Genomic DNA, 461,373 nt, shown 5'->3' on the forward strand with positions numbered 1-461,373 from the left:
GCCAGCGCATTTGTCGATCAGGTGGTCGGTCCAGTCGAGTTCAAAGCCGCAATTGGCGGGTTTGAACGGGTTGCACTTGATCCCGGCGTTAAGCAGGATTTCCATCCATTTTCCGTCTGATCCCAGTCGTTTCCAACTGCCGCCGCCAAGGGCCAGAATGGTGATGTCGGCGGTGGCGGTAACTTCGCCCTCGGGCGTTTTGAAAACCGCCTGATCAGCGTCGTTCCAGCCGGTCCAGTAATGGCGATACTGGATGGTGCAGCCCAGATCATCAAGCCGCCTAAGCCAAGCGCGCAAAAGCGGGCTTGCCTTCATCGCGGTCGGAAACACCCGGCCTGAGGAGCCGACAAAGGTTTCAACACCCAGCCCCGCACACCATGCGCGGATTTGATTGGGCCCAAATTTGCGCAAATGCGGTTCAAGCCGTGCGCGCGATGTGCCATAGCGGGTCAGAAAGGTTTCAAGATCTTCGCTATGCGTGATGTTGAGCCCCGACTTCCCGGCCATGAGCAACTTGCGCCCGGCACTTGGCATGCCCTCAAAAATCGTGACCGTGTAGCCATCACCGGCCAGCCGTTCGGCCGCCATCAGGCCGGCCGGTCCGGCACCGATCACCATGGCGGTTTTGCCATTCGGGGCAGGGCGGGCGTGCGGCGCATTCGGTGTTGGGCTTGACATGTGCGGCCTTTGGTGCGGGTTGATATCGGCTGGTTTTAGCGGCTTTGGGGCCTATTGGCAATTTGTCCAGCTTCAGGTGGTCAGATACAGGAGGGTTCGTGATGCTTGACCGCACCGGGCGGGCTGTTTACCACTGCCATCTTGTAACGCCACCACCAGCCCATCAGGACCACAACCATGATTACCGGAACATGGCACACGCCAACGGATGAAGAACTTCTGCGCATTCGCGACATGATGGAAGATGCGCAGTTTTATGACGCGATTGCGCGTGTGCCAGATGACGCCCTGAGCGCGGCACTGGCGGGATCAAAGGACACGGCACTTTGGGTGTTTCGCGTTGATCAGAAGGCGGTTGCCTATGTCTATATGACCGAGATGGCGACACACCTGCCCAAGGTCGATGAGTTTGGCGTGTTTGAACGCGGTCAGGGCTTTGGCAAGGCAGCGTTATCATGCTTAGCTTCCAAAATTGCCGAAACGCCCGACTATGAAAAGCTGTGGCTGAATGTTGTGGATGGCAATGACAACGCATTAAACCTGTATCGCAAGGTCGGGTTTGGCGAGGAAAAGTTTATTGCCAAGGGCTGGAAAACCCGGTCTGGCCGGGTGGTGGATCAGGTGCGCATGTGGCTGACCCTTGATACGTTGCGAGGCCAGGCTTCCTGACGCTGAGAGCTTATCGATTATCAGTGCGAAACCGGGCCGGGGATACCCCGGCCTTTTTGGTAAAGAAGCGCGAAAAATATCCGGCATCGCGAAAGCCCAGACTATCTCCGATCTGTTGAATGGCGATGTCGGTATAGATCAGGGTCCGCTTGGCTTCCAGCATCAGGCGGTTTTGCACCACCTCACTTGCGGTCATGCCGTAGATGTCCTTGGCGATGCGATTAAGCTGGGTGGTGGTGACGCCGATTTCGCGGGCATAGAAATCAAGCGACTTGTGCTGCTTGTAAAAGGTTTCAACCAGCGCCTGAAACTTGCGGAATTTTTCGGCCTTTTGTTCCTGTCGCGACAGGCGCGCGGAATGGTCCTGCGGCACGGTGCGTCCGATGCCAAGCAACAGCAATCCGAGAATATGACGAAGCGCAAACAGCCGCCCGGTATTGTGGCTGTAATACTCTGTGACCAGTTGCGATATCAGGAAATCGGTCGGGCTGTTGGCATCGCCAGAGGATGACCGCGTATCAACGCAAATCGCCTGATCGAGCCGGGCGAGGAGTTTTGGCGCGGGGCTTAGAATTTCCTGCAGGTGATAGTCGGTCAGTGAAATCACCCAGCCATCAATATCATCGCTGAATTTAAAGCCATGCACGGTGCCGGGCGGGACTGTGATCAGTTGTCCTGCCTGCATGGTCAGATGTTGGTCATCAAAGCTGATTTCGGCCTGCCCACGGGTGATGTACAGCAGCTGAAACAGGTTGGTATGGCGGTGCGGTTTGATGTGCAGATCATGCAGGCGCGATCGTTCCGGGATGCTTTCCAGATGGAAGAATTCCGGCTCTGTAATCGGTTGCGGATCGGATGCAGGGATATTTTCCAGATCATAGCCATCACGTGCGCGGGGGCGGGTTACCGCATCGCGTTCGCCATAAAGCTTATAAATCGGGATGGTGTTGCGCATGAATGCCTTGATCTCGGGGCGCCGGATAGGGGATTGGTTTGCGTCAGTTTAGCGTGTTTTGGGACCAACCAAAAGAAAAGCCCGCCAAGATGACGGGCGGGCTTTTCCGAGTTCTGTTAGCGTCGCTAATTGCCAAGCAGTGTTGGCACAAACAAGGTTAATATCGGCGCAAAGATCAGAAGCAGAATACGGATGATCTCCGCGCCAAAGAACGGCATCACACCGCGGAAGGTCTGGCTCATCGGGACACCCTTGGCGAGTGCGTTGATGATAAATACATTCAGCCCCACAGGTGGCGTAATCAGCCCCAATTCCACGACAATGAGTGCGAGGATCCCGAACCAGATCTTCAGATCCTCGGTCCCCATGCCATAGGCCGCGGTTGCCGCCGTCGCCCAGTCGCCGCCATTGATGTCAACAAGGGCCGGCCAGAAGAACGGGATGACCACGACAATCATCGACAGGCTTTCCATGAAGCAGCCCAGCAGGATCAGGGCAAGCAACATCAAGACCATGACAAGCCACGGATCAAAGCCGCTGGTGGCGGCGGCTTCGGCCATATAGGCCGGAAGGTTGGCACGGCTAAAGAAGCCCTTGAGGATTTCCGCACCGAGCAGGATGAAGAAAATCATCGAGGATGTGATGGCGGTGTCTTTAAGCGACTGGCGCAGACCTTTCCAGGTCAGGCCACCTTTGCCGCGAATGCGCATATAGACGCCGTAAACCAGAATGGCGAACACGCCCACACCGGCCGCCGGTGTCGGGGTAAACAGACCGGCACCGAGCCCCAGAATGATCGAGCCAAAGATCACCATCACCGGGATCAGGCGCAGCAGGGCTTCCTTGCGTTCAGCGGCGGGCATCGGTTCGGGTTTCGGGGCCAGTGACGGGTTCAGGCGCACCTGAATGGCAATCACCGCCATAAAGAACAGAACCGCAATCAGACCGGGAATGATGGCCGCCTGAAACATCTGAATGATCGATGCCTCAACCGTCACGGCATAAATCACCAGCGCCACCGATGGCGGGATCAGAATGCCAAGCGTCCCACCCGCAGCCAGCGTACCGGTTGCCAGACGCGGGGAGTATTTCAGGCGATCAAGTTCGGGCAGGGCGACCTTGCCCATGGTTGATGCGGTCGCAAGCGACGACCCGCATACCGCGCCAAAACCGGCACACGCCCCGATGGCAGCCATGGCAACGCCGCCACGGAAGCGACCCAGCATCGCATTGACACCCTGAAACAGATCGCGCGACAGGTTGGCCTGACTTGCCAGATACCCCATCAGAACAAACAGTGGCACGACCGAAAGTTCGTAGTTCGACACAATCCCGTAAAACAGGGATTTGAACTGCTGCAGATAGGGATCAAAACGCAGGAACGGGAAAAACAGGCTGAGCACATAGTTGCCGCCAATGCCGACACCCACCATGGCAAGGCCGACGGGCACACGCAGTGCCAGGATCACAAAGAGAAGGGCAAGGCCACCAAGGCCGATCAATTCACGTTCAGACATCGGCCTCTCTCTCGAAAATCTGGTTTCCGGCAATTGCCGCCCACAGGAACATTGCAATGATGCCCGGGACATAGAACGGCCAGATCGGCCAGCCCAAAATTGCCGAAAGGGTATTGTCGCTGCGCACTTCAATCAGGCCATTGACCATCATATACCCCAGGAACAGGGCGAGTGCGGTCATCAGAACGGACGACAGGGTATCGACCATCCGCGCAAACCAGTCGGGAAACATCTTGATGAAAACGTCCACCGCGACATGGCCGCGATGTGCCTGACAATAGGGGAAAAACATCAACGCCGCCGAACTGACGATCATGCTGACAAAGTCCTCATAGCCGATAATGGCCGGGACATTGGCATCAAACAGCCGGGCGATCTTGTCGAGACCAAAGGCGGTGACGTTGACAATCGTCACAATCGAGATCAGCAGGGCAAGCATGCCACCGGCAACAGCAAGCCACGAAGCGGCCTTGTAGAGCACGTTTTTCATATCTCTAACATTCTTGCGGGAACAGAGGGTCACGTATCAGGTGTCTCCATGATACGTGACCCCACAAGATTTACCAGCAACGTCGGGATGTTACTTGGTGTGGCTCTGAACAGCGGCCTTGGCATCTTCGACAAGTTTCGCGCCATCGATGCCGTTGGATTTGGCTTCTTCGATCCAGCGATCAACGACCGATGCAGACGCATCGTCAAAGGTTGCCTTTTCGGCAGCGGTGATCTGAACGACCTGGCCTTTGCCTTCGTTGACCATACGCTTGCCGACTTCTTCAACGCCGTTAAACACGTCACCGATTTCAGCAGCAAAATCACGGCCAGAGTTACGGTCGATGATTTCTTTCAGGTCATCGGGCAGGCTCTCATACCGGTCCTTGTTCATTGCAAACAGGAAGGTCGAGGTACCAAAGCGTGAATTTACGCCTTCGCCTTCAACAGAATAGGAAATCAGTTCAGCCAGTTTCAGCGGCGGCACAACTTCGAACGGCACCAGGCCGCCATCAACCACGCCAAGCGACATGGCCTGCGGCAGGGCCGGAACCGGCATGCCAACGGGCTCTGCACCCCAGGATTCAATCACCCAGGAACCGGTACGGGTCGGGGTACGCAGCTTCAGACCCTTGACGTCATCAACCGTGCGGACTTCCTTGCTGGTCAGGTGGATGGCCTGACCGGCATGCACGTGAACGGCAAGCGGGTGAATGTCGGTAAGGTCTTCGGCATATTCATCACGAAGATCCCACATCGCAAGGTTGGTTGCGCGTGCATCGCCAAGGTGAACACCCGGAAGTTCAAACACTTCAAGGCGCGGGAATACGCCCGGGGTATAACCCGGAAGGGTCCAGACGATGTCGGCAACGCCGTCACGGACCTGACGATACAGTTCGGGCGGGTTACCACCCAGCGACATGGACGGGAAGATTTCAAACTTGATACGGCCGTTTGATTCTTCTTCGATTTTCTTGGCCCACGGTTCGATCATTTTCGACTGGGCCGGTGCTTTCGGACCCAGGAAATGGTGGACGGTCAGGGTAACTTCCTGTGCCTGTGCGCCGAACGACACCATGGTCGCGACAGCAGCACCGGCAAGCATTTTGGTGATCTGTTTCATTCTCTTCCTCCTTTGAACGTCTTGTCGCGTTCATTGCGCTGACAAACGTTCAGCCACGATGCGCATCTAGCGTGCGAAGTTTTCCAAGAGTTCTTTTTGTTATTGTTTTTGTTCTTCTTTTTATCACATGACTTGCGTTTGGCGCATTTCAGCCATGTCGAATTAAAGGCAATCTAATCGGTACGTGATGGTTATGTATAATGATATGTAAGCACATATCCATAACCAAATGATTATCCTTTCGCCCCTGCCTGTGCGCTGTGATGACGTTGTGCTTCTTCGCGCACAGCATTGATCAACATTTCAACCGGCGGCGAAATTGGCGAATCAATTCTGGTCGTCAGGCCAACGGGACCAAAGGTATCGCTGGTATCGATCGGCAGTTCGACCAGATGCCCTTCGGCAATGTCGGATGCCACAGCCCCGTTCGAAATGATCCAGATCGCATCGGTTTCGCGCGTAAAAGCACGCCCGAAAGATGTCGAAACGGTTTCGATACGGTCGGGGATGGCACCAATGCCATGCGCAATCAGCATCTTGTCGACCGTGGGGTGAATAATCGCATGTTTGGGCGGCACCAGAACGGTGAATTCGCGAATGCGGGTAATGTCCGGGTTCTTGTCGGCCAGCAACGGATGGCCCGGCCGCGCCACCAGCGAAATGTGCTCGGAATATAAATGTATGAACGACAATCCCGACATCTGATCGGGTTCGGCCAGTCGCCCGACCACCAGATCAAGTTCACCCACGCGTAATTGCCCCATCAACATCACGTTCGGACCGGCCACGACCTTGACCGTGGTATCGGGGCTGAGTGTTTTGAAATGCCGGATGGCATTGGGCATCACGCTGGCGGCAACTGTTGGCAGAACCCCAAGATTGATCGACAGCCCGCCCTGCATGCGCACCTGACTGATGCTGTCGACACCTTGGCGAAGCGCCGTAACACTTGCCCCGGCATAGCGCAGGAAAACCTTGCCGAAATCGGTCAGGGTGACGCCGCGCTTTGATCGGTCAAACAGCCGCGCATCAAGATGTTCTTCCAACTCGCGAATGGTTTTGGAAACAGCGGGTTGGGTGATCGAAAGCGTATCGGCGGCCTTGACGACACTGCGTTGGCGCGCGACCTCAAGAAAGCAGGTCAGATGGCGGAATTTAATGCGTTGATCAAGCATGGGTGCCCTATACATCAACAGTTTAGAATGTTCTTATGGCTGGTTCATGCATAATTATATAGTTATGCAAATTACGCAATTCCTCATTTTACATAACCAAAACCATCTGCGAATGTGAGGACAAACAAGCAGGGTGGAAACGATAATGAGTCTGCAAGTCGCCCCGGTCAACGGGACACACATTCATTACAGCCAGTCAGGCCCGAAAAACGGCCCGGCACTGGTCTTTGCAAATTCTCTGGGGACGGATCATCGCATCTGGGATGATGTCGTTGATGCGCTTTCCTCAACGTTCAACATCGTGACCTATGACAAACGCGGGCATGGCCTGTCGGGTATTGGTGATGCGCCTTATGACGTCGCGCTGCATGCCAATGATCTGATCGGGTTGCTTGATTACCTTGGCCTTGATCAGGTGATCATTTGCGGTCTGTCTGTTGGCGGTCTGATCGCCCAGAAAGTCACCGAACTGGTACCAAACCGTGTGCGGGGTCTGATCCTGTGCGATACCGCCGCCAAGCTTGGCGATTATGACAGCTGGAACACCCGGATCGAGGCGATCAAGGCGGGCGGGATTGCGTCCATGGGCGATGCGATCATGGAACGCTGGCTGTCGTCGACCTTCCGCAAGGAACGGGTTCTCGAAACCGCGATGTATCGCGACATGCTGGTGCGCACCACGGTTGAGGGTTACGTCGGGACCTGTATTGCGCTGCGCGATGGTGATCTGCGCGATGCGGCGGGAAAAATTGCTGTGCCGACATTATGTATCTGTGGATCGGAAGATCTGGCAACGCCGCCCGATGTGGTGCGCGCCATGGCATCAATGATCCTCAATGCCGAATTCGAATTGATTGACGGGGTCGGGCATCTGCCATGCATCGAAACCCCGGAATTGCTGACCCGGTTGATCGACCGATTTACCAAGGAGAAGAACCTTGTCTGAGAGCCGGTATGACGTTGGCATGAAAACCCGCCGTTCCGTTCTGGGCGATGCACATGTGGATCGCGCCACCCAAAAAATTACGGAAATCGACGAAGGTTTTCAGCGCTATATCACCGAGAATGTCTGGAATGGTGTCTGGACAAGCGATGCCTTCACCAAGCGTGAACGCTCCATCGTGACCATCGCGCTGCTTGCGGGGCTTGGCCACGAAGAAGAACTTGCGATGCATATTCGCGCAACGCTGAATACCGGGGCAACGCGCGACGATATCCGTGAAACCCTGATGCATGTTGCGGTTTATGCCGGCGTTCCTGCCGCCAATACGGCCTTCCGCATTGCCAAACAAACCTATGCCGAGATCGACGCGGCATCAAAGGGAGAGTAAGCCTCATGTCCACCTTCAAGCCGCGTGACTGGGGCTCCCACGCCCCCTATATCGCACCCGGTTACAAATCGACCCTGTTGCGTGGTCCGACCCAGGCACCGCTTGCGATCAAATCGGGTGTGAGCGAGGGCACCGGCCCGCGCTTTGCCCCGGCAAGCGTGCGTGAGCTTGATTTCGATCTGACCAAAAACGGTGTCGTCAATGGCGAGCCGCTTGGCGAACGTATTGTCGTGCATGGTCGGGTGATGGATACCGATGGTCGTCCGCAGCCCAATATCCTGGTCGAGGTCTGGCAGGCGAACGCAGCAGGCCGTTACGTGCACAAGGTCGATCAGCATGACGCGCCGCTGGACCCGAACTTCCGCGGGTCGGGGCGTTGCTTTACCGATGATCAGGGCAACTACAAATTCTATACCATCAAGCCGGGCGCTTATCCGTGGGGCAACCATTTCAATGCGTGGCGTCCGAACCATATCCACCTGTCGTTGTTTGGTCCGGGCTTTGCCACCCGTCTTGTGACCCAGATGTACTTCCCGGGTGATCCGCTGCTTGATCTTGATCCGATTTTCCTTGGCACCGAGGACGCAGCCGCCCGTGAACGCCTGATTGCCAAATTTTCGATCGACAAGACCGAGGAGGGCTTCGCCCTTGGTTATCAGTTCGACATTGTCCTGCGTGGACGCAACGGCACCCCGATGGAGAATTAAGTCATGGCTTATGGTGAAACCCCCTCACAGACGGTTGGTCCGTATTTCGCCTATGGCTTGACCGCAGGCCAGTACGCATACGACTTTACCGACATCGCCGATCCGACCGTTGCCGGCCCGGATGCCAAGGGCGAACATATCCGCATCATCGGTACCGTCTTTGATGGCGATGGCAACCCGGTCAATGATGCGATGATCGAAATCTGGCAGGCCGATGCCGACGGTCATTACAACGAAAAGCCGATTGATGTGTCCGAGACCGGTTTCCGCGGGCTTGGCCGTTGCGGCACCGGCACGGATGCCAAGCTGCGCTTTTGGTTTGACACGGTAAAGCCGGGTGTCGTTGCCGACGCCGGGGCGCCGTTTGTCAACGTCATCGTCTTTATGCGCGGCATGCTGGTTCACGCCTTTACCCGTTTTTATTTCGACGATGAGGCGGAACGGAATGCCAAGGACCCTGTTTTGCAGTCGGTGCCAGCGGATCGTCGCGACACCCTGATTGCCAAGCGTGTCGAAACCCCGACGGGGATTGAATACCGGATCGATATTCACATGCAGGGGAATGCTGAAACCGTGTTCTTCGACGTGTAAGTCGATCTGGCCCGATGGCTGCGTCCGCTGCTTTGGGGAAAGCCGGCGGTCGCAGCCATCGACCTGAATTTCCTGCACTACCGGGGCAACTGCCCCGCGTTTCTAATGTTTTGGATTGATGCCACAGGAGTTTTGCCGTGGTTGCACGTTTCATGTCGCTTAAAGAAGCAGTCGCATCCTGCGTTAAGGATGGCGACACCATCTCGATGGAAGGCTTTACCCATCTGATCCCGCATGCCGCAGGGCACGAGATTATCCGTCAGGGCATCAAGAACCTGACCTTGGTCCGCATGACGCCCGATGTGATCTATGATCAGTTGATCGGGGCCGGTTGTGCCAAGAAACTGATCTTTTCCTGGGGCGGTAACCCTGGTGTTGGCTCGCTGCATCGTCTGCGCGATGCCTATGAAAAAAGCTGGCCGACCAAGCTTGAGATCGAAGAACACAGCCACGCAGCGATGGCCAATGCCTATGACGCCGGTGCTGCTGGCCTGCCTTGTGCGGTGTTCAAGGGCTATCGCGGGGCGGAGCTGCCGCGTGTGAACCCGAACATCAAGTTCATCGAATGCCCATTCACCGGTGAAAGCCTGGCGGCTGTTCCGGCGATCCGCCCGGACGTCACTGTGGTGCATGCCCAGAAAGCCAACAAAAAGGGCGACGTCCTGTTTGAAGGCATTGTCGGTGTGCAGAAAGAAGCCGTTCTGGCCGCGAAAAAATCCATCATCACCGTCGAAGAGATCGTCGATGATTTCGGTGATATTTCACCCAACGCCGTCATGCTGCCGAACTGGGCGGTGACTGCGATTGTTGAAGTGCCGGGTGGGGCGCATCCGTCCTACGCCCAAGGATATTATAAGCGCGACAACGCGTTCTATAAGGCATGGGACCCGATTGCACGTGATCGTGAAACGTTCCAGGCCTGGCTCGAAGAGCATGTCATTAATGGCGGTCCCGAAGATTTCGCGGCCAAGCGTGAAGCAAACAAAGGCTAAGCGGAGGAAAAATCATGGTTGAATATACCCCGACTGAAATGATGACGGTATCCGCCGCACGCGCGCTTAAAAACGACGATGTGTGCTTTGTTGGCATCGGGATGCCGTCGGCCGCGTGCAACTTGGCACGCCTGACCCATGCACCCGACATTACGCTTATTTATGAAAGCGGCACGATTGGCACCAAGCCGGATGTCCTGCCGCTGTCGATTGGTGATGGTGAGTTGTGCGAAACCGCGGTGAACACCGTCGCCGTGCCGGAAATGTTCCGTTACTGGCTTCAGGGTGGCAAGATTTCGGTTGGCTTCCTTGGTGCGGCCCAGCTTGATAAGTATGGCAACATCAACACCACCGTGATCGGTGATTACGACAACCCCAAAGTCCGCCTGCCGGGCGGTGGTGGTGCGCCGGAAATCGCGACCAGCTGTGGCGAAGTCTTTTTGGTGATGAAGCAAAGCAAGCGTGGCTTCGTTGAAAAGATCGATTTCGTGACATCGCTTGGTCACGGCAAGGGGGGCAATGATCGTGCATCTTACGGCGTTGATACCAAGGGTCCGTCGCGTCTGATCACGGATCTTTGCATCATGGAACCGCATCCGGTGGGCAAGCAATTCGTTGTGACCTCGATCCATCCGGGCGTAACCCGCGAAGAAATCATCGAAAATACCGGTTGGGATGTTGAGTTTGCCGACGAAGTCGCGGAAACTGCGATCCCGTCCGAGAAAGAATTGCAGGTTCTGCGTGAACTGCATGCTCGTACCGCCAGGGCCCATGGGGACCAGCAGTAAGAGCAATAATAAGGATCTTAGAAATGGCTGACGCATATATTTGCGATTATATCCGCACCCCGATTGGCCGCTTTGGCGGCAGCCTGTCGCAGGTGCGCGCCGATGATCTTGGCGCTGTTCCGCTTAAGGCGCTGATCGACCGCAATCCGGATCTGGATTTTGCCGCTGTTGACGATGTCATCTTTGGCTGTGCCAACCAGGCTGGTGAAGACAACCGCAACGTTGCGCGTATGTCTTCGCTTTTGGCAGGGCTGCCGGAAACAGTGACCGGAACCACGGTCAACCGTCTGTGCGGTTCGGGCATGGATGCGATCATTATGGCCGCCCGTGCCATCAAATCGGGCGAAGCCGATCTGATGATTGCCGGTGGCGTTGAAAGCATGTCACGTGCGCCGTTTGTCATGCCAAAGGCGACGTCGGCATTTTCGCGGAATGCAGAGATCTATGACACCACCATCGGCTGGCGGTTCGTAAACCCGGTGATGAAGAAACAGTACGGCGTGGATTCCATGCCCGAAACCGGCGAAAACGTTGCCGAGGATTTCAATATTTCGCGTGAAGATCAGGACACCTTTGCCGCCCGTTCGCAGGACAAGGCGGTCGCCGCACAGGAAAATGGTAATCTGGGCGAGGAAATCACCCCGGTGACCATCCCACAGCGTAAAGGCGATGCCATTGTTGTGGACAAGGATGAACATCCGCGTCCGGGCACCACGGCTGAAAAACTTGCCAAATTGCCGACCCCGTTCCGCGAAGGCGGTTCGGTCACGGCCGGTAACGCATCGGGTGTCAATGACGGGGCCGCGGCCCTGATCATCGCATCGGAGGCAGCGGTCAAGAAATACGGCCTGACCCCGATTGCACGGGTTGTTGGTGGTGCGACTGCGGGTGTTGCACCACGCATCATGGGCTTTGGCCCGGCACCGGCATCGAAAAAACTTCTCGCACGTCTTGGCTGGTCGACAGAGCAGCTTGACGTGATCGAACTGAACGAAGCCTTTGCTTCACAAGGGCTTGCAACGCTTCGCGATCTTGGTATTGCCGATGACGACGCACGTGTGAACCCGAATGGTGGTGCGATTGCCCTTGGTCATCCGTTGGGTATGTCGGGTGCACGTATCACCGGCACGGCTGCGCTTCAGATGAAGCGTTCTGGTGGCAAGCGGGCGCTGGCAACCATGTGCATTGGTGTCGGTCAGGGTATCGCGATTGCGCTTGAAGCTGTTTAAGGCTGATGGCTGATTGATCTTTGAAAAAGGTGCCCCTGTGCCGGTTGTCGGGCAGGGGCTTCTTTTTGCGTTATTGACCAATATGGTTGCTGGCGCGACACTATCGACTTGATTTCACACCTGTTTGAACGGTGGATGAACCCTGATGAGCGTTTCGCCCTTTGACTCTGCCCTGCTTGGAAATCTGTTTTCCGATCCGGAGATCGCGGCCCTGTTTGATGACCGGGCACAGATTGCATCCATGCTGCTTTTTGAATCGGCCCTTGCCGCGGCCGAAGCGCGCGCAGGTGTGATCCCCGAACAAAGTGCCACCCGCATTGCCGAAGTCTGCCGCGATTTTACGCCCGATCCGGCAAGCCTTGCGGCTGCAACGGCCAGTGCCGGGGTGCCTGTGCCAGCCCTTGTTAAGGCGCTCAAGGCGGAAATTGGCGGTGACGACGCACGCTATGTCCATTTTGGCGCGACCAGCCAGGATGTGGTTGATAGCGCACTTGTCCTGCAGCTGCGCGATGCGGTTGCAATCATTCGTCGCCGCATTCGCAAACTGGCCAAGGCGCTGTCTGTCCATGCCGACACGCATCGCACCACGGTAATGATCGGGCGGACGCGATCCCAGCAGGCTGTACCCACCACCTTTGGTCTCAAGGCTGCCGGATGGCTCGCACCGCTTGTACGGATTGATCACCGGATTGACAGCCTGTCATCGGATTTGCTGCGGATTTCGTTTGGCGGCGCTGCGGGTACATTGGCCTCGATCGGGGTGACGGCCGCAGACGTCGAAAGCAATCTTTCCGAAGAACTTGATCTTCCGCTTGCTGATATGCCCTGGCATGCGCAGCGTGACGTCCTTGTTGATTTCGCAAGCCAGTTAACAGCGTTAACCGGTGCGCTTGGCAAGATGGGGCAGGACTTGGTTCTGCTGGCACAGTCCGAAATTGCCGAGGTTCAGCCGGGCAAGGGCGGCGGGTCATCGACCATGCCGCACAAATCCAATCCGGTGCAGGCGGAAATGCTGGTGACACTGGCACGCTTTAATGCCGGGCTGCTTGGTACCTTTGCCCAGGCGCAACTGCACGATCATGAACGAAGCGGGGCAAGCTGGCTTTTGGAATGGTTGACCTTGCCACAGATCATTACCGCAACCGGTGCGGCACTTGCGCAAGCGGTTGATATGGTGCCGGATCTTAAAATCAATGCGGGCCGCATGGCCGAAAACCTTGAGCTGTCACGCGGGGCGATGTTGGCAGAGGCCGCGACATTTGCGCTGGCCGATCACCTTGGCCGCGATGCCGCGGATAAACTGGTCAAAGATGCCATCGCCAAGTCGGCAGAAAACGCATCGAACCTGTTTGATGAATTGCCAAAACTGACCGACGCCCCGGTGGATTGGGCGCATATCCGTAACCCGGTCAATTACATCGGGCAGTCGGATGTGTTTATTGATCGTGTTTTGGGGGCCGCCAAGCGTGGCTTGCGCGACTAGCGAAAAAGGCTGCCGGATGGCAGCCTTTTTTGTGTGTGATGCAGTGATTTGGTCAGCGCGGTGCGCGCAGGCGCTTTTCAACCGCGTAATTGTGGATAGGGACGCCAGCGACTTCGAAATCGCGACGCTCCACAACGCCAAAGCCCTGTTTAAGCAGGAAGGATTTGGCAAATTCACTGGCCTCGGAGTAAAGCTTGCCGATATCCTGTTTGCGCGCGTGCGCTTCAAGCGCGTCATACAGTTTCGTCACAATACCTTTGCCCGCAAAATCGGGCAGGGCATACAGAAACCCGATATGGCCATCGGCCTCGACATCGCCAAATGCGACAACCTGATCATTGTCATCAACCGCGACAAGACTGAACCGACCATCTGTCATGATTTCGATAAACCGTTCCGGCGTCGGCAGAAGCTTTGCCCACACAGCAACCTGTTCGGGGTTATAGGCGTTGGGGCCAATTTCCGTAACGGAGTGGCGGTAAATCTCGACCAAGGCCTTGGCATCACTGTTCGCAAACGGACGAATTGTGATCATTCTTGTGGTCCCCATGCCGTATCAAAGAACTGACATTCAAGATCGGTTGCGCGTTTGAAATAGGACAGGCATTCGGCGCGGTCTTCCTCTGACAGTGACGGTCCCACTTGATCCAGTTGGGTATTCAGATAGGCAACCACACTTTCAAAATACACCCCGACATGCAGATCAATCCATTCGGCGTACCAGAAATCATCGGGGCGTTTGGCGATGGCCTTGTTAACCCGATCCGCCCAGCCAAGATAGGTGCCCTCGGCAACGGCCAGAACGGCCAGCATATTGGCGTAACTGTTGCTGTCCGTGGCGTCTTTCATAAGCTGCTTGAACGCTGCTGTTGCTGGCCAGTCCGGCATGTTTTCACGTGCCTCGTCAGACACGCCAAGGGCGGCAAAGGATCGTTCGAAATATGTGTTTTCTTCGCCCGTGACCAGGGCAAGGAACTGACACCCCGGAATGCGATCCTTCAGGCTTGGTGCACGCGATACGGCCGCGGCCAACAGGGCAACAAACCGATCAATAAACCGGTGATCCTGAATAAGATAATTTTCAAGATTGGCCTTGGGAAGCGCGGCGTCACCCCAGGCATCGGTAAAGACATGGTGGGTTACCGCACGCCATTGATCCTCACAGGACGCCTTCAGCCAATCTGAAAACAAACCATTCGGATTGGTTTGACGCCATGACGGAAAATCCGGAACGGCCTTTGCGGTGTTGCTCATATCTGCGCGTTTCCTGAGGAGCTTGATATCATTTGGGTTTTGAACTTTTGGCATGGTCGCAACCATTGGGCAAGCCACGAAATAGGGCATCCGCCAAAGTACCGATCCGCATGGAGGCGATTGATAAGTATCAAAGTAATCGATTGGATTATAATGTTATAAATCACTCCATCAGAGCTTTTCCCAAGGAGGAAGTTATGGCGAATGTTGGAACCCTCGACCGTGTTGTCCGTGCGATTGCCGGTGTTGTTTTGCTGGCTATTCCGTTTGTTTCGGCCGCGCCCGAAGGTGGCGGCATGGCCTATGGCGTTTATGGCTGGGTGATGATTGCTGCCGGTGTTGTCATGTTGGCGACTGCGGCACTGCGTTTCTGCCCGCTTTACATGCTGTTTGGCCTGCGGACCTGTCCGCTTTCCAAATAAGGTAATAAACGGCGTTTGAAACCGGAATATTCCGTTCGATCTGTTGTTGTTTGAACGTTATGCTGGCATCCTGAGCCTGCAGACGTGCTGTCGATGCCCGATCCCTTGGGCGTGACAACCGGCAACGACGAACGGAATATAAAAATGAAACGCCTGAGTGATGAACTGACTGTATCCCCGCAAATGCCGCTTGCTGCGATTGACGAAATCGCTGCGGCCGGTTTCAAAACCATTATTTGCAACCGCCCGGATGGCGAAGATCCCGGGCAACCGTCGTTTTCCGAAGTTGCCGCCAAGGCCGAGGCTGCCGGTATGAAGGCGATCTTCCAGCCCGTCGCAAGTGGCAATGTGTCGGACGCGGATGCGGATGCCTTTGCTGCAAACCTGGCCGCCGCCGAAAAGCCCATCTTTGCTTATTGCCGCAGTGGTACACGCTGCACCATCCTTTGGTCGCTGGCCAATGCCGGGCAGATGCAGGTTGGCGATATCGTCAAGGCCGCGGCGGAGGCCGGATATGATATGGCGCCGTTGGCGCCGCGGATTGCAGCACGCGGCTAAGCTGTTTGAATTTGCAGGTTATGCGGTGCGTTGCTGTGCAAAAAACGCAGTGAGCATCGCATAAATTGCACTATTCCTTTTGTGCGTTTCATGACGATATGTCCGCGCATGCTGTATCTGGCATGGTTTTATCAAGTGGCACCGGTATGACGTCAAACGCAGACCAACTTTCCAACATCAGATTTCGACTGGCAAAGAGCGATGATCTCGACGCCCTGTGCGAGATCGAAAACCGGTCCTTTGAAGTCGACCGACTGACCCGGCGTGCCTTCAAACGTTTCGTCGGCAGTGAGACCGCGCGTCTGACTGTGGCGGAAGCCACCAGGGACGGGGGCGTTGTTGTTGGCTACGCGCTGGTGATTTTTCGTAGCAACGTCGCGCTTGCGCGCCTTTATTCGATGGCGGTGTCACCTGATCAGCGCGGGCAGGGGGTTGGTCGTGCTCTGATTGAACGTGCCGAAGAACTCAGCCTTGATTTTGGCACACCGATCCTGCGCCTTGAAGTCAGCCAGAAAAACAAGGATGCGATCCGGCTTTTCAAGGCAGTCGGATATCGCGAATTTGCACTTTATCCGGATTATTATCCCGATCATTCCAATGCGCTTCGTATGGAAAAGGTATTGGTTCCCAATGCCATGCATTTGCCATCGCCCATCCATTTCTATCACCAGACCCTGCCATTTACCTGTGGTCCGGCGGCCCTGATGATGGCGATGAATGCGCTGGATCACGATATCGAACTTGATCGTAATCTTGAGATTGCATTGTGGCGCGAAGCCACCACGATCTTCATGACATCCGGCCATGGCGGCTGTGGCCCGCTGGGTTTGGCGTTGGCGGCGCACAAGCGCGGCTTTGATGTCGAAGTGCTGAGCAGCCGCGACGGGCCGTTATTCGTTGATACCGTGCGAAAGCCGAAAAACCGCGAAGTGGTCGAGCTGGTGCATTACGACTTTGCCCGTCAGGCACTCGATGCCGGTATTTCGGTCACGACCGGCCCGTTTGGCATTGCCGAGATCGAAGAACGCACCAAACAGGGTAAAATGGCCCTGGTCCTGATCAGCCAATACCGCATTTATGGCGATAAAATCCCGCATTGGGTGGTGGTTTCGGGCTTTGATGACCGGTTTGTCTATGTCAGTGATCCCGATATCGGCGAAGACCATGAACCCTATACCGGCAGCGACTGTCTGTCTGTGCCGATCCTGCGTCACGAGTTTGATCTGATGGCGCGTTATGGCCGCGATAAACTGCAAGCCGCCGTCTTCATTGACAAGAAGGCCGGGTAAAAACCCGGCCTTTTGCGTTTATGGAATGCTGCAGAGGCCCTTATGGGCGTGCGATCTTGCCAAGAAGATGCGCAATGATCCGGCGATACAAATCCATGCCCAGAACCACATCCTCGACCCCGGCATCGATATTCGGGTTGTCATTCACCTCGATCACCATCGGGCCATGCGGCGTTTCCTTGACATCCACGCCATAAAGGCCGTCGCCCATCAAACGTGCCGAGGCAAGGGCAGTGGCAACGATGTCGGCCGGCGCGTCTTCGACCGCAAGGGTTTCAAACCCGCCTTCCTCATAGCTTTTGCCATCATCTTCGTGTTTGACGATCTGCCAGTGGCCCGGTGCCATGAAATAGCGGCTGGCAAAGATGGCTTCACCACCCAAAACACCAATACGCCAGTCAAAGGTGGTTTCGACATATTCCTGAATGACCAGAAGTTCGGAGTTTTTGAACATCTCGGTCGCGACTTCGTTCAGGTGTTCTGGTGACTTCACCTTGCGCACCCCGCGCGAGAAACAGCCATCCGGCACCTTCAAAACCGACGGGAAGGTGAATTGCTTTGCGATGTCGGGAATGCGGCGCTTATCGAAAATCGCACTTTTGGGTGCCGGGATACGGTGTGTGCGCAGCAATTCGGCCAAATAGACCTTGTTGGTACAACGCAGCATCGAGTCCGGATCATCAATCACTGGAATGCCTTCCTTTACCGCGCGTTTGGCAAAGCGATAGGTATGGTGATCAAGGGCCGTGGTTTCGCGGATCAAAAGGGCATCAAATTCCGAAAGATGATGGAAATCCTTTGCGGTAATCAGTTCGGCCTTGGCCCCAAGATCGGATGCGGCCTGCACGAAATTGGCCAGCGCCTCCTTGTCTGACGGGGGCAGGACTTCATCCGGATCATGCAGGATCGCGACAAGGGCAGTCGGCGGGGTGACGTTGCCCTGTTTGCGCACACGCCCACGTAGGTAGGCACGGAGTGCTGCCTCGAACTCGACAAGTTTGTCATCATCAAGCTGACTGATCGACGGGGCTTCGATTTCGCGCAAAATTCTGCGGTCCTGCTTGTTCAGATGCAGGCGCAGGATCGGGCAGCGGAACTGATCAAAGGCGCGTTCGCCGATCTGACGGAACTTCTTGTTGGCGGTCCGCCCGAAATAGACATCGATATGATCCGGGGCCTGATCAGGCGTCTGGCCGGATTTTTCCAATGCCTCGATGATTTGCGGGCTGAGTTCCGCACGTGCAGTTTTCTGAAGCCGTTTCCAGTTCAGATCCAAAAGAACATCGGCCTCGGGAATGACGCGCTCTGCGCGGGCGGCCGCAAGAAGGCTGCAATAGTAACCCCGCGACAGATATTCATAGGACTGGCACAGGTTGATCACGCGCCGGTTCCGCACACCGTGATCAAGTGCGAGATAATCGCGCACCCGCATGACACGTGCGCCAGACACGGCAAAGCGTTGATCTGACAGACGGTCGACCAAAATCAGCGGCGCACCGGTGGCAACAGCCGGGCTGACAGCACTTTCACCGTCATAAAGCGCGTGTTCAAGGCGGATGCCATCACTGCCATCTTCATAATAACCCGGAAGGTCGGCAATCCGGACATAGCCATGACGTTCATATAGATTGCGCGCGGTTTCGTTGGTCACGCGCACTTCAAGGCGCATGCGCGTACATCCCGCGTCCATCGCCAGATTTTCAAGGCCAGCCAAAAGCTGTGTGCCCAAACCCTTGCCGCGCCAGTCTTTTGCAATCGCCAGCGAGTAAATCCGTGCTGTAACGGTATTGGTGCGCAGCAACAGCAAACCATACCCGACAATTTCAGGATGATCGGCATCACCAGCGTCTGCGACAAGAAGGCGCGCACTGGCCTGACGCAGGAACCGCGAGAAGGAGGCACGCGAAATCAGATCGCTTTCGAAATTGCCGCTTTCAAGCGCGCAAAGACCATCAAGGTCGTCGCGCACGGCTGCACGGATGATGACAGTATTGGTCTGGGGCAAAGTCACTGTGCAGCTCTCCTACGATGAGGGTAAATATGTTGCGCTCAACTTCCGGTACGCCCAAAGATCGTTCGTCGCAAGCGCATTTATTGTTCATAGCCATGCCTTTTTTTCATGGATCATGGCACAGGTCACACTCGACCAGCAGGTCTAGGCTCAGGACCTATTAATTTGATTTGAATGGCAGAGGTTATATTTGTGAAATCCAAGAAAAAACCCGCAGGTCGGGTTGGTGTCCCGGCCAAGGGATTTGACGCAGGAGTTTGCAAATATAACCTCTGTCCTTCGGATTAACCGAATTTGCACGGGCTACTTTGTCGTAAAACCTTGAAAGATGTTTATCTTCCTGCGGTTTTGCTTCGCGTATCCGCACAAATTCGGTTAACCATTCGAACCAAATTAATAGGTCCTGAGCCTAACGAAAATAAGGTGTTTTCATTGGGCCTGCTGTGAAACATTTAATCATCCTGATCGTTTGCACTTATATAAACAAGAGATCAGAAACAAACAGGTTGGCGTACGTTGCACTGCGTCCGCAAAGCTTTCAAGGGCAAGATGGTTTGAATAAACGCATCCTAGACACATCTCCGATCCCCAGGCGCAGGTTTGCAATCGTTCCGCTTTTACTGGCAGGGTCGATGCTTTCGGCGTGCACCTCGGACGAGGGCTTAAGTGGTGTGCTTGGCTTTGGCGACGGTGCTGACAGCGAGATTGCGCAAAATGATCTGCAAACAACCATCCCCTATGAAGTCGAAATCGCCGGCATTGATCCCCAGGAAGAAAATCTGATTGCGGCGTTGGATGGGGTTAGCACGGCGCGCCGTTTGCAGTCGCGCCCGACCGCTTCGCGCGCGGGCCTGCAACGCCGTGCAGAAGATGACGTCGAACGGTTTCAGGCTGTTCTGCGATCCAAGGGGTTTTATGACGGGCAGATCACCTTTGAAATTAATGAAAAGGCCGCCGCAGATATATCGAGCGCGCCAGCCCAAGACGCACCTGAAGCTGGTTCTGAACAAGACCTGGCGGATGGCCAGTCCGGGGATGATGCATTGGCATCAACATCCGAACAGCCAACCCCACTGGTTCTGACCTATAATATCGATGTCGGAACGCCTTATCTGATTTCGGCGGTGAACCTTGTGATCACATACCCCGATCGTGTGGTGGAACGCCATGCGACGGACAAGGAACTTGAAAAGACCCGCCTTGAAATCGGCCAGCGCGCAACCGCGGAGCCGATCATTCTGGGCGAACAATACGGTGTCGATATCCTGCGCGAACAGGGTTACCCGCTTGTCGAGGCTGGCAAGCGAACCGTTTTGGCGGACACCGCGCAAAAAACCATTACGATCAATTATGCCTTTGAAACCGGGCCGCAGGCCGATTTTGGCAAGATTACCGTCAATGGGGCAGAGGATGTCGATGCGGACTTCATCGCAGGATACCGCAGCTGGCGGTCGGGTGAGCAATATCATCCTGATCAGGTGCGCACCACGCGCCGCGATCTGGCGCAAACCAACCTGTTTGATAGTGTGATTGTCAAGGTTGCCGGTCCGGTAAACGACAATGGCGAAATCCCGGTTGAGATCGAAGTGGTTGAACGCAAAATGCGTTCGATCGGTGGCGGGGTGAATTTCTCGACCGCTGATGGTCCGGGTGCCAACGCGTTCTGGGAACATCGCAATCTGTTTGGTGCTGGTGAACGTCTGCGGCTGGGGATTGATGTTTCAAGCCTTGAACAAGGTCTGTCGGCAGAATTCAAAAAGCCGCAGTTTCTTGAGCGGCGTCAGTCCTTTGTGGCTGAGGCCAACGCCAAAAACAACGATACCGACGCCTATAAGGGCTCAACCTTGGACAGCTTTGCCGGTATCGAACGGCCGCTTTGGGAAAACTGGACAACCACATTTGGTGTCACTGCGGAATATTCCGACCTGACCGGATCAGACTCCCCGAACGAGGAATTCTACCTTGCTGGTTTGCGGGGCATCTTGCGCCATGACAACACCGACAACCCCCTTGATCCGAGCCGGGGGAACCGTTTTGAAATTAACGTATCGCCCTATATAGGCCTGACAGACAAGGATACCGGTTTCACCACCGTATCGGTCGTCGGGTCGCAATACCTGTCGATTGACGAGGAGGGCGACTATGTTTTGGCGGCCCGTGCACGCACCGGTACCATTATCGGCGAGGATCGCGGCAACCTGCCATCGAACAAACGTTATTATTCCGGCGGTGGTGGCTCCATCCGGGGCTACGAATACCAGAAAGTCGGCCCACTAGATGGTGATAATGATCCGCTGGGCGGGCGTTCCGTACTGGAAGTCGGTGCCGAATTCCGCGCCCGTGTGACCGAAAGCTTTGGCATCGTGCCATTCATCGAAGGTGGTAACGTGTATGCCAGATCCGAACCCGAAGACATCAGTCTTCTATGGGCCGCCGGTCTTGGCTTCCGTTATTACACCGCGGTCGGGCCGCTACGTTTTGATGTCGCCGTACCACTTGATAAACGCGACAACGTTGATGACGATTTTCAATTCTATATCAGTCTGGGGCAGGCATTTTGACCGGGTCTGACACGTCACCACCGAATAATCCCAAACGTTCCGCATCGCGCCGTTCTTCGACAAAGTGGCTGCGCTATGGTGCCTATGGTCTGGGCGGGGCTGTGCTTGGACTTGCGGGCCTGATTGCCGTTGCCGGGACCGGTCCGGTATTGCGGATGGCAACCCCGATGATCAACGAGGCCTTATCGGCCGCAACCGACAGCGAATTTGCACTTGGCCGGGTCGAAGGCAGTTTGTGGACTGGATTGACCCTTGATCAGGTGACGATGGATCGCGCCACAGATGGGTTGCATCTTGATATCAATGATATCGAATTTGACTGGTCGCCGATGGCACTTTTGGCTGGTCGGTTGCAAATCAATCAGATCAGTCTGGCAACGGCCAATGTCATTTTGCCCGACGGCACCGCACCGGAAACGGTCGAGGAAGAGGACGAAGACAGCGGTGGCTTTGCCATGCCGCTGGCGGTTTCGCTTGACGCGCTTGAGCTTGGCGAAATTGCCATTGTTGATCAGGTTACCGGTAACAGTTTCCTCTATAGCCTGAATGGGCGGGCAAAGGTTGGCACAAATCTGTCTGCGACCGCCTTTCTGGATTTGCAGCCGCGTGATGGCGGTACCGACCGGATAAAACTTGATCTGGATTTTGACGGCCCCGGGCAAAAGCTTGCAGCCGAGATTGATGGTTTGTTGGGGCGCGAAGGACTTGTCATGACCCTGGCTGGCGTTGATCCGACCAGCGCAACCGATATCAAGATTGCGCTTAATGGTGATGGTCCGGCCAATGACTGGAAAGGCACGATTGATTTGTCGGCGGCGGGCTATGCATCGCTTGCAAGCGACATTGGCGTTCAACTGTCTTCGGATGTTGTGGCATTTACCCTCGACGGTGCGCTTTCACCGCAGGAACGCATAAGCGAACAATTGCCAGCAAGCATGGATAAAGAAGTCGCACTGGGCGTTGGCGGGGCATTTGATCAATCAGAACAGATCCTTTCGTTTGATCGCATTTCGATTGCGATGGCAGATGTGCTGGCGCTATCGGGCACAACGGAACTTGACCTTGAAGACAGCCTGATGACGGCCGGTTTAACGGCCGATATTGATCCTGCAATGTCGGCACTGCTTGACGATGCAGTTTCATGGGCGGAACTTGGGCTTTCCGTTCAGGCCAATGGCAATCTTTCGATGCCCGGTGTGGCGCTGCGGGTGAATGGCCGTGATGTGAAAACGCCAGTGTCGCGTATTGGCGACATCGCCTTGCAGGCGGATATGGCAGCCCCCGATGACGCGGATGAGCCACTTGACGCAACCGTCGCATTTTCCGCAACCAGCACGGATTGGGATGACCTGGATCTGGGGGCGTTTTTGGGGGCGGCGCAGGACCTGTCGTTTGATGCGCAGATGTCGCCGGACTTTGCCGATATTGCGATCCGCAATCTGGCATTGAATACGCCTGATATGACGCTCCGCGGGCAGGCGGACGTTAACGAGGATCTGGTCGTCACGACATCGAACCTTGTGGCTGATATCCGTGATCTTGCGATTTTTGCGCCGATTTCGGGGCTTGATCTGCGCGGGCAGGGGCAGGTTGCCTTGCCCGGCCTGACCTGGTCAGAGGCCCATGGTCTGGAAACCGGGATTGAGGTTTCAGCCAGTCAGGCCGGTTTCGGGATTGCCGATCTTGATCGTATCGTCGGCTCCGAGCCGCGTATCACGGGCGAACTGACACTTGCACCCGACCTTGATCTCAGCGTTGATGTCAGCGCACTTGATACCGCAATGATCGACGGTCCGCTGATGCTTCGCATTACAGAGGCATTCGGGAAAATGTCGCTTGAAAGCACGCTTGATATTGCATCTGGTGCGGTGCCGCCGGATCTGGGCATTGAAATGGCCCCGGCAAAGCTGACAGCCGATCTTGAAGGTGACCTGACTGCACCCCCGGGGACGTTTGAGTTGAGTGTTCCAAGCCTTGCTGTTTCGGGTCAGGAATTCTCCGATATCGTGCTGACAAGCCGCATGACTTGGTCTGAACAGGCTGTTTTGTCGCTTGCCAATAAGGGCAACTTTACCTTTGCCAACCGTCCTTACGAAGTGGCTGCAAATCTTGTCCTGCCCGAAGATGCGCTGCGCGTTGAGCAGATATCGCTTAAAGGCGAACATGTCGCGTTGAGCGGTGATATCGCCTTGCCCGACTACAGCATTCCGATGCGCGGTGATGTTACGCTGTCAAATCTGGATGCCGAATTTCTCGATCAGTTTGGCGTGAGCTTGGTGAACGGTACCGTGACGGCCGATATCGCCCTTCGTCCGGATGGTCAACGCCAAAGCGTTACGGCAAATGCATCGGCCAAGGGCCTGCGGATGGCAAGCACAGATGGCACCAATCCGACAATGATCGAAGATGTCGAACTGACCGCAACGATCGGTAATGCGTTTGACGTGCCGGAAATTTCAGCGGAGCTCGATGGCCGTGACATAATTGCCGGATCAATTGCCGTTGACGAGCTTGCCCTTGATCTTGACGGTGGCATGGATGCGCTTGCCATCACGCTGACCAGTTCAGGTCTTTATCAGGGCAATGTACCGATTTCGACCGACTTGGCTGCTGATCTGGCGCTTGGCAATGATATCGCTGTGACGGCCAATCGGCTTGAAGCGATCATTGGCGATCAGACGATTGAGCTTCGCAAACCACTGGAACTTGTTTTGCGTGAAAACGGGCGGCAACAACTCGACGCCGACCTGACGGTTGGTACCGGCCATCTTGTCGCAAGCCTTGATCAGGAAGCCGGGCAAAAATCCATCTCGGGTGAGCTCCACCTTAATGATTTTGATCTTGGTCCGTGGGGGCGTATTTCCGGCTTTGACGGGCTGAGCGGCACCGCAAATCTTGATGCGTCCTTGCGTGAAACACGCGGGAACTTGCCAAGTGCACAGGTCAATGGTCGCATTTCCGGCATCACGGCAAAGGCAGTCGCGGGGCTAAAACCCTTTGAAATGCGGCTTGATATCACGCTTGAGGACGGAAAACTTGCGGGGCAGGCATCGCTTGGCAATGGCGATGTCGAAGCACTGACAGCCGAAGGAAATGTTCCGCTTGCCATTTCTGTGCTTGAACAGGAATTCAGCCCGGATCTTGCTGCGCCTGTTTCTGCCCGCGTGCGTGTGAATGGTCAAATTGCCGAATTCTGGCCTTATGTTCCGGCACCCGATCATCAGATGTCGGGCAAGATCAAACTTGCGCTTGATGTGGCTGGGACGCTTGATGACATCCGTTGGAACGGGGATGTTGCGCTGGCCAATGGACGATATGAAAACCTCGAATATGGCACGCTCCTTGATCAGATAACGCTTGAGGGCACCTTTGATCAGGCCGGTCTTTCCATTCCGTCCATTACGGCCACGGATGGTGGCAAAGGCACTGTTGATGCGTCGGTTGATCTTGATCTGCTTGACGGTGGCGAGATGCGCTATGACGTTTCGGCTGATCTGCGCAATGTTGCCGTATCACGTAAGGATGAACTGCAATTCTGGGCGGATGTAAAAGCCAGCGTGACCGGATCCCAGTCAGAGGCTGATATCCAAAGTACGGTGTCGGTCCTGCGCGGGGAGGTCGATCTGACCCTGGCCTTGCCGGAATCAGTTCCGACCATCGAGATTGAAAATTTGCCGGACGCCGCGCAGGTCGAAAAGGCCGAGGATACAAAGGAAGCGGACGACGCCTTTACCGGTAATCTTGACGTGACCGTTGATATCCCCGGGCGTCTTTTTGTGCGTGGCAAGGGACTTGATTCCGAGTGGGGCGGCCGCCTTGAAATTTCCGGTACCACCGATGATCCACGCATCACCGGGCAGCTATCTGCCCTGCGCGGGCAGCTTGATGTCATCGGCAAAACATTCGTGATCCGGGATTCTCAGATTACCTTTGCCGGTGCGTCGCCCCCCGATCCGATGCTTGATATCGAAGGGGTTTATACCACCGAAGATCTTGTTGTGACCGCAGGGTTCCAGGGGCCGTCAAGCGACCCGGAACTGGTGCTGTCGTCCAATCCGTCGCTGCCAGAAGACGAAATCCTGTCTCAGGTCCTGTTTGGCAAATCCCAAGGCAGCCTTTCGGCAGTCGAGGCCGTGCAACTGGCAAGTGCCCTGAACGAACTTTCTGGCGGTGGTAGTGGTCTTGATGTGGTTGGCAGCATCCGGCGCTTCATCGGTGCAGATGTCCTGCGCGTCGGTGGTGGCGAAGACGGGCCGGAGGTCAAGGTGGGTAAATACCTGACAGAGGGGGTCTATGTCGGCACCAAGGCCGGGTCAACGCCGGGATCAAGTGGGGTCGAAGTCGAGATTGAAGTCACACCAAATATCAGTGTCACCAGCGAAAGCACCGAAATCGATAGCAAGGCTGGCGTTCAGTTCAGGCTTGATTATTAAGGCAGCACAAACCTGAGCTTAGTCACCGATTGGTTGGTGCCCGGTTGGGGGATTAACCGTCAGCAGCGACGAACGAATGCGTCGCAGCTTTTCCTTGGCCTGATCGGGCATCCGTCGTGCCACAGCCGTCGCGATTACGTCGATTGTCGCCAGAAACGCATGGCGCGTGGCGGTTGGTTTATAGATATCGGGGTTTTCCGGCATATTGATTGATATGACCAGATCACTTTCGGCGGCAAGCGGGCTGTCTGGGTTGGTCAATGAGATGACCTTGGCGCCATATTGGCGGGCAATGGCAGCGGAATGGATGATTTCCGTCGGGCGACCACTGGTGGAAATCGCGAATATCACGTCCTCGGCGCCAAAGGTAGAGGCCAGCATACGCTGCAAATAGCCGTCACTTTGCGATTGCGCCGGAATTCCCAACCGGAAAAAGCGGTTTGCGGCATCAAACGCCACAGTGGTTGATCCACCTCCAACTCCGAAAAACGCCACCTGACGTGCCTTGACCAGAATGTCGGCCGCCTGGTCAATTTGATCGGAGGATAACTGATCGCGCAGAAGACGCAGGTTATCAATGATCACGCCCAGCACATGGTTTGACAGCACATCTGCGGCGGTTGTGTCGTCTGAAATGTCTTCGGATGTCAGATACTGAATGCTGACGGCAAGGTTTTGCGCCAAGCGGATTTTAAAATCACGGAACCCATCGCACCCCAATGTGCGGCAAAAACGAATGACGGTGGGTTCGCTGACCCCGACATTTTTCGCCAGATCGGACAGGGCAATGGTTGTGACATCTTCCAGATGTGCGCTGACATAGTCCGCGACCAGTTGTTCGCGGTTCGGAAATTTGCCGGACTGGCTACGCAGCAGGCTGATGATGTCGGCGGTTTGTTGCATGGAATCGACCTGATCCGTCTATCTGGTTTGGTGTGTCAAAACCGACACCTTATTGGGAACTAACATTATTTCCGTTTGCAGGCGATAGCCACAATTTCAATTTAAGCGTCATGTCAGTACCCCGCACGCGTGTTTTCTCACATCAAATATCAACGTTTTGCCCGACATTAACCCGGTCGAAATCGACCATGTAGTTATTCAATGCACGAGACGGCGAAGTTGCTGTTTCGGGCTTTGGGTCCATGGGATCCTGGGCGTCTTAATCCTAGATCCAATTGGTGAATTTCCTGCCTGCGAGTCTGATCAAAACTGGGTCACTGCGAAACATCATAATGTAGTTAAGCTACTTATAGCAGTATAAAAGTCAGTTTAAGAGCAAAAATGTGAAACTTCGGAGATAAATAATGTAGACAAACTACAAAATGGACCTCAGTATGTAGAAAAATTACATAACATTTGATCAGTGGAGAGTTTGGCGGAGATGGCTTTACGCCGTATTGAAACCACAGCTGCAACCGCAAGCCGGTGCCTGAATTGGGTAGTTGAACGCATCATAGCGGTTCTGATGCTTGTTCTTGTTCTGGACGTCTGGCTGGGTGTCGTTGACCGATATTTATTCCATTGGCAACTGCCGTGGCCAGAAGAACTGGCGCGCTATCTGATGATCTGGGCAGCACTTCTGGCGATCTCGGCCGGGATTGCGCGGCGCGAACATATCGGGATTGGCATGTTTGTTCTAAGCCTGCCGATGCCGATCCAGCGCACAATCCTGTTTCTGGTGGATCTGATTGCGCTCGCAGCCTTCCTTTACCTTGCGATTTATGGATTTGATTTTGCCCAAGGCGGCATGCGCCGTCAGGCGATGATTTTCGGCATGTCACTGGCACTGCCGTATGCGGCCGTGCCGGTTTCGGCATTGCTTGCAGCCATTCAGCTCCTCCTCGTTGCCTTGCGTGATCAGGGCCGTTTTGTCCCGGTTGATCTTGCGGAGGGCGCAGAATGATCGTCGCCATTATCTTTGTCGTTCTGATGGTTCTGGGCATGCCGATTGGCTTTGCCCTGGGTGTGGCAGGCGTCGTTGGCCTGTTTGACATGGGCGGGGGGATGTTCTTGTCCCAGGGCCCAAGCAAGGTCTTTAACGGGCTGAATGTTTTCCCGTTCCTTGCCATGCCGTTCTTTATTCTGGCTGGCGAAATCATGAACCATATCGGCATTACCAGCCGGTTGGTGAAATTCGCCCAAGCACTCGTCGGACATATGCGGGGCGGGTTGGCGCATACCAACATGCTGGCATCTGTTTTCTTTGCCGGTTTGACCGGGGCGGCAACCGCCGATGCCGCGGCCTTTGGCAAGACGCTGGTACCGGCCATGGTCGAACGCGGATATCGCCGTGACTATGCCTGCGCGGTGACTGCCGCCGGATCGATCATCGGGCCGACCATTCCGCCATCGGGTTTGATGGTTGTCTATGGATCACTGATGGGCGTTTCGATCGGCGGTTTGTTTGCCGCCGGTATCCTGCCCGGACTTATGATCTGTCTGATCTGCATGACGGTGATTGCCGTTACCGCACGGTCCAAGAACCTGCCAAAGAACGAACGTCGCGCGTCGCTTTTGGAAGTCTGGAAGATTTTCAAATCATCGATCACCGCACTCATCATGCCATTGATCATTCTGGGCGGTATCCTTGGCGGGATCGTCACCCCGACCGAGGCCGCATCGGTTGCCGTGGCCTATGCCCTGTTCATTGGTGTGTTTGTTTACCGCGCGCTTAGTTTTGCTGATTTCTTCAAGATGCTGGTGCGCACGGCACGTGTGACCGGGGTGATCTTTGTCATCATTGCCTTTGCGTCGATCCTTGGCTGGTGGTTGAGCTTCAACCGCATCCCGCAAGAAGTCGCCAGCATGGTTCTGGGCATTTCAGAAAATCCCTACATCGTGATTTTCATGATTGTCGGTCTGCTTTTGATGATCGGCATGGTGATGGATATCAACGCCATCCTGATCATTCTGGCCCCGGTTCTGGTGCCGCTGACCGTTCAGATCGGCATGGATCCGATCCATGCCGGGATCATCTTTATCCTGGCACTTAACATCTCGCTGATGACGCCGCCTGTCGGGGCCTGTCTGTTTGTCCTGTCATCGGTCACAGGTGAAAAGCTTGAAAAGATTGCCGCACAACTTTGGCCATTCCTTTTGGCCGAGCTGGGCGTGCTGTTCCTGTTTGCCTTCTGGTCGGACCTTGCCCTCGTGATACCGCGATTGCTGGGCTTCCGGTAGGTCATCGGGATGAATATAGCCCCGGTCAGGTCCGGGCCGGGGCGCACACCACAATAACGCCGGACACATAAAGTCGTTAAATCAAGGAGAGGTAGAAATGAAAACCGTAAAGCGTTTGGGCGCAGCCGCCCTTGCAACCGCGATGCTGATGGGCAGCACCTCGATGGCATTCGCCGAGCCGAAGGTTCTTAAATTCGCGCACGACAACAAGACCGACCCGTTTGAAAACCCGGCACATGCCTGCACGGCTGTTTTCGCCAACATCGTCGAAGCCGACACCAACGGCGAAATCGAAGTCGAAGTTTATCCGTCCAACCAGCTTGGTTCGGCTGCCGAACATGTTCAGATGGTCCGTGATGGTCTGATCCAGGGCACGCTGACCTCTACCGGTGCACTGGCGTCTTACTATCCGCGCATCGACGTTCTGAACCTTGCCTTTGCGTTTGATAGCAACGCATCGACCTATGATGTGTTTGATGGTCCGTTTGGCGAGACGCTTGCAAGCGACATCGAAGGCGAACTGGGTGATGTGAAGGTTCTTGGCTTCCCGGATACCGGCGGGTTCTTTGCTGTGACCAACTCGCAGCATTCGATTGCAACGCTTGAAGATTTCAAGGGTATCCGCATTCGTACTATGTCGCTGCCATCCCATCAGAAAATCATGCAGGCCCTTGGTGCCGAAGCATATCCGATGGCCTGGGGCGAAGTTTATGCCGGTCTTCAGACCGGTGTGATCGATGGTCAGATGAACCCGGTTCCGACCGTGACCTTTGCCAAGTTCAACGAAGTTCAGGGGTATTTGACCCTGACCAACCACCTGTTCTCGCCTTACACCATGATGCTTTCGAAGGCATTCTGGGATGACCTGACCGCCGATCAGCAGAAAATCATTCGTTACGCTGCACAGTCTTGCGTTGTTGCAAGCCGTGGCGTGTCGCGTGTGATCGAGGCATCTGATCGTGGTCTTGCCGGTCTTAAGGACAAAATGGAAATCACCGCGCTGTCGGCTGAAGACCGTGAAAAGTTCAAAGAGGCAACCCAGCCGGTCGTGGTCAAACACGTTCAGGAAAGCCTTGGCGATGAAGGTGTCAAACTTCTGAACCTGTTCAAGGAAGAAGTCGAGAAGGCCAACGCCAACCGCTACATGGAATAAGCCATTCCAATTGCCGAAGGGGCGGGGTTCTCGCCCCTTCGGAATTCTTTAGCTGATATCAAAAGACCAATAACAAAGGCACGGGCCATGCGGATTTTTTGCGCCTCGATTGCAACCGAGACCAATACATTTTCACCTTTGCGCACTGATTTTTCCGATTTTCAGGAAAGCTTTTATGCCCCGCCGGGCCAGCATCCGGTCACCCCGACACTGTGCAGTGCCGTCTTCACCGAAGGCCGCCTGCGTGCCGCCAAGGAAGGCTGGGATCTGATCGAAGGCACCGCCACCTGGGCCGAACCGGGTGGATTGGTCAACCGTGCAACTTATGAACAGTTGCGCGACGAGGTGCTTGGACAATTGCGTGCGGCCATGCCGGTCGATGGTGTGATCCTTGGTCTGCATGGGGCGATGGTGGCCCAGGATTATCTTGATTGCGAAGGTGACCTGATTGCACGCATTCGCGCACTGGTCGGCCCTGATGTCGTGATCGGCACAAGCTTTGATCCGCACAGTCATTTGACTGCGAAACGCATTGATAACGCTGACATTATTGTCGCGTTCAAGGAATTCCCGCATACCGATTTTGTCGAAACCGGGCGGGCTGTGGTTGATCTTGTATTGCGCACATTGCGCGGCGAAATCAAACCGACCAAGGAAGTTTTTGACTGCCATATGATCGAGGTGCTGCCGACCTCGCGCGAACCGATGCGGTCATTCATTGACCGGGCAAAGGCGATGGAAGGAACAGGCAATATTCTGTCAGTATCCTTCATTCACGGATTTATGGCCGGTGACGTGCCCGATCTTGGGGCCAAGGTCATTGTCACTACCAACGATAACCCTGCGGAAGCCAGGCAGATAGCACGAAACCTGGGGGTTGAGTTGTTTGGTTTCCGTGGGGCCACCCGGCCTGATTTTGCCAAACCCGATGATGCCCTTGATCAGGCGCTGGCATCCGATGCCAAACCGATTGTCCTGACCGATGTCTGGGACAATCCGGGCGGCGGTGTTCCGGGCGATAGCACCATTTTGCTGCGTGCCGCAATTGAACGCGGACTTAACGATTATGCCTTTGGCACCCTGTGGGATCCGATGGCAGTACGGACCTGTTTTTCCGCGGGCGAGGGGGCGGTTTTGCCCCTGCGTTTTGGCGGAAAAACCGGTGCGCATGCCGGTGCACCGATTGATGCCGAGGTCCGGGTCAAAACCTTGAAACGCGATGCCTGGCAGTATTTCGGTGAAAGCATCGTTCCGCTTGGTGATTGCGCCGTGATCATCCTGCCCGACGGGGGAGAGGTGATCCTCAATACCAACCGGTCGCAAAGCTTTGATCCCAGCCTGTTTTCCAACATGGGTATCGATCCGGTATCGAAGAAATACCTGTTTATCAAATCGACGAACCATTTTTATGACTCGTTTGCCAAGATCGCGGGCGAGATCATTTATGTCGATGTGCACGGACCATACCCGTCCGACCCGAAAACGAACGGATATCGCCATTTGACCCGCGCCCTGTGGCCGATTGTCGAAGATCCGTTCGAAAAGAAAGCCGGTTAGAAAGTTTACCTTGTGCCAGTCGCAAGCGGTTCAAAAGCCACACATTCGAGCCGTTAAAAAGTCTCCCTGCAAGGGACTGGTCAAGGATTGGGGCCATGATTGGGGTTAACGCCCGGTCATGGCCCTTTTTTTGCGGGAGCGATCGGGACGCGTTGGTGAGTTCGGTTAAAAGCACCATCTATTTTGCGAAGTGTTTGCAAACAATCCGAAATTAAAGAAAGATTGAACCGGGCGAGATCGTTTTCACCGATAATAATGAGGTTCCGATGGCTTGGGGCGGTTTCACAGCAGCAGAGCTTGAATGGCAATATAATCCGCGCGAAACCGTGCCGGACTTCATGACCCATTTTGAACGGTTCGTGAAACTGTCCGACGAAGTCCTTCAGAATCTTGTCTGCCGTTCGGTTTTTGCTTTTGGTGATGCCACCAAAGCCGTTGATATCGCTTCGGGCGATACGGTTTTGTAACCAAGCACAATTCAGATCGGAAAATTCCGGAAATTTCGCCGGGTCGTGATTGGGTACATGGTCGGCAAAGTCGAGAATCATCGATTTTTCATCCGCCTACTCTTTCCCGAAATAATGGTTTTCCCATCTCTATGCTTACAGACCTAAAGTGTAGCCAGTTAGACGACATTATCGGTGTCGGCGACATCTAGTTTAGGGGCGATAAGTTGTTTGCATTGGCTGCAGGTCTTAGGAGTTGATGCGTTAAGGGGACAAAATCACCGATTACAAGTTCGCGAATTTATGATCTGTTTTTTTTGTTGCAGTGTTGGTGTTTGTCTACTTATGGTTGTTCTTGGCGGATAAAGCTATGGCACCAGTGCGTTTTGCTTACAAGCTTTTGTGAGCTCTTGATCAGTGGTTTTTGGGGTGGCATGCTTGATTTTCTCGTTTCTCGCAGAGAGTTTCGATAACTCTCAATGGGTGATGTTGTCTAAGTTATTTTAGGGCGGAAATGGTCAAAAGTAATATAATTATATGTGGAGCTTCTGCCGCCGGAAAAAGTAGTCTCGCGGAAATTTTGGCAAATATAGGTAATGCGGATATTTACGAAATTGGGAGTATAGTAAAAGAAAAGTCAGGTACGAGTGGATTGAGTGCTTTTAAGTATGTTGATGTTATATTTTCGAAGTATGGATATGAATATTTTGTAGAGATATTTAAAAAAAAACATGGAGTTTTTCATGGGGGAATAATAGTTGGCCCTCGAACTGCTAGCGAAGTGAATTTTTTAAAAGAAAATTTTTATCCAGCTATTAGTATCGGTTTGCTAACAAATTTTGATTTAAGAGCCGCTCGGCACAAAAATAGGATACGACACAAGGAGAGCGAAGAATGCTTCGAAGATTGGCTGATGCGAGATATGGCGGAGCATAGGTGGGGGGTCGAGGAAGCTGTTAAGTCGTGCGATGTGGTTTTTGATGGAGGGGAAAGTCTTTCGGAAATTGCAAGAAAAATCTTACGTATCTGGGGGGGATGATGAGGTATTTTAACAGTTTTATTGTCACTGTCTTGGCGGCGATAATTCTAATGCTTGTTGCGCTTTTGGTTAATTACCCTGGGTTTATGGAAGTGTATGTTCCAAGCTGGGTTGCTGAGAAAGGGTACTTCCTGAGTCTTTCTAGTTCTATCGCTGCATCTGCACTGGTGGCGCTTATTTTTCTTGTGGTGAAGGCAACCGAATCTTGGGAGATGCGAAGCGTTTCAGATAGCTATCATAAACAACTCCTCAGCGTCGGCGATTGTATGGCTAACTTATCCAGCGTAATCGAATCTGGGAAATTGGCGTTAGATGTGCCCGATCTGCATAGTGTCTTTGCTAGGCACCCTACCACAGAGGTAAGCAAGGCGATTAAGAATGTATCCTATAAAGATAAACTGGAAATTGATGCTCTTGGCCTGAATTTGAAGAGCTTTATCGCAGAGCAAATTGAAGCAGAGCTTTTGGGGGAAAGGGAGGTTGTCGCGCGTCTTTTGACGCAGAATCCAAGTAGTGAGAGCTTAGGTTCATTGTGTTCAAGAGAAGGAAGAGACCCCGAGAAAACGAGGCAATCGATACACGATACAGCGCGTGCTTGGAGAGAGTTATCAAGTAATTTAAATGGCCGTGATATTTTTAGGCTTAAGTGGTCATCAAAAACGCCAACGATTACTATGGTTAGGGTGAATAATACTATCTTTGTTCGACCAAGATTGCTTCAGGAAGTGGATGAGGACTTAGTCTACGAGGTTTATCAGAAGAAAGTGAATCCGAAGGCTTTTTCTTTGTATCTTCGACAGTTTGAAAAGGAGTTCGAGGATGCAGAGGAGCAACAGGTTTAGAATTAGTCGAGAGAGGTTTCCCTGTGACTAAAGCTGTTGAAGGGTGCGTTGCGCGATCATTTTCCAGGGTTCATTTTGGATTGATACAAACAAGTGAAAGTTATCGAAATATGAATGGAGGGGCTGGTGTGGCTTTGGATAATCCCCATTGGGAGTTTATTCTTAAACCCACTAGTTCAAAAATACCCAGAATTCACGTTAATGAGTCCTGCGGTAAGTTATCATCTGATCTAGAAGAATTTGCCAAGCGGGCTCTTAGTGACTTCGCAGATATTAAGACGTTTGAGCTGAGCGTTGTATCGAGTGTGCCGCACCACGTAGGGCTTGGAGCAGGAACCTCTTTTCGCGTAGGGGTCGTTAACGCGATAAGGCAGGCGCTGGGGCAAGGACTACAGCAAAATGACTGGTGCCGAATTGGTCGCGGCGGCACATCTGGGGTCGGGGTTAACGTCTGCTTAGATAAGGGTTTTGTCGTAGATCTCGGCCGAAGGAGAACGAGCGCCGCCAATTTTATGCCCTCGTCTTCGGTCAATAATGTAAGTAAACCTGCTGTGTTGACCAAATTGGAGTTTCCAGTCGAGTGGAAGATACTTCTAGTGCGTTCGATTGGAGAGATGGGCTTCAGTGGGGCTCGCGAAATCGATGTTTTCAGGGAGAACTTGCCACTATCTAAAGAAGAGGTTCAAGAGACATCCGCTGTAATGCTTTGGGATATTTTACCAAGTGTAATTTCTGGTGACATAAATGGATTTTGCAAGGGTATTGTGAAGTTCCAAGGTATTGGATTTAAAAGAATTGAATGGACAATACAAAGTGAACTGACTTTGCAGCTTCGCAAGTTTCTAAATGGTTTTTCAGGAATTGGCTATGCACTGTCTAGTATGGGGCCTTCAATTGCAGTGATTGGGACGGATTTATTACCAGTTGAACAAGCGTTAAAAAATCGGTTTGGTGATCGAATCTGTATTTCATGGGGTAGATGACTTGGGTGATCTTTTTCTTGGTGCGACTATTGGGCCTGCTAGTTGGAGCGAGGTATGTATTCGAGCTATGTTGGCAAATGGCTTGAATTTGGTTCGTTTTCCGATGTCAAAGGAAACGCCGAGCAAGCATCTGGAGAATTTGCGAACTGTCCAAGTGATTTCAAGCGAATTCGAAGGTAAAGTCAGTACTCTGGCCGACCTACCTGGAGGTAAACCAAGGCTACAGAATAATGAGCCAATTCAGATCTGTGGTAACGAAATGTGGTGTATAAGTTTGAGGGAGGAAGATGAAGACTTACCCTCACGGAAGCTAGCGCTATCACAGAATGTCGATGTGTCAAGATTAATGGTCGGTGATTCTCTTATTGTCGGTGATGGAGAGGCGAAGTTCAATGTGACTCGACAGGAGGAGGGGTGTTTGTATGGCTTCTTCTCCAAGAGCTTTGTGCTTGAGCGCAAGCGTTCTCTTACATTTAGAGGTTCTGCCGTAATCAGTTCATTCACGAAAGTAGACAAAGAACTCGCCATTTTCTGCGTTAGGTCTAAGTTCGATATGATCGCAGGTTCATTTTGTGAGAGTAAAGAGGACGTTTTAGAAATACGGCGCTTTGTGAATGGAATTGCTAAAAAATACAAAGTACCCAGCCCTCAAGTAGTTGCAAAGATAGAAACAATAGTTGGCGTTTCCAATGTTGAGGAGATATGTCAAGCGGCAGACATAGTTATGGTCGGTCGTGGAGACCTTAGTCTTAGCGTAGGATTTGAAAACCTCTTCCTCGCGCAATCAGAAATTACTAGAGCATGCTTAAAATACGATTGTCCTTGCCTCATCGCTACAGGATTTTTTGAGAGTACTTTGTATTCGGACGTACCAAACCATTCTGAGTTCATTGACGTGAGTGTCTGTGTTAACCAAGGGGCCAGTGGGATAGTACTCTCATCTGCCTCAACAATTGGCAGAAATCCCGTCGAGTGTGTTAGTAATTTGAAGTCCATTGTGCTGGCAAACCAATGAGTGTTTTGGCTGAGTGTCGTTTGTTAACGTTAATGCCAATATCTAGCGTTTTACTAGGTTCTGCGCCGGGGCATGATTGGGTTGATAGTCGGCAAAACCGGTAATCAGCAATTTCCCACTCGCTTGCTTTAAGAGGTCTTCCAAAGCAAAAGGACTTCTGGGCTATCTGATTTTTTGACGCTGCTGTTGAAGTGTTCGTGCTCCAATTCTCGGTTACCTGTTATGTCGAGTTTTTCAAGCTTGGTTATGCGAAATACATCTTCAAAAAGGTCTTTGGCATACTCGATCTCTTGGGTTGTAATAGCTTGGTGCAGCCATTAGTCTCAATAGGCGAAAAGTAGGGGAACATCATCTTTAAGGCGTCGACACTATAGGCTTTACAGGCTCCACTGGCGTAAAATCTGTCTTCCCCTAAGTCCTCTTTCACCATCGACCAACCGGCCTTAACAAAGGCCTCCATATCGGGCGGAACCGGAATTTACTAGATTTGGTTGCGTTCCTGTGAGATGCGGGGGGATCGGCTTTGAGGGGCGGGACACATGATCATATATCCATTTGATATAAAATTGATCTTGCCCATTTTCGCACTCAGTTTCTTGCGGTTCACTCATTGAAGATGAATTTAGGTAAAATACGCATGCGATGTGGGAAGTGATTGCAAACAGGGAAAAACTGAAGAAAAATCGATTAGCACGTTTTGATCGTACACATATCACACCACAAAAACCGAGGTATCAATGGGTTGGGGGGGGTTCACAGCAGCAGAGCTTGAATGGCAATATAATCCGCGCGAAACCGTGCCGGACTTCATGACCCATTTTGAACGGTTCGTGAAACTGTCCGATGAAACCCGTGCCCAGCTTGGCGGCAAGATTGATGTGCGCTATGGCGACGGGCCCAAGGAAACCATGGATATCTTCATGGCATCCGATCCGGGCGCACCGGTGCATGTGTTTTTCCATGGTGGTTATTGGCGCAGTCAGGACAAAAAGGACTACGCCTTTGTCGCGCGTGATCTGGTGGCCGCCGGGTTTACGGTCATCTGCCCGAATTATGATTTGTGCCCGGATGTAACCGTGGCCGACATCACCGAAGAAGCCGTGCGCGCGATTGCCTATATCTATCAGCATATCGAAGAATTTAACGGCGACCGTGACCGGATTTCGATTTCGGGCCATTCCGCCGGTGGTCAGATCGTCGCCCGCCTTGCCACACATGATTGGGCCGAAACGCTTGGTGATGCGATGCCGTTTGAGGCCATTGTGCCTATTTCCGGTGTTTTTGACCTTGAACCGATCCGGCACACGACGATCAATGATGATGTCCGCCTTGACGAAGCATCGGCTGCCGACAATTCACCGATGTTGGACGGCGTGCCGCTTGATGCGCGTTTGATGGTGGTAGTCGGCGGCAATGAAAGCCCCGAATTTGTCCGCCAAAGCGATGCCTATGGTGCCTATTGTGGCAGCGCCGGGCTTAAGGTTTCGGTCTACAAGGCATGGGGTGCCAACCACTTTACCGTGCTTGAAGAAGTGTTCCTTGGCACCGGATCCCTGTTTGGCACGCTCAAACGGTTTTTGTTGCCGTAAATCGCGCTGATATTCCTTCAAAACAGCATAAAAAACTGCCGGTCTTCCTATGACGTGCGTGGCTCAACGTGGTATAAAATTTGACCGCTACCACACTGAAAACAAAAATGCTTATACAGGAAGGCCCATGCGTTTCATTACTGCCGAAGATATCGAAAAATTCGTCTCGCCCCGTGATCTGGTCGAAGCCCTTCGCGACGGGTTCGAACAAGGCTGCGAAGCACCCCTGCGCAGTCATTTCAACATGGAACGCAGTAACGAAGATGACGCAACATTCCTGATCATGCCGGCCTGGCAAAAGGATGGTGCGGCCGGTGTGAAAATCGCCGCCGTCGTGCCGGGCAATTCGGCGCGCAATCTTCCGGCTGTATCGGGCACCTATGTTTTGCTTGATGCGGTTACCGGCCAGCCATCCGCCGTTATTGATGGCACCAAACTGACCACGCGCCGCACGGCTGCTGCGTCCGCATTGGCATGCGACTATCTGGCGCGCAAGGATACCAGCGACATGGTCATGGTCGGGTCCGGGGCGATGGCCCCACAATTGATCAAGGCACATGCGTCGGTCCGCCCGATCAAGAATGTCACGATCTGGAACCGCAATCCCGACAAGGCGGCAAAACTCGCCGCCGAGATTGCCGAGCTCGGCTTTAATGCCAAGGGCACCGATGATCTGGAAGCAGCATGCAAGACGGCCGATCTGATTTCATGCGCAACCCTGTCGACCGCGCCGCTGGTACATGGCGACTGGTTGCGTGAAGGAACGCACGTTGATCTGGTCGGCGCGTTTAAGCCGACCATGCGTGAAACCGATGACGCGGTCATGCAGAAGTGCCGCATCTATGTCGATAGCTTCGAAGGAGCGAGTGCCGAAGGCGGCGACGTCGTTCAGGCCATCGACAGCGGGGCGATTTCCAAATCCGACATCATCGGCGATCTGTTCGGCCTGACCCGCGGGCAGGTCAAGGGCCGCGAGACGGATAGCGAATGCACGGTATTCAAATCGGTTGGTCATTCGCTTGAAGATTTCGTCGCGGCGGTTGCGGTCGTAAAGGCCGTCGAAAAATGATCAGCACCGATCTGTTTGCGCCTGAACCGCTTGAAGCCTTTCGCGGGCATATCAAACCTGAATGGATTGATTTCAACGGCCATATGAATGTCGGTTATTACGTGGTGGCATTCGATCTGGGATCAATGGCGTTTCTTGATGCGGTGGGGATGGGATATAGCTATCCCGAACGGCGCGGCGGATCGACCTTTGGCCTTGAAATGCATGTGACCTATGATCGCGAAATTCATCAGGATGATCCGTATGTGATCCATACCCGTGTTCTGGATTGCGATCAGAAACGCATTCACATGTATCATGAAATGCGCCATGGCACTGAAGGCTGGCTGGCCGCGACCAATGAAATCATCACCATGCATATCAACATGAAGGAGCGGCGTTCGGCCCCGTTCCCCGATGACATCATGGAAACACTAAACAAGATCAAGGACGCGCATGCCAATTTACCCATCCCGTCCGGGGTTGGTCGCAAGATCGGCATTCGTCGCAAATAATCAAAAACCCCGCATCATCAGATCGCGGGGTTTTGTTTTGGTGTGCTGAATCTGGATTAGGGTCGGGTTGCTATATAAAGCCTGCACATTTCGCCAGACTGATTGACATCCTGATCGCGCAAATAAGTCAGGCCAAGCTTTTCAAGCATCCGAACGGACGCGACATTGTCGGGCAGGCAATAGCCATAAATCTTGTCAAACCCGTAATGATGCCAGCCATGATTGATTAGTGCCGAACTGACTTCATAGGCATATCCCTTGCCCTGATGGGCCTCGGTCACGGCATAGCCGATATCAGGGGCATCAAGCGTGTCACGCTTTACAAAGCCGATCAGGCCAATCGGGCTTTGGCTGTGCTTTTCAAGCGCAAGGCACATTCCAAAGCCAAGCTTGTCGTAGTTTTCGCGAAAACGCAGATCGATATAGTCCCGCGCCGCCTGAAGGTCATGAATGTTGCGATCACCGATAAACCGAAGCCATCCGGGCTCATTTAACAGCTGAAGAATGAACGGGGCGTCGTCATGTGTGGCTTCTCGCAAAATTGTGCGTTCGGTTTGAACGATCATCACTGAACTGTCCGTGTTACGGTGGCATCAAGAAGGATATTATCGGGGACTATCTGAAATAGCAGTATGATTTCACCCCTCAAAGGTCAGGAGAATGACAATGCCCGGAAAACCGATCAAGGTGACATTTGAAGGGGCCCATGGTGCCGAACTGGCTGCACGGCTGGACCTGCCAACCGGGCCGGTCAAGGCCTATGCGCTGTTTGCCCATTGTTTTACCTGTACCAAGGATCTGATCGCCGCCCGCAAAATTGCCGAGGCACTCACGATTGAGGGCATCGGTGTGCTGCGGTTTGATTTTACCGGGCTGGGCGGATCGGGCGGTGATTTTGCCTCGACCAACTTTACATCCAACCTTGATGATCTCGAACGTGCGGCCGATTTCCTGCGTGACGCGTTTGAGGCCCCCAAACTTTTGATCGGACATTCACTTGGTGGGGCGGCGGTTCTGGCGGTGGCCGATCGCATCAAGGAGGCAACAGCGGTTGCAACCATAGGCGCACCGGCAGATGTTCATCATGTAACGCATAATTTTGCCGATCATCTTGATGAAATTCGTGAAAAGGGCGAGGCCGAAGTTTGCCTTGGCGGGCGGCCGTTTGTCATTCGCAAGCAGTTTGTCGATGACCTTGGTGGATATGATCTGCCAACGCAGGTGGCAAAGATGAAAAAGGCGCTTCTGGTCTTGCATGCGCCGCTTGATCAGACTGTCGGGATTGAAAATGCCGGCAAGATTTTTGACGCTGCCAAGCATCCCAAAAGCTTTGTCTCGCTTGATCAGGCTGACCATTTGCTGAGCGATCCTGATGATGCGCAGTACGCCGCATCCGTGATTGCCGCATGGGCAAAGCGATATCTGCCGGCAGGCAAATCGGCAAAACCGGATATCGGCGAAGGTGTGATTGTCCGTGAAACCGGTCTTGGCAAGTTCCAGTCGATGGTCATGGCGGGCAAGCACCGCCTGCTGGCGGATGAGCCGGAAAAGGTCGGTGGGCTCGATAGTGGGCCGTCGCCCTATGATTATCTGTCAACCGCCCTTGGCAGTTGCACAGTGATGACGATCCGGATGTATGCCGATCACAAGGGCATCCCGATTGATTCCATCCGTGCTGAAGTCCTGCATCAAAAAGTCCATGCCGAAGATTGTGCGGAATGCGGCGAACAGCATTCGGCAAAAGGCGGCAAGATCGACCGGTTCGAGCGCATCATCCGGTTCACCGGCGATCTGGATGATGCCACCCGGAAACGTTTGATCGAGATTGCTGATAAATGCCCGGTGCACAGAACGCTTGAGGCGACATCCCTGATCGTCACGCGCGAAGACCGGGTTTAGCCCGCCAGATTTCGGACGGAACAAAAAACGCCTGACCGGTTTCCCGTGTCAGGCGTTTTTTCGTTCGTGTCAAAGTGACTTACGGCTTGGCCGCAATCACGATGAACTCAACCAGGTAATCCGGGGTGGCAAGCTTTGCTTCGCCGCAGGCACGACCCGGGGTGTGACCCTGCGGGACCCATGCATCCCAAACGGCGTTCATTGCGGCAAAGTCTTTCATGTCGGCAAGCCAGACGGTGGTCGACAGGATGTTTTCTTTGCTCGAACCGCATTCGGCCAGAAGCGCATCAACCTTTTCAAGGCATTCCTTGGTCTGGTTGGTGATGTCGCTATCGGGGTTACCAACCTGACCGGCCAGATAGATGGTGTTGCCATGGACAACGGCCTGGCTCATACGCGGGCCGGTGTGAAGACGCTGGATGCTCATGAAACGCTCCTTGTTAAAGCATTGGATATATTATTCGAATTGGGATGTAGGGTCGAAACTCGTTCACATAATCGTTCCGGTCGCCCGGATTTGTGCGGATATGCGAAGCAAAACCGCAGGAAGATATACATCTTTCAAGGTTTTGCGACAAAATAGCCCGTGCAAATCCGGGTGATCCAAAGGACAACTGATATGAGAGAAAGCCTCTGCGTCAAATCCCTTGACCGGGGATCACCCCGATCTGCGGCATTTTCCTAGCTTTTTCTCTCATATCAGTTGCCGGATCGGTCATGTGAACGAGTTTCGACCCTAGCTAGCACGCTTTTGTACGCAGCACCAGTCGGCAATGAACAGGGCAAGAACCTCGGTGACTTCCATCATCGACGCAATCGAAACCCGTTCGTCAATCCCGTGAATGCGTTCGGCCTTCGGGCCATAACAGGTGGCTGGGATATTGCCATAAATCTGGAAAAAGCGCGCATCGGTCGTCGCGGTCGAGGCAAGGTTTCTGATCTCCTTGCCGGTGACTTCCTGATGAATGTCGCCAATCATCGACATCATCGGATGATTTATATCCATCTCGCAACCCTCGGCCTGAAAACCGCGATAGGTGATCTCGATCTTGGCCCCTTTGCAAGCCGGGTGGTTTTCAAGCGCGCTTTGCTTCACGGCCTCAATGGTTTCGCGCACCTTTTCAAGCTCCATGCCCGGATAGAACCCGACACGGATATCAGCGGTGCAAACCGGCGGCACGGTCGATGCCCATTCGCCGCCTTCAATCTTGCCCAGATTGAAGTTCACCGGATGGACATGCGCACCAAACGCTGCGTGACGATGGGTCGGATGGTTCCAGATTTCCTCAACTTCCTTTAACGTTTCAAAGAAACCAAAGGCTGCCTCAATCGCGTTGCTGCCAGCAGAGGTATCGAGAACATGTGCCGGGCTGCCCGATACATGGATCTGAAACCACATGACGCCAAGCTGGGCCGTCATCAGGGTCTGGTTGAACGGTTCGGGAATGATGGCGCAATCGGCCTTGTACCCGGCATGCAGGCACGCCAGCGCCCCGTTGCCGGTACATTCTTCTTCGATGACCGATTGCAGGGTGACGGCGCCAGCCGGTTCAAGGCCGATATCGTGCAGGGCCTGAAGCGCCTGGCAATAGGCAATGATCCCGGCCTTCATATCGCCCGCACCACGCCCGTAAATCCAGTCATCCTCGACATGCGGCGTGAAGGGACCAAACCGCCATTGTTCCGCCGGGCCAGTCGGCACAACATCCATATGACCATTGAGGATCAGGCTGCGCCCCGTCGGGTTTTGCGGGCGGTGCAGGCCAACAACGTTTTCACGCCCGTCATAGCCGTCAATCACCGGCGGCGAAAAGCCCGGCTGATCGCGTAAGGCGCTGATATCAATCTTGACCCGTTCGACATCGAGCCCCATCGCAGCAAACTTGTCGGCAATCCAACCTTGCGCAGATGCCTCATTGCCAAGCTGACTGTCATGACGCACCAGCGCACACAAATCATCAATCGCACTTTGGGTGCGCTTTGAAACAGCTTTGCGCAGGGTGGCACGGTCAAACTGGCTCATTGGTCTTTCTCCTGATCGGTCGAGGCCGATGATTACTTGCCGCTGACAAGCGTAGGGCGGGTGGCCGAAAGCGCATCAGTGGTAATGCCAAGCTTTTCCATCTGCGGCGGGACGCCCTTGCCGATGATGATGCTTGCGGCATATTCACCCATCGCCGGTGCGGTCTGGATGCCGTAACCCCCTTGACCGGCCAGCCAATAGAAACTGTCATCTGCCGGATCAAAGCTTGATACCGGATCGCCATCGGCAAAGAAGCTGCGCAATCCGGCCCAGCTTTCACCCGGACGGCGGACTTCGATGCTGGTGGCCGTCATCAGGCGATCAATGGTAATCGCGATATCAAGTTCTTCGGGCTGGACATCATGTGGCTCGGTCGGTGTGGTATCGGCCGGGGACACCAGCAAACGACCGGCATCTTCCTTGAAATAAAGCGTTTCATCAAGGCTTGCGACCAGCGGCCAGCCATGCGGCTTTACGTCGGCTGGCAAATCGACCATCACTGCTGTGCGGCGTTTGGGCACGATGCCAAGCGGTTTGATACCGGCCTTGGTTGCGATCTCATCGGCCCAGGCACCAGCCGCATTGACGACGATATCACCGGTATAGACATCGCCCTTGGCCAGCGTGACCTGCCACTTGCCGTCTGCTTTGCCAATCGCGCTGACATCGGCCTTGGTGATAACCAAACCGCCCAGCGCCTTGAACTGGCGGATAAAGCCCCAGTGAAGCGCATGCACGTCAATATCCATGGCATCCGGCTCATAGGCCGCCTTGGCCACCCGGTCGGTGTGAATGACTGGCACAATTTCCTTCAGCTCATCGGGCGTCAGTTCAACAAAGTTCGCGCCATTCGCGCGCCCCTCGGTCAGGATGGCATCCAGTTCGGCTTCTTCGCCGGGGGCGGCGGTCATGATGATGCCGCGCGGGGTCAGGATCGGGTTTTCGGTAAACCCGTCTGGTGGGGTGATGAAGAAAGCCCGGCTGGCGGTCGACATCTTGCGGATGATCTTCGGGCCATAGGTCTCGCTATAAAGGGCTGCTGAGCGGCCAGTGCTGTGATAGCCCGGCTGGTCTTCACGTTCGAGAACCGTGACGGATTTACCCGCCTTGGCCAAAAAGAATGCAGCTGACATTCCGGCAATGCCGCCGCCGATGATCAGGATGTCCGAATGTGTCATGTGGGGCCTTCTTAAATCGGGTTTGTTTTGGTGGTCGCGCCAAAGCCGCTGATAAATTGATAAAGGTTTTCTGCAAGTGTTTCACTAACATAACCACCTTCCTGCACCAGAACGGTCGGGCAGGAAAGGGTGCCAATCTTTTCGCCGATCCGGGCAAAACCATCCGGGCTGACCGTCAATCCGCCAAACGGATCATCGCGTGATGCATCAAGGCCAAGCGCGATGACAACTGCATCCGCACCGAAATCGTCGATCCTTGCCAATGCCCGGTCAAGCGCATCAAGAAACACCGCATCACCACTGCCAAGGGGCAGGGGTTGATTATGGTTAAAGCCAAGCCCGTCCTGTGCGCCAGCTTCCTCGGCATGGCCCCAATAGAACGGATAAAAATCCATCGGATCTGCATGGATCGAAAGGGTCATGACATCAGACCGGTCATAGAAAATATGCTGGGTCCCGTTGCCATGATGCAGATCGACATCAAGGATCGCGACCCGGTCATATTTCGCACGCAGTTCCTCGGCTGCAATCGCACTGTTGTTCAGGTAACAAAAGCCGCCGGCGATATTGCCACTGGCATGGTGTCCCGGCGGGCGGCACAGGGCATAGGCGGTCTTGGCCCCCTGATCACGCACATGGCGGGCGGCGGCAATTGCGGTTTGCGCGCTGGCATAGGCTGAATGCCATGTGGTGCGTGATACAGGGCAGGATGTATCGCCAAGGTGAAAGCCCGCCTTACCCGCAGGATGGCGCGGGTAGGGGCCAGTGCGATCAAATGGGTGGATGTTTGGAATGACTTGTTCTGCACCCCCGACATCCTGCCATTCATCGTGAATGGTCTGCAGGAAGTTCAGATATTGCGCATCGTGAATGGCGGCAATCGGGGCCAGCCCGGCATCACTGGGGGCATGAAGATCAAGCCCCAGACGCCCGACCGCACCGCGCAGGATTTCCGCACGTTCAGGGACTTCGGGGATCGGCTTTTTTTCGCCCGCGACAATGAATGTTTTGCCATGATGACGGAGCTGATCGTCTGAGAAATAGGCATGCATCATCTTTGCCGCCTTTCACGTGATGTGGTCAAACGGTGGTGGCTTTATCGGGGCTGCTGTCAGAAGGCGACCTTGTCGCCGCCTTTCAGGCCCAGGATCGCGCGCGCCTCGTCCGGGGTTGCGATTTCAAGCGACAACCCGTCAAGCACTTCGCGGATTTTGCGCACTTGCGATGCGTTGTCCGGCGCGAGCTCGCCCTTCTTGATGTAAAGGTTGTCTTCAAGCCCTACCCGCACATTGCCGCCCATCGCGGCCGACATGCTGCCAAGCGGCATCTGATGGCGTCCCGCACCCAGAACAGAAAACTGGTACTGATCACCAAACAGCTTGTCTGCGGTGCGTTTCAGATGCGCCAGGTTATCGGGATCGGCGCCAATGCCGCCCAGAACGCCCAGCACGAACTGGATGAAAATCGGTCCCTTGATCAGGCCGCGATCAACGAAATGCGCCAGGGTATAAAGATGGCCGACGTCATAGCATTCAAACTCGAACCGGGTGCCATTGGCATCCCCCAGTTCGGCCAGAATGGTTTCGATGTCTGAAAACGTGTTCTTGAAAACAAAGTCGCGGCTGCTTTCGAGGAATTCCGGTTCCCAGTCATGTTTCCATTCACTGCGACCGGCAAGGGCCGGGAACAGGCCGAAATTCATCGTGCCCATGTTCAGCGATGCCATTTCCGGGGCGGCTTCGCGTGCCGCCCGGATGCGGTCACGAACATTCATGTTCATGCCGCCACCGGTGGAAATGTTGATTACCGCATTGGTTGCGGCTTTGATCTTTGGCAGGAACTGCATGAACACGTCCGGATCCGGGCTTGGATACCCCGTTTTGGGATCACGCGCATGCAGATGCAGGATCGATGCCCCGGCATTGGCGGCATCAATCGCCTGCTTTGCGATTTCATCGGGTGTGACCGGCAAATGCGGGCTCATGGACGGGGTATGAACCGATCCGGTAATCGCACAGGTGATGATGACTTTGCGGCTCATGCGAAGGCTCCTGCGCTCTCGAGTTCGTCTTGCAGTTCGCTCAATGCCTTGCGCAGCGGCACAAGGATATCGGCAAACTGTTCCTTGGTAATCGTCATTGGCGGGCAGACCATAACATGATCACCGCGATACCCGCCGCGTGTGCGCCGCCAGTAAATGATCAGGCCCATGTCATAGGCGATATCAACCAGTCGCGCTGCCGCCATGTGTTTGGGATCAAGTGGTTCCATGCTGTCGCGGTCTTTGACCAGTTCAACCGCCAGCAACAAACCCTTGCCACGCACATCGCCGATCATTGCGAAATCATCGGCAAGTTTGGTCAATTCATCCTTGAGTGCAGCACCATTGGTCGCAGCATTTTCAAGCAGATTGTCTTCTTCAATCACATCAAGGACACCATTACCCGCCGCACACGCCAACGGGTTGCCGGCATAGGTATAGCCATGAATAAACCCGCCATGATCAAGAACCGGACCCACGATCCGATCCGGTGCGATCATCGCACCAAGCGGCGCATAACCGGCGGCCAATCCCTTGGATACGGCAAGGATATCGGGCACGATGCCCCAATGCTCGGCGGCGAAATATTTGCCGGTACGCCCGGCCCCCGTCATAACCTCGTCATAGATCAGAAGAATGCCGTACTGATCGCAGATCTCGCGAATGCGGCTATAGTAACTGTCGGGGGCGACAAGCGCGCCGGTGGCCGCCCCACCGACTGGTTCCATAATGAAACCAAGAACGGTTTCCGGGCCCTGTTTGATGATTTCGGCTTCAAGCATGTTGGCATATTTGATGCCGCGCTCATGATCGCTCAGATCATCACGATCCAGATAGCATGTCGGTGCGGGAATTTTCGGCTGATCGACCATCATCGGGGCAAATGGCGCATGCATCGGCGTATAGCCGGTGATGGCAAGCGCACCCAGGGTCGCACCATGATAGCTCGGAAAGCGTGAGATGATTTTCGTGCGCTGTGCCTGGCCTTTGGCCAGTGCATATTGACGGGTAAGCTTGATGCAGCTTTCAACCGCCTCCGACCCGCCAGAAACAAAGAATACGCGCTCAAGATCGCCCGGTGCGCGGTCGGCAAGGCGGATGGCAAGGTCTTCGGCCGCGTCATTTTCGAAATGCAGGCGATAGGCGAAGCTGGCCTTTTCAAGCTGCTTGGTCATGGCGGCGATCACGCGCGGGTCGCTATGGCCGATATTGCTGACCATGGCACCGCTGGACGCATCCATATAACGTTTGCCATCGACATCCCACATATAAACGCCTTCTGATCGTTCGATCAGCGGGCGGCGGGACCGGCTTTGATAAAACAGACGGGATTCCCGGTTATGTCCGACGGGGCTTTTGGGATCATGCGTCATTCTGGTGGCTCTCCTGAACCGGCGGAGGATTAATCCTGATGGCCGGGTAACAACACACAATTACGGGCCGCGATATGCATGAAGATATCGGCCCCTTCCTTATGGGGGTGGGCATCAATCGGGTTGATGACCTGCCAGTCGCGGCCATTGGCCTCGACAAAGTAACGGGCCTGTTGGCCCAGATAGTCAACGGTTTTGACCTTGCCGGGGATGGAAATCACGCCATCGGTGGCGCGGTTTTCTTCGGAAAGATCAATTTTCTCGGCCCGGATCACGGCGCGAACGTCTTTTGAATTCTTTGCCTTGGCGGTTTGTTCGTCCGTGGTCAGCAATGTCTCCCCACTTTCAAGTGCGACTTGGGTAAAGGCGGCATCGGGGCTTCCAAGGTTGGCTTGGATGATATTGGAATGACCAAGGAAGTCGGCAACAAAGGCCGATGCCGGATTGTTGTAAACTTCTTCGGGCGCGCCTTCCTGTTCGACAAAGCCATTATTCATGACAACCAGCTTGTCGGACATGGCAAGGGCCTCGGACTGGTCATGGGTGACGAACACGGTGGCGACACCAAGCTCGCGCTGGATGCGTTTCAGTTCCACCCGCATTTCTTCGCGCAGATTGGCATCAAGGGCCGAAAGCGGTTCATCAAGCAGCAATACATCCGGCTCAATCACAATCGCACGCGCGAGCGCAATACGCTGCTGCTGGCCACCGGAAAGCTGATTGGGATAACGGTCTGCAACATGCGGCAACTGAACTAGATCAAGCGCCTTGTTGACCTTATCAGCAATGTCGGCCTTCGACACCTTGCGGTATTTCAGGCCAAAGGCGATGTTGTCAAAGATCGTCTTGTGCGGGAACAGGGCATAGTTCTGAAACACGAGGCCAAGATTGCGCTTGTGGATCGGCAGGCTGTTGACCCGTTTACCGCGGATCAGAAGATCCCCTTCTGTAATATCGGTCAGACCTGCAATCATGCGCAGCGTCGTTGTCTTGCCACAGCCCGACGGACCGAGGAAAGTTACAAAGCTGTTGTCCGGGACGGTCAAATCAATGCGTTTGACGGCTGTGAATTCACCAAACCGTTTAACGACATTGTGCAGTTCAACAGCGTTTTGTCTGTCTGCCATTGTTAAATACCCTGTCTGAATTGCGCCGCACCCGTCATAAGGCGGCAAGTCTGTCCTGGCCGGTTGTGCACGGCCAGGACACAGTTTCAGGCAAGCAGGCGGGGCTTAGTAGCCGCGCTGCACACGCGAGAACGTTTTCGACCAGTCAGCTTCGTTTTCATTCCAGTACGCCGGATCAAAGAAGCTAAGCGACGAAAGTGTTCCACTCGGATCAAATGCCGGCAGGGTCGGGATGACCTCGCCCAGTTCGATCTTCTGCGGATCAAGGGCTGGCGGATAGCTTTGACCTTCGGCAACGGCAATCGCCACTTCTGGCTCCAGCATGAAGTTCAGAAGTTCTTCACAGGCCGCCATCGGGCTGCCACGCAGCACAAACAGGCATTCCTGCCAACCAAGACCACCGGCCGGATCAAGATAACCGATGTCATGGCCCTGATCCTGCAGCGCCTTGATGCGGCCTGACCAACCCTCGGTGACATAGATTTCTTCTTCGGCCAGAAGGCTCATCAGTTCCGCCCCCGAAGACCAGTATTTCAGCGCAAGGTCGCGGTGCGCACGGACCATGTCCCAAACAGCTTCGATATCCTGAATGTTGTTCGGGTCCTGATCGGACTGCATTGCGCCGTACCAGATACGGGTTTTCCATTCGCCCCAGCCGCCGATTTTGCCTTTATAGGCTTCATCAACCATCAGCTTGGCACCCTTGGCCTTGGCTTCGTCGTCGCTGATATATTTGCGGTTATAGGCAATGCCGGTGGTGCCGTAATCATACGGAACCGCTGAAATCGTGCCGCCGGTGATCTTGCGCAGGGGCTCGACCAAGGTCGGGATGACGTTCTTCAGGTTCGGAATGTTGTCTTCATTGAGTTCGGACGTCAGTTCCAGACCGTGATAACGCGCATAGTCAAACACGCCCGACAGGTGGGCGAGGTTGAATTCGCCCGGCTGGCTGGCCTTGACGCGAGCAATATATTCGTCCGCACCGCCAAAGGTGCCCGATACCACTTCAATGCCGGTTTTCTTGGTATAGGGCGCAAAGGCATATTTTTCGAATGCCTCGGAAACAACGCCGCCCCAACCGTCAAAGCGGACCTGTTCCGGGGTTGCTGCCATCGCCTTGCGCGCCAGCATGCCCATCGGACCGCCGGTGACCCCGGCAACAACGCCGGCCGCACCCAGTGCGGTCAGGAAAGTGCGGCGGTTGATATCGCCGTCGCGATAGCGATTAAGTAGGCGTTCATAACGTTTGGTATCGTCCATTTAAGGCCTCCTGATAAAACGATATATCCGTTGATCGGTCTTGTTGTTGGTCGTTGTATTCTTGGTGTTGTTCTTGGTTTTGGCGGTTGTCCGCATTGTGCAAAAGGTTATTTGGATGCGCCCACCTTGCGCATGGCCATGACCCGCGCAATCGATGCCGCCACAAGTGGCAGGGCAATGGTGAAGATCACCATCACAGCCCCAAGGGCGTTGATTTCCGGGCTGATCGAGTTGCGCAGCATGGCAAAGATCTGGGTCGGGACGGTTTCAACACCGCCCGGCTTCCAGAACAGGGTGCCGGTGATGTCATCAAACGAAATGGTAAAGGCAAACAGCATCCCGGCCATGACGGCGGGCAGCATCAAGGGCAGGGTCACTTCAAAGAAGGTCTGCACAGGTGTCGCGCCAAGGCTCATGGCGGCTTCTTCGACGTCGCGGCGGATGGAGACAAGCCGCGCCTGAACCACCAGCACCACAAAGGGCAGGGTAAAGACCACATGGCCCATCAACAGAAGCCCAAAGCTCTTTGGCATCGACAGGAACTGCAGGAATAGCAGGAGCGCCACAGCCAGAACGACTTCCGGGATCAGGATTGGGGCAACCAGAAGGGTCGAAATGGTCCGTTTCCCGGGAAAATCGTATCTGACCATGGCAAGAGCTGCGAGGGTGCCAAGCGTTGTCGAAATGGCGGCTGTCAGCACGCCAAGCAGAAGCGACGTCTTGAACGCCCGCACAATCGCGTCATTGTTCCAAAGCGCTTCAAACCAGCGGAGGGAAAAACCCTCAATCGGGAAACTGCCGAACTGGTTGGCATTGAACGCCAACAGAATGACAACCGCCACCGGCGCAAACAGGAACAGATAAACAAGGATCGTGGCAATTCGAATGACGGACCAACCGGACATCATTTGCTGCTCCCTTACTTGAAACTCTTGGCGATCTGATCGATGCCGAGATAGCGGGTGTAAATGACGACCAGTGCGCCCAGAAGGGCCAGCAGCACGAGCGAGAGTGCCGAGCCAAGCGGCCAGTTGAGCTGTGTCACGATGGCTTCGAACACAAGGTTGGCAAACATCGCATCGCGCGGCCCACCAAGAACGATCGGGGTGATATAGGTGCCCGCTGCCAGAACGAAGCACAGCAGTGATCCCGCCGCCAAACCCGGCATGGACAGTGGCAATGTCACTTCGCGGAAGGCCTGAAAGCCGGTACAGCCAAGGCTTTGGGCGGCTTCGGTCAGGTTCTTGTCGATGCCATCAAGGCTGACATAGACATTGAGGATCATGAAGGGCAGCAGATAGTGCACAAGGCCCAGAACCACGGTCTGCTGGTTATACAACATCTGGATCGGGTCATCGATGATGCCGATTGATATCAAAAGGGTATTAAGCGCCCCGGATGTGCCCAGAATATTGATCCACGACATCGTTCTGATGATGTAGCTGATCCAGAATGGCAGCATCAGCAAAAGCAACAGGAACGCCTTGGATTTCATCCGCGTATTGGCAACGAAATAGGCCGGGATATAGCCGACAAACGCGCAAATAACCGTGGTGTAAAAGGCAATCAAAAGGGTCTGGAACAGGATGTCGCGATAAAACCGGTCGCCCAGAACTTCAATCCAGTTATCCAGATAAAAGCCGACCTGATCCGCACCGGTCGCGGTCCGCAACCAGAATGAATAAACGACAATGAACAGCATTGGCACAATCAGCAGCAGGCTGATGGTTGCCAGTGATGGTGATAGCAGTACCCACGGAGTCCTGCGGGCTCCGGCGACATCTGCGGCCATTTGTGCCTCCCGTTATTGTCTGCGGTCAGTGCCGCACCCGGTTATTTGGCCGTGAAGAAATTTGTTGGAGGCATTCCAACCCAGACTTGCACATAGCGCAAATAGATAAGTAGAATAGATCTCATAGCCATTATCTATGTGTGGTCCCGGAAATGTCGGAAAGGTCAGCAGAATGAACGAGTTAATGCGTCGGCAGTTCGACTGGAACCTGCTGCACACCTTTACCGTTATTGTCGAGGAACGCTCGATCACCGGGGCGGCCAACCGGTTATTGCTGCGCCAACCCAGTGTCAGTAACGCGCTCAAACGGCTTGAAGATCAGATTGGCGCGCGCCTGATTGACCGTGAACGCGGCCGGTTTGAAGTCACCGAACAGGGATTGGCGCTGTATCACGAATGCCGCGAAATTTGCGGTGCCATCGGCCGATTGTCTGATGTGATGTCTGATAGCGGCAATCAACTGACCGGGCACTTGCATATGTGGCTGGCCAGTCATGTGGTGTTCCCACCCCTTGATGATGCCCTGTTTGAATTCAATCGCGCCCACCCGGAAGTCACCTATGAAATCGATGTCGCGACCTCGGTCAATGTCGTCGATCAGGTGCTGTCACAGCAGGCCAGTTTTGGCATCTGTCTGGTCAAGGAACGCCATCCCAGACTGGAATATCGCCGTTTGTATCGCGAACATTTCGGCTTTTTCTGTGGCCCGACCCATCATCTGTTCGGTCAAAAGGACCTGACCCTGGCCGATTTGCGCCGCGAGGCATTCGTATCATTCGCGACCGACCAGCTCAGTGATGCACTGGCCCCGGTCGCGGTCCTGCGCGCGCAGGAAGGCATGAAGGGCAAGGTCGTCGCCGTCAGCCCGCACCTTGAAGAAGTCCGTCGCCTGATCAATGCCGGGCTTGGCATTGGGCCGTTGCCGATCCACGTTGTACAAAGTGCGACCGACCGTGGGCAGCTTTGGCGCTTGCCGCCCTATATTGACCCGCCAGCGATTGACATTTATCTGGTGACCAACCCGCGCATGTCGCTTAGCCGGGCGGAACGGTTCTTTATCGAAAACCTGACTGCGCGGCTGGATGCGGCGCCGGACGGCTATTTTGTCTATCCATAGGGCGTAAATTCGTCGGATCACGCCATTGGGACTTGCCACCGGGCAGGGACTTGCGCAAGCATGCGGGCAAATTGAAGTTTGTTGTCAGGAATAAACATGAAGCTGATCTATTTTTCATGGGTCAAGGACCGCATCGGCATGGCGGAAGAGGCCATTGATCTTCCAGATACCGTCAAAACGGTTGCCGACCTGCTGGCATGGCTGCCCGCTCGCGGAGAAAACTTTGCCAATGCCCTGGCGGATCCGGCGATCATTCGCGTCGCGGTCGATCAGGAATATGCCACGCCTGAAACCGACGTGACAAAGGCGACTGAAATCGCTCTGTTCCCGCCGGTTACAGGCGGGTAATTCATTCCTCATACAAAAGGGCGCCTTGTTTCCAGGGCGCCCTTTTAATCATCAGACTATTTGATCAGCTTAATCCGCCACAGACGCCGTCTGGGTCAAACTGTCAAAGAACTCCTTGCGGCCCAGGGTGCCGGTCACCTTGCCATCGCGGGTCAGGATCACCGGGTTCTGGGTAATGGATCGCATCTCGATCAGATCCTTCAGCAGCACATCCTCCTGCGCGACAAAGACAATCGAGTTGTCGGTTGCGTCCAGTTCATCGGGCAGGGTGCCGTCATAATTGATCAGCTTAAGCTCGCCGCGTTCGCCATTGTTGGCCGAGCGGACAACGCCATCCTGCAAAGTGACGCGGATATTGGCGTCTTCGAGCAGGAACTCGGTATTTCCGGATTTCTGATCGCTATCAAGGCGATGCATGATCGCCCGTCCGCGCAGGATATTGACCGGGTTCATATGCGCCACAAAGTCGGCAACATATTCGTTGGCCGGGCGAAGGGCGATGTCTTCTGGCGTGCCGTGTTGCACGACATAACCACCTTCCATGATGGCAATCGAGTTGCCGAGCTTCATGGCTTCATCAAGGTCGTGGCTGACAAACAGGATGGTTTTATTGAGCTTCTCCTGAAGGTCCAGCAACTCGTCCTGCAGACGGTTACGGATCAACGGATCAAGGGCCGAGAACGGTTCATCCATCAGAAGGATCGGGGCATCCGTGGCAAAGGCGCGCGCCAGACCAACACGTTGCTGCATGCCGCCAGACAGTTCATGGGCATATTTGTTTGCCCATTTATCCAGTCCAACAAGGGCCAGTTTTTCACGCACGATCTCACGGCGTTCGGCCGGACCCATACCGCCCAGTTCAAGGCCAAAGCCGACATTGTCTTCAACCGTTCGCCACGGGAACAGGGCGAATTGCTGGAAGACCATGGCGACACATTCGCGGCGCAACTTGCGAAGGGTGGCGCCGTCACATTTGGTGACGTCTTCCATCCAATCGCCATCACGTACCCGAAGCGAACCACGTGATACAGCGTTAAGCCCATTCACGCAGCGCAGAAGTGATGATTTGCCTGAACCGGACAGGCCCATCAGGACGCATATCTCACCCTGAGGCACATTGAAGGTCACATCGGCGACACCAAGGACATTGTTGGTGGCCGCAGCGATCTCTTCGCGGGTTTTGCCTTCGTCCAGCAGTTTCAAGGACTCTGCCTGACGATTACCAAAGATCACGTCGATATTTTCGAATTCAACAGCATTGCTCATGATCACTGCCCCGACTTTTCTTTGTGGTCACGACGGCAGATGCGGTCCAGCACGATGGCCAGAATCACAATTGCCAGACCGGCTTCAAAGCCTTGTGCGATATTCACCGTATTGAGCGCACGCACAACCGGCTTGCCAAGGCCGTCTGCCCCGACTAGGGCTGCAATCACAACCATCGAAAGCGACAGCATGATGCACTGGGTCAGGCCTGCCATGATCGATGGCATGGCTGATGGCAATTCAACCTTGAACAGCAACTGGCGCGGCGTGCAGCCAAAGCTTTCCCCGGCTTCAAGAAGGGATTTCGGCGTGTTGGAAATGCCAAGATGGGTCAGGCGGATCGGGGCGGCAATCGCAAAGATCACGGTCGAAATAAGACCGGGAACAACGCCAAGACCAAACAGGATCAGGGTCGGGATCAGATACACGAATGTCGGGATCGTCTGCATCAGATCAAGGACCGGGCGCATCGCCTGATGCAGCCACGGGCGGTGGGCGGATGCCACGCCAAGCGGCACACCGATCAACATGCAAAACAGCGTCGCATAGATCACCAGTGCCAGCGTTTCCATGGTTTCTTCCCAATAGCCAAGATTGACCACCAGCAACAGGGACAGAACCGTAAACGCCGTTAGTTTCCATGATTTATGCAAGACAGCGGCAAGCGCCCCAAAGACCGCAATGATCAAAAGGGCCGGCAGCCACACCAGAAAATCGATGGTGTTTTCAATAATGAATTCGAGAACATCCGAAACGGTATAGAAAACGAAATCGGCATGTTCGTTCAGCGCATCCATCAGGGACGATATCCACTGTCCCAGCGGAATCTTCGTTTCCGTGAGCCATTCCATGCGAAAAAATCCGTTCAATGAGAATTAAGAAAAATACATCCGATGCGCCCGCATCGGCCGGAAGTCACAAATGGAAACCAGCGGCGGGCGCATCGGTAAAATCAATCGCGGTGCTTAAAGACCAAGACCGGATTTCAGGGCTGCTTTGGCATCGCCACCGTCAAAGGTGGTCACACCGTCAAGCCATGCATAAGCTGCATCCGGGTTGGCTTTGAGCCATGCGGTTGCGGCTTCTGCCGGGTCGGTCCCTTCGTTCAGGATCGCGTCCATGATTTCGTTTTCCATGGCGAGGCTGAATTTCAGGTTGGTCACGAATTTACCCGCATTCGGGCATTCGTCGGTGTAACCGGCACGCAGGTTGGTGTGAACAGTCGCACCGCCAAAGTTCGGGCCAAACACGTCATCGCCACCATCAAGATAGGCCATGTCGTATTTCGCATTCATCGGATGCGGTTCCCAACCGAGGAAGACGATGAACTGATCGCGCGAAGATTTGCGGCTCACCTCAGCCAGCATGCCCTGTTCGGAGGACTCAACAAGCTCGAACTCGCCCAGACCGAACTGGTTGCTGTCGATCATGTCCTGGATCAGACGGTTACCGTCATTGCCCGGCTCGATGCCATAAATCTCGCCATCAAGCTGATCCTTGAACTTGGCAATGTCAGCAAAGTCCTTAAGACCCGCATCAAAGGCGTTCTGGCTCACAGCAAGGGTGTATTTCGCACCTTCAAGGTTGGCGCCGGTCGACACAACGGTGCCTTTATCAAGGTAGGGCTGAATATCGGCTGCCATGGTCGGCATCCAGTTGCCGAGGAAGACGTCAACGTCGCCATTGGCAAGGCTCGTGTAGGTGACCGGTACCGACAGCAATTCGGTTTCCGCGGTATAGCCAAGTGATTCAAGAATCACGGATGCGGTCGCCGTGGTTGCAGTGATGTCGGTCCAGCCCACATCAGAGAAAGTCACGGTTTTGCAGGCATCGCTATCGGCTGCTTTGGCAGCAGTGGCACCCAGAAGGGTGGTCGCAATAATGGTGCTGCCAAGAAGGCGGCCGAACGTGGAAAGATTGGTCATGCTTCTGGTTCTCCCTTGTATAAACCTGATGTTGCTGATGACCGGATTTGGCCGGTCATCAGAAGACGCTCGGTTCCGGAGGCCAGACGAACATCAACGCAACAAACATGTCGCCAACACTCGCCCAGAGCCATCAACCACATTCCCCTGAATGGGTGTGATGGGCCGGAATAATCACAAAAACAGCCGCATAGCCGCGCAGCAAAGGCCAAAAGCCCTGAGAAACGCGCCGCATATGTCGGCGTGTTTTTATTGATTGATTGTTCAATTAAATTACAGCATATTCACGAGACGTCAATTGCGAAGGATTAAAAACTGCGTCTTATGCTGTTGCACCGGCGTTAAACCCTTCGCAACGCAGAGGATTGGATGAATTAATGCCCAAAGTTGGTATGCAGCCTGTACGCCGCAGGCAGTTGATCGACGCAACGATTGAAACCATTCACCAGCACGGATTCGCTGATACGACGATTGCGCGTATTGCGAACACTGCGGGGATGTCGTCCGGGATTATTTCGCACTATTTTGGCGGCAAGAACGCCCTGTTGCAGGAAACCATGCGCTCCCTGATGAAGGATCTGCGCAATGACTACATGGTGCGACTGGCAACGGCCAAAACGCCGATGGACCGTCTCGAAGCGATCATCAATACCAACTTCAACGAAGAACAATTCACCCCGCAGGTGACGGTGGCTTGGCTGTCTTTCTGGGCGCAGGTGCCGTTTTCCGATCAGTTGCGGCGTCTGAACAATATCTATTTTCAGCGCCTTGCATCCAATCTGCGGCACGAGTTGCGTCAATTGACCACCGAAGAATGCGCAGATGAAATCTCGTCTGCAATTGCCGCCATGGTTGACGGCATCTGGGTGCGAACCGGTCTGTCACGCGGGCAGGCCGATATTGCCGGGGCGCGCAAGATGGTGCTGGGCACTTTGCGCCTGTATCTGGCGAATTCGCCCAGTCCGGCAAAGTGTCCGAAAAAGCACGCAAAGAAGTAATCGAACCAAACAAAAAGACCACGGCTGCCGGTTGCCCCGGTGGCCTGCAGGAGTTTTAAGATGAGCCTTTATCAAATCCAGAATTTCATCAACGGCAAGAAGACTCAGGGTTCGGGCGCAGAGATGGTTACCCTTAACCCTGCGACCAACACGGTTCTGGCCAAGGGCCACGAAAGCACCGCTTCTGATGTTGATGCCGCGGTCAAGGCCGCACGCGCAGGGTTCGAAATCTGGAAAAACACACCAGCTGCCGAACGGGCGCGTGTCCTTTTCAAGGCTGCCCAGATCCTGCGGGATCGGAATGATGAACTGGCACTGGTTGAAACCCGTGATACCGGGCGTGCCATTCAGGAAACTGAAATTGTCGATGTGATTTCGGGTGTCGAATGCCTTGAATATTTTGCCGGTGTGGCTGGCAGCCTTGCGGGCGAACATATCGACCTTGCCGGCAACTTTGCCTATACCCGCCGCGAACCGGTTGGGGTTTGTGGTGCCATCGGTGCCTGGAACTATCCGATCCAGATAGCCTGCTGGAAGGCGGCCCCGGCATTGGCATGCGGTAACGCGGTTGTCTACAAACCGTCCGAAACCACGCCGCTTTCGGCCATTGCGGTCGCCGAGGCCCTTCAGGAAGCTGGTCTTCCTGATGGCGTTTACAACGTCGTACAGGGCGCGCGCGAAAGCGGTGCGGCGCTGGTTGAACATCCCGGCGTTGACAAGATTTCCCTGACCGGATCGGCCGCAACCGGTGCCAAGGTGGCCTCTGTTGCCGCAGGTGGCATGAAGGCCGTCACCATGGAACTGGGTGGCAAGTCGCCGATGATCGTGTTCGAAGATGCCGATCTGGATAACGCTGTTTCCGGTGCACAGATGGCGAACTTCTATTCATCGGGTCAGATTTGCTCGAACGGGACGCGTGTGTTTGTCCATGAAAGCGTTGCCGATGCCTTCATCGAAAAGCTGATCGCGCGTTCCAAGGGTCTTGTTCTTGGCGATCCGGAAAAACCTGAAACCCAGGTCGGCCCGATTGTCACCAAGGCGCAGTATGAACAGGTCATGTCCTATATCGAAAAGGGCAAGGCAGAAGGTGCCAAGTGCGTTCTTGGCGGCCATGCCGTCACCGAAGGCATGCCAGAAGGCGGACTTTTTGTTGCCCCGACCGTGTTTGCCGATTGCACCGATGACATGACCATCGTGCGCGAGGAAATCTTTGGCCCGGTAATGTCTGTCCTGACCTTCAGCGACGAAGACGAAGTGATCAAGCGCGCCAATGACACCGAATACGGTCTGGCGGCTGGTGTGTTCACCAAGGATCTGTCGCGTGGTCATCGCGTGGTCGCACGGCTTGAGGCCGGCACATGCTGGATCAACACCTATAACATTACGCCGATCGAAATGCCGTTTGGCGGTGTCAAGAAATCTGGCGTTGGCCGCGAAAACGGCCGTGCGGCGATTGAATACTACACCCGCATCAAATCCGTTTATGTCGAAACCGGCGATGTTGAGGCCCCTTACTAAGGGGCTTTGACCAACCAACGTCGCCAACCACTCACCGGCTGCCCACACAGCACGACCAAACAAGGGATCAGAAATGACGACCCCAACGACCACTGAAAAATATGATTATGTGATTGTCGGTTCAGGTTCGGCAGGGGCTGTGCTTGCCAACCGACTGACCGAAGATGCCGAGGTTAAGGTTCTGGTGATCGAAGCCGGACCAAAGGATCACTGGTGGGACTGGCGCATCCATATGCCGACCGCGCTGTCCTATCCGATGCAGTCGGAAACCTATAACTGGGCCTATTGGACAACGCCGCAGCCCAACCTGAACAACCGCCGCATGGAAACGCCACGTGGGCGCGTTTATGGCGGGTCAAGTTCGGTGAATGGCATGGCCTATGTCCGTGGTCACGCCCTTGATTACAATCGCTGGGCCGAAGAAGACGCAAGCCTTAAGGAATGGGATTACGCGCGCTGCCTGCCATATTTCCGCAAGGCCGATACGCGCAACGAAGACACCGAAGGCGATGAATATCACGGTGGTGATGGTCCGCTGCATGTGACGACCGGTGCCTGTCAGAACGACCTGCACAAGGCCTGGATCAAGGCCGGTCAGCAGGCGGGCTATGAATTCACCCCGGATCAGAACGGCTACCGCCAGGAAGGTCTCGGGACTATGGATATGACGGTCTATAAGGGCCGTCGCTGGTCAACGGCGCGCGCCTATCTGCATCCGGCGATGAAGCGCCCGAACCTGACCGTCTATCACAAGGCCTTTGCGCAACGTGTTGTTTTCGAAGGAAAACGCGCCATCGGTCTTGATTTCACCCATGAAGGTGAGAACAAGCGCGCCCTTGTTGATCGTGAAGTCATTATTTCGGCAGGGTCGATCAACTCGCCAAAGCTTTTGATGCTTTCGGGCGTTGGTCCGGCGGCGCATTTGCGCGAACATGGTATTGATGTTGTCCATGATTTGCCCGGTGTCGGTGAAAACCTTCAGGACCATCTTGAACTCTATGTCCAGATGGAATGCACCAAACCCATCAGCCTGAACAGCAAACTCGATTGGTGGAACAAGCTTAAGATCGGGGCGGAATGGTATCTGTTCAAAACCGGTCTTGGCGCCAGCAACCATTTCGAGGCGGGCGGCTTTATCCGTTCCAAGGCGGGCGTGCAGCACCCAGACATTCAGTATCACTTCCTGCCAGCCGCGATTAACTATAACGGCTCCAAGGCGGCCGAAGGCGATGGCTTCCAGGCCCATGTCGGTCCGATGCGTTCCAAATCGCGCGGCACGGTTCGTCTGGCATCCGCCAACCCCAAGGATCGCCCGATCATTGATCCGAACTATATGAGCCACCCGGAAGACTGGGAAGAAATGCGCGCATCGGTGCGTCTGACCCGCGAAATCTTTGCCCAGGAAGCCTTTGCTGATCTGCGCGGGGCGGAAATTGCACCGGGCAAGGACATCCAGACCGATGAAGAGATCGACGCATTTGTCGCCGATCACGCCGAAAGTGCCTATCACCCGTCCTGTTCGTGCAAGATGGGCAGTGATGAGATGTCCGTGGTCGACGAGAAAACCCGCGTGCATGGCGTCGAAGGCCTGCGTGTGGTCGACAGTTCGATCATGCCGACCATCGCATCGGGCAACCTCAATGCACCGACCATCATGATCGGTGAAAAGGCTGCCGACATCATTCGCGGTCGCACGCCATTGGCACCATCGAATGCACCGTATTTCGTGCATCCGGAATGGGAAACCAAACAGCGCTAAATTTGCGGGCTTTAAATAGTCTGATGATTATCCCCGGTTCATTTTTTGATGGATCGGGGATTTTTATTTCCGGTGATTGCAATCGGTTCGGCATCGGAGGATGATCATGGCATATTGTATGCAAATCCCGCGACATACAGCGCCAACGAAGAAGTGCCGCCATGCAAGAAATCAGCCTGCTTAATTCCGTTATCGGTCCCGTTATGCGCGGGCCATCCAGTTCCCATTGTGCGGCACCCTATATGATGGCCAAGCTGGTGCGCGAACTTTCCTGTGCCAACGGTGAAACACTTAGACGTGCCGTGATCCGCTTTGACCCGCGCGGATCGTTTGCGCCATGTTACAAGTCGCAAAGTTCGGACGAAAACTTTGCCGCCGGGCTGGCCGGGGCCAAGCTGACCGATCCGGACTACCGTGAAATTCTTGGCCGGGTAGAGCAGGGCGAAGGCTTCCATTTCTCGATCGAAGTCACCGAGCTTGAAAACAACAACCACCCAAACCGTGTTGATCTCGAACTGAGTGTCACGACCCCGGATGGCGAGGAACGTTCAGACCTCTATACCGGCGCATCTGTCGGCGGGGGAATGTATTACATCGACGGCCGCAATGGCGAACGGCTGTTCATGACCGGCAAAACGGCAATCGTCTTTGTCTGGGGCGCCGAAGCGGTGGCAAAGGCTGACACGTTGGCAAACGAGCTGGCGGTTGGGGAAAACAGCCTGCTGGGGGTTTCGGTTGAACCCGATCACGAACGTGTTGAAATCGCGCTTCAGGCCTTGCCGAATGCCGATGTCCTGACGGCCATTCGAAACCGCGATGGCATTGCAGATGTGCGCTTTGCCGATGCATCGCAATATCCGGTTTGCGCCACCGATGATCTGTTTTCCGAAAGTGCCGCCGTGATTGCGGTGGCCGACGATCAGGAAGGGGGATCGATCGCCGATGCCGCCCTGGTGTTGGAGGCAAAACGCCTTGGGCTATCGCGCGATGCCACCCGCGCGCTTTTCAGGGAGCGGTGCGAGCTGATGCTGCGCGTCGTGGCAGAGGGTTTTGAGGCCAAGCCAGAAGACAATGTTATGCGGTTCCTGACACTTCGGGCCCGTACTGTCCGTGATGCCAACCTGCCCGCGGGTCTCGGTGGTCCGGTGTTGCAGGATGCAATGGCCGGTGCGCTTTCGGCGATGGAACGTGACAGCAACCGGGGTCTTGTTTGTGCCGCACCAACAGCGGGCAGTGCCGGTGTTGTGCCGGGCACACTTTATGGCCTGATCCGTCACGGAATTGATCTTGATGGTGCAACCGATGCCTTGCAAACCATGGCCTTGATCGGGGCGGTGTTTGCCGCGCGTGGAACCTTTGCCGCGGAATGCGGCGGCTGTTCGGTGGAAACCGGCGCATCGGCCGCGATGGCGGCCGCGGGGGTCACGCAGGCCTATGGCGGCACGCCAAAACAATGCTTTGATGCCGCCAGCATGTGTCTGATGAATACGCTTGGCCTTGTTTGTGATCCGGTGGGCGGGGATGTTGAAATCCCGTGTCATGCCCGAAATGTCGCCGGGGTATCACATGCCTTTTCATCGGCGATGGCGGTTCTGGCCGGGTTTGACGCGGTACTGGCATATGATGAACTGGTCGATCAGACGGTGAAGATCGGCAATATGATGCATCCTGATTTACGCTGCACAGCGCGCGGTGGCTGTGCCGCCACCAAAACCGCCCTTCGCATGGTCGAAGCCGTTAGTCAGAAACCTTAAAACGCTGATTCTCAAGGGCCTGTTGGATACCAACAGCAAAAATCAGTGCCGCAGGTATCACGCTTTGTTGGCCGCTTTGCGCAATCGTTCTGCTTTGACTTGGCCGGTTTTGGCATAATCGGCGAAAAGCGGGTTTAAGGCCGGAAAAAGGGCAGTTTTTCCTTGATAGGTCGGCCGGATTGGGCAGGATAAGCCCACATCCATTTTCAAATATGAGGGTTCCTCATGTTCACCCCGAACTTGCTGACCGCCAATGACCGGGCAGGCCAATATCCTGATTCCTATTACGCCGCGACGGCGAATGCGACCGCGCCCTTCGCCAAGCTTGAAGGGGATCAGACCTGCGACATTGTCATCATTGGTGGCGGTTTTACCGGGCTGTCATCGGCATTGCATCTGGCAGAGCGCGGCTATGACGTGATCCTGCTTGAGGCGCATCGGGTCGGCTGGGGCGCATCGGGGCGTAATGGCGGGCAGGTCGGCTCTGGCCAGCGCCGTGAACAGGATGAACTTGAACAGATGGTCGGGCGTGATGATGCGCACAAGCTTTGGGACATCGCCGAAGAGTCAAAGGACGTCGTCAAGGCCCTGATCGCCAAGCATAATATCCAGTGCGACTGGAAGCCGGGCATTTTGCATGCCGATCACCGCGCACGCTTTGTCGAACATTCCCGTGCCTATGCCGAAAAGCTTCGGGCCGAATATGGCTATGAGGATATCCGTTTTGTTGACTGCGATGAAATGCGCGCGATGCTTGGCACCGAATTTTATCATGGCGGGTCGCTTGATATGGGGGCGGGGCATTTGCATCCGCTGAATTTCGCCCTTGGTCTGGCCGATGCCGCACGCGCGGCAGGCGCACGTATTTTCGAAGGTGCGGTTGTCACGTCGTATGAAAATCAGGCAGGCAAGGTTACGGTGAAAACCAAGGATGGCGGCGTTGTTAGCGCTAACAAGCTGATCCTTGGCTGCAACGGGTATCTTGATGCCCTGGATGATCGGGTGGCAAAACGTGTGATGCCGATCAACAATTTCGTCATTGCCACCGAGCCACTTGGTGATGATCTGGCGCGTGAACTGATCCGTGATGATGTCGCGGTCGCGGACTCAAAGTTCGTGATCAATTACTACCGGCTGAGTGCGGATAAACGCATGCTGTTTGGTGGCGGGGAAACCTATGGCTATAATTTCCCGCGTGACATCAAGGCGTTCGTGTCGCCGCATATGTTGGAAGTCTATCCGCAGCTTAAAGACGTCAAGATTGATTATGGCTGGGGTGGGACGCTGGCGATCACGATGAACCGCATGCCGTTTTTCGAAAAGATTGAGGATAACATCTTCACCGCGTCGGGCTATTCCGGGCACGGGGTTGCGATGGCAACCCTTGCCGGGCAGATCATGGCCGATGCCGTTTCCGGCACCATGGAACGGTTTGACGTGATGGCCAACATCAAAACCCCGGTGTTCCCGGGCGGGAAGATGTTGCGCTTCCCGATGCTGGTGGCTGCGATGTTGTGGTATTCGATCCGCGACAAGATTTGATCTGATGTGACGTGATGTGCTTAGCGCTTTGTATGGCGCTAAGCCATTTTGCGTCCTTCGTCTTTGTCTTTTTTGGTCTGGGCACGGGTGTCCTGTTCGCCGGTGTCGGGTGCCGTGGTATTTCGGTTGCCCGTATCGGGTGTACTGTCAGGGGTGCGGGCGCCAGATGGGTCTGCATCCGTTGAACCGGTCTTAACGACCTGTGTGTCTTGGCCCGTATTATCGGATGCGCCGCGTGCGGTCAGAAGTGCCTTGGTGCGTTCCCATTTTTTAGGGTTCAAAGCCAAAGTGGTCGCGTCGCTGAACGATACGTCATACCCGCGGTTCAGGGCGGCCTGCATGGTTGCCTTGACGCAAAAATCGCCGTCCAAACCCACGATAACCAGTTTGCCGACTTTCTGACGATCCAGAACGCGATCAAGTTCAGGTTCGCTGAAGCCATCCGCGCGCGCCTTGACGATATCGTGGTCGATATCGCCGTTGACCCGTTCATCAAGATCAAGGCCCTTGGATTTGGGGCTGCCACGACCTTCATTCAGCAATTTCATAATGAAATTCATGTACCAGCCACGGAATGTCTGGCGGATCGAGATCACCGGCGTTCCATTGGCATTGGCGGCTTCAACCAGTTTGTTGATTGCAGTGATCAGTTTATCGACCATGTCGGCCGGATAGGCATGCTTGCCGTCCGAACTGGTGAAATCTTCCTGGACGTCAACGATCAGAAGGGCGCTATTGGGCCGCTCTGCGAGATTGATCTTTTTGCCCTTGCTGGGGGCGAGGTGATGGCGTTGGCCATAGATGGTGTAGGCGATGGCGCCCACCAGTAAAATGACAATAAGAGTGATCACCGACCACATGTCCAGGCTCTCCGTTTCGTCGTCTCAGGTCGCTTCGTAAATCTACTTTGCAATCGGACTTAAAGACCATCGGTGAACCGGGCAGTTCAGGTGCTGTAACGCACTGAACCACACCCGACCGTTTTGGGGCGGGTGTTCCAGGCCAGATGTATCCAATTGTCAGAATGCCGGATGCCGCGTTGCGGCGCGTCCATTGGACGTCACGATCAGAGCTATTTTTTTCTACTCTTCCAGCATTCTTCATAACCACATGAAATCGCAATCATTTAAATTTGTCAACTTAGCCGACAAAAAGCAAACCCCCGGTTTTGCAGGGTGCGTGGTTATGTGTGTTTGATTGCCTAACGTTTCAGGATCAGTTTGGTTCCCAACTTGATACCGGGTCATAGCGTTCGCCCTTGGACAGGATCACGCCATTATGGGCGGCAATGCCGACTTCAAAGCTTGAAGCGATGCGAAGGGCCCGTTCCATGAAATGTCTGGCGGCGGGTTCTTCGCAATATTCCGACAGGGTCTGGGCAAAGAGTTGCAGCCAGCGGTCAAAATGATGGCGGGTGATCTTGAGCGGCAAGTGCTTTTGCATCGGGCGCCCGTCATAGTTGCCAGTCGCCAGCGCGACCGAGGACCAGAACATCACCATGCGATCAAGATGATGGTCCCAGTTATCGACCTTTTCATCAAACACCGGGCCCAGCAGATCGTCATCGCGCACCTTGGCGTAAAAGCCATGCACGATGTTCTTGATCATGTCCGTATCAATGCCGGTATCTTCCTTGATACGCCGCGTGGCAATTTCGCGACGTTCCTTGATTTCGGCAAGGGTTGGCTGTTTTTCGGACATGGTAAGGGGCCTGTTTTGCGCATCAACGGGAACCGCTTTAAACGACGAAGCGATTTTCGGACATGACATATGTCACTTTGTGTCCGAACGCAAACAGATCACCGATAACGGTACGGTCGATCAGGCGAACCGATCGTGCAGGCCGTAATAGCGATAGCCGATAGAACGCGCCACACGCCGCAATGACGCCATCGGGAATTTATCCATCGGGGTCGTCAAGACAGCGCCCAGATCGTCCTCATCGCAGATGCCCAGCATCCGTTCTGCCAAAAGCTTACCACCCAGACTTGCCATCGCCACCCCGTTGCCATGCCAGGCAAGGGCGGTCCAGACATCGTGATGACCCGGAACCCGCCCGATATAAGGCCGCCAGCTTTGCGACAGGCAGGCAAGCCCGTTCCAGTGATGGGTAAAGGCAACATCCTCCCAAGCCGGGAACATGCGTTTGAAATTATCGAGCAGATCCTGTTTGCCAGCAGCAAAGGCCTTGGGCGTTGCGGTAATCCCGCCGCGTCCACCAAACAGAAAACGATTATCAGGCAGCTTGCGGAAATAATGCAGCAGGATGCGGCTGTCAAAAGCCATCAGGCCGCTGGTCCAGCCTTGATTTTCCATCTCATCCGGGCGGAGCGGACGGGTAATCAGAATACCCGAAAAGACCGGCATCAAGCGCCCGCCGATCCAGTCGGGCAGGTTTTCAGCACTATATCCGTTGGTGGCGATGACGATCTTTGCGGCCGTGATTTGGGTGTTGCCAGCATAGAGGCGATAGGTATCGCCATCTTCCTCAAACCGCTCGATCGTTGCCTGTTCGAATATCCGAACACCTGCGCGAACGCATTGTTCATGCAAGCCCGAAAGATACTTCATCGGGTTGATGCCAAAACCGGCCTGAACATGCAAACCACCGTATGTTTCCGCCGCGCAAAGCCCGCGTTCCTTCAATGCGTCGCGGCTTAGCAGTTCTGTCGGGATGGTTGTGAAATGGGACAGTTCCTGTGCTTCATGGGCCAGTTCGGCAACCCGGTTGGGTTTATGCGCCAGAACCACTTCGCCGTCAGAATGGCGATCCGCATCAATGTCCCAGTCATTCAGACGTTGATCCACCAGATCAATGGCATCGCGTTGATGGCGGGCGAACTGTTTGACCGCGTCTTCGCCAAAACTCTTCGCCAGTTGGCCAAATCCCTTGCCACTGCCACCCATGCAGCAAAAACCACCATTGCGCCCCGATGCGCCCCAACCGGACCGACCGGCATCAAACACCGCAACATTGGCTCCGTTCTTTGCCAGTTCGAGGGCCGTCGACAGGCCGCAATAACCGCCACCGATGATGGCGATATCGGTTTTAAGATGACCTTCTTTGGGCAGGGTTTCACAGGCGGGAAGTGGTGATGCGCTTTCGACCCAATAGCTGTCAGGCAGGGTATCTGTGCGATAGGCGGCGGGTTGATAGATACGTTTTAGCATGGTGGGCTCTTTTGGGTGTTGGGATGTGCATGCCTGTGGGGCAGGCTTGGTGGGCGGTGTTGTGTTGTCTGTTTAATCAAAATACCCGGCAATGAAAACTCATGCCGGGTATTTGTCTAAGGTACTGTAATCGAACCTGGATTACATTTTACCAAGTTTCTTCGCGGTCTCGTCAAAGGCGGCACGCACCCGTTTGACCAGCTCGTCGATTTCTTCCTTGGTGATGCAAAGCGGCGGCGACAGAACCATGCGATCTCCACAGGCACGCATGATCACGCCATTGGCCACACAGGCATCGCGGCACATGGTGCCAACGGTGCCCGGCTTGTCAAACATCTTGCGGGTTTTCTTGTCATCAACCAGCGGCACCCCAGCAATCAGACCAACGGTTTCAACTGCGCCGACCAGCGGGTGGTCTTCAAGGGTTTTCAGTGCCTTGGCGAAATACGGGCCGATATCGTCCTTGACGCGTTCGACCATCTTTTCTTCACGCAGGATACGAATGTTTTCAAGCGCCACAGCCGCACATGCCGGATGACCGGAATAGGTAAAGCCGTGGGTGAATTCACCGCATTCATTGATAAGGACGTCGGCAACCCGATCGCCAACCATGACAGCCGAGATCGGCAAATAGCCCGAAGACATGCCCTTTGCCATCGGCATTAGGTCCGGCTTGATGTCAAAGGTGTCCGAGCCAAACCATTCGCCGGTCCGGCCAAAGCCGCAAATGACTTCGTCGGCAATCAAAAGGATGTCATATTTTTTGCAGATACGCTGAATTTCCGGCCAGTAGGTTGACGGCGGAATGATCACGCCACCAGCACCCTGGATCGGTTCACCGATAAAGGCGCCGACGCGGTCTGCACCAAGTTCCTTGATCTTTTCTTCAAGCTTGCCGGCTGCAATCAGGCCGAATTCTTCGGGGGTGTGATCGCCGCCTTCGCCGTACCAGTATGGCTGATCGATATGAACGATATCGCGCACCAGCGCACCGCCCTGCGAATGCATGCCCGACATGCCGCCAAGCGACGCACCGGCAACGGTGGAGCCGTGATAGGCGTTCTTGCGGCTGATGATGGTGGTGCGTTCCGGTTTGCCCTTAAGGTTCCAGTACTGGTGCACCATGCGGACAACCGTGTCGTTCGCTTCCGAGCCGGAATTGGCATAGAAAACGTGGTTCAGGCCTTCTGGCGTGATTTCGGCAAGAACTTTGGAAAGCTCGATCGCCGGGGTATTCGCGCACTGGAAGAAGTTGTTGTAATAGGGCAGTTCAAGCATCTGCTTGTAGGCCGCTTCGGCAAGTTCCTTGCGACCGTAGCCGACATTGACACACCACAGGCCCGCCATGCCATCAAGATAGCGTTTGCCGTTGGAATCTTCGATAAAGACGCCTTCGGCACGTGTGATAACCCGGGTGCCACGATTGTTCAGGTCCGCCGTATCGGTGAATGGGTGAATGTGGTGAGCCTGATCAATATCCTGCCAATAGGCGGTTTTGTCGAAATTATTCATAACGTCTCCTGACAGCGGCGCTGCTCTGCTTTCGTGCGATATGTTGAACATCTGACCTTAGTGTTCGTTTTTTCGAACACCTTTGCAAGAGGATTTTTCGACAATCTTTTTGAGGAATTCAAGGTCAGTTTTTGTTACCTGGCGGTCGATGTGAGTGGTCTGTGCTGCTTAACCATCCTGTCGCGCCAGAAAATTGTGCATTGCATGATTTGCACGATATATCGAACGAAGGGGCTTGACCGGGGCTATCCGGCGCGGCACGATGCGTTACAGTTTAATAACAGGCCTTCTCTGGGAGTATATGACGATGAACAAGTCGTTCGTCGAAGACAGTAGGGCGGAAGCCCAACGATTCTTTGAAGAAAATCCGGATGTCGAACTTGTTGAGTTGCTCATTCCCGACATTAACGGCGTGTTTCGCGGCAAGCGAATCAGCAAACAGAAATTCCTTAAAAGCTTTAGCGAAGGTGTAACTCTGCCGGGCTCGATGTGCCTGGTTGATATCACGGGTGACAACCCCGAAGGCACAGGGCTTCTTTGGTCGAGCGGTGATCAGGACAATCTGGCAAAACCGATCCCAGGCACCCTGTGCCGTGTGCCTTATGGTGAACTGCCACTCGCACAGGTGATGATGAGCCTGTATAACCTTGACGGCACCAAGTTCTTTGCTGATCCGCGCAATGTGTTGCAGGGCGTCGTTGATCGCATGGCGGCCGATGGTTTTTATCCGACCGTGGCACTTGAACTTGAATTCTATCTTGCCGATCAGAACCAGGAAACCGCCGCACCGCTGCCGCCGCAACCGCTTGGTGGTGGTATTGCGTCTGACGGCGTGCAGGTTTATGGCCTGCAACAGATCGAGGATTTTGAAAAAGTCCTGCATGATGCGGTTGCCGAACTGAACCGTCAGGGCATTCCGGCCGACACCATCGTTGCCGAAGCAGGCCCGGGGCAGTTTGAAATCAATCTTGGTCACGTGACCGATCCGATGATGGCGGCTGATCACGCCATGCAGCTTAAACGCGTGGTTAAGGGCATTGCCTGGGATCACGGGGTTACCGCGACCTTCATGGCAAAACCTTATTCCGATCAGGCGGGCAATGGCCTGCATGTTCATGTGTCGCTGCGTGACAAGGATGACAATAATGTTCTGTCACCGGTGGGTGACGAGGAAGTGTCGGACAATCTGCGCTTTGCGATTGGTGGCCTGCAGGAAAGCATGTTTGAAAGCATGGCGATCTTTGCACCCAACCCGAACTCCTTCCGCCGGTTCCAGAACAAGGCCTATGCGCCGATGTCACCGAACTGGGGTTTGAATAACCGTACCGTCGCCCTTCGCATCCCGGCTGGCAGCCCGAAGGCTGCGCGTGTTGAACACCGCGTGTCGGGTGCCGATGCCAACCCGTATCTGGTTCTGGCGTGTGTATTGGCGGGCATGCATCACGGCATGAAGAACAAACTTGATCCGGGTGAACCGACCGTTGGCAACGGCTATGAGCAGCATGGCGGACGCATTGTTCCGCGCAGCATGATTTCGGCCCTCGATCGCTTTGTCGAAGGCGATATCGTCAAGGAATATCTGGGCGAACGTTTTGTCGAGGTGTTCGATATCTGTCGCCGTGCCGAATATGACGAGTTCTTTGCCGAAGTCACCCAGCTGGAATATCGCTGGTATCTCGACGCGGTATAACCAGACAAAACAACAATAAAGTTTGACAGGGAAAAGACGGGAATGTCGCAAAAGGTAGGGGATCGTCTGAAGGCGGTGCGCAGCATGTACGGGCTGTCGCAGCGTGAACTGGCCCGCCGGGCCGGTGTGACCAACAGCACGATCTCGACGATTGAACAGAACCGGGTCAGCCCGTCTGTTGATAGTCTGGCCAAGGTTCTGGCCGGCATTCCCATGAGCCTGATTGATTTCTTCACCATTGATCTTGATACCGGTGAAGAAATCTTTTTCAGGAAAGAAGACCTTGTCGAACTGTCCGACGGGACGATGTCGATGCGTCTTGTCGGGGCATCGCGCAAGGACCGTAATTTGCGCGTGCTGCATGAAACGTACCCTGCGGGCGGGGATACCGGTAACAACCTGATTGTCCAGAAGGGCGAGGAAGCCGGTGTTGTCGTCCGCGGCAAGCTTGAAGTCACGGTAGGCGAACGGGTCAAGGTGCTTGGCCCCGGTGATGCCTATTACTTCAATGCAGAAATTCCACATCGTTTTCGAAATGTGGGTGACGGGGAATGTGAAGTCGTCAGTGCGGCGACGCCACCGTCATATTGATGACAGATCGTGCTGCCAGAGTGCCCATCAGGGTGCCAAGTGCCATGATCAACTTTGAAAAATCCAAACGCGCCATCCGTCAGGAGACTTGCGATGACCAATCCGATGAATTTTGAACAACTGACCGCGCAGGCCGCCGCCCTTGATATTCGCAACAAGGCGTTCATCAACGGTGCCTATGTCGATGCGGCATCCGGCAAGACATTTGATTGCATCAGCCCGCGTGACGGGTCGGTGCTGACCAAGGTTGCCGAATGCGACGTCGAAGACGTCAATCGTGCGGTGGCATCGGCGCGTGCGGTGTTTGGAAAAGGCAGCTGGTCCGAAGCCGCCCCTGCGAAACGCAAGGCAATCATGCTGCATTTCGCCGATCTGCTGGAAAAGAACGCCGCCGAACTGGCACTTCTCGAAAGCCTTGATATGGGCAAGCCGATCACACTGGCCGCGCGCGATGACATTCCGCTGTCCTATAAGTGCATCCGCTGGTATGCCGAGGCGATTGACAAGATCTACGACGAAATCTCTCCGTCGGGCACCAATGAAATCGGCATGATCACCCGTGAACCGCTGGGTGTGGTTGCCGCCGTTGTGCCGTGGAACTTCCCGCTGATGATGGCGGTCTGGAAGCTTGGCCCGGCCCTGGCGATGGGAAACTCGATCATCCTCAAACCAGCTGAGCAGTCACCACTGACCGCCCTTCGTGTTGCCGAAATCGCTGTTGAGGCCGGTATTCCCGAAGGCGTTCTGAACGTTGTGCCGGGCTTTGGCCCGACGGCAGGCAAGGCGCTTGGCCTGCATGAAGATGTTGATTGTGTGACCTTTACCGGGTCGGGCGAAGTCGGCAAGCTGTTCTTGCAGTATTCCGGTCAGTCGAACATGAAGCGTGTCTGGCTGGAATGCGGTGGCAAAAGCCCGAACATCGTTCTGGCCGATTGCCCGGATATGGATGCGGCTGCCGCGGCGGCAGCGGGCGGTATCTTCTATAATCAGGGCGAGGTCTGCACAGCTGGTTCGCGTCTGATTGTCGAAGAAAGCATCAAGGACGAGTTTATTGAAAAAGTGGTCGCCGCGGGTGCGAAAATGCAGCCGGGTGATCCGCTTGATCCGAAAAGCCAGATGGGCGCGATTGTCGATGAAAGCCAGATGAACCGTGTTCTGGGCTATATCGAAAAAGGCTCCAGCGAGGGCGGGGTTCTTCGCACCGGTGGCAAGCGGGTTCGCACCGAATCTGGTGGGTATTATGTCGAGCCGACCGTGTTTGACGGCATCAAGAACGACATGACGATTGCCAAGGAAGAAATCTTTGGCCCGGTTCTGTCGGTTATTTCGGTCAAGGACTGGAAAGAGGCTGTTCAGACCGCAAATGATACGCCATATGGTCTGGCAGCAGCAGTCTGGACGCGCGACATCAACAAGGCACACATGACCGCAAAGAAACTGCGTTCGGGTCTTGTCTGGGTCAATTGCTGGGACGGTGGATCAATCACCATGCCGTTTGGTGGTTACAAACAGTCCGGTACCGGTCGCGACCGTTCGCTGCATGCGCTGGACAAATATTGTGAAATCAAGTCGACCTGGATTGCACTGGGCGACGCGTAAGAACTCCGTCGACCGCTGGCAGGCAGACGGTCCGGGTTTGATACGGGAAGTAAGAAGGGTTTAAAAATGAGCAGCACCGGGGTCATTGACACCAAGGGCGGTGATAACGCCTTTACGGCAAAATCTGTGCATCAGAACACCAGCGAGCCGATGTATTCCGGTGCGCTGTCCTTCATGCGCCGCCGATATTCACGCGACCTCAATGGGATTGATGTTGCTGTGACCGGTATTCCCTATGATCTTGCAACATCAAGCCGCCCGGGCACGCGTCTGGGCCCGCAGGGTGTGCGTCGTGCATCGACCAACCTTGCCTGGGCACCGCATTTCCCGTCTGGCCGCGATATCTTTGCCGAGATGGCAGTGATTGATTATGGCGACATGGTCATTGATCCGGGCCATCCGGAAAAGCTTCCGGAAATGATCGAAGATCACGCACGTGACATCGTTCAGTCCGGCGCCAAGATGCTCACCATCGGTGGTGATCACTTCATCACCTATCCGATCCTGAAAGCGCACGCCGAAAAGTACGGTGATGGCATTTCACTGATCCAGTTTGATGCCCATTCCGACACCTGGGAAGATGATGGTGATCGGATTGATCACGGCACCATGTTCTGGCATGCGGCCAAAAAGGGCATCGTCAATCCGTCAAAATCCATTCAGGTCGGTATTCGCACCCACAATGAATCGACCCACGGGTTCAATATCCTTTATGGCCCGGATGTTCAGTCGATGTCGATTGACGCCATTGTCGAAAAGATCAGGGCCACGGTGGGTGACAACCCGGCCTATATCACCTTTGACATTGATGGGCTTGATCCGTGCTATGCACCGGGCACCGGTACGCCGGTTCTGGGCGGTTTGACGAGCCATCAGGCCGTGTCGATCCTGCGCGGTCTTGCGGGGCATGTGAACCTGATCGGCAGTGACGTGGTCGAAGTTTCCCCGCCTTATGATGTTTCGGACATCACAGCGCTTGCCGGTGCGACCATGGCGTGGGAAATGCTGAACATTCATGCGGTTAACCGCGCAAAGTAATCTGACATTTCAGATCAAAATTTAAGGGGGCCGGTATTATTTCATGATACCGGCCCTTGTTTTTTCATTTTCCTGTGCTCTGATAGCAGTCAGAAAAACAAAAGAAGACAGGAGATCAAGGAAATGAAACCAATTGCTATTTCGCGCCTGACCATCTGTGGCATTGACGAACTGCCGACCCATCGCAGCCATGGTGTGACCCATGTCCTTTCGGTCCTTGATCCCGAACGCGAAGACCCGACCATCTTTGCCAACTTTGACCCGCATGAACGCACTATTTTACGTTTCCATGACGTGATCGAGGACAAGGAAGGCCGTCCGGCACCGACCAAGGCCGATGTCGAAGCCATCCTTGCTTACGGCGAAACCCTGATCGGAAGCCGTGCGGATCGCCGCGATGGTCATTTGCTGGTGCATTGTCACATGGGAGTGTCGCGTTCGACCGCTGCCATGATCACCCTGATGGCACAGTGCGAGCCGGACCGCGATGAAGACAGCATCTTCACCACCATCCGCGAAATGCGCCCGATTGCCTGGCCGAACTCGGTCATGATCGCCTTTGCCGATGAACTCTTGGGGCGCGAGGGGCGCCTGACCGCGGCCCTTCATCGCCACTACGCCATTCAGCTTGAGCGTGATGCGATGTTCGAACGCTGGATGACCGAACTGGAACGCCAACGTGAAGTCGGCTTTGGCAAAGGCCTGCAGAAGACGTAATTCGTTCGCCACAGGCACTCTGTCGCAGCAATTTGGTTGAGGTTACAGTTGCTGCGATAGGGTTTTGGTTTTTTCAGTAACAACATTGCCAGTGTGTTTGGTCGATTTGCTTTCAATCAGCAGGACCCAGCACTCATCCTTGGCAATCGGGTTATGCATGACCCCTTTGGGGATGGTCAGAAATTCACCTTCGCTCAGTTCGACCTTGTGGTCTTCGAACTCGATGATCAGGCTCCCCTTGACGATATGGAACAGCTCGTCTTCCTCGTCATGGGCATGCCAGACCAGTTCGCCTTTTACTTTTGCAATTTTGAGATATTGGTTATTCACTTCACCAATGACTTTTGGCGACCAATAGTCGGTAATTTGATCAAAACTTTGCATCAGATTGCGTGCGACGAGTGTGCTCATGAAAATGCCCTGTTGTCTGCTAGTGTCGTTTGGTTTTGATTTCGCGACTTTATATCCGGGTCGATTTTCGCACTGAAGTCCTAATCTTTTGGGGCCAAGCCTTTTGCGCAAGAATGTGAAAAGCCGATATGCGGGTGAATGCGACGCCACGTTCGATTAGCATTTGTCTGACGCGTTGAATCGATTTAAAAGGCGGTGGGTCCCACAGACCACATACTATTGATCCGCCGAATTTGCGGACAATTCGAACGGAGAAACGTCATGACAGCCAAAGCTGTTTGTCTTGGGGAACTGCTGATTGATTTTGTTCCGACCGTGACCGGAACCGGCCTTGCCGATGCGCCGGCCTTTGCCAAGGCGGCCGGGGGCGCACCGGGCAATGCGGCTGTGGGTTTGCAGCGTCTGGGTATTGAAACCGGTTTTATCGGTAAACTCGGCGATGATGCCTTTGGCCATTTTCTGGTCGATACCCTTAAGGCCGACAATGTCGATACATCGGGCATTGTCCTGACCAAGGAAGCCCTGACCGGGCTTGCCTTCGTCTCCCTGCGTGCCGATGGGGAACGCGAATTTTCATTCTATCGCAGCCCGTCAGCCGACATGTTGCTCAGCATTGCTGATCTTGATCAGGACATGCTGAAATCCACCGATCTGTTCCATTACGGAACCCTGTGCATGATCGATGATGACCCGCGCGCGGCAACTCTTGAGGCGATCAAGATTGCGCGTGAAAACGGCGCGATTATTTCGTGTGATCCCAACCTGCGCCTGCCGCTATGGCCGAGTGCGGAAAAGGCACGTGAAATCCTGCGCCTTGCGATCAGTCAGGCCGATGTCGTCAAGATGTCGGACGAGGAAATCACCTTTGTTTCCGGCAAGGATGACCTTGAAGAAGGCATCAAGGATCTGTGGTGTGATCAATGGCGCGCGATGATTGTGACTTACGGTCCCAAGGGATCACGTTACATCACCCCGGCGTTTGATGGTTTTGTGCCGTCCTTTGAAATCACCGCGGTTGATGCGACCGGGGCAGGGGATGGCTGCACGGCAGGCTTCCTGTCGCGCCTGCTGAAGGACCCGGAACTTCTGGGGTCCGAAGACAAGCTTGCAGCCGCGTGCCGCTTTGCCAATGCGGTCGGGGCGATCACGGCAACCAAGCGTGGTGCCATCAACGCATTACCGACGGAAAAAGAAGTCGAAGACTTTCTGTCGAACCGATAAGATCACAGGCGTAAATGAAAAATCACGCGGCGGCCATAATCTTGCCGCCGCGTGCTGCAAACTGTCCCACACATGGTTTGAAACGCGTGTTAGCCTGTTGGCAATAGCACCGTATTGTTATGAATAAATTTGAATGGGCCGAGGGTGGTATGTCTGCTGATAAAATGACCGCAAGCTGGGATAAACTCGATCAACTGGGCGCGGAAGTTTCCGAAAAGCTCAACCTGCGTCAGGCCTTTGCCGATGATCCCGCACGGTTTGAACGATACAGTGCGGCCCTCAATGACCTGTTTGTTGATTATTCCAAAAACCTGATCACCGACGATGTGATGGCGGCTCTGGTTGAGCTTGCCAAGGCGGCCAATATCGAAGGCTGGCGCGACCGGATGTTTGCGGGTGATCGGATCAATGTCACCGAAAACCGCGCGGTCCTGCATACAGCACTTCGCAATCTTGATGGTGGCCCGGTCGAGGTTGACGGCGAAGACGTGATGCCGGCGGTCAAGGAAGTGCTTGCCCGTCTGAAAGACTTTGCAGGACGCGTCCATTCCGGCGAATGGAAAGGCCATACCGGCAAGAAAATCATCGATGTGGTCAATATCGGTATTGGGGGCTCCGACCTTGGCCCGGTGATGGTCAACGAAGCGCTGCGTCCTTATCACATTGATGGCATTCGCTGCCATTTTGTGTCGAACGTTGATGGCGCGCATATTGTCGATACGCTGAAATTCCTTGATGCGGAAACGACGCTTTTCATCATTGCATCCAAAACCTTCACCACAGACGAAACGCTAACCAACGCTTATTCGGCGCGTGACTGGCTTGTCGGCATGCTGAAAGACGAAGCCGCCGTTGCCAAGCATTTCGTTGCCGTCTCAACCGCCCTTGATAAGGTCGCGGCATTTGGCATTGATACCGACAATGCATTCGGTTTTTGGGACTGGGTTGGCGGGCGTTACAGCCTGTGGTCGGCAATCGGTCTGCCGATCATTCTGGCGGTCGGGTATGACAAGTTCGAAGAATTGCTGCGTGGTGCGCAGTCAATGGACAACCATTTCAAAACCGCCCCGATTGAAACCAACATTCCAATGATCCTCGGCCTGATCGGGGTGTGGTATCGCAATGTGCTCGGCGCTTCCAGTCAGGCCATCCTGCCTTATGATCAGCATCTGTCGCGTCTGCCAGCCTATCTGCAACAGGCCGATATGGAAAGCAATGGCAAGTCTGTGACCCGTGACGGCAAACCGATTGCCTATGAAACCGGCCCGATCATCTGGGGAGAGCCGGGGACAAATGGTCAGCATGCGTTTTATCAGCTGATCCATCAGGGCACGGAACTGATCCCGGTTGATTTCATCGTGGCTGCCAATGCGCTTCATCCGTTGGCCAACCATCATGACAAGCTGGTGTCGAACTGCCTTGCACAAGCCGAGGCATTGATGCGCGGCAAGACCGAGGCCGAAGTCCGTGAAGAGCTTTCTGGCAGTGATTTGAGCCCGGCCGAAATTGACGTGCTGGCACCGCAAAAGGTGTTTGATGGCAACAAGCCCAGCACCATGATCCTCTATAAGCAGCTTGATCCCTTCACCCTTGGCCGGTTGGTCGCGATGTATGAACATAAAATCTTTGTTCAGGGCATCATCTGGAACGTCAATTCCTATGACCAGTGGGGCGTTGAACTTGGCAAGCAGCTTGCCAAGGAATTGCTTCCGATGGTTGAGGGCAAGGAAGATGCCGGTACACGTGATGCATCGACCGCCGGTCTGATCAAACGCCTGCATGCGTTGCGTGGCTAATAACCTGGCTTAGTCGTCCTGATCATCGGCGACAATGCGCAATCGATAGTGACCCGAAGGGCGGTTTTGGCCATGGCTGATGCCGCCCTTTTCAAATGTCAGTTTGCGTTCAGCACACAGTTGCTCTGCCACCTGATGCACGCGCGGCATCAAATCCCGCCAGTAGGAGCCAAAGGTTTTGGCAACTTCGGACGGGCATATCGTTCTGTCTGGCCCGCGCTCTGTTGCCAGATCAATCACGCGCTGGCGCAGGATGGCATAGGTTGGCTGATCTTCGTCTTTTTGGTCAAACATCATGACACTTGGTTCTGCATGTCGGTTTTTGCAGGCTGCTTTCGCTGGCGTCGGCACCGGTCAGAGCAATACTGAACCTCGTCCCAGCAATCCTTCCATTTGCGCCGCCAGTTAAAAGGCCGCGCGCATGTCACGCAGGTTTTCTGCGGCAAATCTGATTTGCTGTGACGATGTCCATTGGCATTTTTCGGCATGACACTGCGTTCGGATCAAGTTTGTCGATTATCCGATCAGTGCTTCGACCATGGCATGTGCCGCTGTTCGGCCACTGCGCCAAGCCGCCTCGACCCGTGCGCCAAGGCACCAATCCCCTGCGGCAATCACCCGGCCATTCATGCCATTAAGGTGACTTTTGCCAAGCGGCAATTCAGTCCGCGCATAGCGCCAACGATGGGCCTGAACCGAATGAAGTTCTGGCAGTTTGACACCACTGACATCACGAAGGGCAGCCAGCAGCTTTTCAATCACGCGGTCCTTGTCTTCTTCAAGGTGCTGACGTGACCATTCCGGGCTGGCATGCAGCACCCACGGATCGGGTGTGCGACGGTGGAACATGTCATCGTTCTGGCTGCTGCGCGCGGCCCAGCTGATTTCGGGGCTCGGATACAGCATCGCGTCAAAGCCGGTCGGAAGCGGGGTTTCAAAGGCGGCCATAACCGCCCAGCACGGAGCCATGACAACCTCGTCAATCGGGGCATAGCGCGGGGCAAGCGGGCGCAAAAGATCGGCGGTCTGCGGGGCAGGGGCGGTAACGATCACACCATCAAACGGGCCGTATGTGCCGTCCAGATCATCATGGAGCATAAAACTGCGCGGGCCGTTCGGCTCGATGCCGATAATACGGTGTTGCTTCTGGATCGGGAAGGTGTCGACCAGGGGGCGGATCAGTTTGTTCATCTGCGGCGCACCCTGATACCAGGGCTCTTCGGCAAGGTTGCCGACATGGCGCGCGATCGGTGAAAGTGCCGCACCGGATTGTGCGGGGGCGGACGTTCCGCGATGAAGGTTGGGCGACCAGTTCTGGGCGGCGTTAAACTCGGTTGCTTCTTGCAAAAACGCATTAAACCCCGGATCACGCGCCGTCACATATTGCGCACCATGATTGAAATGACCAAAGTCGGTGCGCCGTGACGCCAGACGCCCGCCAAGACCGCGGCTTTTTTCAAAAACCGTTACGTTCATGCCAATGCGGTGCAGCGTGCTGGCCGCTTTTAGGCCCGCCATTCCGGCACCAATGATCGCAATATTCACGTTTGACATCCGTGGCATGTGTGGCTCCTGTCTGGGTCGCGGGGCAAGTCCCGACGGATTGTTTAAAGTTATAGTTTCGATACGAAACCAGACCGGAATTGGAGCAGTCCCACCGATAAGAAATTTATGAAACTGTCACGACCGGGTCATGAAACCGTTACAACAAACACGCAGTCTGCCTGCTTTGATTACGGTTATTCCAAGGGGAAAACATGCGTTCTTCATTGATGGCGACAGCCGCTGTTTCGTTGCTTCTGACAGCCTGTGCAGGCACGGCACCCAACCAAACCAAGATGGCGGGTGACGTCATGAATGCGGGTGCGCATCCGATCACGATTGTGCCGATGGGCGAATATCGTACCGGGATGCTAGATGAAAGTGCGGCGGAAATTCCGGCATTTGATCCGGTGTCAAAGCGCATCTTTGTCGTCAATGGCGCGGACAAAGTGGTCGATATTCTTGATATGTCTGATCCGTCCGAACTGACCAAGATCGATGCGATTGATCTTTCCACCTGGGGCAAGGGTGCCAACAGTGTTGCCATCAAAAATGGCGTTGTCGCCGTGGCCGTGGAAAATACCGATAAGCAGGCACCGGGTCAGGCCGTTTTCTTTGATACCGATGGCGGGTTTATTTCAGCGGTCACCGTGGGCGCACTGCCCGACATGATCAAGTTCTCCCCGGATGGGAAATATGTTCTGGTCGCAAACGAAGGCGAGCCGAATGACGCATTCACCAATGATCCGGAAGGTAGTGTTTCGATCATTTCCATGGCCGGTGGTGCAGAAAACTTGTCCGATGATGACGTCCGCACGGTTGATTTCAAGTTCCTGAATGATGGCAAGCTGCCCTATGGCATGCGGACGTCCAATCCGGGTGCTTCAAGCGTGGCACAGGATGTGGAGCCGGAATATATCGCCGTCTCCAAGGACAGCAAAACAGCCTATGTGTCGTTGCAGGAAAACAACGCGATTGCGATTATCGATATCGAAACTGCAACCATCAAAAACGTCGCCGGTCTTGGCTTCAAGGATCATTCGGTTCATGCCTTTGATGCCAGCGACAAGGACGGCAAGATCAATATCCGCACTTGGCCGGTGATGGGCATGTTCATGCCTGACACCATCGATGCAATCAATATTGATGGCAAGGAATGGGTCCTGATCGCCAACGAAGGCGATTCACGCGACTATGACGGCTACAGCGAGGAAACCCGCGTTGGCAAACTGACGCTTGATCCGGTGGCCTTCCCAACCGCAAGCACCCTGCAAAAGGATGAAAATCTTGGTCGTTTGAAGACCACAACCGCGCAGGGCGACGTTGATGGTGATGGCGATTTCGATGTCATCTATAGCTATGGCGCACGGTCGTTCTCGGTGCTGGATGCGGACGGTGAAATGGTCTTTGACAGTGGTGATGCGTTTGAGCAGATCCTGGCGGCGAACTATCCCAATGTTTTCAATTCCTCGGATACTGAAAACTACAGCCGTGACAACCGCTCCGATGACAAGGGCCCGGAGCCAGAAGGCATTGCAAGTGGCTATGTCAATGGCACGCCCTATGCCTTTATCGGGCTGGAACGTCAGGGCGGCTTCATGGTCTATGACCTGACCAACCCGACCAACCCGCAATTCGTCACCTATCACAGTGATCGTCGTTTCTCAGGCAATCCGGAAAATGATACTGCCGGTGAACTGGCCCCCGAAGGCCTGCAGTTTGTTGATGCCAAGGACAGCCCGACCGGCAACGCAATGCTGGTGGTGGCATCGGAAGTATCTGGTAGCACCAAGGTTTATGACCTGAAGTAACCCGATTACAGCCCTGATTACTGGATATGGGGAAGCCGGGCATTGCCCGGCTTTTTCCTTTTTAAACGCCAGATGGAAAACGGTTCAAACCGGTGGCGATATCGACTAAACTCCCGCCGCGGTCGGGGACATGGCCGATGAATATCAGGGGAGTTCGGGACACTGACGACGCGACGTGAACCACATATTCTGGTCGTTGATGACGACCAGGAAATCCAGAAGCTTTTGAAGAAGTTCCTGTTACAACACGGTTTTCGCATTACCACCGTGTCCGACGGCAATGAAATGCATCGTGCACTGCGCGACTGGAAAATCGATCTGGTGATTCTTGATATCATGTTGCCGGGCGAGGACGGCTTTGCGCTGTGCCGGGATGTTCGACGGACCTCCAAGGTGCCGATTGTCATGCTGACCGCGGTGGGCGAGGATACCGATCGTATTCTTGGCCTTGAACTTGGTGCAGATGATTACCTGACCAAGCCGTTTAATCCGCGTGAATTGCTGGCCCGTATCCGTGCAGTGTTCCGGCGCTTTGAAACGGGGGCGGTTGGGCCGTCTGATAACGAAGTCGCCCCGGCGCACAAGATCATTTTCGGTGAATGGACGCTTGATATCGGATCACGCGAATTACGCGATGCTGATAATGTTGCCGTGCATTTGTCGACCGGCGAGTTTTCGTTGCTTCTGGCTCTGGTCAAAAACAACAAGCGGGCGCTGTCGCGTGAGCAGCTTGTTGATATTGTGCGCGGACAAAGCTCGCTGCCGTTTGATCGCAGTATCGATATCCAGATCAGCCGCCTGCGCCGCAAAATCGAAAAAGACGCCAAGAACCCGAAACTGATCAAGACAGTGCGCGGCATCGGCTATCAGTTCTGCGCCGACACCCAAACGATTTAGGCCGACCCATGGCCGATATGTTCGCAAAATTCAGCAACTATATGCGCCGCTACAAGCCGCGCACGCTGGGCGGGCGTATCTTTCTTTTGATGATGCTGGGCGGGCTGATCATTGCAGCCCTCAGTGCCATGGCATCCTATTATGTTATCGAGCGGGACGAACGCATTGGTCGGGCCTATACGCTGGGCTTTACCATTCGCGAACTGGTACGGATCGCCGAAAACCCCGAATTTGAAGAAAACATCATCGATATTGCTGCGCGCGATGGCATGACGATGCGCATCCTGCCATCCGATGATGTCGGGACCTTGTTACTGTTTTCCAGACCCGCACAGCACATCGCCATGCCGGTCCGACTGGCCAATACCGGTTGGCCGACCTCGGTCAAGGTGCATTTCGAACGCGGTCGTTTGAGTGCCGAACAGCGCGCCACGATCGAGGCCACCGAAAATCCCAGCCTGTTCTTTGCCGAATTGTCGCGTGAAATCGCGCGTCTTGGCCTCGAGGCACAGGTGGAAATCATGATGCCGTCGGGCAAGCGCATTCTGGTGCACCATAACGAGTTGTGGGCGAATTATTCGTCCCCGTCGCTGGTCTTTCTGATGTTCCTGATGGGGGTGGCCGCGGTTCTTGTCGTGTTTGCCGGGCTTGCCGATTTGTTGGCAGGCCCGTTCAAGCGCCTGACACGTGCGATCATTGACCATGCTGATGATGTCAGCGGCCCACCGGTCGAGGAACGAGGGCCCACAGAGGCGCGGTCAATGGCCGCGGCTTACAACGATTTGCGCGAACGTATTTCACGGATGCTGGGCGATCGCACCCGGATGCTGGCCGCCATTTCGCACGATTTGCGCACGCCCAGCACGCGGTTAAGGCTGCGCGCCGAATTCATTGAAAATGATGAACTGCGCGAGACCGTTTTGCGCGATCTTGATGAAATGGACAGTCTGCTGAATGACGCGCTTGATTTCCTTGGTGACTGGATCGCCAAGGAGGAAGAACGCACGGTTGACTTCATTTCCGTGCTTGAAGCCATCTGTGACGATTACGCCGATCTTGGCCGCCCCGTAAGCTTTGCCGGGCCACAACCCTTACAGTTCAGCTCGGTCCATACGGTGTTCGGCGGCAATGATGATGCCCATTCCTTTGAGGGCAAGCGCAGCATCCGGTTGTCTTGCCGTCCTGGCACGTTAAAGCGTGCCTTTACCAACCTGATTGAAAATGCCCTGAAATACGGCCATCGGGCCAATGTTAGTTTGGAAGCAACGGCGGATACGGTTTTGGTCACCATCCGTGACGAAGGGCCCGGTATCCCGGTCGAACATCAGGACAAGGTATTCCTGCCGTTTTATCGTGTCGAAGGATCGCGGGCGCGCAGCACCGGGGGCAGTGGTCTTGGGCTTTCAATCGTGAAAACAGTGATTGATGCCCATGACGGGCGCATTGAATTGCGCAATATGCCGGGAAAAGGTCTGGAAGTGATCGTGTCCCTGCCACGCAGGGTTTAGGGCTACCCCGCCAAGTGCAGGGCAGAGCAGGGCCCAAAAAGAAGAATGGCGGGTGGCCCCCAGAACCACCCGCCAATCAGATCAGATCCGCAACTCGGTATCCGGGTCAAACAGACTGATCTGAGACATGTCGGCCGAGAACGTCATGCTCTCGCCCGGTTTCGGTTGACGGTCCGGACGGACGCGCGCAACGATTTCCTTACCGGCGATTTCGATCACGGTCATCGTGTCGGCACCGGTCGGTTCAATCACTTCGACCTTGCTGTCGAAATTGACATACTGGCTGCCCGGTTCGTCCGACCCGGTACGTTTGTGGGTCAGGGCTTCGGGGCGAATGCCGAACACAACATCCTTGCCGATATAACCACGATAGCTTTCCGGTGCCTCAAACAGCGGCAGGACAATCGGGTTGCCATCGCGCGGGATGGTCAGGGCCAGCTTGCCGTTGTCCTCGGTCAGGGTCGCATCAATGAAGTTCATCGACGGCGATCCGATGAAGCCGGCAACAAACATGTTGTTGGGGCGTTCATAGATGTTCTGCGGCGTATCGAACTGCTGCAGGATACCGTCCTTCATCACCGCGATGCGCGAGGCCAGGGTCATGGCTTCGATCTGATCGTGGGTGACATAAACGATGGTCGAGCCAAGACGCTGATGCAGCTTCTTGATCTCGGTCCGCATGTCGACACGCAGTTTCGCATCAAGGTTGGAAAGCGGTTCGTCAAACAGGAAGATATCCGGATCACGGACAAGCGCGCGGCCCATGGCCACACGCTGACGCTGACCACCCGAAAGCTGGGACGGTTTGCGATCCAGAAGTGCTTCGATCTGAAGCAGTTTGGCAACATCGGCAACGGCCTTGTCACGTTCCTGATTTGAAACGCCACGGATTTCGAGGCCAAAGGTGATGTTCTTGCGCACAGTCATGTTCGGGTAAAGCGCATAGGACTGGAACACCATGGCGATGTTACGGTCTTTGGGATGCACGTCGTTGATAACGCGATCCCCGATGCGGATTTCCCCGTCGGTGGCTGTTTCCAGACCTGCAATCAGGTTCAGAAGGGTCGATTTGCCGCAACCGGACGGACCGACAAGGACGAGAAACTCGCCATCGTCAATCGCCAGATTGATTTCCTTGAGAACTTCGACAGGGCCAAAAGCCTTGCGAACTTTATCGAGGGTGAGTGATGCCATTTGCTTATCCCTTCACCGAGCCGGCGGTCAGGCCGCGGACGAAGTATTTGCCAGCGAGAACATAAACCAGCAACGTCGGAAGGCCGGTCAGCAGGGCTGCTGCCATATCAACGTTATACTGTTTCACGCCGGTCGTGGTGTTGACGATATTGTTGAGTGCGACGGTCATCGGTGCGTTTGCGCCAGAGGCGAACGAAGCACCGAACAGGAAGTCGTTCCAGATCTGGGTGAACTGCCAGATGACCGAAACCACGATGATCGGGGTCGAGATCGGCAGAATAATGCGCCAGAAAATGGTGAAGAACCCGGCACCGTCAATGGTGGCGGCCTTGACCAGCTCGTCCGGGATCGAAACGTAGTAGTTCCGGAAGAACAGAGTGGTAAAGCACAGGCCGTAAACCACGTGGACCAGAACAAGGCCCGGAGTGGAGCTGGCAAGACCAAGTTTGCCAAGAACCTGTGACATCGGCAGCAGAACGACCTGGAACGGAATGAAGCAACCAAACAGCAGCAGGGCAAATACGATGTTTGCACCCTTGAACCGCCACTTGGTCAGCGCATAACCGTTGATCGCACCAAGGAAGGTCGAAATCAGAACGGCGGGGATCGCCATTTTGACCGAGTTCCAGAAATAGATTTTGATCCCGGTGCATTCGACACCAACGCAGGCTTCGTTCCACGCATAGTTCCATGCATCAAACGTCACCACGCGCGGCAGTGAAATCAGCGACCCTTCACGAATTTCGTCAAGCGATTTCAACGAGGTCGAAATCATGACGATCAGCGGGAAAAGGTAATAGGCCGCAAACAGGATCAGAATAAGATACAGCAACCCGCGCAGAAGGGTGTGTTTCCAGCCTGCATCGTGGCTATAGGTCTGAATATCAGCCATTTTTCTTGCCTCCGCGCAGTTCGGAATACAGATACGGCACAATGATCGCCATAACGGTTGCCAGCATCATCATGGCACTGGCGGCACCAACACCAAGCTGGTTACGCTGGAAGGCCATCGTGTACATGAAGGTTGCCGGAAGATCCGATGAATAGCCCGGGCCGCCACCGGTAAGCGCGATGACAAGGTCAAAGCTTTTAACAGCAAGGTGGGCCAGAACGACGATCGCACTCAGGAAAACCGGGCGGATCGACGGAATGATGATACCGAAATAGATCCGGGGCAGGCTGGCACCGTCCATATAGGCTGCGCGAATGATGTCCTGATCGACGCCGCGCAATGCCGCAAGGAACATTGCCATGACAAAGCCCGATGCCTGCCAGACTGCTGCGATCACAACCGTGTAGATCGCCATGTCCGAATTGACCAGCCAGTCGAACTTGAAGCTCGTCCAGCCGAGGTCATGCATCATGCTTTCAAGGCCAAGGCCCGGATTAAGAAGCCATTTCCAGACAGTACCCGTCACGATGAAGGACAGGGCCATCGGATAAAGGAAGATCGTACGAAGCGCACCTTCGGCGCGAATACGCTGATCAAGAAGAACTGCCAGAAGGCACCCGATGATCAGGCAGGTCACAATAAACAGACCGCCAAAGATCAGCAGGTTTTCAATGGCAACATGCCAGCGTTCCATCTGCCACAGACGTTCATATTGCCGAAGCCCTGCCCAATCCCAGACGGGAAGCATGCGCGACTTGGAAAACGCCATATAGCCGGTCCACAGGATGAACCCGTAGACAAAAAACAGGGACGCAGCAAAGGACGGTGCAACAACGATCTTGGACAGATGACGCTGGATGCTGGCCGTCAGGTTGCTTTCGGTGCTTTGAGAAGCCCCCATAACCTTTGCCTCAAAAGTTAAATGAGTGGGAAACAGGCCCCGGAAATTCCGGGGCCTGCAAATTGCTCATATCTCAGATTGTACTGATCAGATGAGATTAGTCTTTGGCCAGTTCAACAGCTTCGACCAGACGCGAGACAGCTTCGTCAGACGACATGTCGGAGTTGAAATGTGCGGTCACGACGTCAACGATCGCACCTGCAAGGTGGCCACGAAGCGCCATGCCATGTGCCATGGACGGAAGGAAACCACCGGCTTCCTGTGCGGCCTGAAGGTCAGCTTCGGACTTCTTGGCGCAATCGTCGAACTTATCAAGCGAAACGCCTGAACGTGCCGGGATCGAACCTTTGAGAAGGTTGAAGGTTTCCTGGAACTTCTCGCCAACAATCAGTTCGGCAAGCAGTTTCTGGCCAGCGACCTTGTCGTCGCCCGAAACGTTGAACATGGCAAAGCTGTCAACATTGAACAGGTAGCCGTTTTCAGACGGGGTTGCTGCACAGATGAAGTCTTTGCCCGGTACTTTACCAGCAGCAAGGAATTCGCCTTTTGCCCAGTCACCCATGATCTGCATGGCGGCTTCGCCATTCATGACCATTGCGGTTGCAAGGTTCCAGTCACGACCCGGGAAGTCGGCATCGACATAACCACGGATTTTGCGCATCTGGTCAAACACCGCTTTCATGGTGTCGGAGTTCAGTGCGTCTTCGTCGAGATCAACCAGAGCGCTCTGGAAGAATTCCGGGCCGCCAAGGCCAAGAACGACGGTTTCAAAGACGGTTGCGTCCTGCCACGGCTGACCACCATGGGCAACCGGCGTGATGCCAGCAGCCTGCAGTTTATCAGCAAGGGCGTTGAACTCGTCCCAGGTGGTCGGTGCGGAATCGGCACCAACTTTTGCCAGAAGGGTCGGGTTTGCCCAGATCCAGTCAACGCGGTGTACGTTTACCGGAACAGCAACATAGTCGCCTTCGTATTTCATAACGTCCTGGATCGCAGCCGGGATAACGTCATCCCAACCTTCCGCAGCGGCAACGTCATTGAGATCAGCAAGGGCACCCTGTTCGGCCCATTCCTGAATTGCCGGACCTTTAAGCTGAACAGCAGCCGGTGCATCACCCGACAGAACGCGCGAACGCAGAACGGTCATGGCTGCATCGCCAGCACCACCAGCGACCGGGCTATCAACCCAGGTACCGCCATTGGCTTCGAAATCTTCTTTAAGGGATGCGACAGCTTTTGCTTCGCCGCCCGAAGTCCACCAGTGCAGAACTTCAGCGGTCGGCTCGGCATGAGCAAAGTTAGCAGTCGCGAGTGCAGAAAACGCCACACCAGTGGCGAGGATGGTTTTGCGCAGATACATCTAGGTTTCCTCCCTGGCTTTTAACCATTTGCAGCGACAACATGCTGCGAGAAGGGGCACAATGCATCCACAAAACTGTAACAGGGCGTTTCCAGATTGCGAACTGAAACACTTTGTTACAAAATTGGCAATATACATCGCTAATATATTGCAGGGCAGCAAAAACAATTAGGGCGTTTGTCGGCATTAAAGCTGTGACGTCTCGGAATAAGTGCATTGAATTTGGTCGTGATTATCATGTGATAGCAGGGGAATAGAGGACGGCCATGTGGAATAGCGCACCTGTTATCGAATGGATTGCCAAAGAAGGCCGCCTGATTGAGGATGCAAATGCCTTCCTTGACCAACTGATGACGCGGATCAACGCCCAAGGATTTCATATTGCGCGCATGCGCTGCTCGATGGAGGCACTCCATCCGCAAGTCGCCGTCTGGTCGTTTCTGTGGGATCGCGAACACGGGGCCCGTCTGTGGGAGGCCACCCACGGCATTCATGAAAGCGGTTCTTACATCGGAAGCCCGGTCGAAGACGTTAACCTGCATGGTGGCCCGGTGCGCATTCACCTTGCAAAGGTCAATCCGGCCGATCATCACCCGCTTGTCGGCGAACTGATCGGCATGGGGTTGACCGACTATTATTGTACCCGCATTCGGTTCAGTGGCGGACGCTGGTGCGTTATGACCATCGCAACAGAGCAGCCCGACGGTTTCGATGATAGCGAAATCGCCTGTTTCGAAGGGTTGTTGGACCACGTTGGCGGGGTTCTTGAACTGCATGTGACCAAACGGATCGAACATTCGTTGCTTGATACCTATTTGGGCGAACGCACCGGTGCGCGGGTCATGCATGGCCATATTCGTCGCGGTGACGGTGAAACCATTCGTGCAGCCCTTTGGTTCAGTGACGTGCGCGATTTTACGGTGATGACCGAAACCCTGTCGGTCGAACAGCTGCTTGACAGTCTCAATGTCTATTTCGAAACGGTCGAACGTGCGGTGCGCGCCCATGGGGGCGAAATTTTGCGTTTTGTCGGCGATGCGATGCTGATTGTCTTTGCCCAGGAAAACAATCAATCAGGCGAAAGTGTCTGCGAAAACGCCGTGCGTGCGGCAAAGGCCGCCTTGGCGGATCTGGAAAATGTCAACCGGAAACGTTTGAAAGAAGGCTTGCCAATCCTTCGCTTTGGTGTCGGCTTCATTACGGCGAAGTGGTCTATGGCAATGTTGGCGGCACCCATCGACTGGATTTCACCGTGATGGGGGTGGCGGTAAACCGGACGGCCCGTCTGGAAAGCCTGACCAAACAGATCGGCACACCCTTGTTGATATCAGATGTTCTGGCAAGCCACATCACCGAGCCGACGGTTTGCTGTGGTGACTTCGCGGTCAAAGGCGTTGCCGCGCCGCTTACCGTCCATGCCCTTCAATCGGCCTTGCCGTTTGCCAAGGTCGCAGAGGGTAACGCCTAGGACAGGGCATGGGGCAGGGCGTTTTGACCTGAAAAGTCAGCAAAAATGCTGCGCTGCACTATGCGCGTTCAGGTATTATTCAACTCAAAACATCATACTTAATCGCCGTATCAGCCACGGATTGTCGGGTATGGTTTGTCGATCTGTGCTTATCTGTGAATAAACGGCACAGATGATATGCATTTTTTGGTGGTTGAGGATCAAGTGGAATTTCGACATATTGCAACGCGAAGCAAGCTGATGAATGCGCCAGACAGTTGGAGGTCACCTCCAAGGCAGCATTCAAAATTGTAACCCAAGGAGGTTCAACATGTTCCTGTCCAGTATTCTTGTTGCTGTTCGCCGTTGGGCCTATGCACGCTCGGTCGCGAATGAACTTTACGGCCTTGATAAGCGCGATCTTGATGATGTCGGGATTTCCCAGTGGCAGATCAAAGACGTTGCTCGTAAAGCAGCACGTGACGCGATTGCATAACGCTCGCACCATATAGGCACCCGTCCATCGGGATTGCCAATGCGGAAGCCGGACACAAGTCCGGCTTTTTGTGTTTCTGGGGTAGCTTCTAGGCCAAACCAATCCGGACAAAGTCACGCAGCGTATGGAAGCAATGTTCTTGTGATTGCGAGTTCCGTTTGCATGCCGCTGGTTTGTTTCCGCATTTTAAATCTGTCCACCACACCTGATGCAACTGTTGTCGTTGGGTGGTGCTGATGCGTGCACCCATCACAATTGTCTGGTTAAAGCGCGACCTGCGTCTGCATGATCATGCGGCGCTGAATGCGGCGATCGCTGCCGGATATCCGGTTGTGTTGCTTTATGTCGTCGAGCCCGACTATTGGCGACTGCCAGACACATCAGCACGGCATTGGCAGTTTATCCGCGTGTCGCTTGGTGAACTGGCGTCTGATGCCCGTGCGCTTGGTCAATCGCTTACCGTGCGGGTTGGCAATGTTGTTGATGTCTTGGCCGGGTTTGCTGACACATTCGATATCCGTGCCATTCATGCACACGAAGAAACCGGCAATCTCTGGACATTCAAACGTGATCTGGCCGTTTCGGATTGGGCGCGCCAGAAGGGCATTGCATTCCAAGAACATCGGCAGTTTTCTGTCATCCGCGGCAAGCTTGATCGCGATCACTGGCACGGGGCATGGCAGGCGTTTTTTGCCAGCCCACCGACCGGGCAGGTGCGGTTTCAAACACCTGCCGTTGATCTTGATCCCGGCACACTTCCCGAAAATCCTGTGGCGCACCTTTCCGCACCTTGCAATGACCCGCAGGGTGGAGGACGACGCGCGGGGATGCGGCTGCTTGACAATTTCCTTGGCTATCGCGGGCAACGATATCACCGGGAAATGTCATCGCCCCGAACCGCATTTGAAAGCTGTTCACGGCTAAGTCCGCATATTGCCTATGGCACAGTATCCTTGCGCGAAATCATTCATGCCGTGCGTGAAAGACGGCGCGATATTCATGGCATGCCTGCAACGGATCGCCCCAAAGGATTTCTCTCCGCGCTAAAGGCGTATGAAAGCCGGCTGCATTGGCATTGCCATTTCGTCCAGAAACTTGAAACCACACCGGGGATCGAGATCGAAAACCTGCATCCGGCCTATGATGGCTTGCGGCCTGATCATCCCGATGATCCGGGCCTTCTGGCGTGGAAAGCTGGCAAAACCGGCTTTCCGTTTATTGATGCCTGTATGCGCGCCCTTGATCACACCGGCTGGATCAATTTCAGAATGCGCGCGATGCTCACAGCCTTTGTCAGCTATCAGCTTTGGCAACATTGGCGCGAACCCGCTTTGCATCTCGCCCGGCAATTTGTCGATTACGAACCGGGCATTCATTACCCGCAGATCCAGATGCAATCAGGCACGACGGGGATCAACACGCCACGCATCTATAACCCGGTCAAGCAATCCAATGATCAGGACCCCGATGGTGACTTTATCCGCCGTTGGGTGCCGGAACTGCGCGACGTTCCGGACGCCTTCATTCACGAACCCTGGCGCCTTGCCCCGATTGAACAGATCGATCTCGGCGTTGAGATCGGAAAACATTATCCAGCCCCGATTGTTGATCACATGGCCGCCGCCCGACATGCGCGTACCAACATCTGGGCCATTCGCAAAAATGATGATTTCCGCGATCAGGCACAGCAAATCGTCAAGCAGCACGGAAGCCGAACCTTTAAACAGAAACGACCGCCGGCCGGGCGCGATAAATCAGATCAACAAATCACTTTTGATTTCTAAGCCTCAGAAAAGGCTGCCTTGTTCAGATCCGGTATCAAGCTTGCCATCATCAAGTTTGCGTAAGAACGCGTCGGCCTGTGCGATCAGATCGCGCTTTTTGTCGTCCTTCATCCTGGCCCAGTTGCGATATGGCATGCCAAGGCGCGGATTGTTGCCAAGCTTATCGGCGTTGCGATCTAAAAAATGCCAATAAAGCGCGTTAAACGGGCAGGCATCCGTGCCGGTATTGTTGCGCGGGTTGTACTGGCAGTCCTTGCAGTAATCTGACATGCGGTCGATATATTTGCCACTGGCGGCATAGGGTTTTGACGCCATCTTGCCGCCATCGGCATAAAGCGCCATGCCAAAGGTGTTGGGAAGCTCAACCCATTCAAACGCGTCGATATAGACCGCCAGATACCAGTCGCAGACCTCTTTGGGATCAAGCCCAGCCAGCAGGGAAAAATTGCCAATCACCATCAAACGCTGAATGTGATGGGCATAGGCATTTTCAAGCGTTTCACCAATCGCCTGTTTCAGGCAATTCATCGGCACATCGCCATCCCAGAAGAATTCGGGCAGGGGGCGTTTGGCATCAAAATGATTACCGCTGCCGTAATCCGGGCCAAGATACCAGTAAAGCCCCCGGACATATTCCCGCCAGCCAAGGATCTGGCGAATAAACCCCTCAACCGCGTTCAGCGGTGACTTGCCCTCATGATAGGCCTTCTCAGCAGCCCGGCAGACTTCATCAGGCAACAACAGCCCGGTATTGAGGCAAGGACTGATAAGGGAATGATAAAGGGTGGTACTTTTGACCGTCATCGCATCCTGGTAATCGCCAAACTGCGCCAAGCGATGCTTGATGAAATGATCAAGTGCCGCAAGCGCATCTTGGCGCGTGACCGGCCAGCCAAATGACGCAACATCCCCCAGTGCATCGGGAAAATCATCGCACACGTGATCAATCAAAGCTTGCGTGATCTTGTCGGGCGCAAAGGTTTTTGGTGATGGGGGTGTCACATCATCGGGCAGGCTTTTACGGTTATCGTGATCAAAATTCCACTGCCCGCCAACAGGCTTGCCATCGGGTTCCATTAGGATGCCGGTATCGCGTCGCAAACCGCGATAGAAATACTCCATCCGGAGTTCCTTGCGGTCCTTGGCAAAATCCGCGAATGCCGAAAGCGGGGCAAAGAACCGGTCATCGGCGCGCACATCAACCGAGATATCAAGGTCTTCGGACCATGTATCGATTTCATGTTTGACCCGCCATTCGCCGGGCTCGGTGATGATGACTTCTTTGACGTTGTGTTCGGTAACGGCCGCTTTCAGGGCGTCGGTAAAGGACTTGGTCGGATGGTTTTGATAGTCAAAATACGCGACATGAAATCCATTGCCGCGTAATTCCTCGGCAAAGTGGCGCATCGCAGACAGGATCATCACGATCTTCTGGCGATGATGGGGGACATAGGTCGCCTCATCATGCGGCTCTGCCATGACGACCAGGTCCTGATCGGGATCGGCGTCCTTCAGGCTTGAAAGCGACGGTGTCAGTTGATCACCAAGGATGAAACGGATGGTTTGAAAGCGCGGCTTCATGTTTTGCTTCAATTGATTGCACGGTAGTTGCGAGTCGTACGAAAACATCCGGACACAAGATCTTTGCGAAGGGCAATTTCGCCGAACCGATTTTCATTCTCAGGGAAATCCGTGCGAATGATTTTTAGTCATTCAGACAAAGTGGCAAATTTCGGAAAAATCGGCTAAATTATTGATAATGGTAATCAAAGGCGCGTTTTTTCCTTGAAAGCTAGAAGGCGGATTCCCACTATCTGTATAGCCCAACCATCAGGAGAGCCATGATGAAAGGTGATCCCAAGATCATCACATACCTTAATCGCATTCTGACCAACCAGTTGACTGCGATTAACCAGTATTTCCTGCATGCCAGAATGCTGCGGGACTGGGGCGTGGAAGAAATGGGCGAGTATGAGTACAAGCTCTCGATCAAGGAAATGAAACGCGCCGACGACACGATTGAGCGCATTCTGTTCCTCGAAGGTCTTCCCAACCTCCAGAACCTCAACAAACTGATGATCGGCGAAAATGTCGAAGAAATCATCAGCTGTGACATGAAGTTTGAATTGGCGTCTCTGCCGCTTCTGCGCGAAGCCATCACCGCCTGTGAAAAGGCCGAGGATTTTGTGACGCGCGATCTGCTTGTGAAATTCCTGGAAGAACAGGAAGAGCACGTTGATTGGCTTGAGACCGAAGAATGGCAGCTCGAAAATATCGGGATTGCAAACTACATCCAGAGCCGTTCAGGCGACGGCGACTAATCAGATCAGGAGTATTACGCCATGAAGGGTAGTAAAAAGGTCCTCGCCGCGCTGAACAAACAGCTCACTGCCGAACTGTCGGCGGCGGATCAGTACAACACACATGCTGAAATGTATGCCGATTGGGGGCTGCATTCGCTCTATGAACGCATGCATCACGAAAAGGATGAGGAACTCGAACACGCAAAGCGTCTGATCGAGCGTATCCTGTTCCTTGAAGGCGTGCCCGATACCGCATCGCGTGAACCGATCAAGATCGGCAAAACCGTGCCCGAGATGATGAAAAACGATCTCGAACACGAATATCATGTGATCAATCTTCTGAAAAAGGCGATCAAGATCGCCGAGGCAGAGGATGATTTCCAGACCCGTCAGATGCTGGTCGCCCTGCTTGATGACAGCGAAGAAGATCATGCCTATTGGCTGGAACAGCAGATCCGCCTGATCGACATGATGGGCCTGCCGAACTACATCCAGTTCCGCGCAGCCGGGGAACCAAGCCCGGAAGGCTGATCATCGGCCAGCAAACAATTTTCAGAAAGCCCCGGCAATGTCCGGGGTTTTCTTTTTGTCTTGACCTTCCAGTTGCTGGAAGGTCTATCGTGCCCCATATCTTGTAATAACCCCTTTTTGAGGTGCGTGATATGGATCGCCGAACAGACGAATATGATACCGCAGCAGGCGGTGGGGCATCCGTGCAGCCGACTGCCAATACCAGCGAAGTGAACCTCGAGATCGAAGGCATGACCTGTGCAAACTGTGCAGGCCGCGTTGAAAAGGCCATTGCTGGTCTTGATGGTGTTTCTGATGTCACCGTGAACTTTGCACTTAACAGAGCAAATGTGCATTTTGACGACAGCAAGCTTGATACATCCAAAATCGCCGAGGCGGTCGCGGATTCAGGCTATAGCGTCGTAACCCAGCAGCTTTCCTTTGATGTCGATGGCATGACATGCGCAAACTGTGCTTTGCGGGTTGAAAAGGCACTTTCGGCATTGCCGGGCGTCACCGAAGCCAGTGTCAATTTCGCGCTGGAACGTGCCGATATCTCGGCCCTGTCGGGCAAGGTTAATGATGCCGTCGCGATCAAGGCGATCGAGGATGCCGGCTATCACGCAACGTCACGCAACAAATCCGGATCCGAAAACGGTGACGCAGACGAAGCGGCACGCAACGAAAAGAAGCAGGATAAATCCCTGATCCTTCTGGCGGTATCGGCATTGCTGACCGCACCACTGGTTTTGCAGATGGTCTGGATGAACCTTGGTGTGTCCTATCATCTGCCAGCATGGGTTGAACTTGCTCTTGCAACCCCGGTTCAGTTCTATATCGGTGCGCGCTTCTATCAGGGGGCATATGCGGCCCTGCGCCATCGCAGTGCCAACATGGATGTGCTGGTCGCACTCGGGACATCGGCGGCCTATTTCCTCAGTCTCTATAACATGCTGACGGCCAATGCCGGGCAGACCCATCTTTATTTCGAAGCATCGGCTGCGATCATTACCCTGATCCTTGCGGGTAAAATCATGGAAGAACGCGCCAAACGCGGGGCATCAGCCGCCATTCGTGAATTGATGGCGCTGCGTCCACGTCGTGCGCGCAAGGTGGTCGCGGGCGAAGGTGAACAGGATGTCGCGATTGAAAGTCTTTCGGTTGGCGATATCGTTCGTGTTTTGCCGGGCGAACGTGTGCCGGTCGATGGCAAGGTTCATGCCGGTGAAAGTGAACTTGATGAAAGCCTGATCACCGGCGAAACCCGCCCCGTGGCACGAATCACGGGCGATACTGTCGTTGGTGGCGCTGTGAACGGCACCGGACGCCTTGATATCGAAGTCAGTGCGGTTGGCGATGATACGACGCTGTCGCGCATCATCCGCCTGGTTGAAAAGGCCCAGACCGGCAAGGCCCCGGTTCAGAAGCTTGTCGACCGGGTATCGGCCGTGTTCGTGCCGATTGTGGTTGTCATTGCATTGCTGACCCTGGGCGCATGGTTGTTTACCGGCTTTGGCGCAGAGGCATCGATCGTTGCCGCCGTCTCCGTACTGGTGATTGCATGTCCTTGTGCGCTTGGTCTGGCGACGCCGACTGCGCTGGTGGCCGGTACCGGCAGTGCTGCGCGCAACGGCATCCTGATCCGTAATTTCGAGGCGCTTGAACAGGCCCATAATGTCGATACCGTCATCTTTGATAAAACCGGCACCCTGACGGAAGGCACACCGACCTTACGCGATATCTGCCCGGTTGAGGGTGTTGACCGTAATGAGTTGCTGCGCCTGACAGCAGCGGTTCAGGCCGCCAGTGAACATCCCCTGGCGCGTGCGGTTGTCTCGATCGCCAAGGATGAAGGCGTATCATTGCCCGATATCGATAACTTCAAGGGCAAAACCGGTGCCGGTGTCATGGCCGATGTCGAAAAGCACAAGATCGCCATCGGCAGCGAAGCCTTGCTGAGTGATCTTGATATCGCAGGTCCGCCGCAGGATCTGGCAAAGGACATCAAGAAACAAGAGGGCGAAGGTAGAACCGTTATTCTGGTTGCGCTTGATGGCACGTTTGCCGGTTACCTGACCCTTGAGGATCGCATTCGCGAAGGTGCCAAACAGGCAATTGCCGATCTCAAGGCACGCGGCATTTCATCGATCATGTTGTCGGGTGACAGTCAGGATGTCGCAAGCCACGTGGCACGCGAACTTGGCCTGGAACGCGGCGAAGGTCGTATTCGCCCGCAGGACAAGGCACGTGAAGTCGAAAAACTCCGCAAGGAAGGCCGGCATGTCGCCATGGTTGGTGACGGCATCAATGATGCCCCGGCATTGGCCGCGGCCGATGTCGGTATTGCCATGGGTGGTGGCACCGATGTTGCCATGGAAACGGCTGGCATCACCCTGATGCGGTCTGATCCGGCACTTGTGTCTGCCGCGATTGATATTTCGATCGCCACCCGTCGCAAGATCGCACAGAACCTGTTCTGGGCCTTTGCCTATAACGTGGTCGGTGTTCCGTTGGCAGCATTCGGTGTTCTGAGCCCGGCGATTGCCGGTGCGGCGATGGCGCTTAGCTCCGTCTCGGTTGTTGGTAACTCACTGACACTGCGGCGCTGGACAGTCCGGAAGTAGGAGAAGGCGATGAACATTTCTGATGCCGCGACCGAGTGCGGACTTCCGGCGAAAACCATCCGTTATTATGAGGATATCGGTCTGGTTTCGCCGGGGCGTCTGGCCAACGGGTATCGTGACTATGACGAAAACGATCTGCACAAATTGCGGTTCCTGCAACGTGCCCGCGGGCTGGGGTTTTCGGTCGAAGATTGCCGGGTGTTGCTGTCACTTTACGAGGACCGCAACCGTGCCTCTTCCGATGTAAAGGAAATCGCCAAAACCCATCTGGCAGAGATCGAACGCAAGATCGCCGAACTTCAAAGCCTGCGCGATACACTTTCCGACCTTGTACAGTCCTGTCATGGCGATGATCGTCCGAATTGCCCGATCATCAATGATCTTGCCCGCAAGGCGTGATGCCGAAACACAAAAGAATGAGAGAGCACATTGAAGAATAAAGGTGTTATGGCGCTTGGCGCCCTTGTCGGTGCGGCGATTATGTATGGCATTGTCACATTCTTTGGCCCGGGCGGGATTACGGGTCAGGATGTGTCGTTGCGTCCCGATGATCTGCAACTGGTGGCGCAGGGCAAGAAGATCTATGACGCAAATTGTGCGTCTTGCCACGGTGCCAGACTTGAGGGCGAAGCCAATTGGCGTGAACGCGGTCCTGACGGTTTGCTTCCGGCACCACCCCACGACGAAACCGGCCATACCTGGCATCATCCCGATCAGGTCTTGTTTGAGCTGACCAAATACGGACCGGCGGCAATGGCCGGGGGCGATTATAAATCGGCCATGCAGGGATATGAAGGCGTGCTGAGCGACGAGGAAATCATTGCCAGCCTGTCTTACATCAAAAGCCGCTGGCCCAAGGACGTCATCGCGCGGCACGACCAGATCAATCAATCTGCGGCCCAATAAGGCCTGAAAAGCAGAAGACCCGCCTCGGACATGTCCGGGCGGGTCTTTTGCTTTTCAGAGTTAACAGTATCGGCTTACGGGCGGGGCAGGGTAATGCGCACCGTCGTGCCCTTGCCAAGGTCGCTTTCGATACTAAGCCGTCCGCCATGCAGTTCGACCAGAAGCTTTGCCAGTGGCAGGCCAAGGCCGGTGCCGACACTTTCCTTCACCCCGGATGGATGAAGCTGCGAGAACCGGGCCAGCGCGCGGGGAATGTCATTCGGGCTCATGCCGACACCATTATCCTCGATCGCAAAACTCACGTCTTCGTCGGTTGTGGTCAGTCCGATGCGGATCTTGCCGTGTTCGGGCGTGAATTTTGCCGCGTTACTCAGGATATTGATCAGGATCTGTTTGAGTTTCAGCTTGTCACACAGCATCGATACCGGCTGATCCGGCAGATCAAATTGCAATTGATGGCTGCGACGCGAAATATCATCCCCGACAAGCCGGGCGGCATCGCGTATCACCGAACCAAGATCAGCCTCTTCAAGCTGCAAGGTCATGGAACCGGCCGAGAGCTTTGACACGTCCAAAACATTATTGACCAGTTCAAGCAGATGCTTGCCCGCCTCGTAAACGTCGCGGCCGCATTCGCGATACCCGTCAGGCAGATCGCCAAGAACCCCATGCGCAATCAGTTCGGAGTTGCCGATAATCGCATTAAGCGGTGTGCGCAATTCATGGCCCATATTGGCGATAAAGTCGGATTTTGACGCGTTGGCATCCGACTGATTGCGGTTTTGCTCCATCAAGGTACGTTCGGCCTGTGCCTGACGGTCATTTTCAAGCAATGTCATCAGCACCGCGGTGCGCGTTTCATTGTTCTGGCAGTATTCAAGCGGCGCGATGGAAAGGTCGCAGACATGGCTTTCCTTGGCAGCACCGACCAGAATGATATCGCCGCGCCAAGTCCGGCCCGAAGAAAACACATCTTCGATATCGCTCATCAGACCTTTGGAAATGAAACCGGCCTTGCGGCCAAGCATGCGATCACGCGAAACGCCGATCAAACGCGCGATGGCCTCGTTACATTGCATGACGATGCCGTTGCGGTCGCAAATGACGGCGGCATAGGGCAGGGCGTTCAGAACAACCTGGTCGGCCAATGGCACATTGGTTGAACCAATTGGTGTGTTGCTGGTCATGTCAGCCCGTGATCCCATAATAATCAGGTCGTCCGCTAAAAGCGGTCGATACCCAGCCCCGTCAGAGAGATGTCAGGGGTCTTGTCGCTGATGAGATCGGCGACTGCTTTTGCTGATCCGCAACTCATCGTCCAACCCAACGTCCCATGCCCCGTATTAAGGTATAGATTAGCATACTTCGTATCCCCAAGAACAGGGGCAGAATCCGGCGTTACCGGCCGCAAACCCGACCAGAAATCGATGCTGGAGCGATCACCTGAATTCGGGAATAATTCCAGTGCTTTATCAACGATAAGTTTTTGGCGGCGTAGCGACATCCGAAGGTTATAGCCATCAAGCTCCGCTGTGCCTGCAACTCGAAGGTGTGTGCCGAGGCGCGAATACACCATTTTCACGCTATCATCGATCAGGGCCGTTTCGGGTGCCCCGGAATAGCCTGTGGTATCGATGCTGATCGAGTATCCCTTGCACGGATAAATCGGCAGTTTAATGCCAAGCGGGGCCAGCATCAGCGGGCTGTAGCTGCCCAGACAGACCAGAAAGGCATCCGCATGGATGTCACCCTTGTCAGTTTGAACACAGGTGATCTTTCCCTGATCGTGCACAAGGCCGGTGATGTTGGTGTTGAAGTGGAATGCGGCACCCTTGGCGATGCAATGTTCGCTCAGACATTCGGTGAATTTACGCGCATCACCGCTTTCATCATCGGGGGTAAAGCTGCCGCCAATGATCGGTGCTGTGGCATCACGCAAGGCCGGTTCGATGTTAAGACATTCTTGGGGCGAGACAAGTCGACGTTTAAGCCCGTATTCCTGCATCTGGGCGGTGGCCTTTTCGACCGCGACCATGTCCTGCTCAGTGCGGCAGATATGCAGAATACCGCGTGTGCTATGATCGTATTCAAGATCAAGCTCGTCGCGAAGCGCGCGCAGGCAATCGCGGCTATAGATCGCAACGCGAAGCGCCTTTTCCAGATTGATCCTGGCCCGCGCATCGGTGCAGTTGCGCAAGAACCGCAAGCCCCATGAAAATAGCTGCGGGTCAAAGCGCATCCGAAACAGAAGCGGCGCTTCTTCCCGGCCAAGCCAGCCGAGGATTTGTTTGGGGGTGGATGCATTCGCCCATGGGGTGGCGTGACAGGCAGAAATCTGACCGCCATTGGCAAAGCTTGTTTCCTGCGCACTGGCATGCCGACGATCAACGACCGTAACCTGATGACCATTTTGCAAAAGATACCAGGCCGCCGTTGTCCCGATGACCCCGGCGCCCATGACGACTACATGCATGCGGGCAAAGCCTTGCTGCGGAAAGTTTAGTTTTGCGGTCTGACGGTCAGCCTTTCTGCCAACGATCCGACATGCGAATTTCGCTGCACTATAGTGGGGTGAAATTTAAATGGCTACAGTCGACTGGACCTGTTTTAAATGCTGTCTTGATGCATAACGCAGACCGGAAGTTCATGACAAGGATGACGGGGTGAAATGTTTGAAATCCTGACAACCGATCAGATGTACGAAGCAGACCGCCGCACGATCGAAGGCGGCATTCCCGGCGACGTTTTGATGCAAAATGCCGGTCGCGCCGTATTTGAGGAAATCATCCGTCACTGGTCACCGCGTTCCGTATCTGTGTTGTGTGGCCCCGGCAACAACGGCGGCGATGGTTTTGCCATCGCCAAGCTTCTGCGTGATGAAGGCTGGTCGGTGCGTTTGGGGCTGATGGGCGATGTTGCTGACCTCAAAGGGGACGCTGCCCTGCATGCCGCCCGCTGGGAAGGGGCGACCGAGCTTCTTTCACCCGCCCTTGTTGTCGGCGCGGATCTGGTGGTCGACTGTATTTTCGGGGCCGGGCTTGCGCGCGCCATCACCGGTGATATCGCCGAACTTGTTACCACAATCAATTCAAGCCCGTGCAGCGTGGTTGCGGTGGATGTGCCATCTGGTGTTGATGGCAATAGCGGCATGGTTTTGGGTGTCGCCGTCAAGGCGGACCTGACCGTGACGTTTTGTCGCGCAAAGCCCGGGCATTATCTTTTGCCGGGGCGTTTGATGTGCGGTGAACTGGCCGTGCGCGATATCGGCATAACTGATCAGACGGTCCTTGAGATTGCGCCGGCCTGCTGGCGCAACGATCCGGTTTTGTGGCGGGCAGGCATCCATTGGCCGGGGCTTGAAGGCCACAAATATCATCGCGGGCATCTTTTGGCCTTTGGCGGCGCTACCATGACCGGGGCAACCCGCCTTGTGGCGCGCGCCGCACGCCGATCCGGTGTGGGGCTTCTCACCATCGTGGCAGATGCGCAGGCGTTACCGATCTACGCATCGGATGCGCCGGGTAACATGACCGCCCCGATGTCTGCCTTTGATGCGCTTGTGAATGACTGTCGTCACAATGCCTTTGTCATCGGGCCAGGATTTGGCGTCGGCGATGATACCCGTGCCCTTGTCCTGAAACTTTTGCATCTCTGTCGGGCGACGGTGCTTGATGCCGACGCACTCACAAGCTTTGCCGAAGATCCGTCTACCTTGTGCTTTGCCGTACAAGGCCCGACCGTCCTGACCCCGCATGAGGGCGAATTTGCCCGCCTGTTTCCCGATATCACCGGCGACAAGCTTTGTCGGGCGCGCGCAGCCGCCAAACGCTGCAGCGCCACTGTCCTGATCAAGGGGGCTGATACGGTGATTGCCGCGCCGGACGGGCGGGCAGCCATCAGTGCGGTCGATGTGCCTTGGCTGGCGACCGCTGGGTCGGGCGATGTATTGGCCGGGATCATTGGTGGTTTGATGGCGCAGGGCATGGACAGTTTTGATGCCGCCTGCATGGGGGTATGGCTTCATGCGCGAAGCGGCGCGGATATTGGCCCCGGCCTGATTGCCGAAGACATTCCGGAACATCTTCCGGCTGTCTTGCGCGAGCTGTGGCTGGCGTCGCGCAAAAAGGCGTGACGTGAAATAAGGTGAATAAGAAGTCGCCGCAGCCGCTGGCACTTGCGGTATAATCACCCGATATAAAAACGGTATGGCGTGATGGGATGGATCATCACGTATTGAGGAAACGATTTGAAGTTCTTCTGATATCGGAGTGGGAGACAGGCATGTCTCAGACGTTTCTCGACAGAACCCTTGATAATCTTCGCGGCGCCTGGCGCGAACTGCGCGATAGCCCGGTGGTGCGTGGCCTTGGTTTTGATGAAAGCCAGACCCGCCAGGATCGTTGGCGCGAACAGATCGCCGATTGCCTGGCAAGGCGCGGTGGGGCGGTATCGGCCCGTGCGCGTGCTGCAGCCCTTGGACATGATTTCTTGCGCCTTGATGATATGGGAAAACGTGAATTCCTGCATCTTCTGGTCAATGAATTCGGGGTGGATCGCGACCGTGTTGCGGCCGTCATGGCCGATTGGACGGCGGCGGATGATCTGGCAGAGCAGGCATTACTTGAAACCGAACTGCGTGCCGCACTGGTGCCGCCATTTCGTTTGATCCTCAAGGAATTCAATTCATTACCACAAGGTGTGAAGTTCCTGGTTGATCTGCGGGCAGATCTTTTGCGCTGGCGTAGGGAGGCCCCGGGACTTGCCATTCTGGAACGTGATCTCAAGACACTGCTGGCGAGCTGGTTTGATATCGGCTTTCTGGAACTCCAACGCATCACATGGAATTCCCCGGCCGCACTGCTTGAAAAACTGATCGCCTATGAAGCGGTTCACGCCATTCAAAGCTGGGATGACCTTAAACGTCGACTGGCATCAGACCGTCGGTGTTTTGCCTTCTTCCATCCCGGCATGCCGGACGAGCCGCTAATTTTCGTGGAAGTCGCGCTTGTGAACGGCATTGCCGGAAACGTCGATGAACTGATCGAAAGCAAGGATGACGATTTGGGCGGCACGGAAAAGGCCCCCAAAGGCGACACGAAGCCCGACACGGCGATCTTTTATTCAATCTCGAACGCGCAGGCCGGATTGGCGGGAATCAGCTTTGGCGACTTCCTGATTAAACGTGTGGTCGCCCAATTGCAGCGTGATCTGCCGCATCTCAAACAGTTTTCAACCCTGTCGCCGATACCGGCACTGCGCAGCTGGATGGACCGGCAGCTTGATACCATGGCCAAGGGTGAGGAAACCGGCCTGCCCAAGGCGATTGAGGCTGCCTTGACCGATTGCGATGACTTGCTGGGTCCAAAACCACCTGCCACCAGCCCGGACGGCGTTTCCGAGCGCACGCGGGCAAATATCGAGTACCTGACGGCGTGGTATCTTTTGAATGCCAAGCGTCCCGGCATGGACACCGCCTTTGACCCGGTCGCACATTTCCATCTGAGCAACGGTGCGCGGGTTGAACGACTGAACTGGAACGGCAATGCCAAGGAAAATGGCTGGAACCAGTCATTCGGGATGATGGTGAACTATCTCTATGACCTTTCGACCATCGAAAAAAATCACGAAAGTTACGTCGGGCAGGGCAAAATCGCGGTTTCCAGTGCCGTAAAACGTCATTTCCGCTAGGGCTGCGTCACCTGAAATCGGCTGATTGCCCTCAATTCAGGCCCGGTTTTACGGTTATTTTCGACAAGATTGCATTTGTCGAAAAGGCGATGCTTGCATGAGGGGATCGAAGTTTGTATTAAGGCGCACTCATTCCGGTGTGACCGGAGTGATTTCTATGCTTGTGTGCGGGTGTGGCGGAACTGGTAGACGCGCTGGATTTAGGTTCCAGTGGAGCAATCCGTGGGGGTTCGAGTCCCTTCACCCGTACCATAAGCAGGCTGAAAATTTGACCGGGTACCATATTCGTTTAGTCGTATTGACTTTCTGACGTCCGGACTGCGTCGCGTAACGGACATTATTCGAACCAAGCAAAAGAGTTATCTATGCAGGTTACTGAAACCAAAAACGAAGGCCTGGCGCGCGAGTTCAAAGTCGTCGTGCCCGCCGCACATATCGAAGAAAAAGTTGTCGCCAAACTTGACGAGATCAAGGATCAGGTTCGCCTGCCGGGCTTCCGCCCAGGCAAGATTCCGGCGAAACTCCTGCGTCAGCGTTACGGCCAGGCCGTCATGGGCGAAGTCCTTGAAGCCGCTGTCAACGAAAACACCGGCAAGGTTCTGAACGACAATGACCTGCGCCCGGCTGTTCAGCCGAAAATCGAAGTTACCAAATTCGATGAAGGCGGCGATCTGGAATTCGACATCGCAGTCGAAATCATCCCGGCCATCGAAGCAATGGACTTCAAAAAGCTGAAGCTGACCCGTGAAGTCGTTGAACTTGACGATAGCAAGGTGAATGAAACCCTCGAGCGCATCGCATCCGCACAGGGTACGACCGCACCGCTCGCACGCAAGCGCAAGTCCAAAGCCGGTGACGTAGTTGTTATCGACTTCCTGGGCAAAATCGACGGCGAAGCGTTCGAAGGCGGCAAAGCCGAAGATTACGAACTCGAACTCGGTTCTGGTTCCTTCATCGAAGGTTTCGAAGATCAGCTGACCGGTGTGAACGCTGGTGACGAAGTTGTCGTCAAAGTGAAATTCCCGGAAGCTTATGGTGCTGCTGAACTCGCAGGCAAAGACGCTGAGTTCGACGTAACCGTTAAGGAAATCAAGGAGAAGAAACCGGCTGAGCTGGATGATGAACTGGCCAAGAAACTCGGTCAGGACAGCCTTGAGTCCCTTAAAGAAGCGATCCGCAAGGACTTTGGCCGCGAATACGAATCGGTTTCCCGTCAGAAAATGAAGCGTCAGCTTCTTGACGCGCTGGCTGAAAACCACAGCTTCGAACTGCCGAAGTCGCTCGTTGAAAACGAACTCGAAGGCATCATCGGCCAGATCAAACAGGCCCGTGAAGCTGGACAGGAAGACGACGAAACCAAAGGCAAGTCCGAAGAAGAGCTGACCGAAGAGTTCCGCGAAATCGCAGAACGTCGCGTTCTCCTTGGCCTTCTGCTTGCAGAAGTCGGCCGTGAGAATGAGATCCAGGTCACTCAGGAAGACGTCAACAAGGTCCTCGTTGCCGAAGCCCAGAAATATCCGGGTCAGGAACAGCAGGTTATCGAATTCTATAAAAATAACCCGCAGGCCTTGCAGGCGCTTCAGGGCCCTGTATATGAAGACAAGGTCGTTGATTACATCGTCGAACTCGCCAAGGTAGAAGAAAAAACCGTTTCGGTTGAAGACCTTCTGAAGCCGGAAGAGGAAGACGAAGCTCCGAAGAAGAAATCGGCTGCTAAGAAAGCACCGGCGAAAAAGGACGCAGAGAAAAAGGCTCCGGCTAAAAAAGCCCCGGCCAAGAAAGCTGCAGCCAAAAAGCCGGCCGCTAAAAAAGCTGCTGACAAATCCGAAGACAAGTAATCCGGCCGGACACGGTTTAGGATCATGCAGGGAGATTGCAGTTGATGATTGAAGAACGGATGAATTCGCTTGTACCGATGGTCGTTGAACAGACCAGCCGTGGCGAGCGTGCCTATGACATCTTTTCGCGCCTTCTTAAGGAGCGCATCGTTTTCATCAACGGTCAGGTCCATGACGGCATGTCGTCACTGATCTGTGCGCAGTTGCTGCATCTCGAATCGGAAAATCCGGATAAGGATATCTCGCTTTACATCAACTCACCGGGCGGTGTTGTGACCTCGGGTCTCGCCATCTATGACACCATGCAGTACATCCGTTGCGATGTCTCCACGGTGTGCATGGGGCAGGCGGCATCCATGGGCTCGCTGCTTCTGATGGCCGGTGCAAAAGGCAAGCGTTACTGCCTGCCCAATGCACGCGTCATGATCCACCAGCCGTCCGGCGGCTTCCAGGGTCAGGCATCGGACATCGAAATTCATGCCCGTGAAATTCTGGCTCTGCGTCAGCGTCTTAACGAGATCTATGTCGAACATACCGGCCGTGATCTCAAGACCATCGAAGACGCAATGGAGCGCGATAACTTCCTCACCCCTGATCAGGCCAAGGAATTTGGTCTGATCGACGAGGTCGTTACATCGCGTCCGAAGCCGGAAAGTGATGAAAAGAAAGACTGATCACCCAGGTGTGATTGGTGGAAACGCCCCGGTGATCGGCCGGGGCGTTTTTTTATGTCTTGCCTCATGGCAGTTTTAAGTCATAGACAAGAGTATGTGCAGGCTTGGGCGTTATTGTTCGGAACTTGCTGGCCGCCCGAACGTTTGGGTGATTAATGCAAGGGGTTTCGCAACCAAGATAGCGAACCCATATCAAACATGACGCCATAAAGCCGAAAAGCGCAGATTAAACGTTGAGATCGGTATCGTTTACCGGCTAACATGGCGATAAAAGATAACGTCAAACGTAATTGGGGTTTGTATGAGCAAATCGAATAGCGGGGACTCCAAGAACACTCTGTACTGTTCTTTCTGTGGAAAGAGCCAGCACGAGGTTCGCAAGCTCATCGCCGGTCCAACCGTGTTCATCTGTGATGAATGCGTAGAGCTTTGCATGGACATCATCCGCGAAGAGCACAAAACACATCTCGTCAAATCGGCAGACGGGGTGCCTTCTCCGCAAGAGATTTGCAAGGTCCTTGATGACTATGTCATCGGTCAGGGCCATGCGAAGAAAGTTCTCTCGGTCGCGGTTCACAACCATTACAAGCGCCTGCACCATTCCAGCAAGAATGAAGACATCGAGCTGGCAAAATCGAACATCATGCTGGTTGGTCCGACCGGTTGCGGTAAAACGCTTCTGGCCCAGACCCTGGCACGTATTCTTGATGTGCCGTTCACCATGGCAGATGCCACCACCCTGACCGAAGCCGGTTATGTGGGTGAGGATGTCGAAAACATCATTCTCAAGCTGCTGCAGGCTGCTGACTACAATGTCGAGCGGGCCCAGCGCGGCATCGTCTATATCGACGAAGTCGACAAGATTTCCCGCAAGTCCGACAACCCGTCCATCACCCGTGACGTCTCGGGCGAGGGCGTGCAGCAGGCATTGCTCAAGATCATGGAAGGCACTGTTGCTTCCGTTCCGCCGCAGGGTGGCCGGAAACATCCGCAACAGGAATTCCTGCAGGTAGACACCACCAATATCCTGTTCATCGTCGGCGGCGCGTTCGCTGGCCTGGACAAGGTGATTTCCCAGCGTGGCAGGGGCAGCGCAATCGGCTTTGGTGCCGATGTCCGTGGCCCTGATGAACGCCGTGCGGGTGATGTTCTGCGCGAAGTCGAACCGGAAGATCTTTTGAAGTTCGGTCTTATTCCGGAATTCATTGGTCGTCTGCCGGTTCTGGCAACGCTCGAAGACCTCGACAACGAAGCTCTGGTCCAGATTTTGACCGAGCCGAAAAACGCACTGATCAAGCAGTATCAGCGCCTGTTCGATATGGAAGACGTGAAACTCACCTTCCAGACGGATGCGCTCAAGGCGATTGCCGACAAGGCAATTGAACGCAAGACCGGTGCACGTGGTTTGCGCTCGATCATGGAAGGCATCCTGCTTGAAACCATGTTTGATCTGCCAACCATGGAAAGTGTCGAGGAAATCGTCATCAACGCTGACGTCGTTAATGGAAAGGCAAAGCCGTTGCTGATCCATGCAGAACGTCGTGAAGGTGTTGAAAATACTGCCTGAACGTAATTCCCGCACCGGCAACTATTGCGGTGCGGGAAATCCGGATTATCTAACGATTATCTAAAACATGTTCGCGTTGCTGGCGGGGCCTATGGCAGGACCGCACAGCAGCGTTACGGCTCAGAGTAGGGAAAGAACATAATGGTCGAATTGGCGCGTGGCGAAATATACCCGGTGCTGCCGTTGCGTGACATTGTCGTGTTCCCGCACATGATTGTTCCGCTGTTTGTCGGACGTGAGAAATCGGTGCGTGCACTCGAAGATGTGATGCGCGAAGACAAGCAGATCCTGCTTGTCACCCAGAAAGACGCCGGTCTTGATGACCCGGCTGTCGAAGATCTCTATGAAATTGGTACTGTCGCAACTGTCTTGCAGCTTCTCAAGCTGCCGGACGGAACCGTCAAGGTATTGGTTGAAGGCGGGAAACGTGCCGAAATTACCGGCTACGTTGATAACCCGGAATTCTTCCAGGCCTATGGTTCGGTGCGTGAAGACAGTGACGAGGATGACAGCGAACTCGAAGCGCTGGCCCGTTCTGTCGTCACCCAGTTCGAACAGTACATCAAACTGAACAAGAAAATTCCGCCTGAAGTTCTGGTTTCGGTCAATCAGATCGAAGAACCGGCCAAGCTTGCCGATACGGTAGCATCCCACCTGTCGCTGAAGATTTCCGAAAAGCAGGAATTGCTGGAAACCAAGCTGGTTGGCGATCGTCTGGAACGTATTTTCGGCTTCATGGAATCCGAAATTGGCGTGTTGCAGGTTGAAAAGAAGATCCGCAACCGCGTCAAACGCCAGATGGAGAAAACCCAGCGCGAGTACTATCTGAATGAACAGCTCAAAGCCATTCAGAAGGAACTGGGCGAAGGCGAAGATGGCAAGGATGAAGCTTCTGAAATCGAAGAGAAGCTGAACAAGGCCAAAATGCCCAAGGAAGCCAAGGAAAAGGCACAGGCAGAGCTCAAGAAACTGCGCAATATGAGCCCGATGTCGGCAGAAGCCACCGTGGTGCGCAACTATCTTGACTGGATGGTGTCCATTCCGTGGAACAAACGTTCGCGTGTTTCCCATGACCTGAAAAAGGCCAAGAAGGTACTCGACAAGGAGCATTACGGTCTGGAAAAGGTCAAGGAACGCATCCTTGAATATCTTGCGGTTCAGGCGCGCACCAAAAAGGTCAAAGGTCCGATCCTTTGCCTTGTTGGTCCTCCCGGTGTTGGTAAAACCTCGCTTGGCAAATCGATGGCCAATGCGACCGGGCGCAGCTTTGTGCGCATGTCACTCGGTGGGGTTCGCGATGAATCCGAAATCCGCGGTCACCGCCGGACCTATATCGGGTCGATGCCGGGCAAGATTGTTCAGGGCATGAAAAAGGCGAAATATTCCAACCCGCTGTTCCTTCTCGACGAGATCGAAAAGATGGGTTCGGACTTCCGCGGTGATCCGGCCTCGGCACTGCTTGAGGTATTGGATCCGGAACAGAACTCGACCTTTAACGATCACTATCTCGAAGTCGATTACGATCTTTCGGATGTGATGTTTGTCACCACGGCCAACTCGCTTCGCATGCAGCAGCCGCTGCTTGACCGTATGGAAATCATCCGAATTTCCGGTTACACCGAAGACGAAAAAGTCGAGATCGCCAAACGTCACCTCATTCCCAAGCAGGTCAAGGATAACGGCCTGAAGAAAGGGGAATGGAGCATCTCGGACGAAGCACTTCGTGATCTGATCCGGTATTACACCCGCGAAGCTGGTGTGCGTAACCTTGAGCGCGAACTGGCCAAGCTGGCCCGTAAGGCGACCAAGCGGATCATGCTTGAAAACCTGAAAACGGTGCGTGTCACCCCGCGCACACTTGGCAAATATGCCGGTATCCGCAAGTTCCGCTTCGGCGAGACCGAGGGTGAAGATCAGGTTGGTGTTGTTACCGGTCTTGCCTATACCGAGTTCGGTGGTGATCTGCTTCAGATCGAATCTGTTACCGTGCCGGGCAAGGGCAACATGAAAACCACCGGTAAACTCGGTGAAGTCATGACGGAATCAATCCAGGCGGCGACGTCGTTTGTCCGTTCGCGTGCGGTTGATTTCGGGATCAAGCCGACCTTGTTCCAGAAACGTGACATCCACGTTCACGTGCCAGAAGGGGCCACCCCCAAAGACGGCCCGTCGGCCGGTGTTGGTATGGTGACCTCGGTTGTTTCGGTTCTGACCGGCAACCCGGTGCGCAAGGACGTTGCGATGACCGGCGAAGTCACGCTGCGTGGCCGTGTGCTTGCGATTGGCGGTTTGAAAGAAAAGCTCTTGGCGGCCTTGCGCGGCGGGGTAAAAACCGTTCTGATCCCGCAGGAAAACGAAAAGGATCTCGAAGAGATTCCGGACAATGTCAAACGCGGCATGGAAATCATTCCGGTGTCGCATGTTGACGAAGTTCTGAGCCATGCTTTGGTCAATCCGCTTGTCCCGATCGAGTGGGAAGAAGAGGTTGATGACGTTGCTGTCAAATCCAAGGACGGTGAAGAATCGGAAATCGGCGGTGTGACGACTCACTAAGGATCGTCGTAACGCGCAGAAAACAAGGGGGCCGACACTGTCGGCCCCCTTTTTCTGTGGATAACTTTGCCCAAGAATCGGCGCAGGAACATGTCAGGATTGGTGTAAAGCGCAAAAAATCGAAAAAAACGTCAAAAACCGCAGAAAACTGCGTCTCTCGCATTGACGAGCTGTTTGCGACCTGCTTACACTGCCCATGCAACAGGTTTGGGGCAAACCAAATTTCCTCATAACTCCGAACGTCCAAACAAGGGGGCCAGGAAGTGAATAAAAACGATCTCGTTGGAAGTGTAGCTGCTAAAGCTGATCTGTCCAAAGCTGACGCTGCCAAGGCAGTAGACGCTGTTTTCGATTCCATCACCGATTCTCTGAAATCCGGCGACGAAGTTCGTCTGGTTGGTTTCGGTACCTTCGCTGTCGCTGCTCGCGCTGCTTCAAAAGGTCGCAACCCGCGCACCGGTGAAGAAATCGACATCCCGGCATCGAAACAGCCGAAGTTCAAGGCTGGTAAAGGCCTTAAGGACGCCGTCAACTAAGTTTGACGATGTTCAGCTAAAAAATGCCGGTGACTTGCGTCACCGGCATTGCTTTTTGGAAAATCCATGCTATGTTCCGCTCCGCTTCGGGGCAATGGACCCCAAGAAGACGGGTGATTAGCTCAGCTGGTTAGAGCATCTCGTTTACACCGAGAGGGTCGGGAGTTCGAATCTCTCATCACCCACCATGATAAAGGCAGCCCTAAAGGCTGCCTTTTTTGTTTTCCCGATCTTTGCGAATCATCATGCCCATGTTTGGCGTCTCAGACCCGCTGGACGCTTGTATCATCTGCCTGAAAATACGGGGAAATCATCGCGTTTTGGCTGGCTTGGGTTGAGCATTTGCCAAAGATAATCCGCCCTGAAATAGAAGTTACATTTTTATGCAAAACTGGCATTGCTTTTTGGGGAAACCATGGTAAGTTCCGCCCGCTTCCGCAGAACAGCGCGGTTTGCAAAAGGGTGATTAGCTCAGCTGGTTAGAGCATCTCGTTTACACCGAGAGGGTCGGGAGTTCGAATCTCTCATCACCCACCATGATAAAGGCAGCCCTAAAGGCTGCCTTTTTTCGTATCTGGTTTTTGCGTATCGCGATCTCTTGTAAGCAGTTGCTTTGCTTCCCCATATCGTCCTTCGGGCAGGGGCTTGTATCAGTTGACGCTTGGTCGGCAGACAGGCACTGTTGATGCCATGGTCAAGAGAATCGGAACCTTCAAGATGAACAGTAATCCGGCCCGCCATCCGTCTGGCCCTGAGCGTATCAGCACTGCGGCAGTACCACGGCGGTTAGTGCGTCAAGCATGGTCGGTATGCCGACAGGTTCTGATTGTTCTGTGCCTGCCGGTAATGCTTGCCAGCTGCTATCTGCCGGAGGCCTTCACCATTGATCTTTCCATGGAGCGTAATGGCGATTACCGGCTGAGCTATCGTGGTTTGCTGGTGCAGCCAAACATTACCCAAGGCCTTCTGGATAAAAGCCTGGATGCGGAGGGTGAAAAGGAAAAGGTCGCCAAGGTTCTGGCAGATCTCAAGCGCGATTCGTCTGTTAGACAGCTGACCTATGCCGGGCGCGGTGTGTTTAACATGGTCTATGAAAAGCGCGGCAACATCATGCGCGAAAAAAGTTTTGTCTTTGTCCGCCGACAATCGCGCATACTGGAAATGTTCTTTAATTCCGAACGAAACATCGTTGAAATTCGCGGTGGCTTTGTCCCCGATCAATATCAGGACCGTCTGACCGCACTCGGTTACCAGATGACCGGCAAGATCGAGGTTCGCACGACCGCAGGGGTTCGGAGCCACAACGCGGCAGAGTTCCGTGAAATCAACGGTCAGAACCGCCTGCGCTGGGAAATTCGGTCGATCTCTGATCCAGTCCCCAACGTCATTCTCGGCTAGGGTAGGGTAGCTTAGCTTAGCCTTAGCTAGCTTGGGGATGTGTCCCCGGCTGATCGCGCCTTACGAACAAAAAAGGGACAGCATTGGCTGTCCCTTTGGTGTTTGTGCAGTTGCGACATTTTGTTGGGGGCTAGAAGACCATTTCGTCTTCGGCACCGCCTTCGGAAATGACGATCTGGCCCTGTGCGGCGAGTTCCTTGGCCAGCTGAACAATCATCATCTGCGACTCTTCGACGTCGGACAGACGGACCGGGCCAAGCGCATCCATATCTTCCTTCATCATCTTGCCGGCACGTTCGGACATATTCTTGAAGAACAGGTCGCGCATCTGATCGGTCGAGCCTTTCAGCGCCAGGGCAAGTTTGTCCTTTTCGACCTGACGCAGCAGGGTCTGAACGCCGTTGTTGTCAAGCCGCGCAAGGTCTTCGAAGGTGAACATAAGCGCCTTGATCTTCTCGGCCGAATCACGGTTGCGCTCTTCAAGCGCAGTAAGAAAACGGTCCTGACTTTGGCGGTCAAGGCTGTTGAAGATATCCGCCATCAGTTCGTGGTTATCACCACGCGAACCGCGCGCAAGGTTCGACATGAACTCGGTGCGCAGCGTCTTTTCAATGTTATCGAGGACTTCTTTCTGAACCGCTTCCATGCGCAACATACGCATGATGACTTCCATCGAGAAGTTTTCCGGCAAAAGAGACAGAACCGACGCAGAATGTGCGGGTTTGAGTTTGGACAGAACCACACCGACGGTCTGCGGATATTCGTTTTTAAGGTAGTTCGCCAGAACCGCTTCGTTCACGTTGTTCAGTTTGTCCCACATGGTACGACCCGCAGGACCGCGGATCTCTTCCATGATGCCGTTCACACGGTCTTCTGGCAGAACCTTGGAAAGCAGGCGTTCGGTGGTATCAAACGAACCGACCAGTGACCCGGTTGAAGAAAGCTGGTCAGCGAATTCGACAAAAAGGCGCTCAACGATATTAGAGTTGATCGTACCCAGGCTCGACATGGTTTGGGAAATCTCTTTGATTTCCTCGTCATCCATCATGCTGAACATCTTGGTTGCGTGCTCTTCCCCAAGAGCAAGCATGAGAATCGCTGCCTTTTCAGGTCCGGCCAGTGATCTGTATTCTTCTTTTACGCGCCCCACGGGTGGTCTTCTCCGTCGTAATGACTCTGTTCGGGGTGGAACCTGACGCCCGAACCTGCCTCTATCGCACCGTAAGATAGGGGTTATTTGTCAACAATTCTATAAAAGCCGACACCCCTTTGCAAAGCCCCATCGGTATAAAGCGCCCTAAATGTACAAAATTGATTAATGCCGTACAATTTCGGGGGCAAATTACCCCGCAAAGGGTGATGTTTGCGGGCGCAATTGTCGAATGGGTTGAAATCGTTGCTAGCTGCTTGACTTGGTTTGGGGGGTGGTCTAACAAAGGCGCGCCGATTGATGGTCATTTTGCGGGCGTAGCTCAGTTGGTTAGAGCGCCGGCCTGTCACGCCGGAGGCCGCGAGTTCAAGTCTCGTCGCTCGCGCCATGATCCATCATCTGTTGTCTTTTTTTGGGGCGAATTGTCTTTTCCGCGGTCGCCTTTTCTTGTGTTGCTAATGCTGCTTCGCACGATTGGGTCTTGATCATCTCGACGTCCAGCCCGATATCGGACGATAGTAAACGGTAAAAAGATTAGAAAGTTTCCGGTCTTAGAGCATGTTCAACGTGCTTGGGGACTGGAACTTGTGCGGTGCATACGTTATGGTGCGCCGTAATTGGCCAGGTGGGGACCTGGTCGGGTCAAAAGGCCTGTTCTTGAGAGGTCAGAGAGATGCAAGAGCTTCTTTCGGAATATCTTCCGATCCTGGTGTTCATCGGGATCGCCGTCGGTCTTTCGGCGGTAATCGTCATCGCGTCGCTGGTTCTTGCCAAGCAGGCACCGGATGTTGAGAAATTGTCCGCGTACGAATGCGGGTTTGCGCCGTTCGAAGACGCGCGCATCAAGTTCGACGTTCGGTTCTATCTGGTCGCAATCTTGTTCATTATTTTCGACCTCGAAGTCGCCTTCCTGTTCCCGTGGGCTGTAACCCTCGGTGATATCGGAACATTCGGCTTTGTATCGATGGTGATCTTCCTGGCTGTTTTGACGGTCGGCTTTATCTACGAATGGAAGAAGGGAGCTTTGGAATGGGAGTGAGCACCAACTCAGGCGCACCCCTGGCACCCGGTTCGGATCAGGATGCAATGCTTAAGGGCGTGTTTGACGAGATGAACGACAAGGGCTTTGTCCTTGCCAATCTCGATAAACTCGCAAGCTGGGCAAGCACCGGTTCCTTGTGGCCGATGACTTTCGGTCTGGCCTGCTGTGCTGTTGAGATGATGCATTCGGCGGCGTCGCGTTATGACCTTGACCGTTATGGTCTGGTTTTCCGCCCAAGCCCGCGTCAGTCGGACGTGATGATCGTTGCTGGTACCCTGACCAACAAAATGGCCCCGGCACTGCGTAAGGTCTATGACCAGATGGCAGAGCCGCGCTGGGTTATTTCGATGGGCTCGTGCGCCAATGGCGGCGGTTACTATCACTATTCTTATTCGGTGGTACGCGGTTGTGATCGCGTTGTGCCGGTGGACGTATACGTTCCCGGGTGCCCGCCGACAGCCGAAGCGCTGATTTATGGCGTGATGCAGCTGCAAAAGAAAATCCGCCGTACCGGTGTCCTGACACGCTGATCCGTAATAGGGGGCTTGCATGAGCGAACTGCTCAGCGATAACAGCGCTGCTTTGAAAGATCTGAAAGATCTGGTGGCGTCACAGCTGGCCAACGAAATTCTCGAAAGCGAGATTCGTTACGGCGAGCTGACCATCGTCGCCAAGCGCGATGATATCCTTAAAGTTCTGACCTTCCTTCGGGATGATACCGGCTGCTTGTTCAAGCAGCTGATTGATGTTTGTGGTGCAGACTACCCGGAACGTATTGAGCGTTTCGACGTTGTCTATCACCTGCTGTCTCTCAAGCATAACCTGCGCATTCGTGTGAAGGTCCGTACTGACGAAGATACCCCGGTACCAAGCTGTGTTTCGCTGTTCAGCGCCGCCGACTGGTTCGAGCGCGAAGCGTGGGACATGTACGGTATCTTCTTCGCCGGTCATCCGGATCCCCGCCGTATTCTGACCGATTACGGTTTTGAAGGTCATCCGCTGCGCAAGGACTTCCCGCTGACCGGGTATGTCGAAGTGCGTTATGACGACGAACAGAAGCGTGTTGTCTACGAGCCGGTCAAACTGGTTCAGGATTTCCGTAATTTCGATTTCGAAAGCCCATGGGAAGGCATCCAGCATGTTCTTCCGGGTGATGAAAAGGCGGAGGGCAACGCCTGATGTCCGAACAAAAAATCAAAAACATGACCATGAACTTCGGCCCGCAGCACCCTGCGGCGCACGGCGTTCTGCGTTTGGTTCTGGAAATGGACGGCGAAGTCGTCGAACGTTCCGACCCGCATATTGGTCTTCTGCACCGTGGTACGGAAAAGCTGATCGAATATAAGACCTATATTCAGGCGACCCCGTATTTCGACCGTCTCGACTATGTCGCACCGATGAACCAGGAACATGCATATTGCCTGGCCATCGAAAAGCTGATGGGCGTCGAAGTGCCCAAGCGTGCGCAGTATATCCGTGTTCTTTATGCGGAAATCGGTCGTATTCTGAACCACATTCTGAACCTGACCGCGTTCGCACTGGACGTTGGCGCGATGACCCCGCTTCTGTGGGGCTTTGAAGAACGTGAAAAGCTCATGGAATTCTATGAGCGCGCCTGTGGCGCCCGTCTTCACGCCAACTACTTCCGTCCGGGTGGCGTTGCTGCCGATCTTCCGGCAGGCTTGCTTGATGATATCGACGCATGGGCAGACCAGTACGAAATCTTTATGAAAGACTTCGACCGCGTCCTGACCGGCAACCGTATCTTCAAACAGCGTACGGTCGATATCGGTATCGTCAGCGCCGAAGAGGCTCTTGACTGGGGCTTCACCGGTCCGAACATCCGTGCTTCGGGTCTGGCGTGGGATCTGCGTAAATCGCAGCCCTATGACTCTTACGAAGAATTCGACTTCGACATTCCTGTCGGCAAGAACGGCGATTGCTATGACCGCTTCCTTGTCCGTTTCGAGGAAATGTGGCAGTCGCTGAAAATCATCAAGCAGGCCATCAAAAATATGCCGGATGGCCCTGTCATTGTTGAAAACAACAAAGTGGCACCGCCGTCGCGCGCCGAAATGAAGCGTTCGATGGAAGCCCTTATTCACCACTTCAAACTCTTCACTGAAGGTTTCCACGTACCGGCCGGCGAATGCTATGCCGCGGTCGAGGCACCGAAAGGCGAGTTTGGTGTGTATCTTGTTTCGGATGGCTCGAACCGTCCGTATCGCTGCAAAATCCGCGCCCCGGGGTTCCCGCACCTCCAAGGCATCGACTTCATGTCAAAAGGTCACATGCTGGCCGACGTCGTTGCCAATATCGGGTCGCTAGATATCGTGTTCGGTGAGATTGACCGATGAGCCATTTGAGAAGACCAGCTCCGAAAGAGCTTCAGCCGACCAGCTTTGCTTTCACGCCTGAAAATCAGGAAAAGGCAAAGAAGATCATCGCCAAGTATCCGGAAGGCCGCCAGCAGAGCGCGGTCATGCCGCTGCTTGATCTGGCACAGCGTCAGACCGAAGGTAACTGGGTTCCGACCGTCGCAATGGATTACATTGCCGACATGCTCGAAATGCCGGCCATTCGCGTCTACGAGGTCGCAACCTTCTATACGATGTATAACCTTGCCCCGGTGGGTAAGAACTTCATCCAGGTTTGCACCACCACGCCGTGCTGGCTTCGCGGTTCTGCCGACGTTGTCGATACCTGCAAAAAGGAACTCGGCATTGGCGTTGGTGAAACCACAGAAGACGGTCAGTTCACCATGATCGAAGTCGAATGTCTTGGGGCGTGTGTCAACGCACCGATGATGCAGATCAACGACGATTATTACGAAGACCTGACGCCGGAAACGACCAAGGCCATCCTCGATGCCCTCAAAAAGGGCGAGAAGCCGAAAGCCGGTCCGCAGAGCGGCCGCAAAGGGTGCGAGCCGATCGATGGTCCGAAGGTTCTGAAGGCATTCTGTGGCTGCGGCGCAGCCCCGCAGGATGCTGATGCAAGCGAAGGGGACGCCTGATATGCTGCAGGATAAGGATCGTATCTTTACCAACCTGTATGGTTTCCAGGATTTCGGCCTTAAAGGCGCGCAGTCCCGTGGCAACTGGGATGGTACCAAGGCATTGATCGAAAAAGGCCGCGACTGGATCATCGACGAGATGAAAGCATCCGGTATGCGTGGTCGTGGGGGCGCTGGCTTCCCGACCGGCCTGAAATGGTCCTTCATGCCCAAGGAATCCGATGGTCGTCCGAGCTATCTGGTTGTGAACGCCGACGAAGGCGAGCCGGGTACCTGTAAAGACCGCGAAATCATGCGCAATGATCCGCACACCCTGGTCGAAGGTTGCCTTCTGGCCAGCTTTGCGATGAATGCGCATGCGGCCTATATTTATATCCGTGGTGAATTCTATCACGAGGCATCCAACCTGCAGCGCGCGATTGACGAGGCATACGAAGCCGGTCTGATCGGTAAAAACGCCTGTGGTTCCGGTTGGGACTTTGACCTTTACCTGCATCTTGGTGCCGGTGCTTATATCTGTGGCGAAGAAACCGCCCTGATCGAAAGCCTGGAAGGTAAAAAAGGCCAGCCGCGCCTGAAACCGCCGTTCCCGGCGAACGCAGGCCTTTATGGTTGCCCGACCACGGTTAACAACGTCGAATCAATTGCTGCTGTTCCGACCATTTTGCGTCGTGGCGGTTCGTGGTTTGCCGGTTTTGGCCGTGAAAACAACCACGGCACCAAGCTGTTTGCCATTTCCGGACACGTTGAAAAGCCGTGCACTGTCGAAGAAGCCATGAGCATCCCGCTCAAGGAACTGATCGAAAAGCATTGCGGCGGCGTTCGTGGCGGCTGGGACAACCTTCTTGCGGTTATTCCGGGCGGTTCGTCTGTTCCGCTGATGCCAAAAGACGTCTGTGATGACGTTCTGATGGACTTTGACGGTCTGCGTGAAGTCGGCTCCGGTCTTGGGACCGCTGCTGTCATCGTCATGGACAAGTCGACTGACATTGTCTACGCGATCGCGCGTCTGTCGGAATTCTACAAGCATGAAAGCTGTGGTCAGTGCACGCCGTGCCGTGAAGGTACCGGCTGGATGATGCGCATGATGACGCGCATGGTTCGCGGCGAAGCCACGCTCGATGAGATTGATCTGTTGTGGGATGTGACCAAACAGGTCGAAGGCCACACCATTTGTGCGCTTGGCGATGCTGCTGCATGGCCGATTCAGGGCCTTATCCGTCACTTCCGTCCCGAAATGGAACGTCGGATCAAGGAATATCGCGCACGGATCGCGGCCTGAGAGAGGCCTGTTGAGAGGGATTGAGACATGCCGAAACTAACAGTTGACGGTATTGAAGTTGAAGTAGAAGCCGGGGCGACAGTCCTTCAGGCCTGTGAAGAGGCCGGTAAGGAAATCCCGCGTTTCTGCTATCACGAACGCCTGTCAATCGCCGGCAACTGCCGTATGTGCCTGGTGGAAATGGAACGTGCGCCGAAACCGGTCGCATCCTGCGCCATGCCTGCGGCAGATGGAATGGTGATCAAAACCGATTCCGACCTTGTGAAAAAGGCACGCAATGGCGTGATGGAATTCCTGCTGATCAACCATCCGCTGGATTGCCCGATTTGCGACCAGGGTGGTGAATGTGATCTTCAGGACCAGGCCATGGCCTATGGTTTTGACTCTTCACGTTACGCCGAGAAAAAACGTGCGGTAAAGGACAAGGAACTGGGCCCGATCGTCAAAACGATCATGACCCGTTGCATCCACTGCACCCGTTGCGTCCGCTTCTCCGAGGAAGTCGCCGGTGTCGGCACCATGGGTGCTGTTTACCGTGGCGAGGACACCGAAGTCGGACCGTATATCGAAGCCTCCATCAATTCCGAGCTTTCAGGCAACCTGGTTGACCTGTGCCCGGTCGGTGCTCTGACCTCCAAGCCGTATGCGTTTACCGCGCGTCCGTGGGAGCTCAAGAAAACCGATAGCGTCGATGTCATGGACGCGGTTGGCTCGAACATTCGTATCGATGCCCGTACCGGCGAAGTGATGCGCGTTCTGCCGCGCACCAACGAAGACATCAACGAAGAATGGATTTCGGACAAAACCCGTTACGCCATTGATGGCCTGAAACGTCAGCGCCTTGACCGTCCGTATGTTCGCAAGGATGGCAAGCTGCAACCGGCAAGCTGGGACGAAGCATTTGCTGCGATCAAGGCAAAGGTTTCTGGCCTGGATGGTAAGAAAATTGCCGCCCTTGCGGGTGACACGGTTGATTGTGAAGCGATGACCGCGCTGAAAGACCTGATGGGTAAGCTTGGCTCGCCGAACCTTGATTGCCGTCAGGACGGCTCGAAGATCGGTGGCCCGCGTGCCTCCTATATCTTCAACAGCACGATTGCCGGTATTGACGAGGCAGATGCCTGCCTGATCGTTGGTGCCAATGTCCGTGCCGAAGCGCCGATCATCAATTCCCGTCTGCGCAAACGCTGGCGCACGACCGCTGGTGATTTCAAAGTCGGCATCATTGGTGAAAAGTGGGATCCGACCTACAAGAACGATTATCTTGGTGCCGGTCCGGACACCCTCCAGGAAATCCTGGATGGCAAGCACGAGTTCGCCAAGGTTCTCAAGGCATCTGAAAAGCCGATGATCATTGTCGGTATGGGCGCGCTTAACCGTGAAGACGGTGATGCGGTTCTTGCTGCCACCCGCGCCATCGCCGAAAAATACGGCATGGTTTCCGGTGAATGGAACGGCTTTAACGTTCTGCACACTGCGGCATCACGTGTTGGTGGTCTTGATCTCGGCTTCGTGCCGGGTGAGGGCGGTCTGGCAACCAATGATATTCTCGATGGTGCTGCCAAAGGCGATATCGAGGTTGTCTATCTTCTGGGTGCTGACGAAGTCGACATGAGCAAACTGGAAAAGGCATTTGTCATTTACCAGGGTGCGATGGGCGATGCCGGCGCGCAGGCAGCCGACGTGATCCTGCCGGGGGCTGCTTACACCGAAAAGAATGGCACCTATGTCAACACCGAAGGCCGCGCTCAGCAGGGCTGGCGTGCGATCTTCCCGGTCGGTGACGCGCGTGAGGACTGGGCGATTGTCCGTGCACTGTCCGGTGCGCTGGATCTGACCCTGCCATACAACAATATCGATGCCGTTCGCTCGCGCATGGTGGAACTCAGCCCGACCTTTGCGTCGCTGAACGTTCCGACCAAGGCAGAATGGACCGATTTCGGTGTGTCAGGTGACATGAAGTCTGATGGCTTTGTATCGCCGGTTCGCAATTTCTATATGACTGACCCGATCAGCCGTGCTTCGGTGACGATGGCCAAATGTACTGAGGCCTTTGTCAAGGATGCGGCTGCCGAGAAGGTTGCCTGAGTAAGGGGAGCGACGATCTGATCGTCGCTCATCCCGCAAGGGGGTGTCCCAATTTTGGGACGAAACGCAAAAGATACGGTTTGACCGATGGAACTTCTTTGGGACGGATATATTGAACCGCTCGTCTGGATCGTCGCCAAAATTCTGGCGATTGTTCTGCCGTTGCTGGGTGCTGTCGCCTATCTGACCTACGCCGAGCGTAAGGTCATCGGTGCTATTCAGCTCCGTAAGGGCCCGAACGTTGTGGGGCCGTTTGGCCTTCTGCAGCCGCTTGCCGATGGTTTGAAGCTGTTTCTGAAAGAAACAATCATTCCAAGCAGCGCGAACAAGGGCGTGTTCATCATCGCCCCGATGCTGACCTTTATTCTGGCAATCATTGCCTGGGCGGTTATTCCGTTCGACGAGGGCATGGTTCTGGCCGATCTGAATGTCGGTATTCTTTACATCTTCGCGATTTCTTCGCTGGGTGTTTACGGTATCGTGATGGCCGGTTGGGCATCGAACTCCAAATACGCCTTCCTTGGTGCGCTGCGTTCCGGCGCCCAGATGGTTTCGTATGAGATTTCGATTGGCCTGATCATCATCTCGGTTCTGCTGACAACCGGTTCGCTGAACCTCAGCGACATTGTCCGCGGGCAGGTCGGTGGTATCTGGGAGTGGAACTTCGTTTATCACTTCCCGATGTTCATCGTCTTCATCGTATCCATTCTGGCAGAAACCAACCGCGCACCGTTTGACCTTCCCGAAGCGGAAGCAGAACTGGTCTCGGGTTATAACGTCGATTATTCGGCAATGACCTTTGCGCTGTTCTTCCTGGGTGAATACGCGAACATGATCCTGATGAGTGGCCTGTGCGCCATTCTGTTTCTGGGTGGCTGGAGCGCGCCGTTGCCGTTCCTCGAATTCATCCCGGGCGCAATCTGGTTCATCATCAAGATCTGCTTCGTTCTGTTCATCTTCCTGTGGGTCCGTGCAACCTTCCCGCGTTACCGTTATGACCAACTGATGCGTCTGGGCTGGAAAATCTTCCTGCCGCTGTCGTTTGCATGGGTCATGCTGGTTGCCACGTTCCTCGTTGTTTTTGACAAGGTCCCGGCCTGATCGCCGCGCATCGGAAAGAGAGAGGTAAACGATGTCATTTATTGATCGGACGGCCCGGAGCTTCCTGCTCGCGGAACTCGTTTCGGGAATGGCGCTCACCTTGAAATACATGTTCAAGCCCAAGGTGACGATCAACTACCCGTACGAAAAAGGTCCGCTGAGCCCGCGTTTCCGTGGCGAACACGCACTGCGCCGTTACCCGAACGGTGAAGAGCGTTGCATCGCCTGCAAACTTTGCGAAGCCATTTGCCCGGCACAGGCCATCACCATTGAGGTCGAGCCGCGCAACGATGGTTCGCGTCGTACCACGCGTTACGACATTGATATGACGAAATGCATCTATTGTGGCTTCTGCGAGGAAGCCTGCCCGGTGGATGCCATCGTCGAAGGTCCGAACTTCGAGTTCGCAACCGAAAACCGCGAGGAGCTGTTCTATGACAAGGACAAGCTGCTGGCAAACGGCGAGCGTTGGGAAGCCGAGCTTGCTGCACGATTGGAGGCAGACGCACCTTATCGGTAAGTGTCGCGTCTGATCGTTAGAAAGAGAGTTCATGGGCCGTTGCCAGCCATTGGGGCAACAACGGTTCGCCAAGGGGGTACCTTATGGTCGTACAGGCTTTGGCTTTTTACCTGTTTGCTACCGTCGCGGTTTTGTCCGCGACTGCGGTTGTGACCGTTCGCAACCCGGTGCATTCGGTACTGTTGCTGATCTTGACATTCTTTAACGCAGCCGGACTTTTCGTCCTGCTGGGTGCCGAGTTTCTCGCCATGCTGCTGGTCGTCGTCTATGTCGGCGCGGTTGCAGTCCTGTTCCTGTTCGTCGTCATGATGCTCGACATTAACTTTGTCGAAATGCGTCAGGGCTTTTTGAACTACCTGCCGATCGGCGTTCTGATCGCGGTTGTTCTGTTTGTCGAACTGGCACTGGTTGGCGCTGGCTGGACCCTGACGGATGAGGCGGTCGCGGTTCTCGCGCAGCCGACACCGGCAGGTCTGACCAACGTCGAAGCACTCGGTCAACTGATCTACACCGATTACGCATACATCTTCCAGGCGGCTGGTCTGGTTCTGCTTGTTGCGATGATTGGCGCAATTGTCCTGACACTGCGTCACCGTGAAGGTGTCCGTCGTCAGAAAATCTCCGAGCAGGTCAAGCGTACCCGCGCTGATACGCTTGAAGTCAAAAAAGTTCCGGTCGGAAGGGGGATCTGATGGAAATCGGTCTTGCACATTATCTGACCGTCGCGGCGATCCTTTTCACACTCGGGATCTTCGGCATCTTCATGAACCGCAAGAACGTCATCATCATCATGATGTCGATCGAGCTGATGCTGCTGGCGGTCAATATCAATCTGGTCGCGTTCTCGTCGTTCCTCGGCGACCTCGTCGGACAGGTATTTACCATCTTCGTTCTGACGGTTGCTGCGGCTGAAGCGGCAATTGGTCTGGCGATCCTGGTCGTCTATTTCCGTAACCGCGGCACCATCGCGGTTGAAGACATCAACATGATGAAGGGGTAAGGCAGATATGTATCCGTTGATTGTATTCCTGCCCCTGATCGCGGCAATCCTTGCCGGGGCCATCACGCTGGTCGGCGCCATGTCGACCGCAAAGGATGCCCCGCATGACAGCCATGGTCATCACCATCATGGTGTGTCCTCGTCGGATCGTCTGGCACAGCTGGTCACCGTGGCCGGTGTCGTGATTTCCTTTGTGATTTCGATCTTTGCCTTTGTCGATGTCGCCCTGGGTGGCAACCCGGTTGTGATCGAACTGTTTACCTGGATTTCCTCGGGCAGCTTTGATGCGTCCTGGTCGCTGCGTATTGATACGCTGACCTGTGTGATGCTGATTGTTGTCACCGGCGTGTCCTCGATGGTTCACATCTATTCCATCGGCTATATGTCGCATGATCCGGACAAGCCGCGCTTCATGGCGTATCTCAGCCTGTTCACCTTTGCGATGCTGATGCTGATTACCGCCGACAACCTGATCCAGCTGTTCTTCGGCTGGGAGGGCGTTGGTCTGGCATCTTACCTTCTGATCGGCTTCTGGTATTCCAAACCGTCGGCGTCGGCGGCTGCGATGAAAGCCTTCATCGTCAACCGTGTCGGTGACTTCGGCTTTGCCCTTGGTATCTTTGCGGTTTATGTCCTGTTCGACAGCGTTCAGTTTGACGTCATCTTTGGCAATGCCGAAGAAGTCGCGGGCACGACCCTGATGTTCCTGGGCCATGAATTCTCAGCCCTTGAGATCACCTGCTTCCTGCTGTTCATCGGTGCGATGGGTAAATCGGCACAGCTTGGTCTGCATACCTGGCTTCCGGACGCAATGGAAGGCCCGACCCCGGTTTCCGCCCTTATTCACGCGGCAACCATGGTGACGGCCGGTGTGTTCATGGTCGCGCGTCTGTCGCCGATCTTTGAATATGCTGAAACCACGCTGATGATCGTGACCATCGTTGGTGCGTCGACTGCGTTCTTCGCAGCGACCATCGGCTGTGTTCAGAACGACATCAAGCGCGTCATTGCCTATTCGACCTGTTCGCAGCTGGGCTATATGTTCTTTGCCTGCGGCGTGTCGGCCTATTCGGCGGGTGTCTTCCACCTGATGACGCACGGCTTCTTCAAGGCGCTTCTGTTCCTTGGTGCCGGTTCGGTCATCCATGCCATGTCCGATGAACAGGACATGCGCAAGATGGGCGGTATCGCCAAAATGGTTCCGCTGACCTTTGCTGTGATGGTGATCGGGACGTTGGCGATTACCGGTGTTCCGGGCTTCGCGGGCTACTATTCCAAGGACCTTATCCTTGAAAGCGCCTATGGGGCACATACCGGTGTTGGCCTGTATGCGTTCTGGGCAGGTATCCTTGCGGCTCTGATGACCTCGTTCTACAGCTGGCGTCTGATCTTCCTGACCTTCTTCGGCGCACCGCGCGCTGATGAACGCACCATGGCGCACGTGCATGAAAGCCCGGCGATCATGACCGGTCCGCTCCTGTTCCTGACCGTCGGTGCTGTCTTTGCCGGCTGGTTCGCCAAGGACTGGTTCGGTGGCGGCGACTTTGAAGAAATGCTGACCTTCTGGAATGGCGCACTCTTCATGGCCGAAGGCCACAACGCTCTGGAAAATGCACACCATGTTCCGGGTTGGGTGAAATGGGCACCGTTCGTTGCCATGATTACCGGTCTGTCGCTTGCGATTGTCATGTACAAGGTCGTGCCGTCGCTTCCGCGCACGCTGGCCAACACCTTCAACGGTGTTTACCGCTTCGCGCTGAACAAATGGTACTTCGACGAGCTCTATGACAAGATTTTCGTCAAGCCGGCCTTTGCTTTGGGCTATGGCTTCTGGAAATCAGGGGATGGTGCCATCATTGATGGTTGCGGTCCGGATGGTGTGGCAGCTGCTTGCCGTAACATCGCACGTCGCGTCAGCGCCATTCAGAGTGGTTTCGTCTATCACTATGCATTTGCGATGCTGATCGGCATTGCAGCGCTGGTCTCCTACACAATTTGGAAGATGGGTTAACGGGCGATGAGTGATTGGCCAATTCTTTCGATCGTCACTTTCCTGCCGCTGGTCGGTGCAGCCCTGCTGCTGCTGATCAATGGTGAAGAGGCGACTGTTGCCCGCAATTCCCGTTGGGTTGCGCTTTGGACCTCGGGGTTCACGTTCCTCGTATCCTTGATGCTGTGGGTGAACTTCGATGCAACGACCGCAGATTTCCAGTTCGTCGAGCAGGCGGACTGGATGCCGGGTCTGAACATTTCCTATCACATGGGCGTTGACGGTATTTCCGTTCTCTTCGTCCTGCTTGCGACCTTCCTCACACCGATTTGTATCCTGTCGGCATGGGAAGCCATCCAGAAGCGCGTGAAGGAATACATGATCGCCTTCCTCGTTCTTGAAACGATGATGGTCGGCATGTTCAGTGCCCTTGACGGTCTGCTGTTCTATCTGTTCTTCGAAGGTGTCCTGATCCCGATGTTCATCATCATCGGCGTCTGGGGTGGTCAGCGTCGCGTCTATGCGGCATTCAAGCTGTTCCTTTATACCCTTCTTGGTTCGGTCCTGATGCTGGTGGCACTGCTTGCGATGTATTTCGAAGCGGGCACCACCGATATCCCGACCCTGATGGAATATGGCTTCGATTATAATATGCAGCTCTGGCTGTGGCTGGCCTTCTTTGCATCGTTCGCCGTCAAGGTGCCGATGTGGCCGGTCCATACCTGGCTGCCTGATGCCCACGTTGAGGCACCGACAGCTGGTTCTGTGATCCTGGCTGGTGTGCTGTTGAAAATGGGTGGTTACGGTTTCCTGCGTTTCTCGCTGCCGATGATGCCGCTGGCGTCTGAAACCTTCGCACCGCTCGTTTTCACGCTGTCGATTGTTGCAATCATCTATACGTCGCTGGTCGCCCTTGCGCAGCAGGACATGAAAAAGCTGATTGCATATTCGTCGGTCGCGCACATGGGGATCGTGACCATCGGTGCATTCACCTTTAACCAGCATGGTATCGAAGGTTCGATCTTCCAGATGCTCAGCCACGGTGTGGTTTCCGGTGCACTCTTCCTGTGTGTCGGTGTGGTCTATGACCGTATCCATACCCGCGAAATCGACGCCTATGGTGGTCTTGTCCATCGTATGCCGAGCTACGCACTGATCTTCATGTTCTTCACCATGGCATCTGTTGGTCTGCCGGGTACGGGCGGGTTCGTTGGTGAAATCCTCGCACTTCTGGGTGCGTTCGAAGCCAACACCTGGGTCGCCTTCTTTGCGGCAACCGGTCTGATCCTTGGTGCGGCCTATGCGCTGTATCTCTATCGCCGGATTATTTTCGGGGCACTCACCAAAGAGAACCTGAAGACCATCCTCGATCTGAGCCCGCGTGAATGGATTATCTTTGCACCGCTGGTGATCATCGTTCTGTGGATGGGGGTCTATCCGGTCTCCTTCCTCGACATCATGCATGTCTCGGTTGAGAACCTCGTCAACCAGGTCGAAACGGCCCAGGCTGCAGCGGCACAAGCCGCCCAGCTGGCTGCGAATTGAGGGGAATGAACATGGGAGTTTCTATGCTCAACCTCGGGGCCGCGCTGCCCGAAATGTTTATGGCAGTTTCTGCCTTGGCGCTGTTGATGCTTGGGGTTTTCGCAGGCAAGGACAAATCCTTCCGCACCGTATCCTGGCTGGCAGTTGCCGCCCAGGTCATTACCATAGCACTGGTGGTGATGGGGGATGGTGGTTCGGCATTCTTTGGTCAGTTCAGTGCTGATCCGTTTGCCAAGTTCTGCAAGGTCCTGATCCTGATCGGTTCTGCAACCGGCATCATCATGACCATGAACTTTGCCGAGCGTGAAAACATGGCACGCTTCGAGTTCCCGATCCTGATCTCTCTTGCCACCCTTGGCATGATGGCGATGGTCTCGGCAACCGATATGCTGTCGCTGTATCTCGGTCTCGAACTGCAGTCGCTTGCACTTTATGTTGTCGCTGCCATCCGCCGTGACACCGTGCGTTCGACGGAATCGGGTCTGAAATACTTCATCCTCGGTTCGATCGCCTCGGGCATCCTGCTGTATGGCATGTCGATGGTCTATGGCTTCACCGGCACCACGAACTTCACCGTTCTGGGCAATACCCTTGTCGGTGGTGAACTGCCGCTTGGTGCGCTGGTTGGTCTGGCCTTCATTTTTGCCGGTCTGTGCTTCAAGGTTTCCGCTGTTCCGTTCCACATGTGGACCCCGGACGTTTATGAAGGTGCGCCGACCCCGGTCACGTCCTTCTTTGCGGTTGCCCCGAAGATTGCCGGTCTGGCACTGTTCATCCGCGTTGCCGTTGGTCCGTTTGGCGGTGCTGTCGAGGACTGGCAGCAGATCATTGTCCTGATCTCCATCCTGTCGATGGCGGTTGGTTCGTTTGCTGCACTCCGTCAGGAAAACATCAAACGTCTGATGGCCTATTCGTCCATCGGTCATGTTGGTTTCGCACTTGTCGGTCTGGCCGCAGGCACGCAAGAAGGTGTCACCGGTGTTCTGGTTTATCTGGGTATTTACCTTGTCATGAACCTTGGCACCTTTGCCGTCATCCTGTGCATGCGTCGGAATGACCGCATGAACGAGGAAATCACCGATCTTGCCGGTCTTGCCAAAACCAAGCCGCTGATGGCTGCGATCACTGCGATCTTCATGTTCTCGATGGCAGGTATCCCGCCGCTGGCTGGCTTCTTTGGCAAGTTCTATGTCTTCAAGGCAGCCGTCGATGCCGGTCTTGTGACGCTTGCAGTAATTGGCCTGGTGACCTCGGTTGTCAGTGCCTATTACTACCTGCGTATCATCAAGGTCATGTATTTCGACGAGCCGGTCGAAGGCTTTGATCGCAATGGTACCGAGATGAATGTCATCATGGCGGTTGCCACGATCATCATCCTGGCCTTTGTCTTCTTCCCGAACCCGCTGATGGATAGCGCAGCTGTTGCCGCGGCATCGCTGTTTGGGATGTAAGAATGGCATTGCGAACGATCCGTCTTCCCGAAGGTTTCACCCTTCACGAACTGGAAGCGGTCGACAGCACGAATGAAGAGGCCAAGCGCCTCGCAGACAAGGGCGCCCAAAGTGGCGCCCTTGTTATAGCCAGAACCCAGACGTCTGGCCGGGGCCGCCGTGGCCGTGCCTGGTCGTCACCGGTGGGTAATCTGTATTCGTCGCTGTTGCTGCGTCCGACCTGTTCACTGGCCGAAGCCGCCCGTCTGACCTTCCTGATCGCTGTTGCCATGGCCGAGGCGGTTGAAACCGTCACCGGCGGTATGGTGCGCCCGGACTGCAAATGGCCCAATGACCTGATGGTCAATGATCGCAAGATTTGCGGTATCCTGCTAGAAAGTGCCTCCAATCAGGGGGCAGCAACCGATTATCTTGTGATCGGGGCAGGGGTAAATGTCGCCTTTTTCCCCGACGATTCCGAACGCCCGGCAACCTCATTGGCGGCGTTGGGGGCACCGGTTTCGGTTACGGATCTGATATCAACTTATGTTGCGCGCGTTGCGCACTGGTTGCCGATCTGGGAACAGGACGGTTTTGCACCGATCCGCGAAGCTTGGCTGGCGCGCGGATATGGCATTGGCAAACCGGTTGTCGCCCGTCTGACCGAACGCGAACTTCAGGGAACTTTCGTCGGGCTTGATGAGGGGGGCGAACTTATCCTAAGAGAAGACAGCGGTTTTGAGCACCGCATCGGGGCTGGCGAAGTGTTCTTTGCCGCCTGATATAACGAAATAGCTTGCTTTGTAGCGGAGGCTTGTAAGCATCATGTTGCTTGCGATTGACGCCGGGAACACCAACATCGTCTTTGCGGTTTTTGATGGCGATACCATCAAGGGCCAGTGGCGCTGTTCCACCACCACCGAACGCACCGCGGACGAGTTGGGCGTGTGGTTGCACCATCTTTTCACGCTGTCTGGCGTGCCCAAGGATGCGATTACGGGGGCGATTATTGCCACTGTGGTTCCGGCTGCGGAATTCAGCCTCAAGACCCTGTGTCGCCGCTATTTCAACGTCGAACCGATGGTTGTCGGGGATCCTGCGGTCAATCTTGATATGAAAATCATCATGGACCGACCAAGCGAGGTGGGCGCTGACCGCCTTGTCAACGCGATTGCCGCCCACGAACTGTTTGGCGGGCCGCTGGTGGTGCTTGATTTCGGGACGGCCACGACCTTTGACGTGGTCGATGGCAATGGTGATTACCTTGGCGGTGTGATTGCACCGGGTGTCAACCTGTCGATCAAGGCCCTGCATATGGCCGCGGCCCAGTTGCCGATGGTCGCAATCGAAGCCCCGCGCAGTGTGGTGGGCAAAAACACGGTCGAAGCCATGCAGTCAGGGGTCTATTGGGGCTATGTCTCGATGATCGAAGGGTTGCTTGCGCGTATTCGCCAACAGCAAAATGTCGACCAGATGAAAGTCGTGGCAACCGGCGGGCTTGCGCCGCTCTTTACCAAGGCGGTTGATGAAATTGAATATCTGCATGGTGATCTGACCATGCTGGGTTTGTTGATGATCTATCGTCGCAACAGCCAGCAGACCGAACGCCCTACAGGATAAAGACTTGCGTGACGCAAGGGGAACGATTATCCCGCATGTAATTGATGCGCCGAAAACAAAGGATATAGCTTCCGTGGATTTGTATTTGCCAAAAGATGACGTTTTGTTCGTGCCGCTCGGAGGTTCCGGCGAAATTGGCATGAACCTGAACCTTTATGGCTATGACGATCAATGGTTGATGGTCGATATGGGGGTTTCGTTCGGCGAGGAAGGCTTGCCCGGCGTCGATGTGGTCATGCCCGACCCGACCTTTATCGAGGAACGCAAGGACAAGCTGCTTGGCTTGGTCCTGACCCACGCGCACGAAGATCACTTGGGCGCGGTGCCGTATCTGTGGCCGCGTTTGAAATGCCCGATTTACGCGACCCCGTTTGCCGCCGAATTCCTTAAGGCAAAGCTGTCTGAAACCGATTTTGCCGACCAGGTGCCGATCCATGTGATCGAACTGGGAGGCCGGTTCCAGCTTGGTTGCTTTGATATCGAATTCGTCACCATGACGCACTCGATCCTGGAGCCCAACGCGCTTGCGATCCGCACGCCCAAAGGCCTGATTGTCCATACCGGCGACTGGAAGTTCGATCCCGATCCCCAGATTGGCGAGGCATCAGATGTCAAAAAGCTCGAAGCCCTGGGCGATGAAGGCGTCATGGCGCTGGTCTGTGATTCGACCAATGTGTTCTCAGAGGGCAAAACAGGCTCCGAAGGCGACGTTGCCAAGAACCTGTCCAAACTGTTCGCCGAACACCCGCAGGGGCGCATTGCCGTTGCCTGCTTTGCCACCAACGTTGCCCGTGTGCAGTCCGTGATCGAAGCCGCCCACGAAAACGGTCGTTGTGTCGGGCTTGCCGGCCGGTCGCTTAACCGCGTAACAGAGGCCGCGCGTGAAGTCGGCTATCTTAAAGGCTATCCGAACCTTCTGACCGACGAAGACGCGATGGAAGTGCCCAAGGATCAGGTGCTTTTGCTGTGCACCGGATCACAGGGCGAACCGCGTGCCGCATTGTCGCGCATTGCCAAGGGCGATCATCCGACGGTTCAACTCGATCCGGGTGATACGGTGGTGTTTTCGGCGCGTGAAATTCCTGGCAATGAAAAGTCGATCGGCTATATCCAGAACCTGCTGATTCGCCGTGGCGTCAAAGTCATCACCGCGCGCGATGAACCGATCCACGTGTCGGGCCATCCGGGCCGTGAAGACCTGACCCGCATGTATCAGCTGACCCGCCCGAAAATTCTTGTGCCGGTGCATGGCGAAACCCGCCATCTGTGCGAACAGGCCGCCCTTGGTGCAGAATGCCAGATCCCCGAACAGGTCATCCCGCATGACGGCACGGTTATTCGGCTGGCGCCCGGCGATGCCCACGTTATCGGCGTGGCAGAGGCCGGTGTTCTCGCCCTTGATGGCGGTCGGTTGCTCAAACGCGATGCCGATACCTTCCGTAACCGCAATCGCATCGTTTGGAACGGCGTGATGTTTGTGACCGTGGTGCTCAACCAGTTTGGCGAAATGGTCAATGAACCGATGATCACAGCCCCCAGCCTGTTTGACGAGCCCGGCGAAGAAACCCGTCTGGATCAATTTGCTGCCGAAATCGGCAATCGCATTGATCAACTTAATGACGAAGAAGTCATGGACGATGCCACGGTGATCCTTGCCGTCCGTCAGGCCCTGCGCCGTCCGGTGCGTCAACGCATGGGCAAACGCCCGCTGATCGAAGTCCATCTGGCGCGCGTGAAAGAGCAGGGCTGATTGAGCACGCAGGCAACCGCATTCGACCAAAAGCGCAGTTGTCTTAAAGATGTTCACCGTCCTAGATTGGCCCCAATCGGGCAGATGAAAGACGCAAGGAGAACACCATGATTGGACGGCTGAACCACGTTGCGATTGCTGTGCCGGACCTTGAGGCCGGGATTGCGCAATATCGCGATGTTCTGGGCGCAAAGGTCTCGGAGCCGCAAGACGAGCCTGATCACGGCGTGACGGTTGTGTTTGTCGAACTGCCCAATACCAAGATCGAACTGCTCTATCCGTTGGGGGACAACTCCCCGATCAAGGGTTTCCTTGAAAAGAACGCGTCGGGCGGCATTCATCATGTCTGCTATGAGGTCGATGACATTCTGGCCGCGCGTGACAAGCTGCAGGCAAGTGGTGCACGTGTTCTGGGCGATGGTGAACCCAAGATCGGTGCCCATGGCAAGCCGGTTCTGTTTTTGCATCCCAAGGATTTCAACGGAACCCTGGTCGAACTCGAACAGGTTTGATCTACCCCCTCAGGAGATCCGCCTCACAACGTCCGGCCTTGCAAAACAGGTCGGGCGTTTCTATCGTCTTTTAAACATTCAGATGCTGCATCCAACCCGAAGGCACCCCTATGAACTGGTTTTCCGGACTTCTTGTTTACATCGTTATCTGGTGGCTGGTTCTGTTCATGGTGCTGCCGGTCGGCGTGAAGCGGGTCGAAAATGTTGAACCGGGCCATGACAGCGGTGCACCGGAAAAGCCGCATATGTGGAAAAAGATCCTCGCCACCAGTCTGATTTCGGCAATCCTGTGGGTGGTCGCATGGTTTGTCATCACCAGCGGCATGATCGAAGTCCGGCCGCCGCAATAAGGCGTTTGCCCCACGCCGCAAAACATAAAACCCCGCAACATTTTGTGCGGGGTTTTGTCGTTTGGCGCGTCGCAAGCCCTGCAGAAAAATCATGGCTTGGCGCGTCGATTGGTGCAGGGGCAAAAAAAAAGCAAGATCACAAGGATCTTGCTAAGACGCTATTTTTATAGCTGTTTTCCCGTAATCTTTTTATACTTCCTCCTAAGACCTGGGCTTATGCACAGGTTTTATTTCGACGTCGCGCCTGCTTCTTGTATGCTTATTGGCAACAAAGCCTCCCGCAATATTATGAGCGGCTGCGATACGCCTTCCGCAACGATCTTGCGCCGTTAGCGGACGACTAAAAAGCCACATGTTTCGTTTTTATGCAAGATGTTTTGACCAAACTTCACAAATGAATCGTTGCTGCACTGCACACAGATAGGACGAAACTAAATCATGCCCCAGTTTTCATTGGTCCAATCTATCTCAAAAGCCGGATTAGGTCATAAAATCAGACTATTGGCTCCTGCGACTGCGGTGATGCTGATGGTGTCTCCACTCATCACGGCCTACGCGCAGGACGAATCCCCGTTCCCCTCCGCGACAGAACAAACGGATGGCGGTGCTGCGGATGATGCTGCAGCAACAAGTGAGGCATCGGCACCAACGATCATCGTTACGCGTGCTGCCTGCAAGGAACTGGTTACCCACGTGCCGGATGATGATGTGGCGTACAAGCCGGGTGTCGATGTGCGCGGGAATGCGGTTGCCCCGGCCGATTTGAATGGGGGCAGCAACATCTTGAATTCGCTGCCCAAGGAAATCGAATTTCCGGTCACCATCGACTTCTTCAAATATTCGGGAATTACCGTGCCGGACGGGGTCAGCGGCGAACAGAATGTCGGCAAGATCACCTATCGCAACGGGCGGGTTTATTTCAACGATCAGCCACTTGGCGATGATGCCAATAACGCTGAACTGATTGATGCTTGCCGCAAGGCTGGCTTTCGCTGATTGCCGTCGTCGTTTTGCCATCTTTGGCGCTTAACCAGCCATCGATGATATAAAGCAAGTTCCGGCTTGCGTTTCGGGCTGCTCTGTCGCATTTTCCGGGCAAGGTTATTACAGACCCAAATATTCAGATCTGATCATCACGAGGCATTGATGCGTCTTTCCCAGTTCTTTCTGCCGACCCTGAAGGAAACCCCTTCGGAAGCCCAGATTGCGTCCCATCGTCTGATGCTCCGCGCCGGTATGGTGCGTCAGCTGACCGCAGGGATCTATTCCTGGCTGCCACTCGGCCACCGTGTTCTTAAAAAGATCGAACAGATCGTTCGCGAAGAACAGGACAAGATCGGCTTTAACGAGCTTCTGATGCCCACCATTCAGCCGGCCGAGCTTTGGCAGGAAAGTGGTCGTTATGATGATTACGGTCTTGAGATGCTGCGCATCACCGACCGTCATGATCGCAAGATGCTGTTTGGTCCGACCAACGAAGAAGCGATCACCGACATCTTCCGCAAGGATGTGCGCTCTTATAAACAGCTTCCGCAGCTGCTCTATCATATCCAGTGGAAATTCCGCGACGAAATCCGCCCGCGCTTTGGCGTGATGCGGGGGCGCGAATTCTACATGAAAGACGCTTACTCGTTCGATATCGATTACGAAAGCGCGCGTCACACCTATAACAAGATCTTCCTGGCTTATTGCCGCACCTTCACCCGTTTGGGCGTCAAGGCGATCCCGATGGTGGCCGATACCGGCCCGATCGGTGGTGATCTTAGCCACGAATTCATCATTCTGGCCGATACCGGCGAAAGTGAAGTGTTCTGCGACAAGAAGTGGCTCGACAAGGACCTGACCGGCAAGGGCGTTGATCTGAATGATCGTACCGGCCTTGAAAACTGGGTACAGGGCACGCTTGAAGATTACGCCGCAACCGAAGAAATGCATGATGCCAGCAACGAGGCCGTAACCGCCCTTGGTGATGATCTTGTCACCACGCGTGGCATCGAAGTCGGTCACATCTTCCACTTCGGCACCAAATATTCCGAACCGATGGGCGCAACCGTCCTTGGCCCGGATGGCACCGAAGTTCCGGTTCAGATGGGCTCGTACGGCATTGGCGTGTCGCGCCTTGTCGGTGCATTGATCGAAGCATCCCACGACGAAAACGGCATCATCTGGCCGGAATCTGTCGCGCCGTACAAGGTTGGTCTGATCAATCTGCGTACCGGTGACGATGAATGCGATGCGGCCTGCGAAGATGCCTATGCCAAGCTGACCAATGCCGGGGTCGAGGTCCTTTATGATGACCGTGACATTCGTGCCGGTGGCAAGTTTGCCGATATGGATCTGATCGGTCTGCCCTGGCAGATCGTCATTGGCCCTAAAGGCCTTAAAAACGGTGTTGTTGAACTCAAGAACCGCAAATCGGGTGAGAAAACCGAAGTCACCTTTGAAGCGGCGCTTAATCAGCTCAGCGCCTGATAAAATATGCTTTCGGACGGGGCAGCTTGTGCTGCCCCGTTGCCATTTTCGGTTTGAACGCTAAGTTCTTTGTTCATACCTTTTTCCTGACCCGCTTCCACAAGGATCGATTGCCCATGTTCAGTCCGTTCGAACGTATGGTGGCCTTTCGCTACCTGCGTCCACGTCGGCAGGAAGGCTTTGTTTCCGTCATCGCCATCTTCTCTTTGCTCGGCATCATGTTGGGTGTTGCGACACTCATCATTGTCATGTCGGTGATGAATGGTTTCAGGGCAGAACTGCTTGGCCGAATTCTCGGGCTGAACGGCCATATCTCGGTCTATGCACAGGGTAATGGCGGCCTTGGTGACTACACCAAGATCGAAGACGAGATTGCCAAAAACGGCAATGTTGTTCTGACGGTGCCCGTGGTCGAAGGGCAGGTGATGGCATCGAAAAATGGCCGCGCGTCCGGTGCCATTGTGCGCGGCATGCGCCCCGAAGATGTCAAAAAACGCAAAACAATCGCCGATAATATCGTTTTCGGCTCTCTTGATGATTTCAAGGGTGAAGACACCGTTATCATGGGCGCGCGTCTGGCCATGAAGCTTGGCGTTGGCGTTGGCGATACGGTCAACCTGATTTCGCCGAAGGGCAATGTCACCGCATTCGGTTCCGTGCCGCGTGTGCGTGGTTATACCGTGGCGGGCTTGTTTGATATCGGCATGTATGAATATGACAGCGGCTTTATCTTCATGCCGCTGGAGGCCGCGCAGGTCTATTTCCGCCTGCCGGAAAAAATCACCCATTTTGAAGTGATGCTTGAAGATATCGGCGCACTTGATGACACGATGGAGGAATTGCTGACAAGCTTGTCCGGGCAATCCTTGCGTCTGGTCAATTGGCAACAATCCAATGCCGGGTTCTTTAATGCGCTTCAGGTTGAACGCAATGTGATGTTCCTGATCCTGACCCTGATCATCCTTGTTGCCGCCTTTAACATCATTTCCGGCATGGTCATGCTGGTAAAGGACAAGGGCCGCGATATCGCCATCCTGCGCACCATGGGCGCGACCCGCCAATCGATCATGAAGGTGTTCTTCCTGGCGGGTGCCTCCATCGGTGTGCTGGGCACGATTTCCGGTCTGGTTATTGGGGTTCTGTTCTGCCTGAACATCGAAAATATCCGTCAGTTTATCCAAAGCCTGACCGGGACTGACCTTTTCAATGCCGAGATTTACTTCCTGTCGCAGCTGCCAGCGGACATGGATGTCGGCGAGGTCGTTATGGTCTGTATCATGTCGCTGACATTGTCCTTCCTTGCCACGGTCTATCCGGCATGGCGGGCATCGCGCCTCGATCCGGTGGAGGCCCTGCGTTATGAGTGATCTGTTGAAAACAACCGCCGAACAGCGTGCGCGCAAAGTTGTGCTGCGCCTCGAAAAGATTGATCGCATTTTCAATCAGGGCCCCGATCAGCTCGAAATTCTGAAATCGGTTGATCTCGAAATCCATCAGGGCGAAATCGTTGCCCTTGTCGGGCCGTCAGGCGCGGGTAAATCAACCCTGCTTCAGATTGCCGGTCTCTTGGAAAAGCCCGATGGGGGGCTTGTGTCCATCGGTGGCAAGCGCAGCACGGATCTGTCTGATCTGGCGCGCACTGAAATGCGCCGCAGCCACATCGGCTTTGTCTATCAGTACCATCATTTGCTGCCGGAATTTTCAGCCCTTGAAAATGTCGTCATGCCGCAAATGATCAAAGGCCTGAAGCGGGCCGAGGCCGAAGAGCGCGGGCTGGAATTGCTGCGTTGTCTTGGCCTTGAAAAGCGTGCCGATCATCGTCCGGCGCGTTTGTCAGGCGGTGAGCAACAGCGTGTTGCAATTGCCCGTGCGCTGGCCAACGTGCCTGATGTGTTGTTTGCCGACGAACCCACCGGTAACCTTGATCCGCAAACGGCCGAAACGGTGTTTGGCATGTTGATGACACTGGTGCGTGAAACCGGTCTTGCGTCGCTGATTGCGACCCATAACCCGGAACTTGCACGCCAGATGGATCGGGTGGTGACGCTGCGCGACGGTCATTTGATCGAACTCGATCCCGCTGATCTTCCCTAAGCGATCAAAATTCTTTAAGCTGGTTTTGCCGCGCCTGTGATGGGCGCGGCACTCCTGCATTTTTCTTATATTTCAGAGGTCTGGCTCCGATGGAAAATGGTTTCGTCCATCTTCGTGTACACACCAACTATTCGCTGGCCGAAGGTGCGATCACGACCAAGGAGCTTGCCAAACTCTGTGCTGCTGACGGCCAACCCGCCGTTGCGATGACCGATACCGACAACATGTTCGGCGCACTTGATTTCGCTGGCGCGCTGAGCGGTGCCGGCATTCAGCCGATCCTTGGCGTGCAGATGGGTGTGGAACGCTATGGCGATAAACCCACTGTTGGCAAAATCGCCCGCGAACCGATGCCAGACCGCCTTGTTCTGATTGCCCAGAACAAGGAAGGCTATTTTAACCTGCTGAAAATCGTTTCGCGCGCCCACATGACGTCCGAGGCCGGCAGCGAGCCAAAAGCCCTTTACGAACATATCCGCAAATATGCCGACCACATCATCTGCCTGACCGGTGGCCCGACCGGGCCTCTTGCGCGTTTGCTGGGTGAAGAGCAGCTCGAAAAGGCCGAAAGCTGCGTATCCGAGCTTAAGGACATCTTTGGTGACCGCCTTTACATCGAATTGCAGCGCCATGGCGAACCGCTTGAAGAACAGGTCGAACCCGGCCTGATCAAGCTGGCCTATGATCATGATGTGCCGCTGGTCGCGACCAATAACTGCTATTTCCCGACGGTCGATATGTACGAAGCCCATGACGTGTTTATCTGCGTCGGGCAGGGGGCGGTTGTTGGTCAGGAAGATCGCTGGAAACTGACCCCCGATCACCGCTTCAAGTCTGCAGCCGAAATGCGCGATCTGTTCGCCGACATTCCGGAAGCCTGCGACAATACGATTTTAATCGCCCAACGTTGCTCCTGGCACGTGGAAAAGATCGACCCGATCCTGCCGCCCTTTGATTGCGGCGAAGGCCGCACAGAGGTCGATGAACTCCGCCACATGTCCGAAGAAGGCCTGAAAGGCCGTCTCGAAAAATACGTCTTCACCGATGAAATGTCGGATGCGGAAAAAGAAGAAATCGCCAAGCCTTACTGGGAACGCCTTGATTACGAGCTCGGTATCATCAATCAGATGGGTTTCCCGGGTTACTTCCTGATCGTTGCCGACTTCATCCAGTGGGCCAAGGATCATGAAATTCCGGTCGGGCCGGGTCGTGGTTCGGGTGCGGGTTCGCTCGTGGCTTATGCGCTTTTGATTACCGACCTTGATCCGCTGCGGTTTTCGTTGCTGTTCGAACGTTTCCTCAACCCGGAACGTGTGTCGATGCCTGACTTTGACGTCGATTTCTGTCAGGACCGGCGCGGTGAGGTGATCGAATACGTTCAGAAAAAATACGGCCACGACCGCGTCGCACAGATCATTACCTTTGGTAAGTTGCAGGCAAAGGCCGCTGTGCGTGACGTCGGGCGCGTTCTGTCGATCCCGTATGGCTATGTCGACAAGATCTGTAAAATGATCCCGGGCGATCCGGCCAAGCCGATCCCGCTGAAAGAAGCCATTGATATGGAACCGGACCTTCGCCGCATCGCGCGTGAGGACCCGGATATTGATCGTCTGCTGTCGATCGCCATGCAGATCGAAGGCCTTTATCGTAACTCATCGACCCACGCGGCAGGCGTGGTGATCGGTGACCGTGACCTTGATGAACTGGTCCCGATCTATCGCGATCCGCGTTCGGACATGCCGGTCACCCAGTTCAACATGAAGTATGTTGAAAATGCCGGGCTGGTGAAGTTTGACTTCCTGGGTCTTAAGACCCTGACGGTGATTATCGAGGCCGTCAATTTGATGCGTCTTCGAAAAGACGTCCCGCAAGACTTTGATATCAGTGCAATTCCCCTTGATGACCGCCCGGCCTTCAAGCTTCTGTCAGCCGCCGAAACCGTCGGCGTGTTCCAGCTTGAATCCCAGGGCATGCAGGATGTTCTGCGAGGGCTAAAGCCCGATACACTCGAAGATATTATCGCTGTCGTGGCGCTGTATCGTCCGGGTCCGATGGATAACATTCCGCATTACATCGCGCGTAAGCACGGCCAGGAAGAACCTGATTACATGCACCCGATGTTGCAGCCGATCCTCGAAGAAACCTATGGCATCATGATCTATCAGGAGCAAGTCATGGAACTTGCCCAGATCATGGCGGGCTACTCGCTTGGTGGTGCTGACCTGTTGCGCCGTGCGATGGGTAAGAAAATCGCCGAGGAAATGGAAAAGCAGCGTAGCCTGTTTGTCGATGGCGCCGAGAAGAATGGCGTTGATCGCGGGCAGGCGTCTGACATCTTTGATCAGGTTGCCAAATTCGCATCCTACGGCTTTAACAAATCCCACGCGGCGGCCTATGCGCTGGTGGCCTATCAGACGGCATATCTCAAGGCGAATTACCCGGTCGAATTTATGGCCGCCTTGATGACGCTTGATATGCACAACACCGAAAAGTTGGCGATCTTCAAACAGGAAGTCGAACGGCTTGAAATCGAAATCCTGCCGCCATGTGTCAACAATTCCCAAGTCGCGTTTTCGGTCGAAAACCATGATGGTGTGCGCAAGATCCGTTATGCGCTGGCCGCGGTTCGAAATGTCGGCGATGCCGCAATGGAAAGCCTGGTTGCCGAACGCGAAGCCAACGGTCCATTCAAGGACATTACCGATTTCGCATCGCGCATAGACAGCCGCGCGGTCAATAAGCGCCTGCTTGAAAACCTTGTACGTGCCGGGGCGCTGGATTGCCTGGCGTCCAATCGCAAGGTCATGTTTGAAAATGTCGATAAGGTCATCGCCGTTGCCCAGCGTGAAATGCATGCGCGCAATGACGATCAGATTTCGATGTTTGGCGACAGCAGTGGCTTTGGCAAGGATCAGATCCGTCTGCCTGATGAACGCGACTGGGTCCCGATGGAAAAACTGACCGAGGAATTCTCGGCCATTGGTTTTTATCTGTCGGCTCATCCGCTTGATACATTTGGCAAAAGCATCCAGCGCATCGGCATCGCCCCGATCAAGGAATTGCCGGCCCGCATGCGTGCATCCAACAAGGGCACCATCCGTCTGGCCGGAACGCTGATCAACGCACGCGAAATGATCTCGAAAAAGAATGGCTCGAAATTCGCCTTTGTCATGTTCTCTGACCCGACCGGCAGTTTCGAAGTCGCCTTCTGGGCCGAGGCATGGGCGGCGTATAAGGAAATCATCAATGCCGGACGCCCGGTTTTGCTCAATGTTTCTGCTGAAATGCGCGAAGGCCAACTGCGCATTCAGGGCCAGCGCGTCGAAGACCTCGAACAGGCGGTTGCCGGTGCGGCCGAAGGCATTCGCATTCGCCTGAACCGTCCTGATCCCGTCGCGGAAATTCGTCAGTTGCTTGAACAGGCGGGCCGGGGGCGTGGTCTTGTCAGTCTGTCAACGGTTTGCGATGACGGTCGCATGGCCGAGATCGAGCTTGAAGAAAACTATAAGGTTGGCCCATCCCTGATCGGCGCAATTGGCGCGATTCCAGGTGTGGAATTTGCCGAAGAAATCTGATGATTTCATCTGGTTGGCGCGTATCGTCCGTCGGAACTGTTGAGAACCGCACATTTGTGCGCATTTTAGGGGTTGCAATCTCTCGCTGAGGGGATTAAAACCCGCCCGAACATCGCACGCGGAAGAGCGGCGACTGCCGTCATATGGCAACTCGTCCATCCGGTGTTTCATACATGGTGTATGGAATTCCCTTCCGCGGAGGTATTAACCGGAAAAAGGTAGGAATTATCATGGCTTTGCCAACCTTTACCATGCGCCAGCTCATGGAAGCTGGTGTCCACTTTGGTCACCACACCCGCCGTTGGAACCCGAAGATGAAACCGTACATCTTTGGTGCCCGCAACGACATTCACATCCTGAACCTGCAGGAAACCGTTCCGATGCTGCATCGCGCGATGCAGGCCGTTCGTGACGTAACCGCTTCGGGTGGTCGTGTTCTCTTCGTCGGTACCAAGCGTCAGGCTTCCCCGATCATCGCAGACGCTGCAAAGCGTTGCGGCCAGTACTATGTGAACCATCGCTGGCTCGGCGGCATGCTGACCAACTGGAACACCGTTTCCAACTCGATCAAGCGCCTCAAAGAACAGGACGAGATCCTGAACGCTGGTGCAGAAGGTCTGACCAAAAAAGAAATCCTGAACCTGACCCGTTCGCGCGACAAGCTTGAGCGCGCCCTTGGCGGTATTAAGGACATGGGTGGTCTTCCCGACATTATCGTCGTGGTCGACACCAACAAAGAATCGCTTGCTATTCAGGATGCCAAAAACCTGAACATCCCGGTTGTTGCGATCCTCGACTCCAACTCTGATCCGGCAAACGTTCAGTTCCCGGTTCCGGGCAACGACGACGCGATCCGCGCAATCCAGCTGTATTGCGATCTGTTCGTTGGTTCCGTTCTGGACGGCATCCAGGAAGAAATGACTGCTTCTGGCGCAGACCTTGGCGAAGCGGAAGAAGTTCCGGCCGAGGCAGCTGCTGCTTCCGAAGCTGCAGAAGAAGCTTCCGCATAAGTTTCATTTTGTACCTGATGAAACGGCGGCTAGCATGCCGCCGTTTTGTTAGGTGTTAACCTGATCGCGTACTTAGGGGCTTTAAAAATGGCTATTACCGCTGCTCTCGTTAAAGAGCTTCGCGAAACCACCGGCGCTGGCATGATGGATTGCAAAAAAGCGCTGTCCGAAACCGATGGTAACCTTGAAGCAGCTGTTGACTGGCTGCGCACCAAAGGTCTTGCTGCTGCTGCCAAGAAAGCTGGCCGTGTTGCTGCCGAAGGTCTGGTTGCTGTTGCAGTTGACGGCACCAAAGGTGCCGTTGTCGAGCTGAACTCCGAGACCGACTTCGTTTCGCGTAACGAAGACTTCCAGAAATTTGTTGGCGAAATCGCAAATCAGGCGGTTGCTGCTAACGGCGATATTGATGCCCTCAAAGCTGCTGCTTACCCGGGTACCTCGCGTAACGTCGAAGAGCAGGTCACCCACATGATCGCTACCATCGGCGAAAACATGTCGCTGCGTCGCTCGGCTGGTCTGGCTGTCGACAAAGGTGTTGTTGCTTCCTACGTTCACTCCGCTGTTGCCACTGATCTGGGTAAGATCGGTGTTCTGGTTGCGCTTGAATCCGAAGCAGACGCTGGCGTTCTCGAAGGCCTTGGCAAACAGATCGCGATGCACATTGCTGCAACCAATCCGGCATCGGCAACCGTCGATGATCTTGATCCGGAACTGGTAGAGCGTGAAAAAGCTGTTCTGACCGAACAGGCCAAAGAATCCGGCCGCCCGGCAGAAATCATCGAAAAGATGATCGAAGGTCGTATCCGTAAATATTACGAGCAGGTTGTTCTGGTTGAACAGACCTTCGTGATTGACGGTGAAAACAAAGTCAAAACCGTGATTGAGAACGCTGCCAAAGAAGCTGGCAAGCCGATCACCCTTAAGGGCTTTGTTCGCTTCGAACTCGGTGAAGGCATCGAACGCGAAGAAAAAGACTTTGCTGCCGAAGTTGCTGAGCAGCTGAACAAATAAAACATCTGTTCGGAATGGTGCGTTTGCCACCATTTCGTGTATGATCCAGACCGGCGAGGTCGGCAGCGCATATCCGCCCTGTTACTCGCCGGTCTTTTTATATCTGAATTCTGCATTTCCCGCGTTCGGGCAATGCGTTACATCGGCATTTAAGAGGCAATCCGACATGGCAGAAAACGGCCCATTGAAGTTTCGTCGCGTCCTTTTGAAGCTCTCGGGCGAGGGGCTTTTGGGTAAACAGCAATACGGTATCGATCCAGAAACTGTTGACCGGATTGCCAGCGAAATCAAAGCCGTTCATGACATGGGTGCTGAAGTCTGCATGGTGATCGGCGGCGGGAACATTTTCCGCGGTGTCAAAGGTGCCTCGCAGGGCATGGAACGCGCAACCGCCGACTATATGGGCATGCTGGCCACCATCATGAACGCGCTTGCTGTTCAGAACGCGTTGGAACGCCATGGCGTTCAGACCCGTGTACAATCTGCCATCCCGATGTCTTCTGTCTGCGAGCCCTATGTGCGCCGCCGTGCGGTCCGTCACATGGAAAAGGGCCGGGTTGTGATCTTTGCTGCGGGCACCGGCAACCCGTTCTTCACCACCGATACCGCTGCTGCCTTGCGCGCGGTTGAAATGGGCTGTGATGCGTTGCTCAAGGGTACTCAGGTTGATGGTGTCTATACTGCGGATCCGAAAACCGACCCGACGGCAGAACGCTATGACTCTCTGACCTATATGGAAGTTCTGTCCAAAGATTTGCGTGTTATGGACGCATCGGCTATTTCTTTGGCACGCGAAAATGATATTCCGGTTATTGTATTTTCTTTGCATAATCCGGGTGCCTTCGCAGACGTTGTTTCTGCGAAGGGGACGTTTACGATTATTTCGAATGGAGACTGAACGTGTCTGACGTTGCTGGCCTAAAAAAGGACCTGTCCCGCCGTATGGAAGGGGCTGTGGAAGTATTGCACAAGGAGTTCACCGGTCTGCGTACCGGGCGCGCCAGTGTGAGCCTTCTGGAACCGGTCATGGTTGAAGCCTATGGCGTTCCGACCCCGCTTAATCAGGTGGCATCGGTCAGTGTTCCAGAATCCCGTATGCTTTCGGTTCAGGTTTGGGACAAGTCGATGGTCAAGGCCGTCGAAAAAGCCATCCGTGATTCGGGCCTTGGCCTGAACCCGGCTGCTGATGGCACGCTTGTTCGCGTTCCGATCCCGGCACTTAACGAAGAACGTCGTACCGAACTTTCCAAGGTTGCTGGCAAATATGCCGAGCAGGCCAAGATTTCGGTTCGTAACGTCCGTCGCGATGGCATGGATCAACTGAAAAAATGGGAAAAGGACGGTGACATCTCCAAGGACGAGATGCACGACGAAGAAAAAGAAGTCCAGAAGCTGACCGACAAGGTCATCGGCGAGATCGACGAAGCACTCGCCCACAAAGAACAGGAAATCATGCAAGTCTGATTATGGCTGTGCTTTCTTCGCAAACTCAACCTTCAGATGCGCTTTGTGTGCCGCGTCATGTTGCCATCATCATGGATGGCAACGGGCGCTGGGCGCGCGGGCGTGGCCGACCGCGGACGATGGGGCATCGCGCCGGTGTTGATGCCGTCCGTCGCACCATCGAAGCCGCAGGCGAACTTGGGATCGAGTATCTGACGCTTTATGGCTTCTCGACCGAGAACTGGAAGCGTCCGGAAAGCGAAGTCAGCGACCTGATGGGGCTGCTGCGCCTGTTCGTAAAGCGCGAATTATCCACTTTGCACAAAAATGGTATCAAAATTCGCATCATCGGCGATCGTTCGCGGTTTGCTGATGATATCCGCGAACTTCTGGCCAAGGCCGAAGATCAAACACGCGACAATACGCGCCTGAACCTGACCATCGCACTGAGCTATGGTGCGCGTGCTGAAATCACGCAGGCTGTACGCGATATTGCCGCCAAGGTTGCCGCAGGCGAACTGTCCGCCGACGAGATTACCGAAGACCTGATCGAACAAAACTTGTCGACAGCCGGTATTCCGGACCCGGATCTTCTGATCCGAACCAGCGGCGAACAGCGGATCAGTAACTTCTTGCTCTGGCAGTCGGCCTATACTGAATTCGTCTTTGAAGATGTGCTTTGGCCGGACTTTGATCGCAGCCACCTCGAAAAAGCTATCGATAACTTTGCCGGGCGGGAGCGGCGTTTTGGTGCCGTCATCTGAGACACAAGATCAAAAAGATACCAATTCCGGCCTGATGCCACGCGTTCTTTCCGCGATGGTTATGGCGCCTGTGGCTGTTGCGGCGGTCTGGTTCGGATCTCCCTATTTTGACATATTACTGTTTGTGTTTTCTGCAGGCATGATGTGGGAATGGTCGCGGATGTGCGCCCCGAACCACCACAACGGCATATCGGTTGTTACCGCCGTTGCGCTTGCGGTTGCGATGATAATGTATGTCGCTGGTCAGGAAGAATATATTGTCATGCCGATTGCCATCGGGGTGATTATTGCTGCGGCCCGCTCGGGCGCAAATTGGTTGCTTGCCGGGTTTGGCGTTTTGTACATCTCGGTTGCTGCACTGTCAGCACTCTGGCTGCGCACTCAGGATGGCGACGGTCTTCTGATCATTATGTGGCTGTTCTTCCTTGTATGGGCCACCGACACAGGCGGTTATGCCTTTGGCAAGACCATCGGCGGCCCAAAACTCGCACCACGCTTCAGCCCAAAGAAAACATGGGCGGGGTTGATCGGTGGCATGGTCTGTGCCGGTTTGATCGGTGGATTGGTCACGTATTTCAGTTCCGATGCGATCAATTGGGCGATTGTCGCGGTCAGTATGGTTTTGGCGATCATTGCCCAAATCGGTGATCTTGGTGAATCCGCACTCAAACGTCGTTTCAAGGTCAAGGACAGCAGTCACTTGATCCCAGGCCATGGCGGATTGCTTGATCGTGCTGACGGGATGTTGTCGGTGTTTCCTGTTGCCTTTGCTATTATCTGTTTCGCAGGGCTTTCTCTGCGTTAAGGCGGCCAATCCTCGGGCTGCTGTCTTTACAGGTGTTTGATGACTTTGAAGAAATCCGTCAGTGTCTTTGGTGTTACCGGTTCCATCGGGGCCAGCACCGTTGATGTTTTAAAGTCCCACACTGACAAATATGTTGTCGAAGCTGTAACGGCGCATCGCAATGTCGATGCATTGGCCAAGGCCGCCATCGAACTTGGCGCCAAATGCGCCGTGATCGGCGATTCTTCCTGTTTTGCGGACCTTCGCGATGCTCTGGCGGGGAAGGGTATTGAAATCGCGGCCGGCGAAGACGCGCTGATCGAGGCTGCCGAACGTCCCTCTGACATCGTCATTGCCGCAATTGTTGGGGCAGCTGGCCTGAAACCGACGCTGGCGGCCATTCGCCGTGGTGCACGCATTGGACTTGCCAATAAGGAAACGCTGGTCTGTGCCGGCGCCCTGATGACGGCGGAAATTTCAAGGCATGGTGCGACCCTGATCCCGGTTGATTCCGAACATAGTGCAATTTTCCAGGTTCTCGAGGATCGCGAAGAAACGCGCATTGACCGTATCCTTTTAACCGCTTCGGGCGGTCCGTTCCGGGAATGGTCATTAAAGGACATGCAATCTGTCACTAGGGTCCAGGCTTTGGCGCATCCGAATTGGGAAATGGGCGCAAAGATTTCGATCGATTCTGCGACCATGATGAACAAAGGGTTGGAGCTGATAGAGGCTTGGCACTTGTTCCCGGTCGCCGAGGAACAGATTGAAATTGTTGTTCATCCTCAATCAGTTGTTCACAGCATGGTGGAATATCCTGATGGTTCTGTGCTGGCACAGCTGGGATCTCCGGATATGCGGACACCAATTGCTTATGCGCTTTCATGGCCGGATCGGATCAAAGTGGACGCACCGCGTCTTGATTTTGCCACGATCGGGCGTTTGAACTTCGAGGCGCCGGATACAAATCGTTTCCCGGCTCTTCGTCTGGCACGACAGGCCTTGCAGGAAGGTGGCACGCTGCCTACTGTTCTGAACGCTGCCAACGAAGTCGCCGTCGAAGCGTTCCTTAATGACAGAATCGGCTTCCTTGATATCGCCGCGACTGTCGAAAAGCTCATGACAAGGCTTGGAAGCGAACCGCTGACCAGCCTTGAACAGGTATTTGAAACAGATGCAATGGTGCGCCGGGAAACGTCGGCGTGCCTTGTTTCGGCTTCTTAGATTGAAACTGCCGGTTTCACCGGCTTAGGGAATTCTTGATGGAAACCTTGCTTGCTTTTCTTTTTGTGCTCTCGGTACTCGTGTTTGTTCACGAATATGGTCACTACTGGGTGGCAATCAAAAACGGCGTGAAGGTCGAAGCCTTTTCAATCGGATTTGGCCCCGAACTTTTCGGTTGGCAGGATAAAAAGGGCACGCGCTGGAAAGTCAGCCTGATACCGCTTGGTGGTTACGTCAAAATGTTTGGCGACATGAACCCTGCCAGTGCCGGTGGTCGCGATGACCTTGACGCCGAAGAAGCAAAACACGCCTTCCATCACAAAGGGGTCGCCGCACGCGCGGCCATCGTTTTTGCCGGACCTTTGGCCAACTTCATCTTTGCCATCATCGTCTTTACATTCCTGTTTGCTGCTGTCGGGCAACAGCGTGCCTTGCCGGTTGTTGGCGAAGTTCTTGAAAACAGCCCGGCATCTGTTGCTGGCCTGATGGCTGATGACCGCATCACCGCGATCAACGGTCAGCCGGTTGAATGGTTTTCTGAGCTTTCTGACATTGTGCGAGCAAATCCCGGGCAACCGATTTCCGTCACGGTCCAACGCGACAGCGAAATCGTTGATCTTGCCGTGACGCCCGAAGCCGTCGAAGTCGACGAGGGTGGTATGACTGCGACGGTCGGACGCCTTGGCATCACCGCTGGTGACTTTGAGACGAGCCGCACCGGGGTTGTGGAATCGGTCGGTCGCGCATTTGAGACGACCTATTCATTGACCACGCAGACCTTCTCGGCACTCGGTGAAATGATCAGTGGTGATCGCGACAGTTCTGAACTGGGCGGGCCGATCCGGATCGCGCAAATGTCAGGACAGGTGGCCGAAGGGGGCATCGCACCGCTTCTGTTCTTTATGGGCTATCTTTCCATCAGCCTTGGGTTGATCAACCTGATGCCTGTTCCGGTCCTGGATGGTGGTCATCTTGTGTTCTACGCGATTGAGGCAATTCGCGGTAAGCCATTGGGGGCAAAAGCACAAGAATATGGTTTCCGTATCGGCGCGGGTTTGGTATTCAGCTTAATAATTTTCGCAACGTGGAACGATTTGACGCAATTGGGTGTCTTTAGTTTCCTCAAAGGACTTGCTGGCTAATGCATGACAGCAACAGGGGGGTTAACTTGCTGCGTAAGGTAAAAGCGGCCGTTGTGATTACGGCCCTGCTTGGCGGAACGGCGCCATTGATTGTTCCTGTGGCTGCGCATGCCCAATCGGGTCTGATTCGCGACATTGAAGTCGAAGGCAATAATCGTATCGAAACGGCGACGGTGAATGCCTACCTCACCGTTGCACCTGGCGATTCCTACGACATCCAGAAAATCAACAGTTCACTCAAGGCGCTTTTCTCGACCGGCCTGTTTGCCGACGTGTCCTTCTCCTTTAATCAGGGAATTTTGCGTGTAAATGTCGTTGAAAACCCGATCATCAACCGCATTGCGTTTGAAGGAAACCAGCGTCTTGATGATGATACCCTGAGTGCTGAATTGCAGTTGCGCCCGCGCGTTGTTTACACCCGCACCAAGGTGCAGGCCGACGTTCAGCGTATCCTCGAACTCTATCGTCGTAGCGGACGTTTCGCCGCAACGGTTGAGCCCAAGGTCATCCAGCTTGACCAGAACCGTGTCGATCTGGCGTTCGAGATTGATGAGGGGGATGCCACGGGTATCCGCAAAATCAACTTTGTTGGCAACAAGGCCTTTGACGACGGAGAACTGTCTGATGTGATCCGCACCACCGAAAGTGCGTGGTGGAAAATCCTGACGGCCGACGATAACTACGATCCCGACCGTGTGACCTTTGACCGCGAACTCCTGCGTCGCTTCTACCTGTCTGCCGGCTATGCTGATTTTCAGGTTCTCTCATCGGTTGCCGAACTGACACCTGATCGCTCGGATTTCTTTGTCACCTACACGGTGAGCGAGGGGCAGCGCTATCAGTTTGGCGAGATCAATGTCGTCTCACAGATCGACAAGATCGATCCGGAAACCCTGTTGCCGCTGATCGAGATTGAAAGCGGCGAATGGTATAACGCCAACCTTGTGGACGATGCGGTTGATGCTTTGACCGACAGTGTCGGGGATCAAGGCTATGCCTTCATTGACATCCGCCCGAACGTGCAGCGCAACCGTGAAACCGGCACCATTGACATCACCTTCAACATCTCCGAAGGGCCGAAGGTCTATGTCGAACGTATCAACGTTGTCGGCAACGTCCGAACCCTCGATGAGGTGATCCGTCGCGAATTCCGCTTGGTCGAAGGCGATGCGTTCAGCAGCTCCAAGATGCAGCGTTCCAAACAGCGCATCGAAAACCTTAACTTCTTCAAATCTGTGGATGTCAAAACCCTGCCGGGGGCGTCGCCGGATCAGACCGTGATCGAGGTCGATGTCGAAGAAAAATCGACCGGTGAGTTTTCCATTGGTGCGGGTTACGGAACGGATAATGGTGCGTTTGGTCAGCTTGGTATTCGTGAACGCAACTTGCTTGGCAAAGGCCAGGATTTGCGCCTGAACTTCACGCTTGGTTCAACCGACCAGCAGATCGACCTGTCCTTCACCGAGCCGTATTTCCTTGATCGCGAAATCGCTGCAGGTTTTGATGTCTATCGTCGTGAAGAAGATAATCAGGACGAAAGCTCGTATGATGAAGAGCAGACCGGGGGACGTCTCCGTGCGGGATTCCGCTACAGTGAGGAACTCTCGCATTCGTTCCGCTACTCGCTCGAAAGCAATAGCTATTCAAACATCAATCGTAGCAGCGCTTCACGACTTCTGTTGGCTGAAGAGACCGAGTTTGTTGAGTCCGCTATTGGTCATACTCTGACCTATGATGAACGTGACAGCTCGATTTCGCCGACGGAGGGATATTTCGCCCGCCTGTCAAATGATTTGGCCGGTGTTGGCGGCGATGAGCAATATTTGCGGTCGCGCGTTGAGGGCGGATATTACTATCCGATCGATCGCGAGCATGAGTGGGTTCTCTCGACCCGTGGTTCTACCGGCTACATTTTCGGGTTCGACGATGATACCCGCATTTCGCAACGTTTTTCTGTTGGTGGTTCAAACCTGCGTGGTTTCGAATCTGCCGGTGTCGGCCCGCGTGATATAGCGACCGGGGATGCTTTGGGTTCCAAACTGTACTACACTGGAACGGTTCAGTTAGACTTCCCGCTCGGGCTTCCATCTGAGTTTGCTTTAACAGGTCGCGTGTTTAGTGACTTCGGCTCCGGGCAGGACGTCGATGGTGCCCGTCCCGGCGAAATTTATGATACGGGCACTCTACGAAGCTCTGTCGGTTTTGGTGTAGGTTGGGAATCGCCGTTCGGCCCGATTGGTGTTGACATCTCTCAGGCAGTCACAAAAGAAGATCACGACAAAGAGGAAATGTTCCGACTTAACTTCGGAACGAGATTCTAATGAAAATGATCAAATCTCTCCGTAATCTGCTGGTTCTCTCCGCTCTTATCGGTTTCTCTGCACATGCCAATGTTGCGCAGGCGCAAGAACCGAACCCGGATAACTTTGCCTCCGTCATGATTGTCGATTTTGCCGGCATCATGCGTGAAGCATCTGCGATGCAGGATGCCCGCAAACAAATCCGCGATCGACAGGTTGCCTATCAAAAGGAAATCGAAACCCGCGAGCAGGGGCTGCGCGAGGAAGAAAAACAACTCGCTCAGCAACGCACGCTGCTGGCTGCAGACGTTTTTCAGGAAAAACAAAAGCAGTTTCAGCAAAAAGTCGCTGATTTCCAGAAATTTGCCCAGGCCCGCAGCCGTGTTCTCGATCAAGCCCTAGCCGAGGCTCAGTCCAAATTCTCGCAAGCCCTGAACGAAATCATAGGAAGCATTGCCGAAGAACGTGGCGCAAACCTTGTCCTGCATCGTGGGCAAGCTGTTCTGTTTGCAACCACCATGGATGCGACCAAGGAAGTTTTTGATCGCGCAAATGCCGAGGTTCCAACCATCACGGTTGAATTCAAGGAAGGCTCCTGATGGCGGATGCCCGTTTCTTTAGCCGCAAGGGACCCTTCAGTGTTGCTGAAATAGCCGCACTGACGGAAACAACACTGGTCAATGCACCCGATGAAACACGGGTCTTTCACGATGTCTCGCCCCTGCAAAACGCAGATGGCGATATCCTGAGCTTCTTTGACAATCGCAAATATCTTGATGCGTTTGTCAGCAGCAAGGCAGGGGCGTGCTTTGTGCGCCCTGAGTTTGTCGAGCGTGCACCCGAAGGCATGGTGTTGTTCGTAACCAAGGACCCGTATCGCGCCTATGCCAAGGCCGCGACTGCGTTCTATCCGTTCGAAACCGGCAATGGCGTGATTTCGGATCGCGCCGTCATTGATCCGTCTGCCAAGCTTGGCGAAGGCGTGCAGGTCGATGCCGGTGCAGTCATCGGTGCCAAGTGCGAAATTGGCGATGGCACCATCATCGCATCCAATGCTGTCATTGGTGACGGGGTTGTCATCGGTGCGGGCTGCAAGGTGGGTGCGAATGCCTCCATCAGCCACAGCCTGATTGGCAATCTGTGCCTGATCTATCCCGGTGCCCGCATCGGGCAGGACGGCTTTGGCTTTGCCATGGGCCCGCAAGGGCACGCCAAGGTTCCGCAATTGGGCCGGGTTGTGATCGGCAATGACGTCGAAGTCGGTTCAAACAGCACGATTGATCGCGGAGCAGGGCCGGATACTGTTATCGGGAACGGCTGCCGTATCGACAATCTGGTGCAAATCGGCCATAACGTTGAACTTGGCATGGGCTGTGTTGTTGTCTCGCAAGTCGGGATCTCCGGCTCGACCAAGATTGGCAATTTTGTCGTGCTTGCCGGTCAGGCAGGCATTACAGGACACCTCGAAATCGGCGATGGCGCGAAAGTCGCAGCCCAGTCGGGTGTCATGAAAAATGTGGGGCCGGGGGAAACTGTGGGCGGAAGCCCAGCCGTTCCGGTCATGGAATATCATAAACAGACGGTCGCCTTGTCGCGTCTGATACGAAAAAAGAAATAAGGGCTACACACATGACCGAACTGGTAAGTGTCGATATCCAGCGCATTCTGGAAATGATTCCGCATCGCTATCCGTTCCTTCTGATCGACAAGGTCATCGACATCGAAACCGATGTCCGTGCCACCGGCATCAAGAACGTGACGATGAACGAGCCGCAATTTACCGGCCATTTCCCGCAGCAGCCAATCATGCCGGGCGTTCTGATAATCGAAAGCATGGCGCAGACCGCAGCCATCCTGGTCGTTCAGACCCTTGGCGCGGATGCCGAAGGCAAGCTGGTTTATTTCATGAGCATCGATAACGCCCGTTTCCGCAAGCCGGTAACCCCGGGTGACGTCATGCACATCCATGTGACCAAAAAACAAAGCCGCGGCCCGGTCTGGAAGTTCGAAAGCCAGGTCAAGGTCGACGGCCAAGTCGTTGCCGAGGCAACCATCGCCGCGATGATCCGGGATAACTGATAATGTCAAAAGTACATCCAACCGCCGTTGTCGAAGATGGCGCGCAGATTGGTCAGGATGTCGAAATCGGACCCTATAGCGTGGTCGGTCCGAATGTTGTCTTGGGTGATGGTGTCAAACTGCACAGCCACGTGGCCGTCGCAGGTCACACCACCCTTGGCGATCAGTGCGAAGTTTATCCCTTTGCCTCTGTGGGGCATGCCCCGCAGGACCTGAAATTCAAGGGCGAAAACAGCCGCCTGATCGTTGGCAAACGCACCAAAATCCGCGAGGGCGCAACCCTTAATCCGGGCACCGAAGGTGGCGGTATGGAAACCACCATCGGTGATGATTGCCTTCTGATGACCGGAGCCCATGTCGGGCATGATTGCCATGTCGGCAACCACTGCATTCTGGTCAATAACGGCACGCTTGCGGGCCACGTGGTGGTCGAAGACTTCGCAATTGTAGGAGGTCTTTCGGCGGTTCATCAGTTCGTCCGTATCGGCAAGCACGCCATGATTGGCGGCATGACCGGGGTCGAAAGCGACGTCATCCCTTATGGTTCCGTCATCGGCAACCGTGCCTATCTTTCAGGCCTGAATATCATCGGCCTGAAACGCCGCGGGTTTGATCGTGAAACCATCCATTCGCTGCGCAAGGCCTATCGCCTTCTGTTTGCACAGGAAGGCACCCTGGCCGAGCGTGTCGAAGAAGTCGCCAAGGATTTTGAGGGCGTTGGCCCGGTGATGGAAATCATCAATTTCCTCAAAGCGGAAAGCATGCGTTCCGTATGCACGCCAAAATATGACAGCTCCGCAGGATAATCCGCAGCCGAAATTGGGGATTATCGCCGGGGGCGGGGCGCTTCCCGCCCGTCTGGCGTCCGCGGCTGTTTCAATGGGCCGCGATGTCTGCATCGTCAAGCTTGATGGCTATGCCGATGATACCGACCTTGACCAATATCCGAATGTAACGGCCCGCCTTGGTGCAGCATCGAAAATCCTTGATGCCATGCGCAAGGAAAACTGCCAGGACGTGGTTCTGGCAGGTAAGGTCGCACGCCCCAGCTTTTCTTCGATCCGCCCGGATTGGCGGGCAGCAAAGCTTTTGATGAAAGTTGGCACCAAGGCACTTGGCGATGACGGATTGCTCCGCCTTGTCGGTAAAGAGCTCGAACGCGAAGGCTTCCGCCTTTTGGGCGCCCATGAAATTCTTGGCGATCTCGCGGTTGAGGAAGGCGTTCTTGGTGCGGTAACCCCCGATGAACAGGCAATGACCGATGCGCTCCATGGCCTCTCAGTCGCCCGAACACTTGGGAAGGCCGATGTCGGGCAGGGATGTGTCGTGCAACAGGGGCTGGTTCTGGCCCTTGAGGCGATCGAAGGCACCGATGAAATGGTGCGCCGCTCGGCCAAATACCGGCGTGATGGTGTTGGCGGGGTGCTGGTAAAGTCCGCCAAGCCGCAACAGGATAAACGCCTTGATCTGCCGGCCATCGGCATGAAAACCATCGAAGAGGTCCATAAAGCTGGCTTGCGTGGTATCGCACTGCTTGCCGGTGGCACCATGATCATTGATCGTGCCGCCGTCATTGCCCGTGCTGATGCGCTGGGCCTGTTTGTCGTTGGTCTGTCCCTCCCGGACGAGGAACGCCAAAATGGCGGATGAAACCGCGCCGCTTGGCCCGAAAATCATGCTTGTGGCTGGCGAGGCATCCGGGGATCAACTGGGTGGGCGCCTGATGGCGGCCCTTAAGGCCAAACAGGATCATATTCGCTTTATCGGTGTTGGCGGTCCGCGCATGGAGCGTGAAGGCCTCAAAAGCCTGTTTCCGATGAATGAAATGTCGGTCATGGGCCTGACAGAGGTCGTGCCGCACATTCCACATCTGCTCAAACGCATTTCCCAAACCGCGGACTTCGCCAAATCCGAAAAACCCGATGTCGTGATTACCATCGATGCCCCGGATTTCAGCTTTCGGGTCGGCAAGAAGCTAAAAGGCAAGGGCATCCCGCTGGTGCACTATGTCGCCCCCTCGGTCTGGGCGTGGCGCGAAGGCCGGGCAAAGAAGATTGCGGGTTTCCTCGATCATCTTCTCGCACTTTTGCCGTTTGAACCGCCCTATTTTGAAAAAGAAGGCCTGCCAACCACCTTTATTGGCCACTCAGCAGTCGAAGAACGCCATGACGGGGATGGTGAGCGGTTCCGCGCTCAATATGGCCTGAAAGTGACCCAAAAGCTTCTGGCGGTTCTGCCCGGAAGCCGTAATTCCGAAGTCAAACGCCTCCTGCCGGTATTTCGCAAGGTCATTGATGATGTTGCCACGAAATACCCCGATGCACGCATCGTCGTTCCAACGGTCAGCAAGGTCGTCGACACCGTCACCGAAGAAATGAAATCCTGGCCACTCGATCCAATTATTGTCGCAACCGATCAGGAACGCCATGACGCGTTTTCGGCGGCCGACTGTGCGCTGGCGGCATCAGGCACCGTCTCACTCGAACTGGCAATTGCCGGTGTGCCACATGTCATTGCCTATCAAGTCAATGCGGTTACGGGCTGGATTGCAAAACGCCTGATCAAGATCGATACCGTCACCATTGTTAATCTGGTCCTTGGCAAAAAACTGATCCCCGAGTTCCTGCAGGACAAATGCAAGGCCAAAAAGATCATTCCGGTTCTTGATACCCTGATGGCTGATAGCCCTGAACGGGCAGCACAGATCGACGGCTTTGATAAAGCCTGCACCTTGCTGGGATTTGGTGACAGACCTCCCAGCGAAAAGGCTGCCGAGCAGATTTTGAAAATCATCGCCAAAAAATAGTCTGTTACGGGTGGCATCAAGTCCGCATTGCAATTAGTTTCTTCGCATTGATTAATTGAAAACGGAGACAGTGTTATGCGCTACCTGCATACGATGGTACGTGTCGAGAATGTCGATGAGTCGATGAAATTCTATTGCGACCTTCTTGGCATGAAAGAGACCCGCCGGATCGAGAGCGAGCAGGGCCGTTTCACCCTGATCTATCTTGCACCGCCGGCGGACGTCGAAAGTGCCAAATCCGTCAAGGCCCCGGAACTTGAACTGACCTATAACTGGGACCCGGAAAGCTATTCGGGCGGTCGCAACTTCGGTCACTTGGCCTATGAAGTCGACGACATCTATGCGCTTTGCCAGAAACTGATGGATGCGGGTGTTATCATCAACCGTCCGCCGCGTGATGGCCGCATGGCGTTTGTTCGTTCCCCGGACGGCATTTCCATCGAGTTCCTGCAAAAAGGCGAAAGCCTCGCCCCGGCTGAGCCGTGGGCCAGCATGGAAAACACCGGAAGCTGGTAAGCCCGGAAAATATCGTGGGGCAGGTTAAAGCTGCCCCACAAATACAAAAAGGCCCGGAAAATTCCGGGCCTTTTCTTTGATCTGTCGATGTCGACGCGGCTTAGCGCTTGTCGACCGGCACGAACGGACGTTCTGCAACACCGGTAAACAGCTGACGCGGACGACCGATTTTCTGAGACGGATCTTCGATCATCTCTTTCCACTGGGAAATCCAGCCAACGGTACGTGCAACAGCGAACAGCACGGTAAACATGCTGACCGGGATGCCCATCGCCTTGAAGATGATGCCCGAATAGAAGTCGACGTTCGGATAGAGTTTCTTCTCGATGAAGTACTCGTCTTCACGTGCGATGCGTTCCAGTTCCTGGGCAACGTCAAGCAGCGGGTCGCTGATGTTGAGTTCTTTGAGAACTTCGTGGCAGGTTTCCTGCATGACCTTGGCGCGCGGATCGTAGTTTTTGTAAACGCGGTGACCAAAGCCCATCAGACGGAACGGATCGTTCTTGTCTTTTGCTTTTGCAACGTATTCCGGGATGTTTTTCACATCGCCGATTTCGTTGAGCATGACCAGAACGGCTTCGTTTGCGCCACCATGTGCCGGACCCCAGAGGGATGCGATACCAGCCGCAATACATGCAAACGGGTTGGCACCCGAAGAACCGGCCAGACGAACGGTCGAGGTCGACGCATTCTGTTCGTGGTCGGCATGCAGGATCAGGATGCGATCCATTGCCTTGGCCAGAACCGGATTGACTTCATAGTCTTCACACGGGTTGCCAAACATCATCTGCAGGAAGTTTTCTGCATAACCGAGCTTGTTGTTCGGATAACGGAACGGCTGACCGATGGAATATTTATACGCCATCGCCGCAATGGTCGGCATTTTCGCAATCAGGCGATAGGCCGAAATCATCCGCTGCTTCGGATCGTTGATGTCGGTGCTGTCATGATAGAACGCGGACAATGCGCCAACAACGCCACACATGATCGCCATCGGATGTGCATCACGGCGGAAACCGTTATAGAAATTGCGCATCTGTTCGTGGACCATGGTGTGCATGGTAATATCATTCTCGAACTTGGCTTTGTCGGTGGCATTCGGCAGCTCACCATAAAGCAGCAGATGGCAGACTTCGAGGAAGTCGGCATTTTCTGCAAGTTCATCAATTGCATAACCGCGGTGACGCAGAATACCAACGTCGCCATCAATATAGGTCAGTTCCGACTGGCAAGAGCCGGTCGAAGTGAAGCCCGGATCATAGGTGAAATATCCGGTTTCAGCATACAGCTTGCGGATGTCAATCACAGACGGGCCTACACTGCCCTCAATCACCGGCATATCGAACGACTTGCCAGTGGCATTGTCGGTCATTGTCACGGTGTGGGAAGTCTTGGGATTAGATGCCATGACTATTTTTCCTTCCCTGTTTGAACGAACACGGTTTCAAGTTGTGTGCAGCATAATGCTGCGGCGCACAAAGCGCAAACGGGTTATTAGTTTTTCTTAATTCGCTGTTGTTATGCATCAAAATGGCGAATGCGTTTCAGCGTTTGGGTTTTGCCAAGCACAATCATTACTTCGAAAATGCCTGGTGAAGAGTTGGAGCCTGTAAGCACCGCCCGCAAGGGCTGCGCAACTTTGCCAAGCTTTAACTCAAACTTATCGGCAATGGCGCGAACACTTGCGTCAACGTCCTCTTCGGTCCAGCTATCAAGCGCTTCAAGACTGTTGGCCAGTTCCTTGAACAGACCTTCAGGTGCACCATCAATCAGGGACTGGGCTTTCTCGTTAACGGACGTAATGCCATCGGTAACGTAGAAAGCCGAAGAGTCGGCGAGCTCGATAAGAGTCTTGGCCCTTTCTTTAAGGCCTGCCATGCCGTTGATCAAGATTTCTTTTTGCGATGCATCAAGCGCATCGACGCCAATTTGCTTGGCAATCAGCGGCGAAACCTCGTCTGCAAGGCGTTTGTCATCGGCCTGACGCAGGTAGATGCCATTAAGGTTGGTCAGCTTTGCAAAATCAAAGCGCGCAGCCCCTTTGCCGACATCGGTGATGTCAAACCATTCAATCGCCTGCTCGGTCGAAATGACCTCATCATCACCATGGCCCCAGCCAAGACGCAGAAGATAGTTGTTCAATGCCTCGGGCAAGAAGCCCATTTCATCGCGATAGGCATCAACACCCAGCGCACCATGGCGTTTTGACAGCTTGGCGCCATCCGGACCATGGATCAGCGGGATATGCGCAAAGGTCGGAACGTCCCAACCCATGGCATCATAAATGACTTTCTGACGGAATGCGTTGGTCAGGTGGTCGTCACCACGAATGACGTTGGTAACACCCATGTCATGGTCATCAACCACTACGGAAAGCATGTAGGTGGGCGTTCCGTCGCCGCGCAGGATGACATAATCGTCAAGCTGCTCGTTGCCGACGCGAACTTCGCCCTGCACCTGATCATTGATCACGGCATCGCCTTCCTGCGGGGCCTTGACGCGGACCACCGGTTTGACACCTTCCGGTGCCTCGGACGGATCGCGATCGCGCCAGGTACCGTCATATTTCATTGGACGGCCTTCTGCGCGGGCTTTCTCGCGCATGGCGGTCAGCTCCTCGGGGGAGCAATAGCAATAATACGCTTTCCCGGCATAAAGAAGCTGTTGGGCTACTTCTGCATGGCGGTCGCGACGGGCAAACTGGAAAGTCGGCTCTTCGTCTGCGGTCAGGCCAAGCCAGTTCAAGCCGTCAAAAATGGCGTCTACGGCCTCGGGCGTTGAACGTTCACGGTCGGTATCCTCGATCCGGAGCAAGAACTTGCCACCGGTATGTTTGGCATATAGCCAGTTATAAAGTGCGGTGCGTGCGCCGCCGATATGCAGAAACCCGGTCGGAGACGGGGCAAAACGGGTAACAACCGTCATTCAATCTATCCGTTATTTGGATGTTGTCGCTTGTCCTGAGGACTTTTGGCGTGCAGGCTATAGCACAAATGACACGCTGTTGCACCACAGCGGATGTTAGATAGAAACTATGCGGCAGGCGGGCTATTGGACATTCGTCGTACGGCGACAGGTAAAGTTAAATTAAAACAATTATTTGTGGGTGTTTTCTCACAAATTAATTTTGTTGTAACAAGCCAAAGAAATAAATGGTTTCTGTCCTCGGTTATCTTCTTTGGGTTGGGCTGCGCCGGGTATTTCTTGCTCCCTGCGCGTATCGGGCTTGGTCAAATTGCTCTGGCGGTGATTCTGCTGGGCTGCGGTTTCTGGATGTCGCGGCGGCTTGCCACTCTGGCCTTCGCATTTCAACTGCTTGCCAGTTTGGCGTTCGGGGCTTTGACAAGTGCCATCCATACCGAACTTGGCCCGGATAATATCCCGACAAAAACGCTCTACACGACCAAGGTTACCGGCACCATCATTGCGCTGGAACCGCGGAATGGACGCATCCGCGCCACCGTGCAGCCGTCCGAGATTGTCGGCATTGCCCAAGACCAACTGGACTGGAATGTAAGGCTCAGCTTTCTGGGCGATAGTGCGCTTTCAATTGGCGACCAGATCCGTGCGAACGCACGTCTCTTTCCCTTGCGCGCACCTGCTGTTCCCGGCGACCCGGATTTTGCACGTAATCTCTATTTCAGCGATATTGCCGCTTCCGGATTTGTCTTTGGACGACAGTTCGAAGTTCTGGAAAATCAAAAAGACATAAACAACAACGCATTGCTGGTCGGTATTGAAACAGCGCGTCAATATATCTCAAACGTCATCAGCGATGAAATGACAGGCCCCGAAACCGGCATTGCCAAGGCGCTGATCATCGGCGAACGCGGCGAAGTGACCCCGGATATTGCCGATAACCTCCGCAAATCCGGCCTTGCGCATTTGTTGGCGATTTCCGGTCTGCATATGGGATTGCTGTGCGGGACGGTGTTTTTCCTGATCCGGTTCGGGTTGGCGGCCATTCCATCAATTGCCTTGCGTTATTCGATCAAGAAATGGGCGGCGATGGCGGCCATGCTGGCGGGGCTTGTCTATCTCGGATTATCCGGGGCGACCATTCCGACCCAGCGCGCCTTTGTCATGTTGCTTGTGGTTTGGCTGGCACTCCTGCTGGATCGCCGTGCCATATCGCTGCGCCTTGTGGGCGTGGCCGCGATCATTGTTTTGATCCTGCGGCCCGATGCGGCGCTTGGCGCCAGTTTCCAACTCTCCTTTGCCGCCGTTGGCGCACTTGTTGCGTTTTATGACGGGCCGGGGCGGCGCTGGCTGGATCGGCAGGGGATGCTGTCCTGGTATGAGCGTGCCGGCCTTTATCTTGCGGGCTTGCTGCTGACCAGTCTGATCGTGACGGCCGTGACTGCCCCCATCATCGGCTATCATTTTGGCCGGATTTCGATGCTCGGTGTCTTCGCCAATCTGGTCGCCATTCCGGTCATGGCATTCTGGGTGATGCCCTGGATCGTCGTGACGCTGGCGCTGATCCCGATTGGGTTATCGGGGCTCTCACTGGCCGCGATGAAGCCCGGATTGACGGTATTGTTGGAAACCGCCGAACTGGTTGCCGCACAGGACTGGGGGCTTTGGTATGTCTCGGGCCTTGATATGCTGGCGGTTGCCTTGGGGCTGTTTGCCTTGGCCTGGATCGTTATCTGGCGCGACAAGGTGATGATCGTGCCGGTCCTTCCGCTGATTTTTGCCGCCATCATCTTTCAGGCACTGCACAAAGAGCCCGAAATCCTGATATCGGGCGACCGCGAAAGCTGGGCTGTTTATGATCCCGATGCCGGTATCCTGCATACCTCATCACGGTTAAATGACTTTCAAAAAGGCATCTGGATGAGCCGCTTTGGTATTCGCCCCGAACAGGAACCAAGCCGCGTACAGTCCTGCCAGAACGACCCGTGCTCCCTTGGTGTTAGCGCTAACATCGTTCAGTCACGGATCACTGTCGCAAGCCGTATTGCCAATCCGTTTTATGCCTGCCGTAATGCAGATATCATTGTTAGTCTGAAAACAGATCTACCAACCATCTGTCAGGCCTCTGGCGCGCGCATGGTCATCGATGATGATGTTCTGTGGTGGCAGGGCGGTGTTGCGATCAAACTGCCGTCTGAGCCTGGCGAAAAGCCAGAAATCAACACCGTCCGTGCGGAAACTGGCAATTGGCCCTGGATCATCATCGGCGGCAGAGCAGGGCGCTAACAACCTGATCGTACTCAAAACAAAAACGCCCGGGCACAAGCACCGGGCGTTTTTGTTTGTAACTTCGGGCAAGCAATCAGTACTGACGCAGCAGCCCGACCAGACGGCCCTGAATGCGCACCCTATCTGGCGACAGGGCGCGGGTTTCATAGCGCGCATTGGCCGGCTCCAGAAGTACTTCACCGCGCCCGCGTTTCAGGCGCTTAAGCGTGGCTTCGCTGTCATCGACGAGTGCCACCACAATCGTTCCGTCATGGGCCTGTTCGCAGCGCTGGATCAGGACGGTGTCACCATCCAGAATACCGGCATCAATCATCGAATCCCCCGATACTTCAAGGGCATAGTGATCACCAGTGCCAAGCAGGGCGGCCGGGACCTGTACCATGGTCGTTTGATCGCGAAGGGCCTCGATCGGTGTACCGGCAGCAATCCGGCCATATAGCGGCAAACCAACAGATTCCCCGGCTTCCGAGAAGGCGGTTGGTACCGTGGTCGGCCGATGTGCGGCCTTTCGCACACTGGCAAGCGAGGTCACATTGTTTGGCGTTTCCGGGGTGTCATCATCGCTGTTTTCCGGAAGTCTGACGACCTCAAGCGCGCGCGCACGGTGCGCAAGGCGGCGGATAAAGCCGCGTTCCTCAAGGCCCGTGATCAGGCGGTGAATGCCGGATTTGGATTTAAGGTTCAGGGCCTCTTTCATTTCATCGAAAGAGGGCGAAATCCCGTGATCGCGAAGGTAATTGTCTATATAGACCAGCAACTCATATTGCTTGCGCGTCAGCATGTTATTTCCCGAACCTGTAAAAAGAACAAAAAGGATACACAGATGTTCTACTTTAGTTCTTTTCGCGGGTCAAGCGGCTCTGTGCGATTTGACGGAAAAACCGAATAATCGCCGCGATCTTTCAAAAAATATGAATAGTAGGCGACCTGAAGGCACAGGAAGCTAATCCGCGATGAAGGTACCTGATTTGCCACCTTCTTTTCGGGTGACCCGCAAATCGGTAATCCTCATACTTTTATCAACCGCCTTGCACATGTCAAAAACAGTCAGTGCCGCAACCGAGGCCGCGGTGAGGGCTTCCATCTCGACACCGGTCTTGCCGGTTGTCTTGCAGGTCGCGGTGATATCGACCGCATCGACACCCTCGGCCAGTTCGAGATCGACGGTGACAGAAGTCAGGGGCAGGGGATGACAGAGCGGGATCAGATCAGGGGTCTTTTTCGCGCCCATGATCCCGGCAAGCTGGGCGATGCCAAGAACATCGCCCTTTTTATGGCCGCGCGCCGCAATCAGCTTGGCCGTTTCGGAAGACATCAGAACCCGTGCCTTGGCAATCGCAGTGCGCGCAGTTTCGGCCTTGGCCGAAATATCGACCATCACCGCGTTGCCACCGGCATCAATATGGGAAAGCTTGTCTGCCATTGGTTCTGTCCAGTATTGATCAGGCCGCAAGGCCGAGCAGGTTGCGGGTGGCGGTTGCGACGTCGTCCTGACGCATCAGGCTTTCGCCGATCAGGAAACACTCAGCGCCGACCTTTGCCATGCGGGCAAGGTCATCAGGGGTAAACAGGCCGCTTTCCGCCACCAGCAACCGGTCATCGCCGACCATGCTTGCCAGTTCCTCGGTCGTGGTGAGCGAGATTTCCATGGTTTTGAGGTTGCGGTTATTAATCCCCACCAAACGTGACTTGAGCTTGAGCGCGCGTTCGAGTTCCGGGGCGTTGTGTACCTCGATCAGAACATCCATGCCAAGGCTGTGCGCGGCATCTTCAAGCTCAGCCGCCAGGCTATCTTCAAGGGCCGCCATGATCAGAAGGATGCAATCTGCACCAAGCGCACGTGCCTCGGTAATCTGATAGGGATCGACCATGAAATCCTTGCGAAGGGCCGGAAGATCGACCGCCGCACGGGCCGCGACCAGATAGCTGTCATCGCCCTGGAAATAGGGGATATCGGTCAGAACCGACAGGCAGCTTGCCCCGCCAGCCTTATAGGCCTTGGCGAGTTCCGGCGGATTGAAGTCCGGGCGGATCAGCCCCTTGGAGGGGGATGCCTTTTTGATTTCTGCAATCAGACCATAACGGCCATCGGCAACACTGGTTTCAAGGGTCTTGATAAAACCACGCGGGGCGGATTGTGCCTTTGCCTCGGCCTCGAGGGTGGCAAGTGTCTTGCGCGCCTTGCAGGCCGCGACATGTTCGCGTTTGTCATTGCAGATTTTGGCTAGTACGTCGCTCACGCCGGGGTTCCTTCGTTGGTGATCTTCACAAGCCCTTGCAGGGTCTCGGCAGCCTTGCCGCTATCAATGGCGTCTGCGGCCTTTTTAATGCCGTCGGCCAGATCGCTGGCAATGCCGGTGACCACAAGAGCCGCCCCGGCATTCATCAGAACGATGTCGCGGTACGGGCTTTTCTTGGCGGCCAAAAGGTCGGTAATGGCCCTGGCATTGACATCGGCATCACCGCCCTTGAGGTCGTCAAGCGTTACGGTTTCGAGCCCAAAATCACTTGGGCTGATTTCAAATGTGGTGACCTTGCCATTCTTGACCTCGGCAACGTAAGTCGGGCCGGTGGTCGAGATCTCATCAAGGCCGCTGTGGCCATGAACAACCCATGCATGCACCGATCCCAGACGGTTGAGCACATTTGCAATCGGTTCGACCCACTGTTTGGCAAAGACACCAAGAACCTGACGTTTGGTCTTGGCCGGGTTGGCCAGCGGTCCCAGCAGATTAAAGATGGTGCGCGTGCCCATTTCAACGCGGGTCGGCATGACATGGCGCATCGCCGAATGGTGGCGCGTTGCCATCATGAAGCAAAGATTGATGTCGCTAAGCGCCTTTTCCAGAAGCTTCATATCGGCATCAAGATTAACACCAAGCGCCATCAAAACATCGGCAGACCCGGATTTGGACGATGCGGCACGGTTGCCGTGCTTGGCAACGGTAGCACCCGCGGCGGCCGCCACAATCGCAGCCCCGGTCGAGATGTTATAGGTGCCACTGCCATCACCGCCGGTGCCGCAGGTATCGACCGCGTTTTCCGGGGCAATGATGCCGGTTGCCTTTTCACGCATGACACGGGCGGCGCCGGTGATTTCATCAACGGTTTCGCCACGAATGCGCAAGCCCATCAGGAAAGCCCCCATCTGCGATGGTGTCGCCTGACCGGACATCAGCACGTTAAAGGCCGCCTCGGCCGCGCTTTCGGTCAGTTTTTCGCCATCTGCGACTTTGGCCAGAATTGGCTTCAGATCATGATCAGTCGACATCGGGTCTTCCTTGGTTTGCGGTCCGGAGCGTATCAGGCACCGGTATAGTCGATAAAATTCTTAAGCAAGGCGTGGCCATGTTCCGAAGCGATGCTTTCGGGGTGGAACTGGACACCATGAATTTGATGGGTTTTGTGACGCACACCCATAATAAGACCATCTCCGCTTTCGGCCGTTATTTCAAGGCTGTCGGGCAAAGTTTCGCGTTCAATCACCAGCGAGTGATAGCGGGTGGCCTCAAACGGGCTGGGAAGGCCTTTAAAAACGCTGGTGCCGGAATGGGTCATCGCATCGGTCTTGCCATGCATGCATTCAGGCGCACGGATTACTTTGCCGCCAAAGGCCTGACCGATCGATTGATGACCCAGACAGACGCCAAGCAGCTTGACCTTGCCTGCGGCGGCCTTGATCAGATCAAGGCAGATACCGGCGCGTTCCGGATCGCAAGGGCCCGGCGAAATCACCATGCCTTCGGGATTGAGCGCCATGGCCGCATCCACGGTAATCTCATCATTGCGGCGCACTTCGACCTCCGGGCCGAGTTCGCGCAGATAGTGCCACAGATTGAATGTGAAACTGTCGTAATTGTCGATGAGGAGATACATCGGAGGAAAGGCCTGTGCACATTAAAGTTGCCAGAGAATAAACGCCATTGTCGCTACGTCAAGCAGAAGCAGAGCAAGGGTTTTTCGTGATCTAAATGCACGTTGGTGCTCGGTCGTTAATGTTCTTTAACCGGGTGCTAACCAGAGGCGTTTTAAAAACGTGAAAACACAAACCGACTTGATCGGTATATAATCACCATATGGGAAGGGGCCGAACCGTGTGTTTGGCCGCTACGAGCATCCCAGCAAACGAATACTGGAGACCACAGCGTGGCACGCCGGGCAACCCGGGCACCGACCGCCAAACGTAAGAAGGCGGCACCCAAGAAATCCACTCGCAAAAAGACCGCCCCGAAAAAGAAATCGGGTGGCATTGGTCGCCTGATGCTGGGCGGGGCCTTTGTTGCGGGTACGCTGTCGGCCATTATTGCCGTTGGCAGCATGCTTGAACTTGATCGTGCGTCAGATGAATTTGGCCGCGCAGCGGATCAAAGCGCACCGAATTATGCCCTGGCCGAGCCGGAACCGACCCCGAAGCTTCGTAAGGATTACAAGCTTTCGGAAAATGCCAATGTTTCCGAGCGTGGACGCACGGGATATCTGGTCGGTGAAAATAACGAAACGACGCGATCCACCGGGCAAGGCGGGCAGGGACTGACGGACTTTGTGCCAGCACCAACTGCGCGCAAACCGGACCAGGGTGGGGAGATCCTTTCTGGCGACAGTGGCAATGATGTTCCGATGGCAACCGTTGGCCCGACAAATCAGCCGTGGCAGAAATATGCCGCGCTGACACAGGATACTGGCGACAAGCCGGTGATTGCGATTGTGATTGATGATGCCGGCCTTGATCAGCCGCGCACCGCCAAGACGGTCGATCTGCCGGGGCCGATCACGATTTCCTATCTGCCCTATGCCCGGGATTTGCAGGCGCAGGTCAATGCCGCGCGCAAGGCCGGTCATGAAGTGATGTTGCATATGCCGATGGAGCCGTCATCTGCATCGGTTGATCCGGGGCCGCATGCGTTGCTGGCAAGCTATGACCGCCAGAAGATCCTCAATGAGATGTCCTGGATGCTGGATCGGTTTGATGGTTATGTCGGTGTGAACAACCACATGGGCAGCAAGTTTACCGCCGATCCCGAACGCATGCGTGTTGTCATGGAAGTCATGAAGTCACGCGGCCTGATGTTCCTTGATAGCCGGACCAGCGCAGACTCGGTCGGCTATTCAACTGCCAGCAGCTTTGGCGTCCCGGCAATTACGCGGGATATCTTTATTGATGATGCCGATGATGCGGCCAAGATCGCCGATATGTTGGCCCGCACCGAAAATGTCGCCCGCAAACAGGGCTTTGCCATTGCAATCGGCCATCCGCGCGATCTGACAATCGGCGCGCTTAAAACATGGATCCCCGAAATTCAGGCGAAGGGCTTTGTGCTGGTGCCGATTACGGATGTTTTGCGCCGGTCGATGCAAAGTGTGACCGGCTAGAGTTCGCTGACGGACATAAAAAAAGGGCTGCAGGATGACTGCAGCCCTTTTTGTTTGCGCAATACCGGATCAGGCGAAGCGATGGGCTTCGCGGGCGGCGGCCATGAGGGCGCCGGCCTTGTTCTGGCATTCCTTGTGTTCAAGTTCCGGTTTGCTGTCGACGACGACACCGGCACCGGCCTGAATGTGGATTTTCTCGTCCTTGATGACGGCGGTGCGCAGCGCAATGCAGGTATCCATCGAACCGTCGGCCGAGATATAGCCGATGCACCCGGCATAGATGCCACGCCGGACCGATTCCAGTTCATCAATGATTTCCATGGCACGAACTTTTGGCGCGCCCGAAACGGTTCCGGCGGGGAAGCCGGCCTTCAGCGCATCCATGGCGTCGTATTTGGTTTCGTCAATCTGGCCGACGACGTTTGAGACGATATGCATGACGTGGGAATAGTATTCGATCTGTTCGCGGTCGGTGACACGCACAGTCCCCGGTTTGGAAACGCGGCCGACATCGTTTCGGCCAAGGTCGAGCAGCATCAGATGTTCTGAGCGTTCCTTGGGGTCGTCGAGCAGGTCTTGCGCCATGACTTTGTCGTCATCAGGCGTTTTGCCGCGGCGACGGGTTCCGGCAATCGGGCGAATGGTGACTTCTCCGTCGCGGAGCCGCACCAGGATTTCCGGGCTGGCCCCGACGACCTGAAAGCCGCCGATATCAAGATAGAACATGAAGGGTGACGGATTGATCCGGCGCAATGCGCGGTAAAAGGCGAAGGGTGGCAACTGATAGGGCAGTGTGTAGCGTTGCGACAGCACGACCTGAAAGATATCGCCGGCGCGGATATAATCCTTGGCCTTTTCGACCATGTCGTGGAATCCGGCCTCGGTGACGCTGACCTTTGGTTCGGGCAGGGTATCTGGCACGGATTTGGAGCGGCGGTCGATAAACAGGTTGCGCTGGAACTGCTGAACCACGTCATTAAGCCGCGCACAGGCCAGATCATAGGCCGCATCAGCCGAAATGCCGCTTTCCGGACGCACCGGCGTCACCACGGTCACCGTGTCTTCGATGGTGTCAAAACTTGCCGTGACGGTCGGGCGGATGAAGATGCCATCGGGTACATCAAGCTCGTCCTTGTTGCTGTCGGGCAGCTTTTCCATCAGACGCACAGTGTCATAGCCCATATAACCAACCAGACCGGCACTCATGGGGGGCAGGTTGTCGGGTAGTTCAATGTGGCTTTCGGCGATCAGTTTCTTGAGGCTGTCAAGCGGGGCGTCAGGCTCGGCCACAAAGGCATCGGCATCAGCCATCACACGGCGATTGAGTTCGGCCTTGTTGCCAAAGCAGCGCCAGATCAGGTCGGGTTTGAGACCGAGGAAGGAATAACGCCCGCGGACCGATCCGCCTTCAACAGATTCAAGCAAATAGGTGTTTGGCATGCCTTCGGCGATCTTGAGAAAGGCCGAGACCGGCGTATCAAGATCGGCGGTCAGCGCGGTCCAGAGAACCTGCGAAATGCCGTTGTCGTAGTTTTGCTTGAAACTGGTGAAATCCGGTTTGATTTCCATGATCTGTCCGATGGTTGGGCTTGGTCGGTTTGGCGATGGCGTCTTTGGGATAGAAAAAGGGCGACCGGATTTTCCGGTCGCCCCTGGATGCGTATCAGTTTGCAGCGGTCGGCTGATAAAGCTCGTTGATCACGCTGTTATTGACGCTGACCGAGATTTCCTCGTTCAGGTAGTTGAGATACTGCGCAAGGATGTCTTCGTTAAGGGCTTCCTTGAGCTCGTCATTTACCGGTGCGGCATCGGCGGTGTTGATGTCGGCGGCCTGAATTTCATCAAGCTTGACGATCATGACGTCTTCGCCGGTCTGGACGGCTTTGGCCTTGCCGTCTTCAAGGGTGAAGAGGGCGGCGGCAACCGCCGGGTTGACGTCATCTGCAAGACCACGGCCGGTACGGCGGGTCAGGCCGGTTTCACGAACGTCCGCGCCGTCTTCGGAGGCGAGGGTCGCGAGATCAGCACCGGACGTATTGATGTTGCCAGCCAGTTCTTCGGCCTTTTCCATCATCAGGCGTTGGCGTTCTTCGGCGGTCCATGCGGCAACAACTTCGGCGCGGACTTCGTCAAACGGACGCAAGGCCGACGGGGTTACGTTTTCAACGCGGACGACATAACGCGTGCCCGAAGCGGTTTCTTCAAGGAAGCTTTCCTCGCCGTTTTCGAGCTCGAAGATTTTGGCGTTGATTTCGTCTGCGCCGTCAACGTTCTGACCTGCAAGGCCTTCGCCACGGACAACACCGTCAAGCTTGTAGGTCTTTGCGCCAACATCGCGTGCGGCGTCTTCGATCGGGGTGCCGGCACCGAGTTCTTCGTCAAAGGTGGCCGCCAGATCATAGATGGCGTCTTCGGCTTTGAACTGTTTGAGGCCGTCCACAATGATGTCGCGGACTTCATCGAGGCTTTGGGTGCTGCCCGGGGTGATCGACGGAACACGGATGATGTGCCAGCCAAGGGCGGTTTCAACCGGCTCGGAAATGCCGCCTTCGTCAAGCGAGAAGGTTGCATCGCGGAGATCGGGCAGGATGTCATTTGCGGTGAACTGGCCAAGTTTGACCATGGCTTCGTCCATGTTCGCGTCTTCTTTGGCGACCGTCATGAAGTCTGCACCTTCCGTCAGGCGCTTATAGGCTTCGCGGGCGGTCTGTTCTTCGTTCGGCGAGAACAGGATTTGTTCGACGGTGCGTTTTTCCGGGGTCTGGAATTCCGGTTCGCGCTGTGCATAGGCATCGTTGATTTCTTCGTCGGTTACGGTGACGGTCGAAATCAGGTCAGCAGCACTCAGCGTTGCAAGGGTGACATTGCGGCTTTCCGGTGCGGTGAACTGGGCCGCATTTTCTTCGTGATAGGCACGAAGGGTCGCGTCATCCGCCGGTTCGATGTCAGCAAACGCATCCTTGTTAAGCGTAAAGAACGAACCGCTGCGCTGTTCATTGCGGTAAGCGACGATCTGACGCGCCATGATGTCTGGCACCGTTGCCGGGTTGGTCAGGCTGCTGACAACCTGCTGGCTCATCATGTCGCCACGGACACCGTTGATGAATTCGTTTTCGGTGTAGCCAGCCTGATACAGGGCCTGCAGGAAGCGGTCACGGCTGAACTGGCCGGTGGTCGGATCCTTGAAGCTGTCAGACGAGAATATCTGATCACGGACGGCTTCGTCGCTGATACCGATACCGATGTTTTTGGCATCTTCACGCAGGATCTTCTGGGATACGAGCGACTGCACCGTATTGTTCAGAAGGCCCATCTGAATGGCCTGCTGCTGGTTGAAGTTCGGTCCGAACATGTTTTGCATATTCTGCACGCTACGCTGGAAGGCGCGATCCAGTTCGACCGGGGTGATCCGTTGGCTGCCGATTTCGGCAACTTCACGCGAGGTGCCCAGATTGAGCATCGATGCGTTCAGGCCCCAGATCACGAAGCTCAGTGCAATCACGCCAAAGATGATCTTGGCGAAGATTGATTTCGAAAATGTGCGAATGCCAGCAAGCATATGATAAGCCTAACAATCCGTGGTTTGACGCCAAAATCAGGCTTTGACGTCGTTTCATTATGGTCGCCCGGACGACGCGATAGACGAAAAGGCCCGAGCAAATTTGCCGCGCATCTTAATGGCGAGTGTTATCAGCGGCAACAGGCGATTGTATAGAAGATGACTGCAATCACATCCTAAATACGTGATCGGGCGTTTTCGGGTACTTGGCCCCGCTGGCATGGCATGCTAAAACCCGCGTCGAAACAGGTCCTGTAACAAATCGTATCAACCGCAAACCGGTTGTTATGGTCTTGAAACAAGGACACTACACAGACAAAATGTGAACCAGATCAGCACGAGGTAGCTCCCATGACCCAACGCCGTCCCCTGATTGCCGGAAACTGGAAAATGAACTGTTTGCGTGCAGACGGTCTTGCGCTGGCATCAAGCCTGGCGGCAAAGGCATCTGAAAAAGGGGCGCTTGGTTGCGATATTCTTGTTTGTCCGCCAGCAACGCTTTTGTCCGAGGCGGTTGGTGTAACCAAGGGAAGTGCGGTTGCCGTCGGTGGGCAGGATTGCCATGCGGCGATTTCAGGCGCGCATACCGGTGATTTGGCCGCCCCGATGCTGGCCGATATTGGCGCACAATATGTTCTGGTCGGTCATTCCGAACGCCGTGCCGATCACGGGGAAAGTTCGACCGACATTCGCAAAAAGGCGATTGCGGCCCATGATGCCGGTCTGATTGCGGTGGTGTGCGTTGGCGAGACCGAGGAAGAACGTGATCTTGGCGCGACGTTGCCGGTGGTGAACGGGCAGGTGGCGGTATCGCTTCCAGATGGGGCGACGGCGAAAAACACGGTTGTTGCCTATGAGCCGGTCTGGGCGATTGGCACGGGCCGTACTGCCAGTGTCGAGGAAGTTGCCGAAGTGCATGCTGCGATCCGTGCAGGTCTGATGGCACGGTTTGAGGATGGTGATCAGTTCCGAGTTCTGTATGGTGGTTCGGTCAAGCCGTCGAATGCCAAGGAATTGATGGCTGTCGAAGATGTCGATGGTGCACTTGTCGGCGGGGCCAGCCTTAAGGTTGAAGATTTCTGGCAGATTATTGAATCTTGTGCCTGACCGACTGCGGTGCAGATTTTGTTTAATATGGTCTAGCCAACAGCCATAAAACGCGTTAAATACGCATCAAATTTATGCCCGATCCGGGCCGAATTGCGTTTGGATCGGTTGATTAGGACAAGAGTTTCGACACCATGCAAACAGTCATTCTGGTAATCCACCTTCTTCTTGCGCTCGGCTTGATCGCTGTGATTCTCGTGCAGCGCAGCGAGGGCGGTGGGCTTGGTATCGGCGGTAACAGCGGCGGCGGAGGCGGCGGCGGTGGTTTCGGCGTGATGAGCTCACGCGGCGCTGCGAACCTGCTGACCCGTACTACTGCTATTCTGGCAGGCGCATTCATGATCACCAGCATCATTCTTGCCCTTCAGTCGAATACCCACACCCAGCCGGCTTCGATCCTTGATCAGGCGCCGGAACCGGCCCCCGCGGTCACCGAGCCCGCCGAGGACACCGGTCCCGCGGCTCCGACCCGATAAACAAATTAACCGACGACCTGAGGCGGCAAACTTGCCGCCTCAATTTTTGATTGTTGAATTCCCCGGTTCGTGATGCACTGAATGGCATCGAACCGAGGCTTTGTGCTTTGAGATGAGGCCAAGATAATGACTCGTTTTATCTTTATTACCGGTGGCGTGGTTTCCTCGCTGGGCAAAGGTCTGGCTTCCGCTGCTTTGGGGGCGTCCCTGCAGGCACGCGGCTTTACAGTTCGTCTGCGTAAACTTGATCCGTATATCAACGTCGATCCGGGCACCATGAGCCCGTACCAGCATGGCGAATGCTATGTGACCGAAGACGGTGCGGAGACCGACCTTGATCTTGGCCACTATGAACGTTTCACCGGCGTATCATCGCGCCGGTCCGACAACGTCACCACCGGTCGTATCTATTCCAACGTGATCGCGCGTGAACGTCGCGGCGATTATCTTGGCGGGACTGTGCAGGTCATTCCGCACATCACCGATGCGATCAAGGAATTCGTGATGTCGGACGCGACCGAGGATTTTGTCCTGGTCGAAATCGGCGGCACGGTGGGCGATATCGAAAGCCTTCCGTTCCTTGAAGCCATCCGTCAGATGGGCAATGACCTTGGCGATGGCCGGGCCTTGTTCATGCACCTGACACTTGTTCCTTATATTTCGTCTGCCGGGGAGCTTAAGACCAAGCCGACCCAGCACTCGGTCAAGGAACTGCAGAGTGTCGGTATTCAGCCAGATATTCTTCTGTGCCGTTGCGATCGCGAAATTCCGATCAATGAACGCCGCAAGATTGCGCGTTTCTGTAACGTCCGTGAAGCGGCGGTTATTCCGGCCTATGACGTTGATAACATCTATCAGGTGCCGATCAGCTATCACCAGTATGGTCTGGATAACGAAGTGCTGTATCACTTCGGCCTGCAGGCGCAGGAACCGGATCTGCAGCCGTGGGAAGATATCTGCAACACCATCCGCAATCCGGAAGGTGAGGTCACCATCGGCATCGTTGGCAAATACATCCAGCTTCCCGATGCCTATAAGTCGCTGACCGAAGCGCTGACCCATGGCGGTATCGCCAACAAGGTGCGCGTCAAACTGGAATGGATTGCGTCTGACGAGCTGGAAAAAGAAGGCAACGTCAACGAAATCCTGTCCAAGCTTGATGCGATCATGGTGCCGGGCGGCTTTGGCGAACGTGGCACCGAAGGCAAGATTGCCGCGGCCCGCTATGCGCGTGAAAACAAGGTGCCGTATTTCGGGATTTGCTTTGGCATGCAGATGGCGGTTCTGGAAGCCGCGCGTAACCTTGCCGGGCTTAAGGATGCGTCCTCGTCCGAGTTTGGTCCGACCAAGACGCCGCTTGTCGGTCTGATGACCGAATGGGCGAAAGATGGTGGCTCGGTCGAGCGTCGTTCTGATGACGATGACCTTGGCGGCACCATGCGTCTGGGTAATTACGAGTGCAAGCTTGTCGATGGCACCCGTGCACGCGAGATTTACGGCAGCGAAACCGTTCTTGAACGTCACCGCCATCGTTATGAGGTGAACGTCAACTTCATGGGGCAGCTTGAAGAGAAGGGTCTTAAATTCTCAGGGCTGTCGCCGGATGGTCGTTTGCCGGAAATCGTCGAATATCCGGATCATCCGTGGTTCATCGGTGTTCAGTTCCACCCGGAACTGCGTTCGCGTCCACTGGATCCGCATCCGCTGTTTGTTTCCTATATCAAGGCCGCCAAAGAGCGCAGCCGTCTGGTATAAGCCTGGTATCTGATTGCCAGAACAAACAGCCACAAGTGATCGACAGAAAGTCAGTGCAATGACCGAAATTAAAACCGTCAAAGTCGGCAATATCGAAATCGCCAACGACAAGCCGTTTGCCGTTCTGGCAGGCCCGTGCGCGATCGAAAGCCGTCAGCACGCCCTCGAGATGGCCACAGCGCTTAAGGAACTGTCCGAAGGGCTTGGCATCGGGCTTGTTTATAAAAGCTCGTTTGACAAGGCCAACCGGACCAGCACCACGTCCAAACGCGGTGTCGGCCTTAAGGAAGGTCTCGATATCCTGGCCGAGGTCAAGGAAGTCACCGGGCTTCCGATTGTGACCGACGTGCATTTGCCTGATCAGTGTGCGGCGGTGGCCGAGGTTGCCGATATCCTGCAGATCCCGGCATTCCTATGCCGTCAGGCCGATCTGTTGCAAGCGGCTGGCAAAACGGGCCGCGCGGTTAATGTCAAAAAGGGTCAGTTCCTGGCCCCTTGGGACATGGTCAATGTGGCCAATAACCTGGCTGCGACCGGCAATGAAAACATCATGCTCTGTGACCGTGGGACCAGCTTTGGCTATAACACGCTTGTCACGGACTTCCGTGGACTTCCCACCATGGCCCGTCAGGGCTATCCGGTTGTCTTCGATGCCACCCATTCGGTTCAGCAGCCGGGCGGACAGGGCACCTCGTCAGGTGGCCAGCGCGAATTCGCGCCAGTTCTCGCCCGTGCGGCCGTTGCGGTTGGTATCGCAGCACTGTTTATCGAAACCCACGATAACCCGGCGACGGCCATTTCCGATGGCCCGAACCAAATCCCGTTGAACAAGCTTCCCGAAGTTCTTTCGGTTCTGATGGAACTGGACAAGGTGGCAAAAGCCAATCCGGTTCGTCTGGATATGTTTGACGCGTAAATAACAAATGCCGCCAGCACGTGATTGGCGGCATTCTTTTTTGCTGTAACCTGCATGCCTGATGGTCAGGTATGGTTCCTACCAGTGAGGAGAACGTTTCTGTCATGACCGCTATTATCGATATTCGCGGCCGCGAAATCCTTGACAGCCGTGGTAACCCGACGGTCGAAGTTGATGTCACCCTGGAAAATGGCGCCTTTGGTCGTGCTGCCGTTCCTTCGGGCGCATCCACCGGTGCACACGAAGCCGTCGAACTGCGCGACAAGGAAGACCGTTACCTTGGCAAAGGTGTTACCAAGGCGGTTGCATCCGTAAATGGTGAAATCTTTGAAGCGCTGGCTGGCATGGATGCCGAAGACCAGCTTGCCGTCGACAATGTCATGATCGACCTTGATGGCACCGAAAACAAAGGCCGTCTGGGCGCAAACGCCATTCTGGGTGTATCGCTGGCGACTGCCAAGGCCGCCGCCGAAGACGCCGGTCTTCCGCTCTATCGTTATGTCGGTGGGTCCTTTGCCCGCACTTTGCCGGTGCCGATGATGAACATCATCAATGGCGGCGAGCATGCCGACAACCCGATCGACGTTCAGGAATTCATGATCATGCCGGTTTCGGCCGAGACCTGCTCGGACGCGATCCGCATGGGTGCGGAAATCTTCCACAACCTGAAAAAGGCATTGTCGGCAGATGGCCTGAACACCAACGTGGGTGACGAGGGCGGCTTTGCGCCGAACATCGCATCGACCGAGGCTGCCATCAGCTATGTCATGAAATCGATCGAAGCTGCCGGCTATCGCCCGGAAGAAGACGTTGTGCTGGCCCTTGACGCGGCATCGACCGAGTTCTTCAAGGACGGCAAATACGTTCTGGCCGGCGAGGGCAAGTCGCTTGATCCGAGCCAGATGGTCAAATACTGGGCCGATCTTGTGGGTAAATACCCGATCTTCTCCATCGAAGACGGCATGGCAGAAGACGATTGGGATGGTTGGGCAGAACTGACGGCTGCCATCGGTGCCAAGACCCAGCTTGTCGGTGATGACCTGTTTGTCACCAACCCGAAACGTCTGGCAGATGGCATCAAGAAGGGCGTTGCCAACTCGATCCTGGTCAAGGTCAACCAGATCGGCACGCTTTCGGAAACGCTGGAAGCCGTCGAGATGGCACACCGCGCGGGTTACACCGCTGTGATGTCGCACCGTTCGGGCGAGACCGAAGATGCGACCATTGCCGATCTAGCGGTTGCCACCAACTGTGGTCAGATCAAAACCGGTTCGCTGTCGCGTTCGGACCGTATGGCAAAATACAATCAGCTGATCCGCATCGAGGAACTTCTTGATGCCGGTGCACACTTCCCGGGTCGTTCGATCCTGAAGTAAGGGCTGCTGATATTTCGACTGCGTAACAGGCCGCTTCCCGATCCGGAGGCGGCCTGTTTTGTATGTGCGCCAAGTGATAAATTCGAATATCAGGATTAGTGAATTGAGCGTAATCGCGCAGCTTTGCGCAGATTGCTTAACTCTATTTTTACCCGAATATGCGCATGGTTACGGGTAATCTTGCCGGTTTTCCCGGCTTGTCCGATGGTAAATCATTGTCAGACAAGCGAAATAACGTATGTGGTTTTTACGTTGTGCAGCCGGAACGAAGTATTTGGTCATCACGTCGCACAGATGTGCAAGGGGCATAAGGTAAATGTCGTCCAGTTCACCGGTCATTCTTCGCCTGAAACAGGCTGTCGCACCGGTAATCGCATTTACCGTGATGGCGTATTTCATCTTTCACAGTGTTGAAGGCGAACGCGGGCTTTTGAATTACTGGTCGATGCAAGACCGCGTCAGCCAGATCACCCAGGTTCTTGAAGAAACGACCGAGCGCCGCAAGTTGCTTGAACAACATGTGCTTTCGCTGCGTGCCAGCCACCTTGATCCGGATCTGCTTGATGAGCGGGCACGTGCGATGCTGAATGCTGCCCATCCCGATGATGTGATCATCTTCCACCATGATGGCTATAGCGATGTCATCACGGCAGCAGCCGCAGCCGACGCCAACTGAGCTTGATGCCTGCTTTGAGTGGGCAGGGGATCTGGTGCGAAAGAATCCGTTGGCGGCACAATCGTATTTCTCTGCGTAAAATGGCTCTGTACTGTTGACCAGATCACAGTTTGACAGAAATTTTGGGTTGTGAATTGTGTTCAGCAATAATCGCAAACGGGTAAGTCGTTGTTTAAACTGACTTCTGGTTTAGGGCGCTATTTTGCCAAACCGAGTAGAGGTCATTGATATACAATGCATTCTTTCGGTTGTTTTCCGTTTTGCGCTGCTATGCGGTATTATCCCCGCGAAAGCATAGCATTTGTGACGCAGGGGAATGAACGAGTTTTAAAGCAGGCGTCCAAGGTGCTGAAAATCCTGCAACTCTGTAAAAACGCGTAAACTCAAAGATTAACTGAAATCAGGTTTATTTGTGATTGTGCGTTGCAAAACAACAGTTTAATCGAGGTTAGATTGCTTGCCCTTGTGGTCTGTTTTCGGTAGTCATTTCGGTGGTCCAGTACCGAATTAAGCACTCATACATGATGCTTAAGCGATAGCCATCCACCGGGAGGAAACATGGCGACCACACCAAAACGCAAACGCGGCACGACGCGCGCCGACAATCAGGCGAGCAGTGACGATCTCCTCAAATATTACCGTGAAATGCTTCTGATCCGTCGCTTTGAAGAAAAAGCCGGTCAGCTGTATGGCATGGGTCTCATTGGCGGTTTCTGCCACCTTTATATCGGGCAGGAAGCCGTTGTTGTCGGCATGCAGGCCGCCGCATCGAACGAAGATGGTGTTATCACCAGTTATCGCGATCACGGGCACATGCTTGCAACCGGCATGGATGCCGCCGGTGTGATGGCCGAACTGACGGGCCGCGAAGGCGGGTATTCCCGCGGTAAAGGCGGCTCGATGCACATGTTCTCCAAGGAAAAGAATTTCTATGGTGGTCATGGTATCGTGGGAGCGCAGGTTCCGCTCGGAACCGGTATTGCCTTTAGCTACAAATACCGTGGCGAAAACAAGGTTTGCATGACCTATCTGGGTGACGGTGCCGTCAACCAGGGCCAGGTCTATGAAGCATTCAATATGGCAGCCCTTTGGCAGCTTCCGGTGATTTATTGCATCGAGAACAACCAGTATGCGATGGGCACCTCGACCCAGCGTCACTCGTCGAGCCCGGATCTGTATGAACGTGGTAAGGCCTATGGCATTCCCGGTGAGCAGGTTGATGGCATGGACGTTCTGGCGGTCAAGGCTGCTGGTGAGCGTGCTGTGGAACATTGCCGTTCAGGCAAGGGGCCTTATATCCTTGAGCTGAAAACCTATCGCTATCGCGGGCATTCCATGTCCGACCCGGCGAAATACCGTACCAAGGACGAGCTCGACAAAATGCGTAAAGAGCACGATCCGATTGATATGGTCAAAAAACTCCTGATCGACGGCGACATCATTGATGAAGCCGGTCTGAAAGACATCGACAAGGAAGTGAAAGCCGAAGTCGCAAAAGCGGCCGAGTTCGCGCAGAACAGCCCGGAACCGGATGTTTCCGAACTGTTTACCGACATTCTGATCGACGCGTGATCGCAAGCTCTGCGAACCGCTTTTGAACGATATTTCCCGGGAGAGAGGGAACAATGCCGATTGAAGTTTTGATGCCGGCCCTGTCGCCGACCATGACCGAAGGCACACTTGCCAAATGGAACGTCAAGGAAGGCGACACTGTCGCATCCGGTGACGTGATCGCAGAAATCGAAACCGACAAAGCCACGATGGAAGTCGAGGCCGTAGACGAGGGCACCATTGGTAAGCTCGTTATCGAAGCCGGTACCGAGAATGTCGCGGTCAATCAGGTGATTGCCTATATCCTTGAAGAAGACGAAGACGCGTCCGCACTTGATAACGTTTCTGCGTCCTCTGAACCCAAGAAAGACGCCGCACCGGCAAAAGAAGAAGAGTCTTCCAAGGAAGAATCATCTGACAAAGCCCCGGCATCGGCATCTTCGAATGCTGCACCGGTTTCTGCCAGTGGTGCGATTGAACGTTCTGACGCTGAGCCGCGCGCAATGAGCGTGATGAACGCGACCCAGGACGAAAAGACCTATACCAGCTTTAAAACCCAGACCGTTCGTGAAGCCCTGCGCGATGCAATGGCCGAAGAAATGCGTTCTGACGAAAACGTCTTCGTCATGGGTGAAGAAGTTGCGCAGTATCAGGGTGCCTACAAGGTTACCCAGGGTCTTTTGGATGAATTCGGTGACAAGCGCGTGATCGATACCCCGATCACCGAGCACGGTTTCACCGGCCTTGCAACCGGTTCGGCCTTTATGGGTCTTAAGCCGGTTCTGGAATTCATGACCTTTAACTTCGCAATGCAGGCGATTGACCAGATCATCAACTCTGCTGCGAAGACACTGTACATGTCTGGTGGCCAGCTTGGTTGCCCGATCGTGTTCCGTGGCCCGAACGGTGCCGCATCGCGCGTTGGTGCCCAGCACTCGCAGTGCTATGCATCCTGGTATGCACATTGCCCGGGTCTCAAGGTTGTTGCACCGTGGTCGGCGGCAGACGCCAAAGGCCTTCTCAAGGCGGCTATTCGCGACCCGAACCCGATTGTCTTCCTTGAAAACGAAATCATGTATGGTCAGAGCTTTGAAGTGCCTGACGACGAAGATTTCGTCCTGCCGATTGGTCAGGCCAAGATCGAACGCGAAGGTACCGATGTCACCATCGTTGCCTTCTCGATCATGGTGGGCAAGGCGCTTAAGGCGGCCGAGCAACTGGCTGAGCAGGGCATCTCGGCAGAGGTCATCAACCTGCGCACCATCCGTCCGCTGGATGTGAACACCATCGTGCGTTCGGTCATGAAGACCAACCGTCTGGTGACTGTTGAGGAAGGCTGGCACTTCTCGGGTATTGGTGCGGAAATCGCGTCTGTTGCGATGGAACATGCATTTGATTACCTCGATGCACCGGTTGCCCGTGTAACCGGCGAAGACGTTCCGATGCCGTATGCTGCCAACCTGGAGGCGCTTGCGCTTCCGCAGGACAGCCACATTGTCGCCGCGGCCAAGGCCGTTTGCTATCGCTAAGTAAGACGGACAGGGGCTGGTCGCGGGTTACACCGCGCCGCCCCGTTACCGGGAGAATGCGTTCATGCCTGTAAAAGTATTGATGCCGGCCTTGTCGCCGACCATGACCGAAGGCACCTTGGCGAAATGGCACGTCAAGGAAGGCGACACCGTTGAATCGGGTGACGTCATCGCCGAAATCGAAACCGACAAAGCCACGATGGAAGTCGAAGCCGTCGACGAAGGCAAGATCGGTAAAATCCTTGTTTCTGAAGGCAGCGAAAACGTTGCGGTAAACGAAGTTATCGCGTTGCTGCTTGAAGAAGACGAAGACGAAAGCGCGCTTGAAGGTGCGGACACGTCTGCTGCCAGCATGTCTGGTGGCGGTGAAAGTGCGCCGGCCAAGGACGAGGCCAAAGAGGAAAAAGCACCAGCAGCAGCCGAAAAATCGGCTTCTGGTGATGACAAACCGGCACCGGCTGCCCCGGTTTCCGGTGGCAAGCGCATCAAGGCAAGCCCGCTTGCGCGGCGAATTGCCGCCAACGAAGGCGTCGAGCTTTCCGATGTTTCCGGTTCGGGCCCGCGTGGTCGTATCGTGAAACGCGACATTGAAGCGGCTCTGTCGTCGAAACCGGCCGAAAAATCCGCCGCATCCGAAGACAAGAAATCGGCAGATGCACCGGCAGCAGCAAGTGCACCGGCCGCATCTGGCTGGAACCCGGATCTTACCGGTCTTCCGGAATACGAAGAAATTCCGAACAGCGGCATGCGCAAAACCATCGCGCGTCGTCTGACCGAATCCAAGCAGCAGGTTCCGCACTTCTACCTGACGGTGGATTGCGAACTCGACAATCTGTTGGCCACCCGCAAGCAGCTGAATGAAAAGGCGGGAGAGGGTGTCAAGATTTCGGTCAATGATTTCGTCATTCGTGCGGTTTCGCTGGCGCTGAAAAAGGTTCCGGCTGCGAACTCCATCTGGACCGACAAAGCGACCCTGCAGTGCAAGAAACAGGATATCTCGGTGGCAGTTGCCATCGAAGGTGGCCTGATCACGCCGGTTGTTCGTGATGCCGGTTCGAAAGGCCTTGCTGAAATCTCAAGCGAGATGAAGGCGCTGGCTGGCAAGGCACGTGACGGCAAACTGAAGCCAGAAGATTATCAGGGCGGGACCTTCTCGGTCTCCAACCTGGGTATGTTCGGTATCAAGGACTTCTCGGCGATTATCAATCCGCCGCAGGGCTGCATCCTTGCAGTTGGTGCGGGTGAACAGCGCCCGGTCGTCAAGGACGGTGCACTGGCAATCGCCACTGTCATGACCTGCACCCTTTCTGTTGACCATCGTGCGGTCGATGGCGCAGTCGGTGCGGAATTCATGGCCGAATTCAAAAAGCTTATTGAAGATCCGCTGAGCATGTTGCTCTAGGGTCCAAAGTTGCGCGGGGGCTTTAATAAGTCCCCGCAAGCATTTGAATTAAAAGACCTGTAACCATTAGTGGGCAGGCGAAGGAGATCCTACGATGGCGGATAACAATTTCGACGTAATCGTGATTGGCGCAGGCCCGGGTGGTTATGTAACTGCAATCCGTGCGGCCCAGCTTGGCCTGAAAACGGCTGTTGTCGAACGTGAACATGTTGGCGGTATTTGCCTGAACTGGGGCTGCATCCCGACCAAGGCGTTGCTGCGTTCGGCCGAAGTTTATCGCAACATGCACCACGCAAAGGATTATGGCCTTTCCTGTGAAAAGCCGTCCTTTGATCTGGATGCGGTGATCCAGCGTTCGCGCGGTGTGTCCAAGCAGCTTGCCGGTGGTGTTGGTCATTTGCTGAAAAAGAACAAGGTGACCGTGATCAACGGTGAAGCCAAGTTCGACGGCCCGAAAAAGATCGTGGTCGAAGGCAAGGACAAGGGTACCTATACCGCGAAGAATTATATCATCGCGACCGGTGCGCGCGCCCGTTCACTGCCGGGTCTTGAGGCCGACGGCAAGGTGGTTTGGGATTACAAAAAGGCGATGACGCCTGACAAGATGCCCAAAAGCCTTGTTGTGGTGGGTTCCGGTGCCATCGGGATCGAGTTTGCCAGCTTCTATCACACCATGGGTGCGGATGTGACCGTGGTGGAAATCATGCCGCAGATCATGCCGGTTGAAGACAAGGAAGTCGCAGGCCTGGCGCAGAAGATGATGACCAAGGACGGGATGAAGATCCTGACCGAAGCCAAGGTCGCGAACCTTAAGCGCAATTCCGATAACGTTGTTGTCACGGTTGAAACCAAGGACGGCAAGAAACAGGAATTGACCGTTGATCGCGTGATTTCGGCCGTTGGTGTGATCGGTAATACCGAAGGTCTTGGTCTTGAAACCACCAAGGTCAAGGTCGATCGCAACGTGATCGATACCAACGAATATTCGGCAACTGCGGAACCGGGCATCTATGCCATTGGTGATGTTGCCGGTCCGCCGATGCTCGCGCACAAGGCCGAGCACGAAGGTGTCATCTGCATTGAAAAGATTGCCGGTGTCAAAGGCGTTCATCCGCTTGATCCGCGCAAGATCCCGGGCTGCACCTATTGCCATCCGCAGGTCGCAAGTGTCGGTCTGACCGAAGCCAAGGCCAAAGATGCCGGTTATGAAGTCAAGGTTGGCAAGTTCCCGTTCATTGGCAATGGCAAGGCGGTCGCCCTTGGCGAGGCAGAAGGTCTGGTCAAGACCGTGTTTGATGCCAAGACCGGTGAATTGCTTGGCGCGCACATGGTTGGTGCCGAAGTGACCGAGCTGATCCAGGGCTTTGTGGTTGCGATGGGTCTTGAAACGACCGAGGAAGATCTCATGCATACGGTCTTCCCGCATCCGACGCTTTCGGAAATGATGCATGAGTCGGTCCTTGACGCCTATGGCCGTGCGATCCACTTCTAGAGCTTGAGATATTGTGTCGTGCCGGGCGGACATGCCCGGTATGATCACCTTTTACGAATGTCGGTTTGACAAATGCGCGGCGTGGCGGCAAATTGCCGCCCGTCCAATCCTTCGGAGGTAACTCTATGTCGACGGCGCCCAGCGAACAGAAACCCGTTCGTCACCCGGAAAAACAGAAACGGCCAGATCGCCCATCGGGGCGCAAACCGTCCTGGATCAGGGTCAAGGCTCCGACCTCCAAGGGGTATCAGGAAACCCGCGACCTTGCGCGTGGTCTGAACCTTCATACCGTGTGTGAAGAAGCCGCATGCCCGAATATCGGCGAATGCTGGCAGAAGAAACACGCATCCTTCATGATCATGGGCGATACCTGCACGCGTGCATGTTCGTTCTGTAACGTCAAAACCGGAATGCCGAACGCGCTTGACCCGTTCGAGCCGGAAAACCTGGCGATGGCGGTTGCCGACATGCAGCTTAAGCATGTTGTGATCACGTCTGTTGACCGTGATGATCTGGCCGATGGCGGGGCAGCGCATTTTGCCCGCGTGATTGAGGCGATCCGTCACAAGTCGCCGGAAACCACGATTGAAATCCTGACCCCGGACTTCCGTGACAAGCCTGGTGCAGTTGAAATCGTTGCCAAGGCCCGTCCGGACGTGTTCAACCACAATCTTGAAACGGTTCCCAGGCTTTATACCAATATCCGTCCGGGTGCGCGTTATTACCAGTCGCTGCGTATTCTTGATCGTGTCAAACAGATTGACCCGACGATCTTTACCAAATCCGGCCTGATGGTTGGTCTGGGTGAGGAACGCAAGGAACTGGCACAGGTAATGGATGACCTGCGTGTGGCCGATGTCGACTTCCTGACGATTGGCCAGTATCTGCAGCCGACCCTTAAACACGAGCCGGTCCACAAGTTTGTCACACCCGATGAATTCAACGAATATGCATCGATGGCACGTGGCAAGGGCTTCTTGATGGTGTCGGCAACGCCGCTAACACGGTCGAGCTATCACGCGGACCGCGATTTCGAGCAGCTCCGTGAAGCGCGCGAGAAGAAGCTGGCGGCTGCGGATGCGGCCAAAGCCAAGGCGGAACAGACCGTAACGGCGGCACAGTAATCCTTTCACCCGCTTAGCCACAGACCACGACGATCAAGGGAGATATCGCGTGCCGACGCATGCAGAGCGCAGGAAACTGCCCTATACGCCGGAACAACTCTTTGATCTTGTCGCGGATATCGATTCCTATTCGGAGTTCCTTCCGTGGTGTGTCGCATCGCGGGTGCGCAAGCGTGAAGGCAATGTGCTTAAGGCGGATCTTGTGATCGGCTTTAAGATGTTTCGCGAAAAATACACATCGAAAGTCACCCTGCAGCGCCCGGACCGGGTTGATGTGGAATATCTGCAGGGGCCCTTCAAGTACCTTAACAATCACTGGGTGTTTGAAGAGGATGAGGATGGCGGCACGTCGCTTGATTTCTTTGTCGATTTCGAGTTTCGATCAGCACTTCTGCAGAAAATGATCGGCGTCGTGTTTAACGAAGCCGTCAAGATGATGGTGGGGGCGTTTGAAACCCGTGCCCGCGAAGTGTATGGCGAGCCGAACTTGCCAACGTCGGAAAATCAGGCCTGATTCCTAGTCCTAGCGATCCAGCATTTCTTCGATCAGGGCAAAGGCCTTAAGGACTGTTGCCTTGCGCACGGTATGGCGATCACCCGGAAAGACCGTGTGGGTCGTGATGGTTTCACGCCCCTTGGCGGCACAGCCAAAATGAACAAGTCCGACCGGTTTGGTATCCGTTCCGCCGCCCGGACCGGCAATGCCGGTAACCGAAACGGCGATGGTGGCATTGGGTGCACGATCAAGCGCCCCTTCGCACATGGCGCGCGCAACCTGTTCCGAGACAGCACCGTGTTCGGCGAGCAAGTCATTGCCAACGCCGATCAGGCTGTTTTTGGCCTCGTTCGAATAGGTGACAAAGCCGCAATCGACCACCGATGAGCTGCCATCAACGCCGGTCAGGGTGCCGGTGATCAGACCACCGGTACAGGATTCGGCCGTGGCGATCATTTCGCCCTTGGCCTTGCAGCGCGCGATCAGGGCACTTGCCGCATTTAGAAGATCAGGGTCATTCATCATCGCGATCATCCGTCCATCAGGTGTGTTCGTCAGGAGCCGGTCAGGTCGCCGGTCAGGTAAACAACGCCGACAAGCGCAATCATGGCAAAAACGCCGGCCAGGACATCATCAAACATGATGCCAAACCCGCCGCCCACGCGCCGGTCAACCCAGCGTATCGGCCAAGGCTTGATGACGTCAAATATGCGGAATGCCAAAAAGGCAATCAACAGCCACACAGCATCCATCCAGACCGCACCAAGCGGCACGACAAGCAGACACATCCATTGACCGACCACTTCATCAATGACGATCTCGCCGGCGTCATGGATGCCCAGCATGTTGCTGTAAAGATGGGCGACCCAGATGCCGACGGCAAAAACGGCGATGCTGGCGATGATCAGTGCCGTGTTCCCGCCATAGGCCCAGATCAGCCAGCCAAAGGGCAGGGCGGCGAACGATCCGGCCGTGCCGGGTGCCTTCGGGCTTTTGCCGCTATAAAACCAGGTTGCGGCAAAGGTGATCATAAATCGGGAAAACGCCATTCTCAGCAAACGCATATGATGTGGAAGATGGCCATAGGTAACACAGCATATGAGCAGAAGGTGAAAATTTTGCGATTAAGGATGTGTTAACGGGCTTGCTTGCAGGCCGAGTTACAGGTAGCGTAAAGAAAAGGCAAAAATGTCTCAGGCGGGGTCAAAGAAACTCTGCATAACCGGGGTAACCGGACATGCATACGGGCAACTAGGGGTTAGACACTGAATATGTCGGCGTTTGAACGCATTCGTCGGTTGGTGGATAAATGGTTTCCGGATCGGCAGTTGCTTATCCGTTCCAATGATTCCGTTTACCAGCTTCGGCTTGGAAAATACGCGCAGGTCGCACTGGCCTCATTCGGGGCAGCAGCCATAACCTGGACGGTCGGCGTTACAGGTTATAGCTGGTACCTAGATCAGCGCCTTACAATGCGTGAAGAGCAGCTTTTCAGAAGCGAGCTGTCGTACAACCGTCTGATCGCCCGGGTTACCGAAAGTCAGCGCCGTTTTGGCGAGATTACATCCCAGATGGAAGATACCCATCGTAATCTGTTGTCGATGGCGGAAAAGAACCTGCAGCTTCAGGCGCGGGTACAGGATTATACCTCCAAGCTTGCTGATAGCGAGAAGGAGAAAGTCCGGATTTCATCGCTTCGCACGTCGATGGATAACCAGATGAACGCGTTGCAGGGGCAGATTGACGGGATCACCAACCGCAACCTTGCACTGCGCGATGAGTTGGAAACGGTTGAGACCGTCATGTCGCGTGTGATGCGCGAACGTGATCAGGCTTTGCAGCGGTCCAAAAAGCTTCAGGGTGAACTGAGCGAAGCGCGTCAGCGTATTGCTGATTTGCACTCGATCCAGCAACAAGCCATGCAGCGGGTGGCACAGACGGCAGATACCACCATTCTCGAACTTGAGAATGTGCTTGAGATGACCGGCCTGCAGCCGGAAACATTTGTTCTGCCGCCGATGAAGCCGCAGCAGCCCGGCGTTGGTGGTCCGTTCGTGGCGTTTGAGCCCGAACACCCGCAGGACGAGGAATTTGTCAATACGGCGTTGGCGTTGAATGATCGTATGGATCACCTTGCCAACCTGCATGACAGGATCAAGAAGACGCCAATCGGGGAACCGGCGGCGAAATACTATCTATCGAGCTCGTTCGGTAAACGAAAAGACCCGATCAATGGTCGCTGGGCTTTTCATTCCGGTGTTGATCTTGCCGGACCGATCAAGACACCAATTCTTGCAACCGCACCGGGCAAAGTGGTGCATGCGGGATGGAGTGGCAAATACGGGAAGATGGTCGAAGTTGATCACGGAAACGGTATTCGAACCCGTTATGGCCACCTATACAAGGTCCTCGTAAAGAAGGGCGACGAAGTGCAGTACCAGGACCATATCGCCTTGATGGGAAGCACGGGCCGCAGTACCGGTAGCCATGTGCATTATGAAGTTCTGGTCAATAATAAGCCGGTCAATCCTGTAAAATTTATTGAGGCGGGACGTTATGTTTTCAAAAGCGAGCAAGACGACACAAACAACGAATAAAAGTGGTTCACACGGCGCCGAGAAAAAGGGTGGCCTTTCGGTCATCAATGCCGATCTTCGTGTGACGGGTGATCTGATTTCGGAATCCGATGTTCAGGTTGATGGTTCGGTTAATGGCGATATTCGCACACGAACCCTGACAATCGGTCAAAGCGGCGAAGTCCGCGGCGAAATCGTTGCCGACAAAATCCGCATTTGCGGCACTGTTATCGGTCAGGTCCGGGCAAAGGACGTTTCCCTTTCCGATACCGCCCGCATGATCGGTGACATTCTTCACGAAAGCCTTTCCATCGAGCCGGGTGCACATATTGAAGGCCACTGCCGTCGCATCGAAAGTGCTGCTGACGAAGGCGGCCTGACGGTGATCCAGGCGGGGCAGGTGGTTGCTGCCAACGTGAAGAAAGAAAACAAATAGTCACTTAAGTGATTTCTGTTGCGGTTTTTAGGTGGCGGGTCCGGCCATAGGAAAAACCGACAGCAAAGCAAAAAAGGCAGGCACCGGTTTCGGGCCTGCCTTTTTCATGTTTGGGAGCGATTGATGCTATCGGGCGTTATGCCTTTTGCGGTTCGCCAACCAGTGGCAGCAACTCATCAAGGCCGTTCAGCACCACATCGGCGGTATGCGACAGGCGTTCGGCCGGGCTGTGTGCGCGGTTGATCCAGGCGGTGCGGAACCCGAAATGTCCGGCCCCGGCAATGTCCCAGCCGTTCGATGACTGGAACGAAATTTCGGCCGGTTCGACTTCAAGCTTGTCGACGGCAAGCTGATAAACATCCGGATGCGGCTTGTAGGTCTTAAGATCATCGACACATATGATCTGATCAAACAGCGACAGAATGCCCGACGATTTGGCCGCCGAGATCAGCATATGCTTGGCACCATTGGACAGGATCGCAAGCTTGTGACCCTGACTTTTAAGTGTTTTCAGCGTTTCGACGACTTCCGGGAAGGTATCAAGCGACAGATAGGTTTCCATCAGCTTGGCACGCAAAACCGGATCCTTTTTGCCAATCTGATCAAGCGCATAATCGAGCGCATCACCGGTCACGGTCCAGAAATCGGCAAAGTCCCCCATCAGACTGCGCAGCCAGGTGTATTCAAGTTGCTTTTGTCGCCAGAGGGATGAAAGGCGGTCTGCTTCATCGCCGACGCTGTCGCGCAATTTGGCGACGGCAGAACGGACATCAAACAGGGTGCCATAGGCATCGAAAACAAAAGCACGGCAGGAAGACAGTGCGTTATCGGACATATTGCTGACCTCTTCTGACAAGCAGTATTGATCAAATATGGGGTGCAGGTGGACAAGCGCAAATCAGGACCGTGGGCAAGTCGCCCGCAAACCCTTATTCTGCGTTGCTCACCGCGTCGCTTTGACCCATTGCGATCTCGTCCCGGGCAAAACGCCGGCGATAGACATAAGTTCCTTCCATCACACGCTGAACGTAGTTTCGGGTTTCGCTATAGGGGATCATTTCGATCCAGTCGACCAGATCGACATCCGGGTCGCGCGGATCGCCATATTCGTTGATCCATTGGCGCACACGGGTCGGCCCGGCATTGTAACTGGCGATCGTCAGGACTTCCTGACCATCCCAACGATCAAGAAGGCGGCTGAGATATGCACGGCCAACTGCGATGTTGAAGGACGGATCCTCGATCAGGCGATCGGTGTCGTAATCAAGCTTGAGCGACTGTGCCATGCGCTTTGCCGTGGCCGGCATCAACTGCATCAGACCACGTGCGCCAGCAGACGAGACCGCCTGCGGGTTAAACAGGCTTTCCTGACGCATGATGGCATGGACCAGCGCCGGATCCGGGGCACGGCCCAACGGAACCTGTTCATGGATCGGGTAGGCGGCATCAAGATAGCCACTGCCAGTGCGGATGCTGCGTTTGGCGGCCAGAATACCCAGATCGGTGCGGCCATATTCGCGCGCCAGATCTGTCGCCATGGCGAGGTATTCTGGTTCATCATGTTCGTAAACCAGTGCCATGATGAAAGGACGGATGATATTGCCAAGGCCCATCGCGCCGAGCTTGCGGACAACCTGGGTCAGTTCCTGTGCTTCGAATTCGGCGCGTTGTTCGGCGGTCGGGACCGGCTGTTCAACCGAATAGGATGGCTTGCTGCCCAGTTTGTCGATGGCAAGCTGCCCATAGAAGGTGTGGGCATGTTCAGCCGCGATTGCATACCATTCCTTGGCGCGTTTCTGATCGCCAAGCGCCTCGTTTGCGCGCCCGGCCCAGTAAGAGCCGCGCGACAGGCTGATCGGGTATTGAACGACATCATAAAGGTTCTGGAAATGGGTCAGCGCGATGTCGGCATCACCCAAAAATTCAAGCGCGATCCAACCCGCATACCATTCGGCCTCGGCGATATCGCCCGGATCAACCTGCCCATGGTTAGCGACCAGACGGTATGCATCGGTGATATGGCCCTTTTGCAGGGCGCGGCGGGCCAGAATGGCCTTTTCCAGCCACCAGTATTGCGGCCGGATCGAGATATAGGCGAGGTCATTGGCCTGCGAGAGCAGAAGATCACGGGCATCCTGATCACGGTCCTTCTTGCGGCGCCAGCGCACACGTTCGTAAATCAGGCCGGGATCATCGCGGTATTTTTCCGGAACACGATTGATCGCGCCGTCAACACCGCCACTCATGGCGCGCAGGGCGGCGCGGGCCTCGGCCAGGCGACGGTAATCGTCGCTAACATATTTCATCATGCGCGCGGCCGTCGTTAGGCGACCTTCCCATAACAGGCGATCAAGGCGCTGTTGGTGGGTTTCCTGATCAATATATTCACCGTAGCGATCAAGGAAGCGGCGTTCCTGACCGCTGCCGAAATTCTCGTTAATCCAGCTGTGGCGGACCAGTGCGATGGCCGCCGATTCCTGTCCAGCACCCAACAACGCCTTGATCTGGCGGGTGGCACCATCAGCGGTCACCGGTGCAGATCGTTTGAACCATGCCAGAATTTCGTCATCGGGCACGGCATCGGTCATGGCTTCTTCGGCGCGCTGTCTTAGCAGCGCCTGATTGGGCCATTTCGGATGGGCATCGATGAAGGCGGTGATTTCTTCGAAGCTGTGACCGGAATTGGGGGCGGTCAGCAGCATCCATTCCGCTGCCTTTTGCAGCAGGGGATCATCAAAATTGGTCAGGAGTTGTTCGAAAATGTCGGTCTTGCCATCTTCAACCGCGTCCAGAAAGGCGTTCAGGCGCGCCCGGCTGACAGCAGAATACAGCGGCGAGGGCGGCTGCGTCTGAAGAACGTTGTCTTCATTCGTTGCGGCCTGCACCTGATAACTGCCTGGTATCAAGATCGAAAAGCCCAGTGCCAATGCGCAGATCGAAATCTTGCGGAAAGACGCTTGCGCCATGTGATGTTCCCCTTGTGCCTTGCGGCAACGAATGCTCTCTCGAGCCGGGCATTATGGCAGCGAAATTGATAAAAGCCAAACAGTCCTGACGGGAATTTTCAGACCCGATCCCGGATCGCCTGGATTATTGGATACAGTGCTTGCGGGAAACCCCAACAGCGGCTATTTTCGCGACCGCTTTCAATATATCCCGAATTTGGAGATCTCTATGTTTAAGGGTTCAATCACAGCTTTGATCACACCATTCACGCAAGATGGTGCGATTGATGAAAAGGCGTTCCAGTCTTTTGTGGATTGGCAGCTTAAACAGGGCACGACAGGTGTTGTGCCTGTCGGAACCACTGGTGAATCTCCGACCCTTAGCCATGCCGAGCATCATCGCGTCGTCGAACTGGCACTTGAAGTTGCCAAAGGCCGCGGTCCTGTGATTGCCGGCACGGGTTCGAATTCGACCGCAGAAGCGGTGTCGCTGACCCGTCATGCGCAGAATGCCGGTGCGGATGCCGCACTTGTGGTAACGCCGTATTACAACAAGCCGACCCAGAAAGGCCTGTATGCGCATTTCAAGGCGGTTCATGACGCGACCGATATCCCGATTATTATTTATAACATTCCGGGCCGCTCGATCGTCGATATGCATGTTGATACCATGGCGCAACTGGCCAAATTGCCGCGCATTGTCGGTGTTAAGGATGCGACCAGCGATCTGGAACGTCCGGCATTGACCCGCCTGGCGGCGGGTGCCGATTTCTGCCAGCTGTCGGGTGAAGACGGCACGATTGTACCGTTCCTGGCACAGGGTGGTCATGGCTGCATTTCCGTCACATCGAACATCGCGCCGAAATTGTGTGCTGATCTGCATGCGGCCTGGGCTGCGGGGAACATTTCGAAGGTTCAGGAGTTGAACTATCGATTGATGCCGGTTCACAAGGCGATGTTCTGTGAATCCAGCCCCGGACCGGTGAAATACGCAGCAGAGCTTCTTGGCCTGTGTGGCAGCCATATGCGTTTGCCGATGGTCGAGATTGCCGAAGAATCCAAACGCAAGGTCGAAGCCGCACTTAAGAATGCTGGTATTCTCGGCCAGTAAGCGATAACAAGCGTCTTATGGCACCCAAGAAAGAAACAAGTAACAACAAGATTGTCGCGCAGAACCGGCGGGCCCGCTTTGACTTTTTCCTGACGGAAACGTTTGAAGCTGGCATCGCCCTGCGCGGTACCGAAGTTAAATCGCTGCGCGATGGCAAAGGGAATATTCAGGAATCCTATGCCGAAGCGAAGAACGGCGAAGTGTGGCTGATCAACGCTTATATCCCTGAATATCAAAGCAAAATGCCGTTCGGCCACGAAGAGCGTCGACCGCGCAAGCTGCTTTTGCATAAGCGTGAAATCACCAAGATGCATGATGCCCTGAACAAGAAGGGGTTCACCCTTGTTCCGGTCAAATTGTATTTCAATGAACGCGGTATTGCGAAACTTGAACTCGCCATCGCCGAGGGCAAGAAAAAGGCCGACAAGCGTGAAGCGGTCAAAGAGCGTGACTGGCAGCGCGACAAGGCGCGTTTGATGCGCGACTTTGGCTGATTGAAAGATCGGTCGCGGGCATGTGACTTGCCCCAGCCCTGTGAAAAGAGATTAAATGGCGCTGACATGGTGAACGTGTTGGCGCCATTTTTCGTATGTCGATCATCAACCAAGGAATATCCCGTGACCGAGAGCTTTTCAGGCAAGATCAAAGACAAACTGATCGCGGCCAAGCGCAAGTGGGCCGAAGACGGGCGCTTGATGACCGGCGCGCCGGATACTGAGCGTGCGAACCGTTTGCCGCCGGGCCAGCGTCTTGTCACGGATTGGCCGGTTCTGGATCTTGGTATCACGCCGCATGTGTCAGCCGATGACTATCAGCTTGAAATCAACGGGCAGGTCAGAAAGCCGACGACACTGAGCTTTTCCGATCTGCTTGATTTGCCGCATGTGACGGCCAAAAACGACATTCACTGTGTGACCAGTTGGTCGCGATACGAAAATCACTGGCAGGGCGTGTTGGCCACAACGCTGGCAGAGCTTGTTGATCCATTACCCGCTGCGCGTCACGTCCTTTTTACCGCCCATGACGGCTATACGACCAATGTTCGGATCGAACAGTTTTTGGATGATGACGTGCTGTTGGCCCATCATTGGGAGGGCGAGCCGCTGAGTGAAGAGCATGGCGGGCCGCTTCGTGTTGTGATCCCGAAGCTTTATTTCTGGAAAAGTGCCAAATGGGTAAAAAAGATTACCTTTGCCCGCGATGACAAGCCGGGCTTCTGGGAAGAACGCGGATATCACAACAATGCCGACCCATGGACGGAGGAGCGCTATGAATAGGCGGCAATTCGTTGTATTCTTTGTCTTTACTATTGTTGTCGTGAGTTTGTCCTGGAGGGAGACAATGGCATCGGATGATGCGCCATCTGCATACGACTTTTCTTTCCCGGCGATTGATGCCGGTGAAATCCATCTTTCAGAGTATAACGACAAAGTCGTTTTGCTGGTAAATACCGCCTCGATGTGCGGGTTTACGCCACAATATACCGGCCTGCAGAAACTGTGGGAAGACTACCGTGACGAGGGGCTTGTTGTCCTTGGCGTCCCGTCGGCCGATTTCGGCGGACAGGAATATAGCGAGGATGCCGATATCCTTGATTTCTGTGAGGTCAATTTTGATGTCGACTTCCCGCTGACATCAAAAACCACGGTCAAAGGCCCCGATGCGCACCCGTTCTATAAGTGGGCGGAGCAGGAATTGGGCGCTGAAAACGCCCCGCAATGGAATTTCCACAAGTATCTGATTGGCCGTGATGGCAAGCTTATTCAAAGCTTTGACAGCCGGACCAAGCCGGAAGACGAGGAAATTGTCAGCGCCATTCGCGCAAGCCTTTAGGGCAAAACTGCCAAAAGACGATTTGATGACGGGACGGCGGGTTACCGCCGTCCGTCCATGACATCAAGAAATGCCAATCCGTACTGATCAAGCTTTTTGACGCCGACACCGTTGATGGATGCCATATCTTCAAGGGTGCGGGGCTTGAAACGCACCATTTCCCAAAGTGTCCGGTCACTGAAGATCACATAGGGCGGCACATTCTGGCTGGTTGCCAGTTCGCGGCGGAGCGTGCGCAAACGTTCCCAAAGATCGCGGTCTTCCTCGTTTTCGAACTCTGTATCAAAATCGCGCAGGCGCTTGGTCATGGCGCGTTTGCTTTCGCCCGGGTCCTTGCGCATTTCGACGACTTTTTCGCCGCGCAGCACCGGTCGGGACTCCTCGGTCAGATAGACGCCGCCATGTCCTTCGACATCGACTTCGAGATATCCCATGGCAAGGAGCTGTCGGAAGACCGAGCGCCATTGCGGCTGGGCGATGTCCTTGCCAATGGCATAGACCGAAAGCTTGTCGTGGCCGTTTTGGCGGATTTTTTCGGTCTTGCGGCCCATCAGGACTTCGATCACATGTGCCGGGCCAAAGCGTTGGCCGGTGCGATACACCGCCGACAGCGCCTTGCGCGAGGCCTGGGTTGCATCCCAGGTATCAACCGGTTCAAGGCAGGTGTCGCAGTTGCCGCATGGTTCGTGCCGGTCTTCACCAAAATAGGACAGGATCACCTGACGGCGGCAACGGGTGGTTTCCGCAAGCCCGACCAGCGCATCGAGTTTACGCGATTCAATGCGTTTCTGGGCTTCGGGTGCGTCGGAACCGGCCACCATGCTTCGGATCGAAACGATATCGGACAGATCGTAATTCATCCACGCATTGGCCGGCAGTCCATCACGTCCGGCACGCCCGGTTTCCTGATAATAGGCTTCCATGCTTTTGGGCAGATTGAGATGGGCGACAAAGCGGACATTGGGTTTGTCGATCCCCATGCCAAAGGCCACAGTCGCACAGATGATCAGCCCGTCTTCACGCAGGAAGCGGTCCTGATGAAGTTGGCGTGTTTCCTGTGCCAGACCCGCGTGATACGGCAGGGCCGGTCGACCATTTTCCGAAAGCCATTGCGCGACGTCTTCGGTTTTGCGCCGTGACAGGCAATAGACAATCCCGGCATCCTTTGCATGTTCGCGATTAAGGAACGACAGCAGGCGTTGCTTGGCATTGCCCTTGGTTTCAATGCGATAGGTGATGTTCGGTCGGTCAAAACCGGTGATAAAGCACTGTGCATCGGTCAGATGCAGGTTTTCGGCAATGTCTTTGCGGGTCGGCGTATCCGCCGTTGCCGTCAGCGCAATGCGCGGCACATGGGCAAAGCGCGTTGGCAGCAAATCAAGGCGGCGATATTCCGGGCGGAAATCATGGCCCCATTGCGATACGCAGTGAGCTTCATCAATCGCAAACAGTGAAATGCTGATCCGGTCGAGCAGGTTCAAGAACCGGTCAGAGGCAAAACGTTCCGGCGCCACATAGAGAAGATCGATATCACCATCGACGGCACGCGTTTCAATTTCGCGCGCGGCATCGGGGGCAAGGGTCGAATTGATAAAGGCCGCCTTGACGCCCAACTGATTAAGCGCATCGACCTGATCCTTCATAAGCGCGATCAGCGGGGATACGACAACTGCCGTTCCCGGACGGCACAGGGCAGGAACCTGATAGCAAAGCGACTTGCCGCCACCGGTCGGCATCAGGACCAGTGCATCATTTCCAGCGATGACATGATCAATGATTTCAGCCTGTTGGCCACGAAAGCTGTCATAGCCGAACACTTCTTGCAGAACGTCAATCGGCTGACGTTGTACAGGTCGGTCGAGAAGGTCGGGCATGGGCAATGTATCGGGCAAATTAACCGTCCAGATGTGCGCGAATTCCGGCAAAGACGTTTTCAAACATCTCTGGCGTCAGGCGATAGGTCTGGGTGTTGTAGCGCGAACAGTGATAGCTATCAAACAATGTGATGCCATTTTCCATTTTATGCGATGCGCCATGGCCAAATTTCAGCGATGAAAGCTTAAGCCCGAAGGTGCGCAGCATCGCCTGATGAGCCACCTGTCCAAGACAAAGAATAGCCGACAGGTTCTTCATGGCATCAAATTCGCTGATCAGGAACGGGCGGCAGGTATTGGCCTCTGGCCCGGTGGGCTTGTTTTCCGGGGGCACGCATTTCACCGCGTTGGTGATGCGGCAATCAAGCAGTTCAAGGCCGTCATCCGGGCGTTTGTCATAGGTGCCCTTGGCAAAACCGAACTTTTTAAGCGTGTCATACAAAAGATCACCAGCATAGTCGCCGGTGAAGGGGCGGCCAGTGGCATTGGCCCCCTTAAGCCCGGGGGCAAGGCCAACGATCAGAAGGCGCGCATCAAGCGGGCCGAACGGACGCACCGGCCCGTTGTAGAATTCGGGAAATTTTTCCTGATTCTTGCGGCGGAATTCAACAAGGCGCGGGCAAAGCTGACAATCGATATCGGGTTGCTGATAGGCGGTCATGGCAAGTCTGACGTTTTGCCGGTTACAGTGCGGGCTGTAACCGGTGGTGATCAGGGCAGGGTGACGGGCGACGCGGTGTCGCGATCAATCGTAATCGAATTCTTCGAGATCGGGATGTTCAGGATGATCGTCGATATCGGGATGATCGTCGTCGCGTCGTTGCTGAACCTTGCGCGCAATCGTGCCTTCAAGGGCGGTCAGTTCGATAAAGTTATCGGCCTGACGGCGCAATTCGTCGGCAACCATCGGCGGGTTTGATTTGACGGTCGAAACAACAGTGACGCGCACACCTTTGCGCTGCACGGCGTCGACCAGACGGCGGAAATCACCGTCGCCCGAGAAAATAACAACATGATCAAGGTGTTGCGCCATTTCCATGACGTCAATTGCCAACTCGATATCCATGTTGCCCTTGATCTTGCGGCGACCGGCGGCATCGGTGAATTCCTTGGTCGGTTTGGTGACCATGGTGTAGCCGTTATAGTCCAGCCAATCGACCAGCGGGCGGATCGGGGAATACTCCTGATCTTCAATCAGGGCGGTGTAGTAGAAGGCCCGGATCAACTGACCTTTCTGGGCGAAAAGATCCAAAAGACGTTTGTAATCAATGTCAAAACCAAGGGCACGGGCAGCGGCATAAAGATTGGAGCCGTCGATAAATAACCCGATGCGTTCTTGCGGGTAAAAAATCATCGTTAAATTCCTCAAACATCAAATTTAATTATGCAGTTCCTAAAATACGGAACTTTCAAATACAGACCTTTCATGTTTACCGTGGGCGCCGGGACAAAGAAAGGCGAAAATATCGTGGACAGAGCAGGGTGGCTCCCTTAGATATGCCGTCTTTCCGAACCTTGTCATACGCCCAATCACCGAACCGAAGGTCTTCTTTGTGCGCAATTCTTCACCGTCAGACACCAGCATGATCGCGGATGACGCTATCCTGATTGCTTTCGGTGCAAATTTGCCTACCGAAGAATATGGTGCGCCTGCACAAACATTGAAAGCCGCACTGCGTCGATTGGCCGAAAATGGCGACATTTCGATCGATCAGGTGTCATCGTTTTATGAAACGGCACCGGTGCCGATTTCCGATCAGCCTTGGTACGTGAACGGTGTTGCACGCATTTCGACGGGCTTGTCAGCGCATGATCTGCTTTTGCGGTTACATGACGTTGAGGCCGAATTCGGGCGTGTTCGGCGGGAACGCAATGCCGCGCGCGTCATTGACCTTGACCTGATTGCTTATGGGCGGGAACTGGTGCGTGAAGAGGGCGGCATTCAGGTGCCGCACCCGCGCATGGCGGAACGGGCGTTTGTCTTGCTGCCGTTGCGCGATGTGGTTGCCGACTGGGTTCACCCGGTTTTGAACCGCACCGTTGATGATCTGATTTCCGATCTGCCGGCCGATCAGCAGATTCGCAAACAAACGAATGGCTGATAAAGCATGCGAAAACCTGATCGAAAGAGTGGTTTCGCTGTTGCAACACACGTGATCCGACGCTATAAAGCTCGGTCTGGACACCCCAAAAGTATTTCTGGAGACATTTATGGCGCGCGTTACCGTCGAAGATTGCGTTGACAAGATTCCGAACCGCTTTGAGCTTGTAATGCTTGCAGCTCAGCGTGCACGCAACATCTCGGCCGGTGCAGAACTGACCATTGATCGTGACAACGACAAGAACCCGGTTGTTGCGCTGCGTGAAATCGCCGAAGTAACGGTTGATTTTGACGATCTGCGCAATGGCATGGTGCAGGGTCTGCAGCGGCATGTTGAAGCCGATGAGCCGGAAGAAACCGAAGACGATTTCGGTCCGAAACTGGTTGCTGAAGCTGTTGAAGAAGCTTCCGCTGGCGTTGTTGCTCCGTCGGAAGAAGAATAAGGTCAGACTGGTTTTGATCTGAACCTTTCCAAAAGAAGAGCCACGGTGTTTATCTTCCGTGGCTTTTTTTTGTCCAGATCGTACTATCTTATGAAAGGGGATGGATTATATCCCCTTAGGGTCGAAACTCATTCACATGACCGATCCGGCAACTGATATGAGAGAAAAAGCTAGGAAAAGCCCGCAGAACGGGGTGATCCCCGATCAAGGGATTTGACGCAGAGGCTTTCTCTCATATCAGTTGTCCTTCGGATCTCCCGGATTTGCACGGGCTACTTTGTCGCAAAACCTTGAAAGATGTATATCTTTCTGCAGTTTTGCTTCGCGTATCCGCACAAATCCGGGAGACCGGAGCGATTATGTGAATGAGTTTGGACCCTAGAAACTGCGGAGACGCCCCTGAATGATGCGGCAATACGAACTTGTTGAACGGGTTAAGGCATACGACCCCGATGCGTGCGAAACCACGCTGAACCGGGCCTATGTCTATGCGACCCAGAAACACGGTTCGCAAAAACGCGCATCCGGTGACCCGTATTTTTCCCATCCGATTGAAGTCGCAGGCATTCTGACCAATTACAAGCTTGATTGCGACACGATCATCACGGCCCTTTTGCACGACACCATCGAAGATACCGATGCGACCCCTGAAGAGATCACCAAGCTTTTCGGGACCAACATCATGAAGCTGGTCGATGGTGTGACCAAGCTGACCCAGATCGAGCTTAAATCAGCCGATTCCAAGCAGGCAGAAAACTTCCGCAAGTTGCTTTTAGCGATGTCCGAAGACATTCGCGTGTTGCTGGTCAAGCTGGCCGACCGACTGCACAACATGCGGACGTTGCATTATATCTCCAAGCCGGAAAAGCGTGTGCGGATCGCTGCTGAAACGCTTGAGATTTATGCCCCGCTTGCCGAGCGCATCGGTATGCATGACATCAAGGAAGAGCTTGAAGATCTGGCCTTCCAGCATATCAATCCCGAAGCACGGGATTCGATCCTCGCCCGCCTGGAATTCCTGCGCGAGAAGGATGACAACGTCGTCAGCCGGATTGTTTCCGAACTGACCGAAGTCATTTCGCGTCAGGGGCTTAAGGTCGACATTTACGGGCGCGAAAAGCGGCCCTATTCGATCTGGCAGAAGATGCAGCGCAAGAACATCACCTTCGGTGAGCTGTCTGACATCATGGCGTTTCGCGTGCTCGTCGATGACATGCCCAATTGCTATGAAGTGCTGGGCTATCTGCACGCCAATTACAAAGTGGTGCCGGGCCGGTTCAAGGATTATATCTCGACGCCGAAACCCAACGGATATCGTTCGATCCATACCACGGTGCTCGGCCCGGAAAATCACCGGATCGAGGTTCAGATCCGCACCCGCCAGATGCACGAGGTCAACGAAAACGGTGTGGCCGCGCACTGGGCTTATAAACAGGAAGCACCGACCGGACAGCAGAAGGAAGGGGTGCAGTATCGTTGGCTGCGTGACCTTCTTGATATTCTGGAACATGCGTCCGAACCGGAAGAATTCCTTGAACATACCAAGCTTGCGATGTTCCAGGATCAGGTGTTCTGCTTTAGCCCGAAGGGCGATGTGATCGCCCTTCCGGCCCGCGCAACCCCGGTCGATTTCGCCTATATGATCCATACCCACATTGGGGATACCTGTGTTGGGGCCAAGGTCAATGGGGCGATGGTGCCGTTGCGTACGGTGCTCAATAACGGTGATCAGGTCGAGATCGTAACATCGAAGGCGCAAACGCCGAATCCGACCTGGGAACGGTTTGTTGTTACCGGTAAGGCGCGGGCGCGAATTCGTCGCTTTATCCGCCAGCAGCAGGAAGACCAGTACAAGGATCTTGGCAAGGCGATCTTGCAAAAGGCGTTCCGTCAGGAAGGCTATGACTATTCCGACAAGGCGCTTGAAGGGGTTCTTAAAATCTTCAAGCAGCCATCGGTTGATGCACTTTTGACCCTTGTGGGGGCCGGGCATCACACCGGGCGTGAAGTTGTTCATGCCGTGTTCCCGGGCACCAAGGACAAGGAAACGGCGCGCAAGGTTGTGCCACTTGATAAGGTGCGCGCCCGCAAACATGATCACGCCATCCCGATCAAGGGCCTTATTCCCGGTATGGCCGTGCATTATGCTGGCTGTTGCCATCCGTTGCCGGGGGACCGGATTGTCGGGATTGTTACAACCGGCAAGGGTGTGACAATCCATACGATTGACTGCGATACGCTTGAAACCTTTACCGAGCAGCCGGAACGCTGGCTTGATGTCGGGTGGGATAACGAGGGCGAACCGGAACACTTCATCGGTCGCCTTGGATTGACCGTGGGGCATGAGCAGGGGGCGCTTAGCTCAATCACCAGCGTGATTGCCAAGAACCATGGCAATATCACCAATCTGCGCTTTACCAATCGCACGACAGACTTCTTTGAAATGCTGATTGATATCGATGTGGTCGATGTCAAACACCTGACCAATATCATTGCCGCATTGCGTGCCACACCGGTGGTCAATGCCGTTGAACGCGCGCGCGGGTGACGGCGAACTGTAAACGCCTTCACCTTTTAGGCGAATTTGGCGCAAAAGCCTTGCCAATCGCGCAGTCAGCACTTACGCATATGCTTCAAGATTTTACAGCATTACGTGATTAGATCCAGAACTGACCCCGCATGTTTCGGCGCCGCAGCAAACCTTCATCCTTTCAGCGTGTACGCAACGTGGTATGGCCGCGCGGCGGATGGCGTCGTTCGTCACAGTATTTTGCCCATCGGGTCGCCCGTTTGCCGGGATCGCCCTATAGCATCGCTTCAGGTTTTGCGATCGGGGCGGCGGTGTCTTTCACGCCGTTTATCGGGTTCCACTTTGTCATCTCGACACTGCTGAGCCTTTTGACGCGCAGTAACGTGGTGGCGTCGCTTTTGGGGACAGTGGTTGGCAATCCCTGGACGTTTCCGTTTATCTGGTTGTGGCTTTATACCTGCGGCAATTGGATCCTTGGCGCGCATTCGGCAAGTTCGACAGTGCATTTCGATATGGCGGTGCTGTGGGAATTCGTTGTCCTCGGCCTGAACTATGTCGGTGGCGGGCTTATTTTCGGTAATTGGGATGTCAGCGATCAGCAGGCACTGGGGCAACTTTGGGCCAGCATTGTTGATATCATCTGGCCGATGGTGGTTGGCTGTATTCCGACAACGATTGTTATCTGGATACTGTTTTACTTCCCAATCCGCCGTGCGGTTGTGATTTATCGCCATAACCGCATTTTGCGCCGGATGAAAAAGACCGAGCGTCATGGCCTTGGCCCGATGCTTGAAAGTGCCAAGGAAAAGATCGGAACCGCCGCAAAGCACGCCACCAAAAAGCAGGATGAAACATCATGAATGCGAAGCTGCGCCTCGGGGTCAATATTGACCATGTTGCGACCATTCGAAATGCCCGCGGCGGCGATCTGCCCGACCCGGTGCGGGCAGCAGAGCTTGCAAAGGCGGCTGGTGCGGATGGTATCACCGCGCACCTGCGCGAAGACCGTCGCCATATCCGTGATGCGGATATGCAGCGCCTGCGCGAAGAAGTTGATTTGCCGCTTAATTTCGAGATGGCGGCAACCGATGAAATGCTGGCCATCGCAATTCAGACCAAGCCGCACGCGGTTTGCCTGGTGCCGGAAAAACGCGAAGAACGCACGACCGAAGGCGGGCTGGATGTTGCCGGTGGGCATAATCATCTCAAACGTTTTGTCTCGGACCTTGGTGATGCCGGCATTCGCGTTTCACTGTTTATCGAGGCATCCGAGGCACAGCTTGATGCGGCCAAAAGCCTTGGCGCGCCGGTGGTGGAAATCCATACCGGCGCCTATTGCGATGCGAAGACCGATGAAGAACGCGCCCGCGAACTGGACCGTATCCGCCATGCTGTGCAATATGGGGCAGGGATCGGACTTGAAATCCACGCCGGTCACGGTTTGAATTTCGAAACCGTCAAGCCGATTGCCGCCATGCCGGAAATTGCCGAGCTTAATATCGGGCATTTCCTGATTGGTGAGGCGGTGTTTGTCGGGCTTGAAGCGGCGATTGCCGAGATGCGCCGTTTGATGGATGAAGCACGCACGCAGGCAGGTTATGCGTAAATGATCATTGGGATTGGCACAGATTTATGCGATATCCGTCGGATAGAGGCTACTCTTGAACGCCATGGCGAGCGTTTCATGAAGCGTGTCTTTACCGATATCGAGATTGCGCGTGCCAAACGCAAGCCGCACCGGACTGCCTCGTCGCTGGCCATGGCGTTTGCCGCCAAGGAAGCCTGTTCAAAGGCGCTTGGGACCGGTTTTCGTCGCGGTGTTTATCATAACACCATGGGTGTGGTACATCAGCCCAGCGGCAAGCCCGATATGGTTTTGATTGAAGGTGCGCAAGCACGACTTGAAGAATTGACCCCGGATGGGAAAACTGCCTCTGTGTATGTGACCCTGACGGACGAATATCCGATGGCCAATGCGGTCGTTGTGATTTCGGCAGATTGACAAAAATTGATTGGTTGAACACGGAATGGAAAAGCTTGTGCATAAGAAGAAAACGGGTGGTTTGCTCGACACCTTGAAGACCGTTTTCTGGGCCATTGTCATTGCACTTATGGTTCGGACCTTTGCTTTCGAACCGTTTAATATTCCGTCTGGCTCGATGATCCCGACCTTGCTGGTGGGGGATTATCTGTTTGTGTCGAAATTCTCTTATGGGTATTCGAAGCATAGCATGCCGTTCAGCCTGCCGATCATTCCCGGCCGTGTATTTGAAAGCGAACCGGAACGTGGCGATGTGGTTGTCTTCAAACTGCCGTCTGATACCTCGCAGGATTACATCAAGCGTGTGATTGGTCTGCCGGGCGATACCGTTCAGGTCAAGGAAGGCCGCCTTTACATCAACAACAAGATGATCGAGCGCGAGCGCATCGAGGATTACATCCTGACCGATGGTGGCGGGCGATCGGCCGCAGTGCCGCAATATATCGAAACCCTGCCAAATGGCCGTGTGCATCGTATTCTTGAGATGTTTGGCGATCAGGGGCCGAGCGACAACACCGAAGCTTTCACCGTTCCCGAAGGTCATTTCTTCATGATGGGTGATAACCGCGACAATTCGGCAGACAGCCGTGCGTTCCCGTCGCGCTTCCGGTTTGTTCCGATTGAAAACCTGGTCGGGCGTGCTGAATTCCTGTTCTATTCCAAGGACAGCTCTCAGCCGGTTTATGACCTTGGCAGCATCCGCTTTGATCGCCTGTTCCAGGGGGTTAACTGATGAGCGACGGCCTGCCGGTGATCGCCGAGATTGATCACGGTTTTTCCGATCCCGACCTTTTGCGTGTGGCGCTGACCCATCGCAGTGCCGCCAAGGGCAAGGATATGCTAAGCGGCGGCAACGAGCGCCTTGAGTTCCTTGGCGACCGTGTGCTGGGTCTTGTCGTGGCAGAGATGCTTTATACCCGGTTCGGACGTGAGCGCGAAGGTGCCATGGCCAAACGGTTTGTCGCACTGGTGCGCCGCGAGACTTTGGCGCGCGTGGCAGAACAGATCAAACTGGGTGAACACATCCAGATGGCCAAGGGTGAACGCGCAGCAGGGGCGGATACCAATCCGGCGATTTTATCTGATTGCATGGAGGCGGTGATTGCCGCACTCTATCTTGACGGTGGTCTTGAACCGGCGCGGCGTTTCATTGAAAAGCTGTGGACGCCGCTTTTGGATGAAGCCAACAAGCCGCCGCAGGATGCCAAAACGCAATTGCAGGAATGGCTGCAAGGGCGGGGCAAGCCGTTACCGAAATACGAGATGGTCGGCCGTGAAGGCCCGGCCCACGCGCCGTTATTTACCATCGAACTGACGACCGGCGACGGTGACAGTGTCAGTGCGGAAGGCAAATCGAAACGCGAAGCGGAACAACTCGCCGCAAAATTGATGTTGGATAAACTTAGTGATGAATGAGGTTCCCACACCGGTGGCCGAAGACAGATTACCTTATCAGCAACGTTGTGGCTTTGTGGCCCTCGTTGGTGCGCCGAATGCCGGCAAATCGACACTTTTGAACCAGTTGGTTGGTACGAAAGTGTCCATCGTCTCGCCGAAGGTCCAGACGACGCGGACGCGCGTGCGCGGTATCGTCATGACCGAAGACGCGCAGATTGTTTTCATTGATACGCCGGGCATCTTTGCACCCAAACGCCGTCTTGACCGTGCGATGGTCAAGGCCGCCTGGAATGGGGCAGATGACGCGGACCTTGTTGTTCTGGTGATTGATGCCGGAAGCGGCATCACGGACGAAGACCTGGCCATCATCAAGACGCTTAAGGAACAGAACCGCAAGGCGATTTTGGCGTTGAACAAGGTCGACAAGGTATCGGACAAGGAAAAGCTTCTGCGTCTGTCCCAAGACCTGTTTGCCCATGAAGTCTTTACCGATGTCTTCATGATTTCGGCCAAAAAGGGTGCGGGTACGCAAGATCTGGTGAATTTCCTTGCCGCCAAGATGCCCGATGGCCCTTGGATGTTCCCGGAAGATGATGTTTCGGATATGCCGCTGCGACTGCTTGCGGCCGAAATTACCCGTGAAAAGCTTTATTACCAGCTTCAGCAGGAACTTCCTTATTCAGCAACGGTCGAGACCGAGCTTTGGGAAGAGCGCAAGGATGGATCGGTCAAGCTTGAACAGACCATCTTTGTCGAGCGTGAAGGCCAGAAGGCGATCATCCTTGGCAAGGGCGGTAAACGTATCAAGGCGCTTGGCAGTGACGCCCGCAAGGAACTGGAAGCCATTTTCGAACGCCGGGTACATTTGTTCCTATTTGTGAAGGTGCGTGAAAACTGGGGCGATGATCCCAACCGCTTTGCCATGTGGGGTCTTGATCACAACGCCTGATCGCGTTGACTGGTCCCATATCGAGTGACCACAAATTGCCGGGTAAGTAATGGAAATCGGATCCGTCTGGGGAATTGTCATGATCATTGTTGGCGCTGCTGCCGCAATGATTGTTGCGCGCGTCGCCAGACGTCCGTTCCGCAACCGCAATTCCAGTGCGTCTGTGCAACGTGAAAAATCGTTCCTGCACAAACCACTTAACCTGATTGCACTTCTGATTGCGATCGCCGTCTTTGTGCTGGGCCTTTTCTGGCGCATGACGGGTGGAGGCCCGACCTAATGCGTAATGACTCATCTGATCCACTGTCTGATGCCATCGAAGAAATCCCGAACCGCCCGATCCTGCGCAAGGTTGTGTTCGGTCTGGCGTTGTTCAGTCTTGCGTCCTGCCTGCTCGGGTTCTTTTTCCTTGTCACCCGCCTCATTGTACCCAGCGGCTTTTTCTAAGGTACGCGGATGGATTGGCGGGATGACGGTATCGTTCTTTCGACACGCAAGCTGGGTGAAAATTCAGTCCGTCTTTCTGTCCTGACACGTGATTACGGCCGCCATGCCGGTCTGGTACGGGGTGCTACCAGCAAATCCATGCGTGGCACCCTTGAGCCCGGCAATGAAATCAGGGTGGGGTGGTCCGCCCGGTTGGCCGAACATCTGGGGCAATTTCGCTGTGAACTGACCGGGGCGCATGCAGCAGACCTTTTGTTGCATGCTGGCCCCTTGATGGCGATGAGTTCGGCCTGTGCGATGCTTGATGCAACACTTCCGGAACGCGAAGCCCATCCGGATCTGTATCGTGGGACCGTCGCGTTGATTTCGGCACTCAAGTCCGAGCAATGGTTGCCTGCCTATATCCGTTGGGAAGTCGGGTTACTGGAAGAGCTCGGTTACGGCTTGGCACTGGATCGATGTGCCGCGACCAATGAGACCGAAAACCTTGCCTTTGTATCCCCCAAAAGCGGCCGCGCCGTTGGTGAGGCATCAGGGCAGGCGTATCGCGACCGGATGTTGCCGTTGCCGGCCTTTCTTGCCGCCGGGCGGGCGTCTCAATCGCGCAAGGAAATGTCTTTATCAGAACAGTTGCGCGATGGTCTGAAACTGACTGGTTTCTTCATTCACCGCGATATTTTCGAGGCAAAAGGCATCAAACCTGTTGCTGCGCGGGACCGTCTTGTCAGCCATGTCTGGCGCACGGATATCGGAGCAGAAAAATAAATTCGGCAATTTGCGCGCCATATGTTGACCAAGACCATGCCCGGCGTAGTATGTTGCCAATAACGTAAGGTGTTCGGGTCCGAACGCACTTGCACATGTCCATTTTGACAAGCAACAAGAAAAATCGTTCATGAGCACCAAGACTTCCGATCCGGCCAGTGCCGGACAAATCCGGGAAACCCGGCTTGCAGACGCGCTGAGCGAACGATATCTCGCCTATGCGATGTCGACAATCATGTCGCGTTCCCTGCCTGATGTGCGTGATGGCCTTAAGCCAGTGCATCGTCGTCTTCTTTACGCCATGCGTCAGCTTAAACTGAACCCGGAACAGGGGTTCAAGAAATGTGCGCGTGTTGTCGGTGACGTGATCGGTAAATATCACCCGCATGGTGATCAGTCGGTCTATGACGCGCTGGTACGTCTGGCACAGGATTTTGCGGTTCGTTATCCGCTTGTTGATGGTCAGGGCAACTTCGGCAACATTGATGGCGATAACGCCGCGGCAATGCGTTACACCGAGGCCCGCATGACAGCGGTTGCCGCGGCGTTGATGGATGGCCTTGACGAAGATGCCGTTGATTTTCGCCCGACCTATGACGGCGAGGAAAAAGAACCGGTTGTGATGCCGGCTGCTTTCCCGAACCTTTTGGCCAATGGTGCGTCGGGTATTGCCGTGGGTATGGCGACCAACATCCCGCCGCACAATGCAGGCGAGCTTTGCACGGCCCTGATCAAACTGATTGATGATCCGGAAACGTCGATTGCGCAGCTTGTGCGTTGTGTGCCGGGTCCGGATTTCCCGACAGGTGGCGTTCTGGTCGAGCCGCGTGAAAACATTCTGGAAGCCTATGCGACCGGACGTGGTTCATTCCGCCTGCGTGCGAAATGGGAAGTCGAGAAGCTTAGCCACGGTCTTTATCAGGTCGTGATTACCGAAATTCCCTATCAGGTTCAGAAAGCCAAGCTGGTTGAACGTATCGCCGATCTGATGGTGGCAAAGAAATTGCCGCTTTTGAACGATGTGCGCGATGAGTCGACCGATATCATTCGTCTGGTTCTGGAGCCACGGACCCGCGCGGTTGAACCGGAACACCTGATGGAAATGCTGTTCAAGAATACCGAACTGGAAATCCGGTTTGGCTTGAACATGAACGTTCTGGACGGCGATAACACGCCACGTGTGATGAACTTGCGCGAAGTTCTGCGCGCATTCCTAGCACATCGTCAGGATGTTCTGATCCGTCGTTCCAACCATCGCTTGGCCAAGATCAATCACCGTCTTGAGGTGTTGGAAGGCTATCTTGTTGCCTATCTGAACCTTGATGAAGTGATCCGGATCATCCGTTTTGAGGATGAGCCGAAAAACGCCCTGATGAAGGCGTTTGACCTGACCGAAGTGCAGGCCGATGCGATCCTTAACATGCGTCTGCGGTCGTTGCGCAAGCTCGAAGAGATGGAAATCAAGAACGAGCATGCCAAACTTACCGAGGAAAAGCAGGGTCTCGAAGCACTGCTGGCCAGCGAAAGCCTGCGTTGGGAGAAAATCCGCGACGAGATCGAGGTGATGCGTGAAAACTTTGGCAAGAAGACTGCCATTGGCAAACGCCGCACCGAGATTGGCGATGCACCGGAAGAAATCGAAGTTCCGCTGGAAGCATTGATCGAACGTGAACCGATTACGGTGATCTGTTCGAAAATGGGTTGGGTGCGTGCGCTTAAGGGCCATGTCGCCGATATCAGCGACCTGAAGTTCAAGGATGGTGACGAGCATCGCTTTGCGCTGAAGGCCTTCACCACTGACAAGCTTCTGATCCTGTCGACGGCCGGGCGTTGTTACACCATGTCGTGTGACAAACTGCCGGGCGGCCGTGGTCATGGGGAGCCGATCCGTCTTTCCATCGATCTGCCGCAGGAACATGACATTGTTTCGATGGTGGTGCACAAGGAAGGCCGTAACCTTCTGGTGGCAAGTTCCGGTGGACGTGGGTTCCTGGTGGCCGAGAAAGAAGTGGTTGCGCAGACCAAAAACGGCAAACAGGTGCTTAACCTTGGAACTGGTGAAGTTGCCAAGATCTTCCTGCCGGTTGAGCAAGATCATGTTGCTGTTCTCGGCGATAACCGCAAATTGCTGATTTATCCGGTTTCGGAAATTCCGGAAATGACGCGTGGTCGCGGTGTGATCCTGCAGAAATACCGTCAAGGCGGTCTTTCCGACCTTATCCTGTTTAACCTTGAAGAAGGTCTCAGCTGGACGATGGGTGGCAGCGAAGGTCGTACCCGGACTGTGACCGAACTGGCCGAATGGATTGGCAAACGGGCGGGGGCAGGGCGCCTGCCGCCAAATGGCTTCCCGCGGTCCAACAAGTTTGAATAACGGGTGTTAAAACGCCTTGATAAAAGCCGGGTGGTGCCAAGTCATCCGGCTTTTTCTTTGCCTGAATGACGAAAATTGATGCACTGCCTGTGATTTGTTGCATTTCCCGGCAGAAATGGCCGAAATTCGGTGCAAAAGATATAGCGTTTTCGGTGGTTAATCTGTAACTTCCCAACCTGTTTAACAGGAAGCCCGCAATTTTCCTGTGAGATTCAAAAAAGGGCTTGGGAGTGAAAAGTGAGATTTCTGGGAAATTTCGTCCGCGCCGTCGACAGTCTTAATGACTGGATCGGACGCGGAGTAGCCTGGCTGGTGATCCCCATGGTGGTGATCACATTTTTGGTGGCAACGTTGCGTTATGGCTTTGCGGTCGGCTGGGTGTCGATGCAGGAAAGCTATATGTGGCTTTACGGCATCATGTTCATGGTCGGCGCGGGTTACACGCTGCTGCATGGGGGGCATGTGCGTGTTGACGTTTTCTATCGTCCGGCATCTGCGCGCTACAAGGCATGGGTAGACCTTTTTGGTTCCCTGTTCCTGCTTGCGCCTGTCGTCATCATGATCCTGATGTACAGCTATCCTTACGTTGTCACGAGCTGGCACCGTCTGGAAGGATCGCATGAAACCGGCGGGCTTCCGGGACTGTTCCTGTATAAGTCTGTGATTTTGGTCTTTGGTGTCCTGATGCTGCTGCAGGGGCTGTCTTTGGCAGCGCGCAGTGTTCTGGTCCTGACCGGTCACAAAGAGTTTGAAATCAAAGAAGAAGAGCACGAGGGCGTCTGATGACGGGGGAAATTCTTAGCCTGGTGATGTTCGCCGTAGCTTGCGGCGTGCTTCTTCTTGGTTTTCCGGTTGCTTTCTCACTTGCGGGCACCGGTCTTGCTTTTGCGCTTATTGGCAACGCCATGGGCACATTCGATATGCCGCTTCTGGGCTCTTTGCCGTCACGCTATTTCGGTGTGATGACCAACGAGCTTTATGTTGCGATCCCGTTGTTCGTGTTCATGGGCGTCATGCTTGAACGCGCACGGATCGCCGAGAAGCTTCTGACCACCATGGGCATGCTGTTTGGCACCATGCGTGGTGGCCTTGGTATTTCGGTCGTGATCGTCGGTATGTTGCTGGCAGCATCCACCGGTATCGTCGGTGCGACGGTTGTGACCATGGGCTTGCTCAGCCTGCCGGCGATGCAAAAAGCCGGTTATGATCCGAAACTGTCGACCGGTGTGATCTGTGCATCGGGTACGCTGGGTCAGATCATTCCGCCGTCGATCGTTCTGGTTCTGCTGGGTGATATCCTGCAGGGGGCCTATGCCGAAGCGCAGCGTGCGCTGGGCAACTGGGCACCGGAACCGATTTCGGTGATGGATCTGTTCGCCGGTGCCTTTATTCCGGGAATTATGCTTGTTGCGCTTTATATCGGCTGGATCATCATCAAATCCCTGATTGATCCGGAATCAGCACCGGCATTGGTCGAGGGCAAACGCCCGGCAGGCCTTTGGGGTGAAGTGCTGCGTGCATTGCTGCCGCCGGCATTGCTGATCGTTGCGGTTCTGGGCTCCATCCTGACCGGGATTGCAACGCCGACGGAATCTGCGGCATTCGGCTCGGTCGGTGCGACCATTCTGGCTGCGTTCTATCGCCGTCTTGATATGCCTGTGCTGCGCCATGTGGTGCGCCAGACGGTTCAGGTCAGCGCGATGGTGTTTGTCATCCTTCTGGGTGCGTCGGTGTTCTCGCTGGTGTTCCGTGGTCTGGGTGGCGATCATCTGGTCGAAGAACTGCTGCACAACCTTCCGGGTGGTGTGTTCAGTGCGATGCTGGTCGTGATGTTGCTTATGTTCGTCATGGGCTTCTTCCTCGACTTCATCGAGATCGTGTTCGTTGTGATCCCGATTGTCGGCCCGATCCTGCTTAAGCTTGATGTCGATCCGGTCTGGCTGGGTGTGATGATTGCAATCAACCTTCAGACCAGCTTCCTGACACCGCCATTCGGCTTTGCGCTGTTCTATCTGCGCGGTGTGGCCCCGGCGGCGATCAAGACGTGGGATATCTATCGCGGGATTGTTCCGTTCGTGGTTATCCAGATGCTTGGCCTGTGCCTTGTGGCTGCCTTCCCGTGGTTGGCAACCTGGCTTCCGAGCGTTCTGTTCTAAGAACGACGGCGACATATCATCAAAGAAAAAGGCACCCGTGATGGGTGCCTTTTTTTGTTTCAGTGACCGGCTCTGATAAGTTTGGAGCAGGCCAAATAAAAAGGGCTGGCAAATGCCAGCCCTTTGTCGTTTTCCGAAATCGGAGAACTTAGTATTTGAACGGCAGGACACGTGCCTGTGCGAATGCCGCTTCCGAGAATTTCGACCATGCGATCGACTGGGTACGGAAGGCGATAAGGCTTTCGAAGACTTCCTGCGACAGCGGGTTCGACGAAACCAGGTCACGCAGAACTTCGCCCGACAGTTTGCCAAGGCCGGTCAGAATGTCGTCAGAGAACGGACGAACATCAACGCCGTGCTTGTTACGCAGGGTGTCGAGTGCCTGAACGTTACGCGCGGTGAATTCCGACAGAACCATCTGGTTCACAGCACGGTTTGCCTGCTCGACAATGGCTTTCAGATCATCCGGGAGTGCATTCCATGCATCCAGGTTGATGAAGTTGTCGAGAACGGTCGCCGGCTCGTGCCAGCCCGGATAGTAGTAGTATTTGGCCGATTTATAGAGACCAAAAGCCAGATCGTTATACGGACCAACCCATTCGGTTGCGTCAATCGCGCCCGACTGCAGTGCCGGCGGAATTTCACCACCCGGAAGGTTCACAACGTTGGCACCAGCAGCTTTGACAACTTCGCCACCAAGGCCCGGAATACGCATTTTCAGACCTTTATAGTCGTCAATGGTGTTCATTTCCTTGTTGAACCAGCCGCCCATCTGGGTGCCGGTGTTGCCCGACGGGAAGAACTTACAGTTCAGTTCCGCATAGACCTTATCGGCCAGTTCCTGACCGCCACCCCACTGGAACCATGCATTCTGTTCCTGTGCGTTCAGACCGAACGGCATTGCTGCGATATATTGGGTCGCGTCGACTTTGCCTTTCCAGTAGTAAGGCGCGCCGTGGCCCATTTCGACGGTGCCGTTGCCAACAGCGTCGATGGCTTCGAATGCCGGAACAATTTCACCTGCGCCAAAAACGGTAACTTTCAGGCGACCTTCGGATGCCTTGGTGATGTATTCAGCAAGAAGGTTTGCGCCGGTGCCAAGGCCCGGAAAGTTTTTCGGCCAGGTGGTGACCATCCGCCATTCGCGGACGTCCTGGGCAATTGCCGGTTTGGCGAAAGTTGACGCGGCAGCAGCAGTCGCACCTGCTACGGCAGCGCCGGAAAGAAATTGGCGACGTTTCATTGGTTACAACCTCCCAAAGATGCAAGCTCATGATTTATCTGTAAAAGCTGGATGATCAGCTTTGAGACGAAGCTTATATGCGTCTTTACGGGCAGGCAACCGAGGATCGAGTTGTTGTATGGTACTTTAGTCTAATTGGGGAAAGTGGTTCGCGCAATTGGTGCAGAACGTGAACTTTTACAGCTTAGTCCGCGTCGCTATCGGCGTCTTCCATCGAGATCCATTGACCGTCGCGGAAGCCTTCAAGGGGCTGGAAGCGCATCTTATATGACATCTTGCGGCAATCGCCGATCCAGTAGCCGAGATAGACATGCGGAAGAGAGAGCATTCTGGCTTCGTCGATCAGATCAAGCACGATGTAAGTGCCCAGTCCGCGGCGGTCTTCTTCCGGGTCAAAGAAGCTGTAAACAGCAGATAATCCATCGGCCAGAATATCAACCAGCGCCACAGCAATCAGGCTGTCATCATCCCGGCGATACTCGAAGGTCGAGGTTTCCACAGTGCTGTCTTCGATCATTGCGCGGTAATCACGGGCATCCATGCGCGCCATGTCACCATTGCCATGTCGGGCATCCTGATAGGTGCTAAACAGCTGATATTGTTCTTGTGTCGCGGACGGTGGCATCACCTTGCGGACAAGATCGCTGTTTCTGTTCTTGATGCGGCGGAAAGACCGGCTGGGTTCGAACCCGTCACAGCGGACCCGAACCGGAACACAGGCATTGCAATCACTGCAGGCTGGTAGATAGGCGATGGAGTGGCTGCGGCGAAAGCCAGCACGCGACAAAAGATCGTGGACGTTGTTGGCTTCTGGCCCGCGCAATTCCGTGACCAGTTTACGTTCGAACCGGCCGGGCAGGTATGGGCACGGCATCGGTGCGGTCATAAAATAGTGCTGGGTCAGGCGCCGCTGATTAACTGTCATTTGATCCGATCAGTCCCGGTCACATCAAAGAGAACTATTCTATGAGATTAGGTGTTGTTTATGACAGTTTAAAGGCCTGACGGTCAAAAGGGCACTGATTTCTGTTGCCGGATTTCAAATCAACGTTGTGACGGAACCGAGAAGGTCGGGCGGCGCTGGTTTTCACCCTGTGCCGGTTGTTGTGCAGGCGATGGTGCCGGGCCAGCGGGTGCTGCACCTGCCGGTGCAGTTTGTCCGTTTTGGCCAGCTTCGCCGGTGCCTTCAAGCGCGGAACGTTCGCCGGTACCACGCAGCAAGGTGATGCTGATGCGGCGGTTGCTTTCATTTTCCGGTGCCTCGGGCAGGAGCGGGTCGGTGTCTGACAGACCGGCAACCTTGGCAAAGCGTCCGGTTTCAAGCCCCATGTCTTCAAGCGCACGACGGGTCGCCAGCGCACGATCGGCTGAAAGCTCCCAGTTGGAATATCCGTCTGTCCGGTTGAACGGCACGGCATCGGTATGGCCTTCTATCGAGACATCCTGTGGCATGTTTTCAATCACGCCAGCGACCTGTTGCAGCAGAAGGCGGGTATGATCGGCCATGGCGGCACTGCCGCTCGGGAACATGGCGGTGCCGTCTTCGTCAAGGATCTGGATGCGAAGCCCTTCATCGGTGTTTTCGATGCGGATGTTCTTTTCAAGGCCCTGAAGTTCCTCATTGGCTTCGATTGCCTTAAGGAGTTCTTCCTGTGCCTCGTTGAATTCCTGTTCTTCCATCTGGGCCACACGGATGGCTTCGCGTTCTTCCGGTGTTTCGACCGGCGGGATTTCCATGCTGATGGATGGTGATCCGAATTCAGAACGCAGTGCACCTTCTTCGGCAAGGCTGGTGCCGCCCAACAAACCGCCCGAACCCGATTCATTTTGCGAGATGGTCTCGGGCGTGAAATACATCGACACGCCTTGCAACTGTTCCTCGGTCGCGCTTGAAAGCAACCACAGCAACAGGAAGAATGCCATCATCGCCGTCACAAAGTCGGCATAGGCAACTTTCCAGGCACCACCATGATGCCCGTGCCCACCTTTTTTGATCTTTTTTATGACGATATCGGGCATTTGCTGCGTTGTCCTCTAAACCAGATCTTTTATCGCAAAATCAAGCCGTGGGCGCGTCTTGCAGCGCTTCGTCAAGCTCTTTGAAGCTGGGTCGAAGATTATGCGGGAGGGTTTTACGGGCGAACTCCACCGAGACCTGCGGGGCATAGCCCTGCATGTGACCAACCAGGGCGGCTTTGATGCAGCTGTAATATTTTCCGTCAGCGTCCACGGTGTTTTTGATGATCGAGGCGGTCGGGCCGACAAAGCCATAGGCACCAAGAATACCAAGGAAGGTACCGACAAGGGCCGCCGCAATCAGGCCACCGAGAATTTCAGGCGGTTCTGTCACCGAGCTCATGGTGACGATAACGCCAAGAACAGCCGCCACAATGCCAAGTGCCGGCAGGCCGTCACCAGCCGTTTGCACAGCAGAGGCAACTGCGTGCTCTTCTTCGTGATGGGTTTCAAGTTCCTGATCCATCACCGCTTCGAGTTCATAGGCGTTTGTCGTGCCAAGGGTAAGCAAGCGCAGATAGTCACACATGAATTCCATCGCATGATGATCTTTCATCAGCATCGGGAAACTGGAAAACAGACTGGAGCTTTCCGGGTTTTCAACGTGGCTTTCAAGCGCAAGATCGCCTTTGGATTTCGCAAGGCGGAAAATCGCATAAAGGCAGATCAGGAGTTCCAGATAGGCGGCCTTTTTCTTCGGGCCTTTCATGGCGCGAATGGTGTAGGTGAAGGATTTCTTCACGATGCCAAGCGGGTTGGCAGTCAAATAGGCACCAAACGCAGCCCCGAAAATGATCAGAACTTCAAGCGGTTGCACAAGAATGCCAAAGTCGCCATGCGGCAGATAGCCACCCAAGACAGAGCCGACTACGACGATATAACCAATGATCAAGAACATTCTTTTTTCTTCTCCGCTACCCCAAGCCAGATACCTGAACGATCAACCCCGAGTTCATCGAAACATCTGCCTTCTGCGGCAGTGCAGAACGTGTTTCTGATATCTATATGCTCTTATTAAGTTTTAATCTTATTAACATCGCGTTTAAATTAGCTGCGAGTTAGGTTTGACAGCGCGGTGAATAGACGCCATTTTCCCCAAGCTCCATTCGGGACGCGTCACCCATCCATATTGGTATACGAGAGCTTCCTTCAATATGTCTTTCTCTGCGCGCGATTTTCGCGATTGCCTTGGTCAATTCACAACCGGCGTTGCCGTTGTAACCACCCGCGCCCAAGACGGTGCAAAAGCGGGCATTACCATCAACAGCTTTGCCTCGGTGTCGCTTGATCCAGCGCTGGTCTTGTTTTCGGTTGATCACCGTGCTGCGACTCACGCGCTGTTCACCGGAGATGCCAAACGGTTTTGCATCAATATCCTGAGCCAGAGCCAAAAGCAGGTGTCCGAGCTGTTTTCAGCCCCCGGGCAGGATGGTTGGGACAAGGTTGCATATGAAGATGACAGCCTTGGTATGCCGCGTCTTAAAGGTAGTGTTGCGGCCCTGACCTGCGAACGTCACGCGCTGCATGAAGGCGGAGATCACAGCATCATCGTTGGTCATGTTCAGGAACTGGTGATGGGCGAAACCGGTGCGCCGTTGCTGTATTATGGTGGGCGGTATCGCACGCTGGGTGACTAATGTTGTTGCTTGCGATGTGATGTAGTTCACAAAATAAAAGGGCCGTGGTGCAACACCAACGGCCCTTTGTCGTTTTTAGATGAAGGCTGCCCTAGTCGAGGGACGTGTTGCCAAGCAGGCGGCCACCGAATCCTTCCTTGATCAGGCGGTCGATCACCTGTTGTCCGTGCTGGGTGTCGCGCACTTCAAGCACCATGTCGACATCTGTCTGTTTTGCCGGGACGTCATAGAAGTGGCGCTGGTGATAGACTTCAATGATGTTGGCGTCTTCTTCGCCGATCAATGCACTGATGGTGGATAGTGCGCCCGGCACATCCGGAATTTCGATCCGGACACGAACAAGGCGGCCTTCGCGGGCCATGCCGCGCATCAGAACCTGTGCCAGCAGGCGGGTATCGATGTTTCCGCCACTGATAATCAGGCAGACTTTCTTGCCCTTGAAGCGATCCGGGTGATCGAGCAGGGCGGCGAGCGGAGCGGCACCGGCACCTTCGACAACGCTTTTTTCGATCTCGATCATCATCTGGATGGAGCGTTCGATCGAACTTTCTTCGACCAGAACGACGTCATCGAGCTTTTCCTTACAGATTTCAAGCGTCAGGCCGCCGGGCTGTTTGACAGCAATGCCTTCGGCAATGGTTACGCCACCGCCGGTGAATTCCTTGCCGTGTATGCCTTCATACATGGAGGGGTAAAGCTTGGTCTCAACCCCGATGACTTCGATGTCGGGGCGGCGCGACTTGATCGCGGTGACAACGCCCGATGCCAGACCGCCACCGCCAATCGGCACGACAACCGTGTCGATGTCTTTGTTTTCATCAAGGATCTCTAGCCCGACAGTGCCCTGGCCTGCGATGATATGTGGATCATCAAACGGATGGACGAAGGTCAGACCACGTTCTTGCTGGATGCGGCCGGCGGCCTCAAGGCTTTCGGCAAAGACGTTGCCGGTCAGAACAACTTCGGCACCGTGCGAACGCGTATGGTGAACCTTGGTGTAGGGGGTGTTTTTGGGCATCACGATGGTGGCGGGAATACCAAGTCGTTTGGCGTTATAGGCGACACCCTGCGCGTGGTTGCCAGCCGACACGGCGATAACACCTTTTTCGCGTTCTTTGGGAGTCAGGCTTGCCAGTTTGACATAGGCGCCACGTTCCTTGAACGACGCGGTATATTGCTGATTTTCAAGTTTCAGATAAACATCCGCCTGGCAAATGTTTGAAAGCGTTAAGGATTTCACCAGTGGTGTTTTCGCAACAATGCCTTCGAGCAAGCCCGAGGCGCGAACAATATCGTGATAGGAAACAGTCATGATTTCCGTACTCCTGCGGCCATCCGCAATCTGATGCGATGGCTATAGTAATATTTTATGGCGTGAATAGCGGTATTAAACCGGTCCTGTCATCCGCAGATGACAGGGATCACATTCGCAGGTCGGAAATACCCATAATCATGGCGATCACACCGGCACGAAGAGGCGGGCAAGAGTGTGATGCGAGGATGTCAGTAGCTGCAGACATAGCCATGTACTTTCCGGGTTTCGATGTGTTTGAGAAACGCACCTTTGCGGATTGCGCGCGCAAGGTCAAGCATCGGAAAAGAAAAACCGGGTTGCGTCACGTGCAACCCGGTTTCTTCTGGTCAATCGTATCAAGCGACAGACACGTTATTCCATATTGAGGATAATGGTCTTCTTGTAGGTGAAGTGTTCGAGCATGCTTTCAAGCGATGCTTCCTTGCCAAGACCGGAAAGCTTGATGCCGCCATAAGACAGGTTCGGCTGGACAACAAGGTTCTGGTTGACCTGAACGAAACCGGCTTCGAGGCGCTTGGTGGCGACAAGTGCGGTTTTAAGGTCCGTCGTCCAGACGGTCGCAGCCAGACCAAAGTCGCTGTCATTGGCAAGTTCAAGGGCCTCTTCAAAGGTTTTGAACTTGAACACGCAGGCAACAGGGCCAAAGATTTCTTCACGGGCAATCCGTGCATTCGGATCGACATTGGTGAAGATCACCGGACGGACAAACAGGCCATCGGAAAGGGCGCTGTCAGTGGGAAGGGCGCTTAGTTCGTTTTTGGTCGCACCTTCTTTTTCACCGACTTCGATATAGCCACAAACCTTGTCGAACTGTTTGCGGTTGATGATCGTGCCGATGTCGGTTTCTTCATCCAGCGGATCACCCATTTTAAGGGTGTTGACCTTATCGATCAGGCGTTTGACGAATTCGTCATGCAGGCTTTCATGCACCAGCATGCGTGACGCCGCCGTGCAGCTTTGCCCCTGACGGGTGAAACGCATGCCGCCAATCGCACCGGCAATCGCCTTATCAAGGTCGGCATCACCCATGACGATCATCGGGGATTTGCCACCCAGTTCAAGGGTGACCGGAATGAGTTTTTCGGCAGCGGCGCGATAGACCGTGCGGCCGGTTTCAACCGATCCGGTGAAGGAAACCTTTTTGACATCCTTGTGTTCGACCAGCGGGCCGCCACAAGACGGGCCAAAGCCCGACAGGATGTTAAAGACGCCCGCGGGAAGGACTTCCTGCATGATCTGACACACGCGCAGAACGGCAAGCGGGGTGTCTTCGGCGGATTTTACGACGACTGCGTTACCGGCAACCAGAGCTGGAGCAACCTTGATCGCCATCAGCATCATCGGAACGTTCCACGGAATGATTGCACCGACAACGCCCACTGCCTCGCGGGTGGTCAGGGTCATCATGTTCGGGTTAAACGGAACTGTTTCACCTTTCAGCTCGGACGCAAGTCCGCCGAAAAAGACGAACATATCGGCCAGAACCGATGCCTCAACCCGGCTTTCGGTGCGAAGGGCCTTGCCCGACTCAAGGGCGACCAGACGGCCAAGTTCCTCGGCATGTGACATCAGGATACGACCGCATTCCGCCAACAGCTTGCCGCGTTCACGCGCCGGGCGTTCGGCCCAGTCCTTCTGGGCGGCCTTGGCGGCGGCGACTGCAATCGCGACGTCATCGGCGTCACCGTCGGCTGCCTGACCGATGACCTTGCCCGTGGCAGGATTAAGAACATCAAAGGTTTTGCCGTTTTTCGGGGCGACAAGTTTACCTTTGATCAGATGATAACCGGACAGCTCCTTGGCCAGAACGGATGGATCAAGGATCGGATCGATGGGCATTTCAGGCTCCCTGTGGGTTGGCGTGCATCTGCGGTAAACCGCGCGGGGCGCACGATATTGGTTATTTGGTATTGGTTTACCAAATTATCGACAGGGCGATGCAATATCAAGCGCAATTAGTACCCTAATCGGCGTCGTGCACATGCAAGTCGCATGACAGGCGACAAGAGGGCTGTTACCCTAACTCAAAGGCCAGCCCGGCGGCGGTACGTGTCTGGGCGCCTGATATTGGTAAACGATGGAGTATATTGTGCCACGTCATTTCGATACGACGTTCGATGTTGTTAAGGAACTCAAGCCTTCCTATCCGGTGTATTGCCTTAGACCCAATATTCTTCGAGAAACAGCGCAGCGCTTTGTCGAAATGTTCCCGGGAGACGTCCTGTATGCGGTGAAATGCAATCCGCATCCGGAGGTCATGCGATATCTTCACGAAGGCGGGGTGCGTCATTTTGACACCGCTTCGCCTGAGGAAATTTCTATCGTGCGGCGCCAATTCCCGGGGATGAAGGCCTATTTCATGCATCCGGTCAAAAGCCGCGATGCCATCCGCAATGCCTATCGGGTGTTCGGGATTGATCATTATGTGATCGATACTGCCGAAGAGCTTGAGAAAATTCGCGAGGAAACCGAGGGCGACACGAACCTGGTGATCCATGTGCGGCTTGCAACACCGCCAGCCGGTGCGACCTATAACCTGTCAGCCAAGTTTGGTGCGCGCCCGATGGTGGCGGCCGAGCTTTTGAAGAAGGTTGATGAATACGGTTACCATGCGGGCTTGTGTTTCCATGTCGGGTCGCAATGCACGACACCGACCGGGTATCGGATCGCGGTCGAACTTATCCGTCAGGTGGTTGATTTTTCCGGTGTGAAGGTCAAGCATATCGACGTTGGCGGCGGTTTCCCCGGCCAGTATATGAACCAGCGTGGTGCCAGCCTTGAAGAGTTCATGGACGAGATCAAGGATTGTATCCGCTGGCTTGATATGCCCGATACGACCTATATGTGCGAACCGGGCAGGGCGCTGGTATCGAGCGGTATTTCCCTGATTACGCAGGTTCACCTGCGCAAGGAAGATACGCTGTTTATCAATGACGGTGTTTACGGCAGCCTGTCGGAAACCGTGACCGGGCAATTGCGTTATCCGGTGCGTCCGCTGCGCATTGAGGGTGATTTCGATCCGGAAGAAACACTGGAATTCACCATCTATGGGCCGACCTGCGACAATATGGATGTCTTGCCGGCGACCGTGACCTTGCCTGCCGATATCCGCGAAGGCGACTGGATCGAGTTTGGTCACATCGGGGCATATAGCAATGCGCTGGCCACCCATTTCAACGGCTTCCATCCCGAGGTGCAGGTGACGGTCAGTGAGGCGTTCCCGTATATTGACGGGGAGTTCCCGTCGGTTGCGCTGGACTAGTGCCGCAAGGCAAAAACAGTCTGGCTGACAGACAAAATCGATCATTGCGGTAAAAAGGTACTTGTTTACCAATAATGGTTGGTTGCACTATGCTGCCCGCAGAAAAGACCGGCAGGGAAACCTGCCGGTCAAAACGAATTCTCGGGGAAGCAGTACAGTGACCAACAGCCTTTTCATGCGCATCCGTGACCGGTTTCCGGCCGATCTGTCATCAGTTCTGATTGAGACGCCTGATGGCAAGACCTATAGCTATGGCGATGCCAACACAGCATCGGCCCAGATTGCCGGTCTTCTGACGTCGCTTGGTGCGAAAAAGGGCGACAGGGTTGCCGTTCAGGTCGATAAATCCCCCGAAGCATTGTTTCTTTATCTTGGCTGCATTCGTGCCGGCCTTGTTTATTTGCCGCTGAATACCGCCTATCAGGCGGGCGAACTTGCCTATTTCATGGATAACGCATCGCCGGTGATCTTTGTTTGTCAGCCCCATCGTGAAGATGAGGTCAAGGCCATCGCGGACGAGCAGGGCGTTGCGCATGTTCTGACACTGGGCATGCAGTCTGAGGGCAGCCTGATGGATGGGGCGGCATCGCAAGCATCGGATTTTGCGCCGGTCGCGTGCGAAGACAATGAATTGGCAGCCATACTTTATACGTCGGGCACAACGGGCAAGCCCAAGGGTGCGATGATGACCCAGATGAACCTGTGGTCCAACGCATCAACGCTTGAAAAGCTTTGGGGCTTTAAGGCCGACGATACCCTGCTTCATGCCTTGCCGATCTTCCATACCCACGGGCTTTTCATTGCGTGCCATTGTGTGATGCTGTCGGGATCGAGGATGTTCTTCCTGCCGAAATTTGATCGTGACCAGGTGATGGCGCTTTTGCCACGCAGCACGGTGATGATGGGCGTTCCGACATTTTATGTGCGTTTGTTGTCGGGCGATGATTTTACCAAGGATGTCACCGCAAACATGCGTCTGTTCATTTCCGGGTCTGCGCCGCTTCTGCCAGAGACCTTTACGGCTTTCAAGGAGCGGACAGGCAAGGCGCTTTTGGAGCGCTATGGCATGACGGAAATGGGCATGGCGACCTCCAATCCGCTCGACGGCGAACGCATCGTTCATACCGTTGGCCCGGCATTGCCAGATGTCGAAGTGCGCGTGTGTGATGAAGACGGCAATGTTCTGGGTACGGATGAGATTGGTGTGCTGGAAGCACGCGGACCGAACGTATTTGCCGGTTATTGGCAGATGCCCGAAAAAACCGCCGAGGAATTCCGTAAAGACGGGTTCTTTATCACCGGTGATATCGCCAAGATCGATGCCAAGGGCTATGTCCATATTGTCGGGCGGGCCAAGGATCTGGTCATTTCCGGTGGGTTTAACGTTTATCCCAAGGAAATCGAAACCCTGATCGACAAGATGGAGGGCGTTGTTGAAAGTGCCGTGATTGGCGTTCAACATCCCGACTTTGGCGAGGCGGTTGTAGCCGTGATCGTGCCGGAAGAAAAAGGCAGCTTAAGCGAAGAGGGCGTGATTGCCGCGATCAAGTCGGAGCTTGCCAACTTCAAGGTGCCCAAGCGCGTGTTCTTTGTCGATGAACTGCCGCGTAATGCGATGGGCAAGGTGCAGAAGAATGTCCTGCGTGAAGAGCACAAGGCCCTGTTTGCCAACTAAGACGAAGCAGGCAAAGCGGATCTTTTCGCGGCAATCCCAAAATCCGGACAAAGAAAAACCCCGACAGATGCTCTGTCGGGGTCTTCCTCATGGACGCTACGGTCGTGGCTTAGCGACCGAAAGCAACACGGTGTGCTACATCATCGATCATGTCGCGGTTCAGACCGATGTCTGCCAGTTCGCGCGTATCAAGCTTACGCAGCGCATTCTGGGTCTGGTACTGAACGCGCAGAGCGCGAAGGAAAGCAAAAATCTTGGTTACGATCATTTCATCACCTATTTCAAACCGGCCGATTATTCGGCGTCTGTTCAGTTAACCGGCATGTTCTCACCGAGATATTCCGCACAGGAATAGTTAGCTGGTTTGACGTGTCGGTTTGCATGGGATGTATCGAATGATCAACTGCTTGGTGGCGCATTCATCAGTCGATACGTCCTATTCATTTCGTGAGGGCAATCTAAGGGTGATTGCGGATATAATCCAATGCGTTTTTTGCATGTCTGCGGATTGAAAAGCGCAGAAATCCCTGAAATTTCTCGTTAACTGTTCTAGAGTGGATGACTGACGCAGATTTGATGCTTTTTATTGCTATGCGTATGATGCATGGGTAATGAAGTTGCGTGATGCCTTGAGGTTGATTATCGGCGTTTGTGGTGTTGCGAATAATTTTGGGTGTAATTAGCGCGCTAATCGGTTTGAATACGCCGGAATTTTAATAACGTGCCGTTCGTGTGGGAGAAATGACGATGAGTGCCAATCGGTTGCAACTGGATTTTGCGCAGGCCCTGGATGCCTATTTGCGCTATGCACCGCGTCTGCCACAGGTCGCACCCGATGCCGTTCCGGCTGCAACCGATTATGTCGACAACCTTCTGGCGATTGCCGATCAGTTTGATCTGATCGTGTTTGATGCCTTTGGTGTGCTAAATAGCGGACAAAGTGCCATTCCCGGTGCGGTCAAGACGGTCGCGACATTGCAGGAAATGGGCAAGAAGATTGCGGTTGTCACCAATGATGCCTCAAGCTCCGGCGAGGCTATTCTGGCGCGTCATCGCAAACGCGGCTTTGATTTTGACAATAACAGCCTGATCAGCAGCCAGCAGTTTGTCGCCCCGCTGATGGGCGAGTATGCCGACATCACCCATTGGGGGGCAATGGCGCCGACCGACTGGCCGTTTGATATTCTGCCCGGTCGGGTGGAGCCGCTTGGCAGTGATCCTGCGCTTTATGATGCGGTTGGCGGGTTCCTGTTGATTGACTCCGATAGTTGGACCGATATCCAGCAAGCCCTTCTGGAACAGAGCCTTAAGGATAATCCGCGGCCGGTTCTGGTCGGTAATCCCGATATCTGTGCGCCGATGGGTGATTTCCTGTCGGTTGAGTCGGGCTATTTCGCGCATCTTGCGGGCGATGCATCCGGTGTCATGCCGCAATGTGTTGGCAAACCGTATCACCATGTGTTCGAGGAGGTCCTGAAACGTCATCCCGGTGTTGATCGCAGTCGTGTGCTGATGGTCGGCGATACGGTGCATACCGATGTGCTGGGTGGTTTGGCGTCGGGCATCAAAACCCTTCTGGTCCATCAGGGCGGGTTCCTTGATGGACAGGATATCGAAGGCGTGTTTGCCCGATCCGGCCTGCGTCCGCATTTCTGCGCGCGGGCGATTGGCCATGGCATTGAAGATGATGCGGATGGCATTGCGGCAAAGTCCGCATGATTTGATACTCGCCTCCCAAAACAAAAGGGCCTCGATTGAGGCCCTTTTTTGTTGCTTGTCGTGGTGCCACAAAGATCAGCTTTCCAGTGCCTCGGCAACTTCAATCGCGCTATAGGTCAGAACACCCGATGCCCCGGCACGCTTGAAGCAGGACAAGGTTTCAATCGCACAGCCGATATAATCAAGCCAGCCATTCTGCCCGGCGGCACGCATCATCGCGTATTCGCCCGAGACCTGATAGGCAAAGACCGGCACGCCGAACTCCTGTTTGACGCGATAAAGCACATCAAGATATGGCAGGCCCGGTTTGACGATGACCGAGTCTGCACCTTCATCAAGGTCATAGGCGACTTCGCGCATCGCCTCATCGCTGTTGGCCGGATCCAGCTGATAGGTTTTCTTGTCGGCCTTGCCAAGTGCACTGGCCGAACCAATCGCATCACGGAACGGACCATAAAATGCGGATGCATATTTGGCCGAATAGGCCATGATCTGAACGTTTTTGAGATTTGCTTCCTCGAGGATCTTGCGGATCGCGCCAATGCGGCCATCCATCATGTCCGACGGGGCAACCACGTCACAGCCTGCCTGCGCCTGAACAAGGGCCTGACGGACAAGGGCCTCGGTCGTTTCGTCATTAAGGATCTGACCGTCGACCACAATGCCGTCCTGTCCGTCGGCGTTGAAGGGATCCAGCGCGACATCGGTGATGACGCCCAGATTGGGGCAGGCATCCTTGATCGCCTTGACCGCGCGGCACACGACGTTGTCGGGGTTATAGGCTTCGCGGGCGTCCTTGGTTTTCAGGCTGGCATCGATATAGGGAAACAGGGCAAGGGCCGGAATGCCGAGCTTTTCGGCATGTTTGGCGGTTTCAACCAAGATATCGACCGACTGGCGTTCAACGCCGGGCATGGACGGGATCGGGGTGCGTTCGTTTTTGCCGTCAATGACAAAGACAGGCAGGATCAGATCATGGGAGGTCAACCGCGTTTCCGCGACCATGCGGCGCGACCAGTCGGTCATGCGGTTGCGGCGCTGCCGGGTGCTGGGGAAGGTGCCATAGGCGAATTTGTTGACCATGATCTGTTCTCTATAATGTGAGGCTGGGCAATTTATGGGACAGATTGCGCCGTTGATCAACCATTGGCCGCAATTTGCAAACGCCTGCGCATGGTTAACAGGTAAACCGGGATAATCATGGCCAGGAATGCCGATGTCAGGGCAAAGGCCGTGACCAGCCCGAGGGCTTCACCAATGGCACCGATCACCGGTGGCCCGGCCATGATGGCGGAATAGCCGGTTGCGGCAATGATCGAAACAACCGCACCACCACCTTTGCCCGTTGTCTGGGACGCCGCAGACAGCAACAGCGGCAGAATCACCGCAAGCCCCATGCCGGCAATCCCGCAGCCGATCCAGGCGATGACGATATTGGGAGACAAGGTCAAAACAAGGGTGCCAAGGGATGCCAGCACCGAACTTGTCAGCAATACCGGCACGCGACCATACCGGGTGACCAGTGCATCACCGGACAAGCGGGTGGCGGCCATGGCAAAGGAATAGATGGCAAAGCCGACGGCGGCCAATGTCGGACCAGACGAAAGCTCGGAATTCATGAATACCGTCGCCCAGTCAGTCAGGACACCTTCACCGAACTGGCCAATAAAGGCGCAGACCCCGAATGGCAACAGCATCAGGAACAGATTGCGATCCTTGGTCTTTGCGGTCGTGGTTTGGCGGGCATCCTTTGGGCCAGACAGATGTTCCGTTGCTGCCTGATCCGACAGCAGTCCCGCTTGTGCGATGATGTGCGCAATCAGGAAAAGAGAAAGCACGATTGGCAGATGGAATTCATTGCCAATGGGCAGGGCGAACCAGGCGGCGGCAATCCCTGCGCCGACAAAGCCACCGAGACTCCAGAAACCATGTAACCCGGACATGATGCTGCGGCCCTTGACGCGCTCGACCTGCAGGCCATTGGCATTCATCGCGACATCCAGAAAGGCACCGGAAAAGCCCAGTGCGAACATCGCAATCGAAATGCTGAGATAATCTGGCATGAAGGCGGGCACGCCGACCGCGATGAAATAAAACAGCCCCGAATAGCGCACCACGCGTTCGCTGCCAAACCGGTCTGCCAGTCTTCCGGCGATCGGCATCACGGCAAGCACCCCTATGGCCGCCGCCAGCAATATGCCACCAAGTTCGTCATGTCCAAGGCCAAGGCGTTCCTGCACCAGCGGGATATGCGGCACCCAGCTTGAAAAAGCGGCACCATGCAAAAAGAAGATGGCGCGCACCCGGTTATGGGCAGTGGCGTGGGTTTGCATTTAACAAGTTTCTCCGCAAGGCGAGGGCAGGCGATCAGGCCTGAATGACGTTCAAACCACGCCGGGTGTAATTGGCAAGATAGCCGTTTGAAAGTTTGCGCCCGGTGACCAGATGGGAAATCGCATCAATGTCGCAGACCCGGTGCGGCAAACTGGTTTCAAGTTTGTCGGCGGTGGTGATGGCAATGACTTCGGCCGATTGGGCGATCATGGCCGCCTTGGTGGCGCGTTCTTCGGTGCTGCTGGTCGAAAGGCCTGCCTCCGGGTGAAGCGCGCAGGTGCCAAGCAGTGCGATATCGGCATTAAAGTTTCTAAGCTGATCAAGGGTCGTCGGGCCGCACACCACCATATCTGTTTTGCGTAGCGTGCCACCCAACATGATGACCTCGGCATTCGGATGGCTGGCGAGCTCGACCGCGATCATCGGATTGACTGTAATCACCGTGCCGCGAAAGGATGGTTTGAGGTTGCGCGCAACTTCACAAACGGTGGTGCCGCTATCGAAAAACGCCACGCAATCATCGGGGATCAGTTCACGTGCGGCCTTTTGGGCGATGGCAGTCCGTTCGGGTTGCAGTTCCTGCGCCCGTTCCGCGTAACTTTCCTGTGCCAAATTGGGCAGGACCGCACCACCATGAATGCGGCGCAAATAACCCTCTTCCTCCATCTGGCGCAGATCGCGGCGGATGGTATCAAGGGATGCGTGAAACAGGGCGGCCAGATCGTGGATATGAACCGTGCCCTGACTGCGCAGAAGTTTCTGGATTTCGTCCTGACGGCTTGAAACGCTCGACATCGATATGCCTGTTTTACATGTTGTGCATGTATTGCCGATATTGGTTAGCCCGGACATGCAAAAGCGTCAATAGAAAAACCGGCCAGACGAAGGTCTGACCGGTTTGTCCGTAAAGCAGTCTTTGGTGGTTTATCAGGCTTTATCAAGCGCCTGGGTCAAATCCGCCAGAATGTCGTCAATATGTTCGATGCCAATCGACAGACGGACATAGCCATCAGTCACACCCGATGACAGGCGATCTTCCTCTGAGAGCTGGCTGTGAGTCGTGGTGGCCGGGTGAATGGCAAGCGACCGTGTGTCGCCGATATTGGCCACGTGATAGAACAGCTCCAGCGAGTTGATGAATTTCTCGCCGGCATCTTTGCCGCCTGCCAGCTCAAAGCCCATCAAAGAGCCCAGACCACCCTTAAGGTATTTGTCCGCTCGACGACGGGCCTCGCCATCCTGTTTGCTGGGATGGATGACCTTGGTGACTTTCGGGTGGGATGCCAGGAAGTCGGCAACCTTGAGCGCGTTTTCGCAATGGCGTTCCATCCGAAGCGGCAAGGTTTCCATACCCTGAATGGTCTGGAAGGAATTGAATGGCGATGCCGCAGCACCAACGTCGCGCAGCAACGTGCAGCGCAGTTTGATCGCATATGCCACCGGTCCGATCGGTTTGACAGCCTCGGTCCAGACAGCACCGTGATAGCTGGGATCCGGTTCATTGAGAAGCGGGAAGCGTTTGGCGTGTTTTTCCCAATCAAACTTGCCCGAATCAACAACGATGCCGCCGACCGAGGTGCCATGACCGGCAATGAATTTGGTGGTCGAATACATCACAATGCTTGCACCGTGGTCGATCGGTTTACAGATGACCGGGGCGGCGGTGTTATCAACGATCAACGGAATGCCAAGGTCATCGCCAATATCGGCAACTTCGCGGATGGGGAAGACCTGCAGTTTCGGGTTGGGCAGGGTTTCGGCATAGAACGCACGCGTTTTGTCATCGGCAAGGCGACGGAAGTTTTCCGGATCGGCCGGATCGGCAAAGCGGACTTCGATGCCCATCTGTTTGAAGGTGTTGGCAAACAGGTTCCAGGTGCCACCATAAAGGTCGGTTGAGCTGACAATGTTGTCGCCCGCCTGCGCGATGTTCAGCACCGCAAAGGTCGAGGCCGCCTGGCCCGATGCCAGTGCGACCGCCGCAGCACCGCCATCAAGGGCCGCCACGCGCTGTTCAAGTACATCATTGGTCGGGTTCATCAGGCGGGTATAGATGTTCCCCAGTTCCTTAAGCGCAAAAAGGTCTGCGGCATGCTGGGTGTCGCGGAACTGATAACTGGTGGTTTGATAGAGCGGGACGGCGACAGAACCGGTTGTCGGTTCGGCACGGTAGCCTGCGTGAAGGACAATTGTTTCCGGCTTGGTCGAGGACATGATGACTGTTTCCCTGATTTATTGTGATTCCTGAGGCGAGGAGGGTATGCGCAGCGGCCCTGTATTCGCAAGGAAGATTTGGCGAAATGCCAGAGTGCTATGCACGTGATGGGCGTTCAGGATGAGAATTGTGATAATTCGGTACGATTATACCGAATGAATTGACAAGCAGCAGATTTCACGTTTACGTAAAGGGAAAATAGAAAATCAAAAGAGGCGGCGATCCAATGGAATTCAACCTGTCTGAAGATCAGCAGGCATTTGCCCAAGCTGCGCGTGATTTCGCGCAGAATGAAATGGCGCCATATGCGGGCGACTGGGATGCCAATCATACCTTTCCCGAAGAAACCCTGCGCAAGGCAGCCGAACTTGGTTTTGCCGCGATCTATACCGGCGAAGAACATGGTGGCACAGGGCTTGGGCGCCTTGATGCTGCTGTCATTTTCGAAGAGCTTGCGGCGGCTTGCCCGTCAACAGCGGCGTATATTTCGATCCATAATATGGCCTGCTGGATGATTGATACGTTTGGCAATGATGCGCAGCGTGCGAAATATCTGCCCAAACTGGTCACCATGGAGCATTTTGCAAGTTATTGCCTGACCGAGCCGGGGGCAGGATCAGATGCCGGGTCGCTTCGCACCCGGGCCGAACGCGATGGCGATCATTATATACTGAATGGCGAGAAGGCGTTTATTTCCGGTGGATCGCGCAGCGATATCTATGTCGTCATGGCGCGTACTGGCGATGACAGCCCGAAAGGCATTTCGACCTTTATCGTGCCAAAGGATGCCGAGGGGCTATCATTTGGCAAGCTTGAAGAAAAAATGGGCTGGAACAGTCAGCCGACCGCCGCCGTTATCTTTAGTAATTGCAAGGTGCCGGTCGAAAACCGTCTGGGCGAAGAGGGCGAAGGTTTCAAATTCGCCATGAAGGGCCTTGATGGCGGGCGGTTAAATATCGCGGCCTGTTCGATCGGTGGTGCGCGTGCGGCAATGGAACATGCCCGCGAACACATGAAAGTCCGCAAGCAGTTTGGCAAAAGCCTGGATCAGTTTCAGGCATTGCAGTTCAAATTTGCTGATATGGTGACCGAACTCGAAGCCGCGCGGCTGATGTTGCATAAAGGGGCATGGAAGCTGGATCACAAGACCGATAATGCCACGCAGTTCTGTGCGATGGCCAAACGGTTTGCCACCGATGTCGGCTTTAATGTCTGTAACGAAGCGCTGCAGCTTCATGGCGGATATGGTTATATTCGCGAATACCCCATCGAGCGGCTTTTGCGTGACTTGCGCGTGCACCAGATCCTTGAAGGTACCAATGAAATCATGCGCCTGATCATCGCGCGTGCAGCCCTGAAAGACTAGGTTATGAGCACAGTTTCAAATTCGCCGAACGAGACCGCAGACGCACCGGTTCTGTTTTCGCAGGACGGGCCGGTTGGGCGTATCCTGTTGAACCGTCCCAAGGCGCTAAACGCGCTTGATCTGGTGATGGTCGATATGATGCTGGCGCAGCTGAAATCCTGGGAACAGGATCCTTCGGTGAAGGTCGTCATCATTGAAGGGATGGGTGAAAAGGCATTTTGCGCGGGTGGTGATATCCGCGGCCTTTATGATGCCCGCAAGGTTGATGACGAAGAGATGCTTGATGCGTTCTATCGTCGGGAATATCACCTGAACCACTATATCGCTAACTATCCAAAGCCCTATATCGCACTGATGGACGGGATCACCATGGGCGGTGGTGTCGGGGTTTCAATCCATGGCCGATTCCGGGTCGTGACCGAACGGACGTTGTTTGCCATGCCTGAAACCGGCATTGGATTTTTCCCGGATGTGGGCGGGGGATATTTCCTGCCGCGGTGTCCTGGCAAAATCGGGATGTACCTTGGTTTGACCGGGGCGCGGATCAAGGCCGCAGATTGCCTTTATGCCGGACTTGCAACCCATGGGGCGGAAAGTGCGAAACTGGATGCCATCAAGGGTGCACTGGCAAGTGCAGCGTGGGACAGTGATGGCTTTGCCATTGCCGAGGATATCCTCAATAAGCATGAAACGCCGTTCGGTTCAGCACCACTTTCAGAAATTCGCAGCGAGATCGATCATTGCTTTGCTGGTGACAGTGTCGCGGCGATCTTTGAAGCCTTGCGGAATGCGGCCAGCGCATTTGGCACAGAGACCCTTGAGACGTTGCTGGGCAAATCGCCGACATCCCTTTGCGTCAGTTTCGAGCAAATCCGTCAGGGGGGCGATATGTCGCTGGCAGAGGTCCTGAACATGGAATATCGCTTGTCGCAGCGCATGGTGTGCAAGCCGGACCTGTTTGAAGGTGTGCGGGCGGTGATTGTTGATAAGGATCACGCGCCGAAATGGCAGCATGGCGATATCGGTCAGGTCGATCCACGCGAAGTGGCGGAATATTTCGAAAAACTGCCAAAAGACAAAGAGCTTAATCTTTAGACCATTGGGCAGGGAATATCACCCTGCCAGATCACCATAAATCAGAACAAAACACCCAGACAGGGTGTCAGAGGAGACTTCAAATGGCGAATATCGGTTTTATCGGTCTGGGCAATATGGGCGGCCCGATGGCGGCCAACCTTGTGAAGGCCGGACATGCGGTCAAGGTCTTTGATCTGTCGGCGGATGCGGTGGCAAAGGCGGTGGAGGCCGGTGCCTCAAAGGCGGCATCGGTCGGCGCAGCGGCCAGTGATGTCGAATTTGTTGTCACTGTTTTGCCCGCGGGCAAGCACGTGCTGGGCGTTTATGATGGGTCGGACGGTGTCATTGCACATGCCAAGCCGGGCACCGTTCTGATCGACAGTTCGACAATTGATGTGGACTCGGCCCGCAAGGCAGCCGAGCTGGCCCGTGCGGCAGGCCTTGGGGTTGTTGATGCCCCGATCTCTGGCGGGACGGCCGGTGCGGCGGCAGGTACGCTGACATTCATGGTTGGTGGATCTGAGGCGGACTTTGCCAGTGCACAGCCTATTTTGGCGGGCATGGGCAGCAATATCATTCATGCCGGTGACAGCGGTGCCGGGCAGGCGGCAAAGATCTGCAACAACATGGTGCTTGGTGTCAGCATGATCGCGGTTTCCGAGGCCTTCATGCTGGCAAAGCGCCTTGGTCTGGATGCCCAGAAACTGTTTGAGGTGTCTTCAAAGGCATCGGGTCAGTGCTGGGCTTTGACAAGTTATTGCCCGGTCCCGGGGCCGGTTCCGACGTCCCCGGCCAACCGCGATTATCAGCCGGGCTTTGCGGTGGATATGATGCTGAAGGACTTGAAGCTCGCCCAGCAGGCATCAGCGGCATCTGGTGCAACAACCCCGATGGGGGCGTTGGCCGAAAGCCTGTATGCGCTTTATTCCAATGGCGGCAACGGCGGCATGGACTTTTCGGCCATCGTTAAAATGCTGGATGGCGAGAAATAGAAGTACCCAGAAGCGGTGCCAAACGAGCGGGTCCGGATTTCCGGGCCCGTTTTGTTATATGTTGCGTTGTCTGAAAATGGGAGCACAATAGACAAGTCCATTTTTGATTACAGCAGTGCATCAATGACCTCACGCTATAACACCTCGAACGAGATTTATTTTGAGCTTCGGCAAGTCGGCACCTATCTGCGGTGTACGGCCATTGACGGCAAAACAGGCGTGGAAGTGACTGTTGCCGGACCTGTCAGCCGGAATCCGGAACAACTGAAGCGCGTTGCTGCACAAAAACTTGAATACGTTCTCAAAAAGGGATAATTTATACAATATAAAGCGTGGGTGACTTTCGAAGTCAGTGTTTTATGCCAATTTCAAATCCTGTTTTGGTGATTTTCACTAAAATGTCAAAGCGGCTTGCAGGGTTTGAAATCGTGTGTCTAATGTCCTCGCTCTAATCGCGCTCTTTATGTAATGGTCGCAAAAAGAATGACCGGCATAAGGGGTTAAAACCGGGGGTTACCCGATAACAATAAGACGGAGGCTTTGCGGGTTTGCCAGGGGGCTATGGGGAGACAGTGTCTCATCCAATCATTACATCTGTGTGTGAATTGATACCTTCTGCTGATCTGGCGAAGTCCTTGTATGTCTGTGCCAAATCTAAGGTTGTGCAATGGATTGGGCTTATTTCCTACAACAATTGATCAATGGTCTGACGCTGGGGGCCATTTATGGTCTGATCGCCATCGGTTACACGATGGTTTATGGCATTATTGGCATGATCAACTTTGCGCACGGTGAGATCTATATGATCGGTGCGTTCCATTCCCTGATTACCTTCCTGATCTGTCAGGCTGCCGGTATCAGCGGAATTCTACCTCTTACTCTTCTTTTGATGCTGTTCGTTTCAATGGTTCTGACCTCTGTCTATGGTTGGGGCGTGGAACGGGTCGCATATCGGCCGCTGCGCGGCTCATTCCGTCTGGCAGCTTTGATTTCTGCCATCGGCATGTCCATTTTCCTGCAAAACTTCGTTCAGATTTCGCAGGGCGCGCGCGTGAAACCGATGCAGCCGCTTGTTGAGGGCGGCATTACCCTGATGGAAAGCGCGAATTTCGACGTTCAGCTCAGCTATATGCAGATCGTGATTATCGTTCTGACATTCGTGCTGATGGTTGTCTTCTCGCTGCTGATTGCCAAAACGTCCCTGGGCCGCGCACAGCGTGCCTGTGAGCAGGACCGTACGATGGCAGGCCTTCTGGGTGTTAACGTTGACCGCACCATCTCGACCACGTTTGTCATGGGGGCTGCCCTGGCATCGGTCGCGGGGATGATGGTGACGTTGTATTACGGCGTGATTGACTTCTATATCGGCTTCCTTGCCGGTGTTAAGGCCTTCACCGCAGCCGTTCTTGGCGGTATCGGATCTTTGCCGGGCGCAATGCTTGGCGGTCTTCTGATCGGCCTGATCGAGGCTTTCTGGTCGGGGTATCTCACGATTGAATACAAGGATGTCGCAACGTTTGGCATTCTGGTTCTTGTGCTGATCTTCCGTCCGTGGGGTCTGCTCGGCAAGCCGGAGGTGGAGAAAGTCTGATGTCTTCTGCATTTGCTTCTTCTCGTACCAATGGCTCGGAAGTGGTCAAGGAACTTGCGTTCTTTGCCGTGATCGCGCTGTTGATGTCGGTCATGCTCCTTGGTGTCGAGACGGTTGACCGTCCGACCGGTCTGGAACTGGCCGTGCGTTGGGACCTTGTCCTGCTTGCAATCGGGGCGACTGTGATCGGGCGTCTTGGCCTGATTTTCCGCCGCGAGAACATTTCACGTCTTGGGCAGGCCGTTCTGATTACGCTTTCTGCCGTTGCCGTTTTTGAAATGTTCGTACGTTTCCGCGAACTTGATGACCGCTGGGTTTCGCCGGTCTTCCTCGACATGGTGTTTTCAAGTGTCGTCAGCACCATCGTTGGTATCGCGTTTGTGGCGATTATTTTTGCCACGGCCTATTTCACGATGAAAGACAAGACCGCGGCTGATGTCGATGAAAGCGCCAAACTGTCGTCCAAAATCCAGTTGGCGTATCGTTCGAACACCAAGAAAATCGGTCTGATCGGGATTATCTTCTTTATCATTTTCCCGTTCATCTTTGGCGAAGACCGTTCCGCAATCGACCTTGCGACCCTTGTGATGATTTACATCATGCTGGGGTGGGGGCTGAATATCGTGGTTGGTCTGGCAGGTCTTCTTGACCTTGGATATGTCGCGTTCTACGCGGTTGGCGCATATTCTTATGCATTGCTTTCACAGAACTTCGATCTGAGCTTCTGGCTGTGCCTGCCGTTGGCCGGTATCTTTGCGGCAAGCTTCGGGATTATCCTTGGCTTCCCGGTTCTGCGTCTGCGCGGTGACTATCTTGCGATCGTGACCCTCGGGTTCGGCGAGATTATCCGCGTTGTTCTGATCAACTGGTATGACCTTACCGGTGGTCCGGACGGGATTTCATCGATTGAACGTCCGAGCTTCTTTGGTATGGCCGATTTTTCACGGCGTGTTCCGGATGGGGCGATTGGCTTTAACGAGTTGTTCGGCATGGAATACTCGTCCATGCATCGCCTGATCTTCCTGTACTACCTGATCCTTGTGCTGGCACTGGTGACGAACTTCGTGACCCTGCGTCTGCGCAAACTGCCGATCGGGCGGGCCTGGGAAGCGTTGCGTGAAGACGAGATCGCCTGCCGTTCGCTTGGCATCAACCCGACCAACACCAAGCTGTCGGCATTTGCCATCGGCGCGATGTTTGGTGGCTTTGCCGGTGCGTTCTTTGCAACCCGTCAGGGCTTCATCAGCCCGGAAAGCTTCACCTTCCTTGAATCGGCTGTGATTCTTGCGATTGTGGTTCTGGGCGGCATGGGCAGCCAGATCGGCGTCGTGTTGGCAGCAATTGTAATGATCGGTTTCCCGGAAATGTTCCGTGAATTGGCCGAATATCGCATGCTGATCTTCGGGGCAGGTATTGTTGCCATCATGCTCTGGCGTCCGCGCGGTCTGTTGTCCTTCCGTGATCCGACCATTCTGCTCAATATGAGCCAGAAAGAAAAAGTTGCCGGAGAAATCAAATGACCGACAACAAACTGCTTGAAGTCGAACATCTGACCATGCGTTTCGGCGGACTGGTCGCGATTGATGATCTGTCTTTCAATGCCAACAAGCGTGAAATTACAGCGATCATCGGCCCGAACGGGGCAGGGAAAACCACTGTGTTTAACTGCCTGACCGGGTTCTACGTCCCGACCGAGGGTCGCCTGACCCTTCATGCCGACGATGGCCCGCGGTTGCTGGAACGGACCGAAGGGTTCCGCATTCCACGTAACAAAGGTGTTGCCCGCACGTTCCAGAACATCCGCCTGTTTACCGGGATGACGGTTCTGGAAAACCTGATCGTTGCCCAGCATAACCGGTTGATGGAGGCCTCTGCGTTCTCTCTTGCCGGTTTGTTAAAGCTTGGCAGATATGCCAAGGCGGAAAAGGAAGCGGTCGAAAAGGCAGAGTTCTGGTTGGAGAAGGTTGGTCTGTATGCGCAGGCTGACTGGAATGCCGGTAATCTGCCATATGGTTCCCAGCGTCGACTGGAAATCGCACGTGCCATGTGCACCGACCCGTCACTGCTTTGTCTGGACGAACCGGCTGCGGGCCTTAACCCGCGTGAGTCGGCGGAACTGAACGTTCTGTTGCAGAGCATCCGTGATGATCAGGGCGTTGGCTGCCTTCTGATCGAGCATGATATGAGCGTTGTCATGCAGATTTCCGACCATGTGATCGTTCTTGATTACGGTAAAAAGATTGCCGACGGCAATCCAGAAGCCGTCAAGAATGATCCGGCTGTTATCCGCGCCTATCTTGGCGAAGAAGAGGATGACGAGCTTCCGCCGGAAGTTGCTGCCGACCTTCATCTTGATCCGAAAGCGCAGTGAGGGAGTCCATCGATATGTCCATGCTTAAAATCGAAGGTGTTCATACCTTCTATGGCAATATCGAAGCCCTCAAGGGCATTGATATGGAAGTCAATGAAGGTGAAATCGTCACCCTGATCGGTGCCAACGGTGCCGGCAAAACCACGTTGCTTATGACCTGCTGTGGTTCGCCGCAGGCCAGCAAGGGACGCATTCTGTTTGAAGGCCAGGATATCAGTCGCATGCCAATGCATGAGATCTGCCAGCTTGGTATTCAGCAGTCGCCGGAAGGGCGTCGTATTTTCCCGCGCATGTCGGTTTATGAAAACCTTCAGATGGGGGCGATCACCCAGGATCCGAAATATTTCAATTCGGATATCGAAATGGTGTTTGATCTGTTCCCGCGTCTGAAGGAACGCATCAACCAGCGTGCCGGTACGATGTCTGGTGGTGAACAGCAGATGTTGGCGATTGGCCGTGCGCTTATGGGCCGTCCGCGTCTTCTTCTGCTTGATGAGCCGTCACTTGGTCTGGCGCCACTGATCGTGAAGCAGATTTTCGAAACGGTTGAGAAGATTAACCGCGAGAAAAAGATGACGGTCTTCCTCGTTGAGCAGAACGCATTCCATGCGCTTAAACTGGCTCATCGTGGATATGTGATGGTCAATGGCAATATCACGCTCTCGGGGACGGGTGCGGAACTTCTGGCAAACCCGGAAGTCCGCGCAGCCTACCTCGAGGGTGGCCACTAGGGAGTTCTGAGATGGAAGCGATTACGGGTACCAGCATTGGTGTCACAATCGGAATGACCATCATCCTGATGGGGTTCTGCGGTTTTATGACCGGTCAGGCCATCGCAAACACCTGGCGTCCGGCCTGGCAGCTTGTGCCTTATGCACTGCTGCTTGGCTGCGTTGACCGCTTCATGGTTTTTGCCCTGTTTGAAGGTGAGCTTCTCTCACTTTCCGGCTACATTTTTGATACGGTAATCTTGTTTGCAATCACCTTCGCGGCGTTCCGCCTGACGCAGGTGAACAAGATGCTGTCGCAATATCCGTGGCTGTATGAACGGGTTGGTCCGTTTGCGTATCGCGCCCGCGAAGGTGCTGATGTTCGCTGATATTTGCGGGGACGTTACGCGTCCCCGCATGATTGCCCGATAAAGGGCAATCATCTGGTTTGTACTTATGCGTCCCGGATACGGAGCGCTATGGTGCGAGGGAACTGAAACCGGTAATCGGCGATAAACACGGGCCGGTTTCAGATCCAAAAAGATGATTCTGTCATGGTGATGGAATCAACCTTTGGAACAGGGAGACTTCTCTTATGTCGAAAACCAAGCTCGGCCTTCTTGCCACTGCTTCCGCGCTTGTTCTTTCAATGGGTGTAGCAAAAGCTGACATCGTTGTCGCGACCGTTGGTCCGATGACCGGTCCGTATGCTGCATTTGGCGAACAGATGACCCAGGGTGCAGAGAAAGCAGTTGCTGACATCAACGCAGCTGGTGGCGTGAACGGCGAAATGCTCGTCCTCGAAATCGGCGATGACGCTTGCGATCCGAAACAGGCTGTTGCTGTTGCCAACCAGTTGGTTAGCAAAGACGTTGCACTTGTTGCTGGTCACTTCTGCTCTGGTTCCTCGATCCCGGCTTCGGAAGTTTACTTCGAAGAGGGCATCATCCAGATTTCCCCGGCTTCGACCAACCCGCAGTTGACCGAACGTGACATGGACAACGTGTTCCGTGTTTGCGGTCGTGACGATCAGCAGGGTGAAGTTGCTGGTAAATACCTGGCTGCAAACTATGGCGACAAGAAAATCGCCATCGTTCACGACAAACAGGCTTATTCCAAAGGTCTGGCTGACGAAACCAAGAAAAACCTCAATGCGAACGGCGTAACCGAAGCCCTTTACGAAGCAATCACCCCGGCTGAGAAAGACTACTCGGCTCTGGTGACCAAGCTGAAGTCCGAAGGCATCGAAGTTCTGTATTATGGTGGTTACCACACCGAACTCGGTCTGATCGTTCGTCAGATGCGCGCACAGGGCATGGACACCATGGTCATGTCTGGTGACGCGATCAACACCCTTGAATATTGGGCAATTACCGGTGATTCCGGCGAAGGCACCATCTTCACCGCATCGCCTGCAATTGAAACCGATCCGCGCAACGCCGACCTCGTCAAATACTTCGACGAAATCGGTTACAAGCCGGAAGGTTACACCCTGTTCACCTATGGCGCGATCCAGGCTTGGGCACAGGCTGCCAACAAAGCTGGCTCTACCGACTTCGAGCCGGTTGTAGATGCCCTGCATTCCGAGAAATTCGACACCGTTCTTGGCGAAATCTCGTTTGACGCCAAAGGCGACGTCGATGCTCCGGGTTACTGGATCTACACCTGGAAAGACGGTCAGTACACCGACGGTGCTATCCAGAATCCGTGATCAACTGCAAACGGTCAGTCCGGCCTAGAGCCGGGCTGACCCGACTTTTGCAGTCGGATACGAAAAACGCCGCCCTGAATGAGGGCGGCGTTTTTTCTTTCGGTATTTGACCGGGGAAGGCGTTATTTCGCCTTGCGACCCAAACCGATTTTCTTGGCAAACTGCGAACGCTGCTTGGCGTAATTCGGTGCGACCATCGGGTAATCTGCCGGCAGGCCCCATTTCGCACGGTATTCTTCCGGGGTGAGGTTATAGGTCGTGCGCAGGTGACGTTTCAGCATTTTCAGCTTTTTGCCGTCTTCGAGGCAGACAATATAATCATCGCCAATAGATTTTTTGATCGGAACAGCCGGTTTCAACGGTTCCTGTTCCGGTTCTTTTTCAACACCGTGTATATCATCAAGAGAAGCAAAGACAGTCGAAATCAGTTCCGGAATCTGTGCCGCGGCAAGCGCATTGTTGCTGACATAGGCAGATACAATGTCGACGGTCATCTGTAAAAGTTCGTCGCGATCAAGCACGCTGTTCTCGGTTTCAGCCATAATTGAAGTAATCCTTCATTTGATAAATCACATTAAACTTAATGCACTATTCAATCGGTATAGTCAAACTACAGAAAAACACAAGGTTATTTGTTTAATAGACCCTGTTTTGGTTTATAGGGATGTTATATTAAAGTTTATGCTTTGGCGGCGATGATTAAACCCTCTTAAATTTCAGATCATACAGGAAATACAACCAAACAGATTGCGCAATAATACTGTTTATATGGCTGGATCGTACTTTACGGCCATGGAGGCATTCTGATACCTGCTTGGACCTTGTTGACGGCGTTAAAGCTGACATATGTGTTCAATATACGGAGCGTTTGAACCATAACGGTTTTACTGCGTCAGTTCTGTCTGGAAAACTTGCTGTTTTGCATGAGCTGCGCGTTGGCAGCCCCGACGCTATATGCTACAAGGCGCTCAAATTTTAACTTTTGCTTTTGAATAAAGGCACGCCTATGACCGTCAAAACCCTTGCGATTGCCTCCGACCACGGTGGTGTGGAACTGAAATCAACCATTGCTGAAACCTTGAAAAAGCGCGGGATTGAAGTGCTTGATCTGGGCACAGATGGTTCGGCTTCGGTTGATTACCCGGATTATGCGCAGGCAGTGGCCAAGGCCCTTATCGATGGCAAGGCCGAGGCGGGTATTCTCGTCTGTGGATCTGGCATCGGTATGAGCATGGCAGCCAACCGCTATCCGCAAATCCGCGCAGCACTGGTTCATGACCGTCTTTCCACGGAACTTTGCCGTCAACATAACAACGCAAATGTTCTTTGCCTTGGTGCCCGCCTGATTGGTGAAGCCACGGCACTTGATTGTGTTGATACCTTCTTGTCGACCGAATTCGAAGGCGGTCGTCACGAAGGCCGCGTCGCAAAAATGTCCTGCTCCGTCTGATTTTCTCGCCATCTGGCATCAACCGGAACGGGCAGGCGGCCCCCAAGGGTCGCTCCCCGTCACATCGCATCGAAAGAGGCCCCCGCATGTCGTTCAAAGGCTTTTTCACCACCAGCTTGGCCGAAGCTGATCCGGCACTGTACAAATCTGTTACCGACGAGCTTGATCGTCAGCAGAACCAGATCGAGATGATTGCTTCGGAAAACATCGTTTCCAAAGCGGTTATCGAGGCACAGGGCACTGTCCTGACCAACAAATACGCCGAAGGTTATCCTTCGCGCCGTTATTATGGTGGTTGTGAATATGTTGACGTTGCCGAACAGCTGGCAATTGATCGCGCCAAGGAAATCTTCGGCTGCGAGTTTGTCAACGTTCAGCCCCATTCCGGTGCGCAGGCAAACGGTGCGGTGATGCTGGCCCTTTGCAAGCCGGGCGACACCATTCTGGGTATGTCGCTTGATGCTGGTGGCCACCTGACGCACGGTGCGCGTCCGGCGCTGTCGGGCAAGTGGTTCAATGCGATTCAGTATGGTGTTCGTGAAGACGACCTGACCCTTGATTACGATCAGGTTGAGGCCCTTGCGGTTGAACACAAACCGGCGCTGATCATTGCCGGTGGTTCGGCCATTCCGCGTCAGATCGATTTCAAACGTTTCCGTGAAATCGCTGACAAGGTTGGCGCTTTGCTGATGGTTGATATGGCGCACTTTGCAGGCCTGGTTGCCGGTGGCGTTCATCCGAGCCCGCTTCCTTATGCAGATGTCGTAACCACCACCACACATAAAACCCTTCGTGGTCCGCGTGGCGGCATGATCCTGTCAAACAACCTCGAGATCGGCAAAAAGATCAATTCCGCCGTCTTCCCGGGTCTGCAGGGTGGTCCGCTGATGCATGTGATTGCGGCCAAGGCGGTTGCCTTTGGCGAAGCGCTGCGTCCGGAATTCAAGGCATATGCCCAGCAGGTTGTTGATAACGCCAAGGCACTGGCCGAAGTCCTTGTTAAACGCGGCTTTGACATCGTGACTGGCGGTACCGATACGCACCTGATGCTGGTGGACTTGCGTCCGAAGGGCCTGAAAGGCAACACGGCGGAAGTCGCACTGGAACGTGCAGGCATTACGTGTAACAAAAACGGTATTCCGTTTGACACCGAAAAGCCGACGATTACGTCTGGTGTGCGTCTTGGCACGCCGGCTGGTACCACGCGTGGTTTCGGTGTTGCCGAATTCCGGCAGATCGGTGAACTGATCGGTGACGTTCTGGATGCCATGGTCGACAACCCGGAAGGCAATGCCGAAGTCGAGGCCGCCGTCCGTGCGAAGGTTGAAGACCTCTGCAAGCGTTTCCCGATCTATTCCTGATCGAACTGAGGCTTAGATAAAAATATGCGTTGCCCGTTTTGCGGACATACCGATACCCAGGTTAAGGACTCCCGTCCGACCGAAGAGCATCATGCCATTCGTCGTCGCCGGTTCTGTCCTGCCTGTGGTTCACGCTTCACGACATTCGAACGTGTCCAGTTGCGTGAATTGATGGTTGTGAAGACAGACGGGCAACGCGAATTGTTCGACCGCGACAAACTGGCGCGGTCGATCTTTCTTGCGTGTCGCAAACGCCCGATTGAAGACGAACGTGTTGAAAAGGCCCTTAATGGCATCCAACGCCGTCTTGAAAGCAGTGGCGAAAGCGACATTTCCACCGATACCATTGGTGAAATGGTGATGGAGGCACTGAATGCCCTCGATCAGGTGGCCTATGTACGCTACGCTTCGGTGTACAAGAATTTCCGTGAAGCCCGCGATTTCGAACAATTCGTCGAAAAAATGCATGATGGGGAAGAAGAGGCGGACGCAGAGTAATGACAGCCCCCGCGTTTAGCGAAGACGACCGGCATTTCATGCGGGTCGCATTGAGCCTGTCAAAACGCGGTTTGGGAAATGTCTGGCCGAACCCGTCGGTTGGCTGTGTCCTTGTTTCTTCTGATGGCACCATCGTTGGTCGTGGTCACACACAACCCGGTGGTCGCCCGCATGCCGAACGTGTTGCCCTTGATCTGGCAGGTCCCTTGGCCCGTGGGGCCACCGCCTATGTCACCCTTGAACCGTGCAGCCATGTTGGCAAAACGCCGCCCTGTGCAACCGGTCTTATCGAAGCCGGGGTGTCGCGCGTTGTCAGCGCGCTGACCGATCCGGATCCGCGTGTGTCGGGCAGGGGGCATGAAATGTTGCGTGATGCGGGCATCAAGGTTGATGTCGGGCTGAATGCCGACGAGGCCCGCCGTGTGAATGAAGGTTTCCTGTCCAAGGCCGAGCGTTCCCGTCCGTTTGTTACCCTTAAACTGGCGTCCACCCTTGATGCGCGATCTGCGACGGCCAGTGGCGAAAGCCAGTGGATTACGGGTGCTAGCGCACGCGAAGCAGGTCACATGCTGCGCGCGAACCATGACGCCATTCTGGTCGGTGCCAAGACGGTTATCGCCGATGATCCAAGTTTGACCTGTCGCCTTGCCGGGCGGGATCATCAATCGCCGGTGCGCGTCATTCTGGATCGCGCGGGCGACGTACCGGTTACTGCCAAGCTTGTCCAGACGGCCGACGACGTGCCGACATGGCTGGTGACAGCCGACAAGAATTTCGCCGAACTATCGGAAAAATTTGAAAAAACTGCGGTAAAAGTGATTTCTGCAGGATGCGCAGATGATCATTTGGACCTACATGATGTGCTGCGTACGCTGGCAGATGAAGGTCTGACGCGTGTCCTTGTTGAAAGTGGTGGAAATCTTGCCGCCGGTTTGATCAGGGCGGGCGTCGTGGATCGTATCATTCATTTCGTCGCGCCATCGCTGATTGGTGGTGACGGCAAGGCAATGATTGCAGATCTTGGTTTGAAACAGCTTGCCGACGCACCGCATTTCAAACGTACTTCAGTTCGTGAAGTGGGTGCAGATATTGCGGTAACCTACGATAAAATAACGGAATAAATGAATGTTCACTGGCATCATCACCGATATCGCAACCGTTCGTGCAATCGAGAAAACCGGCGACACCCGGTTTGAGTTCACCACATCGTTTGATACCTCAAAGATCGTTCTGGGGGCATCAATCGCGTGTAATGGTGCCTGCATGACCGTGATCGAAACCGGTGATGACTGGTTTGCCATCGAGGCATCGGCAGAAAGCCTGTCGCGGACGACGTTGGGTGATCTTGTTGTCGGATCCAAGGTTAACCTCGAACAGGCGACGCGTGTCGGCGATGAGTTGGGTGGTCACATCGTATCCGGGCATGTCGACGGGGTCGCAACGCTGACCAAACGCGTACCAGAGGGTGATTCATTGCGCCTGACATTCGAAGTGCCCGAAGCCTTTGCAAAATATATCGCCTCCAAGGGGTCGGTGACACTTGAAGGTGTGTCTTTGACTGTCAACGAGGTTGACGGAAACACATTTGGTATCAATCTGATACCGCATACCCAAAACGAAACCACATTGGGTTCAAAGCAACCGGGCGACCGGATCAACTTTGAAATTGATATGCTGGCACGCTACGTCGCGCGCATGCTGGGCAAGGATTGATCAACAATGCCGCATAATTATCTTTCGCCAATCGAAGACGTCATCGAAGAGGCCCGCAATGGCCGGATGTTTATTCTTGTCGATGACGAGGACCGCGAAAACGAGGGCGATCTGGTTATTCCGGCCCAGATGGCAACGTCCGATGCCATCAATTTCATGGCGACCCATGGTCGCGGACTGATTTGCCTGACGCTTGAATCTGAGCGTTGCGACGAGCTTGGCCTGACCATGATGAGTGCGCACAACGGCACGCGCCACGAAACAGCCTTTACTGTATCGATCGAAGCCAAGACTGGCGTTACCACCGGTATTTCCGCACCTGACCGCGCGCGGACTGTGGCCGTTGCGATTGATCCGACTGCTGGTCGCCACGACATCGTGACACCGGGCCATGTATTCCCGCTCCGTGCCCGTCCGGGTGGGGTTTTGGTGCGTGCCGGTCACACAGAGGCGTCTGTTGATATCGCACGCCTTGCGGGCCTGAACCCGTCGGGTGTCATTTGTGAAATCATGAGTGATTCGGGTGAAATGGCGCGTTTGCCTGAACTGGTCGAGTTCGCCAAGAAACACAATCTCAAGATCGCACAGATTGCCGATCTGATCCGCTATCGCCGCAAACATGAAAAGGTCGTTCAGCGCAAGGCCACCACCAAGATCAAAAGTGTGAATGGCGGCGAGTTTGACATGCATCTTTATGTCAATAACGTCACCTATGCCGAACATATTGCGCTGGTCAAAGGCGATATTTCTGATGATGCGCCGGTTCTGACCCGTGTGCATGCCCTAAATGTGATAGAAGATGTCTTGGGCGATACCCAAACGGGCCATCAAGGCCAACTTTCAGCCGCCATGCGCCAGATCGGCGAGGAAGGGCGTGGTGTGGTTGTCCTGATCCGTGAACCGCGTCCGAACACGCTGTCTGCTTCGATTGCCAAACTGATCGAGATGAATGGCGGTGATGGCGATGCCCTGCGTCAGGAACTGGCGAATGAAAACGGTGATGGCGATTTGCGCGACTATGGTGTCGGTGCGCAAATCTTGCATGATCTTGGTATTCGCGACATGATTCTGCTTTCAAATACCAAACGCCACATTGTAGGACTTGACGGCTTCGGTCTAAATCTGGTTGATCAGCGTCCGCTTGTCGTCTCGGAGGAATAAAATCATGAGCAACGCCCCCCACATCCTGATTGTGGATGCGCCGTATTACACGCATATCGTCGAAGACCTTGTCAAAGGGGCTGCTTCGACGCTGCAAGCTGGTGGCGCGACATGGGACCGTATTTCGGTCGCGGGTGCGTTTGAAGTGCCAATTACCATCCGTTATGCTGTGCAGTCGATGGAAGAACTGGCCACCGGTCCGCGCTATGACGGTTATCTTGCACTGGGGTGTGTTATCCGTGGCGAAACCACGCATTACGACCACATTTGCGAAGAAGCCAACCGTGCGCTGATGCAGCTTTGCCTTGACTACAACCTGGCAATCGGCAATGGCATCCTGACTGTCGAGAACGAGGCGCAGGCACTTGCACGGGCCAAGGCTGACGAAAAGAACAAGGGCGGCGAGGCTGCCAAAGCTGTTCTGCGTCAGATTGAAGTTCAAAACCACTTTGGAATACATCACAAGTAATGACCGAGAAATCAAAGGCATCAGCCGCACAACGGCGCAGCGCGGCGCGTTTTGCCGCTATTCAGGCGCTTTACCAGGCAGAGCTTTCGCAGCTGCCTGCCGCTGATATCGTGCGCGAATATTCCGACTTCCGCCTTGATGGTACGGGTGGTCGCGATCTTGATGTGCCAAACGAGGACCTGATCGATCCGGATCGCGGCTTTTTCGCCGATCTGGTTCAGGGCGTTGCCGCGCGCATGGTCGATCTTGATGCGCTGATCAATGGGGCGCTTGAAAAGGGCTGGACCACGCAGCGTCTTGAGACGGTTCTGCGCAGTATCCTGCGTGCGGGCACCTATGAACTGATCGCACGTGAAGACGTGCCGATGCGGGTTGTCATCACGGAATATGTCGACGCAGCACATTCGTTCTTTGACGAGAACGAACCGAAGCTGGTCAATGCCGTGCTGGACCGTATCGGGAAAACCTTGCGTCCCGGTGAAGCCGGACAGAATTGATATGGCAGCGCGATCCGGCGAATTTGAACTGATCGCGCGCCATTTTGCGCCCATTGCGCAAAGTGATCCGGCCGCATTGTCTTTGAAGGATGATGCGGCCGTATTTTCACCACCAGCCGGGCACGAGGTTGTTGTAACCACCGATGCGCTGGTGGCTGATGTCCATTTCCGAAGCATTGATGAACCGGAACTGATCGCAAAGAAAGTTCTGCGCGTGAACCTGTCGGACTTGGCGGCCATGGGCGCCCGACCGGGGGGCGTGGTATTGAGTTCGGGTTATAATCGCGATCTGTTGGATGACTGGGTGGCGCGATTTGCCATGGGGTTTGGCGAAGACTGTGTTGCTTATGATGTTTCGCTTTGGGGCGGAGATACGGTTGCAACGCCGGGCCCGACCTTTTTCAGTCTGACGGCATTTGGCTATGTTCCAACGGGCAGGGCCCTTCGACGTGATCTGGCCAAACCGGGCGATGTTTTGGCTGTCACCGGAACGTTGGGTGATGCGGCCTTGGGGCTGGCGCTACTGAACGGTGAATTTCCCGATCTCGCACCGGATTTGGCCGAGTTCCTGAAAAACCGTTATTTGTTGCCGCAGCCACGGATGACGGAGAGTGCGGCCTGTATCGCATCGGAAAGACGCCTGGCTGCCATGGATATTTCCGACGGGCTTGCAGGCGATTGTCGCAAGATATGCTCTGCTTCGGGTGTCGGTCTTGTGATCAACCGCGATGCTGTTCCGCTATCCAAGGCGGCACGCAAGGTGCTGGATGGTGACGAAGACCAGTGGTTGCGCATTCTTGCGGGCGGTGATGATTACGAACTTCTGATTGCGGGCGCACCCGACGATGTTGCTGCCCTGGGCGATGCCTTCACCGTCATCGGTGGGGTGACGGATGAAGTTGGCGTTGTATCGTTGATCGGGACGGATGGAAAAATGGCCGAACTCGCAGATGGCGGGTTCGACCATTTTAAATAACGACAGGTATCTTGATCGGCTCAGGCGGCTTATTTCTGCTCGCTGAAGCGACCCAGGTTGCCAAAGAGCTGTTGCAGGATCGTGATTTCACGACCGGCAGTCGGTGTAACGCGGTCCGTCGGGATAACCGGCTTGCCGTCTTCGAGGTCATATTCACTCAGGATTTCGACGCGGTTGGCCGCATCGAAGCTGATCAGAATGACTTTCTGCTGGACGGTTTCGGGTTCGAAGAACGCAACGGTCTCGGTCACACTGGAAATATAAAGCCAGACATTTTCGTCAAAGGCGGCAACCGATGATGGCGATCCCAGAATATTGGTAACATCACCCTTGGTCGATTCTCCGACAGAGATCTGTTCAAGCTGTTCTGGGTCCGGCGCGTGGCCGCGGGTCGCAATTCTGGGGCTGCAGGCAGCGACAAAGGCAATAGCCAGCCCTGCCAGCATGATCAGGGGAATGCGGGTAGTTTTGTTATCCATGAAGCTCACCTGAGCGACCCTCTTCTTGAAGCGAAACCGGAATTGCCTTGAGTTTCTGCGCGAGGCGCATGATATTGCCGGGCAATGCATGGGGCAGACATGCCCCAATGAGATTTACGGCATTCTGCGTGCCACGACAGGAATGTCAACGAAGGAGTGTTACTGTTGTTTGGATGGCTTAAGAAAAAAGACCGCAAGCAAACTGCTGCGTTCGAGCTTTACACGGCAATGGTAACCCAGGCGCGCCAACCGGACTTCTACGCAAAGCTTGGCGTTCCCGATAAGATGGAAGGGCGCTTTGACCTTATTCTCGTTCATGCATTCATCCTGTTTCGCCGTCTGAAGGCCGATGATGGTGACCGTGATCTTGCACAGCGCATCTTTGATGTGATGTTTTCTGATCTTGATCAGAACATGCGTGAAATGGGGATCGGCGATGTCGGTATCCTGAAACGGATCCGCAAGATGTCTGAATCCTACCATGGGCGCATTGTTGCCTATGAAGAAGGTGTTCAGTCTGGCGCAGCCGAGCTTGCCGCCGCACTGGACCGCAATCTTTACGCTGACTGCAATGTCAGCAATGAACAACTTATGGCAATGGTCGGCTATATCCACGACGCGCTGACCAGCCTCGAAAATCAAACCATTTTGCAAATGCAGAACGGCGCGGTTCATTTTCCCGATGTCCCGGCTGTTGCTGTATCTGACTCGCACGAGAAAGAACGACCTGATGCCTGATAATTTTACCCCCGAGTTTTCCCGTATTGTCAAAACCGATGAAATGGTCAGTGGCAAAGAGAAACTTGTTATTGAAGCCAACGAAAAGGAACGTGCCGACCTGGCCAAACGGTTCGAGCTGGTTTCAATTGATAGCCTGCGCGCCGAGCTCGAAGTTAAAACCGCGTCAAATGGCGAAGTTACCGTGCGTGGCCCGATGAGTGCTGAAATCGTCCAGCGCTGTGTCGCCACACTCGAGCCCGTGCCGGAAACCGTTGAAGATACGGTCGAGGTTCTTTTCTCGCCGCATGTTTCCGAAGAAGACATGCCGTCAAACCCGGACGATCTTGAAAATCTGTCGGAAGCCGAATTGATGGCGCTGCTTGAACAGCCCGAGCCGCTTGTTGATGGCATGATTGATCTGGGCGAGGTTGTTGCACAGTTCCTTGCCGTTGCGATGGACCCGTATCCGCGCAAGGATGATGCGGAGCTGCCGGACTCGATCCAGACCGAAGAAGAGGCCGACGCCGACAAACCCAACCCGTTTGCGCAGCTTGCAGGCCTTAAAGAACAGCTTGAAAAGAAAAAATAGTGGTCATCCGGGCGGGAACGTCTGATGATTAGGCTTGTTGAATATGCCGGTATTTACCGGCATTTCACATTTTGACTGCACTATGATCGCGTTCACGCTGTTATGGTGTGGGCAGCCGGAATGTGCTTTACCTTGTATCTGGTGGAGAATTCCGGTAATTACGGGCGTTCCGGCCCATTGATGACAAGCTTTGCCTATTGGCTTGCCTGCCGGATACCCGGTTCAGAGATTTTAGAACAACCATAAGAGAATACGTTGCCTGAACAGGTTTGCATATCACTTGACGCGATGGGAGGAGACCACGCGCCTGAGATGGTTTTGGCTGGTGCCGAAATTGCGCTCAAGCGTTTGCCCCATCTCAAGTTTCTGATGTTTGGTGATGAAGCGAAACTCAAACCGCTTTTGGCCAAATATCCAACACTGGAAGCTGTCAGCGACATCCGCCACGCTTCGCAGGAAGTCATGATGGAAGACAAACCTTCCGTCGCGCTTCGCCAGCGCCGTGATTCCAGCATGCGTCTTGCCATCAACGCCGTCAAAGAGGGCGACGCACAGGGTGTCGTGTCTGCCGGGAATACCGGGGCGCTGATGGCGATGGCCAAGTTCGTTTTGAAAACTGTCCGCGGCATCGATCGCCCGGCAATCGCCACCTATATGCCGACACAGCGCGGCGAGACGGTGATGCTTGACCTTGGCGCAAACATCGAATGTGACGAACACAATCTTGTGCAGTTTGCCCTGATGGGGGAAGTGTTCACACGGATCCTGTTTGGTCTTGAAAAACCTTCTGTCGGTTTGCTCAACGTTGGTATCGAAGAACTCAAGGGTAATGAGTCGGTCAAGAAAGCCGCGGCGATTTTGCGCGACATTGATCTGCCGATCCGTTTTGAGGGCTTTGTCGAAGGGGATGACCTGGCCAAGGGGACGGTCGATGTGATCGTGACTGACGGGTTTACCGGCAACGTTGCGCTTAAAACCGCAGAAGGTACTGCGCGTCTGCTGGTGCATTTCCTGCGCGAGACGTTCAAAAGTTCGTTCTTTGCCAAGATCGGTTATCTTCTTGCCCGTCGTTCGCTTCAGCGTTTCCGTGATCGCATGGATCCGCGCCGTTACAACGGGGCCATGTTGCTTGGCCTGAATGGTATTGCGGTCAAAAGCCATGGCGGCACTGACGCGCTTGGTTTTTCCAACGCCATCGGGGTTTGCCACGATCTGATCGTCAATAACCTCAATGACAGCATCAAGCACGAGCTTGCACTATTTGAAGAGGCCATGAGCGGCCTTGAAAATGCGGAGCAAGAAGACGTTGCCGTTCCTGTTGGTCAAGCCAACTGATTAACCCACCAGAAAAACAGAAAACCGGCGGTCCCCAAATCATGACAACTCGTTCTCGCATTATTGGTTGCGGTTCATATTTGCCTGCAAACGTTGTAACCAATGATGATCTGGCCAAGCGCGTTGACACGTCAGATGAATGGATTGTTGCCCGCACGGGCATTCGTCAGCGCCACATCGCAGCCGAAGGTGAAACCACCAGTGATCTGGCCTTTGCTGCTGCCAAAAGCGCGATGGAACATGCCGGTGTCACATCTGATGACATCGATCTGATCATTGTTGCGACCGCGACCCCGGACAACACATTCCCGGCCACAGCCACCAAGGTGCAAAATCGCCTTGGGGTCAAAGGGTTCGCCTTTGATGTTCAGGCGGTTTGTTCTGGCTTTATCTATGCGCTGACGACGGCGGATATGTATATTCGTAACGGTCAGGCCAAAACCGCGCTTGTTATCGGGGCGGAGACTTTTTCGCGTATCCTTGATTGGGAAGATCGCCGGACTTGTGTGCTGTTTGGCGATGGAGCAGGGGCTGTCGTCGTGCAGGCCGTTGAAGGCCAGGGCACGATTGAAGACGTTGGTATTCTTGCCAACCGTCTGCATTCTGACGGCAGCAAGTATGAGCTGCTTTATGTTGATGGCGGGCCATCTGCGACCCAGACCGTCGGGCATTTGCGCATGGAAGGTCAGGAAGTCTTCCGCCATGCTGTGACAAACCTTGCCAGCGTTATCCGCGAAGTTCTGGCCGATACCGGCCTTGAGCCGGGCGATATCGACTGGCTGGTGCCGCATCAGGCCAACCAGCGCATTCTCGATAGTACGGCGCGCAAGTTTGGTATTTCCAAGGATAAGGTGGTTGTGACGGTTGATCGTCACGCCAACACGTCTGCGGCTTCAATCCCATTGGCACTGGCCGAGGCCGTCCATGATGGACGTGTCAAACGCGGTGATATTGTTGTGCTTGAAGCCATGGGCGGCGGATTTACCTGGGGCGCATCGCTAATGCGTTGGTAAAGCCGGACCATTTGTGCGGAATGACACAAATTCACGTGAAATTCTTAATTTTCACAACATTCCGTCAAAAAGCATTGTATCCTGTTGATATTGAGTGATTTCGCTACCAGATATAGCCTTGTAAATTAAGTCCCGTAATTAGGAGGCGGCCTGTCATGTCGGAAACAACGATTACCCGTGCGGATCTCGCGGAAGCCGTTTATCAGGAAGTTGGTCTGTCGCGGAATGAATCCGCCCAGCTGCTTGAAACTGTTCTCGATGAAATTTCATCGGCACTGATCAAGGACGAAGTTGTAAAAATTTCCTCTTTCGGAAGTTTCTCTGTTCGTCAGAAAGGTCAGCGTATCGGACGAAACCCGAAAACGGGTGAGGAAGTACCGATCCTTCCGCGTAAGGTGCTTGTCTTCCGGCCTTCACAGGTCCTGAAAGCCCGAATTAACGCTTAAGAAAAAGAAGTCATGAAAACGAACTTGGGGGCTGCGGCGGGAACTTCCCGCCGGACAGCAAAGTCTGACTCTGCTTTTCGCACAATTAGCGAGGCTGCAAAGGAGCTTGGTCTTCAGCAGCACGTCCTGCGGTTCTGGGAGTCCAAGTTTCCCCAGATCCAGCCGATGAAACGGGCAGGGGGCAGACGTTATTATCGTCCAGAAGACATTGATTTCCTTGCCCATATTCGCACGCTGCTGCACGACCAGGGCTTTACGATCAAGGGGGTGCAAAAGCTCCTTGATCAGAACAAGGGCAAGTTGCCATCGGAAATCGCTGTAACCGGGCAGGACGCAGAGACGGGCGCATCGGATATGGCGCGTAGTTCCACTGTGTCTGGAATGACCAGTGTCTCCGGTCCGGACAAAACAGCGCTGAAAGCTGTTTTGGGCGAACTCGAAGAACTTCAGGCGATCCTGCGCACAGGCCTGCAGGACGTTAAAAAAAATCCATAAAAACCATTTGCGTCTTTGGCGTGGCGCCGCTATTTATCGAGCCGCGCCAAACGGCGCAACTCTACGGTCGGAGCGTGGCGCAGCCTGGTAGCGCACCTGCATGGGGTGCAGGGGGTCGGAGGTTCGAATCCTCTCGCTCCGACCAATTATCTCCCCTTTGATATTATTGCGAAATTTCGCGTCTTGGGATGTTACGGCATCAGACGCGCAAGTACGTCTATATCCGTGCCATCATCAGACATCCTGAACAGAATGATTTCACCCGACCGCGGGAAAATGTCGGTCAGGGCGGTGATGTTCACCTGGTGGGTCACCAGTAACAGCTTTTCATCACCGGAAAGGCTGGCAAGCTTTGCTTTGATTGCGGCGGTCTGTTCGGTTTCTGTACTGCGATTGCGGAAAAAGGAATTCAGTGCGGGCTCCTCGGTCACCGGACCAAGATCAAGCAACTGCGCGGTATCAACGCATCGGCACCACTGGCTTGTCAGGATTGAGGTTAATTCAATCCCCATTTCGCGGATGCGATCACCGGTTTGACGCGCTTGTTGGCGGCCGGTGTCGTCAAGATTGCGCTGTGTCGTGCAATCGCCAAGGGTGAGGTTTGCCGGATCGCCGGTGCCCGGCGCAATGGCATGGCGCATCAGGGCATGAACACCGTCAGACTGCCAGATCTGCCATGCTTCGTCGGAGGCGGCAGCCGCCTGCGGAAGGCTCAGTAATGCCCCCAGAACAGTAACCACCCGGAACATATTTCGCAGCAATATCGGCATGATCTTTACCCATCTGTTGCCATCAGCAAGATGAGTCTGATACCCGCAATCATCGGGATCGGATCAGATCGGTCAGGATTTTGCGGGTTTGGCTGGCTAAGCTTAGGGGGAGCGTGCGTTAATTGCCTGCACTGGCGACCCGACGCCCTTCGTCGGTCAGCTTGCAGATCAGCCAATCGGGTTTGACAGGGTTGTCAAACCAGGGGGCCACCCAGCCATGATCGATACAGCTTCGAACCGTTTTTTCGCTGATCTGTTTGCCATTGCCGTCAAAAAGCGGCAATTTGCCACCGGGCTGGCTGAGACCACGGCGCAGCCATTCAAGCTGCACATCGGTCGGTTTCGAATGTTTTTTCCCCGCCATCGGTACTCCTCGCACCGTTATGATATGATTGGTGATACAAACATCGGATGTTAGGTCCTGACCCTGGTCAGTGTGACGGATTATCAACCATGGAGCAATCGCAATGACGCCAGAAGAGTTCCAACCAAGTGAGATGTCATTTCTGTATGTTACGGTGCCTGACATGGATATGGCGCGTGTGATTGCGGGTGGTGCTATTCGCGAAAAACTTGCGGCCTGTGCCAATGTCTTACCTCATATGACGGCGATCTATGAATGGGATGGCGATGTCGAGGAAGAAACCGAGGTGGTGGTTATTCTGAAAACGTCAAAAGCCAAGGCGCTTGAATTAGCGCAATGGGTCGAAGATCATCACCCTTATGAGGTCCCCTGTATTCTTGAGCTCCCGTTGGGGCGGGGCAATCACGATTATGTTTCATGGCTGCAAACCCAATTGGGATCCGGATCACGGCTGATGTGATTGCATCTGGTGGGCATGCCCCCTAGGATGGCGCAAATTTATTCCATGGGATGATACGAGTTCATGAACCAGCTTACCAAAATGGCCCTCGAAATGGGGCCGTTGGTCCTGTTTTTTGCGGTGAATGCAACGACCAACCTGATGACAGCAACGGCAGTGTTTGTCGCCGCCACCGTCATCGCGCTTGCGACATCATACGCGCTGGCGCGAACCATCCCGGTGATGCCGCTGATCGGTGGGGTGTTTGTCATCGTGTTTGGGGGCCTGACGCTGTATCTCGATGATGAATTGTTCATCAAGATCAAGCCGACTATTGTGAACTTGCTGTTTGCCAGCATCTTGTTTGGTGGACTGGCAGCAAGAAAACTGTTCCTGAAGCTGGTTCTGGAAAGCGCGTTCAAGGCAACCGATGAAGGTTGGCGTATTCTGACCTGGCGTTGGGCGTTCTTCTTTGTGTTTCTGGCCGTGGTCAATGAAATCGTCTGGCGCAATTTCTCCACCGATACATGGGTGGCCTTCAAGGTTTGGGGCATTATGCCGATCACCATGGTGTTTGGCATGGCACAGGTGCCGGTGCTGATGAAACACCAGTTGCCAGAAGAAGAGGGCGACAAGGCCGCGTCCTGAGCGACTGATGCGCGCATATATCCTTGAAATGCAAAAGGGCAGGATTTTGATCCTGCCCTTTGTTTGTTGGTCAGCGCGGTTGATCAGTTGATCGGAAGGGCAACACTGACGGCCGCTTGTGCGGCAATGCCTTCTTCGCGCCCGGTAAAGCCAAGTCGTTCGGTCGTGGTGGCCTTGACGTTGACCCGGTCCACATCAATCCCGAGAATTTCCGCGACTTTCTGGCGCATTGCCGGGGTGTGTGGCCCGATTTTCGGACGTTCACAGATCAGCGTCACATCGACATTCACAATCCGCCCGCCACGCTTGCGGACAAGGTCGGCCGCGTGTCTGAGGAAGATGTCGGACGCCGCACCTTTCCATTGCATATCGCTTGGCGGGAAGTGTTGACCAATGTCGCCAGCACCAATCGCGCCCAAAATCGCATCGGTCAGGGTGTGCAGGCCGACATCGGCATCAGAATGGCCTTCAAGGCGCGCGCTGTGCGGGACTTTTACCCCGCATAGGATGCAATGATCCCCCGGTGCGAAGCGGTGAACGTCAAATCCGGTGCCAGCCCGATATTCTTCTTGCGACATATGCGCTGTTTCCTTGTCTGTCGTATTAGCCCAGCTTTGTGCCCGGCCAAAATCATCGCGATGGGTAATCTTGTCGTTGTTGGTGGTGCCGGCAACGCAGATCACATCAAGCCCGATGGCCTCAAGCAGGGCTGCATCGTCGGTAAATTCCTGGCCTTCGAATTTCTGATGCGCATCGAGAATCGTTTTGAAATCAAACCCCTGTGGTGTCTGCGCTCGTTGCAGGGTTTCGCGTGCAATCGTTTTGGTGATGACGCCATCCCGATCTGTCTGCTTGATGGTATCCGCCACCGGTAGGGTGGGTATTGCCCCCGGATGGGTCTGAAGCGCTGTCACAACCCGATCAATCACGTCATCGGATATCCCCGGGCGTGCGGCGTCATGGATCAGAACGATATCCGGTCCCTTGGCCTCAAGGGCGCGCAATCCGTTCAGAACCGATTGCTGTCGGGTGTCACCACCTGGCACTGGTGCTGGGAGCAATCCGGTTTCATCCAAGGTCGCTGTTGCGCTTTCATACCAGTCCTGATGGGCGGGATTATAGACCACCTGAATAAGGTCGGGATCGGTATGACGTGCAAAGCATTCAATGCAATGTGCAAGAATGCTTTTGCCGCCAAGCATGTGATATTGTTTTGGTATCGGGTCGCCAAATCTGCTACCGCTGCCGGCAGCGACGATGACAACGCCTGTTTTTTGGGTCATAAACATAAAGCCATGGCTTGTCGTGAGTGCGCCGCAGGCTATCTTTCTGCGGAGGTTTTGCCAAGTCGGCAAATGCAATATCGGGGTCGTGATTGATCCCGGAGACTGAAACGGGTTTCAAGATGCTTGCAGCATATATCCATATCCTTGCCCTGTTGCCTCTGACCGGACAGATCATGCGCCCTGAACCACGGCGTGATATCTGGCTTTATGCATCCATTTGTCTGGCGGCTGTTGGCACAATGGTGTTGCTGGGAGTTACCGGCGAGGAAGTTCAGTCCCGTGGCTTTGCCGCAGCCCTGCATTGGTCGGAACTAACCGTGATCCTGATCTTTGGTGGTCTGGTAATTTGCAAAGGCCCGCATCAGGTCTGGCGATTGGCTGGGTATATCGGCGGTTATCTGCTTCTTTTCGCGGTTTTGGCGGCGGTCTTCCGGGTATTTGGTAACAACGTTGCCGAAACCGTGGATGGGCCGGCACTTTATTCCGGTTGGCTTTGGGCGCATATCGGCAGTTCATTGATCACCTATGCGCTTGTGACTTTGGCAGCGATTGCTGCGATGGCTTATGTCGTTCAGGAATACGCCCTGAAAAAACGCAAGCCGACCCGTTGGAGCCGACGTCTGCCACCGTTGCGCGACAGTGAATACATGTTGGTCGGTTTTTTGAAATGGTCGGCCTGGATCCTGATCATCGGGATCATTTCGGGATTTGCGCTTCGATATGTTGAAGGCCAGAGCCTGTGGGAAATCGACCACAAGATGCTGCTGACCTTGCTGGGTTTTGCGACCATTTGTGTGCTGATCTTTATCCATGAACGCTCCACCTTGCGCGGACGCATGGCCGTGCGCTTTGTTCTTGGCACCTGGTTGCTTCTGACCTTGGCGTTTCCGGGCGTTCGGTTGGTAACCGGCTATATCATCGGCTAGCCCGAAAGCAGGACGACCATATAGCCCTGCCAGATTGTGTCTTGCTCAATTTTTACGATCATCCTTTTGATGTATGCATAATTGCTAGTCATTATTCTGGCATGGGCACACATTCCTGATCGGATGGTTAATCCCGGCAATGTTGAACTTTCGTCGGATTTTCCTAGAATTTTCAGGTTTGAAACAACGATAATTGCATCAACAGGCTGAGAGTTGTTGCATGTCGTGGCCAGTTTTATTAATCTGCCCAAGTTTTAGGCAATTGGAATTCCTTCATGTCATTGCAGATCGGTTCTGTACATGTGCCAGAGAATGTTGTGCTGGCACCGATGTCAGGTGTGACTGACCTTCCGTTTCGGCAACAGGTCCGCCAGTTTGGCGGACATCTTGTTGTGTCCGAAATGATTGCGTCGGATGCCATGACCCGCATCCAGCGGCATGAAAAAGAAGTCCGTAAAATGCACGGTGATTGTGCTGCTGAAAGCCCGCTTTCGGTTCAGCTTGCCGGCACCGAACCCGAAGAAATGGCCGAAGCGGCCAAGATGAACGAAGCCCGCGGGGCCATGATCATCGATATCAATATGGGGTGCCCGGCCAAGAAGGTGACCAAGGGCTATGCCGGCTCGGCACTCATGCGTGATGAAAAGCTGGCTACCGATATTATCAAGGCGACGGTGGATGCGGTGTCGGTTCCGGTGACGTTGAAAATGCGTCTTGGCTGGGATGATGATAACCGCAATGCCCCGAAGCTTGCCCGTATCGCCGAGGATCTGGGGATTGCGATGCTGACCATTCATGGGCGCACGCGCTGCCAGTTCTATAAGGGCGATGCCGACTGGGATGCGATTGCACTGGTCAAAGACGCGGTATCGATCCCGGTTCTTGGCAATGGGGACGTAAACAGCGAAGAAGACGCCAAGGAACTGCTTGAGCGATCCGGCGCCGACGGGGTCATGATCGGTCGTGGGGCACAGGGGCGTCCATGGTTCCTTGCACAGGTGTCACACTATCTTGCGACGGGGAAAAAGCTTCCGGCGCCAACACTTGAAGTTCAGCTCCAGACCATCCTGCGTCACTATGATGCGATGATTGATCATCATGGGCGACAAGGCGTGCGCATCGCGCGCAAACATCTGGCGTGGTATTGCAACAGCCTGCGCAACGCGACGGAATTTCGTCGCGTTGTCAATGTGTTGGATGACCCGGCCGAAGTCAAAAATCAAATCCGGTCGTTCTATGAACCGTTGATCGAAAACGAAATCAAACTGGATCAGGCAGCCGCCTGATTACCTCATAACAATAATATGGCGACGGTCAAAAACTGTTGTCGGGGAAGATATGCATGAGACTGGGATTTGGAAAAGGCAATGGGGTCGACCCGACCGGCGTTCTGAACGCGATTGCGAGTGCTGTTGTCGTGGCCAACCGGGATGGCAAAATCAAGTTTGTCAATCAGGCCACCGAGCAACTGTTTAACACCAGTGCCGCCGTGCTGTGCCGCAGTGACCTGACGGATTTCATCCCACAGGACAGCCCTGTTTTTTCCCTGATCAGACAGGCCGTTGATGAGGCAACCTTGGTTGCCGATCATAATCTTCTGATCGAAAGCCCGAAAATCGGCAAACACACCGTTAACCTGACGGTTGGCTCAATGCCCGATGACAGCGATTGCGCGGTTCTGACCTTTGAGCCGCGCTCGATCGCGCAAAAGATCGACAACCAGTTGCTGAGCCGAAATTCAGCACGCTCTGTCAGTGCCATGGCGGCCATTCTGGCGCATGAAATCAAAAACCCGCTTTCGGGTATTCGTGGTGCCGCGCAGTTGCTTGAGCAAACCAGTAACGAAGATGATCGCGTGCTGACGCGCCTTATTTGTGATGAAGCCGACCGCATCGTCGAACTTGTTGACCGGATGGAGATTTTCTCTGACAAGCCGCTGGAGCGTGGGGCTGTCAATATCCATACGGTTCTGGAGCATGTGCGTCGTCTGGCCGAAAACGGCTTTGCCAAGAACCTGACATTCGAAGAAATATACGATCCGTCCTTGCCGCCGGTATTTGGCAATCGTGATCAGCTTGTTCAGGTGTTCTTGAACCTGATCAAGAATGCCGGTGAGGCAGTCGATCCGAAGGATGGTGTTATTACCATTTCGACCCGCTATCAGCATGGTATCCGCCTTGCCGTGGCCGGCGGTGACGCGCGCGTTCACCTGCCGCTAGTGGTATCGGTGCGTGATAACGGGCCGGGTATTCCACAAGACATGCGCGAAAGCCTGTTTGACCCGTTTGTGACGACAAAACCGACCGGATCGGGGCTTGGCCTTGCACTGGTTGCGAAAATTATCAATGACCATGGCGGTGTGATTGAAGTGAAAGATGTGCCCGGGGGAGGTGCAGAGTTTCAAATCATGCTGCCAATTTACAATCGGGCATTGGCCGAGGGGGCCGCTGATCCGATCATAATCAATAACAGGGAAGAAACCGCATGAGTACGAGCCCTGCGAGAATTCTGGTTGCCGACGATGATCGGGCCATTCGCACTGTCCTGACGCAGGCATTGTCGCGTCAGGGACACGAAGTCCGCAGTACTGGCCATGGCCGCACACTTTGGGACTGGATCGCCGATGGGGATGGCGATCTGGTGATTACCGATGTGATGATGCCTGACGAGAACGGGTTGGATATGGTGCCGCGCATTCGCAAGCTGCGCCCGGACCTTCGCGTTATTGTCATGAGTGCTCAGAATACGCTGATGACGGCAGTAAAGGCCGCCCAGCGCGGCGCGTTTGAATATCTTCCAAAACCATTTGATCTTAATGAGTTGATGGGGATTGTTGATCGCGCACTTGAGACGCCGCAGGCAAATGAAACCGGTAAGTCCGAGGATGAGGAGGGCGATGATCGCCTGCCACTGATCGGCCGTTCACCGGCGATGCAGGAAATTTATCGTGCGCTGGCGCGTCTGATGAATACCGACCTGACCGTGATGGTGACCGGTGAAAGCGGTACCGGCAAGGAATTGGTTGCGCGCGCACTGCATGAATATGGCGGACGCCGTCATGGTCCGTTTGTTGCCATCAACATGGCCGCCATCCCGCGCGAACTGATCGAAAGCGAACTGTTCGGTCATGAAAAAGGTGCCTTCACCGGTGCAAACGAACGCAAGGTCGGCCGGTTTGAACAGGCCGAGGGTGGCACGCTGTTTCTTGATGAAATCGGCGACATGCCGCTTGAAGCCCAGACCCGCTTGTTGCGTGTTTTGCAGGAAGGTGAGTACACCCGTGTTGGCGGGCGTACGCCCATTCGGGTCAATGTGCGCATTGTTGCGGCCACGCACCGTGATTTGCGCAAGCTGATCCGCGAAGGCACGTTCCGTGAAGATTTGTTCTATCGCCTGAATGTCGTGCCGATCCGTCTGCCGTCGCTGCGTGAACGGCTGGAAGATATTCCGGAACTGGTCAATCACTTCCTGATGCAGGCCAGTGAAGAAGGCCTTCCGCGCAAGACGTTGTCGTCCGAAGCGATGGCGCGCCTAAAAGCGCATCGCTGGCCGGGCAACATCCGAGAACTTGAAAACATGGTACGGCGCCTGACGGCACTTTATTCGCATGATGTCATCGGTGTCGATGTCATCGAGACCGAGTTTTCCGAGAATAATATCAGCGAAGCCGCACCGACTGCGGAACCACAGTCGCTTTCAGAATCCATAGAACGCCATGTTCGCGAATATTTTGATGCCCATGATGACGATCTGCCTGCGAACGGTCTTTATGATCGCATTTTGCGGGAAATGGAGCGTCCGCTTTTGAACGTCACACTTGAAGCAACGCGGGGCAATCAGGTCAAGGCGGCAGAGGTTCTTGGCCTTAACCGCAATACGCTGCGCAAGAAGATCCGTGATCTTGGACTGGAAGTCGTCAGGGGCACGAAATGAATAATACCGACCGTTCGATCTCCAACCGGTTCTTGCGGTCGGGCTTTGTACGGTTTCTGGGGCGGCTGGGACAGTCACGGCGTTTTGCGTTTGGATTGGTTACTTCTGCCCTTGTTTCGGTAACGGCGACCTACCTGGCGATGACCGGGACGGCGCCATTCCGGCCTGATCCGCGCCTGATTTTGTTGCTGCTAAACATCGACCTTGTGTTGGTGTTGCTTTTGGCGACGCTTGTGGCGCGCAAGCTTGTCCAGATCTGGGTGGAACGCCGGCGCGGGGTTGCCGGGGCCAAGCTTCATACCCGTATGGTTTTGATGTTTTCGCTGGTCGCAGTGACACCGGCGATTGTGGTTGCGATATTCTCGGCACTTTTCCTGCATTTCGGTATTCAGGGCTGGTTTAGCGACCGCATCAGAACCGCCGTTGAAGAAAGTATGGTGATTGCCGATGCCTATTTGCGCGAACATCAGGAACTGATCCGCGCGGATGCCTTGGCAACCACCAGTGACTTGCAGCGTTTCGGCGTCAATTTTTCGACCAGTCCGGACCGCATTTCGAACTTTCTGACCGATCAGGCACTGGCGCGCGGGTTGCCGGAAGTGATGATGGTCGACGGATCCGGTCAGATTATCGCCCAATCCGAATACAGTTTTTCCTACGATACCAATCAGGTTTCGGTGCCACCGGAAGTCTTTGACGAAGCACGTCAGAAAGACGTTGTTCTGATGATCGGTTCAAGCGATAACCGCATCCGCGCAATCGCCAAAATCCCAAGCTTTATTGATGCTTTCTTGCTGGTTGGTCGTTTTGTCGACCCCAACGTTCTGGATCGCATCGACAAGGCCCGGCGTGCGGTTGATGCCTATGAAAGTCTTGAAGGTGAACGTTCGGGGATTGTGATTACCTTTGTCATGATCTTCGTTCTGATCTCTGTTGTGCTGCTTTTGGCGGCTGTGACGCTGGGCCTTATGGTGGCAACCCGTTTGGTCCAGCCTGTGTCGCAGTTGATTACCGGCGCGGAACGTGTGCGCGACGGGGATTTGTCTTTCCGTGTGCCGCTTGACGGGCAGGGCGATGAGCTTGAAGCGCTTAGTCGTGCGTTTAACCGCATGACAGCCCAGCTTGAAACCCAGCGCAATGAACTGATTGCAGCCAACCGGCTGAACGATGAACGGCGTCGCTTTACCGAGGCCATCCTTGGCGGGGTTACCGCCGGCGTGATTGGCCTTGATCCGGCACGCAAGATTGATCTTCCAAACCGCAGTGCATCGGATCTTCTTGGCGTTGATCTTGAGGATTACCTGGCACAGGAACTGACCGACGTTATTCCGGAGTTTCAGCCACTGTTTGACGATTTTGCCCGCGACGGAGATCGCAGCAAGCCACGCCAGATCGAAATTCGCCGTGATGGTGTCAACCTGACACTGATGGCGCGTGTGACAGCGGAATGGGCCGATGATGGCACGGTGTTTGGCTATGTCGTGACCTTTGACGATGTCACGGAACTTCAGACCGCACAGCGTATGGCAGCCTGGGCTGATGTCGCGCGCCGTATCGCCCATGAAATCAAAAACCCGCTGACACCGATCCAGCTTTCAGCAGAACGTTTGAAGCGCCGGTATCTGAAGCAAATCACTGATGATCAGGAAGTCTTTACGACCTGTACCGATACGATCATCCGACAGGTTTCCGATATCGGGCGGATGGTCGACGAGTTTTCCAGCTTTGCCCGCATGCCATCACCAACCATGCGATTGGAAAACATCGGTGAGCTGGTGAAAAGTGCGGTCTTCCTGCAAAAACAGGCGCACAGCAATATCACTTATGATTTTGACCGCAGTGGCATCGAAGATCTGCAAATTTCGTGTGATGCGCATCAGGTCAATCAATGCCTGACCAATACGCTCAAGAATGCGGCAGAGGCGATTGAAGGCCGTGAAAAGCCCACAGAGGGTGAAGTGCCACCTGGCAAGATCGAGATTTCAGTCGCGGTGTCGCCCGACAATCAACGCGTTTTTGTGGCTGTGTCGGATAACGGCAAGGGCCTTCCGGCAGAACATCGCGAACGCCTGACCGAGCCCTATGTCACCACCCGATCAAAGGGAACCGGGCTTGGATTGGCGATCGTAAAGAAAATCATGGAAGACCATGGTGGAGAGCTTATACTCTCCGACGGCGTTGAAAGCGGAGCTACGATTACGCTATCTTTCCCAAAGGTTGTAGAAGCCGAAATTGATAGTATGGCTTCGGACGCACATTCCTCAGGCAATTGATTTAGTTGTCAAAATCGAAACAAGAAAAAGATTGATTTGGTCACGACATGGCGCACGACATTCTTATTGTCGACGATGAAGAAGATATCCGGGCTCTGATATCAGGCATCCTCGAGGACGAGGGTTATACAACCCGTCAGGCAGGATCAAGCCAGGGCGCGCTGTCAGAGGTTGCCGCCCGTCGGCCGAGCCTTGTGGTGCTTGATATCTGGATGGATGAAAGCGATCACGATGGCATCGAGACGCTTAAGCTGATCAAGCGCGAGCACAGCGAAGTCCCGGTCGTGATGATTTCCGGTCACGGTAATATTGAAACGGCACTCGAAGCGTCGCGCATCGGTGCCTATGACTTCATCGAAAAACCGTTCAATACTGACCGCCTTTTGATGGTGGTCGAACGCGCCATTGATGATGCGCGCCTGCGCCGTGAAAACCGTGAACTGACCTTGCGGGCCGGCGGCGATACCGAACTCGTTGGCAAATCATCGGTTTTGAACAACCTGCGCCAGTCGGCCGAACGGGTTGCGCGTACCGGCAGCCGCATTCTGATCCATGGGCCGGCCGGATCGGGCAAGGAAGTTGTCGCGCGCCTGATCCATCAGAAATCCGCCCGTGCCGAGGCGCCGTTTGTCGTGCTGAACTGTGCCAATATTTCGCCCGACACCATGGAAGAATCGCTGTTTGGTGCGGTTGCGACTTCGGATCGTGAGGCGCGCACAGGCGTGCTTGAATTGGCCCATGGCGGGACCTTGTTGCTTGATGAAGTGGCCGATATGCCGCTTGAAACCCAGGGCAAGATTGTCCGGGTTTTGCAGGATCAAACGTTTGAACGCGTTGGCGGATCGGTTCCGGTCAATGTTGATGTGCGCGTTATCGCAACAACTGCACGCGACCTTGAACAACGCATTGCCGAGCAGAAATTCCGCCAGGACCTTTATTACCGCCTCAATGTTGTGCCGCTTGAAGTACCATCCTTGCAGCAGCGTCGCGAAGATATTCCGATGTTGGCGGAAATGTTCCTTGATCGTTATGCCGATGCGACGGGGCTTCCCAAACGGAAACTTTCGCCCGAGGCAATGGCAACCCTGCATGCTTATGATTGGCCGGGCAATGTGCGCCAGTTGCGCAATGTCATCGAAAGATTGATGATCATGGCGCCCGATGATGACGACAAGGTGGATCTGATCAGTGGTAAAATGCTGCCATCAGAGCTGTTTTCTGACGTGCCGACGTCGCTAAGTTTTGACAAGACCAGTGAAATCATGGCATTGCCGCTCCGCGAAGCGCGGGAGATGTTTGAAAAAGAATATCTCCAGACACAGATCGACCGTTTTGGCGGGAATATCTCCAAAACGGCAAGCTTTGTCGGCATGGAACGCTCAGCCTTGCATCGCAAGCTGAAAAGCCTTGGTGTGAACGGTCAATAAGCCCAAACTCACCATGGACTGTTGTGAACGGGAGAATTCGAAATGAAGGTCATCATTTGCGGCGCCGGGCAGGTGGGGTTCCACATTGCCAAATATCTGGCTGCGGAAAACAATGATGTAACCGTGATCGACCAGTCCGAAGAACTGGTACGCAAGATTTCCGACACGCTTGAGGTCAAGGGCATCATTGGCTTTGGGTCGCACCCGGATGTGTTGCAGCAGGCCGGCGCCGAAGAGGCCGACATGCTGATCGCGGTGACCTTTGCCGATGAAGTCAATATGACAGCCTGTCAGGTGGCGCATTCGCTGTTTAACGTGCCAACCAAAATTGCCCGTATCCGCAGCCAGACTTATTTGCAGCCGGAATGGGCCAGCCTGTTTGGCCGTGAAAAGCTTCCGATTGATGTGGTGATTTCGCCCGAGATGGAAGTCGCGCGCGCGGTTGCACGCCGCCTTCAGGCACCCGGTGCGTTCGACATGATCCCGTTTGCCGATGACAAGGTCAAAATCCTTGGCATCCGGTGTAGCGATGATTGCCCGGTGATCAATACGCCGTTGCGTCAGCTTCATCAGCTTTTCCCGGATCTTAACATCTCGATCCTTGGCATGATCCGCGGTGACAAGGCCGTCTATCCCAAGGGCGATGACCAGATGCTGGCGGGTGACCTTGTGTATCTTGCCGTATCGAGCGACCAGGTGGATCGCGCAATGTCGGCCTTTGGTCATGAAGACCCCGAAGCACGCCGTATCGTGATTTTTGGCGGCGGGAACATCGCATTGTTCCTGGCCGAGGAAATCAACAAGAACTTCCCGGGGGTGACCACCCGACTGGTCGAAGCCGATCCGGAACGCGCGCGCTATGTCGCGCAGAAACTGCCAAAGAAAAGCGTTGTTCTGCGCGGGGACGTTCTTGATCCGGAACTGCTTGAAGAAGCCAATGTCGGCAATGCCGAGGCGGTTGTTGCGCTGACCAATGACGATGAAACCAACATTCTGGCATCACTTCTGGCCAAGCGGTATGGCTGCCCGCGTGCGCTGACCCTGATTAACAAAAGCACCTATAACTCGCTGGTTTCCGAACTTGGCGTGGATGTGGTGATCAGCCCGCGTATGACGACGGTGTCGACCATCCTGCATCATGTACGCCGCGGCCGTATTCGTGCCGTGCACAGCCTGTCAGAGGGCTTTGGCGAGGTTCTTGAGGCAGAGGCACTTGAAACTGCACCAATTGTTGGCAAGGCGATCAAGGATATCGCGATGCCGGCAAGCGTGGTCTTTGGGGCCATTTTGCGCGATGGCGAAGTTGTGATGCCGCGCGCCGCCACCGTGATCGAGGCCAACGACCGGATTGTCGTATTTGCCGGTTCGGAACAGATCAAGAAGGTCGAAAAGATGTTCGCTGTTCGTCTGGAATACTTCTGATAAATCAGAGCGCTGCCGTAATCCTCATACAATATATTCCCGATCCTGCCAACGGAAGTTCAAATGTCTGATCAATTGCCCCATCCGCCAAAGGCCGTCATATTTGACTGGGATAACACCCTTGTCGATAGCTGGGGAACGATCCAGGCAGCGCTTAACATGACATTTGACGACTTCGGGCTTGAGACATGGACGCTTGACCAAACCAAGCAGCGTGTCGCGCGCTCGATGCGAGACAGTTTCCCGATCTTGTTTGGTGAAGATCGCTGGGAGCAGGCCAAAGACAGCTTTTATGGTCACTTCCAGTCTATTCATCTTGAAACCCTGATGCCGTTGGCCGGGGCGCATGATCTGTTATGTGCACTGCGTGATAACGGCACTTATATCGGGGTGGTCAGTAACAAGAACGGGGATTTCTTGCGCAAGGAAGCCGATCACCTTGGGTGGACACCATTTTTTGGCAGGATTGTCGGTGCAACCGATGCCGCCAAGGACAAACCGGCACCCGATCCGGTGCATCTGGCGATGGGCGACTCTTCGGCGCCGCAATATGAGAATCTGTGGTTTGTTGGCGACAGCGTGGTCGATATTCAGTGCGCGCGCAACGTCGGGGCGACTGCAATTCTGATTGGCGATGAAATTACCGGTCACGGCGATACGCAGAATTCCGCGACTCTTAGCCCTGATTGGCATTTCGCTGATTGCGGGGCGCTTGTAGGGGTTGTAAAAGGCTTCTCGAAAGTCTTATAGTTCATAGAGGTCATTAAAAATGGGGCCGGAATCGTGACAGACCTTTAAGTCGACGGTTCCACATTTTCCTTGACCGCCCGAAACCAAAAAAACGCTCATAAAAGAAGGCTAGGTCTAACCGATGGCGGAAAAATCACAGAATGTTCAGGACGTCTTCCTGAATTATTGCCGTAAAAACAAAACGCCGGTTACCGTGTTTCTGGTCAACGGAGTCAAATTGCAGGGCATCATTACCTGGTTTGACAATTTCTCTGTTTTGCTGCGGCGCGATGCTCATACCCAGCTCGTATACAAACATGCGATTTCGACGGTAATGCCGACGACGCCGATCAAACTGTTTGATCCGAGCCAGCCTGCGACGGAAGAAGAAAATAGCTGAAGAATCTCTGACTTCGGGGGGCGGCGATACGCCAGAAGCTCCCCGGGTCCTAGTTTTCCACCCGGAACTAAAACGCGCAGACCAGACCGGTGCTTGGCGCGACGCATCGTCGCGTCTCGAAGAAGCGGTCAGTCTTACGGGTGCACTTGATTTTGAAGTGGTGGGCGCGGAAATTGTGCCCATCGCGAAATTGCGGCCTTCAACCCTGTTTGGCAAAGGCGTTACCGAACGTCTTGGTCTGCAGATCAAGGCCATTGAGGCCGACATTGTCATGATCAACGGCCAGCTTTCCCCGATCCAGCAACGTAATCTGGAACGCGAGTGGAAATGCAAGGTTATTGACCGGACCGGCCTGATTCTTGAAATCTTTGCTGATCGCGCGCGGACGCGTGAAGGCCGTTTGCAGGTTCAACTGGCACTGCTGAGCTATCAGCGGTCGCGCCTTGTCCGGACGTGGACGCACCTTGAACGTCAACGTGGTGGGCGTGGCTTCCTTGCCGGTCCTGGTGAACGTCAGATCGAGATCGACCGTCGTTTGATCGGTGACAAGCTTGCCAAGCTCCGTCGTGAGCTTGAAGAAGTCAAACGGACGCGCGAACTTCACCGTGAAGCACGCCGTCGGGTGCCGTATCCGATTGTGGCTCTTGTCGGTTACACCAACGCCGGTAAATCGACGCTGTTTAACCAGCTGACCGTGTCCGAGGTCTTTGCCGAGGACATGCTGTTTGCGACGCTTGATCCGACCATGCGTGGTTTGATCCTGCCAAGTGGTCGCAAGGTTATTCTGTCTGATACCGTGGGATTTGTGTCAGATCTTCCGCACGATCTTGTCGCGGCGTTCCGTGCAACGCTTGAAGAAGTTCTTGAAGCCGACCTGATTGTTCATGTCCGCGATGCGGCTTCGCCGGAAACCGAAGAGCAAAAGCTTGATGTGCTTGAAGTTCTTAAGGAGCTTGGGCTTAAGAAGGCGATTGACGGCGAGGAACTTGTCGAGGCGCTGAACAAGATTGATCAGCTCAAAGGCGAAGAACTGCAAGCCGTTTCGGAATATTCTGCGCGCCATGACAATACGATCGCGATTTCAGCCATCAAAGGTACCAATTGCGATGCATTGCTTGGCCTGATTGAAGACCGGCTGACCGAAGATATGCCGGTGTTTGAGCTTTGTGTGCCGTATTCGGATGGCAAATCACTGGCGCGGCTTTATGAGCAGGGCGAGGTTTTGAAACGCAACGAAGGTGCCGACGGCATTTCGGTTCAGGTGCGCGTCGATACGACCCGCGTTGGCCGTTTCGAAGACTGGTGTGCCAAGGCCGGGCTCGATGTTCATCTGGTTTGATAGGGAGAGAGCGCGTGGCGATTAAAGTCGATATGGACAAAGTGACCGAAATCATTCGGGAAGTGTCGGCTGCTGAAATTGCCCCGCGTTTTGGCCAGTTGGATGATGCAGATATCGATACCAAGACCCATGCGATGGATCTGGTGACGATTGCGGATACTGAAGCTGAGCGCGTTCTGACTCGCCGTTTGACCGATCTTTTGCCGGGCAGCCGCGCCCTTGGCGAAGAAGCCGCCCATGAAGACCCGACTTTGCAGGAGCGGATCTTTGCTGGCGATGATCCGTTCTGGATCATTGATCCGGTGGATGGCACCAAGAACTTCGCCCATCACAAACAACCGTTCCGTTGCATGGTCGGCCTTTATTCTGGTGGCGAAACCGTTGCTGCCTGGATTGTCGATCCGATTGAAGGGGCGGCAACCGTTGCAGAACTGGGGTCGGGGACGCGTTACCGGGATCAGCCGGTTTCCGTGCGTTCCAACATCACCAAGGCGTCTGATGCCAAAGGTTTTCTGATTTCCTACGCACGGGACCGCATCCGCAAGCATTACGGCCATCTCGATTTCTTTGCCGATGTTGCGCATTATTCCTGCTGTGGTGCCGAGTATGAGGAAACAGCGCGTGGGGCGTTTGATTTCTGTGCCTATCGGACACTTAAACCCTGGGATCATGCGCCGGGCACATTGCTGGTGCGTGAGGCTGGTGGCTATGCGCGCTATATCACTGCCGACAAGAACAATGAATATAACGCCAATGCCACGGCGGCCGGACTTTTGTGCGCCAGCTCCGAGGAGCTGTGGGCAGAAATCAATGAAATTCTGATACCGCTCTTTACCTGAGTTTGATCAGACCTGACCGCGTTCGGTCTTTTTCGCCACATCCCAGAGACTATCCATTTCAGCCAGATCGGAGTCCGCAGCCGTGCGGCCGTCGCGTGCCAGTTCGTCTTCGATGAAGTGGAAGCGTTTGGTGAACTTATGGTTCGCGCCGCGAAGGGCCACTTCGGGATCAACACCGATCTTGCGCGCAAGATTGGCCATCACAAACAACATATCACCAAGTTCATCCTGCAAACGGGCCGGATCCGGGTTTTCCGTCATTTCGGCTTTGAGTTCGTCGATTTCTTCGTGAAGCTTGTCAAAGACTTCATCGGTGCTGGGCCAGTCGAACCCGACACGCGCGGCGCGTTTGGTCAGTTTTTCCGCACGCATTAACGCGGGCAGGGCGCTTGCGACCCCATCAAGGGCGCTGTGGCGTTCGTGTCCTTTGTCTTCGGCCTTCCGGGCGCGTTCGGCGGCCTTGATCTTTTCCCAAGTCTGATTGACGCCATCGGTCGTCGTAGCATCCCCGTCGCCAAAAACATGCGGATGACGGCTGATCATTTTTGAAACGATGCTGTTGGCGACGTCTTCGAACTCGAAATGACCGGCTTCCTTCGCCATCTGGGCATGGAACACCACCTGCAACAGCAGATCGCCCAACTCGTTGCAAAGCTCTGGCATGTCATTGTCGGCAATCGCATCAGCCACTTCGTAGGCTTCTTCGATGGTGTAGGGGGCAATGGTGGAGAAATCCTGTTCGAGATCCCACGGGCAGCCACCATCGGGATTGCGCAGCTTTGCCATGACGTCGAGGAGTTCGTTGATGGCTTTGCTGTTATGCGTGGTCATGGTCGATGTCCCGTCTGTTTTGCTGGTGTGCCCCGATTATCCTTTAAGTCCTATCGCGCTGCATCAAAACTGACAAGCATATGATCAAGGCAAAACAAAACCCGCAAGGCCAATGCGGCACTTGCGGGTTTTGCTGTGATGTTCGGATGCCCTTTTGGCTTATGCAGCCTTGAGCTTTTCCTGTTTTTCGGTGCTGTCATCCTTGGTTTGCTTGGATGATGCTCTTTCTTCTTTTTTGCCTTCGACGAGGCCGCGATGCAGGGCGACAATTGCCTTGTTGAAGTCGCCTTCGGCAACAACAAACTGCAGATCAACGCGGCGGCTCGGATAGTGGGAGGCCACCAGTTCAACACCGGCATCATCAAGGATCGATACCGCGCGGGCGAACAGACCCGGCTGTTCGATGTTGGCACCAATCACCGAGACAATAGCGACCTTACGGGTCTGAACGGTTGCCTCTGGCTGATTTGCCTCGATCTCGTCAACGCAGCGGCGGATCTGCTTGAGCGGTGCCGACACGTAATGCGTAATCGTATTGGCGTTCAGGTTCTTGGTAACGGTCGGGACCTTGTAACGTTTCAGAACGTTCAGGATCGCTTCCTCGCCACCTGGAACACCAACCATATCCTGATTGAAGACTTCAATCTCGAACGCGGTCGGAACGCCAGTCACGATTTCAACACGGCTGTTTTCCGGCTCCCAATGATCGTCAATAACCGTGCCCGGATGTTCCGGTTCAAAGGTATTGGCAATCCTCAGCGGAATATCGTTCTGACGAAGGCCTTTGGCCGCACGCGGGTGGATGGCTTCCATGCCCATGTTCGACAACTGGTCGGCCACGTCGTAGCTGGTGCGGCCAATCGGGCGCACAGCATCTTCGCCGACGATGCGCGGATCAGCACTCGACAAGTGGAATTCCTTGTGAATGATCGCTTCGCGCGCCTGGGTCAGGCAGGCAATGCGCGAGAAGGTCACTTCACTGTAGCCACGGCCATAGATGCTCATCAGGCCTTCGCTGCACTGGGCATAGCCCGTCGCAATGGCAAGCTGCTTGGAAAGGTCGATGTCATCAAACACCTTCCCAATACGACCATCAAGGGTAGAGGCCTCTGGCTCACGCCAGCCCGAAAGATCGGCAAAGACCGCATTCACACCCTTGGCGCGCAGGAGAAGCATGGTGTTGTGCGCACTGTGCGCTTCACCAATGGCTGACAGCATTTCACGTACGGTCAGAAGATGCTTTTCAAGCTTGAAGTGACCGAAGCTGCACAGACGATGAAGATCCATCAGGCAGCTGCGCGTGCCTTCAATGCGTTCCTGTACAAAGGCATTGGCAAGTTTCAGTTCCGGCGCGTCGCCAAAAATTTCTTCGTTAATGGCGCACATCTTTTCGGAGACCTTGGTCAAGGCATCGCCCCAGGCCCAATCGGTTTCCGAGCCGGCGTAAAGCTGATAGACGCCCGGTTCACCGGTCTTTTTGTTTTCCAGCAAAAGGTCGGTAAAACCGCCATATGCCGAAACAACAAAGACACGGTTGTAAAGCTCGTCTTCCTTACGGTTGCCGACAAGAATGTTGTCCATGACCGCATCAACCTGGGTCATCGACGTACCGCCGATCTTGTGAACGCTATGCCCTGCGTCCTTGTTTTTCTGGGCTGAAAGCATGTTGCCTCCTTTAGGGGCGTTTCCTTTAAAGAATATGCTTTAAATGGTCGGGCAGTCGTTAGGTGCCGCCCGACCAGAAATTGTTAGCTTGCGAGTGCTTCGCCATCGAGCGGATAAACACCGTTCTCGTCATGCACTTCACGGCCATTCAGCGGCGGGTTGAAGGCACAGGCAACTACCATGTCCTCGGTGCCGCCACGCAGATAGTGGCGGTCATGCTTGTCAAGGATGTAAACCGTGCCCGGCTCGATCTTGTATTTCTTGCCGTCAGCAATGGTTTCGACTTCGCCGTTGCCCGAGATGCAGTAAACCGTCTCGAAATGGTTGGCGTAGCATATCTCGGTTTCGGTGCCGGCATAAATGGTGGTGATGTGGAACGAGAAACCCATGCCATCTTCGGCGAGCGACAGGCGGGTGCTTTCCCAGTTGTCCGAAACCACGCGGCGACCGGATGCTTCACATTCTTTCAGAGTACGAACAATCATTTTTAACTCTTTGATATAATTAAGTTGTGGGGCCGGGCGACGCAGTTAAGCGTCGCCCAAACTATGTTACTCAGCGGCTGCTTTGGACGGGGAAACGTCCTTGCCCATGGCTTTGGCGGTTGCCAGTTCAAGGATTTCCAGTCCATGTGCCAGATCCTGCTTGGAGATGATCAGCGGCACAAGGCATTTGACCACTTCATCTTCCGGACCACTGGTTTCGATCACAAGGTTATGCTTGAAGCATTCCTTGGTGACCTTCGATGCCAGTTCGCCGCTTTCAAAGCAGATACCCTGCATCAGGCCACGGCCCTTGCGATAGAGTTTGCCATCGCCATAGCGATCAATGATTTCATCGAGGCGCGTTTCGAGGAACGCAGCCTTGTCGCGTACATCAGCAGCAAACTTGTCATCCGACCAGAAATGGTCAAGCGCAGCAGCGGCAGTCACAAACGCGTGGTTGTTACCACGGAAGGTGCCGTTATGTTCGCCCGGATGCCAGACATCGAGTTCCGGCTTCATCAGAACTACGGCAAGCGGAAGACCATACGCCGAAAGGGATTTCGACAGCGTGATAACGTCCGGCTTGATGCCAGCAGGTTCGAAGCTAAAGAACGTACCGGTACGGCCACAGCCCGCCTGAATGTCATCGACAATCAGAAGGATGTCATGCTTGCGGCAAACCTTTTCCAGGTTCTTGAGCCAGCCAAAGTCAGCGGCATTCAGGCCACCTTCACCCTGAAGGGTTTCGACGATCACGGCTGCGGGCAGGGCGATGCCGCTGGAGTTGTCCGAAAGGACACGGTCCAGATACTCGGTGGTATCAGCACCGTCACCCATGTAACCGTCAAACGGTACTGCAACAGCATTATCAAGCGAGACGCCAGCAGCACCACGATGATGTTCGTTGCCCGTGATGGCAAGCGAACCAAGCGTGCAACCATGGAAGCCGTTGGTAAACGAAATCACGGTTTCGCGGCCCTTGACGCGACGGGCCAGTTTAAGAGCAGCTTCGACGGCGTTGGTGCCGGTCGGGCCAGTAAACTGGACCTTGTATTCCATGTCGCGCGGCTTGAAGATTTTCTCTTCGAGCGCTTCAAGAAAGGCTGCCTTGGCCTTGGTGTGCATGTCCAGACCATGGGTTACGCCGTTTGATTTGATATAATCAATCAGCTTTTCCTGCAGGACAGGATGGTTATGGCCATAGTTCAGCGTGCCGGCACCGGCAAGGAAATCAAGATAGCGGTTGCCATCGACATCGGTCAGCCAAGCGCCCTCAGCACTTTCAAAGGTTACGGGGAAGGAGCGTGCATAGCTCTGAACTTCCGATTCAAGGCGATCAAATACAGTCATAGTTCCCTCTTTCAGATTGGGAAAATCAAGTCCACCTGTCATACCGAACGTTCCGGCGTGCCGGATGTTCCAGAAATGGTCGATGCCATTTCGCGTATGACAAGTGGGGAAATTAGGTCAGCCGGATTAGGCGGCGACGCGTTCGACGTCTTCGCGCTCGAACGGACCGATCTGCCAAAGAATTTCGCTGGCAGCGGCGCCTTCGAAGTGTGTTTCGCGTTCAAACTGGACCTTGCGCTTAACATCAGTACCCAGTTCGCGCGCAACGGAACGGAAGACACCCTGCGACGGTGCGTTCGTCGAGGTGATCGTTGTGTTCAGCTGCGAGACGTTGTGGCAGGACGGACGATCCAGAATGTCAAGGATCAGACGCTTCGCCAGACGCAGGCCTCGGGCCTTGGGCGAAACTGCCACCTGCCAGATGAAAAGCTGATCAGGCTGGTCGGGGACGATATAGCCCGAAACGAAACCGACGGCTTCGCCGTTCAGTTCGGCAATCGCGCACGTGCCTGAGAAGTGCGAGCACTGCAGCAGATTGCAATACATCGAGTTTTCATCCAGCGGCTTGCAGTCGGCAATGAGGTTATTCACCGCAGCGCCGTCTGTGGCCTTGGGTTTACGGATAATCAGGTTGGCTTTCTGGCCGGTATTGCCGTTTGTGTTGGCAATTTTCATCGGTCTGCCTGCTCTGTTATTTCGATACACGATCATTTATGTCGCGAGAGATGTATAGAACAACGATACAAATTGATCAACCCCTTCTCTGTGACTTTCCTGTGAAACTCTATAAGTTATTGATATTAAGCTAAACATTGATGTATCGCCCTTCGATAAGGATAATATTCTTTCGATGAAATATTGTTTCCTGAATAGAGCGATAATCGATGGAATAAATGATCGAAATTCGATATAAAAGTGTCTTAAAGCGTTGCGCAGCCGCGGGTCCGGGGCTAAAACAACGCTTGCTATAGAAACGAAAAACGTCCGGAAAATAACAATGGATAAATTGCATGAAGCGTTGATCTCCATCCGCCGCATTTTGCGGGCGAGTGATATCCACGCCAAAAAGCTTGGTAAAGTGACCGGGCTTAAAACATCCCAGCTTCTTGTTTTGCAATCGCTTGAGGAATTCGGTGAGATGACGGTTGGCCAGATCGCGGCCAAGGTTAATCTGGCCCAGGCATCGACCACGGCGCTTGTCGACAAGTTGCAGGCGATGCGGCTTGTGACACGCGAGCGCGGCGACACCGACAAGCGCAAGGTGTTCGTCAGGCTTACCGATCAAGGCAGGGCCATTCTGGATCGCGCGCCGATGGCGCTTCATGACCGTTTTTCGGACAAGTTCAACAATCTTGAAGAATGGGAACAGACGTTTCTCATCGCAGCCCTGCAACGTGTTTCAGGGATGATGGATGCCAGTGATATCGACGTCGCCCCCGTTCTGGACCACGACGAGATTGTTGAAAGGGCGGTAGATCGACACTGAATGCAGTGAGATCAATGTTTCCTTTAGTTCGTTGTAAATAAAGAAAAAAGTACACGACGCGACCTAGGTGTCGTACCTGGGCTTTGGTGTGGCATCCGGGGCTGTTGGCGTGTGGAAAGCTCCACTTGGTATGTTTTTAGGTTGACCAAATCAACCATGAGTGCATTCATTCAAAAAAACATATATGTGGAGGATGCAATGTCTGGAAGCAATTCCTGGTCTCGTCGTAATGTTCTGAAATCTTCGTTGGCACTGGCGGGTATGGGGGCAACCGGGTTGTTTCCCGGGGCTGCGTCAGCGCTTGGTTCCCTGAAACTTGGTGCGTCAGACATCACGGTCATATCGGATGGTAATCTGATGTTGCCGTTATCTTTTGCCTTTCCTGATGTGTCACAGGATGAACTGGTTGCTTTGCTTAAGGCCGAGGGGCAACCAACGGATGCGTTGCTGCCCGATTGCAACATCACCGTTTTGCGCCGTGGTGATCGGGTGGTGATGTTTGATGTTGGCGCTGGCCCGAATTTCATGCCGTCAGCCGGCAAGCTTATGGACAACATTGATGCGGCCGGTGTCAGCCCGGATGAAGTGACCGATATTGTTTTTACGCACGCGCATCCCGACCATCTGTGGGGGCTGATTGATGATTTCGACGAATTGATCTTTGCCGACGCGCGCTATCACATGAACCGGATCGAGTGGGAATACTGGCAGGCCGAGGATACGCTTGAAAAAACGCCCGACGCGCGCAAAAGCTTTGTGGTCGGGGCGCGCAACCGCATGGCCTTCCTTGAGGATCGTATCGAGTTGTTCGATTATGACGCAGAGGTGGTACCCGGTGTCGAGGCAGTCGATACTGCCGGTCACACACCCGGGCATACATCTTTCATGATCCATGACGGATCAAACAGCGCACTTGTGGTGGGCGATGCCATTACCAATGTTGCCGTCTCCTTGATCCATCCAGAATGGCCAAGCGGATCTGATCAGGATGCCGAAAAGGGCATTGCCACGCGCAAGATGCTGCTCGATCGGCTTGCCGTCGATGGATCGCGGATTATCGGCTTTCACATGCCGCATCCAGGCCTTGGCGTGATCGAGCGGGCACGTCCGGCATATCGGTTTGTTGTGGCGGGATAATTGCTGCGTGGGTTTTGGTTTAACCGTGCTTGCGCAGCGATATTGCGCGCAGGAACCCAAACGGTGATCCTTCAAGAAGGACGCCAAGGCCGACCCGCGCGCCGATGGCAATCGAGATCATTACAATCGGCGAAGAAATTGCCAGCGTGGAGAACGCGCTGACACCTTGGCCGATGGTGCAGCCAAGGGCAAAAACGCCGCCAGTTCCCATCAAAAATGCGCCAAGCAGGTGGCGACCAAGTTCGCGGGCGTCATCGCAGGCTTCCCAGCGCATGTCGTTGCTTTTCCAAGCTGCCAGTGCCGCGCCCAGAAACACCCCAATCACCAATCCAACCCCGTAATCGGGCAGGGCCCCGGTAACGGTGATGATCTGCATGATTGTATCGCCAACCGGGGTGACAAAGGAGCCTGCCTCGATCTGGGTTTCAACAAAGCGATATTTTGCAAAGCTCGTCGTCCAGATCCAACCAAGCGATATGCAGGCACCAATTGTGATGGCGCCAAGCGCCTTTGCGCGTTCGGCACGGAAATCAGAACTGCGAAAGACCCACCAAAGGCCGATGGCACTGATCAGCAGGGCAATCGGATAGTGCAGATCAAATCCGCTGGCGTTTGATGCGATCGCGCCAATCGATTGCGATCCGGCCGAGGTGAACTCAATCGACAGCGGATCAAGAAACCAGACACGAAAATGGCCCGTTACGCCGCGAAGGGCAGCAATGGCGGCTAGTCCGATACCGGTCAGGACAACCAGTGCACGCAGATTGCCACCGCCCAGACGAATGATCGCGCCAAATCCGCATGTGCCGACAAAGGCCATGCCAAAGCCAAACATCAGCCCGCCCAGAATGCTGCCTGCAATCGGCAGGGTCGGGGTAATGTAGAAACTGTTGGAAAGATCAATAACGCCAAGGGCGATAAACGTTTGGGTGCAGAACAGTGCAGTGATGGCCGCCAGCACCCAGGCGCGCAGACCGATGCTATTGGCGGCAAACCAATAGCGTTCAAGGGCTGCCATCGTGCAGAAATGTTGTCGACGTGCGACAAATCCCACCACGATGCCGGTCAAAACACCGACAAGCGGCAGGGCCCAAGGATTATCCAAACCCAGCATGACGTTTTCCTCCCGCCTTGTTGATTGTAATTTTTTGCCAAGGCGTCGGCGGAATCGTGACGTTTTTTCTGTTCTAATTCAAGGAAGCTTTTTCGATCAGCAGTTGTCGCCTATTCGGCAGCGGCCTTTTCTTCGTCGCGGACCGGGGCGCAGAACAAGTCATAAAGCGTACCAATGATGGTCGCCATTTCTGTATCGACAATGCGGTAATAGATCATGCGGCCTTCGCGGCGGGCCGAGACCAGACCATCAATGCGAAGCCGTGCCAGTTGCTGTGATACAACGGCCTGGGGCATGGACAGAATTTCTTCGAGATCGGATACCGACTTTTCGCCTTCCTGGAGGATGCAAAGGATCAGCAAGCGTGTCTCATGCGACAGCGCCTTGAGCATCTCGCTGGCCTTGCGCGCCTGCTTGAGGAGAGCTTCGGCTTCGGTCGAGTCCATGTTTTGCTTGAAACGTGGTAGGGCCATCGTTTGCTGTGCTCGTCGGTTAAAGGGCCAAAGCCGTTAGATGTCCGATTATACCAGACATCGAGGTCAATACACGATTGGATACTGTGCTTCAAACCGAATATACAGTTTTCCTAATCGTTCGGCAATTGCGAGAGCATCTCGTCAAGCATCGGCCAGAAAAAATGATCGCCGGGATAACCCCGCAGGCGGGCGACTTCCCGGTTGTTGCTGATTAACACGAATGTCGGTGTAACACGTTCACGCGCGATGTGATCAAGGTCTTCGGGCCATTCCTGAATATCAACACGGCGAAGAGGGGCCAGTTTGCCCTGATCGGTGTTGGGGTAGGCTTCGCCGATTTCCTGATGCCAGCGGACACACCATGCGCATCCCTTTTGTTCAAGCATCAGCAATTCGGTCGCCAATGCAGAGCCGATCCACATCTGTGATGCGAAAATCATGGCCAGAGTGAGCCGGAATACCCGGGAAATGTGCGGTTTTTTCATATGTCTGGATTCTACATAAAGTTATGATTGAATTATATATATGAAAAATACTATTCTTTGAATAGGCGCTGATAAACAAATTCCAAAATCAGATACCCACAGTGCCGGGAGGAACATGAATTGCTCGATATTGGTTTCGGCGCAGCCTTCCTTGCGGGGGTGTTGTCGTTCTTTACGCCATGTGTTTTGCCGATTGTGCCGCCATACCTTGCCTATCTGGCAGGGGTCAGTGTGGCGGATCTTGATGATCGCGCGGTCGCAAGTGCGAAGTCACGCCAGGTGTTCTTTACGGCATTGGCCTTTGTCGCGGGTTTCAGCACGATTTTCATCGCCCTTGGCGCGACGGCGAGCGTCATTGGTCAGTCACTGGCCAGCTATTTTGACATTTTATCGATCATTGCCGGGATCATGATTGCGGTCATGGGCCTCCATTTCATGGGGGTGTTCCGGATATCGCTTTTGTATCGCGATGCGCGGGTCAACGTTGCGAAAAAGCCGGCGGGTCTTGTCGGGGCCTATGTGATGGGGCTTGCCTTTGCCTTTGGCTGGACACCGTGTGTGGGGCCAGCATTGGCCGCAATCCTGTTTGTTGCCGGGGCGGAAAGCACGGCATTGCGCGGGGCTGGGTTGCTTGCGGTTTATTCGCTGGGAATCGGTTTGCCCTTTGCGCTGGCGGGGCTTTTCGCCGGGCAATTCGTTGGCTGGTCCCGAAAATTCAAACGACACATGCACACTGTTGAACGTGCGATGGGGATCTTGTTGGTGTTGACCGGTGTCTTGTTCATGACCGGGCAGATGTCGGCCATCGCCCAATGGTTGCTTGAAACTTTCCCTTCGCTTTCGACCCTCGGATAGGAGTTGCGTCATGAATATGCGTCATCTGCTGCGTGGAGTGCCTTTGGCGAAATATCTGCTCGCCGGTTTGCTGGTAATGAGTTGGTCACACGGATCGCACGCGGAAACCGTGGGCGAAGATGGTCTGCACAAGCAGGACTGGTTTTCGATCACATTTCGCGACATTGCCGACGATATCGCGGCCGCCCGGGATGAAAACAAGCGCCTCGTGATGATCTTTGAACAGCGTGGCTGCATCTATTGCGCCAAGATGCATACCGAACTGCTGAGCGATCCAGAGGTATCCGACTATATCAAGGAGAACTTCAAGGTCGTCCAATACAACATGTTTGGCGACGAAGAAGTGACTGATCTCGATGGCGACGTGCTGAGCGAGAAAACCGCCGCCCGCAAGTGGGGCTATGTCTTTACCCCGACCATCGTTTTTCTGCCTGAAGAAGCACCGGAAGACGGCAAAAATGCCGCCGAGGCCGCGGTTGCGACCATGCCCGGTGCGTTTGGCAAATGGACGTTCCTGAATATGTTTCGCTGGGTAAACGAGAAGGGTTACGAAACCGACGAGCACTTCCAGAAATATCATGCCCGCATCATTCAGAAGCTTCAGGAGGAGGGGCGATTAGGGCAGTAACAACCCCTTGCAATGTATGCATAATTAATAGTTCAGAACATGAAACATTAAAAATATCATATTTATGTGTTGAATTAAAAGTTGAGTTTGAATAACTTGAACTAAAGGCGCCGTCAGAGCCGCCAGATGTCAGACCGGGGATGTTCATATGCCACACAGAGGGCAGGGGCATCGTCACAGGAGGAACCACAACGCCATGTCTTGGAAACCAAGAACCTTTCTTGCGTGCCTGATCGTTGGCCTTCCGGCCCTTGCCGCAGCTGATGCACTCGCACCTGCCGATGTCAAATTCGATGACATGTCTGTATCCCAGTCATTGACCAGCCAGCCGGGAGACCCGGAAAACGGGCGTAAGGTCTTTGCCAATCGTAGCCTTGGCAACTGTCTGGCATGTCACGCTGTCAAAGATCAAAGCGACCAGCTGTTCCACGGCGAAGTCGGGCCGCCGCTTGATGGTGCTGCCGACCGCTGGAGCGAGGGCGAACTTCGCGCCATCGTGGCTGATGCCAAAGAAGTTTTCTCCGAAGAGACGGTTATGCCGGGTTTCTATTCGCTGAATGTCGGCATCAATGTCCGCGAAGATCTGGTCGGCAAAACAATCCTGACCGCGCAGGAAGTTGAAGATGTCGTGGCCTATTTGGCGACGCTCAAAGAATAACAACCACCGAGGAACCAAGATGAATCTCACACGACGCCAAATGCTTTGTGCATCGGTCGGTGCAGCTGCAGCCGGAGTGTTCGGCTTCTCGCTGTCCGCCTCTGCCACGCCGGAAGCCACAGCCGAAAGCATCAAAAACTTTGCCGGTGGTAAAGAGCCCGCGATGGGTGGTGACCTGACCCTGACGACGCCGGAAATTGCCGAAAACGGCAACACCGTGCCGATCGAGGTGTCTGTGGCAAGCCCGATGACGGATGACGATTACGTTGAGTCGGTTGTCATCTATGCCGAAGGCAACCCCAACCCGGATGTCGCTGTATTCCACTTCACGCCGATGAGCGGTGCAGCCGAGGCGAAAACCCGCATGCGTCTTGCGAAAACCCAGAATGTGGTTGCGGTCGCAAAGACCAGTAAGGGGCAGGTTTTCATGGATAAAAAAGAAGTCAAAGTGACCATCGGTGGTTGCGGCGGCTGATCGGATCGGGAGAAAGTCAAATGGACAATATCAAGCCGCGTGTAAAGGTGCCGAAATCCGCATCGGCTGGTGAGATCATCACCATCAAGACCCTGATCAACCATCCGATGGAATCAGGTTTGCGCAAGGGCAAGGATGGCAATCTCATCCCGCGCCAGATCATCAACAAGTTCACCTGTGAATTCAACGGCAAGCCCGTGTTTTCCTGTGAACTCGAGCCGGCAATTTCCGCCAACCCCTATATCGAGTTTTCCGCCAAGGTTAACGAGGCTGGAACATTCAAGTTCAGCTGGTTGGATGATGACGGTTCTGTCTACGAGACTGAAAACAAGATCGCCATAAAATGATTCGGGACGGGTCCTTGATCCAGGTGATCACGGGCCCGCCACTGCATCGGGAGGGAATGTCTTGAGAAACCAAATCATAGCCAAAGCTGCTGCGGTTGCCATGACCGCACTTGTCCCGGGGATTGCGTTTGCCGGTGGGCCGGTTGACGATGAACTCGTCATCGACGGCGAAATCCAGATGATCACCCGTGCAGCACCGCCAGAAGGTCACCCGCTTGACGAGGTGCTGTCAGGCTGGCTGTATCGAACCGAAGAAACGCGTCTTCTGGAAACCGATACCTTTGAAAATCCCGGAATGCTTGAAGTGCAGGACGGTGCGGATCTTTGGAATACGGTTGACGGAAGTGCCGGTAAATCCTGCGCATCCTGTCACGGGGATGCCGAGGAAAGCATGGCTGGTGTCGGGGCAAGCTTCCCGAAATGGGATGAAGCATCCAACCGCCCGATCAATGTGGAACTTCAGATCAACAAGTGCCGCACCGAAGAGATGGAGGCAGAGGCCTATAAGTTTGATGCGCCTGAGCAAAAGGCGTTGACCGCCTATGTCAAACATCAGTCTTTGGGCACGCCGGTCGCCATCGATCTTGCCGAAGGGCACATGCAGAGCTGGTGGGAGAAGGGCAACGAGCTTTATTACACCCGGACCGGGCAGCTCAATCTTTCCTGTGCATCTTGTCATGAACAGAACAATGGCAACTACATTCGCGCCGACCATCTCAGTCAGGGCAATGTCAACGGGTTCCCGACCTATCGCCTGAAGCAGGCCAGTCTGGTGTCACTGCATAACCGTTTTCGCGGTTGCATCCGTGATACCCGTGCGGAATTCCCGGCTGCATTTTCTGACGAACTGATGGCGCTTGAGGTCTATGTGACCTGGCGTGGCACCGGCTTGTCCGTCGAGACACCTGCAGTTCGCCAATAAGATTCAAAAGTTACTACAGGGGTGATTGGCTTATCCTCCCGGTTGCCCCGCCTTTCTTCCTTTAAATGCCTCGGCCGCGTTGCCGAACAGGTGAATATTGCCCGGAGGCCACCAATAAATGTTTTCGCGCCGTGAATTTTTGCAATGGGCAGCTGTGACCACCGCAGCGACCGGCTATATGGGTAGTTTGACCCGTGTGGCTGCCCAACAGCGTCTGACTCAGGACGATCTTTTGAAGTTTGACAGCAAAGGCAGCATTACGCTTTTGCACTTCACCGATGTTCATGCCCAGCTAAAGCCGGTCTATTTCCGCCCGCCATCAGAAAACTACGGTGTCGGGGCGTTTGAAGGCATTCCGCCGCATCTTGTTGGCGAGGAATTCCTGTCCCACTTCGGGATAAAGCGCGGCAGTCCGCTCGCCTATGCGCACACCATGGTCGATTATGTCGATATGGCGCGGACTTACGGACGGCTTGGCGGCCTTGATCGCACCGCGACGCTGGTCAAGGCGATCCGTGCGGAACGCGGGGATAGCAACGTTCTGTTCCTTGATGGTGGTGACACCTGGCAGGGGTCTTACACGTCGCTCAAGACCAATGGGCAGGACATGGTTGATTGCATGAAGCTGCTCAAGCCGGACGCGATGGTCGGGCACTGGGAATTCACCTTTGGCGAAGATCGGGTCAAGGAGATCGTTGATGATCTTGGTTATCCGTTCCTGGCCAGCAACGTTTTTGACACGGAATGGGATGAACCGGTTTTCGAACATACCGCGTTTTATGAAACCGGCGGGCACAAGGTCGCGGTGATCGGGCAGGCCATGCCCTATACCCCGATTGCCAATCCGCGCTGGATGATCCCGAACTGGTCGTTTGGTATTCGCCCGGAAGTCATTCAGGCCAATGTCGACGCCGCGCGCGAGGCCGGGGCCGCTGTGGTCGTCCTGTTGTCGCATAACGGATTTGACGTGGACCAGAAACTGGCGACCGTTGTGAACGGCATTGATGTCATCCTGACAGGCCATACCCACGACGCGGTGCCCGAGGCGATCAAGATCGGCAATACATTGCTTTTGTCATCGGGTTCACACGGCAAATATCTGGGGCGCGTTGATCTGGAAGTTAAAGATGGGCGCGTAACCGATTATAATTCAGCACTTATTCCGGTGTTCTCGGATGTAATCGATCCGGATCCGGAAATGGCCGCCAAGATTGACGAGGTCCGCGCACCTTATGAGGCGGAGTGCAATCGCGTCATCGGCAAGACATCAGGTCTGCTGTATCGCCGCGGTAATTTCAACGGGACATGGGATGACCTGATTTGTCAGGGCATCATGGAAGAACGAGATGCGGAACTGGCATTTAGCCCGGGATTCCGTTGGGGTACGACATTGCTTCCGGGTGACGATATCACCATCGATGATCTTTATAACCAGACCAGCATGAATTACCCGTCGGTTTATCGTCTGGAATTCACTGGCACGCAGATCAAGGAAATCCTCGAGGACGTTTGTGACAACCTGTTTAACAAGGATCCGTTCTTCCAACAGGGGGGTGACATGGTTCGTGTCGGTGGCATGGCCTATAGCTGCGCACCCAAGGAAAGCATCGGCAACCGTATCTCGAACATGACCATGATCAAGACTGGCGAGCCGATTGAAGCGGATCGCAGTTATGTCGTCGCCGGTTGGGCATCCGTCAACGAAGGCGTTGAAGGACCCGCGGTCTACGATCTGATGGAAAACTACATCACCCGTCACAAGGTCATTGATATTCCACGCAATGACACCGTGAAAGTGATTGGAATGAACTAGGCGAAATCACCTGGCCGGTTCCAATCACCGGGCAGGGCATTTTTCGCCTCAATATATATAAAATTTCGAATGTGTAGGGAGGGCACCAAGAGCCATGTCCAAACAACCTCAAAAAGATAAGAATTTTGTGCCAAGTCGGCGCAGCTTTCTTCAGGGTGGTTTAACAGCCGCTGGTGGGGCGGCGGTTGCCGCAATTGGTGGCGGTGCTGCGTTGGCGGCCGGAACCCCGGATCCGGCGATCACGGAACTCAAGGACTGGAACCAGTATTCCGGTCCGGGCGTGGATGCCGCACCCTATGGTGTGCCATCACCGTTTGAAGCCCATGTCGTGCGTCGCGATGTGCCATGGCTGACCGCCGATCCGATATCGTCGATCAACTTCACGCCGTTGCATGAACTTGACGGCATCATTACGCCAAATGGTCTTTGCTTTGAGCGTCATCACAGCGGGGTCGCCGAAGTGGACCCGGCTGAGCATCGCCTGATGATCAATGGTCTGGTCGACAAGCCGCTTGTCTTTACCATGCAGGATCTGATGCGCTTCCCGCGTGAAAACCGGGTCTACTTCCTTGAATGTGCGGCGAACTCTGGCATGGAGTGGCGTGGCGCGCAGCTTAACGGCTGCCAGTTTACCCACGGTATGCTGCATAACGTGATGTATACCGGCGTTCGCCTGCGGACACTTTTGGAAGAAGCCGGTGTTAAACCAGCCGGAAAATGGATCTTGGCCGAAGGTGCCGATGCATCGGGTATGGGTCGTTCGATCCCGATTGAAAAGGCGCTTGATGACTGCCTGGTTGCTTTCAAAATGAATGGCGAGGCCTTGCGTCCCGAACAAGGATATCCGGTGCGTCTGTGCGTCCCGGGTTGGGAAGGCAATATGTGGGTGAAATGGCTGCGCCGGATCGAGGTCGGCGATAAGCCATGGCAGCTCCGCGAAGAGACGTCGAAATACACCGATCTTATGCCTGATGGCCGAGCACGGCGCTTTACCTGGGCAATGGATGTCAAATCGGTCATCACCAATCCAAGCCCGCAGGCCCCCATCACCCATGGCCGCGGCCATACCATCATTACCGGTGTTGCATGGTCTGGCCATGGCAAGATCAAGCGCGTTGATGTGTCGATTGACGGTGGCCGCAACTGGCAGCATGCCCGAATTGATGGACCAAGCCTTAGCCGGTCGCTGCATCGTTTCTATTACGAATTCAACTGGGACGGATCGCCGCTTTATCTGCAATCGCGTGCCATTGACGAACAGGGTTACGTCCAGCCGACCAAGGACGCCCTGCGGGCGGCGCGTGGCGATAACTCCATCTATCACAATAATGGCATCCAGACCTGGTATCTGAAGTCGAACGGAGAGGCGGAAAATGTCGAAGTTTCTTAAGTTTACCGCAAGCATCGTTCTGCTTGGCGCAGCATGGGCAACCAGTGCCAACGCGCAAGATGCAGATGCAGGAGAGAAGGTTTTCCGCAAATGTGCTGCCTGTCACGCCGTGGGTGAAGGAGCCAAAAACAAGGTCGGACCAGAGCTCAATGAAATCTTTGGGCGTGTCGCAGGATCGCTTGAGGATTTCAAATATTCCAAGGCGATGACCAAGGCCGGCGAAGAAGGTTTGGTCTGGGACCACGACAGCCTGACTGAATATCTGGCGAAACCGCGCGACTATGTCAAAGGTACGAAGATGGCCTTTGCCGGCCTGAAAAAAGACGACGAGATCGCCAATGTGATCGCCTATCTGGCAACCTTCTCGGAAAGTGCAGAGCAAGCCGCAGCTGAACCTGATTCTGCGCCGGCAGCAGCACCTGTGGAAACCGCATCTACGGCGGAACCTGCTGTGAATGCGGCAGATGCAGTGATCCCTGAGCATGGTGTTTATCATCTTGGCCGCGAAGCACTGCCCGAAGAAGTTGCTGCGTGGGATATTGATGTGCGTCCGGACGGTGTCGGGCTACCTTTTGGCAGCGGTACGGTTGCAGATGGAGGCGTGCTCTATGATGAAAACTGCGCGGTGTGCCACGGTGTGTTTGGTGAAGGCGAGGGACGCTGGCCGGTATTGTCGGGGGGCTTTGATACCCTGACGGCGGATCGCCCGGTTAAGACCATCGGGTCCTATTGGCCGTTCGCTTCGACGATTTTTGACTATGTCCATCGGGCAATGCCGTTTGGCAATGCCCGGTCGCTGAGTGCGGATCAGACTTACGCAATTACAGCTTACCTGTTGTATTTGAACGACATTGTCACAGAAGAAGACTTTGAGTTATCCAATGAAACCTTTAGCGAGATTTCGTTGCCTAACGAAGAGAACTTCTATCCCGATGATCGTTTGGAAGAGGCAAATTTCGCGACCAATGTTGAACCCTGCATGGAAAACTGTGGCGATGGTCCGGCTGAGATCGTGATGCGCGCGCGTGTTCTCGATGTTACGCCGGACGGCGATGAAGAAAACGGTGCCGGGGGGATCGATTAATGCGTGACTGTCACCGGAAACATCATGAAACGGATGGTGGCAGGGCTTTGACGGCGCGCGTGTTTCGGGTGCTGGGCATTGATAAGATCTGGCTGTGTGTTGCGTTCGGGATCTTCTTGATCCCGAACTTTTCGTTTGCGGAGTCCGGTGCGGAGAAAACGACACCGGACATGCCATTGGGTGAGGCCATCGGACAGGTGTTGGCAATGCCAGGTGATGCAGATTATGGCGCTTATCTCGCGACAGAATGTTTGACGTGTCATCAGCGACAAGCTGCCAATCATGCGATCCCGGTGATCGACGGATTGCCGCGCGAGTATTTTGTCGAGGCGATGCTGGAATACAAATACCGCCTGCGCGACAATTCGGTGATGCAGGCAATCATGGCAAGCCTTGGTATGGAAGAATTGGCAGCGCTTGCGACCTATTTTTCGACCAAGGAGTAGAGGTTGGAGTTTATGAAACGTCGTTAATTAACGGATCAGGAACAAGAAAATGAGCAGTGTCACAAGGCGAACGTTCAACAAGTTTCTCGGCGCCGGTGCAGGTGCCATGGCAATGCCGGGCATTTTGCGTGCCCAAGGCCGCAAGAATGTCGTGATTGTTGGCGGCGGTGCAGGTGGGGCGACGGTGGCCCGTCATTTGGCGGAAAAGGCCGGTGGGGCAATCAACATCACCCTGATTGAGGATTCCGAGAAATACACGACCTGCTTCTTTTCCAACCTGTATCTGGGTGGCTATCGCGATTTTGCGTCGATCACGCATGGCTATGATCGTCTGATCAATGATTATGGCATTCGCAAAGTGACAGCCCGGGCAGAAGAAATTGATCGCACAGCCCAGCAGGTGCGCACATCAACCGGGGAAACCATCCCCTATGACCGGCTGGTCCTGTCACCGGGTATTGATCTGGTATTTGATAGTGTTCCGGGATATTCGGCGGAGCTGGCGGAAATTGCCCCCCATGCCTGGGAGGCGGGGCCACAGACACAATTACTTAAATCAAAAATCGATGGCCTTAAAAACGGTGATCAGGTGGTGATGGTAGCGCCACCCAATCCGTATCGCTGTCCGCCGGGCCCGTATGAACGTGTTTCCATGATCGCCCATACGCTTAAGGCACGCGGGCTCACTGACTGCACGATCGTTGTTCTTGATCCGAAAGAGAAATTCTCCAAACAGGGTCTGTTTGCAGAAGGGTGGGAGAAATACTATCCGGGCATGGTGGAATGGTATGGGCCCAATATCCATGGGGGGATCAAGAGTGTCGATGTCGAAGCCGGAACGGTAGAGACCGATTTTGATACCTTTAGCGGTGCGTTGCTCAACATCATTCCGGCACAGCAGGCCGGGAGCATTGCCATCAGTGCGGGGCTTTCGGATGACAGCGGTTTCTGCCCGGTGGATGCCGAAAGCATGCGGTCCAAACGCGATCAGAAAATCTTTGTCATCGGTGATGCGTCTATTGCAGGCGCCATGCCGAAGTCAGGATCTGCTGCCAACAGTCAGGCGAAAGTGGTGGTGATGCATCTGATGGCGGATCTGATGGATACGCGGGTCTTTCCAGCGCGTTATCTCAATACGTGCTGGAGCCTTGTCGAAACCAATGACGGAATCAAGGTCGGGGCGCAATATGGCAATGTTGACGGCGCGATCGCGAGCACATCATCCTTTATCAGCCAACCCGATGAAGGTGCCGATGTCCGCCGGCATACATTTGAGGAATCTGTTGCCTGGTATGACGGGATCACCAAGGACATGTTTGGCTAATCAGACGAGAGAAGCGTCCGAAACAGATTAATTTTGCCGTGCGGCTTTCTTTTGCATGTGGCGCTGAAACCACTTGGCAAGGAGTGGCGCCAGCAACACGATTTCGAAAATGCGCACGATATGGTGAAAGGCGACAAAACTCGGTTCGACATTGAGGGCCAGCGCAATCAATGACATTTCAGCAACGCCACCCGGCGCAAAGGCCAGCAATACGGCAATGAAATCAAGATCCAGCCATTGCGATACGAACCATGCAACCCCGCCCGTGAAGGCCAGGACAACAAAGGTTGCCAGCACCGAATAGCCCGCAAGACGGACAAGGACAGCGATCTTGACGCCCGAAAACCGACTGCCGATGGCAGAACCAAGGATCAACAGGCTTCCGGCTAGAAGCCAGTCGGGCAGGTTACCCTCGACGATGCCCGATACATGCAACACCATGCTAGCCGCCATCGCACCGGTCATATAGGCCGCCGGGATGCGCAGCTTGCGAAAGACCAGAACTGTGATGATCGCGCAACCGGCGGTCAAAAGACCTTCGTTCAGTGTCATTTGAACCGATTGGCTATCGCCATGGCCGTTTGCTACAACGCCGGTGATCATCAAAACAATCAGGGGTGCCGACATCACCAGCAGCAAAACACGCAAACCCTGCGTCAGGGCGATTTCCTGTTCATTGCCGCCAGCAGCCGCCCCAAGAACGACCATCGGTGTCAGGCCACCCGGTGTTGCGGAAAACAACGCTGTGGCCGGGTCAAGGCGGGCAATGCGGGAATAGAACCACGTGATCACGAATGTGATGATCGGAACATACAACAGAACCGCGATCATGCTGATCGGCCACTTTGCGGCCTGATCAAGGGTATCGGGGGTAAAGGATGCGCCTAGGAAAATACCAATAACGCCAAGGATGCCAGAGCGAAATTGCATCGGGACACCCATCGGCACGCGCAGCAGGCTTGCGACAAACGTGGCCAGCATCGGGCCCATCATCCAGGCCAGAGGCATATTGATGAAATGGGCGATCAAGCCGCCAATCAGGCCGATCCCCAAAGCAATCGACAGTTTTTTGAAAAACTGGGGTGTCAAAACACCGGAAAGTCGGTTGATCCAATGGGCGCCTGAGCGACCATCCGGTGTTTTCCTCATTATGCTTCGGCCTTGTTCTTCTCGATTTGTTCAAGGAAGCCATCGATTGCGTTACGCAGTTTGGTGGCCTCGTCATTCAATGTGCTGGTGGCGCGCGTTACGTTTGCCGAACCGTTATGGACGCGGGCTGTTTCGTTATCCAGCGCACCAACCGCCTCGGCCACGGTCCGCATACCACCATTAGCATCCTGAATGCTGTCAGAAATACCGGCTGTGGAGGCCTGTTGTTCTTCAACGGCAGCAGCGATGGCAGCGGCCGACTGGTCCACCTCGCCGATAACATCGGCAACACCGTGCAAGGCATTGACCACGTTATCGGTAAGGCCACGAATTTCTTCGACCTGACTTGCGATATCTTCGGTTGCGCGTGCAGTCTGGGAGGCAAGGTTTTTGACTTCGCCCGCGACCACGGCAAAGCCCTTACCGGCGTCACCGGCGCGTGCGGCCTCAATGGTGGCGTTCAGGGCAAGCAGGTTGGTCTGGTTGGCGATGTCTTCGATCAGGCTGACGATATCACCGATCCGTTGGGTGGCGTTGGTCAGCTGTTCAAACAGGGCACGTGACTGTTCGCTTTCGGAACGTGCACGTCCGGCAACCTCAGCCGAGTTCTGGGCCTGTTGGCCGATTTCAGCAATGGCTTCGGACAAACTTGCCGTCGTTTGGGAAACAGCTTCGATGTGATGAAGAACCTGCTCGGAATGCTGGTTTGCGTCGGCGGACCGTGCGCTGGCAAGGGTTGCGATCTGTTCCATGTCGCTGGCAGATCCGTTGAGCGAGCTGAATTCCTGATCAAAGCCGGAAAGGGCTTCCTGAACGACGCGCTGGAAATGGTTGGTGGCGTCGATCAGGTTTTGCTGGCGCTGTCTTTCAAGGCCACGCACGCGTTCGCGTTCCTGACGCAGGACTTCTGCCTCCTTGGACTGATCCCGCAGTACCATGACAGAGCGCGCGACCTTGCCGATCTCATCAGCGCGTTGTCCGCCGCGAACACTCACATCAAGATCACCATTGGAAATTTGTTCGATCAATTCGGCAAGGTCGGTCATGGGTCGTGAAATGCGCCGGGAGACAAAGACCGACACAACAACCGCAACAACCACAACAATCAGTGCAACGATGACAAAGACACGCTGCAGGGCTTCGGCCTGCGCATAGGCATCGGCAAACGATGTGGTGGCAATTTCATGTGATTGGGCAAGGATATCGTTAAGCGGTGCCTGAAGGGCCTGGAAGGTTTCATCAGCCTGGGCAATGACTTCCAGCGCGCCATAGATGTTCATTTCGCTTTCAACAAGGAACTGGTTCACCTGTTCCATGTATTTCGCATAGTTCTCGGTAAAGGCATCACCACCCACAGCGGCAAGACGCTGGGCAAGGGGGGCTAGTTCTTCTTCGAGTTTGGCGACCTGTTCGCGAAGATCGGGCACAACAGCAGCATTAATGCCGTTGGAGTCCCAGGTCAGAATACGAAACAGCGATCCGTGCGCCTCGTTCAGGGCGTTGCTGAGTGTTAGCGCATCGGATCGCCGTTCATAGGCTTCAACGCGAAGGCTGGTAAGGGTGTCTTTTTCGCTTTCAAGGGTTGCCACAGTGGCAATCCCCATGGCGACAATAACGATCATCAGGAAGACCGGAACCAAAAGGGTTTTGGGACCAATCGACAGATTATCAAGAAACCGCATTACCAATATCCTTCACGTCGCTCAGAGGCAGATCTTAGAGTTCACCATCATTGGGAAGCGCTGATTTGCGGTTTGCCAACCAGCTGCGCAGATTGCCGATCAACGGGGCTGCAAGGAACAGAATGCTGATCAACAGGATCACAAGCGTGATCGGGCGTTCCCAAAGGAACGAAATGGAACCGTCGCTAATGGCCAGTGCACGACGGAGGTTTTCCTCCATCATCTTGCCAAGAATGAAGCCAAGCAGCATCGGCGCCATCGGATAGTTCAAAAGACGCAGGCCGATCGCGATTGCAGCTGCAATCACCATCATGTGGATGTCCATGGTGTTAAAGGTCACCAGATAGACACCAACCAGCGAGAAGAACAGAACGAACGGAACAAGAAGCTGCTGGGGCAGGGCCAAAAGACGCGAGATATACGGGATCAGCGGCAGGTTCAGAACCAGCAGGACAATATTGCCGATATACATCGAAATGATCACGGACCAGAACACGTCAGGCTGTTCAACAAACAGACGCGGACCCGGCTGAACGCCATAGGAAATCAGCGCGCCCATCATCACAGCCGTGGTGCCCGAACCCGGAATACCAAGGGTCAGAAGTGGTACGAAGGAACCAGAACACGCAGCGTTGTTTGCGGTTTCCGGCGCCGCCAGACCACGAATGGAGCCCTTGCCAAAGCCGAGCTTTTCCTTGGCCGAGGCAATATTGCGTTCCATGCCGTATGCAAGGAAGGATGCAATCGTTGCACCGGCACCCGGCAGAACGCCGGTGAAGAAGCCAAGAACCGAGGAACGGCCAATGACCGGGATCATGATCTTGACTTCTTCCTTCGACAGCTTCATCGAGCCCAGGCTTTTAAGGGCCTTTTCTTCCTCGGACCGGGTGTCTTTGGTCGGACGCAGGATCGAGAGCAGGGCCTCGGAAAGGGCAAAGGTCGACATGGCGAGCAAAAGGAAGCTGATGCCGTCGACAAGATCCATGCTGCCAAAGGTAAAGCGGGCAACGCCAGCCGCCGGGTCGGTCCCGATGGTCGAAAGCATGATCCCGAACAGGGTCATGGTAATCGCCTTAAGAACCTGTCCCTTGCCAGCAAAGGCAGACACAGCCGTCAGGCCAAGCACCATCAATGCGAAATAGTCACCCGACTGGAACGACAACGAAACTGATGCCAGTGCCGGTGCGGCGACCAGCAGGAAGATTGCAGCAATCGTACCGCCAGAGAAGGACGAGTAGGCGGCAATGGCCAATGCCTTGCCAGCCTGGCCCTTTTGGGCCATCGGGTAACCGTCAAAGGCGGTCGCAACCGTTCCGGCAACACCCGGCGCGTTGATCAGAATAGAAGATGTCGAGCCACCAAAGATTGCCCCGTAATACACGCCCGCCATCAGAATAAGGCCGGTGGACGGATCAAACCCGTAGGTGATCGGGATCATCAGGGCAATGGCAGTGATTGGGCCAAGACCGGGAAGCATCCCGATAAAGGTGCCTGCGAAACAGCCGACCGCAACCATCAGAAGGTTGATCGGCATGACAGCGGTCGAAAGACCGGAGAAAATTCCCTCAAGCATCGTTTGACATCCAACCGAGATAATAGAAGAAATCGCCCGGGGTCAGGTAGATGCCCATGGCATAGAGCAAGCCCCAGAAAGCAAGCGTGACACCGACAGCCGTCAGGATCAGAACCAGCGGACGGCGTTCGCCAAGCGTATAGAAACCGCCCATAAGGAAGAGCGATGTTGAAATCGGGAAGCCCAGCTGGCGGATGGTCAGGCCATAAAACACCATCAGTGCCGCCAGGATAACAACGCGTTTCCACTTAAGACCGCGGAAAGCGTGTTCGAGACTGCCGGCCTCTCTGTTGGTCGGCAGTATCAGTTGGATGAAGGAAACCACACCAAGCAACCATGCAAGGGCGTTAGGGAGGGTTCTGGCATTGAACGGGGCATCCTCGTCGCCAAACAGCAGCGGGATGTCATCGACATAGAAGCCATATATCAGCGCAAGGCAAAGAAATAGCAGCGCGCCGAATTTGTCGCGATTGATGGACATGGCGTGGTTTCCTTCGGAGGTCTTTTTACTTGTGTATTAACGGCTTATTTCAGGAAGCCAAGGTCGCGCATCAGGTCGCCAACGACCTTTTCCTGATTTTCCATGAAGGCAGAAAACTCAGCACGCGGCTTATAGATTTTTTCCCAGCCATTGCGGGTACGAACGGTTTCCCATTCCGGGGTTGCCTGAACGTCCTTGAGGATCGCAGCATAGGCATCCGCTTTGTCAGCTGACAGAGAAGGCGAACCGAAGTAACCGCGCCAGTTGACGAATTCAGCATCAATGCCGAGTTCACCGAGCGACGGAACGTCCGGAGCAGCTTCAACGCGTTCTTTCGAGGTTACAGCCAGAATGCGAACCTGACCTGCCTTGGCAAGTTCAAGCAGCTCACCCAGACCGGTCGACAGAACTTCGGTTTCACCCGACAGAAGGCCAGCGATTGCTTTGCCGCCTGCGTCATACGGAATGTATTTTACCTGTTTGGCATCGCCGCCGCCCTGCTGAACAGCATAGGCTGCAACGATGTGGTCCATACCGCCACGGACCGAACCGCCACCGAACTTGACCGAAGACGGATCAGCTTTGACCGCGTCAACAACGTCGGTGAAGGACTGATACGGGCTGTCGGCCGGAACAGCGAATGCTGCGTATTCAGCAACAACGGCTGCAATCGGGGTCAGGTCGCGGAACGACTGCGGGAAGACACCGGTCAGCGAACGCACGATGATCGGGGTGGAGTTGACCATCAGGGTGTTGTCAAGACGATCAGCAGCTTCGATCATGTAGGCGATCGCTTTACCGCCGCCGCCGCCAGACATGTTTTCGTAAGATGCGGTGCCAACCAGACCCGATTTGGTCAGGGCTTCACCGGTACCACGTGCCGTGCCATCCCAGCCGCCGCCTGCGCCGCCTGGAATGACGAAGTGAATTTCGTCGATTTCTGCAGCTTTGGCATCCATTGCACCAAATGCAGCAGTCGAAACAGCAACAGCCGTGGCTGCTGCGATAAATCCGCGACGCGAGAACATCGACAGTTTGTTCATCAGGGTCTCCTCCAGACACTAAAGCAATTTCCCAGCCACCCGAATAGTGGCAAGCCGATCAATGGAACAAAACGCCAGCAAGGGGAGTCCGAACACCGCTTTCAGAGGCATGAATGCCCACCTGACCCCGGAAATTGACCTGACCTCCCTTGCCGAATTTTCTTCTTGTTTGTTCCGGGGCCAATTTATGACTCACGGATCGGCAGTGGCGGGACGGTAACAGCCAAACCTGTCACCAACCTGTCATTGGCAAAAAATGGGTGAAAAAAGTTCATATGATTTATGCGTTAACGGCAAAGATGGGCGGCAGTTTGTAATCATGAAGACATGCGTTTACCGCAATCCGCTGCACGTGATTGCAGCGAAGCCAGGCATTTGAGACGCTTTTCCGGGGTGAACCGACTGATCGGACCGGAAAGGGCAAGTGCACCGAGCAGGTGGTTCTGGCGATCCAGTACCGGTACGGCAATCGCCGAAACATCCGGATCACGTTCACCTTCGCTCAGGGCAAACCTGTCTTCGAGGACCTGTAACGAACGGTCATCGACGCCATCGCCCCAGGCGCGGATGACGTGGCCAGCAGCCCCTAATTCACAAGGAAGAATAGCGCCTTCTTCAAGATGATGACGCAGGCTGCTTGGGGAGTTTTCGCGAAACAGGCACAGGCGATTGGCGCCTTCGGGCACGTAAAAGGACGCGGTTTCACCGCTTTCTGAAACAAGGATCGAAAGGTGTGGGCGGACGATATCGTCCATGCCGTATGATCGCCGGTAAATGGAGCCAAGACGCCAAAGTGCCGGGCCGAGGCGATAGCGGCCACGACCGGAAATCATCAAAAAACCACAAGACTCCAACGTTCCCGCCAGTCTCGAGATGGTGCTTTTATACATTCCGGTACGCTCGGACAGATCCTTGAGCGACAGGTCATGGTCCTGATCGGTGAAGGCATCAAGAATTCCCAAGGCGCGCTCAACCGCTGTAACGTTTTGTTCTGACATGGTTAAATCCGTCTCGTGCTCTGATTTGGCGCAGTGAGAGCGCCAAGACCATTTTGTCCAAGCTTAAAATTCTATATAATGGAACATAATTCTACCAGACAGAATTTAGGAAATAACCATGAGTGGACCAAAATCTCTTTCCGGAATAACGGTTCTTGACCTGACCAATGTGTTGGCCGGACCGTTTTGCTGTCACCAGCTGGCCCATATGGGGGCGGATGTCATCAAGGTTGAAGCGCCGGGGCGTGGCGATCTTGCCCGCCAGCTGGGTGCCGACATGGAGCTCAATGAAAAGCTGATGGGCGTTTCATTCATGGCACAAAACGCCGGTAAACGTTCGATCACGCTGAACCTTAAGGACCCGCGTGGGAAGGAAATCCTCAAAAAGCTCGTGGCCAAAGCCGATGTTCTGGTCGAGAACTTTCGTCCGGGTGTCATGGATCGCCTTGAACTTGGCTATGATGTGCTGTCAAAGGTGAATCCGGGGCTGGTTTATTGCGCGATTTCCGGCTTTGGCCAGAGTGGCCCGATGAAGAAGCTTCCTGCCTATGACCAGATTGTCCAGGGCTTGTCGGGGATTATGACGATCACTGGCGAGGAAGGCAAAGGGACCTATCGCGTCGGGTATCCGATGGCCGATACCATTGGCGGCATGACAGCGGCCTTTGCGATCAGTTCAGCGTTGGCGGGGCGGGCCATGGGAAACAAGGATGCCAAGGGCAGTTTCATTGATATTTCGATGCTGGAATCGGTGATTGCCACGATGGGTTGGGTGGTCTCGAACTATCTGATTGCCGGCAAGGAGCCGACCGCCAATGGTAATGACAACTTCACGTCTTCACCATCTGGTGCCTTTGCCACGGCAGATGGCCAGATCAACATTGCCGCAAACAAGCAGGAACAGTTCGAAGCTCTGTGTGGTGTTCTCGGTCTTGAAACGCTTATCAAGGATCCGCGGTTTGTGTCGCGCAAGGAACGGCTCGAAAACAGATCGGCTTTGACCGAACTGCTTGAAGAAGTGCTGGTTAGACAAGAAACCGATTACTGGGTTGAAAAGCTTAACGCCGTTGGTGTTCCGGCCGGTGCGGTTCTGACCGTGCCACAGGCGCTTTCGCTGCCACAGATTGCTGATCGCGGGATGCTGGCGTCGTTTGAGAATGTGCCAGGCGCTGATCGGGATATCCGCATCCTTCGAACCGGAATCAAAATGGATGGTGATGCACCGTCGGTGAGTGCACCGCCGCCGGAACTTGGACAAGACAATCAGGACATTCTGTCGTCGCTTGGCTTTTCCAATGATGAAATCGATAACTTTGCCAAGGAGGGCGTGCTGTGAGTTCGAAAACCGTTGAAGACGTTGAAAACGAAGTGCGCGACTGGTGGCAGACCGGCATCATCGATATGGAGCCAGGCAAAATCCATTATGGCGGTTACGCGATTGAGGATCTGATTGGCAATATCAGTTTTCCGACCATGATCTGGTTGATGACACGCGGCGAATTGCCATCGACCCCGCAGGCCAAGCTGCTTGAAGCAGCGCTTGTTTCGGCCGTCGATCACGGGCCGCAAGCCCCCAGCATCGCCATTGCCCGTATGGCGGCAACTTGTGGCGTTGGTCTGAACAATGCCATGGCCAGTGCGGTTAATGTGTTGGGTGATGTGCATGGCGGGGCGGGCGAGCAGGCAGTTGCCCTTTATCATGATATCGCAGCACGCATGGATGCCGGACAGGATATGGCCGCGGCGGTTTCAGACGGCCTTGATCATCAAATCGCTGAGCATGGCAAACATGTGCCGGGCTTTGGCCATCGGTTCCACCCGGTTGACCCGCGTGCACCACGGCTTTTGGCACTCGTAAGCGCTGCAGCACAGGACGGTCATGTGTCGGGGCGGTATGGCGAAATTGCCAGCGCGATCGAGGCAGAGCTTTTGGCGCGTAAAGGCAAGCGGATCCCGATGAATATCGATGGTGCAACGGCAGTTATTTATGCCGAACTTGGATTTGCGCCGGAATTGGCGCGTGGGCTGTTTTGTCTTTCGCGGTCGGTGGGCATTCTTGCCCATGCATGGGAACAAACCCAACAGGGTGGCCGCAACAAGGGACCAATCCCGCGCCGGATGATCTGGAACTATACCGGTCCTGATCGTCGTCCGGTACCCGATAGTGCGAAGTCTTAAAAGGCACTTGATCGGCAGGGTGCGCTACCGGCGGTTCAGCAGTGCATCCTGCCAGCGGCGCAGGAATCGCTGACGCTTGGCCTGATCAAGGTAAACCAGCAATCCCGGGCCGACCGGGAAGGAGCGCACGCGTTCGCCATACCGGTCAAAGATCAGCGAAGAGAATGTGCTGGGCGGAACGTCGGCGCGTACCGGGTTGAAGTTGCCTTCATTTTGCAATACGCTTTGGCCCTTGATCGACAACATGAAATCAAGGAACCGACCGCCAAGGTCGGGGTTGCGTGCGCCACGCGGGATGATGGCAATCCTTGAATAAACGACGATAAAATCGTCCGGCAGGATGACGCCAAGGTTCGGGTTTCGTTGGGTAAAGGTTTCCGCATACGATCCCAACAGGTTATAGCCAAGCACCACCTGACCGGATGCGATTTTTTCAAGCATCGGAGAGGTATTGGAATAAAGCTTTACCTTCGCCTGACCCAGAATTCGGACAAAATCCCAGATACCGGGGAAAAATCGTTCATCGCGCGCCAGAAACAGGAAGCCGACACCGCTGCGTTCAATGTCATAGGTCGTGACTTTTTCACTCAGTAACTCGTCGTGGTTGACAAGCAGCCGGATAAAGTCTTCGCGGGTTCTGGGCGGTTCAAGTTCGTTTTCGCGGAAAAACTCGCGGTTATAGGCGATGACGGCGGGTTCTTGCGTTACGGCGAAGGCTTCGTTGCGCCAGCGCGCCCAATGGGGTAAAGCGTCTGTTTCACTGCTTTGATAGGATGTGGCATATCCGTCATTGGCCAGTTTCATCTGCAGATCCATCGAGGAACTGATGATCAGGTCCGCCGTTGGTTCACCGTTGGCGCGCTGGCTTTGGGTAATGTCATACATCTCAAGCGTTTGCAGCTGATGGTATTCAACACCAATAAACGGGTTGTCTTGCTGAAAGGCTTCGATCACCGGGACAAAGGCACCGATATCGGCGGAGCCATAGATAACGGCCATCGGTTGTGTGCTGGTCAGCAGTGATTGTTCTGGATCGGATGCCTGGGACGAACGCAATGCTGGATAGGTGAAAACTTCGGCCATCGCAGAAGAAACTTGCATCGCGAGGGCGATGAAACATAAACCAATACAGATACGGCCCGAAATCATGCTGCAATACTCTGTGTCACGGATGGTCATTGGCATATGGTGCCGGGGCGAGGATATCGCTTGTTCTTGAATGCCTTTGCCGGGAAAATGGCAGAATAGAAATTACCTCTGTCGAGGTTTATCAGGGAAAAGTCGCGCAAACAATGAGAGTCCTTGTTGTCGAAGATCATGCCGCACTGGCAGATGGAATTGCAGGATCCCTGCGACAGTCTGGCTATGCGGTCGATGTGATTGCCGATGGCGAGGAAGCTGACGACGTTCTGCGCACACAGGAATATGGCCTGGTGGTACTTGATCTGAACCTGCCGAAACTTGACGGGCTCGAGATCCTCAAACGTTTGCGTCATCGCGGCGCAGAAAGTGCCGTTCTGATCCTGACCGCGCGCGGTGACATCGAAGACAGGGTCAAGGGACTTGATCTTGGTGCGGATGACTATCTGGCCAAACCGTTTGAGCTGGTAGAGCTTGAAGCAAGGGTGAGGGCGCTTATGCGGCGTAATGCCGGGACGCATAATACCCAGCTTAAATGTGGGAAGCTCAGTTTCGATACAGTGGCGCGGAGGGTAACCGTTGATGGCACGGATGTCGATATTCCAAAGCGTGAGCTTAATATCCTTGAAATCCTGTTGATGCGGGTCGGTCATGTTCTGAGCAAGGAGCAAATCGTTGATCAGCTGGCCGGGTTTGAAGACGATATCAGTGCCAATGCGGTTGAGCTTTATATCAGTCGATTGCGCAAACGGGTCGAGGCGGCCGATGTAAAAATCCAGACCGTTCGCGGTCTTGGCTATCTGTTGAAAAAAACATGAAATGGCGTAATCGATCGCTTCGGCGCAGGCTTGTCATATCGCTGCTGATCCCGCTTTTGGTGGTCAGTTCCCTGATGCTGCTTGAAGTCCGTAGTAACGCGGTTAATTCGACAAACCAAGCATTTGACCGCGCACTTTTAAGTTCTGCATTAGCCATTGCTGACCGTGTTGTTTTGATTGGTGGCAAGATCGAGGTGGACGTTCCCTATGTTGCACTTGAGATGTTGACAAGTGCGGCAGAAGACAGGGTTTTCTATCAGGTCAGTACTGCGCAGGGCGAATTCATTACAGGCTACGAAGATCTGCCGCCGGTGCCTGAGAAGTTCCTGCCTTTGCGTGAAGAACCGGTTTTCTATGATGCGGTTTATAACGGCGAGACGGTCAGGATCGGCGCGCTTTCACGCTATGTGGCGAGTGTTCGCAAAGCGACCCGTTTTCATGTGCTGGTTGCCGAAACCATGGGAACCCGCACAAGGCTTAGCGAGGATATTCTTGCCAGTGCCGCGGCGCGCCAGATCTTGCTGATTGTCATTGCCGCCATGATCGTCTGGTTCGGGATCGGTCAGGGCCTGAAGCCGCTGGCCCGCCTGGAGGAGGCGCTCAATCGCCGTTCTCCGAGTGATCTCAGACCGATTTTGCACGATGTGCCGATCGAGGTGCGCCATCTGGTGGGCGCTATCAACCAGCTTTTTGGCCGGTTGGAAAACAGCCTGAAGACCATGCAACGCTTTACTGCAGATGCAGCGCATCAGCTTAGAACGCCTTTGGCCGCACTTCGAACCCAGGCCGAACTTGGTCAGCGTGAAAAGGATCCCGAGAAAATCCACCAGATCATGGATACCATCGCGGCCTCGACCCGGCAGACATCACATCTGGCCAATCAGTTGCTGGCATCGGCACGTGCCGCACCCGAAGGCCTTGCCGGCCGACCATTTGACAAGATCGATCTGTGTGAAATTACCCGTGCGGTAACCGGATCAAAAGTTCCGGTCGCAATCGAACGTGGCATTGACCTTGGATATGAGGGGATCACCGATCCTGCGTGGATTATGGGTGATGCGACCTTGATTGAAGAGTTGCTTAAAAACCTTGTCCATAACGCACTGACTTACTGCCCAAGTGGCAGCGCTGTGACCGTTCGGCTTGAACAGAACACTGCCAAAAACAAGGTGATATTGACCGTCGAAGATAATGGACCGGGTATTCCGGTCGAACATCGCAAGGATGTCTTCAAGCGGTTCTATCGGATCAATGATGCCGGATATGACGAGGGATGTGGACTGGGACTTTCCATCGTCAAGGAAATCGCCGCCCGGCACGAGACCAAGGTAAAACTGACGCAACCCAAAGAGCATAGCGGGTGCATCTTCAGTATAGGTTTCGATATGGCACCTTTGGACGAGCGCAAAGAAAGCTGATTGGCCAGGGGTCCTGCTGACTGGTGGTGCCGAACAAGAACCTAGTCCAGTGGCACTGGTTGACCTGCAAGCCAGGCGGACAGTTCCTTGTTGGCACTTATCAACCCCTCGCGATTGATGACCTTTCGGGCAATGGCACTGGAAACGGCGCGTGTGCGTTTGTTAAGCACAATGCCCATTTCGTTCTGGTCCTGTGACTCAACTTCAAGCTTGTCATAAAGCGACAGCAATCTGTTCTGGACGGTACGGAGCGACAGTTTTCGGCGCATGGCAATTGCCTTGTCAGGAAGTCCTAACGCCAGATCAAGCAAGATCAGATATTCGAATTCTGTCAGCGCACTGCGCGAGCGCATCTGCTGTGCCTGGATCTGGTGGACTTCACGATCAACAACAATTTGTGCTTCGATAAGGACGGCACGCAACGCCAGTCGCATCTTGTCCGGTGTTGCGGTTTTAAGGACATATCCATAGGCCGCTTGATCAGGAACGATCCGGGTGATTCCCCGCAGATATGCCTCATCCGAATAGTTCGACCAGAAAAGTATCCTTGTGTGGGGGCGTTCTGCCCAGATCGTTCGCGCGGCTTCAATGCCGTTATGTTCCTTCATGCGCAGGTCCATTACGACGGCTGAAATCTGATGTAGATGGGCAAGTTTTTCGGCCTCCTTGCCGTTATGGGCAACAAGGATTTCGTCAAATTCCGGCAAAGCGTTTTCGACGATTTCCATCAGGAAATCCGCATGCATGTTGTCATCTTCAACCAGCAATATTTTCATTGATCGTTTCTCCTTGTTGTCTGGTCGCTTGATGCAACTGAATTGTTATTTGTGTGCCGTCGGACGTTGAAAGGTCATATTTTGCACCGATCAGGCGGGCGCGTGTTTTCATATGTTCCAAGCCACTGGACGGTTTTCTTGGATGTGGCTGGAAGTTTCCGTTATCCGAAACGCGGATCGTCAGACAGTCATCCGGGCTTTTGGTAATCAAGACTGAAACAAGTGACGCATTCGAATGCAGAACTGCATTGTTGATGGCTTCCTGGCAGATACGGAAGACTGCGATGCGGGTTGTTTCAGGCAATAGGTCAATCGCCCCATCTGTTTGATCATCGACCTTGAAGCGCATTATGCTGTCATAGCTTACAGCCCGTTCCAGATGCGTCTGGACAGCATGGTGGAAGCCAAACAGGTCAAGAATCGATGGGATCGAGGTATCAATGATGTCGCGCAGTCCCTGGATCATGTTTTGGACTTGCTGCTGCAGTCTTAGATACTGTGCCTCGCTCAGTCCCGGGCGAAGATCCCGTGCAATGCGTGTCAGATCAGCCAAGGTTTGATCATGCAAATCCATACCGATGCGTTGGCGTTCGGCCTCAAGCGCATCAGTAAGGCTGAGTGCGCCAAGACGCAGACCTTCTTCGCGTGCAAGGATTTCAGCGCGAATGATCGCCTCCTTGTTGGCCTTTTCGTTGGCGCGCAAGGCATAGAAATACGGGGCCAGCATGTCGGCCAAAATACGCATCTGTTCAAGATGACTGTCGTCGTAGAAACCTTCCTTTTTCGAAGAACAATTCAACGATCCAACGACTTCCCCGAGAACCTTCATGCCGACACTGACGCGGCTGCGAAGTTCGTGGTCAATAATCGGCGCACTTACCGCGCCGGGGAAAAGGAAACGGGGATCGTCAAGGGCATTTCCCGTCATTAGATGGTCCGTTTTACCCAGCAGAATGTCGCGGATAGGCGCCTTTCGCACATGGGAGCGCATCTTGCTCCAGGCTGTTTCGACGCCAACCTCATAGGCTGTTGCCCACCTTTTGTCCGTGTCAATCAAGCACACATCAAGGTGATCAAACTCGATAATCTTCTCGATCTCGGTTTTGACCGAGCTGAGCGCCGAGTGAATATCAAGGTTCCCCGCAAGCAAGTTGGAGATGCGAAGGTAATGAGCAAGATCCGACATGAGTGGTTTCCTCCAGCTCTTCGATAATATTCACAGGCATTTCTCTTGTCTTGCGGGAACCCGCAACTTGGATGCGTAACACCGTATGCGTTCTGCGGAAACTGCTCTTTACGATTTAATCGGAACTGATGAAGATTGCGCCATGGTTTGGTGTCTGATTTTCAGGCATTGACCACTCCTTGCCGCACGACGGTAAAGAGCCAAACAAAAACAATAAGTCACATGCTGACATCAGGGGGGAAATCTCGGTTCACGCCAAACCGGCGTGAGAACGAAATTTCTCTGAAAATACCAGAAGAACCGACCCTTGTGATCTTTGATCAGAAGGCTCGTCGTCGGCATGCGACAAACGAGACGTCAAGAACTTGCACAATGCGGGCAGGGGCGCTGACCTGCTGAGGAAGCGATAAAGAACAGCGCATCCAACGGGAGGACTACCATGAAAAAATTACTGACGATGACGACAGCCACTGTCGCATTGATGATGACTGCACAAGTTGCGTTTGCCGGGCCGAACACTGTTGCTGGTCCGGGTGCTGATCCGGCGTGCTTCACACCGGTTTCCGATGATACTGCCTATTTCCAGTGGCCTGCACGCGAAGGGCCTTACAAGATTGCGCTTGTAAACGGCTTCATCGCCAATGACTGGCGCGTTCAGATGATCGCAGTCGCAAAGGCCTATGCCGCACAGCCGGAAGTCGCGGCCGAGATCGAAGAATTCAAAGTTGTGTCGGTTGGTGAGGACATCGCCGCACAGATTGCCGCGGCCAACAACTTTATCGATCAGGGCTTTGACGCCATTATCATTAACGCCAACAACACGCGCGCATTCGGATCGGTGGTGCGTAAAGCCAACGAAGCCAATGTTGTCGTTCTGTCGTTTGACAACGTGATTGATGACCCCAACCAGATCGCGATCAACGTTGATCAAAAAGGACTTGGAATGTCGGCCGGTAAGTTCCTTCTGGAGCAAAGCGGTGATGGTCCGGCCAAGTTCCTGCATGTCCGCGGTCCGGCTGGCCAACCCGTCGACATTGCACGTAATGAAGGTTTCCATGAGGTGATCAAGGAATCCGGGCGTGATATCGAAGTCGTCGATGTCGTTGGAAACTGGGCGCCAGGTGATGGACAAAAAGTGACGGCAGATGCCATTGCGGCCGGCGGTGTATTTGACGGTATTTACGTTCAGGGCGGCTCACAAGGTGTTGCCACCGCAATGCTCGATGCAGGCGTGTTCAAGGCCCCGATTTCCGGCGAAACCGAGAACGCATTTCGTCAACTTTGCAACAGCGCAGAGCTGAGCTGCCAGTCGGGTGGAACGGGACCGGCACAGTCATCTGTGACCATCAAAACCGCCATTGCGGCCTTGAAGGGTGAAGTCGTTCCGTCAGAAATCGCGCTTCCGACCTCGATTTCCTATTCCCCGTTCAAGGAAGGTGTCGAGATGTTCCCGAAACTGCCGGGCAGCTTCTTTGCGGGTAACAATTTTGAAGCCTGCAACATTGGCTTCACGGCTGAAGAAATCGCGTCTCAGACAGGCGAAAACAACTAACAACAATAAACGTTCGGATACCGTCGATGCCGCGCGTGGCGTCGACGGTATTCAATAAAGTTAGGAAAACTGCCGTGTCAGAGAGCAAATCTCCTTATCTATTGTCGATGTCGGGCATAACCAAACGTTACGGTGGTGTCCGCGCACTGGAAAATGTCAGCTTCGATATGCACCGCGGATCAATCCATGCGCTGCTTGGTGAAAACGGTGCAGGGAAGTCGACGCTGATCAAGATCCTTTCGGGCGTTGTGCAGCCCGATAGCGGAACGATCGAACTTGATGGCAACACCGTAAGCTTTGCAAATCCACAACAGGCCAATGATCTGGGCGTGTCTTGCATTTTTCAGGAATTGTCGCTGCTGCCGGACCTGACAGTAGCCGACAACATTGGCATTACTCGTCCGCCACTTAAATTCGGAATGATCGATTATCGGGCCCAGCGCCGCATCGCCGAAGAGGCCCTTGCGCGCGTAGGCGGCGAAAACATTGATCCGATGGAAACGGTCAGCAATCTTTCACTGTCGCGGCGCCAGATGGTTGAAATCGCCAAGGCACTGGCACGCAACCCAAAAATTCTGATCTTGGATGAAGCGACGTCTGCCCTGACGGCGGCCGATGTCGATAAGGTCTTTAAGATGCTTCATCGGCTTCGCGATGAAGGGATGGCGATCATCTATATTTCGCACCGCATGCCCGAAATTGCTGAACTGGCCGATACCTGTACGGTTTATCGCAATGGCACGAAAGTCGAGACATTCAAAAACGGCACAAAATCGGACAGCGCCGTTGTCGAGATGATGATCGGCCGCGAATACAGCAGTGTCTATCCGGCAAAAAGCACCCGACCCACCGCATCCAAGCCGATCCTGAAGGTCTCAGACTTTTCCTGGAACGATGAACTTAATGGCATCGATCTGGAAATGCGGCCGGGGGAAATTGTCGGGCTCGGTGGTTTGGATGGGCAGGGGCAACGACAGCTGCAGTTGGGGCTGTTTGGGACCCTGATCGGGGCGAGCGGATCGGTGGAAATCAATGGCGCGCCGGTAAAGTTGAACAGCCCGAAGATGGCGAAGTCAGATGACATCGGCATTGCTTTGGTGCCCGAAGACCGCAAATACGAAGGTCTGATGTTGTCGATGACTGTGCGTGAAAACCTGTCTTTTGCCGCGGTCGAAAAAATGAGCCGGATGGGCGTTGTTGATAAGCGCGCAGAAGAGGCCGCTATTGACGAGATGATCGCACTCCTCAAGATCAAGGCAGATGGCATTGACGGTCCTGTCGGGGCGCTATCCGGCGGTAACCAGCAGAAAGTCGTTATCGGCAAGTGGCTGATGACCAAGCCACGCATCATTCTGTTGAACGATCCGACACGTGGAATTGATGTAGGCACCAAGCAGGAAATCTATCAACTGTTGCAGAAACTGGCCTCAGAAGGATGTGCAATCCTTTTGTATTCAACCGATTACGACGAGTTGATTGGCTGCTGTGACCGTGTGCTGGTGATGTATGACGGCAGGATCGTTCGAACCCTTGCCGGGGAAGACCTTAACGAAACAAATCTGGTGTCAGCCGCGCTTAACCTGCCGGAACAGGCAGCGAAGAGACCTGAACCAAAAAAACTACAGGAAGCGTCGCTATGACTGTGAGCTCAGAACCAGCAGATCTGGTTTCTCGCCAAAAATACTTCGGCTGGGTTGGCCGCTTGTCGGCGGCACAGCGCGGTATTCTGATCGCAATGCTTATCTTTGCCGCCATGTTCATCGTCTATGGCTGGAAGCAGGCAGCGGGCCTGACGCCCAACATGATAAATACCGCGGCCAACAAGGGCGCATTGCTGGCACTTGTCGCCATGGCGCAAACCTTGCCGGTTATTACCCGCGGGCTTGACCTGTCGGTCGGGGCAACATTCGTTCTGGCGAACTGCCTTGCTTCGACGATTGTTGTTGATGGGCCGATCGCAACCACGTTCGGCATTTTTGGTGTCCTGCTGCTTGGGCTGGCTTGCGGGGCAGTAAATGGCTTGATTATCGTCTATGGACGGTTGCAGCCGCTGATCGCGACACTGGCCACCAGTGCGGTTTATTTCGGTATTGCACTTGCCGTTCGACCCCAACCGGGTGGATCGGTCAATTTTGAACTTGCCGACTTCATGACGCGATCATCTTTTGCCGTGCCGCATAGCGTTTTGCTGTTGCTGGCCGTCGTTGTGTTCATCTGGATCCCGTATCGCCGATCAGTTCTGGGAAGGGCCGCCTTTGCCATCGGTTCGTCCGAACAGGCGGCGTACATGTCCGGAATTCCGATCAATCGCGCGAAGATGCTGGCCTATACCCTAAGCGGTTTGCTGGCATCGATTGGTGGCATCCTTTTGACAGCATTGACCTATTCGGGCGCGGCAAAGATGTCTATTGCCAATGAGTACACACTCAACTCCATCGGCGCAGTTGTCATTGGTGGCACGTCTTTGTTTGGCGGTGTCGGCAGTGCAGTTGGCTCGATTTTCGGGGCCTTTGTCATGCGGACTGTTGGTGATCTGTTGATCGTGTTTGACATCAACCCAGTCTTGCAGCCGCTTTTCGTCGGCGTCGTACTGCTTGTTGCGGTCAGCCTCGGGTCGCTGCGTGTGCTCCGAATTAAGAACAGACTAGATATTTATCGGTAAGGCGGAAAAATGAGTGTTTCAGGCGTAATCGCAAGGCAATTTGATCGGGCAACCCTTATTGCATTTGCATGTGTGATTGTTCTGCTTCTGATCGGGGCAATGGTTGAACCTGCCTTTCTGTCACCGAAATATTTGATCCAGCAGCTCCATACCGCGTCCTTCCTGGGTGTGGTGGCAAGCGGGGTGATGCTGGTCATTCTGCTCGGGCATATTGATCTATCCATTCCCTGGACAATCGGCGTTGGTGGCATGATGGCAACCGGTGCCACCGGATTCCTGGGGCCGGAGTGGGGCGTTACACTTGCTGTTCCATTCGGTGTTTTGTGTGGTGCATTGATCGGGACAGTAAATGGCCTGGGTGTGGCATATTTGCGTGCGCCAGCCATGATCTTCACGCTTGGTATGAATGCTGTGGCCCAAGGCCTTATGGTTTATCACACCGGCGGTTTTGCCCCGCAGGATCGGGCGACCGAATTCATGCGGGAACTGGCGGTCGGGCATTTCATTCCGGGCATTCCCAATCCGCTTCTGATCTGGATCATTCTGGGGGCAGCGATCGTCTTCATGCTGAACCGGTCCGTTCTTGGTCGACGGATTTATGCCGTCGGAAATCAGGAACGTTCAGTTTTTCTGAGTGGCGTTGATACACGCAAGGTCATTTTGGCTTGTTTTATCTTTTCCGGTGCGTCTGCAGCGTTGACGGGCGTTCTACTGGCGGGGTGGGCCAATAGGTCCTATCAGGCGATGGGCGATCCCTATCTTTTGCCGACCATTGCGGCGATTATTCTTGGCGGGACGAATGTTCTGGGTGGTCGCGGCAAGTATGTTGGGACGGTTGCCGGCGTCATTTTGATTACCATCCTGCAATCGATGCTCTCGGTCGTTCAGCCGCAGCGGTATTTTGCCCAACTCGGTGTCGATATTCCTGCCGATACCTTCCGACAGGTGGTGTTCGGAGTTGTGATCATCGGGATGTTGTTGATTTATGGGCGGCAACAGTTGGTGCGTTAAGGGCTTTGCGCTTAGGGGCGTAAACTTTCGGACATTAGATACATTTAGCAAAGGACGTTCAATTGCCTAACTGTGCCGCAGACAAGCACCAAGATGCATTCGGTATGGTGGAACCTTATCAGGTTCTCGACAGTCGGTTCCGCGACCTTGTGTTGCCAAATGTCAGGCTGAGAAAAATCTCTGGCGGGCATTTGTGGACAGAGGGACCTGTTTGGTTTCCAGCGCATCAATGCCTGTTGTTCTCTGACATTCCAAATCAGAAGATTTTCCGTTGGATGTGTGATGGTTCGGTCAACGTGTTCCGGGATAATTCAGACTTTGCCAACGGCAATACGATGGACGTGAACGGTCGTCTGATTACCTGTCAGCACGGCACAAGATCGGTTACACGAACCGAACATAACGGCGCAACCACGACACTTGCCGATGGATTTGAGGGCAGGCGGCTTAATTCGCCAAACGACGTTGTGGTCAAATCCGACGGGTCGATCTGGTTTACGGACCCGACCTACGGAATATTGTCGAACTATGAGGGCTACAAGGCCACACCGGAACAGAAATACAACAATGTATTTCGCCTTGATCCTGAAACGGGCACTTTAGCCAGCGTGACACCCGAGTTTCATAAACCAAACGGTTTGGCATTCTCAAATGATGAGACGCTGCTTTATATCGCGGAATCAGGCAGCAGCCATGACGAGGAAGTTCCCGCCGTCATTCGGGTTTACGATGTTGTTGACGGGAAAAGACTTGAGAACGGTCGTGACTTTGCCAAGATCGATCAAGGTCTGCCGGACGGGATCAGAGTTGATTGCTATGGCAATGTCTGGAGTTCTGCGGCCGACGGCGTGCATTGCTTTGATCCGACAGGTGTTCTGCTTGGCAAGATACTGGTGCCCGAAACAGTATCGAATTTAACGTTCGGCGGTGCACGGGGGAACGAGCTTTTGATTACGGCAACTACAAGCGTCTACGCCATACATGTCAACAGCGAAGCATTGGTTCGATAGACTAAGTCGTTGGCGGACTTTAGACCCGACGCAGTGGCTTAGTAGCCGTCGAACCTGAAAATAAGCGAGGTGTTGATGCCACCGAATGCAAAATTGTTGCTCATCAAATGTTCGGCTTGGATGTGTCTGGCACTGCCTGAAATATAGTCCAGCTCGGCGCAGGCGGGATCGACCTCTGACAGGTTTGCAGTCGCCACGAAATTGCTTTCACGCATCATTTCCAGCCCCAGCCAAGCTTCAATCGCACCGCACGCACCAAGGCTGTGGCCAAAGTGGCCCTTAAGGGTGTGTATCGGGACCGCACGATCGAAAACAGCACGAGTAGCTTCACTTTCTGCGATGTCTCCGTGGTCAGTTGCCGTGCCATGTCCACTGACAATGTCGATGTCGTTGCCACACAGCCCTGCATCATCAAGAGCCCCCTGAAGGGTGCGGGCCATTGTTTTGCTGGCTGGGTGCGTTATGTGTGAGCCATCCGAGTTGGTCGCAAACCCGACAATCTCGCCCAGAATTTTTGCTCCGCGTGCCTTTGCGTGCTCATATTCTTCAAGGATCAGAGTGCCCGCACCTTCGCCGATCACCAATCCATCGCGTTTGACGTCATAAGGACGGGGTGTTGCTTCTGGCGTATCATTGCTGACGCTGGTTGCAAAAAGTGTATCAAATACGGCCACCATGGTAGGGCATAGTTCTTCGGCACCACCGGCGATCATGACATCTTGCTTGCCATATTTGATTGCCTCGTACGCATATCCGATCCCCATGCTGCCAGATGTGCAGGCGGTTGATGTGGGAATGATCCGCCCGGTAATCCTGTAAAGGACACCGATATTGACCGCTGCTGTATGGCTCATCATCTGAATGTAGCTGGTGGCGGTGATGGCGTTGCTATCGCCGTGTTCCATCAGGCGGGTAAAGCCAAGGACAGGCGGGGTGCTTCCAAATGACGATCCATATGCGATGCCGAGCCGCCCGCCTTCGAACAATGCGGTATCATTCCGCAAACCCGCCATTTCAAGCGCGTCGTCGGTTGCAGCGACAGCCATCTGCGCGACGCGCCCCATGCTGCGCAACTGTTTCCGGTTAAACCGAGTTTTGAGCGAAAAGTTCGGAACAGGTGCGGCAAGACGGGTACGCAGATCGTATTTGTCATCCCACTCCGACATTCGCGCAATGCCGGTCTCGCCAGCTTGTATGCGGGCTTTGATGGTTGGCCAGTCGTTGCCAAGTGCTGTAATGCCGGACATTCCGGTGACGACAACGCGGCGGGTCATAGCATGCCCCCATTCACACTGATGACCTGACGGGTGACATATGATGCATCGTCGCTGCACAGGAATGAAATGGTCGCGGCGACTTCATCTGCTGTTCCGTAACGGCGCATCGGGATCATGGCCTTGACCTCATCTTCGGGCAGGTCTTTGGTCATCTGTGTTTCGATGATCCCGGGTGCCACAGCATTGACGGTGATTTTACGTTTCGCGAGTTCCAGGGCGAGGGACTTTACCGCCCCGATGATCCCGGCCTTTGACGCCGAATAATTCACCTGGCCGCGGTTGCCTGCAATTCCTGCAATTGATGTCAGGGCCACGATGCGCCCACCTTTACGCTTCTGAATAATTGGCATCAATAGCGGCTTGATAACGTTGTAAAATCCGTCAAGATTAGTGTGAATGACGCTGTCCCAGTCATCGTCTTCAAGGGCGGGAAATGGACCATCCCGTGTGACACCAGCATTCAGAATGATGCCATATGGTGCGCCATGTTCGGCGATATCGTTTTCCAAGGCTTCGCGTGTCGCGTCCCGATTGGAGATATCAAACTGAACCAGGCGGGCCTGAACCCCGGATGACAGAACATCTTTTGCGACAGTTTCAGCGCCATCACGATCAGAGTTATAATGAAGAACGATGTCAAAGCCATCCCGTGCAAGACGTCGTGCTGTTGCGGCACCTATGCCCTTGCTGGCGCCTGTTACCAATATGGTCCTGGTCATTGGTCTGTTGTTTCTTGGTTGTTGTCCGAAGGTGATGTCAAAGAAGTTTCATTGTCTTTGGGCTGATATACATTGATGCGTGCGGCGACAAGTATTTCCTCGCCCAAACGGATCTCCCCGTCAAACACACCCATTTCACCATCTTCAAAGATGTTGCTTATGTGAACCGACAGGGTGCGGCCAACCGGGAACCAGTTGCGTGACAGCGTGACCTTACGCGAACCCAGAAGGTATCCGATACGTGGTGTCGCGTCAGGATCATTGTTTTTTGCGCGCCAGCCGCTATAGGCGGCAACAGTCTGTGCAATATATTCAATGCCCACATAGCTCGGCACACCTTTTTGGGGAACGCAGAACATGCTGTTGGCCGTGATGTCGACTTCAGCGGTCATTGAGGTTTCGTCAGCGGACATCGCCCGATCAATCAACAGCATCGGCTTGGCATGCATGACCAGTTCACTGATCGGGGGCAGGGCATGATTAAGGCGCTGTGACATGTTGCTCATGAGGTCGTCCATCCCTTTCCAAGGATGACAGAGACATTGCTGCCTCCAAAGGCAAATGAGTTGCTCATCATTGCCAGGCGATCAGCCGGCGCCAAGGATTGCTGTGCAGAAACAAGGTTCAATTCCGGAATGTCATCATCCCTTTCGCCATCCCAGCGGTGCTGCGGGAGCGGTGCACCAGTCTTGTTTTCGCTCAGCGAAAGCCAAAGAATTGCAGCTTCGATTGCGCCAGCTGCCCCCAAGCTATGCCCGGTCAGGGGTTTGGTCGAACTGGCCGGTACGTTTGATCCGAGAACTTCTGTAACGGCCTTGGCCTCCATAACATCATTAAGTGGCGTTGCCGTGCCATGGAGATTGATATAGGCGATCTCGTCTGCTGTCAGGCCTGCATGCGCCAAGGCGGTGCGCATGGCACGTGCCGCACCAACGCCATCCGGGTGCGGGGCGTTGGGGTGATAGGCGTCCGAGCTTTCACCAACACCAAGCAATTCGATATCGCCGGCATCCTTGCGCAGAATGAAGAGGGCGGCACCTTCACCAATATTGATGCCGTCGCGATTCCGGCTCATCGGGTTGCAAATCGACGTGGACAGCGATTGCAACGTATCAAACCCGCCAACGGTCAGCCGACACAAACTGTCAACGCCCCCAACAAGAACGGCATCGCAGATATCCGCCTTTAGCAATCGCATGCCCGATGCAAAAGCCTTCGCACTCGACGAGCAGGCCGTAGAAACGGAATAGGCAGGGCCCCCAAGCTTAAAGGCATCCCTTAAAAATGCCGATGGGGATCCTATTTCCTGATGTTCATAGCGGAAGGTATCAGGAAACGCGCCGGTTTCGACGCGATGCTGATAGTAATTGGTGCCTTCTTCAATCCCGGAGGTGCTTGTTCCGATCAGAACGCCAATCCGTTGCCGGCCATAGGTGGCAATCAGCTCTTCAATCTCATCCCCGATCTGGCTTGCGGCAGCCCACAGAAGACGATTGTTGCGGGTATCATGGGCTGATAATTGCGGCGGCAGTGCAGGCAGGTCTGCCGTAACAGAGCCAAGAATGGCGTCACGGTCCGGTAAAAAACCGCTGCGTTTTATCATGTCTGCCGGTCTGCGCCCGGCAAGTGTCGCCGCGGTCTCTGCCTTGCCATTTCCCAGCGCAGAGATGATGCCGAGCGATGACAGATAAAATGCATGCCGGGCCATACTTAATTCCCGGTCCGTATTGAATTGATCTTGATGCGATAGTTGAATTGCTGGTTTTGGAGAATGGCCTGACCTTGCCAGACGTCTTTGATCGGATGTTCGATGGTGGCGTATTTGCGGCCCGTATCGTCAAGCCGAATGGTTCGTTCACCAAATCCTTCATGAACCGACATATTATCGGGCAGGGCATCTTCAACAGCATCAAGTGGCCAATAGGTCATGACAATGTCCGCAAGAAGTCTGTTGGTATCAAATTCTTGCGGCAGCCAATTCGCATTCTGGATTATGATTTGCTCAGCGGTCCAGTCGATTTCAACAGCACGACGGCCAAGATCATCAATCAGAACAATTCGCGCGCGATCGGACTGAATATTGATGCGCCCCTGAAAGGTTGCGGTCCCGGACTGGGTTTGATTGTTCCATGTTGCTTCAACCTGTTGGGCAACATCAATTGTCTCGTCTTCATCCCAAGGGGCAGCGGGCAGCGTAAACTCAAGCCCATCAGCCAAGGCAACCTTATGCCCAGCATTGCCTGAAAACACTTCCGGCAGGGTTACCTGAGGCAGGTTCATTGTCTCACACGCCGACAGGCCGATCATGCAGGCCAAGATCATTGCGGCTTTTAGGATGCGGGAGCGCATAGGTCGTGCAACATCTCAAGATAACGGTCGGTTTTGGCAACCAGCGGATTTTCCATGTTCCATGCATAACCTGCCAGGATGGAAACGACCATACGTTTCAGTTGGGAATCATCATCTGGTTGTTCAAAAATAATTTTCTGCAAGCGGCCGTCATACCATGCATCGACATAAGATCTGAAGGTTTCCACGCCTTGGATCAATGGTTTGGCAAAGCCCGTTTCCCAGTCGATGTCCGTGCGTCCCTGATGTCGCGCGATCAACATATCCGCAGCCAATTCCGCAGAATGAAGGGCAATTGTAACACCTGACGAGAATACCGGATCAAGAAAACCGGCAGCATTGCCAAGCAACACGTACCCATCGCCGCACAGCTTTTCAGATTCCGCATTGTATCCAGCGATTGATTGCAATTGTCGGGTTTGTTTCGCATTTGCCAGCAAATGACCAAGACGGGTTTCGGATATCAACCGGTCAAAGATATCCTGTTCACGCATACCGGCAAATTCAGGGTCGCCATCAGGATAAATAACCCCAACGGATGCGGTGCCATCTGAAAACGGGATCAGCCAGTACCAGATATCGTGACGATCAGGATGAACGGTGATCAGGATTTTGTCACGGTCGTAGCCAGTATCGTCAATGCGGTCCATGACATGGGTAAACAATGCTCGGCGGGAAATTGATTGCGGTGCACGGGCAAGTCCCAGAAGCTTTGGTAAAACACGGCCATAGCCGCTGGCGTCGACAATAAAACCAGCCCGCAATTCGGATGTTGCGCCAGCTTTATCCTGATAGGTGATGAGACAATCACCATCTGAGGTCTCTACCGCTGTGACCGTATGACCAAATCGAAGGTCAACACCGGCGCGTGCGGCCTCGTTGGCAAGGATATGATCAAATTCCGCACGCTTTACCTGATAGGTTGTCCCCCAACCAGTGGTCTCGAAATTCTGGCGGAAATCAATAGTGCGATGTTTTTTGCCGCACTCAAAGACAGCGCCGTTTTTGTGCTGGAAACCCGCTTTTTCAAGGGCGGGCAGAAAACCGGCACGTTCAAGCACATTCATGCAATTGGGCAGCAGACTTTCGCCGATGACGAAGCGTGGAAACTCCTGCGCCTCAAGCACTGTGACGTGAAGTCCTGCATCGTGAAGCAGTTTGGCCACTGTACTGCCAGCGGGACCGGCGCCAATGACGGCGATATCGCAATCTTGTCTCAATTTGCCTGTCCTGTTGTTGTCGTGAGCTTGTTTGGTGCTGTCATCCAGAAGGCAAGGAACCAGGCGCCAACCAATCCGATTGCTATCACAGTGCCGATATCGCTAACCAACGGGACTGAACTGGTCGCCAAAAGTCCGAATGCAAGAACGCTGCTAATCAGCGACAGAAAAACAGCAAGCTGGGTATGGGTTGCTTGTTCCCCCTCATTTCCTTCACTGAGGAAAAGGACATAATCCGCGCCAATCGCAAAGACGAGGAACATCGCCATTGTTGTAAAGAAACTGATCGAAACACCCAACACAGTCCCGCCAAGGAGCGCAAACAAGATCGCGCCGGCAGGGGCGGAAAAGATACGGATACCTTTTTGAACGCCATAGCGCAGCGAGGCAAGAAACAGCGCAATCAGCAGAACCGAGCCAAGTGCGACATAGGCCCAATAGCGGTATTCAGCGAATTGAGCGCTGATCGTTTCCGTCGGGCTGATCAGGCGGGCTTCCTCAAAAGGCTCAAGAACCTTGGCGACTGCAGCGCCATCTGAAACACCACGCAGCCGGATGATATCAGATGCACCGGTTTGAAGAGTAGTCACCTCTGGCAAGGTATTGCCTACCTTATCAGGACTAAGGTACGGCGCGTCCAAATCCGGGGTGTTGAGGGAAATTTGCAGAACTTCAGCCAATGCAGGGGCGAATGGCTGGTAAAGGTTGTTTCGAACCAGTTCTCTGTTGGCTTTCTGGCGCGCAATGGATGGGACAAAATCTGATAATGCGATAGCACCCTGAATTTTCCCATCGGCGATCAGCGGCGAGATGGCTTGGCGAACCGCCTCGGATGTCTCAAGGCGCTGCTGTGCGTTTTTGCCGTTAATCCTGATAAATGCCGGGCTTCCGCCCAAGCCAAGGGTTTCAGATATGGTCCGGGCGTCTGAAACCAGGGTCGGATTGCTTTGGCCAAGTGCGCGTATGTCATCATGGCCGGGAACAAGATAGGCAGTAACGGGAAGGGCAGCGATCAGGATGCCTGCCACAATCAATCGCAGCCGTGCTGAAACAACAACGTAGGACAAGGCGACCATAAGGTTGTTGTGTATGGCCGCGATCGGCGAGTTAGTCCGAACTTCACGGGCCGGAAAAAGCGGAAGCAGGAATTTTACTGAACAATAGGCCGAAAGCAGCCCGGCAATCGAATAGATGGCGATTTGAAGCAACAAACTGGTGGGGCTCAGTCCCAGCGCGATAAAGCCGATCACCGAGGTTAAAAGCCCCAAACCAAGACCGCTTCGGATTGCGTTAAAACGATCATCGGGCCCCGTCTTACCCGTCGGAACCACAAGACAATGCAGGGCATAGTCAATTGAGATCCCGATCATTGTTGCGCCGAACACCAAGGCAATCGCATGAATGGTGCCGAAAAAGGCCGTCAAGGCTGTGGCACCCGCAATCAGTCCACTTCCGACAACCACAATCGCGCCGATAAGTGGTAACACCGAAAAGAAGGTCAGGCCGATCATGATTGCGATCCCAAGTGTCGCAATCAAAGCAATGGTTTGAACGTCACTTTTGGCCGTGGCGGCTTCGTTCACAGCAAAGAATATCTGACCGGTTTTAATGATCGTAAGTTCGGGGACATTTCGGTGCGCGTCTGTGATAATCCGGTTGATCTGATCAACCCAGTTTTTTGCGTGGCTGCCAGATTGGTCATTTTGTAGCGAGACAATCAACGGAAGATAAATGCGATCAATTTTGGTGACGATGTCATTCCCGGGGCCGAGTTTTGTCGCCAACCCAGTCAGAAATTCCGGCATCAGCAGGAACGGGTCCAGCTTTAGTGTCGTGCTGGTAAAGGATGATGCAGGCGAATAGAGCTGTTGAAGTGTGCGTTGATACAGCTGCTCTGCTTGTCCGTTGGCAAGTGCAGTCCTGTCACTGTCAGACAACAACCCGCTGGCATAGGGGCCATAGAGGCTGCGCACGTCTTCAAGGCGTCCGGCGTTTTGTCCGGGCAGCGTGACGCTTTCAGTGCCTGCAATCTGCGAGATTTCTGTTTTGAGCTGTTCGGCAAGGGCCTCTAGCTGATCCCGGTCAGTAGTATGCGACAGCATCAAAATCGCCTGTCGACCATTTTCCCGTAGCAGGGCGCGTACCGCATCAATATCGCTGAGGCCATCCTGATTGCGCTCCTGTTCCTGGCCAATCAATGACAGAAAGTCAGCATCCAATTGGGTCCGGTCTGTCGCAAACTGCCAAACAGAGAAGCTGGCCATCACGAGAAGACAAATGATCCAAATGAATGCGCTGCGCATTATTCGGGTATCCCGTCTGTGAAGAGTTTGGCGAATTCAGGGGGAAGAGGAAGCATTCCGATCACCTGATCATCAAACGTAATGACATCCTGATCTGACGATGGTTTTTTGATCGTCACCGTTTTCACAAAGATATCGCCAGACGCCGCGATCCGGTTCACCTGGGTCGCGACAGCACCGTTAGCTTTCGGCGTTAGGATGGCTTCCCATGTGTTTGATTTTTTGGTGTTTTCGGTAATATTAAACTGGCTTTGCAAGGTTTCCCAGTTACCTGACAAAACCGAAGAGATCATGCGGACGAACTGTCGTGTCTCTGATCCGCTTGCCATGGAATTTCGGTCACCATTTGGGGTAATCGTAAAAATTCCATCATCCTCAAGGACGGTTATTCCGGGAAACGGGAAAGTTGTTTTCCAGATCAAACCATTTTGAGGCGATATAACGAATTCACCACGCGACAGCAGCGGCTTTTCAAATCCGTCCAGATGACGGGCAAGCTCAAACCTGCCGCGAAGGTACTCGTTCTCATCAAGCGGTGCGGGTTTTGCTGTCTCTGCGTGCAATGCCCGCTGCCCTGTCGACAGACCGACAATGACGATTGCACACAGTGTGATCAGAACAAGAAAACGGTGGGTCACAGGAGAACCTCCATCTTTTCGATGAAGAAATCCGGGCTGCGATACAGCATTTCGCCGCTGTCTTTTTCAACAGCGACCTGAATGGTAAATCCCTTGGTCAGTTTCTGGCCCGTTTTCGCATCCGTAACCAGATAGTCGATCTTCAGGCGGTTTTCATATTCCCGCAGGGTTGCGGTGATCGTGATTTCCTGACCAAAGCGACACGGGGCGACATATTTGACGCGCATGTCGACGATTGGCCAGACAAAGCCGGACTCATCCATCTGCGGGTAATTGTAGTCAATCTTGTCGAGCAGGGCACACCGGGCATTCTCGAAGAACTGAACATAGTTGCCGTGCCAGACCACATTCATCGGGTCGAGATGATAAAACTGTACGATTTCAGTGACAGATGCGCTGATCATCAAACGCCCTCATTGCCACATATGGCGTGTTCCTGGTGGTTATTCATTTTTATCCTTCTTGTCTGCCCAGAAATCGTAAAAATTGAACCATTGCAGCGGTTGTTTCACAACAAGCTTTTCCAGCCAGCTTGCATATGTTTTTGCATATGTCGTGATTGTGGCTGTGCGTGTCTTGCGCGGCAAGTCTATGCGCTCAGCCAGTTTTTCCCAAGAAATGTTGAAACGTTTGCCATCTCGCCAGGCCGCGACCATGTAGACCGGGCACCGCAGAAGGTGAGCAAGGATAAATGGCCCCTGCGGGAATGGGGCATTCTGGCCGATAAAGGGCACAGAAACCGTTTTATCCCGGGCGCCGATGGCCACACGGTCAGCAGCAATCACGATCCATTCACCACGTTCCACCTTTTCACGAAGAAGCATCGCGGTATCCGGGCCGATATCGCTAACCTCGATCAAGTCGACCTGGCTTGCCGGGGCAAGCTTTTGAAGCACGCGGCCAAATCGGGCGGCGTTTTTCTGATGAAGCAGCACATTGACCCGAAAGTTACGATCACGGCTGGCGATGGCGCGAACGAGCTCGATATTGCCAAAGTGCGAGACAAAGAGGATTACCGCCTGATCCCGGGGGATGTAAGAAAAAAGACTGTCCGCATCTTCGGGCAGGTCAAGATCATCAATGTTCATTTCGCCGCACCAGGCAGCGATTTTATCAAGGGCGGATTCCCCGAACTTCATGAAATGGCCAAAGCAGTCACGCCAGGTCGGCTTGGGATCGCCATTATGCTTTGCTACGCGTTCAAGGAAGTCTCGCGATGCCGCCCGTGCTGTGCGCCCTGTCACGAAGAAATAGGCAATGATCGGCGACATCACTGCCAGACAGAGCTTTCGTCCACCAAAACGATAAACCTGTCCCAGTAAACGCATGCCCCAATAAATGCCGCGTTCATCGATTTCAGACCAATGATTTTCGGTGTTTGCGTTTGTGGGTGACTCAAACTTTCCGCCCTTGGCAATGAAGCGTGGAAGCCTTGCAAGCATGCCACACACCAGTCGGGTATGCATCCAGCTGATCAGAACGTTATCGCGCCACATGCGGAAGTTCGACGTGTTTCCAACCGGGTAGGTGACCTTGATGGGCATATGGATTACGGGCACGCCCTGCCAGAAAAGGCGAACCATGATTTCGGTGTCGAAGTCCATCCTGTGGCCGATGCCATGGCGTTTCCAGATATCAAGGCTTGGGCCAATGGGATAGATGCGAAACCCGCACATGCTGTCGCGGATATGAAGCGACAGTGTTTCAATCCACACCCAGACATGGGTCACCCAGCGGCCGATCTTGCGCCCGGTGGGGATGCTGTCATCATATATCGGAAGTCCGGTAATAAGGGCTCCGGGCGATTGTTGCGCAAGTTTGACCATGTCATCAATGCGATCAAGTTCATGCTGACCATCGGCATCAATCTGAAAGGCATGGGTGAACCCATGACGCTTGGCCGCGGCCATGCCCGTCATCACGGCCACGCCTTTGCCAGCATTTTCATCAAGCCGTTGGCAGAAAATACCGCTAACAGGTGCATGTAACCTGCTTACGGTGTTTCGGGTTTCGGTGTCCGAACCATCATCGACGATAAAAACCGGGATGTCGTGCGCACGAATGCGCGTTACGACACTTTCCAGCGCGGAACTGTGGTTATGGGTGGGGACGACGGCACAAAGCTTCATGCGGCGTCACCATCATATTTCAATATGCCCGAGCTCAGATCGCCGTCACTGTCCGAGAAGTAACGGAATTTTACTTTCTGGCGACTTGCATCAAGGCGCATTTCCAAGTTCACAACATGCCCCGGGAGGATCGGTTTTCGGAACTTAAGCTGGGAAACCTCAGAGGTCGTTTCCGGCGTTCCGAACATGGAAGACGCATAGGACGTCGCCCAATGCAGTTGGGTGACGCCTGGTAAAATCGGCATGTCCGGGAAATGACCGGCAAAGTAAATCAGGTCTTCGCGCAGCCTCAGTTTGAGCGCGACCTGATCGTCGGTTTGAAAAGTATCCAGAATATCGGGTTCTGTTGGCCTTTGTGCGAACACAGCGCGTAACAGATGAAGCGGGCGCTTGCCCTGGCTGTCTGTTGGGATCTGGTCAACAAACCGCCAGCGCTGCGGCAGAGCGGCGTCTTCTTCAAAGTCGGCGATCTCACGACGTAACAAACGGCCCATCCGAAAAGTGCCCAATTCTTTGTGCCGGGCAACCCCCGCATCGCTAAGAACAATGATCGCACCAAGTCGGCGATCCTTATCGTCGGGAAGTAAAACAACCGCCTCCGATACCAGATCAGAGACCATCAAATGTTGTTCCACCGAACTCAGTGAAACACGTTTTCCTTCAACCTTTACAATTCGGTCGGCACGCCCCAGCAAGCGAAACTTCCCGGAAGTCTGGTCAATATCGGCTTTGTCTTCGGTTTGATACCAGTCTGACTGGGCAATATGCGGTCCCTGCACCGCAAGGCATCCCTTATCATTCAGACGCGGTTTTACGCCGGGCAGGGGCGTCCAGTCTGTTTCAGTGGACGTTTGGCGTCGATAAGCAATGCCGCCGGTTTCCGTGCTGCCATATATTTCGATAGGGCAAGTCCCGAACATGTCCCGCGTCGCTTGTGCATGTTTGTAGTCAAGTGGTCCGCCGGACGAGAAAATCAGAGATGGTCGTGCTATATCGGCCAGACCCGGATGCAGGTTTTTGAGATGTGCGGGACTGGTGATCAGGACATCTCCCTGATTGAGGTCACCCTGCATCATTTCCCAGAATGGCGCAGGGTCAGCGGTGAATATCCGGCCAGACATAACCGGCCAGATCACACGAAAGATCAGGCCGTAAATATGCTGGTGCGAAACAAGCCCGACAATCCGTGCGCTTGGTGAAATCATCGGTGACCACAGCGGGTCCTGAATGGTGACTTCTTGCTCAATCTGTTCAAGTGTTTTCGTGATGGGCTTCGGAAGGCCTGTACTGCCGGATGTAAAAAACACGGCAAAACAACGTGTTGGAGTCGGTATTGTGTCTGGTTGCTGAGGACAGGTTGCTTGACCAGCTTTCATCAGATCTTCGATTGATGCGTCATCAAGGAAAAGATCAAACTGATCATCGATGGTGCCGAGATAGGCGGGTTTGTCGGTCGCAGGCAGGATTACCGTCGAGCCACGCTGCCATATTGCCATCAGGGCAATCGCGAACAGATGTGCAGATTGACAGTGAACTGCGATGCGTTTTTCACCCGGAAGGTTTGCTGCAAGTGTGATGGCATCCTTCATCAACTCCGCACGCGTAATTAGCCGTTCACCAACAATGCATTGGGGCCTATTGCGGCTTTCTGTCTGGTAAAGGGCTGTCAAAAATCCGGTCATACTCGATGATCATTGATATGATGTTGGTGGCGGGCTTTGATGATGCGGCGAACAGGCCATTCCCCGACGAACAAACTCGCAATCAAAATATATGAAATCAACCCGTTATATAGGGTCCATGTTTCAAGTGTTGCGTAAAGTGCGGTCCACAAGGCAACCAGGCCATTCGCAATAAAAAACGCGATCCATACTTTGGTCAGTCCGCGGGTGTACATCACCCCGAATGTATCTAGTTCCGGTGTTTGCAGGCGGGCGAACCGCTCAATAATCGTCATCCCAGAGAACAGCGACAGCGTAAACACCAGGACAAGCGTCGCACTGATAATGACCGGGTAGAAACGCAAAGCCAAGATCTCGCTGGCAAAGCCTGCTGCGCCGAGGATGACAGCAACGATGCCGGCAATCAGTCCCGCACCATATTTATTGGCGATGAAGAACATAATAGCGCGTGCAATGACAAAGATGATGGCCGCGATCAGGATAATACGTGGGGAAACCGCGCCCAAACCGAAATACACGATAACCGGATAGGCGATGCCCAACAGGGCAATAACGATGGTCAAAATCCGTTTAGGAACTGACCAGGTCATGAATTTTCTCTACCACATCATCGACCGTACGCACCGACCGGAATTCCATGGCCGGGATTTTCTTGCCGGTAATTTCCTGAAACTTCACAATAAGATCAACCGCATCGATACTGTCGAGATCAAGGTCTTCCATCAGGCGGGCATCGGGCTGGATGTCCTCGGCCGGGACTTCGAACATATCGACAAGGTAATCGTGGAGCTGCTGATAAACGTCTTCACGGCTATGCATGATCACCCCTCCTTGCCGGACTGTTCGATGAAGCGCGCAAGGTTGCGGACCGAAGCGAAGTGGGTTTTGACATCTTCGTTCTTGGCATCAATACGTACGTCGTACTTCTTCTGAATGGCGACCCCGAGTTCGAGCGCATCAATGGAATCAAGTCCAAGCCCCTCGACAAAAAGCGGTTCTTCGCCGTCAATTTCTTCGACTGTGACGTCTTCAAGGTTAAGCGTCTCGATAATAAAGGCTTTAAGTTCGTTTTCCAGCGCGGTCATTCTTCAGTCTGTCCACAAAATAATCCCTGATGAACCGGGTAACATACCGGGCCTGTTTGGCACGGCTGAGCTCCGGATCATGCAAATCCCCAAATGCAAGCGGCTTATCCGCCACGATACGATAGCGTATTTTCGATGGTGCGATCCTATACCACGGTACCCCTTTTTTCAGAGTATCGTGATTACAGTGCACAACCACCGGAATCAAGTCGGCTTGTGTTTCTATCGCGATGTTGGCAACGCCACGTTGGAATTTCCCCAATGTTTGGTTGCTTGGCGTGCGGGTTCCTTCCGGAAAAATCAGGATGCACGCACCATCACTCAGATGATATTTCGCCTGTTTAATCAGGTGTTCCGGGTTGTCATCATTGCGAATAAAGCCGGCAGCCCGCACGACACCGAACAAAAACGGATTCCGAAACAGCTGGTGCTTTACGACACATTGGCACTTATCACGCTGTGCCAGGATCATCACAACATCAAGCAGAGTAGGGTGGTTCGCGATGATGATCGACCCGTTTGCTGCACGAAGCTGCGCAATATTCTTGGTTTCGACCGAGGCGACGCCAATTACATCAAGCATTCTGGCAAAAACTCGGAAACCGCGACAAATCACGAGCTGCGCATAGCGCCTTCGCTTTTCGCGGTCCTGAAGTACCAGCATCATGGCCGGAAAAATCGTAAGCGCCATAAAAAGCCCGCCGAGCCCGAAACTGGCAAAGGCAAAGCCCGTGGCTACAAGGCGCCAGTACCAGTTAAAGCCTTTTTGGGTGCCTTTGCGCTGAGGTCCTGGCCGCTGAGCTATATTGTCAGTCATTTTTGGTAACGGTCCAACAGCCGTTGGTTCCGGAAAGTGTGTGTTTTCCTAGACCGCTTTCCAAAAACTCGACAAAGCGTTCTGCCTCGAGAGGTGCCGATATCCGGGGCGTTTCCGAAGTCGTGCCGAATTCGGCCGTGTAGCTGTTGGATTGGCTGGCATGTGATAAAGGTTCGAGCCGCACGGCCAGCGCGGTTCCAGTTTGGTCACCCTGTTCAAGATGTCTGTAAACAGCAGGCAGCGGCAGGTCGATATAGCACAGTATGACGGGCAGGTTGGTGTCATTGATCTGACAAATTGCCTCTGTCATACCGGCGATAAGGCTATCCGGCCCGGCGGCAACGGCAGTATGGCTTTCAGTTATTGACCAATTAATCGATGCGATGCCCACCAGCGCATTGTGAACCGACATGCCAAAGTCGGCCGGAGACAGTGCTTCGTCCGTTATGACCTGGTGCAGAAGCTTTACAGTGCGTTCAATATTTCCGTGTCTTGATGCAAACACGATGTATGGATTGTCGTCTGTGCGCAAGGTTGTCGCCAAGACCTCTGCTGCGGCACGGCCATACAGATCCAGTCGGCGTTTCCATGCCGGTTTCAAACCGCCAGCCAAGTCAGCCTTGCCGATCCCGGTTTTGCTGGATTGAAGCAGCCCGGGCGTTCCGTATTTCAGATCAGCGTGATCGTTAGACCCGCACCAGAACGCCCAGTTTGTAAAGCTGACTTGCACTGCCATAAGTGGCGCGGTCAGTTGGCAAGTGCGGCTTTGGCCGACACTTCACGCAAGATATCCTGACGCAGGTTATTGACCCAACGATTGTAATTGTAATGGATCGAGGTGCCGTCATAGTTCAGGTTTGTACTATCGGCATAGACGATGGAGAATTCGGTTTTGTCAAAGCCGATTCTAACTTTTGCCATGTGCGAGCGTGGCGAGTAGGTGGCGAACAGTACGCCGTCCGCCTGACGGGTAATGATCCAGTCACGGTCGGACGCGGCTTTGATGATGCTTTCTTCAATTTGCGCAAGGCTGAGCTTTTCAGTGCCGGCCGGGAATGCATGGTGAGTGACATTTTCGATAGGTGCCGTACGGCAGGCCGCGACAAGAAGTGTCAACAAACCGACGACGGCAAACTTTAAACGGCGCATATCCAACCTACCAATTTTCGATATTATGTTGTGCATCCGATGCGGATGATTGTTGCATGTTACAACAATACTTAATTGTGTAATGAAACCATGATGAACCATTCAACCAAAACTTGGCCTTCAGACGAAAATTTCCCATCAGTTCCCGTTAATGTTGCGGGAAATGGAAGTGTTTTATGGTCCATTTTGCGATTGGAGCATGGGGCGAACGCAAGCCGTCGCGCACAGCGCCTGCGATCGTCAAGTGCCGCGCAATCAATGCTGCGTAACCTCGCGCTGAAGCATTTAGGACCTTCGCAGGCATTTGAGGTGTCCAAGGAGCCGTCGGGCAGGCCGGTAGTCAGGCTTTCAGATAAAGCCCTGATGGCAAGTATCAGCCATAGCCGAGATTTGGTCTGCGTCGCACTCGGATGCGATGAACAAATCGCGGTTGGCATCGATGTTGAGTTTCACGAACCTGACAGAAATATTGAGGGTATGATCCGGTCGCTTGGCTGGGCCGATGTGGGACTGTCGGCAGGAGCATTTTATAATGAGTGGTGTCTCTATGAGGCACGGTTTAAAGCGACCGGCATTACCGCTCGAAACGAGCAGCCTGAGATGTGCGTTTGTGCCTTGGCGGTGCCGGCGCAGTATAGCGGAATGTTGGTGTGGGCGTCAGAACCCAGCGATAGTTCAAATCGATAATTTGTCATAATATATATTATAGAACTATTCGGTGCTGTGTCGCGTTAGGGCATTTCGACCTCACCTCTGAAGTCTTAGGTGCTTAGTTCACCTCAATAACCAAGCCATCATAAGCTGGTTCGACGTGATCTGGCGTGTCTGCCATCGCCTGTGCGTAGTCAAACTGGATGCTCATGTGCGTCATGTAGACTTGCTTGGGCTTGAACTCTTCGACCCAGCCCAGAAGTTTTTCGAGATGTGCGTGCGTGTTGTGCGGACGATGCCGCAAGCAATCCACGACCCAGACATCCAGATCATAGAGATGATCTTTGGATTCTTCAGGGAACTCAACCACATCCGTTGAATAGGCAAACTTCCCTATCTTGAAACCCAGGGTCTCGCCATAGCCGTGGTCTTGGCTGAACACCGTGATTGGAACCCCTGCTGGCGTGATTGGCCCCGTGATGACATGCGGGATCAATACCGGCTTGAAATAGAACTCAACGCCTTCTGGCAGTGGCGTGAAGACATAATTGAAGCGATGATCAATGTCCGAGATTGTCTGTGCATTTGCATAGATATCAATCGGACGCTCCATGGCGACATTCAACCAGCGAACATCATCAATGCCATGCACATGATCGGCATGTGAATGGGTAAACAGGATGGCATCGACGTGGTCGATCCCGTGCGTCAGCGCCTGCTGGCGAAAATCCGGTGTCACGTCGACAAGGATCTTTTTCCCGGCTTCCTCGATCAGGATCGAGCTGCGTAAACGTTGGTTTTTCGGATTGTTCGGGTCGCACTTTCCCCATCCAAGGCCAACCGATGGCACACCATTTGAGGAGCCGCAGCCAAGGATGGTTACCTTCGTCACTGTTATTCGGCTCCCAGCGCAAGCAGGTTTTTCCGATCAGCTTTTGTGAACAGTGTGAAGAAGTTATCCGTCGTTATTCGCGTGATTTCTTCGATGTCAACACCCTTGATTTCGGCTAGCTTCGCCGCCGTATGGGCAACGTAGCTCGGTTCGTTCGGTTTGCCGCGCTTGGGCACTGGTGCGAGATACGGCGCGTCGGTTTCCACCAGCAGCCGATCCAGCGGTACGTCTTCAACAGCGGCACGAATTTCCTTGGCCGAATTAAAGGTAATGATGCCTGAACAAGAAATATAAAACCCGATCTTCAGAGCGCGCTGCGCCAGAGCAGCGGAGCTCGAAAAGCAGTGAATAACGCCGGTAAACGGCCCCTTTTCATATTCTTCTTCCAGAATATCCATGGTGTCGTCATCGGCATCACGGGTATGGACGATCAAGGGCAAACCCGTTTCGCGGCAAGCCGCGATATGGGCACGAAAGCTTTGCTGCTGCGCATCGCGCGGGGCATTGTCATAGAAATAATCAAGACCGCTTTCGCCGATGCCGATGACTTTCGGGTCGGATGCCTTTTCGATCAGGGCATCCGGGCTTGAAAGCCCCTCCTCGCCCGCTTCGTGTGGATGAACTCCAATCGTGCAATAGATATGATCAGATTGTTCGGCAACCGCGCGGACCTTGTCAAAGGTCGTAAGTTTCACGCCGATGCTGACCATCATGCCAACGCCGGCATTTTTGGCCCGCGCAAGGGTTCCGCTCAGATCATCGGAAAACTGCGGGTAGTCCAGATGGCAGTGGCTGTCGACAAGGGCGACATTCATGCCTTCTCTCCTTCATCCTCGGTCTCGACATAGCGCGGGAAAACGCCAGCCGGTTTCGGAATTTCCGACCCCGGTTTCAGGGCGTTGTTCGGTCCAAGCGCATCAAACCCGCGCTGATCATCGGCCAGCACCAGCTGATCAAGGATTTTGGCCGCGGAGTCCGGCATGATTGGCTGTACAAGGATGCCGACGTGGCGAATGACCTCGGCCAGGACATACAAAACCGTCTCCATGCGCGCCGGATCGGTCTTTTTCAGGCCCCAAGGCGCCATTTCATCGACATAGCGGTTGGCATCACCCACAAGGCTCCAGATCGCTTCCAGCCCCTTGTTGAACGCCTGTTCGTCAAAGAGCGGACGCACGGTATCAAGCATGCCGTGTGCCTTGGCGAGGATTTCCTTGTCTGCGTCGGTGAACTCGCCCGGTGTCGGGATCGCAGCATTACAGTTCTTGTGGATCATCGACAGAACACGCTGGCACATATTGCCAAGATCGTTGGCCAGTTCGCTATTCATGCGGTTGACCATGGAACGATGGGAAAAGTCACCATCATTGCCAAACGGCACTTCACGCATCAGGAAATAACGCGTCTGATCCAGACCATATTTATCGGTCAGGTCATACGGGTCAATCACATTACCGATCGATTTGGAGATCTTCTGGCCTTCGTTGGTCCACCATCCGTGCGCAAAGACTCGCTTCGGCGGTGTGATACCGGCCGCCAGAAGGAAGGCAGGCCAGTAAACAGCATGGAAACGCAGGATATCCTTGCCGACCATATGCAGGTCAGCGGGCCAGTATTTTTCAAGTTTGGCCGGATCTGCATCCGGGTAACCGATCGCGGTCAGATAGTTGGTCAGGGCATCGAGCCAGACATACATGACGTGGTCTTCGTCACCTGGCACCGGAACGCCCCACTTGAAGCTGGTGCGTGATACGGAGAGATCATGCATGCCACCCTTCACAAAGCTTATCACTTCGTTGCGGCGTGATTGCGGTGCGATGAAGTCCGGGTTCTGTTCGTAGAACTCCAGCAGGCGATCACCCCAAGCAGACAGCTTGAAGAAATAACTCGGTTCAGACACCCACTCCACCGGTGCGCCGGTTGGTGCGAGTTTTTCGCCGTCTTTTTCGATCAGTTCCTTCTCGCCGTAGAACGCCTCGTCACGGACCGAATACCAGCCATCATAGGAGCCCAGATAAATCTCGCCCTTTTCAAGCAACGTATTCCAAAGCGCCTGACAGGCCTTTTTGTGACGTTCTTCCGTGGTGCGGATGAAGTCATCGTTGGAATAGTTCATGTGAACGGCAAGATCGCGGAAGTTTTGCGAAACCTGGTCTGTAAACGCCTGCGGGGCAATGCCCTTCGCTGCGGCCGATTTGTCGACCTTTTGACCGTGTTCATCGGTTCCGGTCAGGAACATCACGTCATAACCGTCCAGGCGCTTGAAGCGGGCCAGAACGTCACAGGCAAGCGTGGTATAGGCATGGCCAATATGGGGCTTGTCGTTGACGTAATAGATCGGTGTCGTGATGTAATAGGGCTGTTTGTGCCCGGTCATGGTGGCAAATCCTTCGCGCAAGTCGTGAAACAAAACGGCCCGAAATGGGCCGTGATGGTCAAAATTTCGGCATGTGGGCAGTGATGTCAGGTTCGCATGGTTTCTTCAAGCATGAAGAATGCATTCAGCAAGGCCTGCTTGCGATCAAGATGCAAACCGCGGGTCGCGCCCATCAATTCGTTGATCTTTTCCCATACCTCCAGCCATTGATCAAGCGGTTGCGCGGCTGCCATGCGCTGCATGGCGGGCAATTCACCGTCAACGACTTCGCGGGGCGCCTGCCCTGTGGCGGCAAACCGGATCATTCGCGCAAGCCACCAATGCATCAATTCGGTGATTGTTGCAAAGGCCGCGTCTTTGTCTGCAGGTGAAAATCGCTCTGCAAACTTGTGTTGGGCTGCTACATCGGCATTGGGGAGTGCGGCGATGATATCGACAAGTTCAGTATAAAGCTCAAGCCCGCCCACTTCATGGAGTTGAAGTGCACGACCGATGCTGCCTTCTGCGAGACCCGAAAGTGCGTCACGTGCGCCAAGATCCATATCCGGGCAATAGCGCCCAAGAAGATCGACAACCTGATGATCTTGCAGTGGGCCAAGATTAAGGCGCCGACAGCGCGACCGAATTGTCGGTAGCAACCGTCCCGGATGATGGGCAACAAGGATCATCATGGCGTTGGCTGGCGGTTCTTCGAGAACCTTGAGGATCGCGTTGGCAGCATTGCGGTTCAGTTCATCGGCGGCATCAACAATAACGATCCGCCATCCGCCCTCTGCCGATGTCTTCGACATGAAATTTCCAACCGTCCGCACGCTGGCTACGGTGATTTCGCCCTGCAGGCGTTTCTTCTTGTCGTCGTACTGACGCTCGATAACCTTAAGATCACCATGACCGCCACCGGCAATCCGTCGTGCTACCGGGTCTTCCGGATCGACATAAAGACCGTCATTCTGGTCGCCAAAGAGCCCGGCACCGGCATTGTTTCCGCCGCCGGATAGGATGAAACGTGCCATACGATAGGCAAGCGTTGCCTTGCCGACGCCCTTGGGGCCACAGAGCAGCCAAGCGTGATGCATGCGTTTGCTGTTCCAGGCATCAAGAATGACTTTCTCGGCCTCTTCGTGGCCAAGAAGGGCATCATTGCGTCGCGGCTCAAAGGGGTTTTCTTCTTCGGGAAGGTCGTCCTTGGCCATGATCAGGTCCCCTGCCCGGCAATGCGCCCCTGAACAGCGGCGATGACACGTTCACCTACGCTTTCGATGTCTCCACTGGCGTCAATGACGACACAACGGTCTTTTTCAGTTTCTGCAATTTCGCGGTAACCGTCACGTATGCGCTCGTGAAATGCAAGTCCCATGCGTTCATAGCGGTCCTCAGCGGCACTGACATTGGCAAAACGTGCCCCAGCTCGGTCAAGACCAACTTCAAGCGGCAGATCAAAAATTACGGTCAGATCAGGTTTGAAATCGCCGATCGCCAGTTTCCAAAGATTGCGGATATAGTCTGCACCAAGGCCATGGCCGTAGCCTTGATAGACAACTGATGAGTCTGCGAACCTGTCACAAAGAACGACTTTGCCTTCGGCAAGGGCCGGACGAATGGTGCGTTCAACATGATCGCGACGCGACGCAAACATCAGAAGCGCTTCGGTTACGGCGTCCCAGCGACCGGGATCGCCTGTCAGAATAAGGTTGCGGATTTCCTCGGCACCCGGCGAGCCACCGGGTTCGCGCGTGACGACAACATCCCGGCCCTGCTCGCGGAACCAGGTTGCCAAATGGTGGATCTGGGTGGACTTTCCGCTGCCTTCACCGCCTTCGAAACTGATGAACAAACCGGGCTTCGACTTCACCCGTTTGCCCCCCAGAGAAGATATTTGAAGGCTGCGCCAATACGGCCAACAAATCCAAGGCGTCCGACATCATGGGCGGCATAAAGCGGGAACTCGATGGTGTCCTGATCGGGGACTTCGACCTTAAGTGTTGCGATCTGATCGCCCTGACTGATCGGGGCCGGCACCGGACCATCATAGACGACGGTGACCTTCATATCGCGGCTGGCACTACGCGGCAGTGTCAAAAGGATTTCCTTGTCAGCGACAAGATCAACCTTGGTTTCCGAACCCAACCAAACATTAGCGGAACTGACGGTTTCGCCCTCTGCGAACAGATCGTAGTTGTCAAACTCGCGGAAGCCCCAATCCAGAAGCTTTTGGGACTCCGTGCGACGTTCACGTACAGAATCCAGACCGTTGACCACAAGGATCAACCGACGCCCGTCACGCTCGGCCGAGGCCGTAAGACCGTATCCGGCCGCTTCTGTGTGACCGGTTTTGAGGCCGTCAACACCGGCACTCGTGCCCAGCAGCGGGTTGCGGTTGGGCTGACGGATACCGTTATAGGTGAATTCCTTGACGGAATAGAGCTCGTAAAGGTCCGGGAAACTGCGAATGGTGTCGCGCGCAAGGATGGCAAGATCATGAACTGTCACAAGGTGGCCGTCCGCCGGCCAGCCGGTGGCGTTCTTAAAGACGGACTTGGTCATGCCGATTGCGCGGGCTTCTTCGGTCATTGCCTCGGCAAAGGCTTCTTCGGATCCACCAATTCCCTCTGCGACGACGATTGCCGCGTCATTTCCCGACTGAACGATAATACCGTGCAGTAGGTCAGAGACCGAAACGTTGGAGTTTACCTCGACAAACATTTTCGATCCGCCCTTACGCCAGGCTTTCTCGCTGACGTGGAAGGTGTCGTCCATCGAAACGCGACCGTCCTTGATATACTTGAACAGCATATGAACGGTCATCATTTTGGTCATCGAAGCCGGCTCGGTCAGGGTGTCCCCTTCTTTATCAAGCAGCACTGCGCCAGTATCGAAGTCCATAATGAAAGCTTCACGTGCGCTGGTCTCTATTGCCTGCGCGCTTGCAAAGCTCATCGACATTGCCATGACTGAGCCAAAAATTAAGGCTCCGGCCACTACCCGGTTCAGAGTGCTTTTGAACGGAACTGGCGGCATCAAAGTCATGGCATTCTAACCCTGTAAAATAATTTCTCTATGCACCGGGAAACGGTGTATCCGCTGATTTGCTTATGTCGCAAATTCGGCAGAATTGTGCAACACCAACAAATCCGGCATTCTAATGCGGTCGCATAACCGGCTTTTTTTCAATCAACAGACAGATGTCGCCGAGCCGCCATCAGCACACTCAACGACAACTTTTGCCCCGTTTTGGCCGGTTGCAATCACCCGTTCAAGCAGAATGTCCGCTTCCGGGACAGTTTCTAACGGACCAAGCCGCACGCGGTAAAAGGTCGTGCCCTTGACGTCTATTGACTCAATCTTGCTAGGCGCAAGATCATACAGGCGATTGCGCAGGTTTAAGGCATTGTCATAAATGGAAAAGGCACCTGCCTGGACATAGATCGAAGAAGATGCGACAGGCGCAACTTCAACCACGGCGGCCTCTTCAACCACGCCATCAAATGGTGCGGATTGCACACTGGCACTGGAAGACGGCGGTGTCAGTTTGATACTCGAAGTGGTGGGTTCGCCTGCATCGGTAATGGGGCCGTCATCAAGGCGGACAGTTTCAACAACATCGCGCGGTGCTGCCGTAACGGTGCTTTGTTCGGCCGAGGTAACTTGCGGGGCGGCTTTACCTTGCGCTATTGCTGCGACCTGACGGCTTTCGGCTTCAACCACTTCGACGAGAACCTTCGCCGTACCTTTTCGCTCGAACCCCAGAAGTTGGGCTGCGCGTCGCGACATATCGATGATCCGCCCATGGGCGAATGGTCCACGGTCATTGACCCGAACCTTGATCGACTTGCCATTTTCAAGGTTTGTCACCCGAACGATGCTGGGTAGTGGCAAGGTTCGATGGGCGGCCGAAACCTCATATTGATCAAAAATCTCGCCGTTGGCGGTCTTCTTGCCATGGAATTTGGGGCCATACCAGGATGCAATACCGGTTTCGGTGTATTCGTAATCTACGGCCGGATAATACCACTGGCCGGCAATCTCATATGGATTGCCGATCTTGTAGTTTCCGATTTGGGCAGGTTGTTGTGACTGACCGCCAAGCCGTTTGACGCCATGGACGGCCAGTTGCGTTTCAGCACAGCCCGCCAGCAATACGCCAAATGCAGCAACCGCAAGGGTGATGTGGCATTTGGCTCGCAGATGTGCGAAGGCACTTTTTCGTGGTTTGGGCATCAAGGTGTCCCCGCTTGTAGATGCTCTGTCCATGCTCGTTCAGACATGATGTCCGTTTTCCGGACGTTGTTTTTAACGACCGGCAATCGCATCGGCCAATGTGCCAACCGCAATCGCAAAGTAAGTCGAACGGTTCCAATGCATGATGGTATGGAAATTGTTATAAACCATATATGCGGGACCTTCACCGTCATTTACGATGACAATTGATGCTTCCATGTCAGCCGCAGGCAAATCGGCACCGTTTGGCATGCGAACGCCAAGTTCCTGCCATTCAGAAATTGGTTTGCGGATATCGCGACCTTCAAGCTCGGTATTGAAGTTTTCCGGCAGCGAAATTTTGCGGCCCCAGCGTTCGTCGGCGTGCCATCCGACCGAGGAAAGATAGTTTGCCGCAGAGGCAAAGACGTCTTCCTTGGCCCCCCAAAGATCAATCTTGCCATCTCCGTTTCCGTCGCGTGCATAATTTAGGAAGGTAGATGGCATAAACTGCGCCTGCCCCATGGCGCCGGCCCAAGAACCGGACATGTTTTCAGGCGCGATATGGCCCGCATCGATGATGGTCAGCGCGTTCATCAATTCCTTGCGGAAATATTCAGCACGACGTCCCTCAAATGCCAAGGTCGCAAGTGAATCAACAACGGAATAGCCGCCGGTGAAACGCCCAAATCCGGTTTCAATGCCCCAGAACGCTGTCAGATAATGGCCCGGCACGCCGTATTTTTTGGCCGCGGCGTCAATGATTTCGCGATTTTCGGCGTATTTCTTACGACCTTCATTGATGCGGGATTGCGGCACAACCCGATCAAGATATTGGTCAAAGGTCAGCTTGAATTCCGGCTGACTGCGATCATATTCGATCACTTTGGGGATCGGTTTGGTATTGGCAAAGGCAACGTCAAGTGTGGCATCGGAAATGCCTTTGCTTGCGGCTTCCTTTTTGAATTCAACGAGCCATTCGTCAAATCCCTCGGTGGTGAATTCTGGAAGTTTTTCATCGGTCTGTGCAAAGGCCGGTGCATTTGCCGCCATCAAAGCAACGACGGAGGCGGCAGTCAGTAGTTTCCAGAATTTCATCTAAGCCTCATCCAATCATGTAATCAGTTTTCCGCCCCGGGATCTTTCGGCCCAGGGAACCATGCGTCTGTGCGGCCGGTCCAGTAATAGGCGGTCAAACCAACCCATTCCCGCAAAGCACGGCCCAACGATTTGATACCGTCAGAGACGTTAAGACTTGCTAAATGGATGTCATCTGAGGTGAATCTGTCGACTGGATACGGGATCACATTCCAGCAGGCCTGACGGAATACACCTACCGCCCTTGGCATATGTTGCGCCGAAGTGATTAGTACCCAAGGCTTTTTGGCAAGTTCTGGCCAATCGCGATACACCATCTCCAGAGATTTCGTCGCGTTCTCGTGCGTGTTCCGCGATTTTTTTTCAAAATACATGTTTGACGTCTTCAGGTCCGATTCGTCCAACCAGTTTTTAAGAACCGCTGCTTCACTAAATCCACGCTCTGTCAGATTGCCATCCCCACCAGTGAACAAGACAGGTTTGCCAGGATACAAGCTGGCGAAGCGCAGCATGGTAAAGAGACGATCTGCCGAAGCACCGACATGCATTTCACCGCGTGTAAGGTAACTGGAAGGGTCAAGACTGCCTGCCAGAGTTATCGATCCGGCAAACTCCTGCTCTGTAAGAACAGGTTTATCAAAGCGGGTTTCAAGTGCGCGTGACAAGATTGTGCCAACAGGAATAACCGTGATTAGCAAAGAGAATCCAGTTACGAAAACCAGCCCTCTTATCGCAAATCTGCGCGTTCTCTTGATGATCAGCAGGCAAAACAGAATGGCCAGCAAAAGGCCATGCATGAAAGCTGTATTGATAAGAACACTCAGCGTTTTGGACAGGAAGTAGAACACGTGTGAAAATTCCGAAAAGAATTGGTTTGTATAACGTTATTACCATACTGAAATCAGGATAAATCACCAGCATTCGCTGCAATATTGGATTGCCCTATTGACAGGTCATTCTCCCCAATTTATTGAAAGCGCCCAGAGCGAAACGCTCCAACCAGTTTTGCGGAGAGGTGGCAGAGCGGTTGAATGCAGCGGTCTTGAAAACCGCCGTGCCTTTACGGGTACCGTGGGTTCGAATCCCACCCTCTCCGCCATTTACTCCAAGACAGTGCAGAAGCCAGTACAGTAATCGCACGGTGATGTTCTCTGCGTGCTGCCAAGCCGTATCTGTCAGAACGTCATAATCGTCGAAAGGTCACTGATATGAGCGAACTGCCACCCTGCCCCAAATGTGAATCCCCTTACACCTACGAAGACGGCGACTTGCTGATCTGTCCTGAATGCGCCCACGAATGGTCGCTTTCGAATGCACAAGCTGATTCAATTGTTGTTCGCGATTCCAATGGCACGCCACTTGCCGATGGCGATACGGTTTCAGTAATCAAGGACCTCAAGGTCAAAGGTTCGTCAGCTGTCGTCAAAGTCGGGACCAAGGTTAAGGGCATTCGCCTTGTTGACGGTGATCACGATATCGATTGCAAAATCCCGGGGATCGGTCAGATGGGGCTGAAATCGGAGTTCGTAAAGAAGGTTGTTGAATAGGCAACTGAATACAAGTTCGACCAAAAGCAAAAAAAGCGCACCGAATGTGGTGCGCTTTTTCTTTTTATGGGTATTTGCGTCGTAGGGCTTAGTCAGCCCCGCCTGTCCGGAATGTCGTTCCTGGTTTCGGCTTCAAAATACGCTGTATGAAGAGCGTGCCGATTGCCATCCCCACCCCGATCAGATCCGTAATCAGACCGCCGGAGATCATGAACAACGCTGCGATAACAAGCAGAATGCGCAGGAACCAAACCGCTGAACGGCCAAGGAACCAGCCCTGAACGCCAGAAGACAGAAGGAATACCCCCACAACGGCCGTAATCAGCGCCTGACCTATCTGAAGATAACTTCCGTCCATGAGGATGGCAGAGTTGTAGAAGAACATGAACGGTACGATGAAGGCGGCAATACCGATCTTGAATGACGCAACCGATGTTTCCATCGGGTTGGCCCCGGATATCCCGGCCGCGGCATAGGATGCCAATGCCACCGGCGGTGTGATCGCCGAAACCACAGCAAAGTAGAACACGAAGAAGTGTGCCGTAAGTGGTTCAATTCCAAGCTCAATCAGGCCTGGCGCCACCACAGATGCCGCAACCGCATAGGCCGCCGTCGTTGGCATTCCCATGCCGAGCAAAATAGCAATCAGCATGGCGAAGACCAGTGCCAGAAGCTGGGAGGCTTCGGCCAAACCAAGCAGAAGGTTGGAGAAGCGTGCACCAACCCCGGTTAGCGCAATCACACCGACAATAATACCCGCACAGGCACAAACTGCGATGATCTGGATCGACATGCCGCCGGCCAGCTCAAAAGCCTTGGCAACCGACCGTGCCCCCACGCGATTTGGCGTTAACCAACTGACAACGACAGCCGCAACAGTGGCAAGGGTCCCTGCCCTGATTACGGAATAGCCGAGGAACAGTGCGATGATAAGAATGATGATCGGAAGGAACAGGAATACCTTTTTGATCATTACATCAAAGCGCGGCAATTCATCTTCGCGCATGCCGCGCATGCCAAGTTTCGCGGCCTCAAAATCGACCATGAAATAGATCGATACGAAGTAAAGAATGGCCGGAATGACGGCTGCAATAGCGATCTCGGTATATGGAATGCCGGTGATCTCGGCCATGATAAAGGCACCTGCCCCCATAATTGGCGGCATGATCTGACCACCGGTTGAGGCCGCGGCCTCGATCGCACCGGCGGTCTTCTTGTGATAGCCGACCTTTTTCATCAGCGGAATGGTGAGCGAGCCGGTGGCCACCACGTTCCCGGCAGACGTACCATTAATCATGCCCATCAAACCGGATGCAAAGATCGCAACCTTTGCCGGGCCGCCACGGGCACGACCTGCGACCGAGAAGGCAAAGTTCACGAAATAGTCGCCAACCTTGGACGCCTGCAGGAAGGCTGCAAAAATGATGAAGAGAATGATGTAGGTCGACGAAACGGCCGTCGTCGGGCCGAGGATCCCTGCATCGGTGTAAACCTGGCTAAAGAAACGCTGCCAAGTAATAGATGGCGACTGCAGAAACCCTGGCAGGAATTCACCAACGAAAACGTAGATCAGGAAGATGGTTGCAATGACCACCAATGCCAGACCGGCGACCCTTCGGGTCAGCTCCATAATCAGCAATGTGCCGGCAACAGCAGCGATCGAAATCCCGATTGGCGCAAAGGGTGTACCCGTTGAGTTGCGCATCAATGTGCCATAAATCGTGATCAGATAAACAGCGACTGCGAAGGCACAGACGCATAGCACAAAGTCAGGGGCAGAATATTTTTCGCGCGATGTTTTGTGGAACCAGGACAAAACAATACCGCCGACCGTCGCCACCAGAAGCGGTGTTCCGAAAAGCCAGGTTTCATTAAACTTGATTGTCGCGTCAATGCCGTTCCACATCACGCCGTTCTGGATGTCGAGCGCGAAGCTAAACGCCATACCGGTGGCCATGAATGCCGGCACGAGAAGAACATATGACAGATACCCCAAAAGCGGTGTACCTGTGCCCGGGCTGTCATTGAAACTGTTGGCCGAGTACCACAAAAAACCAAGCGCAAGTGCGCCCGCAACGTGAACGATACGGAAGTTCCATGTCTCAAGCGGAAAGTCAGGAAGAAATGGCAGATTAACAATCCCGCCCGTCATACCCGAGAGCGAAACCCCATTCAGTGCAAGCATGTGGAAGGCTGCATAGATTGCAGCGGAAATCGTGATAAAGGTCAGGCCAGTGCCTTCGAAAAGACGTCGGTTATGTTCGACCGGCTCTTCGTCAACACCATCGGCAATAAGGTGTTCGTCTTCCACCTGGCTTTTGTTTGTCATCTGTTCCCCCGCTCTCACGCAAGTTTGTTTTTGGCCACAGGCAAGCTGATAATTGAAAGATGGCGGACCGTCCGCCCGGACAGTCCGCCTTCAAGATGTTTAACAGACAGAAATTAGTGGATCATGTCTGCCGGAATGGATGCACCATTCTCATTGAACCACTTGGCAGCACCCGGGTGCCACTTCATGACCTTGTTCTTGTCCCAGTTTGCCGGAACAGTCGAACGGGCCGCACGGTGGATCGATACCATCCGCTCGTTGTCAGACATCACAACGTCGGTCGCGGCATAAACAAAGCTCTCCGGAAGCTCGCAGTTGGCGATCGCGAAGTTCCACATCGAAACCGAACGCGCCGGTTCGGTCAGCGTGGTGTAAGTGTCTGCAGCAATGTCGAACTCGGATACCGGGAAGGCATCCATGATCTGCTTCTGTTCAGCTTCGGTGAATTCGATGATGTTCACGTCAGTCTGGACTTCAAGCTGACTGACAGCCGGAACCGGAACACCTGCAGCAAAGGCAATCACGTCAAGCAGACCATCCTGCAACTGACCACCAAGGTCGGCCCAGCCACCATTACGACGTTCGAAGTCAACACCGAGTTCCTCAAGCATACGTGGGAAATATGTATCTGATGTTGAACCTGCCGGACCAAAGCCGATTTTGGCACCCGCCGGAATTTCCGCAACCGAGGTAATTCCCGAGGAAGAAAGCGCCGTGATCGAGAACGGTGTCTGATACATCGGGAACATTGCACAGGCGTTGGTCATCTGAAGACCCGGTGCAATCGGGTTCGTACCTGCGAGTGATTCCGCAGCCGGCCCCATCGTTGTCATACCAAAGGCGGCTTCACCGGTATGGACAAGGGCCATGTTCTGCATCGGGCCGCCGGTGACTTCACCGCCACCCGAGATGCCGAGTTCTTCCGCCACAAGGTTCGCCCAGCCAGAACCATACGCGAAATAGGTCCCGCCCTGTGAAGCTGTACCAACGGTAAAGCTTTCCGGCCAGTCAGAACGATCCTGAGCTACGGCAGCAGTGCTCCCGAACGCGAACGCGACCGCCATCCCTGCAAATAATGCGCGTTTCATTAATTTCCTCCGTTTATCGGTATTTTGTGAGAGTTCGCCACAAGTCATTTCCTCATATGGGGAAACTCAAAGTTGATAGCAATGTGGTTCTTAATCAATACCGAAAACAAAGAGATTTCATAGTGATGTCGATCTCTTGTCGGGTGCTACTTTAGTTGCATCCCGCAATGAGAAGACGTTCTGATGGATCAGTTTTTCGACAGCCTTACTCTTCGCGGCGCCAAGTGCTTGTAATCGCGTCAGGCAACCACATTTGTTTAATGTAATGTACTTCTTCCGGAGGATTGCCGCATGTCGCTCAATATTGGTAGCCGGATATTGCTTGCTGCGGCAATGATCGTTGTTACGACGTTCACGGCATTCATCTTTTATTTTGACTATCAGCAACGAACATACATCCAGAATGCGCTTGTGGCTAAATTGACCGAGAGTGGTTCGTTGGCCACTGCCGGCATTTCAAGCTGGCTTGATGGCCGGCGCCTGTTGGTTGAGAGCCTCGCCAACAATATTGCCCGTGACAGTTCCCCCACCAATGTCTCTGAAGTTGCAAGCGGTGAGGCATTTGCCGAGTCATTTATCTTTTCATATTTCGGCAGTGCTGACGGTGTAATGACAATGTATCCACCCGATGATCTGCCGCCCGACTACGACCCGCGCCAACGCCCATGGTATGCAGATGCAGTTTCTGTCGGTGACAGTACGCTTACCGAACCCTACACCGATGCATCCACCGGTCAGCTCATTGTTACGGCAACCACACCTGTTTTTGATGGATCAAACCTTCTTGGGGTTGTTGGCGGCGATATCGATATTGGTATCCTTGGTGATCTGGTTCGCAGCATCGATCTGGGCGGGATCGGATATGGCTTTCTGGTTAATGATCAGGGAACGGTTCTGATCCACCCAAGTGCAGAATTCACCCTTAAACCCCTGCCTGAAGTGTTTCCTGACGACACACCAACGGTAAAGGAAGGCATGGAGAACATCATTGATGGCACAGGCGATCAGTTGTTCACCTTTTTCCGCGTCAACGGCTTGCCTTCTGTAAACTGGTATCTCGGCTTTGCACTTGATCGCGATGCCGCATATGCGTCCCTTACCGAGTTTCGCTACACTGCAATTATTACTGCGATCATTGCCATTCTGGCCATAATGGGCCTGATGGGGCTGCTGGTACGTATTTGGGTTTCGCGGCCGGTTATGAGTATGACGTCGGCCATGACTCGCCTCGCCAATGGTCAGAGGGATGTCGATGTCCCGGGAACGGAACTCAAGGACGAAATTGGCGCAATGGCCGCGGCTGTTCTGGTGTTTAAAAACAACGCTGCAGAAGTGGACCGTCTGGCGAGCGAGAACGAGGCCGCGACTAGGCATGCGGCTGAGGCGCGCAGGCGCGCCATGGAACAAATGGCAGATAATTTCGAGAAGAGTGTTCTTTCCATAGTGGAAACAGTGGCTGACGCGGCCGAAAAAACGCAGTCGGTCGCAACTCAGTTATCTGCCAATGCAGAAGAATCGACGGCCCGTGCCGCCGCAGTTTCGAGTGCAGCGAACATAACAACAGAAAACGTGCAGGCCGTGGCGTCCGCAACCGAAGAGCTTTCTGCTGCCATTCGCGAAATTGGTGCACAGGTTACGCAATCAATCGAAGTTGCGACCGAGGCAGTTTCAGGCGTCAACATTACTTCTGCAACGGTCACAGAGCTTGCCGAGGCCGCTGAGCGGATCGGCAAAGTCGTTGGTCTCATTCAAGATATTGCCGGTCAAACAAACCTACTGGCGCTAAACGCAACCATCGAAGCAGCTCGTGCAGGTGATGCTGGTAAGGGCTTTGCCGTTGTTGCCGGTGAGGTGAAATCGCTTGCCAATCAAACGGACAAGGCTACTGGCGATATTCAGGTTCAGGTAGATGGTATTCAAGGGTCGTCGAACCGTTCAGTTTCCGAAATCAGGTCTATTTCCGGAACGATCGAGCGAATCAACGAATTCTGCAATGCCATTGCAGCCGCGGTTGAGCAACAAGGGGCTGCGACACAAGAGATTGCAGACAGCGTTCAACGTGCAGCATCCGGCACACAGGAAGTCTCGCAAAATGTGTCGGCCGTCTCTGATACCGCCAACATGGTAAGTGAGGAAGCCAACTCGCTCCTTTCGTCTTCCCAGGAATTGCGAAAACTTGCCCAACGTCTCAGGGAAGAAGTTATCGGCTTCCTGAAATCTGTGCGCGACAACGACTAGATAACAAACGGTCACTGGTTTGCATGGTTTGAAACCGTCGTTTTTACCAACCACCGGCCGGATTCCGTCGTGGGCGCATCTTCTCCCTAAAATCCATGTAGTTTTTTATTGCGTAAAATCCCTTACTGCTGCACGATTTGTGCAATGCGGTCGTTAATGGTGATGTGTAACCGTCTGAAACCGCAGTTTTCTTCATAAAACTGCAAAATATCAGTGGAAATGCTCTCGTTGGACAGGCAATTATTGACGGAATGAGAGGCGCTTTGGCGTGTCTTGTGGGGGAGCATCCGATTTCGGATGCTAAGACGAACGAAGAATGAAGACTCTCAACAGGGATAATTTAAACTCGTTATGAGCAAAGACATACCCGCCCTACAGGTCGAAGGGATGTTCAAAAGCTTTGGGGACCATGAAGTTCTTAAAGGAATTGATCTTACGGCCAACACCGGGGACGTGATTTCGATTATTGGCTCGTCCGGTTCGGGCAAAAGTACGTTTCTGAGATGTATCAACCTGCTTGAAACGCCCAATGCTGGCGCTGTTCACGTCAAAGGTGAACTGATCCGCATGAAGAGGCTCAAGGATGGCTCACAGGAAGCCGCCGATAAGAAGCAGCTTCAGCGTATTCGCACCAAGCTTGCGATGGTGTTTCAAAGCTTCAATCTTTGGAGCCACCTGACCATTCTTGAGAATGTCATCGAAGCACCGATCCACGTGCTTGGTGTTCCGAGAAAAGAAGCAATCGAAAATGCAGACGCGTTGCTGCAAAAGGTCGGGATGTATGAACGTCGGGATTATTATCCCGGTCATGTCTCTGGCGGTCAGCAACAGCGTGCGGCCATTGCGCGCGCGCTTGCGATTTCACCTGACGTCTTGCTGTTTGACGAGCCGACATCGGCACTTGATCCGGAACTGGTCGGTGAAGTTCTCAGGGTTATGACCGATCTTGCGGAGGAAGGCCGCACGATGCTTGTCGTGACCCACGAGATGGGCTTTGCGCGCGGTGTATCAAGTCATGTGATGTATTTGCATCAGGGACGGGTTGAGGAATTCGGCTATCCGACCGATGTATTCGAGAATCCAAAATCGGAACGCATGAAGCAGTTTCTTCAGCGCGATTTCTGATTTGGGCAGACCAGGGCCTGGTTGGCTCTGGCCGCAAGAATGGGAGCACGTCGTTGCGCGCCATTCCAATCAACAAGGGAGACTATGAATGAAAAACTGGATCAAGGTTGCATCTGCCGCAGCAATTGGCATTGCACTGAGTGCTTCGGCAGCAAGTGCTGCCTGGGAAAAAGTCGTTATCGCGACCGAGGGTGCCTACCCTCCGTTCAACATGATGGACGACAATGGCAACCTCATCGGTTTCGACGTTGATTTCGCCAACAAGCTTTGCGAAACCGCAAAGATCGAATGCGAAATCGTTGCTCAGGACTGGGACGGCATGATCCCGGGTCTTTTGGCCAAGAAATATGACGCGATCATCGCTCAGATGTCGATCACCGAAGAGCGCAAGCGCTCCATCGATTTCTCCGACTACTACAGCAACACGCCGGCAGTGTTCGTTGGTAAGGACGGCATGAGCATCACCGCTTACAAAGACGGCGAAGTCATGGAAGACGCGCTTGATGGCATGGTGATCGGTGTTCAGCGTTCGACCACGCACGCAAACTTCCTTGAAGACAACTTCCCGGGTATCGAAATCCGCATGTACGGTACCCAGGACGAAGCCCTGCTTGACCTGACCGCTGGCCGCGTAGATGCGACCCTTGCTGACTCCGGCACCCTCGAAGCATGGGTAAACTCCGAAGAAGGCAACGGTTACGGCTTCGTTTCCAACCAGTTCGCACCGAGCGAATGGTTTGGCGAAGGTGCCGGTATCGGTATTCGCAAGGAAGACCAGGACCTGAAGGAAATCTTCAACAAAGCCCTGGCTGAAATGCTTGAAAACGGTTCTTACGAAGAACTGAACAAGAAATACTTCCCGGCGATCGATCTGCATCCGAATTGATCTGCCTAATCTATCCGGGGCGGCGAATTGTTCGCCGCCCCTCCCTTATTGTTGGGTGTTGCTTTTAATCAGGGGTGAAAAGCACGTTCGGCATCAAGGAAAGCTGGAGATACCATGCTTGATTTATACGGCCGCGGCTGGCAGATGCTTGAAGGGGGACTGGTCACAGTTCAGCTTTGCCTGACCGTTTTGCCATTCATGATTGTTATTGGTTTATTAGGTGCCTCAGCAAAGCTGTCGCGCTATCGCACGCTACGTGTGATCGGGGAAAGCTATACCGTTCTTATTCGCGGCATTCCCGAGCTGCTTGTTATTTTGTTGATTTATTTCGGCGGCACCATTGCTGTCCAAAGCCTTGCCGAAGCGATTTCCGGCGAGGAAACCCGCGTGGATATTCCCGCATTCTGGTCAGGTGTTGCTGCTTTGGCCCTGGTTCAGGGTGCGTTCGCATCCGAAGTTTTCCGTGCCGCCATGCAATCGATCCCCATTGGTCAGATCGAGGCCGCGACAGCGTGCGGCATGACACCGATGCAGATTTTCATGCGCATCAAGCTACCGCAACTTTGGCGTTTCGCCCTGCCCGGGCTTAACAACCTGTTTCAGGTTCTGATCAAGGACACCGCGCTTATTTCGGTTGTTGGTGTCGAGGAAATCATGCGAAAGGCCGCCATTGGCGCCGGAACAGAGAAGGCACCGTTTACCTTCTATCTGGTGGCGATGCTTATGTTCCTTTCATTTACAACGGTTTCGCTGCTGGTCTTCAACTATCTTGAAAAGCGGGCTGCCCGCGGTGTGGCGAGGGCGTAGCAGATGTTTGAAGATTTCATATACGTTCTTGGCAAGTACGATACCTGGCTATGGCGCGGCTTTTTGCTGACCATCGAGCTACTGGTGATTTCGGTAACTCTTGGCACGCTTTTGGCCATTCCGTTGGCTGTGGCGCGTGTTTCGAAAAAGGTATGGATACAGGCCCTGCCCTTTGCCTTCATCTATGTGTTCCGTGGAACGCCGCTGATCGGGCAGTTGTTCATGATGTATTATGGCGTCGGGCAGCTGATTGCCAACATCGACGGCATTCAGGATCACTGGACCTGGACCTATCTGCGCGACCCGTATTGGTATTGTCTGCTGACCTTCGTTCTGAACACGGCGGCCTATGTTGCCGAAATCATGCGCGGCGGCATCCAGAATGTGCCGAATGGTGAACTCGAAGCCGCCCGTGCATGCGGTATGTCGCCGTGGATTACGTATCGGCGCATTATCTTTCCCCGCATGTGGCAGATGATCTGGCCAGCCTACACCAACGATGTGATCTTTACCCTCAAGGCGACGTCGCTGGCATCGACCGTCACCATGATGGAATTGACCGGTGCTGCGCGTAAGATCGTTGCGCGTACCGCCCTTCCCTATGAGGCGTTCATATCGGCCGGTGTGATATATTTGATTATCGTTTACTCGCTGACCTTTGGTTTCAAGGGGATCGAACGCTATCTGCGTCGCAGTGAGCAGCGCAGCGAACCCAAAACAGGCAGAGCAAAAGCAGTAACCTCGGCCTAAAAAATTCCCGATCAAACCCGGTATTCGGAGACAGGTACCTGTCGGCGTGGCGTCGAAGGTGCCTTGATCCGGCCGGGTTGATTTGCCCCACGCCACCACCTTTCAGGATTTCGAAATGCAAGAAGAACGCATTGAACTCGTCCGCCCACAAATGGGCACCTCGCGCGCTTTGACCGTGCGGCGCTTTGGCAAACCGGGCCAAGGCCCAAAGGCCTATTTTCAGGCGGCCTTGCATGCCGATGAATTGCCCGGCGTCATAACGCTGCACCATCTTGAGGCACTTCTGAAGGAAGCAGACGCCAAGGGCGACATCACCGGCGAAATCGTTGTTGTTCCCTTCGCCAATCCGATCGGTTTTACCCAGTATGTCGATATGAAGCCGCTTGGCCGCTTCGAAATGCGCAGTGGTCAGAACTTTAACCGTCACTATCCGGATCTGAGTGCAGCACTTATTGATGCTGTTGACGGCAAACTGGGTCAGGATGCCGAGGCCAACGTTGCATTGATCCGGACCGAGTTGCGCCGCCTGATAAAGGAACACCGCAAGGATGTCAGCCCGCTGACAGATCTGCAGGATTTGCGTCTGACACTGGCGGAGCTTGCGATTGATGCCGATTACGTGATGGACCTGCATTGCGACTGGGAAGCACCGATGCATCTTTACATCAGCGACCATAACTGGCCGGATGCAGCGGATCTGTCGGCACAGATTGGATCGGAATGCAGCCTGATCGCAGAAATCAGTGGCGACAACCCGTTTGACGAGGCATTCAGCCGCCCCTGGGTCGAACTTCGCCGTGCCTATGGCGACAAATTCCCGATCCCGATGGCCACACTTGCAACTACGATCGAACTGCGCGGTGATCGCGATGTCTATGATGATTACGCAATCGCAGACGCCGCCAATCTGTTCAAGTTCCTGCAGCGCCGTCGACTGATTGCAGGTGATCCGGGCCCCCTGCCCGAAGCCAAATGTGATGCCACCCCGCTTGCCGGTGTGGATCGCGTGATGGCGTCACATGGTGGCATGGTTGTTTTCGCGGTTGATGCTGGCGCAAAAGTCAATGCGGGTCAGGAGCTCGGCTATGTTCTTGATTGTGAAACCGGCGAGAAAACCCCGTTCTCAAGCCGAACCGACGGGGTGCTGTATTCCCGCATCGGTATTCGGCTTGTCGTTCCGGGCGGATATCTATGCTCGGTCGCGGGTGAAAAACCGCTTGAAGGACGTGAAGGTCAGCTTCTTCTGTCGAAATAGCGCGCCTTTGACGTTTCCGCATTCTGATTGAAACTGTATTTTGAGACGGATCGATTGATTGCCGAATGAAGGTTGGATACCCTTCAGGCCGTCGTTGATCCGTCTTTCTCATTCGGGCCAGATGGTCACCGATTTTGCCGATATTGACGAACCGCGCAGTGCGCGTTGCAAGGAATGTTTGATGTTCGATCCGAAAACTGTTTCAGAAGTCATTTCAGTTGCCAAGAACAAGGCCGTGCCAGATGCCGCGACAGCACGCCGTGCGATTTCTGTTCTGGATTTGACCAGCCTGAATGATGATGACAATGAACAGGTCATCGAAGCCCTGTGCAAACGCGCGCAAACGCCTGAGGGAAACACAGCTGCTGTTTGCGTCTATGCCCCGTTTATCGAAACCTCTTGGCGGGCACTGGGCCAGTCAGGTGTGAAAACCGCAACCGTGGTGAACTTCCCCGAAGGCGGCACCAATGCCCAGCGTGTCGCCGATGAGACCGCAAATTGCGTTTCCAAGGGCGCAGACGAGATCGATCTTGTCTTCCCCTACAAGGCGTTTCTTGATGGCGATGCCGCGACTGCAACGGATGTTGTCGATGCCACGCGCACGGCCTGCGGAACGATGACCACCATGAAGGTCATCCTTGAAAGCGGCGAGTTTGAAGATCTTGGCAAACTTTACGACGCCGCCCGGCTTGCCATCAAGCATGGTGCGAATTTCGTCAAGACATCGACCGGCAAGGTATCTGTCGGCGCAACGCCCGAAGCCGCGGTTGCAATGCTGACAGCCATTCGCGATGCCCGCGACGAGGATGGTATTGATGCCGGCTTCAAGGCATCCGGCGGAGTTAAATCAACCGAGGACGCCGCCCTTTATCTTGCGATTGCCGATCACATCATGGGCGATGGCTGGGCAAAACCGGAAACCTTCCGTTTCGGGGCAAGTGGCGTTTTGACCGCGTTGCTTGAAACCTGTGGTTCCAAACCGGGTGATGCACCGGCTGCGACTGGCAACTACTAGAATTTATGACTATCTGCTGGGCATCGCATTGCCCGGATAAGGTTTGAAGGAAGACATCAATGGCACGTGCCATCATTATCGTGGCGGACAGCTTCGGGATCGGTTCGGCACCGGACGCGGCAAAATTTGGTGACCAGGGTTCTGATACCCTTGGCCACATTGCAGAACAATGTGCCAAAGGCCTTGCCGATAGCGACAAGCGCAGTGGTCCCCTGAATGTGCCGAACATGGTCGCACTTGGTCTTGGCGAGGCTGCCAAGGATGCCACAGGTCGTGTCCCGCCCGGGCTTGATCATGGCGGTGCAATGATCGGCGCATTTGGCCATGCCAAGGAACTATCGCGCGGCAAGGATACGCCAAGTGGCCATTGGGAAATTGCCGGTGTGCCGGTGGATTTCGACTGGGGTTATTTTCCCATGACCGTCCCGACCTTCCCGGCGGAGCTGACCAATGCCCTGATCGAACAGGCCAAGCTGCCAGGCATTCTTGGCAATTGCCATGCATCGGGCACGACCATCATCGCAGAGCTTGGCGAAGAGCATATCAAAACCGGCAAGCCGATTTGCTATACTTCGGCCGACAGTGTGTTTCAGATTGCCGCCCACGAGGAGCATTTTGGCCTCGATCGCCTGTATGAAGTCTGCGAAATCGCCTTCAAACTGGTTGAACCCTACAATATCGGGCGTGTAATTGCCCGCCCGTTCCTTGGTGAAACGCCTGCTGATTTCAAGCGGACCTCGAACCGTCGTGATCTTGCCGTTCCGCCCCATAAACCAACGCTGCTTGATCTGTTCAGCCAATCGGGTGGCACGGTGATTTCGGTTGGTAAAATCGCCGATATCTATGCCCATCGCGGGATCGCCAAAAAGGTCAAGGCGTCGGGGAACATGGCGCTGTTTGATGCCATGATGAAAGAAATCGACGAAGCCCCGGATAACAGCATTGTGTTCACCAACCTGGTGGACTTCGATATGGAATTCGGTCACCGTCGTGATGTCGCCGGGTATGCAAACGCGCTTGAGGAATTTGATCAACGAATTCCGGAACTGCGCGCCGCGTTAAAGCCCGGTGATCTGGTGATCATTACCGCCGATCACGGGTGTGACCCGACCTGGCGCGGCAATGACCATACACGCGAATTCGTGCCGATCCTTGCCTTCGGACCGGCGATTGCGCCAGGACCATTCGGGATGCGCGAAACCTTTGCCGATATCGGTCAAACGGTTGCCGACCATCTCGGGATTGCGCCGCTGGCGACCGGAACGTCTTTCTTGAATGGATAAAGTGGAATGAACTGGCAGTTCGGACAAAGTGAAGCATCAAATTCGCCGATCAGGATCGAGGCGATTGTAGATACGATTTGTCCGTGGTGCTATATCGGCAAGAAGCGCCTTGAAAAGGCGTTGTCACGCGAAAAGCTTGATAACCTTATCATTCATTGGCGCCCTTTCCTGCTTAACCCGGATATGCCGAGCGGCGGCATTGATCGCAAACTTTATCTATCCGCAAAGTTCGGCGGAAGCGAAAGTGCTGAGCGGGTTTACAAGGCGATCGAGGATGCCGGGGCTGCAGTCGGTATCCCGTTCAGGTTTGATCTGATCAACGTAACGCCGGATTCAACGGACTCTCATCGCCTGATCTACAAGGTGTGCGCAGAACGGCCAGCGGTTGGCAATGATTTGGTCGAAGATCTGTTCGTGGCCTATTTCCTTGAAGGTCAGGATATCGGCAATCATGAACTCCTGGCCGATATCGCAGTTCGCCATGGCGAAGACAGAAACGAAATTCTTGAATATCTTGCCGGTGATATGGACCGGGAATTTGTCAGTCAGGAAAACCGGGTCGCGCATCAGATGGGTGTAACCGGTGTACCGTGCTTCCTGTTTAACAGCCGCCATGCCCTGTCCGGCGCACAGGAACCCGATATCCTTCAACGTATGATCCGACTGGCGCGGCAGGAAGAAATTCCGGTCTAAACAAGAGCCCATTGAGAATTGAAAAAGGCGGAATAACAATTTGTTACCCGCCTTTTCTTTATGCGTTTCCTGCGATATCCGAAAGCCGTTTCATCAATCGTTTGAGGCCTTCAAGCCGGTCAGTCGGACCATCCCACCCTGCGGAATAGACGATCTTGTGGTCCGGGCGCAGGCGGGCGACACCAACCTGTTGCTGGATGAAGCCGATCAAACCGGCCGGGTTCGGGAACTCGTTATTCCGAAGCGTGATGAGTGCCCCTTTCGGGCCCGCATCAAGTTTCTCGATATTGGCAACCCGACACCATTGTTTGATGGTGACCACATCCAGAAGGTTTTCGACTTCCTTGGGCAATTTGCCAAACCGGTCAATCATTTCGGCGGCAAACTGGTCGACCTCTTCACGCGATCTCAGTTCAGAAATACGGCGATAAAGACCAAGCCGCACACCAAGGTCCGGCACGTAGCGATCCGGGATCAGAACCGGCATGCCGATATTGATCTGCGGGACGAAACTTGCTTCTTCGGATGCATCAATCTCGCCCTTGGCTTCTGCCACGGCTTCTTCGATCATCTGTTGATAAAGCTCGATCCCGACTTCCTTGATATGGCCGGATTGCTCTTCACCAAGCAGGTTCCCTGCCCCGCGAATATCAAGATCGTGGCTCGCCAGATTGAACCCGGCACCCAAACTGTCAAGGGTCTGCATGACTTCCAGTCGTTTAAGCGCGGTCGCCGTCAGTTTCTTGCCATTGGGCAAGGTCAGATAGGCATAGGCACGCTGCTTGGAACGTCCAATACGGCCACGCAACTGATAAAGCTGCGCCAAGCCGAACATGTCTGACCGGTGAATGATCATCGTGTTGGCGTTTGGAACATCAATACCGGACTCAATAATGTTGGTCGCAAGCAGCAAATCAAACTTACGGTCGGTGAAATCGGTCATGACCTGTTCAAGGTCACGCGCGCCCATCTGGCCGTGCGCCACATCAAACTTGATTTCCGGCACAAGGTTTTGAAGTTCCTTGGCAACCCGGTCAAGTTCATTGACCCGTGGGCAAACATAGAAAATCTGGCCGCCACGGTGGCGTTCGCGCAAGATGGCCTCGCGCACGACAACCGGGTCATAAGGGGTGATATAGGTGCGCACCGCCAAACGGTCTACCGGCGGTGTGGCAATGATCGAAAGTTCCTTCACCCCGGTCAGGGCCAGTTGCAAGGTCCGCGGGATTGGCGTCGCGGTCAGGGTCAGGACATGCACATCGGATTTCAGTTCCTTGAGGCGTTCCTTGTGCTTGACGCCGAAATGCTGTTCCTCGTCAACGATCAGAAGACCTAGGTCCTTGAAATGCACACCCGTACCCAAAAGCGCATGGGTGCCACAGACGATATCGACATGGCCGCTTTCGAGGTTCGCCTTGACCAGTTTGGCGTTCTTGCCAGTGACAAGGCGCGACAGCTGTTCAACCCGCACTGGCAGGCCTTCAAAGCGCTCCTTGAAATTCAGGTAATGCTGCCGGCAAAGAAGTGTCGTCGGCGCAACAACAGCTACCTGCTTGCCCGACATCACGGCGGCAAAGGCCGCACGCATTGCGACCTCTGTCTTGCCAAAGCCAACATCGCCGCAAACGAGACGATCCATTGGCTTGCCAGCCGACAGGTCATCAAGGGTATCGCGGATGGCGCGTGCCTGATCCTCGGTCTCGGCAAACGGGAAACCGGCGCAGAATTCGTCATAAGCACCCTCAGGTGCCTGAAGCATGGCGCCTTTGCGCAGATGACGTTCGGCGGCAACCTTGATCAGCTTGCCTGCCATATCGCGGATGCGTTCGCGCAGCTTGGCCTTACGGGCCTGCCAGGCAACACCGCCGAGCTTATCAAGGATCGAGATCCCCTCGTCCGATCCATAACGCGACAGGACCTCGATATTCTCGACCGGAACAAACAGTTTATCGCCGCCGTCATATTCAAGCTCGAGACAATCATGCGGTGCGCCGCCAGCTGTCACGGTTTTCAGGCCCAGATAGCGCCCGATACCGTGTTCGAGGTGGACAACAAGGTCACCTTCTGAAATCTCGGACGCCTCACGCAGGAAATTGTCGGCCTTGCGACGGCGTCCACCCGGGCGGCTCATGCGGTCGCCAAGGATATCCTGTTCGGTAACAAACCAAAGGCCCTTGCGCCGGAAACCACGTTCGATATCGAGGATGACGACGCCGACATGCTCAAAGGTGAGATCGTCGGTAACATCTTCCCAGCATTCGCAGGTAACGACTTTGCCCACGCCATGCTCGCGCAGCAATGACACGATGCGATCACGCGACCCATCCGAATAGGCTGCGATAACAACCTGATTTTCCTTGCCGCGCTGTGTGGTGATGAAATCACGGAGTTCGTCATACAGATTGACGTCCGCACGCGCACGCACATCGCCGAAATCGCGCCCTGCCCGCGCACCAAGATCGTAAATACCGCGTTCGGGGTTTTCATCATCGTAATAGGGCGAGAATTCCAGAACCGGGCGGTCTGACAACATGCGGTCAAACTCTGCCTGGTCAAGGTAAAGCCGTTCTGGCGGCACCGGTTTATAGACATTGTCGCCCGATAGCCCGCCGCCCTTGATATTGAGACGTGCCTGATAATAATCATCGATCATCTCAAGGCGGTTTTCGATGACCTCGCCATATTGATAATCAAGGCTGATGATGGTTTCGGGCACATAGGCGAATATCGTATCCAACCCGTCATGAAACAGCGGCAGCCAATGTTCCATCCCGCCATATTTCAGGCCGTTGGAAATTGATTCATAAAGTGGATCGGTCTGCGATACCGCGCCAAACAGCTCGCGATAGCTGCTTCGGAACCGCGAAATGCTATCCGGGTCTAGATAGACCTCGCCGACGGGCAACAGGGAAATTTCCTTAACCTTGCCGACGGTGCGCTGGGTTTCGACATCAAAGCGACGGATGCTTTCGATCTCGTCACCAAAGAAATCAAGCCGAACCGGTTCCTTCATGCCCGGGGCAAAGATATCAACAATATCACCACGGACGGCGTAGTCGCCGGGCTCCATCACCTGTTCTGCACGGTTGTAGCCCATGCGCTCGAAATAGGCGGTCAGCTCGGCGCGGTCATATTCGCTGCCAGCCTTGAACGCCAGCTTGCCTTTGCGCATGACCTCAACGGTCGGGACACGCTGCATTGCCGCGGCGGCGGTTGTCAGGACGATACGGCCATTGCCGGCTGCGGACTCCTTGCTGTCGGCAAGGGTTGTCAGCGTTTCGACGCGCCGTGCGGTGACTTCCGAAATCGGTGAGACACGGTCATAAGGCAGGCAATCCCACGCCGGCAGCGTCAGGACTTCGATTTCACCGGCGAAGAATTGCAATGCCTCCGCCAGTTGGGCCATGCGCTTGTCATCGCGCGCCACATGAAGAACGGTCTTGTTCTTGCCCGCACTATCAAGCAGTTCACGCAGGATCAGGGCGTCTGCGCCTTCCGGCACACCGCCTACCCGTTTGCGACCGTTGGTCGATATGATTTCTTTGAGTTTGTTCAATGTCTTGTCAGGCGTTGCTCAGGTCCCGGATCATGCGCAGGACATCCGTGTCATACTGTGCAGGTGCCGCTTCCTTGCCGGTTGCCCATTTGAAGAAATCGGCATCCGGTACTTCATTGATCAGGATTTCAAATCTATCAAGCTGTTCTGCCGTCAGGGTCGCCAGATGCTTGTCCATGAAACGCCCCATCAGGATATCGTTCTCCTTGGTGCCACGATGGCTTCCACGAAACAGCAGCTTTTTACGGCGCATTTCAAGGCCCGATACGGTGTCGGTCATTCTTCGATCTCCTGACTTCCTGTGCAGTCCCTTGGGGAAGGCCACTGCAGCCTGTTCTGTGGCATGGTTTGTACGGCAAAATCTCCTACGGGTCCATGCCGTGATCGGGTCATTTTGTATCAAATGATGACTTGATGGTTGTGGCGGGATAGTTTTGTTGTATACCCGTGCCATAAACACAATTGTTCTATTAACGTTCTCATCGAAAGTTTCAACGAAAACCGACATGCGCCCGGAAATTCTGTTCCCGCTTTTTGCTGAAATCGACACGCTGGCCGGTATCGGTCCGCGGTTAAAGCCGTTGGTAGCGCGCCTGATTGGCGGGGAACATGTCGCCGACCTGCTTTGGCACTTGCCATCGGGCATTATTGATCGCCGGTTTTCGCCCGACCTTTCGGACACCATTGACGGGTCGGTCGTCACCATGGATGTCTGGGTCGAACGCCATGAGCCCGCGCCCAATCGTCGTCGCCCCTATCGCGTGATCTGCAAAACGCAAAGCGGTACACTTGTACTGGCGTTTTTCAATGCGCGGGCCAAATACCTTAATGACGTTTTGCCGGTCGGTGAGAAGCGGATTGTTTCGGGCAAGATCGATCATTATCGCGGGGAATATCAGATCACTCATCCCGACCGGATTGGTACAGAGGCCGAGCGTGCTGAAATCCAGACGGTCGAGCCGATCTATCCGATGTCGGCCGGGGTTACGGGCAAGACGCTGACCAAGGCGGTGCGCGGTGCGCTTGAAACGCTTCCCGATTTGCCAGAATGGCATGACCCGGCACTGGTCGCGCGCCACAAATGGCCCGATTTGAAAACGGCACTCTACACCATCCACAATCCGCAAGATGAAACGGACCTGTCACCCGATCATCCTGCCCGCAAGCGACTTGCCTATGACGAGTTGTTGGCCAATCAACTGGCCCTGACATTGATCCGGGCAAAGATGCGCAAGCTTGGCGGGCGTGTAACCAAGGGGGATGGACGCCTGCGTGCAGCACTTGGTGATCACCTGCCCTTTGCCATGACCGGTGCGCAGCAACGCGCACTTGGCGATATCTATGACGATATGGCAAGCGAAGGCCGCATGCTCCGCCTGCTGCAAGGCGACGTTGGTTCGGGCAAGACCGTGGTCGCGTTGATGGCGATGTTAAATGCGGTTGAATGTGGACGTCAGGCCGCCCTCATGGCGCCGACTGAGATCCTTGCCCGCCAGCATTTTGAAACCATTTCGCCGCTTCTGGAGAAAATCGGGATCAAATGCGCCATTCTGACAGGCCGCGATAAGGGCAAGTCACGCAAGGCTGCGCTTGAAGGTTTTACCAATGGGGACGTCCAGATTGCGGTTGGAACGCACGCTCTGTTTCAGGATGACGTGATGTTCCACGATCTTGCCTTTGCGGTTGTCGATGAGCAGCATCGCTTTGGCGTGCATCAGCGCCTTATGCTGGCTGGCAAAGGTCAGGCGGTTGATGTGTTGGTCATGACCGCGACACCTATTCCACGTACGCTGACCCTGACCGCCTTTGGCGATATGGAAGTTTCCAGGCTGGATGAAAAACCACCGGGGCGTAAACCGGTTGATACCCGCGTACTGCCGATCGACAAGGTAGATGATGTCATTTCCGGCATCGGGCGTGCGATGCGCAGCGGCACCAAGATTTACTGGGTGTGTCCACTGGTCGAGGATTCCGAGGTTCTGGATCTGCAAGCCGCCGATGAACGGTACCGGGTACTGGCAGAGCTATTTGGTCAGGATCATGTTGGCCTTGTCCATGGCAAGATGAAGGGCAAGGAAAAAGACGAGGTGATGGAAAAGTTCGCCAATGGCGACACATCCATCCTTGTTGCAACCACTGTGATCGAGGTCGGTGTCAACGTGCCCGAAGCAACGATCATGGTGATTGAACATGCCGAGCGTTTTGGCCTTGCCCAGCTTCATCAGCTTCGCGGGCGGATTGGCCGTGGGGATGCGGCATCGACCTGTTTGTTGCTGTATGGCAGTCCGCTTGGACAGGTTTCCAAGGCGCGTCTCAAAATCATGCGCGAAACCGAGGACGGGTTCATCATCGCCGAAGAAGACCTGAAACTTCGCGGCGCGGGCGAGGTTCTTGGCACCCGTCAAAGCGGCCTTCAGGAATACCGGCTGGCCAATCTTGAGCTACATGGTGATTTGCTGGCGATTGCGCGCGATGATGCCCGCCTGATCGTTGATCGCGACCCCGATCTGCAGAAGGCGCGCGGCGATGCATTGCGTCTGTTGTTGTACCTGTTTGAACGCGACGAAGCGGTTCGATATTTCCGTTCCGGATAACAAAGAACAAAGGGCGCACCGGTTGGATGCGCCCTTTTCAGTATTTCATGCCATTTGATACAATGGGATCACGCGTCTTCGGGCGTTTTACCGTCTTTTGACTTCGGCTCGGACGTTTTGGATGTTTCCATCCGGGCCGGAATGTCGCGCGACACCAGAATCGGAACGTTTTCCTTTTCACGCAACGTATCGACATCCTCGTAGGTCTTGGCGGCGACCTGCGGATGATTGCGTTGTTCGGCCGGGCGACGGTCCGGCGGGGTTACGATACCGCCTGACATCACCATTTTAATGGCCTCTTCGACCGTCATATCAAGGATGACAACATCCCGGCGCGGAACGAACAGCAAAAAGCCCGATGTCGGGTTTGGCGTGGTCGGCAGGAAGATGTTGATGACCTTGTCTTCGGTCAGGTTTTGCACCTCACCTGTGGTCTCGCCGGTGATAAAGCCAATCGCCCACATCCCGCGGCGTGGGTATTCCAGAAGAACCGCCTGACGAAAAGCATTCGACTGGTTGGCGAGAACCGTTTCGAGGATCTGTTTAACGGCACCATAGATGCTGCGTACCGCCGGAATACGGCCAAGAATCCGTTCGTAAAGCTTAATTAACGCCCGACCGGCAAAGTTGGTCGTGAACCAGCCAACCACGGTGATGAAAACGATAATAACCAACAGGCCAAATCCGGGGATCCCGTATTCCTGATAACCGACAGGAAGATAGGATTCCGGATTGTAATGCGCCGGGATCAGCGGGATGACTTTGCTGTCGACGAATTCGATAAACCACCAGGCAAGCCCGAAGGTAATCGCAAGAGGCGCGCTGACCAGCACACCAGTAAGGAAATAGGCTCTTATCCGGGCAAACATACCTGGGCTTGGGAGGACGTGCTCCGAACCTTTGTTTTCCGGATCATCGTTGTCGTCGCGCTTGGCGTTCATTGAGCACCTGTGCAGAAGAGCCAAATGTCAAAAGCCGAAACTTGAGATTAGTCTTTGGCTTTTGGTCATTGTACGTGAGAATATGGCAAAGCTGGGACTTAAAGCCGGGTTATTCCCGCTTATTAAAGTGATAGCAGTATTCAAGTTTGCGGTGCAACCAACAAACCGTAATTTGCAGATCAGAATTGTTGTGGAGACGTTTTGCAGGTCTGGATTGTTGAATATATTTACGATGATGACGGTTCGGTCGGGATAAAGACGGCCAAGGTACGTGCTCCTGATTACGAAACCGCACGGCAGTTCGCCATCGGTGACGCGCCATCGAAAGATTTTGTGATGTCACTCCATCCGGAATCCGAAGAACAGTTTCTTGGCACCCCCGGTATTCGGGCCCGAGAAATGACCGGCAAGGTCGTGCATGAGGTCCCTGACCCGGACGATGATTTGGAAGAAGACGATGACGATTACTGAACTTGATCAGCGAACCTTTTTACCGCGTCCTCTCGTCGGTGTTGGTGCCGTTGTCTGGCACAAGGACCATGTTCTTTTGATCCAACGCGGCAAGGAACCGCATGCCGGCACCTGGAGCCTTCCGGGCGGTGCGCAGGAGCTGGGCGAAACGGTGCGCGATGCTGTTTGCCGCGAAGTTCTGGAAGAAACCGGGGTCAAAATCTCAAGCCCGATCCTGGTCGATGCGGTGGACATGATTTCCACCAATGATGACGACAAGGTCGAATATCACTACACGCTGATTGATTTTGTCGCGGTGGCGCTTAATCCCGATATCACGCTTGGCGGTGATGCGGCTGACGCCAAGTGGGTCAGTGTCAAGGAAGTGACCAAATACGCGCTTTGGAACAAGACCATTGAAGTTATTGCGAAATCACGTGATGTGCTCTCATCCGGGTGACCCACTGACAATCTGAGCAAGACCAACGGAATGAGAAAAAGGCGGCACCCATTAGGATGCCGCCTTTTGATTTGGTCTATTTAAGCTTTGTTACGCTGCTGAGTGCTGCGTCAGGACGCTTTCCTGAATTTTCTTGAAGGCGCGTGCTTCAAGCTGACGGACGCGTTCACGGCTGACACCGAAACGTTCACCAAGCTTTTCCAGCGTGATCGGATCATCACTGAGGAAACGGGCCTTGATGATTTCCTGTTCACGTTCAGGCAATTCGCCAAGTGCGTTTTTCAGCATGCCGTTATGAAGAACACGTTCTTCGGCATCGGCAACCAGTGCTTCTGGGCTCGGTGCGTCAGACGACAGGGTATCGAGATATTCCATCCCCTCGTCTTTCGGCATCGGAGTGTTAAGCGAGAAATCGCGCGCCGCAAGACGGCGGTTCATTTCAAGCGCTTCACGACCGGTCACACCAAGTTTTTCGGCAACCTGATCAGCTTCCTCTGGCGAAAGTTCGCCATTGTCATAAATGTTAAGCTGACGCTTGGCTTTACGCAGGCTGAAGAACAGTTTCTTCTGCGCCGCCATGGTGCCGAGTTTGACCATCGACCAGCTTTGCAGGATGTATTCAGTCACCGCAGCACGGATCCACCACATCGCATAAGTCGACAGGCGGAAACCACGTTCCGGATCGAACTTCTGCACGGCACGCATCAGGCCGGTATTGCCCTCCGCGACAAGGTCTGCCATCGGCAGGCCGTAACCGCGATAACCAAACGCGATTTTGGCAACAAGACGCAAGTGACTGGTAACAAGTTTGTGGGCAGCCTCGGTGTCATCATGGTCCTGATAACGGTGGGCCAGCATGTATTCTTCGTCCGCCGTAAGCATCGGGAATTTCCAGACTTCACGGAGATAGCCCGAGAAACCCTCTTCCTGGGAAACAGCAGGTAATTTAATGGCGCTCATTCTATGTCCTCCTGAGAGGTTTGCACGTCGGCATCTATTCTTAATACGGAGTCCGTCAGAAGCTAGATGACGTGCAAACACTATCGGTTGTGAATTAATTCACGTGGACGACCGGATTTTGTCAGAAAAGAAGCGTGGTCCGGTCGTAACTCATTCCAAGGTCACCTATGGAAGAGGACAGTAGACGCAAATAAGAAGTTCATTCATCGTGTCTCATCCTTACTCGAAGCAAATCGACAATTTACATGTCCGCCAATTGGCCGGACGTTGATCCGGCGGTGCCTATGGGCCCCCACCCGCATTTATTAATATATCTAAACCCGACCAAATTCGTCAAGAACTTCTGACCAGTGTTTCAGTTATATTAATCACTCAATATCAGCATCCTAGCAATTATAACCGACAAAAACAGTCGGGTAAGCAAAATGCCGATCCTTCACGCTAGGATCGATATACGGCGAAACAAAGGCAATTTGTGCATCTGTGAAAGTTCAAGGCGAAATTCCGGGGCTTGGCAAAGTGGCGTGCGAATGGCCCCTGCTGTATGGTGACGTCAAAATGCCATTTGACCGGAGTTCATCATGCCAACCTTGCCAGCAGACACTTTATGCCCCTGCGGCAGCCTGAAAGATTACGGCGTCTGCTGTGGGAAGTATCATTCCGGGACGGCAAGTGCCGAAACGGCCGAAAAATTGATGCGATCACGCTACTCTGCCTTCGTACTGCGCAATGGGGACTACCTATTATCAACGCTGGCAGAGGAAAATCGTTCCGGCTTTGATGCAGAAAGTATTGCGCAGCACACAACGCGCTGGACTGGCTTGGACATCATTGAATGCGTTGCTGGCGGTATTCTTGATCAAACCGGGATTGTTGAATTCGTTGCCCATTTTGATGAGAACGGCAAACAACACCAACTGCACGAGCGATCCAATTTCGAACGTCGTGATGGCAAGTGGTTCTATGTTGACGGGATATTCCCGGGCGTGAGCCAAATCAACGCGTCACCTGTCAAAGCCAAAGCCGGTCGAAATGATCCCTGCCCGTGTGGATCGGGCAAAAAATTCAAGAAGTGCTGTGGCTAGCCCACAAATTCCAGTGCCCATTGATGAAATGGCCGAAGTAAGCTTTCATGGGCTTCTTTGTATGGCATCCAGACCAGTTCGTGATCCTGATCGACCGGCGGGCCGAGCTTTTCGGTTAATTCACACAGGAAAAAGGTAGCGCGCTTAAGACGGTATCGATCCTTGGCCGGGTTATTAACATACTGTGACGCAAAACCAAGCCGCGAGATGATGCGCGCCCGATAACCCGATTCTTCATAGGCCTCACGACAAAGCGCGTCCTGTTCGCTTTCACCGTTTTCAACACCTCCGCCAAGAAGAACAATACCCTTGGGGGTGCGCGCAACGGCAACGTCGCCGTTTTCGCGTTTGATCACGGCATAGACACAGTCCTGTACGTTATAGCTTTGCCCCACACGCGGGGTTCCAAATATTGGACCGGTCAACAGGTCATCCTTGTTTCGCGATTGGCCGAGTTTTCGTTCTTAAATCAGATTTTATCGCTTGTTTATAGTCTTGTAGACCAACTTCAGGTGATTTTGTGACAGACGCTTCGGGATGGTTATGCGAACAATCTCACAAAAACAAATCCCCCCAAAACAACCAGCGTTTCGGAGGGATTTTAGATCGATATCATTAAGCGATTGCTTAGAACGGGATCTCATCATCGAGGTCCGGTGCACCCGCCGGTGCGGATCCACCACCGGAAGAACCACCATTGCCCCAACCAGCGTCAGAACCGCCGCCGTAGCCGCCACCACTATCCTGGCCGCCGCCATAGCCACCACCAGAGGATGAACCGCCACCCATGCCGCCGCCTTCGCCGCGGTTATCAAGCATGGTCAGGTTGGAGTTGAAGCCTTCAAGAACAACTTCGGTGGTGTAGTTGTCTTTGCCATCCTGCCCCTGCCATTTGCGGGTACGAAGCTGGCCTTCGATGTAAAGCTTGCTGCCTTTTTTCACAAAGCGCTCAACGACATCAGCAAGGCCTTCGTTGAAAACAACGATGCGATGCCATTCGGTGCGCTCGCGGCGCTCACCGGACTGACGGTCACGCCACTGTTCGGAGGTTGCGATGCTGAAATTGGCGATCTTTTTGCCAGCCTGGGTAAACCGGATTTCAGGATCGCGGCCAAGGTTCCCGACGAGAATGACTTTATTGACACTGCCAGCCATGGGTTATCTTCCAAAGTTTGTGTTGTCCGCTGTCCCGATTGGTCGGGACTTGTGGGTTATCATTGCGCAAAAATGCGCTGCATTAAAGTTTCAAGTGCAATGCGATCCGTTTCATCGAACGAATTGTGCTCGACACTATCGACGTCAAGCACGGCGATCAACTGTCCATCCGCATTGATCACCGGCACAACGATCTCGGAATTGGTCCGGCTATCGCATGCGATGTGACCAGGAAAAGCATGAACGTCCGCGACCACCTGCGTTTCGCGGGTTGATGCGGCTGCACCACAAACACCACGACCAAACGGAATACGAAGACAGCCAAGCGTGCCCTGATACGGCCCGACGACAAGTTCGTTTTCCTTTTCCGGATCAACATTATAGAAGCCGGTCCAGAAGTAATAGTCGAACTTTTGCGATAAGACGCATGATACGGTTGCCATCAGGGCGGGAACGTTGGTTTCGCCTTCAGTGATGCTTGTCAGCTCTTTTTGCGCTTCTTCGTAAAGCGCCTTTTTCTGGTCGGTCTGCACATCAAACTCCCTTAACTTTCGCGCATAGGAACTACCCCGTTCACCCTGTGTGAGACAAGGGTAAAGTGCCCCAATCCGAAAACAAAAACGCCTCTGACAGTCTGAATTTGTCAGAGGCGTTTGGTGTTAGCTGATCTGGTTTAATCAGATGCGCTGACCGCTTTCGATATCAAACAGATGGATTTTTGAGGCGGGAACCGAAAGGCTTAATTTCTCACCCTTTTCGAACTTGTGTGTTCCCTGCAAACGCAACGTGACATTGTCCGCATTGGCCCCGAAATCGAGATAGGCCAGCGTTTCTGCGCCAAGAGACTCCACCATGCGCACACCGGCGTTAATCCGTCCTTCCCCGTCTTTGAGAAGTTCCAGATGTTCGGGGCGAATACCGACCGTGACGTCGCGGCCAGCCTCGATGTCATGATCAAGATCAAGCATCACACCGTCGCCCACCGTGACGTGTTTCTTGTCATCAGACACTTTGCCCTTCAGGAAATTCATCGCGGGCGAGCCGATGAAACCTGCGACAAACTGGCTGGCCGGCTTTTCGTAGATATCAATCGGGGTTCCGATCTGTTCCGCAACGCCGCCATTCATCACGATCAGACGATCGGCAAGGGTCATGGCTTCGACCTGGTCGTGGGTGACATAGACCGATGTGATGCCAAGACGCTGTTGCAGGTTCTTGATTTCAAGGCGCATATCGACACGCAATTTGGCATCAAGGTTTGAAAGCGGCTCGTCAAACAGGAAGACTTTGGGTTGACGAACAATCGCGCGGCCCATGGCCACGCGCTGGCGCTGACCACCAGACAATTGGCGCGGTTTGCGCTCAAGATGATCTTCCAGCTGAAGAATGCGGGCGGCTTCGCGGACCTTTGCATCAATTTCCGCCTTGCTGTATCCACGGTTCTTCAGGCCATAGGCCATGTTGTCGTAGTTATTCATGTGCGGATAAAGCGCGTAGTTCTGGAACACCATGGCGATATCGCGATCTGCGGGTGCCACTGTGTTGACGACCTTGTCATCAATGATGATTTCGCCATCCGAAATCCCTTCCAGACCAGCGATCATGCGCAGCAGTGTCGATTTGCCACAGCCAGACGGCCCGACAAGGACGGTGAACTCGCCATGATCGATTTTAAGGTCAATGCCGTGAATGGCCTTGAAGCCGTTCGGGTAGGTTTTCTGGGCCTGATTAAGCGTAACAGTTGCCATCTTGGTTATCCTGTATTCGGATCAATTATTTTCAATTCAGAGATCAGGGAGGACCGGGTTATTTTTCCGTCTCAACCAGACCCTTGACGAACATGCGCTGGAAGATGACCACCACCAGTACGGGCGGAACCGATGCCATGATTGTCAGTGCGAATGCCTTGGGGAACTGAGGTATCTGTCCGCCCTCATAGAGCGAATTGTAGACCTGCTTGATCCCGATAACGATGGTATAGAGCTGATCATCGGTGGTCATCAGGAGCGGCCAAAGATACTGGTTCCAGCCAACCACAAACATGATGATGAAGATCGCAGCAATCATGGTCACCGACAGGGGAACCAGAATGTCGATGAAGAACCGGATCGGTCCTGCGCCGTCCAGCCTTGCTGCTTCAAGAAGTTCGTCCGGGACCGACCGATAAAACTGCCGGAAGAAAAAGGTTCCAGTGGCGGACGCAATCAGCGGCAGGATCAGACCGGTATATGTGTTGAGCAGCCCAAGGTTCGCCACGACCTCATATGACGGCACGATGCGCACTTCGAGCGGCAACAAAAGGGTCGAGAAAATGATCCAGAACAGCGGCACAGCCAGCTTGAAGCGGAAATAGACAATCGCATAGGCAGCCATCATCGAAATGATGACCTTTCCGATCGCAAAGCCAAGACCAAGCACCATGCTGTTAAACAGCATCTCAAGCGCAGTCACCCTGCCCTTTGTCGCCTCTGCATCAAACAGGATCGCGCCGTAATTGGTGAAGAACTCCCCGCCTGGCAAGAATTGCAGGCCATTCTGGAAGATATACTCGCGGGTGTGGGTTGATGACGCAAAGGCGATCCAGACCGGAAGGATCATGAAAAGTGAGCCAAGCACCAGAATGGTGTGGTTGCTAAAAATACGCCATTTGGACTGATACATGATGACGTTCCCCCTTAATAATGCACTTTGCGTTCGATAAAGCGGAACTGGAACACGGTCAGGACACTAACCATGATCATCAGCAAGACTGACTGTGCGGCACTGCCGCCCATATCCGCACCAAGGAAGCCATCGACATACACCTTGTAAACAAGGGTCGCGGTCGAACCACCCGGGGCACCTTTGGTCGAAACATCGATAATGCCAAACGTCTCGAAAAAGGCGTAAGTCAGGTTGATCACCAGCAGGAAGAAGGTTGTCGGTGCCAAAAGCGGGAATGTGATGGTCCAGAAGCGACGCTCGGGACTCTTGCAGTCAAGAGTCGCTGCTTCCTGAACCGACTTCGGAATCCCCTGCAGCCCTGAGAGGAAGAAGATGAAGTTTACGCTGACCTGTTTCCAGACCGCGATCAGAATGACGATGAAGGCCGCGTCATTGGCGTTTTCGATGTGGTTGAATTCAAACCCGAAACTGTTGAAGGCCTTATAGAGGTCCCCCATGAGCGGGTTGAACATCATGATGCCAAGAAGGCCTGCCACCGGCGGCGCAATGGCATAGCCCCACATCAGAAGCGTTTTATAGGATTTTGCCCCACGGATTACTTCGTCGGCGCGTACTGCAAGAAACAGTGAAATCGCGATCGAAAGCACGGAGACAAGAACGGAAAATACGACGGTAAAGATCGCAGATCGTGTCCACGAACTGCTTGTCAGCACATCTTCAAAATTGCGGAACCAGACGAACTGCGAAGACATGCCAAAGGCGTCTTCAAGCAAAAACGACTGGTACAGCGCCTGGGCCGCAGGCCACAGGAAAAATATGGAAATAATTAGAATTTGGGGTGCGATAAACAGGTATGGCACCGCGCTGTGTTCAAACTGTACGCGCTTCATCGGGAACGCAACCTCAGAGCAAAATCAGAAAATGCAAAACAGGGCGGCCAAATCATCGGCCGCCCCGCTTTGGCGAAAAGCAGATTAGTTCGAGTAGGTATCGTTGAAGCGCTTCAGCAGACCGTTTGCTTCTTCTTCGATGGTCGCAAAGGCAGCATCTACGGTTTCTTCGCCGTTCATGATCTTGTCGACTTCACGATAAATCACTTCGCGGATCTGAACATAGAAGCCAAGACGGTAACCCTTGGTCCACTCGCCACCTTCTTCGGAAAGCTGGGTGATGCCGACTTCTGCATCCGGGCTTTCCTTGTAGTAGCCATCTTCTTTGGCCAGCTCATAAGCCGCATTGGTGATCGGGACATAACCGGTTTCTTTGTGCCAGTAGTACTGGGTTTCCGGTTTGGTCAGGAATTTGAAGAATTCGGCAACACCGGCATCCTGTGCGGCATCATGGCCGGAGAATGCGAACAGAGCAGCACCGCCGATAAAGGTTGATTTCGGTGCATCGCCGGTACCTTCCCAATACGGAAGGGTCGATGCGCCAAAGTCAAACTGTGCGGACTTGCGAAGGCCACCAAACGAACCGGAAGAACCGATCCACATTGCGACCTGCTGCTGCACGAACGCGTCCTGGTTCGCACCCCATGCACGGCCATAATAGCCGTAGTAACCGGCGTCTTTCCAATCCTTGACGTGCTGCCAGTGATCTTTCAGAGCGTCGTTGTTATAAAGGATTTCGACGTCGGTGCTGTCATAACCGTTATTGGCGGTTGCCATCTGCAGGTTGTGGCGCGACATGAAGTTTTCGAAGAAGATCCACGGGCTGTGCGACTGCGAAAGCGCGGTGTAACCAGCTTCTTTGAGCTTCGGAGCAGCAGCTTCGAATTCCTGCCAGGTTTTCGGAACGTCGACACCGGCTTTGTCCAGCGCTTCTTTGTTGTAATACAGAAGCGGGGTCGAGCTGTTGAACGGCATGCCGATCATCTTGCCGTCTGAATCGGCATAGAAGTAACGAACACCCGGGATGTAATCATTGATATCGAAATTGACGTTGTTTGCTTCAAGCAAATCCTGAACCGGCTTAACAGCGCCTTTGGCGTTGATGATGGTTGCAGCACCTGCGTCGAAGATCTGGATGATGTTCGGCTGGTTCTTCGCGCGGAACGCTGCGATGCCGGCCGTCATGGTGTCTTCGTAGCCGCCCTTGTTGATGGATACGAGTTTGTATTCATCCTGGCTTGCGTTGAAGTCTTCGGTGATCTGGTTGACAACGTCGCCAAGTGCGCCGTCCATTGCATGCCACCAGGTGATCTCGGTTGCAGCCTGTGCGGTGTTGCCGATGGCAAACACGGCAGCAGCAGCCATCAGTGTTTTGCGGAACATGGTCAAGTAACTCCCTATTGAAAACTTGGCACGGAACGCCGCCCGTAATTCGGCGACCGGCTAGGCGTTCGTTTTGTTCTTGAGGGCCGTTTTGCTCAAGTGACAGTTTTCGGAAACTTACTTTTGATGTGCGAATGGGCGGCGAAACGACACAAAACTCGCCAATAAATGATCAAGTGAACATCCAATATGTTCACTATGAAGCTAACTGGCGGCGCTGCTTTGAAAGGATCAAAGATCCAGTGTTTGCCTAGTGTTCCGTCAATCAGGCAGCGGAAGTGCCGTGAAATGCAGACACGCGGAAAGCGTCAAGTGTTGCAGGCAAGTGAAAGTTTTGCGACCAAATCATGAAGATCGCCCTGCGGCGTCCATGGTTAACCTTGTTGTATGGAATGTTCGTGTTCGAATATTTCGCCTATCCGCGAAAATGGGCGGTGCAGACGACTTCTTCACAATTGTTCGTTAAGGTCGTTGCAGCCATCAAATCATCCAATTACGATGCCCAACCGTCCACGACCGCAGGGTTGATCCTGCGACCACCGTAACTTGGATACGCAACAACCGGAGACCCAGGCGTGAGTGACTTTGCCATATCAAATGCCCGACTCTTTGACGGGACACGCTTCCTGTCGGGGCATTCTGTTCTGGTCACGGATGGCAAGATCGATGCCGTTGTTGCGGATAAGGATCTACCAGCTGGTATCAAAACAATAGACGGCAGCGGCCAAACCCTCTCCCCCGGTCTGATTGATGTGCAGGTCAATGGTGGCGGCGGTGTCTTGCTGAATGATGCGCCTGATCTTGAGACCATTAAAACCATGGTCGCTGCGCATCGCCGGTTTGGCACGACATCCATGCTGCCAACCCTGATTACCGATTCACGGGCCAAGATGGAGGCGGCGATTGCTGCCGTTCAGGACGCGCTCGATAACGGCATAGCTGGTGTCGTCGGCATTCACCTTGAAGGACCGTATCTCAATCTCAAACGCCGTGGCGTGCATTCGGCTGATCAGATCAGACCGATGGAACCTGATGCAATAGAACTCGTCTCCAAGCTTCGCAATGGATGCACTTTACTCACCCTTGCACCGGAACTGCTTGATAAAGGCGTGATTGCAAAGCTCGTTGCCCGCGATGTTCGTGTTTGCGCCGGACATACAGCGGGCACCTATGATGATATCATGTCGGCAATCGATGAAGGCATGCAGGGCTTCACGCATCTTTTCAATGCCATGAGCCCCCTGACCCATCGGGAGCCGGGCGTTGTCGGTGCAGCGCTTTCAGATGATCGCACATGGTGTGGCCTGATCGCGGACGGGTTTCACGTCCATGCTGCCGTGATCAAAACCGCCGTCCGCGCCAAGGCCGCGGGCAAGGTGATGCTGGTCACCGATGCCATGCCAACGGTTGGTGCCGCCGATAAACGGTTCAAGCTGGGCGATGAGGAAATCATTGCAGTTGCTGGGCGCTGCGCGCTCGCGGATGGGACGTTAGCGGGTTCGGACCTTGATATGATTTCAGCTGTGCGCAATTGCATGGAAATTGCCGAAATCGGGCTTGATGAAGCGCTTCGCATGGCGTCGCTTTATCCAGCGGAGTTCCTCGGGCTTGGTGATGTTCTTGGTCGCTTGGCACCGGGCTATCAGGCCGATATGATTTTGTTTGATGATCAGTTCAAAGTGACGCAAAGCTGGATCAAGGGCGTGCAAGAGAGTTACGCCTGAGCAAACGCAATATTTTCCGAAAGTCTATGACGGAAAGCCTTGACCTGAGACAGCATTTCGAAGATGCATTGGGCTCTGTAACAGTTTGTATGCAGGGTCTTCAGGTGATTTTGCTGCTGATCTGTTTTTACTCTGACCCCCAGGAGGAGTACCCACATGCCTTCCGTTAAACCCGGTGTTGTTACCGGTGCTGCCTATCGCGAACTCGTTTCTGCCTGCAAGCAGGACGGTTACGCCCTTCCCGCCGTCAATATTACGTCTTCAAGCACGATGAACGCAGCCCTTGAAGCTGCTGCAAATGCCGGATCTGACATTATCATTCAGCTTTCGAATGGTGGTGCACAGTTCTTTGCCGGCAAGGGCATCAAGGACGCTGCTGCGGCCCGTGTTCTCGGCGCCGTATCTGCTGCGCGTCATGCACAGCTTCTGGCCGAACATTATGGTGTTGCTGTTGTCATGCATACCGACCACGCAAACCGCAAGTTTGTGCCATGGGTCGATGAAATGCTGAAATGGAGCGAAAAGGCCTATGCCGAAACTGGCAAGGCGCTTTACAGCTCTCATATGCTGGATCTGTCCGAAGAATCCGTTGAAGACAACCTCGCGACCTGCGAGACCTTCCTGAAACGGATGTCAGCCATCGAGATGAGCCTTGAGATCGAACTGGGCGTCACCGGTGGTGAAGAAGACGGTATCGGTCATGAGCTTGATACCTCGGTTGAGGAAATCGATCCGCGCCTTTACACCCGCCCGGAAGAAGTCGAAGAAGCTTATCGCCGTCTCTCGCCGCTTGGTCACTTCTCGGTCGCGGCAGCGTTTGGCAACGTGCACGGCGTTTACAAGCCCGGCAACGTGAAGCTTCGCCCGGAGATCCTTCTGGAAAGCCAGAAATACGTGGCCGAAAAGCACGGTCTGGGTGATCGCCCGCTCGACTTCGTATTCCATGGCGGTTCCGGTTCGGAAAAAGAGAAAATCGAAGAAGCTGTCAGCTATGGCTGCTTCAAGATGAATATCGATACCGATACCCAGTTCGCCTATGCCCGCCCGGTTGGCGAGTATGTCGAAGCCAACGCACGTGCGTTCAAGTATCAGGTCGACCCGGAAACCGATCAGCCATACAAAAAGCAGTATGACCCGCGCGTCTGGATCCGCGAAGCTGAGCTGTCGATGGCAGCACGCCTTGAAGAAGCTTTCAAGGACCTCGGTGCAACCGGTCGTACGGTTACCAAAGGCTAAGCCAGATCAAAAACCTGACCGTTCCGGTCACAGGATTTATGAAGCCCGCCGGTCTTGTTCGGCGGGCTTTTTCGTGGCTCTGTCATGCATCGGGTTGTTAATTGCGGATCTCCTGACAAATACTGACAGGAACTGTCAGGGGTGCGCTTGCGTATAGCTTACGGCTCCTCTATACACTTTCCGAACAATTCAGGAACAAAAGGCCCGACATGCTGACGAAAATCTCGGTTCGCGGTGCGAAAGAACACAACCTTCAGAACATTGATGTTGAACTGCCGCGCGATTCCCTCGTGGTGATTACCGGTCTGTCGGGATCAGGCAAAAGTTCTCTGGCCTTTGATACCATCTATGCCGAAGGTCAGCGCCGCTATGTCGAAAGCCTGTCGGCCTATGCCCGCCAGTTCCTGGAACTGATGCAAAAGCCCGATGTCGAATATATCGACGGGCTGTCACCAGCCATCTCCATCGAACAAAAGACGACCTCGAAGAACCCGCGTTCGACCGTTGGCACCGTCACCGAAATTTATGACTATATGCGTCTGTTGTGGGCGCGTGTCGGCATCCCCTATTCGCCCGCCACAGGTCTGCCGATTGTCAGTCAGACCGTTTCGCAAATGGTCGACCGCGTCATGGAGATGGAGGAAGGTACGCGTCTTTACCTTCTGGCCCCGATCGTGCGTGGCCGTAAAGGTGAATACAAAAAAGAACTGCGTGAACTTCGCGCACGCGGCTTCCAGCGCGTCAAGATCGATGGCGAAATGTATGACATCGACGAAGCACCGGAACTGAACAAGAATCTCAAACACGATATTTCAGTCGTGGTTGATCGCCTGATCGTCAAGGATGGCATTTCAACCCGTCTGGCAGACAGCTTTGAAACCGCGCTTGAACTTACCGACGGCATCGTTTTGACCGAAGATGCCAAAACCGGCGAAACCACTGTTTTTTCAGCAAAGTTCGCCTGCCCGGTTTCCGGCTTTACCATCGAGGAAATCGAACCGCGACTGTTCTCATTCAACAACCCGTTTGGTGCCTGCCCGGCCTGTGATGGCCTTGGCACCCAGATGGAATTCGACCCGATGCTGGTCGTCCCGGATGAAAGCAAGACGCTCGAAAACGGTGCCGTCGCGCCCTGGGCCAGTACAACATCGAAATACTATCTCCAGACCCTGAAATCGGTTGCCAAGCACTTTGACTTCAAAACCAATGTCCCTTGGGAAAAACTGCCCAAGAAAGCACAGGACATCATCCTGCATGGATCGGGCGAAGAAGAAGTCACGGTGACCTATGATGACGGATCACGTAGCTATAAGGTGTCGCGTCCGTTTGAAGGTGTCATTCCCAACATGTCGCGCCGCTGGCGTGAAACCGACAGCCAGTGGGCCCGTGATGAACTGTCCAAATACCAGATGGTGTCGCACTGCCCCACCTGCACGGGCAAACGCCTGAAACCCGAAGCACTGGCAGTAAAGGTTGATGGCTGCGACATTTCGCAGGTCACCGATCTTTCGATTGCCAAGGCCGCCGACTGGTTCCTGGCACTGGAAGATAAGCTGAACGCAAAAGAAACCGAGATTGCGCGTCGCATCCTTCGCGAAATCAATGATCGGCTGCGTTTCCTGCGCGATGTCGGCCTGGATTACTTATCGATGTCCCGCACATCCGGCACGCTTTCCGGCGGCGAAAGCCAGCGTATCCGGCTGGCGTCCCAGATCGGTTCGGGCCTGACAGGTGTTTTGTATGTGCTCGATGAACCATCCATCGGCCTGCATCAGCGCGACAACGACCGCTTGCTTGAAACGCTGAAACGCTTGCGTGACCTTGGCAATACGGTCCTTGTCGTCGAACATGACGAGGACGCCATTCGGGCTGCCGACTATGTTGTGGATATGGGCCCGGGTGCCGGTATTCATGGCGGCCGTATCGTTGCCGAAGGAACCCCGGAACAGATCCAGCAAAACCCAGACAGCCTGACGGGGAAATACCTTGTCGGCGTTGAACAGATTGCAGTTCCAAAAGAACGCCGCAAGGGCAATGGCAAGGCAATTACCATCAAAGGGGCAACGGCCAACAACCTGCAGGGCATTGATGTAGATTTCCCACTCGGCAAGTTCATCTGTGTGACCGGGGTTTCGGGCGGCGGGAAATCAAGCCTTGTGATTGAGACGCTGTATAAGGCGCTGGCCAAGCGGATGCATAATGCCCGCCATCACCCCGGCGCACATGACGAGATCACGGGTGTCGAACTGATCGACAAGATCATTGATATTGACCAAAGCCCGATTGGCAGAACCCCGCGTTCCAACCCGGTGACCTATACCGGTGCGTTCACCCCCATCCGTGAATGGTTCGCCCAATTGCCAGAGGCAAAAACACGCGGCTACAAGCCCGGTCGTTTTTCCTTCAACGTCAAGGGTGGACGCTGCGAAGCATGCCAGGGCGATGGCGTCATCAAAATTGAAATGCACTTCCTGCCCGACGTTTATGTCGAATGTGACCAGTGCAAAGGCCATCGCTACAACCGCGAGACATTGGAAATATCGTTTAAAGGCAAATCGATATCCGACGTCCTTGATATGACAGTCGAAGAAGGCGCCGATTTCTTCAAGGCCGTTCCGTCTATCCGCGACAAGATGGAAACCCTGAAACAGGTCGGACTTTCCTATATCCATCTGGGGCAGCAGGCCACCACCCTGTCGGGTGGTGAAGCCCAACGTGTGAAGCTTGCCAAGGAACTGTCCAAACGCGCGACCGGCCGGACGATCTATATCCTTGATGAGCCGACAACGGGGCTTCATTTCCACGATATCCGCAAACTTCTGGAAGTGCTGCATACGCTTGTCGATCAGGGCAATACGGTTGTCGTGATCGAACACAACCTTGATGTTATCAAGACTGCGGACTGGATTATTGATATCGGGCCCGAGGGCGGTGATGGCGGCGGCCAGTTGGTCGGTGCCGGAACACCGGAAGACATCATGGGCAATGAACGCAGTTACACAGGGCGCTACCTGAAACGCCATCTCGGACTGGAATAAGACATAAGGGCAGCATGAAGCTGCCCTTTTTGTTTTGGCTTAGCCCGAATTCGTGACCCTGTCTTCAACCCGCTTGACCAGCGCAGTACTCAGCCGTTCGCTAAATCCGGACAGGAAGGCGAAGACAAGCACGATAGAAATCTGCTGACCTGCGGCGGCTGATTGGCTGATTTGGTCGAGATCATCAATCTTGTGCAGCTCATCAAGGGGGATTGGCAACATTCCGGCCCTAAGCGCTAAAAGGACAATGATCGCAAAGCAGAACCCCATGCACGGCCGGAACAAGAAATTAAAGAATACGGAGGCCGGTTCCATTTCCCCCCAAGGCACATCCTTGCCAAGGCGCATCATCATGCTGGTCAGGGCACCGATGGCACCGAAACTGCCGACCACGAACAACAGGTCGTAGCTGAAACCAAACAATTTGCCATTGCCGGTGCTGATAAGGTTGTCGACCTGCACAAAAAACAGGACCGCGAAGACAAGGACAATCGGCGAAAGTGCCAAGGCAAGGGCGGCGATACGCAGACTTTTGTTAAAGGCCACCTCAACCGGATTTGCCGGTGGCACCAACCTGGGCCGATCAAGCTGTTCGTGTTTGAGATCGTTTAGATATCCCTGCACGAAACCGTCTCGGCCCTGGTTTAATGCCAGAAGCATGATGATGGCATCTGATTGCTTTCGATCCTGAGCGGCCTTGGTACCGGCATCCTCATCTTCGCGCCACCAACGCAGGAAAGACCGGATCACCATCGAGGATCGCCATCCCTGACGGGTGGCAACCACATATTCGATCATGCCTTCGATGTCGGCGGGACCAAATACGCCCTCGCCCGCGCCGCCGAATGGAAATCCAAGACGTCTTTCCTTGTGATCGCTGTGCGTGTCACCATCGCTGCTCTCGGGCTCTTTGGTGCCTTCGACAAACTCTGCATCCATGACGTGCCGTCGACGCGGCACAAGGCCGATCACCGGACAATGGGTAGGTTCGTATCCATAGGGATGATGCGGGTAGCTCATGGAATGCCATCTTCACGTTATCGGGACAGAACGGCTCTGTCCTGTAAGACGGTTGGGATGTGGTGGTGTGAAAATTTCGGTTATGCAAGGCAATGTGAACAGGTTTGCTCTGCTTGCGGCGCAATTGACTTGAAATCTTCCCCCATGCACCGCTATGTGTGTGCCACACGATCACAATCCACTCTGGCAAGGAGTTCGCACACGTGAATACGGTCAAGCCTGTTCATATTATTGGCGCCGGTCTGGCGGGCAGCGAAGCCGCCTGGCAATTGGCAGAAGCCGGTGTGCCCGTCATCCTGCATGAAATGCGTCCGACGCGCCCGACCGATGCACACCACACCGACAAATGTGCTGAGCTGGTCTGTTCGAATTCATTCCGGTCCGATGACAAGGAATACAATGCTGTCGGCCTGATCCATGATGAAATGCGCCGTGCCGGTTCGATCATCATGCGGTGCGCTGATCAGCATAAGGTACCTGCCGGTGGCGCTTTGGCCGTTGATCGCGAAGGTTTTTCCGAGGCCGTCACAAACGCGCTTGAAAACCATCCTTTGATCACGATGGAGCGCGGCGAAATTGATGGTCTGCCACCAGAAGAATGGGAACATACCATCATTGCGACCGGACCGCTGACATCCGGTGCGCTTGCCGATGCCATTCGCAAGGCAACTGGCGAGGAAAGCCTTGCCTTCTTTGATGCCATCGCACCGATTGTCTATAAGGACAGCATTGATTTCGACAAGGCATGGTTCCAGTCGCGTTACGACAAGGGCGATGGCAAGGATTACATCAATTGCCCGATGTATGAAGATGAGTATAACCGCTTCATCGACGCCCTGATCGAAGGCGAAAAAACCGAATTCAAGGACTGGGAAAAAGACACCCCGTATTTCGACGGATGCCTTCCGATCGAAGTCATGGCCGAACGTGGGCGCGAAACGCTGCGCCATGGCCCGATGAAACCGGTTGGCCTGACCAACCCGCATAATCCGAAAGAAAAGCCACGCGCAATCGTTCAGCTGCGTCAGGACAATGCGCTTGGCACGCTTTACAATATGGTCGGTTTCCAGACCAAACTGAAATACGGCGCGCAGGTTGAAGTCTTCCGCACCATTCCGGGGCTGGAAAATGCCGAATTCGCCCGTCTTGGCGGCATTCACCGCAACACCTTCCTGAACTCGCCACGACTTTTGGATGGGAATCTGCGCCTTAAATCACGTCCTGATCTGCGCTTTGCCGGTCAGATTACAGGCTGTGAAGGATATGTAGAAAGTGCAGCCGTCGGTCTGATGGTTGGACGGTTTACAGCTGCCGAAAAAGCAGGAAAAACCATCCCGACGCCGCCGCTTGCAACCGCCATGGGCGCCCTATTGAACCATATCACCGGCGGTGCCGATGAAAGCACCTTCCAGCCGATGAATGTGAATTTCGGCCTCTTCCCGGATCTTGATCTCAAGAAACGGGTCAAGGGCCGTGATCGCAAGAAGCTTTATAGCGATCGTGCCATTCCGCTGTTTGATGAGTGGCTCAGTACCGTGAACGCAGCCTGAAAAATCAAAAGCCGCATCGAAAGTGATGCGGCTTTTTTCTTTGACCTGACAGGCGCGCGGTCAATAGCGATCAGGTTGTCGCGTCAGCTTGCCCGTAACATCGCGAATTTGTTCCCCGTCACGGAACCGGCGAAAGATCAGATCAAGATTGCCGTCGTCGTCGAGCGTGCGCTTGTAGACCTGCATTTCGTACCCGCCTTCATCATTGATATAAAGCGCGTGAATAGTCAGGGTCTTATCAACAATCCGTGCCCAGAAAAATGGTTCGCCTTTGAGCGGGTCATTGGGAATACGTTTCCCGAACAGCCCCGAACGCATGGCGCTGCCATAGATGTCAGCACGCTCGGTTGCGTAAAACTCGACATCCAGTGAGACGGTTTTTTCACGTCCGTCTGGCTTGTGTATGACCGTTGACCAATCGACGATAAAGCCGCGTTCGGTCTCCTTGATGACAACATCAAGATCACGGGCTTGAAGCTCGTTTTCGGCATGCTCGATGGTCGTGCCATGATAGGACCCCACGAACGGCTCAATGCTTGCGGCACGGGCCTGTGAAACAGTCACGACCGACAGGCACAGCAGCCCGACAAACATCAGGCCGCCAAACCACCGTTTCCGGGTCTTTTTGATCAAATGTGCCATCTTGGTCCTCATGTCGGGCATGCCCGCATCTTGCGCCAGATATCAAAGGGTTACCAACGCTACCACGTACAGTTCAGTGCTGTCCTGACCTTTATTCTCACCATAAGAGATATTTATACAATGGTCATGTGACAAGCGATATCGGATCAATATCTCTTGAGCATCCCGTTAAGGGTCAACCGCAGACTGGCCGGTCGTGCCAAACCGAATTCGGCCGAAAACGGATCATACCCGGACTTGGCAAGCTTGCGCAGATACCCGTCGGCTAGAACCACCGGCAATGCGGCGGCGTGGGCCTGTTTTGGCAACGCTCGGCGATGTTTGCGGGCTTCGGCAATGCGGGCACGCGCCAATTCGGCCAGTTCGCGAATGAACTCACGAATTTCCTGTTTTTTACGGAACTCGAAGACGTCGCCTTGCGCGACCTCGTGATGTTCCATCCTGTCCTTGGGGAGATAAAGGCGTTTTGATCGGCCATGGAACACGATGGCCCGCATAATGCCGACCAAGCCATACGCATTGCCTGCAAGCCGTGCCGCATGGTCTGCATCGTCGCCACCTGCCCCAAGCAGCCTTGACGCCAGAACACTGATCTGCCCGGACGTTTGATCAATATAGCGATCAAGTTCCTGCTGGGTGGCAGGTTGGCGGTCTTCAAGATCAAACTCGCGCGCGGCAACAATCGCCTCAAGGTCGGCGATATCGAGGTGCCCGTCCTTCACCAAATCAGCCAGTGGCTCAACAACTTCGTGCTTGCGCACCTGCCCCGCGCCCAGTTCGGTCAGGGTGTCACGCCACCATTGCAAGCGGATATGGCCCAGCATGACTTCACTGACCATCTCGCGCGTTTTGGAGACTTCCTGATTAAAAGCGTACAGGGTGAACAGAGATTCACGCTTTTCCGGTGCCGCAAACAGCGCGCACAGGAAACGGTCCCGGTCATGGCGCCTGACATAGTCGGCACAGTGGGAAAGCTTTGGCGTATCGGGCATTTATCCTATCCGATCTTACGTTCTGAACGTTGATCGTCTTTTTGGCTGTTGATGATTTCCGGCATGCTTTCGACATATAGCGATTGCGACGGGAATGCGAAAGCAGCGTCCTCTTCCTCGACAATACGTTTGAAAGCGATGATGTGACGGTTGCGGATATCTCGCCACGTCACCCAGTCAGTGGTTTTGGTGAAGTAATAAAGATCAATATTGATCGAACTGGCACCAAAATCTGACAAATGTACCATTTGGGCGACATCGGTCTGGGCGACATCGTCATCGTTCTTCAAAAAATCGCGCAGCTTGTCGACGATCGCTTCCATTTGTTTGGCGGTCGTTCGGTATTCCAGACCAATCACCATCTTGATCCGACGATGTGTCATGCGCGACCAGTTGATCACAGGCGAATCAACGATCTGGGCATTTGGCATCGTAACCAGCGCCTTGGCAAAGGTACGTACCTTGGTCGCCCGCAGGCCCACAACCTCGACCGTTCCTTCGAAGTGCGGTGTTTCGATCCAGTCGCCGCGCTTATACAGGTTGTCGGCGAAAATGGTCAGGCCACCAAAGATATTGGCAACAGAATCCTTTGCCGCCAACGCAACTGCCATCCCGGCAAGACCAAGACCACCCAGGAACGCTGAAACATCAATGCCCCAGTTTTCCAGAATGATAACGCCGCCAATAACGACGATCAGGGTCTTTACCCCACGGATGAAGAATTGCCTGAGATCATCGCCAAGCCCGGCACCAAATCGGCCGACCAGCCGATTTAACGATACCCCCAACGGCTCCACAGCGCGAAACAGCGCCCAGAAGACACAGAAACCAGCCGCGATTGAAATAGCCTCAACAGCAAAGGCATCAATTTCTTCGGGGAGTGTCAGGACCTCGGTTGCGAAATAAACCCCAAGCAGCATGAACAAAGCCTGCAAAGGCAGTGCAAAGGCATCAAGCACATTGCCCATCATGCTTTCTGAACGCTGCTGTGCAATCCGACGCAAGATAGCAAGTGCACCACGCACCAGAACCCGCTTGAAGATAAAGAAAACAAGCAGCACCAAGGCAGCACCGACAAGCCTTCCGATCTCCCCTCCACCAAGCATATCGACCCACGAATTCATGTGGCCGATCACCTCTTCGTTCAGGTTGTCCAGTTCGGTTGTGATTTCATCCATGGCTTGTAAGCTGTTCTGATGTTAAGGTTATTAGGACTTCTGACTTGGTACGACTATGTAGCACATCGTTCTCTGGCCTCTGTATAACAACTAAATTGGCTCAGGCATATGGCATCATTTGCGTCCGGAAGCTTACACATTATCGGCGGCGGTCTGGCCGGTTCGGCACTTGCCACCTGCATGGCCGAGGACGGCTTTGACGTAACGCTATATGACGAAGCCGAGCCATTTGAAAGCCGCTGGACGCGCGGCATGCACACTGCACCTGAAAGCCACAAAACAGCAGAGCCAGAGATATTTTATGATCCGTCGGGGCTGGTCGCCGATTTCTTTGCTGGCTACTCGGAAATTCCCACGAAACTGATCAGACCGGCCCATTGTGTGATGGGATTGAAACGCGGGCGTCGCAAACCCGCCATTGTATCGCTTGATCAGGGTATATCGCGGGCACTGATTTCTAGACGGATAAGCATTGCGGCGCGTGCCTATACCGCACTGACACTTTGGCAACAACGATCTACCAGTGAAGAAAACCGGCTCGACAGCACGTTCTCATCGGGTGCATTTGACTCTGACGACAAAGCCCATCAGCCCGGCACCTATCATCGTGATGCGCTTACTGTTCTGGCCGAAGTTCTGTTTTCCATGCCTGCCCATCGATGTTCAAAGTCCCTGTTGGCACGGGTTCTGGTGCCAAGGTTACGCGGGATGCTGGCGCGCCATCATGAACCGGTGTTTGCGGCGATTGATCCGATTATCCTCAACGATATTGCCCTGCCTGCCCTGCGTGAACGGTTCCTGGCTGCTGGCGGGACCATCAAAAGTCGAACAAAACTTGGCGATATTGACAGTACATCCGACTACGCGACCGATTTGCTGTTCGAAGATGACAGTCAGATTGTTCTGAACCCTGATGATGCCGTTGTTCTGGCCCTGCACCCCAAACCATTATGCGATGCGGTGCCCGATATCGGGATATCACCCGCACCTGCACATCGGCGCTGCATGACGTTTGAAATGCGCAAACCATTTGCGGAGCCACAAGCCCTGCTGGTCAGTGATGATATCGTGCGTGCGATCTACTGCAATCGTCGTCATCTTCAGGTAAGCCTGAACAGCAGCTTGCAGCTGCAAGATACCCAGAACGCCGATCAATTTGCACAGCTTGTCTGGCAACGTTGTGTTTGGCTCTGCGACCAGTACCTTAATCTTGATTTGCAAACGCGATCGGATAATGCGGACAATGCACTGTATCCCAACCACTTGTTCATCAACGCCGAAGCTCCGTTTCCTGAAATGACGCCGGGAATGGCTGCCAGCCGACAGCAACTGCGAGCACCATGGAAAAACGTATTTCTGTGTGGGGATGTCTTCCCGATTGATCAGGCCCCGGGACCGGCGGCACTTTTTTCAAGCGTGCTTGATATCCGCCATGAACTGCAGAAGTTCTTTGCGTAAGCGTCAGACAGCAATCATCGCCGCTGCAACGCGGCGTGCTTCAGACACCAGAACATTGTAGGTCCGGCAAGCAGCACCGGTATCCATTGGCTCGATGACAATACCGTGCGGCTTGAGCGCCTGGCGCCACTCAAGCGGGACAGGTGTTAGACGTGTCCCCATGCCAAGCAACAGGATCTCAATTTCATCGGCCTTTTCGATCACCCGGGAAAAAGATTCCGGCGTGATGTCGTCTTTTGTCGTGACGTTCCATGAATAGACGGCTTCAGGAAACAGCAGGATCGATCCCGTAACCGTTTCTTCGCCAAATCGAAAAATGCCGTCGCCATAGCTGGTGACCATTTTACTGCCTTCGGCGACCAAGGTACTTACTTCAAGAGACATGTTGGCCCCATTTGCGGTTGCTCGATTAATTTGAATTGGACTTAGTCTGGATTTCACGGAGTGTCGAGGTGCTCTTCGGTAATTTTTTTCTGCGCCAAAGAATGAACAACCCGGATAAAACGACGACACCGCAACCGATCATCATCAGCATGTCCGGTTCCTCGCCAAACAGGATCATGCCCAATGCAATACCAAACAACAAGCGGGTGTACCTAAATGGCGTAACTGCGGAAACATCGCCACTGCGCATCGCTTTCATTAAGGCGGCGTAGGCAAACGCCCCCATCAGGATTGCGCCAACGAAATACAAAAAGCTTTGCGTATTCATCCACGTAAAAGCTTTTCCATCCCACAATGAAAACACGATGCCAGCCAGGATAATGGCCACAAAGCCATAGAAACCCAGGATGGAGGTGCTTAGTGATACCGGCGCGGCGCGGCTGGCAAGATCACGCCCGGCAAAGCCAATCGTACCGATGACGGCAAGCAGGGATAACGCAGAAAAGCTGTCAGCTGTCGGACGCAAAATAATCAAAACGCCAATCAATCCGACGATGATTGCCGTCCATCTTCTCCAACCCACCTTTTCGCCAAACAGGACGGCGGCTCCAAGAACGACAATAATTGGCGTTGCCTGAAGAATTGCAGTCGTCGATGAAAGCGGCGTTAAAGCCAGTGCGAGGACATAAAACAACCGGCCAATAACTTCAAAAATGATCCGTATGCCCATCGCACGCGACAGTACATCAGGATTAAGCAAGCGCTGTTTGTTGATCCGCGCGACAACTGCAAACAGGATCGCCCCACCGACCCCAAATACAATCAGGACCTGACCAACGGCATGGGCTTCTGAGACAGCCTTAACAAACGCATCTTCAAAGGAAAACGCCACCATCGCAGCCATCATCCAGATGCTGCCGATCAGATTTGCGCGATGTTCGGGGTTAGACGCGATATGGGGTTTCATCGGTTGCAGCCAGTTTTTAATGGACTTTTTATCGGCTATCTACGGACGGAAACCAAAGACCGCAAACGATCAAATCCCGCAAAGAAATGGCCGGGTCTGTTTTCTCACAAACCCGGCCATAGTGTAAATGTCTATAAATCCAACCCGGCTGATCAGGCGCCAGCTTCCTGACCTTCTTCCGCCTCGGGAATTTTACGTTTGAGGCGAAGGACGATCAGCAAAGGTGACGCGACACAGATCGAGGAATAGGTCCCGATCACGATGCCAAAGATCAACGCCATGGTGAAACCGCGGATCGCTTCGCCACCGAACACGAACAAGGCAATGAGTGCCAGCAACGTCGTAAACGACGTCATGGTCGTGCGCGAAAGCGTCGAGTTGATCGACAGGTCCAGCAAATCCGGGATTTCCATCTTGCGGAACTTGCGCAGATATTCGCGGATACGGTCAAACACAACAACCGTATCGTTGATCGAATAACCGGCCACCGTCAGAACCGCTGCCAAGGTCGCCAGATCGAACTGAACTCCGGTAATCACAAAGAAACCGATAGTGATCAGGACGTCGTGCAGCAAGGCTACAACCGACGCGACAGCGAACTGCCATTCGAACCGAACCCAGATATAGACCATGATCAGGAACAACGAGATCACGACCGAATAGAATCCGGCTTCCTTAAGCTCGCCACCGACCTTCGGACCGACAAGTTCGCTTCGGCGAATGGTGACGTCATCGCCAAGTGCGTTGGTGACAGCCGCAAGGGCCGCCATCTGGGCTTCTTCATCCCCATCCTGGCGCTGCAACTGGATCAGGACATCATCCGGCTCGCCGAATTCCTGAATCGAAACATCGCCAAGGCCGAGGCTGCCAAGATTGTCACGCAGTGCATTGATATCGGCCGGGCCATTGGTCTTGATTTCGACCAGAATGCCGCCCCGGAAATCGATCCCGAAGTTAAGGCCCTTGGTGAAGAACATACCGACCGAGGCCAGCACCATCAGCAAAGACGCGATATAGAATATCTTCCGGAATTTAAGGAACGGGATATTCACGTCATCCGGGATAAGATGTAAAGGTTTCATATCTTCCCTGTTCCCTTCCTTAAATGACCAACTCGGTCGGACGGCTGCGTTTTACCCATGCTGCAATCAGCAGTCGGGTCAGCCAGATCGCCGAGAACATTGAGGTGATAATGCCGATGGCCAGTGTCACGGCAAAGCCTTTGATCGGACCAGATCCGAAGCTAAACAGCACAAGGGCTGCTATCAGCGTCGTGATGTTGGCATCAAGAATGGTCGACATGGCGCTGCGATAACCGGCATCAATCGCATTGATGATTGTACGGCCGTTGCGGCGTTCCTCGCGGATACGTTCAAAAATCAGCACGTTGGCATCAACCGCCATACCGACGGTCAGAACGATACCCGCAATCCCCGGCAGGGTCAGGGTCGCCTGAAGAACAGACATCACCGCCAGAACAAGGATCAGGTTCATCATTAGCGCGATGTCGGCATAGACACCAAACCGGCCATAACTGATCACCATGAAGGCAATCACAAAGACCAGACCAAGCACGGCAGCAAATTCGCCAGCCTCGACCGAATCCTGACCAAGGCCCGGACCAACCGAGCGTTCTTCAAGGATCTGCATCGGTGCAGGCAACGCACCGGCACGCAGAAGCAGGGAAAGGTCGTTGGCTTCCTGAACGCTGAACTGGCCGGTAATGATACCATTACCGCCAAGGATCGGTTCGTTAATGCGCGGTGCGGAAATCACTTCACCATCAAGAACGATGGCAAGACCGCGACCGGCATTTTTGCTGGTGATATCGCCAAATCGCGCGCCGCCTGCCGCGTCAAAGCGGAAGGAAACAACCGGACGACCGTCACTGAAGGTCGGCTGAGAGTCGACAAGGTTGTCACCTGAGACAACGATACGACGATCAATCAGATATTCGCGGATACCATCGCCTTCATCTGCCGACGGCAGAATCATGGTTCCCGGCGGAAGGCCGGTCGCACGCGCATCGGCGGCCGTTTTTTCGTTATTCACAAGATGGAAGTTCATCTTTGCCGTACGGCCCAGGATATCACGCAGGCGCGACGGATCATCAAGACCCGGAACCTGAACAACGATGCGGTTTTCGCCCTGGCGCTGGATGGATGGTTCGGTGGTGCCCAGTTCGTCAACACGACGACGGACAACTTCCAGCGACTGTGCAATCGCACGGTCAATCAGTTCGCGATAAGCGACTTCGTTATAGGTCACAACGATGTTGTTCCCCTCGCCGCTCAGCTCGGTATTGGGTTCCGCGGTGCGCGCGATTTCACGCGCCTTTTCAACGTCATCGGCCCGCAGAATAGTAATCTCGGCACCGTTGGCCGTGGCTTCACGCGGACGGTTACGGATTTGTTCCTGACGCAGTTCAGTGCGGATCGCATCGGCAAGCGCGTCATAACGTTCGCGCAGGACACTGTCGGTGTCGACTTCAAGCAGCATGTGCGAGCCGCCACGAAGATCGAGGCCGAGATTGATCTGCTTGCCCGGCAGGTAACTGGATTCTGTCGCCAGAGTACCCGACGGCAGGAAGTTTGGCGCAGCGTAGATTACGCCCAAAGCACACACCAGAAGGACCAGTGCTGCTTTCCATTTGGTAAAATAAAGCATGTGTTTGTGACCGGATCTGTCAGGGTCAACCTTGGTCTGGTTCCATGGTTCTTGGAACAACGGGTATTTGGTACCGCTTCAGGCCACCGGCAAAATGCAAGAAGGCGGAGCCAACTGCCCCGCCTCACTTGATACGAAGAGATTAGTCTTTCTTGGTCTCTTCTGCTTTTTCTTCTTTTTCGTCTTTGGCATCGCCTTTGGCCGGTTCGGTTTTTGAAAGAACCGTTGAAACCATGCCACGTGCGACTTTAACTTTCACACCTTCGGCGATCTCGACCGACAGTTCATCGTCGCCAACAACCTTGGCAACGGTACCAATCAGGCCACCGGCGGTGACGATCTTGTCGCCACGACGGATCGCCTCAAGCATTGCCTTATGTTCTTTCTGCTTTTTCTGCTGAGGACGAATAAGCAGGAAATAGAAAACAACAAAAATCAGGATCAGCGGCGCAAACTGCATCAGTGCACCAGCACCGTCTGCACCACCAGCGGCCTGAGCGTAAGCCGTCGAAATAAACATTAGGAACTCCTAATTCCTCAGAACAAAAAATATCAACTGCCGGAATATAACGGGGTGTTACGCCAAAGCAAGGGAGAACCGGTTTCAAAGCGGTAAAATCGGCACTTGTGTGCTTTTGTTCACCTTGTGTTGCACGAAGGCCCTTAGAACAAACACTTCCATTGGCATCCTAATGTGCTAGCTTTCCGGCCAACAAAAAACGTCACCGGAAAAAAGAAACACCCAAGAGGCCCCGATGAGTAGCGATTTCGATAAACTTTTGCCCACACTCGAACGAATTGCCACAGCGCTCGAACGCGTGGCACCGCCTGCGCGCGCCAAAAATGATCTGAGCGCTGCCGATGCCTTTGTCTGGCAGGCACGAACAAGCTACTTGCAACCGGTTCGGAACGTGAACCGGGTCGATATCGGGCTTCTTCAGGGTATCGGGCAGCAAAAGGAAATCCTGTATAACAACACCAAGCGCTTTGCTGATGGCCTGCCGGCTAACAACGCATTGCTTTGGGGCGCGCGTGGTACCGGTAAAAGCTCCATCGTCAAGGCGATGCATGCCAAGATTAATGCCGAAAGCCCGGCATCACTGGCACTGGTCGAAATTCACCGTGAAGATATTCCGACCCTGCCCGACCTTTTGCACATCCTACAAGAAGGCGGTCGCCGCACGATTTTGTTCTGCGATGATTTGTCCTTTGACATGCATGATGAAAGCTACAAGTCGCTGAAGGCAGTTCTTGATGGCGGTATTGAAGGCCGTCCAAAGAATGTGATCTTCTATGCGACGTCAAACCGCCGTCATCTTATGGCGCGTGACATGATCGAAAATGAACGCTCCACGGCGATCAACCCGTCCGAGGCGGTTGAGGAAAAGGTCTCGCTATCGGACAGGTTTGGTCTTTGGCTTGGCTTCCACAATATCTCGCAAGACGTCTATTTCGAGATCATCGAAGGCTATGCCAAGGAATTCGGGATCGATATCCCAACTGAAGAGCTGCATGCGCGCGCCAAGGAATGGACTGTTACACGCGGCAGCCGTTCGGGCCGCGTTGCATGGCAGTTTATTCAGGAAGTTGCTGGCGAACTTGGCAAATCGATCGATTAGCCAACAGTGAAACAGCGGAAAAACGGAAAACACCCAGGCCGATTGTCCGGGTGTTTTTGTTAGCGCGACACCATGACGCTTGGCAGGAACTTGATCGGGTCGGATGATTTGCGACCCTGGCGGACTTCGAAGTGAAGCTGCGGGAAGGTCACGGCCCCGGTCGTACCAACCGTCGATATCTTTTGACCACGTGTCACAACATCACCGCGGGCCACCAGCGGGCTTTCGGTGTGTGCATAGGCGGTCACAAAGTTATCGGCATGCTTGATCAGGATCAGGTTGCCAAAACCGCGTAACTCGTTGCCGACATAGGTCACAACACCGTTGTCGGCGGCAAGAATGGGCGTGCCGCGATTGGCCTGAATGTTGATGCCGTCATTGAACAAACCACCTGTCCCAGCACCGTATTTCAGAACAACCTTGCCCTGAACCGGCCAGATGAACCCTTTACGGGCAGATGGATCGGCCAAGGTGACATTCTGACGCACAGAGCTGCCCTGGCCGGCAATCGGTGTCGATTTGCTGTCCGTCTGCCAGCTGCGGGCGGAGGCCATCTGACGTTCGGCAGCGGCGGCATAGTCCTGCGGTTTCAGTCCTGGTGTCGGAATACTTCCGCCATTGCGCGGTGAAACCCGCGAGACCGCTGTCGTGGGCCGCGCAGTCTGTCCTGGTGCGCTGGTCGATTTCGCCGGAACACTTACCACCTGACGCTTGCCGCCAATCGTAACGGTCTTGGTCGGTGTGCTCGATCTTGACGCTACCGCTGTATCTGGTGGCAGGCTGTCGTAATTGGGTGTCCACGGCGGCAGGACAAGGCGCTGCCCGGGATAGATCACATAAGGCTCGCGAAGGTCATTGCGGCGGGTGAACTGCATAAAGTCCATGTGATAGCGCACGGCAAGCTGCGAAACTGTGTCGCCCGGCTCTACCGTGATGACCCGTTCCCCGTTCTTGAGTTTTGGCATGCTATAGGGGCTGTAGCTTGCCCCATCGCCATAAACCACCGGCACCGGCACGGAATTGAGCAAACAGCCGCCAAGCGCCGCACTTGCTGCACAAACAAGCAACAGGCGTTTTCCGTGATAAACAGCGCTTTTGACACAATTTTCCATCATGTTTCTGATTGTCTCCGATCAGCGGTTAACAATCAGTAAGCATCAAGGCGTTCAGGATGGATTTTAATGGCCTGACGGGTGTCAGAATTCCTCGGTGCCCGGAAGCATGGGAACGAACCTGACTGGCATCAGTTCGGTAACATCGACACCACTGGGCGTCCGCAAGACACGCAGCAAAAGCTGTGTGTGGGATACTTCCCCCACTGGCACGACCATGATGCCACCAACTGCAAGCTGATCGACAAGCACCGGCGGAACGTCCTGTGCCGCAGCCGTGACAATAATGCGATCAAACGGTGCCTGTGCTTTCCACCCAAGTCCGCCATCGGCATGCAATGTCGAAATGGTATGCAGGCCCAACTCGCGAAACTTGTCCTCGGCCTCGCGCAGCAGTGGCTTGTGACGCTCAAGGGTATAAACCCGCCGGGCGAGCTTGGCCAGAATCGCTGCCTGATAACCAGAACCGGTGCCGACTTCCAGCACCTTCATACGATCATTAAGTTCCAGCGCCTGCGTCATCAGGGCCACGATATAGGGCTGTGAAATTGTTTGGCCCTTGCTGATCGGCAATGCGACGTTTTCCCAGGCCCTGCTGACGAAAGGATCGGCGACAAAAATCTCACGCGGGATGTCGGCCAGTGCAGACAACACGGCTTCATCGTGAATGCCATCATCACGAAGGATCTGCAACAGATTGGCTATGGCGGTTTCGCGCGTAATCACCGGCTCGTTCACGGAAAGGCCTTCGTCAGTTTTTCAAACGTATCGTAATGGGTGAAATCAAGGCTGATCGGGGTGACAGAAACATTGCCCTGCTCGATCACGCGCAGATCAGATTTCTTGTCTTCTGGCAGTTCAGACTGAATAGCCCCGATCCAGTAATAGGGCTCGCCGCGCGGATCAAGACGTTCGGCGATGTGATCACCGATCTTGCGCTGCCCTTGTCTTGAGATCTTTATCTCTGCGCCGCCATTGGCCTCGTGATCCGGGAAATTGACGTTGATCAGAACGCCTTTGGGCCAAGTCGTCGTGACCAAAGTTGCCAGAACATCCTTGAGGTATTTCTCGGCAATCGTCCAGTCGATCATGTCACCAGAAAAATACTGTGAAAACGCGACCGCGGGCACATTAAGCAATGTTGCCTCCATGGCGGCGGCAACCGTCCCCGAGTAAGTCACGTCTTCACCAAGGTTGCCACCCCGGTTGATCCCCGAAAGCACTATATCTGGCGGGTTGTCGCGCATGACCTGCTGCAAGCCAAGCAGAATGCAATCGGTCGGCGTGCCATCCACAGCAAAGTGCCGTTCATCACGTTTATGAATACGCAATGGACGGCGCAGGGTCAGGGAATGCCCCGCCCCGCTTTGTTCCATCGACGGTGCAATCACCCACACATCATCGGAAAACTCGCGTGCGAGCTGTTCCAATATCTTGATCCCGGGCGCGTCAATGCCATCATCATTACTGATCAGGATGCGTGCTTTGGTGAGATCCATCATGTCGGTATCGTCCTAGCCCGCCGAGATAACCTCTAACCCGCCCATATAGGGTTTGAGCGCATCAGGAACACGGATCGAGCCATCCGCCTGCTGATAGTTTTCCATCACGGCAATCAGGCAACGACCAACGGCAAGGCCAGACCCGTTCAGGGTATGAACAAACTGAGTCTTTTTGTCACCGGCAGCACGATAACGTGCATTCATGCGGCGCGCCTGGAAATCACGCGTGTTCGAGCATGACGAGATTTCGCGGTACTTGCCCTGCCCCGGTAACCAGACTTCGATGTCATAGGTTTTCGCCGCCGAGAACCCGATATCGCCGGTGCACAGAATAACCGTGCGATACGGCAGGCCAAGACGTTCAAGGACTGTTTCGGCACAGCGCGTCTTGCGGGTCAGTTCCTCGTCAGATTTCTCTGCTTCGACCACCGAAACCATTTCCACCTTGGAAAACTGGTGCTGGCGGATCATGCCGCGCGTATCGCGCCCTGCCGAACCGGCTTCGGAGCGGAAACACTGGGTCAGTGCCGTATAGCGCAGCGGCAGTTTTGCCTGATCGATAATGTCCCCGGCAACCTGGTTGGTCAGCGTCACTTCTGACGTCGGGATCAACCAGTAGTCATTGGTGGTTTTAAACGAATCCTCGGCGAATTTCGGCAACTGGCCGGTACCAAACATGGCGTCATCGCGGACCAGCATCGGCGTGATGGTTTCCTGGTAACCATGTTCGCCGGTATGCAGATCCAGCATGAACTGTGCAAGCGCACGTTCGAGCTTGGCCAGACCGCCACGCAGAATAACGAACCGCGAACCAGACAGTTTGGCTGCGGTTTCGAAATCCATCATGCCAAGTTTCTCACCGATCTCGAAATGTTCGAGCGGCTGGAAATCAAACTCACCCGGGGTCCCCCAACGATTGACTTCGACATTGTCGTTTTCGTCTTCGCCAACCGGGACTTCGGGATCAAGAATGTTCGGGAAAGACGACAGCAAAAGATCAAGCTGGTCGTTCAGGGATGCCTGACCGTCTTCGGCTTCCTTGATCTTGTCCTTGAGCGTGCCCATTTCGGCCATCAGGTCGTCGGCATTCTCACCATTCTTGCGCAATTTGCCGATTTCACCTGAGATCGTCTTGCGGCGGGCCAGCATTTCCTGATGTTCAGTCATCAGTTTGCGGCGTTCAACGTCGATATCGATCAGACGCTGTGCGGTAACGTCCTGTTTGCGCGCAGTCATTGCTGCGTCAAAAGCCTCGGGATTGTCCCGAATCCATTTAATGTCGTGCATCGAAGAGCACCCTGTCAGTCTATCTGTTTGTGGCTTTATACGATGGGGTGGACACAAGGTCCACCCCGTCAAATCGGACGGTTCAGGCGGGGGATTTCAATCAACGGGCGTTGTTGAAATCATCCTCGCCATCATCATTGTTCGACGGTCCGGACAGCTTTGGCGCATCCCCCTCATCGTCAGAGGATCGGGTCAAGGAAGTCTGACCGTCATCATAGGATGCAGCCGCCTCACCTTGTGCGTCGACACCGTCTTGCGCCGTTGCGACTGCGGTTCCGGCCTCTGCCTCTCCGTCGTCATCATCTGAGTCCGTCTCGTCATCCTCATCCGCGTCATCGTCCGCGGCGGCTTTCGCACGCTTGCGCTCGGAAATGCGCGCCATGATGATCGAGATTTCATAAAGAATGATAATCGGAATGCCCAACCCGATCTGAGAAATCAGATCCGGCGGGGTCAGAACGGCGGCAAACCCAAATGCAATGACGATTGCGTATTTCCGGCGACGTGCAAGACCATCCGCGGTGACGATGCCAGCACGCGCCATCAGCGTCAGAAGTACCGGCAACTGGAAGCAAAGCCCGAACGCGAAGATCAGCTTCATCACCAGCGACAGGTATTCGCCCACCTTGGCTTCAAGCTGGATCGCGAGGTTTGACGCGCCACCCGCCTGTTCGAAACTAAGGAAGAACTTCCAGGCCAGCGGCATGATCAGGTAATAGACCAGTGCGCCGCCCATCAGGAACAGGATCGGGGTCGCAAAGATGAACGGCATGAATGCCGAACGTTCGTTCTTGTAAAGACCCGGCGCGACAAACGCCCAAAACTGTCCGAGGAACACTGGTGCAGAGACAAAACAGGCCGCAAAGAATGATACCTTGACGTAAGTGAAGAACACTTCGGTCAAGGCGGTATAAATCATGCGCCTGTCGGGCCCCATGATTTCTGCAAGCGGCTGGACGAGGAACCCATAGATATCCTCGACGAAGTAATAGCAGACACCAAAGGTAATAAACAAAGCAAGAACCGCCCAAGTCAGGCGGTTTCTCAGCTCGATCAGATGCTCCATGATCGGCATCTGTTTGTCATGCGATTGCATGTTCACGCCTGGCTCTCCGGCTGATCTTTTTTCTTGCTGTCATCTGCGGGCGCACCCGTTGTCGTTGCCGGTTTTGCAGCAGGGGTATCAGCCTTTTCGGCCGGTTTCTCTGCTTTCGGCTTGGACTCGGTCTTTTTGCCGTCGCTTTTTGGACTTGAGATTTTGTTTTCCAGAAAATCGGTCGGATTGCTATGCGAACTGTTGACCTGCTTGCGCAGATCATCAAGTTCCGCTTCACGGATGATGTCATCAATTCCGCTCTGGAATTCACGCGCCATACCGCGCACTTTTTTCCAGTAGCCCGCCAATTTGTACAGCAGATGCGGTAACTCTTTGGGGCCGACGACAAACAGTGCGACGACGGCCACAAGAGCCATTTCGGTCCAGCCGATATCAAACATATGACACGCCTATCTGAAGGAAATCCGACAGACGATCAGGATTTCACAGAATCCTTTTCATTGTCCTTGCTTTCGGATGAAACCGAAGCAGAGGTCGTGTTTTCGATGGTCTTGGCCGAAGCGCCTGCATCTTCTTCTTTTTCGTTGATGCCCGCTTTGAAGCTCTTGATGCCTTTGCCCATGTCACCCATCACTTTCGGAAGCTTGCCTGCGCCGAAGATGATCAGGACAATCGCAAGAATCAGAACGATTTGCCAAACGCCAATACCCATAACTTAAATCTCCAAAGATCCATTCTGCCTGCCGGCGACTTGCCCGGATAATGGCAGAAAGCCCCCCACTGTGCAATGCGACGGTTGGTTAATAACCATGCAGTGCAAAATACCTGTTTAATGTGCGTCTTTCTGTCTGTCGAAACAGGCCAAAACCCGGTCCGCGACGACGCATCAGGTCATAGGAAACACGAAGGCCATGTCGGGATCAAGCGTAATAGCGACAGATGGCTGATTAATCGGTGAAAAGCGTCTTGGGACGCGCGCGTGAATGTGCGCACCGGCCTCAAGTGTCAGGTGAACCAGATTGACTTCACCAAGGACACGAACCGCATCGACATGCGCCAGAACGTCATGCCCGTTCAGCGCTTCGCCAATATGTAGCCCTTCTGGCCGGATCAGAACTTCCACTTCAGTGCCGTTTTCGATGCTTTGGCTATCGACATCACCAAACGGAGTTGCAACCTTGCCATCCACAACTGTTCCCGGGAAACGGTTGACCTCGCCAAAGAACGAAGCAACAAACCGGTTTTCAGGCCGGAAATACAGTGTTTCCGGCGATCCGTCCTGCATGATCTGCCCTTCATTCATGATGATGATCCGGTCAGCCATATACATGGCTTCCTGCGGATCGTGGGTAACCATCACAGTGGCGATCCCGGCATCCTTCAGAACATGCAAGGTGGTATCGCGCAAATCCGCGCGTCGTGCGACATCAAGACCGGAAAACGGTTCATCAAGCAGCATGATCCGCGGCTTCGGCGCAAGCGCGCGCGCCAAGGCGATGCGCTGCTGCTGACCACCAGAAAGTTCGTGCGGATAGGCATCGAGATACTCGGACATGCCGACCTGTTCGAGTGCGGCCTTGATTGCATTCATGCGATCGGTTTCGCTGAAATGACGCAGGCCAAAGCCGATATTCTTCGCCACATTCAAATGCGGGAACAGCGCATAGTCCTGAAAGACCATGCCAACACCGCGCTTTTCGGGCTCTACATAGCCCCCCGGCTGGGCGACGATCTGATCATCGACCGAAATCGCACCAACCTGAAGCTTTTCAAGGCCCGCTGCCAGGCGAAGTGCTGTGGTCTTGCCACACCCCGACGGGCCAAGCAGACACACCAACTCGCCAGGGGCAACATCAAAGCTGATATCGCGCAAAACGCGGTTCTCGCCGAAAAGGTGAGAAACATGCGACATCTTCAGGCCGTCGGTCATCGAAAACTCTTCTTACAACAGGGATCGAGCACCCGCAGGTGCAAATGATTTGCGAAATCTTTCGTGGAACTTAAGGTCAGCGCCCGTGTGATGCAAGAAGATGGATCAATTGGTTTCGGGATCGTGATCGGTCATTGGGGCGTCTTCGTCGTCCTCGAAGTCCTCAGCGTCGCTTTCGCGTGCCGTGCCCGGCACCTGTTCATCATCATCATACAGGTTCGGATTGTCTGAATAGATGGTTTCATCCAGATCTTCGAGATTGCGGGTCGTCAGGGCCTCTTCGACGACAGAATCGGTGACCTCACCATCGTCGATCAGATCCGGCAAGGCTTCATCATCCGAACTTGCACCATAACGGCCCATACCCGGTCGACTATCAAGCAGCCCTGCCGCCTTGAGATCCGCCAGCCCCGGCAGGTCGTCACGGCTTTCAAGCCCAAAATGATCAAGGAAGTTATCTGTTGTCGCCCAAAGAACCGGGCGGCCTGGCACCCGTTTGCGCCCACGCGGTCGGATCCATTTGGATTCAAGCAGGATATCAAGTGTGCCCTTCGATAGTGCAACACCGCGGATTTCCTCGATCTCGGATCTTGTGACCGGTTCGTGATAGGCAATGATCGCAAGGGTTTCCAGTGTCGCACGCGTCAGTTTCTTGGCCTTTTCGACCTCGATATGAAGGTCCCCGGCCAAGTCCATCGCGGTGCGAAATGCCCACTTGTCGCCAATCTGTTTAAGGTTCACACCACGCGGCTCATAGGTCTCGGCAAGCGCGTGCATGATCGCGCTGACATCAGTGCCTTCGGGCAAGCGTGCGGCGATCACCCGTTCACTGACAGGTTCGGCAGAGGCGAACAAAACAGCCTCAACAATACGAATATGTTGAAAGTCAATCTCCGGACCGGATTCGACGCCTTCGATTTCAAGCTGCGTTTCTTCGCTCATTGAGTGCCCCTGCCCAACTTATTTCTTAAACGTGTCTGCGTCGTAGTCATAATTGCGCGGCAGATCCCCTTCCCGCACAGTCTGCGGTGATCGCAGCAGAATCGGCCCAAAGGTCTCTTCTTGTGAGATTTCCAATTCACCATCGCGGCACATTTCAAGACTGGCAACAAAATGCGCCGCCAGTGCCGAGCGCGCCTTAAGCGGCGTTCCAAGTCCGCGTGGCATAAATTCAAGCAGCCTTGTCCATGTCGGCACCACGCGGCGGCCAAACAAATCGCGCAATCGTTGGATGGCATCATCCATCGCGTATAGATCAAATGCCTCGATCTCAAGCGTTTTGCTCTCCGATGTCAGCATGATCCGCGCATAAGCCTTGAGCAGGTCATAAAGCGACGCGTCATAGACAGATGCTGTTGTAACGCGGACTTCCTCAGGATCGCCGCGACCAAAGAAATCACGTCCCAAATTGGGGCGTTCCAGAAGTTTTTCACCGGCCGCTTTCATTGCCTCAAGCCGCTTAAGCTGGAAGGCAAGAAGCTCTGCCATTTCCTCGGCGCTGAGTTCTTCCTCGTCATTTTCCTGTTTTGGAAGCAACAGGCGCGATTTAAGGTAGGCGAGCCAGGCTGCCATCACCAGGTAATCAGCCGCCAGTTCAAGGCGCAGACCTTGTGCGGTATTGATGAATTCAAGGTATTGTTCGGCAAGATCGAGAATGGAAATCTTGATGATATCGACCTTTTGGTCGCGTGCCAGTTCAAGCAACACATCAAGCGGCCCCTCGAACCCGTCCAGATCAAGAATCAGGCGTTCGGCAAGGCTCGGTTCTTCATCGACCGGCTTCTTGTCAAACACATCATCTGGAATTTCGAATTCGAACTGGTCTGCCATCTATCCCCGACTATCCCCCAAGCCTGTCGGCGTTCAGGCAAAGATATCTGCCAGAAGCCTGACCAGTGCATTGGCCGGTTCAAGCACCAACCACTGGAACACCGGCAGGTCTATACCAAGTTGCGTCGTGACATAGGGCAACAGAAAGACCAATCCGATCAATATGATCATGCCGGTTTTTTCCATACGCGCCAAGACCCGTGCAATTGGCATCGGTGAAATTGCGGTCAGAACCCGCCCACCGTCAAGTGGCGGGATCGGCAACATGTTAAACACCGCCAGGATGCAATTCAGCCAAAGTGACTGATTAAGCATCGTCGCAAGCCATTCATTGACCGCTGGCGAGAAGCTTGGCAGCCACACCAGAAGCAGGATTGATACAATGGCGAGTGCCACGTTGGTCGCCGGACCTGCAATCGCAACACCAATCACGCCCAAACGCTGCGGATGCAGGCGATGAAACGCCACGGGAACCGGCTTGGCATAGCCAAACAGGAACGGTGCGGCTGTTATCAAAAGCAAACCCGGGATCAGGATGGTGCCAACCGGATCAATATGGCGGATCGGGTTAAGGCTTAGCCGCCCCATACGTTGTGCCGTGTCATCACCAAACAGCTTGGCAGCAAAACCGTGTGCTGCCTCGTGCAATGTCACGGCCAGCAAAACCGGAATGATCCAGGTCGTCGCCGAAACGATCAGGTCAATGGTGTCATTCACTTCTGATCATCTCCTGCTGACCACACCGGTGCCAGAAGATCGGCAAGCCGGGCCTGCCAATCGGTAATCTGGGTGCTGCTTGGTGCGTCGTGTTTGAACGTAGCAATTTGATTGGTAAAGCTCTGTGCGCGCTGCAAGGACGTACCGGTCAAAAGCGGTGCCATTGAGACGACCTCTTCCATCTCGGTGCGTTTGCCATTGCAATGAAGGGCAATATCACACCCAGCACGCAGACATTCATGCGTCCGGCTAGCGATGGAGCCACCCAGCGCCTCCATGGACAGATCATCACTGATCAGAAGGTTTTCAAAGCCAATCTCGCCACGAATAATGTCCTGAATAACAGTCGAGGAAACTGTGCCGGGCCGTTGATCATCGATGGCGGCAAACAGCAGGTGGGCTGACATTGCCGCCAGCACGTCCTTCATGTGCGCAAAGGGCGCAAAATCAAACTCGGACAGCGTCTCGTGCGATACGGTGACGATCGGCAGGTCCTTGTGACTATCCACCGTCGCGCGGCCATGTCCCGGAATATGTTTGATGATGGGGGCAATGCCACCATCCAGAAGACCTGCGGCCACGGCACTGGCCAGCATCACGACCTTGCCGACCTCTGCCCCGTATGACCGGTCACCGATCACGTCACTCATACCCGGCAGATGAAGATCAAGAACAGGTGCGCAGGTTGTATTAAAACCGGCTTCGCGCAGGTCCATCGCCATCAGCCGCGCACTGGTATAGGCCGCCTCGCGTGCATCATCGGCATTGCGATCAAACAGATCACCAAACACACCGGCCGGCGCAATCTTGCGCCAATGTGGCGGTTTCAACCGCATGACACGGCCGCCTTCCTGATCGACCAGAATCGGCACGTTGGTATTGCCAACGGTTTCGCGCAGTGCGTTGGTCAGGGCACGGACCTGATTACGGTTTTCAACGTTGCGCGCAAACAGGATAAACCCGAACGGATCGGCTTCACGCAAGAAGCCCTTTTCCCAATTGCTGAGTTCCGTTCCCGAGATACCAAGAATGCAGGCACGTGGCTTTTTGACTTCAAGGCCGGACAATGAGGCACCCCACATTGCGTTCTTTCAAATCCGCACAAAGCTTTTCGGCAGCCCCAGCATCACCAAGCGGGCCTGCCTGCAACCGATAGAAGACACCTTTGCCTTCGATCTCAATACGTTGCACAAACATCTCAAGATTGCCAAGCAAGTCTTTGTTTTTCGAAGACAACCGTTTCCATTCTGCTGCCGCGCCGCTTTCTTCGCGGACCGAAGCCAGCTGCACACGGAATGCGCCCGACGCAGGCGCCGCGGTCGTAGGTTGCGGTGCCGCGGCCGCTTCGGCTGCTGCTTGTTCCTTGGCCGGTGCTTCGGCCGTGCGGTTTTCAGCCGCGGCAACTGCCTTCTCCGCGTCAGTCAATTCGGGTGCTGTAATTTCCGGTGCTTTAACAGCAGGCTCGGCATTGCCGTCAGCTTCGGCGTTTTGCCGTGCATCCGCTGTTTCGGTTGCGGTCGCATCTGCCGGTGCGTCGGCCGTTGGATTTGGCTGGGCTGCCTTGGGCGTTGCGGAGACTTCCGGTGCGCGCGGCATATCGGGAAGTTCCTGCAACACAACATTTGCATCCGGATCAACGTCGCTTAGCTGGTCGTAGACTGTCGTCTCACGGTGGGGAACTTCCATTCCCCCCGGATCTTCCGGGCGAATTTTGATCGGTGACGGATCAGGAAGCAGGATCGGCAAATTACCGTCATCCTGAATGGGTTGGCCCTGATTATAAAACCAGTAACCTGCCCCGCCCAGCGCGCCACCAACCACGACAACGCCAAGAAACACGGTAGCCAGCCTTTTGATCATGCTCTTGCTGGCGGGCTTTTCTGATCCATAGTGATCTGCACGCTCTGCATGAAGGTCGGCACCGTGTTCTTCGCTCATCTCTTACATCTCCTCGACAGGCTTAACGCCCACAACCTCAAGACCTGACGCAATAACCGTGGCAACGGCACGGATCATCGCAAGACGTGCCAGAGTCGCAGGCAAATCATCGGCAATGATGAAGCGCAGCGCGGTGTTGTCACGTCCCTTGTTCCACAATGCATGGAATTCTGCGGCAATTTCTGTCAGGAAAAAGGCAATGCGATGCGGTTCATGGGCAACGGCCGCCTGTTCGATAATCCGCGGCCATTCAGCCATGCGGCGCACCAGAAGCTTCTCATCTTCCGAACTCAGCAATGATAGGTCCGCGGTCGCCAGCGTCTTCTCCGACAGATCCTGTCCCGGGAAGGCTTCAGCCGCCTGACGGAAGACCGAATTCACACGTGCATGCGCATACTGAACATAGAAAACCGGGTTGTCCTTGGACTGTTCGGTCACCTTGGCGAAATCGAATTCAAGTGCGGCATCATTTTTGCGGGTCAGCATGATGAAGCGCACGACATCCTTGCCAACGCGCTCAACCACATCACGCAGGGTGACGAAGGTCCCGGCACGTTTCGACATTTTGACCGGCTCGCCATTGTCAAACAGGCTGACCAGCTGGCAAAGCTTGACATCAAGGTCGCCCTCGCCGTGCGTAATCGCCTTGGTGGCGGCCTTCATGCGCTTGACATAGCCGCCATGGTCGGCGCCAAAGATGTCGATCATCAGGTTAAAGCCGCGTTCGTACTTATCAAAGTGATAGGCAATGTCGGACGCAAAATAGGTCCAGCTGCCATCGGACTTCTTCAAAGGCCGATCGACATCGTCGCCAAATTCTGTTGCACGGAACAGGGTTTGCGGGCGCGGTTCCCAGTCGTCAGGCTTCTTGCCTTTTGGCGGCTCCAGAACGCCGACATAGATGTCGCCTTTTTTCTCAAGATGTTCAAAGGCCGACTGGACCTTGCCCGCCTTTACCAAGCCGTCTTCGGATGTGAAGACATCATGGGAAACACCAAGAAGACGAAGGTCTTCCTTGATCAGGGCCATCATCTCGACGATGGCGAAAGCACGAAACTCTTCAAGCCATTCATCTTCCGGGGCATTCTGCCACTTGTCACCATCGCGTTCCGCAAGCTTTTTGCCCGGCGCGACAAGATAATCCCCCGGATACAGGCCTTGCGGAATTTCACTGATCTCTTCGCCTAGGGCTTCGCGATAGCGCAAATGAAGCGACCGTGCGAGAACATCCACCTGCGCACCGGCATCATTGGTGTAATATTCCTTGGTGACGGCGTAGCCCGCCTTTGAAAGCAAGTTGGCAAGCACGTCACCAACAACCGCACCACGGCAATGGCCGACATGCATCGGGCCGGTCGGGTTTGCCGAAACATATTCGACGTTGATCTTTTCGCCTTTGCCAAGGTCGCTATTGCCATAGGCAGTGCCGACTTCAAGGATTTGGCTGATCTGTGAAAGCCAGAACCGCTCGGCCATCCGCAGATTGATGAAACCCGGGCCTGCAATTTCGACTTCTTCGATGTGATCAAGACCACGCAGTTTTTCGGCCAGCTTTTCCGCCAGATCACGCGGCTTCATGGCAGCAGCCTTTGAAAGCAACATCGCCGCATTTGTTGCGGCATCCCCATGAGACGCATCGCGCGGCGGCTCCACCGTGACACGTGAAGTGTCGGTTCCCACAGGGAGAACACCGTCTTTTTCAAGGGCGAGAATCTGGTTCTCGATGTCGCTTTTCAACAGGCTGAAAACATTCATGACTTGGAACTTTGTAATTTCTGGTTCTGACCGGACCGGCCAATTGACTGGCGCCTGTTTTGAGCCATTTCACCTCAAAACGCAAGTCACCCGTATTTAGAGACATTACAGGTTTTGACATTTCAGCCATGCGCGCTAAATACTGACTCAAATACTGCGTTCGGATCATGCTATGATGTGACCAAGGATCGCAAACACACCTGCCCCGGCAGGACAAGACCAAGGAGTGTTGAATGACCGATTCTTCTCGGCAAGTTCAAATGACTGAAAGTGCTGCAAAACGCATTCAGGAACTGATTGCCAGCGAAGGTGCTGCGAACACCATGCTGCGTTTGCAGGTGTCTGGCGGCGGTTGCAGTGGGTTCCAGTATGAGTTCTCGCTCGATTCAGACACCACTGACGAAGATCGTATCTTCGAAAACCACGGTGCGAAAATGGTGATTGATGAAGTATCGCTGGATCTTCTCGGCGGTGCAGAGATTGATTTCGTGCGTGAGTTGGTCGGCTCGGCCTTTCGTGTAAACAATCCGAATGCCACGTCTTCATGCGGCTGCGGATCAAGTTTCTCGATTTGATCCGGATCGACAAACCGATTTATAAAACGGGGTTCGTTATTGGCGAACCCCGTTTTGTTTGACCAAACACCCAAAAAACCGAGGCCCGAATGAAAATCGCCACCTGGAATGTCAACTCGATCAAGGCACGCCTGCCAAACATTCTTGACTGGCTGCAGGACGCGAAACCCGATGTGGTCCTGTTACAGGAAACCAAGACGGTTGATGATGCGTTTCCAGCAATGGAGATCGAGGACCTTGGCTATAACATCGCCATTCACGGGCAAAAAACCTACAACGGCGTTGCGATCCTTTCCAAATTCCCGATCGAAGATGTCGAACGCGGCCTGCCTGGCAACGACGATGACGAACAGGCCCGCTATATCGAGGCAACCATCGGATCCAACCGGCCGGTCCGGGTTGCCTCGATCTACGTTCCAATGGGAACAGCCGTTGGCGACGAAAAGTTTGATTACAAACTGAACTTCCTCGATCGCCTGATCACCCGGTTTGAGAAAATTCGTGCCAGTGGTGACGCCGCTGTCATGGGCGGCGATTACAACATCGCGCCCGACGACATGGACGTCTATGACCCCGTGAAACTGCGCGAAACGGTGCTGTGCACAACGGTTGAACGCAAACGTCTGCGCACCATGATGAATATGGGCTTCACCGACGCATTCCGGACCTTCAACCCGAAAGGTCACCAATATAGCTGGTGGGACTATCGCGCCGGTGCATGGAACAAGGATAACGGTCTTCGTATTGACCACCTCCTTCTGACCCCGGCGGCGGCAGACCGACTGAGCGCATCGGATATCGACCGGGAACCACGCGGCAAGGAAAAGGCATCAGATCACACACCGGTCTGGTGCATGATTGACGACTGATCGCGTTCGATCACCAAAACAGCAAAAGGGCCGCACCTATCAGGATGCGGCCCTTTTGTTTTATCAATGGCAACAGATTGGCTTTATTCAGCCGCCTGCTTCATCGCCATGCGATAGGCAACGATATCTTCGATGCTGATCACGACCATATCGTGGCTCTTGGCATATTCGATCAGTTCCGGCAGCCGCGCCATGGTGCCATCCGGATTGGTGACTTCACACAGCACACCAGCGGGCTTGAACCCTGCCAGACGCATCAGATCAACCGTACCTTCGGTATGACCGCGACGTTCCAGAACACCGCCCGGGCGCGCACGCAGCGGGAAGACATGGCCCGGACGCGCCAGATCACTCGGTTTGGTGTCATCGGCGATGGCCGTTTTTACCGTGGTGACGCGGTCCGCGGCCGATACGCCGGTTGTGACGCCAACTTTGGCTTCGATGGTAACCGTAAAGCCGGTCCCCATGCTTGACGTGTTGTCTGCGACCATCGGTGGAAGTTCAAGTTCAGTTGCCTTCTCGTCGGTCAGGCACAGGCAGACGATACCGCTGCAATCGCGGATGAGCATCGCCATTTGTTCATTGGTCAGACTTTCTGCTGAAAAGATCAGATCGCCTTCGTTTTCGCGATCTTCATCGTCAACAACCAGAACGCCTTTTCCCTGGCGCAGATCATCAAGCGCACGTTCCATGCGCGCATGCGGATCGCCAAAGATCGACAGATCGGATTGTTTTTCAATACTCTGATTCATAACCGTCCTCTACGGATGGGGCTTACGAACCAGGGCAACAAAGAAAGGCCCGCTTTGCGACAAATGTCACAATGCGGTCGCAGGCAGACGGCATACCAGTCACGCTAAGGCGTTCCTGTCACGACCGTCACGCTTTATCCTCTCCCATCCGGACTGTTACCGTCGGCTCCGGAATCTCACCGGATCTGCTGACCCCAAAAGTCTTGCGACCTATGGGCGCTCGCGGGCTTACCAAAACTGGTTTACCGCCGGTCGGGATTTTCACCCTGCCCTGAGAATAAGCGCCGTGTTTCAACGACAAACGTTAACCACAATTGATCAACACGCGCACTTTATGAAAGCGCGCCGGTGTTGTCAAACGCCATAAAACCCTTGCAACCTTGTGGTTTAAATGTCTGAAAGCAGTTTGCCTGCACGGAAATGGAAATCGCATCCGTTATTGCGGGCTTCGCGCGGCGCCCATTGGCAAACGGCACATTTTTTGTCCGATGATCTGCTTTTGGATTTGCATTCCCGATGAAGATAGCCGCCAAGCATCGCGTCAATATAGCTGCCTTCAAAGACATCCACCCCCAGACTGCGGCCCATGCGAAGCGCCGTTCGGCTGTCACACCGCGTAAGGATCAGGCTGCGGTCGGCAAACAAAACAGCAAACTCCCGCAGTCTTTCGGCGACTTCCGCGCGACGCGATCCGACAATGTTCTGGTCCCATATGACCTTGATGAAATCGACATTCATCTTGCGCGGCGACAGAAATTCGAGTGCTGGCAACGTGATACGGTCCAGACCAACCTGTATCCCCAAGGAATGCAGGAATTCGCACGCGTCTTCAAATTCCCACCAGTTTGCAATCGCGTTCTCCATGGAAAACTCGATGGCCATGTTTTCGATCAGTTTACCGTCATGTTCGGCGATGAAATCGGTAAACTTGTCGCTGTGAACTGTCTGAATTTGCATGTTCAAATGCAATCGGTCTGGCAAAATGGACGGTGCCAGTGCTGCCGTAACATCCATGACTTTTTCATCGAGAACACGCGACAGGATCTCAATCTCGCCCGGCCCTTCTAACAGGAAACTGGCAAGATGGTTTTGGCGCAGGTAATCAAGCGAACAATAGATCTCGTGACCTAGCACCTCGCGTCGGGTGTCATCAAAACTGACGATGGCCTGGCGCCGGCAAGAGTCAAATACAGCCTCTGTCGTGATCGCGCCACGCAGCATTTCAGCCATATCAAAGCGTACGGAAACGTCACTGCTTGGCCTTTCTGCAAGCGTTATGCCGAGCAAATCTGCCAACTTCTCCTGATCTTTTGGCCATTCAAAGCGGTTCCAGAGATTGGATGGAATATGGCCAAGGCCCTGACGGTTCAGGACGTCGGTCAGAATTTCTCGGATATGCTCGACAAAGGTGTTGTCGTCGTTTGTCCACGACCCTGCATGCACAAACGCCACCATACCATTTTCCAGGCGATGGACCTTGGTGTTCTCGGGGAGATTGTGGAAAGCATCCCGGGTAATGGCCTGATAGTCATCGGTGCCAAGACGCAAGTCGGCCGGAATATTCAGGATCCCAAACGAAATCGCTTTGCCTTTGGCCGCGTGTTTACGCAGGCTTTCGACAAAGCGATTGATCGTGACAGGTGGTTTGGTGGTGTGCGCGTTCATATGCATTCCAGTTTGAATTGCAGCTGAACATACGTCACTAAAGTGGTGAATTCAACCTAAATTACTATACCATCGCATAGTTCCGCCTCCACCCTTAGGGCAAGGTCTGTAAAGAAGGTTTTCGCCGGCACACCGACAACATAGCCATCAACACGGTCAACAACGCGCAAACCCTGCAGTGCATTGGCGGTAAAGACGGCATCGAACTCTTTGAGTTCTTCTGGTGCCTTCGGCTCGAAAGTCACTTCAATCTCGGATTCTTTGGCAACTTGCAGCACATAGTCCCGCGCAAGTCCGCAAAGGATCCCGGTATCCTCATCCGGCGTCCAAAGGGTTTCCCCGATAATCCCGAACAGATTGGCAACTGTCGTTTCCGCCACATGGCCGTCTGCCGACAGAATAAGCGCGTCTTGTGCACCGTATTTCTGTACTTCCTGTTTGGCCGCGATGTTGTCCATATAATTGGTACTTTTGATGCTGCCCGCGACCGAATGCGGGTTTCGGCGCACTTTCTGCGACGTCGCCAGGGTCAACCCGATATTCGGGTCCAGCGGATCAAAGGGCTCGGCAGTAATCAGGATGGTCGGATCCGGCAAACCCGGTGGCAGCAATCCACGTTCGCCCGGGCCGCGTGAAACCGTCATGCGAACAACTGCATCCTTGCGGTGAATTTGCTCAAACAGCTTGGCAACGATTTCCGCGACTTCGTCTGTCTCGGGCAACAGGTCGAGCGGGAACTCAATTAGCTCGGCATGATGGTCAAGCCGTCCCATATGGGCTTCCAGCCAGGTAATTTTCCCTTCGTGCGCACGCATGGTTTCGAAGAAACCATCACCCAGCAGGAAGCCACGATCCGTTACCGGAATGGACGCTTCATCAAGATCACGAAAACTGCCATTCATCCAAACCTGCATAGCCTGGTCCCTTTTAATCGTTATCGGCTCCCTGCCCGGAAGCACGTTTCAGAAAATTCGCCAACAGCGCGTGGCCCTGTTCCGTAAGCACGGCCTCGGGATGGAACTGAACACCGTAAATCGGCAAGGTCGCATGGGCAAATGCCATGACTTCTCCGTCGGGGCCTGTTGCTGTTTCGATCAAAGTGCCATCATTTGGCAAATCAACGATTAACGAGTGATATCGCGTGACTTGCAAAGGATTGTTTAATCCGGCAAACAAATCCTCCCCGCTATGCCGGATCGATGATGTCATCCCGTGAACCGGCCGTTTTGCGCGCTTGACCGTACCACAGAATGCTTGGGCGATGCACTGATGCCCAAGGCAAACGCCAAGCATCGGAAACTCGGTTTTTAGCGCGTTGATCAGGTCCAGGCTGTTTCCCGCCTCATCCGGTCCGCAGGGGCCCGGCGAAAAGACGATCGCCAACGGATTAAGGGCACGGACGTCTGCCACCGTGATCTCGTCATTTCGCACAACCTTGACCGCATGTCCGAGCTCCTCAAGATAGCGCGCAAGATTGAAAACGAACGAATCATAATTATCGATCAACAGGATCATAGCAGATCCCCGACACTTATTCCGAACAACTCAAACATCTTGGTGGCTTTAACCAGCGTTTCCTCGTATTCCGCTGCCGGGTCGCTGTCAGCAACGATCCCGCCGCCAACATTAAAGGCCATCTTGCCGCCATTTACGCTAAGCGTTCGGATGGCGATGTTTGTGTCCATCGCTCCATCAAATCCGATATAACCAATGGCACCGCAATAGGCACCGCGCGTTGTTTTCTCGAGTTCGGTAATAATCTCCATCGCACGAATTTTCGGCGCGCCAGTGATCGACCCACCGGGGAAACATGCACGCAATGCATCAACAGCGGTTTCGTCTTCTCGCAGTTCGCCTGTCACGGTGGACACCAGATGATGCACATTGGCATAGCTTTCCAACGCGCAGATCATCGGTGTTTTCACAGTGTGAGGATTACTCACCTTTGACAGGTCATTACGCAAAAGATCAACGATCATAACGTTTTCCGCGCGATCCTTTGGCGATAACATTAATCCCTGTGCCAGTTCGGCATCGCTTAACGGTGTCTCGCCGCGCGGTCTTGTGCCCTTGATCGGCTTGGTTTCGATCTGCCGGTTTCTGACCCGAAGAAACCGTTCCGGCGAATTTGACAGCACCGCCACATCCCCGAAATTCAGGAATGCGCCGAAGGGTGCGGAACTGATGTCACGCAACCGGCGATAAAGATCAAACCGCTTTGGGATGGCATCGCTTGCGTACTCTGCGCGGAAGCTTTGCGACAGGTTGGCCTGAAAGATGTCACCGGCAAAGATGTAATCAATCACGCGCTGTACGGCGACCTCGTAGCTGGCGCGATCAAAGTTTGACTGCCAGGTCGAAGCGTTTGGCACATGCGGAATGGCAGGCGTATCAATCAGCGGCCGTGCAAGTCTTAGATACTTGCGGATCAGCGCCATACGGTCGTTTGCGCGCTGATCGCGTTTTGGACCTTCGGTCTCTGGAATGCCGGTGGAAATAAGCCACATCCGCCGGTTAATCTGATCAAATGCGATCACCAGATCATAAATTCCGACCGCCATGTCCGGCATTGAAAGCCAGTCATCCGGTGCTGTGGGCAACAATTCTGTCTGATGTGCCAACTCATAGCCAAAATAGCCGACAGCACCGCCCTGAAACGGCGGCAGGTCTGGCTTCGCTTCAATCTGATAGCGCGCCAACAGGTCGCTAAGGACGTCAAACGGGTTTCCCGGAATTTCAAAGCCATCCAGCACCGCCTGCCCGTTCTTCGCCATCAATTTATGCAGCGGCGACACGACAATGTAGGAGAACCGGTCACGGTCACCAGAATCCAAAAAATGGCTATCGGCAAATGGCGCAAACGCGCCATAGGCATCAACGGGCTCGATATAGGGGCATTCTTCAATCAGCATTGGGCCGGCGCATTCTTATCGACTGGACGCGACGAAAATCGTCATTCCATGGGGGTTCTTGTCGCTCACAGGAACGGGCGACGCCAATCTAAGCGATTCTGCATGATCGGGTGAAGATTTTTGCGACATTACGACAGTTCAATTGAACCCAGAACAAAAAAGGCCAACCAATGATGGCTGGCCTTTCTCGCAGATTGGTCGGAAACCTTACATCGCTGCAATACGTGCGAAAGCTTCGTTAAGCTTGGCAAGGGTATCACGTGCTTCTTCAAGCTTGGCTTTTTCGGCCGTGACGATGTGCTCAGGTGCGCGACTGACGAACTTCTCGTTCGAAAGTTTGCCTTCCTGGGCCTTGATGTATTTCGTCTTGTCTTGAATTTCCTTTTCAAGACGTGCCTTTTCAGCCGCAACATCGATGAAATCGGCAACCGAAACAAAGACAGTCACACCATCAACCACAGTCTGGATCGCACCTTTGGCAATCGCCTCGACGTCGCCCTGCCCCTTAAAGGCAACATCGGCAACGCGCGCCAGACGCTTGACCTGTGCTTCCTGTGCCGTGACAGCCGCCTTCATCGCGTCGGTGGCATCAACCAGATAGATCGGAACTTCGGCCGCCGGCGGCACATTCATTTCAGAACGGACCCCACGGATGTTGCCAATCAGGCGGATGGCCAGATCGACCTCGGCTTCTGCTTCACGATCAATCAGCGCGTCGTCAAACTGCGGATACCCTTCGGCGATCAGCATTTTGGCACGACTATCGGCGGTCTTCTCCCAAAGCTCTTCCGTGATGAACGGCATGACCGGGTGCAAGATCAAAAGGATCTGGTCAAGAACCCACGCGGTAACCGCACGAATTTCCGCCTTTGCTTCCTCGTCACTGCCCATCAGAACCGGTTTTGCCAGTTCCAAGTACCAGTCACAGAAAGAACCCCAAACGAACTGATAGGCGCTGCTGGCGGCATCGTTGAAACGATAGGTCTCAATACCGGTGCCAACGGCCTTGGCCGCTTCAACCGTTTTGCCAACGATCCAGCGACCAAGGGTCGATTTCACGTTCGCGGGGTCAAAGCCATCCACCGGTTTGCATTCATTCATTTCGGCAAAGCGGGCGGCATTCCAAAGCTTGGTCGCGAAGTTGCGATAGCCCTCAACACGGGATGCGGCAAGCTTGATGTCGCGCCCTTGTGCAGCCAAAGCTGTCAGGGTAAAGCGCAGCGCATCACAACCATATTCGTCAATGATCTCAAGCGGATCGATGACGTTACCCTTGGATTTGGACATCTTCTGGCCGTGTTCGTCACGCACCAGCGCATGAATGTAAACGTCGCGGAACGGAACTTTGCCATCCATGAAATACATGCTCATCATGATCATCCGGGCAACCCAGAAGAAGATGATGTCAAACCCGGTGACCAGAACATCGCCCGGATAATATTTGGCAAGTTCCGGGGTCTTTTCTGGCCAGCCCAGCGTCGAATAGGGCCAAAGACCAGATGAGAACCAGGTATCAAGAACGTCGGTTTCCTGGGTCAGTTCGACATCCTTGCCATAATGCGCCTTGGCGGCGGCCATGGCTTCTTCCTCGGTTTCTTCAACGAAGAATTCGCCGTCGGGGCCAAACCATGCCGGAATACGATGTCCCCACCAAAGTTGACGGGAAATACACCATGGCTGGATGTTACGCATCCATTCGAAATAGGTGTTTTCCCAGTTCTTCGGCACAAAACGAATGCGGCCATCTTCAACCGCCTCGGTGGCGGGCTTTGCAAGAACTTCGGCATTTACGAACCACTGATCGGTCAGATAAGGCTCGATCACAACGTTCGAACGGTCGCCGTATGGAACCATGTGAACGGTATCCTCGATCTTTTCAAGCAGACCGAGTTCGTCCATCTTCGCAACGATCAGTTTGCGGGCTTCAAAACGATCAAGGCCGCGGTATTCCTCGGGCGCTTCATCATTGATGCGCGCATAATCATCAAGGATGTTGATCTTTTCCAGACCAGCACGTTTGCCGACTTCAAAGTCATTGAAGTCATGCGCTGGTGTGATCTTAACAGCACCCGACCCTTTTTCCGGATCGGCATATTCATCCGAGACGATCTTGATGCGACGTCCAACAATCGGAAGAACGCAGTATTTCCCGATCAGGTCCTGATAGCGTTCGTCATCCGGGTGGACTGCAACACCAGTATCGCCCAGCATCGTCTCCGGACGAGTAGTTGCAACGGTGATGAACTCGCCGTCACGGCCCTCGATCGGATATTTGAAGTGCCAGTAATGGCCTTTGACTTCTTTCTGAACGACTTCAAGGTCGGAAATCGCGGTCAGAAGCTTCGGATCCCAGTTCACCAGGCGCTTGTCACGGTAAATCAGGCCATCCTTGTGCAGTTTCACGAACACCTTGCGCACCGCAGCCGACAGGCCATCATCCATGGTAAAGCGTTCACGCGGCCAATCGGGCGACGCGCCCAGACGGCGCAGCTGATTGGTGATGGTACCGCCGGATTTTTCTTTCCACTCCCAGACCTTCTCGACGAACTTTTCACGGCCAAGGTCATGGCGCGTTATGTTCTGTTCGCCAAGCTGGCGTTCAACAACCATCTGGGTTGCGATGCCTGCATGGTCGGTACCCGGTTGCCAAAGGGTATCCTTGCCCTTCATCCGGTTATAGCGGACCAGGATATCCTGAAGCGTGAAGGTCAGTGCATGCCCCATGTGGAGGCTACCGGTCACGTTGGGCGGCGGCATCATGATGACATAGGGATCGGCACTGGATGCCGGATCAGCAGCAAATGCCCCTGCTTTTTCCCATTTATCGTAAAGTCTGCCTTCAACATCGGCCGGGTTGTAGGTCTTCTCCAACATGGTCTTTTGATCCGCTGCGGGTTTAATTGTTTATCCAAAGAAAAAGCGGCGCACCGTTGGCGCGCCGCTCGAATGTCAAAATCGGCTCGCCTACAGGTCTTCGGCGCGGTTCACAATCCGCTCGATTTCCTTTTTCACAAGGCGTTCGATCATATAGGGAAGGTTTTCGTCAAGCCATTCCTTAAGCAACGGACGCAGCATATCACGCACCAGATCTTCAAGGGTTGCGTGTCCCGCGTTGATGCCAAGGGCAACTGCGCGTTTCTTTGCAACAGCTTGCGCCAGTTCCGAGATGGTTCCGGTGGCCGTCGATTCCGTCATATTCGAAATCAGCGGTTCGTCGTCTTCATCATCGTAAAGGGCTGGCATTGCCGGTTCGGGCTCTGGTTCCGGTTCCGGCTCGTCGAATTCTTCTTCCAGAGGCGTTTCATCGAAATCGAGCATATCGTCGAGTTCGAGTTCTTCCTCTTCTTCGGGCTCGTCAAGCTCCAGTTCCTCGGGTTCTTCCTCGAACTCAAGTTCTTCGGGCTCTTCGTCAAGCACTAGTTCGTCGATTTCTTCTTCAGGCTCGGGTTCTGGTTCCGGCTCGGGCTCGGGTTCTGGCTCCGGTTCCGGCGTCGGTTCGGGTTCAGGAGCAGCTTCCTGTTTTTCTTCATCCCCCTCATCGGCAAGAATCTTGCGGATGGACTGGAGGATATCCTCCATGGAAGGTTCTTGTTGCCCGTCACTCATAATTAAACTTCCGCACTAGTGTCATTTAACCAGACCGATCCGACCCAAGTTCGAAGGCAGGATGTCGCCACCCTGCCCCGACCATCAACCAATCAATCCGTTCCCCACCACTGGTCCTTGACCTTGTTATAGTTGGACTCAGTGTCATAAATTTCGACCGGCAGACCAAGGACCTGCGCATTAAGCGCCCCCATGGCAGCCTTAACCTGAAACTCGGCAACCGCAGCGTCACGGCGCGAACCGACAAGATCCACACGGGCCTGCAAAAGCTCCTGTTCCTGATCAAGAACATCAAGAACGGTACGCGAACCAACCGATGCTTCACGCTGAACACCATCAAGGGCGACTTCAGCCGATGATACCTGTGCCTGCTGCGATTCGATGCTGGCACGTGCAGTGACAAGCGTCTCCCAGGCACTGGTTGCATTTTCAATTACTGAACGGCGCGCTTCATCAATCTGGATGCGGGCCTGACCGGCGGTCTGCTTTGCCGAACGCACGTTCGAGAACACAGCCCCCTGCTGGTAAAGTGGAATCGAGACTGACGCGATAATGTCCGCCGTATCAGAGGTGAAATCATCGTTCGACGCTTCATGCTGGCGCTCAACGCCGGCAGCAAGACTTACTTCCGGATAAAGCGAACCTTCGCTCAGACGAATGTCGGACTGCGCAGCTTCTTCGCTGTAAATTGCCTGCAAGACATCAGGGTGCTGACCCTGTGCAATCGTCAGAACATCAGAAATGCTTGTCGGAAGTCCCGAAAGCGAATTGGGAATGTCAAGATCGCTTGGCGGATTCCCGACAAGGCGTTCGTACTGCGCCCGGGTATTGGCCAAGGCGCCCTGGGCCGAGATCAGATTGGCCTTTGCACCTGCAAGGCGCGCTTCAGCCTGGGACACGTCCGTACGGGTCACCTCGCCAACGTCAAAACGATCACGGGTCGCTTCAAGCTGACGCTCCAGAACGCGAACGTTGTTCTGATTAAGCTCAACAACCGCTGTATCACGCAGAACGTTGAAATACGCGGTTGCCACCTGAAGCATGACATCCTGCTCGGTCGAGCGCAGTGACGCACGGGCCGCCTTGATACGGGCCTCTGCACGTTCGGTTTCTGCCGTGGTACGGCCGCCACGATAAAGCGGCTGCGTAACATTGAGGCCAACCGTGTAGGGTGTCAGATTGTTATCTGTTTTCGTACCGTTGGTTTCTGTTTCGGTATCACGAACGCCTGCGCTACCAGAAAGGCTTACACTCGGCCGCCAGTTTGACAATGCCGAGGAAATTTCTTCATCGGTCGAACGAAGTGCCGCACGACCGGCTTCGAGTGTCGGGTTGCTCTGGTACGCCTTGATAAGTGCGTCTTCCAGGCTTTCTGCAGAAGCGCCGCTGGCAACAATGCCGCCGGTCGCCAGAATACTGCAGGTCAGCAAGAACCGTTTGATCATTTATCTACCCTTGTAAAATCCTACACCAAGTCCCGACCCCGGCGCAGTTTCACGTATGGTAACGACGGAAGGAAAATTTTCCAAGAAAAGAGGCATTTGCATCAAAAAAAAGTAATTTGCCCCGTTTCTCCGTCATCGCCGTTTTCAATCGTAGCGGCTCATATCGCGCTTAACTTCAAGCGCCCATGCATCTATACCGCCGCGAACATTAAAAAGCTCTTTAAATCCATGATCCTCAAGCAACAGGCCCGCATGGCGACTGCGAACGCCATGATGACAAATGATCGCCAAAGGCATATCAGGCGCCAGTTCATCCAACCTTCCCGATAGTTGGGAAAGAGGAATATGGAGCGCCTGATCTATCGCGCAGATTTCAAGTTCCCAATCTTCGCGGACATCAAGCAAGGCAATCGGTGCATTCGCATCAAGCCGTGACGCAAGTTCAGCACAACTGATGTCGAGCACCGTCAAACCTCAATCAGAATACAAAGCTTTCTGCCGGCTCAAATCCCGGAAGATACGGAATGTTGGCATCAAACAGATCGCGATGCCCGATGACACCGTTTTCGCGCTCGTAAAGGCGTGCAACGCCCACCTTGCCCGGTTCACGCACCACGGCGAGCAATCGACCACCTTCGGAAACCTGTTCAAGGATACCGGCCGGAACTTCGGCAACAGCACCATCGAAGACGATGACGTTGTAAGGAGCCTGTTTGGCATACCCTGATGCCAGATCACCTTCGACAACAATGACATTGTCGTAGTTGAGCTTCTGGAAGGTGGCCTCGGCGGCAGCAGCCATATCCTTGTCGCTTTCGACAGATACCACGGTTTCTGCGACGCGCGAGATCAGCGCGCTGGAATAGCCGTACCCGGCACCAATCACCAGGGCAACATCCGTTTCAGCAATCTCGGCATTTTGCATAAGGCGCGCAATCACCATCGGCTCCATGGCAAAACGCCCAGCGCCCACGGCGATATCCTCGTCGATATAGGCAACGCCGCGCTTGCCTTCCGGCAGGAACAGTTCGCGCGGAACCCCTTCCATCGCTGCAATGACCAGCGGATCGGTAACCTTGTTAGTCCGAACCTGATTTTCCACCATGTTATGGCGCGCGATTTGGTAATCCATGATTATCTGACCTGAAAATTCTCGCGAGAAACAGACCACAGTCCTCTTGTTGTCCCCAAAGACGGCTGCGGCAATTGCCCTGTTTATAGTCAGCACATAAGCAACTGACAACATCGGATCAATGTGTGGCTTCGATTTTAACACATTGAGGGCACTAAAAGATTGACCGAACGACGCGGCATCTACCACGCAGATGTTACGATTTGGAAGCCAAATGATCATGTAAAACTGATCCGACGATCAAGAAAACGAACTGAACCCGCCTCCGTTTTCAGTCTGATTGCGCCGGACATCCTTGATTATTTGAAGGACTGAAACATTCAACCAAAATTATTTGCAGCCCTATCTCTTGAAATGCCGATCGGCCATCGAAACATAGTTCAAAGAACGTTTTATGTGTCTGCGATGCAAGCATAATCCAAGCACAAAACAGCTAAACCGAGAAAGACGGCCAATGCAATTCTCAATTGTGCTGCACCACGTCATAAGCCGGAATTTGGTATTGTAGGGGAACAACATGCGTGACAATGGCCCGGTAACAAATCGCGAAGTGCTGATGGGGGATGGTGACATTCTCGTATCTGGAACCGATACAAGTGGGAAGCTCAAGTTTGCCAATAAGTCCTTTATCGATATCAGCGGATTTACAGAAGAACAGCTGATTGGTTCACCTCATAACGTTGTACGTCATCCCGATATGCCCAAAGATGCCTTTGCTAATCTTTGGGAAACCATCAAGGCTGGCCTGCCCTGGCAAGGTCTTGTGAAAAACCGGGCGAAGAATGGTGATCATTACTGGGTTCGCGCCAATGTTACACCAACGATCGAAGACGGAAACATCACCGGTTACATCTCAATTCGCACAAAGCCGAGTGAACAGGAAAAAAAGAACGCGGAAAGCATCTATGCCGATTTACGGACGGGACAAGCCAAAAATGTCAGTCTCGAATACGGAGAAATCGTCGATACCAGCACCAAATCCAGATTAAAAACTTTTTTTGCAAGCATCAAAGGAAGTCTAAGCCTTGCTTTTGGTACGTTGTTTGTCATTGTTCTGATTTTGGTTGGTGACGCAATTTATACAGAATATCAGACCGAAAAACGACTTGAGGATATTTACAACAACCGTGTGCAATCGTTGAATTTAATCAAACAGATCTCCGACGATTATGCGGTCTTCGTTGTTGATGCCTCACACAAAGTACGCAACGGCAACTTCACTTGGCAAGAAGGTATCGACAGCATTGACTTGGCGGAAAATCGGATCAAAGAAAACCTGGATAGCTATCTGAGCCGCAAGATTGATCCGGCCGAAGCCCAGATCGTTGATACGATTAGAAGTATGATCCCAGCCGCTGATGACGTGATCAAGCGATTACGTCAGGCTTTTCAAAACGAAGACACTGCCGCGCTTGATAACATTGTCAAAGACGAGCTCTATCAGACCATTGACCCGTTGACTGAACAAATCGGAAATCTGTCTGTTTCGCAGAACGATATTGTGCGCAAAACGGTCGAAGAAGCACAGAGCAGCTTCTACACAGCCATTATCATCCAAGCTGCGCTAGTTATAATGGCATTGCTTCTGATTGTTTTCTTTAATTTCTGGCTGCTTAGAAAATTCCAACGCCCGCTCAGGGAGATGGAAGACCATTTCGATGCCATCGCAAGAAATGACTCCGGTTATCTTATTCCGATGCCATCTGTTCCCGACTTCAATGGGTTGATACGGCAGTTGCGCGCTTTACACGCGAAGCTGGCCTATGCAAAGCTTGAACGTGAAGAAAATGAAGCGAAAGCCAATTCACAGCGGGTCGGCGCCTTGCGCGGCCTGGCCGAGACCGTTGAAAAAGAACTTCAAAATATCGTAGAGGCCATCATTGACCAGACAAAGCGATTGAGTTCGTCTGCTAGTGATATGGCAGGGTCTTCGGAACGCGTCTCAGAAAACTCTGAAAGCGTCGCCGCCGCCGCACATGAGGCATTGGCAAACGCAGAGACAGTGTCAGGTGCATCCGAAGAGCTGGCAGCGTCCATCCGCGAAATCACCCGCCAGATTGAAGAAGCCACAACCCTTACCGCAGAGGCCAATACGGCCGGGGAAAGTGCGGAAAAGACTGTCACCTCACTCAAAGACAGCGTTGATCGTATTGGCGAGGTTGCCGAACTGATTGGTGATATCGCTGCTCAGACTAACCTCCTCGCGCTTAATGCCACTATCGAGGCTGCGCGCGCTGGTGATGCCGGCAAAGGTTTTGCTGTGGTTGCGCAGGAAGTCAAAAACCTTGCCAATCAGACCGCCAAGTCGACCGAGGAAATCACCCGGCAGCTTGGTGAAATTCAAAATGTGACTGGATCTGTGGTTTCCACCGTTCAGCAGATGACATCAAGCATCCGTCGCGTCGACGAGGTTGCCTCCAATGTCGCCGTGAGTGTTCGACAGCAGGATGAAGCAACACAAGAAATCGCAAGAAACGTCGTTCAGACAGCAGAGGCATCAAATGAGGTGACCGAAAAAATCGGCCATGTCGCATCAGAGGCGCAAGACAATCTCAACCGAGCCGCCGCCATGAACAAAATTGCCGACGAAGTCGATATAAGTATTGCTGAACTCCGCAACAGCTTGGTTCGAATCGTTCGAACAGCAACCCCGGAAGTAAACCGCCGTAAGGATCCGCGGTACGAAGCTCAACTCGCCATCACAGTGAAGATTAACGGGAAATCGATCCGTGGCCAGACCATCGACATTTCGGCAGGTGGCGTGAGGGTATCCCTTGCTGAGCCCGTGAAGAAAGGTGAGAAAGGCGAGATCACCATCGAGGGTCCGAACACCACCATTCCGTTTGAGGTTGAAAACAGTCTCGATACCATTGCAAACCTAGATTTCGCACCGAGTAAGATCCGTGAGGAACGATTGAAACCGTGGCTTGAGAACCGCTTTGGTAAAGCCAAAGGTTAACCCTTCGACCAACTGCGGGATGACATTCCCGTAAGCTTTTAAGACCACCCGGGACGTTTTCCCGGGTGGTTTGTTCTTTTTCTTAGCACTAATCCCCGAGCCTTCAGAAAAATGTAAAATTGGGTGCTTGACGGGGTGCGTTTGTTGAGGCTATACACCGCTCCAGCCAACGCGAAGGCGCGATGGCGGAGTGGTTACGCAGAGGACTGCAAATCCTTGCACGCCGGTTCGATTCCGGCTCGCGCCTCCACTGATCCGGCATAGCTCAGTTGGTAGAGCAAATGACTGTTAATCATTGGGTCGCAGGTTCGAGTCCTGCTGCCGGAGCCATAAACCCCTGGAACTCTGTTCCGGGGGTTTTTGCTTTTCGGGCCAATATCATTCCGCAGTTATTCCAAATGTGATTTGCCCCTTCCCGACCACAGAACACGATGCGCTTCACGTGATCCAATTCAACCAGTTGGGAAATGGTTTCCATCATTATCGCGCCTGCCGATAACCTGTCGCAGCCATGTTGGAAAAAGACGCAATTTTGGCCGGATTTTCTCAAAAAAGGTCTTGCGGGCCCCGGACTGTTTGATTATACACCTGCCACGCGCATCGAAAGACGCGCGGCACCTGATCCGGCATAGCTCAGTTGGTAGAGCAAATGACTGTTAATCATTGGGTCGCAGGTTCGAGTCCTGCTGCCGGAGCCAATTAAAAAGGGACCGAACGTAATGTTCGGTCCCTTTTGCTTTTGAACGTCAAAACACGGATGTTTACCCCATGAAAACCATCAAAATCGACCTTCGCGAAGTTGAACTCGCCACCCTTTCCGGACCGACCCGTGGATGGTTAATCACGGGCGAAGGCAGGGTCATTCATGGCTTGGTGCACCCGATTGACGGGGATCTGTTCACGATCTCGTCGACGACCGATGCCCGGATACAGGCGTTTGGCTGGTGCCCGATGTTCGACAGTCTGGCCCATGTCCAAGCCGACCTTGAAATCGCGCTCGCCATGAGCTCGCAGAATGAAGTTGAAGCCTGGCTTGAAGAGTCCGAGCGATTTGACGACGGACATCATGGTCACGTGCATTAATCGTGACGCCGCATCTCCGCACTTCACGCCTCCCATAGCCTGCTGCATCGCACTGCCATAAAAACTTCGTGTTTGCAGCGCTTTATTGATGCACAGCAAATCAATATAATTAGCATCGCTCTAAAATATCGCACTGCATCATGATGGTGCGCTGAAAAAACAGCACACGCATCACCATATAGGGCGAGTTGGCCGAAATCTGGCCGGCCCACACAGGACAAGGCGCAAACTGGCGATGAGTACAATCAACCTCGATCATCTGTTCAAACCGAAATCGGTCGCCGTGATTGGCGCTTCCAATCGGCCGCACTCCGTTGGCAGCGTGATTATGAAGAACCTGCTTGCCGGTGGATTTGACGGGCCGATCATGCCGGTTAACCCACGCAGTCAGTCAATCGGTGGTGTTCTGGCCTACCCCGACGTCAACAGTCTGCCGGTGGTGCCAGAGCTTGCCGTGATCTGTGTTCCGCCCAAAGGTGTCGTTCCCGTTATGGAATGCCTGGCCGAAAAAGGCTGCCTTGCGGCGATTGTCCTGACTGCTGGCCTGAGTGCGGAACAATATGATGACAACCGCCCAGTCAAACAGGCGATGCTTGATATTGCGGCCTCCAAGAAAATGCGCCTGCTTGGCCCGAACTGCCTTGGCCTGATGGTGCCGGGCATTGGCCTGAATGCCAGCTTTAGCCATCAAAGCATTGGCAATGGCAAGATTGCCTTTGTTTCGCAATCAGGCGCCCTGTGCACTGCCGTCCTCGACTGGGCTGCTGCACGTGGAATCGGCTTTTCCCACTTTATTTCGCTGGGTGAATGCGATGACGTCGATTTTGGCGATGTCATCGACTATCTGGGTTCTGATCCCGATACCCGGGCGATCATGCTTTATATTGAATCCATTCACGAACGCCGAAGCTTCATCTCGGCCGCCCGTGCCGCATCGCGTAACAAACCGATCCTGTGCATCAAATCCGGTCGCTTTGCCGAGGGTGCAGCTGCGGCCGCATCCCACACCGGTGCGCTTGCCGGTGCCGATGACGTTTTCGATGCTGCCATCAAACGGGCCGGTGTTTTGCGCGTGTACACGGTGAGTGAAATGTTTTCTGCTGCTGAAACGCTGTCGCGGATGCGCCCGTTCCGTGGTGACAAGCTTGGTATCGTGACAAACGGTGGCGGGATCGGGGTGCTTGCGGTTGACGCCCTGATCGAAAGACATGGCCAGTTGGCCCACCTTGACGACGAAACTATTACAGCCCTTGATAAAGTCCTGCCGCCGACCTGGTCGCACGCCAACCCGGTTGATATCATCGGCGATGCACCGGGTGAACGTTATGCCAAGACCATTGACGTTGTCCTGAAGGACAAGAATATCGACAGCTTGCTGGTGATGCATGCCCCGACGGCCATCACCGATCCGGTCGAAGTCGCACAGGGTGTGATCGACACGATCAAGAACAGCAAGAAAAACATCCTGACCAACTGGGTTGGCGAGGCTACCGTGGCCGAGGCGCGTAACATGTTCTATGCGGCTGGTATTCCGACCTACCGTACGCCGGAAAATGCGGTTGCAGCCTTCCAGCACATGGTCAATTTCCGCAAGCTGCAAGAACTCTTGATGGAAACGCCGCCTTCGGTACCGCACGATTACACACCGGATGTCGACAAGGCACGCAGCATCATTCATGCCGCCATTCACGCGGGACGTCACATGCTGACCGAACCGGAAGCGAAATCGGTTCTGGAATGCTTTGGCATCAATACCGTCAAAACTTATGCCGCCCTTGATGTTAATGATGCCGTCAGCAAGGCAGAAAAGATCGGCCGCCCGGTCGCACTCAAGATCCTGTCGGACGACATCAGCCACAAGTCCGATGTCGGTGGCGTGATCCTGAACCTTGAAAACGGCGAGGAAGTTCGTGCTGCTGCCGAAAAAATGCAGCGCGTTATTGGCAAGAAATTCCCGGAAGCCCGCCTGCGCGGTTTCACCGTACAGGAAATGGTCAAACGTGACGGCGCACGTGAATTGATTGTCGGCATGACCACCGACCCGATCTTTGGCCCCGTGATCCTGTTCGGGCATGGCGGTGTAGAAGTCGAAGTTGTCCGCGACCGCGCCATGGCCTTGCCGCCGCTCAACATGAAGCTTGCCCGTGAACTGGTTGAAGGCACACGCATTCATAAACTTCTGCAAGGTTACCGTGATGTCCCGGCGGTCAACCTCGAAGAACTTTACATGACCTTAGTGCGGCTTTCGCAGTTGGTTGTGCAGTTGGGCGAAGTTGTCGAGCTTGATATGAACCCGCTTCTGGCCGACCGTGAAGGTGTGATTGCGCTCGATGCCCGTATCAAGGTAACGCCAAAGGTTGTAAGCGACGAACAGCGCCTGGCCATTCATCCCTACCCGCGCCATTTGAAGGAACAGGTGGTGATGGATGATGGGACGACCTATTTGCTGCGTCCGATCAAGCCCGAAGATGAACCGGCCCACTACGAATTTATGTCGCGGCTAACCCCGGAAGATATTCACTTCCGGTTCTTCGGCTCGGTCCGTGAATTGCCGCATTCGGAAATGGCCCGTCAGACGCAGCTTGATTACGATCGCGACATGGCTTTCCTTGCCATCCTGCCAAACGGTCATCAGGAAGGTGAAATTCACGGGATCGTTCAGGTCGTCATTGATCCGAACAACGAGAAAGCCGAATACGCCATCATGGTGCGATCCGATATCAAGGGGCGCGGCCTTGGCCGTATTCTGATGGAAAAGATGATCGAATTCTGCCGTCGCAAGGGCACAGAAACCTTCATCGGCCAGGTTCTGCCAAATAACCGTCGGATGTTGACCCTTTGTGAAAGCCTTGGTTTCAGCCGAAAATTCATCCCGGATGAAGAAGTGTTTGAAGTCACCCTGCCCTTGCAGCGTGACCCGGAATAAGCTGCATCTTCATGGCCAAAAAACAAAAGCCCGGTGAAATACCGGGCTTTTTCGTTTCAGGCATAATCTTCAATAAATTCAGGCGGTTTCTGCGACAAGCTTGGCCTTGATATCGGCAACGGCCTTTTCCGGGTCGATGCCCTTTTCACGAAGCGAATCAATTGCTTCATTCTCAATCGTGCGCAGTTCCTGCAAGGTTGTCTGCACGTCTTCAAGCTGCTGTTCAAGCTCTTCGATCCGGCGACGTCCAACCAGCATCAGATGCGCAAGCTGTTCCGTCCGACTGCGGTCTGCGTCATAGAGATCGATATATTCCTTGATATCCTCAAGCGAGAAACCAAGTCGCTTGCCACGCAGCACCAGCATCAGCCGCGCCCGATCGCGATAATTATAGACGCGCGTCGCACCGGCACGCTGCGGTGCAAGCAGGTTCTTGGTTTCGTAAAACCGGATCGCACGCGGCGTTATGTCGAATTCTTCGGCCAGCTCGGTAATGCTATAAAGCTTATCGTTCATGTTTTTTCTTGTTTGTTGAATGCGGTGCGTCACCATCGCAACATTCCGACATCCCAGTCAACTGATTTACGCATACGTAAGGCCATAACATCGGGTGCCGGGCGTTACGAAGACGTCCTGTCATTCATTGTAAACAGGCAAACTTCGAACGTAATCAAGATCGACAGGAACATAGTCCGGTCCCTCGAAGATCTCCCCATCTGTCAATGCACCTGGCCAGAATGCACGGTGAGACAACCATGTCCCGCCATCTGGCATCGGGATGCTAAGTGTGTCGCAATACCCTTCGCGGTGTTGCGCGCGAAGATCAAAACGCCCGGACAGCCCATCTTCGAACAATGGCCCATCGGAAACGCGCGGATCACGCAAAACGCCGTCATAGGGATCAAACACCTCCGGATATGTCCGATGGTTGGCAAGATCGCCTTCAAACGAAACAGGCAATGGACCATCCGCCGACAGCGAAAGTTTGTCGGCCGGACCAAAGAATGTCTGATCAAATGGCATCAGGTCTTCGGGGAGTTTTGCCGGATCGGCATGTTCAATCGCATTGCGGGCATTGATCAGACCGCGCGTCGTACCCTTCTTGATGTATTTCTGGCGCAGGAAAAAGCTGTTGTGCAGGCAGGCGGAAACATAATCCGGCTGGGCCACTGATCCGCCCTTGCCCAGTTTGAAAACAGCACCGCCGTTATTCTCGTCCCCTTCTGGGCCCGGGCGGCTGTCAAACCAGCAGATATTGCCGAAATAATACCAGAACCCGCCACGCACACCGTCCTGCGAAAACAGCTTGTGGCAGTTATAAAACCGGTTGCGGCCGATCCACCAGCCAACGGCGGTTGCTTCGGGCTCTATCGGGTTGTCGCGGATATATCTGAACCGGTTGTCAAAGATCCTGACATCGCGGTTAAAGCTGCCCACGGGTGCATCCAGATTATGTTGGGATACATCCATCCGAACGCCGTTATAGCAATCACAGATATCGTTTCGGATGATTTCGACATCCCCGCTAATATCATCAGCCCCAAAGAACGCCCCGTTCAGGTAGCGATACTCGACCTCGATAACATTGCCGTCTTCGTCCTTGCCGTCATGAATTTCATCCCAGCGAATCTGACGCCAGATATCGGGGTTTTGGACCCAATGGCAATCCGTGATCGAGATGCCGCGGGTTTGCTCGCCGTTGGCATAAAAGGCATAGGTGCCGTCGGTGATATCAAGGTCGCGAAACGCCAGATGCTGACTGTTTTCGATATAAACCGCACTTGGCCAAGCCCGCTTGATGGTAAAAAGCTCAAGCCGGATATGCGCGACATCAATCAACTGGAAAACGGCATAACCGTCCCGTCCCGGATTGCTTGCCGAAACGGAAGAATCAGGAAGCTTTGCCGCGTCGATTATCGCATCGGGTTCGCCGCGCACAATGATCGGTTGATCAGCCGTTCCACTGCGCGGGAAACGCAAGGGCTCATCAAAGCAATAATCCCCCGCGATCATCCGGATCATTTGTCCGGGCCGGCTTTGCGCAATCGCCTGATCAAGGGTCAATGTCGGGCGGATTTTGGCATCAATCCAATGTTCTTGCCCGTCTGCTGATACATACACAACTTCCATAACCCGCCCTCCCTGTTTGGATTGCAAAACCATAACGCAAAACAACCAGAGGCCAAGTATGTTGTTTCAGTCGTGCTTTGGAGGCAACCGAATTCATATCCTCATACTTTTTGAAATGTCACCACGTACCGTGCAAAACGCAAAACTGAGTTTTCCTCACATTCCGGTTTTAGCGCGTGTTACCTAGACGCGATCGCCGCTTTCCATCGGCCATCTTGTATGATGGCTGTCGATCACAAAACGATGTTTATGGGTTACAGGCGGGTGGAAGTGCCGATGCCGGTGCTTGTCTGTCTCGGCCGCATCTTCATGAATATGGACGTGATGCGGGTCATTATGGTCGTGCGGATGTTCGTGCCACAACCCCGGATGACTGTGTTTGATTTCAAGCCTGTCTTCCTTCGGCCAGAGCATGACAGCAACAATCACAGAGCCGATTGCCATGCCCCCGGATGCCAGAAAAGCCGCTGACAAATCCGCCAAACTTCCAAGCCAGCCAACGATGCCATAAGCAAACAGCCACCCGCCATGCGATAACGCGAAGTTGGCAGCAAAGAACGCAGAACGATCCCCGTCCCCGGCAGACCGTTGCACAAGCCGACCGCTGGGGGTTTGGGCAAATGTTGTCCCAGCACCGGCAATCAGCCACAGAATTGCAAAGGCGATGACCGACGCCAAATCTGAAATCATCAAGACACCGCCAAGCAACATCGCGACCGCCGCAGCGACAATACCCGCCAACATCAGATGGCGTTCACCAACACGTTTAATCAATCGCGGGATCAGGAATGCCGCACTCATTGATCCGGCGCCGGCACAGGCCAAAAAGCTTGTCGTCAGCAACTCTGTCCCGCCAAGAATGCCGCGCGTCAGAACCACGGTATTGACGATGATCATTGCCCCAACCGATGACACGGCGACATATACAGCCAGAAGCCCGCGCAAACGCGGCGTCTTGAGATAAGCCACAATGCCAAACACCGTATTGGCATAAATGCCACCAGTCCGATCCGTCGGTGCGGCCTGCGGGATCTGTGCTGTCATGATTAGCAAAGCCGAAATCGCAAAGGTCAGGCTATTGGCCAAAAACAGACTGTCAAACGACCAAACAACCAAAAGGGCCGCGGCCAAGGCCGGGCTCACCAGGTTTTCAAGGTCATAGGCCAATCGCGCGTAAGAAAGCCCCTTGGTATATGCCTTTTCATCCGGGAGAATTTCCGGGATGATCGCCTGAAACACAGGGGTAAAGGCGGCCGAGGCCGCGTTTACAACAAACACCAGAACGAAAATCTGCCAGACCTGATCAACAAAGGGCAGACAAAGCACGATCCCGGCGCGCAACACATCCAACCCGACCAGCCACATCCGACGCGGCAACAGATGGGCCACGCCCCCAGCCACCGGCGCGATCACGAGATAGGCCACCATTTTCAAAACAAGGATGGAGCCAAGCACCCGACCAGCGTCGTCACCGGCAAGATCATAAGCCAACAGCGATAGCGCCACCGTCGTCAGCCCGGTCCCGATCAGGGACGTAATCTGGGCGGAAAACAGATAGCGAAAGGCCGGTTGGGAAAACGGGGATAGGTTTGATGTCATCACCGCCCTTTCATTCTCGTCCGAGGCACAGGACCCTCAGGATGCGGCCTCGGCCTGGTTGGCACGTTCGCTGGCCATACATTTCTTGTCTGGCAGTTGAAGCACTTTTCCCGTGCGCAATTCAATGATCCGCGTTGCAAGTTTCCGTCTGAAATGCGGATCGTGCGAGACAAGGATCATGGCTTGTGGCAGCCCCAGAAGGATTTCTTCAAGCCGTCGCAGGTTTTCTTCATCAAGCGCGTTTGTCGGCTCATCAAGCAGCAAAACATCGGGCTTCATTGCAAGGACAGCAGCAACAGAAACCAACCGTTTCTCACCGCCAGAAAGCTCATGGGTAATGCGTTCACGCAGGTGTTTAAGATGCAGTTGATCCAGGACCTCATCCACGATCGCAAGTGCTTCGTCCCGGCTGGCACCCAAGTTTAGCGGACCAAAGGCAATATCCTCGATCACGGTTGGGCAAAACAGCTGGTCATCGGGATCCTGCACGATAAAACCAACCCGGCAGCGTAAATCGTGAAATTCGGCATCGGTAACCCGCGGGGTGCCAAAGGCACGAATTTCACCTGCATGCGGCTTAATCAGGCCGACAAGAATACGCAAAAGCGTGCTTTTACCAGCCCCATTCGGCCCTGCAAGGAACAGTCGTTCACCCGGATCAAGCGTCAGACTGACACGATCAAGCACATTCTGCCCTGCCCGATAACCATAGGAAATATCATTCAATTCAATAAGCGACGACATACATGCGATCCATCAGGACAAGGGCAATAATCAGGGCAAGAAAGAAAACGGCAAATGCACCGTCCCGACGCTTGAATGCCAGATCATCAATCATCGGGAAATGCCCACTAAACCCGCGGCATTTCATAGCTTCAAGCACACGTTCGGCCCGTTCAAGCGACCGTACGACCAACATGCCAAACAAATAGCCAAAAGACCGGTAGGTATGGGCATTGTTGCGGGCCTTAAACCCGCGAAGTTTCATCGCCATGCGAAGACGATGATATTCGTCATGAAGCACCGAAATATAGCGCACCGTAAACATCATCAGATGCACCAGAACCGGCGGACATTTCAGACGATATAGCGTGTGACCAAGTGTCACCGGCGTCATACCCGAAAGCAGGCTGAGCATCATAAGCACAACCGCATTGGCCCGTATGCCGACAAGAATGGCATGCATCAGGCCTTCCTTGCTGGCCTCTGCCCCAAGGACCGAAAACATCGGTGTTCCGGGGGTCGTAAACGGCAACATTACCAGCATGACGATAATGAACCCGTCCATCGCCGCCATGCGTTTCAGGGTTACGCGCAGCGGCAGGTCCGTCAGGCTCATGGTAATGGCAGCAAATATCAAGGCACCGAGTGCAAACTCGATCTGATGCAGAGCCACCACGACGATTGCAAAAACACAGGCCGCGCCCCCCCTTACCCTGGGATCGAACGTCCCGACGAATGACGGTGATTGTCCGCCATGTGCCTGAACGCTCAGGGGTTGATCATGTCCGAAAAGGTGGCTCATGCGTTGGGTGCTTTTGCTCTTAGCCGTCGCGCAGCGATGTAATAAATGATCCCGAAGGCACCGAATATATAGCCAATGCCGCCCAGAATCGATTGAAGATCATTCTTTTCCTTGTAGGCGGTGAGCTCGCGCCTGAGCGGACGCAATTCGTCACGCACGATGGTCGCAATGATTTCTGCCTGTTCGTGAGTAATTGCAGGCTCAGCCTTTGACCCTGCCCCCGATGCTGTCGGCGCCTTTGACGATACTGTTTGCGCAGCCTCATCAGCACCCGCTAGGTCCGCTATGGAAAAGATTGCCTCGGCGACGTGCCCTGCCCCGAGATCGGCACGAAAACGCAGATCAACTTGTTGGCTTGGCGTGTAGACAAAGAAACCATCACCATCAGTGGTAACTTCATCAATCTTGTTGCCATCAAGATCAAAGATCTCAACAAGCGTGTTTTCGGCCATGACACCGTTGGAGAAACCGATTTCACCTTCGACGTTTGAACCGCTTGGAAACAGGGATGCGATAACCTTGTGCGCCTGTGCAGGTGTGGTGCCGACCACAAGCATGCCAAGCGCAAAGACCAGCATGAGTGATCTAGCCATTGGATGCCTCGCCCGCCTGCTTTGCACGCAAGGATGCTGCTGGCTGCATCTCGAAACCCGATGTCTGATCGGCGGGTTGCAGCAAGGCCGGTTTGACCTTGGCGATCAGATATACCGATGCCGCTGAAACCAGCCCTTCGACCACCATGATCGGAATGTGGGCAAAGAAGACCAGCTTGGCCGCCGGGACAAACGCATCACCGCTGAGCGCAAGCGAAATCGCGACAAACACCGTTGTCAGCCCGATGGAAAATGCACCGGCACATCCACCAAGCACGGCGGCTGCGACCGGGTTGCTGCGCGACACCATTCCCCGGAACAAAAGCCCCGCCAGCACAGCCGGAAAGGCGATATTGACCGTATTGACGCCAAGAACCGTCAAACCGCCAAAGCCAAAGAAAACCGCCTGAAGCAAGAGACCGACAAAAAGTGCCGGAAACGCGGTCCAGCCAAGCACGAGCCCGGCAAGACCGCTCATGATCAGATGCACACTGGATGGTCCCACCGGCACATGAATAAGCGAGGCAACAAAGAATGTTGCCGACAAAACCCCGGTAGCAGGAATTTTATCGATTGGCAGTTTACGCAGTCCAAGGCCAAGCCCGGCAACTGCAAGAATACCCCCGCCAATCAAGACTTCCGGTGCCAGCGCACCATCAACAATATGCATCTGTTTTGTCCCTCGCCTATTTCACATCATAGGCGCGAACCCACAGGACTGCATCCTGTGAAAGTTCCTTGCCCTGAAATTCTTTTTCAGGGCCGCTGCCAAGTGCTGCAAATCCCCAAAAGCCTGCCTTGGGGACACCAAAAGTGAAATACCCGTTTTCATCGGAAATGGCCACAACCGCACCGCCGGGCATTGGCGATGCCGTTGGGCTTTTGGGGGTATTGCTGGCCATATCGGGTTCTGCTGCCATGTATTCGATTTCGACTTCAACACCGGCGACAGGTTGGCCTTCGCTTAGCACACGGCCGGTAAAGGTCGAACCGGCAATGATGTTGGTTGGTCGATTAAGCGGCAGGATTTCGGTTTTAAGACCTTGCGGTTCCATCCAGTCGGTCGGAATTTCATTGCGGTTCACATAGGACTTCGTGATCTGCTGGATGAAGATATCTTCGCTTTCTTCGAAATACGGTGCCGGGACCACCACCATGACGTAATCACCGCTGCGGCGCAGTGTTAAAGTTGCGTCAAAGGCCGCTGCCGAGTTGGCAATTCCGGTGAAAGTAATCGGCGAAAGCGTTGATTTCAGATCAATTTTCTCACCGCGATTAACCGCATAAAATTCAAACGGCTCGGCCATATCCATGACATGGCCGTTTTCAAACGGGTGCCAGAAAATCAGCTTTACCGGCTGATCCCCGGCCTTGGTCACGTTTACGTTCGGCGTATAGGCCAATTGAAAATGCGCATGCGCCGGCATGGTCGCCGACAGCACGCAGGCGCTTGCAATCGCAAGCCTGCCAAGGGTCTTAAACATATAATCGTCTCTTTCTCAAACGATGCACGCAGGCCAACGGCCCAACGCACAGGGTCAGGACAAAGAACGATAGGATGGCTGGAAGCAAGATTGCGGATCTTCAAAAGACCGTTTGTACCCCTGCAACCTGACGCTCACCCCGGCGTCCAACAGTTTCATACCGGGCAATCAGCACCCGGCAGTCAAAGGCAGGTCTCCTGGCTCACGGTTTGAAAAGCAATGCGCCTTCCCGGTTTGCACCAGTGGCATATGCAATGCTCTGACCGCTTACAGTTGCGGGGGCAGCCGTGGCTTTGTCATGCATGACGCACCACGTTCCCTTTTAAGTTGGTCCAATCGGATCAACACCAAAGACAATGTCATAATCCACGCCGGACGGATTGCTGTCAACTCCCTGCCCCATGGTCCATGACAATCTTTTTGCGGATGGCTTGACGCGCCTTAAACCGGGCGCGAAGATCACCCGCAATTTTGCCGACGGGCCGCAAAAGCCTGCAATCAGATGGGTGGAAACATTATGAAACCTGAAACGGTTCTTGTTTTCTGGTTCAAGGAACTCGAAGAAAAACAGTGGTTTATCAAGGATGAAGCCCTCGATCGCCATATCGCGGAACGCTTTGCCGATTTTCATGCCGCCGCCACGGCCGGAGAGCTTTTTAACTGGCGCAAAACCGCCCATGGACGACTTGCCGAGATCATCGTTCTTGATCAGTTTTCACGCAATATGTACCGCGATCAGCCACAGTCCTTTGCATCAGATCCAATGGCATTGGTGCTGGCACAGGAAGCTGTTTCCTTGAGGCTGGATCGCAAACTGGTCACACCGCAGGAACAGGCATTTCTGTATATGCCCTACATGCACTCAGAATCCGAAATCATTCATGAAGTGGCGGTTGACCTGTTTTCACAGCCCGGCCTTGAGCACAATTCCGAGTTCGAGCTGAAACACAAGAAGATCATTGACCGGTTTGGCCGCTATCCACACCGCAATGAAATACTGGGTCGTCCATCAACGGCAGAGGAAGTGGCGTTTCTCAAAGAACCCGGATCATCGTTCTGAGCATTAAAAAAGGGACGGTTTCCCGTCCCTTTTATTCGATCTCACTTGATCACGGAACATCAGCCGACATCACGGTCGCGATTATCCCACCAGCCCTGCACAAGGCTTTCTGCCTCATCCATGTAATCCGCCTTGCCGGCAAGGAAGGCTGCCATGGCAGCACTGCCCTTGATCTTGGCTTCGGCAGGAATATCTTCTACCTCGCCACGCCAGACAGCCAGGAAGTGCTTTAGCGACACAGGGCTTTGTTCTTCGCCGTCTTTCTCGGTTTTCGACAGCAATGCGGGCCAGCGAACATCATTCAGCTCACCATTATCAAGCATGCGCAGATCGACATGCTTATAGGGTGTTCTTTCGGCTTCGCCGCCACCGCCCTTGATCACACCGATGCGTGGAAGTTCCAAGAGCTTGCCGGTTTCACGATGGACATCAAGAAACGCCGGATGAAACACACCAAGGAAGGCTGCACGCGCATGCAACGGATTAAGCAAACGCAGTAACGTATTGACCGGACTGCGCAACCCAAGAATCGGACGCAATCCAATCAGCTCCTGCAGTTTGGGATGCATGTGACGCAGCGGCAGATATGCAAAGCCCTTCGATGCGATATCAGAACGCGCTTCTTCTGCAGACATGGCAATCGGAAGCTTAAGCGCCTTGATGGCAACTTCTGTGCTGATCCCGTTGACCAGATGCGAGTTATAGCCATGCATCAGCACCGGAACATTATTCTGTGACAGCAAAAGCGCCGACAGCACGAACCAAGGCAGACCACGGGTCCGACCGGCCGCATAGGATGGCCAATCCAGCGCAGGACGCATAAGCGCGTCATCTTTGCTGTCTTCATCCGGTTCAAGGCGCGCGGCCTTGCGCACAGCTTCGATCATGCCAGCCAGTTCTTCGGGCGTTTCAGCACGGTAGCGCAGCATCAAAAGGAATGCGCCAAGCTGGATCGGTTCGACCTCGTCGCGCAGGATCATCGAGAACGCATCAAATGCCTCCTCGCGGGTCAGACTGCGCGAACGGCCCGGCCCACGGAAAAACGTGCGCAGATAGCCAGAAAACGGATGCGCCTCTGGTAAGACATTCTCATCCTCGAGCTGTTCAAGATGCTCGTCGGTCATATGGTTTCACCGGAATAGTTGGTGTTACTGATCGTGAATACGCGTGAAGACCCACTCTGTCTCGGTCGAGAGGTCATCCTGATAGCGATAGCCATCAACATTAAACTTCTTGAGCTCTTGCGGGTCTTCGAGCCGATTGTCAATCATATAGCGTGCCATCATGCCACGCGCACGCTTTGCCGAGAAGCCGACAACCTTGGCCGTACCGCCCTTCACTTCCTTGAACACAGGCGTAATTACCGGGCCATCAAGGACCTTGGTCTTGATCGATTTGAAATACTCGTTCGAGGCGAGATTGATCAGGCTACGGTCCTTGTGACCTTTGGTAATCTCGTTGATTTCTTTTGAAAGCTTATCATCCCAGAACGCGTAAAGGTCCTTGCCCCGCGGGTTCGAAAGGCGCGTTCCCATTTCAAGACGGTATGGCTGCATCAAATCACGCGGCTTCAGAAGGCCATAAAGGCCCGAAAGCATCCGAAAATGGTCCTCTGCCCAGTCGATGTCTTCGGCCTTCATGGTATCGGCATCAAGGCCGACATAGGTATCACCGCGGAATGCAAAGATCGCCGGTTTGGCGTTGGTGCTATTAAACGGACGCGAAAAATGCTGAAAACGCTGATAGTTCAGATCGGCAAGGTTTTCGCTGATGCCCATGAGCTTCATCAAATCGCTGCGGCTTTTTTTGCGCGCGACATCAACAAGTTGTTCGGTGTCGTCCAAAAATGCGGGTTGAGAAACAGACATTTCCGGGACGTCTGTTTCGAAATCCAGCTTCTTGGCCGGGGACACAACAGCAAGCATCAATCTGCCTCTTCTCTTTCATCTCGGTTCGATTTGTCGTAACAAGCCACAAGGCATGGGCAATGTCTAGGGTCCAACCCTATGTACAGGAGTATACGGCTGTACATGGATTTGGACCCTTAGCGTTATCCATAAACTTCTAATCTTGCAGAAAATCCGTCGGTTGCAAGTTTTGACGGATGAAAGGACCCATTATGAGTGAACAAGTTCGCGCGTCGCACATTCTTCTGATGTATGCCGGTTCGGCACGTTCGACCGCCACCCGCACCAAAGACGAAGCCCTGACCGAAATCAACGCGCTGAAAGATCAGATCGCAAACGGTTCTGATTTCGCGGAACTGGCAAAAGCCAATTCCGATTGCCCGTCCGGCCAGCAGGGCGGCGACCTTGGCTTCTTTGGCCGTGGCATGATGGTTCCGGAATTCGATGCTGCTGCGTTCAGCATGGAAGTTGGTTCGACGTCTGACGTGGTTGAGACCGATTTCGGTTACCACCTGCTGCAGCGCACCGCATAAGCAATCGCTTCCGCGTGATGCAAAACGTAAAGGCTGGCATTTGATTGCCAGCCTTTTTCTTTTTCAGACGCGCCTGTCAGAAATCGACAACCGGGGCATCAAGTTCGTATTGCCCCTTGTGATCTTCGATTTCCAGCACCCAGACATCCGGATCATAGCCAATTTGTTTGCGCCAATATTCATCGCAGGCAAACTCAGTTTCGCGGTCCCCATCCGGGCCACCGGCCACCAGCATCCAGCCCAGCTCCCCATCAAGTGTCGTCACACGTGAATAGACAAAGCACCCTGCATCAAACCGGTTGAGCTTCACAAGCACGGCGCCTGCATCTTCGTTGCCCTTATGGACAACCATCGCCGTAATCAGGTTCGACTGGCAAATCGCGATCTGCGCGCGCATCCACAACCCGGCTTTCAGACGCGGTTGCATCTATACCCCTTCCCGTGACGCGGTCACGTTTTCGGGCATTTGCAGGATCAGGTTCGGGTTGGGGCAGATACTTTCCCAGATATCCCATTCAGACGGTTTGGCAGCGCCAAAGAAGTCCCCTTCGCGCCCCAGCATGTCAAAGATGATCTGGAAATGCAGATGCGGGATCCAGTCGCCATTGATCGGGAAATCGCCAAACCGACACAGAATGTCACCGGCGTTGATTTCCTTGCCCTTGTAAAGCCCTTCCAGGGATTCGCGGCTGAGATGACCATAGAGCGTATAGAACCTGATACCCTCGGACGGTTCATGCTGCAAGATAATGGTCGGCCCATAATCCAGATGCAGGTTGTTATCGGCAAAGCTATGCACAACACCGTCCAATGGCGCAAATACCGGGGTATATGCCGGTGCGAACAGATCAATACCAAGGTGCTGACTGCGGGCCTCGCCATCGTTTTTGAACTGTTCGGACTGATAACAGATGCGGTCTTCGCGATAACGCCCAATGCCAACCGGGGCATTGGCATCGGCCAGTTGCTGCCACATGATTTCGGTCTGGCGCGCCGGATCGCTCTCGCCACCAATCACCACATCGCCGTTTGAAGAAAAGTCGTAAACGATCTTCGCGCATGTTTTGAGGTCGCATTCCATGACCGAGTGAAAAACATCTCGGTTCTCATCGATCCACGCACGCAGGTTTGCGGCTTCTGGCATCGGCTCCTCGCCATTTGCAAAGCGGTCCTGATAGGATTGAAGACGTTGGGCAACAGCAGTCGATCGCAAGGCGGTCACGGTGGTGGCTCCGAAACAGAAAAAGGCAGGGAACGATGCCCTGCCTTTAGCTACATTAATTTTTGCCCGAACGGCAAGCCTTGGCTTACCAGTTGGTCACTTCATATTCGCAGGACACATCATCATCATCGGTGTCGGTCAGTGCAACCGTCAGGCGGCGCATCTGCGGATTGAAGCGTTTGATGAAGTTCAACAGCAGCAGGGCTTCTTCGGAAAGCTCGCCGGCGTCTTCGTCATCTTCATCAATTTCGCAAAGCTCGACCAGTTCCAGGAACAGGGCACCAAGGGCGCGTTTGACGTCTTCGCCACCCTTAAGGCCGCCGGTAAGCTCACCAAGGGGTGAAAGATCGATTTCGAGTTTGCGCAGGTTTTTGCTCATCTGGTCGATGGCATCTTCATCAAGCACCATTTCGGCCGCGATCATGTGCGTGCCGACTTCGTTGATGTTCATGAAACCAATGAACTCGAACAGGTCGTCCTTGGTGCGACCGTCTTCCAGCAGCTTTTCGGTATGGGCTTCGAATTCTTCGAAGTCGATGTCGTCGCCGAGATCGTTTTCAAGATCGCTCATGTCGCTCTCCAATCAAAATTTGCGCTGCTGATACTCTGGATTGCGGGAAAACTCAACCCGGACTGGTGACATGACCATCTGCTATGCATCCATCACATTGCGTGGCAAACAATATTGCGAACGATAGCGCATTATCACTAGGATTAGAATAAATCTGATGGAACGGCTTTGAATGGAACCCGTTATGCCCACCTTCACGCTTCTTGATGTTGTCGCAATTTGTTGGGCGTTTGCCTGGTGGGTTGGTTATACGATTTTTGCCGATGCCAGTTCGCGACGCCGCAACTCCATCTCCGCCCATATGGCACGCAATCGCCATCGCTGGATGGAACAGATGCTCAAACGCGACATCCGGATGGTTGATACATCAATCGCCAGCAACCTGATTACCGGCATCAGTTTCTTTTCCTCGACGACCATTCTGGTCCTGATCGGTCTGATGGCGCTCCTTGGTTATACCGACAAGGCGATTGAAACTGTTTCTGCCCTGCCCTTTGCCGCTGTCACCACGCCAGCTGTGTGGGAGTGCAAGGTGGTGTTGCTGATCGTGATCTTTATTTATGCCTTCTTCAAATTCACGTGGGCGTTTCGGTTATCCAACTATTGCTCCATCCTGATCGGTGCCGCCCCGGAAGCCGACGCGCCAGATGCGGCCCGCGCGGCTGCACGTGCATCACGCATGAGCATGATGTCGGCCCACAACTTCAACCGCGGAATTCGCGCCTATTTCTTTGCGCTGTCGGCATTGGGGTGGTTCTATCATCCGCTTGCCTTCATTGTTTGTGCGACCTGGGTGACGCTGGTTCTCTATAATCGGGAATTCCGATCGCACGCGCTCGATATCCTGAGCGGTCATCACTGATCGTCACCGCAACGAAAAAGGGCCGCACATGCGGCCCTTTTTTATCTATCACAGTCCTGTCTTCAGGCTGCTTGTGCCTTACGTCGGATCGCGAAGGTCGCAACGATCAGCAACACCAGACCAACCGGCAAAGCGGCACTGTAAAGCAGCGTGCCCCATCCGGACCCGGCATAGATCGTGCCTGCCGACAGTGATGCAATCGCAACGGTGCCGAACACGCAAAATTCGTTGATCGCCTGTACCCGTGCCTGTTCGGACGGACGGTAGTTTTCGGTCAGGAACGTCGTCGCACCGACAAACATGAAGTTCCAGCCAACGCCGAGAAGTACCAACGACACCCAGAAATTGCCGATCAAGTCCTGTCCGGCAAGACCAACCGCAAGACAGGCAAAGTTCAGGATTGCACCGGCCTGAATGACCTTGAGCGCACCAAATCGCTTAATCAGGTTACCGGTAAAGAAACCGGGCGCATACATGCCGGCCACATGCCACTGAATGATAAAGGCGGCATCACCGAACGCGTAATCGCAATCAAGGATCGCAAGCGGTGTCGCCGTCATCACAAAGCTCATGACCGCATAGCCAAGCGCGCCTGCAATGATCGCAACAATAACGGCGGGTTGACCCATCACGGTCGATAGCGGGCGTGCCGGTTCAGCATGCTTTTGCCCGCGCATATCGGGCAAGCGCAGCTGACCAATGGCAATCACCAACAGGAACTGCAAGCCGATCAGGGCAACGAAGGTGCCAAGAAACGGGATCGTCTCAAACCAGTCCCGCGCAAAGCTTGCCAGGTTCGGCCCGATAAAGGCCGAGGCAAGCCCGCCCAGCATGGTGTAGGAAATCGCACGTGCACGAAATTCCACCGGCGCGGCTTCTGCGGCGGCGAAACGGTATTGCATGGCGATGGCATTGCCAGCACCAATGCAGGCACATGCCACACAAAGCAGCCAGAAATTGGCGTAGTAGACAGCGCCCATACCCGACACTGCCCCCATCATGGCAATGGTCGCCCCCATCCAGAACCCGAATTTTCGGCCCATCTTGGCCATGACAACCGCCGACGGGGCCGTCATCGCCATCATGGCAATCATCATGAAGGCAACTGGCAGGGTTGAAAGGGATTTGTCACTGGCCAGCGAAAAGCCGATCACAGCGGCGACCGTGAAAATCAACGACATCGCGCTGGCAGACAACGCGACGCACAGACTCAAAATCATGATGTTCCGGCGAACTTCCGGGCTCGACATTTGGGGCTCCCTTCGATGGCGTTGGTGGCGCCGTAATAATGTGTTGAACAAAACCTGCCTTTGGCAAAGGCTTGCGTCTTGCTCTACAAGTTTGTCCTGTTATATTAAGTCTTCACCTTACGGGATAGTATCAATGCACGGCTTTGCCGACAAAAAGTTGAATACCGCCAAAAACACTGCACGCCTGATTGGCGTTGCGGCGGTTCGTGCTGTCCCGAAAGTCGCTTTTTTCAAAGAGCGAACTTGACCTCATCCTGAAATTCCTTTTCTTGTGCATTTACCCCGCGTAAACATGCGGGTCCTATATGTGCATTCCTGAATTATGCCCGCAGATAAAGCAGAGTTGAGCCAACCATGATTGCCCTGACCCTTCCCGATGGTGCCGTGCGCGAATTTGACGGCCCGGTATCGGGTTTCGATGTCGCCAAAAGCATCAGTTCTTCGCTGGCAAAGAAGTCCTTTGCCATCATCGTCAACGGTGAAGTGCGCGATCTCGCGCGCGAGATTGACACTGACGCGACTATCGAAATCGTGACCAAGGGCCATGCGGAAGTTCTGCCGCTGATCCGTCACGATTGTGCGCATGTCATGGCCGAAGCCGTCCAGGAACTTTATCCCGATACGCAGGTCACGATTGGCCCGTCGATCGAGAACGGTTTCTATTATGATTTCGCCCGCGAAACGCCGTTTACGCCCGACGATCTGGTCAAGATCGAAAAGCAGATGCACAAGATCATCGAACGCAACGAGCCGATCGTGCGTGAGGTCTGGGACCGTGACGAGGCGATCAAGTTCTTCCTTGATAAGGGCGAAAAATACAAAGCCGAGATCATCCGCGACCTTCCGGACACCGAAACCATTACCTGCTATCGCCAGGGCGATTTCATCGACCTGTGCCGTGGTCCGCATGCACCGTCGACCGGCAAGATTGGCAAGGCCTTCAAATTGATGAAGGTTGCCGGCGCCTATTGGCGTGGCAATTCGGATAACGAAATGCTGCAGCGTATCTATGGCACCTGCTGGGAAAGCAAGGAAGACCTGGATGCCTATCTGCACATGCTTGAAGAAGCAGAAAAGCGCGATCACCGTCGCCTTGGCCGTGAAATGGACCTCTTCCACATGCAGGAAGAGGCCCAGGGCTCTGTCTTCTGGCATGACAAGGGTCTGAAGCTTTATCGCAAGGTCGAAACCTATATCCGTGATCGTCTCGATGCCGCCGGGTATCAGGAAGTGCGTACGCCGCAGCTTGTTGATCGCGTGCTTTGGGAAAAATCCGGTCACTGGGAAAAGTTCCGCGAGAACATGTTCACCACGACCCCGGATGAAGACGATCCCGAGAAGGTGCTGGCGCTTAAGCCGATGAACTGCCCGTGTCACGTGCAGATTTTCCGTCTTGGCAGCAAGTCCTATCGTGACCTGCCGCTGCGTATGGCGGAATTTGGCTGCTGTCACCGCAATGAGCCGTCTGGCGGTCTGCATGGCATCATGCGTGTCCGTCAGTTCATTCAAGACGATGCGCACATCTTCTGCACCGAAGACCAGATTGTCTCCGAAACCAAGATTTTCTGTGACCTTCTGAAATCGGTCTACAAGGATTTCGGCTTTACCGACATTCTTGTGAAGTTCTCCGACCGTCCGGAAGTGCGTGCCGGTTCTGACGAGATTTGGGACAAGGCCGAAGCAGCCCTTCGCGAAGCGGCGGAAGAAGCGGGTCTGGCACTTGAAGTCAATCCGGGTGAAGGTGCTTTCTATGGGCCGAAGCTTGAGTTCGTGCTTCGGGATGCCATCGGTCGTGACTGGCAGTGCGGTACGCTTCAGGCTGACTTCGTTCTGCCGGAACGTCTTGATGCATCCTACATGGGTGAAGACGGTGAAAAACACCGCCCGGTCATGCTGCACCGCGCGATCCTTGGATCGCTTGAACGATTCATCGGTATTCTGATCGAAAACTATGCCGGTCGTTTGCCGCTGTGGCTGTCACCTGTTCATGCAGTTGTCTGCACCATTACCAATGATGCAGACGACTATGCCCATGAAGTCAAGGCAGCACTTGAAGCCAAGGGCCTGAATGTTGAACTCGATACCCGTAACGAGAAGATCAACTACAAGGTCCGCGAACACAGCCATGCCAAGACCCCGATGATCCTTGCGCTTGGCAAACGCGAAGCCGAAGAAAAAACTGCTTCGGTCCGTCGCATTGGGTTCAAGCACCAGAAGACTTTTGGCATTGATGAACTTGGTGATGCAATGGCGGCCGAAATCCGCGACCGCGTGATTGAAGCCGACTTCTGATCGACGTCAGAAACACAACCAATAAAGCCCGCAAGTCAGATACTTGCGGGCTTTTCTTTTGGCTCAAGGTGACCTTATTCAGGCGGAAGTTTGGGTTTGTCCGATGGTGGCAAAGCTGATCCGCCTGCCCCGGACAGATTGAGCTTTGGCAGCCCCGTACCGGTGCTTGCCTGTTGCGCACGCGTTTGGGCGTAGGCCACGGACGGATGGCGCGCATTGCCAAACACCTGTCCAATGAACCGCCAGATCTTTGGCACCAGCCAGACCAGAAGCAGAACAAACAGGGCAAACAGCACAAAGAAAACCACCGGATGGAAAGCGACCGTGTACAGCGCGCCAAATACGGCGACATCCTCGGCGACTGAGGCGATGCTGTTGCTAAACGGTTCAGGCGATGTATTGATTGCCGCGCGGCTGCCAGCCTTTGTAAAGTGGCTCCCGGCCGCGACCGTCCCGCCAACCAGCAATGCAATCGCAGTTTGAAGGCCATCGCCCATGCCGGTATCAAGGCCGCTCATGGCGCCTGCGGCAAGAAGTGCGCCGGCGGGAATCCTGATGAAGGTATGAATGGCATCCCAGACACTATCAACGATCGGAATTTTGTCGGCCACAAATTCGATCAGATAAAGGAACATGGCGAGTGCCAGCACCCACCAGCTTCCCAGAACCTGAAGCTCCGGCGGCAAATCAAGCAGCCCGAAATTATTCAGAAGACCAAGAATAACCACCGTGCCATAGAGGTTCACACCACTGGCCCAGGCCCCGCCCATTCCCAACGCAAGAGTTTCAATTACCCCCACAGATTCCGCCCTTTCAAAGCCATAATTCTCACCAACAAGTGAACAGGAAAAACGTTCAGTTGTGATAAATCACACTTTCAGCGCGTCCCGACACACGTATTAATGCCAAACCAGATCACAGAAAGGTACGACGATGGACCGTAACGGTGAAACCCCAAAAATGATCAAGGCATGTGCTGTTATGATGATGCTTGCCACCCCGCTTCTGGCAGGCAACGCTTTTGCAATGGGCAGTTCGGATAGCTGGAGCTCGGAAGGCACCGACCTTTCCGCTGTTACGGAGCTTGTTGATACCGGCATGTACGACATGGCGATCGACAAGATTGAAACCATGCTCGAAGAAGATCCGGAAAATGCCGATCTTTACAATTACCTTGCCTACAGCCAGCGCAAGATGGGTGACTTTGACAGTGCCGCGCAAAACTATGAACGCGCCCTGATGATTGACCCTGAACATGTCGGCGCTCTTGAGTATCAGGGCGAACTTTTCCTTCAGACAGGGAAACCTGAAATGGCTCAGGAAAATCTTGCGCGACTGGAACAGCTTTGTGGCATGGACTGCGAAGAGTACAAAACGCTGGCCAGCAGCATTACGAACTGATCTCTCCCGTTTGACCGCCAAGAGAGCCTATTCTTTAGGATAGGTTCTTATTTTTGCGCGAACACGCCATATGTCTGTCAAAGTTGTACACGAAAAAACAGGAATAAAGATGACCGACGCGGCACTTAGCAAAAGTTATACTGTGGTTTGCCTGCGCAAGACCGGAAACCTGATGGAGCTCGAGCCGGTATCAGACTACAGTTCGGCCCTGAAGACTGCCAAGGATGCGATTAGCAGCAAAGGCAACTCTGAAGTACGGATCGTTGAAAACAAGTACGACCAAGATACCCGCAAGGAAAAGAGGCAGGTCATCAAGATTTTGACATCCGAGAACTCGGGCGGTGCAACGGGTGCCTCCGGCAGATCTTCTCAAAGCCGTGGCATGACGCGTGAAACCGCAAACAAGGCCACAAAAGGCATCATAAACATCGTCATCGCCGTAACGGTGCTGATCCTGCTTATCGGGATCATGGTTCCATTGGCCATGCGGTAATTATATCTGTCTGCGGTGCCACCCTTCCGAAGGCTATGCCGCTTGTCTTCGGATTTGCTATCTCCCTGATTTCCAAAGACAGCTGATCATCATCGTTGCGTTAGCAGGAGTTGTTTTTGCTGGCGATGAAAGATATAACTTTCTGTAATACAGAGATGATCAGGTGAAGCGTGAAAATCAGGTTTGCGACAACAAACACTCCCCTTCGACGCAACTGGGGAAGAATAACTGCCGCAGCTATCCTGCCGCTCCTGACTGCTTGCAGCACTTCTGATTTTTCCGGTCTTTGGTTCGGTTCATCCACTGCCTCGCAAGAACTAAGTTCTCCATCGAACGAACAATTGCCTGCAGCGGAAAAAACAAGCTTTAACCGGGCCGCCTGTGGTTTGTTTTTCGGCCACACGGCTTCCACCGGCACCGGTATGGAGAACGATGGCTCCACCCCATCCGAACCGATTTCACTTGATCGAAGCCCTGAGGATAACTTCCTTCAGGCGATTTCATATGACATGGACGGCAACTATGAAAGTGCGCGCAAACTTTATGTTTGGCTGACCGCGACGCCGCCCGACGCCAAGATCGATCTTGATTGCGGCCAAGGTGTGCGGCTTTCAGGCAGCATCAACAGCCTCGCGCAACGACGGCTCGTCACGCTTGATGCGTCATCTCCGGAATTTGCGCGATCCAAAGAAATAGATGCAGTTGTCGAGTCCGCCACCGTTGCGCCAGGTCCAGAATTGCCCAATCCGCCGCAGGTCGAACGCGATCGCCGGTTTTATGAAACCGGTGGCGTCGTAGAGGCAGAACCCGAAGCCCCCACCAGTCCCGTCGTTCGGATGGAGATGGAAGTTAGTGAAAACACGGCGCGACTGACGCGTGTTGACCGGCAGACCGCAGCACCCAACACGACGCCAGAAGCGACGCCTGTCCCCGCAGCTGAGTTAACCAATGGGCCGGCGGCCAGTGGAGCCGAAATGGCAGTTTCTAAACTTGCCCCGGTTGCAGCCCCTGAGCCGATTCCCAGTCAGTCAGTGCAAACCGCGGCACCGGTTCCCGTTATTGCTGCGCCGACGATTGCCGGCGACGCAGCCTCAACCGAACATAAGGGTGCAATGGTCACCTCAAACGCGCGGCCGACTGAACAGGGCGAACTTGATATTGTTGACCCTAAACCCGAAGCACCCATGATCGAACTTCCGATCACCTCGACAGAGCCGGTGGCAACACAAAACGTGATGGCGCCATCAACGGGAAACTCGGCACCAGCAGAAACTACGATCAGCCAAACCGCGCAAAGTAATGGCCCCTACTACGCCGTTCAACTTGCAGCGTACCGTTCGCGCGGACGTGCGGAAGATGCATGGACGAAGTTCCAAAGCACATCGCATGGCATGCTGGCGGCCGCAGACCATGAAGTCGTCAGCATTGCGATTGAAGGCAAAGGTTTGTTCTTCCGCCTGCTGACTGGAATGTATGCTTCCTCTGGCGAGGCAACGCAGGCTTGCAACAGCTTGAAATCTGCCGGGTTGGATTGCCTGGTTCGACGCGTTAGTCCTTAAACCTCTGTCGGGCGGATGACGCCATCTTCTCAGACCGCATCAAGCCATCCGGGCGGGTTTTCCGACCGTGTCTTCGAACGAACCCCGGCATCTTTCCCAAAAAATACTCAATCTTGGCGTTGTGCCGGTAATACCGCCAACGCAGATGCTGGATAAATCGCCGCGTCCGTTTCGATCCCGCTGCCAGCAATGGAATACCAAGCGCAATAAACACCATGCCAAAAAATGGTGGCGGCAATGGCAGGAACAAAAGCCCGACCAGCAAACTGAACGCCCCCAACAGCATCAAAGCTGTCGATTTCAAGTGCTTGAACCTGTGCAAAGCCATTCCATCATGCAGTTCCATGGACTTTCGGTGCGGATTATCCGCGTGATCGCGGGTGCGGCCAAAAGAATGTTCAAAGACATTTGATCAAGACGGGAATTGCTATTGTCCTCTTCTGGAGTACATTGCAGGCATGAACGCAAATTCTTCTTCGGGAAATTAAGACATGTTCTCCGTGCTGAAATCAGACAAACCCAAAATGCCGACCGCTGACACCGCGCTTCCAGGGCGCGACGAAACATTGCCGGTTGCCGATGCCAATATCGTCACAGGCCATCCGATGAAGGGCCCCTTCCCGGATCATCTGGAAATTGCCGTCTTTGGCATGGGATGTTTCTGGGGGGCGGAACGCCTGTTCTGGAAGGCAGAAGGCGTTTACAGCACTGCTGTTGGCTATGCTGGTGGCTTCACCAAGAACCCGACCTATCGTGAAGTTTGCAGTGGCATGACAGGCCATGCCGAAGTGGTGTTGGTCGTCTTTGATCCTGCTATGACGTCCTATTTAGCGCTTTTGAAGCTGTTTTGGGAAAACCACGACCCGACTCAGGGGATGCGTCAGGGCAATGACATCGGCACCCAGTACAGGTCTGTCATCTACACCTTTACGCCTGAACAACAGCAAGCGGCTGTTCAGTCACGTCAGGACTACAACGCTGCACTGAAAGAAGCAGGTCAAGCCGACGTGACAACCGAAGTCACCGAGGCACCGGAATTCTTTTATGCCGAGGACTTTCATCAGCAATACCTTCACAAGAATCCTGATGGCTATTGCGGGCTTGGCGGCACCGGCGTTTCCTGCCCGGGTATGTAAACAGCAATACGACGTAACAGGATCGCTTTGGTCCGTGGAAGAACGCCGGTCTTTAGACCGGCTTTCCTCCATATTCACGGCTCAGGTCGGCGCAGACACGGCGTATTTTAAGCCCCAATTGCTCGATATGGTCGTTGGGAATACGGGCCGCGGGCCCCGAAAGTGATAATGCTGCAATTGGCAAACCCGTTTCATCACGGACAACGCCCGCCACACAACGCAGACCAACCGCGTGCTCTTCATCATCAAGGGCATAGCCACGCTGACGGCAACGCTCCAGATCCTTTTCAAGAGCTTCCTGGGTTATCAGGGTTCGTTCGGTAATTTTGGGCAACCCGTGCTTTGCTACGACCGAATGCAGTTCTTCTTCAGGCAAAAAGGCAAGCAAGGCCTTGCCAACGCCCGAGCAGTGCATCAAGGCCCGACGACCGGGTGTGACGAGCGCACGCATCATTTTGCGGCATTCGACCTGCGACAGGAAAATGACCTCGCCACCATCTGCGACAGCAAGATTGACCGTTTCACCGCTGTCTTCCATGAGTGCGCGCATATAGGGCCGCGCAATCTGGCTGAGGTTACGATTCTTGGTAAATGAATTGCCAACGCTGAAAGCCTGAACCCCGACGAACCACAGGGTGCGCTCCCCCTCAAACGATACATATCGTTCGTGCTGCATGGTGGTCAGCAACCTGTGCGCTGTCGAGGGTGGTAATTTCACCTGATGTGAAATTTCGGTCAGGGTCATCCCGTCTTCGCTTTCGGCAAGCGCGTTGAGGATACTTAACGCCCGTACCAGTGACTGGACTTGCTGCATTCAGCGACTACTCCCTGTGTGCGGTCGATTTGACCGACCATCATTGTCGTGTTCTCTGAATGTTAGGAGATCATTGCTCTGCTTGCACGGACTTTTGGCGGACCCAGACGAAAGTGGTGTACCCGACCAGATAGACCGTGGCTGCCCCAAAGGCACACAGCGTGCCCAAGCCAAGACCAAGAACAGGGTAACCAAGGGTCACGGCAAGGATATAAACCCATAATGCCCCCATTCCCCTTGGAAAGTTTCGAATAACCGTATGCACCGGTTCTGCCCCATAGGTGAAATGAAGGATCAGCATCATGGGATAGAGTGTTACGGGGAAACCTGACAATAATCCTGCCCAGCGTGGACCAATCCACGCCGCCATGCCACTGATGACCAGAACGATGATTGCCGCCAGTGAAGCGCGAAGCAAAACAACCCGCTTGGTCAGGCGAACCCGATTGAGAATACGGACATTCTCGATCTTGCGGAAAAGGATGAGTGCGACAACGATCGCAACCAGCAAAATCACCGCCGCCTGCGTCAAGCTCATCGGTGCGAGCTGAAACAGCCATGAGACCGACAGATAAGTGACAAACGCCCCGAGCGAGCTGAGCAGAATCTGTGGAAAGACAGGCAGGCGAACGCATTGGCGCGACACAATGAAATAGGCATAGAGGAAGGTTAAGGTCGCAATCAGGCCGGGCAAAGCGTACACCGCGCTTTCACTTGCGAAGGCAACACCCTGCTCGATTGCAATGAAATACAAAAGGATGGCTGTTCCCAGCGGGTAACCTGACAGCACGCCGGCGACACGTGGCCCTGCCCGTTCTGCAAGCATCGAAAGCCCCAGCACCGTTCCGATAGACACGGCAATTTTGGCAAGGATCAGTTCCAACAGCTTTCATCCTTCAAGGCAGACACGATGACACTTTATCAATAAAGTGACAGCATCGTTATCTCTTTTCATGCCAAGGGGCAAGCGCAAACACCTGAGCACAAAACAAAAGAAGACGGGCACCAACACAAGGTGCCCGTCTTCGTTTAGCAGATCGATATCGCCGTTTTCCTGGACGTCGACGTTTAGGCGGCGGCATTTTCCGCTCTTGGTGTTTGCACGATAACCCCACGCCAGCCAAGCCCTTGATAGGTTTCGTAACCTGGCGTCAAGGCGTAGGCCACAAGGGATCCATCTTCAAGCAGATAGGCCCCGCGGGCAGGATCATCGACCCGCAGATTAAATGTTTCGCTGAGCACGCCGTGGTCATCGGAAGCAGCAAGAACCCGATTTTTTGCGTCGATCAACATCACCCGGGTACGTTCACGTTCTTCCGCGTTGAAGTTCAGCGATTTGACGATCATCGGTGCTTGGCTTTCCCAGTCAAAAAAGACGCCCAAAACACCGATCACATCGCCATCGACGGCACCGCCCCGGCGTACGGCGGTCGCATAAGTCGGGGATGCGGCGTTGTTTAGCAGTGAATTGGCTGCCACATCCGCGACGGCATAGTGTCCGCCATCGCGACAGCGCAACGCTTCCTGAAACCAGCCCTGATCAGAAACATTTTGCCCCATCACGCGATAGGAGTCCGGGCGTCCGTTGGCAATTACGTTCCCGTTCCGGTCAGCCACCCAAAGATCAAGATACACAGTATAGGAATCAAGGATCACGCCGAGCCGTTCCGAAGCACGTAATGCAAACGCAGGGTCTTGGAGATTTTCACAAACATCGACCACGGCTGCGTCGGTTGCCCACCAGCGCACATCGCAAGATCGTTCGTACAGGTTGCGGTCCATCAATTCGACAGAATAACGGGCAAGGTCAGCAAAACGATCACCACGAACCGTCTGCGCTGTTTTCTCCAGATCGGAGGCAAGCGTCAGAAACATGTCTTCAAGTTCTTCGGTAATCACGTTCACACGTTGCGAGATTTCCTTGACCTCGTTGGCAACAACGCCAAAACCCCGGCCCACTTCACCTGCGCGTGCGGCCTCGATCAACGCATTCAGTGCAAGGGTTCGTGTTGCCCGTGTAACGGCCTTGATTTCTGTAATTTTATCATTGGCTTGCCCGGAAATTGCTGTCGCAACCTGCAGAATTCTTTCTGGCATTTAAATAAAGCTCCCATATGCGCATCAGGTTTCCTCCTGGCTGCTGATCGCGTGCTTTTATTCGCCATCCATTCTGCTTGTCTTTGCAGCACTGATATCTAATAAGCCACTTATACCATTACGTAAATACAGGATTATACTCGTACCACACGGCTACCTCAGTGGTGTATGCCATTTCCACTCTGAAGCGAGTGCGCATATCACATACAAACCCTTAATTGATGCGCCGACAGTTGGCGCTGTGCGGTAAAGAGCCACGCAAACCGATGCAATGTTCAGGCGGTAAATTCGAGAATCGAATCTGCAAGCAGCTTAATCCCGGTCAGGAACAACAGGCTGTAACAAACCCGGTAGAACAATTTTACACTGACTTTGTCATGCGCCCACAAGCCAAGCCACGTCCCGAACAACGCGATCGGCACGAACAAAAGTGATGTTCCGAGGTTGGATGCATCGAATTGCCCAAGCAGAGCATAAGGGATCAGTTTGACGTAATTGACGACAATGAAGAACATGACTGTCGTGCCAACAAAGATCGATTTGTCCATTCGCTGCGGCAGCAGATAAACCGATACCGGTGGCCCGCCCGCGTGGGCTACGAAACTGGTGAAACCTGCCAGTGCACCAAGAACTGTACCCTTGCCAATCGTTGCCCTTCCCGGTGCCCCGGTTTCCTTCCGGCCACGGAGCCAATGATCAAGGGTAAAGATGATCGCGATCATCGCGATGATCAGTTTGACGGCTGCCTCGTTCAGGTAGCTAAAAGACAATGTCCCGACAAGAATGCCCAGCAATGCAGCCGGCACCAGGATTTTCATGTTCCGGCGATCCCAGCGGTTGCGATAGGCCCAGACATTTGCAAGGTCCATCAGGCACAGGATGGGAAGCATGATCGCAGCGGCAGCCTGTGGTGATACCGCCAACGCCATCAAAGGCACAGCCACAACACCGAGCCCGCCGCCAAAGCCGCTTTTTGAAACACCGGCAATCAAGACGGCGGGAATGCCGACAACATAGAAAAACGGATCCGAGATAAATTCCATCGGAAGTCCTTGTTATTTGGGGAATTCAGGGATCGCGGGCAACGGATATGGACGGCGTGCGCCTTTATTCTTCAAGCAGACGCGGCATGAGCTCGACGAAGTTGCACGGCCGATGGCGGATATCAAGCTGATAGGTCAGAATTTCGTCCCAGGCATCTTTGCATGCCCCGGTCGATCCGGGTAACGCAAACATATAGGTTCCCATACACACCCCCGCAGTCGCGCGTGATTGCACGGTGGATGTGCCAATTTTCTGATATGATATCCAACGGAACAGTTCGCCGAAGCCCGGTATTTCCTTTTCGTAGATTGCCCGGTGGGCCTCTACCGTCACGTCGCGCCCGGTAACACCTGTGCCGCCCGTGGTAATGATCACATCGACATCCGGGTTTGAGCACCAAGCACCGAGCTGCTTGCGCAAGGCCAATTGATCGTCTTTCAGGATTTTGCGTTCATAAACGTGATGGCCCTTGGCGATGATGCGTTCACAAAGAACCTCGCCCGAGGTGTCGTTATGGAGATCGCGCGTATCGCTGACAGTCAATACGGCAACATTGATCGATACAAAGGGTTGGCTTTCGTCAATACCTGCCACGGTTATCTCCATGTCTCGTAAAATGCTGTGTCAACCTAATATGCCCAGACAGGCGTGCAAGCGTTTTCACGTGCAAGACACGCCTGCATCGCAACCCGACGAATCACGATAGAACAAAAACCGGCCATCATTTGATATTTTATTAGTCTTGTGGGCTATTTTTATGATCCAACCCGCAATATTTTTGAGCATCACAATTTTCGATATTTATCACTTATAAATAGATACTTATGAAAATCTTCTCACCTTATATATGACGAAAAACAAGACAATTGGTATTACCAATTAAGGACATCCGCGTTACTTCACTTGCTGGTCCGCATTTTTACGCCTAGAAAAGCGGTAAAGGACTACCAATTTGGCGCCCTCAAAGGATGCGCCGACGAGATCGAAACGTTCGGCAGGAAACAGAGGACTCATGATGAGCGACTTTCTTTGGCAACCGACGAAAGAACGCGTTGAAAATGCAAACGTCACCCGCTTTCGCGACTGGGTGAATGAAAAGCATGCGCTTAACCTTCAGAGTTTCACCGAACTCTATGACTGGTCCGTTGCCGAGATTGAGCGTTTCTGGCCTGCTCTCATCGAATATGCCGAATTGAAAGCGGAAACATGGGGCGACCGTGTCCTAATCGACGGCAACAAAATGCCGGGCGCCCAGTTCTTCCCGGACGCGCGCCTGAACTTTGCGGAGAACCTTCTGGTCCGTGATGACGACACCGACGCCCTGATCTTCTGGGGTGAAGACAAGGTCAAAAGCCGCCTATCCTGGGCGGAACTTAATATTGCGGTATCGAAATTCTCGCAGGCCCTTCGCGCAGAGGGCGTTGGCAAGGGTGATCGCGTATGCGGCTATATGCCAAACATGTCGGAAACCGTGATTGCGATGCTGGCGACGGCGGCCATCGGGGCAACCTGGTCCTCAGCCTCCCCTGATTTCGGCGTTCAGGGCGTTGTAGACCGCTTTGGCCAGATTGAACCAACCGTGATGATCACCGTTGACGGTTATCACTATAACGGCAAGCAACACGACATCCGCGAAAAGGTTCACGATGTTGTCGAGCGGATCGACAGCCTGAAAAAGGTCGTCATCGTGCCCTATGCCTTTGACGGCGCCAACACGACGGATATCCGCAACGCCGTCACCTATGACGACTTCATTGCCCCCTTCCGGACCGAGAAAATCATCTTCGAACAGGTCGAGTTCAATCACCCGCTTTATGTGATGTTCTCGTCCGGCACGACGGGCAAGCCGAAATGCATTGTTCACGGCACGGGCGGAACGCTGCTGAAACAGGTTTCGGAACATATCCTGCATTGTGATGTCGCGCCCGGTGATCGCGTTTTCTATTTCACCACTTGTGGCTGGATGATGTGGAACTGGTTGATGGCGGGCCTTGCGGCCGGTGCAACGCTTCTGCTTTATGATGGCTCGCCCTTCTATCCGAGTGGCAATATCCTGTTTGATTATGCCGATGCAGAAGGCATGACGCTGTTTGGCACATCTGCCAAATATATTGATGCGTTGGCCAAGGCCGAACTCAAACCGCGAGAAACACACGATCTGTCCACTGTACGTGCGATGACGTCAACCGGCTCGCCGCTTGCCCCGGAAAGCTTCGATTACGTTTATCGCGACATCAAGGAAGACATCCATCTGGCGTCCATCTCAGGCGGTACAGATATCCTTGGCTGTTTTGTGCTGGCTTGCCCTGTCCTGCCGGTCAAACGTGGCGTCATCCAGACCCGTGCCCTTGGTGTTGCTGTCGACGTGTTTGATGACGATGGCAACTCCGTGCGGAACGAAAAAGGTGAACTGGTCTGCACCAAACCATTCCCATCGATGCCGGTCGGCTTCTGGAACGACCCGGATGGTTCGCGGTATCACAGCGCCTATTTTGACCGTTTTGATAACATCTGGTGCCATGGTGACTATGTCGAGCTTGATGATGATGGCGGCATGGTCATTTATGGGCGCTCGGATGCCACCCTTAACCCCGGCGGCGTTCGTATCGGCACGGCAGAGATTTATCGCCAGGTAGAAAAACTACCTGAAATTCAGGAATCGATTGTGATCGGCCAGGACTGGGATAATGACGTTCGGGTGATCCTGTTTGTTGTGCTCCGCGACAATTACGAATTGGATACCGCACTGATCGACAAGATCAAGAAGCAGATCCGCAACAACTGCACCCCACGCCACGTCCCCGCCAAGGTGCTTGCGGTTGCCGATATCCCGCGGACAAAGTCGGGTAAAATTACCGAACTTGCTGTTCGTGATGTTGTCCACGGACGGCCGGTAAAAAATCAGGAAGCCTTGGCCAACCCAACAGCATTGGAACTGTTTTCCAACCTGTCGGAACTGAAAACCTGATCAATACAAGCCCCGCATATCGAAGCGGGGCTTTTTCGTGCCGATCCTGTTTTGCAAGATGCTCGGCCGCGCGGGTTAGCGAATGCCGCTCCCGATTCCGCACTGCAACCATGCGTATTTTTTAAACAGCGTGAGCTGATGCACTTTTTTTGATCATGACTGATTGTTTGGTGAAAAAAAGTTCGTGCAATTCTCGGTCTTGCCGGTGATCAGAACGAAACTACTACTAGGTTATTGAATATATGAGACAAACAAAGTTTCGTATATTTTATGTGATCGTATCTCCGCGCGATATAACCGCAGAAAAAGCCTCAATTTTTAGCCAGCACCGTAGGTTCTAATGTTGCCAAAATTTTTTCACACTTGACACAAGGCGGCCTAAAATTTCTTAATTTGGCGGTCCGATGTTCTTCGGACGAATGGATATGCGGCTGTGCATATCCAGGGTGGCACAAAAGCTAAAAACAATGCTTTGCTAATAAGGGAGCTATCTTATGAAAATCCAGACGATCCTTGCCGCTGGCGCAATGACCGTTGCAGCCGTTGCCGCGCAGAACGCACAGGCAGGTGCCGTTCTTGACGGCATCAAGGCCAAAGGTTTCGTTCAGTGCGGCGTGAACACCGGTCTTCCGGGTTTCTCCGCTGCCAATGCCGAAGGTAAATGGGAAGGTATTGACGTTGACGTATGCCGTGCAGCTGCTGCTGCAGTTTTTGGTGACGCAAACGCCGTTCAGTACACCCCGCTGACCGCAGCACAGCGCTTCACGGCTCTGCAGTCCGGTGAAATCGACATCCTGTCGCGTAACACCACTGCAACCACCACCCGTGATGCGAAACTGGGTCTGACCTTTGTCGGCATCAACTACTATGACGGTCAGGGCTTCCTGATCCCGAAAGCTCTCGGCGTTTCCAGCGCAACCGAGCTTGACGGTGCGACCGTCTGCGTTGAGCCGGGCACCACGACCGAGCTGAACCTCGCTGACTACTTCCGCGCCAAAGGCATGTCCTTCGAGCCGGTCGTTATTGAGAACATCAACGAAGCAACCGCAGCCTTCTTCTCTGGCCGTTGCGACGTTTACACCACCGATGCTTCGGGTCTTGCTTCCATCCGTACCCAGATGGCTGAAAATCCGGCTGACTATGTGATCCTGCCGGAAATCATCTCCAAAGAGCCGCTTGGCCCGGTTGTTGCCCAGGGCGACGAACAGTGGTCGGACGTTGTTCGCTGGGCTTTTGCTGCGATGGTTGAAGCAGAAGAGTATGGCGTCACCATGGAAAATGTTGACGACATGAAAGCAAACAGCACCAACCCGGGCATTCAGCGTCTTCTCGGCGTTTCGCCGGGCATGGGTGAAGCTCTTGGTCTTGACGAAGCTTGGGCATACAACATCGTCAAGCAGGTCGGTAACTATGGCGAAAGCTATGAGAAAAACGTTACCGCCAAGCTCGGTCTTGAGCGTGGTCTGAACGCTCTGTGGACCGATGGTGGCCTGCAGTATGCATGGCCGGTTCGCTAATCGCTAGCAAACCGACTGCCTAAACCTACGAAGCTCCGCCCCACTGCCTGAACGCATGGGCGGAGCTTTTCGTTAGGTGCTTGCTGATTTTGGATACAATCTACACCTGAGGGTCATATGAGTAAGCCTCAAAATGCCCCGGGGGATGTTCGTTCCAAGGGCCTCGTTGATTATCTCAATGACGAAAACGTCCGTGCGGTGCTTTATCAAGTCGTCGCAATTGGACTGATCGTTCTTGCGGGCTGGTACCTGGTGTCCAACACCTTGTACAACCTTGAACAACAGAACATCTCAACCGGTTACGGGTTCCTTGATCTTGAAGCTTCCTTCGAGATCAGTGAAACCATGATCGACTACAGCGCCCAAAGCGACTATGCGACGGCGTTGATGGTCGGTCTTCTGAACACTGTGAAGGTGTCACTGCTTGGGATCATTTTGTGTACGATTATCGGGACAATCTTTGGCGTTGCGCGCCTGTCCTCGAACTGGATCGTTCGCAAACTTGCGACTGTATATGTTGAAACGTTCCGGAACATTCCGGTCCTGTTGCAACTGTTCTTCTGGTACGCACTTATTCCAAGCGCTTTCCCGCATCCACGCGACGCGCTGGAGCCTCTGCCCGGTGTTTTGCTGACGTCGCGCGGTATGTATTTGCCGGTGCCGGAACCTGATAACGCCTATACCCTTATGACCATTGCGGCCGTGATTGCCTGCGTTGTGATCTATTTCGTTAGGAAATGGGCCAAGAAACGCCAGGACGCTACAGGTCAGCCCTTCCCGATGCTTCTTGCCGGGATCGGTATTTTCGTCGGTCTCGTTCTGGCTGCCTATCTGGCAGGTGGCGCACCTACCGACATGAGCATGCCGGCCCTCAAAGGCTTTAACATTCAGGGTGGCTACAACATTTCGCCTGAATTCATGGCAGTTCTGATCGGGCTTACGGTTTACACCTCGACCTATGTTGCCGAGGTTGTTCGTTCCGGTATTCAGGCTGTTCCGAATGGCCAGTGGGAAGCTGCCGACAGTTTGGGCATTCGCCGTTCTATTGCGCTTCGCAAGGTGATCCTGCCGCAATCGATGCGTGTCGCGATCCCGCCACTGACCAACCAGTACCTTAACCTGACCAAGAACAGCTCTTTGGCTGTTGCCGTCGGTTATCCGGATCTGGTTTCTGTTTCCAACACGACCATGAACCAGACAGGTCAGGCGATCGAGGCCATCTCGATCTTCATGTCGATCTATCTTGGTTTGTCCTTGTTGACCTCGCTCTTTATGAACTGGTTCAACAAGAAAATGGCACTGGTGGAGAGGTAACATGTCAGAAAACGCAAAATTACCTCCTCTTCCGACCGGCACTTTTTCCGAGCGTGCCGTGGCATGGTCGAAAAAGAACCTGTTTGATGGATGGTTCAACACCCTCCTGACTCTTGGTTCGATTGCATTCCTCGTTTGGCTTATCCCGCCAATCGTCGAGTGGGCCATCATCAATGCGACGTTGGCGCCATCAATTGAGGCCTGCGCGGAAGCGACGGGTGCCTGCTGGGGGTTCGTTAATGCCAATTTACGACTGATCCTGTTTGGCACCTACCCGTTTGAAGAACAGTGGCGGCCGCTTCTTGCCATGATCCTTCTGATGGGCATCATTTGCGGCAGTCTGGGTGCGGTTAAGTATCCGAGCCTGCGCAAGGCAATCATTCCGATGTGGGTTATTGGTGTGCCGATTATTGCCATCCTCATGTGGGGTGGTGTGTTTGGCCTCACCTATGTCCAGAACAGCTACTGGGGTGGCCTGCCGCTGACCCTGATCCTGTCCTCGATCGGTGTGATCTTTGCCTTCCCGTTCGGGCTGCTGCTGGCACTTGGTCGTCAGTCGCACATGCCGGCCATCAAAACCGTTTCCGTGGTTTACATCGAAGTCATTCGTGGTGTGCCGCTGATTACGGTTCTGTTCATGGCATCGGTTATGTTCCCGCTGTTCCTGCCAGATGGGGTTACCATCGACAAGCTGCTGCGCGCGCAGATCGGTATTATCCTGTTTACCGCCGCCTACCTCGCCGAGGTATTCCGTGGTGGTCTGCAAGCCGTTCCGCGTGGTCAGTTTGAGGCTGGTGACAGTCTTGCGCTGTCTTATTGGCAGTCGATGCGTCTGATCATTTTGCCGCAGGCACTGCGTCTGGTGATCCCGCCGACCGTCAACAGCTTTATCTCCATGTTCAAGGACACCACACTGGTCGTGATTATCGGCCTGTTTGACTTCCTTGGCACGGTGAAGCTGGCACTGCGCAGTGACCCGGCCTGGACCAAATATTACGTCGAAGGTTATGCCTTCGCCGCGGCAATATTCTTCCTGATCTGTTTCTCGATGGCGAAATATTCCGCCTATCTTGAAAAAGAGCTTCGCAAAGGCGAACAAAGGTAAGGAGTGAGGAAAAAACAATGACTGTAGCAACTGAACCCACTACCGGCGCTGTGCCTCCTCCGTCCAAAGAGGATGTCATCACCGTCAACAAGATGAACAAATGGTATGGCAATTTCCATGTTCTTCAGGATATTGACCTGTCTGTTCGCAAAGGTGAGCGTATCGTTATCTGCGGCCCGTCCGGCTCAGGTAAATCGACGCTGATCCGTACCCTGAACCGCCTTGAAACCTATCAAAGCGGTGAAGTCTACGTCGATGGCATTTTGCTTGGCGACGATGTCAAAAACATCGAAGCCGTGCGCCGCGAGGTCTGCATGGTGTTCCAGCACTTCAACCTTTTCCCGCACATGACCGTGCTGGAAAACCTTACGCTGGCCCCGATCTGGGTTCGCAAGATGCCCAAGAAGCAAGCCAACGAACTGGCCATGCATTACCTTGAGCGTGTGCGAATTGCCGAGCAGGCCCACAAATTCCCGGGTCAGCTTTCCGGCGGTCAGCAGCAGCGTGTGGCGATTGCCCGCTCGCTCTGCATGCAGCCAAAAATCATGCTGTTTGATGAGCCGACCTCGGCGCTTGACCCGGAAATGGTCAAGGAAGTTCTCGACGTGATGGTCGAACTGGCCAAGGAAGGTATGACCATGCTTTGCGTGACCCACGAGATGGGCTTCGCCAAAGAGGTTGCTGACCGTGTGATCTTTATGGATGCTGGCCAGATCGTCGAAATGGCTGGTCCGAAGGAGTTCTTTGATAACCCGAAAAGCGATCGTACAAAGCTGTTCCTCAGCCAGATCCTGTCGCATTAATCGGCTATCAAACACCCGATCTTTGCAAAACGGCCCCCATTTGCGGGGCCGTTTTCATTTTTGTAAAAATGATCCTTGCCCAGACCCGCGCAATTGCCGACACTCGGCCCAACACGTTCATCATCCGGATTGCCAATGACCACGCCTGAAACCAGCTCCGCGACCCATCCGGCCTTTATCTCGGTTGAAAATCTCAGCAAACGGTTTGGCAACAAGCTTGCCCTGGATGACGTCAGCTTGCGTCTTCCCAAGGGCGAAACCATGGCGATTATTGGTCCGTCTGCCGCAGGTAAAAGTGTCCTGATGAAATGTCTGGTTGGGATTTATGGGGCCGATGCTGGCAAGATCCTGTTGGATGGCGATGATGTCAGTCAAATCAATGCGCCGAAACGCGCCGCATGGGCGGAACGCATCGGCATGCTGTTTCAACAAAATGCCCTGTTTGACAGCCTGAAGGTTTGGGAAAACATCTGCTTTCGACAGATTGAAACCGGCACTCTCAGCCGCAAGGGGGCCCGGGAACGTGCCCTGGATCTGTTGGGCCTTGTCGGTCTGGCATCGGAAAGTGCGGATTTAACACCAAGTGATCTGTCTGGCGGCATGCAAAAACGCGTTGGTGTCGCAAGGGCGATTTCCACCGATCCAGCCATCCTGTTGCTGGACAATCCGACCGCAGGACTTGATCCGGTTCTGTCGAACCATATCGAACGCATGATTGGCAAGATTGCAGAACAACGCGGGACCACGGTGATATCAATCACCAACGACATGCAGATTGCCCGCACCCGTTATCAGAACCTGATGATGATGCATGATGGCAAAGTCTATTGGGCGGGCAAAACCAAAGATATCGATGACGCACATAATGCGCATCTGACCCAGATGCTGAACGGATCGTCACAGGGCCCGATCACCATGCGAACCGGCAAACGCGAAGACCACGTCTATAGCTAACGGGGCAAACACCCTGCCCCGTTCTGGATCTAGTTGGCTGTATAGACCGAAACATCGGCTTCGCGGATCACATCGGCCCAAACCGGCCCCGGATGACGATCGGTAAACAGAGCGTCGATTTCGGAAAGATGTCCCAGACGCACCATCGCACGACGACCAAACTTCGATGCATCCGTGCACAGGAATGTTTGGCGTGCGTTTGAAATAATCGCCCGCGCGACACGCACTTCACGATAATCGAAATCCATCAGGCTGCCATCTTCATCGACGCCGGAAATCCCGACAATCGCGTAATCAACCTTGAACTGGTTGATGAAATCAATGGTGGCCTCGCCGATGACACCGAAATCGCGCTGTCGCACAACGCCACCGGCAATAATCACTTCAAATCCCTGATTGGCAGCACAGATTTCTGCAACATGCAGGTTATTGGTAATGATCTTAAGACTTTTATGGCCCAGAAGCGCATGTGCGACTTCTTCGTTGGTTGTTCCGATATTGATAAACAGAGACGCGCCTTCGGGGATATGTTGCGCCACCAGCTTTGCGATCTCGCGCTTGCTGCCAAGGTTTAGAACCTGACGGTCGGTATAGGCGGTATTTTCGGTGGTCGAGACACTGGCAGCCCCGCCGTGATAGCGGGCAATCAGGCCTTCTTCGGCCATTTCATTGATGTCGCGTCGGATGGTTTGTGGCGTGACAGAAAAATGTTCGGCAAGGGTATCAATGGTCATAAAGCTGTTGGAGGCGACAAGCTCCAAAATCTCTCTACGACGCCGATCCAGTTTCCCCATGCCTCTCTCCTTCTGTTTTCAATTTTCATCTTTATTGGAAAATTTTCATTCCTGATCAAAATGCTTTCTCTTGAGCCATTTGGCAAGCCTTGTCCGCCGAAAGCAAATGCACGCAGAAAGCTGGCGGCGAACTTCGTTAAGAGCAGAAAACAAAAAAGCCGGGTTTCATTCCCGGCTTTTTGCTTTTGACTTGGTACCTATCACCCCTTTTGGCGTGCTACGATCCGCTCACGAACAGCTGGTTCGGTGCCTGTCGGCTTGACATCCCCCTCGCCGATCACAATCGCATCGCGCAGCAAGGCGGTTGCTTCTTCAAGCTGTGCCTCGTCACGGGTATGGGCCAGGCAAATTGGTGTCTCGGCCGAGACCGGCTGTCCAACCTTGATGAAATCGGTAAAGCCGACCGCAAAGTCGATCTTCTGATCTGCCCGCGTCCGTCCGCCTTTAAGCGACACCAGCGCAAGACCAACCTTTCTGGCATCCATCGAGAGAACACGGCCGGTCTTGGCGGCCGTTACCGTGTTGATCATCGGTGCGGCTTCAAGATACTTGTTGGTGTTTTCGACAAAGTCCGCAGGACCACCAAGACTTGATACCATCTTGCCAAAGGTCTCGGCTGCCTTGCCGCTTTCAAGCGCCTCTGTGGCCATACGCAGGCCATCGGAAACATCGGCCGCCACACCACTAACGGTCAGCATCTCAGCCGCCAGCGCCATGGTGACGTCATAGACGCGTTGTTCCTGGTGCTTGCCGGTCAGGAAGTCGATTGCTTCCTGCATTTCAAGTGCATTGCCAACTGTGTCACCCAGCACCTGCTCCATATCGGTCAAAAGTGCGACCGTGGGAACACCGTTACGGGTGGCAACTTCGGTGATGCTTTCGGCAAGTTCGCGGGCGCGCTCATACTCGTTCATAAAGGCGCCAGAGCCGAACTTCACATCCATGACAAGGCTATCAAGCCCGGCTGCCAGTTTCTTTGATAGGATGGACGCCGTGATCAACGGGATGCTTTCAACCGTCGCAGTCACGTCGCGAATGCCATAAAACCGTTTGTCCGCCGGTGCCAGATCGGCTGTCTGTCCGATAATGGCACAGCCGACTTCACGGGTGACCTTGGCGAATTCGTCAAGACTTGGTGTGGTGCGATAGCCCGGAATGGAATCAAATTTGTCCAGCGTCCCACCAGTATGGCCAAGGCCACGGCCGGAAATCATTGGCACGAACGCCCCGCAGGCACCAACAATCGGGCCTAGCATCAGGCTGACCTTGTCACCAACGCCACCGGTCGAATGTTTGTCCACCACCGGTCCATCAAGGCCAAGCGCCTTCCAGTCCAAAACCGTACCGCTATCGCGCATGTTGCGCGTAAGCGCCGCGCGTTCATCCATGGTCATGCCGTTAAAAAACACAGCCATGGCAAGGGCGGCAACCTGCCCTTCGCTGATGCTATTATCTGTGATGCCCTTGACGAAAAAGGCGATCTCAGCGTCTGTCAGAACTTCGCCTTCGCGTTTCCGGCGAATGATTTCTTGGGGCAGCATGTGCTGTCTCCTGCGCACGTGTCATTAATTCAAATAAGACGCTTTGAAGTCATTCGACTTCAGGAAGCGCTTGAAAAATATTGCAGTAATATCTTGATAAGATTTGCAGAACCGGCTTTCGACATTTCCAATGTCTGCTCGTGGCTAAGCGGTGTCGCGCTCATGCCTGCGGCCAGATTGGTGATGTTTGAAACCGCGGCGACCTTGAATCCAAGACGGCGGGCCAAAATGTTTTCCGGCACGGTCGACATGCCGACAGCATCCGCGCCAAGGAACTTGAGCGCGCGGATTTCGGCCGGCGTCTCAAAACTTGGTCCGGTGCACCAGCAATAGGTTCCCTCAAACAGTTTGATGCCAAGCTTGGCCGCCGCGCCATGCAGCCCTGACCCGATTTCAGGATCATAGGGCACATCCATGCCGACGAAACGGTCGTTTCCGTGATAGCCGATCAGCGGATTGGGACCAAACAGGCTGATATGATCAGTAATCAGCATCAGACTGCCAGGTACGGCGTCAGGGATCAGTGACCCGGCCGCATTGGTCAAAAGCAAACGTTCCGCACCAAGTTCGCGCAGAATTTCAAGTGGTTCGGCCATCAAATCCGATCGGCCATGCTCGTAATAATGCGCCCGGCCCTGCATTACAGCAACGGACACACCGCCAATTCGGCCAAGAACAAGTGTCCCGCCATGTCCGACCACCGTAGGGCGTGGGAACCCAGGGAGTTCTTCATAGGCAATGCTGATCGCATCACTTACGGCGTCAACCACACCACCAAGGCCGCTGCCCAGAACCAATGCGACTTCTGCCTTGAAACCCGGCGCCTTGGCGGCGATGACATCCAGCGCTGCTTTTACGTTGCTCATTTGAGGTTCTCCGGCCCGAAGGAATGCGGAATAAGTTCTTCGCGGCTGAGTGTCAGAAGCGTTTCACCGGCATCATTGATGATAAAGATGGTCGCATCCGGACCGGTAAACTCGCGGATTTTCTGGCGGCACCCACCACACGGGGTACAGGCGATATCGCCCAGCCCGACAACGACAATCTCGTCAAAACGGGTTTCCCCTGACAGTACCATTGCCGAAATCGCGCCGGCCTCGGCACAGACGCCCTCGGGATATGCCGCATTTTCAACATTGCAGCCTGAAATGACCTTGCCCTCAGTCGTGCGCAACGCAGCACCGACAAAGAAGTTCGAATAAGGCGCATATGCCTTGTCACGAGCCGCAAGAGCCGCGTCAATCAGATCGCGCGGAGCCTGTTTATGAGCAACCATTTGTTTGATCCTGTTTTGATTACCTATCGCGCCTGACCAAAGCGCACATTTTTGGAAAAGTGGTTCGGGACTGCCTGTATGATAGGCCGAGACCCGAACCACGAAAAGCTTAGCGTTCCTTGACGTATGCCCGCCCAAGCGCCTTTGGCGGAATGGCGCGGCCAATGAAGCCGGCCAGAAGAATGACCGTCAGGATATAGGGCAATGCCTGCACCAATTGGACCGGAACTTCGCCGATACCGGGCAGAACGACACCCTGCAAACGTGTGGCCGCCGCATCCAGGAAGCCAAACAGCAGACAGGCTGCCAATGCCGGGAACGGACGCCACTTGCCAAACACCATCGCGGCCAGCGCGATATAGCCTTTGCCTGCGGTCATGTCTTGGAGGAAGGATGCGCCCTGTGCAGTTGAAAGATAGGCGCCTGACATGCCAACAAGCACGCCGCTGCAAATCACGGCGCGATAGCGCATCGCGACAACGCCAATGCCGGCCGTATCAACAGCCCCCGGGTTTTCACCAACCGCGCGCAGACGCAAGCCAAACCGGGTGCGATACATCACCCACCAGGCTGCCGGAACGGCAAGGAAGGCGACATAAACCAGTATATTATGACCGCTTAGCAGTTCCGAATAGATCAGGCCCAGAACCGGAACGTCCTGAACGGCGTCGGCACCCGGGAACGTGATCGGCTGGAAACGCGATCCTTTATCAAGCGCTGGCGTTTTGCCGCCCTGTGCAAAAAGTGCAATCCCGACAAGGGCGGTCAGACCCGACATCAGGATATTGATCGCCATCCCCGAAACCACCTGGTTGCCCTTGTGCGTGATGCATGCAAAACCATGCAGAAGCGAAAGCGCAATCGTGGTTGCAATCGCGGCCAGTAGCCCGACCCACGGGCTTCCGACATAAAATGCAACCGCAGCAGCCGAAAACGCACCGCCCAGCATCATGCCTTCAAGGGCAAGGTTAATTGTCCCGGACCGTTCGGAAAACATCCCGGCCAAGGCCGCAAGAATAAGCGGTGTCGAGGTCCGCAGCGTCGCATCAAACAACAGGATAATTAGCTGAAATGTATCCATTACGCGGCCTCCCCGGCATCCTGGCGCAGACGCCAGGCTGTATAGATCTTTGTCACACGCGGACGGAACATGTGTTCCATCGCACCGGTAAACAGGATGACAAGCCCCTGAATAACCACAACCATGTCATTCGAGATGGTCGGAATTTCAAATGAAAGCTCCGCCCCGCCCTGATAGAGCATCCCAAACAACAATGCTGCCAAGAAGATGCCAAATGGATGGTTGCGCCCCATCAGCGCCACAGCGATGCCGACAAAGCCATACCCGGCGGTAAAATCAATCAGCAGGCGGTGCTGAACACCCATGACTTCGTTTAGCGCCACGAAGGATGACAGCGCACCTGAGATCATCATCGCAATGATAATAAAACGCCCGGGTTCAAGCCCGGCATAGGTTGCCGCCACCGCATTGGCACCGACTGTCCGGATGGCATAGCCCCAACGGGTATGCCAGATAAACAGCCAGACCATGACGCTGATGACGATGGCATAGACAAATGACAGGTTCAGCGGGCTTGACGCCATATCAATGCCCAGCGCGCCTGCAATGTCATGAATGAATGGCAATCGCAAATGTTCGGCGATCTGTTCGCTTTCGGGCGTCATCGAGCCTTCCGGACGAAGCACATTGACCAGCAGATACACCATCAGCGATGAGGCGATGAAGTTGAACATGATCGTCGTAATAACGACGTGCGATCCGCGACGCGCCTGCAAGTAGGCCGGGATATAAGCCCACGCCGCGCCAAAAATCATCGCCGCCAACATCGCCACAACCAGCATGATCGGGAATGGCAGGAAGTCGAGATAAAGGGCTGCCAAAGTTACACCAAGGCCACCGATATAGGCCTGCCCTTCGGCACCGATGTTAAACAGCCCGCAATGGAACGCGACGGCAAAGGCAAGGCCGGTAAAGATGAAGTTGGTGGTGTAATAAAGCGTATAACCCCACGCCTCTTCATAGCCAAACGCGCCATAAAGCAGGATTTCAACCACCTGAACCGGGTTTTCACCAATCGCCAGAACCACAAGCCCGGACACAACAAGAGCAAGCAGCAGGTTCAGTAAAGGTAATGCGCCAACATCAATCCAGCGCGGCAGTTCGACAGTCTTGCTCATGCCTGCCCCTCCGCTGCCTTGGCTTCATTTGGGTCAACGCCCGCCATCATCAAACCAAGCACGCGTTCGTTGGCCTCGGACGCAGCGACTTCACCAATGATGGCACCATCGCACATCACCAGAATGCGGTCGGCAAGCGACATAATCTCGTCAAGCTCCACTGACACCAGAAGGACGGCTTTGCCAGCATCCCGCATGGCGACAATACGTTTGTGAATGAATTCAATGGCACCGATATCGACACCACGGGTCGGCTGGCCCACCAGAAGCAATTCCGGATCACGCATGATTTCACGCGCCAGAACAAGCTTTTGCTGATTGCCGCCCGAGAAATTGGCAGCTTTCAAATCCGGATTGTCCGGACGAACGTCAAATTCCGACATCATATTGGCTGTGGCAGCTGAAATAGCATCCCAATCCAGAAGCCCGCCCTTTTGATAGGCAGGATCATCTTCATAGCCAAGAATGGCTGCCTCTTTGGCTGAAAAGGCCGTGACCATTGCCATGCGATGGCGATCCTCGGGCACATGCGCGACACCGCGACGACGGAGCTCTGCGGCATCTACCCCTTTACCGGGCGTTACATCTTGCCCGTTCAGTTCCACGGTCCCTTCGCTGGCAGATCTGATTCCACCAAGCGCTTCAAGCAGTTCGCTTTGCCCGTTACCGGATACCCCGGCAATGCCGACGATTTCGCCTGCGCGCACCGTAAAGGTCGCATTTTTGACCTTGCGAACGCCCTGCGCATTATCAACGCAAAGATTATCGACTTTCAGCACCGTTGCCGCCGGATTGGCTTCACCTTTTTCCAAGCGCAACAATACCTTACGGCCGACCATTAATTCCGATAGTTCTTCCGGGCTGGTTTCGGCTGTCTTGCGATGTGCCACCATTGCGCCTTGGCGCATGACGGAAACATTGTCCGTTGCGGCCATGATTTCGCGCAGTTTGTGGGTAATCAGAACAACCGTCTTGCCCTGTTCTTTCAGGGTATCAAGAATTCTGAAAAGATGATCTGCTTCTTGGGGTGTCAGAACACCGGTCGGCTCATCCAGAATAAGAATTTCCGCCCCGCGATAGAGCGCTTTTAGGATTTCCACACGTTGCTGGAGCCCGACCGAAAGATCACCCACCGTGGCATCGGGATCGATGTTGAGCGAATATTCGCGTTCAAGACGTTTGAGTTCTTCGCGTGCCTTTTGCACACCATCGCGCAGAACAGCACCGCCTTCGACGCCAAGAATAACGTTCTCAAGCACCGAGAACGTCTCAACCAACATGAAATGCTGGTGAACCATCCCGATCCCGACCGCAATCGCGTCTTCTGATCCGTTGATTTCACAGAGCTTGCCATCGACGTGAATGGTTCCTGCATCGGCCTGATAAAAGCCATACAGAATACTCATCAGGGTCGATTTACCAGCCCCATTTTCGCCCACGATTCCGTGGATAGTTCCTTTGTCGACCTTAAGGTCGATTTCTTTATTGGCATGTACCGCACCGAACCGCTTGTCTATACCGCGCAGTTCAATAGCGGGTTGCACGGCACCGGTTTCCCCGGCGCCGTGCATTTGATGCATCGTATCCGACACGACAAATCCCCGATTTGCTTTGACGTCTGCCTTACATTGGGCAGGCGCTATCGCTCATGTAATCGTGTACTTCAAGGTTACCGGAAATGATTGCTTCCTTGGCCTCGGCAACGGCTGCTTTCATTTCGTCGGTGATCAGGCTTTCGTTGTTTTCATCAAGTGCCCAATCAACGCCGCCCTCTGCAAGACCCAGAATGGTCAGGCCCTGCTCCCAGGTATCGTTGGCAGCAGCCTCGAAAGCTTCGTAAACAGCAACGTCAACGCGTTTCAGCATAGACGTCAGAACCGAACCCGGATGCAGGCCGTTCTGGTTGGAGTCCACACCAATACCGAGTTTACCGGCATCTGCAGCAGCCTGAAGCACACCAACGCCAGTACCACCTGCAGCATGGTAAACAACATCCGCACCACGGTCGAACTGCGATTTCGCAAGTTCACCACCCTTTACCGGATCGTTCCAGGCCGCACCGGTGGTACCGGTCATGTTCTGGAAGACTTCCGCATCACCGTTCGAATACTTCACGCCCTGTGCGTAGCCGCAGGCGAATTTGCGGATCAGCGGGATGTCCATACCACCAACGAAACCGACTTTGCCGGTTTCAGATGCCATAGCCGCCAGAACACCGACAAGGAACGAACCTTCATGTTCCTTGAAAACCACCGACTGAACGTTCGGCAGGTCTACAACCATGTCAACAATGGTAAATTTGGTTTCAGGGAATTCTTTAGCAACTTTTTCAAGTGCAGAAGCCTGGGAAAAACCAATCGCAACAATCGGATTCATGCCGCGGCGCGCAAAGTTGCGCATTGCCTGCTCGCGCTGTGAATCGTTCTGGATTTCGAAGTCACGATACTCAGTACCGGTATCTTCCTTGTACTTCTCGGCACCCGTGTATGCCGCCTGGTTGAATGAGCGGTCAAAACGACCACCAAGATCGTAAACCACAGCCGGATTGATTTCTGCAGCCGAAGCAACGCCTGCATAGCAAGCAACAGCCGCGACCACCGAGGTCAGAAGCTTTTTCATTCCGATGCCCTTCTTTGTTTGAATTCTGATTATCTTTCCGCCAATGCCCATCTTGTTTGGCGGAACTCCCTCATCGAAAACACATGTCTCGCAACATAAGCAAAGCGGCGTTGGTCAAGGACCAATGCAGCGCAGTTTGGCATGCTGCGAATGCTCATGGTAACTACAAAATATAGTGCCCTGTAAATAGCTGAGCACGCAACACGTTGCACAGACCTGTCCACTTGGTCAGCACCAATGCACTACAACCGGAACTTCAAATCGCATATCTGCGGGGTTTCCCTTAGTTTCGGACCAATCAGGCTCAAACCTGAACCAACCTTTTCTGCACGTTAATTTATCTTTGTCGATACGCGTAAATGGCATCAAATCGGGACCATTGAACCTCGAATGACTGAAATTGGTGCGTTTCCGATTCTTCCCGACATAAATGAACCGGTGCGGACCTAAGACCACAACCGATGTGTAATTTTAACCACACCGTCAACAACCGGACATACCGTTCGCGAAAGTTTGGTGCTAGCATTCCGCGGGGCAAAGATTTTCCGACCCACAGATTTGCGTTTTCATACTTTCCCTCCCGATCGGGACAGGAAGAGTGGATTATTGTTGGAGAACAGGAATGAAAAGAACAATTGCAGGGCTGCTGTCGGCCTGCACCATGCTGAGCCTTGGTGCCGGAAGCGCGTTGGCCGATTATGATTTGCGTCTGATCCATACCAATGACGTCCATGACCGCGTTGAATCGGTCACAAAATACAATAATACTTGCAGCGCCGAGGACGACGCCGAAGGCAAGTGCTTTGGCGGCTATGGCCGTCTTGCCACAGCCATTCGTGACGCCCGTGCCGAAGGCGGCAATGTTCTGGTTGTCGATGCAGGCGATCAGTTCCAAGGGTCCCTTTATTACTCGACCTACAAGGGTTCGCTGACGGCTGAACTCATGAACCTTGTTGATTATGATGCAATGGCGGTTGGCAACCATGAGTTTGATGATGGCCCGGACGTTCTGGCAAGCTTCATCAAAAAAAGCCTTACCCCCATTTTGTCGGCCAACATCGAAGCCACCACGGATGGGCTGAACGAACTAATCAAACCTGAAACCATCATCACGGTTGGTGGTGAACGCATTGGTATCGTCGGGCTGACAACGCCGGAAACCGCCGACATTTCAAGTGCGGGTCCGAACGTCAAGTTCAACGACCTTGCGCAATCACTGCAAAGCTCAGTCGATCGCTTGACCGCCCAGGGCATCAACAAAATTGTCGCTCTCAGCCATTCGGGTTCATATGCCGATTTTGAGTATGTCAGCGATGTCACTGGTGTTGACGTGATTGTCGGCGGTCATGACCATCTTCTGTTTTCCAACAGTGATGACAAGGCATCCCATCCCTACCCGGTCGTCAAAAATGGTGCCGATGGCAAACCTGTTCTGATCGTCCAGGCGTATGCCTACAGCCGTTACCTTGGAGACCTGAACGTCACATTTGATGATGCAGGTGTGGCAACCGCATGGTCGGGTGATCCGATTGCGCTTGATGCCAGCATCAAACAGGCCGAGGACGTTCTTGCCGTTATCGCAGAGGCCAGCGGTCAGGTTGATGCCGTTCGCACCCTTGAAGTCGGCAGCTTCACAGCACCTGCAGATGGATCGCGCGAAATCTGCCGCAAGATGGAATGTTCCATGGGTTCATTGGTTGCTGACGCGATGCTCTGGAAAGCCGGTGATGACTATCAGATCGCCATCCAGAATGGCGGCGGTGTACGTGCAAGCATCGATGAAGGCACGGTTACCATGGGTGAAGTCCTGACGGTTCTTCCGTTCCAGAATGCGCTGGCAACCTTCAAGCTTTCCGGTGCGGATATCGTTGCATCGCTTGAACATGGTGTATCGCTTGTCGAGGAAGGCAAAGGCCAGTTTCCGCAGGTTGCGGGCCTGAAATTTGACCTTGATCTTTCGCAACCTGCCGGATCGCGTGTTTCAAACGTCATGGTTGCCGAGGGCAACGGCTTCGTACCGATCGAGACCGGCAAAATGTATGGCGTTGTTTCCAACGACTTCATGCGCAATGGCGGTGATGGTTACGCCCTGTTCCGGGATAATGCCACCGATGTCTATGACTTCGGACCGAACCTTGAACAGGCTGTTGCCGACTATATCGGGCTTAACTCGCCAATGACCCCGACGACCAAGGGTCGCATCAACCTGAAATAAACAGGTTTTCTGCGCGATCAAGCGACCGAAAGGCAGTCCGTAACGGACTGCCTTTTTTGTTTTCCTTGCCTTCATGCGCGCTTGAGGCTTATCAACATCGCTTACAGCACATGACCGTCACCTGCGTGACGTCCCACGACAAAGAGCACCCGTTCTCTATGACGCCTAATGCTAACATTCTTTGCTTTGGTGCCGCCCATTTCGACCGCACCTTGCAATGTACCGAGACTTTTGTGCCCGCTGCCTCGAACCCGGTTCGGACATTGCATCGCAAACCTGGCGGTGTCAGCCGCAACATTGCGGTGCATCTGCGGCTTCTGGGCAATAATGTCGCGATGCTTGGTGCTGTCGGGGATGACGGGGATGGCGATCAGGTCATCGAGGCGCTGTCCGAACTTGGGATCGACACCCGTCATCTGATGAAGATCAGTGGCATGGCAACGGCCGGTTACACGGCCCTTCTTGATGAAACCGGCGAACTCGCGCTCGGCATGATGAATGCCGAGGTCTATGACCTGCTGACCATTGATCGCCTTGAACCGCATCTGGCAAACCTTCAGGCACGGCCATGGTGGTTGGTTGATGCGAACCTGCCGACCGAAAGCATCATGTGGCTTGCCGAAAACAAACAGACGACAAAACTGTGCGCAGCTACCGTTTCGCCCAGCAAGGCAGTAAGGTTCAAGCCGGTGCTTGATAAACTGGACCTACTGATTGCGAACCGCGCAGAAACACGCATCCTGACCGGCATCGAGATCAACGATCTTGCGCAGGCAAAGGTTGCTGTCGAGCTTTTGCGCGGCAAGGGTATCCCGGATGTCGTGATCACGCTTGGTGCACAAGGGGTTGTGTCCTCGTCAGCATCGGGGACGGCGTTCTGGCATCCGTTGCCCACCAAGGTCAAAGACGTCAATGGTGCGGGTGATGCCTTCTATTCCGGTTTTTTGTCGGCTTACTCGAAACCGCATACAAGCTTTGACGATGCAATGGCATCGGGCCTCGCGATGGCCAGCCTGACGGCAGAAACCGAGGGCACCACTGTTTGGGATCTGACGCTCGACGCAGTCACGGAACGCGCAGCAAAGGCCGAAAGCAAAGCCCTTTGACCCAAAGGGGCCAAACCAAGATCCTGCTTGATGATTGCATGGAACATCCAACGCAGGTAGCTTGTCCTGAATTCAACATCAAACCGGAGCCGATCCGATGCATCCATTTTTCATCTTTGTGAAATGTGAACTTGGCAAAGCCTATGACGTCGCAGCAGCGCTTGTTGAAGAAGTCGAAGGCGTTTCCGAAGTCTATTCCATCTCCGGCCCGTTTGAATTGTTGGTCAAGGTATATATTGATGACGGACAGGATATTGGGCGCTATGTGAACGAAAGTATCCACAAGCTGCCTCATATCAAGGACACCCAGACCATCATTACCTTTAACGCCTTCACCTGAGGGGCAAACGGCCGAAAAACAAGCTTGCAGAACCAAAAGCGGCGCCAATCAGGCGCCGCTTTCTTTCTGTCGGATGCAGGCAACTCAACTTAGTTTCTGGCAACATCCCGGATCACATCAAGAATGATCTCGGTCCCCTTTTCGATCAGCACAACATCGTCGCCAACGATCTGACGCAGCGCACCGTCCGTGCGCGCAGGAAGTCGCGAAATCAGGTTATCTGGCAAATCGCGCTTGGCGATGCCGGGCGGCAAGGTACCACCGCGCTCAAGCTTCATGGCAATACCGGGCGGCAAGCCTTTATTGCCTTTACCCTTGTTACCCTTGTCCTTTTTGTCGCTATCTTGGTCAGACTGCCCGGTCGCAACATCAAGCACATCGCGAATAATGAGCCGTTCTTCATCACTGAAAATACCGCCACCTTGGGCAAGTTCGACGACGGTGTGGTGATGTTCCTGATTGGCCGGATGTGACTGTACAGGTGTTGTCAGAGCAAGACTGGCACCCACAAGAACAAAACCGGTCGTAATTTCTTTGACCCAGCTGGTTGTGAAC

The 461,373-nt window shown here is 54.2% G+C and carries 435 protein-coding genes, 9 tRNA genes and 2 riboswitches (2 of these 446 cut by a window edge); of the genes, 252 read left to right on the top strand and 192 right to left on the bottom strand.

Annotation, left to right across the window (positions count from 1 at the left end; all coding sequences use genetic code 11):
- Positions 1-678: the 5' portion of a TIGR03862 family flavoprotein gene (locus tag IT893_RS07235; RefSeq protein ID WP_197147329.1), read on the bottom strand. 549 nt of this gene lie to the left of the window's left edge; the window shows 678 of its 1,227 coding nt (coding positions 1-678); its start codon is at positions 676-678; its stop codon lies beyond the left edge, outside the window.
- A gap of 177 nt (positions 679-855) precedes the next feature.
- Here IT893_RS07235 and IT893_RS07240 point away from each other — a divergent pair, with 177 nt between their 5' ends.
- A complete protein-coding gene (locus IT893_RS07240) occupies positions 856-1,347 on the top strand; it encodes a GNAT family N-acetyltransferase (protein WP_197147330.1) in 492 nt (163 codons plus the stop codon).
- Between the two features lie 10 nt (positions 1,348-1,357).
- Here the strand turns inward: IT893_RS07240 and IT893_RS07245 are convergent, their stop codons facing one another.
- The 5 genes from IT893_RS07245 to pcaQ all read right to left on the bottom strand — a co-directional run bounded on the left by IT893_RS07245 (position 1,358) and on the right by pcaQ (position 6,606).
- The gene (locus IT893_RS07245; RefSeq protein WP_197147331.1) at positions 1,358-2,302 is read right to left on the bottom strand and encodes a helix-turn-helix domain-containing protein; all 945 of its coding nucleotides are present in this window, start codon (positions 2,300-2,302) and stop codon (positions 1,358-1,360) included.
- Between the two features lie 125 nt (positions 2,303-2,427).
- Positions 2,428-3,819, bottom strand: a complete 1,392-nt coding sequence (locus IT893_RS07250; protein ID WP_197147332.1) for a TRAP transporter large permease — start codon at positions 3,817-3,819, stop codon at positions 2,428-2,430.
- Entirely contained in the window at positions 3,812-4,309 is a 498-nt protein-coding gene (locus IT893_RS07255; protein ID WP_008891901.1) for a TRAP transporter small permease, read from the bottom strand. The genes IT893_RS07250 and IT893_RS07255 overlap by 8 nt, the downstream gene beginning before the upstream one ends.
- A gap of 90 nt (positions 4,310-4,399) precedes the next feature.
- A complete protein-coding gene (locus IT893_RS07260; RefSeq protein WP_197147333.1) occupies positions 4,400-5,431 on the bottom strand; it encodes a TRAP transporter substrate-binding protein in 1,032 nt (343 codons plus the stop codon).
- 233 nt (positions 5,432-5,664) lie between these two features.
- On the bottom strand, positions 5,665-6,606 hold the full coding sequence (pcaQ, locus tag IT893_RS07265; RefSeq protein WP_008891899.1) for a pca operon transcription factor PcaQ: 942 nt from the start codon (positions 6,604-6,606) through the stop codon (positions 5,665-5,667).
- 145 nt (positions 6,607-6,751) lie between these two features.
- Here pcaQ and pcaD point away from each other — a divergent pair, with 145 nt between their 5' ends.
- The 8 genes from pcaD to pcaB all read left to right on the top strand — a co-directional run bounded on the left by pcaD (position 6,752) and on the right by pcaB (position 13,727).
- On the top strand, positions 6,752-7,552 hold the full coding sequence (gene pcaD / locus IT893_RS07270; protein ID WP_197147334.1) for a 3-oxoadipate enol-lactonase: 801 nt from the start codon (positions 6,752-6,754) through the stop codon (positions 7,550-7,552).
- Positions 7,545-7,937 (top strand): 4-carboxymuconolactone decarboxylase, encoded by a 393-nt coding sequence (gene pcaC, locus IT893_RS07275; protein WP_197147335.1) that lies wholly within the window; start codon positions 7,545-7,547, stop codon positions 7,935-7,937. Before pcaD ends, pcaC begins: the two co-directional genes overlap by 8 nt.
- A 5-nt stretch (positions 7,938-7,942) precedes the next feature.
- The gene (gene pcaH, locus IT893_RS07280) at positions 7,943-8,644 is read left to right on the top strand and encodes a protocatechuate 3,4-dioxygenase subunit beta (RefSeq protein ID WP_197147336.1); all 702 of its coding nucleotides are present in this window, start codon (positions 7,943-7,945) and stop codon (positions 8,642-8,644) included.
- Between the two features lie 3 nt (positions 8,645-8,647).
- Positions 8,648-9,235 carry a protocatechuate 3,4-dioxygenase subunit alpha gene (gene pcaG, locus IT893_RS07285; RefSeq protein ID WP_197147337.1) on the top strand — a complete coding sequence of 196 codons (588 nt, stop codon included), beginning with the start codon at positions 8,648-8,650 and terminating at the stop codon, positions 9,233-9,235.
- A 137-nt stretch (positions 9,236-9,372) separates the two neighbouring features.
- Positions 9,373-10,227, top strand: coding sequence for a CoA transferase subunit A (locus IT893_RS07290; RefSeq protein ID WP_008891894.1), 855 nt, complete (start codon positions 9,373-9,375; stop codon positions 10,225-10,227).
- Between the two features lie 14 nt (positions 10,228-10,241).
- Positions 10,242-11,015 carry a CoA-transferase subunit beta gene (locus tag IT893_RS07295; RefSeq protein ID WP_197147338.1) on the top strand — a complete coding sequence of 258 codons (774 nt, stop codon included), beginning with the start codon at positions 10,242-10,244 and terminating at the stop codon, positions 11,013-11,015.
- Positions 11,016-11,038: 23 nt separating this feature from the next.
- Positions 11,039-12,244: a 3-oxoadipyl-CoA thiolase gene (gene pcaF / locus IT893_RS07300; protein WP_008891892.1), complete on the top strand. Its 1,206-nt coding sequence runs from the start codon at positions 11,039-11,041 to the stop codon at positions 12,242-12,244.
- A 145-nt stretch (positions 12,245-12,389) separates the two neighbouring features.
- The gene (gene pcaB, locus IT893_RS07305; protein WP_197147339.1) at positions 12,390-13,727 is read left to right on the top strand and encodes a 3-carboxy-cis,cis-muconate cycloisomerase; all 1,338 of its coding nucleotides are present in this window, start codon (positions 12,390-12,392) and stop codon (positions 13,725-13,727) included.
- A 52-nt stretch (positions 13,728-13,779) separates the two neighbouring features.
- Here the strand turns inward: pcaB and IT893_RS07310 are convergent, their stop codons facing one another.
- On the bottom strand, positions 13,780-14,262 hold the full coding sequence (locus IT893_RS07310; RefSeq protein WP_064782040.1) for a GNAT family N-acetyltransferase: 483 nt from the start codon (positions 14,260-14,262) through the stop codon (positions 13,780-13,782).
- Entirely contained in the window at positions 14,259-14,981 is a 723-nt protein-coding gene (locus tag IT893_RS07315) for a TenA family protein (RefSeq protein ID WP_197147340.1), read from the bottom strand. The genes IT893_RS07310 and IT893_RS07315 overlap by 4 nt, the downstream gene beginning before the upstream one ends.
- Before the next feature lie 197 nt (positions 14,982-15,178).
- Between IT893_RS07315 and IT893_RS07320 the strand changes: the two genes are divergently transcribed.
- The 3 genes from IT893_RS07320 (at position 15,179) to IT893_RS07330 (ending at position 17,250) form a co-directional block, all read left to right on the top strand.
- Positions 15,179-15,403 (top strand): DUF2892 domain-containing protein, encoded by a 225-nt coding sequence (locus IT893_RS07320; protein ID WP_120225922.1) that lies wholly within the window; start codon positions 15,179-15,181, stop codon positions 15,401-15,403.
- 144 nt (positions 15,404-15,547) lie between these two features.
- The gene (locus IT893_RS07325) at positions 15,548-15,961 is read left to right on the top strand and encodes a TIGR01244 family sulfur transferase (protein ID WP_008891887.1); all 414 of its coding nucleotides are present in this window, start codon (positions 15,548-15,550) and stop codon (positions 15,959-15,961) included.
- A gap of 146 nt (positions 15,962-16,107) precedes the next feature.
- On the top strand, positions 16,108-17,250 hold the full coding sequence (locus IT893_RS07330; RefSeq protein ID WP_252724106.1) for a peptidase C39 family protein: 1,143 nt from the start codon (positions 16,108-16,110) through the stop codon (positions 17,248-17,250).
- Between the two features lie 40 nt (positions 17,251-17,290).
- Here the strand turns inward: IT893_RS07330 and IT893_RS07335 are convergent, their stop codons facing one another.
- Positions 17,291-19,261 carry a GNAT family N-acetyltransferase gene (locus tag IT893_RS07335; protein ID WP_197147342.1) on the bottom strand — a complete coding sequence of 657 codons (1,971 nt, stop codon included), beginning with the start codon at positions 19,259-19,261 and terminating at the stop codon, positions 17,291-17,293.
- Positions 19,262-19,893: 632 nt separating this feature from the next.
- On the opposite strand from IT893_RS07335, the gene IT893_RS07340 reads away from it, so the two are divergent.
- Both IT893_RS07340 and IT893_RS07345 read left to right on the top strand, forming a co-directional pair.
- Positions 19,894-21,822: an autotransporter assembly complex family protein gene (locus IT893_RS07340; RefSeq protein ID WP_197147343.1), complete on the top strand. Its 1,929-nt coding sequence runs from the start codon at positions 19,894-19,896 to the stop codon at positions 21,820-21,822.
- Positions 21,819-26,255 (top strand): translocation/assembly module TamB domain-containing protein, encoded by a 4,437-nt coding sequence (locus tag IT893_RS07345; protein WP_197147344.1) that lies wholly within the window; start codon positions 21,819-21,821, stop codon positions 26,253-26,255. Before IT893_RS07340 ends, IT893_RS07345 begins: the two co-directional genes overlap by 4 nt.
- 18 nt (positions 26,256-26,273) lie before the next feature.
- Here the strand turns inward: IT893_RS07345 and IT893_RS07350 are convergent, their stop codons facing one another.
- Complete coding sequence (locus tag IT893_RS07350; protein ID WP_008891882.1) at positions 26,274-27,158, bottom strand: MurR/RpiR family transcriptional regulator; 885 nt, start codon at positions 27,156-27,158, stop codon at positions 26,274-26,276.
- A gap of 481 nt (positions 27,159-27,639) precedes the next feature.
- Between IT893_RS07350 and IT893_RS07355 the strand changes: the two genes are divergently transcribed.
- The 4 genes from IT893_RS07355 (at position 27,640) to IT893_RS07370 (ending at position 32,148) form a co-directional block, all read left to right on the top strand.
- A complete protein-coding gene (locus IT893_RS07355; RefSeq protein WP_008891881.1) occupies positions 27,640-28,161 on the top strand; it encodes a TRAP transporter small permease in 522 nt (173 codons plus the stop codon).
- Positions 28,158-29,438: a TRAP transporter large permease gene (locus IT893_RS07360; RefSeq protein ID WP_197147345.1), complete on the top strand. Its 1,281-nt coding sequence runs from the start codon at positions 28,158-28,160 to the stop codon at positions 29,436-29,438. The genes IT893_RS07355 and IT893_RS07360 overlap by 4 nt, the downstream gene beginning before the upstream one ends.
- Positions 29,439-29,535: 97 nt before the next feature.
- Positions 29,536-30,591, top strand: coding sequence for a DctP family TRAP transporter solute-binding subunit (locus tag IT893_RS07365; RefSeq protein WP_063086912.1), 1,056 nt, complete (start codon positions 29,536-29,538; stop codon positions 30,589-30,591).
- Between the two features lie 87 nt (positions 30,592-30,678).
- Positions 30,679-32,148, top strand: coding sequence for a M81 family metallopeptidase (locus tag IT893_RS07370; RefSeq protein ID WP_197147346.1), 1,470 nt, complete (start codon positions 30,679-30,681; stop codon positions 32,146-32,148).
- A gap of 116 nt (positions 32,149-32,264) precedes the next feature.
- Here the strand turns inward: IT893_RS07370 and IT893_RS07375 are convergent, their stop codons facing one another.
- Positions 32,265-32,696 carry a hypothetical protein gene (locus IT893_RS07375; protein ID WP_197147347.1) on the bottom strand — a complete coding sequence of 144 codons (432 nt, stop codon included), beginning with the start codon at positions 32,694-32,696 and terminating at the stop codon, positions 32,265-32,267.
- A gap of 412 nt (positions 32,697-33,108) precedes the next feature.
- On the opposite strand from IT893_RS07375, the gene IT893_RS07380 reads away from it, so the two are divergent.
- The 7 genes from IT893_RS07380 to IT893_RS07410 all read left to right on the top strand — a co-directional run bounded on the left by IT893_RS07380 (position 33,109) and on the right by IT893_RS07410 (position 39,625).
- Positions 33,109-33,633, top strand: coding sequence for a hypothetical protein (locus tag IT893_RS07380; protein ID WP_197147348.1), 525 nt, complete (start codon positions 33,109-33,111; stop codon positions 33,631-33,633).
- A 50-nt stretch (positions 33,634-33,683) separates the two neighbouring features.
- Entirely contained in the window at positions 33,684-34,475 is a 792-nt protein-coding gene (locus tag IT893_RS07385; protein WP_197147349.1) for a hypothetical protein, read from the top strand.
- A gap of 23 nt (positions 34,476-34,498) precedes the next feature.
- On the top strand, positions 34,499-35,458 hold the full coding sequence (locus IT893_RS07390; protein WP_197147350.1) for a beta-ribofuranosylaminobenzene 5'-phosphate synthase family protein: 960 nt from the start codon (positions 34,499-34,501) through the stop codon (positions 35,456-35,458).
- 1 nt (position 35,459) lies between these two features.
- Complete coding sequence (locus IT893_RS07395) at positions 35,460-36,473, top strand: pyruvate kinase (RefSeq protein ID WP_197147351.1); 1,014 nt, start codon at positions 35,460-35,462, stop codon at positions 36,471-36,473.
- A 737-nt stretch (positions 36,474-37,210) separates the two neighbouring features.
- Positions 37,211-38,062, top strand: coding sequence for an alpha/beta hydrolase (locus tag IT893_RS07400; RefSeq protein ID WP_197147352.1), 852 nt, complete (start codon positions 37,211-37,213; stop codon positions 38,060-38,062).
- A 127-nt stretch (positions 38,063-38,189) separates the two neighbouring features.
- Positions 38,190-39,131, top strand: coding sequence for an ornithine cyclodeaminase family protein (locus tag IT893_RS07405; protein WP_197147353.1), 942 nt, complete (start codon positions 38,190-38,192; stop codon positions 39,129-39,131).
- Positions 39,128-39,625: a thioesterase family protein gene (locus IT893_RS07410; protein WP_063086916.1), complete on the top strand. Its 498-nt coding sequence runs from the start codon at positions 39,128-39,130 to the stop codon at positions 39,623-39,625. The genes IT893_RS07405 and IT893_RS07410 overlap by 4 nt, the downstream gene beginning before the upstream one ends.
- Before the next feature lie 56 nt (positions 39,626-39,681).
- Here the strand turns inward: IT893_RS07410 and IT893_RS07415 are convergent, their stop codons facing one another.
- Positions 39,682-40,191, bottom strand: coding sequence for a GNAT family N-acetyltransferase (locus IT893_RS07415; protein WP_197147354.1), 510 nt, complete (start codon positions 40,189-40,191; stop codon positions 39,682-39,684).
- 100 nt (positions 40,192-40,291) lie between these two features.
- On the opposite strand from IT893_RS07415, the gene IT893_RS07420 reads away from it, so the two are divergent.
- Positions 40,292-41,524, top strand: coding sequence for a bifunctional alpha/beta hydrolase/OsmC family protein (locus tag IT893_RS07420; RefSeq protein ID WP_197147355.1), 1,233 nt, complete (start codon positions 40,292-40,294; stop codon positions 41,522-41,524).
- A gap of 79 nt (positions 41,525-41,603) precedes the next feature.
- Here IT893_RS07420 and IT893_RS07425 read toward each other — a convergent pair whose 3' ends face one another.
- From IT893_RS07425 to IT893_RS07470, 10 genes are all read right to left on the bottom strand, one after another.
- Entirely contained in the window at positions 41,604-41,951 is a 348-nt protein-coding gene (locus IT893_RS07425) for a RidA family protein (protein WP_008891872.1), read from the bottom strand.
- Positions 41,952-42,260: 309 nt separating this feature from the next.
- The gene (locus IT893_RS07430) at positions 42,261-43,547 is read right to left on the bottom strand and encodes an ArgE/DapE family deacylase (protein WP_197147356.1); all 1,287 of its coding nucleotides are present in this window, start codon (positions 43,545-43,547) and stop codon (positions 42,261-42,263) included.
- A gap of 32 nt (positions 43,548-43,579) precedes the next feature.
- A complete protein-coding gene (locus IT893_RS07435) occupies positions 43,580-44,725 on the bottom strand; it encodes an FAD-binding oxidoreductase (protein ID WP_197147357.1) in 1,146 nt (381 codons plus the stop codon).
- Positions 44,726-44,736: 11 nt separating this feature from the next.
- Positions 44,737-45,780 carry a histone deacetylase family protein gene (locus IT893_RS07440; protein ID WP_197147358.1) on the bottom strand — a complete coding sequence of 348 codons (1,044 nt, stop codon included), beginning with the start codon at positions 45,778-45,780 and terminating at the stop codon, positions 44,737-44,739.
- Positions 45,781-45,836: 56 nt separating this feature from the next.
- On the bottom strand, positions 45,837-46,766 hold the full coding sequence (locus IT893_RS07445; RefSeq protein WP_197147359.1) for a 3-keto-5-aminohexanoate cleavage protein: 930 nt from the start codon (positions 46,764-46,766) through the stop codon (positions 45,837-45,839).
- Positions 46,763-48,139, bottom strand: a complete 1,377-nt coding sequence (locus IT893_RS07450; protein ID WP_197147360.1) for an aspartate aminotransferase family protein — start codon at positions 48,137-48,139, stop codon at positions 46,763-46,765. The genes IT893_RS07445 and IT893_RS07450 overlap by 4 nt, the downstream gene beginning before the upstream one ends.
- A gap of 29 nt (positions 48,140-48,168) precedes the next feature.
- Entirely contained in the window at positions 48,169-49,266 is a 1,098-nt protein-coding gene (locus tag IT893_RS07455; protein WP_197147361.1) for an ABC transporter ATP-binding protein, read from the bottom strand.
- Between the two features lie 105 nt (positions 49,267-49,371).
- Positions 49,372-50,526 carry an extracellular solute-binding protein gene (locus tag IT893_RS07460; protein WP_197147362.1) on the bottom strand — a complete coding sequence of 385 codons (1,155 nt, stop codon included), beginning with the start codon at positions 50,524-50,526 and terminating at the stop codon, positions 49,372-49,374.
- Between the two features lie 107 nt (positions 50,527-50,633).
- Positions 50,634-51,434, bottom strand: coding sequence for an ABC transporter permease (locus IT893_RS07465; RefSeq protein WP_083952803.1), 801 nt, complete (start codon positions 51,432-51,434; stop codon positions 50,634-50,636).
- 11 nt (positions 51,435-51,445) lie between these two features.
- A complete protein-coding gene (locus IT893_RS07470) occupies positions 51,446-52,318 on the bottom strand; it encodes an ABC transporter permease (protein ID WP_008891863.1) in 873 nt (290 codons plus the stop codon).
- 172 nt (positions 52,319-52,490) lie between these two features.
- Here IT893_RS07470 and IT893_RS07475 point away from each other — a divergent pair, with 172 nt between their 5' ends.
- Both IT893_RS07475 and moaD read left to right on the top strand, forming a co-directional pair.
- On the top strand, positions 52,491-53,435 hold the full coding sequence (locus IT893_RS07475) for a LysR family transcriptional regulator (protein ID WP_129542731.1): 945 nt from the start codon (positions 52,491-52,493) through the stop codon (positions 53,433-53,435).
- Positions 53,436-53,531: 96 nt separating this feature from the next.
- A complete protein-coding gene (gene moaD / locus IT893_RS07480; RefSeq protein ID WP_064782023.1) occupies positions 53,532-53,783 on the top strand; it encodes a molybdopterin converting factor subunit 1 in 252 nt (83 codons plus the stop codon).
- 69 nt (positions 53,784-53,852) lie between these two features.
- Here moaD and choV read toward each other — a convergent pair whose 3' ends face one another.
- The 3 genes from choV to IT893_RS07495 all read right to left on the bottom strand — a co-directional run bounded on the left by choV (position 53,853) and on the right by IT893_RS07495 (position 56,974).
- Complete coding sequence (choV, locus tag IT893_RS07485) at positions 53,853-55,049, bottom strand: choline ABC transporter ATP-binding protein (RefSeq protein WP_064790463.1); 1,197 nt, start codon at positions 55,047-55,049, stop codon at positions 53,853-53,855.
- 2 nt (positions 55,050-55,051) lie between these two features.
- Complete coding sequence (gene choW / locus IT893_RS07490; protein WP_008891859.1) at positions 55,052-55,900, bottom strand: choline ABC transporter permease subunit; 849 nt, start codon at positions 55,898-55,900, stop codon at positions 55,052-55,054.
- Positions 55,901-56,014: 114 nt separating this feature from the next.
- Positions 56,015-56,974 (bottom strand): choline ABC transporter substrate-binding protein, encoded by a 960-nt coding sequence (locus IT893_RS07495; protein WP_063086929.1) that lies wholly within the window; start codon positions 56,972-56,974, stop codon positions 56,015-56,017.
- 377 nt (positions 56,975-57,351) lie between these two features.
- On the opposite strand from IT893_RS07495, the gene betI reads away from it, so the two are divergent.
- The 5 genes from betI (at position 57,352) to IT893_RS07520 (ending at position 64,545) form a co-directional block, all read left to right on the top strand.
- Positions 57,352-57,972 (top strand): transcriptional regulator BetI, encoded by a 621-nt coding sequence (gene betI, locus IT893_RS07500; RefSeq protein WP_197147363.1) that lies wholly within the window; start codon positions 57,352-57,354, stop codon positions 57,970-57,972.
- A 60-nt stretch (positions 57,973-58,032) separates the two neighbouring features.
- Entirely contained in the window at positions 58,033-59,490 is a 1,458-nt protein-coding gene (gene betB, locus IT893_RS07505; protein ID WP_197147364.1) for a betaine-aldehyde dehydrogenase, read from the top strand.
- A gap of 73 nt (positions 59,491-59,563) precedes the next feature.
- Positions 59,564-61,249, top strand: coding sequence for a choline dehydrogenase (betA, locus tag IT893_RS07510; RefSeq protein WP_197147365.1), 1,686 nt, complete (start codon positions 59,564-59,566; stop codon positions 61,247-61,249).
- A 161-nt stretch (positions 61,250-61,410) separates the two neighbouring features.
- A complete protein-coding gene (locus tag IT893_RS07515; protein ID WP_197147366.1) occupies positions 61,411-63,003 on the top strand; it encodes an L-serine ammonia-lyase, iron-sulfur-dependent, subunit alpha in 1,593 nt (530 codons plus the stop codon).
- A 225-nt stretch (positions 63,004-63,228) separates the two neighbouring features.
- Positions 63,229-64,545, top strand: coding sequence for an FAD-binding oxidoreductase (locus tag IT893_RS07520; RefSeq protein ID WP_197147367.1), 1,317 nt, complete (start codon positions 63,229-63,231; stop codon positions 64,543-64,545).
- A 38-nt stretch (positions 64,546-64,583) separates the two neighbouring features.
- On the opposite strand, the gene IT893_RS07525 is transcribed toward IT893_RS07520, so the two are convergent.
- The 4 genes from IT893_RS07525 to IT893_RS07540 all read right to left on the bottom strand — a co-directional run bounded on the left by IT893_RS07525 (position 64,584) and on the right by IT893_RS07540 (position 69,228).
- Positions 64,584-65,405 carry a cysteine hydrolase family protein gene (locus IT893_RS07525; RefSeq protein ID WP_197147368.1) on the bottom strand — a complete coding sequence of 274 codons (822 nt, stop codon included), beginning with the start codon at positions 65,403-65,405 and terminating at the stop codon, positions 64,584-64,586.
- Between the two features lie 355 nt (positions 65,406-65,760).
- Entirely contained in the window at positions 65,761-66,246 is a 486-nt protein-coding gene (locus tag IT893_RS07530) for a group III truncated hemoglobin (RefSeq protein WP_063086936.1), read from the bottom strand.
- A 120-nt stretch (positions 66,247-66,366) separates the two neighbouring features.
- Positions 66,367-67,716 carry an FAD-binding oxidoreductase gene (locus tag IT893_RS07535; RefSeq protein ID WP_197147369.1) on the bottom strand — a complete coding sequence of 450 codons (1,350 nt, stop codon included), beginning with the start codon at positions 67,714-67,716 and terminating at the stop codon, positions 66,367-66,369.
- Between the two features lie 141 nt (positions 67,717-67,857).
- The gene (locus tag IT893_RS07540; RefSeq protein WP_197147370.1) at positions 67,858-69,228 is read right to left on the bottom strand and encodes an aspartate aminotransferase family protein; all 1,371 of its coding nucleotides are present in this window, start codon (positions 69,226-69,228) and stop codon (positions 67,858-67,860) included.
- Between the two features lie 307 nt (positions 69,229-69,535).
- On the opposite strand from IT893_RS07540, the gene IT893_RS07545 reads away from it, so the two are divergent.
- From IT893_RS07545 to IT893_RS07565, 5 genes are all read left to right on the top strand, one after another.
- Complete coding sequence (locus IT893_RS07545) at positions 69,536-70,918, top strand: glutamine synthetase family protein (protein WP_008891847.1); 1,383 nt, start codon at positions 69,536-69,538, stop codon at positions 70,916-70,918.
- 42 nt (positions 70,919-70,960) lie between these two features.
- Complete coding sequence (locus tag IT893_RS07550; RefSeq protein WP_008891846.1) at positions 70,961-71,509, top strand: cupin domain-containing protein; 549 nt, start codon at positions 70,961-70,963, stop codon at positions 71,507-71,509.
- A gap of 93 nt (positions 71,510-71,602) precedes the next feature.
- On the top strand, positions 71,603-73,108 hold the full coding sequence (locus IT893_RS07555) for an aldehyde dehydrogenase (protein ID WP_197147371.1): 1,506 nt from the start codon (positions 71,603-71,605) through the stop codon (positions 73,106-73,108).
- A gap of 66 nt (positions 73,109-73,174) precedes the next feature.
- Positions 73,175-74,146 (top strand): agmatinase, encoded by a 972-nt coding sequence (gene speB, locus IT893_RS07560; RefSeq protein WP_197147372.1) that lies wholly within the window; start codon positions 73,175-73,177, stop codon positions 74,144-74,146.
- Positions 74,147-74,269: 123 nt separating this feature from the next.
- On the top strand, positions 74,270-74,863 hold the full coding sequence (locus IT893_RS07565) for a tyrosine phosphatase family protein (RefSeq protein WP_197147373.1): 594 nt from the start codon (positions 74,270-74,272) through the stop codon (positions 74,861-74,863).
- A 42-nt stretch (positions 74,864-74,905) separates the two neighbouring features.
- Here the strand turns inward: IT893_RS07565 and IT893_RS07570 are convergent, their stop codons facing one another.
- Positions 74,906-75,274 carry a cupin domain-containing protein gene (locus tag IT893_RS07570; protein ID WP_197147374.1) on the bottom strand — a complete coding sequence of 123 codons (369 nt, stop codon included), beginning with the start codon at positions 75,272-75,274 and terminating at the stop codon, positions 74,906-74,908.
- A 261-nt stretch (positions 75,275-75,535) separates the two neighbouring features.
- On the opposite strand from IT893_RS07570, the gene IT893_RS07575 reads away from it, so the two are divergent.
- Together IT893_RS07575 and pgi are read left to right on the top strand one after the other, a co-directional pair.
- A complete protein-coding gene (locus tag IT893_RS07575) occupies positions 75,536-76,495 on the top strand; it encodes a PfkB family carbohydrate kinase (protein WP_064782013.1) in 960 nt (319 codons plus the stop codon).
- Between the two features lie 149 nt (positions 76,496-76,644).
- Positions 76,645-78,291: a glucose-6-phosphate isomerase gene (pgi, locus tag IT893_RS07580; RefSeq protein ID WP_252724107.1), complete on the top strand. Its 1,647-nt coding sequence runs from the start codon at positions 76,645-76,647 to the stop codon at positions 78,289-78,291.
- Between the two features lie 9 nt (positions 78,292-78,300).
- Here pgi and IT893_RS07585 read toward each other — a convergent pair whose 3' ends face one another.
- Genes IT893_RS07585 through IT893_RS07595 form a run of 3 tightly spaced genes read right to left on the bottom strand, consistent with a single transcriptional unit; the run spans position 78,301 to position 79,854 of the window.
- Complete coding sequence (locus tag IT893_RS07585) at positions 78,301-78,588, bottom strand: DUF3253 domain-containing protein (protein WP_197147376.1); 288 nt, start codon at positions 78,586-78,588, stop codon at positions 78,301-78,303.
- Positions 78,585-78,779, bottom strand: a complete 195-nt coding sequence (locus IT893_RS07590; RefSeq protein WP_197147377.1) for a DUF2256 domain-containing protein — start codon at positions 78,777-78,779, stop codon at positions 78,585-78,587. Before IT893_RS07590 ends, IT893_RS07585 begins: the two co-directional genes overlap by 4 nt.
- A 28-nt stretch (positions 78,780-78,807) precedes the next feature.
- Positions 78,808-79,854, bottom strand: coding sequence for an NAD(P)/FAD-dependent oxidoreductase (locus IT893_RS07595; RefSeq protein WP_197147378.1), 1,047 nt, complete (start codon positions 79,852-79,854; stop codon positions 78,808-78,810).
- 194 nt (positions 79,855-80,048) lie between these two features.
- Here IT893_RS07595 and IT893_RS07600 point away from each other — a divergent pair, with 194 nt between their 5' ends.
- The 3 genes from IT893_RS07600 (at position 80,049) to IT893_RS07610 (ending at position 84,049) form a co-directional block, all read left to right on the top strand.
- Positions 80,049-81,644 carry a choice-of-anchor I family protein gene (locus IT893_RS07600; protein ID WP_252724108.1) on the top strand — a complete coding sequence of 532 codons (1,596 nt, stop codon included), beginning with the start codon at positions 80,049-80,051 and terminating at the stop codon, positions 81,642-81,644.
- Between the two features lie 162 nt (positions 81,645-81,806).
- Complete coding sequence (locus IT893_RS07605; RefSeq protein WP_063086944.1) at positions 81,807-82,541, top strand: response regulator; 735 nt, start codon at positions 81,807-81,809, stop codon at positions 82,539-82,541.
- Positions 82,542-82,549: 8 nt separating this feature from the next.
- On the top strand, positions 82,550-84,049 hold the full coding sequence (locus IT893_RS07610; protein WP_063086945.1) for a cell wall metabolism sensor histidine kinase WalK: 1,500 nt from the start codon (positions 82,550-82,552) through the stop codon (positions 84,047-84,049).
- Positions 84,050-84,130: 81 nt separating this feature from the next.
- Here the strand turns inward: IT893_RS07610 and IT893_RS07615 are convergent, their stop codons facing one another.
- The 4 genes from IT893_RS07615 to IT893_RS07630 all read right to left on the bottom strand — a co-directional run bounded on the left by IT893_RS07615 (position 84,131) and on the right by IT893_RS07630 (position 88,396).
- Positions 84,131-85,243: an ABC transporter ATP-binding protein gene (locus IT893_RS07615; protein ID WP_064782009.1), complete on the bottom strand. Its 1,113-nt coding sequence runs from the start codon at positions 85,241-85,243 to the stop codon at positions 84,131-84,133.
- Between the two features lie 4 nt (positions 85,244-85,247).
- A complete protein-coding gene (locus IT893_RS07620) occupies positions 85,248-86,135 on the bottom strand; it encodes a carbohydrate ABC transporter permease (protein ID WP_197147379.1) in 888 nt (295 codons plus the stop codon).
- Positions 86,128-87,036, bottom strand: a complete 909-nt coding sequence (locus tag IT893_RS07625; protein WP_008891832.1) for a carbohydrate ABC transporter permease — start codon at positions 87,034-87,036, stop codon at positions 86,128-86,130. Before IT893_RS07625 ends, IT893_RS07620 begins: the two co-directional genes overlap by 8 nt.
- Before the next feature lie 97 nt (positions 87,037-87,133).
- Complete coding sequence (locus IT893_RS07630) at positions 87,134-88,396, bottom strand: ABC transporter substrate-binding protein (protein ID WP_063086948.1); 1,263 nt, start codon at positions 88,394-88,396, stop codon at positions 87,134-87,136.
- 266 nt (positions 88,397-88,662) lie between these two features.
- Here IT893_RS07630 and IT893_RS07635 point away from each other — a divergent pair, with 266 nt between their 5' ends.
- The 4 genes from IT893_RS07635 (at position 88,663) to IT893_RS07650 (ending at position 92,123) form a co-directional block, all read left to right on the top strand.
- Positions 88,663-89,652: an adenylate/guanylate cyclase domain-containing protein gene (locus IT893_RS07635; RefSeq protein WP_197147380.1), complete on the top strand. Its 990-nt coding sequence runs from the start codon at positions 88,663-88,665 to the stop codon at positions 89,650-89,652.
- Positions 89,652-89,864, top strand: coding sequence for a hypothetical protein (locus IT893_RS07640; RefSeq protein WP_252724109.1), 213 nt, complete (start codon positions 89,652-89,654; stop codon positions 89,862-89,864). Before IT893_RS07635 ends, IT893_RS07640 begins: the two co-directional genes overlap by 1 nt.
- A gap of 310 nt (positions 89,865-90,174) precedes the next feature.
- The gene (locus IT893_RS07645) at positions 90,175-90,339 is read left to right on the top strand and encodes a DUF1127 domain-containing protein (RefSeq protein ID WP_008891829.1); all 165 of its coding nucleotides are present in this window, start codon (positions 90,175-90,177) and stop codon (positions 90,337-90,339) included.
- 236 nt (positions 90,340-90,575) lie between these two features.
- The gene (locus IT893_RS07650; protein WP_252724110.1) at positions 90,576-92,123 is read left to right on the top strand and encodes a cryptochrome/deoxyribodipyrimidine photo-lyase family protein; all 1,548 of its coding nucleotides are present in this window, start codon (positions 90,576-90,578) and stop codon (positions 92,121-92,123) included.
- A 3-nt stretch (positions 92,124-92,126) separates the two neighbouring features.
- On the opposite strand, the gene IT893_RS07655 is transcribed toward IT893_RS07650, so the two are convergent.
- The gene (locus IT893_RS07655) at positions 92,127-93,704 is read right to left on the bottom strand and encodes a cryptochrome/photolyase family protein (RefSeq protein ID WP_197147383.1); all 1,578 of its coding nucleotides are present in this window, start codon (positions 93,702-93,704) and stop codon (positions 92,127-92,129) included.
- A 263-nt stretch (positions 93,705-93,967) separates the two neighbouring features.
- Here IT893_RS07655 and bfr (IT893_RS07660) point away from each other — a divergent pair, with 263 nt between their 5' ends.
- The 5 genes from bfr (IT893_RS07660) (at position 93,968) to IT893_RS07680 (ending at position 98,466) form a co-directional block, all read left to right on the top strand.
- Entirely contained in the window at positions 93,968-94,444 is a 477-nt protein-coding gene (gene bfr / locus IT893_RS07660; protein WP_197147670.1) for a bacterioferritin, read from the top strand.
- Positions 94,445-94,465: 21 nt separating this feature from the next.
- A complete protein-coding gene (gene bfr / locus IT893_RS07665) occupies positions 94,466-94,957 on the top strand; it encodes a bacterioferritin (RefSeq protein ID WP_008891825.1) in 492 nt (163 codons plus the stop codon).
- 131 nt (positions 94,958-95,088) lie between these two features.
- On the top strand, positions 95,089-97,560 hold the full coding sequence (locus IT893_RS07670; protein ID WP_197147384.1) for a heavy metal translocating P-type ATPase: 2,472 nt from the start codon (positions 95,089-95,091) through the stop codon (positions 97,558-97,560).
- 9 nt (positions 97,561-97,569) lie between these two features.
- The gene (cueR, locus tag IT893_RS07675) at positions 97,570-97,959 is read left to right on the top strand and encodes a Cu(I)-responsive transcriptional regulator (protein ID WP_008891823.1); all 390 of its coding nucleotides are present in this window, start codon (positions 97,570-97,572) and stop codon (positions 97,957-97,959) included.
- A gap of 30 nt (positions 97,960-97,989) precedes the next feature.
- Complete coding sequence (locus IT893_RS07680) at positions 97,990-98,466, top strand: cytochrome c (protein ID WP_231959813.1); 477 nt, start codon at positions 97,990-97,992, stop codon at positions 98,464-98,466.
- A gap of 74 nt (positions 98,467-98,540) precedes the next feature.
- On the opposite strand, the gene IT893_RS07685 is transcribed toward IT893_RS07680, so the two are convergent.
- Positions 98,541-99,653: a PAS domain-containing sensor histidine kinase gene (locus IT893_RS07685; RefSeq protein WP_197147385.1), complete on the bottom strand. Its 1,113-nt coding sequence runs from the start codon at positions 99,651-99,653 to the stop codon at positions 98,541-98,543.
- 35 nt (positions 99,654-99,688) lie between these two features.
- Positions 99,689-100,939 carry a D-amino acid dehydrogenase gene (locus tag IT893_RS07690; protein ID WP_197147386.1) on the bottom strand — a complete coding sequence of 417 codons (1,251 nt, stop codon included), beginning with the start codon at positions 100,937-100,939 and terminating at the stop codon, positions 99,689-99,691.
- Positions 100,940-101,134: 195 nt separating this feature from the next.
- On the opposite strand from IT893_RS07690, the gene IT893_RS07695 reads away from it, so the two are divergent.
- The 11 genes from IT893_RS07695 (at position 101,135) to IT893_RS07745 (ending at position 112,720) form a co-directional block, all read left to right on the top strand.
- Positions 101,135-102,598 carry an NAD(P)H-hydrate dehydratase gene (locus IT893_RS07695; protein WP_197147387.1) on the top strand — a complete coding sequence of 488 codons (1,464 nt, stop codon included), beginning with the start codon at positions 101,135-101,137 and terminating at the stop codon, positions 102,596-102,598.
- A 149-nt stretch (positions 102,599-102,747) separates the two neighbouring features.
- Positions 102,748-104,154, top strand: a complete 1,407-nt coding sequence (locus IT893_RS07700; protein WP_197147388.1) for a malonyl-CoA decarboxylase — start codon at positions 102,748-102,750, stop codon at positions 104,152-104,154.
- A 167-nt stretch (positions 104,155-104,321) separates the two neighbouring features.
- Positions 104,322-104,406, top strand: a tRNA-Leu gene (locus tag IT893_RS07705).
- 113 nt (positions 104,407-104,519) lie between these two features.
- Positions 104,520-105,992, top strand: a complete 1,473-nt coding sequence (tig, locus tag IT893_RS07710) for a trigger factor (RefSeq protein ID WP_008891817.1) — start codon at positions 104,520-104,522, stop codon at positions 105,990-105,992.
- A 44-nt stretch (positions 105,993-106,036) separates the two neighbouring features.
- Positions 106,037-106,666: an ATP-dependent Clp endopeptidase proteolytic subunit ClpP gene (gene clpP, locus IT893_RS07715; RefSeq protein WP_008891816.1), complete on the top strand. Its 630-nt coding sequence runs from the start codon at positions 106,037-106,039 to the stop codon at positions 106,664-106,666.
- A gap of 301 nt (positions 106,667-106,967) precedes the next feature.
- Entirely contained in the window at positions 106,968-108,233 is a 1,266-nt protein-coding gene (gene clpX, locus IT893_RS07720; protein ID WP_008891815.1) for an ATP-dependent Clp protease ATP-binding subunit ClpX, read from the top strand.
- Positions 108,234-108,374: 141 nt separating this feature from the next.
- Complete coding sequence (gene lon, locus IT893_RS07725) at positions 108,375-110,786, top strand: endopeptidase La (protein ID WP_064790436.1); 2,412 nt, start codon at positions 108,375-108,377, stop codon at positions 110,784-110,786.
- Between the two features lie 263 nt (positions 110,787-111,049).
- On the top strand, positions 111,050-111,322 hold the full coding sequence (locus IT893_RS07730; RefSeq protein ID WP_008891813.1) for an HU family DNA-binding protein: 273 nt from the start codon (positions 111,050-111,052) through the stop codon (positions 111,320-111,322).
- Between the two features lie 111 nt (positions 111,323-111,433).
- Positions 111,434-111,510 (top strand) — tRNA-Val (locus IT893_RS07735).
- 272 nt (positions 111,511-111,782) lie between these two features.
- Positions 111,783-111,859: transfer RNA gene (locus IT893_RS07740), tRNA-Val, on the top strand.
- 180 nt (positions 111,860-112,039) lie between these two features.
- Positions 112,040-112,720: a hypothetical protein gene (locus IT893_RS07745; RefSeq protein ID WP_252724111.1), complete on the top strand. Its 681-nt coding sequence runs from the start codon at positions 112,040-112,042 to the stop codon at positions 112,718-112,720.
- A 130-nt stretch (positions 112,721-112,850) separates the two neighbouring features.
- On the opposite strand, the gene fliG is transcribed toward IT893_RS07745, so the two are convergent.
- Positions 112,851-113,870: a flagellar motor switch protein FliG gene (fliG, locus tag IT893_RS07750; RefSeq protein WP_008891232.1), complete on the bottom strand. Its 1,020-nt coding sequence runs from the start codon at positions 113,868-113,870 to the stop codon at positions 112,851-112,853.
- Between the two features lie 311 nt (positions 113,871-114,181).
- Here fliG and IT893_RS07755 point away from each other — a divergent pair.
- The 41 genes from IT893_RS07755 (at position 114,182) to IT893_RS07955 (ending at position 156,336) form a co-directional block, all read left to right on the top strand.
- Positions 114,182-114,258 (top strand) — tRNA-Asp (locus tag IT893_RS07755).
- Between the two features lie 285 nt (positions 114,259-114,543).
- A complete protein-coding gene (locus tag IT893_RS07760; RefSeq protein WP_008891231.1) occupies positions 114,544-114,909 on the top strand; it encodes an NADH-quinone oxidoreductase subunit A in 366 nt (121 codons plus the stop codon).
- Complete coding sequence (locus IT893_RS07765; protein WP_040823994.1) at positions 114,900-115,442, top strand: NADH-quinone oxidoreductase subunit B family protein; 543 nt, start codon at positions 114,900-114,902, stop codon at positions 115,440-115,442. The genes IT893_RS07760 and IT893_RS07765 overlap by 10 nt, the downstream gene beginning before the upstream one ends.
- 19 nt (positions 115,443-115,461) lie before the next feature.
- Positions 115,462-116,091 carry an NADH-quinone oxidoreductase subunit C gene (locus IT893_RS07770; protein ID WP_008891229.1) on the top strand — a complete coding sequence of 210 codons (630 nt, stop codon included), beginning with the start codon at positions 115,462-115,464 and terminating at the stop codon, positions 116,089-116,091.
- A complete protein-coding gene (locus tag IT893_RS07775; protein ID WP_064781505.1) occupies positions 116,091-117,269 on the top strand; it encodes an NADH-quinone oxidoreductase subunit D in 1,179 nt (392 codons plus the stop codon). The genes IT893_RS07770 and IT893_RS07775 overlap by 1 nt, the downstream gene beginning before the upstream one ends.
- Positions 117,266-117,928, top strand: coding sequence for an NADH-quinone oxidoreductase subunit NuoE (nuoE, locus tag IT893_RS07780; protein ID WP_063089383.1), 663 nt, complete (start codon positions 117,266-117,268; stop codon positions 117,926-117,928). Before IT893_RS07775 ends, nuoE begins: the two co-directional genes overlap by 4 nt.
- A 1-nt stretch (position 117,929) precedes the next feature.
- Complete coding sequence (gene nuoF / locus IT893_RS07785) at positions 117,930-119,210, top strand: NADH-quinone oxidoreductase subunit NuoF (protein ID WP_008891226.1); 1,281 nt, start codon at positions 117,930-117,932, stop codon at positions 119,208-119,210.
- A 27-nt stretch (positions 119,211-119,237) separates the two neighbouring features.
- Positions 119,238-121,298: an NADH-quinone oxidoreductase subunit NuoG gene (gene nuoG, locus IT893_RS07790; RefSeq protein ID WP_197147390.1), complete on the top strand. Its 2,061-nt coding sequence runs from the start codon at positions 119,238-119,240 to the stop codon at positions 121,296-121,298.
- 87 nt (positions 121,299-121,385) lie between these two features.
- On the top strand, positions 121,386-122,399 hold the full coding sequence (gene nuoH / locus IT893_RS07795; RefSeq protein ID WP_008891224.1) for an NADH-quinone oxidoreductase subunit NuoH: 1,014 nt from the start codon (positions 121,386-121,388) through the stop codon (positions 122,397-122,399).
- 31 nt (positions 122,400-122,430) lie between these two features.
- A complete protein-coding gene (gene nuoI, locus IT893_RS07800; RefSeq protein ID WP_008891223.1) occupies positions 122,431-122,919 on the top strand; it encodes an NADH-quinone oxidoreductase subunit NuoI in 489 nt (162 codons plus the stop codon).
- Between the two features lie 83 nt (positions 122,920-123,002).
- Positions 123,003-123,611: an NADH-quinone oxidoreductase subunit J gene (locus IT893_RS07805; RefSeq protein WP_008891222.1), complete on the top strand. Its 609-nt coding sequence runs from the start codon at positions 123,003-123,005 to the stop codon at positions 123,609-123,611.
- Positions 123,611-123,919, top strand: a complete 309-nt coding sequence (gene nuoK, locus IT893_RS07810; RefSeq protein WP_007089416.1) for an NADH-quinone oxidoreductase subunit NuoK — start codon at positions 123,611-123,613, stop codon at positions 123,917-123,919. The genes IT893_RS07805 and nuoK overlap by 1 nt, the downstream gene beginning before the upstream one ends.
- A gap of 7 nt (positions 123,920-123,926) precedes the next feature.
- Positions 123,927-125,930, top strand: a complete 2,004-nt coding sequence (gene nuoL, locus IT893_RS07815; protein WP_197147391.1) for an NADH-quinone oxidoreductase subunit L — start codon at positions 123,927-123,929, stop codon at positions 125,928-125,930.
- Positions 125,931-125,936: 6 nt separating this feature from the next.
- A complete protein-coding gene (locus IT893_RS07820; protein WP_008891220.1) occupies positions 125,937-127,454 on the top strand; it encodes an NADH-quinone oxidoreductase subunit M in 1,518 nt (505 codons plus the stop codon).
- A gap of 11 nt (positions 127,455-127,465) precedes the next feature.
- Positions 127,466-128,905, top strand: a complete 1,440-nt coding sequence (gene nuoN, locus IT893_RS07825; protein WP_252724112.1) for an NADH-quinone oxidoreductase subunit NuoN — start codon at positions 127,466-127,468, stop codon at positions 128,903-128,905.
- Between the two features lie 2 nt (positions 128,906-128,907).
- Positions 128,908-129,666: a biotin--[acetyl-CoA-carboxylase] ligase gene (locus IT893_RS07830; protein WP_197147392.1), complete on the top strand. Its 759-nt coding sequence runs from the start codon at positions 128,908-128,910 to the stop codon at positions 129,664-129,666.
- 43 nt (positions 129,667-129,709) lie between these two features.
- Entirely contained in the window at positions 129,710-130,504 is a 795-nt protein-coding gene (locus tag IT893_RS07835) for a type III pantothenate kinase (protein ID WP_008891217.1), read from the top strand.
- A 73-nt stretch (positions 130,505-130,577) separates the two neighbouring features.
- Entirely contained in the window at positions 130,578-132,254 is a 1,677-nt protein-coding gene (locus IT893_RS07840; RefSeq protein ID WP_197147393.1) for a ribonuclease J, read from the top strand.
- A gap of 107 nt (positions 132,255-132,361) precedes the next feature.
- Entirely contained in the window at positions 132,362-132,766 is a 405-nt protein-coding gene (gene mce, locus IT893_RS07845; protein WP_008891215.1) for a methylmalonyl-CoA epimerase, read from the top strand.
- Positions 132,767-132,876: 110 nt separating this feature from the next.
- Positions 132,877-133,116, top strand: coding sequence for a DUF1467 family protein (locus IT893_RS07850; RefSeq protein WP_008891214.1), 240 nt, complete (start codon positions 132,877-132,879; stop codon positions 133,114-133,116).
- A 528-nt stretch (positions 133,117-133,644) separates the two neighbouring features.
- Positions 133,645-134,112 (top strand): hypothetical protein, encoded by a 468-nt coding sequence (locus IT893_RS07855; protein ID WP_252724113.1) that lies wholly within the window; start codon positions 133,645-133,647, stop codon positions 134,110-134,112.
- 150 nt (positions 134,113-134,262) lie between these two features.
- Complete coding sequence (proS, locus tag IT893_RS07860) at positions 134,263-135,588, top strand: proline--tRNA ligase (protein WP_197147395.1); 1,326 nt, start codon at positions 134,263-134,265, stop codon at positions 135,586-135,588.
- A gap of 116 nt (positions 135,589-135,704) precedes the next feature.
- Positions 135,705-136,955, top strand: coding sequence for a lipoprotein-releasing ABC transporter permease subunit (locus tag IT893_RS07865; RefSeq protein ID WP_063089389.1), 1,251 nt, complete (start codon positions 135,705-135,707; stop codon positions 136,953-136,955).
- On the top strand, positions 136,948-137,682 hold the full coding sequence (locus tag IT893_RS07870; RefSeq protein ID WP_008891210.1) for an ABC transporter ATP-binding protein: 735 nt from the start codon (positions 136,948-136,950) through the stop codon (positions 137,680-137,682). The genes IT893_RS07865 and IT893_RS07870 overlap by 8 nt, the downstream gene beginning before the upstream one ends.
- Positions 137,683-137,771: 89 nt before the next feature.
- Entirely contained in the window at positions 137,772-141,257 is a 3,486-nt protein-coding gene (dnaE, locus tag IT893_RS07875; RefSeq protein ID WP_197147396.1) for a DNA polymerase III subunit alpha, read from the top strand.
- 230 nt (positions 141,258-141,487) lie between these two features.
- Positions 141,488-142,267 carry a 30S ribosomal protein S2 gene (gene rpsB, locus IT893_RS07880; protein ID WP_008891206.1) on the top strand — a complete coding sequence of 260 codons (780 nt, stop codon included), beginning with the start codon at positions 141,488-141,490 and terminating at the stop codon, positions 142,265-142,267.
- 87 nt (positions 142,268-142,354) lie between these two features.
- Positions 142,355-143,278, top strand: coding sequence for a translation elongation factor Ts (gene tsf, locus IT893_RS07885; protein WP_008891205.1), 924 nt, complete (start codon positions 142,355-142,357; stop codon positions 143,276-143,278).
- A gap of 166 nt (positions 143,279-143,444) precedes the next feature.
- Positions 143,445-144,176 (top strand): UMP kinase, encoded by a 732-nt coding sequence (gene pyrH, locus IT893_RS07890; RefSeq protein ID WP_040824079.1) that lies wholly within the window; start codon positions 143,445-143,447, stop codon positions 144,174-144,176.
- A 44-nt stretch (positions 144,177-144,220) separates the two neighbouring features.
- Positions 144,221-144,742, top strand: a complete 522-nt coding sequence (gene frr / locus IT893_RS07895) for a ribosome recycling factor (protein WP_215907637.1) — start codon at positions 144,221-144,223, stop codon at positions 144,740-144,742.
- 2 nt (positions 144,743-144,744) lie between these two features.
- A complete protein-coding gene (locus tag IT893_RS07900) occupies positions 144,745-145,485 on the top strand; it encodes an isoprenyl transferase (protein ID WP_008891202.1) in 741 nt (246 codons plus the stop codon).
- A complete protein-coding gene (locus IT893_RS07905) occupies positions 145,472-146,290 on the top strand; it encodes a phosphatidate cytidylyltransferase (protein WP_252724114.1) in 819 nt (272 codons plus the stop codon). Before IT893_RS07900 ends, IT893_RS07905 begins: the two co-directional genes overlap by 14 nt.
- 39 nt (positions 146,291-146,329) lie before the next feature.
- On the top strand, positions 146,330-147,493 hold the full coding sequence (locus IT893_RS07910) for a 1-deoxy-D-xylulose-5-phosphate reductoisomerase (RefSeq protein WP_197147398.1): 1,164 nt from the start codon (positions 146,330-146,332) through the stop codon (positions 147,491-147,493).
- Positions 147,494-147,531: 38 nt separating this feature from the next.
- Positions 147,532-148,635 (top strand): RIP metalloprotease RseP, encoded by a 1,104-nt coding sequence (gene rseP, locus IT893_RS07915; protein WP_197147399.1) that lies wholly within the window; start codon positions 147,532-147,534, stop codon positions 148,633-148,635.
- A complete protein-coding gene (gene bamA, locus IT893_RS07920; RefSeq protein ID WP_197147400.1) occupies positions 148,635-150,956 on the top strand; it encodes an outer membrane protein assembly factor BamA in 2,322 nt (773 codons plus the stop codon). The genes rseP and bamA overlap by 1 nt, the downstream gene beginning before the upstream one ends.
- 5 nt (positions 150,957-150,961) lie before the next feature.
- On the top strand, positions 150,962-151,534 hold the full coding sequence (locus IT893_RS07925) for an OmpH family outer membrane protein (RefSeq protein WP_245227865.1): 573 nt from the start codon (positions 150,962-150,964) through the stop codon (positions 151,532-151,534).
- Positions 151,534-152,553 carry a UDP-3-O-(3-hydroxymyristoyl)glucosamine N-acyltransferase gene (gene lpxD, locus IT893_RS07930; protein WP_197147401.1) on the top strand — a complete coding sequence of 340 codons (1,020 nt, stop codon included), beginning with the start codon at positions 151,534-151,536 and terminating at the stop codon, positions 152,551-152,553. The genes IT893_RS07925 and lpxD overlap by 1 nt, the downstream gene beginning before the upstream one ends.
- A gap of 11 nt (positions 152,554-152,564) precedes the next feature.
- On the top strand, positions 152,565-153,014 hold the full coding sequence (gene fabZ / locus IT893_RS07935; RefSeq protein ID WP_008891195.1) for a 3-hydroxyacyl-ACP dehydratase FabZ: 450 nt from the start codon (positions 152,565-152,567) through the stop codon (positions 153,012-153,014).
- Positions 153,015-153,016: 2 nt separating this feature from the next.
- Complete coding sequence (gene lpxA, locus IT893_RS07940) at positions 153,017-153,820, top strand: acyl-ACP--UDP-N-acetylglucosamine O-acyltransferase (protein WP_008891194.1); 804 nt, start codon at positions 153,017-153,019, stop codon at positions 153,818-153,820.
- On the top strand, positions 153,801-154,664 hold the full coding sequence (locus tag IT893_RS07945; RefSeq protein WP_197147402.1) for an LpxI family protein: 864 nt from the start codon (positions 153,801-153,803) through the stop codon (positions 154,662-154,664). Before lpxA ends, IT893_RS07945 begins: the two co-directional genes overlap by 20 nt.
- Positions 154,654-155,820, top strand: a complete 1,167-nt coding sequence (lpxB, locus tag IT893_RS07950; protein ID WP_197147403.1) for a lipid-A-disaccharide synthase — start codon at positions 154,654-154,656, stop codon at positions 155,818-155,820. The genes IT893_RS07945 and lpxB overlap by 11 nt, the downstream gene beginning before the upstream one ends.
- 75 nt (positions 155,821-155,895) lie before the next feature.
- Positions 155,896-156,336, top strand: coding sequence for a VOC family protein (locus IT893_RS07955; protein WP_063089401.1), 441 nt, complete (start codon positions 155,896-155,898; stop codon positions 156,334-156,336).
- Positions 156,337-156,436: 100 nt separating this feature from the next.
- Here the strand turns inward: IT893_RS07955 and IT893_RS07960 are convergent, their stop codons facing one another.
- Positions 156,437-157,744, bottom strand: coding sequence for a citrate synthase (locus IT893_RS07960; RefSeq protein ID WP_040823987.1), 1,308 nt, complete (start codon positions 157,742-157,744; stop codon positions 156,437-156,439).
- Between the two features lie 110 nt (positions 157,745-157,854).
- On the bottom strand, positions 157,855-159,261 hold the full coding sequence (gene gltX, locus IT893_RS07965) for a glutamate--tRNA ligase (protein WP_197147404.1): 1,407 nt from the start codon (positions 159,259-159,261) through the stop codon (positions 157,855-157,857).
- A gap of 279 nt (positions 159,262-159,540) precedes the next feature.
- Between gltX and IT893_RS07970 the strand changes: the two genes are divergently transcribed.
- A complete protein-coding gene (locus IT893_RS07970) occupies positions 159,541-161,541 on the top strand; it encodes a ComEC/Rec2 family competence protein (protein ID WP_252724115.1) in 2,001 nt (666 codons plus the stop codon).
- A 76-nt stretch (positions 161,542-161,617) separates the two neighbouring features.
- Here the strand turns inward: IT893_RS07970 and lexA are convergent, their stop codons facing one another.
- The 5 genes from lexA to IT893_RS07995 form a co-directional block, all read right to left on the bottom strand.
- A complete protein-coding gene (gene lexA, locus IT893_RS07975) occupies positions 161,618-162,325 on the bottom strand; it encodes a transcriptional repressor LexA (protein WP_197147406.1) in 708 nt (235 codons plus the stop codon).
- 162 nt (positions 162,326-162,487) lie between these two features.
- Positions 162,488-162,967, bottom strand: coding sequence for a cyclic pyranopterin monophosphate synthase MoaC (gene moaC, locus IT893_RS07980; protein WP_008891186.1), 480 nt, complete (start codon positions 162,965-162,967; stop codon positions 162,488-162,490).
- Between the two features lie 19 nt (positions 162,968-162,986).
- Positions 162,987-163,784 (bottom strand): indole-3-glycerol phosphate synthase TrpC, encoded by a 798-nt coding sequence (gene trpC, locus IT893_RS07985; protein ID WP_197147407.1) that lies wholly within the window; start codon positions 163,782-163,784, stop codon positions 162,987-162,989.
- Positions 163,781-164,815: an anthranilate phosphoribosyltransferase gene (trpD, locus tag IT893_RS07990; protein ID WP_197147408.1), complete on the bottom strand. Its 1,035-nt coding sequence runs from the start codon at positions 164,813-164,815 to the stop codon at positions 163,781-163,783. Before trpD ends, trpC begins: the two co-directional genes overlap by 4 nt.
- A gap of 32 nt (positions 164,816-164,847) precedes the next feature.
- The gene (locus IT893_RS07995; RefSeq protein ID WP_197147409.1) at positions 164,848-165,420 is read right to left on the bottom strand and encodes an aminodeoxychorismate/anthranilate synthase component II; all 573 of its coding nucleotides are present in this window, start codon (positions 165,418-165,420) and stop codon (positions 164,848-164,850) included.
- Positions 165,421-165,690: 270 nt separating this feature from the next.
- Between IT893_RS07995 and IT893_RS08000 the strand changes: the two genes are divergently transcribed.
- Positions 165,691-166,914 carry a divergent polysaccharide deacetylase family protein gene (locus IT893_RS08000; RefSeq protein ID WP_197147410.1) on the top strand — a complete coding sequence of 408 codons (1,224 nt, stop codon included), beginning with the start codon at positions 165,691-165,693 and terminating at the stop codon, positions 166,912-166,914.
- A gap of 69 nt (positions 166,915-166,983) precedes the next feature.
- On the opposite strand, the gene trpE is transcribed toward IT893_RS08000, so the two are convergent.
- Positions 166,984-168,483, bottom strand: a complete 1,500-nt coding sequence (gene trpE, locus IT893_RS08005; protein WP_197147411.1) for an anthranilate synthase component I — start codon at positions 168,481-168,483, stop codon at positions 166,984-166,986.
- 94 nt (positions 168,484-168,577) lie between these two features.
- A complete protein-coding gene (locus IT893_RS08010) occupies positions 168,578-170,473 on the bottom strand; it encodes a peptidyl-prolyl cis-trans isomerase (RefSeq protein ID WP_197147412.1) in 1,896 nt (631 codons plus the stop codon).
- 351 nt (positions 170,474-170,824) lie between these two features.
- Between IT893_RS08010 and tpiA the strand changes: the two genes are divergently transcribed.
- The 12 genes from tpiA to IT893_RS08070 all read left to right on the top strand — a co-directional run bounded on the left by tpiA (position 170,825) and on the right by IT893_RS08070 (position 184,391).
- Positions 170,825-171,580, top strand: coding sequence for a triose-phosphate isomerase (gene tpiA / locus IT893_RS08015; RefSeq protein WP_197147413.1), 756 nt, complete (start codon positions 170,825-170,827; stop codon positions 171,578-171,580).
- A gap of 134 nt (positions 171,581-171,714) precedes the next feature.
- Positions 171,715-172,056, top strand: coding sequence for a preprotein translocase subunit SecG (gene secG, locus IT893_RS08020; protein WP_008891176.1), 342 nt, complete (start codon positions 171,715-171,717; stop codon positions 172,054-172,056).
- 126 nt (positions 172,057-172,182) lie between these two features.
- On the top strand, positions 172,183-173,811 hold the full coding sequence (locus tag IT893_RS08025; protein ID WP_008891175.1) for a CTP synthase: 1,629 nt from the start codon (positions 172,183-172,185) through the stop codon (positions 173,809-173,811).
- Between the two features lie 58 nt (positions 173,812-173,869).
- Positions 173,870-174,727 carry a 3-deoxy-8-phosphooctulonate synthase gene (gene kdsA / locus IT893_RS08030; RefSeq protein WP_008891174.1) on the top strand — a complete coding sequence of 286 codons (858 nt, stop codon included), beginning with the start codon at positions 173,870-173,872 and terminating at the stop codon, positions 174,725-174,727.
- Positions 174,728-174,831: 104 nt separating this feature from the next.
- Positions 174,832-176,103: a phosphopyruvate hydratase gene (eno, locus tag IT893_RS08035; RefSeq protein ID WP_008891173.1), complete on the top strand. Its 1,272-nt coding sequence runs from the start codon at positions 174,832-174,834 to the stop codon at positions 176,101-176,103.
- A 316-nt stretch (positions 176,104-176,419) separates the two neighbouring features.
- Entirely contained in the window at positions 176,420-176,779 is a 360-nt protein-coding gene (locus IT893_RS08040) for a septum formation initiator family protein (RefSeq protein WP_008891172.1), read from the top strand.
- Between the two features lie 558 nt (positions 176,780-177,337).
- On the top strand, positions 177,338-178,351 hold the full coding sequence (gene pdhA, locus IT893_RS08045) for a pyruvate dehydrogenase (acetyl-transferring) E1 component subunit alpha (RefSeq protein WP_008891171.1): 1,014 nt from the start codon (positions 177,338-177,340) through the stop codon (positions 178,349-178,351).
- Between the two features lie 53 nt (positions 178,352-178,404).
- Positions 178,405-179,859 carry a pyruvate dehydrogenase complex E1 component subunit beta gene (locus tag IT893_RS08050; protein WP_008891170.1) on the top strand — a complete coding sequence of 485 codons (1,455 nt, stop codon included), beginning with the start codon at positions 178,405-178,407 and terminating at the stop codon, positions 179,857-179,859.
- A 64-nt stretch (positions 179,860-179,923) separates the two neighbouring features.
- Positions 179,924-181,261 (top strand): pyruvate dehydrogenase complex dihydrolipoamide acetyltransferase, encoded by a 1,338-nt coding sequence (locus IT893_RS08055; protein ID WP_197147414.1) that lies wholly within the window; start codon positions 179,924-179,926, stop codon positions 181,259-181,261.
- Positions 181,262-181,355: 94 nt separating this feature from the next.
- Positions 181,356-182,753: a dihydrolipoyl dehydrogenase gene (gene lpdA / locus IT893_RS08060; RefSeq protein ID WP_064781470.1), complete on the top strand. Its 1,398-nt coding sequence runs from the start codon at positions 181,356-181,358 to the stop codon at positions 182,751-182,753.
- Between the two features lie 125 nt (positions 182,754-182,878).
- Positions 182,879-183,877 (top strand): lipoyl synthase, encoded by a 999-nt coding sequence (lipA, locus tag IT893_RS08065; protein WP_008891167.1) that lies wholly within the window; start codon positions 182,879-182,881, stop codon positions 183,875-183,877.
- Between the two features lie 49 nt (positions 183,878-183,926).
- The gene (locus IT893_RS08070; RefSeq protein WP_008891166.1) at positions 183,927-184,391 is read left to right on the top strand and encodes a type II toxin-antitoxin system RatA family toxin; all 465 of its coding nucleotides are present in this window, start codon (positions 183,927-183,929) and stop codon (positions 184,389-184,391) included.
- 9 nt (positions 184,392-184,400) lie between these two features.
- On the opposite strand, the gene IT893_RS08075 is transcribed toward IT893_RS08070, so the two are convergent.
- Together IT893_RS08075 and IT893_RS08080 are read right to left on the bottom strand one after the other, a co-directional pair.
- On the bottom strand, positions 184,401-184,895 hold the full coding sequence (locus IT893_RS08075; RefSeq protein ID WP_197147672.1) for a CinA family protein: 495 nt from the start codon (positions 184,893-184,895) through the stop codon (positions 184,401-184,403).
- A 32-nt stretch (positions 184,896-184,927) separates the two neighbouring features.
- Positions 184,928-185,422 carry a phosphatidylglycerophosphatase A gene (locus IT893_RS08080; RefSeq protein WP_252724116.1) on the bottom strand — a complete coding sequence of 165 codons (495 nt, stop codon included), beginning with the start codon at positions 185,420-185,422 and terminating at the stop codon, positions 184,928-184,930.
- Positions 185,423-185,644: 222 nt separating this feature from the next.
- On the opposite strand from IT893_RS08080, the gene IT893_RS08085 reads away from it, so the two are divergent.
- Positions 185,645-186,970, top strand: a complete 1,326-nt coding sequence (locus tag IT893_RS08085) for a M23 family metallopeptidase (RefSeq protein ID WP_008891163.1) — start codon at positions 185,645-185,647, stop codon at positions 186,968-186,970.
- Positions 186,930-187,385: a polymer-forming cytoskeletal protein gene (locus IT893_RS08090; protein WP_008891162.1), complete on the top strand. Its 456-nt coding sequence runs from the start codon at positions 186,930-186,932 to the stop codon at positions 187,383-187,385. The genes IT893_RS08085 and IT893_RS08090 overlap by 41 nt, the downstream gene beginning before the upstream one ends.
- Positions 187,386-187,521: 136 nt before the next feature.
- Here IT893_RS08090 and IT893_RS08095 read toward each other — a convergent pair whose 3' ends face one another.
- Both IT893_RS08095 and IT893_RS08100 read right to left on the bottom strand, forming a co-directional pair.
- Positions 187,522-188,220, bottom strand: a complete 699-nt coding sequence (locus IT893_RS08095; protein ID WP_197147415.1) for a haloacid dehalogenase type II — start codon at positions 188,218-188,220, stop codon at positions 187,522-187,524.
- Between the two features lie 94 nt (positions 188,221-188,314).
- On the bottom strand, positions 188,315-190,351 hold the full coding sequence (locus IT893_RS08100; RefSeq protein WP_197147416.1) for a lytic transglycosylase domain-containing protein: 2,037 nt from the start codon (positions 190,349-190,351) through the stop codon (positions 188,315-188,317).
- 208 nt (positions 190,352-190,559) lie between these two features.
- Between IT893_RS08100 and dapA the strand changes: the two genes are divergently transcribed.
- From dapA to IT893_RS08120, 4 genes are all read left to right on the top strand, one after another.
- Entirely contained in the window at positions 190,560-191,441 is an 882-nt protein-coding gene (gene dapA / locus IT893_RS08105; protein WP_197147417.1) for a 4-hydroxy-tetrahydrodipicolinate synthase, read from the top strand.
- A 17-nt stretch (positions 191,442-191,458) separates the two neighbouring features.
- Positions 191,459-191,935: an SsrA-binding protein SmpB gene (gene smpB, locus IT893_RS08110; RefSeq protein WP_008891158.1), complete on the top strand. Its 477-nt coding sequence runs from the start codon at positions 191,459-191,461 to the stop codon at positions 191,933-191,935.
- 123 nt (positions 191,936-192,058) lie between these two features.
- Positions 192,059-192,718: a sulfite oxidase-like oxidoreductase gene (locus IT893_RS08115; protein WP_197147418.1), complete on the top strand. Its 660-nt coding sequence runs from the start codon at positions 192,059-192,061 to the stop codon at positions 192,716-192,718.
- 64 nt (positions 192,719-192,782) lie between these two features.
- Positions 192,783-193,274, top strand: a complete 492-nt coding sequence (locus IT893_RS08120; protein WP_008891155.1) for a glutathione peroxidase — start codon at positions 192,783-192,785, stop codon at positions 193,272-193,274.
- A 41-nt stretch (positions 193,275-193,315) separates the two neighbouring features.
- Here IT893_RS08120 and recQ read toward each other — a convergent pair whose 3' ends face one another.
- From recQ to IT893_RS08135, 3 genes are all read right to left on the bottom strand, one after another.
- A complete protein-coding gene (gene recQ, locus IT893_RS08125) occupies positions 193,316-195,148 on the bottom strand; it encodes a DNA helicase RecQ (RefSeq protein WP_064789277.1) in 1,833 nt (610 codons plus the stop codon).
- A gap of 19 nt (positions 195,149-195,167) precedes the next feature.
- Positions 195,168-195,809: a uracil-DNA glycosylase gene (locus tag IT893_RS08130; RefSeq protein ID WP_008891153.1), complete on the bottom strand. Its 642-nt coding sequence runs from the start codon at positions 195,807-195,809 to the stop codon at positions 195,168-195,170.
- An 84-nt stretch (positions 195,810-195,893) separates the two neighbouring features.
- Positions 195,894-196,502, bottom strand: coding sequence for an NYN domain-containing protein (locus IT893_RS08135; protein ID WP_008891152.1), 609 nt, complete (start codon positions 196,500-196,502; stop codon positions 195,894-195,896).
- A gap of 199 nt (positions 196,503-196,701) precedes the next feature.
- Between IT893_RS08135 and folK the strand changes: the two genes are divergently transcribed.
- The 15 genes from folK to IT893_RS08210 all read left to right on the top strand — a co-directional run bounded on the left by folK (position 196,702) and on the right by IT893_RS08210 (position 210,352).
- Positions 196,702-197,250, top strand: coding sequence for a 2-amino-4-hydroxy-6-hydroxymethyldihydropteridine diphosphokinase (gene folK, locus IT893_RS08140; RefSeq protein WP_082923512.1), 549 nt, complete (start codon positions 196,702-196,704; stop codon positions 197,248-197,250).
- Between the two features lie 109 nt (positions 197,251-197,359).
- Positions 197,360-197,692, top strand: coding sequence for a DNA-directed RNA polymerase subunit omega (gene rpoZ / locus IT893_RS08145; protein ID WP_008891150.1), 333 nt, complete (start codon positions 197,360-197,362; stop codon positions 197,690-197,692).
- Positions 197,693-198,095: 403 nt separating this feature from the next.
- Complete coding sequence (locus IT893_RS08150) at positions 198,096-200,240, top strand: bifunctional (p)ppGpp synthetase/guanosine-3',5'-bis(diphosphate) 3'-pyrophosphohydrolase (protein WP_063089421.1); 2,145 nt, start codon at positions 198,096-198,098, stop codon at positions 200,238-200,240.
- A 179-nt stretch (positions 200,241-200,419) separates the two neighbouring features.
- Positions 200,420-201,082, top strand: a complete 663-nt coding sequence (locus tag IT893_RS08155) for a DUF2062 domain-containing protein (RefSeq protein WP_231959728.1) — start codon at positions 200,420-200,422, stop codon at positions 201,080-201,082.
- Positions 201,079-201,828 (top strand): pyridoxine 5'-phosphate synthase, encoded by a 750-nt coding sequence (locus IT893_RS08160; protein ID WP_008891147.1) that lies wholly within the window; start codon positions 201,079-201,081, stop codon positions 201,826-201,828. The genes IT893_RS08155 and IT893_RS08160 overlap by 4 nt, the downstream gene beginning before the upstream one ends.
- Complete coding sequence (gene acpS / locus IT893_RS08165; protein WP_064789141.1) at positions 201,829-202,224, top strand: holo-ACP synthase; 396 nt, start codon at positions 201,829-201,831, stop codon at positions 202,222-202,224.
- 25 nt (positions 202,225-202,249) lie between these two features.
- Positions 202,250-202,996: a signal peptidase I gene (lepB, locus tag IT893_RS08170; RefSeq protein WP_008891145.1), complete on the top strand. Its 747-nt coding sequence runs from the start codon at positions 202,250-202,252 to the stop codon at positions 202,994-202,996.
- Entirely contained in the window at positions 202,996-203,679 is a 684-nt protein-coding gene (rnc, locus tag IT893_RS08175) for a ribonuclease III (protein WP_008891144.1), read from the top strand. The genes lepB and rnc overlap by 1 nt, the downstream gene beginning before the upstream one ends.
- A complete protein-coding gene (era, locus tag IT893_RS08180) occupies positions 203,672-204,610 on the top strand; it encodes a GTPase Era (protein ID WP_008891143.1) in 939 nt (312 codons plus the stop codon). Before rnc ends, era begins: the two co-directional genes overlap by 8 nt.
- A gap of 49 nt (positions 204,611-204,659) precedes the next feature.
- A complete protein-coding gene (locus IT893_RS08185; protein WP_008891142.1) occupies positions 204,660-204,890 on the top strand; it encodes a hypothetical protein in 231 nt (76 codons plus the stop codon).
- Positions 204,890-205,057, top strand: coding sequence for a hypothetical protein (locus tag IT893_RS08190; protein WP_156518943.1), 168 nt, complete (start codon positions 204,890-204,892; stop codon positions 205,055-205,057). Before IT893_RS08185 ends, IT893_RS08190 begins: the two co-directional genes overlap by 1 nt.
- A gap of 9 nt (positions 205,058-205,066) precedes the next feature.
- The gene (recO, locus tag IT893_RS08195) at positions 205,067-205,822 is read left to right on the top strand and encodes a DNA repair protein RecO (RefSeq protein WP_120226011.1); all 756 of its coding nucleotides are present in this window, start codon (positions 205,067-205,069) and stop codon (positions 205,820-205,822) included.
- A 130-nt stretch (positions 205,823-205,952) separates the two neighbouring features.
- Positions 205,953-208,196: a DNA topoisomerase IV subunit A gene (parC, locus tag IT893_RS08200; RefSeq protein WP_063089430.1), complete on the top strand. Its 2,244-nt coding sequence runs from the start codon at positions 205,953-205,955 to the stop codon at positions 208,194-208,196.
- A 237-nt stretch (positions 208,197-208,433) separates the two neighbouring features.
- The gene (locus tag IT893_RS08205) at positions 208,434-208,979 is read left to right on the top strand and encodes a TRAP transporter small permease subunit (RefSeq protein ID WP_064781455.1); all 546 of its coding nucleotides are present in this window, start codon (positions 208,434-208,436) and stop codon (positions 208,977-208,979) included.
- Positions 208,979-210,352: a TRAP transporter large permease subunit gene (locus IT893_RS08210; RefSeq protein WP_120226012.1), complete on the top strand. Its 1,374-nt coding sequence runs from the start codon at positions 208,979-208,981 to the stop codon at positions 210,350-210,352. Before IT893_RS08205 ends, IT893_RS08210 begins: the two co-directional genes overlap by 1 nt.
- A 148-nt stretch (positions 210,353-210,500) precedes the next feature.
- Here the strand turns inward: IT893_RS08210 and IT893_RS08215 are convergent, their stop codons facing one another.
- The 4 genes from IT893_RS08215 to motA all read right to left on the bottom strand — a co-directional run bounded on the left by IT893_RS08215 (position 210,501) and on the right by motA (position 214,509).
- A complete protein-coding gene (locus tag IT893_RS08215) occupies positions 210,501-211,595 on the bottom strand; it encodes a TRAP transporter substrate-binding protein (protein WP_008891137.1) in 1,095 nt (364 codons plus the stop codon).
- Positions 211,596-211,779: 184 nt separating this feature from the next.
- Entirely contained in the window at positions 211,780-212,520 is a 741-nt protein-coding gene (locus IT893_RS08220; protein ID WP_197147419.1) for an arginyltransferase, read from the bottom strand.
- Between the two features lie 119 nt (positions 212,521-212,639).
- Positions 212,640-213,614, bottom strand: a complete 975-nt coding sequence (locus IT893_RS08225; RefSeq protein WP_197147420.1) for a flagellar motor protein MotB — start codon at positions 213,612-213,614, stop codon at positions 212,640-212,642.
- A gap of 40 nt (positions 213,615-213,654) precedes the next feature.
- Complete coding sequence (gene motA / locus IT893_RS08230) at positions 213,655-214,509, bottom strand: flagellar motor stator protein MotA (protein WP_063089439.1); 855 nt, start codon at positions 214,507-214,509, stop codon at positions 213,655-213,657.
- 256 nt (positions 214,510-214,765) lie between these two features.
- Here motA and IT893_RS08235 point away from each other — a divergent pair, with 256 nt between their 5' ends.
- Entirely contained in the window at positions 214,766-215,248 is a 483-nt protein-coding gene (locus tag IT893_RS08235; protein ID WP_064781452.1) for a flavin reductase family protein, read from the top strand.
- Between the two features lie 91 nt (positions 215,249-215,339).
- Here the strand turns inward: IT893_RS08235 and IT893_RS08240 are convergent, their stop codons facing one another.
- A complete protein-coding gene (locus tag IT893_RS08240; protein ID WP_063089440.1) occupies positions 215,340-216,560 on the bottom strand; it encodes a threonine ammonia-lyase in 1,221 nt (406 codons plus the stop codon).
- 354 nt (positions 216,561-216,914) lie between these two features.
- Entirely contained in the window at positions 216,915-218,402 is a 1,488-nt protein-coding gene (locus IT893_RS08245) for an aldehyde dehydrogenase family protein (protein WP_197147421.1), read from the bottom strand.
- Positions 218,403-218,640: 238 nt separating this feature from the next.
- On the opposite strand from IT893_RS08245, the gene IT893_RS08250 reads away from it, so the two are divergent.
- Positions 218,641-219,825, top strand: a complete 1,185-nt coding sequence (locus IT893_RS08250) for a type III PLP-dependent enzyme (RefSeq protein WP_209272184.1) — start codon at positions 218,641-218,643, stop codon at positions 219,823-219,825.
- Between the two features lie 157 nt (positions 219,826-219,982).
- On the top strand, positions 219,983-221,500 hold the full coding sequence (locus IT893_RS08255; protein WP_197147422.1) for a malonyl-CoA synthase: 1,518 nt from the start codon (positions 219,983-219,985) through the stop codon (positions 221,498-221,500).
- Positions 221,501-221,609: 109 nt separating this feature from the next.
- Here IT893_RS08255 and IT893_RS08260 read toward each other — a convergent pair whose 3' ends face one another.
- Complete coding sequence (locus IT893_RS08260; protein ID WP_082923501.1) at positions 221,610-221,768, bottom strand: DUF1127 domain-containing protein; 159 nt, start codon at positions 221,766-221,768, stop codon at positions 221,610-221,612.
- Between the two features lie 479 nt (positions 221,769-222,247).
- Here IT893_RS08260 and IT893_RS08265 point away from each other — a divergent pair, with 479 nt between their 5' ends.
- Positions 222,248-223,219 (top strand): HAD-IIA family hydrolase, encoded by a 972-nt coding sequence (locus tag IT893_RS08265; RefSeq protein ID WP_197147423.1) that lies wholly within the window; start codon positions 222,248-222,250, stop codon positions 223,217-223,219.
- A gap of 75 nt (positions 223,220-223,294) precedes the next feature.
- On the opposite strand, the gene hemB is transcribed toward IT893_RS08265, so the two are convergent.
- The 4 genes from hemB to IT893_RS08285 form a co-directional block, all read right to left on the bottom strand.
- Positions 223,295-224,302, bottom strand: a complete 1,008-nt coding sequence (hemB, locus tag IT893_RS08270) for a porphobilinogen synthase (protein ID WP_197147424.1) — start codon at positions 224,300-224,302, stop codon at positions 223,295-223,297.
- A 56-nt stretch (positions 224,303-224,358) separates the two neighbouring features.
- Positions 224,359-225,552: an MFS transporter gene (locus IT893_RS08275; RefSeq protein WP_197147425.1), complete on the bottom strand. Its 1,194-nt coding sequence runs from the start codon at positions 225,550-225,552 to the stop codon at positions 224,359-224,361.
- 34 nt (positions 225,553-225,586) lie between these two features.
- Positions 225,587-226,348, bottom strand: a complete 762-nt coding sequence (locus IT893_RS08280; protein ID WP_197147426.1) for a DeoR/GlpR family DNA-binding transcription regulator — start codon at positions 226,346-226,348, stop codon at positions 225,587-225,589.
- A 132-nt stretch (positions 226,349-226,480) separates the two neighbouring features.
- A complete protein-coding gene (locus IT893_RS08285; protein WP_064781443.1) occupies positions 226,481-227,767 on the bottom strand; it encodes an O-acetylhomoserine aminocarboxypropyltransferase/cysteine synthase family protein in 1,287 nt (428 codons plus the stop codon).
- 227 nt (positions 227,768-227,994) lie between these two features.
- Between IT893_RS08285 and IT893_RS08290 the strand changes: the two genes are divergently transcribed.
- The 10 genes from IT893_RS08290 to IT893_RS08335 all read left to right on the top strand — a co-directional run bounded on the left by IT893_RS08290 (position 227,995) and on the right by IT893_RS08335 (position 237,586).
- Positions 227,995-229,134: an acyl-CoA dehydrogenase family protein gene (locus IT893_RS08290; protein ID WP_197147427.1), complete on the top strand. Its 1,140-nt coding sequence runs from the start codon at positions 227,995-227,997 to the stop codon at positions 229,132-229,134.
- A gap of 3 nt (positions 229,135-229,137) precedes the next feature.
- A complete protein-coding gene (locus tag IT893_RS08295) occupies positions 229,138-230,229 on the top strand; it encodes an enoyl-CoA hydratase/isomerase family protein (protein WP_197147428.1) in 1,092 nt (363 codons plus the stop codon).
- Between the two features lie 83 nt (positions 230,230-230,312).
- On the top strand, positions 230,313-231,203 hold the full coding sequence (mmsB, locus tag IT893_RS08300; protein WP_197147429.1) for a 3-hydroxyisobutyrate dehydrogenase: 891 nt from the start codon (positions 230,313-230,315) through the stop codon (positions 231,201-231,203).
- A 123-nt stretch (positions 231,204-231,326) separates the two neighbouring features.
- A complete protein-coding gene (locus tag IT893_RS08305; RefSeq protein WP_008891119.1) occupies positions 231,327-231,518 on the top strand; it encodes a hypothetical protein in 192 nt (63 codons plus the stop codon).
- Positions 231,519-231,870: 352 nt separating this feature from the next.
- Positions 231,871-232,794: a branched-chain amino acid ABC transporter permease gene (locus IT893_RS08310; protein WP_008891118.1), complete on the top strand. Its 924-nt coding sequence runs from the start codon at positions 231,871-231,873 to the stop codon at positions 232,792-232,794.
- Positions 232,794-234,314 carry a high-affinity branched-chain amino acid ABC transporter permease LivM gene (gene livM, locus IT893_RS08315; protein ID WP_197147430.1) on the top strand — a complete coding sequence of 507 codons (1,521 nt, stop codon included), beginning with the start codon at positions 232,794-232,796 and terminating at the stop codon, positions 234,312-234,314. Before IT893_RS08310 ends, livM begins: the two co-directional genes overlap by 1 nt.
- Entirely contained in the window at positions 234,311-235,165 is an 855-nt protein-coding gene (locus IT893_RS08320; protein WP_197147431.1) for an ABC transporter ATP-binding protein, read from the top strand. Before livM ends, IT893_RS08320 begins: the two co-directional genes overlap by 4 nt.
- Positions 235,166-235,185: 20 nt before the next feature.
- On the top strand, positions 235,186-235,896 hold the full coding sequence (locus IT893_RS08325) for an ABC transporter ATP-binding protein (RefSeq protein WP_008891115.1): 711 nt from the start codon (positions 235,186-235,188) through the stop codon (positions 235,894-235,896).
- 11 nt (positions 235,897-235,907) lie between these two features.
- The gene (locus IT893_RS08330) at positions 235,908-236,264 is read left to right on the top strand and encodes a DUF6867 family protein (protein WP_008891114.1); all 357 of its coding nucleotides are present in this window, start codon (positions 235,908-235,910) and stop codon (positions 236,262-236,264) included.
- Positions 236,265-236,470: 206 nt separating this feature from the next.
- The gene (locus tag IT893_RS08335; protein ID WP_008891113.1) at positions 236,471-237,586 is read left to right on the top strand and encodes a branched-chain amino acid ABC transporter substrate-binding protein; all 1,116 of its coding nucleotides are present in this window, start codon (positions 236,471-236,473) and stop codon (positions 237,584-237,586) included.
- A 122-nt stretch (positions 237,587-237,708) separates the two neighbouring features.
- Here IT893_RS08335 and IT893_RS08340 read toward each other — a convergent pair whose 3' ends face one another.
- Complete coding sequence (locus IT893_RS08340) at positions 237,709-238,128, bottom strand: MucR family transcriptional regulator (protein WP_008891112.1); 420 nt, start codon at positions 238,126-238,128, stop codon at positions 237,709-237,711.
- 464 nt (positions 238,129-238,592) lie between these two features.
- Here IT893_RS08340 and rpiB point away from each other — a divergent pair, with 464 nt between their 5' ends.
- The 9 genes from rpiB (at position 238,593) to thiL (ending at position 245,711) form a co-directional block, all read left to right on the top strand.
- Positions 238,593-239,036, top strand: a complete 444-nt coding sequence (gene rpiB / locus IT893_RS08345) for a ribose 5-phosphate isomerase B (protein WP_008891111.1) — start codon at positions 238,593-238,595, stop codon at positions 239,034-239,036.
- Between the two features lie 86 nt (positions 239,037-239,122).
- The gene (gene glyA, locus IT893_RS08350) at positions 239,123-240,397 is read left to right on the top strand and encodes a serine hydroxymethyltransferase (protein WP_197147432.1); all 1,275 of its coding nucleotides are present in this window, start codon (positions 239,123-239,125) and stop codon (positions 240,395-240,397) included.
- Positions 240,398-240,421: 24 nt separating this feature from the next.
- Positions 240,422-240,895 (top strand): transcriptional regulator NrdR, encoded by a 474-nt coding sequence (gene nrdR / locus IT893_RS08355; protein WP_008891109.1) that lies wholly within the window; start codon positions 240,422-240,424, stop codon positions 240,893-240,895.
- Positions 240,895-242,016: a bifunctional diaminohydroxyphosphoribosylaminopyrimidine deaminase/5-amino-6-(5-phosphoribosylamino)uracil reductase RibD gene (gene ribD / locus IT893_RS08360; RefSeq protein ID WP_197147433.1), complete on the top strand. Its 1,122-nt coding sequence runs from the start codon at positions 240,895-240,897 to the stop codon at positions 242,014-242,016. The genes nrdR and ribD overlap by 1 nt, the downstream gene beginning before the upstream one ends.
- A 4-nt stretch (positions 242,017-242,020) precedes the next feature.
- Positions 242,021-242,608 carry a riboflavin synthase gene (locus IT893_RS08365; protein WP_064781434.1) on the top strand — a complete coding sequence of 196 codons (588 nt, stop codon included), beginning with the start codon at positions 242,021-242,023 and terminating at the stop codon, positions 242,606-242,608.
- A gap of 6 nt (positions 242,609-242,614) precedes the next feature.
- Positions 242,615-243,769: a 3,4-dihydroxy-2-butanone-4-phosphate synthase gene (gene ribB / locus IT893_RS08370; protein ID WP_197147434.1), complete on the top strand. Its 1,155-nt coding sequence runs from the start codon at positions 242,615-242,617 to the stop codon at positions 243,767-243,769.
- A 4-nt stretch (positions 243,770-243,773) separates the two neighbouring features.
- Positions 243,774-244,238, top strand: a complete 465-nt coding sequence (gene ribH / locus IT893_RS08375) for a 6,7-dimethyl-8-ribityllumazine synthase (protein ID WP_008891105.1) — start codon at positions 243,774-243,776, stop codon at positions 244,236-244,238.
- Entirely contained in the window at positions 244,238-244,735 is a 498-nt protein-coding gene (gene nusB, locus IT893_RS08380; RefSeq protein ID WP_063089462.1) for a transcription antitermination factor NusB, read from the top strand. The genes ribH and nusB overlap by 1 nt, the downstream gene beginning before the upstream one ends.
- A 1-nt stretch (position 244,736) precedes the next feature.
- On the top strand, positions 244,737-245,711 hold the full coding sequence (gene thiL, locus IT893_RS08385; protein WP_197147435.1) for a thiamine-phosphate kinase: 975 nt from the start codon (positions 244,737-244,739) through the stop codon (positions 245,709-245,711).
- Between the two features lie 29 nt (positions 245,712-245,740).
- On the opposite strand, the gene IT893_RS08390 is transcribed toward thiL, so the two are convergent.
- Entirely contained in the window at positions 245,741-246,190 is a 450-nt protein-coding gene (locus IT893_RS08390) for an outer membrane protein assembly factor BamE (protein WP_008891102.1), read from the bottom strand.
- Between the two features lie 156 nt (positions 246,191-246,346).
- Here IT893_RS08390 and IT893_RS08395 point away from each other — a divergent pair, with 156 nt between their 5' ends.
- The 7 genes from IT893_RS08395 (at position 246,347) to IT893_RS08425 (ending at position 250,933) form a co-directional block, all read left to right on the top strand.
- Positions 246,347-246,928 (top strand): ubiquinol-cytochrome C chaperone family protein, encoded by a 582-nt coding sequence (locus IT893_RS08395; protein ID WP_371810694.1) that lies wholly within the window; start codon positions 246,347-246,349, stop codon positions 246,926-246,928.
- Positions 246,921-247,499 (top strand): DUF177 domain-containing protein, encoded by a 579-nt coding sequence (locus IT893_RS08400; RefSeq protein WP_197147436.1) that lies wholly within the window; start codon positions 246,921-246,923, stop codon positions 247,497-247,499. Before IT893_RS08395 ends, IT893_RS08400 begins: the two co-directional genes overlap by 8 nt.
- Before the next feature lie 255 nt (positions 247,500-247,754).
- Positions 247,755-248,834: a phosphate acyltransferase PlsX gene (gene plsX / locus IT893_RS08405; RefSeq protein WP_063089467.1), complete on the top strand. Its 1,080-nt coding sequence runs from the start codon at positions 247,755-247,757 to the stop codon at positions 248,832-248,834.
- A gap of 41 nt (positions 248,835-248,875) precedes the next feature.
- The gene (locus IT893_RS08410; protein ID WP_064781429.1) at positions 248,876-249,847 is read left to right on the top strand and encodes a beta-ketoacyl-ACP synthase III; all 972 of its coding nucleotides are present in this window, start codon (positions 248,876-248,878) and stop codon (positions 249,845-249,847) included.
- A gap of 155 nt (positions 249,848-250,002) precedes the next feature.
- Positions 250,003-250,293 (top strand): integration host factor subunit alpha, encoded by a 291-nt coding sequence (locus IT893_RS08415; protein WP_008891097.1) that lies wholly within the window; start codon positions 250,003-250,005, stop codon positions 250,291-250,293.
- A 12-nt stretch (positions 250,294-250,305) separates the two neighbouring features.
- The gene (locus IT893_RS08420; RefSeq protein ID WP_197147437.1) at positions 250,306-250,788 is read left to right on the top strand and encodes a MerR family transcriptional regulator; all 483 of its coding nucleotides are present in this window, start codon (positions 250,306-250,308) and stop codon (positions 250,786-250,788) included.
- 68 nt (positions 250,789-250,856) lie between these two features.
- Positions 250,857-250,933: transfer RNA gene (locus IT893_RS08425), tRNA-Pro, on the top strand.
- A gap of 46 nt (positions 250,934-250,979) precedes the next feature.
- On the opposite strand, the gene IT893_RS08430 is transcribed toward IT893_RS08425, so the two are convergent.
- Both IT893_RS08430 and IT893_RS08435 read right to left on the bottom strand, forming a co-directional pair.
- Positions 250,980-251,558 (bottom strand): histidine phosphatase family protein, encoded by a 579-nt coding sequence (locus IT893_RS08430; protein WP_197147438.1) that lies wholly within the window; start codon positions 251,556-251,558, stop codon positions 250,980-250,982.
- Between the two features lie 118 nt (positions 251,559-251,676).
- Entirely contained in the window at positions 251,677-251,922 is a 246-nt protein-coding gene (locus IT893_RS08435; protein ID WP_197147439.1) for a hypothetical protein, read from the bottom strand.
- 103 nt (positions 251,923-252,025) lie between these two features.
- Between IT893_RS08435 and cutA the strand changes: the two genes are divergently transcribed.
- Positions 252,026-252,382: a divalent-cation tolerance protein CutA gene (gene cutA / locus IT893_RS08440; protein ID WP_197147440.1), complete on the top strand. Its 357-nt coding sequence runs from the start codon at positions 252,026-252,028 to the stop codon at positions 252,380-252,382.
- Positions 252,383-252,445: 63 nt separating this feature from the next.
- Positions 252,446-253,009 (top strand): septation protein A, encoded by a 564-nt coding sequence (locus IT893_RS08445; protein WP_197147441.1) that lies wholly within the window; start codon positions 252,446-252,448, stop codon positions 253,007-253,009.
- 83 nt (positions 253,010-253,092) lie between these two features.
- On the opposite strand, the gene IT893_RS08450 is transcribed toward IT893_RS08445, so the two are convergent.
- Complete coding sequence (locus IT893_RS08450; RefSeq protein WP_197147442.1) at positions 253,093-254,298, bottom strand: bifunctional 2-C-methyl-D-erythritol 4-phosphate cytidylyltransferase/2-C-methyl-D-erythritol 2,4-cyclodiphosphate synthase; 1,206 nt, start codon at positions 254,296-254,298, stop codon at positions 253,093-253,095.
- A gap of 116 nt (positions 254,299-254,414) precedes the next feature.
- On the opposite strand from IT893_RS08450, the gene ccsA reads away from it, so the two are divergent.
- From ccsA to IT893_RS08505, 11 genes are all read left to right on the top strand, one after another.
- Positions 254,415-255,221 (top strand): cytochrome c biogenesis protein CcsA, encoded by an 807-nt coding sequence (gene ccsA, locus IT893_RS08455; protein ID WP_197147443.1) that lies wholly within the window; start codon positions 254,415-254,417, stop codon positions 255,219-255,221.
- 275 nt (positions 255,222-255,496) lie between these two features.
- The gene (gene dusB / locus IT893_RS08460; RefSeq protein ID WP_197147444.1) at positions 255,497-256,507 is read left to right on the top strand and encodes a tRNA dihydrouridine synthase DusB; all 1,011 of its coding nucleotides are present in this window, start codon (positions 255,497-255,499) and stop codon (positions 256,505-256,507) included.
- A gap of 56 nt (positions 256,508-256,563) precedes the next feature.
- The gene (locus IT893_RS08465; protein WP_008891088.1) at positions 256,564-257,709 is read left to right on the top strand and encodes a nitrogen regulation protein NR(II); all 1,146 of its coding nucleotides are present in this window, start codon (positions 256,564-256,566) and stop codon (positions 257,707-257,709) included.
- Positions 257,706-259,154 carry a nitrogen regulation protein NR(I) gene (gene ntrC / locus IT893_RS08470; protein ID WP_008891087.1) on the top strand — a complete coding sequence of 483 codons (1,449 nt, stop codon included), beginning with the start codon at positions 257,706-257,708 and terminating at the stop codon, positions 259,152-259,154. The genes IT893_RS08465 and ntrC overlap by 4 nt, the downstream gene beginning before the upstream one ends.
- The gene (locus IT893_RS08475) at positions 259,151-261,427 is read left to right on the top strand and encodes a PAS domain-containing sensor histidine kinase (protein WP_197147445.1); all 2,277 of its coding nucleotides are present in this window, start codon (positions 259,151-259,153) and stop codon (positions 261,425-261,427) included. Before ntrC ends, IT893_RS08475 begins: the two co-directional genes overlap by 4 nt.
- A gap of 47 nt (positions 261,428-261,474) precedes the next feature.
- Positions 261,475-262,854, top strand: coding sequence for a sigma-54 dependent transcriptional regulator (locus IT893_RS08480; protein WP_008891085.1), 1,380 nt, complete (start codon positions 261,475-261,477; stop codon positions 262,852-262,854).
- Positions 262,855-262,896: 42 nt separating this feature from the next.
- Positions 262,897-264,276, top strand: a complete 1,380-nt coding sequence (trkA, locus tag IT893_RS08485) for a Trk system potassium transporter TrkA (RefSeq protein ID WP_008891084.1) — start codon at positions 262,897-262,899, stop codon at positions 264,274-264,276.
- A gap of 63 nt (positions 264,277-264,339) precedes the next feature.
- A complete protein-coding gene (locus tag IT893_RS08490) occupies positions 264,340-265,026 on the top strand; it encodes an HAD family hydrolase (RefSeq protein WP_197147446.1) in 687 nt (228 codons plus the stop codon).
- A 121-nt stretch (positions 265,027-265,147) separates the two neighbouring features.
- Positions 265,148-265,405: an RNA chaperone Hfq gene (gene hfq / locus IT893_RS08495; protein ID WP_008891082.1), complete on the top strand. Its 258-nt coding sequence runs from the start codon at positions 265,148-265,150 to the stop codon at positions 265,403-265,405.
- On the top strand, positions 265,398-266,744 hold the full coding sequence (gene hflX, locus IT893_RS08500; RefSeq protein WP_371810699.1) for a GTPase HflX: 1,347 nt from the start codon (positions 265,398-265,400) through the stop codon (positions 266,742-266,744). Before hfq ends, hflX begins: the two co-directional genes overlap by 8 nt.
- Before the next feature lie 14 nt (positions 266,745-266,758).
- Positions 266,759-267,583 (top strand): inositol monophosphatase, encoded by an 825-nt coding sequence (locus IT893_RS08505; protein WP_252724118.1) that lies wholly within the window; start codon positions 266,759-266,761, stop codon positions 267,581-267,583.
- A 6-nt stretch (positions 267,584-267,589) separates the two neighbouring features.
- Here IT893_RS08505 and mazG read toward each other — a convergent pair whose 3' ends face one another.
- The 5 genes from mazG to ectA form a co-directional block, all read right to left on the bottom strand.
- On the bottom strand, positions 267,590-268,414 hold the full coding sequence (gene mazG, locus IT893_RS08510; RefSeq protein ID WP_197147448.1) for a nucleoside triphosphate pyrophosphohydrolase: 825 nt from the start codon (positions 268,412-268,414) through the stop codon (positions 267,590-267,592).
- Positions 268,415-268,573: 159 nt separating this feature from the next.
- The gene (locus IT893_RS08515) at positions 268,574-270,079 is read right to left on the bottom strand and encodes an aspartate kinase (protein ID WP_197147449.1); all 1,506 of its coding nucleotides are present in this window, start codon (positions 270,077-270,079) and stop codon (positions 268,574-268,576) included.
- A gap of 83 nt (positions 270,080-270,162) precedes the next feature.
- Positions 270,163-270,564, bottom strand: a complete 402-nt coding sequence (locus IT893_RS08520) for an ectoine synthase (protein ID WP_008891076.1) — start codon at positions 270,562-270,564, stop codon at positions 270,163-270,165.
- Positions 270,565-270,630: 66 nt separating this feature from the next.
- Positions 270,631-271,914: a diaminobutyrate--2-oxoglutarate transaminase gene (ectB, locus tag IT893_RS08525; RefSeq protein ID WP_197147450.1), complete on the bottom strand. Its 1,284-nt coding sequence runs from the start codon at positions 271,912-271,914 to the stop codon at positions 270,631-270,633.
- 126 nt (positions 271,915-272,040) lie between these two features.
- Positions 272,041-272,589, bottom strand: a complete 549-nt coding sequence (ectA, locus tag IT893_RS08530; protein WP_197147451.1) for a diaminobutyrate acetyltransferase — start codon at positions 272,587-272,589, stop codon at positions 272,041-272,043.
- Positions 272,590-272,911: 322 nt separating this feature from the next.
- On the opposite strand from ectA, the gene IT893_RS08535 reads away from it, so the two are divergent.
- Positions 272,912-273,400 carry a MarR family winged helix-turn-helix transcriptional regulator gene (locus tag IT893_RS08535; RefSeq protein WP_008891073.1) on the top strand — a complete coding sequence of 163 codons (489 nt, stop codon included), beginning with the start codon at positions 272,912-272,914 and terminating at the stop codon, positions 273,398-273,400.
- Positions 273,401-273,598: 198 nt separating this feature from the next.
- The gene (locus IT893_RS08540) at positions 273,599-274,537 is read left to right on the top strand and encodes an MBL fold metallo-hydrolase (protein ID WP_252724119.1); all 939 of its coding nucleotides are present in this window, start codon (positions 273,599-273,601) and stop codon (positions 274,535-274,537) included.
- Between the two features lie 19 nt (positions 274,538-274,556).
- Here the strand turns inward: IT893_RS08540 and IT893_RS08545 are convergent, their stop codons facing one another.
- The 3 genes from IT893_RS08545 to IT893_RS08555 all read right to left on the bottom strand — a co-directional run bounded on the left by IT893_RS08545 (position 274,557) and on the right by IT893_RS08555 (position 276,612).
- Positions 274,557-275,651 carry a YeeE/YedE family protein gene (locus tag IT893_RS08545; protein WP_197147453.1) on the bottom strand — a complete coding sequence of 365 codons (1,095 nt, stop codon included), beginning with the start codon at positions 275,649-275,651 and terminating at the stop codon, positions 274,557-274,559.
- A gap of 110 nt (positions 275,652-275,761) precedes the next feature.
- Positions 275,762-276,124, bottom strand: coding sequence for a helix-turn-helix transcriptional regulator (locus IT893_RS08550; protein ID WP_040823953.1), 363 nt, complete (start codon positions 276,122-276,124; stop codon positions 275,762-275,764).
- 113 nt (positions 276,125-276,237) lie between these two features.
- Entirely contained in the window at positions 276,238-276,612 is a 375-nt protein-coding gene (locus IT893_RS08555) for a transcriptional regulator (RefSeq protein ID WP_197147454.1), read from the bottom strand.
- 120 nt (positions 276,613-276,732) lie between these two features.
- On the opposite strand from IT893_RS08555, the gene IT893_RS08560 reads away from it, so the two are divergent.
- The 11 genes from IT893_RS08560 to IT893_RS08610 all read left to right on the top strand — a co-directional run bounded on the left by IT893_RS08560 (position 276,733) and on the right by IT893_RS08610 (position 286,554).
- The gene (locus IT893_RS08560) at positions 276,733-277,467 is read left to right on the top strand and encodes a cytochrome c biogenesis CcdA family protein (RefSeq protein WP_197147455.1); all 735 of its coding nucleotides are present in this window, start codon (positions 276,733-276,735) and stop codon (positions 277,465-277,467) included.
- Positions 277,468-277,477: 10 nt separating this feature from the next.
- A complete protein-coding gene (locus IT893_RS08565; protein WP_197147456.1) occupies positions 277,478-278,095 on the top strand; it encodes a thioredoxin family protein in 618 nt (205 codons plus the stop codon).
- A gap of 196 nt (positions 278,096-278,291) precedes the next feature.
- Positions 278,292-278,753, top strand: a complete 462-nt coding sequence (gene soxX, locus IT893_RS08570; protein ID WP_064781412.1) for a sulfur oxidation c-type cytochrome SoxX — start codon at positions 278,292-278,294, stop codon at positions 278,751-278,753.
- A gap of 19 nt (positions 278,754-278,772) precedes the next feature.
- The gene (gene soxY / locus IT893_RS08575) at positions 278,773-279,228 is read left to right on the top strand and encodes a thiosulfate oxidation carrier protein SoxY (protein ID WP_008891065.1); all 456 of its coding nucleotides are present in this window, start codon (positions 278,773-278,775) and stop codon (positions 279,226-279,228) included.
- A gap of 20 nt (positions 279,229-279,248) precedes the next feature.
- Complete coding sequence (soxZ, locus tag IT893_RS08580) at positions 279,249-279,575, top strand: thiosulfate oxidation carrier complex protein SoxZ (RefSeq protein WP_063089497.1); 327 nt, start codon at positions 279,249-279,251, stop codon at positions 279,573-279,575.
- 61 nt (positions 279,576-279,636) lie between these two features.
- Positions 279,637-280,497 (top strand): sulfur oxidation c-type cytochrome SoxA, encoded by an 861-nt coding sequence (soxA, locus tag IT893_RS08585; RefSeq protein WP_197147457.1) that lies wholly within the window; start codon positions 279,637-279,639, stop codon positions 280,495-280,497.
- 118 nt (positions 280,498-280,615) lie between these two features.
- Positions 280,616-282,310, top strand: coding sequence for a thiosulfohydrolase SoxB (gene soxB / locus IT893_RS08590; RefSeq protein WP_197147458.1), 1,695 nt, complete (start codon positions 280,616-280,618; stop codon positions 282,308-282,310).
- Between the two features lie 127 nt (positions 282,311-282,437).
- Positions 282,438-283,700 (top strand): sulfite dehydrogenase, encoded by a 1,263-nt coding sequence (gene soxC, locus IT893_RS08595; protein ID WP_040824043.1) that lies wholly within the window; start codon positions 282,438-282,440, stop codon positions 283,698-283,700.
- Positions 283,684-284,784 (top strand): c-type cytochrome, encoded by a 1,101-nt coding sequence (locus IT893_RS08600; RefSeq protein ID WP_064781410.1) that lies wholly within the window; start codon positions 283,684-283,686, stop codon positions 284,782-284,784. The genes soxC and IT893_RS08600 overlap by 17 nt, the downstream gene beginning before the upstream one ends.
- Complete coding sequence (locus IT893_RS08605; protein ID WP_064781409.1) at positions 284,784-285,230, top strand: hypothetical protein; 447 nt, start codon at positions 284,784-284,786, stop codon at positions 285,228-285,230. Before IT893_RS08600 ends, IT893_RS08605 begins: the two co-directional genes overlap by 1 nt.
- Before the next feature lie 49 nt (positions 285,231-285,279).
- The gene (locus IT893_RS08610; RefSeq protein ID WP_197147459.1) at positions 285,280-286,554 is read left to right on the top strand and encodes an NAD(P)/FAD-dependent oxidoreductase; all 1,275 of its coding nucleotides are present in this window, start codon (positions 285,280-285,282) and stop codon (positions 286,552-286,554) included.
- A gap of 27 nt (positions 286,555-286,581) precedes the next feature.
- Here the strand turns inward: IT893_RS08610 and IT893_RS08615 are convergent, their stop codons facing one another.
- From IT893_RS08615 to IT893_RS08640, 6 genes are all read right to left on the bottom strand, one after another.
- Positions 286,582-287,703 (bottom strand): AbrB family transcriptional regulator, encoded by a 1,122-nt coding sequence (locus tag IT893_RS08615; protein ID WP_064781407.1) that lies wholly within the window; start codon positions 287,701-287,703, stop codon positions 286,582-286,584.
- Positions 287,703-289,385 carry a methyl-accepting chemotaxis protein gene (locus IT893_RS08620; RefSeq protein WP_008891056.1) on the bottom strand — a complete coding sequence of 561 codons (1,683 nt, stop codon included), beginning with the start codon at positions 289,383-289,385 and terminating at the stop codon, positions 287,703-287,705. Before IT893_RS08620 ends, IT893_RS08615 begins: the two co-directional genes overlap by 1 nt.
- A 34-nt stretch (positions 289,386-289,419) precedes the next feature.
- A complete protein-coding gene (locus tag IT893_RS08625; protein ID WP_008891055.1) occupies positions 289,420-290,958 on the bottom strand; it encodes a tripartite tricarboxylate transporter permease in 1,539 nt (512 codons plus the stop codon).
- Entirely contained in the window at positions 290,951-291,439 is a 489-nt protein-coding gene (locus IT893_RS08630; RefSeq protein ID WP_064781406.1) for a tripartite tricarboxylate transporter TctB family protein, read from the bottom strand. The genes IT893_RS08625 and IT893_RS08630 overlap by 8 nt, the downstream gene beginning before the upstream one ends.
- A 44-nt stretch (positions 291,440-291,483) precedes the next feature.
- On the bottom strand, positions 291,484-292,482 hold the full coding sequence (locus tag IT893_RS08635) for a tripartite tricarboxylate transporter substrate binding protein (RefSeq protein ID WP_197147460.1): 999 nt from the start codon (positions 292,480-292,482) through the stop codon (positions 291,484-291,486).
- A 317-nt stretch (positions 292,483-292,799) separates the two neighbouring features.
- Positions 292,800-293,480 (bottom strand): IclR family transcriptional regulator, encoded by a 681-nt coding sequence (locus IT893_RS08640; protein ID WP_197147461.1) that lies wholly within the window; start codon positions 293,478-293,480, stop codon positions 292,800-292,802.
- Positions 293,481-293,598: 118 nt separating this feature from the next.
- Here IT893_RS08640 and IT893_RS08645 point away from each other — a divergent pair, with 118 nt between their 5' ends.
- Both IT893_RS08645 and IT893_RS08650 read left to right on the top strand, forming a co-directional pair.
- Positions 293,599-294,816, top strand: coding sequence for a CaiB/BaiF CoA-transferase family protein (locus IT893_RS08645; protein WP_197147462.1), 1,218 nt, complete (start codon positions 293,599-293,601; stop codon positions 294,814-294,816).
- The gene (locus IT893_RS08650; RefSeq protein WP_197147463.1) at positions 294,813-295,658 is read left to right on the top strand and encodes a citryl-CoA lyase; all 846 of its coding nucleotides are present in this window, start codon (positions 294,813-294,815) and stop codon (positions 295,656-295,658) included. The genes IT893_RS08645 and IT893_RS08650 overlap by 4 nt, the downstream gene beginning before the upstream one ends.
- Positions 295,659-295,682: 24 nt before the next feature.
- Here the strand turns inward: IT893_RS08650 and IT893_RS08655 are convergent, their stop codons facing one another.
- The gene (locus tag IT893_RS08655) at positions 295,683-296,741 is read right to left on the bottom strand and encodes an ABC transporter substrate-binding protein (RefSeq protein WP_245227857.1); all 1,059 of its coding nucleotides are present in this window, start codon (positions 296,739-296,741) and stop codon (positions 295,683-295,685) included.
- 209 nt (positions 296,742-296,950) lie between these two features.
- Between IT893_RS08655 and IT893_RS08660 the strand changes: the two genes are divergently transcribed.
- Both IT893_RS08660 and IT893_RS08665 read left to right on the top strand, forming a co-directional pair.
- Positions 296,951-297,616, top strand: coding sequence for a response regulator transcription factor (locus IT893_RS08660; RefSeq protein WP_008891048.1), 666 nt, complete (start codon positions 296,951-296,953; stop codon positions 297,614-297,616).
- Positions 297,613-299,034 (top strand): sensor histidine kinase, encoded by a 1,422-nt coding sequence (locus tag IT893_RS08665; RefSeq protein ID WP_197147464.1) that lies wholly within the window; start codon positions 297,613-297,615, stop codon positions 299,032-299,034. Before IT893_RS08660 ends, IT893_RS08665 begins: the two co-directional genes overlap by 4 nt.
- Before the next feature lie 41 nt (positions 299,035-299,075).
- Here IT893_RS08665 and IT893_RS08670 read toward each other — a convergent pair whose 3' ends face one another.
- The gene (locus tag IT893_RS08670; protein ID WP_063089521.1) at positions 299,076-299,810 is read right to left on the bottom strand and encodes a response regulator transcription factor; all 735 of its coding nucleotides are present in this window, start codon (positions 299,808-299,810) and stop codon (positions 299,076-299,078) included.
- Entirely contained in the window at positions 299,791-300,996 is a 1,206-nt protein-coding gene (locus tag IT893_RS08675; RefSeq protein WP_197147465.1) for a GAF domain-containing sensor histidine kinase, read from the bottom strand. Before IT893_RS08675 ends, IT893_RS08670 begins: the two co-directional genes overlap by 20 nt.
- A gap of 439 nt (positions 300,997-301,435) precedes the next feature.
- On the opposite strand from IT893_RS08675, the gene IT893_RS08680 reads away from it, so the two are divergent.
- From IT893_RS08680 to IT893_RS08700, 5 genes are all read left to right on the top strand, one after another.
- A complete protein-coding gene (locus tag IT893_RS08680) occupies positions 301,436-302,548 on the top strand; it encodes a substrate-binding domain-containing protein (protein WP_063089524.1) in 1,113 nt (370 codons plus the stop codon).
- A gap of 74 nt (positions 302,549-302,622) precedes the next feature.
- Positions 302,623-304,188, top strand: coding sequence for a sugar ABC transporter ATP-binding protein (locus tag IT893_RS08685; RefSeq protein WP_197147466.1), 1,566 nt, complete (start codon positions 302,623-302,625; stop codon positions 304,186-304,188).
- A complete protein-coding gene (locus IT893_RS08690; protein ID WP_083997096.1) occupies positions 304,185-305,210 on the top strand; it encodes an ABC transporter permease in 1,026 nt (341 codons plus the stop codon). The genes IT893_RS08685 and IT893_RS08690 overlap by 4 nt, the downstream gene beginning before the upstream one ends.
- A gap of 9 nt (positions 305,211-305,219) precedes the next feature.
- The gene (locus IT893_RS08695) at positions 305,220-306,221 is read left to right on the top strand and encodes an ABC transporter permease (RefSeq protein ID WP_064781396.1); all 1,002 of its coding nucleotides are present in this window, start codon (positions 305,220-305,222) and stop codon (positions 306,219-306,221) included.
- Between the two features lie 104 nt (positions 306,222-306,325).
- The gene (locus IT893_RS08700) at positions 306,326-307,231 is read left to right on the top strand and encodes an SMP-30/gluconolactonase/LRE family protein (RefSeq protein ID WP_064781395.1); all 906 of its coding nucleotides are present in this window, start codon (positions 306,326-306,328) and stop codon (positions 307,229-307,231) included.
- Between the two features lie 38 nt (positions 307,232-307,269).
- On the opposite strand, the gene IT893_RS08705 is transcribed toward IT893_RS08700, so the two are convergent.
- From IT893_RS08705 to IT893_RS08785, 17 genes are all read right to left on the bottom strand, one after another.
- Complete coding sequence (locus tag IT893_RS08705) at positions 307,270-308,505, bottom strand: beta-ketoacyl-ACP synthase (RefSeq protein ID WP_064781394.1); 1,236 nt, start codon at positions 308,503-308,505, stop codon at positions 307,270-307,272.
- Entirely contained in the window at positions 308,502-309,227 is a 726-nt protein-coding gene (gene fabG, locus IT893_RS08710; RefSeq protein ID WP_197147467.1) for a 3-oxoacyl-ACP reductase FabG, read from the bottom strand. Before fabG ends, IT893_RS08705 begins: the two co-directional genes overlap by 4 nt.
- Complete coding sequence (locus IT893_RS08715; RefSeq protein WP_197147468.1) at positions 309,224-309,733, bottom strand: hypothetical protein; 510 nt, start codon at positions 309,731-309,733, stop codon at positions 309,224-309,226. The genes fabG and IT893_RS08715 overlap by 4 nt, the downstream gene beginning before the upstream one ends.
- The gene (locus IT893_RS08720) at positions 309,730-310,935 is read right to left on the bottom strand and encodes a beta-ketoacyl-[acyl-carrier-protein] synthase family protein (RefSeq protein WP_197147469.1); all 1,206 of its coding nucleotides are present in this window, start codon (positions 310,933-310,935) and stop codon (positions 309,730-309,732) included. The genes IT893_RS08715 and IT893_RS08720 overlap by 4 nt, the downstream gene beginning before the upstream one ends.
- A 2-nt stretch (positions 310,936-310,937) precedes the next feature.
- Positions 310,938-311,507, bottom strand: a complete 570-nt coding sequence (locus IT893_RS08725) for a DUF3261 domain-containing protein (protein WP_197147470.1) — start codon at positions 311,505-311,507, stop codon at positions 310,938-310,940.
- A 50-nt stretch (positions 311,508-311,557) separates the two neighbouring features.
- Positions 311,558-312,796, bottom strand: coding sequence for an NAD(P)/FAD-dependent oxidoreductase (locus IT893_RS08730; RefSeq protein ID WP_197147471.1), 1,239 nt, complete (start codon positions 312,794-312,796; stop codon positions 311,558-311,560).
- A complete protein-coding gene (locus IT893_RS08735; RefSeq protein ID WP_197147472.1) occupies positions 312,793-315,099 on the bottom strand; it encodes an MMPL family transporter in 2,307 nt (768 codons plus the stop codon). The genes IT893_RS08730 and IT893_RS08735 overlap by 4 nt, the downstream gene beginning before the upstream one ends.
- Positions 315,099-315,737 carry an outer membrane lipoprotein carrier protein LolA gene (locus tag IT893_RS08740; protein WP_197147473.1) on the bottom strand — a complete coding sequence of 213 codons (639 nt, stop codon included), beginning with the start codon at positions 315,735-315,737 and terminating at the stop codon, positions 315,099-315,101. The genes IT893_RS08735 and IT893_RS08740 overlap by 1 nt, the downstream gene beginning before the upstream one ends.
- Positions 315,734-316,141, bottom strand: a complete 408-nt coding sequence (locus tag IT893_RS08745) for a thioesterase family protein (RefSeq protein WP_197147474.1) — start codon at positions 316,139-316,141, stop codon at positions 315,734-315,736. The genes IT893_RS08740 and IT893_RS08745 overlap by 4 nt, the downstream gene beginning before the upstream one ends.
- Before the next feature lie 39 nt (positions 316,142-316,180).
- On the bottom strand, positions 316,181-317,866 hold the full coding sequence (locus tag IT893_RS08750) for a glycosyltransferase (protein WP_197147475.1): 1,686 nt from the start codon (positions 317,864-317,866) through the stop codon (positions 316,181-316,183).
- The gene (locus IT893_RS08755) at positions 317,863-319,242 is read right to left on the bottom strand and encodes an AMP-binding protein (protein ID WP_197147476.1); all 1,380 of its coding nucleotides are present in this window, start codon (positions 319,240-319,242) and stop codon (positions 317,863-317,865) included. Before IT893_RS08755 ends, IT893_RS08750 begins: the two co-directional genes overlap by 4 nt.
- 302 nt (positions 319,243-319,544) lie before the next feature.
- The gene (locus IT893_RS08760; protein WP_197147477.1) at positions 319,545-320,138 is read right to left on the bottom strand and encodes a hypothetical protein; all 594 of its coding nucleotides are present in this window, start codon (positions 320,136-320,138) and stop codon (positions 319,545-319,547) included.
- A complete protein-coding gene (locus IT893_RS08765) occupies positions 320,119-320,367 on the bottom strand; it encodes an acyl carrier protein (RefSeq protein WP_064781383.1) in 249 nt (82 codons plus the stop codon). Before IT893_RS08765 ends, IT893_RS08760 begins: the two co-directional genes overlap by 20 nt.
- A gap of 2 nt (positions 320,368-320,369) precedes the next feature.
- On the bottom strand, positions 320,370-320,633 hold the full coding sequence (locus tag IT893_RS08770) for a phosphopantetheine-binding protein (RefSeq protein ID WP_197147478.1): 264 nt from the start codon (positions 320,631-320,633) through the stop codon (positions 320,370-320,372).
- A complete protein-coding gene (locus tag IT893_RS08775; RefSeq protein WP_197147479.1) occupies positions 320,608-321,450 on the bottom strand; it encodes a 1-acyl-sn-glycerol-3-phosphate acyltransferase in 843 nt (280 codons plus the stop codon). The genes IT893_RS08770 and IT893_RS08775 overlap by 26 nt, the downstream gene beginning before the upstream one ends.
- A complete protein-coding gene (locus IT893_RS08780) occupies positions 321,443-322,186 on the bottom strand; it encodes a beta-ketoacyl synthase chain length factor (protein ID WP_063089556.1) in 744 nt (247 codons plus the stop codon). The genes IT893_RS08775 and IT893_RS08780 overlap by 8 nt, the downstream gene beginning before the upstream one ends.
- 11 nt (positions 322,187-322,197) lie before the next feature.
- Positions 322,198-322,599, bottom strand: a complete 402-nt coding sequence (locus tag IT893_RS08785) for a hypothetical protein (protein ID WP_063089558.1) — start codon at positions 322,597-322,599, stop codon at positions 322,198-322,200.
- A 258-nt stretch (positions 322,600-322,857) separates the two neighbouring features.
- On the opposite strand from IT893_RS08785, the gene IT893_RS08790 reads away from it, so the two are divergent.
- A complete protein-coding gene (locus tag IT893_RS08790) occupies positions 322,858-323,286 on the top strand; it encodes a 4'-phosphopantetheinyl transferase superfamily protein (RefSeq protein WP_063089560.1) in 429 nt (142 codons plus the stop codon).
- 82 nt (positions 323,287-323,368) lie between these two features.
- Here IT893_RS08790 and IT893_RS08795 read toward each other — a convergent pair whose 3' ends face one another.
- The 9 genes from IT893_RS08795 to IT893_RS08835 form a co-directional block, all read right to left on the bottom strand.
- The gene (locus IT893_RS08795) at positions 323,369-324,142 is read right to left on the bottom strand and encodes an MBL fold metallo-hydrolase (protein WP_197147480.1); all 774 of its coding nucleotides are present in this window, start codon (positions 324,140-324,142) and stop codon (positions 323,369-323,371) included.
- 2 nt (positions 324,143-324,144) lie between these two features.
- The gene (locus tag IT893_RS08800; protein ID WP_063089563.1) at positions 324,145-324,957 is read right to left on the bottom strand and encodes a TatD family hydrolase; all 813 of its coding nucleotides are present in this window, start codon (positions 324,955-324,957) and stop codon (positions 324,145-324,147) included.
- Positions 324,954-326,519, bottom strand: a complete 1,566-nt coding sequence (metG, locus tag IT893_RS08805) for a methionine--tRNA ligase (RefSeq protein WP_063089565.1) — start codon at positions 326,517-326,519, stop codon at positions 324,954-324,956. The genes IT893_RS08800 and metG overlap by 4 nt, the downstream gene beginning before the upstream one ends.
- Before the next feature lie 86 nt (positions 326,520-326,605).
- A complete protein-coding gene (locus tag IT893_RS08810) occupies positions 326,606-327,712 on the bottom strand; it encodes a DNA polymerase III subunit delta' (protein WP_197147481.1) in 1,107 nt (368 codons plus the stop codon).
- A gap of 2 nt (positions 327,713-327,714) precedes the next feature.
- A complete protein-coding gene (gene tmk / locus IT893_RS08815) occupies positions 327,715-328,371 on the bottom strand; it encodes a dTMP kinase (RefSeq protein ID WP_063089568.1) in 657 nt (218 codons plus the stop codon).
- On the bottom strand, positions 328,368-329,456 hold the full coding sequence (locus IT893_RS08820; protein WP_232308443.1) for a D-alanyl-D-alanine carboxypeptidase family protein: 1,089 nt from the start codon (positions 329,454-329,456) through the stop codon (positions 328,368-328,370). The genes tmk and IT893_RS08820 overlap by 4 nt, the downstream gene beginning before the upstream one ends.
- A 234-nt stretch (positions 329,457-329,690) precedes the next feature.
- Entirely contained in the window at positions 329,691-330,737 is a 1,047-nt protein-coding gene (locus tag IT893_RS20230) for a septal ring lytic transglycosylase RlpA family protein (RefSeq protein ID WP_063089571.1), read from the bottom strand.
- A gap of 72 nt (positions 330,738-330,809) precedes the next feature.
- On the bottom strand, positions 330,810-331,814 hold the full coding sequence (locus IT893_RS08830) for a lytic transglycosylase domain-containing protein (RefSeq protein WP_063089573.1): 1,005 nt from the start codon (positions 331,812-331,814) through the stop codon (positions 330,810-330,812).
- Between the two features lie 23 nt (positions 331,815-331,837).
- The gene (locus IT893_RS08835; RefSeq protein WP_197147482.1) at positions 331,838-332,662 is read right to left on the bottom strand and encodes a YdcF family protein; all 825 of its coding nucleotides are present in this window, start codon (positions 332,660-332,662) and stop codon (positions 331,838-331,840) included.
- A gap of 161 nt (positions 332,663-332,823) precedes the next feature.
- Here IT893_RS08835 and IT893_RS08840 point away from each other — a divergent pair.
- A tRNA-Ser gene (locus IT893_RS08840) sits at positions 332,824-332,913 on the top strand.
- 109 nt (positions 332,914-333,022) lie between these two features.
- On the top strand, positions 333,023-333,361 hold the full coding sequence (locus tag IT893_RS08845) for a zinc ribbon domain-containing protein YjdM (RefSeq protein WP_197147483.1): 339 nt from the start codon (positions 333,023-333,025) through the stop codon (positions 333,359-333,361).
- 88 nt (positions 333,362-333,449) lie between these two features.
- Here IT893_RS08845 and IT893_RS08850 read toward each other — a convergent pair whose 3' ends face one another.
- Both IT893_RS08850 and IT893_RS08855 read right to left on the bottom strand, forming a co-directional pair.
- Positions 333,450-335,690, bottom strand: coding sequence for a TRAP transporter fused permease subunit (locus tag IT893_RS08850; protein WP_197147484.1), 2,241 nt, complete (start codon positions 335,688-335,690; stop codon positions 333,450-333,452).
- Positions 335,691-335,803: 113 nt separating this feature from the next.
- A complete protein-coding gene (locus IT893_RS08855; protein ID WP_197147485.1) occupies positions 335,804-336,778 on the bottom strand; it encodes a TAXI family TRAP transporter solute-binding subunit in 975 nt (324 codons plus the stop codon).
- A gap of 291 nt (positions 336,779-337,069) precedes the next feature.
- Between IT893_RS08855 and IT893_RS08860 the strand changes: the two genes are divergently transcribed.
- From IT893_RS08860 to IT893_RS08900, 9 genes are all read left to right on the top strand, one after another.
- Complete coding sequence (locus IT893_RS08860) at positions 337,070-339,016, top strand: methyl-accepting chemotaxis protein (RefSeq protein WP_197147486.1); 1,947 nt, start codon at positions 337,070-337,072, stop codon at positions 339,014-339,016.
- Positions 339,017-339,379: 363 nt separating this feature from the next.
- Positions 339,380-340,141, top strand: coding sequence for an ATP-binding cassette domain-containing protein (locus IT893_RS08865; RefSeq protein WP_349678267.1), 762 nt, complete (start codon positions 339,380-339,382; stop codon positions 340,139-340,141).
- 88 nt (positions 340,142-340,229) lie between these two features.
- Positions 340,230-341,027, top strand: a complete 798-nt coding sequence (locus IT893_RS08870) for a transporter substrate-binding domain-containing protein (RefSeq protein ID WP_197147488.1) — start codon at positions 340,230-340,232, stop codon at positions 341,025-341,027.
- A 114-nt stretch (positions 341,028-341,141) separates the two neighbouring features.
- The gene (locus IT893_RS08875) at positions 341,142-341,834 is read left to right on the top strand and encodes an ABC transporter permease (RefSeq protein ID WP_008891030.1); all 693 of its coding nucleotides are present in this window, start codon (positions 341,142-341,144) and stop codon (positions 341,832-341,834) included.
- Between the two features lie 3 nt (positions 341,835-341,837).
- Positions 341,838-342,584, top strand: coding sequence for an ABC transporter permease (locus tag IT893_RS08880; RefSeq protein WP_197147489.1), 747 nt, complete (start codon positions 341,838-341,840; stop codon positions 342,582-342,584).
- Positions 342,585-342,699: 115 nt separating this feature from the next.
- Positions 342,700-343,839: a succinylglutamate desuccinylase/aspartoacylase family protein gene (locus IT893_RS08885; protein ID WP_197147490.1), complete on the top strand. Its 1,140-nt coding sequence runs from the start codon at positions 342,700-342,702 to the stop codon at positions 343,837-343,839.
- 181 nt (positions 343,840-344,020) lie between these two features.
- Positions 344,021-344,854 carry a deoxyribose-phosphate aldolase gene (gene deoC / locus IT893_RS08890; RefSeq protein WP_252724120.1) on the top strand — a complete coding sequence of 278 codons (834 nt, stop codon included), beginning with the start codon at positions 344,021-344,023 and terminating at the stop codon, positions 344,852-344,854.
- A gap of 59 nt (positions 344,855-344,913) precedes the next feature.
- Positions 344,914-346,137 (top strand): phosphopentomutase, encoded by a 1,224-nt coding sequence (locus IT893_RS08895; protein WP_197147492.1) that lies wholly within the window; start codon positions 344,914-344,916, stop codon positions 346,135-346,137.
- Positions 346,138-346,143: 6 nt separating this feature from the next.
- Positions 346,144-346,830, top strand: coding sequence for a DsbA family oxidoreductase (locus tag IT893_RS08900; RefSeq protein ID WP_197147493.1), 687 nt, complete (start codon positions 346,144-346,146; stop codon positions 346,828-346,830).
- Positions 346,831-346,888: 58 nt separating this feature from the next.
- On the opposite strand, the gene mfd is transcribed toward IT893_RS08900, so the two are convergent.
- Positions 346,889-350,386: a transcription-repair coupling factor gene (mfd, locus tag IT893_RS08905; protein WP_197147494.1), complete on the bottom strand. Its 3,498-nt coding sequence runs from the start codon at positions 350,384-350,386 to the stop codon at positions 346,889-346,891.
- A gap of 7 nt (positions 350,387-350,393) precedes the next feature.
- Positions 350,394-350,666 carry a succinate dehydrogenase assembly factor 2 gene (locus IT893_RS08910; protein ID WP_197147495.1) on the bottom strand — a complete coding sequence of 91 codons (273 nt, stop codon included), beginning with the start codon at positions 350,664-350,666 and terminating at the stop codon, positions 350,394-350,396.
- Positions 350,667-350,892: 226 nt separating this feature from the next.
- Here IT893_RS08910 and recG point away from each other — a divergent pair, with 226 nt between their 5' ends.
- A complete protein-coding gene (gene recG, locus IT893_RS08915; protein ID WP_197147496.1) occupies positions 350,893-352,980 on the top strand; it encodes an ATP-dependent DNA helicase RecG in 2,088 nt (695 codons plus the stop codon).
- Positions 352,981-353,048: 68 nt separating this feature from the next.
- Here recG and IT893_RS08920 read toward each other — a convergent pair whose 3' ends face one another.
- Positions 353,049-353,921 (bottom strand): DUF502 domain-containing protein, encoded by an 873-nt coding sequence (locus tag IT893_RS08920; RefSeq protein WP_008891021.1) that lies wholly within the window; start codon positions 353,919-353,921, stop codon positions 353,049-353,051.
- 201 nt (positions 353,922-354,122) lie between these two features.
- Here IT893_RS08920 and IT893_RS08925 point away from each other — a divergent pair, with 201 nt between their 5' ends.
- Together IT893_RS08925 and IT893_RS08930 are read left to right on the top strand one after the other, a co-directional pair.
- Entirely contained in the window at positions 354,123-354,392 is a 270-nt protein-coding gene (locus IT893_RS08925) for a hypothetical protein (RefSeq protein ID WP_120224738.1), read from the top strand.
- A complete protein-coding gene (locus IT893_RS08930; protein ID WP_063089598.1) occupies positions 354,379-354,831 on the top strand; it encodes an NUDIX hydrolase in 453 nt (150 codons plus the stop codon). Before IT893_RS08925 ends, IT893_RS08930 begins: the two co-directional genes overlap by 14 nt.
- A 90-nt stretch (positions 354,832-354,921) precedes the next feature.
- On the opposite strand, the gene rpoH is transcribed toward IT893_RS08930, so the two are convergent.
- Positions 354,922-355,791, bottom strand: coding sequence for an RNA polymerase sigma factor RpoH (rpoH, locus tag IT893_RS08935; protein ID WP_008891018.1), 870 nt, complete (start codon positions 355,789-355,791; stop codon positions 354,922-354,924).
- A gap of 581 nt (positions 355,792-356,372) precedes the next feature.
- Between rpoH and IT893_RS08940 the strand changes: the two genes are divergently transcribed.
- Positions 356,373-356,876, top strand: coding sequence for a YchJ family protein (locus tag IT893_RS08940; protein WP_197147497.1), 504 nt, complete (start codon positions 356,373-356,375; stop codon positions 356,874-356,876).
- Here IT893_RS08940 and IT893_RS08945 read toward each other — a convergent pair.
- From IT893_RS08945 to IT893_RS08975, 7 genes are all read right to left on the bottom strand, one after another.
- Complete coding sequence (locus tag IT893_RS08945) at positions 356,873-357,301, bottom strand: NUDIX hydrolase (protein WP_063089603.1); 429 nt, start codon at positions 357,299-357,301, stop codon at positions 356,873-356,875. The genes IT893_RS08940 and IT893_RS08945 overlap by 4 nt on opposite strands.
- A gap of 202 nt (positions 357,302-357,503) precedes the next feature.
- Positions 357,504-358,031, bottom strand: a complete 528-nt coding sequence (gene ssb / locus IT893_RS08950) for a single-stranded DNA-binding protein (protein WP_008891015.1) — start codon at positions 358,029-358,031, stop codon at positions 357,504-357,506.
- A gap of 59 nt (positions 358,032-358,090) precedes the next feature.
- A complete protein-coding gene (locus IT893_RS08955) occupies positions 358,091-358,564 on the bottom strand; it encodes a GAF domain-containing protein (RefSeq protein ID WP_197147498.1) in 474 nt (157 codons plus the stop codon).
- 144 nt (positions 358,565-358,708) lie between these two features.
- Complete coding sequence (locus tag IT893_RS08960) at positions 358,709-359,779, bottom strand: sn-glycerol-3-phosphate import ATP-binding protein UgpC (RefSeq protein ID WP_197147499.1); 1,071 nt, start codon at positions 359,777-359,779, stop codon at positions 358,709-358,711.
- Between the two features lie 58 nt (positions 359,780-359,837).
- Positions 359,838-360,692, bottom strand: coding sequence for a sn-glycerol-3-phosphate ABC transporter permease UgpE (ugpE, locus tag IT893_RS08965; RefSeq protein ID WP_197147500.1), 855 nt, complete (start codon positions 360,690-360,692; stop codon positions 359,838-359,840).
- Positions 360,693-360,706: 14 nt separating this feature from the next.
- Positions 360,707-361,585, bottom strand: a complete 879-nt coding sequence (locus tag IT893_RS08970; RefSeq protein WP_008891011.1) for an ABC transporter permease subunit — start codon at positions 361,583-361,585, stop codon at positions 360,707-360,709.
- 84 nt (positions 361,586-361,669) lie between these two features.
- On the bottom strand, positions 361,670-362,968 hold the full coding sequence (locus IT893_RS08975) for an extracellular solute-binding protein (RefSeq protein ID WP_197147501.1): 1,299 nt from the start codon (positions 362,966-362,968) through the stop codon (positions 361,670-361,672).
- A 347-nt stretch (positions 362,969-363,315) separates the two neighbouring features.
- Here IT893_RS08975 and IT893_RS08980 point away from each other — a divergent pair, with 347 nt between their 5' ends.
- The 4 genes from IT893_RS08980 to uvrA all read left to right on the top strand — a co-directional run bounded on the left by IT893_RS08980 (position 363,316) and on the right by uvrA (position 368,966).
- A complete protein-coding gene (locus IT893_RS08980) occupies positions 363,316-363,513 on the top strand; it encodes a hypothetical protein (protein WP_197147502.1) in 198 nt (65 codons plus the stop codon).
- Positions 363,514-363,543: 30 nt separating this feature from the next.
- The gene (gene nagA / locus IT893_RS08985; RefSeq protein ID WP_197147503.1) at positions 363,544-364,692 is read left to right on the top strand and encodes an N-acetylglucosamine-6-phosphate deacetylase; all 1,149 of its coding nucleotides are present in this window, start codon (positions 363,544-363,546) and stop codon (positions 364,690-364,692) included.
- 156 nt (positions 364,693-364,848) lie between these two features.
- Positions 364,849-365,928: a class II fructose-bisphosphate aldolase gene (fbaA, locus tag IT893_RS08990; RefSeq protein ID WP_064781343.1), complete on the top strand. Its 1,080-nt coding sequence runs from the start codon at positions 364,849-364,851 to the stop codon at positions 365,926-365,928.
- A gap of 209 nt (positions 365,929-366,137) precedes the next feature.
- Positions 366,138-368,966, top strand: a complete 2,829-nt coding sequence (gene uvrA / locus IT893_RS08995) for an excinuclease ABC subunit UvrA (protein WP_197147504.1) — start codon at positions 366,138-366,140, stop codon at positions 368,964-368,966.
- A 39-nt stretch (positions 368,967-369,005) separates the two neighbouring features.
- Here uvrA and IT893_RS09000 read toward each other — a convergent pair whose 3' ends face one another.
- Complete coding sequence (locus IT893_RS09000; RefSeq protein WP_197147505.1) at positions 369,006-369,986, bottom strand: hypothetical protein; 981 nt, start codon at positions 369,984-369,986, stop codon at positions 369,006-369,008.
- Positions 369,987-370,189: 203 nt separating this feature from the next.
- Between IT893_RS09000 and trmFO the strand changes: the two genes are divergently transcribed.
- Entirely contained in the window at positions 370,190-371,536 is a 1,347-nt protein-coding gene (trmFO, locus tag IT893_RS09005) for a methylenetetrahydrofolate--tRNA-(uracil(54)-C(5))-methyltransferase (FADH(2)-oxidizing) TrmFO (RefSeq protein WP_008891005.1), read from the top strand.
- Between the two features lie 60 nt (positions 371,537-371,596).
- Here the strand turns inward: trmFO and IT893_RS09010 are convergent, their stop codons facing one another.
- The 3 genes from IT893_RS09010 to IT893_RS09020 form a co-directional block, all read right to left on the bottom strand.
- Complete coding sequence (locus IT893_RS09010) at positions 371,597-372,178, bottom strand: hypothetical protein (RefSeq protein WP_252724121.1); 582 nt, start codon at positions 372,176-372,178, stop codon at positions 371,597-371,599.
- A 146-nt stretch (positions 372,179-372,324) separates the two neighbouring features.
- Positions 372,325-373,170 (bottom strand): phytoene/squalene synthase family protein, encoded by an 846-nt coding sequence (locus IT893_RS09015; RefSeq protein WP_197147507.1) that lies wholly within the window; start codon positions 373,168-373,170, stop codon positions 372,325-372,327.
- A gap of 5 nt (positions 373,171-373,175) precedes the next feature.
- Positions 373,176-374,348: a mechanosensitive ion channel family protein gene (locus IT893_RS09020; protein WP_197147508.1), complete on the bottom strand. Its 1,173-nt coding sequence runs from the start codon at positions 374,346-374,348 to the stop codon at positions 373,176-373,178.
- Positions 374,349-374,456: 108 nt separating this feature from the next.
- Here IT893_RS09020 and IT893_RS09025 point away from each other — a divergent pair, with 108 nt between their 5' ends.
- The gene (locus IT893_RS09025) at positions 374,457-375,806 is read left to right on the top strand and encodes an NAD(P)-binding protein (protein WP_197147509.1); all 1,350 of its coding nucleotides are present in this window, start codon (positions 374,457-374,459) and stop codon (positions 375,804-375,806) included.
- 3 nt (positions 375,807-375,809) lie between these two features.
- Here the strand turns inward: IT893_RS09025 and IT893_RS09030 are convergent, their stop codons facing one another.
- The 5 genes from IT893_RS09030 to yajC form a co-directional block, all read right to left on the bottom strand.
- Positions 375,810-376,190 carry an Mth938-like domain-containing protein gene (locus tag IT893_RS09030; protein ID WP_197147510.1) on the bottom strand — a complete coding sequence of 127 codons (381 nt, stop codon included), beginning with the start codon at positions 376,188-376,190 and terminating at the stop codon, positions 375,810-375,812.
- A 25-nt stretch (positions 376,191-376,215) separates the two neighbouring features.
- Positions 376,216-377,157: a DMT family transporter gene (locus IT893_RS09035; protein ID WP_339659366.1), complete on the bottom strand. Its 942-nt coding sequence runs from the start codon at positions 377,155-377,157 to the stop codon at positions 376,216-376,218.
- A 152-nt stretch (positions 377,158-377,309) separates the two neighbouring features.
- Positions 377,310-378,239, bottom strand: a complete 930-nt coding sequence (gene secF / locus IT893_RS09040) for a protein translocase subunit SecF (protein WP_064781335.1) — start codon at positions 378,237-378,239, stop codon at positions 377,310-377,312.
- 19 nt (positions 378,240-378,258) lie between these two features.
- The gene (gene secD, locus IT893_RS09045) at positions 378,259-379,824 is read right to left on the bottom strand and encodes a protein translocase subunit SecD (protein ID WP_064781509.1); all 1,566 of its coding nucleotides are present in this window, start codon (positions 379,822-379,824) and stop codon (positions 378,259-378,261) included.
- Positions 379,825-379,966: 142 nt separating this feature from the next.
- Entirely contained in the window at positions 379,967-380,344 is a 378-nt protein-coding gene (yajC, locus tag IT893_RS09050; protein ID WP_008890996.1) for a preprotein translocase subunit YajC, read from the bottom strand.
- Positions 380,345-380,579: 235 nt separating this feature from the next.
- Here yajC and IT893_RS09055 point away from each other — a divergent pair, with 235 nt between their 5' ends.
- Positions 380,580-381,443 carry an ATP-binding protein gene (locus IT893_RS09055; protein ID WP_197147511.1) on the top strand — a complete coding sequence of 288 codons (864 nt, stop codon included), beginning with the start codon at positions 380,580-380,582 and terminating at the stop codon, positions 381,441-381,443.
- Between the two features lie 59 nt (positions 381,444-381,502).
- On the opposite strand, the gene IT893_RS09060 is transcribed toward IT893_RS09055, so the two are convergent.
- The 14 genes from IT893_RS09060 to argS all read right to left on the bottom strand — a co-directional run bounded on the left by IT893_RS09060 (position 381,503) and on the right by argS (position 394,571).
- Entirely contained in the window at positions 381,503-382,558 is a 1,056-nt protein-coding gene (locus IT893_RS09060) for a peptidoglycan DD-metalloendopeptidase family protein (RefSeq protein WP_252724122.1), read from the bottom strand.
- Positions 382,559-382,639: 81 nt separating this feature from the next.
- Entirely contained in the window at positions 382,640-383,293 is a 654-nt protein-coding gene (locus IT893_RS09065; protein WP_008890993.1) for a protein-L-isoaspartate(D-aspartate) O-methyltransferase, read from the bottom strand.
- Positions 383,290-384,057, bottom strand: coding sequence for a 5'/3'-nucleotidase SurE (gene surE / locus IT893_RS09070; protein ID WP_063089633.1), 768 nt, complete (start codon positions 384,055-384,057; stop codon positions 383,290-383,292). The genes IT893_RS09065 and surE overlap by 4 nt, the downstream gene beginning before the upstream one ends.
- Before the next feature lie 12 nt (positions 384,058-384,069).
- Positions 384,070-385,344, bottom strand: coding sequence for a serine--tRNA ligase (serS, locus tag IT893_RS09075; RefSeq protein WP_120224752.1), 1,275 nt, complete (start codon positions 385,342-385,344; stop codon positions 384,070-384,072).
- 100 nt (positions 385,345-385,444) lie between these two features.
- The gene (tatC, locus tag IT893_RS09080; protein WP_232308476.1) at positions 385,445-386,440 is read right to left on the bottom strand and encodes a twin-arginine translocase subunit TatC; all 996 of its coding nucleotides are present in this window, start codon (positions 386,438-386,440) and stop codon (positions 385,445-385,447) included.
- Between the two features lie 2 nt (positions 386,441-386,442).
- Positions 386,443-386,841 (bottom strand): Sec-independent protein translocase protein TatB, encoded by a 399-nt coding sequence (gene tatB, locus IT893_RS09085; RefSeq protein ID WP_063089637.1) that lies wholly within the window; start codon positions 386,839-386,841, stop codon positions 386,443-386,445.
- Positions 386,842-386,876: 35 nt separating this feature from the next.
- A complete protein-coding gene (gene tatA / locus IT893_RS09090) occupies positions 386,877-387,113 on the bottom strand; it encodes a twin-arginine translocase TatA/TatE family subunit (RefSeq protein ID WP_044829067.1) in 237 nt (78 codons plus the stop codon).
- Between the two features lie 174 nt (positions 387,114-387,287).
- Positions 387,288-388,331, bottom strand: a complete 1,044-nt coding sequence (locus tag IT893_RS09095; RefSeq protein WP_197147512.1) for an ABC transporter ATP-binding protein — start codon at positions 388,329-388,331, stop codon at positions 387,288-387,290.
- Positions 388,332-388,436: 105 nt separating this feature from the next.
- A complete protein-coding gene (gene scpB, locus IT893_RS09100; RefSeq protein ID WP_197147513.1) occupies positions 388,437-389,273 on the bottom strand; it encodes an SMC-Scp complex subunit ScpB in 837 nt (278 codons plus the stop codon).
- Between the two features lie 18 nt (positions 389,274-389,291).
- On the bottom strand, positions 389,292-390,161 hold the full coding sequence (locus tag IT893_RS09105; protein WP_197147514.1) for a ScpA family protein: 870 nt from the start codon (positions 390,159-390,161) through the stop codon (positions 389,292-389,294).
- A 33-nt stretch (positions 390,162-390,194) separates the two neighbouring features.
- Positions 390,195-390,878, bottom strand: a complete 684-nt coding sequence (locus IT893_RS09110; RefSeq protein ID WP_197147515.1) for a site-2 protease family protein — start codon at positions 390,876-390,878, stop codon at positions 390,195-390,197.
- A complete protein-coding gene (gene nagZ, locus IT893_RS09115) occupies positions 390,875-391,945 on the bottom strand; it encodes a beta-N-acetylhexosaminidase (RefSeq protein WP_252724123.1) in 1,071 nt (356 codons plus the stop codon). The genes IT893_RS09110 and nagZ overlap by 4 nt, the downstream gene beginning before the upstream one ends.
- Positions 391,932-392,816 carry an SPOR domain-containing protein gene (locus IT893_RS09120; protein ID WP_197147517.1) on the bottom strand — a complete coding sequence of 295 codons (885 nt, stop codon included), beginning with the start codon at positions 392,814-392,816 and terminating at the stop codon, positions 391,932-391,934. The genes nagZ and IT893_RS09120 overlap by 14 nt, the downstream gene beginning before the upstream one ends.
- A 3-nt stretch (positions 392,817-392,819) precedes the next feature.
- On the bottom strand, positions 392,820-394,571 hold the full coding sequence (gene argS / locus IT893_RS09125; RefSeq protein WP_197147518.1) for an arginine--tRNA ligase: 1,752 nt from the start codon (positions 394,569-394,571) through the stop codon (positions 392,820-392,822).
- A gap of 233 nt (positions 394,572-394,804) precedes the next feature.
- On the opposite strand from argS, the gene erpA reads away from it, so the two are divergent.
- Both erpA and xth read left to right on the top strand, forming a co-directional pair.
- On the top strand, positions 394,805-395,146 hold the full coding sequence (gene erpA, locus IT893_RS09130; RefSeq protein ID WP_008890980.1) for an iron-sulfur cluster insertion protein ErpA: 342 nt from the start codon (positions 394,805-394,807) through the stop codon (positions 395,144-395,146).
- Positions 395,147-395,235: 89 nt separating this feature from the next.
- Positions 395,236-396,015, top strand: coding sequence for an exodeoxyribonuclease III (gene xth, locus IT893_RS09135; protein WP_197147519.1), 780 nt, complete (start codon positions 395,236-395,238; stop codon positions 396,013-396,015).
- An 83-nt stretch (positions 396,016-396,098) separates the two neighbouring features.
- On the opposite strand, the gene ribB (IT893_RS09140) is transcribed toward xth, so the two are convergent.
- From ribB (IT893_RS09140) to IT893_RS09185, 10 genes are all read right to left on the bottom strand, one after another.
- Positions 396,099-396,767, bottom strand: coding sequence for a 3,4-dihydroxy-2-butanone-4-phosphate synthase (gene ribB, locus IT893_RS09140; protein ID WP_197147520.1), 669 nt, complete (start codon positions 396,765-396,767; stop codon positions 396,099-396,101).
- Positions 396,768-396,899: 132 nt separating this feature from the next.
- Positions 396,900-397,050: riboswitch (FMN riboswitch) on the bottom strand.
- Between the two features lie 104 nt (positions 397,051-397,154).
- A complete protein-coding gene (locus IT893_RS09145; protein ID WP_197147521.1) occupies positions 397,155-398,432 on the bottom strand; it encodes an EAL domain-containing protein in 1,278 nt (425 codons plus the stop codon).
- Positions 398,433-398,488: 56 nt separating this feature from the next.
- Entirely contained in the window at positions 398,489-399,346 is an 858-nt protein-coding gene (locus IT893_RS09150) for an aminotransferase class IV (protein WP_197147522.1), read from the bottom strand.
- 13 nt (positions 399,347-399,359) lie between these two features.
- A complete protein-coding gene (locus IT893_RS09155) occupies positions 399,360-399,947 on the bottom strand; it encodes an aminodeoxychorismate/anthranilate synthase component II (protein WP_197147523.1) in 588 nt (195 codons plus the stop codon).
- On the bottom strand, positions 399,944-401,344 hold the full coding sequence (gene pabB / locus IT893_RS09160; protein WP_197147524.1) for an aminodeoxychorismate synthase component I: 1,401 nt from the start codon (positions 401,342-401,344) through the stop codon (positions 399,944-399,946). Before pabB ends, IT893_RS09155 begins: the two co-directional genes overlap by 4 nt.
- A gap of 207 nt (positions 401,345-401,551) precedes the next feature.
- Entirely contained in the window at positions 401,552-404,218 is a 2,667-nt protein-coding gene (locus IT893_RS09165) for a valine--tRNA ligase (protein WP_197147525.1), read from the bottom strand.
- A gap of 90 nt (positions 404,219-404,308) precedes the next feature.
- Positions 404,309-404,923 (bottom strand): DUF2497 domain-containing protein, encoded by a 615-nt coding sequence (locus tag IT893_RS09170; protein ID WP_197147526.1) that lies wholly within the window; start codon positions 404,921-404,923, stop codon positions 404,309-404,311.
- Positions 404,924-405,042: 119 nt separating this feature from the next.
- Positions 405,043-406,395, bottom strand: a complete 1,353-nt coding sequence (locus tag IT893_RS09175; RefSeq protein WP_197147527.1) for a TolC family outer membrane protein — start codon at positions 406,393-406,395, stop codon at positions 405,043-405,045.
- A 144-nt stretch (positions 406,396-406,539) separates the two neighbouring features.
- A complete protein-coding gene (locus IT893_RS09180; protein WP_252724124.1) occupies positions 406,540-406,860 on the bottom strand; it encodes a rhodanese-like domain-containing protein in 321 nt (106 codons plus the stop codon).
- Between the two features lie 13 nt (positions 406,861-406,873).
- A complete protein-coding gene (locus IT893_RS09185) occupies positions 406,874-407,527 on the bottom strand; it encodes a protein-L-isoaspartate O-methyltransferase (RefSeq protein ID WP_008890969.1) in 654 nt (217 codons plus the stop codon).
- A 517-nt stretch (positions 407,528-408,044) separates the two neighbouring features.
- Here IT893_RS09185 and IT893_RS09190 point away from each other — a divergent pair.
- The 6 genes from IT893_RS09190 (at position 408,045) to IT893_RS09215 (ending at position 414,495) form a co-directional block, all read left to right on the top strand.
- Positions 408,045-410,486: a methyl-accepting chemotaxis protein gene (locus tag IT893_RS09190; protein ID WP_197147529.1), complete on the top strand. Its 2,442-nt coding sequence runs from the start codon at positions 408,045-408,047 to the stop codon at positions 410,484-410,486.
- A 176-nt stretch (positions 410,487-410,662) separates the two neighbouring features.
- A tRNA-Cys gene (locus IT893_RS09195) sits at positions 410,663-410,736 on the top strand.
- 4 nt (positions 410,737-410,740) lie between these two features.
- A tRNA-Asn gene (locus tag IT893_RS09200) sits at positions 410,741-410,816 on the top strand.
- A gap of 292 nt (positions 410,817-411,108) precedes the next feature.
- A tRNA-Asn gene (locus tag IT893_RS09205) sits at positions 411,109-411,184 on the top strand.
- A 70-nt stretch (positions 411,185-411,254) separates the two neighbouring features.
- On the top strand, positions 411,255-411,569 hold the full coding sequence (locus IT893_RS09210) for a hypothetical protein (RefSeq protein WP_197147530.1): 315 nt from the start codon (positions 411,255-411,257) through the stop codon (positions 411,567-411,569).
- 235 nt (positions 411,570-411,804) lie between these two features.
- Complete coding sequence (locus IT893_RS09215; RefSeq protein WP_197147531.1) at positions 411,805-414,495, top strand: bifunctional acetate--CoA ligase family protein/GNAT family N-acetyltransferase; 2,691 nt, start codon at positions 411,805-411,807, stop codon at positions 414,493-414,495.
- 78 nt (positions 414,496-414,573) lie between these two features.
- Here the strand turns inward: IT893_RS09215 and IT893_RS09220 are convergent, their stop codons facing one another.
- From IT893_RS09220 to IT893_RS09255, 8 genes are all read right to left on the bottom strand, one after another.
- Positions 414,574-415,011: a MerR family DNA-binding transcriptional regulator gene (locus tag IT893_RS09220; protein ID WP_063089670.1), complete on the bottom strand. Its 438-nt coding sequence runs from the start codon at positions 415,009-415,011 to the stop codon at positions 414,574-414,576.
- A 120-nt stretch (positions 415,012-415,131) separates the two neighbouring features.
- The gene (locus IT893_RS09225) at positions 415,132-416,625 is read right to left on the bottom strand and encodes a hypothetical protein (protein WP_197147532.1); all 1,494 of its coding nucleotides are present in this window, start codon (positions 416,623-416,625) and stop codon (positions 415,132-415,134) included.
- A gap of 183 nt (positions 416,626-416,808) precedes the next feature.
- Positions 416,809-418,224 (bottom strand): MFS transporter, encoded by a 1,416-nt coding sequence (locus IT893_RS09230; RefSeq protein WP_197147533.1) that lies wholly within the window; start codon positions 418,222-418,224, stop codon positions 416,809-416,811.
- Between the two features lie 36 nt (positions 418,225-418,260).
- Positions 418,261-418,968, bottom strand: a complete 708-nt coding sequence (locus IT893_RS09235) for an energy-coupling factor ABC transporter ATP-binding protein (protein ID WP_197147534.1) — start codon at positions 418,966-418,968, stop codon at positions 418,261-418,263.
- A complete protein-coding gene (gene cbiQ, locus IT893_RS09240) occupies positions 418,952-419,749 on the bottom strand; it encodes a cobalt ECF transporter T component CbiQ (protein ID WP_252724125.1) in 798 nt (265 codons plus the stop codon). The genes IT893_RS09235 and cbiQ overlap by 17 nt, the downstream gene beginning before the upstream one ends.
- Positions 419,746-420,342: a cobalt ABC transporter permease gene (locus IT893_RS09245; protein WP_252724126.1), complete on the bottom strand. Its 597-nt coding sequence runs from the start codon at positions 420,340-420,342 to the stop codon at positions 419,746-419,748. Before IT893_RS09245 ends, cbiQ begins: the two co-directional genes overlap by 4 nt.
- Positions 420,335-421,012, bottom strand: a complete 678-nt coding sequence (cbiM, locus tag IT893_RS09250; RefSeq protein ID WP_197147535.1) for a cobalt transporter CbiM — start codon at positions 421,010-421,012, stop codon at positions 420,335-420,337. Before cbiM ends, IT893_RS09245 begins: the two co-directional genes overlap by 8 nt.
- Before the next feature lie 16 nt (positions 421,013-421,028).
- Complete coding sequence (locus IT893_RS09255) at positions 421,029-421,826, bottom strand: DUF4198 domain-containing protein (protein ID WP_197147536.1); 798 nt, start codon at positions 421,824-421,826, stop codon at positions 421,029-421,031.
- A 169-nt stretch (positions 421,827-421,995) separates the two neighbouring features.
- A riboswitch (cobalamin riboswitch) is annotated at positions 421,996-422,193 on the bottom strand.
- Between the two features lie 150 nt (positions 422,194-422,343).
- On the opposite strand from IT893_RS09255, the gene IT893_RS09260 reads away from it, so the two are divergent.
- Positions 422,344-422,886, top strand: coding sequence for a DUF924 family protein (locus IT893_RS09260; RefSeq protein WP_252724127.1), 543 nt, complete (start codon positions 422,344-422,346; stop codon positions 422,884-422,886).
- 59 nt (positions 422,887-422,945) lie between these two features.
- Here the strand turns inward: IT893_RS09260 and IT893_RS09265 are convergent, their stop codons facing one another.
- Together IT893_RS09265 and yaaA are read right to left on the bottom strand one after the other, a co-directional pair.
- Positions 422,946-424,010 carry a glycosyl transferase family protein gene (locus tag IT893_RS09265; RefSeq protein ID WP_197147538.1) on the bottom strand — a complete coding sequence of 355 codons (1,065 nt, stop codon included), beginning with the start codon at positions 424,008-424,010 and terminating at the stop codon, positions 422,946-422,948.
- Between the two features lie 24 nt (positions 424,011-424,034).
- A complete protein-coding gene (gene yaaA / locus IT893_RS09270) occupies positions 424,035-424,811 on the bottom strand; it encodes a peroxide stress protein YaaA (protein WP_197147539.1) in 777 nt (258 codons plus the stop codon).
- 194 nt (positions 424,812-425,005) lie between these two features.
- Here yaaA and IT893_RS09275 point away from each other — a divergent pair, with 194 nt between their 5' ends.
- Positions 425,006-425,326, top strand: coding sequence for a peptidylprolyl isomerase (locus IT893_RS09275; RefSeq protein WP_063089685.1), 321 nt, complete (start codon positions 425,006-425,008; stop codon positions 425,324-425,326).
- Between the two features lie 76 nt (positions 425,327-425,402).
- Here IT893_RS09275 and IT893_RS09280 read toward each other — a convergent pair whose 3' ends face one another.
- The 3 genes from IT893_RS09280 to IT893_RS09290 all read right to left on the bottom strand — a co-directional run bounded on the left by IT893_RS09280 (position 425,403) and on the right by IT893_RS09290 (position 427,119).
- Positions 425,403-425,753 (bottom strand): DUF1491 family protein, encoded by a 351-nt coding sequence (locus IT893_RS09280; protein WP_197147540.1) that lies wholly within the window; start codon positions 425,751-425,753, stop codon positions 425,403-425,405.
- Entirely contained in the window at positions 425,754-426,548 is a 795-nt protein-coding gene (locus tag IT893_RS09285) for a peptidoglycan DD-metalloendopeptidase family protein (protein WP_197147541.1), read from the bottom strand.
- A gap of 85 nt (positions 426,549-426,633) precedes the next feature.
- The gene (locus IT893_RS09290; protein WP_008890721.1) at positions 426,634-427,119 is read right to left on the bottom strand and encodes a hypothetical protein; all 486 of its coding nucleotides are present in this window, start codon (positions 427,117-427,119) and stop codon (positions 426,634-426,636) included.
- A gap of 172 nt (positions 427,120-427,291) precedes the next feature.
- Between IT893_RS09290 and IT893_RS09295 the strand changes: the two genes are divergently transcribed.
- The gene (locus IT893_RS09295; protein WP_008890722.1) at positions 427,292-427,981 is read left to right on the top strand and encodes a DUF599 domain-containing protein; all 690 of its coding nucleotides are present in this window, start codon (positions 427,292-427,294) and stop codon (positions 427,979-427,981) included.
- A gap of 62 nt (positions 427,982-428,043) precedes the next feature.
- Here the strand turns inward: IT893_RS09295 and IT893_RS09300 are convergent, their stop codons facing one another.
- A complete protein-coding gene (locus IT893_RS09300; RefSeq protein WP_197147542.1) occupies positions 428,044-429,231 on the bottom strand; it encodes an MFS transporter in 1,188 nt (395 codons plus the stop codon).
- A 354-nt stretch (positions 429,232-429,585) separates the two neighbouring features.
- On the opposite strand from IT893_RS09300, the gene thrS reads away from it, so the two are divergent.
- Complete coding sequence (gene thrS / locus IT893_RS09305; RefSeq protein ID WP_197147543.1) at positions 429,586-431,523, top strand: threonine--tRNA ligase; 1,938 nt, start codon at positions 429,586-429,588, stop codon at positions 431,521-431,523.
- Positions 431,524-431,597: 74 nt separating this feature from the next.
- Here thrS and IT893_RS09310 read toward each other — a convergent pair whose 3' ends face one another.
- Entirely contained in the window at positions 431,598-432,323 is a 726-nt protein-coding gene (locus IT893_RS09310; protein WP_120224788.1) for a DUF4126 domain-containing protein, read from the bottom strand.
- A gap of 133 nt (positions 432,324-432,456) precedes the next feature.
- Between IT893_RS09310 and IT893_RS09315 the strand changes: the two genes are divergently transcribed.
- From IT893_RS09315 to IT893_RS09325, 3 genes are all read left to right on the top strand, one after another.
- A complete protein-coding gene (locus IT893_RS09315) occupies positions 432,457-432,924 on the top strand; it encodes a lipopolysaccharide assembly protein LapB (protein WP_063089694.1) in 468 nt (155 codons plus the stop codon).
- Positions 432,925-433,033: 109 nt separating this feature from the next.
- Positions 433,034-433,417 carry a hypothetical protein gene (locus IT893_RS09320; RefSeq protein WP_197147544.1) on the top strand — a complete coding sequence of 128 codons (384 nt, stop codon included), beginning with the start codon at positions 433,034-433,036 and terminating at the stop codon, positions 433,415-433,417.
- A gap of 170 nt (positions 433,418-433,587) precedes the next feature.
- A complete protein-coding gene (locus tag IT893_RS09325; protein WP_197147545.1) occupies positions 433,588-434,976 on the top strand; it encodes an SPOR domain-containing protein in 1,389 nt (462 codons plus the stop codon).
- Here IT893_RS09325 and IT893_RS20300 read toward each other — a convergent pair.
- Positions 434,966-435,322: a PGPGW domain-containing protein gene (locus tag IT893_RS20300; protein WP_197147546.1), complete on the bottom strand. Its 357-nt coding sequence runs from the start codon at positions 435,320-435,322 to the stop codon at positions 434,966-434,968. The genes IT893_RS09325 and IT893_RS20300 overlap by 11 nt on opposite strands.
- 145 nt (positions 435,323-435,467) lie before the next feature.
- Between IT893_RS20300 and msrA the strand changes: the two genes are divergently transcribed.
- Positions 435,468-436,112: a peptide-methionine (S)-S-oxide reductase MsrA gene (gene msrA, locus IT893_RS09335; protein ID WP_197147547.1), complete on the top strand. Its 645-nt coding sequence runs from the start codon at positions 435,468-435,470 to the stop codon at positions 436,110-436,112.
- Between the two features lie 52 nt (positions 436,113-436,164).
- Here the strand turns inward: msrA and IT893_RS09340 are convergent, their stop codons facing one another.
- The 5 genes from IT893_RS09340 to moaB all read right to left on the bottom strand — a co-directional run bounded on the left by IT893_RS09340 (position 436,165) and on the right by moaB (position 440,661).
- A complete protein-coding gene (locus IT893_RS09340) occupies positions 436,165-436,926 on the bottom strand; it encodes an IclR family transcriptional regulator (RefSeq protein WP_008890731.1) in 762 nt (253 codons plus the stop codon).
- A gap of 70 nt (positions 436,927-436,996) precedes the next feature.
- Positions 436,997-437,809: a hypothetical protein gene (locus tag IT893_RS09345; RefSeq protein WP_197147548.1), complete on the bottom strand. Its 813-nt coding sequence runs from the start codon at positions 437,807-437,809 to the stop codon at positions 436,997-436,999.
- Positions 437,810-437,994: 185 nt separating this feature from the next.
- On the bottom strand, positions 437,995-439,023 hold the full coding sequence (locus tag IT893_RS20235) for a methyl-accepting chemotaxis protein (RefSeq protein WP_197147549.1): 1,029 nt from the start codon (positions 439,021-439,023) through the stop codon (positions 437,995-437,997).
- A gap of 275 nt (positions 439,024-439,298) precedes the next feature.
- On the bottom strand, positions 439,299-440,066 hold the full coding sequence (locus IT893_RS09355; protein ID WP_197147550.1) for a sulfite exporter TauE/SafE family protein: 768 nt from the start codon (positions 440,064-440,066) through the stop codon (positions 439,299-439,301).
- Positions 440,067-440,130: 64 nt separating this feature from the next.
- Positions 440,131-440,661, bottom strand: coding sequence for a molybdenum cofactor biosynthesis protein B (moaB, locus tag IT893_RS09360; RefSeq protein WP_371810696.1), 531 nt, complete (start codon positions 440,659-440,661; stop codon positions 440,131-440,133).
- A gap of 421 nt (positions 440,662-441,082) precedes the next feature.
- Here moaB and IT893_RS09365 point away from each other — a divergent pair, with 421 nt between their 5' ends.
- The 6 genes from IT893_RS09365 to IT893_RS09390 all read left to right on the top strand — a co-directional run bounded on the left by IT893_RS09365 (position 441,083) and on the right by IT893_RS09390 (position 448,728).
- Entirely contained in the window at positions 441,083-443,035 is a 1,953-nt protein-coding gene (locus IT893_RS09365) for an acetoacetate--CoA ligase (RefSeq protein ID WP_197147679.1), read from the top strand.
- 494 nt (positions 443,036-443,529) lie between these two features.
- The gene (locus IT893_RS09370) at positions 443,530-444,552 is read left to right on the top strand and encodes an amino acid ABC transporter substrate-binding protein (RefSeq protein WP_008890737.1); all 1,023 of its coding nucleotides are present in this window, start codon (positions 443,530-443,532) and stop codon (positions 444,550-444,552) included.
- A gap of 117 nt (positions 444,553-444,669) precedes the next feature.
- Positions 444,670-445,866 (top strand): amino acid ABC transporter permease, encoded by a 1,197-nt coding sequence (locus IT893_RS09375; RefSeq protein WP_008890738.1) that lies wholly within the window; start codon positions 444,670-444,672, stop codon positions 445,864-445,866.
- 1 nt (position 445,867) lies between these two features.
- Positions 445,868-446,971 (top strand): amino acid ABC transporter permease, encoded by a 1,104-nt coding sequence (locus IT893_RS09380; RefSeq protein WP_063089713.1) that lies wholly within the window; start codon positions 445,868-445,870, stop codon positions 446,969-446,971.
- Between the two features lie 17 nt (positions 446,972-446,988).
- Positions 446,989-447,774: an amino acid ABC transporter ATP-binding protein gene (locus tag IT893_RS09385; RefSeq protein WP_040823744.1), complete on the top strand. Its 786-nt coding sequence runs from the start codon at positions 446,989-446,991 to the stop codon at positions 447,772-447,774.
- 135 nt (positions 447,775-447,909) lie between these two features.
- Positions 447,910-448,728 carry an ABC transporter ATP-binding protein gene (locus IT893_RS09390; protein WP_197147552.1) on the top strand — a complete coding sequence of 273 codons (819 nt, stop codon included), beginning with the start codon at positions 447,910-447,912 and terminating at the stop codon, positions 448,726-448,728.
- A gap of 29 nt (positions 448,729-448,757) precedes the next feature.
- Here the strand turns inward: IT893_RS09390 and IT893_RS09395 are convergent, their stop codons facing one another.
- From IT893_RS09395 to IT893_RS09430, 8 genes are all read right to left on the bottom strand, one after another.
- On the bottom strand, positions 448,758-449,522 hold the full coding sequence (locus tag IT893_RS09395) for a DeoR/GlpR family DNA-binding transcription regulator (RefSeq protein ID WP_008890742.1): 765 nt from the start codon (positions 449,520-449,522) through the stop codon (positions 448,758-448,760).
- A gap of 200 nt (positions 449,523-449,722) precedes the next feature.
- Positions 449,723-451,063, bottom strand: a complete 1,341-nt coding sequence (deoA, locus tag IT893_RS09400) for a thymidine phosphorylase (RefSeq protein ID WP_197147553.1) — start codon at positions 451,061-451,063, stop codon at positions 449,723-449,725.
- Positions 451,064-451,122: 59 nt separating this feature from the next.
- Positions 451,123-451,929, bottom strand: coding sequence for a purine-nucleoside phosphorylase (locus IT893_RS09405; RefSeq protein WP_197147554.1), 807 nt, complete (start codon positions 451,927-451,929; stop codon positions 451,123-451,125).
- Entirely contained in the window at positions 451,926-452,339 is a 414-nt protein-coding gene (locus IT893_RS09410; RefSeq protein WP_008890745.1) for a cytidine deaminase, read from the bottom strand. The genes IT893_RS09405 and IT893_RS09410 overlap by 4 nt, the downstream gene beginning before the upstream one ends.
- A gap of 109 nt (positions 452,340-452,448) precedes the next feature.
- Positions 452,449-453,420: an ABC transporter permease gene (locus IT893_RS09415; protein WP_197147555.1), complete on the bottom strand. Its 972-nt coding sequence runs from the start codon at positions 453,418-453,420 to the stop codon at positions 452,449-452,451.
- Entirely contained in the window at positions 453,420-454,538 is a 1,119-nt protein-coding gene (locus IT893_RS09420) for an ABC transporter permease (RefSeq protein ID WP_197147556.1), read from the bottom strand. Before IT893_RS09420 ends, IT893_RS09415 begins: the two co-directional genes overlap by 1 nt.
- On the bottom strand, positions 454,535-456,109 hold the full coding sequence (locus IT893_RS09425; RefSeq protein ID WP_197147680.1) for an ABC transporter ATP-binding protein: 1,575 nt from the start codon (positions 456,107-456,109) through the stop codon (positions 454,535-454,537). Before IT893_RS09425 ends, IT893_RS09420 begins: the two co-directional genes overlap by 4 nt.
- Before the next feature lie 52 nt (positions 456,110-456,161).
- Positions 456,162-457,157, bottom strand: a complete 996-nt coding sequence (locus IT893_RS09430; protein WP_197147557.1) for a BMP family protein — start codon at positions 457,155-457,157, stop codon at positions 456,162-456,164.
- 622 nt (positions 457,158-457,779) lie between these two features.
- On the opposite strand from IT893_RS09430, the gene IT893_RS09435 reads away from it, so the two are divergent.
- From IT893_RS09435 to IT893_RS09445, 3 genes are all read left to right on the top strand, one after another.
- A complete protein-coding gene (locus IT893_RS09435; protein ID WP_197147558.1) occupies positions 457,780-459,372 on the top strand; it encodes a bifunctional UDP-sugar hydrolase/5'-nucleotidase in 1,593 nt (530 codons plus the stop codon).
- A 158-nt stretch (positions 459,373-459,530) separates the two neighbouring features.
- On the top strand, positions 459,531-460,478 hold the full coding sequence (locus IT893_RS09440) for a carbohydrate kinase family protein (protein WP_197147559.1): 948 nt from the start codon (positions 459,531-459,533) through the stop codon (positions 460,476-460,478).
- 97 nt (positions 460,479-460,575) lie between these two features.
- On the top strand, positions 460,576-460,818 hold the full coding sequence (locus tag IT893_RS09445) for an Lrp/AsnC ligand binding domain-containing protein (RefSeq protein WP_063089733.1): 243 nt from the start codon (positions 460,576-460,578) through the stop codon (positions 460,816-460,818).
- Positions 460,819-460,907: 89 nt separating this feature from the next.
- On the opposite strand, the gene IT893_RS09450 is transcribed toward IT893_RS09445, so the two are convergent.
- A protein-coding gene (locus IT893_RS09450) for a hypothetical protein (protein WP_252724129.1) crosses the window boundary here: on the bottom strand, positions 460,908-461,373 show its 3' portion. It continues 20 nt past the right edge of the window; 466 of the gene's 486 nt are visible here — the last part of the coding sequence; the start codon falls outside the window, past its right edge; its stop codon occupies positions 460,908-460,910.

It is taken from the genome of Thalassospira sp. A40-3 (assembly GCF_015871485.1).
Classification (GTDB): Bacteria; Pseudomonadota; Alphaproteobacteria; order Rhodospirillales; family Thalassospiraceae; genus Thalassospira; species Thalassospira tepidiphila.

Coding starts and splice junctions, on each gene's coding strand:
- IT893_RS07960 (WP_040823987.1), bottom strand. CDS start 157,744: ATGGCATCTAATCCCAAGACTTCCCACACCGTGACAATGACCGACAAT.
- IT893_RS07820 (WP_008891220.1), top strand. CDS start 125,937: ATGAGTGATTGGCCAATTCTTTCGATCGTCACTTTCCTGCCGCTGGTC.
- IT893_RS09425 (WP_197147680.1), bottom strand. CDS start 456,109: ATGCACGGCGCCGGGGAAACCGGTGCCGTGCAACCCGCTATTGAACTG.
- IT893_RS09405 (WP_197147554.1), bottom strand. CDS start 451,929: ATGAGCAACGTAAAAGCAGCGCTGGATGTCATCGCCGCCAAGGCGCCG.
- IT893_RS09035 (WP_339659366.1), bottom strand. CDS start 377,157: ATGAAACCCCATATCGCGTCTAACCCCGAACATCGCGCAAATCTGATC.
- IT893_RS08785 (WP_063089558.1), bottom strand. CDS start 322,599: ATGCGCCGTTTAAAGTTTGCCGTCGTCGGTTTGTTGACACTTCTTGTC.
- IT893_RS08850 (WP_197147484.1), bottom strand. CDS start 335,690: ATGACAAACAAAAGCCAGGTGGAAGACGAACACCTTATTGCCGATGGT.
- thrS (WP_197147543.1), top strand. CDS start 429,586: ATGATTGCCCTGACCCTTCCCGATGGTGCCGTGCGCGAATTTGACGGC.
- IT893_RS08845 (WP_197147483.1), top strand. CDS start 333,023: ATGAGCGAACTGCCACCCTGCCCCAAATGTGAATCCCCTTACACCTAC.
- mazG (WP_197147448.1), bottom strand. CDS start 268,414: ATGACCACGCATAACAGCAAAGCCATCAACGAACTCCTCGACGTCATG.
- IT893_RS07955 (WP_063089401.1), top strand. CDS start 155,896: ATGCGCTACCTGCATACGATGGTACGTGTCGAGAATGTCGATGAGTCG.
- nuoI (WP_008891223.1), top strand. CDS start 122,431: ATGTCATTTATTGATCGGACGGCCCGGAGCTTCCTGCTCGCGGAACTC.
- IT893_RS07360 (WP_197147345.1), top strand. CDS start 28,158: ATGATCGTCGCCATTATCTTTGTCGTTCTGATGGTTCTGGGCATGCCG.
- livM (WP_197147430.1), top strand. CDS start 232,794: ATGTCTTCTGCATTTGCTTCTTCTCGTACCAATGGCTCGGAAGTGGTC.
- IT893_RS08895 (WP_197147492.1), top strand. CDS start 344,914: ATGGCACGTGCCATCATTATCGTGGCGGACAGCTTCGGGATCGGTTCG.
- IT893_RS07520 (WP_197147367.1), top strand. CDS start 63,229: ATGTTCACCCCGAACTTGCTGACCGCCAATGACCGGGCAGGCCAATAT.
- betI (WP_197147363.1), top strand. CDS start 57,352: ATGCCCAAAGTTGGTATGCAGCCTGTACGCCGCAGGCAGTTGATCGAC.
- fabZ (WP_008891195.1), top strand. CDS start 152,565: ATGACCGAACTGGTAAGTGTCGATATCCAGCGCATTCTGGAAATGATT.
- IT893_RS08855 (WP_197147485.1), bottom strand. CDS start 336,778: ATGAAACGCGCATTATTTGCAGGGATGGCGGTCGCGTTCGCGTTCGGG.
- tatB (WP_063089637.1), bottom strand. CDS start 386,841: ATGTTTGATATCGGCTGGACCGAAATGGCTCTTGTGGCCGTCGTCGCA.
- IT893_RS07385 (WP_197147349.1), top strand. CDS start 33,684: ATGCTTGTTGCGCTTTTGGTTAATTACCCTGGGTTTATGGAAGTGTAT.
- IT893_RS08240 (WP_063089440.1), bottom strand. CDS start 216,560: ATGACTGTTTCCTATCACGATATTGTTCGCGCCTCGGGCTTGCTCGAA.
- IT893_RS08545 (WP_197147453.1), bottom strand. CDS start 275,651: ATGCTGGGTTTGGATAATCCTTGGGCCCTGCCGCTTGTCGGTGTTTTG.
- IT893_RS09430 (WP_197147557.1), bottom strand. CDS start 457,157: ATGAAAAAGCTTCTGACCTCGGTGGTCGCGGCTGTTGCTTGCTATGCA.
- ccsA (WP_197147443.1), top strand. CDS start 254,415: ATGCTTGCAGCATATATCCATATCCTTGCCCTGTTGCCTCTGACCGGA.
- IT893_RS08450 (WP_197147442.1), bottom strand. CDS start 254,298: ATGTTTATGACCCAAAAAACAGGCGTTGTCATCGTCGCTGCCGGCAGC.
- IT893_RS07585 (WP_197147376.1), bottom strand. CDS start 78,588: ATGATGTTTGACCAAAAAGACGAAGATCAGCCAACCTATGCCATCCTG.
- IT893_RS08645 (WP_197147462.1), top strand. CDS start 293,599: ATGAGTGGACCAAAATCTCTTTCCGGAATAACGGTTCTTGACCTGACC.
- IT893_RS07620 (WP_197147379.1), bottom strand. CDS start 86,135: ATGGCTGATATTCAGACCTATAGCCACGATGCAGGCTGGAAACACACC.
- IT893_RS09395 (WP_008890742.1), bottom strand. CDS start 449,522: ATGGGGAAACTGGATCGGCGTCGTAGAGAGATTTTGGAGCTTGTCGCC.
- IT893_RS08960 (WP_197147499.1), bottom strand. CDS start 359,779: ATGGCAACTGTTACGCTTAATCAGGCCCAGAAAACCTACCCGAACGGC.
- moaC (WP_008891186.1), bottom strand. CDS start 162,967: ATGGCAGACAAGCTTTCCCATATTGATGCCGGTGGCAACGCGGTGATG.
- thiL (WP_197147435.1), top strand. CDS start 244,737: ATGGCAGCGCGATCCGGCGAATTTGAACTGATCGCGCGCCATTTTGCG.
- argS (WP_197147518.1), bottom strand. CDS start 394,571: ATGAATGTTTTCAGCCTGTTGAAAAGCGACATCGAGAACCAGATTCTC.
- IT893_RS08220 (WP_197147419.1), bottom strand. CDS start 212,520: ATGACAGTTAATCAGCGGCGCCTGACCCAGCACTATTTTATGACCGCA.
- IT893_RS07635 (WP_197147380.1), top strand. CDS start 88,663: ATGTGGAATAGCGCACCTGTTATCGAATGGATTGCCAAAGAAGGCCGC.
- rnc (WP_008891144.1), top strand. CDS start 202,996: ATGAGCGACGGCCTGCCGGTGATCGCCGAGATTGATCACGGTTTTTCC.
- IT893_RS07425 (WP_008891872.1), bottom strand. CDS start 41,951: ATGAGCATCCAGCGTCTTCACACCGGCCCGCGTATGAGCCAGGCCGTT.
- IT893_RS08320 (WP_197147431.1), top strand. CDS start 234,311: ATGACCGACAACAAACTGCTTGAAGTCGAACATCTGACCATGCGTTTC.
- IT893_RS08185 (WP_008891142.1), top strand. CDS start 204,660: ATGGAAATCGGATCCGTCTGGGGAATTGTCATGATCATTGTTGGCGCT.
- IT893_RS08435 (WP_197147439.1), bottom strand. CDS start 251,922: ATGGCGGGGAAAAAACATTCGAAACCGACCGATGTGCAGCTTGAATGG.
- IT893_RS09440 (WP_197147559.1), top strand. CDS start 459,531: ATGACGCCTAATGCTAACATTCTTTGCTTTGGTGCCGCCCATTTCGAC.
- IT893_RS08975 (WP_197147501.1), bottom strand. CDS start 362,968: ATGTTCCGCAAAACACTGATGGCTGCTGCTGCCGTGTTTGCCATCGGC.
- IT893_RS09230 (WP_197147533.1), bottom strand. CDS start 418,224: ATGACATCAAACCTATCCCCGTTTTCCCAACCGGCCTTTCGCTATCTG.
- IT893_RS09055 (WP_197147511.1), top strand. CDS start 380,580: ATGAGTAGCGATTTCGATAAACTTTTGCCCACACTCGAACGAATTGCC.
- recG (WP_197147496.1), top strand. CDS start 350,893: ATGCGCCCGGAAATTCTGTTCCCGCTTTTTGCTGAAATCGACACGCTG.
- IT893_RS09025 (WP_197147509.1), top strand. CDS start 374,457: ATGGCATCATTTGCGTCCGGAAGCTTACACATTATCGGCGGCGGTCTG.
- IT893_RS08555 (WP_197147454.1), bottom strand. CDS start 276,612: ATGAAAAAACCGCACATTTCCCGGGTATTCCGGCTCACTCTGGCCATG.
- IT893_RS08605 (WP_064781409.1), top strand. CDS start 284,784: ATGCGTGACTGTCACCGGAAACATCATGAAACGGATGGTGGCAGGGCT.
- IT893_RS08885 (WP_197147490.1), top strand. CDS start 342,700: ATGCAAGAAGAACGCATTGAACTCGTCCGCCCACAAATGGGCACCTCG.
- IT893_RS09095 (WP_197147512.1), bottom strand. CDS start 388,331: ATGACCGACGGCCTGAAGATGTCGCATGTTTCTCACCTTTTCGGCGAG.
- IT893_RS07670 (WP_197147384.1), top strand. CDS start 95,089: ATGGATCGCCGAACAGACGAATATGATACCGCAGCAGGCGGTGGGGCA.
- IT893_RS08040 (WP_008891172.1), top strand. CDS start 176,420: ATGTCGTCCAGTTCACCGGTCATTCTTCGCCTGAAACAGGCTGTCGCA.
- deoC (WP_252724120.1), top strand. CDS start 344,021: ATGTTCGATCCGAAAACTGTTTCAGAAGTCATTTCAGTTGCCAAGAAC.
- IT893_RS08870 (WP_197147488.1), top strand. CDS start 340,230: ATGAAAAACTGGATCAAGGTTGCATCTGCCGCAGCAATTGGCATTGCA.
- IT893_RS09235 (WP_197147534.1), bottom strand. CDS start 418,968: ATGTCGTCGCTTATTGAATTGAATGATATTTCCTATGGTTATCGGGCA.
- IT893_RS07340 (WP_197147343.1), top strand. CDS start 19,894: ATGCTTTCGGCGTGCACCTCGGACGAGGGCTTAAGTGGTGTGCTTGGC.
- IT893_RS09260 (WP_252724127.1), top strand. CDS start 422,344: ATGAAACCTGAAACGGTTCTTGTTTTCTGGTTCAAGGAACTCGAAGAA.
- smpB (WP_008891158.1), top strand. CDS start 191,459: ATGGCACCCAAGAAAGAAACAAGTAACAACAAGATTGTCGCGCAGAAC.
- IT893_RS08325 (WP_008891115.1), top strand. CDS start 235,186: ATGCTTAAAATCGAAGGTGTTCATACCTTCTATGGCAATATCGAAGCC.
- IT893_RS07380 (WP_197147348.1), top strand. CDS start 33,109: ATGGTCAAAAGTAATATAATTATATGTGGAGCTTCTGCCGCCGGAAAA.
- IT893_RS07835 (WP_008891217.1), top strand. CDS start 129,710: ATGTTGCTTGCGATTGACGCCGGGAACACCAACATCGTCTTTGCGGTT.
- IT893_RS07630 (WP_063086948.1), bottom strand. CDS start 88,396: ATGTATCTGCGCAAAACCATCCTCGCCACTGGTGTGGCGTTTTCTGCA.
- IT893_RS08820 (WP_232308443.1), bottom strand. CDS start 329,456: ATGAGCTTTGCAAGCGCGCAGGCAATAGAGACCAGCGCACGTGAAGCT.
- IT893_RS07745 (WP_252724111.1), top strand. CDS start 112,040: ATGAACAGTAATCCGGCCCGCCATCCGTCTGGCCCTGAGCGTATCAGC.
- IT893_RS08880 (WP_197147489.1), top strand. CDS start 341,838: ATGTTTGAAGATTTCATATACGTTCTTGGCAAGTACGATACCTGGCTA.
- IT893_RS08150 (WP_063089421.1), top strand. CDS start 198,096: ATGATGCGGCAATACGAACTTGTTGAACGGGTTAAGGCATACGACCCC.
- IT893_RS09280 (WP_197147540.1), bottom strand. CDS start 425,753: ATGCAACCGCGTCTGAAAGCCGGGTTGTGGATGCGCGCGCAGATCGCG.
- IT893_RS07575 (WP_064782013.1), top strand. CDS start 75,536: ATGACAGCCAAAGCTGTTTGTCTTGGGGAACTGCTGATTGATTTTGTT.
- IT893_RS09020 (WP_197147508.1), bottom strand. CDS start 374,348: ATGGATGAAATCACAACCGAACTGGACAACCTGAACGAAGAGGTGATC.
- IT893_RS08780 (WP_063089556.1), bottom strand. CDS start 322,186: ATGGCAGTGCAAGTCAGCTTTACAAACTGGGCGTTCTGGTGCGGGTCT.
- pgi (WP_252724107.1), top strand. CDS start 76,645: ATGTCTGCTGATAAAATGACCGCAAGCTGGGATAAACTCGATCAACTG.
- IT893_RS07330 (WP_252724106.1), top strand. CDS start 16,108: ATGACGTCAAACGCAGACCAACTTTCCAACATCAGATTTCGACTGGCA.
- IT893_RS07440 (WP_197147358.1), bottom strand. CDS start 45,780: ATGATGCATGCCTATTTCTCAGACGATCAGCTCCGTCATCATGGCAAA.
- IT893_RS08750 (WP_197147475.1), bottom strand. CDS start 317,866: ATGAAGCTTTGTGCCGTCGTCCCCACCCATAACCACAGTTCCGCGCTG.
- motA (WP_063089439.1), bottom strand. CDS start 214,509: ATGTTCTTGATCATTGGTTATATCGTCGTAGTCGGCTCTGTCTTGGGT.
- ectB (WP_197147450.1), bottom strand. CDS start 271,914: ATGACTGTATTTGATCGCCTTGAATCGGAAGTTCAGAGCTATGCACGC.
- era (WP_008891143.1), top strand. CDS start 203,672: ATGAATGAGGTTCCCACACCGGTGGCCGAAGACAGATTACCTTATCAG.
- IT893_RS09245 (WP_252724126.1), bottom strand. CDS start 420,342: ATGGCTAGATCACTCATGCTGGTCTTTGCGCTTGGCATGCTTGTGGTC.
- ssb (WP_008891015.1), bottom strand. CDS start 358,031: ATGGCTGGCAGTGTCAATAAAGTCATTCTCGTCGGGAACCTTGGCCGC.
- IT893_RS07995 (WP_197147409.1), bottom strand. CDS start 165,420: ATGTATCTCCTCATCGACAATTACGACAGTTTCACATTCAATCTGTGG.
- IT893_RS07760 (WP_008891231.1), top strand. CDS start 114,544: ATGCAAGAGCTTCTTTCGGAATATCTTCCGATCCTGGTGTTCATCGGG.
- bamA (WP_197147400.1), top strand. CDS start 148,635: ATGCATGACAGCAACAGGGGGGTTAACTTGCTGCGTAAGGTAAAAGCG.
- IT893_RS08695 (WP_064781396.1), top strand. CDS start 305,220: ATGAGTGTTTCAGGCGTAATCGCAAGGCAATTTGATCGGGCAACCCTT.
- clpP (WP_008891816.1), top strand. CDS start 106,037: ATGATTGAAGAACGGATGAATTCGCTTGTACCGATGGTCGTTGAACAG.
- IT893_RS08715 (WP_197147468.1), bottom strand. CDS start 309,733: ATGAGCAACATGTCACAGCGCCTTAATCATGCCCTGCCCCCGATCAGT.
- IT893_RS20235 (WP_197147549.1), bottom strand. CDS start 439,023: ATGCCAGAAAGAATTCTGCAGGTTGCGACAGCAATTTCCGGGCAAGCC.
- IT893_RS08930 (WP_063089598.1), top strand. CDS start 354,379: ATGACGATTACTGAACTTGATCAGCGAACCTTTTTACCGCGTCCTCTC.
- IT893_RS07245 (WP_197147331.1), bottom strand. CDS start 2,302: ATGCGCAACACCATCCCGATTTATAAGCTTTATGGCGAACGCGATGCG.
- scpB (WP_197147513.1), bottom strand. CDS start 389,273: ATGAGCGAAGAAACGCAGCTTGAAATCGAAGGCGTCGAATCCGGTCCG.
- IT893_RS08755 (WP_197147476.1), bottom strand. CDS start 319,242: ATGAAAGCTGGTCAAGCAACCTGTCCTCAGCAACCAGACACAATACCG.
- mce (WP_008891215.1), top strand. CDS start 132,362: ATGATTGGACGGCTGAACCACGTTGCGATTGCTGTGCCGGACCTTGAG.
- dapA (WP_197147417.1), top strand. CDS start 190,560: ATGTTTAAGGGTTCAATCACAGCTTTGATCACACCATTCACGCAAGAT.
- IT893_RS07355 (WP_008891881.1), top strand. CDS start 27,640: ATGGCTTTACGCCGTATTGAAACCACAGCTGCAACCGCAAGCCGGTGC.
- dusB (WP_197147444.1), top strand. CDS start 255,497: ATGTCATTGCAGATCGGTTCTGTACATGTGCCAGAGAATGTTGTGCTG.
- IT893_RS07535 (WP_197147369.1), bottom strand. CDS start 67,716: ATGCTAAAACGTATCTATCAACCCGCCGCCTATCGCACAGATACCCTG.
- pcaF (WP_008891892.1), top strand. CDS start 11,039: ATGGCTGACGCATATATTTGCGATTATATCCGCACCCCGATTGGCCGC.
- IT893_RS09275 (WP_063089685.1), top strand. CDS start 425,006: ATGAGTGAACAAGTTCGCGCGTCGCACATTCTTCTGATGTATGCCGGT.
- IT893_RS07400 (WP_197147352.1), top strand. CDS start 37,211: ATGGGTTGGGGGGGGTTCACAGCAGCAGAGCTTGAATGGCAATATAAT.
- IT893_RS08790 (WP_063089560.1), top strand. CDS start 322,858: ATGCTGCGTAACCTCGCGCTGAAGCATTTAGGACCTTCGCAGGCATTT.
- IT893_RS07420 (WP_197147355.1), top strand. CDS start 40,292: ATGCCCGGAAAACCGATCAAGGTGACATTTGAAGGGGCCCATGGTGCC.
- IT893_RS09320 (WP_197147544.1), top strand. CDS start 433,034: ATGACCGACGCGGCACTTAGCAAAAGTTATACTGTGGTTTGCCTGCGC.
- IT893_RS07250 (WP_197147332.1), bottom strand. CDS start 3,819: ATGTCTGAACGTGAATTGATCGGCCTTGGTGGCCTTGCCCTTCTCTTT.
- lpxA (WP_008891194.1), top strand. CDS start 153,017: ATGTCAAAAGTACATCCAACCGCCGTTGTCGAAGATGGCGCGCAGATT.
- IT893_RS07545 (WP_008891847.1), top strand. CDS start 69,536: ATGAACAAGTCGTTCGTCGAAGACAGTAGGGCGGAAGCCCAACGATTC.
- IT893_RS08085 (WP_008891163.1), top strand. CDS start 185,645: ATGTCGGCGTTTGAACGCATTCGTCGGTTGGTGGATAAATGGTTTCCG.
- IT893_RS08475 (WP_197147445.1), top strand. CDS start 259,151: ATGAATAATACCGACCGTTCGATCTCCAACCGGTTCTTGCGGTCGGGC.
- IT893_RS07690 (WP_197147386.1), bottom strand. CDS start 100,939: ATGCATGTAGTCGTCATGGGCGCCGGGGTCATCGGGACAACGGCGGCC.
- hemB (WP_197147424.1), bottom strand. CDS start 224,302: ATGGTCAACAAATTCGCCTATGGCACCTTCCCCAGCACCCGGCAGCGC.
- IT893_RS08690 (WP_083997096.1), top strand. CDS start 304,185: ATGACTGTGAGCTCAGAACCAGCAGATCTGGTTTCTCGCCAAAAATAC.
- pabB (WP_197147524.1), bottom strand. CDS start 401,344: ATGCTGATTGAAGAATGCCCCTATATCGAGCCCGTTGATGCCTATGGC.
- IT893_RS08535 (WP_008891073.1), top strand. CDS start 272,912: ATGGATAAATTGCATGAAGCGTTGATCTCCATCCGCCGCATTTTGCGG.
- IT893_RS07645 (WP_008891829.1), top strand. CDS start 90,175: ATGTTCCTGTCCAGTATTCTTGTTGCTGTTCGCCGTTGGGCCTATGCA.
- IT893_RS08660 (WP_008891048.1), top strand. CDS start 296,951: ATGAGAGTCCTTGTTGTCGAAGATCATGCCGCACTGGCAGATGGAATT.
- IT893_RS07495 (WP_063086929.1), bottom strand. CDS start 56,974: ATGACCAATCTTTCCACGTTCGGCCGCCTTCTTGGCAGCACCATTATT.
- IT893_RS07855 (WP_252724113.1), top strand. CDS start 133,645: ATGGTGTCTCCACTCATCACGGCCTACGCGCAGGACGAATCCCCGTTC.
- IT893_RS09120 (WP_197147517.1), bottom strand. CDS start 392,816: ATGAGCGAAGAACACGGTGCCGACCTTCATGCAGAGCGTGCAGATCAC.
- mmsB (WP_197147429.1), top strand. CDS start 230,313: ATGGCGAATATCGGTTTTATCGGTCTGGGCAATATGGGCGGCCCGATG.
- rseP (WP_197147399.1), top strand. CDS start 147,532: ATGGAAACCTTGCTTGCTTTTCTTTTTGTGCTCTCGGTACTCGTGTTT.
- secD (WP_064781509.1), bottom strand. CDS start 379,824: ATGCTTTATTTTACCAAATGGAAAGCAGCACTGGTCCTTCTGGTGTGT.
- nuoG (WP_197147390.1), top strand. CDS start 119,238: ATGCCGAAACTAACAGTTGACGGTATTGAAGTTGAAGTAGAAGCCGGG.
- lpxB (WP_197147403.1), top strand. CDS start 154,654: ATGGCGGATGAAACCGCGCCGCTTGGCCCGAAAATCATGCTTGTGGCT.
- IT893_RS08250 (WP_209272184.1), top strand. CDS start 218,641: ATGGAGTATATTGTGCCACGTCATTTCGATACGACGTTCGATGTTGTT.
- cueR (WP_008891823.1), top strand. CDS start 97,570: ATGAACATTTCTGATGCCGCGACCGAGTGCGGACTTCCGGCGAAAACC.
- IT893_RS09060 (WP_252724122.1), bottom strand. CDS start 382,558: ATGATGGAAAATTGTGTCAAAAGCGCTGTTTATCACGGAAAACGCCTG.
- IT893_RS08075 (WP_197147672.1), bottom strand. CDS start 184,895: ATGAATGACCCTGATCTTCTAAATGCGGCAAGTGCCCTGATCGCGCGC.
- IT893_RS08285 (WP_064781443.1), bottom strand. CDS start 227,767: ATGTCCTCGACCAAGCCGGAAACAATTGTCCTTCACGCAGGCTACCGT.
- IT893_RS09175 (WP_197147527.1), bottom strand. CDS start 406,395: ATGATCAAACGGTTCTTGCTGACCTGCAGTATTCTGGCGACCGGCGGC.
- IT893_RS08445 (WP_197147441.1), top strand. CDS start 252,446: ATGAACCAGCTTACCAAAATGGCCCTCGAAATGGGGCCGTTGGTCCTG.
- cbiQ (WP_252724125.1), bottom strand. CDS start 419,749: ATGAGCCACCTTTTCGGACATGATCAACCCCTGAGCGTTCAGGCACAT.
- nuoE (WP_063089383.1), top strand. CDS start 117,266: ATGAGCCATTTGAGAAGACCAGCTCCGAAAGAGCTTCAGCCGACCAGC.
- IT893_RS07625 (WP_008891832.1), bottom strand. CDS start 87,036: ATGGGGGCTTCTCAAAGCACCGAAAGCAACCTGACGGCCAGCATCCAG.
- pcaQ (WP_008891899.1), bottom strand. CDS start 6,606: ATGCTTGATCAACGCATTAAATTCCGCCATCTGACCTGCTTTCTTGAG.
- serS (WP_120224752.1), bottom strand. CDS start 385,344: ATGCACGACATTAAATGGATTCGGGACAATCCCGAGGCTTTTGACGCA.
- tatC (WP_232308476.1), bottom strand. CDS start 386,440: ATGCAATCGCATGACAAACAGATGCCGATCATGGAGCATCTGATCGAG.
- IT893_RS09220 (WP_063089670.1), bottom strand. CDS start 415,011: ATGAACGATAAGCTTTATAGCATTACCGAGCTGGCCGAAGAATTCGAC.
- nuoH (WP_008891224.1), top strand. CDS start 121,386: ATGGAACTTCTTTGGGACGGATATATTGAACCGCTCGTCTGGATCGTC.
- IT893_RS07445 (WP_197147359.1), bottom strand. CDS start 46,766: ATGAGCCGCAAAGTCATCATCACCTGTGCGATTACCGGATCGGTTCAT.
- IT893_RS09370 (WP_008890737.1), top strand. CDS start 443,530: ATGAAAATCCAGACGATCCTTGCCGCTGGCGCAATGACCGTTGCAGCC.
- IT893_RS07310 (WP_064782040.1), bottom strand. CDS start 14,262: ATGATCACAATTCGTCCGTTTGCGAACAGTGATGCCAAGGCCTTGGTC.
- pdhA (WP_008891171.1), top strand. CDS start 177,338: ATGGCGACCACACCAAAACGCAAACGCGGCACGACGCGCGCCGACAAT.
- IT893_RS08515 (WP_197147449.1), bottom strand. CDS start 270,079: ATGCTTTCAGCCCAGAAAAACAAGGACGCAGGGCATAGCGTTCACAAG.
- IT893_RS08565 (WP_197147456.1), top strand. CDS start 277,478: ATGAATATGCGTCATCTGCTGCGTGGAGTGCCTTTGGCGAAATATCTG.
- nuoF (WP_008891226.1), top strand. CDS start 117,930: ATGCTGCAGGATAAGGATCGTATCTTTACCAACCTGTATGGTTTCCAG.
- IT893_RS08830 (WP_063089573.1), bottom strand. CDS start 331,814: ATGAAATTCTGGAAACTACTGACTGCCGCCTCCGTCGTTGCTTTGATG.
- IT893_RS07590 (WP_197147377.1), bottom strand. CDS start 78,779: ATGCCGAAAAATGCCAATGGACATCGTCACAGCAAATCAGATTTGCCG.
- cbiM (WP_197147535.1), bottom strand. CDS start 421,012: ATGCATATTGTTGATGGTGCGCTGGCACCGGAAGTCTTGATTGGCGGG.
- clpX (WP_008891815.1), top strand. CDS start 106,968: ATGAGCAAATCGAATAGCGGGGACTCCAAGAACACTCTGTACTGTTCT.
- choW (WP_008891859.1), bottom strand. CDS start 55,900: ATGGAATGGCTCACGGAAACGAAGATTCCGCTGGGACAGTGGATATCG.
- msrA (WP_197147547.1), top strand. CDS start 435,468: ATGTTCTCCGTGCTGAAATCAGACAAACCCAAAATGCCGACCGCTGAC.
- rpsB (WP_008891206.1), top strand. CDS start 141,488: ATGGCTTTGCCAACCTTTACCATGCGCCAGCTCATGGAAGCTGGTGTC.
- IT893_RS08225 (WP_197147420.1), bottom strand. CDS start 213,614: ATGCCCGATATCGTCATAAAAAAGATCAAAAAAGGTGGGCACGGGCAT.
- IT893_RS08130 (WP_008891153.1), bottom strand. CDS start 195,809: ATGACCGCCTATCAGCAACCCGATATCGATTGTCAGCTTTGCCCGCGC.
- secG (WP_008891176.1), top strand. CDS start 171,715: ATGCAAACAGTCATTCTGGTAATCCACCTTCTTCTTGCGCTCGGCTTG.
- ribH (WP_008891105.1), top strand. CDS start 243,774: ATGAGCAACGCCCCCCACATCCTGATTGTGGATGCGCCGTATTACACG.
- lon (WP_064790436.1), top strand. CDS start 108,375: ATGGTCGAATTGGCGCGTGGCGAAATATACCCGGTGCTGCCGTTGCGT.
- gltX (WP_197147404.1), bottom strand. CDS start 159,261: ATGACGGTTGTTACCCGTTTTGCCCCGTCTCCGACCGGGTTTCTGCAT.
- IT893_RS07770 (WP_008891229.1), top strand. CDS start 115,462: ATGAGCGAACTGCTCAGCGATAACAGCGCTGCTTTGAAAGATCTGAAA.
- IT893_RS07525 (WP_197147368.1), bottom strand. CDS start 65,405: ATGTGGTCGGTGATCACTCTTATTGTCATTTTACTGGTGGGCGCCATC.
- IT893_RS08520 (WP_008891076.1), bottom strand. CDS start 270,564: ATGATTGTTCGTACTCTGAAAGAATGTGAAGCATCCGGTCGCCGCGTG.
- IT893_RS20300 (WP_197147546.1), bottom strand. CDS start 435,322: ATGGAACTGCATGATGGAATGGCTTTGCACAGGTTCAAGCACTTGAAA.
- IT893_RS08210 (WP_120226012.1), top strand. CDS start 208,979: ATGACGGGGGAAATTCTTAGCCTGGTGATGTTCGCCGTAGCTTGCGGC.
- kdsA (WP_008891174.1), top strand. CDS start 173,870: ATGACCGAAATTAAAACCGTCAAAGTCGGCAATATCGAAATCGCCAAC.
- IT893_RS08800 (WP_063089563.1), bottom strand. CDS start 324,957: ATGAATGTCGCCCTTGTCGACAGCCACTGCCATCTGGACTACCCGCAG.
- IT893_RS08775 (WP_197147479.1), bottom strand. CDS start 321,450: ATGACTGACAATATAGCTCAGCGGCCAGGACCTCAGCGCAAAGGCACC.
- IT893_RS09295 (WP_008890722.1), top strand. CDS start 427,292: ATGGAACCCGTTATGCCCACCTTCACGCTTCTTGATGTTGTCGCAATT.
- IT893_RS08310 (WP_008891118.1), top strand. CDS start 231,871: ATGGATTGGGCTTATTTCCTACAACAATTGATCAATGGTCTGACGCTG.
- dnaE (WP_197147396.1), top strand. CDS start 137,772: ATGGAAAATGGTTTCGTCCATCTTCGTGTACACACCAACTATTCGCTG.
- IT893_RS07655 (WP_197147383.1), bottom strand. CDS start 93,704: ATGAAGCCGCGCTTTCAAACCATCCGTTTCATCCTTGGTGATCAACTG.
- tatA (WP_044829067.1), bottom strand. CDS start 387,113: ATGGGTATTGGCGTTTGGCAAATCGTTCTGATTCTTGCGATTGTCCTG.
- IT893_RS08725 (WP_197147470.1), bottom strand. CDS start 311,507: ATGAACCTGCCTCAGGTAACCCTGCCGGAAGTGTTTTCAGGCAATGCT.
- betA (WP_197147365.1), top strand. CDS start 59,564: ATGACGACCCCAACGACCACTGAAAAATATGATTATGTGATTGTCGGT.
- IT893_RS09365 (WP_197147679.1), top strand. CDS start 441,083: ATGAGCGACTTTCTTTGGCAACCGACGAAAGAACGCGTTGAAAATGCA.
- IT893_RS08010 (WP_197147412.1), bottom strand. CDS start 170,473: ATGCTTGCTGGCATTCGCACATTTTCGAAATCAATCTTCGCCAAGATC.
- pcaH (WP_197147336.1), top strand. CDS start 7,943: ATGTCCACCTTCAAGCCGCGTGACTGGGGCTCCCACGCCCCCTATATC.
- IT893_RS08640 (WP_197147461.1), bottom strand. CDS start 293,480: ATGTCAGAACAAAACGTTACAGCGGTTGAGCGCGCCTTGGGAATTCTT.
- IT893_RS07375 (WP_197147347.1), bottom strand. CDS start 32,696: ATGATTCTCGACTTTGCCGACCATGTACCCAATCACGACCCGGCGAAA.
- rpoH (WP_008891018.1), bottom strand. CDS start 355,791: ATGAGCGCCATTAAATTACCTGCTGTTTCCCAGGAAGAGGGTTTCTCG.
- IT893_RS08720 (WP_197147469.1), bottom strand. CDS start 310,935: ATGGCCCGGCATGCATTTTATCTGTCATCGCTCGGCATCATCTCTGCG.
- IT893_RS08055 (WP_197147414.1), top strand. CDS start 179,924: ATGCCTGTAAAAGTATTGATGCCGGCCTTGTCGCCGACCATGACCGAA.
- IT893_RS09170 (WP_197147526.1), bottom strand. CDS start 404,923: ATGGAGGATATCCTCCAGTCCATCCGCAAGATTCTTGCCGATGAGGGG.
- IT893_RS08625 (WP_008891055.1), bottom strand. CDS start 290,958: ATGCTTGAGGGAATTTTCTCCGGTCTTTCGACCGCTGTCATGCCGATC.
- IT893_RS07365 (WP_063086912.1), top strand. CDS start 29,536: ATGAAAACCGTAAAGCGTTTGGGCGCAGCCGCCCTTGCAACCGCGATG.
- IT893_RS08920 (WP_008891021.1), bottom strand. CDS start 353,921: ATGAACGCCAAGCGCGACGACAACGATGATCCGGAAAACAAAGGTTCG.
- IT893_RS08100 (WP_197147416.1), bottom strand. CDS start 190,351: ATGGCGCAAGCGTCTTTCCGCAAGATTTCGATCTGCGCATTGGCACTG.
- acpS (WP_064789141.1), top strand. CDS start 201,829: ATGATCATTGGGATTGGCACAGATTTATGCGATATCCGTCGGATAGAG.
- IT893_RS07405 (WP_197147353.1), top strand. CDS start 38,190: ATGCGTTTCATTACTGCCGAAGATATCGAAAAATTCGTCTCGCCCCGT.
- IT893_RS08635 (WP_197147460.1), bottom strand. CDS start 292,482: ATGAACAAACTGTCGATGTTCTCGCGTCGCGGATTTATCGCAGCAGCC.
- IT893_RS07900 (WP_008891202.1), top strand. CDS start 144,745: ATGGCTGTGCTTTCTTCGCAAACTCAACCTTCAGATGCGCTTTGTGTG.
- IT893_RS07555 (WP_197147371.1), top strand. CDS start 71,603: ATGACCAATCCGATGAATTTTGAACAACTGACCGCGCAGGCCGCCGCC.
- IT893_RS09315 (WP_063089694.1), top strand. CDS start 432,457: ATGGACCGTAACGGTGAAACCCCAAAAATGATCAAGGCATGTGCTGTT.
- IT893_RS09340 (WP_008890731.1), bottom strand. CDS start 436,926: ATGCAGCAAGTCCAGTCACTGGTACGGGCGTTAAGTATCCTCAACGCG.
- IT893_RS08335 (WP_008891113.1), top strand. CDS start 236,471: ATGTCGAAAACCAAGCTCGGCCTTCTTGCCACTGCTTCCGCGCTTGTT.
- IT893_RS07610 (WP_063086945.1), top strand. CDS start 82,550: ATGGCCGATATGTTCGCAAAATTCAGCAACTATATGCGCCGCTACAAG.
- erpA (WP_008890980.1), top strand. CDS start 394,805: ATGACCGATTCTTCTCGGCAAGTTCAAATGACTGAAAGTGCTGCAAAA.
- IT893_RS07775 (WP_064781505.1), top strand. CDS start 116,091: ATGTCCGAACAAAAAATCAAAAACATGACCATGAACTTCGGCCCGCAG.
- IT893_RS07415 (WP_197147354.1), bottom strand. CDS start 40,191: ATGATCGTTCAAACCGAACGCACAATTTTGCGAGAAGCCACACATGAC.
- IT893_RS08770 (WP_197147478.1), bottom strand. CDS start 320,633: ATGACCGCGCTGGAAAACGAACTTAAAGCCTTTATTATCGAGACGCTT.
- IT893_RS07925 (WP_245227865.1), top strand. CDS start 150,962: ATGATCAAATCTCTCCGTAATCTGCTGGTTCTCTCCGCTCTTATCGGT.
- IT893_RS07865 (WP_063089389.1), top strand. CDS start 135,705: ATGTTCAGTCCGTTCGAACGTATGGTGGCCTTTCGCTACCTGCGTCCA.
- IT893_RS07325 (WP_008891887.1), top strand. CDS start 15,548: ATGAAACGCCTGAGTGATGAACTGACTGTATCCCCGCAAATGCCGCTT.
- IT893_RS08735 (WP_197147472.1), bottom strand. CDS start 315,099: ATGCGCAGCGCATTCATTTGGATCATTTGTCTTCTCGTGATGGCCAGC.
- IT893_RS08235 (WP_064781452.1), top strand. CDS start 214,766: ATGTCTTTCTCTGCGCGCGATTTTCGCGATTGCCTTGGTCAATTCACA.
- ribB (WP_197147434.1), top strand. CDS start 242,615: ATGCCGCATAATTATCTTTCGCCAATCGAAGACGTCATCGAAGAGGCC.
- IT893_RS07240 (WP_197147330.1), top strand. CDS start 856: ATGATTACCGGAACATGGCACACGCCAACGGATGAAGAACTTCTGCGC.
- rpiB (WP_008891111.1), top strand. CDS start 238,593: ATGACCGTCAAAACCCTTGCGATTGCCTCCGACCACGGTGGTGTGGAA.
- IT893_RS07450 (WP_197147360.1), bottom strand. CDS start 48,139: ATGACGCATGATCCCAAAAGCCCCGTCGGACATAACCGGGAATCCCGT.
- IT893_RS08910 (WP_197147495.1), bottom strand. CDS start 350,666: ATGACCGACACCGTATCGGGCCTTGAAATGCGCCGTAAAAAGCTGCTG.
- IT893_RS09185 (WP_008890969.1), bottom strand. CDS start 407,527: ATGGATTACCAAATCGCGCGCCATAACATGGTGGAAAATCAGGTTCGG.
- IT893_RS07945 (WP_197147402.1), top strand. CDS start 153,801: ATGACAGCTCCGCAGGATAATCCGCAGCCGAAATTGGGGATTATCGCC.
- cutA (WP_197147440.1), top strand. CDS start 252,026: ATGACGCCAGAAGAGTTCCAACCAAGTGAGATGTCATTTCTGTATGTT.
- recQ (WP_064789277.1), bottom strand. CDS start 195,148: ATGCCCGACCTTCTCGACCGACCTGTACAACGTCAGCCGATTGACGTT.
- IT893_RS08275 (WP_197147425.1), bottom strand. CDS start 225,552: ATGCAAACCCACGCCACTGCCCATAACCGGGTGCGCGCCATCTTCTTT.
- moaD (WP_064782023.1), top strand. CDS start 53,532: ATGAAGCTGATCTATTTTTCATGGGTCAAGGACCGCATCGGCATGGCG.
- IT893_RS07640 (WP_252724109.1), top strand. CDS start 89,652: ATGGGGGTGGCGGTAAACCGGACGGCCCGTCTGGAAAGCCTGACCAAA.
- IT893_RS07685 (WP_197147385.1), bottom strand. CDS start 99,653: ATGACCAGCAACACACCAATTGGTTCAACCAATGTGCCATTGGCCGAC.
- trpE (WP_197147411.1), bottom strand. CDS start 168,483: ATGGAAATCAAACCGGATTTCACCAGTTTCAAGCAAAACTACGACAAC.
- ugpE (WP_197147500.1), bottom strand. CDS start 360,692: ATGTATCAGTCCAAATGGCGTATTTTTAGCAACCACACCATTCTGGTG.
- IT893_RS07600 (WP_252724108.1), top strand. CDS start 80,049: ATGCGTTCTTCATTGATGGCGACAGCCGCTGTTTCGTTGCTTCTGACA.
- rpoZ (WP_008891150.1), top strand. CDS start 197,360: ATGGCGCGCGTTACCGTCGAAGATTGCGTTGACAAGATTCCGAACCGC.
- IT893_RS09375 (WP_008890738.1), top strand. CDS start 444,670: ATGAGTAAGCCTCAAAATGCCCCGGGGGATGTTCGTTCCAAGGGCCTC.
- nuoL (WP_197147391.1), top strand. CDS start 123,927: ATGTATCCGTTGATTGTATTCCTGCCCCTGATCGCGGCAATCCTTGCC.
- IT893_RS07910 (WP_197147398.1), top strand. CDS start 146,330: ATGACTTTGAAGAAATCCGTCAGTGTCTTTGGTGTTACCGGTTCCATC.
- IT893_RS09255 (WP_197147536.1), bottom strand. CDS start 421,826: ATGTTTAAGACCCTTGGCAGGCTTGCGATTGCAAGCGCCTGCGTGCTG.
- IT893_RS08245 (WP_197147421.1), bottom strand. CDS start 218,402: ATGCCCATCGATCCGATCCTTGATCCATCCGTTCTGGCCAAGGAGCTG.
- IT893_RS07410 (WP_063086916.1), top strand. CDS start 39,128: ATGATCAGCACCGATCTGTTTGCGCCTGAACCGCTTGAAGCCTTTCGC.
- secF (WP_064781335.1), bottom strand. CDS start 378,239: ATGAAACCTTTACATCTTATCCCGGATGACGTGAATATCCCGTTCCTT.
- nuoK (WP_007089416.1), top strand. CDS start 123,611: ATGGAAATCGGTCTTGCACATTATCTGACCGTCGCGGCGATCCTTTTC.
- IT893_RS08700 (WP_064781395.1), top strand. CDS start 306,326: ATGGTGGAACCTTATCAGGTTCTCGACAGTCGGTTCCGCGACCTTGTG.
- fbaA (WP_064781343.1), top strand. CDS start 364,849: ATGCCTTCCGTTAAACCCGGTGTTGTTACCGGTGCTGCCTATCGCGAA.
- IT893_RS09030 (WP_197147510.1), bottom strand. CDS start 376,190: ATGTCTCTTGAAGTAAGTACCTTGGTCGCCGAAGGCAGTAAAATGGTC.
- IT893_RS09190 (WP_197147529.1), top strand. CDS start 408,045: ATGCGTGACAATGGCCCGGTAACAAATCGCGAAGTGCTGATGGGGGAT.
- IT893_RS07765 (WP_040823994.1), top strand. CDS start 114,900: ATGGGAGTGAGCACCAACTCAGGCGCACCCCTGGCACCCGGTTCGGAT.
- IT893_RS09435 (WP_197147558.1), top strand. CDS start 457,780: ATGAAAAGAACAATTGCAGGGCTGCTGTCGGCCTGCACCATGCTGAGC.
- IT893_RS09010 (WP_252724121.1), bottom strand. CDS start 372,178: ATGGCACATTTGATCAAAAAGACCCGGAAACGGTGGTTTGGCGGCCTG.
- IT893_RS08190 (WP_156518943.1), top strand. CDS start 204,890: ATGCGTAATGACTCATCTGATCCACTGTCTGATGCCATCGAAGAAATC.
- IT893_RS08705 (WP_064781394.1), bottom strand. CDS start 308,505: ATGACCCGCCGCGTTGTCGTCACCGGAATGTCCGGCATTACAGCACTT.
- IT893_RS09165 (WP_197147525.1), bottom strand. CDS start 404,218: ATGTTGGAGAAGACCTACAACCCGGCCGATGTTGAAGGCAGACTTTAC.
- IT893_RS07295 (WP_197147338.1), top strand. CDS start 10,242: ATGGTTGAATATACCCCGACTGAAATGATGACGGTATCCGCCGCACGC.
- IT893_RS08430 (WP_197147438.1), bottom strand. CDS start 251,558: ATGCCGATATTGCTGCGAAATATGTTCCGGGTGGTTACTGTTCTGGGG.
- IT893_RS07460 (WP_197147362.1), bottom strand. CDS start 50,526: ATGGACGATACCAAACGTTATGAACGCCTACTTAATCGCTATCGCGAC.
- soxB (WP_197147458.1), top strand. CDS start 280,616: ATGTTTTCGCGCCGTGAATTTTTGCAATGGGCAGCTGTGACCACCGCA.
- IT893_RS08970 (WP_008891011.1), bottom strand. CDS start 361,585: ATGAAGCGCGTACAGTTTGAACACAGCGCGGTGCCATACCTGTTTATC.
- IT893_RS09225 (WP_197147532.1), bottom strand. CDS start 416,625: ATGGAAGTTGTGTATGTATCAGCAGACGGGCAAGAACATTGGATTGAT.
- IT893_RS08465 (WP_008891088.1), top strand. CDS start 256,564: ATGAGACTGGGATTTGGAAAAGGCAATGGGGTCGACCCGACCGGCGTT.
- IT893_RS07850 (WP_008891214.1), top strand. CDS start 132,877: ATGAACTGGTTTTCCGGACTTCTTGTTTACATCGTTATCTGGTGGCTG.
- IT893_RS08295 (WP_197147428.1), top strand. CDS start 229,138: ATGAGCACAGTTTCAAATTCGCCGAACGAGACCGCAGACGCACCGGTT.
- IT893_RS07595 (WP_197147378.1), bottom strand. CDS start 79,854: ATGCCACGGATGTCAAACGTGAATATTGCGATCATTGGTGCCGGAATG.
- pcaD (WP_197147334.1), top strand. CDS start 6,752: ATGAGTCTGCAAGTCGCCCCGGTCAACGGGACACACATTCATTACAGC.
- IT893_RS08760 (WP_197147477.1), bottom strand. CDS start 320,138: ATGACCTGGTCAGTTCCTAAACGGATTTTGACCATCGTTATTGCCCTG.
- lexA (WP_197147406.1), bottom strand. CDS start 162,325: ATGCTGACGCGCAAGCAATATGAGTTGCTGGTCTATATAGACAATTAC.
- IT893_RS09420 (WP_197147556.1), bottom strand. CDS start 454,538: ATGAGCAAGACTGTCGAACTGCCGCGCTGGATTGATGTTGGCGCATTA.
- IT893_RS08025 (WP_008891175.1), top strand. CDS start 172,183: ATGACTCGTTTTATCTTTATTACCGGTGGCGTGGTTTCCTCGCTGGGC.
- IT893_RS08670 (WP_063089521.1), bottom strand. CDS start 299,810: ATGAAAATATTGCTGGTTGAAGATGACAACATGCATGCGGATTTCCTG.
- ribB (WP_197147520.1), bottom strand. CDS start 396,767: ATGAATCAGAGTATTGAAAAACAATCCGATCTGTCGATCTTTGGCGAT.
- IT893_RS07695 (WP_197147387.1), top strand. CDS start 101,135: ATGTTTGAAATCCTGACAACCGATCAGATGTACGAAGCAGACCGCCGC.
- lipA (WP_008891167.1), top strand. CDS start 182,879: ATGTCGACGGCGCCCAGCGAACAGAAACCCGTTCGTCACCCGGAAAAA.
- IT893_RS08265 (WP_197147423.1), top strand. CDS start 222,248: ATGAGTGCCAATCGGTTGCAACTGGATTTTGCGCAGGCCCTGGATGCC.
- IT893_RS08480 (WP_008891085.1), top strand. CDS start 261,475: ATGGCGCACGACATTCTTATTGTCGACGATGAAGAAGATATCCGGGCT.
- IT893_RS09265 (WP_197147538.1), bottom strand. CDS start 424,010: ATGACCGACGAGCATCTTGAACAGCTCGAGGATGAGAATGTCTTACCA.
- IT893_RS08620 (WP_008891056.1), bottom strand. CDS start 289,385: ATGCGGTTTCTTGATAATCTGTCGATTGGTCCCAAAACCCTTTTGGTT.
- IT893_RS07650 (WP_252724110.1), top strand. CDS start 90,576: ATGCGTGCACCCATCACAATTGTCTGGTTAAAGCGCGACCTGCGTCTG.
- IT893_RS09105 (WP_197147514.1), bottom strand. CDS start 390,161: ATGGCAGACCAGTTCGAATTCGAAATTCCAGATGATGTGTTTGACAAG.
- trpD (WP_197147408.1), bottom strand. CDS start 164,815: ATGTCGACTGATCATGATCTGAAGCCAATTCTGGCCAAAGTCGCAGAT.
- IT893_RS08540 (WP_252724119.1), top strand. CDS start 273,599: ATGTCTGGAAGCAATTCCTGGTCTCGTCGTAATGTTCTGAAATCTTCG.
- IT893_RS08490 (WP_197147446.1), top strand. CDS start 264,340: ATGTCTGATCAATTGCCCCATCCGCCAAAGGCCGTCATATTTGACTGG.
- IT893_RS08365 (WP_064781434.1), top strand. CDS start 242,021: ATGTTCACTGGCATCATCACCGATATCGCAACCGTTCGTGCAATCGAG.
- IT893_RS07570 (WP_197147374.1), bottom strand. CDS start 75,274: ATGAGCACACTCGTCGCACGCAATCTGATGCAAAGTTTTGATCAAATT.
- soxX (WP_064781412.1), top strand. CDS start 278,292: ATGTCTTGGAAACCAAGAACCTTTCTTGCGTGCCTGATCGTTGGCCTT.
- IT893_RS09300 (WP_197147542.1), bottom strand. CDS start 429,231: ATGTCGAGCCCGGAAGTTCGCCGGAACATCATGATTTTGAGTCTGTGC.
- tpiA (WP_197147413.1), top strand. CDS start 170,825: ATGACCCAACGCCGTCCCCTGATTGCCGGAAACTGGAAAATGAACTGT.
- IT893_RS09015 (WP_197147507.1), bottom strand. CDS start 373,170: ATGCCCGATACGCCAAAGCTTTCCCACTGTGCCGACTATGTCAGGCGC.
- IT893_RS09210 (WP_197147530.1), top strand. CDS start 411,255: ATGAAAACCATCAAAATCGACCTTCGCGAAGTTGAACTCGCCACCCTT.
- yaaA (WP_197147539.1), bottom strand. CDS start 424,811: ATGCTTGCTGTTGTGTCCCCGGCCAAGAAGCTGGATTTCGAAACAGAC.
- IT893_RS08550 (WP_040823953.1), bottom strand. CDS start 276,124: ATGGCCCTACCACGTTTCAAGCAAAACATGGACTCGACCGAAGCCGAA.
- soxZ (WP_063089497.1), top strand. CDS start 279,249: ATGGACAATATCAAGCCGCGTGTAAAGGTGCCGAAATCCGCATCGGCT.
- ectA (WP_197147451.1), bottom strand. CDS start 272,589: ATGAAAATTGCCAACACAAACGGCAATACCGGCCAGAAAGCCAACCTG.
- soxY (WP_008891065.1), top strand. CDS start 278,773: ATGAATCTCACACGACGCCAAATGCTTTGTGCATCGGTCGGTGCAGCT.
- recO (WP_120226011.1), top strand. CDS start 205,067: ATGGATTGGCGGGATGACGGTATCGTTCTTTCGACACGCAAGCTGGGT.
- IT893_RS08080 (WP_252724116.1), bottom strand. CDS start 185,422: ATGGCGTTTTCCCGATTTATGATCACCTTTGCCGCAACCTGGTTTTAT.
- IT893_RS09390 (WP_197147552.1), top strand. CDS start 447,910: ATGACCACGCCTGAAACCAGCTCCGCGACCCATCCGGCCTTTATCTCG.
- IT893_RS09155 (WP_197147523.1), bottom strand. CDS start 399,947: ATGATCCTGTTGATCGATAATTATGATTCGTTCGTTTTCAATCTTGCG.
- IT893_RS08090 (WP_008891162.1), top strand. CDS start 186,930: ATGTTTTCAAAAGCGAGCAAGACGACACAAACAACGAATAAAAGTGGT.
- IT893_RS07700 (WP_197147388.1), top strand. CDS start 102,748: ATGTCTCAGACGTTTCTCGACAGAACCCTTGATAATCTTCGCGGCGCC.
- IT893_RS07550 (WP_008891846.1), top strand. CDS start 70,961: ATGTCGCAAAAGGTAGGGGATCGTCTGAAGGCGGTGCGCAGCATGTAC.
- IT893_RS08665 (WP_197147464.1), top strand. CDS start 297,613: ATGAAATGGCGTAATCGATCGCTTCGGCGCAGGCTTGTCATATCGCTG.
- IT893_RS07565 (WP_197147373.1), top strand. CDS start 74,270: ATGAAACCAATTGCTATTTCGCGCCTGACCATCTGTGGCATTGACGAA.
- IT893_RS08095 (WP_197147415.1), bottom strand. CDS start 188,220: ATGTCCGATAACGCACTGTCTTCCTGCCGTGCTTTTGTTTTCGATGCC.
- IT893_RS07350 (WP_008891882.1), bottom strand. CDS start 27,158: ATGCAACAAACCGCCGACATCATCAGCCTGCTGCGTAGCCAGTCCGGC.
- IT893_RS09410 (WP_008890745.1), bottom strand. CDS start 452,339: ATGGTTGCTCATAAACAGGCTCCGCGCGATCTGATTGACGCGGCTCTT.
- metG (WP_063089565.1), bottom strand. CDS start 326,519: ATGACCGGGCACAAACAGCCCTATTACATCACGACACCGATCTATTAC.
- IT893_RS08330 (WP_008891114.1), top strand. CDS start 235,908: ATGGAAGCGATTACGGGTACCAGCATTGGTGTCACAATCGGAATGACC.
- nusB (WP_063089462.1), top strand. CDS start 244,238: ATGACCGAGAAATCAAAGGCATCAGCCGCACAACGGCGCAGCGCGGCG.
- fabG (WP_197147467.1), bottom strand. CDS start 309,227: ATGACCAGGACCATATTGGTAACAGGCGCCAGCAAGGGCATAGGTGCC.
- IT893_RS08875 (WP_008891030.1), top strand. CDS start 341,142: ATGCTTGATTTATACGGCCGCGGCTGGCAGATGCTTGAAGGGGGACTG.
- IT893_RS08615 (WP_064781407.1), bottom strand. CDS start 287,703: ATGAGGAAAACACCGGATGGTCGCTCAGGCGCCCATTGGATCAACCGA.
- IT893_RS08215 (WP_008891137.1), bottom strand. CDS start 211,595: ATGAAACGTCGCCAATTTCTTTCCGGCGCTGCCGTAGCAGGTGCGACT.
- IT893_RS08415 (WP_008891097.1), top strand. CDS start 250,003: ATGTCGGAAACAACGATTACCCGTGCGGATCTCGCGGAAGCCGTTTAT.
- ribD (WP_197147433.1), top strand. CDS start 240,895: ATGACAGCCCCCGCGTTTAGCGAAGACGACCGGCATTTCATGCGGGTC.
- tig (WP_008891817.1), top strand. CDS start 104,520: ATGCAGGTTACTGAAACCAAAAACGAAGGCCTGGCGCGCGAGTTCAAA.
- speB (WP_197147372.1), top strand. CDS start 73,175: ATGAGCAGCACCGGGGTCATTGACACCAAGGGCGGTGATAACGCCTTT.
- IT893_RS08745 (WP_197147474.1), bottom strand. CDS start 316,141: ATGATCAGCGCATCTGTCACTGAAATCGTACAGTTTTATCATCTCGAC.
- trkA (WP_008891084.1), top strand. CDS start 262,897: ATGAAGGTCATCATTTGCGGCGCCGGGCAGGTGGGGTTCCACATTGCC.
- IT893_RS08290 (WP_197147427.1), top strand. CDS start 227,995: ATGGAATTCAACCTGTCTGAAGATCAGCAGGCATTTGCCCAAGCTGCG.
- IT893_RS08980 (WP_197147502.1), top strand. CDS start 363,316: ATGAAGATCGCCCTGCGGCGTCCATGGTTAACCTTGTTGTATGGAATG.
- IT893_RS08765 (WP_064781383.1), bottom strand. CDS start 320,367: ATGCATAGCCGTGAAGACGTTTATCAGCAGCTCCACGATTACCTTGTC.
- IT893_RS08420 (WP_197147437.1), top strand. CDS start 250,306: ATGAAAACGAACTTGGGGGCTGCGGCGGGAACTTCCCGCCGGACAGCA.
- lpxD (WP_197147401.1), top strand. CDS start 151,534: ATGGCGGATGCCCGTTTCTTTAGCCGCAAGGGACCCTTCAGTGTTGCT.
- proS (WP_197147395.1), top strand. CDS start 134,263: ATGCGTCTTTCCCAGTTCTTTCTGCCGACCCTGAAGGAAACCCCTTCG.
- IT893_RS07830 (WP_197147392.1), top strand. CDS start 128,908: ATGGCATTGCGAACGATCCGTCTTCCCGAAGGTTTCACCCTTCACGAA.
- IT893_RS09000 (WP_197147505.1), bottom strand. CDS start 369,986: ATGAGCTACCCGCATCATCCCTATGGATACGAACCTACCCATTGTCCG.
- IT893_RS20230 (WP_063089571.1), bottom strand. CDS start 330,737: ATGCCCAAACCACGAAAAAGTGCCTTCGCACATCTGCGAGCCAAATGC.
- IT893_RS07475 (WP_129542731.1), top strand. CDS start 52,491: ATGAACGAGTTAATGCGTCGGCAGTTCGACTGGAACCTGCTGCACACC.
- IT893_RS07465 (WP_083952803.1), bottom strand. CDS start 51,434: ATGATGTCCGGTTGGTCCGTCATTCGAATTGCCACGATCCTTGTTTAT.
- IT893_RS09150 (WP_197147522.1), bottom strand. CDS start 399,346: ATGCAGGTTTGGATGAATGGCAGTTTTCGTGATCTTGATGAAGCGTCC.
- IT893_RS09385 (WP_040823744.1), top strand. CDS start 446,989: ATGACTGTAGCAACTGAACCCACTACCGGCGCTGTGCCTCCTCCGTCC.
- IT893_RS07805 (WP_008891222.1), top strand. CDS start 123,003: ATGGTCGTACAGGCTTTGGCTTTTTACCTGTTTGCTACCGTCGCGGTT.
- glyA (WP_197147432.1), top strand. CDS start 239,123: ATGTCGTTCAAAGGCTTTTTCACCACCAGCTTGGCCGAAGCTGATCCG.
- IT893_RS09145 (WP_197147521.1), bottom strand. CDS start 398,432: ATGAACGCGCACACCACCAAACCACCTGTCACGATCAATCGCTTTGTC.
- IT893_RS09415 (WP_197147555.1), bottom strand. CDS start 453,420: ATGGATACATTTCAGCTAATTATCCTGTTGTTTGATGCGACGCTGCGG.
- IT893_RS08810 (WP_197147481.1), bottom strand. CDS start 327,712: ATGGCCAAGGACGACCTTCCCGAAGAAGAAAACCCCTTTGAGCCGCGA.
- ntrC (WP_008891087.1), top strand. CDS start 257,706: ATGAGTACGAGCCCTGCGAGAATTCTGGTTGCCGACGATGATCGGGCC.
- uvrA (WP_197147504.1), top strand. CDS start 366,138: ATGCTGACGAAAATCTCGGTTCGCGGTGCGAAAGAACACAACCTTCAG.
- parC (WP_063089430.1), top strand. CDS start 205,953: ATGAGCACCAAGACTTCCGATCCGGCCAGTGCCGGACAAATCCGGGAA.
- frr (WP_215907637.1), top strand. CDS start 144,221: ATGGAAGGGGCTGTGGAAGTATTGCACAAGGAGTTCACCGGTCTGCGT.
- IT893_RS08630 (WP_064781406.1), bottom strand. CDS start 291,439: ATGTCCATCAATCGCGACAAATTCGGCGCGCTGCTATTTCTTTGCCTT.
- IT893_RS08675 (WP_197147465.1), bottom strand. CDS start 300,996: ATGTCGGATCTTGCTCATTACCTTCGCATCTCCAACTTGCTTGCGGGG.
- surE (WP_063089633.1), bottom strand. CDS start 384,057: ATGATGGATCTCACCAAAGCACGCATCCTGATCAGTAATGATGATGGC.
- IT893_RS07315 (WP_197147340.1), bottom strand. CDS start 14,981: ATGAGCAACACCGCAAAGGCCGTTCCGGATTTTCCGTCATGGCGTCAA.
- pcaG (WP_197147337.1), top strand. CDS start 8,648: ATGGCTTATGGTGAAACCCCCTCACAGACGGTTGGTCCGTATTTCGCC.
- IT893_RS08280 (WP_197147426.1), bottom strand. CDS start 226,348: ATGTCGAGCGTTTCAAGCCGTCAGGACGAAATCCAGAAACTTCTGCGC.
- IT893_RS08305 (WP_008891119.1), top strand. CDS start 231,327: ATGACCTCACGCTATAACACCTCGAACGAGATTTATTTTGAGCTTCGG.
- IT893_RS08120 (WP_008891155.1), top strand. CDS start 192,783: ATGGCATCGGATGATGCGCCATCTGCATACGACTTTTCTTTCCCGGCG.
- IT893_RS07260 (WP_197147333.1), bottom strand. CDS start 5,431: ATGAAACAGATCACCAAAATGCTTGCCGGTGCTGCTGTCGCGACCATG.
- IT893_RS08940 (WP_197147497.1), top strand. CDS start 356,373: ATGCCAACCTTGCCAGCAGACACTTTATGCCCCTGCGGCAGCCTGAAA.
- lpdA (WP_064781470.1), top strand. CDS start 181,356: ATGGCGGATAACAATTTCGACGTAATCGTGATTGGCGCAGGCCCGGGT.
- IT893_RS08610 (WP_197147459.1), top strand. CDS start 285,280: ATGAGCAGTGTCACAAGGCGAACGTTCAACAAGTTTCTCGGCGCCGGT.
- IT893_RS09215 (WP_197147531.1), top strand. CDS start 411,805: ATGAGTACAATCAACCTCGATCATCTGTTCAAACCGAAATCGGTCGCC.
- deoA (WP_197147553.1), bottom strand. CDS start 451,063: ATGCTGCCCCAAGAAATCATTCGCCGGAAACGCGAAGGCGAAGTTCTG.
- eno (WP_008891173.1), top strand. CDS start 174,832: ATGACCGCTATTATCGATATTCGCGGCCGCGAAATCCTTGACAGCCGT.
- bfr (WP_197147670.1), top strand. CDS start 93,968: ATGAAAGGTGATCCCAAGATCATCACATACCTTAATCGCATTCTGACC.
- IT893_RS07370 (WP_197147346.1), top strand. CDS start 30,679: ATGCGGATTTTTTGCGCCTCGATTGCAACCGAGACCAATACATTTTCA.
- choV (WP_064790463.1), bottom strand. CDS start 55,049: ATGAGCAATGCTGTTGAATTCGAAAATATCGACGTGATCTTTGGTAAT.
- pcaB (WP_197147339.1), top strand. CDS start 12,390: ATGAGCGTTTCGCCCTTTGACTCTGCCCTGCTTGGAAATCTGTTTTCC.
- IT893_RS08410 (WP_064781429.1), top strand. CDS start 248,876: ATGACAACTCGTTCTCGCATTATTGGTTGCGGTTCATATTTGCCTGCA.
- IT893_RS07455 (WP_197147361.1), bottom strand. CDS start 49,266: ATGGCAGACAGACAAAACGCTGTTGAACTGCACAATGTCGTTAAACGG.
- IT893_RS08340 (WP_008891112.1), bottom strand. CDS start 238,128: ATGGCTGAAACCGAGAACAGCGTGCTTGATCGCGACGAACTTTTACAG.
- IT893_RS08655 (WP_245227857.1), bottom strand. CDS start 296,741: ATGGCCGAAGTTTTCACCTATCCAGCATTGCGTTCGTCCCAGGCATCC.
- IT893_RS09355 (WP_197147550.1), bottom strand. CDS start 440,066: ATGGAATTTATCTCGGATCCGTTTTTCTATGTTGTCGGCATTCCCGCC.
- IT893_RS09380 (WP_063089713.1), top strand. CDS start 445,868: ATGTCAGAAAACGCAAAATTACCTCCTCTTCCGACCGGCACTTTTTCC.
- IT893_RS07540 (WP_197147370.1), bottom strand. CDS start 69,228: ATGAATAATTTCGACAAAACCGCCTATTGGCAGGATATTGATCAGGCT.
- IT893_RS08900 (WP_197147493.1), top strand. CDS start 346,144: ATGAACTGGCAGTTCGGACAAAGTGAAGCATCAAATTCGCCGATCAGG.
- lepB (WP_008891145.1), top strand. CDS start 202,250: ATGGAAAAGCTTGTGCATAAGAAGAAAACGGGTGGTTTGCTCGACACC.
- nrdR (WP_008891109.1), top strand. CDS start 240,422: ATGCGTTGCCCGTTTTGCGGACATACCGATACCCAGGTTAAGGACTCC.
- IT893_RS08135 (WP_008891152.1), bottom strand. CDS start 196,502: ATGATTTTTTACCCGCAAGAACGCATCGGGTTATTTATCGACGGCTCC.
- IT893_RS07435 (WP_197147357.1), bottom strand. CDS start 44,725: ATGACACATTCGGACATCCTGATCATCGGCGGCGGCATTGCCGGAATG.
- xth (WP_197147519.1), top strand. CDS start 395,236: ATGAAAATCGCCACCTGGAATGTCAACTCGATCAAGGCACGCCTGCCA.
- nuoN (WP_252724112.1), top strand. CDS start 127,466: ATGGGAGTTTCTATGCTCAACCTCGGGGCCGCGCTGCCCGAAATGTTT.
- hfq (WP_008891082.1), top strand. CDS start 265,148: ATGGCGGAAAAATCACAGAATGTTCAGGACGTCTTCCTGAATTATTGC.
- IT893_RS08680 (WP_063089524.1), top strand. CDS start 301,436: ATGAAAAAATTACTGACGATGACGACAGCCACTGTCGCATTGATGATG.
- IT893_RS08390 (WP_008891102.1), bottom strand. CDS start 246,190: ATGGATAACAAAACTACCCGCATTCCCCTGATCATGCTGGCAGGGCTG.
- IT893_RS07615 (WP_064782009.1), bottom strand. CDS start 85,243: ATGGCATCACTCACCCTCGATAAAGTTCGCAAGGCTTTTGGCCCTGTC.
- IT893_RS08400 (WP_197147436.1), top strand. CDS start 246,921: ATGCCTGATAATTTTACCCCCGAGTTTTCCCGTATTGTCAAAACCGAT.
- IT893_RS07515 (WP_197147366.1), top strand. CDS start 61,411: ATGCAAGAAATCAGCCTGCTTAATTCCGTTATCGGTCCCGTTATGCGC.
- tsf (WP_008891205.1), top strand. CDS start 142,355: ATGGCTATTACCGCTGCTCTCGTTAAAGAGCTTCGCGAAACCACCGGC.
- pyrH (WP_040824079.1), top strand. CDS start 143,445: ATGGCAGAAAACGGCCCATTGAAGTTTCGTCGCGTCCTTTTGAAGCTC.
- IT893_RS09290 (WP_008890721.1), bottom strand. CDS start 427,119: ATGAGCGATCTTGAAAACGATCTCGGCGACGACATCGACTTCGAAGAA.
- IT893_RS07870 (WP_008891210.1), top strand. CDS start 136,948: ATGAGTGATCTGTTGAAAACAACCGCCGAACAGCGTGCGCGCAAAGTT.
- IT893_RS08600 (WP_064781410.1), top strand. CDS start 283,684: ATGTCGAAGTTTCTTAAGTTTACCGCAAGCATCGTTCTGCTTGGCGCA.
- IT893_RS07320 (WP_120225922.1), top strand. CDS start 15,179: ATGGCGAATGTTGGAACCCTCGACCGTGTTGTCCGTGCGATTGCCGGT.
- IT893_RS07255 (WP_008891901.1), bottom strand. CDS start 4,309: ATGAAAAACGTGCTCTACAAGGCCGCTTCGTGGCTTGCTGTTGCCGGT.
- IT893_RS09445 (WP_063089733.1), top strand. CDS start 460,576: ATGCATCCATTTTTCATCTTTGTGAAATGTGAACTTGGCAAAGCCTAT.
- IT893_RS07530 (WP_063086936.1), bottom strand. CDS start 66,246: ATGTCCGAAAAACAGCCAACCCTTGCCGAAATCAAGGAACGTCGCGAA.
- IT893_RS08260 (WP_082923501.1), bottom strand. CDS start 221,768: ATGATCGTAACCAAGATTTTTGCTTTCCTTCGCGCTCTGCGCGTTCAG.
- bfr (WP_008891825.1), top strand. CDS start 94,466: ATGAAGGGTAGTAAAAAGGTCCTCGCCGCGCTGAACAAACAGCTCACT.
- IT893_RS07470 (WP_008891863.1), bottom strand. CDS start 52,318: ATGGCCGCAGATGTCGCCGGAGCCCGCAGGACTCCGTGGGTACTGCTA.
- IT893_RS08160 (WP_008891147.1), top strand. CDS start 201,079: ATGAATGCGAAGCTGCGCCTCGGGGTCAATATTGACCATGTTGCGACC.
- yajC (WP_008890996.1), bottom strand. CDS start 380,344: ATGTTTATTTCGACGGCTTACGCTCAGGCCGCTGGTGGTGCAGACGGT.
- betB (WP_197147364.1), top strand. CDS start 58,033: ATGAGCCTTTATCAAATCCAGAATTTCATCAACGGCAAGAAGACTCAG.
- IT893_RS07430 (WP_197147356.1), bottom strand. CDS start 43,547: ATGAGCCAGTTTGACCGTGCCACCCTGCGCAAAGCTGTTTCAAAGCGC.
- IT893_RS08050 (WP_008891170.1), top strand. CDS start 178,405: ATGCCGATTGAAGTTTTGATGCCGGCCCTGTCGCCGACCATGACCGAA.
- IT893_RS08860 (WP_197147486.1), top strand. CDS start 337,070: ATGTCGCTCAATATTGGTAGCCGGATATTGCTTGCTGCGGCAATGATC.